Source organism: Streptomyces sp. R35 (assembly GCF_041053035.1).
In the GTDB taxonomy this organism is placed as follows: domain Bacteria; phylum Actinomycetota; class Actinomycetes; order Streptomycetales; family Streptomycetaceae; genus Streptomyces; species Streptomyces lutosisoli.
This window is the reverse complement of sequence record NZ_CP163440.1, coordinates 3,699,136-4,160,508: the sequence shown is the minus strand read 5'-3', so window position 1 is coordinate 4,160,508 and position 461,373 is coordinate 3,699,136. Positions and strand designations below refer to the sequence as shown.

The following is a 461,373-nucleotide window of genomic DNA, read 5'->3' as shown; positions in this document are numbered from 1 at the left end:
TGGAGCACGTGGAGGCCGTACTGGAGCTGACGACCCTGGTCCAGGGGCCGCGGGAGGCCCTGGTCGCGGCCAAGATCGACTTCCGTGACGTCTCGACCGCCGCGCAGATCGAGTGGGCCTGCGAACAGGCCGAGCAGCGCTTGCGGGAGGTGTTTCCCGCGGTGAGCCGGGTGTATCTGGATCCGACGCCGGGTTACTCCCAGCGCCGGGAGGAGGGGCTCAATCCCTGGCCGTGAGTGGTCCGCTTGTGGGGGACCGGGGCTCCGCCCCTTCGGCCCCGTTCGGTTGTGTGTCGGATGCGGGTGGGTGGGGGTTGCTCGCGCCCCGCGGCGGAGCCGCAAATGTCACAGCCCCGCGCCCCTGAACAACCGTCGGCCCGCCCCGGGTTCTTTTAAGGGGCGCGGGGAACTGCGCGCCCAGCCCCCACCGTCCCGCAGCCGACTCTCTTCAGGGGCGCGGGGAACGGCGCAATCTTTTAGGGGGGTCTGGGGGCGCAGCCCCCAGGGATGGGACGGGTAGGGGCGGCGGGGGCGAAGAACCAGCTACGCCAGCCCCGCCGCGGAGAGCAGATAAGCCGTCATCGGGTCATAGAACCGCGGACTCTTCACGTGGTCGTCCAGAGGAATCGTCACCTGGAGCGTGCCCTCGGCCTCCGCGAGGAACAGGGCAGGGTCGTTGCAGTCGGCGTAGCCGATGGAGTCGAGGCCGAGTTGGCCGGCGAAGCCGGCCCAGCCGTGGTCGGCGACGACGAGGTCGGGCAGCGGCCGCCCCTCGCTCTCGAGCCCGGTGAGGATCGCGCGCATCGGCTCGCCCGAGTGGGTGTGCCACAACGTCGCACCGTGCTCAAGCACCGCGACATCGGCGAACTGGAAAACGTACCCCTCGTCCGTCTGCAACCCGTCCGGGATGACGACGATCTCGCAGCCGGCGGCCCGCAGAGCCGCAGCGGTGGCCCGGTGAACATCAAGCAGCCCACCAGGGTGCCCGGTGGCGAACAGCACCCGCTGCTCCCCGTCGGCGGCCTTGCGCAGCCGCCCCGCCGCCCGCTCCAGCGCGTCCACCGTCAGCTCCGGGTCGATGGTGTCCTGCCCGTACCGGTACTCCGGGTCGTCACTCACCCCGCACCGCTCCGCCATCACCGCGAGCACGTCCTGCTCGTCCGTCCAACGGTCACCGAGCTCCAGGCCGAGCCAGTAGTTGCGGTCGCCGTTCGCGAGCTTGCGGTAGTGGGAGAGGTTGTTCTCGCGGGGCGTGGCGACATCGCCCGCGATACGCGTCTGTACGAGGTGGTCGACAAGCTCGGCGCGGCTGGGAGTCCCGGGTATCGGCATGCCTCCCATTGTGCCGGTGCGCTCCGCTCGGGGGACCGGTGTCCCGAGCGCTGGGATGTGGGTCACTCGCGACCGCGTTGTCAGTGCCGTGGTGCAGGATCGGCACGTCAGCTCATCGCAAGTCCTTCGCGAGGTCTTCGAAGGAGACGGGGGATCACCATGCCGATCACGAACCAGCAGGTGCGGGAGCACGCGTTCCTGCGAGCCCTGTACGGCGACGACTACTACCCGGACCACGTCCTCGACAAGGGCAAGGCCATCCTGCTGGGCCTCTGCGAGCGGATCGAGACGGAGCAGCCGAAGGACTTGGCCGCGCTGTACGTGCTCACGGAGACGGCGACGGAGGAATTCAACGCCCTGGAGGCCGAGTTCGAGGCGGCGGACAGCGAGATCGAGACCGTCGCGCGCGAGGAGATAGCGGAGGCCTTCTGGTTCGTGGCCTCGGCGTACGGGTTCGTGGACGCCGATGTGGAGGAGCTGATCGCCGTCCGGGAGTGGTGACCGCGCTTGCTCGGCCTGCGCCAAGTGGTGGCAGCCGACGCCGTGTTGTCCGTACTGACCCTGCTGCGGAGGGCCGGTGTCGCCGCGGACGGCTCCGCCGTGCAGGCGAGGCAGACCACGCGGAGGAAACGGACGACGCGGACTGGGCCGACAGGGCGAGGCCATCGAGGCGATCCTGACGGGCTCCGGACCGCACGCCCCTCACCCCTCCCGCAACGCGAACCACAACTCCATCCGCACATCCGGATCGTCGAGGTCCGCCCCCAGCAACACCCCACACCGCGCGATCCGTTGCCGCACCGTATTGCGGTGGACCGACAGCGCCACCGCAGTGCGGTCCCAACTGCCGTGCAGGGAGAGCCAGGTGCGGAGGGTCTCGGCGAGGGCCGGGGTCGTGGAGATCGGGGCGAGGAGGGTGCGGGCGTGGGCCTCGGCGTCGGCCGGGGGGACGAGGTCCGCGAGGGCGGGGCGCTCGCCGTGGCGGACGAGGGGTGCCCGGGTCGCGCGGGCGCGGGCCAGGGCGCGGGCCGCCTGGGTGTCGGCGGCCGCCCACTCGTGCGGGGCGACGGGCGCGCTGACTCCGCAGGTCCAGCCCGCCTGTGCGGTGGGCTCGCGGTCGCCGGGGACGAGGACGCGTACGACGTCGCCGCCCGCGTCGACCAGCGCGGAGCCCAGCGCCGCCCCCAGCGCGGACGCGGAGACGGCGTCCGGCGCGGGGCCGTCCCCGGCGGGGCGGGCGTGTACGACGACCCATCGCTCCCCGCCGAGGAGGGGCGCCACATCCTCGGGCGCGGCCCCGAGCAGCAGCCGCACCAGCGCCGCCGACCGCGCCGCCCCGCTGCCGCTCTGGTGCTCCCCGGTGAGCAGGGACAGGAGTACGGCGGCGACGGAGGCGATGGTGTGGTCACCCGGGTCACGGCGCGGCGCCCCGACCCCGAGCACGAAGCCCTGCCCGGCGCCTAGCGCGTAGGCGGCGAGGTGGACGCCGCCGACGGTGTCCGTGGCCGACGAGGGAACGGCTCCCTTCCCCTCTCCGGGCCGCACGACAGCGGCCAGCTCGGCGAGCGCCTCCACGGTGGACGCGTCCGCCACCCTCCCCGCCCCCGCCAGCTCCACCCCGTCCGGCCCGTACAGCACCGCCCAGCCCGCCACCCGCTGGGCCAGCTGCCGCAGCACCGCCGGTACCGGATCCGGGCGCGCCGCGGCCGCCGCCAGGCTCTGCTGGGCCTCCGTCACGCGGCGCAGCTCCGCCAGGCGGGCCTGGGCCATCAGCTGCCAGACCGCGCGGGCCACGCCCGAGAACGTCGTCTGGGGCGGGACCTCCAGGAGCGGGAGTTCGTACGCGTCGCAGGCCGCGACCAGCGCCCGCGGAACCGTGTCGTGGACCGGGGCCAGACCGAAGCCGAGGGCCGCGCCGCCCGCCGCCACGATCCGGGAGACGTAGTCGTCGAAGTACGTGCCCGAGCCCGCCGCCTCGGGGATGTGGACCCCGGCGGTCAGCAGCAGCTCGCCGCCCAGCAGATACGGGTACGGGTCCGCCATCTCCGACGTGTGCGCCCAGTGGATCACCGTGTCCGGGGCAGACGGGCCCGCGATCTGGCGCAGGCCCAGGTCCTCCCGCGCCAGCAGCGCCGAGAGCGGGACCGGTGGGGTGGGCGGGACGGGTGGGACTGGTGGGGTGGATGCGTCCGGCATGGTGGGCATTTCCTCCATCCGGTCGGGCGGCAGTGGATGAAACGTACACTTCAGAGTCGCCTTCCGGCCACCTAGGGTCAGTGCCGTCGGCAGCCGCGGGTACGGGCGTATGTCCCCGCGATCCGCTGCCGGTCTCCCGGCCGGGCCTGTCACCGCTCCCGGCCGCGTCCCCCGATCCATCTGCACGACACGCCACTGAGAGTGCGCGAAGGAGGGCCCCACATGGCCGTCGACTACACAGTGATCGTCGTCTATCTGGCCGGCATGCTGGCCATGGGCTGGTGGGGCATGCGCCGCGCCAAGTCCAAGAGCGAGTTCCTCGTCGCGGGGCGCCGCCTCGGGCCCGCGATGTACTCCGGCACCATGGCCGCCATCGTCCTCGGCGGCGCGTCCACCATCGGCGGCGTCGGGCTCGGCTACCAGTACGGGCTCTCCGGCGCCTGGATGGTGTTCACCATCGGCCTCGGGCTCCTCGCCCTCTCCGTCTTCTTCTCCGCCCGCATCGCCCGCCTGAAGGTCTACACCGTCTCCGAGATGCTCGACCTCCGCTACGGCGGCCGGGCCGGTGTCATCTCCGGTGTCGTCATGTGGGCGTACACCCTGATGCTCGCGGTCACCTCGACCATCGCGTACGCCACGATCTTCGACGTCCTCTTCGACATGAACCGGACGCTCGCGATCGTCCTCGGCGGCTCGATCGTCGTCGCGTACTCGACGCTCGGCGGCATGTGGTCGATCACTCTCACCGACATGGTGCAGTTCGTCGTCAAGACCGTCGGTGTGCTGCTGCTTCTGCTCCCCATAGCCGTCATCAAGGCCGGCGGGTTCAGCGAGATGAAGGCCAAGCTGCCCACCGAGTACTTCGACCCGCTGGGCATCGGCGGCGAGACGATCTTCACCTACGTGCTGATCTATACGTTCGGCATGCTCATCGGGCAGGACATCTGGCAGCGCGTGTTCACCGCGCGCAGCGACAAGACCGCCAAGTGGGGCGGCACCGTCGCGGGCACCTACTGCCTGGTGTACGCCCTCGCCGGCGCCGTCATCGGTACGGCGGCCAAGGTCCTCTACCCGAAGCTGCCCAGCGCCGACACCGCCTTCGCGACCATCGTCAAGGACGAACTCCCGGTCGGCGTGCGGGGACTGGTGCTCGCCGCGGCGCTCGCGGCCGTGATGTCCACCTCCTCCGGCGCTCTGATCGCCTGCGCCACCGTGGCCAACAACGACATCTGGTCGAAGCTGCGCGGGGTGATGAAGCGCGACGGTGAGGAGCACGACGAGGTCAAGGGCAACCGTGTCTTCATCCTGATCATGGGTGTCGCGGTGATCTGTACGGCGGTCGCGCTCAACAACGTCGTCGAGGCGCTGACCGTCGCGTACAACCTGCTCGTCGGCGGACTGCTCGTGCCGATCCTCGGCGGACTGTTGTGGAAGCGCGGCACCGCGCAGGGCGCGCTCGCCTCCGTCGTCGTCGGCGGCCTCGCGGTCATCGGCCTCATGGCGACGCAGGGCATCCTCGCGAACGAGCCCGTCTACTACGGCCTGCTGTCCTCGCTGGCCGCGTACGTCGTCGTCTCGCTGGCCACGCCCGCGACCGACGCGGCCGTGCTGGCCGCCTGGCGCGAGCGGCTCGCGGGCCGGGTCGCCGCCGAACCCCTGTCCGAGCCGGCCCCGGCTCACCAGTAGAGTCGTATCAGATGTACATACGCGACGAAGCGTAAGAAAGAAGGCTATTCCATGAGCAGCAACGAGACGCCCCGCGGCCCTGTCGACTCGTCCCGCATCCCGCGGTACGCGGGCCCCGCGACCTTCGCCCGGCTGCCGCGCCTCGACGAGGTCGGCACCGCCGACGTCGCCGTGGTCGGTGTGCCGTTCGACTCCGGCGTCTCGTACCGGCCGGGCGCCCGCTTCGGCGGCAACGCGATCCGCGAGGCGTCCCGGCTGCTGCGGCCCTACAACCCGGCGCAGGACGCCTCCCCCTTCGCCCTCGCGCAGGTCGCGGACGCCGGTGACATCGCGGCGAACCCGTTCAACATCAACGAGGCCGTGGAGACGGTGGAGGCGGCGGCCGACGAGCTGCTCGGCACCGGCGCCCGCCTGATGACGCTGGGCGGCGACCACACCATCGCCCTCCCGCTCCTGCGCTCCGTCGCCAAGAAGCACGGCCCGGTCGCGCTGCTCCACTTCGACGCGCACCTCGACACCTGGGACACCTACTTCGGCGCCGAGTACACGCACGGCACCCCGTTCCGCCGCGCGGTCGAGGAAGGCATCCTCGACACCTCCGCGCTCTCCCACGTCGGCACCCGCGGCCCGCTGTACGGCAAGCAGGACCTCACCGACGACGAGAAGATGGGCTTCGGCATCGTCACCTCGGCGGACATCTACCGCCGCGGCGCCGACGAGGTCGCCGACCAGCTGCGCCAGCGCATCGGCAACCGCCCGCTCTACATCTCCATCGACATCGACTGCCTCGACCCGGCCCACGCCCCCGGCACCGGTACGCCGGAGGCGGGCGGTATGACCTCGCGCGAGCTGCTGGAGATCCTCCGGGGCCTGTCATCCTGCAACCTGGTCTCCGCGGACGTCGTCGAGGTCGCCCCCGCGTACGACCACGCCGAGATCACCGCCGTCGCCGCGTCCCACACGGCGTACGAACTGACCACGATCATGTCCCGCCAGATTGCAGAGGCTCGCGCGAAGTGACTCACGACCACGACCTGGTTCTCCGCCCGTCGGCGGCACAGACGGAGGCCGCGCTCAACCCGCCCCCCGGCCGCAACGGCGGAGACCTGGTCGTGGAGACCCTCTCCGGTCTCGGCGCGACGACCGTCTTCGGCCTGCCCGGCCAGCACGCGCTGGGCATGTTCGACGCCCTGCGCCGCTCCTCGCTCCAGTACGTCGGCCTGCGCGTCGAGAACAACGCCGGGTTCGCGGCGGACGCGTACGGCCGGATCACCGGCGAGGCGGCCCCGCTGCTGCTGTCGACGGGCCCGGGCGCGCTGACCTCGCTCGCCGCGCTCCAGGAGGCGGCGGCGGCCTCCGCCCCCGTCCTCGCGATCAGCAGCCAGATCCCGACGGCGGGACTGGGCGGTGGCAGGCACGGCTATCTGCACGAACTCCCCGACCAGGCAGCCTCGTTCAGGGGTGTGGTGAAGTCGGTTCACACGGTCCGTACGCAGTCGCAGATCCCGTCGGCGATCGCGGCGGCCTGGGAGTCGGCGCTGACGGCCCCGCACGGCCCGGTGTGGGTGGAGATCCCGCAGGACGTCCTCCTCGCCGAAACCCACCTGCCGATGGTGACGGCGATGGACGCGACCCCCGAGGACGTCGTCCCGCGCCCCGAACTCACGGCGCTGGCAGCCCACTTGCTGTCGTCCGCCGCCCGCCCCGCGATCATCGCCGGCGGCGGTGTCGTACGAGCGGACGCGTCCGGAAAGCTGCGCCGGCTCGCCGAGAAGCTGAACGCCCCCGTCGTCACCACCTTCGGCGGCAAGGGTGCCTTCCCCTGGGAGCACCCGCTCTCCCTCCAGTCCTGGCTGGAGGACCGCCACACCACGGACTTCCTGGAGGACGCCGATGTACTCCTGGTCGTCGGCTCGGGCCTCGGTGAACTCTCCTCGAACTACCACACGTTCAAGCCCCGTGGCCGGGTCGTCCAGATCGAGGCCGACCTCGGCAAACTGGAGGCGAACCACCCGGCGCTGGGCATCCACGCGGATGCCCGACTCGCCCTCCAGGCACTCCTGGAGACGGTCGAGGAGCGCCCGGACCCGACGGCCGCGGACCGTGTCCGTACGGTGCTGTCGAAGGTCGCCGAGCGCATCGCCTCCCAGGAACTCACCCTGGAACAGGACGTGTTGGCGTCCGTCCGCCGCGCCCTCCCGTCTGACTCGCCGTCGTTCTGGGACATGACGATCCTGGCGTACTGGGCGTGGTCGGCCTTCGACCCGCGCGGGACGAACACCATGCACTCCGCCCAGGGCGCGGGCGGCCTCGGCTACGGCTTCCCGGCGGCGCTGGGCGCGGCGGCAGCCGACCCATCTCGCCCGGTCCTCGCGGTCTCCGGTGACGGCGGCGCGTTGTATTCAATCGCGGAGCTGGCGACGGCCAGGCAGTACGACCTGAACGTCACCTGGCTGATCGTCGACGACGGCGGCTACGGAATCCTCCGTGAGTACATGAAGGACGCCTTCGGTCAGGCGACGGCGACCGAACTCTCCCGCCCCGATTACGTCGCCCTGGCGGAGTCCTTCGGGGTGCCGGGAGTCCGTACGAGCCCGGAGGCACTGGAGACCGACCTTGCGAAGGCACTGGCGGCGCCCGGGCCTTCGGTGGTCGTACTCCCTGCCGTACTGCGGATGTTCGCGCCGACCCACCTGGGCTGACGACTGCGGAAGACGGTGAACTCCCCCCGATCCAGAGGGAGTTCACCGCCCGTCGGGCAGACCTACCAGATCGCCTCGACCCATTCCGGGTGGTCGATGAACGGGTTGCGGTTGTGCTGGTAGGTGTCGTAGATGACCTGGTTGCGGTTCTCCTCGAACGCGCTCGGCGGGTCCTCGTCGTTCCACTGCTTCAGGACGGAGAGCTTGCCCATGTACGGGTTGCTTCCGTTGTTCACCAGCTCGTTGGGCTCGAGGTCGGCGAAGCCGTCATCGCCCTCGTAGCGCACGGCCATGTAGAGGATCATGCGGGCCACGTCGCCCTTGTCCGCGTCGCGCGGCTCGAAGGAGTCGGAGTCGGTGAGGCTGCCGCCGCCGTTGGTGACCGTGCTGCCGCCGTTGTCGAAGTCCTTGTTGCCGCGGATGCTGTTGATCGTCACGTCCGCGGGGCGCAGGTGGTGCAGGTCCGTGCCGGGACCGGTCACCTCGCCGAAGTCGCCGTGGGACTTGGCCCACGTGTGCTCGCGGTTCCAGTCGCCCACGTCGCCGCCGTTGAGGGTCTTGGCACGCGAGACGCCGCTGTACAGCAGGATGACGTTGCTGCTGTTGTTCGGGTCCTGGTCGGTGACCTTCAGCGCGTTCCAGACCGCCGAGTACGAGATCTTGGTCTGGCTGCTGATGATGGTGTGCAGCGAGGACTTCAGGCTCGTCCCGGTCTTGCCGACAGCGTTCTTGTAGTACGTGCTGTCGTACGCGGTGGTCGTGGCGCTCGCGGGGGTCGCGGTCACCGCCGGCATGGCGAGGCCGACGAGCACCGCGGAGGTGGTCAGCGCCAGCGTTTTCCAGCGGCGTATGTGCGTGGCGGGCATCGGGGGTGTCCGTTCTACGCGGGTTGAATGAAGCGAATAACCGGGAGCGTGACATGGACATGTGTACCTGTAAATAAATTGAACGTGTCCATCAGATGTCCTGAACCGGCAAATCGCCCCGTGTCTACGCGAGTTGATATACCAAAACGGCCCCCGACCGGGTGGTCGGGGGCCGTTGGCCGTTTACCTGCGCCGCGTCAGCCGACGTCCGACGGGTCCAGCCGGTAGAGCGTCGAGCTGGAGCTGGAGCTGGAGCTGGAGCTGGAGCTGGAGCTGGAGCTGGAGCCGGAGCTCGAACTGGTCGACGAGGAAGCGGACTTGTCGTACGCGCTCGCCTTCACCGCCGTGGCGTTCTTCTCCACCCAGGCGGTGATCTGCGAGTTGAGGGTGCTGTTGCCGCCCATGCCCCCGCCGCCGAGCTGGATGTAGTGCAACTCGCCCTTCTTCACCAGCTCCTTGAGCTTGGCGAGCGTCATCGCCTTGTCGGAGCCGGTGAAGCCCCACATGGAGATGACGGGCTTGTGGGTGCTGAGGATCAGCTGGCCCGCGCTCTGCGAGTTGGACACCGCGATCAGCCATGTGGCGCCGTCCTGGTGCTTCTCCAGGTACGAGACCAGCGCGGCGCTGGTGGTGCCGCCCATGCCACCGCCTCCGCCCATGCCGCCACCGCTTCCGCCGGGACCGCCCGTGCCGCCGGTACCGCCCGGGGCCGTACCGCTCTCGCCGCCGGGAGCGGTGCCGCCGCCGGGGAACTCCCCGTTGGTGCCGCCCTGCTGGCCGCTGGGCGCACCGCTCGGTGCCCCGCTCGGCGCCCCGCCCTGCGGCAGTTCACCGGTGCCGCCGCCACCGGGCGTCATCCCGCCGGGGGCCTCGCCGCCGCCGCCGGGCATCTCGCCGTTCGCCTGGCCGCCGTCCTGCTGGGTGCCGCCGGCGGCGCCGTTGCCGCCGCCGAAGCCGCCCCGGTTGCCGCCGGGGCCGCCGCCCATGCCGCCGCCGGTGGACGGGCCCGCCGTCGGGTTGGTGCCGCCCATGCCGCCGCCCGAGCCGCTGGACGCGGCCGGTGTCACGGCGTACGCCGTCGGGCCGGCGAGCGCGGCCACGATCGCTGCCGCGATGGACACGGTGAGCAGCCGGCCCCGGTTGCCGGAGCGGAAGACGAACAGGCCCACGATCGCCAGCACCATGACCACCGCGATGGCCGGCCACAGCCAGGTGTTCCAGCCGGAGGCCCGGCGCAGCAGCACGACCGCCCAGAGGCCGGTGACCGCGAGGCCCGCGGGCAGCACCCACGACCAGCGCGCGTCACCGCTGCGGAAGGCGCGCCACAGCATGACGCCGCCGCCACCGCACAGCGCCGCGATGCCGGGGGCGAGCGCGGTCGTGTAGTACGGGTGCATGGTGCCCTCGGCCATGGCGAAGGTCAGGTAGTGCAGCACCAGCCAGCCGCCCCACAGCACCAGCGCGGCGCGCGTCGGGTCGGTGCGCGGGGCGCGCCCGCACAGCACCAGACCGGCCACCAGAGCAATGCCCGCGAAGGGGATCAGCCAGGAGATCTGGCCGCCGAGGATGTCGTTGAACATGCGGCCGAGGCCCGCGGTACCGGCGAACGTGCCGCCGCCACCCCCGCCGCCTCCGCCGTTGCCCTCGCCGCCGAGGACCCGGCCCAGGCCGTTGTAGCCCATGATCAGGTCCCAGGCGCTGCCGTCGGTCGAACCGCCGATGTACGGGCGGTCGTCAGCGGGCACCAGGGAGACGGCCGTGGCCCACCAGAAGCTGGAGACGGCCAGCGCGACCGCCGCCAGGGTCAGGTTGACGACCTTCTTCTTCCAGCCCAGCTTCGACGCGAACACGTACACCGCGAAGACGGCCGGCAGGGCGATGTAGCCCTGCAGCATCTTGGCGTTGAAGGCGAGCCCGAAGCAGACCGCGGAGCCGATGAGCGGCAGCAGCCGGTCGGTGCGCACGGCGCGCAGGGCGAGGGCCGCGCCGCCGACCATCAGCAGCACGAGGATCGTGTCGGGGTTGTTGTCGCGGTTGATGGCGACTGTGATCGGGGTCAGCGTCAGGACGAGCGCGGCGATCGCCGCGGCCACGTGCCCGAAGTACCGCTTCACGGACGTGTGCAGGATCCAGATCGTGCCGAGCGCGGCCGCGACCTCGGGCAGCATCATCTGCCAGGTGCCGAAACCGAAGATCCGGCACGACAGGCCCATGATCATGAGCGCGAACGGCGGCTTGTCGACCGTGATGAAGTTGCCCGCGTCCAGCGAGCCGAAGAACCACGCCTTCCAGCTCTGGGTGCCGCTGTAGATGGCCGAGCTGTAGAAGCTGTTCAGGCTGGAGCCGGAGAGGTTCCAGGAGTACAGCGCCGCGGCCAGCACCAGAATCGCGATCAGCGCGGGGAGCGACCAGCGCGGTGCGGCGGGTGTGGGGGACGGCCCCTCGGGCGGCTCGGCGGCAGGTGCGCCGGGGGCGACGGTGGGAACGGGGGCCGGGGACAGTGGGTCGGTGGCAGATGTCACCAGTGCACCATGCAGACGGCCGATGGGCGCGGGCTGTGCTCTGCCTGGGCGCAGGCTGTGGATGAATGAGATACGGGTAAGAGAACGACGGCCCGGTGCACCGCTCCGCGAGCGGAACTCCCGCCCTGGGAACACACGTACAACTTTCGGCCACCCCTGTGAGTCAACTGTGGCGAGCGCGCCCGTGGCGCGTTCGTATCGGTTCAAGGGGATGGGAAGCCTCCATGACTCACCGGATATCCCGGGGTGCCCGTGTGCTCGCAGCGAGCCTCGGTGCCGGGGTGATCGTGCCGTTCGCGGTGGCCGCGGCGCCCGCTGCCGCCACCGGGACGACGCCGCAGGTCAGCTGTACGTCGGACAAGGCGGGCCTGGCGAGCAAGCTGCAGACGGACATCACCGCGGCGCTCGCGCACCGCACTGGCACGATCGCGGTCGGCCTCTACGACCGCAGCACCAACACCCGGTGCACCCTGCGGAGCAGCACCGCCTTCGACTCGGCGAGCGTCGTCAAGGTGACCGTTCTCGCGACGCTGCTGTGGGACGCCAAGAAGCACAACCGGTATCTCACGGACCGCGAGACCACCCTCGCCACCGCCATGATCACCAAGTCCGACAACAGCGCGACCACCACCCTGTGGAAGCAGCTCGGCATGACCAAGATCAAGGGATTCCTGACCGCGGCCGGGATGACCCAGACCGTGCCGGGCGCGAACGGCTACTGGGGCCTGACCCAGATCACCGTCCGCGACGAGCAGAAGCTGCTCGCCCTCGTCACCGCCAAGAACTCCGTGCTGAGCGACAACTCCCGCGCGTACATCCTGAAGCTGATGAACAAGGTCATCTCCTCACAGCGCTGGGGTACGCCGGCGGGGGCGCCCTCCTCCGTGACCGTGCACGTCAAGAACGGCTGGCTGTCGCGGTCCACGCACGGCTGGCGGGTGCACAGCCTCGGCACCTTCAACGGCGGCGGCCACGACTACATGATCTCCGTGCTCACCCACGGGAACAGCACCATGGACTACGGCGTCGCCACCATCCAGGGCGTGGCCAAGGTCATCCACAAGGACCTCGTGCCGGTGACCACGAGCGTCCAGCGGTACACGCCGACGAGCACTCCGCGCGAGGCGTTCCCGGCCGTGCCGACCGACTGACCCGGGACCGCTCGGCGCTGAACTCCCTGTGATTCACGGCGAGTCCGCCCCCGGGTCATCGACGCGTCCTAGCGTGACCGCATGCGCCTGAGAACCGTACTCGCCACCGTCACCGCCGGCCTGGCGGCGGCCACCACCCTGACCGCCGCCGGGCCCGCCAACGCCCGGAGCAGTAACGCCTGTTCGCCCGCCGTCTCCCTCCAGAGCTTCTCCGACGCGCTCGACAAGACGACGTACGAGGGCACGTTCGTCGGCAACCTCTCCGCGCTCGCCGTGGACCGGGACGGGCAGCTGGCCGCGCTCTCCGACCGGTCCTCGCTCTTCACCCTGGACCGCACCACGCTCCAGCCCACGAGCGTCGTCCCGCTCGCCGACGAGAACGGCGCCGCCCTCGACTCCGAAGGGCTCGTCGTCGACCTCCCCCACTCTCGGCTTCGCTCGAGCGGGGGGACCCCCATCGGCACCCGTCTCGTCACTTCCGAGACCGAGCCGTCCATACGCCGCTACTCCGGCGACGGCCGCATCCTCGACCGCCTCCCTGTGCCGGACGCGCTCAAGGTCGCCCCGGCGGGCCGCGCCACCTCGAACCAGACCTTCGAGGGCCTGACCCTGCTGCCCGGCGGGCACACCCTGCTCGCCTCGATGGAGTACGCGATCTCCGGCGACAGCTCCGGCATCGTCCGCTTCCAGACCTGGGAGCGGAAGGGCAGCCACTTCGAGCTCGCCGCCCAGTACGCCTACCGCACCGACGCCGGGCTCGGTGTCCCCGAGGTCGCCGCGACCCCCGACGGCCGCCTCCTCGTCCTGGAGCGCGGCTTCACCTCCGGCGTCGGCAACACGGTCCGGCTGTACGTGGCCGACCTCCGCCACGCCACCGACACCAGCGGCATCGAGAACCTGACCGGCCAGGACGGTGTACGGCTCGCCCGCAAGACCCTCCTTGCCGACATCGCCGACTGCCCGTCCCTCGGCGCCACCGCCAAGCAGCCCCAGCCCAACCCGCTCCTCGACAACATCGAGGGGCTCGCGGTCACGGGCGCCGCGCACGGCCGCCTGAGCCTGCTCCTCGTCAGCGACGACAACCAGAACGCCGTACAGACGACCCGGTTCTACCGCCTCACCGCGCGACTGCCGTGACCTGAGAACGGCGCCGGGCCCGCCCTTCCCCCGTGGAAGCGCGGACCCGGCGCGTACGGGGCCGACCCTCTTCCGTCCCGCGGTGTCCCGTCCACGGCGTCACGGCAGTTGATCCGTCCCACTTTCCGCACCACCGCTGACCAGCGGCGCGGCCCGGCGGTGTGAGGTGGTCGCGGGACGGGTGGGACGCCGGTACGGGGAGTGCGGCGGTGAGCACAGGGAGTTCTGGCATCCTGCCCCCTCACAGGAAGCTGGAGGGGACAGCGACCCGGTGGAAGGAACCGCCCGGCACGCTCGCGCCGAGGGGCAGGGCGTATCTGACGCCCCCTCCCGTACATCCCCCGCACATCCCCCCTTTTTGTTGCGGAGGGATGAAATCCGCTTCCCTCGGCGTTGGTGTCTTCCGGCGGACAAGGATCTACGGGAGGACCGGCGTGGCAGCGCAACAGGGGGAAAAGCGGGGCCTGGCCGGGCGGGACGAAGGTGCCGGCTGGGCACGGCGTCTGGCCGGGTACGCGTGGCGGTACCCGAAGGACGTCGTCCTCGCGCTCGGCTCCTCGCTGGCCGGTATGGCCGTCATGGCGCTGGTCCCGCTGATCACCAAGGTGATCATCGACGACGTCGTGGGGAACCACACCAGGGGTATGGCCCCCTGGGCGGGCGCCCTGATAGCCGCCGCCGTTCTCGTCTACGGCCTCACCTACATCCGCCGCTACTACGGCGGCCGGCTCGCCCTCGACGTCCAGCACGATCTCCGTACCGAGATGTACGAGACGATCACCCGCCTCGACGGCCGCCGCCAGGACGAGCTGTCCACCGGCCAGGTCGTCGGCCGCGCCACCAGCGACCTTCAGCTGATCCAGGGCCTGCTCTTCATGCTCCCGATGACCATCGGGAACGTCCTTCTCTTCCTGATCTCCCTAGGGATCATGGCGTGGCTGTCCCTGCCGCTCACCCTGGTCGCGCTCGCCGTCGCCCCCGCCCTCTGGTTCGTCGCCAAGCGCAGCCGCTCCAAGCTGCACCCCGCCACCTGGTACGCGCAGGCCCAGGCCGCCGCGGTCGCCGGTGTGGTCGACGGCGCCGTCAGCGGCGTACGCGTGGTGAAGGGCTTCGGGCAGGAGGACCAGGAGACCGGGAAGCTCCGGGAGGTCGGGCGCAGGCTCTTCGCCGGACGGCTGCGGACGATCCGCCTGAACGCCAAGTACACCCCGGCCCTCCAGGCCGTCCCCGCCCTCGGCCAGGTCGCGATGCTCGCGCTGGGCGGCTGGCTCGCCGTGCGCGGGCAGGTCACGCTCGGTACGTTCGTGGCGTTCTCCACCTATCTCTCCCAGCTCGTCGGGCCCGTACGCATGCTGGCCGTCGTCCTCACCGTCGGGCAGCAGGCCCGCGCCGGTGCCGAGCGGGTGCTGGAGCTGATCGACACCGAGCCGTTGATCGAGGACGGGACGAAGACCCTGCCCGCCGACGCGCCCGCGACCGTCGAGTTCGACGACGTGTCGTTCGGATACGAGGAGGGACGGCCCGTACTGGACGGGCTGTCGTTCGAGATCCGGCCCGGCGAGACCCTCGCCGTCGTCGGCTCCTCCGGCTCCGGCAAGTCGACCGTCTCGCTGCTGCTGCCCCGCTTCTACGACGTCACGCACGGTGCCGTCCTCATCGGGGGCCACGACGTCCGCGAGCTGACGCAGGAGTCGCTGCGCGCCGCGATCGGGCTCGTCCCCGAGGACTCCTTCCTCTTCTCCGACACCGTGCGCTCCAACATCGCGTACGGCCGCCCGGACGCCACCCAGGAGGAGATCGAGACCGCGGCCCGCGCCGCCCAGGCGGACCGTTTCATCGCCGAGCTGCCGAACGGGTACGACACCAAGGTCGGCGAGCACGGCCTCACCCTCTCCGGCGGCCAGCGACAGCGCGTCGCGCTCGCCCGCGCCATCCTCACCGACCCGCGCCTGCTCGTCCTCGACGACGCCACCTCCGCCGTGGACGCCCGCGTCGAGCACGAGATCCACGAGGCGCTGGGCCAGGTCATGGAAGGCCGGACCACCCTGCTGATCGCCCACCGGCGCTCCACGCTCAACCTCGCCGACCGTATCGCCGTGCTCGACGGCGGCCGGCTCGCCGACATCGGTACGCACGAGGAGCTCCAGGAGCGCTCCGCCCTCTACCGGCGGCTGCTCACCGACCCCGACGAGCTGGGCGGGGTCTCCCCGGGACACGCCCCGCACACGGCACCCCAGGAGGACACCTCCGTACGGGACGAGCTGGACGCCGAGTTCGACGCCGAGCGCGGTGTGACACCCCACCTGTGGACAGGCGACCGCGAGCCCAAGGACAACGCGCTCGCCGGGATGCCGGCCACCCCCGAACTCCTCGCCCAGGTCGAGGCGCTGCCCCCGGCGGCCGACACCCCGGGCATCGACGAGGCACGCGCGGTCACGCCCGAGGAGTCGTACGGACTGCGGCGGCTGCTGCGCGGCTTCGGGGCCGTGCTGCTCATCAGCCTCGGACTCGTCGCCGTCGACGCGGGCATGAGCCTGCTGCTGCCCGTGCTGATCCGGCACGGCATCGACCAGGGCGTCTCCCGTATGGCGCTCGGCGCGGTGTGGGCCGCGGCCGCGCTCGCGCTGGTCACCGTGCTCGTCCAGTGGGCGGCGCAGATCGGCGAGACGCGGATGACGGGACGGACCGGCGAGCGGGTCCTCTACTCCCTCCGCCTGAAGATCTTCGCCCAGCTCCAGCGCCTCGGACTCGACTACTACGAGCGGGAGTTGACGGGCCGGATCATGACCCGGATGACGACCGACGTCGACGCCCTGTCGACGTTCCTCCAGACCGGTCTGGTCACGGCCTTCGTCTCCGTCGTCACCTTCTTCGGCATCATGGTCGCCCTGCTGGTGATCGACGTACAGCTGGCACTGGTCGTCTTCGTGACGCTGCCGCCGCTGATCATCGGCACGTTCTTCTTCCGCCGGGCGAGCGTGAAGGCGTACGAACTCGCCCGCGAGCGGGTGTCGGTGGTCAACGCCGACCTCCAGGAGTCGGTGTCCGGGCTGCTGATCCTCCAGGCGTTCCGGCGCGAGCGCTCGGGCGTGCGGCGGTTCGCGGAGGGCAGCGACAGCTACCGCCAGGCACGCATCCGCGGGCAGTGGCTGATATCCATCTACTTCCCGTTCGTGCAGCTGCTGTCGTCGGTGGCCGCGGCGGCCGTCCTGATCGTGGGCGCGCACCGGGTGGACGCCGGCACCCTGACGACCGGCGCGCTGGTCGCCTACCTCCTCTACATCGACCTGTTCTTCGCGCCCGTGCAGCAGCTCTCGCAGGTCTTCGACGGCTACCAGCAGGCGACGGTCTCGCTGGGCAGGATCCAGGAGCTGCTCCAGGAGCCGACCTCGACGAAGGCCGCCGACGAGCCCCTCGAAGTCCTCTCGCTGCGGGGCGACATCGCCTTCGAGGACGTCGACTTCGCGTACGGGGACGACGAGGAGGCGTTGAGCGGGGTCTCGCTGAGCATCCCCGCCGGGCAGACCGTCGCCTTCGTCGGCGAGACCGGCGCGGGCAAGTCGACGCTGGTGAAACTGGTCGCCCGGTTCTACGACCCGACGGGCGGGCAGGTCACGGTCGACGGCATGGACCTGCGCGACCTCGACATCACCTCCTACCGCCACCGGCTCGGCGTCGTCCCCCAGGAGGCGTACCTCTTCCAGGGCACGGTCCGCGACGCCATCGCCTACGGCCGCCCCGACGCCACCGACGCCGAGGTGGAGGCCGCGGCCCGCGCGGTCGGCGCGCACGACATGATCGCCACGCTCGACGGCGGCTACCTCCACGAGGTCGCCGAACGCGGCCGCAACCTCTCCGCGGGCCAGCGCCAGCTGATCGCCCTGGCCCGCGCCGAACTCGTCGACCCGGACGTGCTGCTCCTCGACGAGGCGACGGCGGCGCTGGACCTGGCCACGGAGGCCCTGGTCAACCAGGCCACCGACCGCCTGGCCGGGCGCCGTACGACCCTGGTGGTCGCCCACCGCCTGACGACGGCCGCCCGCGCGGACCGGGTCGTGGTCATGGACCACGGCCGGGTGGCGGAGGACGGCACGCACGACGAGCTGCTTCAACTCGGCGGAATGTACGCAGAGTTGTGGCGCACGTTCGTGGGGGAGCCGGTCAGCTCCTCTGTCTGATCTGCTCTTTGACGTGATCTTCCGCTCGGTCAGCTCTTCTGCTTGATGTCGGAGATCTTCTTCGTCGCGAGATCCGACTGCACCGTCAGATAGGTGTACGTCGGATGCTTCGCGGAGCCCCAGGTCAGGCGGACCGTCGACCAGGTGTGGCCCATGCCGCTGTCGCCGGCCGTCACCTTCCAGGCGCGCGGCACGTCCTGGGCGCGCAGGACGCCATCCGCGTGCTCGCGGTTCTCCCAGGTGGTCAGGCGCGAGCGGAGGCCCGAGGTCAGGTAGAACGCGCGCAGCTGGGTGTCGAGGTGGCCGGATCCCGAGTCGGTCACCGCGTCGATGTAGGCGCCATAGAAGTCGGCCACCCGGTCGTAGACGGGACCGTTGCTTCCGCTGCGGGCGGGTGGCGGGGTGGTCGGGGTGGTGGAGCTGGCGACGGCCGGTACGGAGGCGCCCGCGGTCAGCAGGAGCGCCGCGGCGACGAGGACACGACCGGTCGTACGTGAACGAATCATGCGTGACATGGACTACCGCCTTTCGCTTTCTGACCAGTTGGACTCCGGATAAACGGGTGCGGTTGCCCCAAAGCCGGGAAAAACCTCTTCTGGGTGAGCCTTGGGTGAGCCCTGGGGGGGAGTCCTGAGTGAGTCCCGGTGGAGCGCAACCATCCGACGTACGTCGTGCGTCCGTACACCAGTACGCTGATTGCTGCGGGAGGGACGACAGTGGACAGTGGTGCGATACGCCGATGGTTGGCGCTCGGTGTGACCGTGCTGACCGCCTCTGGGCTGCTCGCGCTCGCGAGTCCCGGCAGCGCGCAGGCGGCCACCTCCTACTGCTCGGGCCGCAAGGTCCGCACGCTGCCCTTCTCGACCGGATCCGTGCAGGTCTTCAAGCGCAGCGGTTACGTCTGTGCCGTGACCTTCCCCAAGACGCAGGGATCGCGTAGGTCGATGTCCGTCAGCGTGCAGGCGCGCGGCGGCCGGCCGGTGGTCGACAGGGGGCAGTTCGCGCACCACGCGGGCCCGGTGACCGTGCACGTGGGCCACCGCTGCGTCCGGATCAAGGGCTCGGTCGGCTCGGGTTCGGTGGACTCGGGCTGGATCCTCTGCTGAGCCGACGGGACCGAGGCTGAGCCGACGGGACCGAGTCGCCGCCCGGCCGGTTTCTCAGGCACATCACCGCAAACCCACAGGTTTGCTCAAACGCCCCTGGTGTCACGGGAGTTGCTCCGCTAGGTTCCGGCGGACATCTGCGTATTCCCAGGGGAGGGTGCATGCGCAAGGCGCTCAGATGGCTGCTGGCGCTCACGGTGCTCATAGGCACACTGAGCACGGCCGGGGCGGCCACCGCCGCCCAGCCGGAGGCCACGGGTACCACGGCTTCCACCGACGTCGACATCAAGGACCGGCTCCTCGCGATACCGGGCATGAGCCTGATCCAGGAGAAGCCGTACACCGGCTACCGGTTCTTCGTCCTCAACTACACCCAGCCGATCGACCACCGGCACCCGTCCAAGGGCACGTTCCAGCAGCGGATCACCGTGCTGCACAAGGACACCTCGCGCCCGACGGTCTTCTACACCAGCGGCTACAACGTCTCCACGAACCCCGGCCGCCGCGAGCCGACCCAGATCGTGGACGGCAACCAGGTCGCGATGGAGTACCGCTTCTTCACGCCGTCCCGGCCCGACCCGGCCGACTGGTCCAAGCTCGACATCTGGCAGGCGGCGAGCGACCAGCACCGTATCTTCGAGGCCCTCAAGCCGATCTACACCAAGAACTGGCTCTCCACGGGCGGTTCGAAGGGCGGCATGACCGCCACGTACTACGAACGCTTCTACCCGCGTGACATGGACGGCGTCGTCGCGTACGTCGCCCCCAACGACGTGGTGAACGACGAGGACTCGGCGTACGACCGCTTCTTCACGACCGTCGGCACCAAGGAGTGCCGCGACAAGCTGAACGCCGTGCAGCGCGAGGCGCTGGTGCGCCGCGAACCGCTGGAGAAGAAGTACGAGGCGTACGCGGCCGACAACGGCTTCACGTTCACCACGGTCGGCAGTCTCGACAAGGCGTACGAGGCGGTCGTGCTCGACTACGTGTGGGGCTTCTGGCAGTACAGCCTGCTCTCGGACTGCGCCGCGATCCCGGCGGACGCGGCAACCGCGAGCGACCAGGACATCTGGGACTCGGTGGACACCATCTCCGGCTTCTCCGCCTACACCGACCAGGGCCTGGAGCCGTACACGCCGTACTACTACCAGGCGGCCACCCAGCTGGGCGCGCCGACGATCCACTTCCCGTACATCGAGAAGCAGTACGTCCGCTACGGCTACCAGCCGCCGCGGAACTTCGTGCCGAGCTCGATTCCGACGCGGTGGCAGCCGGGTGCGATGCGTGATGTGGACTCCTGGGTCCGCCACCACGCCCACCACATGCTGTACGTCTACGGCCAGAACGACCCGTGGGGCGCGGAGCGCTTCCGCCTCGGCTCGGGGGCGCGCGACTCGTACGTCTTCACGGCGCCGGGTCTGAATCACGGTGCCAATGTCGCGGGGCTCGTCGCAGACGAGAAGGCGCTGGCTACGGCGCGGATTCTGGAGTGGGCGGGGGTTGCATCGTCCGCGGTCAAGTCGGACCCGTCGGCGGCGAAGCCGTTGGCGAAGTTCGACGCCAAGTTGGATGTGCGGGACGTGGAGCGGGAGCCGGGGTTGCGTCCGTAGCGCTGAACATCAGCGTGACGGGCACACGTGGCCCACCGACTGGCCCCGCAGGTACGCCGTTCGTTCCGGCGGGGTCAGATCGCGGTTGACGGTATGGCACAACTTCTCGATCGCTGCGGCCGGTTTGGGGAGTACGGCGTTCCACAGCCTCACGGTGTGGTCGGCGCTGCCGGTGGCGAGGGTGCGGCCGTCCGGGCTGAACGCCACCGCATTCCACAGCCTCACGGTGGAGTCCTGGCTGCCGGTGGCGAGGGTGTGGCCGTCGGGGCTGAACGCCACGTCAGATACCTGGTCGGTGTGGCCGGTCAGGGTTGCGCGGGTCTTGCCGGTGGATATGTCCCACAGTCGCCGGTGCTGCCGGTGGCATCGGGGCTGAACGCCACAGCCGGTCACGGTGACATGTCCCACAGTCACAGTGTTGTCGGTGCTGCCGGTGGCGAGGGTGTGGCCGTCGGGGCTCAACGCCGCCGACCACACCTCGTCGGTGTGGCCGGTCAGGGTTGCGCGGGTCTTGCCGGTGGATATGTCCCACAGTCGCACGGTGTAGTCGTCGCTGCCGGTGGCGAGGGTGTGGCCGTCGGGGCTGAACGCCACTGCCTCCACGGCGTTGGTGTGGCCGGTCAGGGTTGTGCGGGTCTTGCCGGTGGACATGTCCCACAGTCGCACAGTGTTGTCGGTGCTGCCGGTGGCGAGGGTGTGGCCGTCGGGGCTCAACGCCGCCGACCACACCTCGTCGGCGTGGCCGGTCAAGGTTGCGCGGACCTTCCCGGTGGTCACGTCCCACAGTCGCACGGTCTTGTCGGCGCTGGCGGTGGCGAGGGTGTGGCCGTCGGGGCTGAACGCCGCCGACCACACCTCGTCGGTGTGCCCCATCAGGGTGGTGCGGATCGCACCGGTGGTCACGTCCCACAGTCGCACGGTGTGATCAGTGCTGGCGGTGGCGAGTGTGTGACTGTCCGGGCTGAACGCCACCGACTCCACCGAATTGGCATGTCCACTCAGGACTGTGCGGGTCTGTCCGGTGGCCACGTCCCACAACCGCGCCTGGTAGTCCCAACTGCCGGTGGCGAGGGTGTGGCCGTCGGGGCTGAATGCCACCGAACTCACCCCATCGGTGTGGCCGGTCAGTGTGCTGCGGGTTTTTCCGGTGGATATGTCCCATAGCCGCGCCGTGTGGTCGTCGCTGCCGGTGGCGAGGGTGTGGCCGTCGGGGCTGAACGCCACTGCGTACACCGCGTCGGTGTGTCCGGTCAGGGTGGTGCGTGTCTTGCCGGTGGCGACGTCCCACAGCCGTACGGTCGTGTCGGCGCTGGCGGTGGCGAGGGTGTGGCCATCGGGGCTGAACGCCACTGCGTACACCGCGTCGGTGTGCCCAGTCAGAGTGGTGCGGGTCTTACCCGTGGTGACGTTCCACAGCCGTACGGTGTGGTCGGCGCTGGCGGTGGCGAGGGTGTGGCCGTCGGGGCTGTATGCCACCGACCACACGTACTTGGTGTGGCCGGCCAGGCGCCGATGCAGGGGGAGGGCTGCAGCGGTCCGCGGGCTCTCGACGGACTCGGGAGTGTGGCTGGTGCGGTACGCCTGGACGGCCAACAGCGAGGCGAGTTCAGGGTTTGCGCTGATGAGTGTGTCGGACTGGGCGGCGAGCTGTCGGGACAGCGCTGCCTCCCGTTCACCGACTGCCGTCCGCCACTGCCAGATGGCACCCCCTCCGGCGATGAGCGCGAGCACCAGCAGGGAAGCGAGAACCGCGATGACACGCCTGCTGCGCCGAGTGGCGGCCTGCTGGCGCTCCTTGCTGGCGGTGAGGAACGCCGCGATGTCGCACGGCAGCCGCCGTTTCCGTGACCACTCGATGCCTTCCGCGAGTGCCGATCCGCCGAGCAGGTCTCCGGGCTGCTTCTCCTCGGCCCAGCGGGCACGTCGTCCTTGGGTGTGGTTGAGCCATTCATGGAAACGGTGGTCCTGGTCGACCCACTTGCGCAGTGCGCCCCAGTCACGGATGAGTGCCTCGTGAATCAGCTCGGCCACCGGTTCCCCGGGAGGGGCGTCGGGGTTTTGGGGCGTGCCAAGCGTCTGGGTGGTGATGATGCGATGGCGCGCGAGGGCGGCGATGACGGCGTCGACCGCTGCAGCCTCCCCGTTGGGTGCGCGGCCGGGTTCGGCTGCCAGGTCGCGCAGTTCGTCCAGGGGGACCTGTGCCCGGACGGCGGTGATGTGGTGGCTGGGGTCGGCGGGGTGGACCAGGGAGGTCAGCGTCCGCCGGGCGATGAGCCGTTGCTCCTCGGACAGCTCGGCGAGGGCACTGTCGCACCACGTGGTCACGCTTCCGCTGACCGCTCCGATGCGCCGGTACGCCTCATGCGTGAGGTACCCGTCCTTCCGCCGGAGCCACAGCTGGCTGAGCGTCATCTCCAGCAGGGGCAGCACGGTGACGGGCGCCTGGCGGGTGAGGGCCGCTTCGGGGGTGATGGCCAGGACGTCGTTGATGATCTGCTCGGGCAGCCCGGGCTGGAAGCGGAGTCCCACGTCCTGGGCGGGCAGGGTGATGATGTCGTGCAGGTCCTGCTGGCTCAGGGTGCCCGGTACGTTGAGGAGTCCTGGCATCGCGGCTTCCAGCAACCGGGGAGCCAGGGCGGCCAGTTGGGGATAGAAGTCGTCGCGCATAACCATGATCACGCTGAGCTTGGTGTAGACGTCGGTGACCGTGGTGATCTCGTCGATGACGGCCAGGAGGTCCCGCAGCCGGCCGTTGGTGCCCTGCACCAAGAGCTCTTCGAACTGGTCGATGACCAGCAGGACGCGCTGATAGTTGCCCTCGCCGCCCAGCCTGCGGTTGACCGCTGTCGTGATCCCGTCACTCGTCGCCCCGGGCAGTCCGGCACGCTCGATCTCGGCGAGCAGATCCTGCCTCGGCCGGGCCACCACGGGCAGCCACCGGTCACTGCCCGGCAGTTCCCCCGCCGCCAGCGCGCACAGCACACCCGCCTGGATCAGGGACGACTTCCCCGACCCGGACGGCCCGAGCAGCACCGTCAGCTGCCGCTGCTGGGCCAGGTTCGCCATGACCTGCCGTACCGCGTCCTTCCGCCCTTCGAACCACCGGGCATGCTCAGCCGTGAACGGCTCCAGCCCCCGGTAGGGACACACCTCCCGCTCGGCCAGCTCCGGCATGATCCCCCGCAGGACCTGCGTCGGAGTGACATACGCGATGTCCTGCCCTTTCCCGTACTGATCAGGGGCGGTGATCTCGGTCAGCATGCCGATGACCAGGCCGGTCACCTCATCGAGGACAGGCCCGCCACTGAACCCGGTGGTGAGGTCGTTCGCGGCGGTCAGCTGCAGATGCGCGCCCCTGCCCGCCGAGCCCGGCAGCAGATCCCCGGCCACCCCGAAGCCGAAGTGGCCGCCCGGCGGGGCCTGCGCGGGGAACCCGAACGACCGCACCTCGTGACCCCGGCAGCCCTCCGCGGAGCCCAGCGGCAGCACTTTCATGCCCGCCGGCGTACCGCTCAGCCGGATGAAGGCCACGTCCTCGTCCTCAGGGGCCCGCCACAGATCGCCGCCCAGGACCTGCCCTTCCACCCCGTCCGCGCCGTCCACATGGGGGAAGGCCAGCCCTACCCGCTCGCCGGGCCCACCCCCCGCCGCCCGGACGACGTGCGCACAGGTGACCAGGACGTCCTCGGCCACCAGGAAGCCGGCGCCGGCCACTCTCCCGTCCGGTCCGAGGAGTTGGGCCACCGCGGGGGGCAGTTCCGTCTCTGCGCTGTCCACGCTGTCCGCGCTGTCCACGGGATCAGCCCGGACTCTCGCCCGGCTGAGCCGGGTGACCGGAGCCGTCCTTCTTCCACGACACCGTCACCCGCAGATGGCCCGTGGCCGCGCTCTTGGTGATCACGGCTCCGGCCTCGACCGCGAGGTCGACGCCGAACTCGACCACGATCTCGTCGGGGTGAGCCTTGCGCAGCTGGTCGAGCGTGGCGCGGGCCGTTTCCGTGATCGGCTCCAGGGCCGCTTGCAGAGTCCCCGGCAGTTCGTGAACGGCATCGCTGATGCGGCCGGCCTTCACCGGCCCTTCGAGCCCAGCGGGTGCCTCGACCAGTACGGAGCTGCCACCGTCCAGCGGAATCCGAGTCAGAGGTGCCACAACGCCTCCTCCGTCTCTCTCACACTCACGCCCAGGGGATCTCCGTCAGAATCCGCGCAGCTGGCATATGCCGCACCCCGGAGTAGGCCAGACGCGTCACACGGGCCGGGCGCAGCCCACCGGTTTGGTGCCGCCCAGCTGGACGTACAGGGCCGTGGAGGCCGGGCACTTGGAGCGGGCGGTGACCGCGGAGGTCACCTTGTACTCCGGGGGCTTCTTGCCCTTGCCGTCGCAGGCCGTCTCGCGGACCTGGCCTCCGCCCGAGCCGTAGACGCAGTCGCCCACGATGGTGCGGGGACCCCCGCCGCCGCCCGGGTCGCCGGGGTGCGGGGGTTCGAGCTTGCGCATGCAGGCGTAGCCCTGCGGGACCGCGCCGTCGCCGTCCTCGTCGGAGGCGGGCCGCGTCTCGCTGATGTGCAGGACGAAGTCCGTGGTCGCGGGGCAGGACGGGCCGTCGGCCACCTTGCCGTCGTAGCGGGCGGTCACCCGGGCGGCCGCCCGTTCACTGGTGCAGGGCACCTCCGTGAAGCTGGTCGTCCCGAAGGAGCTGCACTCGTCGACGGCGAGGAACTCCACCCCGTAGCCGGAGGGCCGCGTCGACGTCGCGCTCGCGCTCGGCTCACCGTTCCCGGAGTCGGAGCCGGACCAGCGCTGGCACCCGGCGAGCACCACCACGGCGAGCAGAAGCGCGCACACCGCTCCAATGGAACGCCGGCCCAACGCGCCTGCTCGCATGGCTTCCCCCCGATACCCCCGCCCAGCGTGACCCGCGACAGCGGGCACACGCCAGACGTGTGGGGTCCTTTGGGCCACTTGGTGGTGGTGCGCCGGGTGTGCGGCGTACGGCTAGTACGTCAAGCCGTACCCGATCGGATACAGCACCTGCGTCGGGTCGTCCGCCCGCTGCACCGGCACCGGCAGGGTGCCCCGCGGGTGCCTCCGGCCCGCGATCACCCGGGCGGCCGCGCGCAGTTCGACGTCCGTCCAGGAGTACGCGGCCAGGCAGGCGCCCACGCCCGGGAGCTGGGCCACGTCGTACGGGTTGCGGATGGCGATCGCGATCACCGGGACGCCGGTGGCGACGAGCTGGTCGACGAGGGTCTTCTGGGAACCGGTCGCCGTCACGTTGTACGTTCCGACGACCACGGCGTTCGCGTCCCGCGCTGCCGCGACCGCCTTGGCGATCGTCGCCGTCGACGGTGCGGTGCCGGTGGACAGGGCCGTGGCCGTGAAGCCCAGCTCGGTGAGGGCGCCGGCGAGGACGGTGGTGGGCGGTCCGTCGGAGAGGGAGGGCGAGGCCGGGTCGGCGCCCACGACCAGCACCTTCGGGGTGCGCCGTCGGGACAGCGGCAGCAGGCCCTCCTTGTTGACCAGCAGGGTGGTGGTGCGGTCCGCGATCCGGTCGGCGGTCCTGAGATGCGCCGGAGTTCCGACCGTCCGGTCGACGCCTGAGTCGGTGACGAACGGATCGTCGAGCAGGCCCAACTTCGACTTGAGGCGCAGGACGCGCAGGATCGACTCGTCGAGCCGGGCCTCGGTCAGCTCACCGCCGCGCACGGCGTTCAGGACCGCGTTCCACGCGACGTCCAGGGAGGGCGGGTTGAGCAGCTGGTCGACACCGGCCTTCAGTGCGAGGACGGGGACGCGGTCGTCGCCGTACTTCGTCCGTACGCCCTCCATCATGAGGGAGTCCGTCACCACGACCCCGTCGTAGCCGAGTTCCTCACGCAGGATGCCGGTGAGGATCGGGTGCGAGAGCGTGGCCGGGTCGCCGGACGGGTCGAGTGCCGGGACCATGATGTGCGCGGTCATGATCGAGTCGATGCCGGCGCGGATCGCCGCCCGGAACGGCACGGCGTCGAGGGCCGACCACACCTCACGGGTGTGCGTGATGACGGGGAAGCCGAAGTGGCTGTCGACGGCCGTGTCGCCGTGGCCGGGGAAGTGCTTGGCCGTGGCCGCGACGCCCGAGCGCTGATAGCCCTTCACCTCGGCCGCCACCAGGCCGGCCACCGCGTCCGGGTCGGCGCCGAAGGAACGTACGCCGATGACCGGGTTGGCCGGATTGACGTTCACGTCGGAGACCGGGGAGTAGTCCTGGCGGATGCCGATCGCGTGCAGCTCGGCGCCGGCGATCCGGCCCACCGTGCGGGCGTCGTCCCGCGACCCGCCCGCACCCAGCGCCATCGCGCCCGGGAACAGCGTCGCGGGCTTGCCCACGCGGGCCACTATCCCGTGCTCCTGGTCGGTGGAGACGAGGACGGGCAGCCCGCGGGGCTGGGCGAGAGAGGCGGCCTGGATCCCGTTCGACAGATCGGCGATCTGATGCGGATTGCGGGTGTTGTGCGCCCAGGCGAAGTAAATGATCCCGCCGACCCGGTACTTGGCGACCAGCTCGGCGGCGGTCCTGACGCCGATCTCCTTGAGGTTGGCGTCGATGTCGGCCTGGTCGGGCGCGGTCGCCGAATGGCCGTACACCCGCATCACGAAGAGCTGGCCGACCTTCTCCTCCAGCGTCATACCGGAGACGAGGGCGCGGAGTTCCTGGTCGCGGGACCTCTGATCGGCGGCGTACGCACTGGTGCGGGTGGCGAGAGCGGCGGTGACGCCGGCGGTGGCGGCGAGAACCGTACGTCTGGAAGGTGTTGAAGGTCTGGGAGGTGTTGAAGGTGTGGATGATCTGGCAGGCCTGGACGTTCGATGTGCGGTGCTTCCCGTGCTGGAGTCGCGCACGTGCGCTCCTTCCCTCATGAAGGAAACTTCCGAGGAGTCACGAATATCCGGGAAGTTTCTTCCAGTCAAGGGTGTGCACAGTAACCCGGGAGGGGGCCGCCACCGGCGCAGTTGGAGGGGGGCGCGCCGGTGACGGCGTGCTGCCGGCCGCAGGCGGCGGAGAGGGTGGTCAGCGTTCGCAGCCAGCAGCGAGGCCGACACCGCACTGCGGAGACTCTCCGGCAGCATGCGGATTGGACGAAGGGGAGGGGGTCCGGGTTCCCGGGATTCCGGGGAACTACGGAAGTTGGGGCGAGGGTGTCGGGCGGGGGCGTTGGGGCTTGTCGGCGGGGCGTCAGGCGGCGCGGTGGGCCGACACCGACGGCCAGTGGGACTGGAGCGTGCGGACCGTCTCCGCGATCGCCGGCCGCCGAGCCGCCCCCGTGCGCCACAGCGCGTACAGCCGTCGTACGGGCATCGGGTCGAGCGGCACCTCCACCACACCGTCGGGAAGGGGCCCGCGGCCGAGGCGAGGGATCAGCGCGACCCCCAGCCCGGCCGCCACGAGCGCGACCAGGGTCGGGTTCTCGTCCGCCTGGTGCACGATGTCCGGCTCGCAGCCGGCGGCCCGCAGCGTCCGGACGAGCCAGTCGTGGCACACCCGCCCCGGCGGCTGGCAGATCCACCGCTCGCCCCCCAGATCCTCCCGCCGCACGGACTCCCGCCCGGCGAAGGGATGCCCCGCCGGGACCAGCAGATCGCACAGGTCGTCCCCGATCACCGCCTGCTCCACGCCCGGAGGGGCCGGCAGCGGCGCGATGTCCCAGTCGTGCGCGACGGCCACGTCCACCGCCCCCTTGGCGACCAGGTCGACGGAGAGGTGCGGATCGACCTCCGTGAGGCGGGTGTCCAGCCCCGGATGCCGCCGCGCGAGATCCGCGAGCACCCCGGGCAGCAGCCCCCGCGCCGCCGAGGCGAACGCGGCCACGGTCAGCCGCCCGGCGGGCAGCCCGCGCCGCTCCTCCAGCTCGGTCTCGGCGCGCTCCACGATGGCCAGCAACTCCTGTGCGGTGGCGGCGAGTTGCTCGGCCTGCTCGGTGAGCCGCACGCCGCGCCCCTGCCGTTCGAGGAGTACGGTCCTGGTCTCCCGCTCCAGCTTCGCGATCTGCTGGGAAACGGCGGACGGCGTGTACCCGAGCGCGGCCGCGGCGGCGCCGACCGTGCCGTGCACGGAGACGGCGTGCAGGGCACGCAGACGTTGCAGATCGAGCATGGTCCGCCCCATTCATCATTCATCGGCTCACAGGCCGGCCGGCTGGCTGGTGAGGCGGCCGGCTCAGTGGCTTTCATTAGTAATGCTTCATCCATCCTTGCAGCAATCATCGCTGGTGCTTCACGGTCCCGGGGAGTGATCCTCGACCCATGCGACCCGCCCACATCTGCCTCGCCGTCCTCGTCGCCGCCGTCTGGGGCGTGAACTTCACCGTCATCGAGGTCGGCCTCGGCCACTTCCCGCCCCTCCTCTTCTCGGCCCTGCGCTTCCTCGTCGCCGCCCTGCCCGCGGTCTTCTTCGTGGGCCGCCCGAAGGTGGCGTGGAAGTGGATCGTGGCGGTGGGGCTGGTGCTCGGGGTCGCCAAGTTCGGCCTGCTGTTCATCGGCATGGACGCGGGCATGCCGGCCGGGCTGTCCTCCCTCGTCCTCCAGATCCAGGCGGTCTTCACGGCCCTGATCGCGTTCGTGGTCCTCGGCGAACGCCCCACCCGCGTACGGCTGTCGGGCATGGGTGTGGCCCTGTGCGGGGTGGGCCTGGCCGCCGTCGACGAGGGCACGGCCGGTCCGCTCGGCGCCTTCGCCCTGGTGATCGCCGCCGCGGCCTGCTGGGGTCTGTCCAACGTCCTCACCCGCAAGGCGTCCCCGCCGGACTCGCTGAACTTCATGGTGTGGGTCAGCACCGTCCCCGTACTGCCGCTCCTCGGCCTGTCGCTCCTGACGGAGGGCCCGTCCCGGGACTGGGCGGCCCTGCGCGGTCTGGACTGGCAGGGCGCGGGCGTCGTGGTCTACGTCGCCTGGATCACCACGGTCTTCGGCTTCGGGGCGTGGGGATGGCTGCTGCACCGGCACCCGGCGTCCACGGTGGCCCCCTTCTCCCTCCTGGTCCCGGTGTTCGGCATGTCGTCCGCGGCGCTGTTCCTGGGGGAGTCGGTGAGCCCGCTGCGGTGGGCGGCCACGGCGCTGCTGGTGGGAGGGGTGGCGCTGACGTCCCTGGTACCGGGACCGCGGAGGGTCCACGTGGCGGACGCGCCAGCACGGGAGCAGGTCGGCGAGCCAGCATGAGGGCATGGCCGCAGTCGACATCCCAGGTTCCAAGTCCATCACCGCCCGCGCCCTCTTCCTGGCGGCGGCGGCCGACGGGGTCACCACCCTCGTACGCCCGCTCCGCTCGGACGACACCGAGGGCTTCGCGGAGGGCCTGACCCGGCTCGGCTACCGGGTCGGACGGACCCCGGACGCCTGGCACGTCGACGGCCGCCCGCAGGGCCCCGCCGCCCCGGAGGCCGACGTGTACTGCCGCGACGGCGCGACCACGGCCCGCTTCCTCCCCACCCTGGCCGCCGCCGGACACGGCACCTACCGCTTCGACGCCTCCGCGCAGATGCGCCGCCGCCCGCTGCTCCCGCTCACCCGGGCGCTGCGCGACCTGGGCGTGGACGTGCGGCACGAGGAGGCGGAGGGCCACCACCCGCTGACGATCGCGGCGGCGGGCGTCGACGGCGGGAAGGTGGTGCTCGACGCCGGCCAGTCGTCCCAGTACCTGACGGCTCTGCTCCTCCTGGGCCCGCTGACCCGCAAGGGCCTGCGGATCACGGTGACGGACCTGGTGTCCGTGCCCTACGTCGAGATCACGATGGCGATGATGCGGGCGTTCGGGGCGGAGGTGCGGCGCGAGGGGGATGCGTTCGTGGTCCCGCCCGGCGGCTACCGCGCCACCACGTACGCCGTCGAGCCCGACGCCTCCACCGCGAGCTACTTCTTCGCGGCGGCGGCCCTGACGGGCGGCGAAGTGACGGTCCAGGGGCTCGGATCGGGCGCCCTGCAAGGGGACTTGGGCTTCGTGGACGTACTGCGGCGGATGGGCGCGCGCGTCGACGTGGGCAGCGACCGTACGACGGTCACGGGCACCGGCGAACTGCGCGGCCTCACGGTCAACATGCGGGACATCTCCGACACCATGCCCACGCTCGCCGCCATCGCACCCTTCGCCTCCGGCCCCGTCCGCATCGAGGACGTCGCCAACACGCGAGTGAAGGAGTGCGACCGCCTGGACGCCTGCGCGGAGAACCTCCGGCGGCTCGGTGTCCGAGTGGAGACCGGCCCCGACTGGATCGAGATCCACCCGGGCGCGGCTCCCGTGGGCACGGCTCCCGTGGGCGCGGAGATCAAGACGTACGGCGACCACCGCATCGTCATGTCCTTCGCGGTGACCGGACTGCGGGTGCCGGGGATCTCGTTCGACGACCCCGGGTGCGTACGGAAGACGTTTCCCGGTTTCCACGAGGCGTTCGCGACGGTGGGTGCGGAACTGCCGCGTGGGTGAGGGCGGGTGAGGGCGGGTTGGCTCCGACGCGGGACGGACGGGTCGTCCGACGGTAAGGTCGCACGCCATGATCCTCTGGCTGAACGGCACCTTCGGCGCGGGCAAGACCACCACCGCGAAGGAACTCACCGCCCGCCTCCCGGAGTCCAGGCTCTTCGACGCCGAGCAGGTGGGGTACATGCTCTGGCACGTCCTGGGGAAGCCGCGGGACTTCCAGGACCTCCCGCCCTGGCGCGGGCTGGTGGTGGAGACCGCGCGCCAGGTACTGGACTACGTGGGCGGCACGCTGGTCGTCACGCAGACCGTCCTCAACGAGGAGTACTGGCGCGAGATCCGCACGGGTCTGACGGAGGCGGGCATCCCCATACGCCACTACCTCCTCCACACGGACCACGACACCCTCGTGCACCGCATCGAGACCGACACCGACCCCGAGAGCGCCGGCGCCAGGCAGTGGCGCCTCGACCACCTCGCCGACTACGACCGCGCCCTGCCCTGGCTCCGCCGGGAGGCGACCACGATCGACACCACCACCATTCCGCCCTCTCGCGTCGCCGAACTCGTCCTCACCGAGCTGGAGCTGGAGAGACCATGAACCCCACCGACGCCCGCCGCTTCCCGCCCGCGCTCGCCGCCGTCAGCGGGGTCGTGTTCGATTACGAGGACGGCAACGGCATCGACTACGAGCCGCACGGCGACTTCCTCACCGCCGAGGACACCACCCGCTGGCTGCGGGCGTGGACCGGCAACGCCGAGCTGGAGGGGGACGCGTTCCGGGTGTTCGGGCAGGACGGATCCGGCGGCTACGTGGCCTTCTGGCTGGTCCGGCCTGAGCGTGAACTCGTCGACCAGCCGGTCGTGTTCTTCGGTTCCGAGGGCAGCCTCGGCGTGGTGGCGAGCGATCTGGCGGGATACCTGTGGGTGCTGGCCGGCGGGGTCGGCCCCCTGGAGGCGGTGGACTGCCCCGGGCAGAGCGCGTCACCCGACCCGGAGCTGGTGGCCATCGCCGAGCGGTACGCGCCCGGAGCGCGGAAGCCTCCGGCGGATCTCGTCCTGGCGGCGGGACGGGAGTTCCCGGGCTTCGAGGAACTCGTGCTCGGGTGGTGCCGCTGAGTTTGGTTGAGTTCGGTTGAGGTCGGTGCCGTGCCGACTTCCGGCGCCGGGAATTTCGTTCGACGGCCCCGGGTGCGTACGGAACACTTCGAGCCGTGACTTTCAAGCTTGAGGGACCGGTCCTGGAAGGCGCGCTCGTACGACTTGAGCCGCTGGACCCAAGCCATGCCGCCGACCTGGCCGCCGCGGCGGAGGAAGAGCGGGGCTCGTACGAGTTCACCTGGGTGCCACGGGCGGACGAGGTCGGGCAGTACATCGACGCGCAGCTCGCCCGCGCCGCGACCGGCAAGCTCGCACCGTACGCCCAGGTGTCCGTTGCCTCGGGACGAGCGATCGGCGCCACGTCCTTCTGGGAGCCGCGCTCCTGGCGGACGGACGATCAACTCGACGCCATCGAGGTCGGCTTCACCTGGCTCGCGTCCTCCGCCCAGGGAACGGGCATCAACGCCGAGGCCAAACTCCTGCTCTTCCGCCACGCCTTCGAGGAGTGGGGTGTCGCCCGGGTGGACCTGAAGACCGACGCCCGCAACGCCCGTTCGCGTGCGGCGATCGCGAGTGTGGGTGCACGTTTCGAGGGCGTCCTGCGCAACTGGTCCCGCTCCTGGGCACCGGGCGAGGACGACCGCCTCCGTGACTCCGCGATCTATTCGATTACGGCGGAGGAGTGGCCGGAACGGCGGAAGAAGCTGGAGGAGCGGGTGGCGAGGCGCGTGGGGGCGCGCGGCGGGCCGGAGTAGGGCGTGGGGGCGCGGGCTTCCTGAGCGGTGCTGTTGGGGCCGCCCGCTTCTTGGCAGTGTCGTGCTTCCGCGGGCCGAGTAAAGGGCGCTCCGCTGCGCTACGCGTCGGCTGCGCCGATTCCGCTTCGCTCCACCCTTGACTCGGCCCGCTCCAGCACGGGGGAGAAGCGAGCGGGCGGCCGGGGGTGAGGGGTCCCCGGGTGGGTTTCCGGCGGCCGGGGGTGAGTCGTGGCCCGGGGTTGGTGGGGCGCGGTCGCGCCTCGCCGGCACGCCGGGCCGGTTTAGCGGCGTGAGGCCGGTGGGGTGTTGGGGTGCGCATCCGCCAGGTGGGCTTGGCGGCGAGCGGTGAGTGGGGTGGCGCGTCCGGCGGCGGGGGCACGCCGGGCGCGTTCAGCGGCGAGCGGCCGGTGGGAGGGGTTGGCGAGGGCCGGGGGCGCAGGAGGGGGTGATTGGCAGATTTGTGCCAGCGGGACACAGGAAGAGAGCGGGTGGAACGGGCCCTGCGTGGAACAGATCTGCCAATCACCGATCGCGTGTAATCAGCGAGGGCGCGTGGGTGTGCTCTTTGGGCCGCCCACCGGGCGACGGACGCTGGCGCCGACCTGGCGTGCCCCGAGGGCGCGACCGCGCCCCGCCCACTCACCGACGGCCGCTGGCGCCGACCCGGCGTGCCCCCGAGGCGCGACCGCGCCCCGCCCACTCACCGATGGCCGCTGAGCCGACCCGGCGTGCCCCCGAGGCGCGACCGCGTCCGCAAACCCCGGTCGATGTCGTAACCGGCCCGTACCGTCGGCCTACCTGGGACCCCCGCTTTTCCGGGCCGTTCGCTCGCTTCTTACCCGTGCTGGAGCGGTCCGGGTCAAGGGTGGCCCGGAGGGTCATCGCCGAAGGCGACGCGAAGCGCCCTTGATGCGGGGCCGTGGAAGCACGACACTGGCAAAGAAGCGGGCGGCCCCGACGGTTACTTGGAAGCGCCGAGGAAGGCGGTCCAGGTGCTCGCCTCATGGGCAGTGCCGGGCGACGCGTCCGAGACCATCGCCCTGATTCTGTCGGATCCGGCCACGAGGTCCGGGAGCGCGAGTTCGGCAAGACCCTGTGGGCCCGCGTAATCAGCCGATCAAGTCGGCGGCCGTGGAGCGCAGTTGATCGCGTACGGCGGTCAGTACCGGATCCCCCTCCGACCCCGCCCGTACGGCCACGAACACGTTCCGCGACGGCGATGTCCCCTCCGTGGGCAGCAGGGTCACACGGCGGTGGGCGTACAACGGCCGCACCAGCCGTGGGATCAAGGCCACTCCCTGGTCCGCCTCGACGAGTGCGGCCAGTGCTCCCCAGTCGTTGACGGCGTGCCGGATGTCCGGTGTGAAACCGGCCGCCGCGCAGACGGAACGGGTGACCGCACCGCAGCAGCTGCGGGCGTCGCCGACGATCCAGGCGTCGGTGGCGAGGTCCCGCAGGGCGACCCGTTCGCGGCCCGCGAGGCGGTGGCCGGCCGGGACGGCGAGGTCCAGGACGTCAGTGAACAGGTCGGTACGGGTGTAGCGCCGGTCGGTGTGCGGCGGCGCGGCGGCGAAGTCGACGGCCACGGCGACATCGACCTGGCCCGCGTCGAGCGCGGTGAACAGGTCCGGCGGCTCGGCCTCGACGACGTCCACGCGCACATGGGGGAGCCGGGCGGACAGCGCGCGCATCGCGCCCGGGAGCAGCCCCAGAATCCCGCTGGAGAAGCAGCCGATGGTGACCGAGCCGCGCCCGCCCGCCCCGTACGCCGCCAAGTCGGCTCGCGCCCGCTCCAGTTGGGCCGCGATCAGATCGGCGTGCGCCAGCAGGACCCGTGCCTGCCCGGTCAGCCGTACGCCCCTGCCGTCCCGCTCCGTCAGCGGTACGCCCGCCTCCCGGGCCAGCGCGGCGATCTGCTGGGAGACCGCCGAGGGGGTCAGGTGCAGGGCCTCCGCCGTCCTCGCCAGAGTGCCCCGGCGCTGGAGTTCGCGCAGGACGGTCAGGCGACGCAGATCGACAGTGAAGGTCTCGCTTATCGGTTCCACCCGGAAAGATTAACTGGACCGGAATCCCGGTGATCGGAAACCATCGCCCCATGAGCAAGACAGCCAAGACAGCCAAGACAGCCAAGACAGCCAAGACGACCAAGGCGACCAACGTGACCAAGAACTTTCTGATCCTCCACGGCTGGCAGAACCACCGCCCGGATGCCCACTGGCAGCACTGGCTCGCCGACCGGCTGACGGAGCTGGGTCATCACGTCACGTATCCGCAGCTGCCGGACCCGGACGACCCGGACCTGGAGGTGTGGCTGACGGAGCTGGTCCGGCACCTCGACGGGTTGCGGGGTGCCGGCTCGGAGCGCGTGGTGCTCGCCCACAGCGCGTCCGCCGTGCTGTGGATGCACGCCGTCGCGCGGGGCGTGCCGGGCCTCGACGTCGACCGGGTGCTGCTCGTGTCGCCGCCGTCCGCCTCCGTACTCGTACGACTCCCGGAGATCGCCGCGTTCGCCCCGCCCCCGCTGGACTTCACGCCGCCCGGCCCCACCCTCCTGGTCGCGGGCGACGACGACCCGTACTGCCCCGAGGGTGCCCTCGCCGTCTACGGCGACCCCCTGGGCGTACCGACCGAGATCATCCCCGGGGCCGCTCACCTCGACCTGGACGCGGGGTACGGATCCTGGCCCGCGGTGCTGGAGTGGTGCCTGGACGGGACGGCGAAGCTCACGGCTCGGCCGGCGGCCTGAGGCTCACCATTCCTCGATGTGTGCTTCGGTCTCGCGCCGGTCGCGGGGGTGCCGGACGCGGTTGGTGGAAGGGCCGAGGAGCGAGTCGGAGTGCGCCACCCACTGTGCGCTGGGGTGCGGTCCGGGGCGCTTCCCCCGGTCGGCGGTGGCGCGCTGTCGCGGGGTGGGCCGGCTGCTCCAGTCCCCGTCGCCCAGGACCAGGAGGGGGTCGAACATCACCACCACTCCGGCCAGGACCAGGAAAATGAACGGGCCGATGAGCATGGGGAGCAGCAGCGAGGTGGGCGAGTCGCCGGTGAACGATCCGTCGGGGCTGCCGTGGAGGTGCACGTCGACGGCAGCCATGCCGGTGTAGTGCATGCCGGACACGGCGACGCCCATGACCAGACTGGCTCCCAGGGCCGGCAGGAAGCCCCGGATCGAGACGGCCGCCCACAGCGCGGCGGTCGCGGCGACGACCGCGATCACCACGGAGAGCGCGACGGTCACCGGGTCGTACTGGATGGAACCGTTCAGCTTGAGCGCCGACATGCCCATGTAGTGCATGGCGGCGACGCCGAGACCGGTGACCATGCCCGCGGTGAGCAGTGTGGCGCCGGTGGCGCCCCGGTATCCCACGGCGAAGACGCCGACGCCGACCACGAGGATCGCGACGGCGAGGCTCAGCACCGTCAGGCCGACGTCGTAGTGGATACGGGTCTCCTCGACCCGGAAACCGACCATGGCGATGAAGTGCATCGTCCAGATCCCGCATCCGATCGACGCCGCCCCCAGCGCCAGCCAGCCAGGCTTCCACGACAGCTCGTTGCGCATGGACCGGACGACGCAGCGCAGCCCCAGAGCGCTTCCCAGACAGGCGATGAGGTAGGCCGCCACCGGTGTGACGGCCCCGTATCTGAATCCGTCCACTGTGCCCTGCATCTGCCAACTCCCCCCGAGTCATGGCTACTTGAAGGAGAAAGGTCTCGTGCCAAGGTTGCGTGAGCAAGCCTTTACGCGCGGTGTTCGAGTTAACTCTGTGATGGCGGTGGCAGGATTTCGGGCACAGGTGGGGGAAATCCGGTGAAATCCAGTCGATGAAATCCAGCGATGGGCGCAGGGGAGTCAGGCGGCGTCGTTCAGGAGGCGGGAGAGGTGCTCGCGACCCGGGCCGAGCAGCCCGGCCAGCGGTGCCGCGGCCTCGTACCACCGCTTCTCGTACTCCCAGCACAGCCAGCCGTCCCAGCCCCGGCGGGAGAGGAGTTCGACGCACTCGGAGAGGGGGAGGACGCCGGCGCCGAGCGGGAGCGGGGTGGTGTCCTCGGCGGAGGCGATGTCCTTGACCTGGACGTATCCGAGGAACGGGGACAGCGCCGCATACGTCTCCGCCGGCTGCTCGCCGCCCAGCCAGGTGTGCATCACGTCCCACAGCGAGCCCACCTGGCGGTGGCCGACCGCGCCCAGGACGCGGATCGCGTCGGCGCCGGTGCGGTGCGAGTCGTGCGTCTCCAGCAGGATCCGTACGCCCAGGTCGGCGGCGTACTCCGCCGCCGTGCCGAGGCGGCGGGCCGCCGTCGCGTCGGCCTCGCCGGGCCCCTGGCCGGGGTCGCCGCCCGGGAAGACGCGGATGAAGGGGGCGCCCAGATCCCGGGCCAGGCCGAGGAGCTCGCGGATCTCGTCCAGTACGGGTGTGTCGTCGCCCGGCGCCGCGACGCGCGCGTACCCGGCCAGTCCCAGGACCTCGATACCGCCCGCCTTGAACTCCGCGACCACGTCGGCCCGTTCGGCCGGACCGAGGCCCGGGTGCACCGGTTCCTCGGGGTGGGCGCGCAGTTCGACGCCGTGGTAACCGTGCGCGGCGGCGAGGCGCACGACGTCGGGGATCGGGAGTCCGGGCACGCCGAGCGTGGAGAAGGCGAACTTCATGGGGCGGACCTTACGGGGTGAAGATTGCCTGAGAAACGCTGTGTTCGGCTCGTGGGCGGATGCTTGGAATCATTATCTTTCGCGGCATGGCAGATGTCCTGGGGGGAGCCCGGAAACGGGTGTGGGAGCAGGAGCGGGAGCAGGGGTGGGAACGGGGATGGGGTCTCGGTTCGCGTGAACGGTGGATCGCCGCCGTGGCCGAGTCGCTGGTCAGCGCCGTGTCCGTGGTGTGGTGGTGCCGTCTCCTGTGGCGGGGGCGGAACGAGCTGTACATGGTGGCGCCCGCGACTGCCCTGATCGTCACGGTGGCCGTGTCGCTGGCGGTGAGCCGGGCCCTGTGGCTGGGCGGCGACGGCGGGCGGCTGCGGCGGCTGAACCTGGCGTTGATCGCCGTACGAGGTGTGGGGGTACTGACGCTGTCGCTCTGGCTGCTCCACGAGGTGTAGCCCGCCGGGGTCTCTTGATCCGCCGGGACCTCTGGTCATTCGGAGGCGCCGTGCAGGTCCAGCCGCCAGTCCTGGCCGAGGAGGTCCACGCCGAAGGAGCGGTGCGGTTTCTCGGAGACGAGGACGAAGCCGTGGCGCTGGTAGATGCGGCGGGCGGCGGCGAGGACGTCGTTGGTCCACAGGACGAGCTCGCGATAGCCGACGCCGCGCGCGAAGCCGATGACGGCCTCGACGAGCCGGTCCCCGATCCGCAGCCCGCGCGCGTCCGGCTCGACGAGGAGCAGCCGGAGCCGGGCGGTGCCGGGCGCGTCGTCCCGTACGCACATCACGCAGCCCACCGGCCGCCCGTCGAGCTCGGCGATCCACACCCGCTCCAGGTGCGGATCGTGATCCTCGGCGAAGTCGGCGACGATCCTCGCCACCAGGCCCTCGTAGTCGGTGTTCCACCCGAACTCGGCCGCGTACCGCGCGGCGTTGCGCTGCACGATCCAGCCGAGGTCACCGGGCCCCGGCTCGCGCAGTACGACGTCCTCGTGGCGGGGGACCCGGTCGTCGCCCAGGATCGTCCGCACCGTGCGCATCGCCTCCGCGAGCCGCTGCCGGTCGTCCGGGGCCACGGAGGCGAGCAGCGCCCCGACGGTTTCCCGGGCCCGCTCGTCGAGCAGGTCGGCGGCGTCCCGGCCCCGCGCGGTGAGCGTGATCCGCCGGCGGCGCGGGTCCTGCTCGGACGGGGCCCGTTCGACCAGCCCGTCCTGCTCGAACTTGTTGAGGATCCGGCTCAAGTACCCCGAGTCCAGGGAGAGTTCGGTACGCAGGTCCACCGCGTCGGTGCGCGGGGAGTGTGCGAGCTCGTACAGGACGCGTGACTCGGTGAGGGTGTACGGCGCGTAGAGGTGACGGCCGTAGTCGAGTGCGCCGATGACGTTCGTGTAGAAGCGGTTGAAGGAGCGGATGTCCTGGACCGTCATGATCGCCCCCGGAATTCCGGATTTATGGCTGACTCAGTCAGAGATACCGATGCTCCGAGGATAGAGCGGACACCCACGCACCGCCTAGCCCTCGTCGCCCGCCCGGTAGACGCACACGTCCACCCCCGTCTTGCTGGTGACCGTGGAGACCAGTTCCAGCGGGCGCTTCACGCCGTCCTCGGGGAAGATCGTCTTGCCGCCGCCGAGGATCACCGGCATGCGCATGAGCCGGAGCTCGTCGACCAGACCCTCGTGCAGGAGGGTGCGTACGAGGGTGGGGCTGCCCATGATCGACAGGTCGCCGCCGTCGGACTCGTGCAGCTCCCGGACGCGGGCGACGGCGTCGGCGCCGGGGATGAGCGTGGTGTTGTTCCAGGCCGTCACGTCGGCCTCGGCCAGGGTGCCGGACACGACGTACTTCTTGAAGGAGTTCATCTGGTCGGCGAACGGGTCGCCCGCCCGCTCGGGCCAGGCCGCCGCCATCGTCTGCCACGTACGGCGTCCGAACAGCAGGGCGTCCGCCTTGGACAGTGCGTCGGCGAAGGCGCCGCCCACGACCTCCGGGTCGAAGTACTGGTGCGTCCAGCCGCCGTGCGCGAAGCCGCCCTCGGTGTCCTCGTCGGGGCCGCCGGGCGCCTGTACGACGCCGTCCAGGCTGATGAACTCGCTGATCACGATGCGCATGTGAGGTGCTCCTCTTGTCTCGCTCAGGTGATTACGGCAATGAAGACCACCACACGGCCCGGAACTCATCGCTCCCACACCCACGAGATTCGCCCCCCCCGCCCCTACCCGTCCCATCCCGTTCCTGGGGCTCCGCCCCAGACCCCGTTCGGTTGTGAGTCGGGTGCGGGTGGGTGGGGTCTGGTCCAAAAGATTGCGCAGTTCCCCGCGCCCCTAAAAGACCGCCGGCCCACCCCGGGTGCCTCTAAGGGGCGCGGGGAACTGCGCGACCAGCCCCCACCCACCCGCAGCCAAAGAACCACCTAGGGGGTCTGGGGGCGGAGCCCCCAGCGAGCCCCGCATCAACGCCGGATGCCCGATCAACCACCGGCCCGCTTACAACCGCGGCCCTCCGGAGGACCCCCGCACCATCAACTCCCCCCGCACCGTAGCGATCCCCCCAGGCGGCGGCTCCTCCCGCCCCATGGCGATCCGCCCGGCCCGGGCCCCCGCCTCGGACAGCGGAAGCCGCACGGTAGTGAGCGCGGGCACGGCATCGATGCTGAACGGCAGATCGTCGAACCCCGCGACGGACACGTCGTCCGGGATACGCAGCCCGGAGTCCCGCAGCGCGGCACACGCACCGAGCGCCACCGTGTCGTTCGCGGCGACGACAGCCGTCAACGACGGGTCACGGCGCAGGAGTTCGAGGGTCGCCTCGTATCCGGAACGGCGGTCGTAGCGGCCGTACACCGTCCACCGCGGATCGTCCTCGATGCCGTGCGCGGCCAGCGCGTCACGGTGGCCTTCGAGACGGTGGCGCGTCGTCGTGCGCTCCTGCGGGCCCGCGATGTAGCCGAGCCGCCGGTGTCCGAGCCCGATCAGATGCTCGGTGAGCTGCTGGCCGCCCCCGCGGTTGTCGAAGGTGAGCGCGATCGCCTCGGCGGCCTCGGGCGCGGGCGGCCGGCCGCACAGGACGACCTTGGTCCCGGCCTCGGCCAGCTTGCGCAGCTTCGCGGAGACGGCAGTGGCGTGCGCGGTGTCCTCGACGGCGCCGCCGGTGAGGACGACCGCGGCGGCGCGTTGGCGCTGAAGGAGCGTGAGGTAGGTGAGTTCGCGCTCCGGGGAGCCGCCGGTGTTGCACACGACCCCGAGCCGCTCGCCGCCCGCGCGCCCCCCGGGGCCGCCGATCTCCGACTGGATCGCGGCCGCCATGATCCCGAAGAAGGGGTCGGCGATGTCGTTGACGAGGATCCCGACGAGGTCGGAGGTGGCCGCGGCCAGCGAGCTGGCCGGTCCGTTCAGCACGTAGTCCAGCTCGTCGACCGCGCGCAGGACCCGCTCACGGGTGGAAGCGGCCACGGGATAGTTCCCGTTCAGTACCCGCGACACCGTCGCGGGGGAGACCTGGGCGCGGGCCGCCACGTCCGCCAGGGTCACCGTCATCTCGTAGTCCTCCGGTCGCGCATGTCGTCGTACCTCTTCGTACGTCGTCGAGCCGAGTGGTGTCTCGTCGAACACGGGGGTGTAAGTCGTGCATACCGCTTCCCCTGGCCACGGCCTGTGCAGACCTTAAGGCCACCAGCCCCCGTTGTTCGCCCCCTCGAACAACTCGTCCTCGTCACGGTCTTGTCCAGACCGCTGCAGAGAGGCTAGCTTCTCTCTGGATAGAAAGCGCTTGCTGTCACGCTCACCAGTTCATCAGTGGGGCGTACGCGGCGCGGAACCCGTGTACGAAGGGAATGACGTGACACGCAAGACGGTGCGTATCGCCATGAACGGCGTGACGGGGCGCATGGGCTACCGCCAGCACCTCGTCCGCTCGATCCTCGCCCTGCGTGAGCAGGGCGGCCTCGACCTGGGCGACGGCACCGTGCTGTGGCCCGAACCCGTGCTCGTCGGCCGCCGTGAGCACGCCCTGAAGGCGCTCGCCGAGCAGCACGGCCTGGAGTACTGGTCCACGGACGTGGACGAGGTCCTCGCCGACCCGACGATCGATATTTACTTCGACGCGCAGGTCACTTCCGCCCGCGAGGAGGCGCTCAAGAAGGCCATCGCCGCGGGCAAGCACATCTACACCGAGAAGCCGACCGCGACCGGCCTCGACGGCGCCCTGGAGCTGGCCCGCCTCGCGCACGCCGCCGGGATCAAGCACGGCGTCGTCCAGGACAAGCTCTTCCTGCCGGGGCTGCTGAAGCTCAAGCGGCTCATCGACGGCGGCTTCTTCGGGCGGATCCTGTCCATCCGCGGGGAGTTCGGCTACTGGGTCTTCGAGGGCGACTGGCAGCAGGCCCAGCGCCCCTCCTGGAACTACCGCGCCGAGGACGGCGGCGGCATCGTCGTCGACATGTTCCCGCACTGGGAGTACGTCCTGCACGAGCTGTTCGGCCGGGTCACCACCGTCCAGGCGCTCACCGCCACCCACATCCCGCAGCGCTGGGACGAGCAGGACAAGCCCTACGACGCCACGGCCGACGACGCCGCGTACGGCATCTTCGAGCTGGAGGGCGGCGCCATCGCCCAGATCAACTCCTCCTGGGCCGTGCGCGTCAACCGCGACGAACTGGTCGAGTTCCAGGTGGACGGCACGGAGGGCTCGGCGGTGGCCGGGCTGCGCAACTGCCGTGTCCAGCACCGCAGTTCGACACCCAAGCCGGTCTGGAACCCCGACATCCCTGCCACCTACTCCTTCCGCGACCAGTGGCAGGAGATCCCCGACAACGCCGAGTTCGACAACGGCTTCAAGGCCCAGTGGGAGCTGTTCCTGCGGCACGTCTACGCCGACGCGCCCTACCACTGGGACCTCCTGGCCGGCGCCCGCGGCGTCCAGCTCGCCGAACTGGGCCTGAAGTCCTCGGCGGAGGGCCGCCGTCTCGACGTACCGGAGATCTCCCTGTGACCATCCAACTGCCGGCTGGTGATGGACGGTTGAGGGCGTACGAGCCACGCGCCACCCCCCTCGCCCTCACCACCGGAGCCCCCTTCACCTCCCGTACGGTCTTCTCGGCCGCGCACGTCGTCGCCGACCCGTACGCGGACGTCTCGCCGGACTCGCCCGCCGCCGTCGACTGGGACGCGACCCTCGCCTTCCGCCGCCACCTGTGGTCCCACGGGCTCGGCGTCGCCGAGGCGATGGACACCGCACAGCGCGGGATGGGCCTGGACTGGGCGGGCGCGGCGGAGCTGATCCGCCGCTCGGCCGCCGAGGCCAAGGCGGTCGGCGGCCGCATCGCGTGCGGCGTCGGCACGGACCAGCTCACGGGTCCGGCGTCCCTGGCGGAGGTCCGGGCCGCGTACGAGGAGCAGCTCGCCCTCGTCGAGGAGTCGGGCGCCCAGGCGATCCTGATGGCCTCGCGGGCGCTGACGGCGGCCGCGTCCGGCCCCGAGGACTACCTCGACGTCTACGGCCACCTCCTGCGCCAGTCGTCCGACCCCGTGATCCTGCACTGGCTGGGCCCGATGTTCGACCCGGCCCTTGAGGGCTACTGGGGCTCGTCCGACCTGGACGCGGCGACAGAGGTGTTCCTGGAGGTCATCGCCGCGCACCCCGACAAGGTCGACGGCATCAAGGTCTCGCTGCTGGACGCCCAGCGCGAGGTCGACCTCCGCCGCCGCCTCCCCGTCGGCGTCCGCTGCTACACGGGCGACGACTTCAACTACCCCGAGCTGATCGCGGGCGACGAACAGGGCTTCAGCCACGCGCTGCTCGGCATCTTCGACCCGCTGGGCCCGCTGGCGGCGCAGGCGGTACGCGTCCTGGACACCGGCGATGTGAAGGGCTTCCGCGAACTCCTCGACCCCACCGTCGAGTTGTCCCGCCACCTCTTCCAGCCGCCCACCCGCTTCTACAAGACGGGCGTGGTCTTCCTGGCCTGGCTGGCCGGCCACCAGGAGCACTTCACCATGGTCGGCGGCCTCCAGTCGGCGCGCTCGCTCCCGCACTTCGCGCGCGCCTACGAACTGGCCGACACCCTGGGCCTGTTCCCGCACCCGGAGCTCGCCGAGTCCCGCATGAAGAACCTGCTGTCGCTGTACGGAGTGAACCAGTGACCTCTCTCGCGCGTTTCAGCATCAACCAGATGACGGTCAAGCAGCTGTCGATGCCCGAACTGGTCGACATCTGCCTGGAGTTGGGCGTTCCCGGCGTGGGCCTCTGGCGCGAGCCCGTCCAGTCGTACGGCGTCGAGGCGACGGCCAAGCTGGTCCGCGACGCGGGTCTGACGGTGACAACGTTGTGCCGGGGCGGCTTCCTCACGGCCATCGACCCGGCCGAGCGGGCGGCGGCCCTCGCCGACAACCGCCTGGCGATCGACGAGGCGGCCACGCTCGGCACGGACACGCTGGTCCTGGTCTCCGGCGGCCTGCCCACCGGTTCGAAGGACCTGCACGGCGCCCGGGAGCGGATCGCCGACGCGCTCGGAGAGCTGGGCCCGTACGCGGAGGAGCGGGGGGTCAAGCTGGCCATCGAACCGCTCCACCCCATGTACGCCGCCGACCGCTGCGTGGTGTCGACCCTGACCCAGGCCCTGGACCTCGCGGAACGCTTCCCCGCGCACCAGGTCGGCGTCACGGTGGACACGTACCACATCTGGTGGGACGACACGGCCCCCGCCCAGATCGCCCGCGCGGGCGCCACCGGCCGTATCCACACCTTCCAACTCGCCGACTGGACCACCCCGTTGCCCGAGGGCGTCCTCAACGGCCGCGGCCAGATCGGCGACGGCTCGATCGACATGCGCGAGTGGAAGGCGTACGTCGAGGCGGCCGGCTACACCGGTCCCATCGAGGTCGAGCTGTTCAACGACGCGTTGTGGGCGCGGGACGGGCGCGAGGTGCTGGCGGAGACGGCGGCACGGTTCGTGGAACACGTGATCCAGTAAGTCCGTGGGTGGCACGAACACGTCGCGGGCGGCGCACTCACTTCCGGGTGCCGCGTGCCGCCCGCTTCGTCAGGACCGTCAGCAGTACCGGAATCAGGATCTCCTCGACCTTGTCGTCGCCGAGTTCCTGGAGGACGTCGGCCTCAAGGGTCGTACCGGAGTCTTCGCCGATGCCTTCGCCATTGCCTTCGCTCATGCCGGAAACGCTACGTCTGCCCCGGTTTGTCGGCACGCCGAAAAAACTTGAAGAGACCGTGCAACCCTTCCCGTACCTCGCGGGTCGTACTTGGCATCAGGACTTCTGGAGGGGGATCTGGGGGGATCGCGGGGGTTCTGATACGGAGGGGAAAGCCGAGGGGCCCGGTCGACGCATCGGGCCCCTCGAAGTTTTTCCGGCTAGAAGAACACCCCGCAGCGCAGCAGCACATTCGCGTACGGTCGTGCCTCACCGGTGCGTACGACGAGCCGGGCGCCCGCCGACAGGGACTTCAGCTTCTCGTGCGGGACCAGTTCGAGCGCGGGGAAGTGGGCCTCCAGCAGCGCTGTCGCCGCCGGATTCGCCGCGCGGACCTCGTGCGCGGCGGTCGCGCCCTCGATCACCAGCTCGTCCAGCAGCCCGTCCAGCACCTCCGCGAACGACGGCACCCCGGCCCGGAACGCCAGGTCCACCACCCGTGGGCCCACCGGTATCGGCATCCCCGCGTCGCACACCAGGACCTCGTGCCCATGGCCCAACTCGGCGAGCGCGCCCGCGAGATGACGGTTCAGGATTCCGGACTTCCGCACAGGGAGGCCACCTCCTCGGCCGTGGGGAACGACTCCTGCGCACCGGGGCGCGTCACGGCGGCGGCGCCGACCCGGGCCGCGTAACCGGCGGCCTCGGCGAGCGGCTCCCCGAGCCCCAGCCGCCAGGCCAGCGCGGCGGTGAAGGCGTCGCCCGCGCCGGTCGTGTCCACGGCCTCGACCTCCACCGACGGCACCCGGACCCGCGCGCCCGCCCGCTCGGCCACCAGCGCGCCGCCCGCGCCCAGCGTGATGACCACCGAACGCGGACCGAGGGCCAGCAGGGCGGTCGCCCAGTCCTGGGGGGAGTCCCCGAGAGCCGTACCGACGATCACCCGCGCCTCGTGCTCGTTGACGATCAGCGGATCGCAGGCGGCCAGCACCTCGCGCGGCAGCGGGCGCGGCGGCGAGGGGTTCAGTACGAAGCGGCCGTCGGCGGCGAGGTTCCGTACGGTCTCCACGACCGTCTCCAGCGGGATCTCCAGCTGTGCCGAGACCACCCGGGAGGCCTGGAAGAGGCTTCCGGCGGCCCGTACGTCCTCGGGCGTGAGCCGGCCGTTCGCCCCCGGCGAGACCACGATGCTGTTGTCCCCGGACGGGTCCACCGTGATCAGCGCGACCCCGGTGGGCGCCCCGCCGATCAGTACGCCCACGGTGTCGACACCGGCCGCCCGCTGCGAGTCGAGCAGCAGCCGGCCGTGCGCGTCGTCGCCGACCCGGGCCAGCAGGGCCGTACGGGCCCCGAGGCGGGCGGCGGCGACCGCCTGGTTGGCGCCCTTGCCGCCGGGGTGGACGGCGAGGTCGGAGCCGAGCACCGTCTCACCGGCCGCGGGCCTGCGCTCGACCCCGATCACCAGGTCGGCGTTGGCCGATCCCACGACCAGAAGGTCGTAGTCGTACATGAACTGTCTCCCTGTATAGGTGAGTTGAGGCGGCCCGTACGTGGGTCGAGACGGCCGGGCGGTCGGTGTGACCGCCCGGCCGCCCGGCCGCCTGCGTGCGTGTCCGGCTGCCGGCCGGGTCAGCCGCCGAACCCGGCCACGTTCTCCTTGGTGACCACCTTCACCGGCACCATCACCGTCTTCTCGACCTTCTTGCCCTCGGCGGCCTTCAGCGCGTTCTCCACCGCGATCCGGCCGAGCTGCTTGGGCTGCTGGGCGACGGACGCGTACAGCGTGCCCGCCTTGACCGCCGTCAGACCGTCGGGGGTGCCGTCGAAGCCGATGACGGAGACCGACGTGCCCGCCTTGGAGCCGAGCGCCTTGATCGCGCCGAGCGCCATCTCGTCGTTCTCGGCGAAGACGCCCTGGATGTCGGGGTGGGCCTGGAGCAGGTTCGTCATGACGTCGAGGCCCTTGGTGCGGTCGAAGTCGGCCGGCTGCTGGGCGACGACCTCGATGCCGGGGTAGGCCTTCAGACCCTCGGCGAAGCCCGCGCCACGCTCACGGCTCGCGGACGTACCGGCCAGACCCTGAAGGATCACGATCTTGCCCTTGCCGCCCAGCTTCTCGGCCATCGCCTTGGCGCCCAGCTTGCCGCCCGCGATGTTGTCGGAGGCGACGAGCGCGGCCGTGTCCGCCTTGTTCACGCCCCGGTCGACGCCGACGACGGGGATGTCGGCCTTGTTGGCCGCGCGGACCGCCGGGCCCGCCGCGTCCGAGTCCACCGGGTTGACGATGATCGAACCGATGCCGGAACTGGTGAAGTTCTGCAACTGGTTGGCCTGCTGCGAGGCGTCGTTCTGCGCGTCCGTGACGGTCAGGTCCGCGCCGAGCTTCTTGGCCTCCTCCTGCGCACCCGCCTTGATCTGTACGAAGAAGGGGTTGTTCAGCGTGGAGAGGGACAGGCCCAGCTTCGGCGTGGTCGCCGCGGACGAGCTGGTGTGCAGGAAGGACATCGCGCCCACGAGCGCGGTCGCGACCACGGCGGCGATCACGTACGTGGCCGCCTGCTTGCCCTTGCCGCCGCCTGAAGTGCCGACAGCCACCGGAGCCGCCCCGGCCTTGCGCCGCACCGTGTCGAGCAGCACCGCCAGCGCGATCACGACACCGATGACGACCTGCTGCCAGAACGCCGACACGGACAGGAGGTTCAGCCCGTTGCGCAGCACCGCCAGGATCAGCGCGCCGATCAGCGTCCCGGACGCCTTGCCCGTGCCGCCCGCCAGCGAGGCGCCGCCGATGACGACCGCGGCGATCGCGTCGAGCTCGTAGCCCTGCGCGGCCTGCGGCTGCGCGGAGGAGAGCCGGGAGGCGAGGACGATGCCCGCGGCGGCCGCGAAGAGACCGGAGAGGGCGTAGATCGCGAGCTTCTGCTTCTTCACCCGCAGGCCGGAGAGGCGCGCGGCCTCCTCGTTGCCGCCGATCGCGTACATGGAGCGGCCGATGTACGTACGGCCCAGGATCACGGCGGTGATCAGGCCCATGACGACCATCACGAGGACCGGCACCGGAAGCCAGCCGCCCAGCGTGTCACCCAGGTGCGAGACCGAGCCGGGGAAGGCGATCGGGCTGCCCTGCGAGATGACCAGGGAGAGACCGCGGCCCACCGAGAGCATGGCGAGGGTCGCGATGAACGGCGGCAGCTTCCCGTAGGAGATCAGCACACCGTTGACCAGGCCGCACGCTATGCCGGTGGCGACCGCGAGGAGCACCGCGATCCAGACGGGGACGCCCTCCGAAGTCGCCATCCAGGCGAGGACGGTGGCCGACAGCGCGGCGACCGAGCCGACCGACAGGTCGATGCCGGCCGAGACGATCACGAAGGTGACGCCGAAGGCGAGGATGGCGGTGACGGCCGCCTGGACGCCGATGTTGAGCAGGTTGTCCGTCGTCAGGAAGTCGCCGGACAGCGCCGACATCGCGATGACGAGGGCGATGAGCGCGGTGAGCGCCCCGTTGTCGAGCAGGAGGCGGCGGACCGCCGAGGCGCCACTCGCGCCCGTCGTGCTCTTGAGCGTGTCAGTGGCCACGGGAGCCCTCCACAGCGGTAGTTGCATGGGTTGGTGTGCTGACGGCGAGTGCCATCACGGAGTCCTGGGTGGCCTCGGCCGCGGACAGTTCGCCGGCGATCCGGCCCTGCGCCATCACCAGCACCCGGTCGCTCATGCCGAGCACCTCGGGCAGATCGCTGGAGATCATCAGGACGGCGGCACCGGCGGCCGTCAGCTCGTTGACGAGCTGGTAGATCTCGACCTTGGCGCCGACGTCGATGCCACGGGTCGGCTCGTCGAGGATCAGCACCTTGGTGTCGGCGAGCAGCCACTTGCCGATGACGACCTTCTGCTGGTTGCCGCCGGACAGGGTGCGGACGTGCTGGCCGAGGCCCGCCATCCGGACGCCGAGCTGCCCGGCGATCCGCGCGGCGGACTCCCGCTGGCCCTTGAGGTCGACGAGTCCGCCACGGGTCGCCGCCCGCAGGGTGACCAGGCCGAGGTTCTCCTCGACGGACGCGTCGAGCACGAGCCCCTGGCCCTTGCGGTCCTCGGGGACGAGCCCGATACCGGCCTCCATCGCGGCGTTCACGTCATGGCGGCGCAGCTCGGCACCGGCCACCTTCACGGCGCCCTTGTCGTACGGGTCGGCGCCGAAGACGGCCCGGACCACCTCCGTACGTCCGGCCCCCACGAGCCCGGCGATGCCGACGACCTCACCGGCCCGCACCTCGAAGCTGACGTCGTGGAAGACCCCGTCACGGGTCAGCCCCTCGACGGTCAGCAGCGCGGACCCGGAGCCGTCGTCACCGTGGGCACGCTCGCGCGGATACTGCTGCTCGATGGACCGGCCCACCATGAGGCGTACGAGTTCGTCCTCGGAGGCGGAGGCCGGGACCTGCCCGACGCTCTTGCCGTCGCGGATGACCGTGACGCGGTCCCCCAGGGCGGCAATTTCCTCCAGGTGGTGGGTGATGAAGACGATGCCGACACCGTCCTCGCGCAGCTGGCGCACGATGGTGAAGAGTTTTTCGACCTCTTCGGAGGTGAGCACCGCGGTCGGCTCGTCCATGATCAGGACGCGTGCGTTCAGGCTCAGGGCCTTCGCGATCTCGACCATCTGGAGGCGTGCGATACCGAGTTCACGCACCCGCGCGCGTGGGGACACGTTCACCCCGACGCGTTCGAGCAGTTCGGCGGCCTCGGCCTCCATCGTCTTGCGGTCGATCATCCCGAAGCGGCGCGGCTGCCGGCCCAGGAAGATGTTCTCGGCGACCGTCAGATCGGGAACGAGATTGAACTCCTGGTAGATGGTGGCGATCCCGAGGCGCTCGGAGTCCTGTGCGCCATGGATGCGCACCTCCTCGCCGCCGACCAGGATCCGCCCCGCGTCGGGGCGGTAGGCGCCGGAGAGCATCTTGATGAGGGTGCTCTTGCCCGCGCCGTTCTCACCGAGCAGCACATGCACCTCGCCCCGGCGCAGACCGAAGTCGACGCCGTCGAGCGCGACCACGCCGGGGAAGGCCTTGCGTATGCCTTCGATGCGCAGCAACTCGTCCTGGTTGCTCACGACTTACTCCTGTTCGTTACGGGGGAGTGCGGGACGGTGGCCGGCTCGCCGCACGAGCGGCGTACGACGAGATGGGCGGGGAGGGTGACGGACCGCGGGGGCCGCCCCTCGATACGGTCGATCAGGGCGCGTACGGCGGCCCTGCCCAGCTCGCCCGTCGGCTGGGCGATCGCCGTGATCGGCGGATCGGTGTGCACGAACCACGGGATGTCGTCGAAGGCGGCGAGCGAGATGTCCTCGGGGACCCGCAACCCGCGCGCGCGGATGGCGTCCAGCGCGCCGAGCGCCATCAGGTTGTCGGCGGCGAAGACGACCTCGGGCGGCTCGGGCAGGTCGAGGAACCCCTCGGTGACCCGCCGTCCGCTCTCGGCCTGGAAGTCGCCCTGGCCTATGTAGACGTCCGGGAGGGGAATCCCGTACTCGGCCAGGGCTTCCCGGAAGGCCTCGACGCGCTCGCTGCCGGTGGTGGTCGCCGCCGGGCCCGCGATGATCGCGAGCCTGCGATGCCCCAGACCGTGCAGATGGGCGACGAGATCCCGTACGGCCGCACGCCCGTCCGCCCGCACGACGGGCACGTCCACGCCCGGGATCCAGCGGTCCACGAAGACCATCGGCGTCCCCGCGCGCGCGGCGTCCAGCATTCCGGGGGAGCCGCCGTCGGTGGGGGAGACGAGGAGGCCGTCGATGCGCCGGTCCAGCAGGGTCCGTACGTGGTGGTCCTGGAGGTCGGGCCGCTCGTCGGCGTTGCCGATGATGACGCTGTAGCCGAGGGCGCGGGCCTCCTCCTCGACGGAGCGGGCCAGCTCGGTGAAGTACGGGTTGAGTACGTCGCTGATGACCAGGCCGAGGGTGCGGGTCTGGTCGGTGCGCAGGGAGCGGGCGACGGCGTTCGGGCGGTAGCCCAGGGTCTGTACGGCGGCCAGCACGCGGGTGCGTGCGTCTTCGCTGACCGACGGATGATCGTTCAGGACGCGCGAGACCGTGGCGACGGATACGCCGGCCTCCGCGGCAACGTCCTTGATGCTCGCCATCGCCGCTCCACCTCCTCGTGGAATCGATTACATGGAGGATTGGAATCGATTACACGGCCGTTGACAAGCCCTCGAAACCGGATCGTGATGAAGTTGTCCACAGCGTCCGCGCGCTGTCAGCGGCGGGCGGTAGCGTCGGATCATGTCCAATCAGGCGGGGAGCCGACCGGTACATCTGGCGGTGGTCGAGGGCGTACTGGAGCGCATCACGTACGCCAACGAGGAGAACGGGTACACGGTCGCCCGGGTAGACACCGGCAAAGGCGCCGCCGACCTGCTCACCGTCGTGGGCTCACTGCTCGGCGCCCAGGTCGGCGAGTCGCTCCGCATGGAGGGCCGCTGGGGCTCCCACCCGCAGTACGGCAAGCAGTTCACGGTGGAGAACTACACGACGGTGCTCCCCGCCACCGTCCAGGGCATCCGCCGCTATCTCGGCTCCGGCCTGGTCAAGGGCATCGGCCCGGTCTTCGCCGACCGCATCACCCAGCACTTCGGCATCGACACCCTCCAGATCATCGAGGAGGAGCCGAAGCGGCTCATCGAGGTTCCGGGCCTCGGCCCCAAGCGCACCAAGAAGATCGCCGACGCCTGGGAGGAGCAGAAGGCGATCAAGGAGGTCATGCTCTTCCTCCAGACCGTCGAGGTGTCCACCTCCATCGCGGTCCGCATCTACAAGAAGTACGGCGACGCGTCGATCTCCGTCGTCAAGAACCAGCCCTACCGCCTCGCGGCCGACGTCTGGGGCATCGGCTTCCTCACCGCCGACAAGATCGCCCAGTCCGTCGGCATCCCGCACGACAGCCCGGAGCGCGTGAAGGCAGGCCTTCAGTACGCCCTTTCGCAGTCCACCGACCAGGGTCACTGCTACCTCCCCGAGGAGCGGCTGATCGCCGACGCGGTCAAGCTGCTCCAGGTGGACACGGGCCTGGTCATCGAGTGCCTCGCCGAGCTGGCGGCGCCGGGGGAGGACGGCGAGGACCCCGGTGTCGTACGCGAGAAGGTGCCGAGCGCCGACGGCGGCGACCCGGTGACCGCCGTCTACCTGGTCCCCTTCCACCGCGCCGAACTCTCCCTCTCCGCCCAGCTCCTGCGCCTCCTGCGCACCGACCAGGACCGGATGCCCGGCTTCCACGACGTGGCCTGGGACAAGGCGCTGACCTGGCTGAAGGGGCGTACGGGCGCGGAGTTGGCGCCCGGCCAGGAGGAGGCCGTCAGGCTCGCGCTCACCAAGAAGGTCGCCGTCCTCACCGGAGGCCCGGGCTGCGGCAAGTCGTTCACGGTCCGCTCGATCGTGGAGCTGGCGCGCGCGAAGCGGGCGAAGGTCGTCCTGGCCGCCCCCACGGGCCGCGCCGCCAAGCGCCTCGCCGAGCTGACCGGCGCCGAGGCCTCCACCGTGCACCGGCTCCTGGAGCTCAAGCCGGGCGGCGACGCGGCGTACGACAAGGACCGGCCGCTGGACGCCGACCTGGTGGTCGTGGACGAGGCCTCCATGCTCGACCTCCTGCTCGCCAACAAGCTGGTCAAGGCGGTCGCTCCGGGCGCCCATCTGCTGTTCGTGGGAGACGTCGACCAACTCCCCAGCGTGGGCGCCGGCGAGGTGCTCCGGGACCTGCTCGCGGACGGCGGCCCCATCCCCTGCGTCCGTCTGACCCAGGTCTTCCGCCAGGCCCAGCAGTCCGGGGTGGTGACGAACGCGCACCGGATCAACTCCGGGCAGCACCCCGTCACCGACGGCATGAAGGACTTCTTCCTTTTCGTCGAGGACGACACCGAGGAGGCGGGACGGCTCACGGTGGATGTGGCGGCCCGGCGGATTCCGGCCAAGTTCGGGCTCGACCCGCGCCGGGACGTACAGGTGCTCGCGCCCATGCACCGGGGCCCCGCCGGCGCCGGCAACCTCAACGGCCTGCTCCAGCAGGCGATCACGCCCGGCCGTCCGGACCTCGCCGAGAAGCGCTTCGGCGGCCGGGTCTTCCGTGTCGGCGACAAGGTCACCCAGATTCGCAACAATTACGAGAAGGGCAAGAACGGTGTCTTCAACGGCACCGTGGGCGTTGTCACCTCGCTCGATCCGGTCGAACAGCGCCTGACGGTGCTGACGGACGAGGACGAGGAGGTTCCGTACGAATTCGACGAACTGGACGAACTGGCCCACGCGTACGCCGTGACCATCCACCGCTCCCAGGGCAGCGAATACCCGGCCGTGGTGATCCCGGTCACCACCGGAGCCTGGATGATGCTTCAGCGGAACCTGCTGTACACGGCGGTGACCCGCGCCAAGAAGCTGGTCGTGCTCGTCGGTTCACGCAAGGCGATAGGCCAGGCGGTGCGCACGGTGTCGGCCGGACGGCGTTGCACGGCACTCGACTTCCGCCTCTCGGGCTCGTGACCTGACGCATCGGCGAGGCATCACAAAAAATGATCGATCAAATGAGTCACGAAGGTCACAGAGCACTTCCAGATGCGGGACGAACGGGGCAGGATGAGCAGGTTGGCGGCACTGAGTGCCGCCAATAGGCCCAATGGTCGACCCCGAGTGCACTCTCCAGGGCCAAATGGGGGATGGTAGAGACAGTCAGGGCACCTCGAAGAAGAGGCACAACGTCGGTGAGGGATGACGTGAGCGACAACTCTGTAGTACTGCGGTTCGGCGACGGCGAGTACACCTACCCGGTGATCGACAGCACCGTCGGCGACAAGGGCTTCGACATCGGGAAGCTCCGCGCCCAGACCGGGCTGGTGACTCTGGACAGCGGGTACGGCAACACCGCCGCCTATAAATCCGCGATCACCTACCTCGACGGTGAGCAGGGCATCCTCCGGTACCGCGGCTACCCGATCGAGCAGCTGGCCGAGCGCTCCACCTTCCTTGAGGTGGCCTCTCTGCTGATCAACGGCGAGCTGCCGAACGTGGACGAGCTGTCCACCTTCAGGAACGAGATCACGCAGCACACCCTGCTGCACGAGGACGTCAAGCGCTTCTTCCAGGGCTTCCCGCGCGACGCCCACCCGATGGCGATGCTGTCGTCGGTGGTCAGTGCCCTGTCGACGTTCTACCAGGACAGCCACAACCCGTTCGACGAGAAGCAGCGTCACCTCTCGACGATCCGCCTTCTCGCCAAGCTTCCGACGATCGCTGCGTACGCCTACAAGAAGTCGATCGGTCACCCCTTCGTCTACCCGCGCAACGACCTCGGGTACGTCGAGAACTTCCTGCGCATGACCTTCTCGGTCCCCGCTCAGGAGTACGACCTCGACCCGGTCGTCGTCGCCGCGCTCGAGAAGCTGCTGATCCTGCACGCGGACCACGAGCAGAACTGTTCGACCTCCACCGTGCGTCTGGTCGGCTCCTCGCAGGCGAACATGTTCGCCTCGATCTCCGCCGGCATCTCCGCCCTGTGGGGCCCGCTGCACGGTGGCGCCAACCAGTCCGTGCTGGAGATGCTGGAGGGCATCCAGGCCTCCGGCGGCGACGTCGACTCCTTCATCCGCAAGGTGAAGAACAAGGAGGACGGCGTCCGTCTGATGGGCTTCGGCCACCGCGTCTACAAGAACTTCGACCCCCGCGCGAAGATCATCAAGGCGGCCGCGCACGACGTCCTCTCGGCGCTCGGCAAGTCCGACGAGCTGCTGGACATCGCGCTCAAGCTGGAGGAGCACGCGCTCTCCGACGACTACTTCGTCTCGCGCAGCCTCTACCCGAACGTGGACTTCTACACCGGCCTGATCTACCGCGCTATGGGCTTCCCGACCGAGATGTTCACGGTCCTCTTCGCCCTCGGCCGCCTCCCGGGCTGGATCGCCCAGTGGCACGAGATGATCAAGGAGCCCGGCTCCCGCATCGGCCGCCCGCGCCAGATCTACACGGGCGTCGTCGAGCGCGACTTCGTCCCGGTCGAGGGTCGCTGAGCCTCGTACGAGGGGCTCGCTGAGCTCCGTACAGAAGCAGAAAAACGGAAAGCGCCCTGCTACCAGTCCCCCCACGGGCTGGCAGTCAGGGCGCTTTCCTTGTCCCGGTGCGGATTCCCCCCACGGGATCCGGCCGGGCGTCGGTGGGCAGCGCCTGAATCGCTGCGACGTGCTGCGAGCTAAACGAGCAAAACTCGCTGTCCTGCGGTGCGGTCTGCCGGGACGCGCACGACGGGAGGGCCGCTCAAAGCTCCCCGGTGTACGTGCCCCGGCAACGCAATTTCCGGGAACGTCCCCCAAGACATCCCCAGATGTCAGTCACGCCCCCCAAGACGCTTCTGACACCGCCAACTTAGACTCACGAACCCCTTCGGTGGTTACGTTCACATCACTGTGATCTGCGTCTCTTGCAAATGTCCTGAAGATACGCAAGAGCCCCGATACGACAATCGGGACCCAAGCGTAAGGAAGATGCGCGAGCCTTGTGAAGAGCTTATGTGAGGCTGTCGTTGGACTCTAGGGGGACTCTTACCCCGACGTCATGAGAATGCCCTGAGCCGAAGGCTGTTCGTCACCACGAACACCGACGAGAAGGCCATCGCGGCCCCCGCGATCATCGGGTTCAGCAGACCGGCCGCGGCCAGCGGCAGCGCCGCCACGTTGTATCCGAAGGCCCAGACCAGGTTTCCCTTGATCGTGGAGAGGGTCCGCCGCGACAGCCGGATCGCGTCCGCCGCCACCCGCAGATCCCCGCGCACCAGCGTCAGGTCGCTCGCCTCGATCGCCGCGTCCGTGCCCGTACCCATCGCCAGGCCCAGGTCGGCGGTGGCCAGCGCCGCCGCGTCGTTGACCCCGTCGCCGACCATGGCGACGGTGCGGCCCTCGCCCTGCAGCCGCTTGATCACGTCGACCTTGTCCTCGGGCAGCACCTCCGCGATCACGTCCGCGGGGTCGATGCCGACGGTACGCGCCACGGCCTGTGCGACCGCCCGGTTGTCGCCGGTGAGCAGAACCGGCGTGAGCCCCAGGGCGCGCAGCGCGCGCACGGCCTCCGCGCTGGTCTCCTTGATCGCGTCGGCGACGGTCAGGACACCGAGTGCCGCGCCGTCCCGGGCGACCACGACGGCCGTACGCCCTTCCGTCTCGGCCGCGGCCTTGGCGCGGGCCAGCCCCTCCGGGAGCACCTCCAGGAACCGGCCCACCGTGACGTCATGACCGTCCACGCGCCCGCGGACGCCACGCCCCGGCACGTTCGCGAAGTCCTCCACCACCGGAAACGCCCCAGCGCGCTCCTGAGCGCCCGCCGCGACGGCCTGGGCAATGGGATGCTCCGAGGCGTGTTCCAGGGCGCCGGCGAGCCGCAGGACGTCCTTCTCGGCGGCGCCGTCGACGACGTACACCTCTTGAAGTTTCATTCGTCCTGTCGTCACCGTCCCGGTCTTGTCCAGGACGACGGTGTCGACGCGGCGCGTGGACTCCAGGACCTCGGGTCCCTTGATGAGGATGCCGAGCTGGGCGCCGCGTCCCGTGCCGACCATCAGGGCGGTCGGCGTGGCCAGGCCCAGCGCGCACGGGCAGGCGATGATCAGTACCGCGACGGCCGCGGTGAAGGCGGCGACCGTGTCGCCCGTGACCGCGAGCCAGACCCCGAACGTGCCGAGCGCGAGCAGCAGCACCACCGGCACGAAGATCCCGGAGATCCGGTCGGCGAGCCGCTGCACCTCCGCCTTGCCGTTCTGTGCGTCCTCGACGAGCCGCGCCATCCGCGCGAGTTGGGTGTCGGCGCCGACCCGGGTGGCCTCGACAACGAGCCGGCCCCCGGCGTTCACGGTCGCGCCGGTCACCGCGTCGCCGACGGTCACGTCCACCGGCACCGACTCGCCCGTCAGCATGGAGGCGTCGACGGCGGAGTATCCCTCCACCACCGTCCCGTCGGTGGCGATCTTCTCGCCGGGCCGTACGACGAAACGGTCGCCGGCCGCGAGCTGCGCAACGGGGACACGGACCTCACGGCCGTCGCGGAGCACGGCCACGTCCTTCGCGCCCAGCTCCATCAGCGCCCGCAGCGCCGCCCCCGCGCGCCGCTTGGAGCGGGCCTCCAGATAGCGGCCGAGCAGGATGAACGCGACGACACCGGCGGCGACTTCGAGATAGACAGTCGAGGCCCCGTCCGTGCGCGAGACGGTGAGGTCGAAGCCGTGCCGCATGCCCGGCATCCCGGCGTCCCCGAAGAACAGCGCCCACAGGGACCAGCCGAACGCGGCGAGCGTGCCGACCGAGACCAGCGTGTCCATGGTGGCCGCGCCGTGCCGTGCGTTGGTGAACGCCGCCCGGTGGAAGGGCAGTCCGCCCCAGACGACGACGGGCGCGGCGAGCGTCAGCGAGAGCCACTGCCAGTTGTCGAACTGGAGGGCCGGGACCATCGACAGCAGGACGACGGGGAGGGCGAGGAGGGCGGAGACGGTGAGGCGTTCGCGCAGGGAGACGAGTTCTGGGTCGAGCTCCTCGGCCGCGTCCTCGGCCGCGTCCTCGATCGGTTCGGGCGGCGGGGGCTCCTCGGCCGTGTATCCCGTCTTCACCACGGTGGCGATCAGATCGGCGACCTGTACCCCCGCGGGGTAGGAGACCTTCGCCTTCTCCGTCGCGTAGTTGACCGTGGCGGTGACGCCGTCCATGCGGTTGAGCTTCTTCTCGACGCGGGCCGCGCAGGAGGCGCAGGTCATTCCGCCGATCGTGAGTTCGACTTCCGAGGTCGTGCCTATGGATGTGTCGGCGAGGGTGCTGGTCACGTCCGTACTCCAGGGAGAGGACCGGGCCATGCGGAGCCAGTATCAGCTGGTCGGCACGGCCCGGTGCGGAGGAGGTGCTGCAAAGGAGCTGACTGCTCAGGCCTTGTCGACGAGCTCGAAGCCCGCCTCGTCGACCGCGGCGCGCACGGCGGCCTCGTCGAGCGGCGCGGCGGAGACGACGGTGACCTCGCCGGTGGAGGCCACGGCCTTCACCGAGCTGACGCCGGCGATGCCGGAGATCTCGCCGGAGACGGAGCCTTCACAGTGCCCGCAGCTCATCCCGCTGACCTGGTAGACGGTCGTGACGGATCCCGGGGTGTCGGTCTGCGCGCTCATGGCGTACTCCTCATCGAGGCGTGTGGGGCTTGGGAGACCCAGACTATACCCCTAGGGGGTATTTCTCCAAGTAGGGTCACGGCGTGCCGGCGAGCGCACCCAGGCGATCCCGGCGGGCGAGACGAGCACCATGCCGCCGACCGGGAACAGCGTGAAGAGATGTTCCTGCTCGTCGGTGGGCCGCGGCATATAGCCCTGCCCGAAGAGCGTCCTGTCGAGCCCCGTACTGGTCAGCCGCGCCACCAGCCGGAGCGCGATGCCGTGCGTCGAGTCCGTAAGGTGTCGCGCGCAAGTCGCACGGGCGAACATCGCACGATCGTGCGAACGGCGGGCTGAGTGTGGGCTTGTCCGGCGAGGCGTGTGTAGGTAAGGGATACCGCCCGTCCGGGACGGACCGCATGCGCGATGTGCGTCGCCGCTCGGGATGCGAAAGCGGTGGACCAGTGCGCCCAAGACCGTTCGGGGTGTGCCTACGGGTCGGGACTCGTTTCTGCCCGTTGTCCAGGAACGGTGGAGCAGGTAGTACTCCCATCGGGGGCACCGAGTGCACCGCCTGCCAGGAAGTAGTTGAACGCGGCCACGCGCCGAGGTCCCGGCCTGTGCCGCTCGTACGCCCAGAGGGCGAAGGTGACGGGGACCAGGAAGCTGCCGAGCAGGATCAGGGTCGGCAGCAGCGTGGTGTTCTTCGTCGCGTACGTGACGAGCGCGGTCAGCGCCCAGAGCGCGAGCCCGATGCCCAGGCGGCGCCTCCACAGTCCGGCGCGGATCCGGGGGTACGACTGCGGGGGCTGCTGGGGTCCGGGAATGCGGGCCCGGGGTGCACCGGGCGGCTGATTCTGGGTCACGGCTCATCTCTCGGGTTCGGACAGGTCAATTTGTCCGAACCCTATGGTGAATGCCGGCTATGTCGCAGTCCGGGGCGCCCATTCTGATCATGTCCATCAGGGTGCTCGCCCCACTGCCGGCGTACGGAGTCAGCCGCCGGCTGCCGGGGGCGCAGTGGCGTCCGCCGGGGTGACCGTCCGGCCGTTGATCAGCGGCTCCAGATAGCGGAACAGCACGTTCTTCAACTCCCGGACGTACGCCTCGCGCTCGGCTCCTTCATGGGCGAGGACCAGCTCCAGGCCTGCCTTGTACATGCCCAGGCAGACATGCGCGGTGCGGGTGATGTCGGCGGCCGGCGCGTCGGGCAGGAAGGAGGAGAGCAGCACCTCGATCCGGGCGACCAGGGTCGCGTGCAGGGCGTCGTGCTCCTCGGTGATCCGGCCCGGGATGTCCGGACCGTGCATCAGCGCGAAGAACACGGGGTGGTCGCAGTTGAAGGCGATGAAGCGGTCGACGGCGGCGCCGACGGCCTCCTCCAGCGGAGTCGCGGGGTCGACCGGCGCGAGTGCCTCGCCGTACGTCGCGCGCATCTCGTGCATGAGCCGGTCGCCCAGCTCGATCGCGATGGCCTCCTTGTTCGGGAAGAACTGGTACAGCGTGCCCGGCGAGACGCCTGCCTCGCGGGCGATGGCGTTGGTGCTCGCGGAGGTGTAGCCGGTCGCGCAGAAGACGGAGGCGGCGGCCTCCAGCAGTTGGGCGATACGGCGCTCGCCGCGGGCCTGCCGGCGGACGGGCCGTTCGTCGGCGGTCTGCTGCTTCTCGGGCGTCTCCGGCACGAGTTGTCCCCAGCTTTCCGAACGAGATTGACAAACGCGAGTGCTCGCTCGCATTCTGGTGAAACGCGAGCGATCTCTCGTGTTTGCCAATTCTATGGCAATAGTCGACCCATGCTGCCTGAACGGACCTACGGGACGCAGGGTCACGGTGAAGGGGACACCGCACGATGACCGAAGACAGCAGCGCAGGCGACAGCCCTGGCCGGGGTGGGGGCGAGGGCGGGGGCGAGGGTCGCGCGAGCGGTTCGGGCGCCGGGCCGCAGGTGGATCAACCGCCGGTGAGTGGCTCGCGTGTGGGCGGCTGGACCCGTTTCGTCACCGCGAGGCCACGGCTTTCCCTGCTCATCGCGCTGCTGCTCACCGCGCTCGCCGTGGTCGCCGGCAGCGGGGTCGCCGACCGGCTGGGCAGCGGCGGCTGGGAGGCCCCGGACGCCGAGTCCACGTACGCGACCAAGGCCCTGGAGCGGGAGTTCCCCGCCTCGCAGCCCAATCTGCTGCTCCTCCTCGACTCCGGGAGCGCCTCGGTCGACGATCCGGCGGTCGCCGCCGAGGCGAATCGGCTCACGGCGCGGCTCGCCACCGAGCGGGGCGTCACCGGCGTCGGTTCGTACTGGCAGTCCGGCTCACCGGCACTGAAGGCGAAGGACGGGCACGAGGCGCTGATCGCCGCGCGGATCACGGGCGACGAGAAGACCGCCAGTGACACCCTGGACCGCCTCGCGCCCTCCTACCGGGGCAAGCACGGATCGGTCCAGATCAAGGTCGGCGGCCCCGTCGCCGTGCGGCACGAGATGCAGAACACCATCCGTGAGGACCTGACCCGGGCCGAGCTGATCGCCCTGCCGGTGACGCTCGTCCTGCTGGTGATGGTCTTCGGCAGCGCGGTCGCGGCCCTGCTGCCGCTCGGGGTGGGCATCATCGCGATCCTGGGAACGAACGCGGTGCTGCGCGGCCTCACCGAGTTCACCGACGTCTCGGTCTTCGCGATGAACCTCACCACGGCCCTGGGGCTCGGCCTCGCCATCGACTACGCCCTGTTCATCGTCCGCAGGTTCCGCGAGGAACTCGCCACGGGCGCCGAGCCGTTGACCGCCGTCGGTACCACCCTGCGCACCGCCGGGCGCACGGTCCTCTTCTCCTCCCTCACGGTCGCCGTGTCACTGGCCGCGATGCTGCTCTTCCCGCAGTACTTCCTGCGCTCCTTCGCGTACGCGGGCATCGCCGTGGTGCTGCTGGCCGCGGCCGCCGCGCTGATCCTGCTCCCGGCGGCACTGGTGCTGCTCGGGAACCGGGTGAACTCCCTCGATCTGCGGCGCCTGTTCAGGCGCGGCAAGCCACGCACGACCGATGACGGCGAGGCGGGGGCGGTCGGAGAAGGGGGCCTCTGGGGACGCATGGCCGACCTCGTCATGCGCAGGGCACCGATCTTCGCGGTGGCCACCACGGTCGGCCTGATCGTCCTCGGACTGCCCTTCCTCGGCGTCAAGTTCGGCACAGCGGACGACCGCCAGCTGCCCTCCGGCGCCGAGTCCCATGTGGTGCAGCAGCACATACGGGACGGCTTCCCGGGCAGCCCCGGCGGCGGCCTGGAGGTGCTCGCCGAGGGGCGGGCGACCGCGACCCAGTACGCGCGGTACAAGGACCGCATCGCCGCGCTGCCCGAGGTACTGCGGGTGGACGGGCCGCTGGTGAAGGGCGACTCGGCGTACTTCACGGTCCTGCCCAAGGGTGAGGCCGTCGACGAACGGGCCCAGCACCTGGTGGGCGAACTCCGCGCGACGGACGCCCCGTTCGACACATCGGTGACGGGCACGGCAGCCGTCCTGGTCGACTCCAAGCACGCGATAGCCGACCGGCTCCCCTGGGCGGCGGCCTTCATCGCGATCGTCACTCTGCTCCTGGTGTTCCTGCTGACCGGCAGCGTGCTGATCCCGATCCAGGCGGTCCTGCTCAACGCGCTCAGCCTGACGGCGATGTTCGGCGCGGTGGTCTGGGTCTTCCAGGACGGCCATCTCTCCGGCCTGCTCAGCTTCACCAGCCCGGGCTCGATCGAGACGACCCTCCCGGTCCTGATGTTCTGCGTCGCGTTCGGCCTCTCCATGGACTACGGCGTCTTCCTCCTCTCCCGGATAAAAGAGGAGTACGACCACACCGGCGACCACCGGGAGGCGGTCCGCTTCGGCCTCCAGCGCACCGGCGGGTTGATCACCGCGGCCGCGGTCATCCTCGCGGTGGTCATGGTCGCGATCGGCACCTCGCGCGTGACCAACACCAAGATGCTCGGCCTGGGCATCGCGCTCGCCGTGCTGATGGACGCGATGGTCGTCCGCAGCCTGCTGGTCCCGGCGGTCATGCGCCTCACGGGCCGCGCCACCTGGTGGGCGCCGGCACCGCTGCGCCGATTCCACGACCGGTTCGGGCTCAGCGAGGGGGAGGGGCCGACGGCTGCCGCCTCGGACTCGGAAGAACGATCGGAAGGAGACTTGGATGAAGGATCGGAAGAAGAAGGTGAGCGGGGCTCTCGGGGCAAGGAGGAAGGCGCTCGGGGCAAGGAGAAGGGTGATCGGGACCGGGACAAGGTAGAGGCGCGCGGCTAGCGTTCACTCGGAAAGTGATCTCCGGGTGGAGGGCGAGACGGATGCGGGCAGTGGTCTTCGAGCGGTACGAGGAGCCGGCCGAGGTACGTGAGGTGGCGGACCCGACGCCCGCGGAGCACGGAGTCGTGGTGCGGGTCGAGGCCACCGGGCTGTGCCGGAGCGACTGGCACGGCTGGATGGGGCACGACCCGGACATCACGCTGCCGCACGTACCCGGGCACGAACTCGCCGGGATCGTCGAGGCGGTGGGCGCCCGGGTGACCGGATGGCGCCCCGGCGACCGGGTAACCGTCCCGTTCGTCTGCGCCTGCGGAAGCTGTCCCTCGTGCGCGGCGGGCGACCAGCAGGTGTGCGAACGGCAGACCCAGCCGGGGTTCACCCACTGGGGATCCTTCGCGCAGTACGTGGCACTCGACCACGCCGATGTGAACCTGATCGCGGTGCCGGACGAGCTGTCCTTCGCGACGGCGGCCTCGCTGGGCTGCCGCTTCGCCACGGCGTTCCGCGCGGTGGTCGCGCAGGGTCGGGTGGCCGCGGGGGAGTGGGTCGCGGTGCACGGCTGCGGAGGCGTGGGCCTGTCGGCCGTGATGATCGCGGCCGCGTCGGGGGCGAGAGTCGTAGCGGTCGACGTATCACCGCAGGCGCTGGAGCTGGCACGGAAGTTCGGGGCGGCGGAGTGCGTGGACGCGTCCCGGGCCGAGGACACCGGTGAGGTGGTACGCGAACTGACGGGCGGCGGGGCGCACTTGTCGCTGGACGCCCTCGGTTCCCCCGTCACCTGCGCGGCCTCGGTGAACGGCCTGCGCCGCCGGGGCCGCCATGTCCAGGTCGGCCTGCTGCCCTCGCCGACGGGTTCCACCCCGGTCCCGATGTCCCGTGTGATCGGCCTCGAACTCGAACTGATCGGCAGCCACGGGATGGCGGCGCACGCCTACCCGGGAATGCTGGAACTGGTCCGCGCGGGCGCACTCCGGCCCGACCTCCTGGTCACGTCCACGATCGCGCTGGACGCGGTGCCGTCCGCGCTGGCGGCGATGGGGACGGCACCGGGGTCGGGGGTGACGGTCATCGAGCCGTGGAGCTGACGGCCTCGGGGTGCCCGCGGTGGGTGGCCCACTCGTGGGCGAGGACCGACATCCGTACGGCGTCGATCCACTCGCCCTCGTGCAACAGAGTCTGCCGTTCGACGCCCTCGGCCACGAAGCCGGCCTTCTCATAGGCGCGGCGGGCCCGGGGGTTGAAGGCGAAGACGTACAACGAGACGCGATGCAGGCCCAGTTGCTCGAAGGCGTGCCCGACGATCAGCCGGGTCGCCTCGGTACCGAGGCCGCGGTCCCGGCCGCGGGGGCCGATCAGCACGCGGAACGAGCAGTTGTGGTTGTGCCGGTCCCACTCGTTCAGGACGACCTCGCCGACGAGTTCACCGGTGGCCCGGTCCACCACCCCCAGGTCGAGCCGGTCGTCCTGGTCGTTGCGCGTGCCGTACCAGGAGCGCAGCCGGTCCAGGCCGAATTCCTGGGTGGGGCTGCCGGTGAGCCGGATGACCTCGGGGTCGTCCAGGATCTCGGCCATCACGGGGACATCGTCCTCGGTGAACGGCCGCAGCACGGCCCTGTCGCCGGTGAGGACGGGTTTCACGGAGAAGCTCATCCCCGGATCTTCGGCGGGCGTCCGGGCCGGGGGCAAACGAATAAAGGCTGTGCCCCGCTCGCGTCGAAGCGGCGGGGCACAGAGGGGCGGGCCGGCGGGGAGGGGTGCGGGTCAGTCGTATCTGCGGCCGCGGTTTCCCGGCCGGGAAGCGACCCAGGCCCGGACGGTTTCCGCGTACCAGTAGGGCTTTCCGCGCTCCACATGGTCGGGCGGGGGCAGCAGGCCGTGCTTGCGGTACGACCGCACGGTGTCCGGCTGCACCTTGATGTGCGCCGCGATCTCCTTGTACGACCAAAGCCGACGGTCGGTCATGAGTGGCACCTCCCTGCGCGCACCGCGGCGGCGGCCGGGGGCGGCCGTCGGGGGAGCCGAGCGCTGCGCTGGCGATCACAAACCCTGTGCCCCGTGAACGGCGCAGCGTGACCGCAGGGCAGCCCCTGTTGATCTGGTGTGACCGAAGACCCGCGTACACGCGACATGTGTGACAGGAAGGTGGTTTTTGTGACACCAGTGACGCATTGGCGGGCATGTGGCACCGCCCCGGCCGAGCGTCGCGTGGGCAGAGAGCGTAGGCGGGGAGCGTGGGCAGCCCGAGGTGGGCCGGACCCGCTGCGCCGGGCCCGGCCCACCGGCTCCCCGTATCCCCCGAGCCCCCGTATCCCCTCGGGTTCGTGGCCGGAAGGCACAGCCTGCCCTCAGCGTCGCTTTCCGGTCTTGGAAAAAATCGCACTCCGGTCGATCGCGCTCCGGTCGGAGGCGGTCGCATTCCGGTCGGGGGAGAGCACCAGGCTGGTCGCCTCGCCCGCCATACGGTCGGTGCCCGGAGGGCCGGGCGGCGGTACCGACGGAGTCCCCCGCGCCGCCGTGAACTCGCGCGGTGTGCACCCGGTCATCGCCCGGAACTCCCCGCTGAGGTGCGCCTGGTCGTAGTACCCGCAGGCCGCCGCCGTCTCGGCCTGCGACCGCCCCGCCGCGAGCAGCCGCCGCGCCCGCTGCAACCGCAGCACCCGGGCGGCCGCCTTCGGCCCGAGCCCGATCTGCTCCCGGAAGCGGTTCTCCAACTGCCGTACGCTCCAGCCGACCTCGTCGGCGAGCCGGGGCACCGGTATCGCGCCCCAGGTCCGCTGGAGGTGCCCCCAGGCCCGCACCACTCGCGCCGAACTGGGCGTCCCCGCCCCCGCCCAGCGCGCGAACACGTCGTCGAGCAGCCCGAACCGCTCCGCCCAGCCGGGCAACGCGGCCAGTGAGGCGGAGAGTTCGCCGATGCTGCTCCAGCGGTCATGGCTGGAACGGGCGCCCAGCAGATGCGGCAGCTCGTCGGGATCGACCGGCCGGTCGGCGAGTTCGTACTGCGGAGTGCCGAAGAGTGTGAACGCCGCCCACGGTGCGAGCAGCACCTCGATGCCCGCGAGCCGTCCGTCGTGCTCGCCGACGGCCGCGGTGGTGGTCGGTCCGGAGAACACCGACACCAGGGTGGCGGGCGGCCGGCCCGCGCGCGAGATGCGCAGCGGCTGGCCGAAGCCCAGCAGCAGCGTCGCCGCGCCGATCGGCGCCTCCAGCCTGCGCCGCGGCCCGTCGAGGGCGAGCCGGATCCCGCGGTAGCTGATCACCCCGGGCCGCAGCCGCGGATGGGGCAGCGCGACCACGGTCTCCCAGGCGCCGCCCGGCCCGTATCCCGCACGCGAGACGATTCCCGTCGCCATCCGCCCTCCCGCCCCGCGCCGTCCGCACTGGGGCCCCCATGGTGCAACGCGGCAGGGGAGGCCGGAAGGCCGGAAGGCCGGAAGGCAGGCAGAAAGGTCTGAAAGCCGGAGAGCCGGAGAGCCGGAAGGCCCGCCGGGCCCCGGGCTCCCGACGGGCCTCCACGGCCACGGCGATCAGGCCCCGCAGGACCTCAGGAACGCCCGGGTGCGCTGGGCGATCGGCAGCGGCTTGTCCGGCGGGCAGGGGTACATGTCCTGTTCCACGATCGCGAACAGGTCGACGTCGAGCCGCTGCGCGGCGGCGAGGACGGGCTCGAGGGCCGGTACCCCGGACGGCGGTTCGCACATCACGCCACGGGCCACGGCGGGCCCGAACGGCACCTCGTTCGCCCGCACCTCGGCCAGGATCAGCGGGTCCACCTGCTTGAGGTGGAGGTAGCCGATGCGCTCGCCGTAGGTCTCGATGAGCTTGACGTTGTCGCCGCCGCAGTACGCGTAGTGGCCCGTGTCCAGGCACAGCGACACGAGCGAGGAGTCGGTCGCGTCGAGGAAACGCGTGACGTTCTCCTCGCTGTCGATGTGCGTGTCGGCGTGCGGGTGGACGACGATCCGCAGTCCGTAGCGCTCGCGCACCTCATGGGCGAGCCGCTCGGTCTGGGCGGTCAGATGGCGCCACTGCGCCGGCGTCAGCGTGCTGTCCTCCAGCACCTCGCCCGTCTTGTCGTCCCGCCAGAAGGCCGGGATGACGACGAGGTGCTCGGCGCCCATCGCCTGGGTGAGCGCCGCGATGTCCGAGACATGCGCCCAGGTGGACTCCCACACCTCCGGGCCACGGTGCAGCCCGGTGAAGACCGTGCCGGCCGAGACGGTGAGCCCGCGCCGCGCGGTCTCCTCCTTGAGGACGGCCGGATCGCTGGGCAGATAGCCGTACGGGCCCAGCTCGATCCACTCGTACCCCGACGCGGAGACCTCGTCGAGGAAACGCTGCCAGGGAACCTGCTGGGGGTCATCCGGGAACCAGACGCCCCAGGAGTCGGGAGCCGAACCGATCCGAATGCGGGACAGTGAGGACGGAGGCGACGACTGCGGCGACGGCTGAGGTGACAACTGCGGCGACGACTGCGGCGATGACTGAGGTGACAACGACGTCATGGGCGTCAGCTTCCGGCGACCCCGGAGAGGTGTCAAGGCCTCGTCCGAATGTCTGGACAAAACGTTGACAGGGCTCCCCGCGCGGGACTACACCTGGGGGCAGCCGTAGCGAAGGGAAGTCGATGGCGTACGACCTGATCACCATGGGGCGGATCGGTGTGGATCTGTACCCGTTGCAGACGGGGGTCCCGCTGGCGCAGGTGACGTCCTTCGGGAAGTTCCTCGGCGGCTCGGCGACCAATGTCGCGGTGGCCGCCGCCCGGCTCGGCCGTCGTACGGCGGTGATCACCCGAACGGGTGCGGACCCCTTCGGTACCTACCTCCATGAGGCGCTGCGCGGCTTCGGTGTCGACGACCGCTGGGTCACCCCGGTCCCCGGTCTGCCGACCCCGGTCACGTTCTGCGAGGTCTTCCCGCCGGACGACTTCCCGCTCTACTTCTACCGGCAGCCCAAGGCCCCCGACCTGGAGATCGACGCGCACGACCTCGACCTGGACGCCATCCGGGAGGCCCGCGTCTTCTGGATGACGGGCACGGGCCTGAGCGAGGAGCCCAGCCGCACGGCCACCCTCGCGGCGCTGGCCCACCGCGCCAAGTCCGGTACGACGGTCTTCGACCTCGACTGGCGGCCCATGTTTTGGAAACACACAGCCTGGCAGGACCCGGCCGCCTCCGCCCGCGCCTTCTACGCCGAGGCCCTGCGCCACACCACCGTCGCCGTGGGCAACGTCGACGAGGTCGAGATCGCCACCGGTGAGCGCGAACCGCACGCCGCCGCCCGCGCCCTCCTCGACGCCGGTGTCGAACTCGCCGTCGTGAAGCAGGGCCCCAAGGGTGTCCTCGCCGTCCACCGCGACGGCACGACGGCCGAGGTCCCGCCCCTCCCGGTGACCGTCCTCAACGGCCTCGGCGCCGGTGACGCGTTCGGCGGCTCCCTGTGTCATGGCCTGCTCGCGGGCTGGGACCTGGAGCGGATCATGCGGCACGCGAACGCCGCCGGCGCCATCGTCGCGTCCCGCCTGGAGTGCTCCTCCGCGATGCCGACACCCGAAGAGGTCGGACACGCGCTCATGGCGGGAGCGGTGCGGTGAGGGCGGGCCACGTCGGGGGCGCGCGTCACGAAGGGGGCGACGCCGCCACCGAGAAGGGCACCCCGACCACATACGAGCGACTCCGCTCCCCGCATCCGAGGGTGGACATCGCCGAGCTCGTCCGCACCCGCGCCCACCACCCCGAGGCGATAGCGGAGGCCGCCGCCCGCCGTCCCCGTCGCCCCCTCGTCAACGACTCGGGCCGGCTGATGATCGTCGCCGCGGACCACCCGGCCAGGGGCGCCCTGGCCGTCGGCGACCGCACGTTCGCGATGGCGGGCCGCGCCGACCTCCTGGAGCGGCTCTGCCTGGCCCTGTCCCGTTCCGGCGTCGACGGCGTGCTCGCGACCGCCGACATCCTCGACGACCTGCTGCTGCTCGGCGCGCTCGACGGCAAGGTGGTCATCGGCTCCATGAACCGGGGCGGACTCGCGGGCGCCTCCTTCGAGTTGGACGACCGGTTCACCGGGCACCGCCCGCGCGACATCGAGCGGCTCGGCTTCGACGCGGGCAAGCTGCTGCTGCGCATCGACTACGACGACCCGGGCTCGCTGCGCACCCTGGAGTCCACCGCCCGGGTCATCGACGAGATGGCGGAGCGCCGGCTCCCCGTCTTCGTCGAGCCGTTCCTGTGCCGCCGCCGCGACGACGGCACCCTGCGCAACGACCTGAGCGCCGAGGCCGTCACCAAGTCCATCGCCATCGCCAGCGGCCTGGGCGGCAGTTCGGCGTACACCTGGCTGAAGGTCCCCGTCACCGAGAACCCCGACGACATGGCCCGTGTCATGGAGACCTCCACGCTGCCCGCCGTCCTCCTCGGCGGCGAGGTCGGCGAGGACCAGGAGGGCGCGTACGAGAAGTGGCGGGGCGCGCTCCAACTCCCCACCGTGCAGGGGCTGGTGGTCGGCCGTTCGCTGCTGTATCCGGTGGACGGCGATGTGGCCGGGGCCGTGGACACCGCCGTAGGACTGCTGTGAGGGCCGCATGACCAAGGAGCTGTTCGTCCCCAGGGGTACCACCGCCGACGCGTACTACGTGCTCGACATCGACCCCGAGCGTGCCGGCTGGACCCACAGCAGCCTGCGGATCGTGGAGCTGGGGCCCGGCGGTACGCACACCTTCACCACCGGTGACAGCGAGTGGATCGTGCTCCCGCTCAGCGGCGGCTGCACGGTGCGCATAAAGGACGGTGCGGAGGAAGCAGAGTTCCCCCTCCTGGGCAGGGAGAGCGTGTTCGCCGGAGTCTCCGACTTCGCGTACATGCCCCGTGACGCCCGGGTCCAGATCGCCTCCGGCGTGGGAGGCCGCTTCGCCCTGGCAGGAGCGAAGTGCGAGCGCCGACTCCCCGCCCGCTACGGCCCCGCGCCGGAGGTTCCCGTCGAAGACCGCGGCAGCGGCAACTGCGCCCGCCAGGTGCGCAATTTCGCCTCCGCCGACGCCTTCGACTGCGACAGGCTCATCGCCGTCGAGGTCGTCACTCCCGGCGGCAACTGGTCCTCGTACCCGCCGCACAAGCACGACGAGCACCGGCCGGGCGAGGAGAGCGAACTGGAAGAGATCTACTACTTCGAGATCGACGGTCCGAACGGATTCGGCTATCAGCGCGTATTCCCTTCGCGCGAGGGTGGATCCGACGTCCTCGCCGAGGTCCGTACCGGCGATGCCGTCCTCGTCCCCGACGGATGGCACGGCCCGTCCATCGCCCAGCCCGGCCACACGATGTACTACCTGAACGTGATGGCCGGACCGGGCAAGGACAGGGAGTGGCGGATCTGCTTCCACCCGGACCACGTAGACAGCACAGACAACACAGCGAGTACAAAGGGATACCGATGACCTCAACGACGAGGCTGACGGTCGCACAGGCGCTGGTGCGGTTCCTGGCCGTCCAGTACACGGAACGGGACGGCGAGAACCGGCAGCGGCTGATCGGCGCCACCTGGGGCATCTTCGGCCACGGCAACGTCGCCGGGCTCGGCCAGGCGCTCGTCGAGTACGCCGATGACATGCCGTACCACCAGGGCCGTAACGAGCAGTCCATGGTGCATGCGGCGGTCGGCTACGCACGGCAGAGCAACCGGCTGTCGACGCACGCCGTGACCACCTCCGTCGGCCCCGGCGCCACGAACCTCGTCACCGGCGCCGCCCTCGCGACCATCAACCACCTCCCGGTGCTGCTCCTGCCCGGCGACGTCTTCGCGACCCGCCCCGCCGATCCGGTGCTCCAGCAGCTCGAAGTCCCGTACGCGGGCGATGTGTCGGTCAACGACTGTCTGCGCCCGGTGTCGAAGTACTTCGACCGGATCACCCGCCCCGAGGCCCTGATCCCGGCCGCCCTTCAGGCGATGCGCGTGCTCACCGACCCCGTCGAGACCGGCGCGGTCACGCTCGCGCTGCCGCAGGACGTGCAGGCGGAGGCGTACGACTGGCCGGAGGAGTTCTTCGCCGAGCGGACCTGGACCGTACGCCGCCCGGCCCCCGACGCGTCCGAACTGGCCGCCGCCGTACGGGCGATCCGCGACGCCCGGCGCCCGCTCATCGTCGCGGGCGGCGGTGTCCACCACAGCCGCGCCGAGGAGGCGCTCGCCGAACTCGCCACCGCCACCCGCATCCCCGTCGCCTCCACGCAGGCGGGCAAGGGCTCCCTGCGCTGGGACCACCCCCAGGACGTCGGCGGCATCGGCCACACCGGCACGGCGACCGCCGACGAACTCGCCCGCACCGCCGACCTGGTGATCGGCGTCGGCACCCGCTACACCGACTTCACCACCGCCTCCGGCACCCTCTTCACCACCTCGAACGTCCGCTTCCTCAACCTCAACATCGCGCCCTACGACGGCCACAAGCTCTCCGGGCAGACACTGATCGCGGACGCCCGCGCGGGACTCGAAGAGCTCACCGAGGCGCTCACGCTCCACGACCACCGCGCCGAGCCCGCGTACGTCACCGAGTACACCGACGACAAGGAGCGCTGGGAGTACCGCGTCGACGCCGCGTACGAGGCCGAGGACCCGGACATCCGGCCCACCCAGCCGCAGGTCCTCGGCATACTCGACGAGCTGGTCGACGAGGACGACATCCTGATCAACGCGGCCGGCTCGCTCCCCGGCGACCTGCACAAACTGTGGCGGGCGCGCTCGCGCGACCAGTACCACGTCGAGTACGGCTACTCGTGCATGGGCTACGAGATCCCGGCCGCGATCGGCGTACGGATGGCCGCCCCCGACCGTCCCGTCTGGGCGCTGGTCGGCGACGGCACGTATCTGATGATGCCGACGGAGATGGTCACCGCCGTGCAGGAGGGCGTCGCGATCAAGGTCGTCATCCTGCAGAACTACGGCTACGCCTCCATCGGCGGCCTCTCCGAGTCGGTGGGCGGCGAGCGGTACGGCACGGCGTACCGCTACCGCTCCGAGGACCGTACGTACACAGGGGCGCCGCTGCCCGTAGACCTCGCCGCCAACGCGGCCAGCATGGGCATGCGGGTCCTACGCGCGAAGACCGTACGTGACCTGCGGGCGGCTCTCACCGAGGCGCGGGCCGCGGACACTCCCACATGTGTCTACGTGGAGACCGAAACGGCAGACACAGTGTCGGGCGCGCCTCCGGCTCAAGCCTGGTGGGATGTACCTGTGGCCGAGACCGCGACCCGATCGTCGGCGGTCAAGGCGCGCGAGGAGTACGACCGGCACGTCGCCGCCCGACGCCGCCATCTGTGAAGGAGTTTTTGGCCATGACGAAGACCGTCAACCACTGGATCGGTGGCAAGACTGTCGAGGGTGCGTCGGGTACGTACGGGCCGGTCACCGACCCGGCGACCGGCGCCGTGACCACGCAGGTCGCCTTCGCGACCGTCGACGAGGTGGACGCGGCGGTCGCCGCCGCGAAGGACGCCTACGCGACCTGGGGCCAGTCCTCGCTGGCCAAGCGGACCACGATCCTGTTCAAGTTCCGCGCGCTGCTCGACGCGAACCGTGACGCGATCGCCGAGCTGATCACCGCCGAGCACGGCAAGGTCCACTCGGACGCGCTCGGCGAGGTCGCGCGCGGCCTGGAGATCGTCGACCTGGCGTGCGGGATCACCGTGCAGCTGAAGGGTGAGCTGTCGACCGAGGTGGCGAGCCGGGTCGACGTCTCGTCCATCCGCCAGCCGCTGGGTGTCGTCGCCGGCATCACGCCGTTCAACTTCCCGGCCATGGTGCCGATGTGGATGTTCCCGATCGCCATCGCGTGCGGCAACACCTTCGTGCTGAAGCCGTCCGAGAAGGACCCGTCGGCCGCCATGAAGATCGCCGAGCTGCTCGCCGAGGCCGGTCTGCCGGACGGCGTCTTCAACGTCGTCCACGGTGACAAGGTGGCCGTCGACCGCCTCCTGGAGCACCCGGACGTCAAGGCGGTGTCCTTCGTCGGCTCCACGCCGATCGCCCGCTACATCCACACCACGGCCGCCGCGAACCACAAGCGCGTCCAGGCGCTCGGCGGCGCCAAGAACCACATGCTGGTCCTCCCGGACGCCGACCTGGACGCGGCCGCCGACGCCGCCGTCTCGGCCGCGTACGGCTCGGCGGGCGAGCGCTGCATGGCGATCTCCGCCGTCGTGGCCGTCGGTTCCATCGGCGACGAGCTGGTCGAGAAGATCCGCGAGCGCGCCGAGAAGATCAAGATCGGCCCCGGCAACGACCCGACGTCCGAGATGGGCCCGCTCATCACGGCCGTCCACCGCGACAAGGTCGCGTCGTACGTGCACGGCGCGGCGGCGCAGGGCTCCGAGGTCGTCCTGGACGGCACCGGCTACACGGTCGAGGGCTTCGAGGACGGCCACTGGATCGGTCTCTCGCTCCTGGACCGCGTTCCGGTGACGGCGGACGCGTACAAGGACGAGATCTTCGGCCCGGTGCTGTGCGTGCTGCGCGTCGACACCTACGAGGAGGGTGTCGCCCTCATCAACAACTCGCCGTTCGGCAACGGCACCGCGATCTTCACCCGGGACGGCGGCGCCGCCCGCCGCTTCCAGCTGGAGATCGAGGCGGGCATGGTCGGCGTGAACGTGCCGATCCCGGTGCCCGTCGGCTACCACTCCTTCGGTGGCTGGAAGGACTCCCTCTTCGGAGACCACCACATCTACGGCAACGACGGCACGCACTTCTACACCCGCGGCAAGGTCGTCACCACCCGCTGGCCGGACCCGTCGGAGGCGCCGACCGGCGTCGACCTGGGCTTCCCGCGCAACCACTGAGGCCGTACGGCCGCTCTGGCCATACGACCACCGGTGCCCCGTCCCTCGCACGAGGGGCGGGGCACCGCCGTGTTCAGCCCTCTGCTGCTTCAGCCCTGCTGCTCGGCGGCCTTCTTCATCAGCTCGGTCACGTCACCGGTCTGCGCCGCGGGCGGGGCCTTCACGTCGGCGGTGGCACCGAACTTCTCGAAGTCCATGGTGACCGTCACGGTGCCGAACACCTCCTTCAGGCGGACCGGCAGGTCCTTGGCGCCGACCCAGACGTCCATGGTGATCGACTCGGAGCCGCCGGTCACGGAGTTGAAGAGGGTGCCCTGGTTGCCGGACCCGTAGGCGTCCTTGAACTTGCCCATGTGGTCCTTGTCGATCACGGCCCGGTAGTGGGTCGTGCTCTTCCCGTCGACGGTCTCCTTGCCGAGGTCCTCGACGTCGTTCGCGTACTTGAGGCCCTTCATAGTGGCCGCCGGGCTGCCGGCGCCGGAGTTTCCGCTGAGCGCCTGGGCGCCCTTCTCGCCGAACATGGCCGACGCGTCGACCTTCATCCACTCCTTGCCCTTGAGCGGGCCGGAGGGCTGGGGGTCGGTGTCGTAGTAGTAGGCGCCGTCCACGAGCAGCATGCGGATCGACGGGTCGGTCGTCAGCGTCTCCATCTTGGCGGCCTTGGTGTCCATCTCGACGTCGTACGCGAAGCCGTCGCCCCAGGAGTAGGTGCCCTCCATGGCGATGGGGGCGCCGCCGTTCAGCTCGGTGGTCATCTTGACCTCGGCCGAGCCGAGCTGCTCGGTCCGGTCCGTCGCCCGCGTGAGCGCCGCCATGATCGTGTCGGCGTGGCTGACCGCCTCGGCCGTCTTCTTCGTGGTCTCGGCGCTGCACGCGGTCGTCGCGGCCAGCGCCGCCGCGGCCACCCCCGCCCAGACCGCGATACGTATGTGCTTCATGTGCCCCACCCCTGGTTGTGTGTCGCCTGTGAGGCAGGACTCTACTGTTCGGTAGGCGTCCGGAGTGCGGACCAATCTCGGTGAATTTTGACGCCTCGACTGCGGTTCTCGTCATTGGGTGATGAAACGGGTAGCGCAGGCAGTTTGCTGATGTGACCTTCAAAAGCAAGGTCACGTTCCGCTAGGTCTTGATGATTGCCACATAGAGACGCATGCACCTGCGAAAGTGATGTGACCTGCGTCGCTCCGCTATTGCGGATTCCGTAGGTAAACGGCCATTGACGCAACGGTTTCCGTCAAGGTTCCATCAACGCCGGGAGCGATCGAAGAGACATACGACGCGAGCCGCCGGAGGCGATAACGCTCCCCCGAATCACCTGACGCACGAGTCGATCGGAACCGCTTCATGACCGACACGCTCCGCCCTGTCGATACCGCCGTCCTGGACGCCGCCCCCACGGCGTCCGGCAGCCCCCAAAAGCTCAAGCGCTCCATCGGCATCGTCGGCGGCACCCTGCTGACGCTCTCGTGCGTGACGCCCGCCTCGACGCTGTTCGTGGTCGTGCCCGACCTGTTCTCGTCGCTCGGCACGGCGACCGCACTCACCATCGCGATCGGCTCGCTGCTCTGTATCGCCGTGGCGTTCTGCTACTCGGAGCTGGGCACCCTCATCCCCAGCGCGGGCGGCGAGTACGCCATGGTGTCGACGCTGGCCGGACGGCTCGCGGGCTGGCTGGTCTTCGTGCTCTCCCTGCTGGTGGTCATGATCGTGCCACCGGTGATCGCGATGGGCACGGCGGACTACCTGGCGCCGATCGTGCACCTGAACCCGTCGATGGCGGGTGCCGGAGTCATGCTCCTCGCCACCCTCGCCGGCTTGCTCGACCTGCGGGCCAACGCCTGGATCACCGGCGTCTTCCTGGTCCTCGAAGTCATCGCGGCGGGCGTCGTGGCCGTCCTGGGCTTCACGCACAGCCAGCGCGGCGCCGGCAGCCTGGTCTCGATGCAGGTCGCGGACTCCGGCGGCCACACGGACACCGTGACGGCCATGCTGGTCGTCTCAGGGCTCGCGATCGCCCTCTTCGTCACCCAGGGCTTCTCGACCGCGGTCTACCTCTCCGAGGAACTGGAGAACCCGCGCCGCAACGTCGCCCGTACGGTCCTGGCCACCCTCGCCATCTCCACGGTCATCATCCTGGTCCCGGTCGTCGCCATCACCCTGGGCGCCTCCGACCTGTCGACCCTGACCGGCGGCGACATCAGCTCCATGGTCACCGCCTGGTCCAACTCGGCCGTCGGCACCTTCGTCAGCCTCTGCGTCGCCCTCGCGATCATCAACGCGGGCATCGTCATGGTCATCCAGAACTCCCGGGTGCTGTTCGCCTCGGCCCGCGACAAGGCGTGGCCCGAGCCCGTCAACAAGGGCCTCGCGCGGCTCGGCCGCTTCGGCTCCCCCTGGGTCGCCACCCTCATCGTGGGCGTCCCCGGCGCGCTGCTCTGCTTCGTCAACCTGGACACCCTGTACGGCGTGACCGGCGTGTCGGTGACGGGCATGTACCTGCTGGTCGCGGTCGCCGCGCTGCTCTCCCGCCGCGGCAAGCACGCCCACACGTCCGCCTGGCGCATGCCGCTGTGGCCCGCGATGCCGGTCCTCCTGATCGCGGTCCTGGCGTACATCCTGAGCCAGCAGGACACCACCTACCTGCTGTGGACCGGCGGCATCACGGCCGTCGCCACCCTGTACTGGGCCTTCTACCTGCGGCCGCGCCGCGAGACCCGCTGGCTGGTGTCGATCCCCGAGGACACGCAGGCCTGACGGTCCGCCCGAAGTCCCACGTCACCACCGTGCACGTCCCGTCGTCCTTGCCACCCGCGCCGCGGTAGGTGGCAGGGGCGACGTCAGTTCGTCGACGGTGGTGGCGCGGCGCGGCTCAACGGCCCGTTCGTACCACGGACGCGGTATGCGGGCCCGGGCCCGTACTCCCGCAGGAGGGGCGCCGGTTCAACCCGGCGGCTGCATTGATTGTCAGTCGGCACCCGTACCGTTGAGGGCATGGATCTTCGACTGCCCCGACTGCACGGGCCCAGGCGGTGGATCGCGGCCGCGGCCGCGGCCGTCGTCGTGCTCGCCGGCGCGGGCACGTGGACGGCTGTCGCCTCTGACGACACCCCGCCCGTGCACCGCGCCGACCGCGTCATGGCCATGGGCGGCGGGGTGCGGATCGACACCTCGTACTTCACCGCGGGCCCGTCCTCGGACCGCCGCCCCGCCGTCCTGCTGGCGCACGGCTTCGGCGGCAGCAAGGAGGACGTACGGTCCGAGGCGGAGAAGCTCGCCCGCGACGGGTACGCGGTGCTGACCTGGTCGGCACGCGGCTTCGGGAAGTCCACCGGCAAGATCGGGCTGAACGACCCCAAGGGCGAGGTCGCCGACGTCTCGAAACTCATCGACTGGCTTGCCGGGCGGCCGGAGGTCCAGCTCGACAAGACCGGCGACCCGCGCGTGGGCGTCACCGGCGGCTCGTACGGCGGGGCGGTGTCCCTGCTGGCTGCCGCCTACGACCAGCGGGTCGACGCGATCGCCCCGGCGATCACGTACTGGAACCTGGCGGACTCCCTCTTCCCGAACGGGGTCTTCAAGAAGCTCTGGACCGGCATCTTCTTCAACTCCAGCGGCGGCTGCGACCAGTTCGAGGCCCAGCTGTGCGCGATGTACAACCGGGTCGCGGAGACCGGGAAGCCCGACGCGGCGGCCACGAAGATGCTGGAGGAGCGCAGCCCCTCCGTGGTCGGCGACCGTATCAAGGTGCCCACCCTCATCGTGCAGGGCCAGTCCGACTCCCTCTTCCCGCTCGGCCAGGCCGACGCGATGGCCAAGGCGATCCGCGCCAACGGCGCGCCCGTGGACGTCGACTGGATCTCCGGCGGGCACGACGGCGGCGACACGGAGACGAGCCGCGTCGAGTCCCGCGTCGGCTCCTGGTTCGACCGCTATCTGAAGGACGACAAGAACGCGGACACGGGCCCCGCCTTCCGCGTCACCCGCACCGGAGGCATCGACTCCACCGACGGCGCCGCCCAGCTGAGGGGCGCGAGCGGTGACACCTATCCCGGACTGGAGAACGGGCGGCACGCCATCGCGCTGAGCGGCCGCGAGCAGAGCTTCGAGAACCCGGCCGGCGCGAGCCCGCCCGCCATCTCGGCCCTCCCCGGCCTCGGCGGCTCGGGCGGCCTCGCCCAGCTCTCCTCCCTCGGAGTCGGGATCTCGCTCGATTTCCCGGGTCAGTACGCCCAGTTCGAGTCCTCGGCGTTCGGCAGCGACCTGCGGATCACCGGATCGCCGACGGTGACGGCGCACATCAAGTCCAGCACCGACGACGCGGTCCTGTTCGCGAAGGTGTACGACGTCGGGCCGGGCGGCACCCAGCAGGTCCTGCCCTCGCAGCTGGTCACGCCGATCCGCGTCGAGGGCGCGAAGACCGGCAAGGACGTCACGATCACGCTGCCCGCCATCGACCACGAGGTGCAGAAGGGCCACCGGCTGCGCCTGGTCCTCGCCTCGACGGACCTCGGCTACGCGTCACCGGCGGCCCCGGCCACGTACACCGTGTCCCTGAAGAGCGACCTCCAGGTCCCCACGGCACCCGGTGTGACGACCGCCGCCGCGCCGCTGCCCGCCTGGGTGTGGTGGCTGCCGCTCGCCGGAGCGCTGGTCGCGCTGGCGCTGCTGCTGACGGGCCGCCGCCGTACGACGCCCGGGGCGCCCGATCCCGAGCTGGCCGAGGTCCCGCTGCAGATCACGGACCTGAGCAAGCGGTACGCGAAGTCGGCGGACCGGTACGCGGTACGCGACCTGTCGTTCCGCGTGGAGAAGGGCCAGGTCCTCGGTCTGCTCGGGCCGAACGGCGCGGGCAAGACGACCACCCTGCGCATGCTCATGGGCCTCATCAAGCCCGACGGCGGCGAGATCCGCGTCTTCGGGCACCAGATCCGGCCGGGCGCGCCCGTGCTCTCCCGGGTCGGGGCGTTCGTCGAGGGTGCGGGCTTCCTCCCGCACCTGTCGGGCCGCGAGAACCTGGAGCTGTACTGGCAGGCGACGGGCCGCCCGCCGGAGGACGCCCACCTGGAAGAGGCGCTGGCGATCGCGGGCCTCGGCGACGCGCTGGCCCGAGCGGTCCGCACCTACTCGCAGGGCATGCGCCAGCGCCTCGCCATCGCCCAGGCGATGCTCGGCCTCCCGGACCTGCTGATCCTCGACGAACCGACCAACGGCCTCGACCCGCCACAGATCCGCGAGATGCGCGAGGTCATGATCCGTTACGCCGCCGCGGGCCGCACGGTCATCGTCTCCAGCCATCTCCTCGCGGAGGTCGAGCAGTCCTGCACCCACCTGGTCGTCATGGACCGCGGCCGGCTGATCCAGGCGGGCCCGGTCAGCGAGATCGTCGGCTCCGGCGACACCCTGCTCGTCGGCACCGGTTCGCCCGTGGACGAGCCGGTCGTCGAGAAGGTGGGGGCACTCCCGGGCGTGGCCTCGGCCGCCGCCACCGAGGGCGGGCTGCTGGTCCGCCTCGACCCCGGCGGAAGCGCACAACGCCTGGTCGTGGAGCTTGTGCGGCTCGAAGTACCCGTGGAGTCGGTGGGCCCCCACCGCCGGCTGGAAGACGCGTTCCTCACCCTGATCGGAGGCTCAGCATGAGCACGCTCGTCGAGCGGACCGAGACGGCCGACGGGTACCGGGCGCGGCGCACGCTTCCGTTGCGCGTGGAGCTGATCCGGCAGTTGAAGCGGCGCCGCACCCTCGTGATGGGCGCGATCCTCGCCGTGCTGCCCTTCATCCTGGTCGCGGCGTTCGCGATCGGCGGCGACCCGGGCTCCCGGAACGGCCAGGTCACCCTGATGGACACGGCCACCGCGTCGGGCGCGAACTTCGCCGCGGTGAACCTGTTCGTGTCCGCGGGCTTCCTGCTGGTGATCCCGGTCGCGCTGTTCTGCGGGGACACCATCGCCTCCGAGGCGAGCTGGTCGTCGCTGCGCTATCTGCTGGCGGCCCCCGTGCCGCGGTCCCGGCTGCTGTGGTCCAAGCTCACCGTCGCGCTGGGCCTCAGCCTCGCCGCGATGGTGCTGCTGCCGGTCGTTGCGCTGGCGGTGGGCACCGCGGCCTACGGCTGGGGGCCCCTGGAGATCCCCACCGGCGGCGCGCTCTCCGCGGGCACCGCGACCCAGCGGCTCCTCGTGGTGATCGCGTACATCTTCGTGTCCCAACTGGTCACCGCGGGCCTCGCGTTCTGGCTGTCGACCAAGACGGACGCACCCCTGGGCGCGGTCGGCGGAGCGGTCGGCCTGACGATCGTGGGGAACGTGCTGGACGCGGTCACCGCCCTCGGCGACTGGCGCGACTTCCTGCCCGCGCACTGGCAGTTCGCCTGGGCCGACGCCGTTCAGCCGACCCCGGAGTGGGCCGGCATGATCCAGGGCACGGCGATTTCGATAACGTACGCGCTCGTGCTGTTCGCCCTGGCCTTCCGCGGTTTCCGGCGCAAGGACATCGTGTCGTAGGTCTCCGGAGGATCACCTACCGGTCTCGACGGCCGCCCATCGTGGCCGCTTCGAGATTCATCCGCAACGCTTCAGAGCGCACACTCCGGCCCCCTCGGACGTCACAGTCACAGACGTCGGCCCACATACAGGCCGCTCACCGAGGGGGCACAGATGGGGATGGACCATATACGGGCGCAGGCCACGCGAAGCCGTAGGCTCCGTGGCACCCTGCTCGCCCTGACGGCGGCGGGCGCCCTGCTGCTGACGGGATGCGGCGCGGGCAGCGGCGACAACTCCTCGGACGGCTCGAACAAATCGGGCGGCCGCAACCTCCCCCTGCCCGCCCCCGCCCAGCCGTCGGGCGGTACTTCCCAGGGCGAGCAGAACGGGTCACAGCAGGGTGAGCAGTCCGGCGCCCCCGACCGCGAGGTCGCGCCGTCCCCCGACTACCTCTCCACCTTTGCCCTCGACGTCGACACCGCCTCGTACGGCTACGCCCGCCGCACTCTCGCGCGCGGGCACATCCCCAACCCGTCCACCGTCCGCCCCGAGGAGTTCGTCAACAGCTTCCGCCAGGACTACGAACGCCCTGACGGCAACGGCTTCTCGGTCACCGTCGACGGCGCCCGCACCGACGACGCGCGCTGGTCGCTCGTCCGGGTCGGCCTCGCGACCCGCGCCGCCGACAGCGAGAGCGAACGTCCGCCCGCCGCCCTCACCTTCGTCATCGACGTCTCCGGTTCCATGCAGGAACCGGGCCGCCTCGACCTGGCCAAGGACTCCCTCGACGTGATGACGGACCGGCTGCGCGACGACGACTCGGTCGCCCTGGTCACCTTCAGCAGCGAGGCCGAGACCGTGCTGCCGATGACCCGGCTCGGCGATCACCGCGGCCGCGTCCACGACGCGATCGACGGCCTGGAGCCGCAGGACTCGACCAACCTCGGCGCGGGCGTGGACCAGGGATACGACACGGCTGTCGAGGGCCTGCGCGAGGGCGCCACCAACCGCGTGGTCCTGATCTCCGACGCGCTGGCCAACACGGGCGACACCGACGCGGACTCGATCCTGGAGCGCATCTCCAGCGCCCGCCGCGAGCACGGCATCACCCTCTTCGGCGTCGGCGTCGGCAGCGACTACGGTGACGCCCTCATGGAGCGCCTCGCCGACAAGGGCGACGGCCACACGACGTACGTCTCCGACCGCGACGACGCCCGCACCGTGTTCTGCGAGCAGCTCCCGCAGAACATCGACCTCACGGCCCGCGACGCCAAGGCGCAGGTCGCCTTCGACCCGCAGACGGTCGAGCAGTTCCGGCTGATCGGCTACGACGACCGCAAGGTCGCCGACGAGGACTTCCGCGACGACCGGGTGGACGGCGGAGAGGTGGGCCCCGGCCACACGGTGACAGCCCTCTACGCCGTCCGCACCAAGCCCGGCGCCTCCGGCCACCTCGCCACCGCGAGCGTCCGCTGGCTCGACCCCGACAGCCGCGCCCCGCACGAGGAATCCGGCCAGCTGGAGACCGGCTCCCTCCACGACGACCTGTGGAGCTCGCCCCACGCCTTCCAAGTCACCGCCGTGGCCGCCTACTTCGCCAACGCCCTGCGCGCGGACGGCGACCGCTGGAGCGCCCTCCCCGGCACCCTGCCCCTGGACGAACTCGCCACCCGCGCCCACAAACTGGCGCGCGCTTCGGAGGACAAGGCCGTCCAGGACCTCGCGACCGCGATCGACCAGGCGAACGACCTGGACATCTGCGACATCGGCTGCACCACGTAGCCACGATGCCGACGCGCCGCGCGGTCACGCTGCCGATCCCTGCGCGATCCCTGCGCGATCCATTGAATTTCCGTTACGCCTGAGTAAGTTGACCGCAGAGTGACCATCCTGCGACCGGGAGCCGTCATGGGCGTACGCAAGGATCTGAAACGGGCCAGGCAGCGCACCGACCTGGCCAGTCGCAGCAAGGTGGAGCTGGTCAGGGACGCGGACGGCACGGTGCGTGAGGCGCGTACCGCCACGCTGGCGGCGACCCCCGCCGACGGCAGCACCGCCGACCTTCCCTTCGCCAACGCGGCCGAAGCACCCGACGCGGTCGTCCTGCGACGCAAGGAGTACGGCAGCTGGCAGCCGGTCACCGCGGCCGCCTTCGCCCGTGAAGTAACCGACACGGCAAAGGGGTTGATCGCCGCCGGGCTCGAACCGGGCGGCCGGGTCGCGGTGATGTCGCGCACACGCTACGAGTGGACGGTCCTCGACTTCGCGATCTGGGCGGCCGGCGGCCAGACCGTTCCGGTCTACGCGACCTCGTCCGCCGAGCAAGTGGAGTGGATCGTAAGGGACTCGGGGGCCCGCTTCGTGATCGTCGAGACCGCCGAGAACGCGGCCACCGTGGCCACCGGCACGGCGCGGCACCCCGAACCCCCGCGCGTCTGGCAGCTCGACGGGGACGCCATCGGTGAACTCGCCGCCCAGGGGCGGGACATCCCCGACGACGAGGTCGCCAAGCGCCGCACCACCCTCACCCCCGACACGGTCGCGACGGTCTGCTACACCTCCGGAACCACGGGCAAACCCAAGGGCTGTGTCCTCACACACGCCAACCTGCACGCGCAAGCCGCCAACACGGTCGAGTTGCTGCACCCCATCTTCAAGGAGGTCACCGGCCAGACCGCCTCGACCCTCCTCTTCCTCCCGCTCGCCCACATCATGGGCCGCACCCTCCAGATCGCCTGCCTGATGGCCGGCATCGAGCTGGGCCACTGCCCAAGCATCAAGCCCGACGAACTCCGGCCCGCACTACGGGAGTTCCGCCCCACCTTCCTGGTCGGCGTCCCGTACCTCTTCGAGAAGATCCACGACACCGGACGCGCCACCGCGGAGAAGCTCGGCCGGGGCGCCTCCTTCGACCGCGCCGACCGCATCGGGGTCCGCTTCGGGGAGGCGTACCTGAACAAGTTCCTCGGCGTGGGCAAGGGGCCGGGGCCCGGCCTGTACGCCGCCTGGGCGCTGTACGACCTGCTGGTCTACCGCCGTATCCGCAAGGAACTCGGGGGCCGCGCCCACTACGCCATCAGCGGCGGCTCCCCGCTGGACCGCAACCTCAACCTCTTCTTCTACGCGGCCGGAATCATCGTCTACGAGGGCTACGGCCTGACCGAGACCACCGCCGCCGCCACCGTCGTCCCGCCCCTGAAACCCCGCCCCGGCACGGTCGGCCTCCCGGTCCCGGGCACGGCCGTCCGCATCGCCGACGACGGCGAGGTCCTCATCAAGGGCGGCATCGTCTTCGGCGCCTACTGGAACAACCCGGCCGCGACCGACGCCGTACTGACGGACGGCTGGTTCGCCACCGGAGACCTCGGCGCGCTCGACGACGACGGCTACCTCACCATCACCGGGCGCAAGAAGGACATCCTCGTCACCTCCGGCGGCAAGAACGTCTCGCCGGCCGTCCTGGAGGACCGGCTGCGCAGCCGTCCGCCGGTCGGCCAGTGCCTCGTCGTCGGCGACAACCGCCCCTACGTCGCCGCCCTGATCACCCTGGACCCCGAGTCCGTCGCCCACTGGCTCGCCGTCCGCAAACGGCCCGCGGACACCCCGCTGTCCGAGGTCGCCCTCGACCCCGGCATGCGCGCCGACGTCCAGAAGGCCGTGGACTACGCGAACGAGGCGGTCTCCCGGGCCGAGTCCATCCGCCGGTTCGCCCTGGTGGCCGGCGAGTTCACCGAGGACAACGGCCTGCTCACCCCGTCCCTGAAGGTCAAGCGGCACGCGGTGACAGCGGCGTACGCGGCCGACATCGAGGCGCTCTACCGGGGCTGAGTACGCGCGTCGGGGTACACGTCGGGAACAGGCGTCGGGAACACGCGTCGGGAACAGCGAAGAGCGGGCCGCCGATCTGCCCGGCGGCCCGCTCTCGTGGTGCTGCGCTCAGCTGTCCTTGGCCAGGTTGCCGGAGAGCACCGGGATGTTGTCCAGGATGTGCGAGAGCGGCTCGTCGCCCTTGGCCTGGGTGGAGTTCTCGGTGCACTGCTGGTTCTGCGGGGCCGAGAGGATCGGGACGTCCTGCAGAGCGGTGACGGGCACCACGCCGACGACCGAGGCAACGTTCAGCTTGGCAGGGAGACCGATGCACGGCTTGTTCAGCGTGCCCTGCACCAGCGACATCTGGGGGCTCAGGTCGCCGCCCGTGAGCTGGTTGCCGTACTTCTGGACGGAGCCGTTGCCGTTCTCGGTGCTGACGCCTTCGTCGTTGCCGATGGCCAGCGCCTGGGGCGCGGCGGCGGCCGAGACACCGGCGATGGAGGCGGCAATAGCCGCGGTCGCCCACAGCTTCTTCATGTTCGTTCCCTTCGGTGAGCGGACTCCGTTGCAGAGCCGCGTGATGATCAACAGGGCGGCGGACGGTGCGGTTGCGGGTTGTGCCCCGTTTGGCCCAGCGCGCGAGGGAGACCGCCCGTCACGAGCACGCCAGTGAGCTCCCCCGGACGGATCAGCGGACGGTCCTCGCGCAGCTTCCCGACACCGAAACCGGGTTCCGGCCATGTGGAATCGAGCAGCGCGTGGGCCACGCGCGCCATTGCCACCGGATCGGTGTTCAGCTGCTTCAACCGGTGCAACACCGAGACCAGGAACCGCTGTTGGCGCTGCATCCTGCCGAGGTCGGTGCTGCCGTCGACGTGCCGCGAGCGGACGTACTGCAACGCCTCTCCGCCGCCCAGCCGGTGCTTCCCGGGCGCGAGGTCGAGCTTGGTGGCGGAATCCTTCAACGGCCGTCCGGTGCACACCTCGACCCCGCCGAATGCGTCGACGGCGTCCATGAAGCGCCGGAAATCGACCTGCAGATAGCGATCGATTTTCATATGCGTCATGTCCTCGACGGTGCGTACCGTGAGGGGGGCACCGCCCTCCGCGTACGCGCTGTTGAGTTTCGCCGGATGTGCCGGGAACTCGTGTCCGGAGAAAACGTCGCGATACGCGGGAATTTCGGCGAGGGAATGACGCGGCAGGCTGACGACACTGATCCGATCCCGGAGTTCCGACAGGTAAGCCAACGGGCCGCCGAGAATTCGGCGGCCCGTTGTACGCGTCGGCAGATCAGCTGCCGCTGGCGCCGTTGCCCGACAGGATCGGGATGTTGTCCAGGATGTGCGAGAGCGGCTCGTCGCCCTTGGCCTGGGTGGAGTTCTCGGTGCACTGCTGGTTCTGCGGGGCCGAGAGGATCGGGACGTCCTGCAGAGCGGTGACCGGCACCACGCCGGCGATCGAGGCCAGGTTGGCCTTGACCGGCAGACCGACACAGGGCTTGTTCAGCGAGCCCTGGACGAGCGCCAGCTGCGGGCTGTACTTGCCGTACGTGGCTTGGTTGCCGTAGATCTGCGAGGCGCCGTTGCCGTTCTCGGTGTGGACGCCGCCGTCGTTGCCGATCGCGAGCGCCTGGGGCGCCGCGGCAGCCGTGGCTCCGACGACGGAAGCGGCGACCGCCGCAGCAGCCATAACCTTCTTGATCACTTGCTGATCCCTTCTGGAGTAACCCCGTCCACCGGAGCACCTTGGACAACTGGCTCCGGCTCGCATGGTTGCTCCGTTTCACTCCAATGGCCCATGCGAACGCCCTGTTCAGCGCGTCTGCGCGCATGTTGTTCCGTGAATTCCGTGACCGTGAACCAGCCAACCGGGTGAAGCATCGAAACCAATCCCGCCGCCGCCGGTTGAGGTGGGAGCAGGAATGCGTCTCTGTGCAGGAAAGGACCGTAAAAATGCTCAAGAAGGCAATGGCTGCGGCGGCGGTCGCGGCTTCCGTCGTCGGTGTCTCGGCGGCGGCCGCCCCCCAGGCGCTCGCCATCGGCAATGACGAAGGCGTCCACACCGAGAACGGGAACGGTGCCGAGCAGTCGTACGGCAACCAGGACACGCACGGCAAGCTGAGCCCCCAGATGTCGCTCGTCCAGGGCTCGCTGAACAAGCTCTGCATCGGTCTGCCGGCCAAGCTGAACGTGGCTTCGGTCGTCGGTGTCGTACCGGTCGGCGCCCTCCAGGACGTCCCGGTCCTCTCGGCCCCGCAGAACCAGCAGTGCACCGAGAACTCCACCCAGGCCAAGGGCGACGAGCCGCTCTCGCACATCCTGGACAACATCCCGGTCGGCTCGGGCAACGGCGCCAGCGGCAGTTGATCGGTCGCACCGAAGCGGCTCGGGTCGCCCGCTGCATTTCGCGCTCGGGCCGGCCCGAGCTCTTCTGTGGTCAATTCGGCGCAGGGCAATTCGAGTGAATTCCCAAGCGGCTTGCGTTCTTTAGTTTCTTCGGCTGTCCATCCCTCGTTTACAGCCTGCAGGTCATGGTGCGAGCCGTTCATGCTGTGCTCGCTCGGTTTCGGCCGTCAAAGGGGCATGACCACAGAGAAGGGAAAGTACGTGAAGCTCAAGAAGAGCGCTGCCGTCGTCGCCGGCGTGATCATGGCTCTCGGAATGGCCGCCCCGGCCTTCGCCGACGCCGGCGCCGAAGCTGCTGCTGTCGGCTCCCCGGGCGTCATCTCGGGCAATGTGATTCAGGTTCCCGTGCACGTTCCCATCAACGTGTGCGGCAACACGGTCAACGTCATCGGCCTGGTGAACCCGACGCTCGGCAACGCCTGCGCCAACGACGACTGACGCGACGGCAGACCAGCTGCCTCGACTGTGTCACGGCCGGCCTTGGACCGCCTCTTTGGTTCCAGGGCCGGCTTTCCTTACTTCTTCAAGCAGGAAGACAACGAGATTGCGACAGACCCTGAGCAGGGGAATGGTCGTGGCCGCGGCTGCGACGAGCATCCTGTCTCTTTACGCCGCCCCCGCCTTCGCGGACGCGGACGCGAGCGGAGCGGCCACGGACTCGCCCGGCGTCGCGTCGGGCAACGCCGTCCAGGTTCCGGTGGACGTGCCGGTGAACGCATGCGGCAACTCCGTCAACATCGTCGCCGCACTCAACCCGGCGTTCGGGAACTCCTGTGCCAACGGCTCGGGATCGGACGCCTCGGGATCGGACGGCTCGCAGAGGTCGCACGAGTCGCACCGGTCGCACGGTGCGCCGCGGCACTCCGCCCCCTCTTCCCCCTCCTCCCACGATGACGACTCGTCCGGCTACGGCTACGGCTCCGGCGACTCGGGCGGCGGTTACGGCGGTGGCTACGGCGAGGACTCCGGTGGCGGTTACGGCGGGGACTACGGCGAGGGCTCCGGCGGCGGTTACGGCGGGGACTACGGCCAGGGCTACGACGAGGGCTCCGGCGGCAGTTCCGGCAGCAGCTCCGACTACGGTGACTCGACGGGTCCGTACGGCGATTCGTCCGGCTCCTCGGCGTCCGGAGAGACGCACGACTCGCCCGGCGTCGGGTCGGGCGACCACGCCCAGGTGCCGGTGGACGTTCCGGTCGGGGTCTGCGGCGACACGGTGGACGTGATCGGCCTCCTCAACCCCGCCTACGGCAACGAGTGCGCCAACGAGGACACGCCGCCGACGGGCCATGACCAGCCTCCGACGCACACCCCGCCCACGACTCCTCCGAACACCCCTCCGCCGACGGGCCATGACCAGCCTCCGACGGACAACACCCCGCCCAGCACCCCGCCCCCCACGGGCCACGTCCAGCCTCCCGGTCCGCCGCCCACGGGTCACGACCAGCCCCTTGGTCCGCCCGCCACACTGGCGCACACCGGCAGTGAGGACGTGCTCGCGGCCTCTGCCGCCGGCGTCGCCCTGCTGGCAGGAGGAACCCTGCTCTACCGACGAGGCCGAGCCGCGTCCCGCCGGTAGAAGCTTTTCGCTCTGGGTGCCGGACGCCTCGTCGCGCCCGGCACCCAAGCCGGTTCCGGAGCCTGGCTCCTGATCCGGTGTCAGTATCCGTCGCTCAGCGTCCCGCGCCGAGCTCCATGTCCGCCGCGCGCCGCTGCCGCGCCGTGGGCGCCGGGATCCGCCCGCCCGTCGGCCCTGTGCGCAACCGTCGCCGCACGCCCCGTACGAGCGTGCCCGCCGTGAAGGACGCGCCGTGCACGAAGCGCATGGCGGGGCCGAAGCCGGAGGCCGTCACCAGGCCCGCCATGAAGAGGCCCGGCACCGAGGACTCGAAGTACCGGCCGACCTCAGGTGAACCGTCGGCCACCGCCGCGAGGCTCCCGCGCAGCTCGTCGGAGAGCAGCCCGAGCCGCTCGCGGGTCGCCGTGAACCCGGTGGCCGCGATGACGTGTTCGGTCTCCAGGGACGTCAGCTCGCCGCCGCGGGTCACCGTTTCCAGCCGTACGCCACCCCCCGACGCGTAGGCCGCCGCGACCTCGTGACCCAGCATCAGCTCGACCACGGGCTCGACGCGGTCGCGCACCCACCACGCGCCCGCCGGACCCAGTGCCGTGGCCGCGATCCGGGCGCGGGTGGTCTCCGGGAGGCGGTGGAAGAGGCCGGGGCGCTCGGCGTAGAACCAGTTGCGCCAGCCGCAGCCCAGTCCGCTGTGCGGGGAGCGGGCCGACTGCCACCAGGGGCGCTCCCAGGCAGGGGGCACGTCGTTCCAGTTCAGCCGGCCGGCGCGGGCCAGGACCCGTACGCGCGTGCCCTGTTCGGCGAGCAGGGCCGCCGTCTCCAGCGCGGCCTGGCCGCCGCCGATCACCGTGACATCGCGGCCCCGGAAGCGGGAGAGTTCGCCGTGGTGGCTGCTGTGCGAGACATACGCGGGGCCGAGGCCGCGCAGCGCGGCGGGCACCTCGACGAAGGGCATGACGCCGACGGCCAGGGCGACCGTGCGGGCGCGCAGGACCGCGCCGTCCTCGGTGGTCGCCTCGAAGCCGCCGGGGCAGCCCTGGACGCGGACGACGGTGCGCTCGTCGACGTCCGGCACGGCGTTGCGGGCGAACCACAGGCCGTACGAAGCGAACATCTCGACCGGGATCGGCTCGCCGTGCCGCGCCTCCACGCCCCGGCCCGCGCAGTACGTGTCCAGGCGCCAGCGGTTCTCGGGGTCGGAGAGGCTGGACGCCCACGGCTCCGACTTGAGGAACATGCCGCGGGGCATGTGGTCGCGCCAGGACGCCATGGGCCTGCCGAGGACGCGCAGGCTCAGCCCGGCCGCCGCGGCGTGGGACGCGATGGACAGGCCGTAGGGGCCGGCTCCCACCACCAGGAGGTCGTACATCAGCAGCTGCTCGCTTTCTCGTCGTCGGCCAGGGAGTCGGTCAGGGAGTCGGTCAGGGAAATCGGCCCGCCGAGGGGTCGCACGAGCGGGGCGTCCGCCGCCGTGCCCGCCGTCGTCCGAGGCGCCGCGACGGGCCCGGGCAGCAGCCGCCGTACGCGTTCCAGCAGGCGCCGCGCCACATGGCGGCACCACAGGCCCCACATCGCGAGGCCGGGGGCGCGGTCGTCCGGGGCGTGCCAGGCCAGCTCGCACTCCTCGGCGCGCGGCCGCAGCGCGCTGAGCGGGGCGTAGTTCTCCACCACGAACGCGCGGCCCGGCAGGGGCGCCGGGTCCGGCAGTGGACGGTGTGTCAGATCCAGGTGCAGGGCGCGTACGACGTCCAGGCCGGCGCCGTCCGCGAAGAGCCGGAACTGGGCGCCGGGGCGGGGGTTGAAGTCGAGCAGGTGGTAGCGGCCCGTCGTGTCGTCCCTGCGGAAGTCGAGGTCGAAGATGCCGCGGTAGCCGAGCGTCCCGATGAGCTGTTCGACGAGCGCCTGGAGCTGCGGGTTCGGCGTCCAGCGGCCGACCGCGGTCAGCCCGGCGCCGCGCGGCCAGGCGCGCTGCTTGCGGCCCGGCCCGCCGCCGGACAGCGCCCCGGACCGGTCGGCGTACCCGTGGAAGAACCAGTCGCGGTCGGGCCCGGGCGGCAGGAAGGCCTGGAGCAGCAGCCGGCTGCCCGCCTCCTCGGCGCGCAGATACAGCGACTGCGCCTCCTGCGCCGAGCGCACCACCACCGTGCTGCGCAGCCCCGCTCCGGCGGGCACCAGCCAGGGGCGGCTCCACTTCGCCACCACCGGCAGCCCCAGTTGCCAGGCCGCCGCGGCCGCCTGCGCCGGGCTCTCCGGGACCAGCGTCACCGGGTGCGGAATGCCCACGCTCTCGCAGACGGCGGCCAGTTCGGACTTGTCGGCCACGCGCTCGGCGAGCGGGCCGGGCTGCTGCGGCAGCAGATAGCCGTGGGTGAGTTCCTCGCGCAGCCGGCCCACCGCCACGGCACTTGCGTCATCCATCGGGACCAGTACGGCGGGGCGGGATACGCGGGCGGCCACTCGGCGCAATACGGTCACGAATTCCGTGGCGGATGAACCGGGCGGTGGCGGGGGATGCATCTCACAGACAAAACGCGATCTGCGTACGGGACTTCCCTCGGAATCGGCGACGACATGCACCTCCACGCCCGCTCTGCCGAGTGAGCGTGCGGCCCCCAGCGTTCCATGGTGAAAGGGATTCCGGTCGATCCGCAGGAGAACGGCAGGGACGCGGGTGTCAAGAATCGGCACGGACAGTTTCCTTCGGATCGGTCACACGCGCGAGTGAACGTCACGGTCGAAGGCCGAAGCCCCGGTTGGCGGAATGGGTATTTATATGACTGGGTGTCAGTAGCGGGAAGGCAAATCTGAGCGTCAAGCACGTGGTGTGCAACGAGCGCAGCGAATAAAACGGAGCAGCAAAGTGGAGAGAGGAGCAGACATGGCCCCACAGCAGCAACGGCCCCGGAGCAGACCGCTGGCGTGCGTCGCGGCCGGTATCGTCGCGTCGGTCGCCCTTGCGTCGGGTCCCGCATACGCCGTGGGTGCCGGGGTGGTGCGGGTCGCCGATCCTCCGGCGCCGACACCGACGTCGGTGACTCCGGCGTCGGTGACGCCGCCGGCCGCCTCCTCGACCACCGACGTCGTGGCACCGCCCGCACCGGACGTCACACCGGCGACCGTCGAGACGCCGGCCCTCACGCCGCCCGCCACGCCCGCGGAGACCACAGCGCCCGCGGCCGAGCCGAAGCCCACCGGGGAAGTCCCCGCCATCGGCGCCTACCTCGACTTCGGCCCCAGGGGTATCGCCCGGATCGAGCAGCTCAGCAACTGGCTGGGCGGCGCCGAGCTGCGGGTCGGGCACACATATCTGCCGGGCGACCGCTGGAGCAACATCGAGGGCAGGCCCGGATTCCTCGACGCCTGGGCGGACTGGCGGGAGGAGAAGGACGACCGGATGCTCGTCCTCAACGTGCCGATGCTGGAGCGCAACGAGGAGCATGTGCCGGCCGCCGAGGTGCGCCGCCTGCTGCGCGAGGGAGCGGCCGGACAGTTCGACCACCATTTCCGCGCGCTCGCCGAGCGGCTGGTCGAGCTGAAGGTGCCGGACACCGTCATCGTGCTCGGCTGGGAAATGAACGGCACTACGTACACCCATCGCTGTGGTCCCGACCCGGAGGCCTGGAAGAAGTACTGGAACAGAATCGTCACCACCATGCGGGCGGTGCCGGGACAAAAATTCCGGTTCGACTTCGCCCCGAATCGCGGCCAGGACGCCATTCCCTGGACGCAGTGCTATCCGGGGGACGACACGGTCGACATCATCGGCATGGATTCGTACGATCAGCCGGCGGGGCTGTCATTCGACGAGCAGGTGAAAGAGCCGTTCGGCCTTCAGGCGCACGTGGACTTCGCGAAATCCCACGGCAAGCCCATTTCCTATCCTGAATGGGGTCTCTTCCGCAACGGCGACAACCCGTCGTACATGAAGCGCATGCTCGCGTGGATGGACGAGCACAAGCCGCTGTACAACACGCTCACCGACTACTGCCCGCACGGCGTGTGGCAGTGCGGACAGAACCCGAAGGCGTCCGAGGTGTATCGCTCGGCGCTCTTCGGCCGCACCGACACCACACCCGACCCCACGCCCGACCCCACACCCGTGCCGACCGTTCCGCCCACGCCGGTGCACCCGCCCAACTGCTCGCCGCTGGACCTGGGCGACTGGGTCGAGTACTGGCTCGGCGGGAAGCTGTGTCTGCGCTTGGACTGGTGGTCGCGCACCCGGTGAGACCGGGAGGGTGGCAGGTCGTTCAGGACCTGCCACCACCGCGCTCCCTCCAACGGTGCACCAGCTCCTTGCCGCGGCGCCGCGCGGCGACATCGCAGACCACGGCCGACATCAGTGGCGCGGTGCGGCGCCGGGCGAGGAGCAGACGCTGGTTGACGACGGGGTCCGGGCGCCAGTGGTGCTTGTACGGCTCGTCGCCGCGCAGCAGGCTCAGCGCCCCGCGTCCGCCCGCCTCGGTGTGCTGGGCGCAGGCGTTGAGCAGCATCACCGCCACATCCGCCTTGCGTTCGCGCAGCCCCGGATGGGCGCCGTACAGATAGCCGCCCGCCATGCTCCGCGACAGCAGGGTGAGGTCCACGGCCATCACGGTGTCGTCGAGCCGGAACTCGGTGACGACCGCGTCCCCGGAGCGCACCATCGGGCCCACCGACCGGACCAGATGCTCGGAGAACCGCTCCTGAAGGTGCTCCGACGTCACCTTGCGGCCCTCCCACTGCAATTGGTGCAGCTCCAGCAGCCGCCGCAGCGCCGCGTCCACCTCGTCGGGGTGTACGGCGTGCTGCTCGACCCCCAGCGCGGTGAGCTTGCGCAGTTTGGCCCGTACGCGCTGGGCCTTCGCCGACGGGAGCCGGCCCACCAGTTCGTCCATCGAGGTGGCGGGCAGCTCCAAGCACAGCGAGTCCCGCACCCGGCGGCGCGGTCCGCGCCAGCGCTCGTAGATCCGCTCCACCGCACCGCCGGGCCGCACCTCGCGGAAGTCGATCAGCGCGGTGCGGGCGGCCGCGGACAGCCCCTCGGTGAGGGTCGCCGCCGCCCGGTCGCTGTGCTCGTCGTCGATGAGTACGTCCCCGTAGTCGGAGATCGCCCCGCCGAGCGGGACCAGCGCGGGCAGCGGCCGGCGGACGCTCATCAGCGGCGCGACCGCCCGGAGTTCACCGCCGTCGCGCACGACCACCAGGCGCAGCCGCCCGGGTGTGCCGTACGAGAGCCACCAGGAGTGCAGCCAGGCGTGGCTCTGGAACGGGGTGGCCGCACCGCACCGCCGGTACAGGCGGCCCCAGGCCGGGCCCAGCTCGGCGAACTCGCGTTCGTCGGTGCAGAGCTCGGCCCGCAGCGCCCGGCCGGCCCCGGTCCTGATGCCGGCTCCGGTGCTGATGTCGGCCCGCAGAGTGCCGCTCACAGCTGCCTGTGCACATCGGCGGCGGGGGCCGGGCTCGGCACGGAGGCCGGGCGTGCGGAGTCCGCGGTTCGCCGGGGGCGCACGAGCAGCAGCAGCCCGCCGAGCAGCCCGCCCGCGCTGGCGCCCACCAGACCCGTCACCGTCGCCGGGGGCGAGGACGCCTGGGTCGGCGTCACCGCGCGGGAGAACGAGACGAGTTTGATGTGGGTGGTGTCCTGGCTGTCGCTCGCGTGCTGGGTCAAGGAGCGTGAGACGGCGTTGGCCATGTCGGCGGCGAGGTCCGGGTGCGCGGAGGTGGCCGAGACGGCGACCATCGGGGCGTCGGGCGAGGTCGCGGTCTGCACGCTCCGCTGGAGCGTCTTCACCGGCACTCCGGCCCACACCTGCGCGTCCCCGAGCACGGCGAGCTGCGTGGCGACGCGGCCGTACGCCTGAGCGAAGCCGAGCGCGGACGCCGGGTCCCCCTTCTTGGTCGGTACGGCGATGACGTAACTGGTGGCGGTGTACGTCGGGGTCTTCATCACGCCGTACGTGCCGCCGAGCAGTCCGCCGAGCACGGCGCCGGCGGCGAGCAGGGACCACGGCGGCAGGGTTCTCGCGCGGGCGAGGGTTCCCGTCGGGCGGTGGCCTCTGGTGGGGTTTTCGGTCATGAGCAACTCACTCTCAGTCAGGTTCAGGAGACAGCGGCCGCGTACACGTCCATGAGCTGTGCGGCGCTGCGCGTGATGCAGTAGTGGTGGGCGGCGTGCGGTACCGAGCGGGGCGCGGGGCCCTGCGCGCGGACCCCGGCCAGGGCGCGGGCGAACGAGTCCGCGCCGCCCTGGACACGGCGGGCCCCCCGTGCGGCGCCCGGGGGCAGGTCCTCGACGGCCGGGCAGGAGACGTACAGCACCGGCAGTCCGGCCGCCATCGCCTCCACGACGGCCAGCCCGAACGCCTCCTCGGCGCAGGGCGAGGCGAGGACGTCCATGGCGGCTATCAGCGACGGCAGATCCGCTCCGGGGAAGCCGCCGGTGGGGCGCTCGCCGGTGAACAGCACCCGGTCCGCGACCCCGGCCTGCTGCGCGGCCCGCCGCAGCACGCTCTCCTCGTCGCCGCCGCCGACCAGCAACAGCCAGTAGTCGCCGGTCAGTTGGGACAGCGCGCGGATCAGGACGTCGAACCGTTTGGCCGCCGTGAGCCTGCCGATGCCTCCGACGACGTACGCGCCTTCCGGCAGTCCGAGCCGGCGGCGGGTGCGTTCGCGCAGCAGCGGGTCGAAGCGGAAGCGGGCCACGTCGATTCCGTTGGGCACGATCTCGATGCGGGGTCCGGGCACGCCCCAGCGGCGCAGCCGGTCGGCGACGGTCGGCGAGACGGCGACGGTGGACCGGCCCAGGCGCTCGCTGGCCAGGTACAGCGCGCGGACGCCCGCGCTCAGCCTGCGCCCCTCCATCTGCGAGTCACCGAGCGAGTGTTCGGTGGCCACGACGGCCTTCACCCCGGCGAGGCGCGCGGCGAGCCGCCCGTACACGCAGGCCCGGTAGAGGTGGGTGTGCACGAGGTCGTACCGGCCGGCGCGGATCACCTTCACCAGGCGGGGGAGCGCGGCCAGGTCGCGGTTCCCGGCCATGCCGAGGTGGATGACGCGTACGCCGTCGTCGGTGAGCCCCTCGGCGACCGCGCCCGGGTTGGTGAGCGTCACCACGTCGCAGTCGACGGGCAGGTGCTTCAGCAGCAGCCGCAGCTGCTGCTCCGCGCCGCCGACGCCGAGGCCGGTGATGATGTGCAGGGCCTTCATCAGACCCCCTCGACCGGGCGTCGGCGCACGCGGTGCAGCCGGTGCTTGAGCAGCAGGCGTACGGCGGTGTCGTTCTCGCCGATGTGGACGCGGGGCAGGGCGTGCGGGCCGGTCAGCGGGCCGGGGTCGATCGCGCAGGCGTACGTGTATCCGGCGCCGCGTACGGCGTCGACGACCCGGCGGTCGAGGGTCCCGTACGGGTAGCAGAAGCCGCCGATGTGAGCACCGATCAACTCCGAGAGCACCGCTCTGCTTCCGGCGACCTCGGCGTGCAGGAGCGCGTCGTCGGCCTGGGTCAGATCGACATGGGTGAGTCCGTGCGAGCCGACCTCGATGCCCTCGGAGGCGGCGGCGAGCCGGATGCCCTGCTTGCTCAGCAGCGGCTTGCGGGGGCCGCGCGGATCCCAGGCGTTGTCGCCGCCCATCCGTCCGGGCAGGACGAAGAGGGTGGCGCCGCAGTCGTGGCGGTGCAGTAAGGGAAGGGCGGACTCGACGAAGTCGGCGTACCCGTCGTCGAAGGTGAGACCCACCAGGCCCTCTCCCCGGCCGCGGGCGCGGGCGGCGAGCAGATCGGCCATGCTCACACCGCGCAGACCGCGCCGCCGGAGCCACCGGAGCTGCTGGTCGAGGCGGTCCGGGGAGACCGTGACGCGGTACGGGTCGTCGGAGCAGTCGCCGACGGAGTGGTACATGGCCACCCAGGGGAGCGGATGGGCCGCGTGTCTCGCGGTGCGTCTGGTGTCTCCGATGCCTCTGGCGCCTGTGGTGTCTGTAGTGCCGGTGGTGCCGCGAGGGCTGTTGGACTTGAGGGATCCGTTGGACCTGTTGGACCTGTTGGTGCTGTCAGCGGAAACGGACATGCGGGAGCCTTCGTGTGACGGAACGGAGTGCGGGTGCGAAGCCCTGGACCCGAAGAGCCCAGGCCAGCAGGGCGAAGACGACGGTCACGGCCGTGCCGCCGGCGACGAGGCCGAGCACGGGGGAGTCCGCGCGGCTCGCGCACAGCGCCCCGGCCACGGAGGCGACCACCGCCGCGCGCACCGGTTTGCTGAGCTCGACCAGCACACGGCGGGTGCGGATCGGCACACTGCGCGGGCCCATGCCGTACAGCAGGAGCAGGGCGCTGACGGTGATGCCGGTGGCGTTGGCGGCGGCGATTCCGCACACCCCCCAGGAGCCGACGGTCAGCGCGCCGATCCAGGAGGTCGCGATGATCCCCGCGGTCATCGCGAACAGCGGGTACCAGGTGGGCCGGCCTCCGGAGAAGTAGGAGCGGACGAGCGCGCCCACCAGTACCTGACCGAGCAGCCCGATGGCGTACACGCGCATCACGGCGGCGGTGGCGGCGGTGTCCTGAGCGGTGAACGCGCCACGCTGGAAGAGCAGCTCGATGATCTGCGGAGCGCACGCGACGACCGCCGCCGTACCCAGGAGCACCGTGCAGGAGATCAGCGCCAAGTCGCGCTCCACACGGGCGCGGGCCCGCTCGGTGTCGCCCTCGGCGAGCGCCTGTGCGATCACCGGGAAGGTGACGGTGCACAGCATCAGCGAGAGCACCATCGGCATCTGGGCCACTTTCTGGGCGTAGTTCAGATGCGAGATGGCGCCCGCGGGCAGCGAGGAGGCCAGGAAACGTTCGATGACGACCTGGGACTGACGGCACAGCCCGAAGAGCAGCACGGTGGTGATGAGGGTCAGGTCCATCGGGCGGGCCTCCTCGCCGCCCAGGCCGGCCTCGGTCGCCCCCCGGTGACGGAGCTGCCGCCACAGCGAGGGCACCTGCACCGCCACCATCAGTCCGCCGCCCACCGCGACACCCACGGCCGCCGAGCGCACGCCCCAGTGGCCGCCGAGGACGAACATCGCGGTGATGATGCCGGTGTTGTACGCCACGTAGATCACCGCGGGCGCCACGAACCGCCGGTGCGCCCGCAGCGCCGCGCTGCAGTACCCGGCGAGCCCGAAGCTCAGGACGCAGGTCGCGGTCAACCGCGTGCAGTCCACGGCGAGCCTCGGATCGGGCAGGCCTGGTGCGAGGGCCTCGACCAGGTACGGCGCCCCCACGATCAGCACCCCGGAAACGGCCATGAAGGCCAGCGACAGCCGGGGCAGGGTGGCGGCCACCAGGGCACGGACCGGATCGCCGGCCGCACCCTGGGCGCGACGGGCGACGGCCACGCTGAACGCGGGGATCAGCACGAAGGCCAGCCCGTCCTCGATCAGCAGCGTCGACGCGAACTCCGGGACAGTCCAGGCGACCAGGAAGGCGTCCGTCTCGGACCCGGCCCCGAAGAGATGTGCCAGCGCCTGATCGCGGCCGAGGCCCAGCAGGGCTCCGGCGATCGAGAGCCCGATGGTGACGAGGGCGGCCTTGGCGAGGAAGCGGTCGGAGGAGGGTTCCGGGGGATTGGCGGGTGCCGGGGAAGTGCTGCGGGCGGCCGGGAGGACCACCGAGCCGTCGGCGTCGGTCCCGGCGTCGGTCCCGGCCTCGGGGCCGCTGTCGGCCCGCGGCGTCACCGTCATCGCGCCGCGGCCTCTTGTGACGGGCCCGACGCGGCGGGCGGAACCGGCGGGCGCGACGCTCCGGGCGGCGTGGAGTTCACGGACGCCGTGGAGGCCGGATCCACCAGCGCCCACCAGCCCACGAGCCCGAAGAGGACGGCCGTCAGCACCGTCGAGGGGCCGCCGATGTCCGCGTACGCGAAGTCGATCAACTGCCAGATCAGCAGCCCGCAGCCGACGAGCGCGCAGTCGATGCCCGACGGCGTCCGCCGCACCCGGACGAGCCCGCGCAGCCCGCACACCAGGAGGGCCAGCCAGCTGCCCGCGAGGGCGAGCAGCCCGATCAGGCCCTGTTCGCTGAGCACCAGCAGATACATGTTGTGCGGGGAGAGCAACGGCTGCTTGCGGTAGGCGGCGCCGGCGCCCCCGGTGTCGCTGCCCGAGGAGAGGGCGAGCGAGGCGTGTCCGTCGCGGTGGTCGGGGAAGGCCTTCAGTCCGACGCCGGTCAGCGGGTGTTCGCTCCACATGTCGACGGCCGCCGCCCACATCGTGTACCGGTCGACGACCGACTGGTCCGGCGCGTCGGCGACCTGCGTGATGCTGTTGATCCGGTCCTGGAGCATCGCGGTGCCGACACCGAGCCCGCCCACCAGGAGGACCGCGGCTGCGGCAACGGCCGCGCCCACCTTCACCGCGCGCCGCATCCCGGCCAGCGCCAGCTGCGCTCCGCACGCCGCGGCCGTGGCGATCCACGCGCCCCGGCTGAACGACAGCGCGAGCGGCAGCAACAGCATCAGCGAGCACGCGACGGCGGCGGTGCGCTGCCGTGACGTACACGGTCCGAGCGCGAGGCCGACCGCGCACACCACTCCGAACGCGACCACGGTCGCCATCCCCATGATGTCCGACGCCCCGAAGGTGCCCACGGCCCGGATGTCCTCGCCCATGTACAGGGCGCCGGTCCCGGTGACGTACTGGTGCACCCCGATCGCCCCCTGCCACAGGGCCAGACCGACGAACGACCAGGTCAGCAGCCGGAAGTCGCGCCGGTCCCGGACCAGCAGCAACACCGCGGCCGGGACCAGCACGAAGATCTGCAGATAGCGGGCGAGGCCGGTGATCCCGGCCCCCGGGTTCGCCGCCCCGGCCGCTGCGACGGCGATACCGACCACGGGGAGCCCGATGACCAGCGCGGCGGTGCCGGACAGGGGGCGCCGCCGGCCTCGCAGGAGACGCAGCGCGCAGCACAGCACGACCAGACCCGAGACGGCGTCCGCGACGGTCGCGCCGCCTTCGCCGCCGGGTGTGACGGGCAGCCCCAGCAGGGCGATCACCGCCACGACGGGCAGCACGGGCAGCGCGCGCCGCAGGGCGGACCCCAGTGTGTCCAGGGGCGTAAGGGGCAGGGCTTGGCTCATCGGCTCAGCTCCCCGTCGAGCGTACGAGTGCGGCGGCGGTGCGCAGCAGGATGCAGATGTCCTGCCACAGCGACCAGTTGTCGATGTACGCGTTGTCGAACCGGCAGCGGTCCTCGATCGAGGTGTCGCCGCGCAGCCCGTGGATCTGGGCGAGACCCGTGATGCCGGTCTGCATCCGGTGCCGGGCCGCGTAACCCGGATAGGTCTGACTGAACTTGCCCACGAAATAAGGCCGTTCGGGGCGCGGGCCGACCAGGCTCATATCGCCCCAGAAGACGTTCCAGAGCTGGAGCAGCTCGTCGAGCGAGGTGCGCCGCAGGAAGTGGCAGAAGCGGCTCATCTCCTGCTCGTCCGCGACGCTCCAGCGGGTCGCGGCCTCGTGCGCGTCGACCGGGCGGTGGGTGCGGAACTTCAGCAGCGTGAAGGGCCGCCCGCCCTTGCCGATGCGCTCCTGTTTGAAGACCACACCGGGCCCGTCGCTCAGCCGCAGCGCCACCGCGCACACCAGCAGCAGCGGACTGACCAGCAGCAACAGCGTCCCGGAGACGGCGACGTCGAGAAGCCGCTTGCCGACGCTGCCACGGCGCCGCACGACGGACAGCTGCCGGCAGGAGAACCCGGCGAGCGTGTGATGGCCGTCCCTGTCGTACGAGGGTGAGTCCGCGTCGACCTCCCACAGCGTGCAGCCCGCCTCGGCCAGCGCCCGCAGCAGCGGGCCGCGTGCGCTCGGCGGCTCCACGACGAGCACGGCCCGCACACTGTTCTGGATGAGGGCGCGCTGCACTTCCTCGCCGGTGGTCAGGACCGGCAGTCCCTCGCCTCCGGCCGGCTGATCGGTGACGATGCCCACCGGCCGTACCCCGCATCCCGGATGGCGCAGGAAGGCCGCGGCCACCCGCTGGGCCGTCGCGGCGGGGCCGATCACCAGAGCGGTCCTGGGGCGCAGCACAAGGGCCCGGCGGCGCCGCCAGTGCACTGTGCCGCGCCCCGCGCAGCTCACCGCCGACTGCAGGGCGCAGCCCGCGGCCAGGGTCCGGGCGGACAGCGCGCCGGCCGGGGACAGCGCCGCCAGCAGGGCCGCGAGCGTGCACCAGGTCACCACGATCCGCGCGCAGACCGCGGGCAGTTCGTCCAGCACGGCGGGCACGGGCTCGGGGCGGTACAGCGAGGCCCGCGTGTTCAGGCCGACCGCGCCGAGCAGCAGCGCGACGACGAGCAGCGGGTGCCGCTGGGTCTCACCGAGCGCCTGCCCGGTGGCCAGCGCCGCGATGCCGTCCACGGCGACCAGCGGCAGCCACGAGGCGCGCCGCGCGGTGGTGCGCTGCCCGGCCGGGAACCTGAAGCCGCCGACGGCCCCGCGTGGAGGGATGACCGAGACGGGCGAGAATCCGTACTCCCGGGGCTGTCCGCCGGGGGAGGGAACGGTGCTTTCCGCAGTCACGTGTGGCTGGACTCCCTGCACTCGGTGTGGTCCCCGCACCCGACGCGCCCGGCGTGCTGTGCCTGACGGCCGCTCAGCAGTTCGCGGTACACCTCCGCGACCGCGTCGGTCGCGCGTCGCACGTCGTGCGTGGTCAGTACGTGACGGCGGCCCTGGTTGCCGAGCGACTCGCACAGCAGCGGATCGGACAGCAGGCCGCAGATCGCCTCGGCCAGCGGGCCGGGCGCCTCGGCCGGCACCAGACAGCGCGTGCCGAGCCCCGGCGGCAGGCTCTCCCGGGCGCCGTCCACGTCGGTCAGCACGACCGGGCGCCCGCAGGCCATGGCCTCCAGCGGAGCCAGCGCCATGCCTTCCCAACGGGACGGCAGCACCACCAGATCGGCGGCCTGATACCAGGGCACGGCATCGGGGGCGGCCCCCGCGAACAGCACGTCGCCGGGCGCCCCGGCGCGCAGCCGCCCGGCGTCCGGCCCGTCGCCCACCAGCACGAGCCGGGCCCCGGGCACCCGCCGCCGCACCGAACTCCACGCCTCCAGCAGGACGTCCTGCCCCTTCTGCCGGCACAGTCGCCCCACGCAGACCACCAGCGGAGTCGTCGCATCGACCCCGGCTGCGGCGAGCAGCGGAATCCCGGCCCGTACGGGGTCCACGGCAGCCGGGTGGAAACGCGCCGCATCGACCCCGTTGGGGATCACACACCACCGCGCGCGCACCCCGGCGCGTACGCCGGTCGCGCGCTCCGCCTCGCTCACACACACCACCCGGGACGCCCAACGCGCCCCCCACCGCTCCCACGTCAGCGCGAGCCGCGCGGCGACCCCGTCGACGGCCTCGAACGACCAGGCGTGCGGCTGGAACACCGTCGGCACCCGCCCGCGCACGGCGAGCCGGGCCGCGAGCCCGGCCTTGGCGCTGTGCGCGTGCACCACATCGGGCCGCGCCCGCGCGACGACACGACCGAGCTGTCGTACCTCCCGCGGCAGCAGCGGCCCCGGCGCACGCGACGCCTGCCAGGGCCGTACGTCGGCGCCGAGCGCCCGGAGTGCCTGGGAGAAACCCCCGCCGTCCGGACACGCGACGGTGACATGTGTCCCGGTGGCGAGCTGTGCCCTCACCAGGTCCATGACCACCCGGGCGACACCGCCGTCGACGGGCTGGGTGAGGTGAAGGACCCGCGGCGGAGGGTCGGTTGACAGTTGCATGCGCGGTTCCTCGCTCACGGGCGCGCGAAGGCGCGCGTCACTGCTTCGCGTCGACGGCGGCGAACAGTGCGCCGACCCAGGCCGCGTCCCGCTGCGAAACGAGCCGGAAGGTCAACTGGTCACCCCCGCGCCGGATCCCCTTACCGAGTTCGAGGACGTCGGAGTCGTAGCCGAGCGTGTTCGGGTACGTGGGTACCCGCTCCATGGCGACGGGCTCCGGCTCGCTGATCGTCGAGTTCAGTACGTCGTCATGGGGATTGGCCGAGTCGCCCAGTGCCGTCGGAGTGCCGTGCCCGGTCGACACGGTCAGCGAGTCGCCCTTTCTCCCGCGGTCGCCGTTGTACGCGACGAGCCCTACCCGGCCGCCGGCGTTCTCGGGGAACGGGATACGGGGCAGCCGGACCGCCTGGTCCTCGCGCGGGCCGAGCGTGTCGAAGCCGTCCCACACCGACAGATGCCGCAGCGGCTCCGACTTCTTCTCGTACGCCACCATCAGGGTCCAGCCGCCCCAGGCCCCGGGGGCGGACTTGCCCATCGCCGCATTGACCTGGGCCACCGTGTACAGCCCCGAACCGCTCGCCCGCACCAGCTTGGTGACGTCCGCGGAGGCCTGGAACGCGTCGGCCCCGCGCGCCACCCGGTGCCCGATCACCTGGTCCGCGAGCACCACCTTGTACTCGCCGTCGGGTTCGGCGATCAGCACCCGCCCGTTGTCCTTCGGCGGCTTCTGCTCGCCGACACGGAGGTTGCCGCCCCAGTACAGCCGCGCGTACGTGACACGGGCGCCCTCCGGCAGACGGACCTCCGCGCGGCTGGAGTTGTAGGTGTTCCGGTCCTTGTCCACGTCGATGTAGAACATGTCGAAGTCGCCGTTCGCGCCGGAACCGCCCTCGCGCGCGTCGGGGCACGAGGGGGCCGCCGCGCGGAGGGAACGGAGGGCGGCGGGAGTCGTACGACAGCTGATGGACGAGTTGGCCGCCCGCACGATTCCGCCGTGCTGGAGCGCGTGGAACCGCTGCGTGAAGTGGAGGCTCTTCGCCTCGGCGGCGGGCGTCGCGGCCGTTGCGGAGCCGGGTGCCCAGAGAGTCGCGAGGGCAGAGCAGCCCACCGTCGCGCGGCGCAGCAGAAGGCCCGGGGGATGACGCATGACCGGCGGTGCCCTTTCGGGGGAAAAGGTTCTGGACCAGTGGACGGACGGAAATCTGCAGATCACATATGTGCGCGTTGACTCCCCGTCTGATTTCGACGTCTGCCGACGTCTGTTTCCAAGCGGCCTCGGGAGGTGCCCGACTCTAGCCGCTATCCGTATTTAGTCGGTGAAACCCGACAAGTGTGTCGGAATCGTGAAGCCGACGGTTTGTGAGATCACCCCTTTGGAGGCACAACTCGCACGTGTGCCGCGCGTTGATTCCAGAGCCGGGCATCCCCGCCCGGATGCTGTGTCGACTCCCAAGGAGCACTTCCCCATGTCGCGTATCGCGAAGGGCCTGGCCCTGACCTCCGTTGCTGCTGCCGCAATGGCGGGCACCGCCGGCATCGCCGCCGCCGACAGCGACGCACACGGCGTTGCCGCCCACTCCCCGGGCGTTGTGTCGGGCAATGTCGTTCAGGTTCCCGTCCACGTCCCGGTCAACGTCTGCGGGAACACCGTCAACGTCATCGCTCTGCTGAACCCCGCGTTCGGCAACCCCTGCGTCAACGACTGACGTCAGCGCGGACCCTTCTGCCGGCCGTCCTCCCCAACGGGAGGGCGGCCGGTCCGCGTTGCCCCGAATGGGGGGAAGGGGGTGTCAGCTCCCGGCATGGCTCCTCACCAGGGATGACGCGGGTGACCAGGGCGTCGGGCCACTACGCGGAGCGTTCGATCGGTTGCAGACGGCGATGATCGCTTTCACGGTGGGCACAAGATCCGATGGAACCATCGAAGGGAACATCCATGCGTGCTCTGCCCGCACGGCGCATAGCGTCCTCCATACTCTGCGCCACGCTCCTGCTGGGGATCGCCGCACCGGCCGCCATAGCCGCGGACGGGCACTCGGCGCGTGGCCGCACCCATGCGGCGGCACCCGTACCCGGCGCGGACGCGCTTCTGGCGCAGGTCCAGTCCCTGGCCGACATCGGCGGCGTACTGGCCCCGGTCACCGATCTGCTCAACGCCGCGCTCAAGGCGGACAACGGCCAGCTCTCCGCCGACCAGGCGGCGACGCTCGGTCAGGCCGTCAAGGACGCGATCGCCAAGGTCACCGCGGCGGCTCCGGTGACACCTCCGGTCACGCTGCCGGACCCGGCCACGACGACGGCCCCGACCACGACGACGGCCCCGACCACGACGACAGCCCCGGCCACGACGACGACGGCCCCGGCCACGACGCTGCCCACCCTGCCCTCGCTGACGAAGAGCGCCGAGCGCCAGGACGACGGCAAGGCGCCGGGCGTCAAGGGGGCCCGTGCCGAGGCTCCGACGGACCTCAAGGGCGACGCGCTGACCACCCTGCAGACCGCGGTCGACGCGCTGCTCAAGGCGGTCACGTCCGGCGACGCCACCCAGGTCGTGCCCGCGGCCACCGCCGTCGTGACGGGCCTCGTCAACTTCGTCGTCGCCACGGTGCTCGGCGGCGGACTGCCGGTGCCGAACCTGCCCGGCCTGCCGGCGCTCCCGAGCCTGACGAGCGCGTTGCCGACGAGTTCGCTGCCCACGAGTTCACTGCCGACGACCGGTCTGCTGCCCACCTCCTGAGCGCGGAGAGCGGTCCGAGGCGAAGCAGTCGCCACCCAGCCGTCGTGCCGACCGTCTCTGGTCGGTGCGGCGGCTGTTCGAGTGTGGGGTCTTATATGAGAATGCGACACGCGGTTCATTCGGGTGGGGTGCAGGAATTTTCTGCATGCGGGGTTTCCGCCGCGTCCGGGGCTCGTTAGTCGGGGCGAAGAGGAATTGCCTCTGGTGAATGAGTTGCCGAAGAAAGGAACACGATGAAGTCCCTGAAGGCCGCCGCTGTCGTCGCCGGGTCCATCGTCATCGCTGGTGCCGCCGCGCCCGCCTTTGCCGTCGAGGCCTCCGATGTCACGCCCTCCAGCCTCAACGGCGCCCTGGAGACCATCACCAGCCAGCGCTCGATCAGCCTGAAGGACGTGCAGCCCCTGCAGCACCAGTCGAACGCGCTCGACACCGAGAACAAGAGCTCCCTGCTCAACACCGTCAACGGCGCGACGAAGGCGCTCAACGCGGCCGGCGGCCCCTCGCAGCTCCTCGGTGGACTTCCCCTCCAGAGCTAATCCGTTCGTTTCATCGCGTGTCTTTCCGCAAGGCCTGCGGGCATCTCCCTAGGCTTTGGGGCAAATCTCCCAGGAAAGGGCTGACGATGAACACTGCCAAGAAGGTCGCTCTTATCTTCGCCACCGCAGGAATGGCCGCGGGTGCCGCCTCGGGCAGCGCCTTCGCCGACGCCGGTGCCGAGGGCGCGGCGCTCAAGTCCCCGGGTGTCCTCTCCGGCAACGTCATTCAGGTCCCCGTGCACGTTCCGGTGAACGTCTGCGGCAACACGGTCGACGTCATCGGCGCGCTGAACCCGACGTTCGGCAACGCCTGCGTCAACCACTGACGTCGTACACCGACAACTGATGTCGCACACCGACCGTCGACGTCCGTCGATGTCGTGCGCGGTGTTGTACACGGTGTTGTACGCGTTCTGAAAGGGTCGACTCCATATCCCACGGAGTCGGCCCTTTCGCGCTGTTCGAAAAGCGTCCCTCGTTCGTGTGGTCGGCCGCCGGGGTATCGCCCGAGCGGGTGAGAAATCGGCGGGGCCGTTCGGGTGCGTCGATAAGGTTCCGCGGTGACCTCAACCTCAAGCGAAACGCGCCCTTTCCGGGCCGCCGATCTCGGCACGCTCGCCGTCATCGCGTTCAGCGGTGATGCACCAGACGGCGGCATGCCCTATCTCCTCGCCTACTCCCTGGGCGACGGCGAAGGCGGCCCGGAGGGCACCTCGGCCGCCATCGAGCGGCTGCTGAGCGACAACGGTCTGCCGGTCGGCGACACGTTGCTCGACGGTTCCCGGCGGCCGAGCCTGCCGCTCACCCTGCTCGTCCAGGCGGGCCAGGCCGTCGTCACGATGCCGCACCTCAACGCCCAGTGCCTCGTGCCGCCGGAGTGGCTCGCCGCGGTCGGCGAACGCGGCTACGCCTACTTCCTGTTCGCCACCCGTGCCTGGCCCGACGCCGAGCCCGGCAAGCCCGTCGAGCCGGAGAGCCTGGCGGCCTTCGCGGGTGACGAGGGGACCCTGCTCAGCGCGGCGCATGTGCTTCTGCCCGTGCGCAGCCTGCGCGGCTGATGACGTCCACCGCGGGACGAGTGACGGACGGCGGAGGGGCGGTGGTGCGGACCGCGGGCGGCAGCCGCGCGTTCGCCCTGCTGCTGGTGATCACCGGTGCGGCCGGTCTCCTTGCCGCGTGGGTCATCACGATCGACAAGTTCAAGCTGCTGGAGAACCCGAACTTCGTGCCCGGGTGCAGCCTGAACCCGGTCGTCTCCTGCGGCAACATCATGAAGAGCGAGCAGGCCTCGGCCTTCGGGTTCCCCAACCCGATGCTGGGCCTGGTGGCGTACGGCATCGTCATCTGCGTCGGCATGAGCCTGCTCGCCCGGGCCGTCTTCCCGCGCTGGTACTGGCTGACCTTCAACGCGGGCACGCTCTTCGGCGTCGGATTCTGTACCTGGCTGCAGTTCCAGTCGCTCTACCGCATCAACTCACTGTGCCTGTGGTGCTGTCTGGCGTGGGTCGCCACGATCATCATGTTCTGGTACGTGACCTCGTTCAACGTACGAAATGAATTCCTGCCCGCGCCGGACTGGTTGAGAGGATTCCTCGGGGAGTTCACCTGGGTCCTGCCGGTGCTGCACATCGGCATCATCGGGATGCTGATCCTGACCCGCTGGTGGGATTTCTGGACCAGCTGAATATCGGAACGAGCCGACTATCGGGACGGCCCAATAGGCGGACGAGCCGACTATTGGGCCCGTCGGGGGAATCTTGAACTGATGGCGTTCTCAGGATCGTTACGCGGTACGGACGCTGAGCCCCCGAATCCTGAAAGGGACCGTACCTGAGATGAAGCCGACCACACGAGGAACTCTCGCCGCCGTCATGACCGGCGTCGTGGCAGCGGTGGGTGCCGCCGCCGCGGCCCCCGCCGTCGCGGCCGACACGGTCCCCATCCCCGTACCGCTGAACGGTCTTGAGCAGGCCCTCAACCTGCGGGCGCCCAAGATCGCAGGGCAGCTGCCGGTGCCCATGCCGGGCGCGCCCGAGGGGCCCCGGTACGTCGAGGGTCGGCTGCTTCCCGATCGGGCCCTACCGCAACTGCCCCTCGCCGCCGGGCTGCCCGGGGCGGACATCCACACGCCCCTTCCGCACATCCTCGGGCACGGCTTCGACCACCTCGGTGTCGGCGCCCCCGCGGCCGACCTGCGGACGCTGACCCCCGGGCTGGCCCTGGACGCCCCGCTCACCGCGCCGAACCCCGACAAGTCCGGCCTTCCGGAACTGAAGCTCCCGCAGGCCGCCGTGCTCGCACCGCTGTTGAAGACCGTGCCCGGCGCGAATCTGGAGACGGGGTCGGGGGCCTAGCCGCACCCGGGGGGCGAGGCCCGGGTGTCCGGCCCGGGCCCGCGGCCCGAACCACCGGGGGCCGAACTGCTGGGGGCCGTCGTCGTTGAACCCGACTGAGGCCGAGTGAAGCCGGCCCGATCCGCCGAGGAGAGAACCATGTTCGTCAGCAGGGTGCCGAGCAGAGTACCGAGCAGCATGCCGAGCCGTGTGTCGAGCGGAGTGTCGGTGACCCGGCGGGGCGCGATGCGCGGCCTGCTCGTGTCGGCCGTGGCCGTGGCGCTGGCCCCGGTCGTCGCGGCCTCGCGGCCCCCGCGCCCGCCCCGTGGCGAGGACTTCTCCTTCGACGAGGTGTACCGCGGCCGGCACATCCTCGGTACACGGACCGGCCTGGACGGCCGGGCCGCGTTCGACGGCGGCGAGTGGCATGTCACCGTCGACGGCCGGCCCTTGCATCTGATGCGCCGCGCGGACGGCAGCTACCTGAGCATGGTGGACCACTACGAGTCGTACCCCACACCGCTCGCCGCGGCCCGCGCGGCCGTCGACGAACTCGGCCCCTCGCAGCATCTGCGTGACATGAACGCGGCCGGGAGTGGCGTGACGGGCGGCGGCGCGGAGGGAGGCGTCCATCAGCATGGTGTACACGCGTAAGGACGTCAGCACGCTGACCCGCGCCGAGCGGCGCCGCTTCGTCGCCGCGATGCTGGAGGTCAAACGCAGGGGCGAGTACGACGAGTTCGTCCGGATGCACATCGAGTACTACGTCGCGGACGGCGACGGCGAACTCCGCGCGGCCCATATGGCACCCTCCTTCCTGCCCTGGCACCGGCGGTTCCTGCTGGACCTGGAACGGGCGCTGCGCCGCGTCGACTCCGCGGTGAGCGTGCCGTACTGGGACTGGACGCGGGACCGCACGCCGTCCTCCGCGCCATGGACCAAGGACCTGCTCGGCGGCGACGGACGGCGCTCGGACCGGCAGGTCATGACCGGGCCCTTCGCCTACGCGCACGGGAAGTGGACCATCAAGGAGGGGGTCACCGACGGCGAGTTCCTCACGCGCGAGTTCGGCCGCCCGCAGGACCCGATCCAGCTGCCCACGAAGAGTGAGCTGGACTCCGCCCTGAGGGATCCCGTCTACGACACGGCCCCCTGGAACTCCACGTCCACCGAAGGGTTCCGCAACAGGCTCGAAGGGTGGAGACGGGGCTCCGGCAGCGCGGCCTGGCGCAACCACAACCGGGTCCACCGCTGGGTCGGCGGCCACATGCTCGGCGGCGCCTCGGTCAACGACCCCGTCTTCTGGCTGCACCACGCCTTCGTGGACCTCCAGTGGTCCCGCTGGCAGAAGCGGCACCCCGGCGCACGCTATCTGCCCGCGCGACCGCCGGGGCCGGGCGAATCACAGCACGGCCGGATCGTCGCACGGCACGAGGCGATGCCGCCGTGGAGCGTGACGCCGGACGCGATGGAGGACCACAGCAAGGTGTACCGGTACGCGTAGGACACGTCTGTGCCTGGAGTACGGCGAGGCCCCCGGCAGTGAGTGCTGCCGGGGGCCCTCTTCGTGCGTGCGTGGGGTGTCAGCTGCCGTAGCCGTAGCCACCGTTGTCGTGCCCGCTGTCGTTCACGCAGGTGTTGCCGAAGGCCGGGTTCAGCAGGGCGATGACGTTGACGGTGTTCCCGCAGACGTTGACCGGCACGTGGATCGGGACCTGGATGACGTTGCCCGAAACGACGCCGGGCGAGCCGACGGCCTCGCCCTGGGCGCCCGCGTCCGCCATGGCCAGGCCGGCCCCGCTGAGCACCACGGCACCCGTGCCTACAGCGACAACAGCGGCCTTAGCGATGCGAGACATCACGTTCTCCTTTGACTCGGTGAGCGCACGGCTGCATGGGCGCGACCGCACGCCCCCTTCAACGCGCCCACCCACACCTGGTCACGGCGTTCATCCGGGGATCACTCTTTCCGCACGGGCCAGTACGTCCGCCTGCCGCATCGGGGTGTCATGTTGGGGGGATGTCGGGGGGAAAAATTCGCTTCGGCTCGCGGTATGCCCTCAACTAGCCTGCCGGACATGCCGACCGACCAACCGGCCGACGAAGCCACGGACCAAGCGACCGACCAAGCGACCGATCCGACAGCCGGCGTGAGCGGCCTCGCCGGCGTTGCCGGTGTGATCGGTCTGTTCGCCGAGGAGACCAGGGCACGTGCCTTCGCCGCGGTGGCCCTTGGCGCGGACACCCCCGCGAAGGTCATGGAGAAGGCAGGGCTGTCCCCGAAGGACGCGACCGTGGCGCTGCGACGCCTTCAGGAGCAGGGCGTGATCACCCAGGGCGACGGGGGACTGGGCGTCGCTTACGGCCACTTCCGGGAACTCGCGCGCTCCGCGCGTACGGCGCCGCTCGTCGAGAGCTACGGATCCGGGGACGAGCAGAGCGAGACGGTCCTGCGGACCTTCGTGCGGGACGGGCGCCTGGTGCGGCTGCCCGCCCAGTGGGAGCGCAAGCTGGTCGTGCTCCGGCACATCGCCGAGCGGACCTTCGAGCCGGGCGTCGAGTACCCGGAGCGGACCGTGAACGAGAAGCTGCGCGCCTGGTGCGAGGACGCGCCGGTCGACCATGTGACGCTACGGCGGTATCTGGTGGACCTGCATCATCTGCACCGGCAGAACGGCCTCTACTGGCGGCCCGCGACGGCCTGAGGCGCCCGGTGGTCCGAGGCCGCCCGAGGCGAGGTGCTTGATGGGCCGTGGCGGCCTGGGGTGGCCCGGGGTGCTTGATGGCCCGTGGCCGCCTGGGGTGCCTGGTGGTTGCTCAGCCCAGGCGGCGTACGGGCGTGCCCGCCAGGAACGCCTGGATGTCCTCGACCGCCGCGCCGTAGTACGTCTCGTAGTTGGCCCGCGACACATAGCCGAGGTGCGGCGTCGCCAGCAGCCGTGGGGCCGAGCGCATCGGGTGGTCGGCGGGGAGCGGCTCGATGTCGAACACGTCGACGCCCGCTCCCGCGATCCGGCCGCCGTGCAGCGCGGCGAGCAGCGCGTCCTGGTCGACGATCGCCGCCCGTGACGTGTTGACCAGGTAGGCGGTCGGCTTGAAGAGGTCCAGTTCGGCGGCGCCGATCAGGCCCCGGGTGCGGTCGCCGAGCGCGAGGTGGACGGAGACGAAGTCGCTGCTCGCGAGCAACTCCTCCTTGGAGGCGGCAAGCTCCACCCCCACCTCGTCGGCGCGCTCCTTGGTGAGGTTCTGGCTCCACGCGCCCACCTGCATGCCGAAGGCGAGGCCCACCTGGGCCACCCGGCCGCCGATCTTCCCGAGCCCGAGCAGACCGAGCCGGCGGCCGTGCAGATCGGCGCCGACGGTGCTCTGCCAAGGGCCGCCCGCCCGCAGCGCGTTGTGCTCCGTGACGATGCCCCGCGCGAGGCCGAGCAGCAGCGCCCACGTCAGCTCGACCGGCGGGGTCGAGGAGCTCGGAGTGCCGCACACGGTGACGCCGTGCGCCTCGGCGGCCGCGTAGTCGATCACCGAGTTGCGCATCCCGGAGGCGATCAGCAGCTTCAGCCGCGGCAGCCGGGCCAGCAGCGACGCCGGGAAGAGCACCCGCTCGCGCAAGGTGACGACGATGTCGAAGTCCGCGAGGGCGGCGGCCAGCGTGTCCTCGCCGGGGAAGTGCTCGGTGAAGCTGATGACCTCCACCTCGCCCGAGACCGGCGACCAGTCCGCCATCTCGGTCGCGACGCCCTGAAAGTCGTCCAGCACGGCACAGCGAAGTTGCATGTCAGGTCCCTCCCAGGCTCAGCCCGACCCTACCGGAGCGACGACAACGCACCCTGGGCCGCCCGCACCTCCGTGGAGGAGGCGGCTGATCCGTAAGTCGCGACGCCCGCTCGCTCACCGTGGCAGTATCTGGGCTCCATGAGTGCGTCCCTGGCGGTACGGAGCTTGCGCGCGGCGGTGTTCGCCGTGCTGTGCGTGCTGCTGGCCGCCGGGGGGCACGGGCTGGCGACGGGGGAGGCACCGCCGTTCTGGGCGGACGGTGCCGGATTCCTCGCCGTCTTCGCGGCCGGCTGTCTGCTGGGCGGCCGGGAGCGGTCGCTGCTCGGGATCGGCGGCGGAATGCTGGCCGCGCAGGCCGGACTCCACCTCGGGTTCGAGGCCGCCCGGCCGCGCATGGCGATGGACATGCACGGGGCGCACATGACGCACGCGCACGTCCACGCCCTGACGCCCCACGCCACGGCCGCGCATGTGGCCGCGGCCCTGCTCGCGACCTGGTGGCTGCGGTGCGGCGAGGCCGCGCTGTGGTCCCTGCTGCGGTGGGCCGTGGCACTTGTGCCGGGGCTCGCGGCATGGTGGCGGGCGCGGACGGGACCGTCTCACGCACGGGCCCGCCGGAACGCCGTACGCCGAAATCACGTGGATCCGCGGCCACTTCGGCAGTTGTTGCTGCGGCACGCCGTCTCCCGTCGGGGACCGCCGGCAGGGCTCGCCCCCACGCCCTGACCGCATCCACACCTGTACGGAGTTCCCCTGATGTCCCCGATACGCACCACCCTGCGCCGAGCCGGCCTCGTTGCCGCCCTCACCACGGCCGGAGTCCTGACCGCCTCGGGCGCGGCCTTCGCGCATGTGACGGTCCACCCCGAGAGCTACGCCAAAGGCGCCACGGACGGCGTCCTGACCTTCCGCGTCCCCAACGAGGAGGACACCGCCAGCACCACCAAGGTGCAGGTCTTCCTGCCCACCGACCATCCGGTTCTGGGCGTCCTGGTCACGCCCCAGGCGGGGTGGACCGCGAAGGTGACGACCACCAAGCTCAAGACGCCCGTGAAGACGGACGACGGCACGATCACCGACGCCGTCTCCGAGATCACCTGGACCGGCGGCCGGATCCGCCACGGCGAGTACCAGGACTTCGACGTCGCCTTCGGTCAGCTCCCTGACAGCACCGACGAGTTGAGCTTCAAGACGTTGCAGACCTACTCGGACGGCAATGTCGCCCGCTGGATCGAGGTGACGCCGAAGGGCGGCGAGGAGCCGGAGAACCCGGCGCCCGTCCTCGCGCTCACGGCCAAGGCCGCGGAGGAGGACGGTTCCGACGGGGGTTCCACCTCGGACTCGTCGTCGGGCTCGGGTACGGCGTCCCGTTCGGGCTCGTCTCCGGCTGCCGCGGCCAAGAGCTCGGCGTCGAGCAGTGACTCGACGGCGCGCGGCCTGGGCATCGCCGGGCTGATCGTCGGCGTCCTCGGTCTGGCCGCGGCCGGATTCGCCATCGCTCGCGGCCGCGCCGCCCGCTCCTAGCCGGTACGCGGCTGCCGCCCCGCCGGTCTCAACTCCCGTCGGCGGGGCGGACCGCCCACCGCTGCTCCACCTTGGCCAGCCGCCAGTACGCCACGGCCGCGGCCCAGACGACCACGAACAGGCCGACGATGATGTAGCCGACGTTGTCCAGGTCGAGCCCCGCGATCCAGCCGGTGACCCCGTCGCGCAGGTCGAGCTTGTCGTGCAGCACGCCCACCAGCTCGATCGTGCCGATGAAGAAGGCCACCGCGATGGACAGGCCGGTGATGGTGAGGTTGTAGAAGACCTTGCGCACCGGGTTGGAGAAGGCCCACTGGTAGGCGAAGTTCATGAACGTGCCGTCCAGCGTGTCGAACAGGCTCATCCCCGCCGCGAACAGCAGCGGCAGGCACAGGATCGCGTACCAGGGCAGCCCGGCCGCGGCGCCGCTGCCCGCCATCACCATCAGCGTGACCTCGGTGGCGGTGTCGAAGCCGAGGCCGAAGAGGAAGCCCAGCGGGAACATCTGCCCGGGCCGCGTGATGGACTTCGTGAAGCGGCCGAGGATCCGGTTCATGAACCCTCGGGAATCCAGGTGCTGTTCGAGCTCGGCCTCGTCATACGTACCGGCCCGCATCGCGCGGAAGACCCTCAGGATGCCGATGAGCGCGACGAGGTTGAGGGCGGCGATGAGGTAGAGGAACGACCCGGAGATCGTCGTACCCATGATGCCGAGCACCTGGTGTGTGCTGGAGCCCTCGTTCATGATCCGCCCAGCCAGCTGGGTGCCTCCGGCGATGAGTGCGGCGAGGATGACCACCACACTGGAGTGCCCGAGCGCGAACCAGAAGCCCACCGACACCGGCCGCTTGCCGTCGGCCATCAGTTTGCGCGTGGTGTTGTCGATCGCGGCGATGTGGTCCGCGTCGAAGGCATGCCGCATGCCCAGCGTGTAGGCGGTGACGCCCAGACCGATGCCGAACGCCTTGGAGCCGACCTCGTAGTGCTCCGGCGCCACGAGCAGGAACAGGATGCCGAACGCGACGACGTGCAGCGCCGCGATCACGGCCAGGAGTACACCGGTCCGCACGGTGTCCTCGCGCCGCCAGCGGAACCCGGCGGCGGATAGGGACGACTGCGTGGGCAGGGTCATGCGGTCACGCTCCAGCACCTCGTGGATCACTTCGTGAGATGCCGTGGCCGGTCTCCTGGCTGACGGGTGCACGCGCCCGGCCCTGCCTTCCCGGCCTCGCGGCCAGTGGCGCCACCCGAAGGCGGCATGGGACGGGAACTCCCCGATCACAGTGGCGAGGGCCGCTCCGGTCTGGGCCCCCTGAGGGGCCGTCACCGGTCTTCCCGAACACCACGGCCCGCCAACCGTAGGCGTGGCCGGTGTCTCCTGCAAAGCTGCACAGCTACGCAGGTATTGAAGATCACATACGGCTGCTCGCCCTGGCCGTTCCGGCGACGGAGACGGAATCGGAGGCGGGCACGAAGGCGGACAAGGAGACGGCAGCGGAGAAGGAGACGGCGGCGTGTGTCCCCTGGCCGCCTGCGAAGATGGCCCCCATGCATCTCGTCCCCGCCGAGCGGGCCGACCGCCGGACCATCGACGGCCACCGGGTCTGCGACGCCGTCGCCGCCATCGGTGAGCCCGGGCATGTACGCACCTGGGCCGACCGCTTCTCCCTCCTCGCCGACCCGCGTCGGCTCGCCCTGCTCCTGGCCCTCCACCGGGCGGGCCCGCTCGCGGTCTCCGACCTCGCCGTCGCGACCGGCATGAACGACCCCGCCGTGTCCCAGGCGCTGCGTCTGCTCCGCACCGCCGGGGTGGTCGAGGGTGACAAGGACGGGCGGGTCGTGCGCTACCGGGTGACCGACGGTCCGACCGCCGAACTCCTCGAACGCTGCGCGTACGACGCCGGCTGAGCCACTCCCGGGCGCACCGGGATCGAAGAGGGGATCTGGGCAGGGCATCCGGAAAGGACATCTGGGCAGGGCATCCGGATAAGGCTGCGGCCCCGAACGCCTGGGAGGCGGGCCGGGGCCGCGGGCTCACGGAGTCACCGTGGTGCGGTCACTCACTGTTGAGTTGCCAAGGTGCCGTGCTGCTCAGTCCTGCGTCGGCGCGTTCTTCCTGCGGACGAAGAACACCGCCGCGCCGCCGATCACGACCAGGGCGATGGCCACGCCCGCGATGACCGGGGTCGCGCTGGATCCACCGGTCTCGGCGAGGTCGGTGCCCCCGCCGGAGGTGCCGCCCACCGTCGCCGGGCTCGGCTCACTGACCGTCTGGGTCGTGATGTCGTTCGCGCTGCCCTGGGTCTTGCAGTCGAGTACGCCCTTGAACCGCTCGGTGAAGCCGTTCGGAGCGTCGATCGTGAAGTCGTACGCCTGGTCCTCCTGCAGCGGGATGGTCACCGTCTGGGACTTGCCCGCCGCGATGGTGCGCTCGACGCCCATCAGCTCGAAGGTGAACGCCTCGTCGCCCTCGTTGGCCGCCGTGATGTCGACGCCGCCCTTGGCGCAGTTCTTCTCGGCGGACAGGGCCGGTATCGCGCCCTTCTCCGCCCAGTTGGCGGTCGCCGTGGCGGAGACCGTCGACTCGCTGGACCCCGCGAGGATCTGCGTCTGGCTGTGGGTCTCCGAGGTGAAGGCGCGGCCGACCGGCACGGTCGTGGACGCCTGCACGGTCAGCGCGGCCGAACCGTCCGCGCTGTCCTTCGGCACGTCGAAGTAGAGCCGGCTGCCGTCGGTGGCGGAGGTGATCGCCTTACCGTTCTTGCCGACGACCTTCACCCCGCTGGCGGCGGAGTCCGCGGGCGGCGTCACCGTCACGCTGTCCGCGTTGGTGTGCACCGTGACGGGGCCGAGCCGCTCGCCGGCGTGACCGGAGACCGCGGCCGGGTCGAGGGTCAGCGAGGCCTTGGGCTCCGCCAGACTCCGCGCGCTCTTCTGCAGATAGTCCGCGAGCTTCTCCGCCTGCGGGTCCACCGCGTCCACGTCGGCACCGTCCGAGTACCGCCAGATGGCCACCTGAGTGCCGGCCGCCGCGTCCTTCTCGGTGAGGCTGCCGACGCCGGCCTTCTTGGCGAGCGCCGCCAAGTCGTTCACCTGCGGGTAGGAGTTCCGCAGGATCCAGCGGATCCTGCCCGCGTTCTTGTTGCCGTTCAGCGACGTACCGCTCCAGGGGGTCTCCTGGTATTTGGCGTCCCGCTGCGTCGGGTTGTGGATGTCGATGCAGTAGGTCTGCAGCATGCCGCCGTTGTCGACGGACATCTCGAACAGCCCCGCGGACACCCAACTGTCCTCGCCGTTCTCGTGGATGACCGCGGACCCGTACGTCTTGAGGTCACCTATCGTGGCGGTCGCACCGCCCAGGCTCTGCGGGGTCTCGTCGGCGACGGCCGTACCGGCGGTGGCGATCGTCCCGACGGCGACGAGCCCCGACACCAACGTCGCGGCGGCGAGGCGGGCGGCCCCTCGGCTGCGCGCGGACAACGCAGAGAACGCAGAAAACACAGAATTCCCCTTCGCGCAGGACCCGTTGACATGGGGGACGGTCCCGCCAGCAGAATCAGAAGCCACGTGAGCTATGCCCGGCATCCTAAGGAAGCGGCGCACCAGGTTCCCCGGTCATTCCATCGGATAATCGATCCGACTCGGAATCGTTATCGCTCACACAGCTGTGAGCTGGGCTTATCGACAAACACACAGGGACCGTTCGCAACGCATTCATCGATAAGCCGCAGTTCGGTCAGGTCGTGCGTGTCCCTGACATCACGTCACTCCCGCCGGCTCGGGATGCTGTTGGCCCGCCGCCTCGGTATGACCCTCTGGCTCCGTCTCCCAACTGGGCTCCGGCTGCGGTGCCGGAGCCGATCCCGTGTCCCCCTTGGCGGCTCGACGGAAGGCGGACGTGCCGCGCGAGAGGTCGTGTCCGATCGCCGCCGCGTCGACGTCCGCCGAGGTCCAGCTCTGGCCGTCGCGCGTTTCCGTGCGTACCTTCAGCCGCCCCTGCACGACCACCGGATCGCCCACCGACAGGGACGCCCCCGCGTTCGTCGCGAGCGCCCTCCTGGACCACACCGTGAAGAAGTTGGTGTGTCCGTCGGTCCACTCGCTCTTCTCGCGATCCCAGTAGCGCGACGTCACGGCCAGCCGAAACCTCGTCGACGCTCCTGTCGACAGCTCCCGGTACACCGGCTGCGTCGCGACGTTCCCCACCACGCACACCATCGTCTCGTTCATCCCGAACCCCTCTCCCGTACGAATGCGTCTGTCGCGGCGACCGCATGCGCTGTGTCGTGCGCTGCGATCGCCGCGAGATCAGACTGCCTCCGTCGGGCCGAGCCCGCTGAGCGCTGTGGACTACCGGCCGGTTGTGGAAAACTCCGTCACCCGACGGAGTGAGGCCGCACAGCTTCGCCGGGGTTAACCCACAGGTGCCGACGCCGCCCCCGTGACCCGCCCGTACTGCTCCCGCACCTCCCGGTACCGAAGCAGTTCCGCGGCCACGGGATCCAGTACACGTGCCCTCCCGCACCCGGCGGCGGCCTCGCGCAGCCGCCGTTCCGCTTCGATGCCGTAGCGCCGGGCGGGCCCGCGCGCCGCCATCCTGCTGCTCCACTCGACGGCCGGACCGCCGATGATGCCCGCCACCATCAGCAGCACAGGCACCCCGAGATTCGGGGCCGTGACGCCGATGATCTGACCCAGCAGCCAGAGTCCGCCGATGAGTTGGACGATCGTCATCGAGGCCTGAGCCAGCACGGCGACCGGCCACCAGCCGGGCCGCGGCGGACGCCCCACCGGGGTCACGGCGCGGGCCGTCATCTCGTCCAGCGCCTCGGGCAGCCCCTGCGCCCCGCGCACGGCCGCCTCGCGCACCGCCTGCGCCCAGGGTGCGGGGAGCCCGTACACCGCCCGGTCCGCGACCAGCCGTACGGCCTGCTCGACGCGCTGGCGTGCCGTGGCCTCCTCGTCCGCGGGGGCGCGGACGGGCAGACGTCCGGTCGGGAGCTCGCCGCGGTCCTGGTACCAGCGCCACAGCCGCAGCCAGGGCGTCCCGCACGCGCGGTTGGCGTTGCGGCGCCACGCGCGCTCGGACGCCTCGCCGGCCGCGACGGCACCCACCGCGTCCGCGAGCCGGGCCGCGAACTCGTCGCGCGCCTCCTCGCTGAGTCCGACGCGCCGCCCGGTCGCGTAGACGGGCCGCAGCCGTGCGGCGGCCGCGTCCACGTCGGCGGAGATCCGGCGCGCCGCGGCACCGCGCTCGGCCACGAACTGGCCGAGCGACTCGCGCAGTTCGCCGACGCCGTCCCCGGTGAGCGCGGACAGCGCGAGCACGGTCGCGCCCGGTTCGCCGTACTCGCCGAGCGCGATCCCGTCCTCGTCGAGCAGCCGCCGCAGATCGTCGAGGACCTGGTCGGCGGCCTCCCCGGGCAGCCGGTCCACCTGATTGAGGACGACGAAGGTGACCTCCGCGTGCCCGGCCATGGGCCGCAGATAGCGCTCATGGAGGATGGCGTCGGCGTACTTCTCCGGATCCACGACCCAGATGACCGCGTCGACGAGGGCCAGGACGCGGTCCACCTGTTCGCGGTGCTGGACGGCCGCGGAGTCGTGGTCGGGCAGGTCGACCAGGACGAGGCCGCGCAGCTGCGCCTCCGCCTCGGCGCTCTGCAGGGGGCGTCTGCGCAGCCGCCCGGGGATGCCGAGCCGGTCGATGAGCGTCGCCGCGCCGTCGCTCCAACTGCACGCGATGGGCGCCGCGGTGGTCGGCCTGCGGACACCGGTCTCCGAAATGGCCACGCCGGCGAGCGCGTTGAAGAGCTGCGACTTGCCGCTTCCCGTGGCCCCGGCGATCGCGACGACGGTGTGCTGCCCGGAGTGCTTGCGGCGCGCCGCCGCCTCGTCGAGGACCCGGCCCGCCTCGGCGAGCGTCCCGCTGTCGAGCCGCGTGCGGGAGAGGCCCACCAGCTCGCGGAGCGCGTCCAGGCGTGAGCGCAGCGGTCCGTCGTACGCCAGAGGGGCCGGCGGTTCCTGGACGGCGGCCCTGGTCTCCACCACCGGCGTCTCGTGCCCGGTGGCCGTCTCGGAGACGCGCCGCGCGATGAGCCCGTCGTCCCAGACGGGTCCGCCTTCCGTACCCGCGGACGTGTCGTCGCCGTCCTTCACGCGCGCGTGCCCGTCGTCGGAGCGGGCGTTCTCGGGGAGCCCCTTTTCGGAGGGCTCGCTGTCGCCGGTGCTCTCCGGGGGCCGGTCCTCGCAAGCCGCCTCTTCGGGAGGGCCGCTTTCGGAAGTGCCCTCTCCGGGGAGGCGGTTTTCGAGAGTGTCCTCAGTGTCCTCTTCGGACGTGCTCTTTTCGAAAGTGTCCTCTTCGAAGGTGCCCTCTTCGGAGCAGGCGTCGTCGGAGGAGTCGTCTTGGGGGTGGTCGTCTCCGGGACGGTCGGCGTGATCCGTGTGGTCAGTGACGGCAGTCACCGCGGTCACCTCTCCTTCTGCAGTACGGACAGCGCGGCGATGAGTTCGGCCTGGGGTTCTGGATGGACGTCGAGCGCGTCGAGGGGCGCGAGACGGCGTTCGCGCTCCGTGTTCAGGGCCTTGCCGAGGTAGTCCGTGAGCAGCCGCCCGCCCCGGTCGCGCAACCGCAGCGCACCATGCGCCCCGATCCGCTCGGCGAGCCCCTCGCCCGCCGTCCGCGCCCGGCGGCCGCCCAGGAGGGCGGTGGCCACCAGCGCGGCGACCACTTCGGGGTCGGGCGCGACGCTCTTGTCGAGGGCGCGTACTTCGTCCTCGGCATGCTCCTCCAGGACGCGCCGCCAGCGCCGTACGGCCATCCCGATCCGGTGCTCGGCGCTCTCCAGCGTCGGATCACGGTCCGTCAGTGCCGCGGCGCCCGCGGCGGGTTCCCGGCGCCATGCCTCGTCCACGCGCTCGTCGGCCGCGGTGACCGCGCACAGCAGCAGGGCGCCCAGGCTCTCGACGAGCGCGTCGAGCAGTTCGTCGGCTCCGCAGTCGAGGGGATAGGCGCGCCACCGCTTGAGCGCGTCCCCGGAGAGCACGGCCCCGGCCTGCAGACGCCTCTTCGCGCGCGCGTGCTCGCTGTCGTACGCCCCTTCGACGGCGGCGGTGAGCCGCAGCGCGGCGGCGTACTGCGCGGCGGCGGCGCTGGCCAGCTCGGGCATCCGCGCCTTCAGCGAGTCGAGGACTCCGTAGGCCGTGCGGGCCATCGCCTGGTGCCGGGCGCCCGCGTCCTGCGCCTGGTGCGTGAGCCAGGTACGCAGGGGCGCGACGGCGGTGGCGGGCAGCAGGCCGCCGCCCCACGCGGACTCGGGCAGCTCGGGCACGGTGAAGCGGGGCACCTCGCCGAGGCCGGCCTTGGCGAGCAGGGCGCCGTACTGCCGCGAGACCTCGGACACCACCTGGTGGGGCACCCGGTCCAGGACGGTGACCAGGGTCGCCTTGTGCTCCTTGGCCGTACGCAGCAGATGCCACGGCACGGCGTCGGCGTACCGGGCCGCCGTGGTCACCATCACCCAGATGTCGGCCGCACAGATCAGCTCGGCGGCGAGTACGCGGTTGTCGGCGACCAGGGAGTCGATGTCGGGCGCGTCGAGGAGGGCGAGGCCGCGGGGGAGCGTGTCGGCGGTCTCGACGCGCAGTACCCGCCCCCCGTGTTCGGCGAGGGCGGACAGGTCGTCGCCGGGCTCCTGATGGGGCACCCACACGCGCGTGAAGTCGGGCAGCACCCGCATCCCGCTGAACCAGTGATGGTCCTCCGGATGGCACACCAGCACCGGCGTACGGGTTGTCGGCCGCAGCACGCCCGCCTCGCTGACCCGGTGTCCCACAAGGGAGTTGACGAGGGTCGACTTGCCGGCGCCGGTGGACCCCCCGATGACGGCGAGGAGCGGTGCTTCGGGTTCTCTCAACCGGGGCACCAGATAGTCGTCGAGTTGTGCGAGCAGTTCGTCGCGGTTGGCACGCGCGCGTGGAGCCCCCGCCAGGGGCAGCGGGAAGCGTGCGGCGGCGACACGGTCGCGCAGGGCGGAGAGTGCGTCGAGCAGCTGAGGCCGTACGTCCAAGGTCACCACATGCGAAGAATGCCCAATTTTGGTGGCTTTCTGAAGCATATGGGTATGCCTGCGCGCCGACAGGACACACGGGGCGGAAGGGATGACTGGGGCGCAGGCATAACGAGTGCACAACACCCGATGCGCGAGACGCCAAAAGCGGTGCACGATTCGTACCCGCCTGCGATTATCAGGACCGCTTCACTGAACCTCCACATCGAGCCACGGAGGCGAAGCACGGGGGACAGGGACACGGGAGCCCTATCCTTGTCCCCGGCAAGGTCAGGGATCAGCCCGCACCCGGGCACCAGGACACAGGCCACCACACCCGGCCCCCGTAGCTCAGTGGATAGAGCAGGCGCCTTCTAAGCGCTTGGCCGCAGGTTCGAGTCCTGCCGGGGGCGCAAAACTCCCCACCCTCCCTATGGGAGGGCTTTTTGTTGGTTCCCCGGCGTGTCGTGCCGCTGGTTCTCCGGCGCGTCATGTGCCGGGACGGCCCGGTCCCAGGTGTCGGACCTGATCGTCGTCGTCCTCCTGCATTCCGTTGACTTGCCCGTGTTCTCAGCCCGTGTCCCGTCGAGTCAGGTCAGTGGGCGCGACGTCCGGCCCGACGCCTCGTCGATCTCGTCGTGCGCCTTGGTCAGCAGCTGCATCGCCAACTCGTTCAGCGCCCTCGCGCCCGCGACCTCCTCGCCGACTCTTGGCTGATTCGAGTCGGAGGGGTGGCGGCTGGCGTACCCGTGGGCGCGTACTTCGTTCCCGTCGGGGAGTCGTAGGAGGGCGGCGGCGCGGGTGCGATGGTCGTCCTCCTCGAATTCCATCTCTACGTGCCATCCGACCGTGGTCCGTGCCTGTGTCTGCGTCATCATGATCACCTCCGGAGCCCCGGCCCCTAGTACGAGTGTGCTCCCTCGGGCGCCCGCGCACGAGGTGGCGGCCGAGCTCGCGGCCGACGGCGACTAGGAGTGACGGGATGGTTACCTGACCAAGGGGGCTTTCGTCCGGCTGCCTGGTGCGAGAGGGCGCCTGTTCGTTCGGTGCGAAGGGCGGTGTCTCCCCGGTCCTTGCGTCTGGTCTCGGCGTGAGTGGATCAGCGGGTGGGGCACATGGGGTGGGGGCACGCATGGGGATGCAGGAGCGCTGGCAGAGTCGGCAGGACGGCCTTGTGATGGCGGGTGAGGGACTCGAAGCCGGTCCGGACTGGGACGCGCGTGTGCGGGCCGCGCAGACAGTGATCGTTGAAGCGGCACGCGGCGCCTTTGAGCGCGGCGACGGGTGGTTCGAGGCCGAGGTCGACCAGCGGAGCGTCGGCAGCCTGGATCCATACAGCGGCACAGCGCTCGACCTCGGGGTGCCCTCTGTGGCGCGGACCAAGGCCGAGCCTGCCGGTGTGCTGCGGGCCCCGAGGAGCGACCTGCTGTCGCGGATCGAGGACGAGGGCTGGGCCCTGCACACCGCCCAGTACGTCTACGTCCAGCTCGGCGAGGAGTCCCGGAACAAGTGGCTCAGGTCGGGGCAGCGGGTGGCGATCAAGGGGAAGATCATCGGCGTATATCTGTTCCGGAGATGTTCCGGAGGGCCTGAGGACGCACAGGGCGTGGGCCGCTCGTGAACGGGGGCGTGGGTCCGCTCGTGAACGGGCAGGTCGCGGGGGGCTCGTCCGAACGGGTTTCCCCCCAGGGGTAGCCGTCAGGCAAGATGGGGTGTATCTGCCCACTCCCGATTTCAAGCGTCCGGACGGTTTCTCTTGGCTGAGTTCATTTACACCATGCGCAAGACGCGCAAGGCGCACGGCGACAAGGTGATCCTCGACGACGTCACCTTGAGCTTCCTCCCGGGTGCGAAGATCGGTGTGGTCGGGCCGAACGGTGCCGGTAAGTCCACCGTTCTGAAGATCATGGCGGGCCTTGAGCAGCCCTCCAACGGCGATGCCTTCCTGTCGCCCGGCTACAGCGTCGGCATGCTGCTCCAGGAGCCGCCGCTCGACGAGTCCAAGACCGTTCTGCAGAACGTCCAGGACGGCGCCGCCGAGATCATGGGCAAGCTGCACCGGTTCAACGAGGTCGCCGAGCTGATGGCGACCGACTACTCGGACGCGCTCATGGATGAGATGGGCAAGCTTCAGGAGGACCTGGACCACGCCAACGCGTGGGACCTGGACACCCAGCTCGAGCAGGCCATGGACGCCCTGGGCTGCCCGCCCGGCGACTGGCCCGTCACCAACCTCTCCGGTGGTGAGCGTCGCCGCGTCGCGCTGTGCAAGCTTCTGCTTGAGGCTCCTGACCTGCTGCTTCTCGACGAGCCCACCAACCACCTGGACGCCGAGTCCGTGCAGTGGCTGGAGCAGCACCTCGCGAAGTACCCCGGCACCGTCGTCGCCGTCACCCACGACCGGTACTTCCTCGACAACGTCGCCGAGTGGATCCTCGAGCTAGACCGCGGCCGCGCGCACCCCTACGAGGGCAACTACTCCACGTACCTCGACAAGAAGGCCTCCCGCCTCAAGGTCGAGGGGCAGAAGGACGCCAAGCGCGCCAAGCGGCTCAAGGAAGAGCTTGAGTGGGTTCGCTCCAACGCCAAGGGGCGTCAGGCCAAGTCCAAGGCGCGTCTGTCGCGCTACGAGGAGATGGCCGCCGAGGCGGACAAGATGCGGAAGCTGGACTTCGAGGAGATCCAGATCCCGCCGGGCCCGCGTCTGGGCTCCATCGTGGTCGAGGTCAACAACCTCTCCAAGGCCTTCGGCGAGAAGGTCCTCATCGACGATCTCTCCTTCACGCTGCCGCGCAACGGCATCGTCGGGGTCATCGGCCCCAACGGCGCCGGCAAGACCACGCTCTTCAAGATGATCCAGGGTCTGGAGACCCCGGACTCCGGCTCGATCAAGGTCGGCGAGACCGTCAAGATCTCGTACGTCGACCAGAGCCGCGAGAACATCGACCCGAAGAAGTCCCTGTGGGCCGTCGTCAGCGATGAGCTGGACTACATCAATGTGGGCCAGGTCGAGATGCCGTCGCGTGCGTATGTCTCCGCCTTCGGGTTCAAGGGCCCGGACCAGCAGAAGCCGGCCGGCGTCCTCTCCGGTGGTGAGCGCAACCGCCTCAACCTGGCGCTGACCCTCAAGCAGGGCGGCAACCTGCTGCTCCTCGACGAGCCGACCAACGACCTCGACGTCGAGACGCTGGGCTCCCTGGAGAACGCGCTCCTGGAGTTCCCGGGTGCGGCCGTGGTCGTCTCCCACGACCGCTGGTTCCTGGACCGAGTGGCGACGCACATCCTCGCGTACGAGGGCGACTCCAAGTGGTTCTGGTTCGAGGGCAACTTCGAGTCGTACGAGAAGAACAAGGTCGAGCGGCTCGGCCCGGACGCGGCTCGCCCGCACCGTGCCACCTACAAGAAGCTGACCCGGGGCTGATCGATCTTGCGGCACATCTACCGCTGCCCGCTGCGCTGGGCGGACATGGACGCGTACGGCCACATCAACAACGTGGTGTTCCTCCGCTATCTGGAGGAGGCGCGCATCGACTTCCTGTTCCGCCCGGAGAAGGACTTCAAGCAGGGGTCTGTGGTGGCGCGCCACGAGATCGACTACAAGAGGCAGCTGGTCCACCGGCACGCGCCGGTGGACATCGAGCTGTGGATCACGGAGATCAGGGCGGCGGCGTTCACGATCAGGTACGAGGTCAAGGACCCGGCCGCGGCTGACGCCAAGGAAGTGGTCTACGTCCGGGCCTCGACGGTGATAGTGCCGTTCGACTTCGAGACCCAGCGCCCGCGCCGCATCACCTCCGAGGAACGGGAGTTCCTGGAGGAGTACCGGGACGACAAGGCCGACGAGGCCGTCGCGGCATGACCGTTCTGCACCTCGCCGACGGTGGGGAGGCGGCAGACCTCGCCGCCTTCCTCTCCCGGCTGATCCACTACGACCGCGCGGCCGCCGTGCGCCTCCAGGCGCACGGCAAGGCGCTCGCGGTCTTCGGGCGCCCGCCGTCCTTCGAGGTGCTCGCCATCCGTACGGCGCGCCTCGCCAAGCCGTACGAGAACGGGCTCGACGTCAGCCTCGACGTGACCGTCTCCGCCGGTGAACTCCTGGAGTCCATCGACGAGTCGGCGGCCACCGCCGCCGTCCCGGCCGCCGTCACCGGGCCGCCGTGGGCCGGAGTGCTGCCCCCGCGAGGGGGCTGGCAGCCGGAGCCGGGGCTGCCCGCGCCGGACGCGGTACGCGCGATGGTCGCCGCCGCCGTCGCCGAATTCCGGTCCCGTACACAGGAGTTGGCGCCCGAGGCCCGTACCCGTGCCGAACTCGACCGGATCGGGCGGGAGATCTGGTCCCGGCCGATCGGCGACACCGGGCTTCCGGTACGGGCCGCGCACGCGGCACAGTCGCTTGGATTCCTGCGCACCGCCGGCGAGGACGTACGCCAAGACGCCCCCGGCGAGAGCCCGTTGGGGCTGTACTCCTCGGGGGCGTGGCTCCGGCTGCGTACGCCGTACGGGTCGATCGCCGTGCGCAGGGCTGGACTTGGGGCGCTGGACGTCAGCGTGCGCTGAACCCGCCCACACCGGCGATTGCTGTGCAGCTACGGCGGTGGATCACCCGTGATCGCTGTCGTCCGGCCATACGCCGATGTGGTCCGGCTCCAGTTCCAGCGCCACGCGGTCCCGCATGCCCAGGGCCTCGGTGTACTCGGCGGGGAGCTGGAGGCGGCCCGCGCGGTCGAGCATCGCGTACTCGCGGGCCACCACCGCCTCCTGGCCGGTGGCCGCGTCGACCTCGGTGCGGCGCAGGACCTCCGTGGAGGTGCGGCCGTCGCGGATGGCGACCGTACGGCGGACCTCGCCGGCGACCGCCTGGTCGTGGGTGACGATCACGATGGTGGTGCCGAGGTGTTCGTTCGCGGTGCGGAAGGCGGCGAAGATCTGCTCGGCGGTGTGGGAGTCGAGTTCGCCGGTGGGCTCGTCGGCGAGCAGGACGGCGGGGGCGTTGGCCAGGGCCACCGCGATGGCGACGCGTTGTTGCTGGCCGCCGGACATCTGGTGCGGGCGGCGGCCCCGGCAGTCGGCGATGCCCAGCAACTCCAGGAGTTCCAGGGCGCGTTCGGCCTGGGCGCGGCGGGAACGGCGGCCGTTGCGGACGGTGCCGGACAGCTGCATCGGGAGGGCGACGTTCTGGGCTGCCGTCAGGTAGGGGAGCAGGTTGCGGGACGTCTGCTGCCAGACGAAGCCGACGACCTCGCGGCGGTAGCTCAGCCGGTCCTTCGCGCCCATCGTGAGCAGGTCGCGGCCGGCCACCTTCGCCGCGCCCGCGGTGGGGGTGTCCAGCCCGGCCAGGATGTTCATCAGCGTCGACTTGCCGCTGCCCGACGCACCCACCAGCGCCATCAACTCGCCCTCGCGGACCAGCAGATCGAGGCCCTGGAGCGCCTGGACCTCCACACCGTCCGTGGAGAAGATCCGGACCAGACGGTCACAGGTGATCAGGGCGTCGTGGCCGTAGGCGGGGCGGTCCCGGCGGGCGGCGGCGCGGTGTGCGAGGTCGGCGAAGGTGGGGTCGGTGGTGGTCATGGGCGACTCCTGGTGGCGCTCGTGGCGCTCTTCGAAGGGGTGCGCGGTGTGGCACTGAGCTCGGCTGTGCGGGCGTCGCTCATCGTGCGTCCCCCGCCCGCAGTTCCCGTACCGACCCCCTTCTCCCCGTCCACCACGCCTGTGCCGCCGCGATGCCCGTCGCGAGGGCGAGGACGGTCAGGGACGGGAGGAGCAAGGAGAGGGTGTCCGTGCGGAGCCGGGCGCTTCCCGGCGTGGAGTCGTGGGTGGCGAGGGCGATGGCCGTCAGGTCGATGCCGGGGGAGAGCAGACGGATGGTCGCCCAGCCCGTGAGCGCGCCGCCCGCCGCCGCGAGCAGGGCCTGGGGCAGGGCCTCCAGGACGAGGAGGCGGCGGCCCTGGGCGCGGGTGAGACCCATGGTGCGGAGGCGGGCGAGAAGCGCGGCGCGCTCGGGGGCGGCGCGTATGAGGGAGAGCAGCAGGGCGAGTACGGCGTACCCGGCGCCCGCCGCGACCGCCGCCGTGTAGATCCGCTCGGCGCCGGACTGCAACGGCGAGTCGACGTACCGCGCCCGCTCCTCCGCCCGCAGCCGTACGGTCACGCCCGCACCGGACGCCTTGCGCAGGGCGGCCCCGTCGAGGTGGTCGCCGGTCACGAACAGCGCGGTCGGGCGCGCGGCGCGGGTCCCGAGTCCGGCCCGGTCCACGATCAGGAAGTCCATGTCGGAGACGGCCGGGGTCAACTCCCGTACGAGAGCGATCCGCACGGTGACCCGACTGCCGTCCTCCATGCGCACGGCGAACGGCCGCGTGCCGTAGCGGTCGGCGACGGCGGGGGAGGCGACGGCGGGGAGGGGCGCGGCCCCGGAACCCTGCCCCGACCCCCGTGACCTCAACTCTCCCGCCGGGAATCCCCCGAGCCCCACCCCCCGGGCCAGCCGCGCGTATCCCTCCGGATCCACGCCCGCCACCGGGACCGTCTCCTCCTCCGTGCCCGAGCCCTCGCCCAGCCGTGCCTGGTAGGCGATGCTCACCGGCGTGACGTCGTGCGCGCCCGGAGTCCGGCGGAGCCGCTCGGCCAGGGTGGAGGGCAGGGCGTGGGTCGCCTCGACGCGGGCGTCCGCGCCGGTGGTCAGGAGGGCCGCGCGGTCGCGGGCGTCGTGGACGCCCGCGAGGACCGAACCGCCGAAGGCGGCGGTGGTGAGGGCGGTGAGGAGGGCCAGGAGGGGCAGGACCGTGGAGGTGGAGGTGCGGCCGGCGCGGGCCAGCGAGAGAGGGGTGACCGCGCCGCGCAGCCGCCCGGCCGGCCGGGACAGCCGGCGCAGCGGCAGCGGATAGAGCCGGACCAGCACCAGGGCCGCGATGACGCCCACCAACACCGGTGCCAGCGCGACCAGTTGGTCACCGGAGGCGGAGCCCGACGCATCGGACGCGCCCCGGCGCCGCAGCGCCACGACCGCCGCCGACGCCAGTACCAGCAGCGTGAGTTCCGCGACCGTACGGCGCCGTGACGGGCGTACGGATGTCAGGTCCTCGCGGGCCCCGTGGACGCGTACGGCACGGTGGGCGAGCACGGCGCGCACCGGCAGGGTGGCGCAGGCCAGGACCGTCACGGCGACGGCGGCCGCGACCGCGTACGAGCGGCGGCCCTCCGGGACCGCGAGCAGGGCGCCGCCGAGGCCCAGCGCGCCCGCGGGCAGCGCGACCACCGCCGTCTCGGCGAGCAGACGCCCCGAGACGCCTCGCAGGGAACCGCCGCGGGCACGCAGCAGGGCCAGTTCGGCGCGGCGGCGGTCGACGGCGAGGCCGCCCGCCATCAGCAGGACGACGGCGGCGACCGTGCCGGTGCCGAAGGCGGCCACCGCCACCAACGGGCCGATGCCGGAACGCAGTTCGGTGAACGACTTCAGTACGTCGTCCAGGTCCGTGGTCGCGTCGGCCAGCGGGTCGACGCGTTCCCGCACCCGGCCGAGGCCAGGGCCTGACTCCAGCGCGGCGATCGCGGAGGCCAGACGGGACACGTCGTGCGCGGCCAGGGCGGAGGCGTCGGGCGCCAACTGCCAGTAGCGTTCCGGCTTTCCGGGCGTGCCGAGCATCGCGGGGGCCGCGTCCGGCGGCAGCAGCAGCGCGCCCAGCCAGTACTTTTCCGGCGGGCCGCCATTTGTGGGCAGCACCATCAGGGAGGGCTTGCGCAGCACGGGCATCGCCGTCCAGTAGGCGCCCCCGGGCGTGCGCGGGACGACGATGCCGGTGACCCGTACGGACAAGGGGGCGCGCTCGATGCCGGGCAGGTGGATCACCGAACCCACCTTGATCCGCAGGGTCTTGGCTGTCTCGGCGGTGACGGCGGCCTCCACCTCGGCCGTCGCCGCGGTCACCGTGCCCGTCACGCGCGGCAGACGCCCCGAGGCGAGCCGGGCGTGGTCCGCGAGGCCGTTCTGCGCGATGAGCGACATACGGGCGGGCAGCCCGGTCGGCATGGGCAGCCAACGGTCCAGCGCGGCCGTGGGATCGGCGGTGCGGACGCCGTACGAGGACTGCGTACGGTCGGCGACCAGGGGCCGTTCGACCGAGGCCAGCACCTTCGCGTACGCCGTGCGCAGCGCGGCCTCCCGCAGGGCCTTCTCCCGCTGCTCCTGCGGGAGTTCGACGCCCGGCTGCGGGGCGTACACCTGCACGGTGGTCTTCTGGGCCGAGGCATCGTCGAGGAGCCTGCGCAGCCCGGCGTCCTCGTACCGGTCGACGGCTCGCGGGAAGGCGGCGGCCAGCGCGGCGGTCAGCGCGACGAGCAGGGCCAGGGCGAGCGCCGCTCCGGGCGCGGCGCGCAGCCGTGTGCGGACCCATGGAGCCACCGGAGCCGTACCGGCCATGTCACTCACCCCCCTGTCGTCGCAGCGAACTCGCCGGGTCCGGGCGGTGCAGCGCCAGGAAGGCCGTGATGGCCAGCGGGGTCACGGCCACCGCGGCCAGCAGCACCGCGACCTGCGGCAGCGGGAGCTGGACCAGGACCTGCGGGACGGGCCGGGTGGCGTCGGAGGTCAGGACGATCAGCGGGACGACCGCCCGGGTCAGCACCGCGCCCAGGGCGACGCCCACCACCAGCGCCAGGGCCACCAGGACACCCTGCTCGGCGGCGATCAGCCGGGCCAGCTGGCGGCGCGGCGCACCCAGCGCCCGCAGCACCGCGAACTCGGAGCCGCGCTCCCGCAGCGACCCGGCCGTGCTCACCGCGAAACCGACCGCCGCCAGCGCCGCCGCGACCACGGCCGCCGCGGCGAACGCGGCCTCGGGGCCCGCCCCGAACGGGTCGTCGCGCAGCCCGTCCGCGATCTCGTCGCGCACGACGACCTGTGACGGCTCGATGTCGGGCCGCTCCCGCACGGCCGCCGCGACCCGCGCCGCGTCGCCCGGCGCGGTCCGCAGCCACCACTCGGTGGGCGCGACACTCTGCCCGTAGCGCGACTCCAGCACCCGGTTCACGGAGCGGAGATCGACCAGCAGCGCACCACCGTCGGCCACCGCGCCGCCGGTCTTCGCCGACGCGCCACCCGTGCCAGGCCCGCTCCCGGTCGTGGGCAGCGCCCGTACGCTCGCGACGATCCGCACCGGCACCGTCTCGCCCCCGATCGGCACGTCCATCCGCTGCCCGATCCGGGCGCCCGCCGACGTCAGGAAGCGGTCGGTCGCGATCGCGGTGGCCTCCGTCACCGGCTGGACGACTTGCAGGCGGACCGTCAGCGACGTGATCTGCCAGGCGAAATCGTGCGGGACGTAGCCGGTGCCGTAGCGGACGGCGAGGGCCTTGTCCGTGGCCTTCTCCACCTGCGGGGGCGTCGGCCGGGTGGAGGCGTCGGGCGATGCCGAGGTGCTGTTGGTCTGGGACGCCGCCTTCCAGGCGGTGGGCAGCGGCAGCCGCTGTTTCGTGCCGTCGGCGCCGGTCGCGGTCAACTCCTCCACGGAGAAGAGGTGGTGCTGCGCCTGGTCGATGGGCTGGGTCATGTCCAGTTGGAGTCCGGTGAGGATCAGGGGGCCGGCGGCCGGCGAGAGGTCCAGCGCGAGCGGGTGCGCCCGTCCGTCGGCGGGGAGCTGGCCGAGCCGGATCGCGTACGGCGTCCCGTAGCGGTCCTCCAGCGTCACCGTCACGTCCGCGGTCGTGCCGTCCTTGCCGCCGTGGATCCGCGCCGTCATGCCGAGCCGCGTGGCGCCCTTCGGGAGCGCCGTGCCCGTGGTCGCCCCCTTCGGTGCGAGCCCGGCCAGCAGCGGCCGCACCGGTCGGCCGGCCAGGTCGTCGCGCAGCAGCACTCCGTCGGCGGCGTGGGCGGTGTCGAGCGCGAGCACCGTCGCGGTGCGGTTGCCGGACAGCGGCAGGGCCGTACGGACGGCGGGTGCGGCCGCGCGGACGTGCGGGAGCGCCGCGTAGAAGCCGGCCTGGCCCAACTCGCCGTCGTCGCCCCCGAGTACGCGTACGGATGTACCGGCCTGGAAGTCGGCCTGGTCGTCCTGCGAGCGGTCCCAGGAGGCGCCCTGGCCGATCGCGAGCATGCCCATCGCGACGGCGAGGACGAGGAGCAGGACAGGGCCGGCGCCGCGCATCGGGCGGCGGCTGAGCTGCCAGCCCGCGAGGGCGGCGGGCAGCCCCCGGCCGCTCGCGGCACGGCGTTCGGCGAGCCGGGCCACCGGCGGCAGCAGCCGCAGGGTGAGCACGGTCCCGGCGAGCAGGGCGAGCGCGGGCGCCGAGACCAGGAGCGGATCGATGCCGAGGGTGCCGGACCGGTCGCCGGTGACGGCGCCGGAGGTCTGCCGGTCCAGCTGCCAGTACGCGACCCCCGCGATCACCAGCAGTCCGACGTCCGCGCCCGCGCGCACCGGAGCGGGCAGCGAGCGCGCCCGGCCCTCCGCCGTGTCGCCGGACGTGAGCGCCGGGACCGTCACCGCCAGCGCGCAGCCCAGGGCCACGGCCGCCGCGACCAGCCACACCCCGCCGCGCCCGGCCGAGGTGTCCAGGCGCAGCCCGATCCTCGCCAGTGCGCCCTGTCCGGCGAGCAGCCGGGTCAACGGCCCGGCGAGGAGCGGCGCGCAGAGGGCCGCGGGCACGGCGAGCAGCAGCGCCTCCAGCGCGGCGAGCCCGGCGACCCGGCCGCGTGAAGCACCGCGCGCCCTCAACACCCGCGTCTCGCCCGTCCGTTCGGCACTCAGCAGCCGGGCGACGAGGAGCAGTGCGTACCCGGCGAGCAGCGCGAGCTGCAACGCGACGATCAGCAGCGTCGAACGCGACACCAGCAGCGAACGCTCGACACGGTCCAGCACGTCGGGCAGTGAGGTCGCCAGGCCCGTCGTCCCGCTCAGCGCGGCGGCCTTCCGCAGCCCCCGTGGCCCCGCGCGGGCCGCGTCCCGCAGGGCGCCGATCCGGCCGGGCGTCAGCGTCGAGAAGTCGGCGGACGCCAGCCACGCGGACTCCCCGGCGCTCACCCGGCCACCGGTCAGGACGGCGGGATCGGCGAGCAGCGGCCCGTACGTCGTGAAGTCGACCTTGTTGATCCCGCGGCCACCCAGCTCGTCCAACTGCCAGTAGGGCGCGGTGGGCCGGGCGGGCCGGTACAGACCGGTGATCCGCACACGCACCTTCGGGCCGCCGAGCCGGTCGACGAGCGTGAGGCGCGCGCCGGGCCTCAGACCGAGCCGGCCGGCGGCGTTCTCGGGCAGCGCGACCTCGATGACAGCGGCGCCGGACCTGTGCGGCAGCCGCCCGGCGGTGACCCGTACCTGCGTGTGGTCGAGGGCGGCGAAGTGGGTGAGGTCCGGGTCGCCGGCCCGGTCGGCGGGCGCCTGGAGGGTGCGGGGCAGTGCGTACGGGCCCGAGCGGACCAGGGTGCGCAGGGTGACCGGAAACCCGCCGAAGGTCTGCCGGGCTCCCTTGCGTACGGCGCTGTCGGCGGCCTCGCGCTGCTCCGCGGAGACGTCGGCCTGGACGATCAGCGCGGTGTCGACGGCGTTGCGGGGGTCCTGGAGCGCGTGCCGCAGGGAGGCGTCGCCGATCGCGCCGGAGTACGCCGTGAGGGTCGCGAGGACCGCCGTCGTCAGCAGGACGGTGAGCAGCGCGGCGGCCAGCAGCAGGCGGTGTGCCCGCGCACGCAGTAGGACTAACCCCGTCACCCGGCCCCCCCGCCGTCGTCCCGGGCCGACGCGCCACGGGATCTCCGGGCGATGCTGGCAGAGGAGACGGCCCGCGGGTAAGCGCTTGAGGCACGGCCTTGACCGGATTGTGACCGGAATCCGGCGCCCCGCGACCGGAATGCGCGCCTCAGTGGCCTCGTCCGGTCACAGCGGCGCTCAGCCCTCCGTGTTCACCATGGAAGCCGCCGCGTACGTCAGGTAGTTCCACAGCGTGTGCTCGTGCTCCTCGGAGAGGCCGAGCTCCTCGACGGCGACGCGCATGTGGCTCAGCCAGGCGTCGTGCGCGGCCCGGTCGACGGCGAACGGGGCGTGGCGCATGCGAAGCCGGGGGTGGCCGCGGTTGTCGCTGTACGTCGTGGGGCCGCCCCAGTACTGGATCAGGAACAGCGTGAAGCGCTCCTCGGCCGGGCCCAGGTCCTCCTCGGGATACATGGCCCGCAGCTCCGGGTCCCCGGCCACACCCTCGTAGAAGCGGTGCACCAGACGGCGGAAGGTCTCCTCGCCGCCGACCAGCTCATAGAAGGTCTTCTCCTGAAGCGTGCCGCGCCGGATCTCATTCACCCGTCCATGGTCTCAGACGGGGTGGCGGAGGACTCAAGGCTTAGGACCACTGACTTGGGGCCGCTCACTGGGGCCGCTCCGGCAGGCGCGGCGGCTCGCGCGGCGGCTCGCGCGGTCGCGGCGGTGATCGGCCGAGTCGGCGCTCGCCTCGCGGCCCGTCGGGCAGCACAGTGGAGGTATGAGCGCCCATGCTCTCGACCCCGGCCTCGACGACCTCGCCACCCTGGCGCGGGCGGCCCTCGTGCGCGAGATCGACAGGAGCGGCGCCTGGGCCGCCGACCCGGTCTGGCGGGAGGCGTTCGAGGCGGTCCCGCGCCATCTCTTCGTGCCGTACTACTACGTCGGCGTCCTGGGCGGCTTCGAGCGTGTGTGGTGCGAGGACCCCGACCCGGGCAGCCGGGAGCGCTGGGTGCGCGGCGCGTACGCGGACGCCCCGCTGGCCACCCGGGTGCGGGACGGGGAGCTGGTGTCCTCCAGCAGCCAGCCGTCACTGATGGCGACGATGCTCACCGAACTGGAGGTACGGGACGGGGACGCCGTTCTGGAGATCGGCGCCGGCACCGGCTTCAACGCGGCGCTGCTCGCCCACCGCCTCGGCGACGACCTGGTGACCACCATCGACCTCGACCCGGAGATCACCGAATCCGCGCGGCGGCATCTGGCCACCGCCGGGTACCACCCGACCGTCGTCACGGGGGACGGCGCCCGCGGAGTCCCCGAGCGCGCCCCCTTCGACCGGATCATCGCCACCTGCACGCTGACCTCGATCCCGCCCGCCTGGCTGCGCCAGTGCACCCCGGGCGCCCGCATCCTCGCGCCGATGGCCACCGGCCTGATCGCGCTGCACGTCCGGGACGCCGGGCACGCGGAGGGGCGCTTCCTGCACACGCCCGCCTATTTCGTGCCCCTGCGCGGCGAGACCCGGCACCAGGAGCCGGAGCCGCAGCACCTGGGCGGACTGCCGCGCTGGGCCAGGAGCCACGAGCTGTTCCGGTTCCTGCTGAACCTGACGGCGGGCAGCCTCGATCCGTACGAGGCGTACACGCTGTGGGAGCGCGAGAACAAGCCGGTGCGCGAGCGGTACGGGATCACGGTCAGCGACGAGGACGCCTGGGCGTGGCTGGACGACCCCGAAGGGCCGTACGCCTGGCCGCTGCCGTGAACTCCGTACGGCTGTCTTCCGGCTGTCTTCGAAGACTGCCGCTCAGCCGCGCCGGATGGTGATCGTCGTCCAGGCGCCCACGTGCACCCGGTCGCCGTCCTGGAGCGGGACCGGTACGAAGGGCTGGATGGGCTCCTCGCCGCCGTTGACCGTGGTTCCGTTCGTGGAGTTCTGGTCGACGACCGCCCAGCTGCCGTCCGGCTGCTGGACCAGGACCGCGTGCTGGTGCGAGACGCCCGGGTCCTCCGGGGGCACCGCCAGATCGATGTCCGGGGACTCGCCGGTGGAGTGCCGGCGGCGGCCGATCGTGATCTGGTTGCCGGTGAGCTGGCGCTGCTGCTCCGGCGAGTACGCGGGCAGGTTCAGGCCCGCGGCCTCGGGGCCCGAGCGCTGCATCATCGCCATGAAGTACTCACGGTCGGGACCGATCGTCGCGGACCAGGCCAGCGGCCGCTGCTGCTGGTAGGCGGGACCGGGGCCGGGCGGGGCCTGGGTCGGGCCGGGCTGCGGGTAGCCGTAGCCACCGCCCTGGGCCGCGCCGGGACCGTTCGGGCCACCGGGGCCGCCCGGACCACCGGGGCCGGGGCCGCCGCCGGGCTGACCGGCCGACGGCGGGGAGATCACCCAGTCGTCGTCACCGCCGCCGAAGGGGCCGCCGGGCGCGGGGGCCTGCGGCGGGAACGCCGGCGAGGCCGGCTGCTGCGTGAAGGCCTGCGGGGCGCCGGGGGCACCGGGCGTGGGCCCGGGCGGCGGCGGAACCGGACGCGACGGATCGCCGCCGAAGCCGGAGGGGTCACCGCCGAAGCCCGACGGATCGCCGCCGTAGCCCGAGGGGCCGCCGGCGCCGAACGGCGGAGCGGGCGGACCCTGCGGGATCGGTTCGGCGGGCCGGTTCATCTGCGAGGGCCGCGAGCTCTGGTACTCGAACGGGTCGTGACCGGGACCCGCTCCGGGACCGGTGGGCTGCCCCGGCCCCTGCTGCTGGAACCGCAGCGCCGGATTCGGGCCACCGGGACCGCCAGGGCCGCCGGGAGCCCCGGGTGCGGGCCCCTGCGGACGCGGCGCGGCCGGGGTGTACGAGGTCGCCGTGTTGGTCAGGAAGTTCCACCGGCACTCCTCGCAGAACGGCGCGGCGCCCTCACGGGGCGTACGGCACTGCGGGCAGAGCTCCGGATCGAAGTCCGGCACGGCGGACAGGTGCGGGCGCCCACCGGGGCCGGGCGGCGGCGGGGGCGAACCGGGCGCCGGATAGCCGTAACCGGCGGGCGGCGGCGGGGGAGGTGGCGGGGGCACGGCACCGGCCATGCGGTGACCGCAGACCTCGCACCAGTCGTCGGAACCCGACTGGTGTCCGTTCGGGCAGGTCGGCATGTCGGCGCTTCCCCCTCTCCTTTTCCGGCCGTTATGACCGGGTTTCTCCGGCTCCCGTCGGGAACCGGGCTCGCTACTTCTTTACACGAACAGTCTTTGTGGACCGTGTTTCGAGGGTCATCTCGTCAGCCTCTGCGACCCTTGCCTTCAATCGCACAGTACCTGCCGCGGCGTCGACCACGTCCACCACCTTCGCAAGCAGTTTCGCAGTATCGGCGTTGCCGGAGGCGCTGGCGAGCTGAACGGCGCGTCCCAGCTTGGCCGTTGCTCCATCGACATCTCCCGATTTACGGAGATCCAGCCCCTGTTGGATGACTTGTGCCAGTTCCGCCTGACCTGTGTAGTGCGCGACCTGCGGGTTGATCGAGGTCGACGCCGCCATGTCATCGGTCCACACCGCCCGTACGAGACCCTGCGCGCCGAGGTTCTGCGCGCTCCCGTCCCCCTGCGGGATCACCAGCGAGACCCGGGCGGCCAGCATCTCGCGGCCGACCTCGGCCGAGGGGACCTCGACGCACACGTGGTAGTCGCGGGACTCGTCGCCCCAGGAACCGGTGGGGTAGTCGCCGGCGCGCGGGCCCGCCTCGGTGCGACGGTCGGTCAATTCCTCGACTGTGGGGGCCACTTGCTTGACGAACTTGATCGCGGTGCCGACGGGCGTCCACAGCCGGAGGGAGACGTCCGCGACCTCCTTGCCCATGGCCGTCTCCATCATCTGCGTGAAGTCGGCGGACAGGGCGGCCGGGTCGGCGACGATGTCGGCGGTCCCGAGCAGCGCCGAGGCGATCCCGGTGACCTCCTTGACCTCCCAGTCGGTGCCCACTCCACGCGCGTCACAGGTGAACCGTCCGGCACAGGAGTCGAGCGCCGCCTTCAGGTCCTCGGGCGACTCGTGTTCGTTGCGGCCGTCGGTGAGCAGGATGCCGTGCCGGATCGATACCTCCGCCGAGGACAGCAGCCGGTCGGCGAGCCGCAGCCAGGTGCCGATCGCCGTACCGCCGCCCGCGCTCAGCTTGCGCAGCGCCTGCTTGGCCTGGTCGCGGGTGGCCGTGTCGGCGACCGCGAGCCGTCCGTTGCCCGGGTAGACCTCCTTGGCGATGTGCGTGCCGCCGATGACCGCGAAGTGCACACCGTCGCGCAGGGCGTCGATCGCGGCGGCCGTCGCGTCACGCGCGCCCCGCATCTTGGTCGGCGGGTAGTCCATCGAACCCGAGCAGTCGACCATGATCGCCACGGCCGCGTCGGGGCCCTGACCCGCCGTGTACAGATGCGGCGCTCCGACCGCGCTTCCGATGGTGCCGCCGCCGGTCGCGCTCACCGTGATGATCGCGTTGACCTCGCGGCCGCCCTCGTGCAGGTACTCGTTCTGGTACACGTCGACCGAGAACTGTGGCACGTTCGACTTCGAGAAATTGGCCATGCCTTCTTCGTCCCCCTCAAGGCCTCCGGTACTGGCGGAGGTGATGACTGTATGCGGACCGGTCCCCTCCGGTCCGAGGCCGACGCCTTTTTCGCCGGTCTTGCGGTTTTCGCGGCCTCAGGCCGATCCTGCCCCCTGAGGCGGGGCAGGGAACGGGACGACGGCCACTGTTACGTTGTCGTGGCCCCCGCCGTCCAAGGCGTGGCCGACCAGGACCTGGGCGCTGTGCAGCGGCCGCTCGGCGGCGTCGAGGGGCACGACCTCGGCCATCTCCTCGGCCGCCTCCGCGTAGTTCCACAGCCCGTCGGTGCACACCACCACTACACCCGGCCGGTCCGGCTTGAAGGAAGCGGTGTGCGGCTCCAGTTCGTACGCGTCCGCGCCGAGCCAGCCCGTGATGGCGTGGGCGCGCTCGTCGGCGTACGCCTCTGCCTCGTTCATCAGGCCCGCGGCGACCATCTGCGCGGCCCACGAGTCGTCCTCGGTGAGCCGGGCCGGCAGCGAACTCCGGTCGACGGGAACCCAGTAGGCGCGGCTGTCGCCCACCCAGCCGACGATCAGCAGGGTGGGGGTGACGACGGCGCCGACGATGGTGCAGGCGGGCGCGTTCACATGGGGTGCGTGTTCGCCCTGTGCGGTGGACGCGTCGGCCAGCGCGTTGACGGCCTCCGCGGCCGCGACGATCGCGTCGTGCATGGCCTGCTGCGGATGCGTGCCGAGCGGCAGCGCCTCCAGCAGCGCCTCGCCTGCCGCTCGGGACGCGGCGAGCGAGGCCTCGTCCGGGCGGGTCGCCGAGGAGACGCCGTCGCAGACGATCGCGACGACCGCGGGCGAGCCGTCGGGCAGCGCGGTCGAGGAGATCGCGAACGCGTCCTCGTTGCGGTGGTGCCGCAGCCCCCGGTCGCTGACCGCGGCGACGGCACCCAACTCCTGCTCCATGTGGTCCCGTTCGCGCGGCTGTGCGTGCCCGCAGTTCTCGCAGTAGCCGTCGCTGTCGACATGGCCCGAACGGCAGGCGACGCACAGCTTGGTGCCCGCGGGGGGCGTGCCGAGATCGGCGGTGCGCGGATCGGCGGTCCCGGCCGCGGTCCCGGCCGCGGGTCCGGCCGAGGGCCCGGCTGTAGGCCCGGCTGTGGGACCGGCGGCGGGCTCGGCGGCCGGGGGAGCCAGCGGGTACTCGTCGGGCTGCGCGGGCCGGTCGAACCGTACGCCCGCGGGTTCCCTGTGCGGGTGCGCCGACTCGGGGTGCGGATGCGGGAGTTCGGAACCGCCCGAGTCGGTGCCCTGGATGTCCATGGCGCGGTGCAGGGGAGCGGGCGTGTCGGAGCTGTCCACCTCCGGCGCGAGGGGCCAGTCGACGGACGCGACGGCCGAAGGGGGCCGCGGTGAGCTGCCGTTCATGGTGATCGTGGGGTTGTCCACCGGCGGTGCTGGCACCGCCGACAGGTCGTAGCCGCACGCACCGCAGAAACGGTCACCCGCATCCAGTGGCTCTTCGCAACTGGGGCACCGTGAAAGGGCCGTCGGCTGGGGCATCTGGGACATCAATCACACCCACGTCCGGGGGCGGTAACGATTGGCACGTTCCACCAGGTCGATCCTCTCCTCGCCGCCCTGCGCGAGCCGGGCCAGCGTCCGGTACGAACGCTCCAGTCCGAAGCGGAGGCCGCGCTCGTCCAGCTTGCTGCCGAGCAGCACAGGTCCGCCTCCGGAAGCCGGAGCGGAACCCTGGCTACCGGAGAGTACCCAGTCCAGCGCGCAGCCAAGGACTTCCGTCGACAACTGCTCGCGCCGGACCGCGTCGAGACCGTACCCGTCCAGCGCCTCGACCTGGCCCGCCGCCGCGGTCAGGTCGTCCAGGAACGCGGCGGCCGCCGCCTCCTCGGCCATCCGCTGGCGCAGCCGCGCCCGGACGGCCGCGACCCGCGCCGCCGTGTAGTGGATGGACGCCTCCGGTACGGATTCCAGGGTGCGTACGGCGCCACGGCGGTCGCCCGCGGCGAGCTGCACACGGGCCAGGCCGAACGCCGAACTCACATAGCTGGGGTCGGTCGTCCACACCAGGCGGTAGTACTCGGCGGCGTTGTCCAGCTGCCCGAGCACCTCCGCGCACAGGCCGAGGGCCAGCTTGGGCGAGGGCTCGCCGGGGAACGCGTCGTAGACCGCGTCGAAGGACAGCGCCGCGATCTCGTGCTCCCCGGTCGCGAGGGCCACGACACCCCGGTACCAGACCACCCGCCAGTCGTCCGGGTGATCGCCCTCCAGCGCCTCGATGGACCGGGCCGCGCTGTTCAGTTCACCCATCTCCAGACGGGCCCGCAGCTCGCGCAGCCGCAGCTCCAGCGAGCCGGTGGGCGCCGCGTGCAGCGCCGTGATCAGCTCCCCGGGCGCGGAGGCCATGAGCCCCGCGAGGAAGCCGGCGTTGGGGTCGCCCGGGTCCACCCGGGGGATGGGCAGCGCGAGCGCCGTGGCGGCGGCCTGAACGGGCTTGACCAGAGTGCCCGCAGCGGCCGGAGCGGTCGCCGGGGGGAGAGCGGGCGTGCCGTTCGTCCCGGCCGTCAACTGAGGCGCGCCCTTCTTCCCGCGTACGGGCACAACCCGCGCCCCCAGCCGTGACACGTCTCCGGCCGCCTTGCCGAACAACTCCGTGTCCGTGACCTTGAGTTCGGGCCCGAACAGGGTCGACAGGGCCGGGCGCGCACGGCCGGTCTGCAGCGAGACGACCTCGCGCAGGACGCCGGTCAGCTGCTCCGCCATTTCCTGAGCGGAGGCGAACCGGCGGGCCGGGTCCGGGTCGGTGGCGCGGACGAGGAGCCGGTAGAAGGACTCGTAGGTCCGGAAGACCTCGATGTTGTCCGGGTCGGGCAGGGAGTCCACGAAGACGTTCGTGTAGCCCTGGAAGTCGAAGGTCAACACGGCGAGGGTGCGGGCGACCGTGTAGAGGTCGGAGGCGACGGAGGGGCCGACCTCGGCCACCTCGGGCGCCTGGTAGCCCACCGTGCCGTAGATGGCCGACTCGTCGTCGTCCATTCTGCGCACCGCGCCCATGTCGATCAGCTTGAGCTGGTCCTCGGTCTGGATCGCGTTGTCGACCTTGAAGTCGCAGTACAGGAGGTTGCGGCTGTGCAGATGTCCGAGCGCCTCCAGGGCCTCGATGCCGTACGCGCAGGCCTGCTCCACCGGCAGCGGATCGCGCTTCCCGTCCACCGTGCGGCGGCCGTTGGCGATCTCCTTCAGCGACTTGCCGCCGACGTACTCCATGACGATGTACCCGTCCAGCGATCCCGTCCGCTGGTCGAGGTGCTCGACGAAGTTGTAGATCCGCACGATGTTCGCGTGCTCGATCTCCGCGAGGAAGCGCCGCTCGGAGATCGCCGCCGCCATCGCGTCCTGGTCACCCGTGTCGAGAAGGCCCTTGAGGACCACCCAGCGGTCGGAGACCGCGCGGTCGACGGCGAGATAGACCCAGCCGAGCCCGCCGTGCGCGAGACAGCCCACGACCTCGTACTGGCCGTGCACGATGTCGCCCGCGGCCAGCTTCGGCACGAACGAGTACGGGTGGCCGCACTTCGTGCAGAACCCCTCGGTGCGCCCGCCCTTCTCACCGCGCGAACGCCCCACCGGCGCCCCGCAGTCGGAGCGCGAGCAGAACCGCTTGCGCTCGGGCACCTCCGGGTTCTCCAGGACCATCGCGCGCGGGTCGGGCCGCGGCACGTCCGGGACCTCGACGAGGCCGACGCCGAGCCGGCCCCGGCTGGAGGATCCGGCCGTCGACCCCGAGCTGCGGACGGACACCGAGCGGCCCGTCGTCTTCCCCGACAGCGACAGCGAGCGCGACAGACGCCCGGAGACCGAGCGCCGCGACTGCGAGGACCGCGACGACGCACGCGAGCTGGCGCGCGAACTGCTCCGCGCGCTGCTGCTGTTGGAGCCGCGCGAGCTCCTGCCGCCGCCGGTGATCCCGGTCGGGGTCGAGCCCACCGAACCGTTCGCCGAGACGACCGGGGCCAGACCGCACGTGTCGCAGTACAGCTCGCCGCCGCCCACGTCCTCGTACGACCCCGAGCAACCGGGCCGCTGGCACTTCTGCCCCTGCTGACTCACGCTGCATCCCCTCTAACGCTCACGCGTTGGGCCCCCTCCGGTCCATCCGGTCGATCCCGTCGATCCGGTCACTGGGCCCGCTGCCCTGCTCGGGCACCCGCGGGCTCAGCGCGTCGGCGGCCGCCCGCTGGTAGCGCAGCACCGCCTCTTCCGCGACACGCAGATCGCAGGGCGCGCTCCACAGCATGCGGCGCGCCGCGTCGTAGCGCTCGACGAGGAACGGGTCCTCGGCGAAGCCGTGCCGGGCGACCTTCGCCTTGTACGCGTCGAGGCGGCCGCGCAGCTCCGCACGGACCGCCAGCGGTGCGGTGACCGCGGTCAACGACTCGCGGGCCCGCAGGAGTTCGTCCTCCGCCTTCTCCTCCAGCGACTCGAGGAGCGGTGAGAGGCGGTGCCACTGGGCGTGTCTGCGGTACTCGGCGGCCGTCGCCAGCTGCTCCTGAAGCGCGGTCGGCGGACCGCTGACGGCCGGCACCTCCGACGCGGCGATCTTCGCGAGCACCTCACCGCGGGCGCTGCGCGCCTCGGCGAGTGTGCGGTCCGCGCGGCTGAGGGTGTCCCGCAGCTTCACGAGCCGTGCCTCCGCGTCCTGCCGGACGGTGAGCACCGCGTCGATCTCCCGGCGCACCTCCTCCAGGGCGCGCGCCTCGCGGTCGTACGTCGTCGTGTCCGGGCGTCCGCCGCCCGGGGCCGAACTCCCTTGCGCGGGCACCCAGAAGGCCAGCGGATCGGAGACGACACGCTCACGCAGCGTGGTCAGCGTCCGGGTGATCCGCTCCAGGTCGTCGCCCGAGGGGTGTTCGCCGGGGCGCACGCCCACGGAGTGCGCGAGCTGGCGGGTGCGCTGGAGCTCCGCGGCCAGTAAATCGATCCTGGCGGGCAGCGCGGACCACACGGCGTCGGCGGCGACGACCATGTCGAGCGACGACGCGTACAGCGCGTTCATCCGTTCCACCAGCGCGGCCAGCGAGAAGTGTTCGCTGAGCTTGCTGCTGCCGGCGAGTGTCGGCGCGTTCGCCGTGGCGGTGGCGCTGCCCGCGACCGTGACGCTCTCGCCGCGCAGCAGCTCGGTCAGCTCGACCAGGTCCTCGCGGCTCGACCAGCGTCTGCGGGAGCGGATCTCACGCGCGGAGCGCAGCGCGTCCGTGTACGCGTCGAAGTACGCCCACAGCAAGGTGATCGACGCCTCCGCGGACGTCCAGCGCTCCTTGGTGGTGCCGGTGAGCTCGGCGCCCTCCAGGAGTCTGCGGCCCGCGTGGTCCTGCAGGGCGAGGAGCGAGGTCTCGATGGCCTCGTGCTCCGCGCCGAGCCGCGCCAGCGCACGGTCCACCTCGTCCCGGTCCATCACCGGCCCGGGGGGTCCCGTGACGCCCATCGATCACCTCTCGTTCTCGTTCGTTCCCTGTGCGCGTTCTGTGTGCGCCCGGGCAACTCTCCAGTGGTATCAGGTCGGTTACTTGTACTGGGCAGCGGGCGGGTTCTCCGACGGGGAGTCGGGCCCGAGGGTCGGAGCGAGCCACTTGTCGTACGACGTCCGCCAGCCGCTCTTGCGGTAGTCGGCGAGGACCTGGTTGACCCGGCGTACCAGATCGTTGGAGCCCAGCTTCATCGCCACGCCGTAGTACTCGGTGGTGAAGGTCTTGCCCTTGAGGGCGACCGTGGGGTCCTGTGCGGCTTGGCTCGCGGCGAGCGCGCCGTCGGTCACCACCGCGTCGACCTCGCCGAGCTGGAGGCGCACCAGGCAGTCGAGCTGGTTGGGCACCGTGGTGGAGATGTCGGCGGAGGAGACGAGCTTGCCCGCCTTCTTGTCGGCGTCCAGCTTGTCGTACGCGGTGGAGCCCGCCGCCGAGCAAATCTTCTTCTTCGCCAGCGACTTGTTGTACCCCGTGATGCCGGACGTCGTCGGGGCGAGGACCTGCTGGCCGGTCACGAAGTAGGGGGCGGAGAACGCGACCAGGTCCAGACGTTCGCAGGTGATCGTCATGGTGCGGACCACCATGTCGACCTGGCCGCTCTGGATCGCCGGGATGCGCTGGCTGGTGGGGATGGCGTGGAACCGGACGAGGTCCGGATTGCCGAGGATCTGGCCCGCGATCTCGTGCACGAGATCGATGTCGAACCCCTCCAGATCGCTGCCCTTCTTCGGGTCCTTGGGGTTCGGGTCGCGGTAGCCCCAGCGGTAGCTGTTCTGGTCGACGCCGACCGACAGGTAGCCGCGCTTCTTGATGGCCGTGATCGCGTCGCCGCTCTCGTCACTGGAGGGGGACAGGCTCTGGTTCTGCGGATCGGTGCAGTCTTCGGCCTTGGCCTGGGTGCCCTGGGCCACACCCTGCCCGCCGATGCCGGTGCTGCCGTCCCCGTGCGCGCTGCTCAGCGGCAGCAGCAGCGCGAAGACCACGGTGAGGGCGCAGGCGACGGCCATCGCACCCACACCGCCCCAGCCCCTCAGGCTCGCCCTCAGACGTCGTGCTGTCATCGCCGCTCCCCCTCTCACCGGTACTCCGAAAGCCTGCGCCCGATGCCGAGGAGCGCGCCCGCCGCCGCGAGCACCGCGAGGATCGCCGCGCCGACCGGGAGGCCGGTCATCGCGTCCAGGCCGTCGCCCGCCGCCTGCTTGAACTCGGTCTCCTCGCGCGTCAGCGCGATCGCCAGGTTCTTGTCCACGCCGTCGAAGCATTCGCCGGTCGGCGGGTGCTTGGGGTCACCGCCGATGACGCGGTTCAGTGCGTCCTGGTACTCGCCGTTCTCGTTGGCCTTGGCGGCGGCCTTGTGCCGCGACTTCCAGACCTTCATGTTGGCGGTCGCGGCCTTGACCGGCTGCGCGCCCGCCTGGTCGTCGGAGAGGTCCGCCGCCGCGGCCAGGTTCTTGGTGAGGCTCTTCATGTCCTCACCGAAGTCGTAGTCGTACTGGTCCACGGTCGTCTTGTCGGCCAGTGTCTTGGTCTGGGCGCCGCGGCTGACCAGCGTCAGGTTCTCGTTGCCCCGCGCCTTGAGGGAGGCGATCCGGGCGTCGTGCAGCACGTTCAGCGAGCGGACGCCGTGGTCGTACGACTCGTTGAGCCCGGCCCGCGCGACACTGTGCCCGACGACGAGCCACAGCAGGACGACGGCGGAGGCGGCGGAGGCCGCCAGCAGGCCCTGGTTCAACACCCGGTTCGTACGCCGGTAGTTGCGCCGCTGGGCCCAGACGAGGCCGCCGATCGCGAGCACGCCGAGGCCGATCGCGGCCCACGGGTAGGGCTTCGCGTCGGCGTAGTCGGCGTTCAGCCGCTGGTTCTCCCGCTGGTAGAGGTCCTGGGCCTTCGGGAGCATCTCCTGCTGCATCTTCTCGTTCGCGTACCGCAGATACGCGCCGCCCAGCGGGAAGCCCTGCCGGTTATTGGCGCGGGCCCGCTCGATCAGGCCCTTGTACTCGGGCAGCAGCTTGTTCAGCTCGGTGATGGTCTTCGCCGAGGGGGAGCCCGGGTCCGAGCTGTTGGCGGCGGTGATCAGCTTCGCGGCCGCCGTCTTGATGTCCAGCTCGTACCGGTCGCGGGAGGCCTTCGTCTCCTGGCCGCCCGCGAGGAAGCCGCTGGACGCCGCGGTGTTCGCGTCCGCGAGGGAGCGGTAGATGTCCGCCGCGCTCGCGCTCAGCGGCTGGCTGCTGTGCAGCACGTCGTCCGCGGCGGTCGAACGCTCCGTCATCTGCCAGGCGGTGACCGTGCCGAACGCGACGACCAGGAGAGCCAGGACGGCGCCGATGATGCGCAGGCGGCCCGGTTCCGTCGTCGCGGCGGTGCGCAGGCGGTCGACGCCCTCCGCCCACGCCGTACGGCGTGCGGGGGTCGCGTCGGGGGGCGGGGTGGCGCCCTGCGGCGCTGTCGGCCCCGACTGCGGTGGCACGGCCGGCATCGTGGGCGCGCCGGCCTGTCCCGGTGGCGCCGCACTGCCCTTCGGCGGGTATGTCACTTGACCTCCCCCATGGTCATCCGTAGCTCCCCTCCGCCCCGTGCGCGGGCACACGGACAGCGGACAGGGGCGTACGGCCGCAAGTATCGCCGCCGGGACTGACATCCGCACAGGCCTTGACTGGATCTTGTTCGGATCGCAGCGCACTTGTCGAATTCCGGCGCAGCGCAAGCCTCCCGCACCACCCCCCTTCCCATGAATACGCCGTTCGGATCTGTTCGGTTCCCGCCCGTCGCCGCCGCGTTCACAGCAGGCCGGTCAGCCTCCGCAGACTGCGCTCCCCCTCGCGCCGCACACCCAGCGGCACCAGCGCGGCACGCCCCGGCACCCGCACCCCTCCGGTGAACGCCACCCGCGTTCCGTCGCCGTCCGGCGCCGCCGCGACCCCGATCAGCAGGAACCGGCTCTGCAGCCAGCACCAGCCGGGCCGCTGTTCGCCGCGCAGCCGGGCCCGCATCCCGTACTTGCTGCGGACCAGCGCCTCCACGCGCACACCGTCCAGCCGTACGACCCGCAGCCCCCGCATGTCGGGTGTGATCCGCCCGAACGCCCCTTCCAGATCGGCCAGCAGGGCCCATACGCGGTCGTACGGTGCGGCCACGAAGCCCTCGGTGACGTGCGCGCCCCGAACGCCGGCGGCGAGCACGCGCAGCCGCCGCACCGGGTCGAGGCCGGCGACGGGCCACTCGCTGGTCGTGTCGGGTCCGGTCATGAGGTCCACGCCTTCCGGAAGGTGTCGCGTGCCCGGTGCAGCCGGGACTTGACGGTGCCGACGCGGAGGCCGAGCAGCTCGGCCGCGGCCCGCTCGTCCAGGCCCTCCACATCGCGCAGCACGAGCACGGCCCGGTGCTCGGGGGACAGGCGGTCCAGTACGTCCCTGATGTCGGCGGCGAGCTGGGGGTCGCCGCGCGAGGGCACGGTGCTCAGATCCGCGGGCATCGCGCGGGCGGCGCGCCGGGCCAGGCGGACCGCCTCGCGCACCGCTATGGCACGGACCCAGCCGCGCAGCGCGGCCGGGTCCTTCAGCGAGCGCAGCGAGCGGAACACCGCGACCAGCGCCTCCTGCGCGGCGTCCGGCCCCTGCTCCAGGGCGATGGGACCGCAGATACGGCCTACGTAGGGAGCAAGTTCGTCCAGCAGCTCGGCCATGGCGAGGGTGTCGCCGCGCTGCGCGGCGCGCACCCGGCGGACCGTTTCCTCATCGGACACGTACGGCATCTTCCCAACGGGCGGTGCCCGCCCGGGCAGCGGTGCCCTGGTGGCGGGCGACCCTGAGCGCGGCCGTGCACAGCACCGCGCACAGCGGGGTGTAGAGCCCGAGGTTGAGCCAGTAGAAGGCGGTTCCGGTGTCCTGTGCGAAGAGCCAGTAGACGCCCGCCAGCGTGCGCAGGGACAGCCCGGCTGCCACCGCGAGGGTGCCGAGGCGGAGCAGACGGTGGGGGCGCCGGGACTGGGCGACGACGATGCCGCTCGCCGTCAGCAGGAGTGCGGCGAGGGGCAGGACGACGGGTGGGGTGAACGGGGCCTCGGTGCCCAGGACCGCGTACGACAGGCTCTTCTCGTCGGCGGCGGGCCAGGTGGAACCGGTCGCCCAGTAGAGGTGGAACAGGGCGTCCGCGGTGAGCACCGAGGCGAGGAGTACGGCGGCTCGTGTGGCCGTGCGGTCGGACATGAGGCCTCCTGCGGTAGGAATCGACACCCACCAGAGGAGGCTTCCGCGCCATTCGTTCCCACGGATGTGCGGGAATTTCCGGCGCGGACATCCCGGCCGCCCGATCCTCGGACGTCCTGCCCGCTCAGACTTCGTTCGCCGCTCGGGCTCCCTCGTAGAACGCCCGCACGCGCGCGTGCACCTCGTCCGGGGCCCGTACGTGGTCCAGGCCCAGCAGGGCGGCGCCCAGGACGGGGCTGGTCGTGACGATTTGAGGGACCGCCTTGGGGGCGCGGTCGGCGAGGAGTTCGTGGATGCGGTCGTCGAGTTGGGGGTGGCGGGCGGCGAGGATGCTGCCGCCGAGGAGGACCGGGGTCTCCTCGTCCAGGAGGTCCAGGCGGGTCAGGGCGACCGCGGCCATGGCGACCACCTCGTCCGCGAGCCGGTCGACGATCGCGCGGGCCACCGGATCGCCGTCCACGGCCGTGGCGAACAGGACGGGTGTCAGCTCGTGACGCCGGGCGTTGCCGATGTGTTCGAGGTGCAGCGCCTCGATCAGCGCGTACATGGAGCCCAGGCCGAAGTGCGCGGGCAGCGTGCGCGCCAGCGCCGTGGGACCGCCCCGGCCGTCCTCCGCCCGTGCCGCGTGCCACAGGGCCTCCTCCGCCAGGCCCCAACCGCCGCCCCAGTCGCCGGAGATACGGCCGATCGCCGGGAAGCGGGCGGTGCGGCCGTCGGGGCGCATGCCGACGCAGTTGATGCCGGCGCCGCACACCACGGCGACGCCGCGCGGCTCTGCGATCCCGGCGCGCAGGATCGCGAACGTGTCGTTGCGCACCTCCACACTCGCCCCCCACGCGCGCGCGTGCAGCGCGGCCGCCAACTGCTCCTCCTCGACCGGGAGGTCGGCGTTGGCGAGGCAGGCCGAGACATGGGCCACGGAGGAGACGCCCGCCTCGGCGAAGGCCCGCCGTACGGCGTCGGCGACCGCGTCCACGGCCGTCTCGACGCCCACGGCGGGCGGCCGGAAGCCTCCGCCGCGCGCCGTGCCGACCACCCGCCCGTCCGCCGCCACGACGGCGACGTCGGTCTTGCTGTTGCCCGCGTCGATGGCGAGGACACTTGCGGTCAGGCCCACGCGAGGTGCTCCCGGTTGTGCGCGATCAGCTGGTCGGTGAGGGCGTCGGCGTACTCGTACTGGCCGACCAAGGGGTGGGAGAGGAGGGCGCGGAAGACCCGGTCACGGCCACCGCGCAAGGCGGCCTCCAGGGCGAGGTCCTCGTACGCCGTCACGTTCGCCATCAGGCCCGCGTACAGCGGGTCCACGGCGGGGACGGGCAGTGGGCTGGGCCCGTTGGAGCCGATCGCCGCCTGCACCTCGATCACGGCGTCGTCCGGGAGGAAGGGCAGCGTGCCCTTGTTGTAGGTGTTGACCACCTGGTAGGGGCTTCCTCCTCCGCCCAGCAGCGACGCCGCCAGGTCCACCGCGGCCTCCGAGTAGTACGCGCCGCCGCGCTGGGCGAGCAGCTCCGGCTTCTCGTCGAGCGCCGGGTCGCTGTACATCGTCAGCAACCGGCGTTCCATCTCCGCGACTTCGGCGGCCCTCGACGGCTTCGTACGCAGCTCTCGTACGACCTCGTCGTGGGCGTAGTAGTAGCGCAGGTAGTAGGACGGGACCACGCCGAGGCGGTCGACGATCGTGCGGGGCAGGCGGAGGTCGTCGGCGACGGCGTCGCCGTGCTCGGCGAGCAGCTTGGGGAGGACGTTCTCGCCCTCGGGACCGCCCAGACGCACACCGGTTTCCCAGGTGAGGTGGTTGAGGCCCACATGGTCCAGGTGAACATCCGCGGGCGAGACGCCCAGCAGTCCGGCGAACTTCCGCTGGAAGCCGATCGCCACGTTGCACAGTCCGACCGTCTTGTGGCCCGCCTGGAGCAGGGCGCGCGTCACGATCCCGACCGGGTTGGTGAAGTCGATGATCCAGGCGTTCGGATTTGTGCGGCGGACGCGCTCAGCGATGTCCAACACCACCGGCACCGTACGCAGCGCCTTGGCCAGGCCGCCCGCGCCCGTCGTCTCCTGTCCGACGCAGCCGCACTCCAGCGGCCACGTCTCGTCCTGTTCACGGGCCGCCTGGCCGCCGACGCGGAGCTGGAGCAGCACGGCGTCGGCGCCCTCCACACCCGCGTCCAGGTCGGAGGTCGTGACGATCCGGCCGGGGTGCCCCTGCCGCGCGAAGATCCGCCGGGCCAGGCCGCCCACCAGTTCAAGGCGTTCGGCGGCCGGGTCGACGAGCACCAGCTCCTCGACCGGCAGGGTGTCCCTCAACCGGGCGAAGCCGTCGATGAGTTCGGGGGTGTAGGTCGACCCTCCGCCGACCACGGTGAGTTTCATGGACGTCAACCCTTCACTCCGGTGAGCGTGACACCCTCGACGAACGCCTTCTGCGCGAAGAAGAACACGAGGATCACGGGGGCCATGACCAGCACGGTCGCGGCCATGGTGAGATTCCAGTCGGTGTGGTGCGCGCCCTTGAACGACTCCAGGCCGTAGGAGAGGGTCCAGGCGCCGGGGTTCTCCGACGCGTAGATCTGCGGGCCGAAGTAGTCGTTCCAGGCGTAGAAGAACTGGAAGAGCGCGACGGCGGCGATGCCCGGCCTGGCCATCGGCAGGACGACCTTCAGCAGCGTCCGCAGGTCCCCGCAGCCGTCGACCTTCGCCGCGTCGAGGTACTCGTTCGGGATGGTCATCAGGAACTGACGGAGCAGGAAGATGGTGAACGCGTCGCCGAACGCCATCGGGATGATCAGCGGCCACAGCGTGCCGGACAGGTCCAGCTGCTTCGCCCAGAACAGGTACATCGGGATGACCACGACCTGGGGCGGCAGCATCATCATCGAGATGACCAGCATCAGCGACAGATTCCGGCCCCGGAAGCGGAACTTGGCGAGCGCGTAGGCGACCGGGATCGACGACACGACCGACAGGACGGTGCCGGCACCGGCGTACAGCAGGGTGTTCTTCCACCAGGTCAGAAAGCCGGGGGTGTCGAAGACCTTCTTGTAGTTGCCCCACTCCCAGGTGTGCGGGATCAGATCGCGGCTGAGCGCCTGGCTGTCGCTCATCAGCGAGGTCAGGAACACGAACACGAAGGGGAGGACGAAGAAGAGGGCGGCCGCCACGCCCAGCGCGTGGACCGCGACCCATTCCAGGAGGGCCTTGCGGCGGGCGGTGCGCTCGGCGGGCGAGGCGGTGACCGCCAACTCCGCGGGTTTGTCCAGTACTTGAGTCATACGTCAGTCACCTGCCTGGATGAGACCGCCCCGGCGCCGCATCAGGAACGCGGTGAACACCATGGACAGGGCGAAGAGGACGAGTGCCACCACGCAGGCCGAGCCGTAGTCGAAGCGCTGGAAGCCCAGGTTGTAGACGAGCTGGGGGAGGGTCAGGGTCGACTTGTCCGGGTAGCCGGGCTCGAACTGCGTACCGGCACCCTGGATGACACCCGAGGCGACCTTTCCGGCGATCAGCGGCTGTGTGTAGGACTGCATGGCCGCGATCACGCCCGTGACCACCGCGAACATCACGATCGGCGAGATGTTCGGCAGCGTCACGAACCGGAACCGCTGCCACGCCGAGGCGCCGTCCAGCTCGGCCGCCTCGTACTGCTCCTTCGGTACGTCGAGCAGCGCGGCCATGAAGATGACCATCAGGTCGCCGATGCCCCACAGGGCCAGCAGGGTCAGGGCCGGCTTCGACCAGGCGGGGTCGTTGAACCAGCCGGGGGCCGGGATGCCGACCTTGTCCAGGATCGAATTGACCGGTCCTGTACCGGGGTTGAGGAGGAAGGCGAAGGCCATCGTGGCCGCGACCGGCGGGGCGAGGTAGGGGAGATAGAAGAGGGTGCGGAAGACGCCCGTACCCGTCTTGATCTTCGTGATCAGCAGCCCTACGCCGAGCCCGAAGACGACCCTGAGGCTGACCATGACGACGACCAGCCAGAGCGTGTTTCTCAACGCGGGCCAGAACAGCGGGTAGTTCTCGAAGACGTACGTCCAGTTCTTCGTCCCGCTCCACGTCGGCGGTTTGAATCCGTCGTAGTGCATGAAGGAGAAATAGACGGTCGAGAGCAGCGGGTAGGCGAAGAAGACCCCGAAACCGATCAGCCAGGGCGACATGAAGGCGAGCGTTCGCAGCGCGGAACGACGGCGCTTCGAAGCGAGGGTTACCGTACTCATCCTCGTACTACTTCGCCTGCGCGATGTCCGTGTCGATCTGCTTGGCGGTGCTTTCCAGACCCGCCTTCAGATCCTTTGTCTTGCCGCTCTCGTAGTCGTATCCGAACTGCTGGATCGTCACGAGGTAGGTGCCGCCGTTGATGGAGGCCGGAGTCGTCGTCGAGTTCGGGTTCGACGCGATGTCCAGGAACGTCTTGAAGCGCGGGTCGTACTTCAGCTTCGGCGACTTGAGCGCCGCCAGCGTGGAGGGGACATTGTGGATGTCATTGGCGAAGCCGACCACCGCGTCCGTGTTCGTGGTCATGTATTTGACCAGTTCCCAGGCCGCGTTCTGCTTCGTGCTGGTGGCCGCGATGCCCGCGATGGTGCCGGTGATGTAGCCCTTGCCGTACTGGTCGGCCTGGTCGTCGGGCACGGGCAGCGGGGCGACGCCGATCTCGAAGTCCGGCTTGGCCTCCTCGGCCATGCCGAGCCGCCACTCGCCGTCCAGCTGCATGGCGACCTGACCGGTGTGGAACGGGTGCTTGGCGCCCCATTCGTCACCGAGCTTGGAGCGGTAGTTCTCCAGCTTCTTGTAGCCGCCGAGTTCGTCGACGAGCTTCTTCTGGAGGGTGAAACCGGCGGTGAAAGCGGGGTCCTTGGCGATGTTCGACTTGCCGCTGCTGTCGAAGTACGTCGGCGAGAACTGACCGAAGTAGTGCTCGGTCGTGGACTCCCAGCCGTGGTAGTCCGGCATGAAGCCGAGCTGCGAGTAGGAGTCGCCCTTGGTGACGGTCAACTTCTTGGCGTCGGCCTCGAATTCGGACCAGGTCTTCGGGGGGCTGGTGATCCCGGCCTTCTTGAACGCGGTCTTGTTGTAGTAGAGCCCGTACGCGTCACCGAGCAGCGGAACCGAACAGCGGTTGCCGTCGAACTGGGTGTACTCGTTCATCGCCTTCGGGAATGTGGTCTCCGGGTCGATTTTCGCCTTCTTGAAGAAGGGGTTGAGATCGACGAGGGCGCCGGAGGAGCAGAACTTGCCCACATTGTTGGTGGTGAACGAGGAGATCACATCGGGCGCCTTGTCGCCGCCGGAGCGCAACGCCTGGTTGATCTTGTCGTCGGTCATGTTGGCGACGATGTTGACGTGGATGTTGGGGTGCGCCTTCTCGAACCCCGCGACCAGGGACTTCACGGCCTTGACCTCGCTGGGCGCGCTCCACGCGTGCCAGAAGTTGATCGTCTGTTCCTTGGACGCGTCGTCGCTCGCGCCCGAGGACGACTGGCCGGTACAGGCGGTGGCGAGGAGGGCTATCGAGGCGGAAGCGGCGAGCGCGACGACCGCTTTCCGGGACATTCCGGGCATGACGGGGTCTCCCTAGGGCAGCGCAGGGCAGGGCGGGGACGGTGAAGGAAGTGAGCGTGCGGGGAAGGGGCTAGCGGGAGGTGTCGAAGACCTCGTCGCGGGTGGCTGCCAGGGCGCTTTCCAACGCGCCGCGCAGCACGGGGTGTTCGTGTACGTCGCCGACGACGAGACGCGGCCGGGACGCGGCCAGCTCCTCCAACTCGGCCTGGACCAGAGCGCGCAGCGGTTCGCCGCCCGCGGTGAGCGAGGCTCCGCTGAGCACGACCAGCTCGGGGTCGAGCACGGAGACCAGTGAGGCGAGACCGGTGGCGAGCCCGGTCGCGTACGTCTCCAGGAGCCGCCGGTGCGGCCCCTCGTCGATGGCGGCGGCCTGCGCGACGAGGGCGGCGGCGGCCTCGGCGTACGGACCTGTGGGTACGTCCTTGATGCCGAGCTCGCGCGCCAGCTTGGGGAGGGCCTGCGAACCGGCCAGCTCCTGGTAGCCACCGCTGTTGGCCTTGGTCACCTGGCGTACCAGGGGCGCGCCCGGCACCGGCAGGAAGCCGACCTCGCCCGCGCCGCCGGTCCAGCCGCGGTGCAGCCGTCCGCCGAGGACGAGCGCGGCGCCGAGACCGCCCTCGTTCCACAGCAGCACGAAGTCCTCGTGTCCCTGGGCGGCGCCGAGGCGCTGCTCGGCTATGGCGACGAGGTTGACGTCGTTCTCGTACTCGACGGGCATCGGCAGCGCGGCCGCGAGCTCGTCGAGGAGGGTGGGGGAGTGCCAGCCGGGCAGGTGCGAGGCGTAGCGCAGCCGTCCGGTGTTCGGGTCGAAGGCGCCGGGGGTGCCGATGACGAGGCGGCGGACGTCGTCGCGGGCGAGCCCGGCCGCCTTCACGGCGCCGTCGAGGGCGTCGGTGACCTGGCGTACGACGGGCTGGGCGGGGCGGCGGCCGGGGGTGGGCAGCTCGTACTCGCCGACCGTGCGGCCGGTGATGTCGGCGACGGCGGCGAGGATGCGCTCGGGGGTGACGTCCAGGCCGGCCGCGTAGGCGGCGCCCGGATTGACCACGTACAGCTGGGCGTTGGGGCCCGGGCGGCCCTCGCTGGTGCCGGTGGCGAGCACGAGGCCGGCCGCCTCCAGACGGGCGAGGAGCTGTGAGGCGGTGGGCTTGGACAGCCCGGTGAGCTTCCCGATCCGGGTCCGTGTGAGCGGTCCGTGCGCGAGAAGCAGGTCGAGGGCGGCGCGGTCGTTCATGGCGCGCAGGACGCGAGGAGTGCCCGGCGTACCGGCGGATCCTGCCATGTGTCGACACCTGCCTTTCTCAGCTGCCCAGCTTCCCAGTGATCGGGTAGGGAAGTCCATGCGGGTCCGTGAGGGCGTGCCGCAAGATCACTGTTAGGAAAGTTTCCTGTTCGATGGAAGGAAAGTAGGCCGGAGGTCGCGGGGGCGTCAAGAGAAACCGCCCCCGCGGCAACAGACTCGTTACCTGCGAGGGCGGTGCGTCGGTGCGGGACGGCGCGGCCGGGTGCCGCGCGTCCGGGCTGCTTTCCGGGCTACTTCACGTCGACGAAGTCACCGGCGGCCGTCTTGGCCCCGGTCGTGGTCGTCCCGGCGAACTTGTAGCGGTAGTAGCCGTCGGCCGAGGCCTTGACCGTGGTCTTGAGGGCGCCGGCGGTGCCGGACGTCACCGTCTTGACCGTGGTGTAGGTGTCCGAGCCCTTGGCCCGGAACTGGAGGGCGACCGACTGGCTCGTGTACCCGGAGTACTTGCTGGTCTCCCAGTTGGCGCGGGTCAGGGTGCCGGTCACGGTGAGGGTCTTGCCCTTCGTCACCGGCTCTGGGGTGGCGTTGGCGGTGAGCTTGGCCGCGCGCTTGATCTGGGCCGTGCCGAGGCCGCCCCACATGTCGTAGCCGTAGTCGAGGCTGATGTGGCCGTCGGAGTCGTCGTTGTCCTGCTCGATGTGCCCGTAGTAGCCGGCGGCCTTCCAGGTCGTGGCGTCCGCGGCCTCGTACAGGTAGTCGTACGGGTCGAGGGCGATCGTCTCGGTGCACGACTCGGTCACCGTGGTGTCGGTCGTGGCGGTGGTGGTGCAGGTGGGAGCGTCGTCGTTCCCGATCTCGTTGTCGGGCTCCGAGAGTGAGCCCCGGTAGAGCGAGATGCCCGCGGCGGTCGTCTTGTAGTCGATGACGAGGTCGGCGGGGCGGGTCAGCGTGTACGTGACCGGAATCTTCACCGTGCTGGTGGTGCCGACGACGATCGCCTTCCCGCCGTTGACCACCACGCCGGAGAAGGTCAGGTCCGGCGTGGCGGCCGACGCGGTCGGCACAGCCAGGGCGGACAGAGCCAGGGCACCGGAAACGGCGGCGCCTATGGCGAACTTGCGCATGGATTCCCCACATTCGAAGCGGGCCCCCGGGCATTGAGCTCCAGAACAAGGGCCCGCTGTTGAGGGTGACGATAGGGCGCGGCCGGATGTGCGCGTAATGCGGGCAGCCTGTGAAGACGATTAATTCCGGGCGGGCGGAAGTGGGGGTCCAATGGCGGGATCATGCGCATTACGACTTCGTCACGATCCTCTATAAGTGCAGGTCGGGGCCGTGTGGCGGGCATTGGGGATCATCTGTCCGATGTGGCAGGAATGCTTCGGCCGTGTCCGCACAGTCTCGGCACAGGCGTGAACCGTTTGAGTCTCCTGTGTCCGTGCGCGTCAAGGGTGTTGGAGCGGTTCGAGGTCACCATGTGATGACGGCGAGCCGTCCGTCCTGTGCACGCTCACAGGTACCCGCTTTTTGATGACGTACGGTGCCGGGCGGCCAGGGCTTCAGCCCGGGCATCCCCAACCTGGGCCGAACCCTCCGGAAGTGACTGTATGAAGGCGAACCGCATGGCGTGGGCGGGACTGGTGTGTCTGCTGGCGGCTGCCGCCGTGTCCTGCGACACGCGCTCCGGTGCCTCGTCGGCTCCCTCCGGGACACCGTCCTCTGCCGCGTCGCCCTCGTCCTTGGCGCCGTCCTCGTGCGCGAAGGGCACGTTCCATTGGGGAAAGGTGTCGGACAGCCCGAAGACCATCGCGGTGTCGCAACTCGTGCGGGTGAAGGCCGGCAAGGACTCCGCCAAGGTCACCTTCCGGTTCGCTCCGGTGCGCAGTGTCGTGGCACATGTCGAGGCGAGCGGAGAGGTGTCCGACAAGATGGTCTACAGGGCACTCGAAAAGCGCCTGGACATGGACGGGTGGCTCCTCTGGCACAACGGGAAGGCCGCGCCGGTTCCGGGGAAGCAAGAGGCCACCTTCCTGGACCTGGAGGGGAGGTCCCGTCAGTTCCTGGAAGTCCATGGTGTGCACGTCGTGGAGGCGAGTTTTGCCCTCGACTGCGCGACGGGATCGGGCGCGTCGGCGGCGCCGCTCTACGGCAGCGTCACGGCCTGGTACGGGAGCGATGAGGCCGGGTTGGTGTGTGGCGTCGAGCCCGCGAAGAAACGTTGGTTCAGAGAGGCCTACGACATGGTCTGTGCGGGGGCCCGCTCATGAGGCTGTTGATGAAGTGCTGGCGCACGGCTGCTGCCAGGTGTGTCCCGTTGGCGGTGACCCAGTTGCTCATCGCCCTCCTGGACGAGGAGTTCACCTGGGGAGCCGCCGGCGAGGAGGCGGCCGACACCCTGCTCGCGTGGACGGTCGTGAGCCTCGCGGCGGCGGTCATCGGAGTGCTGCTGCTGAAGAAGCGAGCCCGCGCGGCCCGCGTGGAACTGTCCGCCGGGGCCCTGGACGAGCGGCAGACGTATGTGCTGCGCGCGGTGCCCGTCTCGGACGGGTGGCAGGAGCGGGTCCGCGACGAACTGAAGGCGTCGGAGCGGGTGTTCCTCGTCGCGGAGCGAGGCCACGAGGAGATCCACTTCCGGTGGCGCCCCGGGCGCGGGGACCGGTCCGTCTGGGGGTCGATGGCCTTCGACGCGACGGCGGGTGACGTCCTCCTCGACGTCCACGACGGGGAAGGCGCCCTGGGAGTCGCCGGGCTGGGCAAGGGGGCTTCCTTCGCCGCGGTCTGCCAGATAGCCCGGACCGTGGGACTGGAGTCCTCGGGGGCGTCCCGTGGCTGAACTGTCGTGGTACGGCGTCCGATGCGTGTTCCGCCATCGCGACCTGGGCGTCTTCGAGGAGCGGTTGACGCTGTGGACGGCCGCTTCGCCGGACGAGGCCATCGCCCGCGCGGAGGCCGAGGCGCGCGAGTACGGCGAGGCGCTGGAGGACACCGAGTACACGGGCTTCGCCGAGTCGTACCGGATGGACGGCGGGCCGGGCGAGGGGGCCGAGGTCTTCTCCCTCATGCGGGAGAGCGGCCTTCCCTCGGCTGCCTACGTCGAGAGGTTCTTCGCCACGGGGGACGAGCGGACCGGTTGAGCGCCGGACCTACACCGCCGTCTCCAGGAAGGCGGCCGTGTCCAGTGTCGGGTACGGCTCCGGAAGGCGAAGCCGCTCGCCCAGGGCGACCTTGACCTCGGAGTCGTAGAACGCCTCCGTGGGGTCGTCGCCGGGCAGGACCGGGGCGGTGTAGCAGTGGGCTGTCTTCGCGTTGCGGTCGATCAGGACGTAGACGGGGACGCCCGCGGCGGCGTACGTGCGCAGCTTCGGGCCGGTGTCCGTCTCGTGGTTGGTGGAGGTGACTTCGCCGACCAGGGCGATCATGTCGATGGGGTACCAGCCGCCGTGGGCGGCGCTGTACGACTCCTCCTGCGCGGTCGGCCTGCGGCGGCGCACGTAGAAATCCGGGACGACGAGAGCGGAGGCGCCGTGCTCGTCGGCGACTCGGTAGCCGTTGCCGACGCCTACCTCATCGACTCCGGCCGAGTGGAGCTGGATGATCAGAGCCAAGGCGGTGTCATTGTGTCGGTCGTCCGGCCGGGAGGGGATGTACGCCGTCTCCTCGATGTACTCGGGCCGAATCGGTGCGGTGGACGCCTTGTCGAACGCTGCCAGTAGTTCGACAGCGTCGTGCTGCGGTGAGGAGTCCGGTCCGTTTGTGAGGTCGGCGTTCAACGCGGGCCCTCCCTTGGGCGCTGGTTCGGGATGACCTGCAGAGCATGAGTGCCCCTACGCCGTACGGCCCCGGAATGCCGCGACCCTTCACTCGAACGAGTGTGCTGAACCGTTACGGCGGCCATCCCCAGGGCGCGCATACGAAAGAGGCGGCGCCCCGGACACTCCGGGCGCCGCCTCCGTCGTACGCCGTACTACTTCGGTGTGCTCGGCGCGGGGATCGGTGCGGTGGCCGCGACCTGCGGTGACGCCAGGTTCGCGTGGGCCGACGGGGCCGCGACGGACTCCGTGGGGTCCGGGGCCGGGGCCTCCTCCTCCGCCGGGGCGGGGCCGCCGACGATGCGGATGTCCGCGGCGTCGAAGGCGCGCTTGATGCGCCAGCGGAGCTCGCGCTCGACGGAGAGGGCCTTGCCGGGCATCGTCTTGGCCGAGACGCGGACGACCATGGAGTCGAGGAGGACGCTGTCGAGGCCGAGGACCTCGATCGGGCCCCAGAGGCGCTCGTTCCAGGGCTCTTCCTTGCTCATGGTCTCGGCGACCTCGTTCAGGACGCCTTGGACGCGGTCCAGGTCCTCCGAGGCGCGGACGGTGACGTCGACGCCGGCCGTCGCCCAGCCCTGGGAGAGGTTGCCGATCCGCTTGACCTCGCCGTTGCGGACGTACCAGATCTCGCCGTTGTCGCCGCGCAGCTTGGTCACGCGCAGGCCGACCTCGACGACCTCGCCGGAGGCGACGCCCGCGTCGATCGTGTCCCCGACGCCGTACTGGTCCTCCAGGATCATGAAGACGCCGGAGAGGAAGTCGGTGACCAGGTTGCGCGCGCCGAAACCGATCGCGACACCGGCCACACCCGCGGAGGCGAGCAGCGGGGCCAGATTGATCTCGAACGTGCCGAGGATCATCAGCGCGCCGGTGCCCATGATCAGGAAGGACGCGACCGAGCGCAGCACCGAGCCGATGGCCTGGGAGCGCTGGCGGCGGCGTTCGACGTTGACCAGCAGACCGCCGAGCGCGGTGCCGTCGACGGCCTGCGCGGTGTGGTTCATGTGTTCTATGAGCTTGGTGATCGCCCGCCGTACCACCACTCTCAGCACACCCGCGATCACCAGGATCAGCAGGACCCGCAGGCCGATGCTGAGCCAGGTGGACCAGTTCTGCTCGATCCAGCCGGCGGCGTTGGTCGCACTTTCCTGGGCGTCCTGAAGCGTGGCGACCGTCGGGTCCGTCGACGTCGAGGGAGACGGCGACGGGGTCGAACCGGCGGCCAATAGGACGGGCAGGGACACGGCAGGTACCTCCAGGCGTAGCGGTCCGCCCGCGGCAGGGGACATTGAGGGGCGCCGGTCGGGCAGACCCACCACACTAACGGGGCAACGCGGGAGTCTCGTCGCCATGTTCGAGGGAGAGACAGTGCTCACCTGGGGATGAAGAAGGGGACGAAGAAGGTGTGGTCGAAAACACTCCCAGCCCGTTACCGGGACATGGTGGCGCTTCCACCAGGCATTCGGGGACACTGGCCACAGATCGTCCCGGCGCGAGCCACGCGCCGCCGACGCCCAAGGAGGCATCCGTGCCGCATGTCCTGGTCCTCAACGCGTCGTACGAGCCGCTCGGCGTCGTACCGCTCCGCCGCGCGCTCGTCCTCGTCCTCGAGAACAAGGCCATCTGCCTCGAGGAATCCGGCGCCTTTATGCATAGCGCAACCGTTACTGTCCCCGCACCCAGCGTGGTCCGGCTGAAGAGGTTCGTGCGGGTCCCTTACCGGGGGCCCGTTCCGCTGACCAGGCGAGCTCTGTTCGCTCGCGACGGTGGCCGGTGCATGTACTGCGGTGGCGTCGCAACCAGCGTCGACCACGTCATCCCGCGCTCCCGCGGAGGTCAGCACGCCTGGGAAAACGTGGTGGCATCATGCCGCCGCTGCAACCACACCAAGGCCGACCGTCACCTGGTCGAGATCGGCTGGCGCCTGCGCCATAAACCCGCCCCGCCGACGGGGCTCGCATGGCGCATCATCGGAACAGGGCATAGGGACCCGCGCTGGCTGCCCTACCTGCAGCCGTACGGCGCGGACGACGCGATGGCCCGGATCGACGGCATCTCCGCCTGACGATCCGGGCCTTTGTGTACCTGGCCGCAGCCTGGACCCGTACGACCCCGCGTCAGGCGCGGGGTCCTTCGGGACGGGAGCCGCGCGCTGCGTAGAGTGCCGTGCCCAGCACGAAGAGTGCGAGGCCCACGGCCCAGGCGCCGCGCTGTGGGCCCGGCTGCATGAACCAGGCCAGGACCGTTGCCTTCTCAACACGGGGCGAGGCGGCCGAGAGGAACACGGCGCTGAAGTACAGCGTCGTCGGCATCCAGCTCAGCCGGGCCCCGAGCAGCACCGCCGAGGCCGCCGTGATGCCGATGGCCCCCAACGTGTTGCGGACCATCGCCGCCGCGCCGAACTCCTGGGCGTGCCCCGGTACGGCGAGGGCCAGCAGCACCGCCGAGAGCGCGGTCAGCACCAGCAGGTGGGCCAGGCGCCGCGGCCACCAGGGGCGTACGGCGGTGTCGTCCAGGTCGTGCGAGTACGTGTGGAGGCTCACGCCAATCGCCGTCGAGGCCAGCAGCGGGGCGAGCGAGAGCAACGGCACCCTGCTGTACGGGTCGAGGTACGTGGCCGGGCGGCTCGCCACCCACAGGGTGACGAGCGCGGCGCAGACCAGGGCCGCCACCGTCGCCGGGACGGCGCGCGAGCGGGCATAGAGGACGACGGGGCTGGGCCCGGGGCCGGATACGGCATTCACCTTGAGTCTCCGTGCGGCATTCACAGGGACGGGACCTCGCTCGGCTTCGGGTCGCAGTCCTGGGCTGTGGCGAAGTAGCGGCTGAGCCAGGAGCGGCGTTCGTCGTCGGTCATGGCGGTGAGGTGCGCGTACGCCTTGTCCTCCGCGCGGAAGCTTGCGATTTTCTCCGTTTCACCCCGCTGCCGGGCCAGCGCCACATACTGCTCGCGTATCTCCTTGGACACGGAATCAGGGGCCAGCCAGCGCAGTACGGCGTCGTCGGTGAGCTGGATCCGCTGGGACGGCAGATCCTCGCAGTCGATGCGGACCAGCGCGTGGGCGGCCTCCCGCGCATACCGCTCCGGGGCGGTCACCTTGCCGCGGACGACGCTCCAGCCGAACGGGGTGAGGATCGGCAGCCGTGCCTCCTCCTTGTGCGGGTCGCGCCCGAGGTCCTCGTAGCGGACCGGCAGGTTCTGCACGCCCTTCAGACGGCCGGTGAGACCGGACAGCGCGTCGGTCACTTCCGGCAGCAGGCCCGGATAGGTGGCGTTGACGCAGATGTTCGGGGTGGTCGACTCGTCGCACACCTGCCGGTGGGTGAGCGGGTTGTCGCGCAGCAGGCCGTCGCCCGTCTGCACCAGGAGGACGGCGGCGCCGAGCGCGGCCGCGAGCGGCAGCAGCGCGGTGGCCCTGCGGTACGCGGCATGGGCCAGGACCGCGGCGGTGGCCAGCCCGGCCGCCCACAGGGCCGACAGGAGCGGATACCACCAGACGGGGAGGACGCTGTCACCGAAGACGTGGAGCAGGGCGAGTGCGAGGAAACGGAGGTCGGACGGCTGTTTGCCGAGGGTGCCGACGGCGACGTATCCGCAGATGGCGAGCACGGGCGCGGTCAGCCGGAAGGGCGCGACCCGCCCCGCCGTGTGGCCGAGGACCGTACAGGCGGCGAGCGAGAGGGCGGTGGCCGCGTGGACGAGCGGCATCGGGTCGCCCGCCGACGCGTAAGGCGCGCAGGCGAGCACCGATCCGGCGGTCACTACCAGGTAGGCCCCGGCCAGCCAGCAGGAGAGGGGCAGGGCGGCCGTCAGAAACTGGGCGAGCGGCGTACGAGCGGTCGACGCGAGCAGCTCCGCCGTCCGCCGTCTGCGCTCCCGGCCGCCCTGCCAGGCACCCGAGGCGAGCGCGAACGGGACGCCGATCATGCCGGCCGCGGTGTTCAGCTCCTCGGTCATCTCGCCCCAACTGCCCTGCCACTGGGTCGATGTGGCGGCGAGAGCCCACCCGAGAGCGAGGATCAGCCCGCCGCCTGCCCAGGGGGCGAAGCCGCGCAGGGCCTCGACGCGGAAGGGGTGGGGAGCGGAGCGGGGACGGGGTTTCGGAGCGGACGGCGCCTGCGGGCGCGGGATCCGCTGACGGCCGGCGTCGGGCCGGCGGGTCCCGGTGTCGGCCGGTCGGCCGCCGGTCGGACTGTCTCCGTTCGGCTGGACACGTACGTTCATCGGCCGGCCCCAGCCGCCGTCGAAGCGCGGTGGCCGCGCAGGGCCGCCGTGTAACCACGTTCGATGGCGTTGCCGTCGGACTCGTGACCGTTCGCGCCGAGGGCGGCGAGCGAGCGGGGCGTGCCGCGGTAGGCGACCCGGCCGGTCTCGATCAGGGTCACGTCCGTGCAGGCCGCGGCCACGTCCTCCACCAGGTGGGTGGAGACGATCACGGTGGCGGTCTCGCCCAGCTCCCGCAGCAACGCGCGGAACTCGACGCGCTGTTCCGGGTCGAGGCCCGCGGTGGGTTCGTCGAGGAGCAGGAGGCGGGGGTCGTTCACGATGGCCTGGGCGATCCCGACACGGCGGATCATGCCGCCGGACAGGGTCTTGACCTTCGCGTCGATACGGCCGGCGAGGCCGACCCGGGCCACGGCCCGTTCGACCGCGGCGGAGGCGGCCACGGCCGGCAGTTCCTTCAGCCATGCCACGTAGGCGACGAACTCCCGCACCGTGAAGCCCGGGTAGTACCCGAAGTCCTGTGGCAGATAGCCGAGTTCCCGGCGGACCGCGCCGCGCTCCCGGTGGCCGCGGAGGTCGCTGCCGAGCATCTCCACCCGGCCCGCGGTGGGCTCCGCGACCGTCGCGAGGACGCGGATGAGCGAGGTCTTGCCGGCGCCGTTGGGGCCGAGCAGACCGTGGACGCCGGGGCCGAAGTCCAGGTCGACGGCGTCCAGGGCGGTGGTCCTGCGATGCCGGACGGTCAGCCCGGAGATCCGTATGGCGGCGGTCCGGAGACCGTCTTCGCCGTGCGTGGCCGGCATGCCGGTCGTACCAGGGATGTTCACATCGTCTCCAGACGGTCGTACGCGGAACGGCGCGCGGCGAGGAGGAGGGCGCAGAGCGCGGCAGCCGCCGCCCAGCCCGCCTGCGGTGAGGCGCCGGTGAAGTAGAGGGAGAGCTGCTGTACGAGACGGGCCGTCAGGCCGGAGCCGGTGGCCGTGAGGACGGAGGCCGTGAGAACGGGGGCCGCGAGCGCGAGCAGCCAGCCCCCGCCGACCACCGCCGTCGCGGTACGGCAGCCCACGTACCCGGACAGCACGAGCGAGGCCAGCGTCAGGGCCAGCCCGGGCAGCAGCCAGGTGGCCGCCGCCGGTGCCGCGGGCAGGTGCGGGCCGGAGGGCGGGAGGAGCAGCCCCGCCACCGTCAGCAACGGCAGGCTCACCGCCAGCACGGCGGCCGTCCGCATCAGCAGGAGGCGCAGTCCGCCGGACGGGGAGGTCGCGACGATCTCGTGCAGTGGATCGGCGTGCCGTCCGTACGAGAGGGCGACGCCTGCCACGGGTACAACCGGCGCGACGGCCAGCAGCAGCGGCCGCGCGCCGGCCGCCCCGCCCCCGTACGCGAGCGCGACCGCCCCCACGGCCACCAGCACCACGGCCCCGGCCCAGGCCCCGCGCAGGGCGGGCCCGGCGGCCCAGACGATCCGCGTGAGCCGTCCCCCGACGGCTCGCGCGGGAGCGGGGAGCCGGGTGGGCGCGGGGTCCGAGGTCCGTGCGGTGGTCGGTGCCGGTTCGCGTACCGCGTGCAGGACCGCGTCCCGCACCTCCGCGAGCACCACCCCGGCTGCCCCCGCGCGGGCCGCGTGCGAGACCCGTGCGGCGCACGGCCCGCAGCTCTCCAGGTGTTTCTCCAGTGACCAGGCGTCCGTCTCCGGGAGGGAGCCGTCCGCATAGCGGGTGACGAGGTCGTCGGGGGCGTGCCAGCCGGTCATGCCGGACCTCCCAGCGGGGACGGTGCCAAGGACGGATTCAGGTAGGGGCCGAGCGCTGAATTCAGGGACGGGTTCAGGGATGCGCTCAGGGACGGGTTCTTGGATGCGCTCAGGGATGGGTTCAGGGAGGGGTTCAGATGGGCGAGGGCCGCGCGGAGTTCGGCGCGGGCGCGCATGGCGCGGGTTTTGACCGTGCCCTCCGGGATGCCGAGGAGACGGGCGGTCTCGCGCGTGGTCAGACCGTCGACGACCGTGGCCCGCAGCACCTCGCGCAGTTCGGGAGAGATACGGTCCAGGGCCGAACCCACGTCTCCGTACTCGAGCCCGGTCAGCACGCTCTCCTCCGCGGAGGGCTCGGGCGCCGGCGCCGCGTACTCCACGCGCGCCGCCCGCTCCTGCACCCGCTGCGCGTCCACCAGACGGCGCGCCGCGATCGTCCACAGCCAGCCGCCGGCCTCCGCGCCCCGGTGCGCGCCCGCCGACCGCCAGACGGTCACGAAGGTGTCCTGCAACACCTCGCGCACCACCTCGGGATCGGCGCACCGCCGGGTCAGCCGCAGATGCAGCCAGCCGGCGTGCCGGTCGTACAGCGCGGCCATCGCCGCCGAGTCCCCGTCCGCCACGGCCCGCAGCAGCGCCGCGTCCGTGTCGTCCTCCCGGTGGCCCCCCATGGGGCGGAACAGTCTCACACCCCGTCTATCGACCCCCTCGGGCCGATCGGTTCACCCCGCGGCCGATCGCAGCGGCCGGTGTCGACAAGGGTGGCCGAAGTGCCCTGTCTGCCCCAGCCTGGGGTTGTCGAAAGGGAACAGAATGTGACCAGGAGCACGTTGTTCGTCAGGGAACGTCTGCCGTCGCGCCCGCTGGGTAAGGCTGCGGTAACCCGCATTCGACACTCGACGCACTCGACAAGGAGGCCCCCGTGGCCGCATCGGGACACCTTCTCCTCTCGGCCCGTTCCAAACGCGAGGCGGAGTCGCCGGTCGAGCCCGAGGGCGCCCAGCTGTGTCTGCTCAGCGCGGAGGGTGCCTGTGCGGAGGCGCCGCTGACCAGTGAACCGCCGTTGCCCGACGCCGGGCCGCTGACCAGTGAGCCGCCGCTGGCCGAGGCCGCGCACCTGACGAGCGAGCCCACCTCCACCGGCGTCGCCCCGGGGGTCTAGATGGCACCTCGTCGGCCCGCCGACCCCTCGCAGACGACGCCACAGGCGCCCCCGACCCCCTTGTCCCGGCTCGCCGAACTGCACGGCGTCGCCAGCTCCTACAGCCCCTCCCCGGACCGTACGGTCGCGGCCGACGACACCGCGCTCGTCGCGACCCTGGCCGCGCTCGGCGTCGACGCGAGCTCCCCGGACGCCGTGAGCGCCTCCCTCGCCGCACGGGAGGCCGAGACCCGGGAGCGGCTGCTGCCGCCGACGGTGGTGTGCTGGGGCGGCCAGGTCCCCGCCGAGCTGACCGGACTGCCGGACGGCACCCGCCTCCGTATCGCCACCGAACAGGGCGAGACGCGCGCCTCGGCCGAACAACTCCCGCCCGGCGTCCACGCGTTGCACGCCACCGCGCCCGACGGCCGCACCGCCGACACCCACCTCGTCGTCGCCCCCGCCCGGCTGCCCACGCCGCCCGGACGGACGTACGGCCTCCTCGTCCAGCTCTACTCCCTCCTCTCCCGCCGCTCCTGGGGCATGGGCGACCTTGGCGACCTCAGCGAGCTGGCCGCCTGGGCGGGCCGGGCGCTGGGCGCCGGATTCGTGCAGGTCAACCCGTTGCACGCGGCCGTACCCGGCGCTCCCACCGATCCCTCCCCGTACCGGCCCTCCTCCCGACGCTTCGCCGACCCGGTGCACCTGCGGGTCGAGGACATCCCCGAGTTCGCGTACGCCGACGAGCCCGACCGGCTGCGTACGCTGCTGGAGCGCGCCGAGCGGCTGCGTGAATCCGTGCTGCACAAAGGCGCGTTGATCGACCGCGACGCCGTCTGGGAACTCAAGCGCGAGGCGCTGGAACTGGTGCGCGCGGTGCCCCTCGGTCCCGGCAGGCGGGCCGCGTACGCCGACTTCCTCGCCGAGGAGAGCGAGGCCCTGGAGGACCACGCCACCTGGTGCGCGCTCGCCGAGGTGTACGGCTCCGACTGGCACACCTGGCCCCAAGGCCTGCGTGACCCCCGCTCGTCCGAAACCGCCCGGGCCCGCGCCGAGTTGATGGACCGCGTCGACTTCCACACCCGGCTCGCCTGGCTCACGGACGCCCAGCTCGCCACCGCCCAGCGCTCCGCGCGCGACGCGGGCATGGCCGTGGGCCTCGTACACGATCTCGCCGTCGGGGTGCATCCGGACGGGGCCGACGCCTGGGCGCAGCAGGAGTACTTCGCGGCGGGCATGTCGGTCGGCGCGCCCCCGGACGCCTTCAACGCGCGTGGCCAGGACTGGGGCCTGCCGCCCTGGCGCCCGGACCGGCTCGCCGCGTCCGGCTACGCCCCGTACCGCCGTCTCCTGCGCGCCCTCTTCCGGCACGCGGGTGCCCTGCGCATCGACCATGTCATGGGCCTCTTCCGGCTCTGGTGGATCCCGCAGGGCCGGCCGCCCACGGAGGGCGCGTACGTCCGTTACGACGCCGAGGCGATGCTCGCGATCCTGGCGCTGGAGGCCTCCCGGGCCGGGGCGCTGGTGATCGGCGAGGACCTCGGCACGGTGGAGCCGGGCGTGCGCGAGACGCTCCAGGCGCGCGGGGTGCTCGGCACCTCCGTGCTGTGGTTCGAACGCGACTGGGACGGCGACGGACAGCCCCTTCCCCCCGAGCGCTGGCGCGCCGACTGCCTGGCCACGGCCACCACCCACGATCTGCCGCCCACCGCGGCCCGGCTCACCGGCGACCACGTCGAACTCCGCGACCGGCTCGGCCTGTTGACCGGATCCCTGGAGGAGGAACGGGCCGCGGCCGCCGCGGACACGGGGGAGTGGCTGACGCTGCTCACCCGGCTCGGGCTGCTGCACTGCGCGAGCGGCGGCTGCGCCGCGGTGTCGGAGGAGGCCGAGATCCAGGCCGTGCACCGGTTCCTGCTGCGCACCCCGGCCCGCATGATCGGCGTCTGGCTGCCGGACGCGATCGGCGACCGCCGCCCGCAGAATCTGCCCGGCACTTGGGACCAGTACCCCAACTGGCGCCTGCCCGTCGCGGACGCCGAGGGCCGCCCGGTGACGCTGGAGGAACTGGCCGCGTCGCCCAGGCTGCACGCGCTGATCGAGGTGGTGCGGGCGCGTTCCGGAGGCGGTGGGGGCGGTGGGGGCCGCGGCGGCGGGGACCGCGGGGGTGGTCGCGCGGAGCGCTGAGTACCTCCGTACGGCACCCCGGGCGCGCGACCCATTCAGGTGTTCGCTACGTTTGCACCGTGGACAAGAAGAACGCCCTGCGCGCCGGCGCTTTGGCCGCCGGTACGACGCTGATGATGCTGCTCATGTCGTCCCCCGCGCTCGCGCTGACCCGCGACGACGGTGACGACCCCGGCGCGGGCCTGAGCGTGATCGACACGCTGGGTCTCTACGTCGTGACGCCGATCGTGCTGTTCCTGGTCATCGCCGGCCTCGTGATGGCCCTGGACAAGTCCCGTGATCGGCCGACGCAGAGCTGATCCGGCTCCGCTTTCACTCACTCTTTCGGTCGAGGGAGTCGGTGCACCCGCTGGGTGCGCCGGCTCCCTCGACCTGTTTTCGCGGGTCCGTGAATGCGGCGTGAATGCGCGGGTGCCCGCGTTCTACGGGTTCGGCGCTGTCAGATACCGCTGCACCGTCGGGCCCAGCCACGCCACGATCTCCCCGCGGCTCAGCGCGACGGCCGGCCCGAACCGCAGGATGTAGCGGGCGAGCGCCAGCCCGAGCAGTTGTGAGGAGCACAGCGCGGCCCGTGCCGGAGCCTGCTCGGGGTCGGGGCAGGCGCGCACGGCGAACGGCGCCAGCTGGTCGCGGAAGATGGCCTGCATGCGCTCGGCGCCGGCCTGATTGGTGACGCCGACCCGGAGTATCGCGGTCAGCACCTCGTTCTCCTCCCAGAGGTCGAGGAAGTGGCTCACCAGGACGCGGCCCACGTCGTGCATGTCGAGGCCCGCCGGATCGGGCATCCGCAGATCGACGTCGAGCACGGCGGCGAACAACCCCTCCTTCGAACCGTAATAGCGCATGACCATCGACGGATCGATCTGCGCGTCCTTGGCGATGGCGCGGATGGTGGCCCGTTCGTAACCGTCGGCCGCGAAGCGCTCGCGGGCCGCGGCGAGGATCGCGGTGCGGGTCCCGTCGGAACGGCGGGGCGCGGAGGCGGCGGTGGAGGCGGAGGGCTGGTGTTCCTTGACTGTCATGCCAACAAGCGTAGGCCAACACGTGTTGACGGTCCAGCGGGGTCGTCGTATGTTTGCAAACAAGCGTTGGCCAACAAGTGTTGGCAAGCGAGCGTTGGCCAGTAGGCGTTGGCATCAGGAGGCCGCCATGAACGGCAACACGAGCAACACGCACATCACCCACACCGTTGGCACCACAGACACCACTGGCACCGCGCGCAACGCGAGCCCCACCGCTCCCCACGACGTCATCGTCGTCGGCTCCGGCCCCACCGGGCTGCTGCTGGCCGGCGACCTCGCCACCGCCGGCGTCCCCGTCACCCTCGTCGAGAAGCGCCCGCACAAGATCAGCAACCTCTCCCGCGCCTTCGTCCTGCACGCCCGCACCCTGGAGCAGCTCGACGCCCGCGGCCTCGCCGACGGCCTGGAGCTGGGCGGCCGGACCCTCGACCGCATCCGTCTTTTCGGCGGACTCACCGTCGCGCTCGACACCCTCCCCTCCCGCTTCAACCACCTCCTCGTCATCCCGCAGTACGAGGTGGAGAAGGCGCTGCTGCGGCGGGCGGAAGAGGCCGGAGTGCGGTTCCGGTACGAGAGCGAGGTCACCGGGCTGAGCCAGGACGCGGACGGGGTGACGCTCGAAGTCCGGCGCGCGGACGGCGAGTCGGAGACGCTGGCGGCCGCGTATGTCGTCGGGACGGACGGGATGCGGAGCGCGGTGCGCGCGGCGGTCGGGCTGCCGTTCCCCGGCAAGTCGGTCATCCGGTCCGTCGTCCTCGCGGACGTCCGGCTCGACGAGGAGCCGGAGTCGGTGCTGACGGCCAACGCCGTCGGCGACGCCTTCGCCTTCATCGCGCCCTTCGGTGACGGCTACTACCGGGTGATCGGCTGGCACCGCGGCCGTGACGTCCCGGACAACGAGCCGCTCGAACTCGACGAGGTCAAGGAGATCGCCCGGCTCGCCCTCGGCCACGACTACGGCATGCGCGACGCCCGCTGGATGTCCCGCTTCCACAGCGACGAGCGCCAGGCGCCCGCCTACCGGGTCGGCCGCGTCTTCCTCGCCGGGGACGCCGCCCACGTCCACACTCCGGCCGGCGGCCAGGGCATGAACACCGGTCTCCAGGACGCGGCGAACCTCGGCTGGAAGCTGGCGGCCGTCCTCAACGGGCATGCGGACACCGCCCTGTTGGACACCTACCAGGCCGAGCGCCACCCCGTCGGCAAGTCCGTGCTGCGCAGCAGCGGCGGCATCGTACGGCTCGCGATGGCCAAGCGCCCCTGGACGCTGGCGCTGCGCGCCGGGCTCACCGCGTTCCTCAACCACGTCGGCCCCGCCCGTCGCAAGGCCGCGGGCCAGATCACGGGCATCGGGTATGCGTACGGGGCGCCGCGCGGCGCGCACCGCCTGGTCGGCACGCGCGTCCCGGACGTCGCCCTGAAGAGCGGCCGCCTCTACGAGGCCCTGCGCGGCGGCAGGTTCGTACTGATCGCCCCTCGGCCGTACGACGCCGGGGACCGCGCCGACCGCCTCGCCGTCGAGCGCTGGGCGAGCGACCGGCGTACGACCGTGCTCGTGCGGCCCGACGGATATGTGGCCTGGGCCGCGGAGACCCCGGACGCGGCGGCGGTCGAGGCGGCGCTGGCCGCCGCGGTGGGTGAGCCGGGGGCGCGCCGGCTAGTCGGTGGCGCCGGCCAGCAACTCGCGCAGGAGACCGGCGAGTTGACCGGCCTGGTCCTCGTCGAGGGCTGAGAGGGCCTCCGTCTGGACGGCGAGCCCCGCTCCGACGGCCTCGTCGATCAGCCGCAGACCCTCGTCCGTGAGCGTGACCTGGAGCCCGCGCCGGTCGTGCGGATCGGGTGAGCGGCGGAGCAGTCCGGCCCGCTCCAGCTTGTCCAGGCGCCCGGTCATCCCGCCGGTGGTGAGCATGAGCGTCGCCGAGAGCTGCCGGGGTGAGAGCGCGTACGGGGCGTCCGAGCGGCGCAGCGTCGCCAGCACGTCGAACTCCCCGCGCGAGATGCCGTAACGCGCGTACGCCTTCTCCATACGGTCGCCCATCGCGCGTGCGAGCCGGAAGATCCGGCCGAAGACCTCCATCGCGGCGGTGTCGAGGTCCGGCCGGACCGTGGCCCACTGTCCGATGATCGCGTCGACGGGGTCTTTGGGGGTGCTCATGGGGGCGAGTATCCGCCGCGGATCGGTCGGCCGCAAGAAAGTAGCTTGACGAAAAGTAGCTTAGAAGTAAGCTACTTCCTGCTGACCTACTTACAGCCGTTCCGCTTCCGCAGGCCCACTTCGAATCGGGTGCCCTCATGGCCGCGAACCGTCCCGCCCGCTCCACGCGCTCCAGCCGCCCCGCCCTCATAGCCCTCACCGCGCTCGCCCCCGTCTCCTGGGGCAGCACCTACGCCGTCACCACCGAGTTCCTGCCGCCCGACCGCCCCCTGTTCACGGCGGTGATGCGTGCCCTGCCCGCGGGGCTGCTGCTCCTCGCGCTGGCGCGGGTGCTGCCGCGTGGCGTCTGGTGGGGGAAGGCGGTGGTGCTGGGTGCGCTGAACATCGGTGCCTTCTTCCCGCTGCTGTTCCTCTCCGCGTACCGGCTGCCCGGCGGAATGGCGGCGGTGGTCGGCTCGATCGGGCCGCTGTTCGTGGCGGGCCTCTCGGTGCTGCTGCTCGGCGACCGGCCGACCCTCCGCGCGATCCTCACGGGTATCGCCGCGGCCCTCGGAGTCAGCCTCGTCGTGCTGAAGGCGGCCGGCGCGCTCGACCTCGTGGGTGTCCTCGCGGCGCTCGCCTCGACCGCCTCGATGTCCACCGGCACGGTGCTCACCAAGCGGTGGGGGCGGCCGGACGGGGTCGGCCCGCTGGCGCTCACCGCCTGGCAGCTGACGGCCGGCGGACTGCTGATCGCGCCGGTCGCCCTCCTCGTCGAGGGAGCGCCGCCCGCGCTGGACGGCCGGGCGGTCGGCGGCTACCTCTACCTCGCGCTGGCGAACACGGCGGTCGCGTACTGGCTCTGGTTCCGTGGCATCGGCCGCCTGACCGCCACGCAGGTCACCTTCCTCGGCCCGCTCTCGCCGCTGACCGCGGCCGTCATCGGCTGGGCGGCGCTGGGGCAGACGCTGACGACGGTGCAGGTGGCGGGCATGGCGCTGGCGTTCGGAGCGACGGTCTTCGGTCAGCTCGGGCCGCGTGCGACCGTCACCGTCGCCACCACCACCACCGCCACCAAGACCGAATCGTTCAGTTCTACTGAAAGGAATGCTCGAAAAGATTCGATGGACGTGACAGTTCCCGCCTTGCGACGGTAGTCGGGCAGCCCCCCGCTCCCCCGACCACTACCGAGAGGCAAGGGATATCCGTGGCAGTCCTGGACCGGACGCGTACGCACAGCGTGACCCGCACGACAGCGCGAAAGGGGGCCACCGGTCTCGGTATCGCCCTCGCGGCCGTCGCCACGGTCGTCTGGTCCGGCAGCTTCGTCGCCGCGCGCGCCCTGCACGACAGCGTGCCGCCCGTCCAGCAGGCGTTCTGGCGCTGGGTCGTCGCGCTCGTGGCGGTCACCCCGTTCGCGGCCCGCGAGGCCTGGCGGCAGCGGGCGCTGGTACGCCGCCACCTCGCCCATGTCCTGCTCGCCGCCCTCCTCGGCGTCACCGTCTACAACACGCTGGTCAACCAGGCGGGCGTCTCCACCTCCGCCGGCAACATGGGCATGATCATGGCCGCGTCGCCGGTCCTGATGGCGGTGTACGAACGGGTCGGCGGCGTACGCCTCGGAGCGCGCCGCACCGCCGGGATGCTGATCGCCTGCGTGGGTGTCGTGCTCCTGGTGGGCAAGGGGTCCGTGGCGTCGGGGGACTTCAGCGGGGGCGACCTCTGGATGATCGCGGCGGCGACCTGCTTCGCGTCGTACAGCGCGCTCCTGCGCAGGCGGCCCGCCGAACTCACCGGCCTCGCCTTCCTGTTCACCACCTTCGCCCTGGGCACGGCGATGCTGCTCCCGGCGTACGCGCTGAGCGTGGCGGCCCAGGGGACCTTCGCCCCCACCCCCGCCACCGTCGGCCCCCTCCTCTACGTCGGGGTCGCCTCCTCCGCGGTCGCCTTCTTCGCCTGGAACAAGGCCATCTCCCTCATCGGCGCGGCCCGCGCCGGAACGGTCTACTACCTCCAGCCGGTCTTCGTGGCCGCCCTGTCCTACGCCCTCCTCGGCGAGCGGACGACCTTGACGCAACTCCTCTGCATGGCCCTGATCCTGGGCGGAGTCGTCCTGGGCGCAGCCCCCAGGACCCGCTGAACCGCCGGACGGCGCCCGCGAGCCGGCGGGATAGGTTGCCGCCATGGCCGAGTACGACAAGTGGGACATCAGGAAGCTGGAGATTCTGCGGACGCTGCGCGAACGCGGAACCGTCACCGCCACCGCCCAGGCGCTGCTGATGACCCCCTCGGCCGTGTCGCAGCAGCTGACGAACCTCGCCAAACAGCTCGGGGTGACCCTGCTGGAGGCCCAGGGGCGGCGCGTACGGCTGACCGACGCGGCGGAGCTCGTGCTGCGGCACGCCGCGGCCTTGTTCGAGCAACTGGAGCGGGCCGACGCCGAGTTGGCCGCGTACACGCACGGGGAGGCCGGGGAGGTGCGGGTCGGCGCCTTCTCCACCGCCGTGCCCGCGCTCGTCGTACCGGCCGTGCGGGCGCTCCGCGCGACACGGCCCGGGATCTCCGTACAGGTACGGGAGGCCGAGGCGGCGGAGGCGTACGAGCTGCTCGGAGCCGGAGCGGTGGACCTCGCCCTGTCGCTGGCCGCGCAGGCCCCGTCCGCCGCCGACCCCCGCTTCACCCGGGTCCCGCTGCTCGCCGACCCGCTCGACCTCGCCCTCCCGCACGGGCACGCGCTCGCCGCCGCCCCGGTCGTACGGCTGGCCGACTTCGCCGCCGAGTCGTGGATCTTCGGGGGGAGCGGGCCCTGGTCGGACATCACGCGGGGGGCGTGCGAGGCGGCCGGGTTCAGCCCCCATCAGGGGCACTCCGCGGCCGGATGGACCGCGATCCTCGCGATGGTCGAGGCGGGGATGGGCGTCGCTCTGGTGCCCCGGATGGCCGCCGTACGGCGGGAAGGTGTGGTGATGCGGGAACTGGCGGGCGAGCGGCCGCACCGGCATGTCGTCGCGGCGGTGCGCAGGGGAGCCGAGGAGGGCGCCGCCGTGGGATTCGTCCTGGGGGCGCTCCGGGAGGCGGCGGGCGGGCTCGGGCGCTGAGCTCAGGGCCTGCCACCTCCTGCGGCCTGCGTACCTCAAACGGCCGGTACACCCCTTACGGCCTGCGCACCTCGTACAGGAAGCACCCGTATTCCACCGCCCTGACGTGCACCAACGCCACCGCCGGGTCGGCGAAGGCCTCGGTGAACGCGTCCTCGAAGGCCCGGCTGGAGGCAGCGTCCGGGACCTCCACCAGACGGCCGCCCAGGATGCGCCCCTCGGCCGAGTAGCGCCGGACCGTGCGACGGGCCTCCGTGAACGGGTACGCGCCCGTGGCCGGGCCCGTGCAGTCGTCCGCGTGGACGAAGACCGGCCCCTGCTCGTCGTACGCGCCCGGCTCGGCGCCCGTCTCGCCCGCCCAGCGGCGCAGCGGGGCGTACGAGACCAGGGCGATCCGCTCCCCGGGTTCGCTGCGGCGCAGACAGCAGCGGAGCGGGGCGCCGCCCTCGTCGTCGGTGAAGGGGACCGCCGGACGGCCCGCGTCGTCGGTGCTGCGGAGTTCCTTCAGGGCCGTCGGCCCGATGGGGCGTGCCGTGTACGTCGTCATACGTCCAGACTCGCGCCCGCCCCGCCCGTTCACCGGCGGAAAACGGACATCGCGTTCCGTGCAGGTCCCGTGGAAGGATGGCGCAACCCACACATAACGAGGAGATGACCGCGTGCCTGGCACAAACCTGACCCGCGAAGAGGCGCAGCAGCGGGCATCGCTGCTCACCGTTGACTCGTACGAGATCGATCTCGACCTCTCCGGCGCGCAGGAGGGCGGCACCTACAGGTCCGTGACCACGGTGCGCTTCGATGTCGAGAACAGCGGCGCGGAGTCCTTCATCGACCTGGTGGCCCCGACCGTCCACGAGGTCACCCTGAACGGTGACGCGCTCGACGCCGCCGAGGTCTTCAAGGACTCGCGGATCGCGCTCCCGGGTCTGCTGGCGGGGCGCAATGTGCTCCGCGTGGTCGCGGACTGCGCGTACACCAACACCGGTGAGGGTCTGCACCGGTTCGTCGACCCGGTCGACCAGCAGGCGTACCTGTACACCCAGTTCGAGGTCCCGGACGCCCGTCGCGTCTTCGCGTCCTTCGAGCAGCCCGACCTGAAGGCCACCTTCCAGTTCACCGTGAAGGCGCCGAGCGGCTGGACCGTGATCTCCAACTCGCCGACGCCGGAGCCCAAGGACGACGTCTGGGCCTTCGAGCCGACGCCGCGGATCTCGACGTACATCACCGCGCTGATCGTCGGCCCGTACCACTCCGTGCACAGCGTGTACGAGAAGGACGGGCAGTCCGTCCCGCTCGGCATCTACTGCCGTCCCTCGCTCGCCGAGTTCCTCGACTCGGACGCGATCTTCGAGGTCACCCGGCAGGGCTTCGACTGGTTCCAGGAGAAGTTCGACTACGCGTACCCGTTCAAGAAGTACGACCAGCTCTTCGTGCCGGAGTTCAACGCGGGCGCGATGGAGAACGCGGGCGCGGTGACGATCCGGGACCAGTACGTGTTCCGGTCCAAGGTGACCGACGCCGCGTACGAGGTGCGCGCCGAGACGATCCTGCACGAGCTCGCCCACATGTGGTTCGGCGACCTCGTGACCATGGAGTGGTGGAACGACCTGTGGCTGAACGAGTCGTTCGCCACCTACACGTCCATCGCCTGTCAGGCGTACGCCCCGGACTCGCGCTGGCCGCACTCCTGGACCACGTTCGCCAACTCCATGAAGACCTGGGCGTACCGGCAGGACCAGCTCCCGTCGACGCACCCGATCATGGCTGAGATCCGCGACCTGGACGACGTGCTCGTCAACTTCGACGGCATCACGTACGCGAAGGGGGCCTCGGTCCTCAAGCAGCTCGTCGCGTACGTCGGCATGGACGAGTTCTTCAAGGGCGTGCAGGCGTACTTCAAGGCGCACGCGTACGGCAACACGCGCCTGTCCGACCTGCTGGGCGCCCTGGAGGAGACCTCGGGCCGTGACCTCGGCACCTGGTCCCAGAAGTGGCTGCAGACCGCCGGCATCAACATCCTGCGCCCGGAGATCGAGACGGACGCCAACGGCGTGATCACGGCCTTCGCGATCCGCCAGGAGGCCCCGGCCCTGCCCACCGGCGCCAAGGGCGAGCCGACGCTGCGCCCGCACCGCATCGCGGTCGGCATGTACGACCTCGACGAGGACAGCGGCAAGCTGGTCCGCGACGAGCGTCTGGAGCTGGACGTGGACGGCGAGCTGACCGCCGTACCGCAGCTGGTCGGCAAGCGCCGTCCGAACGTGATCCTGCTCAACGACGACGACCTGTCGTACGCCAAGGTCCGCCTGGACGAGGCCTCGCTGGCCTTCGTGACGGAGCACCTCGGCGACTTCCAGTCCTCCCTCCCGCGCGCCCTGTGCTGGGCCTCGGCCTGGGACATGACCCGCGACGCCGAACTGGCCACCCGCGACTACCTGTCCCTCGTCCTGTCCGGCATCGGCAAGGAGTCGGACATCGGTGTCGTGCAGTCGCTGCAGCGCCAGGTCAAGCTGGCGATCGAGCTGTACGCCGACCCGGCCGCCCGCGAGGCCCTGCTGACCCGCTGGACGGACGCGACGCTCGCGCACCTGCGCACCGCCGAGCCCGCCGGCGACCACCAGCTGGCCTGGGCGCGCGCCTTCGCGGCGACCGCCCGTACGCCGGAGCAGCTGGACCTCCTGGAGGCGCTGCTGGAAGGCCGCGAGACCATCGAGGGCCTGGCCGTCGACACCGAGCTGCGCTGGGCGTTCGTGGAGCGGCTCGCGGCGGTCGGACGCTTCGACGACGCGGAGATCGCCGCCGAGTACGAGCGCGACAAGACGGCGGCGGGTGAGCGGCACGCGGCCACGGCCCGTGCGGCCCGTCCCACCGAGGAGGCGAAGGCGGAGGCCTGGGCCTCGGTCGTGGAGTCCGACAAGCTCCCGAACGCCGTGCAGGAAGCGGTGATCGGCGGCTTCGTGCAGACCGGCCAGCGCGAGCTGCTCGCCCCGTACACGGACAAGTTCTTCGCCGTGGTCAAGGAACTCTGGGACTCCCGCTCGCACGAGATGGCCCAGCAGATCGCCGTCGGCCTCTACCCGTCCGTCCAGGTCTCCGAGGAGACCCTCACCAAGACGGACGCGTGGCTGGCCTCCGCCGAGCCCAACGCGGCTCTGCGGCGCCTGATCTCGGAGTCCCGCTCGGGCGTCGAGCGGGCACTGAAGGCACAGGCGGCGGACGCGCGGGCCGCGAACGCCTGACCTGTGGCTGAGGCGGGCGGGTGACCGGACCGGTCACCCGCCCGTCGCGCACACCAGGCGGGCGGTGTCGATCATCGTCCGTACGTGCAGTCCGGTCTGCGCGGACACGGGCACCCACCGAAGGTCGTACGCCTTCTCCAGCTCCCGGCACCACTCGCGCACCAGGTTCGCGAGGGTGTCGGCGGCCTCGGGGTCGGTGCGGGCGAGGGCCCGGCGCAGCATGGCCGCCGCGCGCAGCGGGATACGGCGCGCGGAGATGCCGAGGGTCGCGAAGTGGCCCCGGTACGCGCTCTGTTCCTCCGAGGCCCAGCTGTCGACGATCGACGGTGCCACGTCGATGAGTTCGCGCGCGGCGTCGCGCAGGGGCGCCAGCTCCTGGGGCACGGCGGCGACCGCGCCCTCGCACCCGTCCAGCACGGCCAAGAGTTCCCGGGTCTGCCCCAGCAGCACCTCGCTCACCCGCGCGATCTCCCGCTGCGGGGCGGCGGCGGGCCGCGCGTCGCTCACCGCGGGCGCGCACCAGGCGGGCGTCTCGACCAGGACGGTCAGGGTGCCGTACCGGCGGGGGTACAGCCAGGTGCTCTCGGCGACGAAGCCGCTCGGGTCGCGTTCCCGCGCGCCATGGTCAGCGGGGAGCACCAGGACACCGGGCGGGTCGAGGCGCCAGTCGGGGCCGTCGGAGGGGTGGCGGTCGAGGGGGATACGCAGCCGCGCCGCCGTCTCCCGGAAGGCGCGGGCGACGCCGGGCACTTTCCTCGTCAGCATCACGAAGGCGCCGCCGACCTCGATCCCGTGCAGGGTGAACTGCGCCACCGGCCGCAGCTCGTCGAGCAGCCGCACGAGCGCCGCCGACTCGGGGAGCGGCGCCCGTTCCTCGCCCGGCGCGGGCAGCGACTCCGGCTGACGGGCGAACGCGGGCCGGTAGAAGTGCCGGTGACACTCCTCAAGGGACGGTTCCGGTTCCTCCGGCATCCAGCCGTGCGCGAGGCGGGCCCCGTCCGGGTCGAGGCAGAGCAGGAAGTGCCAGGTGCAGCCGAGCCGTTCGAGCGCCTCCGGCCGGCGCGCGAACAGCCTGGCGAGGCGGAGTGCGGAGGCCCCGCCCACGGGCTCGTTGGCGTGCGCGCCGGCGACGGTGAGGATCTGCCGGTCCCCTCGCCCGGCGGACAGCAGCCACAGCGGACGCCCGGCCCGGCTCTCGCCGACGGAGCGCAGTCGCAGCACCCCGGGTGCCGCGGTGACCAGCGCGCGGGCCCGCCGCTCCAGTTCGTCGACGGTCGGCAGGACCGGATGGAGCGGTGTCCGCACGCTGGTCCTCCGCTCAGACGTTACTCAGGCACCCGAGGAATTACTGTCCCCAGTGGTCTCCTTCTTGTCCAGCGGGCGAATCACGATCTTGGCGGGCATGCGGACTCCTCTCGGATCAGGCTTCTCACTTCTCCGTCGACGTACGGGACTGGTCAGCCGCCGTTGCCGCCGCTGCTGTCGCCCGTGGTCTCCTTCTTGTCCAACGGACGGATCACGATCTTGGTGGGCACGCCAACTCCTTTCCCACGTAAGGGTGTTGAGCGTCGGGACGCGATCGCCGACCGCGTCTTGTCAAGGCTCGACTCGTGGGACCAGAGTGTCAAGGCATGTTCCTGTAATAGGGAGGGGCCCTGGTGACGGAGACGGAGACGGTGACGGTCGAAGCGCTCGGCAGGCCCCGGATCAAGCCCGAGCACCGCGCCTACCGCACGGTCGACGGCAACGTCCGCATCGGCAGCGTCATCCACGGCATCGGCGCCGAGATCGCGGACCCGCAGGGCTGGGTCTGGACGCTGGTCGAGGCGATGGACGGCACACGGGGACCTTCCGGGGTGGTCGACGAGGTGCTGCGGGCCCACCCCGGACTCCCCGGCGAGGACGCCCGCCAGGCGATGGCCGACCTGCTCGCCGCCGGGTTCGTGGACGACGCGGGAGCGACCGTGCCGGTGCCCGAGCGGGAGCGGGTCCGCTACAGCCGCGGGGTGCCGCTGCTGCGCTGGATGGACCTCGGCCCCCGCACCAGCCCCTGGGACGCCCAACTCCGGCTGCGCCGGGCCCGCGTGCTGCTGATCGGCGTCGGCGGCACGGGAGGCTACGCCGCGCAGAGCCTGGTCGCCTCCGGCGTCGGCCATCTGCACTGCGTGGACCCGGACGTCGTGGAGCTCTCGAACCTCAACCGCCAGCCCCTGTTCCGCGAGTCCGACATCGGCCGCCCGAAGGTGGAGGCGGCGGTGGCCACGCTACGGGCGCTGAACTCGGACGTGACGGTCACGGGGGAGCGGCGGGAGGTGCGGGGGCCGGGGGACTTGGCGGAGCTGGTGGGCACAGGGCGGGACGACAGGGGCGGGGCCGCCGCCTACGACCTCCTCGTCCTCGCCGCCGACCGCCCCGACGCCATCCGCCGCTGGGCGAACCGGGTCTGCCTGGCCGCGAACCTCCCCTGGGCGGACGCCGGTTACCGCGGCCCCCTGGTGACCGCGGGCGTGTACGTGCCCGGCCGGGGCGCCTGCTGGGAGTGCCTGCGGGCCGGGGAGGCCGCCCGCCGCGATCTGCGCCTCGCGCCCGGCCAGGACCCGGAGGTCGCCTCCCCGCGCATGCCGTGGAACCCGGCGACCGCTGTCACCGCCGGGCTCTCCGGCGGCCTCCTCGCGCACGCGGCCCTCGCCCTGCTGACCGGCGTCCCGGCCCTCGACCCCGGCTTCCGCTTCGGAGTGAACCTGATGCTGCCGGGCGATGCGGTGCATCAGCGCACCCCACGGCACCTGGACTGCCCGGCGTGCGGTGAACGGGCCGCACAGGCTGCGCAGGGCGCACAGGATGAACAGGCAGCGGACGGAGCGCACGAGTGAACCGCGTACGCCTCCACGCGCTCGACTCCCGCCCCGACGGCGACGAATGGATCGTCGGACGGATGGCGACCGGCCAGTTCGTCGCCCTGCCCGAGATCGGCAAGCAGGCGTTGGACCTGCTCGGGCAGGGGCTGAGCGCCGCCGAGGTCGGGGAGCATCTGCGGGAGGCCACCGGCGACGACATCGACGTACCGGACTTCGTGGAGGCACTGCTGGGGCTCGGGTTCGTCGCGGAGGTGGACGGGGAGCAGGTCCCGCAACCCGCCCCGCCGAAACCGACGTTCGCCCGGATACGGCCCCGGCACGTGCGCTGGGTACTGAGCCCAGTCGTCCCGGTCCTCATCGGGCTGCTGATCGCGGCGGCCCTCCTCACCCGCCCGCCCGTACCGCTCGGCTACCGCACCCTGCTCTGGAGCCCGCACGGCAGCGCGGTGATCGCGCTCGGCGCGGGCGTGGGCTGGACGCTGCTGTTGCTCCACGAGTGCGCGCATCTGGTGGCCGCCCGCGCGACGGGGGTGGCCGGCCGGATGCGCCTGGGCACCCGGCTGCAGTTCCTGGTCATGCAGACGGACATCAGCGGCATCGAACTCGCCCCGCGCCGCCACCGGTTGACCGCCTACCTTGCCGGGATCGCCACCAACCTGACGGTCGCGTCCGTGGCTGCCCTGGCCGCGGGTGCCACGGACGGCACGGCTCGGCGGATCCTCGCCGCCGTCACCCTCCTCGCCCTGCTCCCCCTCCCCTTCCAGCTCATGGTCTTCATGCGCACGGACCTGTACTTCGTGCTCCAGGACGTGACGCGCTGCCGCGATCTGTACGGGGACGGGGTGACGTACACGAAGTACGCGGCCCGGCGCGTGTTCCGACGTACAACTGCCGTGGACCCCAGCCGCGCGTTGCCCGCCCACGAGCGGCGGGCCGTGCGCGCGTACAGCGTGGTGCTCGTCGTGGGCACCGCGCTGTGTCTCGCGTTCCTCGCCACCGTCACCCTGCCCGCGGACATCACGCTCCTCGCCCGCGCGGTGACCCGCCTGGGCCCCGGCCATTCGACCGCACAAAGCCTGGACGCGACGGCCGTCGTCGTCGCGCTCGGCGGAGTGCATGTGCTCTGGGCCCGCACGTGGTGGCGCGGCCGGCGTGAGCGGAGGGTCAGTGGGGGACCATCCCGCCCGTGACGTTGACGAACGTGCCGGTGATTCCGCCGGCGTAAAGATTACGCAGTTCCCCGCGCCCCTTTTAGGGGCGCGGGGAACTGCGCAATCTTTTAGGGGGGTCTGGGGGCGCAGCCCCCAGGGATGGGACGGGTAGGGGCGGCGGGGGCGAAACCAGCCCGCCCCAGCCCCCCCGCCGGCGTCAGCCCTTGAGTTCGGCTGCTACCAGTTCCGCGATCTGGACGGCGTTCAGCGCGGCGCCCTTGCGGAGGTTGTCGTTGGAGATGAAGAGGGCGAGGCCGTGCTCGACGGTCTCGTCGGTGCGGATGCGGCCGACGTACGAGGCGTCCTTGCCGGCGGCCTGGAGAGGCGTCGGGATGTCGGAGAGGACGACGCCGGGGGCACCCGCCAGGAGCTCCGTGGCACGCTCGGCCGGGAGCGGACGGGCGAAGCGGGCGTTCACCTGGAGGGAGTGGCCGGAGAAGACGGGAACGCGGACGCAGGTGCCGGAGACCTTCAGACCGGGGATCTCCAGGATCTTGCGGGACTCGTTGCGGAGCTTCTGCTCCTCGTCCGTCTCGTTCAGACCGTCGTCGACGATGGAGCCGGCGAGCGGGATCACGTTGAAAGCGATGGGGCGCTTGTAGACCTGCGGCTCGGGGAAGTCGACCGCCGCACCGTCGTGGGTCAGCTTGTCGGCGTCGGCGACGACCTTCAGCGCCTGACCGTGCAGCTCGGCCACGCCGGCGACACCGGAGCCGGAGACCGCCTGGTAGGTGGCGACGACCAGCGCCTCCAGTCCCGCCTCCTCGTGCAGCGGCTTGAGGACCGGCATCGCGGCCATCGTGGTGCAGTTCGGGTTCGCGATGATGCCCTTGGGCCGGTCGGCGATCGCGTGCGGGTTCACCTCGGAGACGACGAGGGGGACCTCGGGGTCCTTGCGCCAGGCCGACGAGTTGTCGATCACGACCGCGCCCTGCGAGGCGACCTTTTCGGCCAGCGCCTTCGAGGTCGCGCCGCCCGCCGAGAAGAGGACGATGTCCAGGCCCGAGTAGTCGGCCGTCGCCGCGTCCTCCACCGTCACGCCGTCGAGCACCGTCCCGGCCGAGCGGGCCGAGGCGAACAGGCGCAGCTCGGTGACCGGGAAGTCCCGCTCGACCAGGATCCTGCGCATGACTGTGCCGACCTGACCGGTGGCTCCGACGATTCCGACCTTCACGGCGACTCCCTTTGCGTGCGTTTTACGTGGTCCAGCGCTTCCATCATGCGTCCGACCCCGGCCCGCGTGTCCAATTCTTTCGCGGCGCGGCCCGAGGAGTGGGACGCGGGGGTGGCCGGTCCCGTTCCGATCATCCGGCGACGACTCCCGCCGGTCCGAAGAAACCCGTCCGCCGCCCGCCCCGGACCGCAAGCCGTACTGCGGGGGCGCCGTCCGCGGCCCGGAGCGGTGTGACGTACGACTCCGGGCCGGGGGAGGGGGTGCGCGCGGCGGAAATCAGCCGCGCGCCTCGATGCTCCACTTGCCGCCGCCGCATCTGACCTGGACGAGGCCCTGCGGTATGGGCTGGAGACCGGCGGCCATGCTGATCCGCCGTATCGGTTCGAGGCGGTCGTCGAGTTCCCAGAGCGCGATGAGGTCGATCATGCCGCGCGCTTCGTACCGGACCATCATCTCGGCCGCCGGGCCGGTGTGGCGTACGACCGCATAGCCCTGTCCCGACACCTTGCCGTCGAACGCGGGCACGGTGTCGAGGGCGGCCGTCTCGATCTGCCAGCCGGTCGAGTGGCGGGCGGTGACCAGGAGGTAGCAGTATCCGTCCGCCGACACCCGCAGGGGACCGACGACGGGCCGGCGCCGCCCCGCGGTGCTCGCGCTGATCGACTTCTTGCCGTCGGCCTGGACGGTCCAGGTGTCCAGCCAGTCGTCGTCCCGGGTGAGACGGCGCAGGGACTGCACCGCGGGCGGACCGGTGTAGCGGAACACGGTGCTGCCCTTGCCCTCCACCTTCCCGGTCAGCGGTGTCGCCTCCTCGACGGGCAGCAGACGCAGGCTCCACGAGCCCACCCGCTCCAGCCGCAGCCGGACCTCGCTCTCGCCCTTGCCGAACAGGAGGACGCGGCCGTGCGTTCCGTGCGTGGACGACTCCATGAACTTCTCGGTGTCGTCGTACTCGTCCAGCAGCTCGATCCGGTAGCTGCTGTACCCGTCATCGTCCTTGATCGAGTACTCGAGGATCGCCGGCCGCCCCGGCTCCGGGTTGGCCAGCGTGACCGTCTTCGCGCCGCGGCCCGAGTGCTCGGCCTGGTCCTTGGTACGGCCCAGGCGGCCGAGGAGGCCCTTCGCCGGGCGCTCGTCCTTGCTCACGCCGTCGCTGCCACCCGCGTACGGCTGGACGGGCCGTGTCTCGGGTACGACGACGGCGGGCGGCTCGGACGCCTGGGCCGGGCCGGGATCGATGGCCGGCAGGGGGCGGGCGGTGAGCTGCCAGGGGCCGTCGGCCTCGACGAGCAGCAGGAGCGGGCCCCCGGGGAGCGGCGCGGTCTGCCGCAGCCGTCCGACGTCGTTGAAGACCAGGTCATGTGAACCCCGGAGGTTGTGCGCGTCCGCGCTCCAGACCACGAACGAGCTGTCTCCGTCGTCGCCGCCGGAGAACTCCGCGTCGACGTCGGCCTCCGTACCTGTGTAGACGAGCACTTCGGGGCCGAGGCCTTGCACGGTGCCGGTGAGGTGGCGTGCCACCGACAGCGGCTGGACGGACACCGTCCAGTCGTTGTCGCCGGTGACCCGCAGCCGGAGCCGCCGGTCGTCGTCCTGGAAGACGAGCGCGCGGCCGCGGAAGTCGGTCATGGTGTTGTTGAAGACGAGCTTGTCGTCCTTGTTGCGCTTGGTGAGCGTGTACGCGTAGAAGTAGCCCTCGCCCTCGTGCCAGGCCTCGACGATCACGGGGCCGGGAGGGACGGACCTGCCGACGGTGATGACGCCCTGACCACGGCCGCGCTGCACGACCGGCTCGAACCCGGGCCCGAACGGGAACGGGACGGCGTCCTGCGGCACCGGCCGCACGGTGTCCGCCGGCACCGGTCCCGCCGGCACCGGTTCAGCCGTCTTCGCGGGCACGGCGTCCAGCGGTACCGGCCCCGCCGTCGTCGCGGGCACGGCGTTCAGTGGCGCAGGCTCCGCGGGTTCCTCGACCGCGATCCCGAAGTCCGTCGCCAGCCCCGCGAGGCCGGACGCGTACCCCTGCCCCACCGCCCGGAACTTCCACTCCCCGTTGCGCCGGTAGAACTCGCCCAGCACGAAGGCGGTCTCGCTCGACGCGTCGGTCACCTCGTAGTGCGCCACCACCGCCCCGTCGCCGTTGAGCGCCTGCACGGCCAGTCCGGGTACGGCGCCGAAGGTCCCGCCGTCGCAGGACCCCGCTATCACCACCCGCTGCACGTCGGGCTCGACCCGGGGCAGGTCCAGTTCCAGCCACTCCGCGAGCTGTCCGCCGCCCTCGGCGGTCCCGACGTGCCGTACGGCGCCCGAGGGGTGCGCCGGCTGGTTGTAGAAGACGAGGTCGGCGTCGCCGCGTACCTTGCCGGCCGCGTCGAGCAGCAGAGCCGAGGCGTCCACGGCCGGGGTCCCCGGAACGTTGCGACGGCAGACCGCGACACGCAACATCCCTGCGGGGACAGGGGTGTTGGCCCCCTTGGTGATGATCGTCATGGACACATGGTGACAGTGAAGGCGATGTGAAGTCGATGAGAGGGAGATGAGAGCAGAGGGGGAGGGGTGTTGAGTGAGAAGTGGAGGTCAGGGGTCCGCGAAAAGTCTCTCGACCTGGGCCGAACGTTTTGGCACGCCGCCGCGTCGTAGAGGAAACGCGGGAGGGGAGGGGTGGCTTGTGCTGCGCAGAATAGGCCGCCGCGCACAGGGGGTGGACGACCCCCTGGACGCGGCTCAGGAACGCCGGGTGCGGGCGGTGCTCGCGCTCGGCGGCGTACCGCAGGCGGATCTGCCGGACGGGGTGCAGCAGGTCCGCCTGCGGTTGCTGGAGCGCACGGCCAAGGGGGACGAGGCGCCGCGCGACGTGTCCGCGTGGGCGGCGGTCGTCGCCTCGAACCTGGCGATGGACTGGCACCGGGCCAAGCGCCGCCAGGAGCGGCTCGGCGAACGCCTGGCCTCGCTGCGGCAGTTGGAGCACCCCTCCGACGAGGACTCCAGTGTGCTCTCGCTGGCCGTGGCCCAGGGCCTGGACGAACTGCCCGACACCCAGCGCCAGGTCCTCGTCCTGCGTTTCTACGCCGATCTTTCCGTGCGCGGGATCTCCGAGGAACTCGGCATTCCGGAGGGCACGGTCAAGAGCAGGCTGCACACGGCGGTCCGCGCCCTGCGCGCCCGCCTGCACGAGGACGAGGTGGTGTGACGTGGCCGAGTACGAAGGTGTGGACGCGCTGCTGGCCGCGATCACGGACGAACCACTGCCCGAAGGGGCCCACGAAGACGCCGAGTTCATGGCCGAGCACCGGTCGGCGGCGGCGGACCTGGCCCTGCTGCGCGAGCAACTGGCTCTCATCGGGGACACGTTGGCGGAGGGTGCGGAGACGACCGAGGCGGCTCCGTCCCGCAAGGGCAGGAGGACCAGGAAGTCCAGGGGGACCCGGAAGCCCAGGAACCGGCGCCCGGCAGCCGCCCCCAAGCAGCGCTCCCGGCGCCCCGGAGCCCTCGCGGTCATCCTCGGGACGCTCGTCACGGCCGTCGTCGCCCTGATGGTCGTCGGCATGAGCTGGCTCATCGTGCAGGGCGGGGCCGGTGGGGCGAGCGACTCCGCCAAGTCGTCCGGTGCGGACGCGAAGGACGGCGCGGGGGCCTCCCTCAGCGCCCCGGGCTACCTCGCCTGCTCCCGGCTCGTCGTCGAGGGCACGGTCGCCGAGGTCGAGCCGCTCCCCGGCGCCGATCAGGACCGGATCACCCTCGACGTGACCCACTCCTACAAGCCGGCCCAGGGGAAGTCCCAGGTCACCTTCCTGTTCGACGAGGGTGTCGGCCCGCGCCCGCACAAGGGACAGCAGGTGCTTGTCGCCATCCGGCACGACGCGGTCGTCCCCGACAAGTGGGTGACGGGGAAGAAGGACATCGCCGCCGAGCGGCGGTGGATCGTCGACTCGCTGCCCCAGTCCCGCGGTCTGGACTGCGAAGAGTGAGACCGGACAGGCGAAAGGGCGGGCGCCCGGTGTCCGGACGCCCGCCCCGCTGCCGTACAGGTCACGAGGTTACGGCGTGACCTTCTCGATCTTCACGCTGCCGAGGCCCGCGACCGTGCCGCGCGCGTTCACCAGCTGGACCTGGCCGAAGAACTCGCGTCCCGCGGGGGCCGCGGCCGCCGCGGTGACCGAGCCGGAGACCGTCGCCGAGTCGCCCGTGCCGAGCTTGACCGGCGCGGACTCGTCGACCGTGACGGTGCCGAGCGCGGACGAGAAGAACACGTCCTGGTAGTCGTACGCGGTCGAGCCCGACGGGACCGAGTAGCCCGCGACCTCGATGGTGTACGTCCCGGCGGCCGGCGACGCGATGGAGACGGCCTCCTCGGAGTCACCGTCAGCGGACGTCCCGACCACGGTCCCGGCGGCGTTCTTCACCGTCAGGTCGAGGTCGGCGGCCGTGTCGGAGACGTTGCCGATGGCGACGTTCAGGGACGTGGCGCCCGCGGGCACCTCGACCGTGGTCGTCTGCGTGGCGCCGTCGGCGATGGTCGGTCGCGCGTTCAGCGAGGAACCGAGCGGGCCGCCCTTCAGGGTGCCGTCGATCGCCGCGTAGTTGTTCGTCACCTTCCAGGAGGCGGTGGCCGGGGTGCCGACCTTGGCCTCGGGGACGGTCACGACGGCCGGGTCGAAGGCCGCGCCGAGCACGGAGACGTCCAGCTTGTACGGGTTGTCGAGCAGCGGCGACGTACGGCGCGACTCGACCTCGATCTCCCAGACGCCGGCCTGCGGGTCCGCGTACGAACGCACGTCGGGCTTGCAGCCGTTGCCGTCGAGGTAGTTGTTGTAGCAGTACGGCGTGGAGGTGTTGTCGACCGGAACGCCGTACGGGTGGATCGCGATGAACCGGGTCTGGCTCTTGTCCGCCAGCCCGCCGATCGCGACCTCAAGGGACTTGGCGCCCGCGGGAACGGTCACGAAGTACGACTTGCTGCTGTTGCGCTGCACCGAACTCGACGCGGAGTACGTGTACTTGACCGGAGCCGAGACCACGACCGTCGACAGGATCTGCTTGTCGACGCCCTCGGTCCTCGGGTCGTCGACCTCAAGAATCGCGCTCTTGAGACCGGCCGACTTCGGGGCGGCCTGGACCTTGACCGTCACCGGCTGGTTCAGCGGGAGCCTGACCTCGTCCGAGCCGACGATCTTGAAGGTGCCGGCGGCGTTGTTCTCGAAGTACAGCTCGTGGCGGATCGCCTTGTCCTCGCCGGACGTACGCGTGATGGTGATGTCGTACGTCTTCTTGTCACCGGCCTTGAGCCCGCCCTCGCGGTCGTACAGGCCCGTGCCGAAGCCCGGCGTCTTCAGCGCGTAGTCGATCGCGGTGTCGACCGGCGCCTTCACGGTGTAGTCGTGGGCGGTGGCGCCGTCCTTGATGGAGTCCCAGGCGTCCACGATGTTGATGAGGCCCGCACCCTCCTCGTACGCCTGCACACCCTTGATGTGGTCGGCGGTCGAGGTGAGGGCCGTGCGCAGGGCGGCCGGGCTGAGGGCGATGCCCTTCTGCTTGGCGGCGCTCAGCAGCAGCGCGGACGCGCCCGCGGCCTGCGGCGACGCCATCGACGTGCCCTGGAGCATCGAGTAGCCGGCCGGCAGCGAGTAGCCCGCCTCGGCGACCGGGGAGCCCGGCAGCCAGGTCTGGGTGGAGTTGATGGAGGCGCCGGGCGCGCTCAGCGTCGGCGTGAAGCCGCCGTCCTCACGCGGGCCGCGCGAGGAGAAGGGCAGCAGCGCGTACTTCTTCTCCACCTGCGAGCCGTAGTTGGACGCCCAGGTCTCTTTGGAGATGGCCGCGCCGACCGAGATGACCTTGTCGGCCAGGCCGGGGTCGCCGATGGTGTTGGCGCCGGGGCCGGAGTTGCCCGCGGAGATCACCAGCTGGACACCGTAGGTGTCGATGAGACGCGTGTAGAGCTCGGAGCGCGCGTTGTTGCCGTCGTTCAGCGCGGGCAGACCGCCGATGGACATGTTGACGATGTCGACGCCGCGGTTGGCGACGAGGTCGATCATGCCCTCGGTGAGCGCGACGTTGGTGCAGCCGCCGGTCCAGGTGCAGGCGCGGGACGAGACGATCTTCGCGCCCGGGGCCGCGCCGTTCATCTTGCCGCCGAACAGGCCGTTCGCGGAGGTGATGCCCGCGACGTGCGTGCCGTGCTCGGACTCGATGACGCCGATGTTGACGAAGTCGCGCTTCTGGCCGACCCAGGACCCGCCGTACGGGTCCATCGGCACGTCCTTGCGGATCTGCACGACGAACGGCTGACGCTCGACCACGTCGGTCGACGGGTCGTCGGTGCCGAAGTAGCCGATCTGGTAGCCGTCCTTGTACGGCTTCATCGGCGTGTCGTCGGTGAAGTCGTTGTTGTTGTTCAGGTCGACGGTGACCGTGCCGGCCGTCGCGTCGTACAGGAGGCCCCACGAGTCGGTGGTGTCGCCGTCGCGGTTCGCGTCGCCCTTCGCGTCGCCACCCGTGGTGGCGGACTCGCGGAAGGTGCTGACCTGGTACGAGCCTGCGGGCGCCGTCCACGTCTTGCCGCTGTAGGTGAAGGTGGGCCCGGACACCGGGGTCACCTGCGGACGCCAGGTGGCGTCGCTGTCCAGGATCGGGTCGGTCGACGTCACCCAGTCGACGATCTTGCGCTCGCCGGTGGTGGTCTTCTGGAGCGCGGGGTGGCCCAGGTCGACACCGGAGTCGAGGATGCCGATGGTGATGCCCCGGCCGTCCGCCTTCGGGTGGTCCTTCACGAAGTCGACGGCGCCCGTTTCGAAGGACGGGTTGTACGGGTTCTCGGCGGGCGTGCTCTTGGACGGGCCCGAGTAAGTGGCGGTGGCCGTGGAGGCGTTGGCGGCACTCTTCGCCGTGTCGGCGCTCGGCGTCGGGTCGTCCAGCGCGATCTCCTGGCGCAGGTCGATCCCGTGCACCGAGGACAGCTTCGCGGCGGCGGCGATGGCCGAGTCGGCCCTGCCGGTGGGGACGGTCGCCCTGACGTAACCGAGCTTGTCGTAAGTACGGCCCACGGAGCCGCCCTTGACCGCGTCCAGCTCCTTGGCGACCTGCTCGGTCTGGCCGGGAGCGGTGGCGATCATCATCGTGACGTTCTTGTCGCCGTTGGCCTTGGCATCGGCGAGAAGGTCGGCGTCGGACGAACCGAGCTTGGCGGCCGCGGACTTGGTGCCCGGGTCGGCCGCCGGGGCTGCGGTGTCCGCGGAGAAGGCCATGGGTATCGGCCCGGCCGCGGAGAGCGCGGCCACCAGGCCCGCGGCCACGGCTATCCGGGCCACGCGTCTCGCGCCCGATATCGGAGTGCGCTGAGGGTCGGAGATCATCTGCATCCCTTGTAGGTAAAGGAACGAGCGAGGAGCGACCGGCCCCCGACGGTCATTTCGGGACCCGATCGCGTCAGTCCGGTATGTGAACCCGGATGACCGCTCAGCTTTACCTAAGGGGCAGTTGTTTGGGGAGAGTTGACCGAGGCGGGATGATGTCATGGCGTACTTCCGCCATGCGTCACGCCGGTGATAGCGGGCTATCGGGGGAGATGTCGGTCGATAGGGATAACCCTATGTGTCGACTTAACTCTCTTTCGTGCGCGCGTAGTGGCGGGACGCCTTCGCGCGGTTACCGCAGGCCGCCATCGAACACCAGCGGCGGGTGCCGTTCCGCGAGGTGTCGAAGAAGTGCAGGATGCACGCGTCGTGGGCGCAGCGGCGGATGCGGTCCGGGGCGGTGTCCAGCAGCTCCAGATAGTTGCGGGCCGCCAGCCATGCCGGGCCCCAGGAGGGGTCACTGAACTCGGGAGACTCGCCCGGACCGTGGGCGGTCAGCGTGAGACGGACGCGGCCGTGGGCGAGGACGGCGTCGACACGCGCGGCGACCGCGTCGGCCAGGGGTTTGCCTGCTTCCGGCGCTTCCGGCGGCCCGTCGACGGCGGCGCGCAAGGCGTCCCGGGCCTGGAGCACGTGCCGCAGAACGGTGTCGTCGGCCGGGAAATCGAGCCCGTTCGCCGCCAGCCACACCGCGAGCCCCTCGGTGTCCGTCAGGAGATCCCGCACGGCTCCTTCATGCATCCAGCGGGTGTTGAGCAGGTCGAGCGCGACCGGCTCCCCGGTGAGCGGACGCGGGTCGGAGGTGGTGGGCATGGCGGGGCTCCCTTCACGGCTAACCGCTCAAGGGTATGTGACCGGTTGCGCTCCACGATTCTAACCTCTAATCTCGATTACAGAGGTTAGTCCTCCTCGGGGGGCGGCCATCGACAGAATCGACAGAGGGGACCGTCATGACTCCGCGCACCGGCCACATCGGCCTGAACGTCACCGACCTCGACCGCTCGCTCGCCTTCTACCGCGACGTGCTGGGCTTCGGGGTGATCGGCGAGGGCAAGGAGGAGGAGCGGCGGTACGCGTTCCTCGGCTCCCTGAGCGGAGACGGCCGCCCGGTGCTCACGCTCTGGCAGCAGGCACAGGGCTCGTACGACAACACCCGCGCCGGCCTGCACCACCTCGCCCTCGAAGTCGACTCCGTCGAGCAGGTCAGGGAGTACGAGACGGCCCTGCGCGCCTACGGCGTCGAGTTCGCGTACGAGGGAGTGGTCGCCCACCGCGAGGGCTCGGCGTCGGGCGGGATCTTCTTCCACGACCCCGACGGCACGCGGCTGGAGATCTATACGCCGAGCGGTGTGGAGGAGGCGTCGGCACCGTCGGCATCGGCGCCGACCTGCGGTTTCTTCTAGAGATAGAGAGGAGATGGCGTCGTGACGTATCACTCCGGCTCGCGCGCCGTGCAGGACCGGGTCGGCGTGCGCGATCTCGCCGATCACGTAGGGCAGGCCATCGGGCAGGGCATCCGGCCGGTGGCGGCCGCCTTCCTCGAACTCCAGCCGATGCTGATCGTCGGCGGCGCGGATCCGGGCGGTGTCGGCGCCCCGGGCGGTGGTGCGGTCTGGGCCTCGCTGCTCACCGGCGCGCCCGGCTTCGTACGGGCCACCGGCCCCCGCCAGATCTCGGTCACGCGCGGACTCCCGCCGGCCGACCCCCTCGCCCCCGCGCTCTCCGTGCCCGGCACCCCCGTCGGCACCCTCGCGCTCGACCCGCGCACCCGGCGCCGTATGCGCCTCAACGGCCGGGTCCGCCCGACACCCCGCGGCTTCGCGGTCGAGGCCGACCAGGTCTTCGCCAACTGCCCGAAGTACCTCCAGAAGAGGGAGAGTTACGAGACGGTCGTCGAGCGCGTGCCGGACACGCCCCGGCGCGGCACGGAACTCTCCCCCTCCCAGCGGGAGTTCATCGAGACCGCCGACACCTTCTTCCTCGCCACGGTGCACGCGCACGGGGCCGACGCGAGTCACCGGGGCGGCAACCCCGGCTTCGTCCACGTCGCATCACCGTACGAGCTGCGCTGGCGCGACTACCCCGGGAACTCCATGTTCCTGACCCTCGGCAACCTGGCGGCGGACCCGCGGGCCGGGCTGCTGTTCCTGGACTGGCGGACGGGGACGACGCTTCAGCTGACGGGCGAGGCCCGCACGGAGTACGCGCCGGACGGTGAGCGGACCGTCCGCTTCACGCTCACGGAAGTCATCGAGTCGCCGACGGCCAGTCCCCTGCGCTGGTCGGCGCCCGAGTACTCGCCCGCCAACCCGTGACGTGAGCGCCATGGTGGGCCGGATTCAGGTTCAGTACCCCGAAAAGTGAACATGGAGTGACCGCTTCCCGGCCGTTCGAAGAGGTGTCCGTGGACGCGCAGGGTGGTCCAAGATCCACGTACGGTGATCGGCGTTGGCCGTTGCGGCCGAGTTAACGTGCAGGTCATCCCCGGTGCCAACGATCCAGTATGAGCGGGAAGTTCGCCAGCCGAGCGCCCCGCGACCACTGCCGACGCGTTCGCACTCGGGGAGACCGCGCCATGTCGCGCATACGCTCTGTCGCCGCCGTACCCGCCCTCAACCGCCGCACCCTGCTCGCCGCCACCGGAGCGGTGTCCCTCTCCACGGGGATCGGTCTCGCCCTGCGCCCGGACTCCGCCGCGCATGCCGCCACGCCGGGCCAGGCACCCGTCGCCGACTCCCTCGCGCACAACGGCGCCGGGGCGAGCGGGGTGAGCCCGCTGGCCCCCTCCGAGCTGGCCCCTTACACGCGCGGCACCACCCTGCGCGGTGTCGCCGCCCCGCGCTCCGGCTCCTCCGGCTACCGGCGGCTGGGCGACGGCCCCGGCTGGAAGCGGCTGGTACGCGACGAGCTGGCCTCCGCCAAGTCGGGCCGGGCCGACCGCCGCACCACGCTCGCCGCGTTCGTGCAGCTCACCGACCTGCACCTGATGGACGCCCAGCACCCGCTGCGCCTGGAGTACCTGCGCTCCCAGAACAAGAGCGCCTGGCGTCCGCAGGAGACGCTGACCGTCGCGGGCGCCGTCTCGCTCATCGAGCGGGTCAACTCGCTGCGGGGAGCCCCCGTCACCGGCTCGCCGCTGCACTTCGTGATGACCACGGGCGACAACACGGACAACAACTCCAAAACGGAACTGGACTGGTTCCTGAAGGTCATGAGCGGCGGCCGGATCACCCCCAACAGCGGCGACCCGCGCCACTACGAGGGCGTCCAGGCCAGCGGCCTCAAGACGTACTGGCAGCCCGACGCGGCCCTGCGCGACGCCGACAAGCAGCTCGGCTTCCCGCGCATCGAGGGCTTCCTGGAGGCCGCGATCCGCGAGCTGCGAAGCCCCGGCCTCAAGCTGCCCTGGTACTCCACGGTCGGCAACCATGACGCGCTCCCGCTCGGCTGCTACGGCTCACGTGGCGACTCGTACCTCACCGACTTCGCCGTCGGCGGCAAGAAGCTGATGTCGCTGCCCGCCTCGGAGTGCACCGCCCTCCAGCAGTCCATCAAGAACGGCACCAGCCCCAAGGGCAAGGAGTTCCGGGACCTGCTCAAGGCCCACGCCCGGGACATGCGCTCGGTCACTCCGGACGAGAACCGCGCCCCGTTCACCCCCGCCGAGTACCTGAAGGCCCACCTCGACCCGGCCAACACGGGCCCGGGCCCCATCGGCCACGGCTACTCCTCCGCGAACCTCGCCGCGAGCACCCAGTACTACACGTTCCGCATCGCCGAGGACGTCATCGGCGTCAGCCTCGACACCACCGACCCCGGCGGCCACTACGCGGGCTCCATCGGCACCGCCCAGCTGCGCTGGCTGGAGAAGACGCTGCGCGAGAACAAGGACTCGTACGTCATCGTCTTCAGCCACCACACCAGCAAGACCATGGACAACGGCCACGCCGACCCGGCCCACCCCGCCGAGAAGCGCCACGGCGGCGACGACGTCATCGCCCTCCTCGCCAGCTTCAGCAACGTCCTGGCCTGGGTGAACGGCCACACCCACAAGAACGAGATCATCCCGCACGCCGCCCCCGACAACCGCTCCTTCTGGGAGATCTGCACCGCCTCCCACGTCGACTTCCCCCAACTCGCCCGCGTCATCGAGCTGGTGGACAACAAGGACGGCACCCTCTCCCTCTTCACCACCCTCATCGAATCCGCCGCCCCGCACGCCACGGACTTCTCCGACCTGACCCAGACGGGCCTGGCGGCGCTCTACCGCGAGCTGTCCTTCAACGCGCCGGGCGCCCGTACGGACCTGTCGGGGTCGTCGCGGGACCGCAACACGGAGCTGGTGCTCAAGAAGGGCTGAGAAAGGGCCGAAAACCGCTCAACCGTCCCAAGGCAAGGCAACCTTCGCTTACGTCCCTCAGGTCCCTCCCCGTGACCAAGCTCAACGGTGAGAAGTGAGAAGGGGAAAGACATGAGGGTACGTACGGGGTGGGCAGGGCGTACGGGAATGGCCGGGCGTACGGGACTGGTGGGGGCGACCGCGGTGGCGGTGGCGGCGACGCTGGCGGGAACGGCGACGGCGGCGCCCGCCCGAGCGGACCACACCGCGACCCACACCGCCACCCGCACGGCCATGGACGCGGCCGTGAAGGACGGCGTCCCCGGCGTGACGGCAACGGCCAAGGACACGCACGGCACATGGTCCGCGACGACGGGCGTGGGCAACCTCCGGACCGGCGCCCCGCGCTCCACGGCGGACCGCTACCGCGTCGGCAGCATCACCAAAACCTTCGTCTCCACGGTGCTGCTCCAACTGGAGGCGGAGGGACGCCTGTCGCTGGACGACACGGTGGACCACTGGCTCCCGGGCGTGGTGACTGGCAACGGCCACGACGGCACCAAGGTGGCCATCCGCCAACTCCTCAACCACACCAGCGGAATCTTCGACTACACGAACGACCCCGGCTTCGTCCGCACGTACTTCCTGAAGGACGGCTTCTTCCAGCACCGCTACGACACGGAGACCCCGGACCAGCTGGTCCACCTGGCCATGACCCACCAGCCGGTCTTCGCGCCGGGCACGTCCTGGAGCTACTCGAACACGAACTACGTCCTCGCGGGCATGGTGATCAAGCGGGTGACGGGCCACTCGTACGCCTCGGAGATCCGCCACCGCATCATCGACCCCCTGGACCTGCACGCGACATCGGCCCCCGGCACCAGGGTCACCGTCCCGCACCCCAGCAGCCGCGCGTACTCGAAGCTGGCCGAGTCGACGACGGGCCCGACGTACGACGTCACGAAGCTGAACCCGTCCCTGGCGTCCTCGGCAGGCGAGATGATCGCCAACTCCTCAGACCTGAACCGCTTCTACACGGCCCTGCTGCGGGGCAAGCTCCTCCCGCCCCGGCAACTCAAGGAGATGAAGACCACGGTCAAGATCGACGGGGTCCCGAACGCCGGCTACGGCCTGGGCCTCATCGACCGCAAGCTGAGCTGCGGGGTCCACGTCTGGGGCCACGACGGCGGCATCCACGGCTCGACGTCGTCGTCGGTGACGACGGCGGACGGCCACCACTCCCTCTCCTTCAACTTCAATGGGGACTGGTCGGGGGACAGTGATGCGGTGATCGAGGGGGAGTTCTGCGGCAAGTAGGGGAGTAGCGGGGTACGCGAGTTACCCGAAGGCGAGTTTGGCCTCCCACCCACTGGCGGAGCTGATGACCTCGGTCCCACTGCCGAGGGCCTTGGCTCCGCCGGCGTACAGGGCTGAGGTACGTACAGTCCGGAACACTGGTTCGATAACAGGCCCGCCGCCTGCTGGCCCGGATCGACGGCGATGTCCTGGACCAGGCCGTGGGCCGCTGGCTCGCAGACCACCGCTCCGGCACCGCAGGCCGTTTGCGCGCCCTCGCGGTCGACGGCAAGAGCCTGCGAGGGGCGGCCAGGGCCAAAGGCCGAAAGATCCACCTGCTCGCCGCCCTGGACTACACAACGGGCCTGGTCCTGGCCCAGGTGGACGTGCACGAGATCCTCGCTCGGCCTGTGGAGGGTGCGCTATAAACGGGCCCGTGGCATTGATTGTTGAGCGAACAGACGCACGTACGTGGCCTGATGAGCAGTTGCGTGAGCTCTTCAGTGAGGGTTTCCCGGAGTTCATCACCGCCGATCGGCTGGCTAAGCAGTACATCGGCAGGATCAGGGAGTGGTTCGCCGCCCTTGATCTCACGCTGGTGGATGAGCGCGGGCTGCCGGTCGCGTCCGGCTGGGGTATACCGATCCGGTGGGACGGGCGGACCGAAACGCTCCCTACCGGCTACACCCAGGCCATCATCCGTGCCGTCGAGGGCCGAGAGCAGGGCGTCGAACCCGACACTCTGGTGATCTGTGGGGCGATCGTTACGCCGTCACTCAAGGGACGCGGCCTGGCCGGGGAGATGCTCAACGCACTGCGTCGGCTCGCCGAGGGCGCCGGATGGCCACGGGTTATCGCGCCGGTGCGCCCAACGTTGAAGGCGCGCTACCCGCTGGCGTCGGTCGAGGCGTTCATGGGGTGGACCCGCGAGGACGGCATGGCCCTCGATCCATGGATCCGCACCCACCAGCATCTGGGCGCCCGAATTCTCGCGGCGGCTCCCCAGTCGCAGACCATGACCGGCACGATCGCCGAGTGGGAGCAGTGGACGGGCATGGTGTTCCCAGAGACGGGTGACTACGTCATCCCGGGAGGGCTGAGCCTGCTACGGGTCGACCAGTCCGCTGACCAGGGCACCTATACGGAGCCCAATATCTGGATGCAGCACGTCTGAGCCGAGTGCACAGGACGTGGTGGCGTCGCACGGCGTTCTCGATCCAGGGCAGCATCTGCAGCGTCACGACAGAACCGGACAAGCCGACCGAGGCTGCACTTTGACGAAACCCTGGAAGGTGACCGCGAGTTGAGAGATGACCCGACAGTAGATCTCCAACATCGAGGGACCATGAAACCTGCATTCCCGTGGACTATGACGTGGTAGTTCCGGCTGAGAACGCGAATGACGATCAACTCGCCCACGCCGAGCGTCACTTCGGAGTGCAGTTCCCCATGGACTACAGGCACTTCGTGAGCACGGAGGGGAGCATGAGCCGGTTCGTCGAGCCCGCGGGCGACTACCTGGTGATCGATTCCATCGACGAAGTCATCCACATCAATAACGCGGGTTACTTCCAGACGCGCTTCCCCGGTGCTGTCGTCATAGGCGGGGACGGAAGCCGCGAGTTCCTCACTTACGACTTCCGTCAGGATCCGCCCTCGCTGGTTCTGCTCGACGTCGGTGCCGAGGACTGGTCCTCCGCCGTTCATCAGGCGTCGTCCCTGACCGCGTTGTTCGAGCAGTTTCCCGAGACTGGATGGCAGTTGTGAAACCGTGAGCGATGATGTCCTCTCCGTCATTCCGACCGACTCGCACTGGCAGCCCGACCAGGCTGGCCCGCATGCTGAGGGCTTCGGGTTCGAGCCCCACGAAACCAGGCATTCCGGCGGGCATGAGACCACGGAACTGCGTCAGCCAGTCCTGGTTGGCCGACTCCCGGTTGAGGTTGATGAGCGACTCGATGACGTCCTCGTCGGTGACGCCGTACCTGTCCAACAGCTTCCGAAGGTCTCCTACGTTGCGGAAATTGAGAGACCCGGTTTCGATCCTCTGCAGAGCCGCCTCGGAGAGACGTGTGCCCTGGATGGCTTGCTTACGGGTAAGTCCGCCACCTCGGTCGCCGAGACCGCAGTTCTCGCGTAACTGGCGTAGCTGGAGGCCAAGTTCGAGTGACTTTGCGATGCGTCCGCCTCGCCCGCCTCCAAGCCCGCCGTCGGCTCACCATGTGGCAGTGGACCGGAGACATCGACGACGCCGTGCTCATCGTCTCCGAGCTGGTCGCCAATGCCGTACAGCACGGCAGGGTCGTCGGGCACGAACTGTGGCTTCGGCTGACGGAGTTGGAGGACGGCGGGCTCGTCGTGGAGGTCTCGGACCCGGTCCGGGTGTTTCCCGAGGTTGCCGAGGGGCCCGGTGGCGAGAGTGGGCGGGGGCTTCTCGTCGTGCGTCAGCTCACCCGGGAGCTCGGGTGGTTCCATCGCGCCGATGTCGGGAAGACCGTACGGGCCCGGCTCGCCGCACCCCCGCCACCACGTACAGGCTGTTAGCCGGCGACGTCCGCCGTGAACGTCACCTTCGCCGTGTCGACCGTCTCCCCGCGACGCCCGGGCGCGCTCTGCCAGTCCCAGTACAGGTTGGTGTGGGCGACCACCAGCTCCGGGGACGGGGCACCGTACTCGGTGAGGTCCTCCGTGGTGTGGGCGTCGCCGACCAGGGTGACGTCGTAGCCGCGGACGAAGCCTCCGTGGAGGGTGGCCCGGATGCAGGCGTCGGTCTGGGCGCCGGTGACGACGAGGTGGCCGACGGCGCGTTCGGCGAGGAGGGACTCCAGTTCGGTGGCCTCGAAGGAGTCGCCGTAGAGCTTGTGGACGAGGGGTTCCGTGTCGGGGCGGACGAGTTCGGGGACGTACTGCCAGCTGTCGCTGTCGCGCTTGAGGTGGTCGTCGGAGTGCTGCACCCAGATCACGGGTACGTCCTCGGCGCGGGCCTTGTCGATCAGGGTGTTGATGTTCGCGATCATGCTGTCGCGGTTGTGGGAGCCTTCCACCGCCCCGACCTGGACGTCGATGACGAGCAGTGCGGTGTTCGGCCGGTTGGGCAGGGTTGTCATGGGGCCCTCCTGTCACGGATTTCTCGGCGCGGATGCGTCGTGGCTTCGTCGTGCGCGTGCGTTCGTCCTGGATCCCTCGATCCCTGGATCCTGTCCCGCCCACAGTAGATCGGGGCACTGACAACGCCCCGTCGTCCGTACGAGGAGGGGCCCGCGAGACCTGCTCGCGAGCCCCTCCTCTCCCCTCCTGACACGACCCCGGTCCGTCACTACCGGGGCAGCACCACCACGTACGCCGCCGGATCGCGGTCGTCCGACGCCATCAGGGCGGTGCGTACGACCGTGGCCTGCTGTTCCATCGCGTCGCGGAGCTTCTTGGGGGTGATGTAGACGACCGTGATGCCGAGGCGCTCCAGGACCTCGCGCTTGCGGGCGTACTCCGACCAGAGGGCGTCCTCGTCCTGGCGGGGGGCGCGGGTGTCGAGCTCGACCGCGACCGCCTGCTCCGGCCAGTAGGCGTCCAGGCCGCCCAGGTGGGGGCCGCCGGGGAGCCGGAGGTCCACGTTCCAGACCGGGTCCGGGAGGCCGTGCTCGCGGACCATCCGGTACAGGCGGTCCTCCGCGATCGCCCTGCCCTCCGCCAGCAGTGAGTCGACCGCGTCCACCACGTGGGGGCGGCTGAGCAGCTTGGCGGCTGTCAATTCCCGTACGACCGCAGCCGGTTCGCAGTGGCCGCCGCGTACCGCCTCGGTCAGCAGGCGGCGTACGGCGCCCGCGTCGGCCAGTTCCGCGACGGCGTCGGCGAGGGCGCGGGGGACGGGGGCGACCGGGACGCCGGTCACGAACGCGGGGGCGGGGAGGGAGGGCGTACGGACGATGCGGGCGCAGCCGTGGGAGCGGAGGCGGCGCAGGCGGGGGACCAGGACGTCGATCTTGTCGAGGGAGAGGAGAGGCGGGGCCGAGGAGAAGCCGTGCAGGGTGAGGGCCGCGAGGCCGGTGATCAGGGCGTCCGCGTACGGCTGCGGTGCGTGCGGCTCCTCGGCGCCCGGCTGGGCGGGGATGGCCGCCGCCGGGACGGGAACGGGGGAGCGGGCGGCGTACAGCAGGACCGCGTGCAGGCGCTCCTCGGAGGTGGGCGGGCCCGGGTGGAGGAGGAAGACGCCGGGGAGCAGCTGCTGCCAGGGGCCGCCCGGCCGGCACTGCTCGTTGGTGTCGGCGGTGGTCACGCCGTGGGCGCGCAGCTGGGCGGTGGTCAGCACCCGGCGCTGTACGTGGGACAGGTGGCGGAGGGTGCGGGGGGAGTGGGGGGTGTGGGAGAGCGGGGTGTTGTGGTTCATGACCGGGGGTTTTCCGCGCCCGGTCCGCCCTCTAACCGCTGTTACACGCCCGTCGACAAATCCGGACAAGACGGCACTAAAGTACGGGCGTTCGACTGCCGAAAGGCGCTGGTCCGGATGGGGAGTAATAGGGGTTACGGCTCTGAATACCTGTATTTCGTAACCACTGGATCCTGAAGGGATCATCGCACCCGCTGGTGGATCATCGGACTCGTGGGTGCGCCGGCGGAACCGGCGCACCCACACGCGGCACGTACTAGCCCGCCGCCACCCCGTCACACGCCTGCCCCCGCAGCGCCCGAGCCAGATCGTCCCGCGCCTCCAGCACCAGCCTCCGCAGCGCCGGGGCCGCGTTCTCGTGGGCGGTCAGCCAGGTGTCCGTCGCGTCCAGGGTGTCCTGGGAGTCCTGGAGGGACGGGAACAGTCCCTTCACCACGTCCATGCCGATCTGGATGGAGCGGTCGGCCCAGATGCGCTCGATCGCGGCGAAGTACTTCGCGGTGTACGGCGCGGTCAGCTCCCGCTGGGACGGCTGCGTGAAGCCGGCGATGGTCGCCTCGACGAGGGCGTTGGAGAGGGAGTCGGACTCGACCACGGCGGCCCAGGCCTGGGCCTTGACGGCGGCCGAGGGACGGGCGGCGAGGCAGCGGACCTGGTGGCGCTTGCCGGAGGCCGTGTCGTCGCGGGCCAGTTCGGCGGCCAGGGCCGACTCGTCGGCCACGCCGTGCGCCGCCAGCGGTTCCTGGAACGCCCAGCGCAGCTCCTGGTCGACCTCAAGTCCGTCGATCTTCGCGGTGCCCTCCAACAGGCCCTGGAGCAGCTGGAGATCGGCCTCGCCGGAGGCCACCGCGGCGAAGAAGCGGGCCCACGTGAGCTGGTGCTGGCTGGCCGGCTCGGCGAGCCGCAGTTCCTTCAACGCGCCCTCGGCGAGCAGGCGTCCGCCCTCCGCGCGCCAGTCGGGGGCCACGTAGTGTGTGAGGGCCGAGTTCGCCCAGGCGTGCAGCATCTGGAGCACACCGATGTCGGACTCGCGTCCCGCGAAACGCAGCACCAGGTCGATGAAGTCGCGGGCGGGCATGAGCGCGTCGCGGGTGAGGTTCCACAGCGCCGACCAGCACAGGGCGCGGGCGAGCGGGTCGGTGATCTCGCCGAGTCGCTCCCGCAGCGTGGCCAGCGAGTTCTCGTCGAAACGGATCTTGCAGTACGTCAGGTCGTCGTCGTTGACGAGGACGAGCTCGGGGGCCTCGGCGCCGACCAGTTCCCCGACCACCGTACGGGGGCCGTGGACGTCCACCTCGGCGCGCGCGTACCGCTCAAGGGCACCCTCCGGCGTACGCCGGTACAGGCCCACCGCCACCCGGTGCGGGCGCACTTCGGGGTGTGACTCGGCGGCCTCCTGCAACACGGCCAGTTCCGTGATCCGGCCCTCGGCGCTCAGAATCACCTGCGGGGTGAGGGAGTTGACGCCGGCCGTCTGCAGCCAGGAGCGCGACCACGCCGTCATGTCCCGCCCGCTCGTCTCCTCCAGCACCGACAGCAGGTCGCCGAGGCGCGTGTTGCCGTACGCGTTGCGCTTGAAGTAGCGGCGGGCGCCTTCCAGGAACGCGTCCTGGCCGACGTACGCCACCAGCTGCTTCAGTACCGAAGCGCCCTTGGCGTAGGTGATGCCGTCGAAGTTGAGCTTGGCGTCCTGGAGGTCGCGGATGTCGGCGGTGACCGGGTGGGTGGACGGCAGCTGGTCCGCGCGGTACGCCCACGCCTTGCGGCGGTTGGCGAAGGTGATCCAGCCGTCCTTGAAGCGGGTCGCGCCGACCAGCGAGAACGCGCCCATGAAGTCGGCGAAGGACTCCTTGAGCCACAGGTCGTCCCACCACTCCATGGTGACGAGGTCGCCGAACCACATGTGCGCCATCTCGTGCAGGATGACGTTCGCCCGGCTCTCGTACGACGCCTGTGTCACCTTGCCGCGGAAGATGAACTCCTCGCGGAAGGTGACGAGTCCCGGGTTCTCCATCGCGCCGAGGTTGTACTCGGGAACGAATGCCTGGTCGTACTTCCCGAACGGGTACGGGTAGTCGAAGTGGTCGTGGAAGAAGTCCAGCCCCTGCTTGGTCACCAGGAACACGTCGTCGGAGTCGAAGTGGGGTGCCAGGCCCTTGCGGCACATCGCGCCGAGGGGGATCTCCAGCGTCGTACCGTCGTCGAAGGTGCGGGAGTAGGAGTCGGTCACGTAGTGGTACGGGCCCGCCGCGACCGCCGTGATGTACGTCGAGATCGGCTTGGTCTCGGCGAACTGCCAGACGCCGTCCGTGAGTTCACCGACGCCGTTGCTCCAGACGGTCCAGCCCTCCGGGGCCCGCACCTCGAAGCGGAAGGGGGCCTTGAGGTCCGGCTGCTCGAAGTTGGCGAAGACGCGGCGCGAGTCGGCGGGCTCGTACTGCGTGTACAGATACACCTCGCCGTCCTCCGGGTCGACGAAGCGGTGCATGCCCTCGCCGGTGCGGGAGTAGGCGCACTGGGCGTCGACCACGAGTTCGTTGTCGGCGGCGAGGTCCTCCAGCCGGATCCGGGAGCCGTCGAAGACCTCGCTGGGGTCGAGGTCCTTTCCGTTGAGTGAGACGGCGGTCACACTCGGCGCGATCAGATCGGCGAAGCTCGCGGCACCGGGCTCGGCGCAGCGGAAGCGGAGGGTGGTGACCGAGCGGAACGTGCGCGGCGCGGCGGCAGCGGCATCGGGATCCGTCTCCCCGACGGCCGAGCGCAGGTCGAGTGAGACCTCGTAACTGTCGACGGACAGCAGCGCCGCCCGCTCCTGGGCTTCGTCGCGGGACAGATTCTCACCGGGCACGGGCTGCACTCCCTCGTGGCGTCGTGGACAGGCATGAACACATGCGTGTGAACAGGACCGATCCTGCCATGCGCCCCTGACACCGAGCAGCGGGAACGGCACAGGCGCGCGAGATTGCCGACGGTCATGTGAGATTGCCCACGGACGCGTGAGAATGCCGACGGGCGTGCGGGAATGGTGCGGGCGAGCGGCGGTGTTGGCTCGGGAAAGACCACTTTCCGAGGAGAGCCATGCCCGAGCAGACCGCTCAGACCGCGCAGATCAGTCAGACCGGTTCCGGCAAGACCCCGGTCGACTTCTGGTTCGACCCGCTGTGCCCCTGGGCCTGGATGACCTCGCGCTGGGTCCTGGAAGTGGAGAAGCTCCGGGACATAGAGGTCCGCTGGCACATCATGAGCCTCGCCGTGCTGAACGAGCCGAAGCTGGACGAGCTGCCCGAGGAGTACCGGGAGCTGCTGTCCACCAAGGCCTGGGCCCCGGTCCGTGTGGTCACCGCCGCCTGGCAGAAGCACGGCGCCGACGTCCTCGGCCCCCTCTACACCGCGCTCGGCACCCGCTTCCACAACGGAGGCGAGGGCCCGACCAAGGAAGCGATAGCCGCCGCGCTCGACGAGGTCGGTCTTCCCGCCTCCCTGCTCGACTACGCCGACCAGGAGGACTTCGAGTTCGACGCCGAGCTGCGCGCCTCCCACAAGGAGGGCATCGAGAAGGTCGGCCAGGACGTCGGCACCCCCGTCATAGCCGTCCCCGGCGCCGACGGCGAGCAGATCGCCTTCTTCGGCCCGGTCGTCACCCCCGCCCCCAAGGGCGAGGACGCCGCCAAGCTCTGGGACGGCACGCTCCTCGTCGCCTCCGTGCCGGGCTTCTACGAGATCAAGCGCTCGCGCACGGCGGGGCCGGACTTCAGCAACCTGTAGGTCTTCCGGTACCTCTAGCCAGTAGCGGTCTCGGGCTTGGGCTTCCGGAACTCCTCGGGGAGGGTGCCGCCGTCGCTTTTCTTGTACCAGCGGTGGTACCACAGGCAGCCCGAGGCGGTGCAGCGCCAGTAGTCGTGCACGAAGGGGATTCCCTTGTCCTTACGGACAGCGGCCTTCTCGGCATCGTTGAGAAGCCGGAAGTCCTGCATCGTGCCGCAGGTCCGGCACGCCAGCCTCTTCGTCCTCATGAGCCCCTCCTGTCGTCTCTGGGGCTCCGCCCCGGGCCCCGTTCGGTTGTGTTTTGGCTGCGGGTGGGTGGGGGCTGGTCGCGCAGTTCCCCGCGCCCCTGAAGGGCGCGGGGCTTCGCCCCGCGATCCCCCGCCCGCCCCCGTTTGTCGCCTGCGGGTGGGTGGGGGCTGGTCTAACAGATTGCGCAGTTCCCCGCGCCCCTTTTAGGGGCGCGGGGAACTGCGCAATCTGTTAGGGGGTCTGGGGGCGTAGCCCCCAGGGATGGGACGGGTAGGGGCGGCGGGGGCGAAAGAGTCACCGTCGCGCCCTGCCCCGTGCCTCAGTCAACCGCGCCAGATGTTCCTCGTACCCCTTCGCGTAGTACCCGGCCCGCCCCGCGTCCGGCTCCACGACCCCCGTCGGCTCCGTCCAGGCCGAGGCGTCCAGCGCGACCCCGTACCGCTCCGCCGCCGCGAGCACCGCACCCCGCGCCCCCACCTCGCCCTCCACGACCCGTAACGGCCGCCCGAGCACGTCGGCGAGGAGTCGCATCCAGGCGGGGCTGCGCGTGCCGCCGCCGCAGATGGCCAGGGACCCCGTCAGGCCCGCGGCCTCCAGGCAGTGGCGGGCGGCGTAGCCGATGCCCTCGCAGGTGGCGCGGATCAGGTCGCCGCGGGTCGACTCCAGGGAGACGCCGGTGAGTTCGGCGCGCAGACGGGGCTCGACGAAGGGGGCGCGTTCGCCGGAGGGGGCGAAGTAGGGGAGCACGCGGACGCCGTTCGAGCCGGGCGGGGTCGCGGCGAGCAGGTCGTCCACCTCGTCATGGTGGACGCCGGTCGTCGACAGGACCCAGTCGAGCGCCGCCGTGCCGACCATCGCGGGCATGGCGCGCAGCCAGTACCCGGCCCGGTCGGTCGAGATGTACAGGCCGGCCGGTTCGCCGGTCAGATCGACCTCGGCGGTGCCGACCAGGCTGGCCAGGCAGGTGCCGACGATCAGCAGCCCGTCGCCGGGGGCCGTGACGCCGGCGCCGAGCGCACAGGAGGGGAGATCGTAGGGGCCGTTGGCGATCGGGGTGCCGGACGGCAGGCCCTCGCCGCGCGTCCGCCCGGTCGCAACGGGGTCGCTCACTGGCGCCAGCAGACCGCGCCGGTGGGCCAGGCCCAGCAGCTCGACGACCCGGTTGTCGTACGCCCGGGTTCGCGGGTCCAGGAACGGCATCGACGCGTCCGACACGTCCGTCGCCCGCACCCCCGTCAGCCGCTGGAACACCATGTCCTTGCAGTACAGGGCGGTGGTCGCCGAGTCCAGCGAAGAAGGCTCGTAGCGGTCCAGCCAGGCCAGCAGCGGTCCCGGGCAGCCGGGGAACATGGCGCTGCCGGTACGCCGGAAGACCGTCTCGAAGGTGCCGTCCGCCAGCCACTGGTCGATCAGTTCGTGCGCCCTGCCGTCCATCCAGGACGCGGCGGCCCGCACCGGCAGGCCCTCGGCGTCGACGAGCCACACCCCGTCGCCCTGCCCGGTAAGTCCGACCAGCTCGACGGGGCCGGGCACGGCGGCGGTCAGCGCGGTGAGTACGGCGACGACCGCCGCGTACACCTCCTCCATGTCCTGCTCGACGAAGCCGCCGCGGAGGGTGAGGTCCACCGGCCGTGCCTCGACGGCCAGTTCGCGGCCCGCGTCGTCGAAGGCGGCGGCCTTCACCATGGACGTGCCCACATCGATACCGACGTACATGCCCTCGGCCTCCCTCGGCTCGGTTCGGCTCCGCTCGGCTTACGCGCTCCAGCAGCCAACTCGCAAACTCGTCATCTCGCCAACTCACCTGCTACGGCCCTCAGTCGAGGCAGTGTGCCAGCGGTTCCCCGCGTGTCCAGCGGCCCACCTCCGCCGCCGCGATCCGTGCGGCCTTTTCGGCCACCGCGCGGCTGGCCCCGCCCAAGTGCGGTGTCATCACCAGCCGTTCGGTCCCGGCGAGGTCGAAGAGGGGCGAGTCCGGCGGCACCGGTTCCCGCTCGTAGGTGTCGAGCGCAGCCGCGGACAGCTGCCCGCTCTTCAGCGCGTCGCACAGTGCCGACTCGTCGACCAGCGGACCGCGCGCCACGTTCACCAGGACGGCACCGGGCGGCAGCTGCGCCAGCTCGCGGGCGCCGATCAGCCCGCGCGTCTCGGGGGTGAGCCGTGCGTGCAGGCTGATCACCCGGGCGCGACTGAGGAGTTCGTCCAGCGAGCCGACCCGCAGCCCGTGCACCTCGCCGCGCACATACGGGTCGTACACCAGGACCCGCGCCCCGAACGCGCTGAGCACCCGCGCGACCCTGCTGCCGACGGCCCCGTAGCCGACGAGCCCGACCGGCAGGTCTTCGAGTTCGAGACCGCTCTGCTCGTAGGTGTAGTAGGTCGCGCCGCCGCCCCAACTCCCCTGCCGTGCGAGGAGATCGTGGGCCTGGGGGATGCGGCGCAGCGCGGCGAGGAGCAGGCCGATGGTGAACTCGGCGGTGGCGGCGGCATTGCGGCCCGGCGCGAAGCAGACCCGTACGCCGTGGGAGCGGGCCGCCTCCTGGTTGACGTTCACGGGGCCGCCCCGGCAGACGACCACCAGACGCAGCCGGGGCGCGGCGGCCAGCACCCGCTCGGTCACCGGGCCCATCTGGGTGACCAGGACGTCCGCGCCGGCCAAGGCCTCGATCAGCTCGTCCTCGGCGTCGCTCGCCTCCTCGACCTCGGCGACCCGGCCGAAGGGTTCCAGGGGCCAGCCGAGCATCAATTCCCGTACGGAGAAGGGGTGTTCGCCCAGCCGGTCGTGGAGGGCTGCCGTGATCAGGGACGGCAGGACGAAATGGTCACCGGCTGCCACCACACGCACAGGCGCTGTCTTGGCGGAGGTCATCGAAGGGAGTCTCCCGTCTCGGCGTCGAACACATGGGTAAGGCCGGGATCGGCGGTCACCCGGACCCGCTCGTCCCGCGCGAGCCGCACCTCGGGATCGGTGAGGACGACGAGCGGTCGTACGACCCCTTCGAGCGCGAGGGTGGCGATGCCCGACTCCAGCAGCGGCTCGTGCGCACTCACCCGGGCCCGTACGCCGGTGGGGGCGCCGCCGTTGCCCCCGTCGCGCGCGCCACTCCCGCCGTCCGCGCCGGCCAGCCGCAGATCCTCCGGCCGGATGCCGATCACCACCTCGCGCCCCTCCGCCACCGTCACCGGCAGCGCGAAGCTCACCGCTTCCGACAGCCGTGCGCGGCCGTCCCCCGTCGAGATCCCCGGCAGCAGATTGATCGCGGGCTCCCCGACGAAGTCGGCGACGAAGACATTGGCCGGGCTGTCGTAGATCTCGTACGGCGTGCCGAGCTGCTGGATGACGCCGTCCTTCATCACGGCGATCCGGTCGGCGAGGGAGAGGGCCTCCTCCTGGTCGTGCGTGACCAGGATCGTCGTGTGTCCTAAATCCCGCTGGATGCGCTTGAGTTCACGGCGGGTGGTGTCGCGCTGGGCCGCGTCGAGGTGGGACAGCGGCTCGTCGAGCAGGAGGACGTCGGGTTCGCGGATCAGCGCGCGGGCGAGGGCGACGCGCTGCTTCTGGCCGCTGGAGAGTCCGGCGGGCCGGGCGTGGAGGAGGCCGGTGAGGTCGACGCGCTCGGCGATCTCGGCGACCTTACGGGCGACGTCCGCATGAGAACCACGTGCCGCACGCCGTCGCGCCTTCAGCCCGAACGCCAGGTTCTCGGCGACGTTCAGCGGCGGATACAGCGCGTAGTTCTCGAAGGCGACCCCGATATTGCGGGCCTGCGCGGGCCGCCCCACGACCGAGGCACCGCCCACCAGGATGTCCCCGCCCGTCACCGTCTCCAGGCCGGCGATCATCCGCAGCGTGGTCGACTTGCCGCACCCGGACGGACCGAGCAGCCCCAGCAGTTCGCCGGAGCGCAGCTCCAGGTCGATGCCGCGTACGGCGTCCACGGCCGGGCGGCCCCGGGACCGGTACGTCTTGCGCAGCTCGCGCAACTCCAACTCGGCCATCAGCACCCCACTCTGAGGATCGGTCAGCCACCGCTGCCGGTGGCGCACACTTCGTACGGGACCTTGTGCTCGTCGAGATCGCGCAGCGCCTCCGCCGACGCCCCGTCGTCGACGAGGACCAGGTCGAAGCGGGACAGCGGGACGACCCGGTGCAGGGCGACCCGGCCGAGCTTGGTGTGGTCGAGCAGCAGGATGTTGCGGGCGGCCGAGTCGAGCATGGCGCGCTTCACGGACACGATGTGCTGCTCCTGGTGGTAGGCGTGGCCGCCGAAGACCGCCGACGTCGACGCGAAACAGACGTCGACGCGCAGCGACTGCACCGCCTCCACGCAGGACACCCCGAGGAACGAGGAGTGCAGCGGGTCGTAGTCGCCGCCCAGCGCCATCAGATGGATACCGCGCCGGTCGGCGAGGAGATTGATCGCCTCCAGGAAGTTGGTGACGACCGTGAGCGGAGTGATCTCACCGAGCCGGAGCCCGCGGGCTATCTCCAGCGCCGACGTCGAGTCGTCGAGCAGCACCGCCATGCCGGGCTCGATCATCTTCAGCGCGCGCTCGGCGACGGCCGCCTTCTGCGGGCGCATCGACTTCAGCCGGTACTGCACGTTCGACTCGAAGACCCCGGACGGCTGCGCCGTCACGCCGCCCCTGAACTTCCGTACGATTCCTTGCCGTTCGAGCTCGTCGAGGTCCCTGTGTATGGTCATCAGGCTCACCCCGAAGCGCTCGGCCAGCTCGGCCGCCGTCGCCGAACCGTCGGCCAGCACCTGCTCGGCCATGGCCGCCTGGCGGACCGCGGGCCCCTGCTGCGCACCACCACTCGTGCTCCCGCTTGTGCTTCCGCTCGTGTTCCCACTCGTGCTGCTGCTCATCGCGCGCTCTTCCCGATCCCTCGTCCTGGACGCCCCGGCCGGTCGGCCTCGAACAGCAGCAGGTTCTCAGGCCGTACGGTCAGCCGTACCGGATCGTCGGGACGCAGGTGTGTCGCGTCGGCGCGCGGCGCGACCAGCGAGACGTACTGCTCGCCCAGCCGCACGGTGACCTCGACGGCCCGGCCGAGCACCTCGGTGACGTAGACGCTGCCGATGAGTTCATGACCGTCGCCCCGGAGCGCGAGGTCCCGGGGGCGCATCCCGACCAGCACCTCGGTACCGGGGGCGGTCTCCGCGCCGAGCGGCAGTTCGACCGCCCCGTCCGCCGAGCGGAAACCCCCGCCGTCCGTGACCGTCCCCGGCAGCAGATTGATCCGGGGCCGCCCGAACGCCCGCGCCACCTCCGTGTCGTACGGCCGGTACCAGATCTCCTCCCGGGTTCCCGTCTGGACGATCCGGCCGTCCCGGATGACGCCGATCCGGTCGCCGAGTGCCAGCGCCTCGACGGAGTCATGGGTGACGTACAGGGTGGTGGTGTGCTGCACGGCGCCGATGGCCTTGAGTTCGGCGCGCATCGACTGGCGGAGTTTGGCGTCCAGGTGGGAGAGCGGTTCGTCGAGGAGGAAGGCGCGGGCGGGGCGGACGAGGACCCGGCCGAGCGCGATCCGCTGCCGCTGCCCGTTCGACAGCTGGCCGACCGGGCGGTCCAACAGGCCGCTGATGCCGAGGAGTTCGGCGATCGCACCGATACGGTCGCGGGCCTCGGCGGCGGGCAGCCTGTGCCGGGGCGAGCGCAGCGGGGAGGCGAGGTTGTCGTACGCCGAGCGGTGCGGGTAGAGGGCGTAGCTCTCGAAGCACATGGCCACACCCCGGTCGTACGGCTCGACGCCGTCCATGTCGGTGCCGTCGAGTTCGACCGTGCCGGAGTCGGGCGCTTCGAGTCCCGCCACGGTCTTGAGCGTGGTGGTCTTCCCGGCTCCCGACGGGCCGAGCAGACAGAAGAACTCGCCCTCCGCCACCTCCAGTTCGAGCCCGGCGAGCGCGGTGTTCCTCCCGTACGCCTTGCGGACCCCGCGCAGAGCGATCGCCGCCGGTCTCATGCGGGTGCTGACACCGGTGCTCATGACTTCACCGCGCCGAAGGACAGCCCCCGCACCAGATACCGCTGGATCGTCAGCGCGAGCAGCAGCGGCGGTACGACGGAGACGAGCGCGGCGGCGGCCGTCAGGTTGTACTTGGGCCGGTCGCCGCCGAGGAAGGACAGAGCGCCCACGGTCACGGTCTGGGCCCGCGAGGAGGTGAGGATGAGGGGGAAGACGAAGTTGTTCCAGGCGAAGATGAAGGCGAGCAGCGACACGGCCGCGATCCCCGGCTTGACCAGCGGCAGCGCCACCTTGAAGAACGCCTGCTTGCGGGTGTAGCCGTCCAGCAGCGCCGCCTGCTCCAGCTCCGGGGTCAGATCGGCGAAGTACGACCGCATGATCCACACGATCAGCGGCAGGGTGACGAGTTGCAGCACCCACACCATGCCGACGTACGTGTCGAAGAGGCCCAGCTTCTGGTAGAGCACGAACAGCGGGATGATCACGGTCAGTTCGGGCGCGAAGCGGAACGACAGCAGCGTGAACATCAGGTTCTCGGAGCCCTTGAACCGCCAGCGCGCCGACGCGTACGCCGCCGGAAGGCCGACCACGAGCGAGAGCGCCACCGCGCCCAGCGACACGACCAGGCTGTTGACGAAGAAGCGGACGAACGGGATGCCCTCGCTGTCGCCGAGCACCGTCCGGTACGCGCCTAGGGTCGGGGTGAAGGAGAAGTAGGTGCTGAACAGCTGGTTCGCGGGCTTCAGGGAGAGGATCAGCATCCAGGCGACCGGGAAGAGCGCGAAGACGAAGTAGAGGATGAGGGCGCCGTCCGCCAGCCACCCCAACATCCTTTGTTTACGCCTCACTTGGGCACCTCCGCCGCCCGGTTCTGGATCCGGCCCAGATGGCGCACCAGCACCATCGCGGCCAGATAGACCACGGCCCACAGCACGATCGTGTAGCTGATCCCGAACGAGTAGCGCTGGAAGCGGATCGCCTCCAGATAGGCGCGGATCTGCAGCACCACCGTGGAGTCGCCGGGCCCGCCCTCGGTGAGGGCGTAGATGATGTCGAACACCTTCAGTGAGTCCATGAACCGGAAGATCACCGCGACCAGCACATACGGCCACAGCATCGGCAGCGTGAGCCGCCGGAAGGTGTACCACCAGCCCGCGCCGTCCACGGCCGCTGCCTCGAAGGGGGAGGTCGGCAGCGACCGCAGACCGGCCAGGGCGAGGATCGCCACGAACGGGGTGTAGACCCAGACGTCCACGGCGATCGACGACAGCAGCGCGCCCGTCGGGGTGTCCGTCCACTGAACTCCCCCCAGGCCGAAGGGTTTCAGCAGATGGTTGATCACGCCCACGGACGGCTGGAGCATCAGTTTCCAGATGATCGCGGCGATCACGGGCGCGATCATCAGCGGCAGGATGAGGATCTTCTCCAGTACCCGCCCGATGACCGACGACCGGTGCAGCAGCAGGGCCACGGCCACCCCGAGCACGGTCTCGAAGGCGGCGGCTCCCACCGCGTACAGCACGGTCACCCAGGCCGAGTTCCAGAAGGCGTCCTGCGTGAACACGGTCCGGTAGTTGTCGAAGCCCACCATGTCCGGCCGCGGCTTGCTCGCCGAGAAGTCGAACAGCGTGTAGTAGAGGCCGAGTCCGAAGGGGTACAGGATCCCGCCGGTGAGCAGCAGGGCGGGCACGATCAGCAGGTACGGGCGCAGTCCGCGCCGCCAGCGCGGAACGGCCCGCACCTGCCGTGCCCCTTCCTCGCGTGAGGCCGCCCCGTGGCCGGTCTCCGTGAACGAGGTCGTCTCTGCCATCAGGGCTCAACTCACCTTGGAGGCAAGGTCACTCGCGAGGCCGTTGAGCACGGACTTCGCGTTCTTGCCGCCGTAGATCTCCTGGAGCGCGGCCGCCCAGCTCGTCGTCGCGTCGAAGAACTGCTCCTGCGGAGTGAACTGGATCTTCGTCTGGTCGACGACCGTCTCGAAGGTGTCGATGAAGCCTTCGAGGTGCTTCATCTTGTCCTTGTACGCGCCGTCCTGGCTGATCGACTTCCGGACCGGGTCGATGTGGTTGTACGTGATCGCGCCCTTGCGCAGATGCTCCTTGCCGGTGGCCCACTGGAGGAACAGCCAGGCGGCGGACTTCTTCTTGCTCCGGGCGTTCATGCCGAGCGACCAGATCCACATGTTGGTGGCGAGCGACCCGTCGGGACCCTTCGGCCCCGGATGGAAGGCGATCTTCCCGGAGGCGGGACTCGCCCCCTGCACGGCCTGGAAGTAGGCCGCCGTGTCCGCGTCGAAGAGCATCCCGGCCTTCTTCGCGCCGAGGTCGCTGGAGCACTGGTACCAGGTGTACGACGTCCACGACGGCGGGCCGCCCTGCTTGACCATGCCCGCCCAGTCCTGGGTGAAGGCGATGGCCTCCGGGGTGTTCATGGCGGGCCTGAGCTTGCCGCCGGTGACGGTGAAGTCGTGCAGTCCGTTGCGTGCGTACATCGTCATGAAGCCGGGGTGGATGGTCGCCCAGCTGCGCGAGCCGCGCACCGCGATGCCGTACATCCCGTCGAATCCGGCGCCCGGCGCCTTGCGCTTGATGACACCGGCGAGCTCGCGTAACTCGTCGAAGCTCTCCGCGGGTTTCAGCCCGAGCTTCTTGAAGACCTCCGTGTTGTACGCGACGACGTTCGTCTCCCAGCCCCATGGCAGCGCGTACTGGCCCCCCTGGCCGAGCGGCGCGCCCGCCTTCAGCGACCACTGGTCGGCCTGGAGGAGGTTGGGGAAGAAGTCGGCCTGGTCCCATTCGTCGCCGGTGGCCGAGGAGTTGCGCATCCACGGGCCGAGGTCCTCCAGCCAGCCCGGCGGCCCGTACTGCCACACCATGTAGGCGCCGAGCATGAAGACGTCGTACGAGGCGCGTCCGCTGGACAGGTCGACGGTCAGCTTGTCGAAGTAGTTGTCCTCGGGGAAGACGTCGTACTCGACCTTGATGCCGGTCTTCTCGGTGAACGTCTTGAGGTCGGCTATCAGCGCGTCCGTGTAGGGGTGCTTGTTCAGCAGCGCCTTGACAGTCCTGCCCTTCTCGCGCTTCCAGTCGAAGGATCCGGTGACGTCGGCGGCGGCCGATCCGTCGTTCTTCTTGTCGTCCCCGCCGAACCCGGCGCCGCAGGCGGTCAGCAGCGGGGCCGAGGCGGCCGCGGCGGCCAGCGCGAGGAAGCGCCGGCGGTCGTGCACGTGCATGTCCATCCGTGACCTCCACATCGGTTGGGTCCGGTCCGGTTAACACGTTGAGTCGACTCGTTAACAGAGGGTGTAACGGCGAGGGTTGACCGTCAATCCCTCGCGCAGGGGAAAATCTCAGGGCAAAGTGAGAAGTTCACACCCTGGATCGCGATGAGCCGAAAAGGCCGGCGATGAACCAGAAGGCAGGGAGGTCGGGATGGCGGACGACGGGACGACGTGGCTGGGGATCGACCTGGGCACGCAGAGCGTCCGTGCCCTGGCCGTCACCGGCGACGGACGCGTGCTCGGCAGCGGATCGGCGCCCCTCACCGGGCGGCGGGCGGGCCCGCGCCACGAGCAGGACGCGGGGGACTGGTGGGACGCGGTGGGCGCGGCGTCCCGGGCGGCCCTGCGCTCACTCGACCGGGTACGGATCGGCGGGCTCGCGGTGTGCGCCACCTCCGGAACCGTGCTGCTCACCGACGGTTCGGGCCGGCCGGTCGGCCCCGCCCTCATGTACGACGACGGGCGCGCGGCGGGCGAGGCGGCGCGCGCTCGCGAGGCGGGGCTCCTGGTGCAGAACGGCTGGGGGCTGCCGAAAGCGCTCTGGCTGCTCCGCGCGCACGACGGCGCCGGGAGGGCCCGCGAGAACGGCCGTCCCCGGGAGGTCCGTCTGGCCCACCAGCCCGACGTCATCGTCACCCGCCTCACCGGGCATCCGGTGCCCACCGATTCCAGCCACGCCCTCAAGACCGCCTACGACCTGGAGCACGACACCTGGCCGTTCCCGGCGTTCGCCGAACTCGGCCTCCCTGAGGGCCTGTTGCCCGAGGTCGTACGGCCCGGAACCCGGCTCGGCGAGGTCTGCGCGTCCGCCGCCGAGGAGACCTGCATCCCCGTCGGCACCCCGGTCGTCGCCGGGATGACCGACGGCTGCGCGGCCCAGATCGCCTCGGGCGCCCTGCGGGAGGGTTCCTGGAACTCGGTGCTGGGGACGACGCTCGTCCTCAAGGGCGCCGCGTCGCAGCCGGTGCGGGACCCGTCCGGCGTGGTCTACAACCATCGGGCACCGGACGGGAGTTGGCTGCCGGGCGGCGCGTCGAGCGTCGGCGCGGGCGCGCTGGCGGCGTACTTCCCGGACGCCTCGCCCGCCGCGATGGACCAGGCCGCCCAGGTTTTCGAGCCCGCGTCCGTCCTCGCCTACCCCCTCACCTCACCCGGCGAACGCTTTCCCTTCCTCGCCCCGGACGCCACCGCCCTCGTCCTCGGCGCACCCGCCTCCGACGCCGATCTGTGGGCCGCGCTCCTCCAGGGCGTCGCCCTCACCGAACGCCTCTGCCTCGACTATCTGCACCATCTCGGCGCCCCCCTCGACGGCCCGCTCACCTTCACCGGCGGCGCCGCCCGCAGCCCGTACTGGAACCAGCTCCGCGCCGACATCCTCGGCCGCCCCGCCCGCGTCCCCGAACAGACCGAACCCGCCCTGGGCATGGCCGCGTTGGCGGCGTACGGCATGGGGGCCGCCCCCACCCTCGCGGACGCCGCCGACCGGATGGTCCACGTCCGTACGGTCCTCGAACCGCACCCCGCCCGCACGGCGGCCTTCGCCGACCCGTACGCCCGGCTGCTCGACGAGCTGGAGGCGCGCGGCTGGCTGCCGGCTTCCGTCGCGGGGCACGCGCGGGCCCGACTGGACCTGGATACTGCGGGCTCATGAGTACTACGAGCCGCAGTACGACCCTGCTTCTGGCCCGGCACGGGCAGACCGTCTGGCACGCCGAGAACCGCTACGCCGGCATCAGTGACGTCCCGCTCACCGACGAGGGCCGCGCCCAGGCGGAAGCCCTCGGCCGCTGGGCCTCCGCGCACCCCGTGGACGCGATCTGGACGTCGACCGTCTCCCGCGCCATCGCCACCGCCGACCCCGCCTGCCGCGCCCTCGGCCTCACCCCGCACCGCGAACCGGCCCTGCGCGAATGCGACTTCGGGGTCGTCGAGGGCCGTACCCTCGCCGAGTTCGAGGCGGAGAACCCGGCGCGCGCGAAGGCGTTCCGGGCTGACCCGGTGTCGTACCCCTTCCCGGAGGCCGAGGACCCCCGCACCGCCGCCGCCCGCGGCACGCACGCCCTGCACCGCATCGCCGCCGCCCACCCCGGCGAACGCGTCCTGGTCGTCGCCCACAACACCCTCCTCCGCCTGGTGCTGTGCTCCTTCCTCTCCATCCCGCTCGGCGAGTACCGCCGAGTCTTCCCGCGACTGCGCAACGCGGCGGTCAGCGAACTGCGCGTCACGGACGGGGAGGTCGCTCTGCTGTCGCTGAACGTGCCGTGCGCGTAGGGGAGTTCAGGGCCGCAGCAGCAGATGTGTCTTCACCGTGGCCTCCGCGATGACCAGACGGCGCCCGATCTCGGCGTTCGTCAGACCGTCGGCGACGGCGTTCAGGACGTCCACCTCGCGGGCGGTGGGAATGAGTCCATGCCCAAAAGCCTGGCCGGCCAGGGAAGTTGGGGGACACGGGTACTCGGTTGAACTTGGGGTCCGCCGATCGGTGGACGGGTGGGTTGGGGCAGCCCCCGGAGAGAATGCGGTGTTACCCCCAATAACCGCCGAAGCGCTTTGTCGATCCCGGCGCCTGCGCCCCCGCGCCCGCCCCGGCTAGCGTCACGCCATGACGCGAGGCAAGCGCAGGGGAGCGCGGCGGATCAGGGCCTTACAACGGGTGCGGGACAAGGCGCTACGACAGCGGGAGAACAGACGGGCCGGGCTGGCGCGACGGCTCGGACGGCGGGCGGAGCGGGCCCGCCCCTGGCTCCAGTTCATCGCCGACCTGACCGCGCTCCTGGCGAAGCTGGTGAGGTAGCAGACCGCGGTGCCTTCATGGTGGAGAGCCGAGTGGGTGGAAGTCGCGAGGGTCCCCGCGAGTCATGTCCTCGCGGGGGCCCTCGTTTTCATCCGCCTGCCACGTGAAGGGTGAGAAGACGATCACGAGCAGGACGCTTCATACATGCCTCAGGGGGCCAGCAGCAACACGTCCGCGCGGGACTTGGCCGTTTCGTAACGCCGTGCCACGTCCTGCCAGTTGACGACCTGCCACATCGCGTCGATGAAGTCGACCTTCTGGTTCCTGTACTGGAGGTAGAAGGCGTGCTCCCAGGCGTCGAAGACGAGGATCGGCACCGAACCCTGGCCCACGTTGCCCTGGTGGTCGTAGACCTGCTCGACGACGAGGCGGCCGCTCAGCGGCTCGTACGCGAGGACGCATCGACCGGAGCCCTGCGTGGTCGTCGGCGTTGAGGTGCTCTGGGCAAGGCGAAAGAGCCGAAGTGCTCTGGAGGCTCTCCGGCTCGCCGCCCCGTTTCCGGTCATGTTGCGCCATTGGAGTTCTCTCCGGCAGAGCGGCCGGAGACTCTCCCCTGGATCACTCCGGGGAGTTTGACGGCGCTCAGGTCCGTCCGGCAACGACCCTCCCGGCCGCCGGGCGGGTCGAAGACCCGCCGTGTCGAACGCTACGGGGATGGCGCTTGCTGTGAGCCAGAACGGGTTGAAGTCACCCTGAGGGGTGAACGCGCGATGAATAGTCGTACGGCAGTTCAGGAAGTGTGTAGACGGCCATGTCAGGTCCCCTCCGACCTCTTATTGCAAGCTTCTTGCAAGTGCACGCTAGCAGCAAGAGGGCGAAGGAGCGTGCCTGGGCACGCGAAAGGGCCCTCGCGCGAAACCGTCCTCCGCGCGAGGGCCCTTCAGCGATACGGGTCAGGCGCGGGCGCGCGCCTTCTGCCAGGCGTAGCCGACCGCGGCCAGGAACAGCGTCATGCCGCCCGTCGAGTACAGCTGCACCCGGGTGTCCGGCTCCCGGGCCATCAGGACGAAGATCGCCACCATGCCCGCCAGGGCGACCCACGTCAGCACCGGGAACAGCCACATCCGTACGACCAGCTTCTCCGGCGCCTCCCGCTCCACCCGGCGGCGCATCCGCAGCTGCGAGACCGCGATGAACATCCAGACGACCAGGATCACCGCGCCGATCATGTTCAGCAGCCAGGGGAAGACGTCGTCGGGACGCCAGTAGCTGAGCACGACGCACACGAAGCCGAAGACGCAGGAGGCCAGAACGGCCACGCGGGGGACGCCGGACGTGACCCTGCCGAGGGCCTTCGGACCCTGGCCGCGCTCGACGAGGGAGTACGCGATGCGCGAGGAGCCGTAGATGTTGGCGTTCATCGCCGACAGCAGCGCGACCAGGACGACCACGTTCATCAGCTGGCCGGCGCCCGGGATGCCCAGCTGGTCGAGGGCGGCGACGTACGGGCCCTTCTCGACGACCGCCTTGGAGTCCCACGGGACCAGGGTGACGATCACCGCCATCGAGCCGATGTAGAAGAGCGCGATGCGCCACATCGCGGTGCGTACGGCGCTCGCGACGCCCTTGACCGGGTTCTCCGACTCGGCCGCCGCGATCGTCACCGTCTCCAGACCGCCGTACGCGAACACCGACGCGAGCAGGCCGATGACGAGGCCCTCGCTGCCGTGCGGCAGGAAACCTCCCTCGCCGGTGAGGTTGGCGGCGCCGGGGGAGTCCGTGCCCGGCAGTACGCCCGTGATGGCCAGTACGCCCAGCACCAGGAACAGGCTGATCGCGCCGACCTTCAGGGCCGCGAACCAGAACTCGAACTCGCCGAAGTTCTTCACGGCGGCCAGATTGGCGACGCAGAAGACGACCATGAACAGCGCCACCCACGCCCACTCGGGCGTGCCCGGCAGCCAGCCGGTGACGATCTTCGCGGCGCCGATGCCCTCAAGCCCGACAGCCGTGCACAGCAGCACCCAGAAGGACCAGCCCGAGGCGAAGCCGGCCCAGGGCCCGATCGCCCGCTCCGCGTGCGCGGAGAAGGAACCGGACGACGGATACGCGGCCGACATCTCGCCGAGCATCCGCATCACCAGCATGACGAGCAGACCGGAGACGGCGTACGCGATGACGATGGAGGGCCCGGCGGCGGCGATACCGGCCCCGGACCCGACGAACAGGCCCGCGCCGATCACACCGCCGAGGGCGATCATCGACAGGTGTCGCTGCTTCAGGCCGTGCTTCAGGCCGGGGGAGAGGGAGGCGCCCGCGTCGGGGGTACCGGGCGGGGCGTCGAGGGTGGTGCGGGACATGAGAGCGGGTGGTCCCTTACGTGCGAGCGGGCAAAAACGCCCACAGTCTGGGCAGCCTGTCCGCTGAGAGGGAGAGGCTGCCCAGTATGCGGACGCATGTCCTACGGAGGGTAAGGGTCCGTTTACCGGAAGGCGGGTGCTACGCGACCGACGTGTAGTGCGAGGCGTCGCCCGCGATCGAGTGGCTCTCCTTGCCCTCGACGCCGACCGGCACGTCACCGGCGACGGTCACGCGGTGCAGCCGGCGCGGCTGCCCGTCGTAGTTGTCGATGGCGTAGTGCTGGGTGATCCGGTTGTCGAAGAGGACCAGCTGGTTGGGGGACCAGCGCCAGCGCAGGATGTTCTCCGGCCGGGTGACGTACGCCTGGAGCAGGTCGAGGATCTTGCGGGACTCGCCCACCGACAGGCCGACGATCCGCTGCGCGAACCCGCCGATGAACAGCCCCCGCTCACCGGTCAGCGGGTGGACCCGGACGACCGGGTGGGCGGTGCGGTACTTGATGGAGGTGAACTGGGCGCGCTGCGCGGCCTGTTCCTCGTCGATCTCCTCGTCCGGCACGGCGTAGTCGTAGTCGTTGGTGTGCTCGGCCCACAGCGTGTCCGCGAGCTGCCGGAGGGGTTCGGGCAGGTCGCGGTAGGCGGCCGCCGAGTTGGCGATCAGGGTCTCGCCGCCGTACGGCGGGATCGTGATGCTGCGCAGGGTGCTGGCCTGCGGCGGATTGAGGACGAAGGTGACGTCGGTGTGCCAGTGGTTGGCGCGGCCGCGCTCGCTGTCGACGGGCAGCACGTTCGGGGCGTCGGCCACGGCGGGCACGGTGGGATGGGCGGTGGTGAGGTCGCCGAAGTGGCGGGCGAAGGCCTGCTGGCCCTCGTCGTCCAGGTCGACGTCGTCGAAGACCAGGGCCTTGTGCTCGTTGAGGGCGGCGCGCAAGGCGGCGACGGTGTCGTCGTCGAGGGGCTTGGCGATGTCGACCCCGGATATCCGGGCGCCGATGTTGCCGGTGACCTTGTGGATCTCGATGTCAGCCATGTGGGACGGGTCCTTTCGGGGCGGAGGATCAGACGAGGGCGGAGGCGTGCTGGTTGGCGGGGCGCGGGAGGCCGTACCGCTCCCGCAGGGTCTGCCGGGGCCCGTACTCCTGACGCAGCAGGCCGCGGGCGCGCAGGATCGGCACGACGTGGTCGACGAAGAGATCGAGGCCGGAGGGCAGCACGGCGGGCATGATGTTGAAGCCGTCGGCGGCACCCAGCCGGAACCACTCCTCGATCGCGTCGGCGACCTGCTCGGGCGTGCCGGCGAAGGTGAGATGCCCGCGCCCGCCGCCGAGCCGCCCGATCAGCTGCCTTGCGGTGAGCCGCTCGCGCCGGGCGAGTTCGACGATGAGCGTGTAGCGGCTCTTGGCGCCCTCGATGGCGTCCTCGGGCGGCAGGTCGGCGGGGAGCTGGGCGTCCAACTCCAGGGTCCCGGGCTCAAGTTGCAGCAGGCGTTGGAGATTCCTGAGCCCGTGCTCGTGGACGATGTGGTCCTCCAGCACCTGCTCGTTCGCCCGCGCCTCGGCCTCCGTCGAGCCGATCACCGGGACGATGCCGGGCAGCACCTTGATGTGCTCGGGGTCCCGACCGGCCGCCGCTGTACGGGACTTGAGGTCCGTGTAGAAGGCCTGCGCGTCTGCAAGGGTCTGCTGCGCGGTGAACACCGCCTCCGCGTACCGGGCCGCGAACGCCTTGCCGTTCTCGCTCGACCCCGCCTGCACGAGCAGCGGGTAACCCTGGGGCGAGCGCGGCACGTTGAGCGCTCCCTCGACACTGAAGTACGTCCCCTGGTGTCGCGGTGGGTGGATCTTGGTGTCGTCGCCCCACACGCCGGCCGCCTTGTCGGCGACGATCGCGTCGTCCTCCCAGCTGTCCCAGAGCTTGAGCGAGACGTCCAGGAACTCGGCGGCGCGGGCGTAGCGGTCGGCGTGTGCGGGCTCTTCGGCGAGGCCGAAGTTGCGCGCGGCCTCGGCACCCGCGGTGGTGACGATGTTCCAGCCCGCCCGGCCGCCGCTGATGATGTCGAGCGAGGCGAGCTTGCGGGCCAGGTTGTAGGGGGAGTTGTAGGAGGTGGAGGCCGTGGCGATCAGGCCGATGTGCTCGGTGGCCGTCGCCAGGGCGGTGAGCAGGGTGAGCGGTTCCAGGGCGCCGGCGGGGCGCTGGGCGAGGTTGCCCCACAGCTGCGGGCCGTCGGCGAGGAAGAGCGAGTCGAAGGTGCCCCGTTCGGCGATACGGGCGAGGTGGACGTAGTGCGCCAGCTCGACATGCGCGTACGGGTCGCTCTCGGGCAGGCGCCAGGAGGCCTCGTGGTGGCCGGTGTTCATCAGGAAGGCGTTGAGGTGGAGCTGTCGTGCGGTGGTCACTTGTGGTCCTCCGTGACGCCCAGGGCGGCGAGCAGCCGTTCGCGGTACTCGCCGAGCAGCGGATCGCGGTACGAGCGCGGATGCGGGCGGTCGATGGTCAGGTCGAGGCCGATACGCCCCTGGTCGAGCACGAGCACCCGGTCGGCGAGCACGATCGCCTCGTCCACGTCGTGCGTGACGAGCAGGACGGAGGGCCGGTGCCGCTCCCACAGCTCGCGCAGCAGGACATGCATCCGGATCCGGGTGAGCGCGTCCAGGGCGCCGAACGGCTCGTCGGCCAGGAGCAGTTCGGGCTCCCGTACGAGCGAACGGGCCAGCGCGGCACGCTGCGCCTCGCCGCCGGACAGCTCGTTGGGCCAGGCCCGTTCGCGGCCCGCGAGGCCCACCTCGGCGAGGGCGGAGCGGCCCTTCCGTTCCGCTTCCCTGCCGTCCGTGCCGAGCAGGACGTTGTCGAGGACGCGTCGCCAGGGCAGCAGTCGGGAGTCCTGGAAGACGACGGACACCCGTTCCGGCGCGGAGAGCCGGCCACTTCCGGTGACGCTGTGGTCGAGTCCGGCGATGGCGCGCAGCAGGGTGCTCTTGCCGGAGCCGCTGTGCCCGAGCAGGGCCGTGAACTGGCCCGCGGGGAGGTCGAGGTCGATGCCGTCGAGGACCGTACGGCCGTCGAACGAGCGGGTCAGGCCCCGGAGTTGGACGGTTGGCTCGGTGCGCAGGGAGGTCAGTTGCTCAGTGTGCGTCGCCACGACAGCACCCTCCGTTCGATGAGACGGACCGCGCTGTCGGAGGTCAGACCGAAGATGCCGTAGACGACCAGGCCGACGAGGATGACGTCGCTCTGGCCGTAGTTCTGGGCCTGGAACATCATGTAGCCGAGTCCGCTGGTGGCGTTGATCTGCTCCAGGACGATCAGGCCCAGCCAGGAGCCGGTCACCCCGAGGCGCAGGCCGACGAAGAAGCCGGGCAGTGCGCCGGGGATGACGATCTGCCGGACGAAGGCGAACCTCGACAGGCCCTGGACCTCGGCGAGTTCGACGTAGCGGTGGTCGATGCCGGACAGTGCGGCGTGTGTGTTGAGGTAGATCGGGATGTAGACGACGATGGCGATGATCGCGATCTTGAAGGTTTCGCCGATGCCCAGCCAGAGGATGAACAGCGGGATCAGACCGAGCGGCGGGATGGACCGGTTGAGCTGCACCGTCCCGTCGATCAGTGCCTCGCCGACCCGGCTGAGCCCGGAGGCGAGCGCGAGGACGACTCCCGCGGTCAGCCCGATCGCGAACCCGGTCGCGGCCCGCTGGAGCGAGGTCAGGACATCGGTCGGCAGCGTCCCGTCGGTCCACAGGTGACCGGCGGTCTTCACCACCGTCCAGGGCGCCGGGATCGCCGCCGGGTCGAGCTGTCCGGCGGCGGAGGCGACGGCCCACAGGGCGAGGAAGAGGACCGGGCCGACGAGCCGGGAGGCGGGCAGCCGTTTGCCGGGGGAGAGCCGACGGCGCCTGCGGACCTGGGGGAGCTCCTCCGGAGCGGCGACGGAAGCGACGGCAGCGGTCGTGCTCACGGCGGTCACCTCCGGTACTCCGCCGGCACGGCCTTGGCCGCGATGCCCTCGAAGCGCCGGTCGAAGAGCGAGTCGACCTTGAACTCCTTCACGAAGCCGCCCTCCGCGAGCAGATCGGCGGTCTCCTGCTCCCACTTCACGGCCTCCGCCCAACTCGGCGGGAACAGCGGCTTGTTGGCGAGCTCGGTGATCGACTGGGCCTGCGCGAGGGTGAGGTTCTGCGTCTTGACGTAGAACTCCTCGTTCCAGGCGTCGGGGTGCTCGTACGCCCACACCTGGCCCTTCGCCCAGCGCGGGATGTACGCGGCGACGGCCGCCGCCTTCGCCGAGTCGGCGAGGACGGAGGTGGGCGCCCACAGCAGGTTGAGGAGGTCCACGACGTCGGTGGTGATGGTGTGCGCGCCCTTGGACCCGTACTGCTTGAGATAGGCCGGGGACTGCTGGTTGGCGAGCGGGGCGATGTCCACCTGCCCGGCCTGGAGCGCGGTGAGGAACTGGTTGCTGGTCAGCGGCACCAGGTCGACGTCGTCGTACTTGATCCCGGCCTTCTTCAGGGCACGCAGCAGGACGACTCCCTGCGCCTGCCCCTGCGAGAAGGCCAGCTTCTTGCCCTTGAAGCCCTGGATGTCCTGGATGTCGCTGCCGGGCTTGGTGGCGAAGACGTAGTTGGGCTTACGGGTGATGTTGATCGCCACGATCTTCGCGTCGAAGCCCTGGTAGTGCGCCTGGATCGGCGGGATGCCCGCGTTGTTGGCGACGTCCAGGGACTTGGCGCGGAAGGCGTTGATGACATCGGGACCGGCGCCGATGTTCACCCAGCTGGAGACCGTGAAGGGCAGATCGGTCAGGCCCGCGAGCTTGAACTGGAGCTGCTGCTGGCCCAGATACGAGGCGATCTTGAGCTTGGTGCCCGACGGGACCTTGGCGGACAGCGGGGCGGACGCGGCTCCCTTGGACTGGGTGTCGGCGGCGCTGGCTCCCGCGCAACCGCTCAGCCCGGCAACGCCGGCGGCTGCGCCGAGCAGCGAGGACAGGAACAGCCGCCGGTCGACGCCGGACGCGGAGGGGGACAGTGGTGGCATGGGAGGACTCCGGGGTTCCAAGTGACGGGAATGCGCGCGGAATTCCGGGCAGGGAGGAGCCAGGAGGGAAAGGGCGCGCAGAGGAAGGCACACGCCTGAGGCGCGGCGAAGAAATCCGGGTGATCGTCAGTGCGTCGACGGCCGAGCGATCGTCAGCAAGGGAGGGGCGACGCGGCGATGACCGGCGTCAGCAACACAGCGTGCGCGCGACCCGCATCAGGTCGACGACACGGCACTTGGTGAGCGGAACCTGCACCCGCGAGCTGCTCATGAAGAAGATGCTCCTGGCCTCGTACGACCGCTGTCAACATTCGGAGTTTCTGAATTAATTCGGCCCCGGTCACGCGCCCAGCGGATCCCGGTACAGCACGTCGAGAGCCACCGATCCGCCCGCCACGGCCAGTACGGAATCCGGAAAACTGGTCGGCACGACCGCCGCCGCCCGATCGGGCCCCACCTCCTCGCGCAGCGCGGCGAGGCAGTCCTCCCGGTGCACGGCACCGACCTCGGTGACAACGACGGTGTCCGGATTGAGCACATCGAGCAGCAGCCGTGCCGCCCGTCCGGTCATCCGGGCCCGCTCCACCAGCAGTCGTACGGCCACGGGGTCGCCGTCGGCCGCGGCGGCGAGCACATGCATCGGGTTCATACCGCGGATGACACCCGCCTCCCGCGCCCGGCGGCACAGCGTCCGCTCGCTCAGCTCGGCCTGGAGGCACCCGGTCCGGCCGCAGTCGCACCGCTCCGTGCCACCGGCCAGCGGCAGATGGGCGATCGCGCCGGCCTGCGAGCGGGGACCGTGGTGCACCTCGTCGTGGGTGGCGAAGGCGGCGTCCACCACATTGCCGACGAAGAGGTGCAGCACGCTGCGGCTGCCCCGCGCCCGCCCGAACAGCCGCTCGCCGTTCACCAACGCCCGCGCGTGCCCGTCCACATGAACCGGCAGTCCGGTGCGGGCGCCGATCGACTCCCGTACGGCCACGTCACGCCAGCCCAGCAGCGCGTGCTCCACGATCGTGCCGGAGTCGCGGTCCACCCAGCCGCCGGTGGCGACACCCACGCCCAGGGGCGTACGGCCCGGGGCGCCGGCCAGTAGTGCGCCGAGCTCGTCGGCGGCGTTGGCCAGCACGCGGCCGGGCTCGGTGTGTTCATGGTTCAGGTGCTTGAGACGGGTCTCCGCCACGACTCGGCCACGCAGGTCGAGCAGGGCGACGGTCGTGTACGGCACGGCGATGTGTACCCCGCCGACCACGAAACGGGAGCCGTCGAGGTCGAGCGGTACGTGCGGGCGTCCGACCCCGTTCGACTGCCGGGGCACGGGGGCTTCCCGGATCAGGCCGAGTTCGGCGAACCGGGCGCAGTAGTCGGTCACTGACGCCGGGGAGAGTCCGGTCAGCCGGGCGATGGTGCTGCGGGCGACCGGGCCGTGGTCCAGTACGGAGCGGAGGATGGCGCTGGCGGTGGTGCTGGTTCGGCGGCGGGGGGCTGCCGTGGGTGGAGAGGGCGAATAGGGCGGAAAGGGTGCTACGGAACGGGACATGGGGAACTTCCTCGGGACTGGTCCGACACTGCGCCGTCACATCTCGGCGAGCCGGATCCACTCCGCTCGCCTCACCTACGGCGACAGGTGGCCGTCCCTTGGCGCCGCAGGTCGACATACCGACGCGACGCGAAGTCCCTGGCCTGAGCAACCATGCCCCGAAGAGTAGGCCTCACCACCCGGATCCGGCCACCCCGGCTTTTTCGCCCCCGCCGCCCCTACCCGTCCCATCCGTTCCTGGGGGCTCCGCCCCCAGACCCCCAAAAGATCGCGCAGTTCCCCGCGCCCCTCAAGGGGCGCGGGGAACTGCGCGAGCAACCCCCACCCACCCGCAGCCGACACACAACCGAACGGGGTCTGGGGCGGAGCCCCAGAAGGATAGGACGGGTAGGGGCGGCGGGGGCGAGAACCTTTGGCGGGACCCTACAGTCGGCGTCCGAGCCGGATTCGTACGGCAAACCGGCCCACCTCAGTGACCAGGGTCACCCCACCACACGTGTACACGGCACCGTTTGTAAGGAGCCCACCAAGCCCATGATCCCGGCTTTGTCGATGGCAGACGGTGATCGGCCGTGTACCCCTGGGATAGCGTCACCGTGTCCCACCTGCCCGCACCACCCGCCGGAGTCCCCATGAGCACCGCAGCCGCCACGCCCACCCGCCCCGGCGAGGTCCTCGCCGACCTCCTCCCCGCCTCCCGAGTCAGGGACGCGGCCCTGGTGCTCGGCGGCGCCGCACTCACCGGCCTCGCCGCCCAGATCTCGCTGCCGGTACCGGGCTCCCCGGTCCCGGTGACCGGCCAGACCTTCGCGGCACTCCTCGTCGGCACGGCCCTCGGCGCGGGTCGCGGCTTCCTGTCGCTCGCGGTGTACGCGCTCGTCGGCATGGCCGGCGTCCCGTGGTTCGCCGGCGGCGGCTCCGGCACCGCCGCCCCGTCCTTCGGCTACATCCTCGGCATGCTGCTGGCCTCCACCGTCGTGGGCGCCCTCGCCCGCCGCGGCGCCGACCGCTCCGTGCTGCGCATGGCGGGCACGATGCTGCTCGGCGAGGCGATCATCTACGCGATCGGCGTCCCGTACCTGGCCCTGGCCACCGGCATGTCGACGAGCGCGGCCATCGCGGCGGGCCTCACCCCGTTCCTGATCGGCGACGCCCTCAAGGCCGCCCTGGCGATGGGCGCCCTCCCCACCGCCTGGAAGTTCATCAAGCGCTGACGCACAGCTGACCCACGGCCGATCCAAGCCGATCCAAGCCGGTCCAAGCCGGTCTCAATCAGCCTCAGCCGGTGATGTTGTAGTTCCTGCGGAAGAGGTTCGCCGGGTCGTACTCCGACTTCAGCCCGGCGAGCCTCTTCCGCGTTCCGGCGTCGTACAGCCCCTCCGTACGATCGCCCGCCCCGAACACGAAGTTGAGCGCCCGCCCGATCGTCCACGGCGCGAGCCCCTCGAACCCCGGATCCAGCAACTCCCGCGCCGTCTCCCGGTCCGCCATCGCCAACAGCCGTACGAGGAAACGCCCTTCGCGATGCGGTACGGAGTTCGGCGCGTCCTGCGCCAGTGCCCCGCCGAGATGGTTGATCTGCACGACGCACATCGCCGGCGCGTCCGGGCCGGTGCGGGCGAGGAGTCCGGCCGCGGCGGCCACGTCCAGCTCACTCAGCACCGCGCTGTCGCCGTAGTACGTGTGCGGGAAGTCCGGGTCACTGTGGATGCTGTGGCTCTCGGCGTACGGCATCTCGCGCAGCGAGTCGGTGAGGACCGGGCCGATCTCCCGCAGCGGGGCGACGAGTTGCTCACCCTCGGCGGCCGTACCCGTATAGGCCACGCGTACGGAGATCACATACCGCCCGCGCAGGTGCGGCGGCATCCCCGGCACGTCCGGGTACGGCACCGCCGCGAACGACGAGGTCAGCTCGTCCGGCACGGTCCGCGTCCAGCGCTCGTACGCCCGCAGCGCCGCCACCGGATCGACCTCGCGCCCGTCGAAGGCGAGAGAGCCGCCGTACAGCCGCGCGACCGGTACGAGGTCGATCTCCAGCTCGGTGACGGCGCCGAAGTTGTGGCCGCCGCCGAGGAGCGCCCAGTACAGGTCGGGGTCCGACTCCCGCGTCACCTGGCGTTGCCGCCCGTCCGCGGTGACCACGTCGAGCGCGCGCACATGGTCGGCCGCGTACCCGAACTCCCTTGCCAGGATGCCGAGTCCGCCACTCAGGGTGTACGAAACGGCACCCACCCCCGGTGCCGAACCATTCAGCGGGGCCAGCCCGTACGGTACGGCCGCCGCGACGACCTGACCCCAGCGGACGCCCGCCTGGACGCGGACGGTGCGCGCCCGCGGATCGACGCTCACCCCGTCCATGCGCCGCGTCGTGATCAGGACGCCGCCCTCCGCCGCGCCCGGCAGTCCGTGCCCGGTGGCCTGCACGCCCACCGGCAGGCCCGCGGCGGCCGCGTACCGCACCGCCGCGGCCACGTCGTCGGACGAGGACGCGGCGAAGATCACGGCCGGCCGCTGCGCGAAACCGGTCTGGAATCCGGCGAGTTCCTCGGCGTACCCGGTGTCGCCGGGGCGGAGGACGAGCCGATCGGTGGTCTCGTCCGCGGCCTCGTCCCTGGTCTTGTCCGCGGTGTTCATAGGGTCCATACGGCTCATGGTCGCCGCATTACCTGACAGGCACCGTCAAGTTTTCCGAACGGAGCGGGCCGGGGTGCCGCGCTCGACACCCCGGCCCGCTCCCTCCTGCTTTCCGTGCTGCTGTTCCTACCTCAGTGCTGTTCCGACCGCCGCGGGCGCCGGTGGACCCACCACAGGCCCGCCGCTCCCGCGGAGATCAGCGCCGCGCCCGCCGCGCCGAGCGGCAGGACGTCGCTCCCCACGCCGGTCTTGGGCAGCTGGTCGCCGCCGGGTGCGACCGGCTTGTTGTCGGTGCCGAGCAGCAGCGGGGTGGCCGGGGCGTTCGGCGACGGGTTCGTCGTACCGAACGGCACCGGGCCCTGCTGCCAGTACGTCTTCTTGCCGTCGCTCGTCTGCACCGGCAGGCAGATCTTGCCGGTCTTGCTCAGATCGAACGTCGCGTCGACGGCGTACGACTTCGACTTGCCGGCCGCGAGATTGCCGACGGAACAAACGAAACCACTGTTCGAACCCTTGGGCAGATCCTTGTCGGCCATGGCGGAGCAGCCCTTGACGCCCTTGACCGACAGACCGTCGAAACCGACCACCAAAAGCCTGATGTCGCCGCTGTCCTTGGTCCCTTCGTTCTTCACCGTGGCGGTAATCGCCGTCTTCTGTGAACTGTTGTCCACGGAGATCTTCTCGGGCAGCAGCGTGGTCAGCTTTACACCCGCCGGTGCCTCGTCAATTACCTTTCCCCCCTTGCTGCTCCCCGGTCCCTGGTCGTCCGCGACGGCGGTGAAAGAAAGGATCATCACGGCCGAGAAAGATGCCGTGAGCAGCGATCCCGCGATGGTCGTCGTGTGACGAGAACTCATGTTCGTCCCCCTTGGCTGCGCCTGAATTCGCAGTACTTGAAGAGGTACCACAAGATTTCTCCGCACTATGCTGGTACGGCCTGAAGTGTGACCATTGTGTTTCTGTTGTGACGGGCGATTGTGGCGGGTGTTGAGGGGGTGCAGGGATTGTCGGGGAATGTACAGGGCGGTGTTCCGGGATTATTGGTGACAGGGCGTTATCGGCTGGTCGAGAGCATTGGACAGGGGGGAATGGGGCGGGTGTGGCGAGCCGCCGACGAAATGCTCGACCGGCAGGTCGCGGTCAAGGAAATGCGCATCGACGGACTCGATGCCGAAGACACGCGAACACGCCGCGAACGCACGCTGCGCGAGGCCAGGGCCACGGCCCGGATCGACCACCCCAACGTCGTACGCATCTATGACGTCGTGGACGAAGGCGAGCGGCTGTGGATCGTCATGGAACTCGTCGCCGGGCGTTCCCTCGAACAGATCGTGGTGGAGGACGGCCCCCTCGGCCCGCGCGAGGCGGCCCGGATCGGGCTCGAACTGGTCGCGGCGCTGCGCCAGGTGCACGCCGGGGGAGTGCTGCACCGCGACATCAAGCCGGGCAACGTCCTGGTCGAGCGGCGCGGCCACCGCGTCGTCCTCACCGACTTCGGCATCGCCGCGTTGCAGGACGCGGAGGCGCTCACCATGGTCGGGATGCTGGTCGGCTCCCCCGACTACATGGCGCCCGAACGCATCTCCGGCCGCCCGCAGGGCCCGCCCTCCGACGTCTGGTCCCTGGGTGCGACCCTCTGCGCGGCCCTCGGCGGCCGCTCCCCGTTCTCCCGCTCCACCACCCTGGCGACCCTGCACGCGGTCCTGTACGAGGAGCCCGATCTTCCCGCCGGGGCAGGGGAGTTGCGTGACATCCTCGCCGCCCTTCTGGAGAAGGAGCCGTCCACTCGGCCCGGTCTGGAGGAACTGGAGGCGGAGCTGGGGGAGATCGCGTTTCCGGCGGCGGGGGTGGCTCAACTGCCGGGCGTGGGACCGGAGTCCGAGCCGGAGCCAGAAGCAGAGGGAGCACCCGAGCCCGAGCCCGAGCCCGAGCCCGAGCCCGAACCGGAACCGGGGGCGGGGTCGGGCCCGGAAGTGTGGGAACCCGTACCGCTGCCCGCGCCGCCTCACCAGGCCCGTAAGGCACATGAGGCTCGTGAAGCCCGTGAGATCCATGAGGCTCACGAGGAGTCGCCCACGCCCGCACTCCTCGATGCCGAGCTGATACGCGCGGTACGACAGCCCCCGTCGGATCTTCCCGAGGCCACTCCACCGCCGTTCCCGGACGAACAGCGCACCCGCACAAGCGATCTCCGGAGGCCGCAGCCCGAGCCCGAGGCCGTGCCGGAACCCCAGTCCGGCCGGGAGCCCGAGCCCGTACACGATGCCATCCCCGTGGGACCGCCTCCGCCCATCCCGACACGCAAAGGTCCGCCCGACTTCGAGAAGCACCCACCGGAGCAGCGCCCCCTCACCGCACCCAACGCCTCCACGGAAAACCCCTCCGAACTGCGCGCGGAGGTCGGCTCGCAGATCCCCTCCGCCGGCTCGCCCCGCACAACAGGCCCTGGATACGGCGCTGTCGGCGCTGTTCTGGGCGACGCCCCCGAGGCGTTCCCACAGGCCCATTCCCAGGCCCAGGCGTCTGCCCAGGCGCCCGCCCGGAGTCCCGCCCGGCCGGAGACGGAAACGGCGGCAGCGGCACAGCGGCCGACCGTGCCCGGCCCCGTCGTCATGCCCCGGGGCGAATTCCCCGGCCCCGCCGTGCCGTCCGGCCCGCGAGGGGGCCGGCGCCGTATGGGGCTGGCCGCCGCCGGAGGTGTGGTCGTCGCGGGAGCGGTCGTCGGGCTCATCCTCGCGGCGACGGGCGGATCCCCCGACGACAGGAACGGGGCTTCCTCCTCCTCATCCGGCACCGCGCCCGGCACCGCGTCCGGTAACACCGGCGGCTCCTCGTCCTCCGCTTCCCCCTCGCCCACCGTCGAGGGCACCTCTCGCCCGCCCAGCCTGCCCCCGGGAGCGCGCCGGGAGGCCGGCGGGTACGCGTGGGTGACGCCCAAGGGCTGGCGCCGCGATCTGAAGACCGGCTCCGAGGTGCACTACACCTCGCCCGACGGCAGGCAGGAGCTCGTGGCCAAGTCCTCCCTCGCCAAGGGGGACTTGATGCAGACCTGGCAGACCTCGGAGAAGGACGCCCGCCGGGGGCAGGACTACCAGAAGATCCGTCTGGACAACACGACGTTCCAGGGCCGGCCCGCGGTCGTGTGGGAGTACACGTTCACGCTCAAGGGCGTGCACTGGCACGCCCTGCTGCTCGGCTTCGACGCCGACGGCAAGTCGTACCAGATCAACACCTGGTACCAGCCGGACATCGAGAGCGAGGCACTCAAGGTCTACCAGCGGGTCAAGAACAGCTTCACCGTGCTCTGAACGGAAGGAGGGGCCCGCGGCGAAGTCAGTCGCCGACGAGCCCCTCCCGCACATGCACGTCACATCACGACGTCGGACCCGACGTCGTCACCATCGGCTCAGCCGACCTTCACCGGATCCTCGTCCCGAGGCTCGTCGGCCACGGCGTACTTCGCGGAGGACGCGCCCGCCCCGAGCTTCTGTCGGATGACGGCGATGGCCAGGACCACCGCCGCGACCATCAGCGACAGCAGCACGGTCGTACGGCCGCTGCTCTCGCCCTCGGTGTCGGTGAGCATGTAGCCGAGCACGAACACGATCAGCGCGATCGTCGCCCAGGTCAGATACGGGTACAGCCACATCTTCACGACGAGCTTCTCAGGTGCCTCACGCTGGATGATCTTCCGCAGGCGCAGCTGCGAGAAACAGATGGCCAGCCAGACGAACAGGGCGACCGCACCGGAGGAGTTGACGAGGAAGAGGAAGATCGTCTTCGGGTACGCGTAGTTGAAGAAGACGGCCACGAAGCCGAAGACGACCGACGCCAGGATCGCGGCCATCGGTACACCGCGCGAGGTCGTCTTCGCGAACACCTTCGGCGCGTCCTTGCGCCGGCCGAGCGAGAAGGCCATGCGGGAGGCCGTGTAGAGGCCGGAGTTGAGGCAGGACAGCACCGAGGTCAGCACGATGAAGTTCATGATCTGGCCGGCGTTCGCGATGCCGAGGGAGTCGAGGGCGGCGACGTACGAGCCCTTGTCCTTGATCGACGGGTCGTTCCACGGCAGCAGGCAGACGACCACGAGGATCGAGCCGAGGTAGAAGACGCCGATGCGCCAGATGATGCTGTTGGTCGACTTGGTGACCGCGCGCTGCGGGTCCTCGGACTCGCCGGCGGCCAGCGTGGCGATCTCGCTGCCCATGAAGGAGAAGACGACCAGCAGGACGCCGGTGAGGATGGCGCCGGGGCCGTTCGGCAGGAAGCCGCCGTGGTCGGTCAGATTCCCGATGCCCGCCTTCTCGGCGTCGACGCCCGGCAGCACACCGAAGATGGCCAGCGCGCCGACGACGATGAACGCGCCGATCGCCACGACCTTGATCCCGGCGAACCAGAACTCGAATTCGCCGTACGACCCCACGGACACCAGGTTGGTGGCGGTGAGGACGACCATCACGATGAGCGCCCAGCCCCACTGGGGCACGGCCGGGATCCAGCCTTCGAGGATCTTGGCGCCGGCGGTGGCCTCCACGGCCAGCACCACGACCCAGAAGAACCAGTACAGCCAGCCGATCGAGAACCCGGCCCAGCGGCCGAGCGCGCGGTCGGCGTGCGCGGAGAAGGAACCGGAGGTCGGGTTGGCGGCGGACATCTCACCGAGCATCCGCATCACCAGCACCACGAGCGTGCCGACGAGGGCGTACGAGAGGAGGATGCCGGGTCCGGCGGTGGCGATACCGGAGCTGGAGCCGACGAACAGCCCGGCTCCGATGACGCCACCGATGGCGATCATGGACAGATGACGGTTCTTGAGTCCGGCCTGGAGGCCGCCACCGGGGTCTCCGGGGCCTCCGGGGCCGCTTGCGGCCTTTGTGGGGGTCGGCTGCGAGGTCATTGAGGGGAATTCCTTTGCGCCGGGTGAGCAGATTCCTGTGCGTTCCGTACGAGCGGTGTACGGGCCGGTCCAGTGAATCGGAGGCAAAGTAATTCGTGAACCTTTGATTCCAGATCGTTACTTGAGGTTTCCTTGAGGTTCTGTAGTATTGCTCACAGTTTTCGCTGATGGCACCCGGCGAGGCCGATCCGAAACGGCCGTGTCACACTCGGAACCATGCGCGTGTATCTCGGCTCCGATCATGCCGGTTTCGAACTCAAGAACCACCTCGTCGAGTGGCTCAAGGCCGCCGGCCACGAGCCCGTCGACTGCGGGCCCCTCATCTACGACGCCCAGGACGACTACCCGCCGTTCTGCCTCCGCGCCGCGGAGCGTACGGCGGCCGATCCCGAGGCCCTCGGTATCGTGATCGGCGGTTCGGGCAACGGTGAGCAGATCGCCGCGAACAAGGTGGCCGGGGTTCGTGCCGCGCTCGCCTGGAGCGAGGAGACGGCGTCGCTGGGCCGCCAGCACAACAACGCCAACGTCGTTGCCGTCGGCGCCCGCATGCACTCCGAGGAAGAGGCGACCAAGTTCGTCGAGGTCTTCCTGTCGACCCCCTTCTCCGGCGACGAGCGCCACATCCGCCGCATCGACATGCTCGCGGCGTACGAGACGACGGGCGACCTGCCGCCGATCCCGGCCCACCACCCTCAGCAGCCGTAACTTTCCAGGGCTCCGCCCCAGACCCCGTTCGGTTGTTCTTCGACCGCGGGCCCGTGGGGGCTGGCCGCGCAGTTCCCCGCGCCCCTGAAGGCGCGGGGCTTCGCCCCGCGATCCCCCGCCCGCCCCCCGTTTTTAGGGGCGCGGGGAACGGCGCAATCTTTTAGGGGGGTCTGGGGGCGCAGCCCCCAGGAACGGGATGGGACGGGTAGGGGCGGCGGGGGCGAGAACCGCTCTTGCCGGCAGGCGACAGACCACAGGAGGACCCCGTGCCCGAAGGGCACACGATTCATCGGCTGGCTCAGGACTACGGCGCGGCGTTCGGCGGTCGCACCGCACGCGTGACGAGCCCCCAGGGCAAGTTCACCGACGCCGCCGCCCTCCTCGACGGCTCGGAACTCACCACCGCCGAAGCCCACGGCAAACACCTCTTCCTCGGCTTCCGCGCAGCGGAGTGGATCCACATCCACCTGGGCCTCTTCGGCAAGGTCAACTTCGGCGACGCCCCCGCCCCACCCCCCACGGACACCGTCCGCCTGCGCCTCGCGAACGACACGACGTACGTCGACCTCCGCGGCCCCACCACCTGCACCCTGATCACGGACACCGAGAAGCAGGCGATACACGACCGCCTCGGCCCGGACCCCCTCCGCCCCGACGCGGACCCCTCAGCGGCATACCGCCGCGTCTCCCGCAGCCGTACGACGATCGCCGCCCTCCTCATGGACCAGAAGATCATCGCGGGCGTCGGCAACGTCTACCGCGCGGAGGTCCTCTTCCGGCACGGCATCGACCCGTACCGCATGGGCAAGGACCTCACTCCCAGGCAATGGGACGCGCTCTGGACCGACCTCGTGGACCTGATGCGCGAGGGCGTCCGCAACAACCGCATCGACACGGTCCGCCCGGAACACACCCCCGAGGCGATGGGCCGCCCGCCGCGCGTCGACGACCACGGCGGCGAGGTCTACGTGTACCGCAGGGCCAACCTGCCCTGCCACATCTGTGGCGGCGAGATCCGCACCGCCGATCTCGCCGCCCGCAATCTGTTCTGGTGCCCGGTCTGCCAGCAGGCCTGAACAGACGAACAGCCCGCTCTGGAACCCGTTGGAATCCGCTGGAACCCTCTAGAACCCGTGCGGCAGCCAGGGCGCGATCGCTGACGAGAAGGCCACGGACGCCTCCGCCAGCGCGCCCTGCCGCAGCTCCCGCACCCGCCCCGCCGTCGCCAGCGAGGCCAGGGACACCCCACCGAGATACGCCGCCCCCAACTCCCGTACGGACAGCGCGAGATCGGCGGCTTCCTCCGTACGCACGCACGACGCACCCTTCGCGTCACCGGTGAGCCGCCAACGCCCCTCGTTCCAGGGGCAGAACGCGTCCTCGACCTCGAACACCACGTCCACCGGCGCCTGATACGTGCGCGCCTCCAACGCGGCACCGACGTCGACGAGCCGTACGTGCAGCGAGTCCTTCAGCCGCAGATTGCAGCGCCGGATGTCGGACACCAGGTGCTGCACGTCCTCGTCGACGGGCCGGGCGCGGGTGCGGATGGTGGATGTCAGGTCGAGGCCGAAGAGGAACCGCCACAGCGCGGCCCGCGCCGCCGGGTCGAGCCCCTCCAGGTCGTTCAGGATCACCACGCCGTTGTGCCCGGTCGGCTCCCACTCCGGCTTGACCCGGAACCGCGTGTAGCCGACGACCTCGCCGTCCCGCTCCGCGACCACGCACTGCAACGGCGAGGCGCCGTCCCGGTCGCTCTCCGGGTCGAGCAGCCCCAGCCGCTCCCAGCCGGGCAGCCGCGCCAGCATCCCCGGCCGGCCCGGAACGAGCCGTGCGTACACCGCCTCGCACGCGTCGAGCACATCGCGCGGCACGGCGTACCGCAGTCGTACGTCGTCCGTGCCGGCCGGCACGGACAGTCGTACGCGGCTGGTGTCGATCTCGGCGTTGAGCTGCAGCGTCCCGATGCCGTAGCCGAACCGGCCGTAGATCGCCGGCTCCGACGCGGTCAGGACGGCCAGTGACTCGCCTCCGGCGCGGATGTCGTCCAGCTGCCGCCGCATCATCGTGGTCAGCACCCCGCGCCGCCGGTGCGTGGCCGCGACGCTCACCATGGTGATGCCCGCGGCCGGTACGGAGGCGCCGCCGGGCACGGTGACACGGAAGGAGAACGCGCCCGCCGTCCCCACGATCTGCTCTCCGTCCCACACGCCCAGGGATCGGTCGTACTCTGTGAGCGCGTTGAACAGCCCGCGCTCTTCGGACGACTCCGGCACCCCGCCGAACGCGCGCACCAGATTGTCGTACCAGACATCCCAGTCGGTCTGCTGCAGTACCCGCACGTCAGTCGTCATAGCCCATGCCTACCAGGGCAATGCGGTACGAGCGAGGGAATTTCCCCCGCCGTCGAGGCCGCAGACTGTGAAGTTCTCTGTGAAGTTGAGCGCTCGGACGGGGGACAAGTGGGACCTCCCGTGCCAAGCACCTGGTCCGATGGATAGGGTCCCGAACTAATGGCAGCAGGACGAGAACGGCGCGCGGAGGCCGAGACGTTCACGGCCCGGTGTAAGAAGCAGTGGCACCGGGCCCGCATAGGGCTGCGCAGATCCGCCGTCGACTACTTCCGCGGGGACGGTTCGGACTGGATCGCGCTGGCCGGTCTGCTGCTGACGATTCCGCTGATCGCGTCCACGACGCTGGTGAACTCGGTGTGGTGCTCACCGGCCGCCCTGGTCCTCCCGATCGTGGCCGGCGGGCTGCTGCTCCGCCCCGCCAGCCTGCTCGGTCTGTACGCGGCCGCCGCCACCGCGCTGATAGTGGAGTCCGTGAAGCTGGGCCCGTACACGGAGGGTCCGTCCCGGGTGACGCCGGGCGTGGTCCTCGTGGTCGCGGCCTGCGGCTTCTTCGGACTTCTCATCGCGCAGTTCCGCAGCCGGGTGGGTGTGCCCTGGCGGCGCGGCGGCACCATGCTCTTCGACCTGCGCGAACGGATCCGGGTGCAGAGCAAGCTGCCGAAGCTGCCGCTGGGCTGGCACCGGGAGATGGCGCTGCGGCCGGCGGGGGGCCAGTCGTTCTCGGGGGACTTTGTCGTGGCCGCCCGGACGAACGGGGGCCGGACTCTCGAAGTCGTCCTCACGGATGTCTCCGGCAAGGGCATGGACGCGGGGTCGCGTGCGCTGCTGCTGTCCGGAGCCTTCGGAGGTCTCCTCGGCTCCCTCGCGCCGCACGCGTTCCTGCCCGCCGCGAACGGGTACCTCCTCCGCCAGGACTGGGACGAGGGCTTCGCGACCTCGATCCACCTGGTCCTGGACCTGGACTCGGGCGATTACGAGCTCTTCTCGGCCGGTCATCCTCCGGGGCTGCAGCTCAGCGCGGGCAGCGGCCGCTGGGAGGAGAAGGTGGCGGAAGGCCCGTTGCTCGGTGTGTACGACGGTGCCCAGTTCGACCCCGTGAAGGGCTCGCTGCGTCCCGGAGACGTGTTGATGCTGTTCACAGACGGTCTGGTGGAGACCTCCGACCGCGACATCGTCGAGGGCATCGACCGCCTCACCGGCGAGGCCGACCGCTATGTGGCCGGTGGCTTCCACGGTGCCGCCTGGCACCTCATCGAGGCCGTGGCCAAGGACGTCAACGACGACCGAGCCCTCCTCCTGATCTGCCGCGAAAGCCCCACCCCCACACGCTGACGAACACGACGTCCTTCGCCCCCGCCGCCCCTACCCGTCCCATCCCGTTCCTGGGGGCTCCGCCCCCAGACCCCCCTAAAAGATTGCGCCGTTCCCCGCGCCCCTGAATGTCGGCTGCGGGTGGGTGGGGGCTGGTCGCGCAGTTCCCCGCGCCCCTGAAGGCTCGGGGCTGCGCCCCGTCGCCCCCGGCCCGCCCCCGGTCTTTTGTCTTTAGGGGCGCGGGGAACTGCGCGACCAGCCCCCACCCACCCGCACCCGACCCACAACCGAACGGGGTCTGGGGCGGAGCCCCAGAAGGATGGGACGGGTAGGGGTGGCGGGGGCGACAAACCTGGGGTTCTCCGGCCTGCGCGGCGCTGCGCGGGGAGACACTGGAGGAGTGACGCAGACTCTTCTGACCCTGGCCGAAGTCGAAGCCCTCGCCCGCGAGGCGCACGCCGCCCAGACCGACAAGGCGGGGCGGCCGTACGCCGAACACCTTCAGGCCGTGGCGGAGGGCGTCCGCGAGCGCGGGGGTGACGACGAACAGATAGCGGCCGCCTGGCTGCACGACGCGGTCGAGGACGACGCGCTCTCCGAGGACTGGCTGCGCGAGGCCGCGTTGACCCGGCGTACGAAGGAGATCGTGCTGGCGCTCACCAAGCGGGAGGGGGAGCCTCCGGAGTCGTACGCGCGACGCATCCGTAAGACCTCGGGCGCCCTCCTGGTGAAGGTGTCCGACCTGGCGCACAACGGCGATCCGGCCCGGCTGGCCGTTCTTGACGAGCACACGCGGGCGCGGCTGACGAAGAAGTACGCGACGATGCGTGCGCTGCTGGATCTGCCGCCCTACTGAGCCGCCTCAGCGGTAAGTCTTCCTGAGCTGCCTGTGCCGCCTGTGCCGCCTGTGCCGCCTGAGTCGCCTGAGCAGCGAAGTGCGGGCCCGGAATCTCCCGGACCCGCACTTCGCCGTGGAAGCAGGCGGTTACGCCCTGGCCCTCTCCCGTTCCCGGGCCAGCTCCGTCGCGTCCCGCTTGAAGGCCCACTCCATCTTGGGCTCCATCGCGAAACGGAAGATCCGCTGGACGGGCCGGGTGCACAGCACGGTGACGAGGGCGGCCGCGACGAGCGTCACGAAGACCAAGCCGAGCGGCTTGTGCAGCCACCCGTGGTCGAACCAGCCCCCGTACTCGGAGGCCTTGACCACGAAGCCGTGCAGCAGATAGCCGTACAGCGTGCCCGCGCCGAGCGCCGTGAACCAGAACGTGCGCCGCGGCACCCAGGCGAAGAAGCACGCCGTGAGCAGCAGCGAGCAGCCGAAGAGCGCGAGCGTCATCACGGCACCGGCCCACCACGGGGCGCCGAGGCTCTGAGCTGCCTCGCGGTGGTAGAACCACGCCGTGTTCATCCGGGGTACGGCCCAGTAGCCCACGACGAGCGCGACGGCGAAGACCGGAACCGACAGGATCCGCACCTCGCGTCGGCGCACCAGTTGGAAGTGCTCGGGCTTCATGACCAGGCCCAGGACGAAGAACGGCAGGAACTGCAGGACGCGCTGCAGGTCCAGTTCGGCGCCGATGTCGGGCGAGACGGAGGCGAGCACGGCGATGGTGAGCGCGAGCGGGAGCGGGTGGCGGACCAGTTTCCACAGCGGGGTGGTCAGCCGCCAGATGAAGAGCGCGACCAGGAACCAGGTGAGGTACCAGGGGTCGAGCAGGCTGATCGGGTGGGTGGGGTCGGGGGCGGCCCACCGCTTGAACAGGGAGTACGCCGTCTCGAAGACGACGTACGGCACGACCACGCCCGTCACCAGCCGCTTCAGCCGGTCGGGGCGCATGTCGAAACTGCGGGAGAAGTAGCCGGAGATGATGATGAAGGCCGGCATGTGGAAGGTGTACACGACGGTGTACACCGCTTCGAGGAGGCGGCTTTCGCCCTTCAGCGGCTCCCATGCGTGGCCCATGGCCACGAGCACGATCGCCAGATACTTGGCGTTGTCGAAGAAGGCGTCGCGTTGCTTGCCGGCGGGCTTGGCGCCCGGTGCCGCGGCACCGGTGGCCGCTCTGGGTGTTTGGGGCGAGCGCGGACTCGGCACTCCCGCCGCCGGCTGCTGTGCCGGGGGGAGCGGCGCTCTGTGGTGGCCGTGCGGTCGTAGCGAGTTCGTCACAGGCCCTCCCGCCAAGAACTCGGGGAGACGATCCAGGACCTCGCTGCGCATGCGGGGGACGTGGCGGCGTGGAACATCTGAGGCACCCTAGCGTTGTCTGTGTGTCTTCGTAAAACTCTCGACGTCATTCCTGCTTATTGCCTACGAGTACCCAGGATTTGGAGATGTCTGCGCGCCGGTTCGCAAGTGGTTTCGCATATCGATTTGCTTACCGTATGGGGCTGTTCTGTCCTCATTCATCCTGACTAAATGGTGCATAAGGCTCGCGGGCGACTCTGGTGATATGTCCGGTTCATTGCCTTTTAGTGACCCGTCTACAGAGTCTGCGATGTGCCTGTGGCAACAATTCGAATTACCTGCGAACAGGATGTGTGGACATGGCAACGGTCCCTCTGAATTTCTGTTGCGGGGCCCATGCGGGTGCACTCTCGAATTGCCGTACGGAGCCCCGGGGTTGGCCCGCCCCGAGGGGGTGCGGGTGGGTCGGCGGGGTGTGTCCGTGGCCGACGATGCGTCACCCGCCGCATACGAAAGCCTGGTTGGTGGCACGATGGTTCTGGCGGGGGTGCGAGGGGCTGCACCTCCGGGCCGGGAGAGCGGACCGACCGTAGGGTGTGATCAGTTGTGGCCATTTCGCTGTCAGTGGTGCTGCTGTTGGCGATCATCCTTGTGGTGTTGATCCGAGGGGGATCGATCAAGGCGGGGCCCGCCGTTGTCGCGGTGCTCTTCGGTTTCTTCCTCGCGTCGACAGGCATGGCTCCGTCCATCCAACGGTTCCTCGACTCAATAGCGGAGACGATCAACTCGATCAGCTTCTGAGCGAGGGGGCCCTGCTCGGACGAAGTCGAGAACTCGGGGCCGGGGAGGACGCGCCCGTCCCCGGTACTTTGACGGGCGTCGGGGGATTCGGAAACGGGGGAGCGTACGGGGATGGCGCTGCGCGAATCGGACCCGTCGGAGGTGGGCGGTTACCGCATCGAGGACCGCCTCGGCTCCGGCGGCATGGGCGTCGTCTATCTCGCCCGCTCCGCCTCCGGACGCCGTCTCGCGATCAAGGTCGTGCACGGGCAGTACGCCGACGACGACGAGTTCCGTACCCGCTTCAGCCGTGAGGTGGCCGCCGCCCGGCAGGTGAGCGGTGCCTTCACCGCCCCCGTCGTGGACGCGGACGCCGACGCGCCGCGCCCCTGGATGGCCACGCTCTACATACCGGGCAAGAACCTCGGCACCCACGTACGTGACCACGGCCCGCTGCCCCCCGACCGGCTGCGCGAGCTCGCCGCGGGCCTCGCGGAGGCCCTCCGTGACATCCACCGTGCCGGAGTGGTCCACCGGGATCTGAAACCGGCCAACGTGATGCTCGCCGACGACGGCCCCCGCGTCATCGACTTCGGCATCTCGCGCGCCGCCGAGTTCGGTGTCGCCGACGCGCTCACCCAGACCGGACGCGTGATGGGCACCCCGCCCTTCATGTCCCCCGAGCAGTTCTCGTCCCCGCACGAGGTGGGCCCGGCCGCCGACATCTTCTCCCTCGGCGCGGTCGTCGCGTACGCCGCCACCGGACGCGGCCCCTTCGACAGCCCCAGCCCCTGGGAGACGGCCACCCGCGTCGTCGAGGGAACCCCCGAACTCGACGGCATACCCAGCGAGTTGCGCCCCTTCGCCGAACTCTGCCTGGAGAAGCACCCCAAGTCCCGCCCCACCCCGGACGAACTCCTCACCCTCCTGCGCGACGGCACCCGCCCGGGCCCGCGCCCCGCCCCGGACGAGACCCCGGGCCCGCCGACCAGGCTCGACCGCCCCCGCTCCAAGCGCCGCCGCCGGCTCGTCATCGCCTCCTCCGTGGGCGCCCTGCTGCTGGCCGTCACCGCCTCGGCCGCGGTCGTACGACTCACCGGCGGCGGCTCGGTCCGCAGCGACCTGCCGCCGGGCTGGCGCGAGTGGCACGCGGCGGCGAAGGCGTCCGACGACGGCAGCGGAGCCTTCACCAGCTGCGGCGCCACCGGTACGTCACTGGTGTGCGCCGGGGACGACGTCAAGGCGGCCGGCTTCTCCCTCGCCACCGGCAAGCACACCTGGTTGCGGCCCGTCGACTCCACGCCGGACGACAGCGGCAGCGACGAGGGCTCGGTCCTCGGCGCCCGCGCCGGCCGCGTGTTCGTCTACGCCAACGACGAGACGGAGAAGACCAGCGACGACACCTTCACGACCGTGGCCCACTACTCGGTCCAGTCGGTGAACGCCACCACCGGGCAGGTGATCTGGAAGACCCGCGTCGGCGACGGCGAGAACGCCCTCGCCCCCGACCTGGAGGACGGCGGAGCCCGGGTCATCCCCGAGGGGGTCGTCGCCCGTGTGGGCGACGACGCACTGTCGTACGCCCTGCTGGACGCGGACGACGGCGCAGTCCGCTGGAAGCGGCCGATGCCCAAGGGGCAGACCTGCGTCGTGGGGTCCGCCGCGCACCGCGCCTACCTTGTCTGCCAGCCCGACGAAATGGACACCACCAGCGTGTCCGCCCTCGACCCGGCCACCGGAAAGCCCCGCTGGACGGTCACCGCCCAGGGCGCGCTCGACCTCCTGGGCCAGGACCACGGCCGTCTGATCCTCGCCGAGCCGACCCCCGAGACGCCGTATCGCGCGATCACGACCGTGGACACCACCACCCACCGGCTCCTGCGCGTACCGCTCGCGCGCACCCAGCCCGCCGACGCGAACGTCCACCTCGCACACGGCACCCTCTACTTCACCCTCGGCAACGGCAGCGTCCGCGCCGTCTCGCCCCGCACCGGCCACCAGTCCTGGGAGAGCAACTCGACGGTGGAGTTCCCGGGCCCGCCCCTCGCCTCCGCCACCCACGTCTACATCGCGTCCCCCAGCGGCCGCCTCGCCGCCCTGGACGTCCGCACGGGCAGAGTCGACGCCACCCGCCCCGGCCGCAACGACGCCGGCCCCACCAACATGGCGGACTCCGGCGCCCCCCTGGTCCTGACCGGCGACGCCCTGTACGTCCCGTACGGAATCCGCTCCGTCTACACCGTGGACGTACGCCACCTGTAAAGGCTGTCGATGCCCGTCGGCGCCTGTCGGCGTAGGCACGCCTCGGACAGCCGGTGCACGACCCGAGGCCTGCCGCCCGTGCGGAGCGTGGTCCGCTCGGCGACCCTGGAGGCATGAACAGCGCAAGCTCCGAGCCTGCCTCGGAGACCTCGACGGCCCGTGTCGACTACACCGGCGCTGTCTACGGGTCGCTGCTTGCCGCCTCCGTGGTGGTCGGCGCCGGAACGCTCGGCTCGTTTCCGAAGCTGGAACTCATTCTGCTGCTGCTGTGCACCGCTGTGGTGTTCTGGGCCGCGCACGTCTTCTCCCGCCTTTTCGGGGCCCGGATGGTGCACCACTTGAGCTGGGGCGAGATCGGCCGCGCGGGCGCGGAGGAGCGCCCGATCGTCGGGGCGGCCGTCCCACCGGCCTGTGCCGTGGCCATCAGCCCACTCTTCGGACTGGGACCTCAAGGGACGACATGGCTGGCACTCGTGGTCGCTCTGGTCGGACAGGTCGGCTATGGAACCCTCGCCGCCAGCCGCGCCGGCGCCTCGCGCGGCCTGATGCTGCTCGCCGGTGTGATCAACCTTCTCCTCGGGTCGATCATCGTCCTTCTCAAGGTCGCGATTCAGCACTGAGGGCCCGCGTGGGGGACACACCGACGTGATCACGGGCCCGGACATGACTGCCGGACATGACGGAGGGCCAGGCGAAGGAAACATCCTCCGGCCTGGCCCTCGGTCGTACAGAGCGGGCGACGGGAATCGAACCCGCGTAGCTAGTTTGGAAGACTAGGGCTCTACCATTGAGCTACGCCCGCAACAGGTCGCGCCGCAGGTCAGTGACCGCGGCACAGAAGGCATCGTAGCGGGTTGTGCCCCCTCAACGCACACCCCGTTTCCCCGCCGCAGGGACGCTCGGGAAATGCGGCAGCCGCACTGCCTGCGGGCATGTACCCTACGTGTCGCACCGACGGGGTGTGGCGCAGCTTGGTAGCGCGTCCGCTTTGGGAGCGGAAGGCCGTGGGTTCAAATCCCGCCACCCCGACCATCAGTCCGACCATCAGTGAAGATCGCCTTTTGGGGCGCGTACCGGCTGCGGTTACTATGCAAGCTGCGCGCCCGTGTGTCTGCACTGTTACGACGTCTCTCAAGGGCCGCGAATCTTGCCGAAGGACTGTCCGACCGGACAGAGCACCTTGGCAGAACCCCAAGAAGTCAGCCCCCAAGGAGACCGAACCGTGAAGAGCGCCGTGGAGACCCTGAACCCGACCCGGGTTCGGCTCAGCATTGAGGTGCCCTTCGAGGAGCTCAAGGACAGCCTCGACGCGGCGTACAAGAAGATCAACCAGCAGGTCACGGTGAAGGGCTTCCGGAAGGGCAAGATCCCGGCGCGCGTCATCGACCAGCGGTTCGGTCGCGGTGCCGTGCTCGAAGAGGCCGTCAACGACGCGCTCCCGAAGTTCTACACCGAAGCGGTCAACGAGGCCGAGCTGAACGTCCTCGGTCAGCCCGAGGTCGACATCACCGAGCTGAAGGACGGCGAGACGCTGAACTTCACCGCTGAGGTCGACGTCCGCCCGACCATCGAGATCCCGGACTACTCCGGCATCGAGGTCGAGGTCGACGCCATCGAGGTCAGCGACGAGGACGTCGAGAAGGCCGTCACCGAGCTGCGCGAGCGCTTCGCGTCGACCTCCCCGGTCGAGCGCGCCGCCCAGGACGGCGACGTCGTCACCCTCGACCTGGAGGCCAAGGTCGACGGCGAGGTGCTGGAGGACGGCGTCGCGTCCGGCGTCTCCTACACCATCGGTTCCGGCGAGCTGCTCGACGGCATCGACGAGGCCGTGAAGGGCCTGGAGGCCGGTGGCGAGGCCACCTTCGCCTCCGAGCTCAAGGGCGGCTCCGCGGCCGGCAAGGAGGCCGAGGTCGCCGTCAAGGTCACCCAGGTCGCCGCGCGCGAACTGCCCGAGCTGGACGACGACTTCGCGCAGCTCGCCTCCGAGTTCGACACCCTCGACGAGCTCAAGGCGGACAGCCGCAAGCGCCTCGAGAACATGAAGCAGTACGACCAGGCCACGCAGGCCCAGGAGCGCGTCCTGGAGAAGCTGCTTGAGCTCGTCGAGGTGCCCGTCCCCGAGAAGCTGCTCGAGGACGAGATCAACACCCGCAAGCACAACCTTGAGCACCACCAGCTCGGCCAGATGGGCCTCGACCTCGCGAAGTACCTGGAGATCCAGGGCAAGACCGAGGAAGAGTTCGACGCCGAGACCAAGGAAGCCGCGGTCAAGGGCATCAAGACGCAGTTCGTCCTGGACGAGCTCGTCAACAAGGAGAAGCTGAACGTCAACCAGGAGGAGCTCACCGAGCACCTCATGCGGCGCGCGGCCTCCTCCGGCATGTCCCCCGACCAGTTCGCCCAGGCCGTCGTCGAGGGCGGCCAGGTCCCGATGCTCGTCGGCGAGGTCGCCCGCGGCAAGGCCCTCGCGGTCGTCGTCGAGGCCGCCACGGTCAAGGACACCAACGGCGAGATCGTCGACCTGGACGACGAGGACGAGACGGAGACGGCCACCGAGGTCGCCGCCGACGTCACCGACGGCGAGGCCACCGAGGGCTCCGCCGAGGAGACCACTGAGGCCTGATCGCCTCGCTTGTACGCCGCGACGGGCCCCCGGGGACTTTGTGTCCCCGGGGGCCCGTCGTCTTTGGCTTTTGGGGGCGCGGGGAACTGCGCGAGCAACCCACGACAAGCCGCACCCGCCGATGAACCGCCCGTGGCAGACGCGTGTGCGGCTTTGCGGGGGGTTGCTCGCGCAGTTCCCCGCGCCCCTGAAGAACCGGAGCCCAGGCCAAACCCCCGGTCAAACCCAGCGGAGCGCATGCGCTCACAGCGAACAGTTCCTTCTCCGGGATTCCCCGGAGGGGCCCGCGCGTTAGGGTCCATGAATACGAGGGCAGGGGAGTCCCCGAACGCCGCCGGGAGGCGGCACGGAACCCGGGGTCCCAGGCCCCTGCAGAAGACGTGAGACGGCCCGGCGCCGTCGTAAGACGAGCAGGTGGATACGTGACGAATCTGATGCCCACAGCTGCCGGCGAGCCTATCGGTGGTGGTCTCGGTGACCAGGTCTACAACCGGCTGCTCGGCGAGCGAATCATCTTCCTCGGCCAGGCGGTCGACGACGACATCGCCAACAAGATCACTGCGCAGCTGCTGCTCCTTGCCTCCGACCCGGACAAGGACATCTACCTCTACATCAACAGCCCCGGCGGATCGATCACGGCCGGCATGGCGATCTACGACACCATGCAGTACATCAAGAACGACGTGGTGACCATCGCCATGGGCATGGCGGCCTCGATGGGCCAGTTCCTGCTCAGCGCCGGCACCCCCGGCAAGCGCTTCGCGCTGCCGAACGCCGAGATCCTGATCCACCAGCCCTCCGCCGGCCTCGCCGGTTCCGCGTCGGACATCAAGATCCACGCCGAGCGGCTGCTGCACACCAAGAAGCGCATGGCGGAGCTGACCTCCTTCCACACGGGCCAGACCGTGGAGCAGATCACCAAGGACTCCGACCGCGACCGCTGGTTCGACCCGATCGAGGCCAAGGAGTACGGCCTCATCGACGACATCATGCCCACCGCTGCCGGTATGCCGGGCGGCGGCGGCACCGGGGCGGCGTAAGCCCCTCAGCGCCCCCAGGGCGGCGCCGGGCCCCACCGGGCCACCGGGTCCCTCCAGCGCCCCCAGCCGACCGCTCAGCCCTTTTTCAGGCTCTTCAGGAGACACAGTGAACGACTTCCCCGGCAGCGGCCTCTACGCCCGCACGCAGGCCGAGTACACCGGTCCTCGTGCGGAGTCCCGCTACGTCATCCCGCGCTTCGTCGAGCGCACCTCGCAGGGCGTGCGTGAGTACGACCCGTACGCGAAGCTCTTCGAGGAGCGCGTGATCTTCCTCGGCGTGCAGATCGACGACGCGTCCGCCAACGACGTCATGGCGCAGCTGCTGTGCCTGGAGTCGATGGACCCCGACCGTGACATCTCGGTCTACATCAACAGCCCCGGTGGCTCCTTCACGGCACTCACTGCGATTTACGACACGATGCAGTTCGTGAAGCCTGACATTCAGACGGTCTGCATGGGCCAGGCCGCCTCGGCTGCCGCGATCCTGCTGGCCGCCGGTACGCCGGGCAAGCGCATGGCGCTTCCGAACGCCCGCGTGCTGATCCACCAGCCGTACAGCGAGACCGGCCGCGGCCAGGTCTCGGACCTCGAAATCGCTGCGAACGAGATCCTCCGGATGCGTGCGCAGCTGGAAGACATGCTGGCCAAGCACTCGACCACGCCGATCGAGAAGATCCGCGAGGACATCGAGCGCGACAAGATCCTCACGGCTGAGGACGCGCTGGCGTACGGCCTGATCGACCAGATCATCTCCACCCGGAAGATGAACAACTCGGCGGTTGTCTGACGTACCGCTGTATCGTCTGCCGCTCCTTGGCGTGATTCACGACAATGTGAACCACGCCAAGGGGGGCCCGAACGGGGGGCTCGGCAAGGTACCGTCGGACATAAGGCAGCACCAGGAGTCGCTGGACCTAGGCGTCTCCCAGGCGAAGGGGAAGCACACCGTGGCACGCATCGGTGACGGCGGCGATCTGCTCAAGTGCTCGTTCTGTGGCAAGAGCCAGAAGCAGGTCAAGAAGCTCATCGCAGGCCCCGGTGTGTACATCTGCGACGAGTGCATCGATCTCTGCAACGAGATCATCGAGGAAGAACTCGCGGAAACGAGCGAGGTGCGCTGGGAGGAACTCCCCAAGCCCCGCGAGATCTACGAGTTCCTCGAGGGGTACGTGGTCGGCCAGGAGTCGGCCAAGAAGGCGCTCTCGGTCGCGGTGTACAACCACTACAAGCGGGTCCAGGCCGGTGAGAACAGCACGGGTCAAAACCGCGACGACGCCATCGAGTTGGCGAAGTCCAACATCCTGCTGCTCGGCCCCACGGGCTCGGGCAAGACGCTCCTGGCCCAGACACTGGCCCGCATGCTCAACGTCCCGTTCGCCATCGCCGACGCGACGGCGCTGACGGAGGCCGGCTATGTCGGCGAGGACGTGGAGAACATCCTGCTCAAGCTCATCCAGGCGGCGGACTACGACGTCAAGAAGGCCGAGACCGGGATCATCTACATCGACGAGATCGACAAGGTGGCTCGCAAGAGCGAGAACCCGTCGATCACGCGGGATGTGTCCGGCGAGGGCGTCCAGCAGGCCCTGCTGAAGATCCTCGAAGGAACGACGGCCTCGGTTCCGCCCCAGGGCGGCCGCAAGCACCCGCACCAGGAGTTCATCCAGATCGACACGACGAACGTCCTGTTCATCGTGGGCGGCGCCTTCTCGGGCCTGGAGAAGCTCATCGAGTCGCGGGCGGGAGCGAAGGGGATCGGCTTCGGCGCGACGATCCGCTCCAAGCGGGAACTGCAGTCCAAGGACCAGTTCGAGGACGTCATGCCCGAGGACCTGGTCAAGTTCGGCATGATCCCCGAGTTCATCGGCCGTCTCCCGGTCATCACGTCGGTCCACAACCTGGACCGCGAGGCCCTGCTCCAGATCCTGATCGAGCCGCGCAACGCCCTGGTGAAGCAGTACCAGCGCCTCTTCGAACTCGACGGCGTGGAACTCGACTTCGAGCGCGAGGCGCTGGAGGCCATCGCCGACCAGGCCATCCTCCGCCAGACCGGCGCGCGAGGCCTGCGCGCCATCATGGAGGAAGTCCTCATGTCCGTGATGTACGAGGTCCCGTCCCGCAAGGACGTCGCCCGCGTCGTCATCACGGCGGACGTCGTTCACTCGAACGTGAACCCGACGCTGATTCCGCGCGACGCTCGCCGCGGGGGGCCGGGGGAGCAGAAGACGGCGTAGCCGTATGCGCACGACACAGATGATGCCCGGCACATGTGATGTGCCGGGCATCGTTCGTTCACGCCACACGGGCCAAGGATCGCGTCACGCTCGACGGCCGATCTGTCGAGCTGCCGAGCGGAGACGGGGTGTCCCACGAAGTCCGGTGGGACGCCCCGTCGTTCGGTCGTATCGCTGACCGAGGTGACCGAGGGTCAGATCTTGACGCGGACGTCCTTGCGGAGCTTGGCGGCAATCTCGGCCGCGGCCTCCGGGGTGCTCCCCTTGCCGGCCATCATGCTGGCGTAGTCGATCGGCATCACGAACCCGAGCGTGCTGTGGTCGCCCCAGATGCAGACCGGCATCGTGAATTCCTTCGGAGCGGCGCTGGAACCCGTGCTCGACGAGTCGTTCTTGATCTTGATGTCCTGGCACTTGAGGACGGCACCGTCGAGCGAGCTCGGGCTGTACGCCTTTGGGCTGCCGACGAGTTCGCCGTCCTTGGTGCCTTCCTTCTCCTGGTTCTTCTTCATGTCGGCGAACATGTTGTCGACGGTCTTCTCCGGGTCGTCGATGGTGCCGTAGACGCCGCCGAACGAAATCTGCTTCATCGTCAGCGGGTTGCTCTCGTCACCCGACTGGTACGCAGCGCTCACGTCCTTGGGGTTCTTCACCCCCCAGCCCTCAGCGTCCTTCAGGTCCGACTTGGTCATACCGTCGCTGCTGTCGCTGTCGGACTTCTTGTACTCGCCGCTGAGCACCGTCGCCGGAGTCGTCAACTTGTGCGGACCATCGTCGGCGACGTCCGAACCGCCACCCCCACCGATCACGAAGTACGCCCCAACGGCAATCGCGGCAACAACCGCCACCGCGCCGATGATCAGCCCCGTCTTCTTCTTGCCGCCGCCGGGAGCCGGCGGCTGGGGGACGCCGTAGGGCTGCTGGCCGTACGGCGGCTGCTGGCCGTAAGGGGGCTGGCCGTACGGGGGAGTCTGGGGCGGGACGCCCTGGGGAGCCTGCTGGGGGTAGCCGTAGCCGGGCTGCGCGGGGGGAGCCTGCTGCGGGTAGCCGTAGCCGGGCTGGGGGGCCTGCGGCGGCTGCTGGCCGTACGGGCCCGGCTGACCGTACGGTCCGGGCTGCTGGGGCTGCCCGCCGTACGGGCCCGGCTGGTTGTAGCTCATTACTGGGTTCCCCTCCAGAAACTTATGTGTTCCTGACATCCTGGCGCACAGGTCACGCGGCCAAGCCCCCGGGGGCCGCACCGTTACGAATTAATCGCGTTTCGGGACACGGGTGTGACGCCTCTAAACTGACCCCGTGACCGACAACGCTCAGCAGCAGCCGCCAGCATCCACTCCCGAACTGCCGACCCAGTACGCGCCGGCCGAGGTAGAGGGGAAGCTGTACGAGCGCTGGGTGGACAAGGGGTACTTCGCCGCTGACGCGAAGAGCGAGAAGCCGCCGTACACCATCGTCATTCCGCCGCCGAACGTCACCGGAAGCCTGCACCTCGGGCACGCCTTCCAGCACACGCTGATGGACGCGCTGACGCGCCGTAAGCGCATGCAGGGGTACGAGGCGCTCTGGCTCCCCGGCATGGACCACGCCGGTATCGCCACGCAGAACAAGGTCGAGCAGCAGCTTGCCGAGGAGGGCAAGTCGCGGCACGACCTCGGGCGCGAGGAGTTCGTCGAGCGGGTGTGGCAGTGGAAGGAGGAGTACGGCGGGAAGATCCTCGGGCAGATGCGCCGGCTCGGGGACGGTGTGGACTGGGACCGTGAGCGGTTCACCATGGACGAGGGGCTGTCCAAGGCCGTCCAGACCATCTTCAAGAAGCTGTACGACGACGAGCTGATCTACCGCGCCGAGCGGATCATCAACTGGTGTCCGCGATGCCTCACCGCCATCTCGGACATCGAGGTCGAGTACCAGGAGGACGACGGCGAGCTCGTCTCCATCAAGTACGGGGAGGGCGACGAGACCCTCGTCGTGGCCACCACCCGTGCCGAGACCATGCTCGGTGACACCGCCGTCGCCGTTCACCCGGACGACGAGCGCTACAAGCACCTCGTCGGCAAGCGGATCAAGCTGCCGCTGACCGACCGCTCCATCCCCGTCGTCGCCGACACCCACGTCGACCCCGAGTTCGGCACCGGTGCCGTCAAGGTCACCCCCGCCCACGACCCGAACGACTTCGCGATCGGCCAGCGCCACGGCCTGGAGTCCATCACGGTCATGGACGAGCGTGCCGTCATCACGGTGCACGGCCCCTTCGAGGGACTCGACCGCTTCGAGGCCCGTTCCGCCATCGTCGGCGCACTGCGCTCGCAGGGCCGGATCGTCGCCGAGAAGCGCCCGTACGTCCACTCCGTGGGCCACTGCTCGCGCTGCAAGACGACCGTCGAGCCGCGCCTGTCGATGCAGTGGTGGGTCAAGGTCGCCCCGCTGGCACAGGCCGCCGGTGACGCGGTCCGCGACGGCCGGGTCGCCATCCACCCCGCCGACATGTCGAAGCGCTACTTCGACTGGGTCGACAACATGCACGACTGGTGCATCTCGCGCCAGCTGTGGTGGGGCCACCGCATCCCGGTCTGGTACGGGCCGGAGGGGCAGATCGTGTGCGTCGGCCCCGACGAGGAGCCGCCGAGCGGCGAGGGCTGGACGCAGGACACCGACGTCCTCGACACCTGGTTCTCCTCGGGCCTGTGGCCGTTCTCCACGCTGGGCTGGCCGGAGAACACCCCCGACCTGCAGAAGTTCTATTCGACCGACGTCCTGCTCACCGGCCACGACATCATCTTCTTCTGGGTCGCCCGGATGATGATGTTCGGCCTGTACGCGATGGACGGCGAGGTCCCCTTCAAGACCATCGCCCTCACCGGCCTGGTCCGCGACGAGCGCGGCAAGAAGATGTCGAAGTCCTTCGGCAACGTCGTCGACCCGCTCGACTGGATGGACAAGTACGGCTCCGACGCCGTCCGCTTCACCCTCGCCCGCGGCGCTAACCCCGGTACCGACGTGCCGATCGGCGAGGACTGGGTCCAGGCGTCCCGGAACTTCGCCAACAAGATCTGGAACGCCACCCGCTTCGCCCTGATGAGCGACGCGACGGTCGAGGGTCCGCTGCCCGAGCCGGAGAAGCTGTCGGCGACCGACCGCTGGATCCTCTCCCGGCTCAACAAGACCATCGCCGAAGTCGACGCGTTCTACGAGGACTTCCAGTTCGCGAAGCTCTCCGACGCGCTCTACCACTTCGCGTGGGACGAGGTCTTCGACTGGTATCTGGAGCTGTCCAAGACGACGTTCATGGCCGGCGGCGAGCCCGCCAAGGTCTCCGGCCGGGTCCTGGGCGAGGTCCTCGACGTCACCCTCCGCCTCCTCCACCCGATCGTCCCGTTCGTCACGGAGACCCTCTGGACCACCCTCACCGGTGGCGAGTCGGTCGTCGTCGCGGACTGGCCGAAGGACAGTGGCTTCCGCGACGCCGCCGCCGAGCGCGAGATCGAGACGCTCCAGCAGGTCATCACGGAGGTCCGCCGCTTCCGTGCCGACCAAGGCCTCCAGCCCGGCCAGCGCGTCCCGGCCCGACTGACCCTCGACGGGACCGCGCTGGCCCCGCACGAGGCGGCCATCCGCCAGCTGCTGCGCCTCCAGCCGGAGGGCGACAGCTTCTCGGCCACGGCGACCCTCCCGGTCGGGGGAGCCACGGTGGCGCTCGACCTCTCCGGCACGATCGATGTCGCCGCGGAGCGCAAGCGCCTTGCCAAGGACCTCGCCGCGGCCGAGAAGGAGAAGGCCCAGGCGAACGCCAAGCTCGGCAACGAGGCGTTTCTCGCGAAGGCTCCGGACAACGTGGTGGAGAAGATCCGCACGCGGCTCGCCAAGGCGGACGAGGACATCGCGCGTATCCAGGAGCAGCTGAAGCGCCTCCCGGAGGCGTAGCCGCCCCGGTCGTACGCGGAGCGAAGGCCCCCGGAACCCCCGCGGTTCCGGGGGCCTTTCTCGCCCCCGCCGCCCCTACCCGTCCCATCCCGTTCCTGGGGCTCCGCCCCAGACCCCGTTCGGTTGTGTGTCGGGTGCGGGTGGGTGGGGGCTGGTCCGAAAGATTGCGCAGTTCCCCGCGCCCCTTTTTAGGGGCGCGGGGAACTGCGCAATCTTTTGGGGGTCTGGGGGCGGAGCCCCCAGGAACGGGATGGGACGGGTAGGGGCGGCGGGGGCGAAAACCCCACGCGGTCGGAGAGGGGGGCGGCTCCGTAGACTGGGGGAGTGAGCGACCTCCCCTCGAACCACGGCAGTGAGTCAGACGAACCGGCCCCCAGCGACCCGCTCGGTCTCTTCGACGAGATCGTCGCGGAAGAGACCGACCGCGACCCCGACCTCGCGGTGATCGCAGCCGGCAGCCGCACCCTGCGCACCCAGGGCGACACGGACCAGCAGCAGCCCGACGTCCCCGCCCGCCCCACCGACCCCGAGGTCGACAAGGCACTGCGCGAGGTCGAGGCGGAGCTCGCGAGCCGCTGGGGCGAGACCAAGCTGGAGCCGTCCGTCAGCCGGATCGCCGCGCTGGTGGACGTCCTCGGGGAGCCCCAGCGCGCGTACCCCTCGATCCACATCACGGGGACGAACGGCAAGACCTCCACCGCCCGCATGATCGAGGCCCTGCTCGGCGCCTTCGACCTGCGCACGGGCCGCTACACCAGCCCCCACGTGCAGTCGATCACCGAGCGGATCAGCCTCGACGGGGCGCCGATCTCCGCCGAGCGGTTCATCGAGACGTACAACGACATCAGGCCGTACGTGGAGATGGTCGACGGCCAGCAGGAGTACCGGCTGTCCTTCTTCGAGGTGCTCACGGGCATGGCGTACGCCGCCTTCGCCGACGCGCCCGTCGACGTCGCCGTCGTCGAGGTCGGCATGGGCGGCAGCTGGGACGCCACCAACGTCATCGACGCGGACGTCGCCGTCGTCACGCCCATCGATCTCGACCACACCGACCGGCTCGGCGAGACCCCGGGCGAGATCGCCGCGGAGAAGTCCGGCATCGTCAAGCAGGACGCCACCGTGATCCTGGCTCAGCAGCCGGTCGACGCGGCCCAGGTGCTGCTGAAGAAGGCCGTCGAGGTGAACGCGACCGTGGCCCGGGAGGGCCTGGAGTTCGGCGTCGTCGCCCGGCAGGTCGCCGTCGGCGGGCAGTTGCTCACCCTGCGCGGGCTCGGCGGCGAGTACGAGGAAGTCTTCCTGCCGCTGCACGGCGCCTACCAGGCGCACAACGCCGCCGTGGCGCTCGCCGCGGTCGAGGCGTTCTTCGGCGTCGGCTCCGCGCACACCCAGGGCCTCGACATCGACAACGTGCGCAAGGCCTTCGCCTCCGTCACCACGCCGGGCCGCCTGGAGGTCGTACGCCGCTCGCCGACCGTCGTCCTGGACGCCGCGCACAACCCGGCGGGCGCCCGCGCCACCGCCGAGGCCGTGAGCGAGGTCTTCGACTTCAGCCGGCTGATCGGCGTCGTCGGCGCGAGCGGCGACAAGAACGTACGGGGACTGCTCGAAGCCTTCGAGCCGATCTTCGCCGAGGTCGTCGTCACGCAGAACTCCAGTCATCGCGCGATGGACGCGGACGAGCTGGCCGGGATCGCCGTCGAGATCTTCGGCGAGGACCGGGTGCAGGTCGAGCCCCGGCTCGACGACGCGCTGGAGGCGGCGATCACCCTCGCCGAGGAAGAGGGCGAGTACGCGGGCGGTGGCGTCCTCGTCACCGGTTCCGTCATCACCGTCGGCGAGGCCCGACTGCTGCTGGGGAGGGGCTGACCGCTGTGCGTACGCTCTGTGCTTCTACTCTGATCGGCGAGTTCTTCGTCATCGGCTTCGCCGGGCTCGTCGCCATGAAGGAGCCCGATCTCTCGACGTCCACGGTGTGGACCGTCTGCGGGATCTTCATGGCCGTGAGCGTGCTGCTCTGCGGCATGATCACCCGGCCCGGCGGTGTCCAGCTCGGCTGGGCCCTGCAGATCGCGCTGATCGCCAGCGGCTTCGTCGTACCGTCCATGTTCTTCCTGGGCGCGATCTTCGCCGCCCTGTGGTGGGCGTCGGTCCACTACGGGCGGAAGATCGACGAGGCGAAGGCGAGATTCGCCGCACAGGCGCAGGCGTCGACGCCGGCATCGGCATCGACCCAGGCCGAAGCGGGCGGCAACCCGGCCTAGGCGCCATGGGCCCGAGGCGTGTGCCCGTACCACCTGACTCTGTGTAACAACCACCCAGACACGCCCTGTAGCCTCGGTGATCCGCACACTTGTGACCTGAAGGAGCCACCCCGTGAGCCAGCGCACCCTCGTCCTTCTCAAGCCCGACGCCGTTCGGCGCGGCCTGACCGGCGAGATCATCAGCCGTATCGAGCGCAAGGCCGGTTGGCAGATCACCGCGCTGGAGCTGCGGACGCTGGACCAGGACACGCTGGAGCAGCACTACGGCGAGCACAAGGGCAAGCCGTTCTACGAGCCGCTGGTCGAGTTCATGGCCTCCGGCCCGGTCGTGGCGCTCATCGTCGAGGGCGAGCGCGTCATCGAGGGCGTACGGGCGCTGGCCGGACCCACCGACCCGATCGCCGCCGCTCCCGGCTCGATCCGCGGCGACTTCGGTGTGATCGTCCGCGAGAACCTGATCCACGCCTCGGACTCCGAGGAGTCCGCCGAGCGCGAGGTGAAGATCTTCTTCCCCGGCCGCGGCTGAGCTCCGGAGCTCAATTTTCCAAGTATTTTCTGAGGGACCGTCACGTCACTCGGATGCCTGACCTGGGACGGCCGTAAGTTTTCGGCCGTCCCGTGGCATATGCGTGCCGATCGGGGGAACGCGTGCCCCTGATGGACCGTCTCCAGAAGCGGGGCGGCTCATCATCTGCTGACAATGGCGAAGACCCTCGCGCAGTGTTCGTGCAGGCGCGTCTACGATGGAAGCCTTCACGTCACTGCACCCACCTCGCCGTCCTAAAAAGCCGTCAAAGCTCCACTTGGGAAGGCCAGACGAATCCTGATGGGGAACTCAATGTCGTTCATCGGCCGTGACATGGCTGTCGACCTCGGGACCGCCAACACGCTGGTGTACGTCAGGGGTCGCGGGATCGTACTCAACGAGCCGTCCGTGGTCGCGATCAACACCAACACCGGTGGGATTCTCGCGGTCGGCGCGGAAGCGAAGAAGATGATCGGGCGCACGCCCGGCAACATCGTTGCCGTGCGTCCGCTGCGGGACGGTGTGATCGCCGACTTCGAGATCACCGAGCGTATGCTCCGCTACTTCATTCTGAAGATCCACAAGCGGCGCTACCTCGCCCGTCCCCGTGTCGTCGTCTGTGTGCCCTCGGGCATCACGGGTGTCGAGCGCCGTGCCGTCATCGAGGCGTCGTCCCAGGCCGGCGCCCGCCAGGTGCACATCATCGAGGAGCCCATGGCCGCGGCCATCGGATCCGGCCTGCCGGTCCACGAGGCCACGGGCAACATGGTGGTGGACATCGGCGGCGGCACCACGGAGGTCGCGGTCATCTCGCTCGGTGGCATCGTCACCGCCCAGTCCATCCGCGTCGCGGGCGACGAGCTGGACAACGCGATCATCCAGCACATCAAGAAGGAGTACAGCCTTCTTCTCGGTGAGCGGACGGCCGAACAGATCAAGATCACGATCGGTTCGGCGTACGACCTCGACAATGACGAACACACCGAAATCCGCGGCCGGGACCTGGTCTCCGGCCTGCCCAAGACCGTTGTCATCTCCGCGGCCGAAGTGCGCAAGGCCATCGAAGAGCCGGTCAACGCGATCATCGACGCCGTGAAGACGACCCTCGACAAGTGCCCGCCGGAGCTCTCCGGTGACGTGATGGACCGCGGAATCGTTCTGACCGGCGGCGGAGCCCTGCTGCGCGGTCTCGACGAGCGGCTGCGCCGCGAGACCGGAATGCCGATCCACATCGCCGAGGACCCGCTGGACAGCGTGGCGCTCGGCTCCGGCAAGTGCGTCGAGGAGTTCGAGGCGCTCCAGCAGGTTCTGGACGCCCAGCCGCGCAGATGACGTAACACTTCGATTCCGCCGTACGAGATGATCCCTTCTCGTGCGGCGGATCGTTGATATTGAGGCATAAGCTCCCCCATAACACCCGTGGGTTTTCGCGCACTCCGGGGCGTACCTGGGTGAGCCATACATGAATTCCGATAAGGAAGGCACGGCCGCCGCACGTGAGGGACACACGAGAGAGCCGGCTGCTCCTGGTGCTGCTGATCGCCATCGCGTTCGCACTGATCACGGTGGACATCCGCGGTGGGCAGGACTCACCGGTCGACGGTGCCCGTCAGGCCGCCGCGACGGTCTTCGGCCCGATCGAGAACGGGGTGTCGTCCGCGGTCGACCCCGTCGGCAACGCGATCGCGGCGGTCCGTGACTCGGGTGACCGGCACGACCGCATCGCCCAACTCGAGCACGACAACGCCGCGTTGAAGGCGAAGCTCGGCAGCGACGACCGCAACCGCAGCCGTCTCAAGCAGCTCGACAAGATGATCAAGGTGGCGGGTGAGGGCCAGTACGGCATCAAGGGTGCCGAGGTCATCGCCATAGGAGCGGCCCAGGGCTTCTCCTGGACCGTCACCCTCGACGTCGGCGCCAACGACGGCGTCAAGCGCGACATGACGGTGCTGAACGGGGACGGGCTGGTCGGGCGGGTCACCACCGTCGGACCGAACACCGCGACCGTACTGCTCGCCAACGACCCGGACTTCACCGTCGGCACGCGGATGGAATCGACCGACGAACTCGGCTTCGCCTCCGGGCAGGGCGACAGCCCGCTGCGGGTGGAGCTGCTCAACGGCAAGGCGAAGATCAAGAAGGGTGACCGTCTGGTCACCTTCGGCTCGCAGGCCGACAAGCCGTTCGTGCCCGGCGTCCCCGTCGGTGTCGTGTCCCGCGTCGACCCGTCCGGCGGCGACCTGACCCGCACGATCTACGTCAAGCCGTTCGTCTCGTTCACCAAGCTCGACATCGTCGGCGTCGTCGTCAAGGCCCCCAGCAGCGACCCGCGCGACACCGTGCTGCCACCGAAACCCAAGCCGACTCCCACACCGACGGTGACCGTCACGGTCACCCCCTCGGAGTCCGCGTTCATCGACGACCAGCAGCAGTAGGAGGAGCCGAATCCCATGCGTTTCAACCGGATGCTGCTCTCCACCACCCTGGTGGTCGTCGCCCTGGTGCTCCAAGTGAGCGTCCTCGCCCGGCTCCACCTCCCGGGCGCCGTCCCGGACCTCGTGCTCCTGACCGTGCTCGCCCTCGCCATGGTCTACGGCCACGTCAGCGGCGCCCTCATCGGCTTCGGCGCGGGCCTGCTCGCCGACCTCGTTCCGCCCGCCGACCACGCCGCCGGGCGCTACGCCCTCGTGCTGTGCGTCATCGGCTACCTCGCGGGCCTGGTGAAGCCGGAGAACGGCCAGCTCAAGTCGGCGACCGGCCCGATGGCCGTGGTCGTCGCCGCCGCGGTCGGCGCCACCCTGCTGTACGCCCTCGTCGGCGCCCTCGTCGGTGACACCGCCGCCCGCCATGTCGGCCTCGGCAGCCTACTGTTCACGGCCGCCCTGTACGACCTGCTGCTCGCGCCCTTCGTGGTACCGGGGCTGATGGCCCTGGCCCGGCGCTCCGAGAGCAACCCGCTCGGCGAGACCAATTCGTCCGCCAAGACGGCCGACGTCTCCTCGGGCTGGCTGTCGTCCGGCACCGGGCTGCGCATCGGCAGCCAGCGCGGCGGGCTCAGGGTGAAGGCGGCCAAAGCGCGGGTCGCCCGGGCGGGACGCATCAAGGGGGTCAAGCGGCTGTGAGGGCACTGGGGAGCATCGGGGTGAGAGCACCTCAGACGTCGCTCGTGTCACGGAAGTTGGCCGACAGCGGCGTCGCCGCGCACAGGTTCACCGTGTACTCGTATGTCTCGTACACACACTGAGAGGGGGAGGCAGCAGCAGTGACCAACATCCCCGAGACCGGCCGGACCCCACGGGTCCAGATCCGACTCGTCGTCATCCAGATTCTCGTACTCTCCCTCCTCGGCACCCTTGGCGGACGCCTCTGGTACCTCCAGATCCGCAACGGCGACGAGTACGCCAAGGAAGCCTCCGGCAACCACGTCCAGCAGGTCGTGCAGCCCGCCGTACGCGGCTCGATCCTCGACGCGCGCGGTGTGCCGATCGCCGACAACGAGACCCGGCTCGTGGTCTCCGCCTCGCGCACCGACCTGCTGAAGATGGCGGACGACGGCAAGGCGGTCCTGACCAAGCTGGCCGGGGTGCTGGGCATGAAGCCCGAGGACGTCATCCAGAAGGTCCGGCTCTGCGACTCCAAGACGCCGCAGCCCTGCTGGAACGGCTCGCCGTACCAGCCGATCCCGATCACCGACGAGGCCACCGCCAAGCAGGCCCTGCAGATCCGCGAGCGCTCCGAGGATTTCCCCGGCATCACCGCCGAGCCCGAGGCCGTGCGCCGCTATGCCGCCCCCGGCAAGTCCAACACCGCTCAGGTCCTCGGCTACCTCTCGCCCGTCACCGACGACGAGATCACCCAGGCCAAGGACTCCGACTCGCCCTACCTCCGCTCCGACCAGGTCGGCCGCTCCGGCCTTGAGCGCGAGTACGACAAGGAACTGCGCGGCAAGGCGGGCGTCACCCGCTACGAGGTCGACAACCTCGGCCGGGTCATCGGCAAGGCCAAGAGCGACGCGGCCGAGCCCGGCGCCAACCTCGTCACCAGCATCGACTCCCGTGTGCAGCGCGTCGCCGAGTACGAGCTGAACCAGGCGATGAAGACGGCACGCGAGCAGTACGACAAGATCACCGGCGAGAAATACAAGGCCGACTCGGGCGCCGTCGTCGTGATGGAGGCCAAGACCGGCCGGATCGTCGCCATGGCGTCCGCGCCGACGTACGACCCGAACGTCTGGGTCGGCGGCATCTCCGCCAAGGACTACAAGGCCCTCACCGGGAAGAACTCCGACTACCCGCTGCTCAACAGGGCCATACAGGGTCAGTCCGCGCCCGGTTCGACCTTCAAGGCGGTCTCCACGGCCGCCGCCGTCCAGGCCGGCTATGAGTGGGACGGTGGCTACCCCTGCACCAGCTCCTACTCCGTCGGCGGCCAGGTCTTCAAGAACTTCGAGGGGGAGAGCTTCGGCCCCATCTCGCTCGGCCGCGCCCTTGAGGTCTCCTGCGACACCGTCTTCTACGGTCTCGCCGACAGGGAGTGGAAGAAGGACGGCGGCATCAACCCCAAGAAGGGGAAGCCGAAGGACTACTTCTTCAAGACCGCCCACCAGTTCGGCCTCGGCAAGCAGACCGGCGTCGACCTGCCCAACGAGGTCACCGGCCGTGTCCCGGACCGCCAGTGGAAGGAGAGCTACTGGAAGGCCAACAAGGACACCTGGTGCAAGACGGGCAAGAAGAACGGCACCTACGTCGAGAAGATCGCGTACGAGAACTGCCTTGAGGGCAACAAGATGCGCGAGGGCGACGAGATCAACTACTCCATCGGCCAGGGCGACACCCTCGTCACCCCGGTCCAGGAGGCCATGATCTACGGGGCGATCGCCAACGGCGGCACCCTGCACGCGCCGACCATCGGCAAGGCGATCGTCAGCGCCGACGGCAAGACCGTCAAGGAGATCAAGCCCCAGGTCAACGGCAAGCTGCCGGTCAGCAAGGCCACGCTCAAGGGCATGGACGAGGCCTTCGCGGGCGTCGTCACCCGCGGTACCGCCGCCTGGAAGTTCGGCGGCTGGCCGCAGGACGAGATCGCGCTGCACGCCAAGACCGGTACCGCCGAGGTCTACGGCAAGCAGACCACCTCGTGGCTGGCCACGTACACCAAGGACTACACGATCGTCATGACGATCTCCCAGGCCGGTACGGGTTCCGGAGCCTCCGGTGAGGCCGTGCGCAACATCTACAGCGCGATGTACGGCGTCTCCGAGGACGGCACGATCGACAAGTCGAAGGCGCTGCTGCCCACCCCGGAGAAGAGCCTGCCGAAGATCCAGAGCGACGGTTCGATCGACGCCCCGGCGATCTCCAAGGACGCGGCCAAGGACGTGCAGGCCAGCGAGTCCCCCTCGCCCGGGGCCACCGACCAGCAGCTGCCCGCCGGCACGACGGCGTCGCCGACCGAGAGCAACCGCAATACCCGTAGGCGCACGGCCCGCCCGAGAAAACGGCGGGGGACGAGGATCCTGACATGACCGGAGCGAACAACTTCTCCGTCTCCGGGTACGGGCCCGAGCGCGCGGGCTGGACACGCCTGTTCGCCCGCGACTCGCTGGCCCGCCGCCTCGACTGGCCGATACTGCTGTCGGCCATCACGCTCTCGCTGATCGGCTCGGCGCTCGTCTACTCGGCGACCCGTAACCGCACCGAGATCAACCAGGGCGACCAGTACTACTTCCTCATCCGCCACCTCATGAACACCGGCATCGGCATCGGCCTGATGATCGGTACGGTCTGGCTCGGCCACCGCACCCTGCGCACGGCCGTGCCGATCCTGTACGGCCTCTCGGTCTTCCTGATCCTCGCGGTGCTGACCCCGCTCGGCGCGACGGTCAACGGCGCACACGCCTGGATCGTGATCGGCGGCGGCTTCTCCCTCCAGCCCTCCGAGTTCGTGAAGATCACGATCATCCTGGGCATGGCGATGCTGCTGGCGGCCCGGGTCGACGCGGGTGACAAGGCCTACCCCGACCACCGCACGGTGCTGCAGTCCCTCGGCCTCGCCGCCGTCCCGATCATGATCGTCATGCTGATGCCCGACCTCGGCTCGGTCATGGTCATGGTGATCATCATCCTCGGCGTGCTGCTCGCCTCCGGGGCCTCCAACCGCTGGGTGTTCGGCCTGCTCGGCACGGGCGCGCTGGGCGCGATCGCCGTCTGGCAGCTCCACATCCTCGACGAGTACCAGATCAACCGCTTCGCGGCCTTCGCCAACCCCAATCTCGACCCGGCGGGCGTCGGCTACAACACCAACCAGGCGCGTATCGCCATCGGCTCGGGCGGCCTCTTCGGCACGGGCCTCGGCCACGGCTCGCAGACCACCGGCCAGTTCGTCCCCGAACAACAAACGGACTTCGTCTTCACCGTCGCGGGCGAGGAACTGGGCTTCGTGGGCGCGGGCCTGATCCTGGTCCTGCTCGGCGTGGTCCTGTGGCGAGCCTGCCGCATCGCCCGCGAGACGACCGAGCTCTACGGCACGATCGTCGCCGCCGGCATCATCGCCTGGTTCGCCTTCCAGGCCTTCGAGAACATCGGCATGACTCTGGGCATCATGCCGGTCGCGGGCCTTCCCCTGCCCTTTGTCTCGTACGGCGGCTCGTCGATGTTCGCGGTGTGGGTGGCGGTGGGGTTGTTGCAGTCGATTCGGGTACAGCGGCCCATGTCAGCGTAGGCCTCCGGCGGTTGGGCGGGTGGGGGCTGGTCGCGCAGTTCCTCGCGCCCCTGAAGGCTCGGGGCTGCGCCCCTTCGACCCCGTTCGGTTGTGTTTCGGCTGCGGGTGGGTGGGGCGCCTCTTAAAGATTGCGCAGTTCCCCGCGCCCCTAAAAGGGGCGCGGGGAACTGCGCGAGTAACCCCCACCGCCCCGCACCCGACGAACCACCCCGTCTTTTTAGGGGCGCGGGGAACTGCGCAATCTTTTGGGGGTCTGGGGGCGGAGCCCCCAGGAACGGGATGGGACGGGTAGGGGCGGCGGGGGCGAAAACCGGGCGTTGCGGGAGGTCCGTGAGGGTTGGGCACTGCCATCTGGGGGCTGGTGCCACTAGATTCATGTCATGGCGGACACCAAGCGCGAAATCGAGCGGAAGTACGAGGGTCCCCCGGCTGGCGAAGACGTGAGACTGCCGGACCTGACCGGCGTTTCCGGAGTCTCGGGCGTCCTCGACAAGGGCGTGGCCGAGCTGGACGCCACCTACTACGACACGCCCGACCAGCGGCTCGCCGCCGCCTCGCTCACCCTCCGTCGCCGCACCGGCGGCGCGGACGCGGGCTGGCACCTCAAACTCCCCGTCTCCGAGGGCGTCCGCGACGAGATCCACGCCCCGCTCTCCGACACCGTGCCCCGCTCCCTGACCGGCCTCGTCCGCTCCCGCGTACGCGACGCCGAACTCGTCCCCCTCGTACGTCTCCTGTCGGCCCGGGACATCCGCCACCTCGTCGACGCCTCCGGCGCCCTCCTCGCCGAGGTCAGCCTCGACCGCGTCCGCGCCGAACGGCTCAGCGGCGGCGAAGGCACCGCGGAGTGGACCGAGATCGAGGTCGAGCTCGCGGACGACGGCGACCCCGCCTTCCTCGACAAGGTGGAGAAGAAGCTCCGCAAGGCGGGCCTGAGCCGCTCCTCCTCGCCCTCCAAGCTGGCGAGGGCGCTGGGGGAGACGGGGCAGACGGGGGAGTCGGGGAAGCGCAAGAAGTCCGCCGCCGCAGCCGCCCCAGCCACCACGGCCCCCGCCGCGCAGGCCCCGGTCACCGCGGGCGACCACGTCCTCGCCTACCTCCGCGTCCAGCGCGACGCGATCGTCGAGCTGGACCCCGCCGTCCGCCGCGACGTCTACGACTCCGTGCACAGCATGCGCGTCGCCACCCGCCGCATGCGCAGCGCCTTCCGCTCGTACGGGCGCGTCCTGGACCGCACCGTCACCGACCCGATCGGCGACGAGCTGAAGTGGCTGGCCGGCGAGCTCGGCCTCGACCGCGACCAGGAAGTGCTCACCGAACGGCTGACGGCGGCGCTCGACAACCTGCCCCGCACCCTGCTCTCCGGCCCCGTCCGCACCCGCCTGCGCACCTGGTCCCACGCCCGCGGCTCCGGATCGCGACGCCATCTCATCGCCGTACTGGACGGGAAGCGGTACCTCGCCCTGCTGGCCGCGCTCGACGCGATCGTCTCCGACCCGCCGCTGCTCAAGGCGGCCTCCGGGGACCCGGCGAAGGTGATCGCGAAGGCGGTCCGCAAGGACTTCAGGAAGGTCTCCGACCTGGTCGGACAGGCCCTTGACCGGCCGCCGGGCGCGGACCGCGACCTGGCGATGCACGAGGCCCGCAAGAAGGCCAAGCGCACCCGGTACTCGGCCGAGACGGCCACCCCCGCCCTCGGCAGGCCCGCCGCCGATCTGGTCAAGTCGATGAAATCCCTGCAGACCCTGCTCGGCGACCACCAGGACAGCGTGATGACCCGCGAGGCCCTGCGCGAGCTCGCAGGTCAGGCGCATGCGGCGGGGGAGAGCGCGTTCACGTACGGGGTGCTGTACGGGCGCGAGGAGCAGCGGGCGGCGGCGGCCGAGGCGGCGCTGCCGGGGGCCTGGGAGGCGATCGAGGGGCAGGGGGCGGTCTGACGGTGCGGTGTGTCCCTCCGGCCGCGTTAGGCTAGATGGTCACCCCTGTCAGCTCACGAAGGTTCGCGAGATGCCTGCCGAATCCGCTGTATCGGTCTTCCCGCAGCTCGAAGCTCTGCTCCCGCATGTGCAGAAGCCGATCCAGTACGTCGGCGGAGAGCTCAACTCCACAGTCAAGCCCTGGGACGCCTGTGACGTCCGCTGGGCGCTGATGTACCCCGACGCGTACGAGGTCGGGCTGCCCAACCAGGGCGTCATGATCCTCTATGAGGTACTGAACGAGCGCGAGGGCGTCCTCGCCGAGCGCACGTACAGCGTCTGGCCGGACCTGGAGGCGCTCATGCGCGAGCACCAGGTCCCGCAGTTCACGGTGGACAGCCACCGCCCGGTGAAGGCCTTCGACGTGTTCGGCCTGTCCTTCTCCACGGAGCTGGGCTACACGAACATGCTGACCGCCCTGGACCTGGCCGGGATCCCGCTGGAGTCCAAGGACCGCACGCTCGACGACCCGATCGTCCTGGCCGGCGGTCACGCGGCCTTCAACCCGGAGCCGATCGCCGACTTCATCGACGCGGCGATCATCGGCGACGGTGAGCAGGCGGTCCTCGACATGACCGAGATCATCCGCGCCTGGAAGGCGGAGGGCCGGCCGGGAGGCCGCGAGGAGGTCCTCTTCCGGCTGGCGAAGACGGGCAACGTCTACATCCCGGCGTTCTACGACGTCGAGTACCTCCCCGACGGCCGTATCGCCCGAGTCGTGCCCAACAAGTCGGGCGTTCCGTGGCGCGTGTCCAAGCACACGGTCATGGACCTCGACGAGTGGCCGTACCCGAAGCAGCCCCTGGTCCCGCTCGCCGAGACGGTCCACGAGCGCATGTCGGTCGAGATCTTCCGCGGCTGCACCCGTGGCTGCCGCTTCTGCCAGGCGGGCATGATCACCCGCCCGGTGCGCGAGCGCTCCATCACGGGCATCGGCGACATGGTCGAGAAGGGCCTGAAGGCGACCGGCTTCGAGGAGGTCGGCCTGCTGTCCCTGTCCTCCGCGGACCACTCGGAGATCGGCGAGATCGCCAAGGGCCTGGCGGACCGGTACGAGGAAGACAAGATCGGCCTCTCCCTGCCCTCCACCCGCGTGGACGCCTTCAACGTCGACCTGGCGAACGAGCTGACGCGCAACGGCCGCCGCTCGGGCCTGACCTTCGCCCCCGAGGGCGGCAGCGAGCGCATGCGCAAGGTCATCAACAAGATGGTCTCGGAAGAGGACCTGATCCGTACGGTCTCCACGGCGTACGGCAACGGCTGGCGCCAGGTGAAGCTGTACTTCATGTGCGGCCTTCCCACGGAGACGGACGACGACGTCCTGCAGATCGCCGACATGGCGATGAACGTGATCGCCGAGGGCCGCAAGGTCTCCGGCCAGAACGACATCCGCTGCACGGTCTCGATCGGCGGCTTCGTCCCCAAGCCCCACACTCCCTTCCAGTGGGCCCCGCAGCTCTCCGCCGAGGAGACGGACGCCCGTCTGGAGAAGCTCCGCGACAAGATCCGCGGCGACAAGAAGTACGGCCGCTCGATTGGCTTCCGCTACCACGACGGCAAGCCGGGCATCGTCGAGGGCCTGCTCTCCCGCGGTGACCGCCGCATCGGCTCCGTCATCCGCGCCGTCTACGAGGACGGCGGCCGCTTCGACGGCTGGCGCGAGCACTTCTCGTACGAGCGCTGGATGCGGTGCGCGGACAAGACGCTCCCCGCGTTCGGCGTGGACGTCGACTGGTACACGACGCGTGAGAAGACGTACGAGGAGGTCCTGCCCTGGGACCACCTGGATTCGGGGCTGGACAAGGACTGGCTCTGGGAGGACTGGCAGGACGCCCTCGACGAGACCGAGGTCGAGGACTGCCGCTGGACTCCGTGCTTCGACTGCGGTGTCTGCCCGCAGATGGACACCCACATCCAGATCGGCCCGACGGGCAAGAAGCTGCTGCCGTTGACGGTGAACAAGCCGGTGACCAGCGGACACAGCCACTGACCTGGTGAGTTCCTGAGGCCCCTGCCCATCGGCGGGGGCCTCGGTGCATGGGTACCCCGGCCCGGCTGTGGGTGATCTGTGGGGGCTAGGATCTGCTGCCATGCAGAGTGGTGGGGATCACATACAGTCGACCGGGCAGGATGCGGCGGACGCGGCCATCGCGTTCGTCTACGAGCCGACACCGGCCGACTACGAGGCCGCGATGCGCCGTTACACGTACGGGACCTGGCCCGGGCGAGGGGGCCTGATCGTCTGGCCGGCCCTGATCCTGGTGCTGGTGTTCTTCTTCTGTGAGCTCAAGGGTTTCGCACCCGCGATGACGGCCGTCGTGGTCGTTGCCGGAGTGGTCGCCGGAGTCGTGACCGCCCATAAGACCCTGGCTCGCGTCGCGCGGGAGCAGCACGCGGACATGGAGGAGTACGGGACCTGCCGGACGGTGGTCGGTGGCGAGGGCATGACGACCACGGGCGGGTCCCAGACCAGCACCATCGACTGGCAGGCGTTCCCCTGGTACGTCGAGACCGCCGAACTCTTCGTCCTCACGACCCGGCGGACCCGGATCTTCTTCGTCCTGCCCAAGCGCGGAGCCCAGGACCCTGCCGATGTGGACCGGGTGCGGGACGTCCTCGACCGGAACCTGCGCCGGTTGTAGGTCCGGGGGTCAGTCGCATCTGAATCACGGCGCGGAGCGTGATCTCCCGCGGCCCGGGCGCCACTTGGGTACCGGACCGCGGGGACCCCGTCCTGCCTGCTGATGAGATGAACTACTCGCCGATGAGATGAACTACTCGCCGATGAGGTGAACTACTTGCTGATGGCGAAGCGCATCAGGGCGTGCTCGTCACCCTGCTTGATCTTCCCCGTCACATTGATCACCTCAAGCTTCCAACTGCCGCCGTCGCGCACGGCCTTGGCCACGGCACAGCCGTTGTCATGGGTGAGCAGGCTCGGCCAGATGTCGGCGACCTGCTGAGTGCTGCCCCCGCTCGCGTCGTACACCTTGAAGCTGATGTTGCGCGCTTTCTGGAAGGAAGCGCCCTTCTTGTACGCGGCGGCGATGAACACTATCGACGTGACGTTGGGCGGCAGCCGCGAGAACTCGACCGTCACCGTCTCGTCGTCGCCCTCACCGCGCCCGGTCTGGTTGTCGCCGCTGTGAACCAAGGAGCCATTGCCCATGGGGTCGAGGGAGTCGAGGCCCGCCAGACGCACCGGGTCCGCGCCCTGCATGGCGACGGCGATCAGGTCGAGGTCGGTGCCGGTCTTGCGGCGGAGCATGCCTACCACTCCGCCACTGCTGCCGGCGGTCGGGTCCCAGGACACCCCGATGGACAGATGTGTCACTCCGTCCAGATCTGCCGGGCCGTCTTCCTTGGAGAGCGTAATCATGCGTGGGTCATCCTCTTGGTGGCTGGAATACAACACGCAAAGTGTGCATGGAAGTTCGGGGAATCGAAGCGTCGGCCCGGCATAAACCTTCGAAACCATCCACCAATGTCCGTCTATTTCATGCTCGTCGAGTCTCTTGGGTTCAGGGCTTCGTGGCACGGACGACGGCGGAGTGCATCCCGTCGGCGACCGGGTGGGTGGGGGTGACCTCGATGTCGGTGAACCCTGCCGCCTCCAGGCCTTCGCGGTACTCCGTGAAGGAGAGGGCGCCTGCGACGCAGCCCACGTAGTCGCCGCGCTCGGCCCGCTGTTGGGGGGTGAGGCTGTCGTCGGCGACCACGTCCGAGACGCCGACCCGGCCGCCGGGCCTCAGAACGCGGAAGACCTCGGCGAACACTGACGGCTTGTCGGTCGACAGGTTGATGACGCAGTTGGAGATCACCACGTCGAGGGTGTTCGCGGGCAGCGGGATCGCTTCGATCGTGCCCTTGAGGAACTCCACGTTCGTCGCGCCCGCCTTCCGTGCGTTGGCGAGGGCGAGGGCCAGCATCTCCTCCGTCATGTCCAGGCCGTACGCCTTGCCGGTGGGGCCGACGCGACGGGCGGAGAGCAGTACGTCGATGCCGCCGCCGGAGCCGAGATCGAGGACGCGTTCGCCTTCGTGGAGGTCTGCCACCGCGGTGGGGTTCCCGCAGCCCAGCGAGGCGGCGACGGCCTCGACGGGCAGGGCGTCGCGCTCGTCGGCGGCGTACAGGGCCGAGCCGAAGTTCTCGTCGGTCTCGACCGGCTGCGGCCCGCAACAGGCGGTGCCGCCGCCTTCGGTGACCTTCAGGGCAGCGGCCGCGTAGTGCTCGCGGACGGTCTCGCGCAGGTCGGTGAGCTGCTCGCTCATGGCTGACTCCACTTCCTGTATTGAAGTTCGTTGATGCAAGCTTGCGCCCTGATTTGAAAGGCGTCAATATAGAGCCATGTCTAAACAAGAGCTCGTGGTCCTCGGCCAGGACACGGACGACGCGTGTTGTACCGGGCTGGCCTCCGCTCCCCTGGAGGAGGACCGGGCCGTCGAGCTGGCGAAGGTGTTCAAGGCCCTGGGCGACCCCGTGCGGCTGCGGTTGCTCTCGATGATCGCCTCGCGGGACGGCGGCGAGGTGTGCGTGTGCGAGCTGACCCCCGCCTTCGAGCTGTCCCAGCCGACGATCTCCCACCACCTCAAGTTGCTGCGGCAGGCCGGACTCATCGACTGTGAGCGTCGTGGGACCTGGGTCTACTACTGGGTGCTGCCCGGTGTCCTGGACCGGCTGGGCGCGTTCTTGACCACCGCCCGGGCCGCCGCGGTGACCGCGTGAGCGCCTCACTGGGGCGGCGTGCCGTCGCCGAGGCGGTGGGGACGGCCGCGCTGGTCGCGGTGGTGGTCGGCTCGGGCATCCAGGCGGCCGAGCTGTCCCGGGACATCGGCGTGCAGTTGCTCGCGAACTCGCTCGCCACCGTCTTCGGCCTGGCCGTGCTGATCACGCTGCTCGGGCCGGTCTCTGGGGCCCACTTCAACCCGGCGGTCACTCTGGCCGCCTGGTTCACGGGACGGGGAAGCGGCGACGGGATGACCGCACGGGACGTAGCCGTGTACGTCCCTGCCCAGATCGCGGGCGCGATCGGCGGCGCCGTGCTGGCCGACGCGATGTTCGCCGAACCGCTGGTGAAGTGGTCCACGCACGACCGTTCCGCCGGCCACCTGTGGCTGGGCGAGATCGTGGCGACCGCCGGGCTGATCCTGCTGATCTTCGGCCTGACCCGGACCGATCGCGCCCACCTCGCACCGGCCGCGGTCGCGTCCTACATCGGAGCCGCGTACTGGTTCACGTCCTCGACGTCGTTCGCGAATCCGGCGGTCACCATCGGCCGGGCCTTCACCGACACCTTCGCGGGTATCGCCCCGGCCTCCGTCACCCCCTTCATCGCCGCCCAACTGGCCGGTGCCGCTGTCGGCCTGGGTCTGCTGGCGGCGGTGTTCGGCCGACGGGCACCCGCCGAAGCCGCCGAAGGGGAGGCCGTCGTCCCTCACGGTGAGACCGAACTCGCCCCTTCCGCCCCCTGAGTCCAACTCCCCTGAAAGACACCTGCCATGAGCACTGAAACCCCACGTCCGTCCGTCCTGTTCGTCTGCGTCCACAACGCCGGGCGGTCACAGATGGCCGCCGCGTTCCTCACCCACCTCGCCGGCGACAGGATCGATGTCCGCTCGGCGGGCTCCGCACCCGCCGACACGGTCAACCCGGCGGTGGTCGAGGCGATGAGGGAAGCCGGCGTCGACATCTCCGCCGAGACCCCGAAGGTGCTGACCGTCGAAGCGGTGCGGGCGTCCGACGTGGTGATCACCATGGGGTGCGGGGACAGCTGCCCGGTCTTCCCCGGCAAGCGATACCTCGACTGGCAGCTCGACGACCCCGCCGGGCAGGGCGTCGACGCGGTCCGGCCGATCCGGGACGAGATCGAGCGGCGCATCCGCGACTTGGTGACTGACCTGACCGGCTGACCGGCCTGACCGGCTGACATGGAACTGGGGGCAGTGACACCGGACTAGGGCTGATCCGGTCCTCCGCCGCCGGGGCCTCCGCCGCCGGTCAGCATGGACCACAGAGTGGTGGCGAGCTGCTTGATCAGGCTGTCGCTCGCGGGCTTCTTCTCTATCTCCAGGCTCACGTATTTCCTTAGGCATCCGTAGTGATGCGTCATCTCCTGGCGTCGTGCTGTGAGTCTGGTGCCGATGCCTGGTCGTAGGTGAGTACGACAGTCGATTGGGTGACCCTTTCGCGGGTGTGTCGTTGATCGGATGACAGCATCGCGGGCGGGGAGAGGGGGCAATGAGCCGGAAACTGGCGCTCGGTGAGGGCGAGGCTGCCCGTATCGCCTGCGCCCGCGGCGTGCTGCGTACGGGCGTGGAAGAGAAGACGGGCGGGGTCGTGCCCGCCGGTGTACTGGCGGAGCGGGTGGGCTGGGCCGCTGATCTGGTCTCCGGCATGGTCGCCGCCCTGCTGGCGGAGCACTGGAATACCACCGACGTGGACGTGCTGGCCCGCGGCGAGGACGCGGGGGGCCGCACACTGCCGTCGAACGCCTGGATGGCCCTGCGCCGCCTGGGCTGGACCGTCAGCCCGGCCGAGGGCATCAAGGTCAACGACCGGATCGTGCGGATGGCCCAGGAGGCTGCCGGGCGCACGCTGCGCGCGGCGAAGTGGCGCGCCGACCTCACGGCCGGTGTGCTCGCCACCTGGCCCGCCGACCCCTCCAAGCGCACCCCGCAGGAGTGGGACCAGGTGCGTGAGGCGGTGCCCGGCGGGCGGTCTCTGCCGTCAGGCGGGATTAAGGCCCGGACCCGGCAGATCACCTCCTTCGTCACCAAACACGGCCGGATGCCCATCGATGTGTTCGAGGCGGAGGCCGCTCCTCGGAGCGCGCGGGCCCTCCCGCTGTCCGCGTGCGACAGGCAGCAGGCCACCCTGCGCATCGACCAGGGCAGGGTGCGGGCTGATCTCGCCCACACCCACGCCGTCCCGACAACGCAGCGCAGCGGGCATACGGTCGCGCTGGGCGTGGACTGGGGCCTGAACACCCTGCTGTCGGCCGGAGCCGCCCGGCTCCACGACGACGGCCGCATCACCGCCCTCGGCAGCGGGGCCATGTTCCGTGCCGCCGGGGCTCTCGCGAAACAGCACCGGCTGCGCCGCCAGGGCGAGCACCTGCACACGAAGGCCGACCTCCCCCACGCTCGGCTTCGCTCGCGCGGGGGGACCCCCATCCAGCGGCTCATCAACGGGGTCGAGGAGCATGCCCTGACCGGCAGGCATGCGGTCCTGGATGACGAGGTCCGCGCCGTCGGCGCCCGCCGGTCGAACCTCAACGCCGCCCTCGCGTGGTCTGCCGCCCGCTGGGCCGTGGACCAGGCCGTCACCGCAGGGGCAAGCGTCATCTACGTCGAAGACCTCCGCTCGATGGAAGCCCGTGGCATGGGCCGCACCCTCAACACCCGGCTGTCGCAGCAGATCCGCGGGCAGATCGTGGACCGCATGCGGCACCTCGCCGCCGAGGCCGGTATCGCCGTGGTCACGGTCCCTGCCCGCAACACCTCCAGGCACTGCCCGCAGTGCCTTGTCCCGCTGCGGCACCGCAAAGCCCCCGACCGGCCCACCACACCGGGCTGGAAATGGGCGCTCTGCGGCTCCTGCGGCCGGCAGGGCGACCGCGACCAGGGCGCCTGGCGGCGCATCGCCGCCCGCGGCCTCACCCACCAGACCAAAACCGTCACCGACCGCACCAGCGGGACCATGACGATCCGCACGGTGACCGACACACTCGAAGCCGGTGCGGCCATCACACCGACCGCACCCAAGGCAGGCCGGGACCGGTCCAAGACCGGACCCACCCGGCAACACGCAGCACGTCCGACGCCCAGGCGACGCCGGACACCCTCCCCCACCAGACCCCCGGGTCCGGCGGGCCGGCGTCCGGAGGGACACGCTCACACGGACCGGCACCGGCTGCCCCGCGCAGCCCACCGGCACCAGGGCGTGACGACGATCAGCACACCCACCCGCGGCCGGCACCGGCCGCGAGGAGCAGCACTGGGCGCGGGCTTCCACCACCACGCCCACGCCACCCCTCCACAGTGGGCAGAACCCGTGCCAGGCACCACACCTGACACAGGATCACTTAGCTAATCAGAGACGCTCACTTCGGTCTTGCCGTTCTTGCGATGCACCTTGAGGTCGATCTTCGTCTGCAGCCAGGCGACGATCGCGGCCAGCACGGCGGCGGAGACGATCAGGGAGTCCGTCACCATACGGTTGTCGACGGGCGGGTCGTCCAGGATGGACCCCACGGTGTCGGCTGTGTCGGGATCCGAGACCAGACCGTCGAGAAGGTTCCGTCCCACGGTGATCGCCTGTTCCTCGGACGCCAGCAGCGAGTCGATTCCGAGGGCCGTGGCGTGCGACAGGACCGCGTCGATGGCTGCCATGGCGAGTTCCCCGGTCGTCGATTCCCGCTGCCCCGACTCCTCCCTGATCTTCGCCAGCAACGCCCGGCTGCTCGATCTGTCCACGTCCCACAGGGCGGCGACCACCGCGTTGGCTCCGGAGATCATCAGTGCCCCGGCAAATCCGTCGCGCTCGTTCTTGTCCGCGTTTTCCGTGACCCTGGCCGTGGAACACGCCCGGAGGGTCAGGAGGTCCAGCCGGGCGGAGTTGGCCAGGATCTGCCGGACGGAGAGAAGGTGATCGAGCCTCTTGCGCAGGGACTGGCGTCGGAAATCCGCGGGCGGGAGCTCCTGCCCGTCGGAAAGGATCAGCCCTGAGTCGAGTGGATTCGCGGGGTCGAAATAACCGTGGCACGTCAGGTGCATCACGCGCTCATGGCCGAGCCTGCTCAGGACTTCCGGCGGCGTGAGTTCGACGGCGGGCACGGTGTGCACCTGCCAGCCCGCGTCCGCGAGCAGGTGCGTGTCATCGAGGTCGGCCGGTTGATCGCCGTCGCCGTCTTCGGCGCGGGTGGGAACAGCGGCCACGAAGGCTCCCTGGTCTCCGTCGCTCCGGGCCTCGGACGCGCGGGCGGTGATGGGGGGTTGGCCGCCCCCCGAGGCCGCAAGGGGCGTCCGGGGGAGGGCTTTCGCCGACCCCTCGGACACCCCTTATCGCGTGTTACCGCAGATGCGGTGCGTCCGTCACGTGCCGCCGTTGACGACGCCCGGGGACGGCTGCAGAGTCACCTTGGTCCAGCGGATGGGATTGCCCAAGGAGTCGTTGCAGTTCAGGGTGGCGTCGGGTTGGCTGTTGTTGACCGCTACGCAGGTGGTCTCCCAGACCTGGCCCGTGGTGGTCATGACGTCGAACTTGATGGGTTGCCCGTTGTTGGAGCTGTGTCCGTTGATGGCGGTTCCGCAGACGAAGCCGACGTCGCCGCCCGCTGGGTAGTTGGCGTGGGTGCTGAGGTCGGTCCACAGGAAGGGGTGAGCGGTGGTGCCCGTGAGGTCGCGGATGCCCGCGTAGGTCTTTCCGCCGCTCAGCGCGACCCGCAGTTCGAAGTTGTTCGAGTCCTGCTGGGCGTCGATGTCGGCGCACGGACCGGTCGCCCCGGTTGCACCCGTGGCCCCAGTCGCGCCGGTGGATCCGGTCGCCCCCGTCGCGCCCGTGTGGCCGGTGGCTCCCGTGGCTCCGGTCGCGCCCGTGTGGCCGGTGGCTCCCGTGGCGCCCGTGTGACCAGTGGCGCCCGTCGCGCCCGTCGCGCCCGTGTGGCCCCGCGGGCCCGTCGGGCCTGTCGGACCCCGCTTGCAGTCGTCCTTGTCGTGGCCGCCGGCGGGTCCGCTCAGCTCGCGCTTGTGGTGGGGTTTCTCGCACTTGTCGCCGCCGGCGGCGGTCGCCAGGGCCTCGTGATCGGTCACGCTCCGCGCTGCCGCCGCGGCGGGGCTGATCACGCCGGTCGCCAGGACCAGCGTCAGCGAGGCCAACATGCCCGCCTTCTTGAACCTCTCGCGCGCCAGCGGCCCCAGCCGCGAGGCCGTCCTGAACTCAGGACTCATGTATGTGCTCCTTGCTTCGAACGGGTTCGGGGGTGTCCCCGAAGCCGTTCGCGAGCTTGACCCGAGCCCCCCGGAGAACCGGCGTAACCAGTCGAAACGCGCACGTATATCGTCAAATCGGCCCAATCGAGGACTCCATATAGGAGCATTTCATCCCTTTAGTTCATCTTTGAACTTGAGTGCGGCCGATAGGGCGCTGTTCCGGCCCGCCCCCGCGTGGACGAAGACTCATGAAAGCGGCTTATGCCACATTGGCGGCCGCTCCTCCGCCAGGCAGCCACCACTCCGGAACCGGTGAGGCCGTGAAGCAGCAGACCATCTGCCTCTGCATGATCGTCAAGAACGAGTCGCGTGTGATCGAACGGTGCCTCGGCTCCGTTCGCCATCTGATCGACACCTGGGTCATCTCCGACACCGGCTCGACGGACGGCACACAGGATCTGATCCGCAAGACGCTCGACGGCATCCCGGGCGAACTCCACGAGGAACCCTGGGTCGACTTCGGGCACAACCGGACCCAGAACATCCGGCACGCCCGCGGCAAGGCCGACTTCCTGCTCACCATCGACGCCGACCATGTGATGCGCCAGGACGCGCCGTTGCCGCGGCTGACGGCGACGTCGTACATGATCCGCTACGACACCCCTGGCACCCAGCACCGTTTCAAGCACCTGATGCGGGGCGACTGGGCCTGGCGCTACGAAGGCGTCACCCACGAGTACCCGTGCACCGACGAGCCCGACGTCCAGGAGAACCTGGACGCGCTGGTGATCGAGGACCACGCCGACGGCGGCTGCCGCAGCGACAAGTTCGAGCGCGACGCGCGCCTGCTGCGGGGCGAGCTCGCCCGCGACCCCGCCAACACACGCACGGTCTTCTATCTGGCCAACACCGAACGCGACCTCGGGCATGCGGAAGAGGCCATCGCCCTGTACGAGCGCCGTGCCGAGATGGGCGGTTGGGTCGAGGAGGTCTACTGCTCGCTGCTGGAGGCCGGTCTCCTCAAGGCCGAGCGGACCGGCGACTGGCCCGGGGCGATGGACGCCTTCTCCCGCGCCTGGGAGTCCCGTCCGCAGCGGCTCGAAGCCAGCTACGAACTGGCCTCACGGCTGCGCCTCCAGGGCCGCTATCACACCGCGCACGCCATTCTCGGCGCCGCCGTGGACAGGCCCGAGCCGGACGACCTGCTCTTCACCAAGGGCTGGGTGTATCGCTGGGGCCTGCTCTTCGAGTTCTCGATCACCGCGTACTGGGTGGGCGACTACGCCTCCTCGATCCGGTCCTGCGACCGGCTGCTGGCCATGCCCGACCTGCCCGAACCGATCCGCGCCCAGACCGAGATCAACCGTGAGTTCTCGGTCCAGCGCGTCGCCACCGTCCCCTCGCCGTCCACCGGACAGCGCAGACCGAAGGCGTCCCGGGCCGGCAAGGCCGCCAGGATCTCCCCTGTCGCGAAGGCGGCGAGGGCGGCGAAGAAGTAGACCCCGGGCGGCGCAGCGGAATTCCGTGGCCGGGGCTTCTCGCGCCCCGGCACACTGGACCGATGCCACAGCTGACGCCACCTCATGTCCGCCACCGCGCCTCCTTTTTGGACGCCGTGCGGGAGAGCGTCGCCGAGGGTGTGTTCGTCGGCGACGCCCTCGAAAGGGAACTGGACGTGTACGGGGACACCTGGCACGAGCCGGAGGGCTTCGCACGGTACGTCGCCGCCGTCCGCGAGGAGGAGCTGGAGGAGGGGCGCCGCCCGGACGGATTCGTGCCCGCCACCTGGTACTGGTACGTGGACGGGGACGCGTACCTGGGCCGCATCCAGATCCGGCACCGGCTGACGCCCTCGCTGCTCGAACTCGGCGGGCACATCGGATACGGGGTACGGCCGAGCGCCCGGCGAAAGGGGCACGCCACGGCGATGCTCCGGAACGTGCTGCCGTACGCCCGTGCCCTTGGGCTCGATCGGGTGCTCGTCACGTGCGACACCACCAACATCGGCTCCCGCAAGGTGATCGAGGCGGCCGGTGGGGAGTTCGAGGACGAGCGGGGCGGGAAGTTGCGGTACTGGGTGCCCACCGGCCGCATCCATGGCGGCGGCTGACGCGTCTACGCAGGTATGGATCTGGAAAAGGCGCCTGCTGAGCGGCCCGTGGCGCAGGCCGAGGGGTGCCTGGCCGTCGCGATCCGCATCCCCGTGCGGATCGTGGTGCTCGTGCTGGTCGTGCCGGTGCGGATGGTGTGGGACGCGCTGGTCGTCGGCGGGCGGTTCCTGAGGGACACCGTGCTGCGGCCGCTGGGGCGGGCGCTCGCGTGGGTGGCGTGGGCGGTGTTCGTCTGGCCGTGGGTGGCCTTGTGGCGGTACGCCGTCGTGCCGGTCGGCAGGGCGCTGGCGTGGCTCGGGAACGTACTGCTCGTCATCCCCGCGGTGTGGTTGTACGACACGGTCCTGACCCCCCTCGGTCACGCCATCGCGTGGGTCGCCCAGGGGATCTGGACGGGCCTCACCCGGGTGGCGCGCGGGATCGGGGCCGGACTCTCCTGGGTGTTCGGCGGTATCGCGGCCGGGCTCGCCTGGGTGTTCGGCGGTATCGCGGCCGGGCTCGCCTGGGTGTACGCGCGGCTGCTCACGCCCGTCGGGCATGCGATCGCCTGGCTGTTCAAGGGGATCGGGCTGGTGCTCGCGGCCGTCGGGATCGGGCTGTACACCGCCACTGCCTGGCTGGTGCGGTACCTCCTCGTCGTACCCGCCCTGTGGTTGTACGAGTGGATCCTCGCGCCCGTCGGCAGGGGCATCGCCTGGCTGGCGCGAGGTCTCGGGTGGCTCATACGGATGATCTTCACCGGGATCGGTGCCGCGATCTACTGGACGGCGCGCGTCCTGCTGGTGCTGCCCGCGCTCGCCGTGTGGCGATGGGTGCTCGTACCGGTCGGACGTGTCCTCGCCGTCATCGGGAGGGAGGTCGGTGAGGCCCTGGGACATGCCTGGCGCGTCGCCGGACACCTCTCGCTCGCCGTCGGGCGGTTCCTCGGGCGACTCTTCCGGTGGATCTTCGTGGAGCCGGTGAGCTGGGTGTACCGGACCGTACTGACGCCTGTCGGACACCTCGTCCGCGACACGGTCCTGCGGCCCGCCGCCCAGGCCGCGCGCAGTGTGGGACGGGCGACACGACAGGCCCTGGCCGCCGCCCGCGAGTCCGCCCGGCAGGCCCGCGCCGACTTCCGGCGGATGCTCTTCGGCGCCCCGCGCGAGCCCGAGCCGGTCTCCTTGGGCGAGGCCCGGCGGGAACCGGGAGCCGGTGAGACACGTACTCTAGGTAGCAGTACGACCGCTCTCACGAAGGACTGAACGACACTGGGCAAGCGACAGCCCGAAGGCCCGCCGCCCGCACCCGCGGTGCAGCGCATCCGACTGCGCTACACCAAGCGCGGCCGCCTCCGGTTCACCAGCCACCGTGACTTCCAGCGCGCCTTCGAGCGTGCGCTGCGCCGTGCCGAGGTGCCGATGGCGTACTCGGCGGGGTTCACGCCGCATCCGAAGGTGTCGTATGCCAATGCCGCACCCACCGGCACTGGCAGTGAGGCGGAATACCTGGAGATCGCGCTCACCGAGACGCGTGACCCGGACAAACTGCGTGAGCTCCTCGACGAGTCGATGCCTGTCGGGCTCGACATCACCGAGGCGGTCGAGGCCCGGACCTCCGGGCTCGCCGACCGGCTCACCGCTTCCGTGTGGGAGCTGCGCCTCGACGGCGTGGACCCGGCGGAGGCGGAGCGTGCGGTCGAGGCCTTCAAGGCGGCCGACACCGTCGAGGTGCAGCGCAGGACAAAGAACGGCATGCGGACTTTCGACGCCCGCAGCGCCGTAGTAAGCCTTGAGACAGGCCTGGGGACAGTCCTTGAGACAGACAGTCCACAGGCTGATAGGCCGACCGACCAGCCCTGTGCGATACTGCGGCTGGTTGTTCGGCACGTGACGCCTGCCGTTCGACCCGACGACGTCCTGTCCGGTCTTCGCGCCGTGGCCGACCTGGCGCCGCCGGTCGCCGCAGCGGTGACCAGGCTGGCGCAGGGGCTGTTCGATGAAGAGACCGGCACGGTGACCGACCCGCTCGCGCCCGACCGCGAGGCAGTCACGGCCGCCCCAGCCGATCGCTCCGGGGTTGCCGCATCTGCCGCCGCGAAGGCGCCGGTGCCGGAAGGTCCCGCGTAAGGACAGATGTCGTAGCGCAGCCCTCGTATCCGGGAGCCACCTGGGTCGGGCAGCGCACCGACCAGAAGACTTTCGCCAGGCCGTACGCACACATGGCGTACGGAACCGGCGAGACAGGACACAGAGAGCTCCCGTGCGGCGCCCGCGCCCCGGACGGCGGCACCGCGCATCGCGCGAGCCGCGGACGTCACCGGCACTGCCGGACCAGGCGCGGCGCCCGGGAGCCTGACGGGAGATCCACCCGCATGCTCGAGCCGACCGAACCCACCGAGGGTTCCGAAACCAACAACACCCCCAGCGACACCTTGCCGCCGCGGCGCCGCCGCCGTGCGGCGTCGCGACCCGCCGGCCCGCCCACAGGCGCTGCCGAGGCCGCGGCCGAGACCACCGCGCCGGCCATACCGGCCGTGGCGTCCGCCGACCTCCCTGAGGAGCCGGCGGAAGAGGTCGTCGAGACCGAAGAGGTCGCTGAGGCCGAAGAGACGGTGGCCGAGGCCGCCGTCGCCGAACCCGAGGACGCCGCTCCGCGCCGTACGCGCCGTCGTGCCACGCGTCGGGTGTCCGCGCCCGCCGGTGCGCCGGAGACCGTCGAGGCGGCCGAGGCCGCCGAGACCGTGGTGCCCGCTGTCGCGGCCGAGGTCGAGGCGGTGGCCGAGACCGCCGCCGAGGTGACCCCCGCTGCCGCCGCCGAGGAAGCAGCGCCCGCCGGCCGTACGCGCCGTCGCGCGACCCGGCGCGCCTCCGCGCCCACCGGTGCGCCCAAGACCGCCGAGGCTGCCGAGACCGCTGAGGTCGCCGTGGTCGCCGAGGAGCAGGTGACCGCCCCCGCCGAGGCGGAGCCGGCCGTCGCCGAATCCGAGGACGCCGCCCCCCGCCGTACCACCCGTCGTCGCGCCACCCGGCGCGTCTCCGCACCCGCCGGTGCGCCCGAGGGCGACACCGTCGACGAGCGTGTGGAGGCGCCCGTGACCAGCGAGAGCAAGGCCGACGAGAGCAAGGCCGCCGAGATCGAGGAGCCGGCCGAGGACGCCGCTCCTCGCCGTACCACCCGTCGTCGCGCCACCCGCAAGGCCGCCGTCGGCTTCTCCGCGCCCGCGCCGAAGGAAGCCGAGTCCGCCAGGCGGCCCGCACGTCCGGCCGTCGCCGTGTTCCAGGCGCCCGTGTTCACCGAGCCGATGTTCCAGACGCCGGAGCGGGCCGCCGCCGCGGCTGCCGCCGAGGCCGCCGAGGAAGCCGCCGAGGCTCCTGAGGCCGAGGAGATCGTCGAGGCCCCCGCGGCCCCCGTGGCCGTCGAGGAGGAGACGGGCGGACGCCGTCGCCGTCGTCGCCGGGCCGTCGAGGAGGAGCCCGCGGCCGTGACCGTCGTCGAGACCGCCGATGAGGTGGAGGAGGCCGACGAGTCCGCCGACGAAGCCGACGAAGCCGGCGAGGGTGACGAGGGCGAGGAGGAGTCCGCGGGCTCCCGTCGCCGTCGCCGTCGCGGTGGCCGTCGCCGTCGCCGTGGTGAGTCCGCCGAGTCGGACAGCGAGGCGGGCGAGGACGAGTACGCCGCCGAGCAGGCCGCGCAGGACGCCGAGGACACCGCCGAGCAGGCCGAGGAAGACGCCGAGGAGGCGGACGAGCGCGAGGAGGCGGGCGGCTCCAGCAGCAGCCGTCGCCGTCGTCGCCGTCGCCGTCGCGCCGGTGACACCGGCACCGACACCGAGCCCGGCGAGAACGACCCCGAGCGCACGGTCGTCAAGGTCCGCGAGCCCCGCGGCAAGAAGGACGAGCACCCGTCCGACGAGGTGCAGTCCATCAAGGGCTCGACCCGCCTGGAGGCCAAGAAGCAGCGCCGCCGTGAAGGGCGCGAGCAGGGCCGCCGTCGCGTTCCGATCATCACCGAGGCCGAGTTCCTGGCCCGCCGTGAGGCCGTCGAGCGGGTGATGGTCGTCCGCCAGAGCGGCGAGCGCACCCAGATCGGCGTCCTTGAGGACAACGTGCTCGTCGAGCACTACGTCAACAAGGAGCAGTCGACCTCGTACGTCGGCAACGTCTACCTGGGCAAGGTCCAGAACGTGCTGCCGTCGATGGAGGCCGCCTTCATCGACATCGGCAAGGGCCGCAACGCGGTGCTCTACGCCGGTGAGGTCAACTTCGAGGCGCTGGGCATGGCCAACGGCCCGCGCCGCATCGAGAGTGCCCTCAAGTCCGGCCAGTCGGTCCTGGTGCAGGTCACCAAGGACCCGATCGGCCACAAGGGCGCCCGCCTCACCAGCCAGGTCTCCCTCCCCGGCCGCTACCTGGTCTACGTGCCCGAGGGCTCGATGACCGGCATCAGCCGCAAGCTGCCCGACACCGAGCGCGCGCGTCTGAAGACCATCCTCAAGAAGATCGTCCCCGAGGACGCGGGCGTCATCGTGCGCACCGCCGCCGAGGGCGCGAGCGAGGACGAGCTGAGCCGTGACGTCGAGCGACTCCAGGCGCAGTGGGAGGACATCCAGAAGAAGGCGAAGAGCGGCGGCAGCTCGAACGCGCCGACGCTGCTCTACGGCGAGCCGGACATGACCGTCCGCGTCGTCCGCGACATCTTCAACGAGGACTTCTCCAAGGTCATCGTCAGCGGCGACGAGGCGTGGGAGACCATCCACGGATACGTGTCCCATGTCGCGCCCGACCTGGCCGACCGCCTGTCGAAGTGGACCTCCGAGGTCGACGCCTTCGCGACGTACCGGATCGACGAGCAGCTGATGAAGGCGCTGGACCGCAAGGTCTGGCTGCCCAGCGGCGGTTCGCTGGTGATCGACAAGACCGAGGCCATGGTCGTGGTCGACGTCAACACCGGCAAGTTCACCGGGCAGGGCGGCAACCTCGAAGAGACCGTGACCAGGAACAACCTGGAGGCGGCCGAGGAGATCGTGCGCCAGCTGCGGCTGCGCGACCTGGGCGGCATCGTCGTCATCGACTTCATCGACATGGTCCTGGAGTCCAACCGGGACCTGGTGCTTCGGCGCCTCCTGGAGTGCCTGGGACGCGACCGTACGAAGCACCAGGTGGCCGAGGTGACCTCGCTGGGCCTCGTGCAGATGACCCGCAAGCGTGTCGGACAGGGCCTCCTGGAGTCCTTCTCCGAGACCTGCGTCCACTGCAACGGCCGTGGCGTGATCGTGCACATGGAGCAGCCGACCTCCGTCGGTGGCGGCGGCAAGCGCAAGAAGCGCCGTGGCGGTGCCGAGCAGATCCACGAGCACGAGCACGAGCTCACGCACGAGGTCGCGGAGGAGCCGGAGACGGTCGAGACCGAGGCCGAGGTGGCCGCCGAGGTCGCCGTGCCGGTCGCGCTCGCCGAGCTCGAGTTCCAGCCGGACGAGGAGCTGTACAGCAGCGCCGCCGAGGCCGAGGCCGCGGCAGGCCGTGGGCGTTCGCGACGCCGGGCGACCCGGCGTGCGTCGGCTCCGGCGGGTGCGCCGAAGGCCGAGGAGCGGGCTCCCCGGGGCCGCCGCGAGGAGCGGGCCGAGCGGACCGAGCGGGCTCTCACGTCCGGCGAGGCCGCCGAGTCCGAGCCGGTCGCGGTCGCGGACCCGGTCGTCGAGACGCCGGTGATCGAGGCCCCGGTGGCCGAGGCGCCGGTCGTCGAGGCGCCCGAGGCCGCCCCGGCCCCCGTACAGGAGGACCAGGCCGCTCCCAAGGGCCGTACGCGCCGTCGTGCGACCCGGAAGGTGTCGGCGCCTGCCGGTTCCCCGAAGGCGGCCGAAGAGGCCGTGGTGACGGTCACCGAGCCGGTCGCGGCGCCCGTGGTCGTCGAGCCGACGCCCGAGCCCGTGGCTGAGCCCGTCGCCGAGCAGGTCGTCGAGGCGCCCGCCGAGAGCGCCGCCCCGGCCCGTCCGCGTCGCCGTGCCGTCCGCAAGGCCACCGCGCCCACCGCGTCCGAAGAGGCGGCCGTCGTGGTCGTCCCGTCGGTCTCGGCGGAGCCGGTCGCCGAGGCGGCCGAGGTGGCTGTGACGTCCGAGGTGACCGAGGCGGCGGCCGAGGCCGGTACCGAGGCTCCGGCCGCGGCCAAGAAGACGGCCGCTCGCAAGACGGCCAAGAAGGCGACGGCGAAGAAGGCCGCCACCAAGAAGACCGCGGCCACGGCCAAGAAGACGGTCGCCAAGAAGACCACGGCCAAGAAGGCGACCGCGAAGAAGACGGCCGCCAAGACGACGGCGAAGAAGACCGCGGCGGCGGAGCAGACGCTCTCCTCCGTGACGGCTTCGACCGACGAGGGCTGAGTCTCAGGGCCACCTGGCCCGTAGTCCCGATGCCCTGGGCGCCGCGCACGCGCGGCACCCAGGGCATCGGTGTGACGGGTGGGTGTGACGGGTGGGTGTGACGGGTGGGCGTGACGGGTGGCACATCCGCGGGGCCCGACCTGGTTTGACCCTTTCGGTCGTGGCCCCGTAACCTTGACCGTCGGCGTGTCCTTCGATGCGCCGCATCCCGTAAACCTTTTTCCTCCCGGTGATGCGCATGCCGTACAGGTCATGCGCTTCGGGAGAGGCCGCTCGCGCAGCGCGCGGCTGGACTGCGGGGTTCCGTTTCGAGCGAGAGAGAGATCCGCGTGTACGCCATCGTGCGCAGCGGTGGTCGCCAGCACAAGGTTGCTGTCGGCGACATCGTTGAGGTTGACAAGATTTCCACTGCCAAGGTTGGCGACACGGTCGAGCTCTCGACCCTGCTCGTTGTCGACGGCGACGCCGTGACCAGCGACCCGTGGGTCCTTGCCGGCATCAAGGTCCAGGCCGAGGTCGTGGACCACCACAAGGGTGTCAAGATCGACATCCTTCGCTACAAGAACAAGACCGGCTACCGCCGTCGTCAGGGCCACCGCCAGCAGTACACGGCGATCAAGGTCACTGAGATCCCCGCGGCTGCGAAGTAAGGGACTGAGGAGACATGGCACACAAGAAGGGCGCATCGTCCACTCGGAACGGTCGCGACTCCAATGCTCAGCGGCTCGGCGTGAAGCGCTTCGGCGGTCAGGTCGTCAACGCCGGTGAGATCCTGGTCCGCCAGCGCGGCACGCACTTCCACCCGGGCAACGGCGTCGGCCGTGGCAAGGACGACACGCTGTTCGCCCTTGACGCCGGTGCGGTGGAGTTCGGTACCCACCGTGGCCGCAAGGTCGTGAACATCGTTCCGGTCGCCTGATCCAGTCCCTTAGGGCTCAGGCTCCGTAGAACAGAGTTCTTCGCGAGGCGGACCTCACTTCCCGAGAGGGAAGGCGGGTCCGCCTTTCGCGTGTTGTTAATAGAAACAGCGCGCACAAGACATTCCGTAAGTAACTGGAGGCACATCCAATGACCACCTTCGTGGACCGCGTCGAGCTGCATGTCGCCGCGGGTAGCGGAGGCCACGGCTGTGCCTCCGTACACCGGGAGAAGTTCAAGCCGCTCGGCGGCCCGGACGGCGGCAACGGCGGCCGTGGCGGTGACGTACTGCTGGTCGTCGACCAGTCCATCACCACGCTGCTCGACTACCACCACAAGCCCCACCGCAGCGCCACCAACGGCAAGCCCGGCGAGGGCGGCAACCGCTCCGGCAAGGACGGCCAGGACCTGATCCTGCCGGTCCCGGACGGCACGGTCGTGCTCGACAAGGCCGGCAACGTGCTCGCGGACCTCGTCGGCCACGGCACGTCGTACGTCGCGGCAGAGGGCGGCCGTGGTGGCCTCGGCAACGCGGCGCTGGCCTCGGCCCGCCGCAAGGCGCCCGGTTTCGCGCTGCTCGGCGTGCCCGGCGGCCTCCAGGAGATCGTCCTGGAGCTGAAGACGGTCGCGGACGTCGCCCTGGTGGGCTACCCGAGCGCCGGCAAGTCCTCGCTCATCTCCGTCCTGTCGGCCGCCAAGCCGAAGATCGCGGACTACCCGTTCACGACGCTGGTGCCGAACCTGGGTGTGGTGACGGCCGGCGAGACGGTCTACACCATCGCGGACGTGCCCGGTCTGATCCCCGGCGCCAGCCAGGGCAAGGGCCTCGGCCTTGAATTCCTCCGCCACGTCGAGCGGTGCAGCGTGCTCGTGCATGTCCTGGACACGGCGACCCTGGAGTCCGAGCGCGACCCGGTCACCGACCTCGACATCATCGAGGAAGAGCTGAAGCAGTACGGCGGCCTCGGCAACCGCCCGCGCATCGTCGTCCTCAACAAGATCGACGTGCCGGACGGCAAGGACCTGGCCGAGATGGTCCGCCCGGACCTGGAGGCGCGTGGCTACCGCGTCTTCGAGGTGTCCGCGGTCGCGCACATGGGCCTCAAGGAGCTGTCCTTCGCGCTCGCCGAGATGGTCGGGCAGGCGCGTGCCGCCAAGCCCAAGGAGGAGGCGACCCGCATCGTCATCCGCCCGAAGGCGGTCGACGACGCCGGCTTCACCGTGGTCCAGGAGGAGGACGGCCTCTTCCGCGTGCGCGGCGAGAAGCCCGAGCGCTGGGTCCGCCAGACCGACTTCAACAACGACGAGGCCGTCGGTTATCTCGCCGACCGCCTCAACCGTCTCGGCGTCGAGGCGGAGCTGATGAAGGCGGGCGCCCGCTCGGGCGACGGCGTCGCGATCGGTCCCGAGGAGAACGCGGTCGTGTTCGACTGGGAGCCGACCGTCATGGCCGGTGCGGAGATGCTCGGCCGGCGTGGTGAGGACCACCGCCTGGAGGCTCCGCGTCCTGCCGCGCAGCGGCGCCGTGACAAGGAGGCCGAGCGGGACGAGGCGGAGAAGGAGTACAACGACTTCAAGCCGTTCTAGGCTGCGACGGCTCTGGGGCGGTGAGGGGTTTTCGCCCCCGCCGCCCCTACCCGTCCCATCCCCAGGGGCTCTGCCCCTTCGACCCCGTTCGGTTGTGTGTCGGGTGCGGGTGGGTGGGGGCTGGTCCAAAAGATTGCGCAGTTCCCCGCGCCCCTTTTAGGGGCGCGGGGAACTGCGCGAGCAACCCCCACCGCCCCGCAGCCGACGAACCACCCCGTATTCAGGGGCGCGGGGAACTGCGCAATCTTTTGGGGGTCTGGGGGCGGAGCCCCCAGGTACGGATGGGACGGGTAGGGGCGGCGGGGGCGAAGAAAGTTGTGGCATGGCAGGGCAACCAAGGGGCTGGGCCGGGAGTCGTAGTGGGCGCGGATGAGGATCTTTCTCTCCGCGTCCAACTGCCTTCCAGACGCCCGGAGTCGACGTGTCCGAGTCCGTCCTGCCGAGAACGCGAAGAGTGGTCGTCGTCGCGATCGCCCTGCTCGCCACCAGCGCCACAGCCCTGCCGCTCGCCCATGCGAGGCCCGTCGCGACGAGTGCGCGACAGGACTTCAACGGGGACGGCTACGAGGACCTGGCCGTCGCCGCCCCGTACGCGACGGTCGGCGGCAAGGCGAAGGCCGGCTACGTGGCCGTGCTGTACGGATCCGCGAGTGGGCTCAGTACCAGCGCCAAGAAGGTGTACACACAGGCGTCCCCCGGCATCCCCGGCACGGTGGAGAAGGACGACCTCTTCGGCGGCCGGCTCACCACGGCCGATCTGGACGGCGACGGGTTCACCGACCTGGTGGTCGAGTCCGGGGGCGAGCGCTGGCAGCAGGGCGGTATCGACCGGAAGGGCAGCAGGACCGTGCTGTGGGGCGGCCGGGACGGTTTCACCTCGGGGAAGGTGCTGCCCGCCGAGGGCAACAGCCCGTACCAGAGCGGTCTGAACGTCACCGGCGACTTCAACGGCGACGGACACCAGGACCTGGCCGACGCCGGTCTTGTGCGGTTCGGGCCCTTCGGCCGCGACGGCGTCCCCGCCGCCACCCAGACCGTGGACATGGTCGACCCCGGCGACCTGCAGCTGAACGACCTGGCGGCCGGCGACACGGACGGTGACGGCATCACCGACCTCGTCCTGAACGCCGGCTCGTACGACCCGGACGACGAGGGCGACCGCGGCGAAACCCTGTACCAGATGCGCGGCAGCGGCGACGGACTCCGGTCGCCCGTCAAACTGACGGACGCGCAGGGGCAGCCGATCCGCGCGGGGTTGTCCCTGGCGCTCGGCGATGTCAACGGCGACCACCGTGCGGACATCGTCCGCGGCGGCGACGCGCTCGGCATCATCTACGGCACCGAGAACGGCCCGGCCACCGCCACGCCCCAGGTGATATCCCAGGACACCCCCGGAGTGCCGGGCGCCGGCGAGACGGGCGACGCCTTCGGCCGGTCGGTCTCGGTCGGGGACGTCAACGGCGACGGGTACGCGGACATCCTTGCGGGCGACCCGTACGAGACCTTCGGCGGGCTGACGTGGGCGGGCACCTTCGCCGTCGTACCCGGCGGACCGAACGGACCGACCGGCGCCGGCACCAAGGTGTTCAGCCAGAACAGCGCCGATGTGCCCGGCACCGCCGAGAAGGGCGACTGGTTCGGCGCGAACACCCACCTCGTCGACGGCAACGGCGACGGCAGGGCGGAGCCGGTCGTCGCGGCATCGGGGGAGGACGCCGGCGCCGGCGCCGTCTGGGTGTTCCGCTCCACCTCCGCCGGAGCCACGGCCAAGGGCTCCTTCGCCTTCGGCGCCCGCGTCCTCGGCACGGTCGCGAGCGGCGCCGGCCTCGGTGACACGTTCCCGAACTGAGCGCCCGCTTCGGCCGGTCCGTCGGCGACGATCTCGGCCCGCCCCCTTCCCGTACTCGCTGCTGACGAATCGTCACTGACGAATCATCAATCCCGTCTCGGCACAGGAGAGTTCGAGAAATACGCCTGTGTCGCGGCGGGTCGTCCGCTGCTCGCGCAGTTGTCATGCCTACGATGCGCTCTGTTCAACAAGCGGGCTGCTGCGCCGTGTGAGCTTCCCGGTGTCCAAGGGGCCACCGACGCAAGGGAGTTCGCTGATGCCCGGAGCAGTCTCACGCGATCGACGCCACTTTCTCACCGCGTCCGCCGCCGTGCTCGGCGCCGCCGCCTCAGCCCAGCTGTGGCTGCCCGGCGTCGCGCGCGCGGCCGAAACACCGCTGCCCGACGGGGTGTTCACCCTCGGTATCGCCTCCGGCGATCCGCTGCCCGACGCCGTCGTGCTGTGGACCAGACTCGCCCCCGACCCGCTGAACGGCGGCGGCATGCCCGACCGCGCCGTGTCGGTGGAGTGGGAGATCGCCGAGGACAGCCGCTTCAGAAAGCCGGCGCGCCGCGGCACCGCCCAGGCACTGCCCGAGTACGGGCACAGCGTGCACGTGGATGTCCGCGGGCTGCGCCCCGACCGTGCCTACTGGTACCGCTTCCGCGCCGAGGGACAGCTGTCGCCGACCGGCCGCACCCGTACCGCACCGCATCCGCACAGCTCGGGCGGCTCGCTGCGGGTCGCCCTCGCCTCCTGCCAGAACTGGCAGAACGGCTACTTCACGCCGTACGCCGACATGCTCGACCAGGATCCCGACGTCGTCCTCTTCGTCGGCGACTACATCTACGAGTCCAAGCCCTCGGCCACCGCCGTACGCCGTCACGAGGGCAGCGACGAGCCGTACACCCTCGTCCAGTACCGCAACCGATACGCGCAGTACCGCACCGACCCGCACCTCGCCGCGATGCACGCGAACGCCCCCTGGGTGGTCACCTTCGACGACCACGAGGTCGACAACGACTTCGCCGGGGAGATCCCGCAGGACCCCGACAAGCAGTCGCACGACGCCTTCGTGGCCCGGCTGACCGCCGCTTACCAGGCGTACTACGAGCACATGCCGGTGCGGGCCACCGCGATCCCGGACGGGCCGCACATCCAGATGTACCGGCGGCTCGACTTCGGGCGCCTGGCCCGCCTCAACGTGCTGGACACCCGGCAGTTCCGCAGCAACCAGGCGACCAGCCAGGAGGGCGCCGAGGACCCCTCGCTCACCATGCTCGGCGCCGAACAGAAGGAGTGGCTGCTCGACGGCCTGCACAAGTCGCCGACCCGCTGGAACCTGATCGCCTCGCAGATCATGATGGCCGAGACCGACCTCCAGGTCGGCGAGGGCAAGCTCTGGTACTACGACGCCTGGGACGGCTACCAGGCCGAACGCAACGCCCTCATGGGGGAGTTCGCGAGCATCCGCAACCCGGTCGTCCTGACCGGCGACCGGCACCTCACGATGATCAGCGACCTCAAGGAGGACTTCGCCGACCCGGACTCCGCCGTCGTCGGCGCCGAGTTCGTCGGCACGTCCATCTCCAGCGGCGGCGACCAGGACCAGACGGCCTTCCACAAGGAGTGGGACCCGCGCATGGCGGACAACCCGCACTGGAAGTTCATCGACGCCCACCGCGGCTACCACCTCTTCGACATCGACCGCGGCGGCATCGACGCCCAGGTGCGCGTCCCGGAGACGGTGCTCCAGCCGGACGCCGCCTCCAGCACACTGGCCCGGCTGCGCGTCGAGGCGGGGGAGCCGGGCGTGAACCTGGCCTGAGCCCGGCCTGAGCACCTGCCTGAGCACGTGCCCTGGGACTCACAGGAGTCCCAGGGCATTCTCAGCTTGCACTCAGGAATGGTCCTTAACGTCCTCTTACCATGGAGACCGACTGTTCGACACGACACGCGACAGCCGCTGAGACGGCTGCCCCCGCGCCGCTGCCCTCCGGTGCCCGGCTGCTGCACATAGGCCCGCACAAGACCGGGACCACCTCGATCCAGGGCGCGCTGTTCGCCGCGAAAGAGGCGATGGCCGAGCACGGTGTCGCCTTCCCCGCGCACAGCAGGCATCCCATGGAAGCCGCCCTCGCGGTCTGTGCCCGGCCCGGCATGATGGGCGACACCCGGCCCACCGAGAGCCACTGGCAGCGCCTGCTGGACGCGGTGCACGCCGCCAAGAAGCAGACCTCGGTGATCAGCAGCGAGTTCTTCGCGGACGCGCCCGACGACGAGACCATCGCCCGGGTCGTCGACGACCTCGGCCGGGACCGCGTGCATGTCCTGGTCACGCTGCGCCCGCTGGCGAAGATCATGCCCTCGCAGTGGCAGCAGTACGTGCAGAACGGTCTGCGCATGGGGTACGAGGACTGGCTCGACCACATGCTGCGCAAGGCCCCGTACGAGAAGCCGAACCCGAGCTTCTGGCGCCGCCACCGGCACGACCGGCTCGTCGAGCGCTGGACGCGGGTCGTCGGCGCCGAGAACGTCACCGTCGTCGTGGTCGACGACCGGGACCGCGGCGGCCTGATGCGCACCTTCGAATCCCTCCTCGGACTGCCGGACGGTCTTCTCACCGAGGTGCCGGACACGGCGAACCGCTCCCTCACGCTCGCCGAGACCGAAATGCTCCGGAAACTCAACATGGAATTCCGTGGCAATGGACTGCCCGACGAGCTGTATTCCAAGCTGGTGCGCAATGGCGCGGTCATGCATATGAAGAACACCTGCCGCCCCACGGCGGACGACCCGCGGATCACCACCCCGGCCTGGGCGCTGGAGGCGGCGGCCGGTATCGGCGGGGAGATGGCCGAGCGGATCGGCACCATGGGCGTACGGATCCTCGGCGACCCGGCGCTGCTGTCCGCCGTACCGTCGCCCGGGCAGGACGATCCCGAGCCGGAGGCCGCGCGGATCGACCCCGAAGTGGCCGCCCAGGCGTTGTACGGAGCGCTCGTCGTGGCGGCCGAGGCCCCACCGGCAACCCCGGCGCGCCCTGCCGCGCGCACGGTTCACCAGACCTCGTCCAAGGAACTCGTCCGTGTTCTCGGCCACCGGGTGCTGAAGCGTCTGAAGGGCAGCTGAGGGGAACTGGGGAGAAACCGCACAAGAAACGTGTGCAGTTACTCACAGCAAACCCGGACAATTCGCTCCCGGTTCCGGGAAGTCGCCTGCATGCAAGGTGAATAACCGGTTGCGCGCACATATGCAGCAGTGGGCGCTCACCTTGCATGGCAGTAACCGTAAGTGGGACCATTCCCAGGTTCCCTGTCGCCCCAAGGTAGGTCACCTGTGTCTGAGCACTTTGCCAAGCCCCGTACCACCGCAGTGATCCTGGCCGGCGGCACCGGTCAGCGCGTGGGTCTGTCGATTCCGAAGCAGCTGCTGAAGATCGCCGGCAAGGCGGTCATCGAGCACACGCTGACCACCTTCGAGCAGGCCGACTCGATCGACGACATCATCGTGCTGATGGCCCCGGGCTATGTCCCGGACGTCGAGAAGATCGTCGCGAAGGCGGGCTTCACCAAGGTGACCCGGATCATCGAGGGCGGCTCGACGCGGAACGAGACCACCGAGCGCGCGATCTCCGCCCTCGGCGAGGGCCTGGCCGAGGGCGAGGACCGCAACGTCCTGTTCCACGACGCCGTGCGCCCGCTGCTGTCCGAGCGCGTCATAAATGACTGCGTGACCGCGCTGGAGCGCTTCCAGGCCGTCGACGTCGCCATCCCGTCCGCGGACACGATCATCGTGACCCGCACGCACGGCGACGACGGCGAGTTCATCACCGAGATCCCGGACCGCTCCCGGCTGCGCCGCGGCCAGACGCCCCAGGCGTTCAAGCTGTCCACGATCCGCCGCGCGTACGAGGTCGCCGCGAACGACCCGAACTTCCAGGCCACCGACGACTGCTCGGTCGTGCTCAAGTACCTGCCGGACGTGCCGATCCACGTCGTCGCGGGCGACGAGTACAACATGAAGGTCACGCAGCCCGTCGACGTCTTCATCGCGGACAAGCTCTTCCAGCTCGCCTCCACCGCCGCGCCCGAGCAGGCCGACGAAGAGGCCTACCGCCTGCTGCTCACCGGCAAGACCGTGGTGGTCTTCGGCGGTTCGTACGGCATCGGCAAGGACATAGCCGAGCTCGCCGAGGGCTATGGCGCGAAGACCTACGCGCTGGGCCGCTCGACCACCGGTACGCACGTCGAGAACCCGGAGGAGGTCGACGACGCGCTGTCCACGGCGTACGCCGAGACCGGGCGCATCGACTACGTCATCAACACCGCGGGCGTGCTGCGCATCGGCAAGCTCGCCGAGACGGACAACGCGACCATCGAGGAAGCGCTGAAGGTCAACTACCTGGCCCCGGTGCAGATCGCCCGCTCCTCGTACAAGTACCTGGCCGAGACCAAGGGCCAGCTGCTGCTCTACACCTCCAGCAGCTACACCCGCGGCCGCGCCGAGTACAGCCTCTACTCCTCGACCAAGGCCGCCATGGTGAACCTCACCCAGGCGCTGTCCGACGAGTGGGCCGGCGACGGCATCCGCGTCAACTGCATCAACCCCGAGCGCACCGCGACCCCGATGCGGACCAAGGCGTTCGGTCAGGAGCCCACGGGTTCGCTGCTGTCTTCCGAGGCCGTGGCGCGCACCTCGCTCGACGTTCTCGTCTCCGAGCTGACCGGTCACGTCATCGACGTCCGTCAGCAGGACCCGACGGCCGGTGCCGGTCAGGCTTCCGGTTTCGAGGCGGCCCTGGCCAGCGTTCTGGACCGCCAGGACGGCGTGGCATAATTAAAAACGAATAATCGTCTGGAATTCAGGCCTCTGTGCGTGCGCGTTTACCGTGCATTCGCAGAGGCCTGAATCCGTAAGTGCACTTTTCGTAAAGTGCACTTTTGGTACCAAACCGGCACTCACCCCTCAAGAGCAGGTTTCTCCGTGATTTCCACCGCTATTCGCGTTGCCCGGGTGGGCAGTGCGGCCGAGCTGGCAGCGGCGGCCCTCATGATGCTGGGCTTCCCCTGCCTGATGCTGGCCGCGCTCCTGCCGAGCGTCGCTGCCTTCGCGGCCGCGGCCGCCGTGACGTACCTGGCGGACCACTATCTGCACCGGCGCGGCAGCTATCTGATCAACCGCCTCAGCAAGGTGCGGGCCGGTCTGTCCATCAGGTTCCTGATACGGCAGCTGCTCCTTGTGCTGCTGCTGGCACGGCTGGACCTGTCCGACAGCATGGTCTTCTACGCGGCCATCGCGTGCTTCCTGGCCTTCTACGGCTTCCAGGCCCCGCACGGCGCGCTGATCACGCTGATCCGGATGCGCCGCAAGATGCCCGTCGCCATGCGCAACGTGGACCTGGGCTCGCGCATCCGCATCCCGGACGCGCCGCCGCGCCGCCTGCTCGCCCGGTCCGCCGAGAAGATGCTCCACCTCGACCTGGTCGCGGTCGTGGGCGTCCTCGTCTCCGGGGCGACCGACAACGACCTCTACGGCTTCGTGGGCATCGGCGTCACGATCGTGCTGGCCTTCGGCTACGTCGCCGCGCTGGTCCCCTTCGTGCGTGGCCGCAAGACCCCGCCGAACGCGGAGACGGTGCTGGCCGCGGTCGACGAGTGGCTGCAGGACTACCGCCCGGAGACGGTGCTCTACTTCTCCGGCTCCAAGGACTCCGCGTACCAGGTCAACATGTGGCTGGAGACGATGGAGCAGCTGGACACCAAGCCGCTGATCATCCTCCGCGAGCGGGCCATCCTGGAGCGCATGGCGCCCACCACCGTGCCGGTCATCTGCGTGCCCGGAGGGGTGCACCTGATGAACATGGACCTGTCCACGGTCCGGGTCGCGCTCTACGCCGCGAACGTCGGCAAGAACATCCACATGCTGCGCGTGCCGACCATCAAGCACGTCTTCATCGGCCACGGCGACAGCGACAAGCTCGCCAGCGTCAACCCGTTCAGCAAGGTGTACGACGAGGTGTGGACCGCCGGGCGCGCGGGCCGCGACCGCTACGCCATCGCCGACGTCGGTGTCCGCGACGACGACATAGTGGAGGTGGGCCGCCCGCAGCTGGCCCCGATCCAGCCGTGGCGTGGGGTGCCCGAGGGGCGTATCCCCACCGTTCTGTACGCCCCCACCTGGGAGGGCTGGGACGACAACCCCGGCAACACGTCGATCCTGCTCGCCGGCGAGAACATCGTGAAGGGGCTGCTCGCCGCCGACCAGCCGGTCCGCGTCCTCTACAAGCCGCACCCCTTCACGGGCACCCGCAGCGCCGAGGCCAAGGCCGCTCACCAGCGGATCACCGCCCTGGTCGAGAAGGCCGCCGCCGAGCGCGTCGCCGACCCGGGGTTCGCCGCCGACGCCGCGGCGCAGAGCACGGCCAAGGCCGAACTGGCCCGCATCGAGGCCCGTATCGCGGTGCTGTCCGGTTCCTCCGAGGCGGGCGACGAGGCCGAGGCCACCCGCGACGGCATGGTCGACACGGCCAAGCACGCCGAGGTCGCCCGGCTGCGCGGCGAGTGGAACGACGCGTACTGGCTCTCCTTCGGCGCCTGGGAGCACCGGGTCATCACGGGCGCCGAGCCGCGCCTGTACGACTGCTTCAACGTCTCCGACGCGATGGTCTCCGACATCTCCAGCGTGGTCTCCGACTTCATCGCGAGCGGCAAGCCGTACGCGGTCACGGACTCCGCCGAGCTGGGCGTCGAGGAGTTCAAGCGGCAGAACACCGCGGTGCGCGCCGCGGTCATCCTGTCCAACTCGGCAGCCGAACTGGGCGAGTTGCTCGCCTCGGTGGCCGACCCGGCCGGCGACGCGCAGGCCGCCGACCGTCAGGAGCTGAAGCGGTATCTGCTCGGCCCCGACGAGCCGGCGTCCATCGACCAGTTCAACTCCGCGGTGCGGGAGCTGGCGCAGAAGGCCGAGCGGCGCAACCTCGGCCAGGAAGCGGCCACTTCGGCCGCCGCCGGGGAGCTGGCGGATGCGCTGCCCGGCCAGCGGGGAACCGGCGAGACGGACGGCGCGACGGTCACCGGCTGACCTGACTGATCCGGGCAAGGGGCCCGGCTCCGAGGAACGTTCCTCGGAGCCGGGCCCCTTTCTTACGTGCTCTCTTACGCGTTCTCTTACGTTCTTCTGTGAGCCTTGGCTGCGAGGAGCCCCCGAATTCCTGTGACCTGGCTCACGAAGTGAGTGGCTCCGGGCAACCAGTCCGTACTCCCAACCGTCTACTAGGTAGTGATTGCGGTGATTAAGGGGAAATGTTCTGTTAACACTTCCCGCAACAAGGGGGAAACGTGACGCAGCCTGATGTGACCGTCGTCATCGGGGCGTACGAAGCGATGCCGTACCTGGTCAAGTGCCTTGAGTCGGTGGAGAGTCAGACGCTCGACCCCGCACGGATCGAAGTGATCGCCGTGGACGACGGGTCGACGGACGGCACGGGGGAGTACCTGGAGAAGTTCGCCGAGCGGGCGGCCATGTCGGTCACGGTGCTCAGCCAGCCCAACTCCGGTGGCCCCAGCGGCCCGCGCAACGTCGGACTCGGCAAGGCGCGCGGACGCTACGTCTTCTTCCTCGACGCCGACGACTACTTCGGCCCCGAGGCGCTGGAACGCATGGTCACGATGGCCGACGAGCAGGGCACGGACGTGGTGCTCGGCAAGGTCGTCGGGGTCAACAGGAGCGCCCCGAAGTCGATGTGGGGCAAGAACCTGCCCCGTACCGACGTCTTCTCCTCGAACATCAAGTTCACGCTCAGCGCGCAGAAGCTCTTCCGCCGCGAGCTGCTCACCCAGCACGGCATGCACTTCGACGAGTCTCTGAAGACCGGCGAGGACGCCCTGTTCACGATGGAGGCCTACCTCCGCGCCAAGGGCGTCTCCGTGGTCGCCGACTACGACTGCTATTACCTGGTCGGGCGCGACGACGGCAAGCACGCGACCAAGAGCGGCAGTTACACCCTGCGCTTCGACTCGGCCCGCGCCCTGATGGGCCTGATCGCCGAGCACGTACCCGAGGGGCCTCGCCGCGACGCCCTGATGATCCGTCCATTACTCATCACCATGCTCCCGCAGTTCGGCCCCGGCTTCCTCAAGCAGAGCGAGAAGACCCGGCGCCACAAACTAGACCTGGCCAAGCCTCTGTTGGACGCCTACTGGCACGAGGGCGTCGCCGGGCGCCTCAAGGTCCACGAGCGCCTGCGCCTCCACCTCGTGGCCCAGGGCCGGGGCGATCTCCTCGTCGACGTACTGGAGTTCATCAAGGCGAAGAAGGACCCCGAGGTCCTCCTGGAGTCCCGCGGCCGCAAGGCCTACCTCGCCTACCCCCACTTCCGCGACCCGGCCGCCGGCATCCCGGACAGCTGCTACGTCCCGACCAGCCGCGAAGCAGCCACCATCGAAGGCTTCAGGCCCCGCACCACGCTCATTCCGCGACTGCGGCGGGTGGCCCGGCGGGTGCTGAGGCCGCTGCGCACGGCCTGACGCCCCAAGCACTGACGCGCCCCCACGTGCCCCGACGTGCGCGCCCCGTGAGCGGGCGACTACGTGGCGACGTCCGCCTGCTGGACCGACGGGCCATCACCCTTCCCCTTCGCGTAGATTGCCGGACGGGGCACCCGGACCTACGCGAGGGGACACACAGCAGGTGGCAGGGGCAAGGCAGACCGTGACGCACGCCCACAGGATTGCCGTGGCGCAGGCCCATCGGATCGTCGTCAAGGTGGGTTCCTCTTCGCTGACCACCGCTTCGGGCGGCCTCGACGCGGACCGGGTCGACGCCCTCGTCGACGTCCTCGCCAAGGCCCGCAGCGGCGGCGAGAGGGAGATCGTCCTCGTCTCGTCCGGCGCCATCGCCGCAGGCCTCGCACCGCTGGGACTGCGCCGCCGCCCCAAGGACCTCGCCCGGCAGCAGGCCGCCGCCAGCGTCGGCCAGGGCCTCCTGGTCGCCCGCTACACCGCCTCCTGCGCCCGCTACGGCATCCGCGTCGGACAGGTGCTCCTCACCTCCGACGACACCAGCCGCCGCGCCCACCACCGCAACGCCTCCCGCACCCTCGACAAGCTCCTCGCGATGGGCGCCCTGCCCGTCGTCAACGAGAACGACACCGTCGCCACGGACGAGATCCGCTTCGGCGACAACGACCGCCTCGCCGCGCTCGTCGCCCATCTCGTACGCGCCGATCTGCTCGTCCTGCTCTCCGACGTGGACGGCGTGTACGACGGCGACCCCAGCAAACCCGGTACGTCGCGGATAGCGGAAGTACGCGGCCCCGAGGACCTCGCGCACGTCGAGATCGGCAGCGCCGGCAAGGCGGGCGTAGGCACCGGCGGCATGGTCACCAAGGTCGAGGCGGCCCGGATCGCAGCGGCCGCGGGCATCCCGGTGGTGCTGACCAGTGCGATCCACGCCGCCGACGCCTTCGCGGGCCGGGACACCGGCACGTACTTCCACCCCACGGGCAAGCGGTCCGCCGACCGGCTGCTGTGGCTTCAGCACGCCTCCACCCCGCAGGGCGCGCTCACCCTGGACGACGGGGCCGTGCGCGCGGTCGTCGAACGGCGCACCTCACTGCTGCCGGCCGGCATCGCGGCCGTCGAGGGCGACTTCACCGCGGGCGACCCCGTCGAGCTGCGCGACAGCACGGGCCGGGCGGTGGCACGCGGGCTGGTGAACTTCGACGCCAAGGAGATTCCGCAGCTCATCGGCCGTTCGACCAGGGAACTGGCGCGTGAACTGGGCCCCGCGTACGAGCGTGAGGTCGTGCACAGGGACGACCTCGTGCTCCTGGAGCCGTAGGGAGCCGGAGGGAGCCCGTAGGGCATGCCGCCGCGGCCGTAAGGCGTCCGGTCCCTCATCCGTCAGACAACCGTTCTGCGGCACCCGGCGCCATCCGTGAAACAGCTGTCCACTACACCCGTAAACGGCCGATTCCCCCGCCTCCACTGGGGGACGTTCCGTAAAACCGCCACGCGACGGCTCCCCACCTGCTCAACTTTGTGGCAGGGAGACCCCGTTTTTCGGTACGACCATTACGACCATTGCGTAAAGGAGGCCGTCGTGAGACGAGTGCGCCCTGGGGCGGCGGCGTCCCGCGGCGGTGCCGCCTCCCGTACGGGCGGTGTCGCCTCCCGTGCGGCGGGTGAGGAGCGGGCCCTGACGAGCGTCGCGGCCGGTGACAGGTACGAGGGCGAGGAGCCGGCGGACCAGCCCCGGCTGTGGCACGTCACGCTGAGTGTCTCGGGCGGTGAGGCCCCGCTGAAAGAGGTCAGGCGCGGTCTCGAACAGCTGGCCCACGACCACCCCTTTCTGCTGACCAGCCGGTACGCCAACGACCACGCGGAGATCCGCTACTGGGAAGAGGCCCGCGACCTGCACGACGCGGCCGCCGTCGCCCTGCGGCTGTGGGGCGAGCACCGCCAGACCGCCAAGCTCCCGCCGTGGGAGATCGTCGGCCTGGAGGTCATCGACCGCGAGACCTACCACCAGCGGATCGCGGAGGGGTACGGACCGCTGCCGGCGACCCCGGTCGGAGTGCATCCCTTTTGATTTTTGACGACCCCGCACCGCAACCGTCAATCGAGGAACCCGCGCGGCGAACAACCAGGTCCGCGAGAGCGGCGCCGGTTTAGGCGCAAAAGGGGTGTCTCGGGGTGTGGGACAGCGGCTGAACGGACCCGTTCGGAGCACTACCCTTCCCTCATGACCACGCTCTCGCCGTACGACTCGATGTCCCCGGTCACCCAGGCCGCCTACCGCGCGAAGGCCGCCGCCGCCGACCTGGCGCCCCTCCCGCGGGCCGAGAAGGACGACGCGCTGCTCGCCATCGCGGACGCGCTGGAGGTCCGTACGAGCGAGATCGTCGCCGCCAACGCCAAGGACATCGAGCGCGCCCGCGAGGCCGGCACCAGCGAGACGGTCATCGACCGGCTCACGCTCACGCCCGAGCGGGTGCGCGCGATCGCCTCGGACGTGCGCGACGTCGTGGCGCTGCCCGACCCGGTGGGGGAGGTCGTCCGCGGCTCGACCCTCCCCAACGGCATCGACCTGCGCCAGGTCCGCGTCCCGCTCGGCGTCGTCGGCATCATCTACGAGGCCCGCCCGAACGTGACGGTCGACGCCGCCGCCCTGTGCCTGAAGTCCGGGAACGCGGTCCTGCTGCGCGGCTCGTCGTCCGCGTACGAGTCGAACGCGGCCCTCGTACGGGTCCTGCGCGATGCCGTGGGCGGCGCCGGGCTGCCCGCCGACGCCGTCCAGCTCGTGCCCGGCGAGAGCCGCGAGTCCGTGCGCGAGCTGATGCGCGCCCGCGGTCTCGTCGACGTCCTCATCCCGCGCGGCGGCGCCTCGCTGATCCGCACGGTCGTCCAGGAGTCCACCGTCCCGGTCATCGAGACCGGCACCGGAAACTGCCATGTGTACGTCGACGCGAACGCCGACCTCGACATGGCGATCGACATCCTGATCAACTCCAAGGCCCAGCGGCCCAGCGTCTGCAACTCCGCCGAGACGCTCCTGGTGCACCAGGACATCGCCCCGGAGTTCCTGCCGCGCGCCCTGGACGCCCTCGCGGACGCCGGGGTCACCGTGCACGCCGACGAGCGCGTTCTGGCCTACGCCAAGGACTCCAAGGCCACCGTCGTCGAGGCGACCCTGGAGGACTGGGAGACCGAGTACCTCTCGTACGACATCGCCGCCGCCGTCGTCGACTCGCTCGACAAGGCCGTCGACCACATCCGGCTGTGGACCTCCGGCCACACCGAGGCCATCGTCACCACCTCGCAGCAGGCGGCCCGCCGCTTCACCCAGCTGGTCGATTCCACGACGGTCGCCGTGAACGCCTCGACGCGCTTCACCGACGGCGGCCAGTTCGGCTTCGGCGCCGAGATCGGCATCTCCACGCAGAAGCTGCACGCGCGGGGGCCGATGGGGCTGCCGGAGCTCACGAGCACCAAGTACATCGTCACGGGGGACGGGCACATCCGGCGCTGACGCGGGAAGCGTGCGGTGCCGGGGCAGGAAACGGCCGGCGCCGAGGCGTGGAGCGAGTCCGGCGCAGGGACGTGGAACGAGTCCGGCGCAGGGGCGGGGAGCGTGGTCCGCGGCGTGCGCCCCGTGGCGTGGGGCCGGTCCTGCGCGGCGCGCGGCCCGCGTGAGGCGCGTCTCGTCAGGTGGATGAATTTCCATACCGTCTGCCCAAATTGACCCCCCAGGTCTACTCTGGATCCGTGCCGGAGGACGTGGGGGGCACGCCGTTCCCTGACGGCTGGGAGCCCGACGACGACCGCGACCGCGGGGGTGCGGACGAAGAGTTCGCCTCCGTGGTCTTCGACGAGGACTTCGTACGGGCGGCGGTGATTCACGAGCCGACCGCCGTGGAGAGACTCCTGGCGGCCGCCCAGGCCCGCGCGGAGGCCTCCGAGGCCGAAGCCCGCCGGGCGCACGCCCGGGGCGCACGCGGCGACGACGAGCGCTACGAGGACGGCTTCGGGCCCGATGACCATGGCGATTTCGGCCACGATCCCGATCTGGACGATCTGGACGACACCGAGGTCCTGGGTGGCCGCTATGGCGTGCCGGGTACGTACGGCAGGGCCTACGGGAAGCAGACCCGCTGGCGCCGCCCCGTCGCCTGGATCCTCGCTCTCGTGATGGGCGTCGGCATGGTCGCCCTGGCCTTCACCGCGGTGTACCGAGGGGCGTCATCGGGCCGCCAGGACCAGGTTCCGCCCCCGGCCTCCACGGGCCTGGAGCAGGGCCAGGACAAGCTCACCGGCAGCACCGGCCCCTCCGCTTCCGCGGACTACTCCCAGCCGGCGGTGTCGGCGGTCCCTCGAACACCCTGACGGCGATCCCTCGAACGCTTGAACAGCAGTCCCTCGAACGGCGGAACGACGGTCCCTCGAACGGTGTGACGACCCTGGTGAGAACCTGTCAGAACTTGTCGTGTACCACCGCGTTTACCTGGGCTCCCGGAGACCTACTCTGAATGTATGGGCGGGCCTGGAGACCCACCTGAGGGGACACCCGAGGGCGCTCCCGCTGGTGGAGAGGACGAGTACCGATCCGTCGTCTTCGACGAGTCGTTCGTCCGTGCTGCCCGCCTCCAGGAGTTCTCCGCCCAGGAGCGCATGGCCGACCACGCCCCGGCCGTACGCCGCCGCCCCGCCCTCCAGCGCGGACTGTCCCGGCAGGCGCTGATCCTCGTCCTGCTGATAGCCATAGCCTTCGGCACCGCGATCTACATGGGCGTACGCCACCCCTACCAGACCCCCACCGCCCAGCCCCCCGAGCCGCTGCGGATGACGGTCATACCCCTGGCCCCGCAGACCGCCGTGCCGGGCTCCACGAGCGCCGACGAGCTGTACGCGCACAGCCCGGCCGCCCAGTTCCGCATCGGCGCCGAGGGCATCACGCTTCCTGCCTCCCGGCGCACCGCGCACTTCTCCGACAGCCAGGTCGTCACCGCCCTGACCACGGCAAAGGACTACCTCGTCGAGTCCTCCCTCGACCCGGACGTGCTCACCGGCGGCACCACCCGGCCCGTACGGATACTGCTCGACCCGCAGCAGCTCGACCAGTTCGACCAGAGCTTCGCCCGGCCGACCGCCGACGGGCGGCACGCGCCCACCGGCTGGCTGGTCCGCTTCGACGCGAGCAGCGCCCAGCTCGCCGACAGCAGGATCCGCGTGCAGGGCTCCCTTCAGGCCGCCGAGTTCGACTCGAACACCCTTGAGGTCATCGCCGACCACACCTTCGTGTACGCGCTGAAGCCGACGGGCTCGGACGCGAAGGCCCAGGTCTCGCTGTTCACCGTCCGGCGCGAGCTGCACTTCCGCTTCGACCGCGACGACCTGCGCATGCACCAGGCCGAGCTGCTCGTCTCCTACGTCCAGGCCGGGCCGCTCACCTGCTCCGACGACTCGGTGGGCCGGCTGCGCCCGCTGCTCGCGGGACAGACGGCGAAGGCGGGCGGCCCGGCCGGCACCGACCCGTACGCCACGGGGAGCGCGACGGCGCTGTGCGGATCGCTGGCGACGAGCGCGCAGCCGAAGCTCTGACGTCAGCAGGCCGGCAGGCCGTCGCGCCTCCGGTGGTGTGCCCCCGGTCAGCCGTTGCCGCTGGGGCTTTCGTCGTCGGGAGCGTCGGTGGCGTCGGCTTCGGTGGCCGTGTCGGTCCCGGTGGTGCCCTGCGGCGGTGTGTCCTTCGGCGAGCCGCCGCTCGCGAAGCCGCCGAAACCGCGTCGTACCCGGCCGCCGAGGTCTCCCGCACCGCCGGCGATGTCGCTGACCAGCTTCATCAGCGGGTCCTTGGAGTTCTTCACGTCGCTGGCGTAGCTGGCCGCCGACTGCCGGAAGGAGTCCGAGACCGAGGTGTCCTTGTCCTCGCTGCGGCGCGCGTAGTGGCCGTCCATGAGCCGCTGGTAGTCGCGGGACTCGGCCCACTTCTTCAGCTCGCCCGCGCGAACGGTGGTGAAGGGGTGCGTGCGGGGGAGGGTGTTGAGGATCTTGAGCACGGAGTCCCGCAGGTCGCCCCCGGCCTCGTACTCCTCGGCCTGTGCGAGGAACGCGTCCACGTTCATCTCGTGCAGGTGATTGCCTCCCGCGAGTTTCATCAGGCCGCGCATCGAAGCCTTCAGATCCTGCCCGACAAGGAGTCCCGCCCGGTCGGCCGACAGCTCCGACTTGCGGAACCACTCGCGCAGCGCGGTCACGATCGCCATGATCGCGATGTTGCCCAGCGGGATCCAGGCGACCCGGAGCGCGAGGTTGGTGAGGAACAGCAGGATCGTGCGGTAGACCGCGTGGCCGGACAGCGCGTGGCCGACCTCGTGCCCGACGACCGCCCGCATCTCCTCCTCGTCCAGCAGCTCGACGAGCCCCGTCGTCACGACGATGATCGGCTCGTCCAGGCCGATACACATCGCGTTCGGCTGCGGGTCCTGGGTGACGTACATCGGCGGGACCTTCTCCAGGTCCAGGATGTAACAGGCGTCCCGCAGCATGTCGTTCAGGTGCGTGAACTGGGCGTCCGAGACGCGCACCGAATCGGACAGGAACAGCAGCCGCAGGCTGCGTTCGGGGAGCAGGGCGCTGAGCGCCTTGAAGACCGTGTCGAAGCCGCTGAGCTTGCGCAGGGCCACCAGGGCCGAGCGGTCCGCCGGGTGCTCGTACGCCCGCGAGGAGATCCCCTCGAAGCGCCTGCGCTGCCTGCTCGGCACGTTCTCGTGGCCGTTCTGGTCGTGGCCGTCGTCGGACATGTGTTCCCCCATGTGCGTCTGAGTGCCTTATGTGCCCCCAAGGCAGAGCCCAGCCTAGGCGGAGATACCGTGGACGGGCAGTACAGAGAAGGAGTCGTACGCCATGGAGCACATCCCCGCAGCCGCCTGGCTCACCGAGGCCGCGAGCGCGGCAGACAAGCAGGGCCCGGGCACTCTGCTCCGCGTCGTGCTGATCGTGATGGTCGTCGGGGTGGTCCTGACCGCCTGGTTCCTGCTGCGTGGGTACAAGCGCGACGACAACTGAGCGTCCCGTCGGCGAAGGGGGTCACGGCAACCGGCGTCCCCAACGGTGGAGTCGGCGTGATCGCGGCCGAGGCACCCGCATACGATGGGCCGACGTCTTTATCCCGCCCACACCGGATAGGTCCTGCCGAGATGAGCTTCCACAGCACCGCTGCACAGTTGGTCACCGTCGCTGCCGAGGGCGAGAACGGCGGCAACCACGAGAGCCTCAGCCCGTTCCTGACCGGCGGCGGCGCCCTCTTCATCCTGCTTCTGCTGCTGTGGATCACCACGCGCTTCAACCGCGACCGCTGAGCCCCACCGGGCCCGCTCAGGGCCCCTGTCGGCCGGGGCCCGTAGACCGGGCCGGTAGGGTCTGCACGCATGGGAGAGCACGACATGCCTACCGGTCCGGCGAATGACACGGAGAGCGGCGCCGCCGGCGCCGCCACGGGTGTCGCCAGCGGCGTGGCCAACGGTGGTGCGAGTGGCGCGGCCGACGGTGGCGCGGTGCGGCGGCTGACGACCGGCCCCGGCAACGGCCCCTCGAATCCGGGCAAGCGCCGCCTCGGCGTCATGGGCGGAACGTTCGACCCGATCCACCACGGGCACCTCGTGGCGGCCAGCGAGGTCGCCGCGCAGTTCCACCTCGACGAGGTGGTGTTCGTGCCGACCGGGCAGCCGTGGCAGAAGACCGACCGCAAGGTCACCCCGGCCGAGGACCGCTATCTGATGACGGTCATCGCGACCGCCGAGAACCCCCAGTTCTCGGTGAGCCGCATCGACATCGACCGCGGCGGCCCGACCTACACCACGGACACCCTGCGCGACCTGAAGGCGCTCAATCCCGACGCCGACCTCTTCTTCATCACGGGCGCCGACGCGCTCGGCCAGATCCTCACCTGGCGGTACACGGAAGAACTGTTCTCCCTCGCGCACTTCATCGGAGTCACCCGGCCCGGCCACACACTGACCGACCCGGGGCTTCCCGAGGGCGGTGTCTCGCTCGTCGAGGTCCCCGCGCTCGCCATCTCGTCCACAGACTGCCGTGCGAGAGTCGCCAAGGGCGATCCTGTCTGGTATCTGGTGCCGGACGGTGTGGTGCGCTACATCGATAAGCGCGAGCTGTACCGCGGCGAGTGAGCCGAGAGGGGCACCGGTGAACGACCGATACGACGGATACGCGGGCGGCGATCAGTACGAACTCGTCGGCTACGACGAGTTCGGGCAGCCTGTGTACCGACAGGTGCCGCAGCAGCCTGCCCAGGGCTACGACCCCTACGGCGCCCAGCAGCAGGGCTACGGCTACGACCCGTACGCCACCGGCCAGCAGCAGCCTGTCCAGCCGTACGACACGGGCCAGCAGCCTCCTGTGTCGCCGTATGACACCGGTCAGCAGCGAACCGTGTCGCCCTATGACACCGGTCAGCAGCCGCAGGTCCCCTCCTACGACCCGTACGGCGCGGGCGCGCCCGGAGCAGCCGGGACCACCTCGACCGGGTACGACCCCTACGGGCAGACCGCGGGCACGGCCGGTGCCGCGAGTACCGGTCAGCAGCCCCGAGTCGCCGGGCGGACCGCCTACATCCCGCAGCAGGCCGGGCCCGCCGAGGACGGTGAACCCCGCTCCGGTCAGCCCCGGGCCGACCGCGACTACCGCACCGAGCAGTTCGCCTTCGTCGAGGAGCAGGAGGCCGACTCCGAAGACGTCATCGACTGGCTGAAGTTCACCGAGAACCGCACCGAGCGCCGTGAGGAGGCCAGGCGCCGCGCCCGCAGCCGGATCGTCGCCCTGGTCGTGGTGCTAGCCCTGGTCGCGGTCGGCGGCGCCGGCTACCTCTGGTACGCGGGCAAGCTGCCCGGAACGGCCTCGGCGAGCAAGTCCGGTACGAAGACCGCCGTGGGCGCCCAGAACCGCGACGTGATCGTCGTCCACCTGCACAACACGAAGGGCGGCGGCACCTCCACGGCGCTGCTCGTCGACAACACCACCACCAAGCAGGGCACCACCGTGCTGCTGCCCAACTCCCTTGCCCTGGCGGACGACAGCGGCTCGACGACCACGCTCGCCAAGTCCGTCGACGACGACGGCTCCTCGGGGACCCAGGACTCGATCGACACGGTGCTCGGGACCAACATCCAGGGCACCTGGCGCCTCGACACCCCCTACCTGAACAACCTCGTCGAACTCGTCGGCAACATCGACGTCACCACCAACGCCAATGTGCCGGACCCCGATTCCAAGAAGAAGGGCGATTCGCCCCTCGTGAAGAAGGGTGAGGACCAGACCCTCAGCGGCAAGATGGCCGTCGCCTACGCCACCTACCGGGCCTCCGGCGAGGCCCAGAACGCGCAGCTGGAGCGGTTCGGTCAGGTCATGCAGGGCGTGCTGCGCAAGCTGTCCTCCGACAAGCAGGCCGCGACCACCACCGTGCAGACCCTGGCGCAGATCCTCGACCCGTCGCTGACCGACCAGGACCTCGGCGCCTTCCTCGCCAAGCTGGCCGACCTTGCCAAGGGCGGCGACTACAAGACCGCGCTGCTGCCCGTTCAGCAGGACGGCACCCTGAGCGAGAGCGCCAGCAACAGCGTGATCAAGGACGTGCTCGGCGGTACTGCGAAGAGCCCCGACGCCAGCGCTGCCGTCCGCGTCGGGATCAAGAACGCCACCGGCAACAAGGCCGCCACCGAGCAGGCCCGCGTCGTCCTGGTCAACGGCGGCTACACCTTCCTCGACTCCGGTACGGCCGGCACCGCCCAGAGCGTGTCCCAGATCACCTACGCCGACGCCGCCAAGAAGAACGACGCCGTCGAGGCCGCCAAGACCCTGGGCCTGCCCACCAGCTCGGTGAAGAAGGGCACGGTCACCTCGAACGCGGACGTGTCCGTGGTCCTCGGCCAGGACTACAAGGTGACCAGCGGTTCGACAGGGTGACGGATGCCACGTCCCGGGGCGGATCGACGGCTCGCCCCGGGTGACGGGCGGCCCGCCGGGGTGATCGACGACCCGTCCTGGGGGCGCCCGGGACGGGGCCGAGGAAACGCGTGGGGTGTCGTCGGCGGTCCGTGAGACCCTTGAGTCATTACTGACCGCCGACGGAAAGCCGCGTAGTGACCGCCACGGACCGCTCCATCGAGCTCATCACCGCCGCCGCACAGGCGGCCGCCGACAAGCTCGCGCACGACATCATCGCCTACGACGTCAGCGACGTGCTCTCCATCACCGACGCCTTCCTGCTGGCGTCCGCGCCCAACGACCGCCAGGTCAAGTCGATCGTCGACGAGATCGAGGAGCGGCTGAACAAGGAGCTCGGCGTCAAGCCGGTGCGCCGCGAGGGCGACCGCGAGGCCCGCTGGGTGCTGCTCGACTACGTCGACATCGTGGTGCACGTGCAGCACAGCGAGGAGCGTGTCTTCTACGCCCTGGAGCGCCTCTGGAAGGACTGCCCGGAGCTGGAGCTGCCCGCCGACGCCAAGGCGACCCGCGGCAAGGCCGCCGAGCACGCCAAGCTCCAGGCCGAGGAGGACTCCGCCGAACTGGGGGAGCTGCGGTGACCGCCGAGGCCGGGAAGAAGCCGGGCCGGGGCCGCCGCGTCATCCTCTGGCGGCACGGCCAGACCTCCTGGAACGTGGAGCGCCGCTTCCAGGGCTCCACGGACGTCGAGCTCACCGAGACGGGCGTGGGCCAGGCCCGCCGCTCCGCCCGGCTGCTCGCCTCGCTGAAGCCCAACGCGATCGTCGCCTCGGACCTCAAGCGGGCCGCCAACACGGCCGCCGAGCTGTCCGCCCTCACCGACCTCGACGTCACCCACGACGAGGGCCTGCGTGAGACCTACGCGGGCGTCTGGCAGGGGCTGACGCACGAGGAGATCATCGCCCGGTACGGCGACGAGTACTCCGCCTGGAAGCGCGGCGAGCCGGTCCGCCGAGGTGGGGGCGAACTGGAGACCGAGGTCGCCGACCGCGCCGCCCCCGTGGTGTTGCGGCACGCGGACAAGCTCCCCGAGGACGGCACCCTCGTGGTCGTCAGCCACGGCGGCACGATCCGCACCACCATCGGCCGTCTTCTCGGCCTGGAGTCCCAGCACTGGGAGAGCCTCGGTGGCCTCTCCAACTGCTGCTGGTCCGTCCTCGGAGAGGGCGCCCGAGGCTGGCGACTCCTGGAGCACAACGCCGGCACTCTGCCGGAGCCGGTGCTCGGCGACGACGACTGAGCGGTGCCGAGCCGGTGCCGAGCGGCGCCGGTCGGCCCCCTGTCCGGTCCCGCGGGCCCGGCGGGACCGGATTTCACTTTCCGGCTGGTCGCAGGCTAAAGTTCTTCTTGTTCGCCCCGCAGGGCGGGAAGAACGCAAGGGGCTATAGCTCAGTTGGTAGAGCGCCTGCATGGCATGCAGGAGGTCAGGAGTTCAATTCTCCTTAGCTCCACAGATCGACTCTCTTGAGTTGTCAAAGATCAGTGGTGAAGATCCCGTTCCCCTCAGGGGAGCGGGATTTTTCGTGTCCCTGCGACCGCCTGAGCATGTGTCGGTGGCCACAACCGCTCCCGCCGGTCCCGAAGAAGAGCCAGCGCCCGTCTCGCCTCCTCATCGGCCGGTGTGTACGCCACGATCCGGCACTCCGCCATCCCGTCGACGGACAGCGACACCGAGGTCATCCGCATCTCGCCCGCCGCCTCGTGCCGGAACGTCTTCACACGCGGTCCCGGCGGCAGGACGTTCCCGCCCGCCCACAGCTCGGCGAAGTGCGGGCTGGCGGCCGACAGTCTGCGTATGAACTCCTCCCAGGCCGGCTCGCCGACATGTCTGCCGTACGAGGACCGCAGCGTCGCCACCATCAAGGGCAGTTCGGAGTCCCGGAACACCACGGGGCAGTTGGGCTCGGGCACGGTGAACAGCGTCCACAGCACGTTGGGAATGCCGATGCCGAGGGTCTGCGGCACGAAGAACAGGTCGCGGAAAGGGGGGTTGGTGGCAAGGATGTCGTACCGCGAGTTGTAGACCGCGGCCGGACGCGGGTCGAGGGTGTCGATGATGCCCTGGATCTCCTCGTCCACCGTCTGCGCGGGGAGCTGGGAATCGGGCTCGTAGGGCACCTCGGCCAGGTGATACAGGTGCTCGCGCTCGGTCTGGTCGAGCCGCAGCGTGCGCGCCACCGCGTCCAGGACCTGAGGCGAGGCGTTGATCGGGCGCCCCTGCTCGAGCCAGGTGTACCAGGTGACGCCTACGCCGGAGAGCTGCGCGACCTCCTCGCGGCGCAGTCCCGGCGTGCGGCGTCGTAAGCCCGGTGGCATCCCCACATCGGCGGGGGTCACCCGCGCCCGCCTGCTGCGCAGGAAAGCGGTCAGCTCCGGCCGACGACGCTGCGTCCTGTTCACCGGCTTCACATCCCCCGTCACTCATCGTGCGTGCCGAACCCGTCCGCTGCCAGGTGCTGTCAGTACCAGCATCGGCGGGCTCTCGTTACCCGTATCCGGCCGGCATCACGCTCGATTGCATGACGACGACAACCCCCGCGGGAACAGGTCCCGCACGCGGTCCAAGTCCTGAGACCAGTAAAGACCCCGGCACTGACAATCGGCCCGGACGGCTGCTCGCGGTCGTGCTCGCGGGCCAGTTCATGGCATTGCTCGACGTCTTCATCGTGAACGTCGCGGTGCCCACGATCGGTTCCGAACTCCACGCGTCCGGCGCCGGACTGCAGCTGGTGGTCGCCGGATACTCCATCTCGTACGCCGTGCTGCTGATCACCGGAGCGCGGCTGGGTGACCGGCTCGGCCACCGCCGGGTCTATCTGGCCGGCCTCGCGCTGTTCACCGCGGCCTCGCTGGCCTGTGGACTCGCCCGGGGAACAGGGGAGTTGATCGCCTTCCGGCTGGTCCAGGGCGCCGGATCGGCCGTGATGATCCCGCAGGTGCTCAGCCTGATCCAGCGCAACTTCACCGGCGAGGCACGGGCCCGCGCCCTCGGCGCCTACTCGGCCGTCCTCGCCACCGGCGCCGCGGCCGGACAGGTGCTGGGCGGCGTCCTGGTCAGCGCCGACCTGTTCGGCACCGGCTGGCGGCCGGTGTTCCTGGTGAACGTGCCGGTGGGCTTCGTACTCCTGGCCGTCGGCAGCCGCGTACTGCCGCGGGACGACGTACACGCCCTTGAGCGCTCGCGCGGTCTCGACCTGCCGGGGCTCGTGCTGCTCGCCGCCGCCGTCTCCCTCTTCACCGTGCCGCTCGTGCTCGGGCAGGAGGAGGACTGGCCGCTGTGGTCCTGGCTGTCGCTGGGTGCGGCCGCGGTGTTCTTCATCGCGTTCTGTCTGTACGAGTCCCGGCTGGCCCGGCGGGGCGGGGCGCCGCTGATCGCGCCGAGGGTGCTGCGCCACCCCGGTATAGGCCTCGCGGTCTTCCGGCTGCTGGCCGTGATGGCGGTCAACGCGGGATTCCTGTTCGCGCTCACGCTCCATGTCCAAGGCGGCCTCGGCTACAGCGCCCTGCGCGCGGGACTCACCTTCGCGCCGACCGCGGTGATCTTCGGCCTGGTCGGTCTGACCTGGCGCAACTGGCCCGCCGCTTGGCAACGGGCCTTGACACCTGCCGGGTTCATGATCGCCGCCGTCTCGGTGGCCGGCGTCGGACGCGTACTGAAGGACGGAGGGGACGGCGGCCTGTGGCTCTACGTCGCGTTCGCGGGTGTCGGCGCGGGTCTCGCCCTCGGTTTCAGTCCCACGCTCGCCAAGGCCCTGGCCACGGTGCGGCCCGAGGACGCGGCGGATGCCAGCGGGCTGCTCGTCACGGTCACCCAGCTCGGTCAGCTGGTCGGTGTCGCGGCCTTCGGCACACTCTTCTTGAACCGGCTTGAGTCACTTGGGTCCCCCGGGGCGTATACCTCTGCGGACGCGCTCCTCGCGTGCACGTATGCGCTGGCCGCGACGGCCATGTTGGGTGCCGTGTCCGGACTGGTACGAAGGCGTCGCTGACCGTATTGCTCCGGCCGTGGCAGAATCAAACGGCCGGAAGGGGGCGCGGCCCGACGGGAGGGAGAAGCGATGCCTGCGAGCATCCTCGAGGAGGTCCATGATCGCCTCGAAGTGGCACCGAAACGGAAGAAAGCCACTCTTCTCAACTGCCCTTCCTGCGGATCGGTCCACGTCGCCCAGGTCCTCGGTGACAACGGTGGGATCTCCTACGTGTGCACGGCCTGCGGCCACAGCTGGAGCTGATCGATGGGTGCACACAGGCGGAAGTGCGATTGGTGCGGCAGTGGTACGCCAATCGTCCGCGACATGGAACCGGTCAACCACGACTACCAGTACTGGTGCGAGGAGTGCGCGCGGGCGCTGATCATAAAAGGCGACCCCATCGAGACGTACCGCGAGCTGGAGGGCGAGCCGATCTACGGGCGGCTCCTCGACGAGCACTGCACGCTCAAGCGGTTCTACTCGTTCGCCACAGCCTGACCCCGATCAGGGTCAGGAACGCGAAACCGGCTGCCACGTAGAGGGCCGACAACGTCAACTCGTCGCCCGTCTGGTGCAGTTCGAGCCTGCCCGGCCCATGCGGCACCCACCACAGCGCGTACGTGCAGAAGGCCAGGGCGGTGCAGACGGCGGCCGTCCGGTTCGTCGCAGCGAGGACCAGGACCATGGGCACGCACCAGACCCAGTGGTGCGACCACGACACGGGACTCACCAGCAGCGCCGTCACCGCGCAGGCGACCGTCGCCCAGTCCCGCCGCCCGCGCAGCTCGGCGGCCACGGCGACCGCCAGGCCCGCCGCGCCGGCCAGGGCCGCCGCCGCGATCCACCGGGTGCCGGGCTCCGTGGTGTGCAGCAGCCGGGCCAGGACGCCGCGCAGCGACTGGTTCGCGGTGTCCTCGGCGAGCCCGACCCGGCCCGCCTCGAAGACCCTGCGCGTCCAGAAGTGCCAGGAGTCGTGCGGTAGGACGGCGGCCGCCAGCAGCGTCGCCCCGGCGAACGCGACGGCGGCCCCGCGCGCGTGCCGCAGCCACCGCCCTCCGGAGCCCCGCCTTGTGTGCTCCACAACACCGGTGGCCAGTAGGAACACCACGAAGAGTGCGGGCGTCAGCTTGATCGCCGCCGCGATCCCGATGCCCACACCGGCGCAGCGATGTCCGGGCCGCCGTGACAGGTCCCACAGCACCAGGACGGCCAGCAGCAGATTGACCTGGCCGTACCGCAGTGTCGTCCAGACCGGTTCGCACCACACGGCGGCCGCCGCGATCCACCAGACGCACTCCACGCGCGCGTGGCCCACGAGCCGCAGCGAGAGGGTCACGAACGCCACAAGAAGGGCCAGGTTTCCGGCCGTCGCCAGTGTGCGCATGCCCGCCGTGTCCAGCAGCGTCAGCGGTGTGAACAGCAGCGCCGCGAACGGCGGGTACGTGGTGGGCAGATGGGCCTCGGTCGTGCGCAGCGCGTAGAGGTCACCTCCCGCGCGGACCGTCTCACCCTCCGCGCGGTACACCATCAGGTCGATCATCGACACGTGTGCGGCCCGCTGCGCGCACCAGAAGGCCGCGAACGACAGCAGGCACACCCCCAGGGCGACGGGCGCACGGCGGCGGACACGGGAGAGCGCGATCACGGTCACGAAGGCCGACACTAGCCCCCGAATCCGTACAGAAGGGAAACGATTTGGTGGTGCACCCGGGGGACCGTGTAATGTTGGCGTCGCCGCCGGGGAAACCGGGCGACACGGTCGATATGCGGCTTCGCCGCATGGCCACAAGGGGCTATAGCTCAGTTGGTAGAGCGCCTGCATGGCATGCAGGAGGTCAGGAGTTCAATTCTCCTTAGCTCCACAGACGTTGAAAGCGGGCCACCCGATCAGGGTGGCCCGCTTCTTCGTGTTCAGCGGCCGCTGCCGAGCGCGCGGCGGCCGCGCCCCTGGGACAGGACCGGCAGGTTGTTGCGCGCCGGCGCGGAGGACCGGGTGTCCTCCTCGATGCGCAGCGCGAGGGCCGGGCAGCGGCGCACGGCGCGCAGGGCCTTCGCCTCCGCGTACCGGGGCACCTGCGCCTGCGCGACGGTCGGGAAGCCGTCGGCGCCCAGTTCGAAGACCTCGGGGAGGATGTCCGCGCACAGCCCATGGCCACGGCACAGCGTCCAGTCGACGTAGATCTTCTGACGGCTGGGACCGGCCTCCTGCTGCCCCTGGCCGCCCGGGATGCCCGTCGGGGCCTGGCCGCCCTCGAAGAGCGGCAGAACGCCCTCCACGGGCCTTCCACAGCCGTTGCCGAGGACATGCGCGGCCAGGTCGTCCGTGAACGCCTTGATGGTCGACTCGATGAACATCGCCGAGCCGTCCGGGTGCGAGCAGGCGCCGCGCCGCTTCACGGCCTTGGCGACCTGCTTCACGGCCTCCAGGGCGGCCGGGCCGCCGCCGTTGAGGATGTCCTCCAGGCCGCGCGCCGCGGCGGGCAGACCGAGGTAGCAGGGACCGCACTGGCCCGCACTCTCCTCGGCCAGCCATTGCGCCACCCGCAGTGATTCACCCAGCGGACACGTCTGCTGGGTGATCGGGAGGATCGCGCCCGCGCCGAGCGCACCGCCCACCGCGTCCAGGGAGTTGCGCGAGACGATCGCCTCGTTGACCGTCGCCGCGTCCAGCCACTTGCCGTGGTAGCCGCCGGTCAGCACACCCTGCGGCATGGGCGGGGCGCCGGCCAGCTGGAGTACGTACCGCAGCGGCACACCGGTCGGGACCTCGATCACCATGGGGCGGGCGACCGCGCCGGAGACGGTGAGCATGACGGTGCCCGGCTCGTCGTACAGGCCGGTGTTGCGATAGCGGTCGGGCCCGATGCGCGCCGCGATGGCCAGCTGGGCGAACGTCTCGGCGTTGGACAGCAGCGTGGGCGCGCCGCCGACGCCGGTCTGTGACGCGCTGATCTTGCGGCCGGGCGGGATCGCCGGGCCGCCGTCGATGGAGCGGATCAGCGAAGCCGCCGCTCCGGTCACCATGCGTACCGGGTTGCGCTGCACGCGCGCGCGGAGGGCCGATCCGCGCCGGTTGCTCAGCCCGCGTTCTGCCAGCGCGGCTTCCATGGACCGCTGGGTGGACTCGCGGGTCACACCGATCACAAGGGTGCGCGCGCCCATGGCCTCCGCGGCCAGCAGGGCGCCGTCCAGGATGAGGTGCGGGGCACGGTTGATGAGCACCGTGTCCTTGCGGCAGGCGGGTTCGTCCTCACTTCCGTTGACGACCACCACGGGGCGGATGCCCTTCTTGATGGCCGACTCCGCGACCGAACGCAGCTTCTTGGCAAACGGGAAGCCCGCGCCGCCGCGGCCCTTCAGGGAGATCGCCTCGGCGAGGCCTGCCAGCTGCTCGCCGCCCATCGGTTCGAGCGGCCCGTGCACCTTGAGGTGCATGGGGAGATCCAGTCGTTCAACCAGGTCGAAACCCGACGTGAGCTGCGGAAGTCCGACGACGCGGACCTCCGGGACGTCGGGCAGGGCCTCGTTCACTTAAAAGCCTCCGGAAGGGGCGTTCCATGGTTCACCGGAGCCAGGAGCGTCGAAGGCGCCCGGCAGTACGTCAGTCGTGGGACCGCTGTCGTACGTGTCGTTGGTGTTGTACGTGCCGTAGGCGGGGTTCGTCTCACCGGTGTCGTACACGTCACTCGTGCCGTAGGCGTTGGCGGCCGAATTGTCATAGAGGGGGATGTTGAATCCCGTGTCGTTGAGGGGGTCGTACGCCGATTGGGGCGCCTCGCCGACGGGGGGCGGGGAGGGGATGGGCCAACTGCCCGAGGGGCTGCTGCCGTCGACGCGCTGGAAGGACTCCGTGGGCTGCATGTCCAGCGGCATCTGGAAGCGCTCGGTGGGGGTGGCCCCGAAGTTGTCCCCGCCGGGCGCCCCGCCGGAGGTGGCCCGGTAGGCGGCCGCGAAGCCGGGCATGCTGCCCGTGGAGGCGGGGTCGGGCGCGGCCTCGTAGAGCGGCGAAGCGGACCCCGAGCGCTGCGGGGGCACGAACGAGTCCCCCCGGGACTGGGGCTGCGCGGAGCGCGCGGTGAAGCCCGGCAGCGGGGATTCCGCGGCGGCGGCACGGGATGCCTCCAGGTCCTCGCGGGCTGCGCGGGCGCCGGGGCTGTTGTTGTCCCCGATGATCGCCAGGATCCGGTCGGCGACCTTGCGCTTGAAGGGGCCGGAGGCCGAGCGCAGGGCCAGGGCGGCCATCACGGCGACCAGGCACAGGCTGTAGAGCACGGTGACGTATGTCTTCGCGGGGCGCCCCGCGTACAGGCCGTGCACCAGGGCCGAGCACCAGGCCGGATACGCCAGCATGTGCACGGCCCGCCAGCGTGCCGCGACCGGCGCGGGGGATGCGAAGGCGCTGCGCAGCGCGCCGGTGATGGCCGTGAAGATCATCAGCAGGCCGGCCAGGGAGCCGAAGCCGATGAGTCCGTTGGTGCCCGTGATGCCGAGCCCGAAGGGGATCAGTGCGGCGACCAGGGTGGTGTGGTCGAGGGCCAGCTTGACCGTGATGTGCAGCAGGAGGAAGGCGACCGAGGAGATCGCGGTCGTCCTGTGCACGGCCTGGGCGACGAGCCGCTGACGCGTGTCGAGGAACAGCCGGTCGGTGGCGACGAGGCCCCACACCACGGAGCAGGTGAGAGCGACCAGCGACAGCACACCGGCGCCGAAGTTGAGGAAGTCGCGCAGGCTGTCGCCTCCGACCAGCACGACCATGGGTATGAGCAACAGAGCGGCAGCCGTCAGCGCCCCGTAGGCAGAGCGGCCCGGTCGGGGTATCGAGCTGTTGTTGCGACGAGGGTTCATGGGGGGTTACTCCCAACGGTTCGGGGAAGCGGTCCCGAAGCCGCACTCTAAGTCGAGCCATACCGATGGGTACGAGGTTTGAGTTATTGCGTTGTTATCAAAGGGCAACAAGGTCTTTGTGTTGTCCCTTAGAGTCCGTTACGCGAAGTAATATTTGAATATTGTTCAGCGTTTTGCGGTGATCGTGCGGGATGGCACGGGGTGCCGAGCGGTCTCGGAAGCTCGTCGCGACGCGCGCGGGGGCTGCGGTACCCTGACGCCATGCGTGCCGTACGCCTTCTGCTTAGTGAGCCGCGCTGATCAGTCCCGACCACTGACGATTCGTGGTCGGAATCGGCGCGGCGTCCCCTCCTGTGCGAGGGGATTTTTCATTTCTGAGCCGCTGGCAGAGACGATCGATGGAGCTTTGAGGATCATGAGCGAGACGAATACCGCTGCCACCTCCGAGGTGGCCGCGCCGCACCGCTACACGGCCGTCCTGGCCGCTGAGATCGAGGCACGCTGGCAGGACTTCTGGGACGCCGAGGGCACGTACGAGGCGCCGAACCCGAGCGGTGACCTGGCCGGTGACCCCGAGCTGGTCGCCAAGCCCAAGAAGTTCATCATGGACATGTTCCCGTACCCCTCCGGTGCGGGCCTGCACGTCGGCCACCCCCTGGGCTACATCGCCACCGATGTATTCGCCCGGTTCCAGCGGATGACCGGACACAACGTCCTGCACACCCTGGGATTCGACGCCTTCGGTCTGCCCGCCGAGCAGTACGCCGTGCAGACGGGCACGCACCCGCGCGTGTCCACCGAGGCCAACATCGAGAACATGAAGGTCCAGCTGCGCGCGCTGGGCCTGGGCCACGACAAGCGCCGGTCGTTCGCCACGATCGACCCGGAGTACTACAAGTGGACCCAGTGGATCTTCCTGCAGATCTTCAACTCCTGGTACGACGACGAGGCCAAGAAGGCCCGCCCGATCGCCGAGCTGGTCGCCCAGTTCGAGAGCGGTGAGCGTGCCGTTCCGGCCGTCGGCGGCACCACGCGCGCGTGGAACGAACTGAGCGCCACCGAGCGCGCCGACGTCCTGAGCGAGTACCGCCTGGCGTACGCCTCCGACGCGCCCGTCAACTGGTGTCCCGGACTGGGCACCGTACTGGCCAATGAGGAGGTCACCGCCGACGGCCGTTCCGAGCGCGGCAACTTCCCCGTCTTCAAGGCCAAGCTGCGCCAGTGGAACATGCGCATCACCGCCTACGCCGACCGGCTGCTGGACGACCTGGACGCGCTGGACTGGCCCGAGGCCATCAAGCTGCAGCAGCGCAACTGGATCGGCCGCTCCGAGGGCGCCCGCGTCGACTTCCCGATCGACGGCGAAGCGATCACGGTCTTCACCACGCGCCCGGACACCCTGTTCGGCGCCACCTACATGGTGCTGGCGCCCGAGCACCCGCTGGTCGAGAAGTTCACCCCGGCCGCCTGGCCCCAGGACGCCCACGAGGTGTGGACGGGCGGGCACGCGACCCCGGCCGAGGCCGTCGCCGCCTATCGTGCGCAGGCCGCCTCGAAGTCCGATGTCGAGCGGCAGGCCGAGGCCAAGGACAAGACCGGCGTCTTCACCGGCGCGTACGCGACCAACCCGGTCAACGGCGAGCAGGTCCCGGTCTTCATCGCCGACTACGTACTGATGGGCTACGGCACCGGCGCGATCATGGCCGTCCCGGCGGGCGACCAGCGCGACTTCGAGTTCGCGCGCGCCTTCGAGCTGCCGATCCACTGCATCGTCGAGCCGACCGACGGCCGCGGCACCGACACGTCGACGTGGGAGAACGCCTTCGGGTCGTACGACGCGAAGATCATCAACTCCGCCAACGACGACATCTCGCTGGACGGCCTGGGTGTCGTCGACGCCAAGGCCCGCATCACCGAGTGGCTGGCGCGCAAGGGCATCGGCGAGGGCACCGTCAACTTCCGGCTGCGCGACTGGCTGTTCAGCCGCCAGCGCTACTGGGGCGAGCCCTTCCCGATCGTCTACGACGAGGACGGCGTCGCCCACGCGCTGCCCGAGTCGATGCTGCCCCTGGAGCTGCCGGAGGTCGAGGACTACTCGCCGCGCACCTTCGACCCGGACGACGCGAACACGTCCCCGGAGACCCCGCTGTCCCGCAACGAGGACTGGGTCAACGTCACCCTGGACCTGGGCGACGGCCGCGGCCCGCAGAAGTACCGCCGCGAGACCAACACCATGCCCAACTGGGCCGGTTCCTGCTGGTACGAGCTGCGCTATCTGGACCCGCACAACGACCAGAAGCTGGTCGACCCGGCCATCGAGCAGTACTGGATGGGCCCGCGCGAGGGCCAGCCGCACGGTGGCGTCGACCTGTACGTCGGCGGCGCCGAGCACGCCGTGCTGCACCTGCTGTACGCGCGCTTCTGGTCCAAGGTGCTGTTCGACCTGGGGTATGTCTCCTCGGTCGAGCCGTTCCACAAGCTGTTCAACCAGGGCATGATCCAGGCCTTCGTGTACCGCGACAGCCGTGGCATCGCGGTGCCCGCCACCGAGGTGGAGGAGCGCGACGGCGCGTACTACTACCAGGGCGAGAAGGTCTCCCGGCTGCTGGGCAAGATGGGCAAGTCCCTGAAGAACGCCGTCACTCCGGACGAGATCTGCGCCGAGTACGGGGCGGACACGCTGCGCCTGTACGAGATGGCGATGGGTCCCCTGGACGTGTCCCGGCCGTGGGACACGCGCGCGGTGGTGGGCCAGTTCCGGCTGCTGCAGCGGCTGTGGCGCAACGTCGTCGACGAGGCGACCGGTGAGGTCACCGTCGTCGGCACCGAGCCGGACGAGGACACCCTGCGTGCCCTGCACAAGGCCATCGACGGCGTACGCCAGGACCTGGAGGGCATGCGGTTCAACACCGCCATCGCCAAGGTCACCGAGCTGAACAACCACCTGACCAAGGTGGGCGGCCCGGTGTCGCGAAGCGTCGCCGAGGCCCTGGTGCTGCTGGTCGCGCCGCTGGCCCCGCACATCGCCGAGGAGCTGTGGCGCAAGCTGGGCCACACCGACTCGGTCGTCCACCAGGACTTCCCGGTCGCCGACCCGGCGTACGTCGTGGACGAGGCCGTGACCTGCGTCGTGCAGATCAAGGGCAAGGTCAAGGCGCGCCTGGAGGTCTCCCCGTCGATCTCCGACGAGGAGCTGGAGAAGGTCGCGCTGGCCGACGAGAAGGTCGTCGCGGCGCTGGGCGGCGCGGGGATCCGCAAGGTGATCGTGCGGGCGCCGAAGCTGGTGAACATCGTTACGGCGTAGCCTTCTCCGCCGAGTCGGAGCCGGTGGGTTCGAGTGACTCGGGGTAGTCCCCTACGGGCAGGTTCGGGGTTCTTCTGGAACTCCGAACCTGCCCGTAGCGTTTACCGTTGAAGAGCGCGACGGCAGCCGTCGCGACAGGTCTGAGGAGGAGCGTGGTGGGAACCGTGATCGCAGTGATCGCCCTGCTCTTTCTGCTGTTCGTGGTGCTGGGCGCGTATGCCACGGTGAAGGTGGTCGGCGCCGCCAAGCGAGGCGTGGACCGTACGATCTCGCAGGCGCGCCGCACGGTCGAGGACACGACACTGCGTGCCAAGACCTTCGCCCAGCCGGGTCCGATGGGCGAGCTGGCCCAGCTCCGGCTCAAGCTGCGCACGTCGATGCGGGCCACGCAGGACGCGCTGCACGCGGGCGTGGCGGAGGACGAGTCGCTGAAGGAGTCCCTGAGCCTCTTCGAGCGGCTCAGCGCGCACGGGCGTGAGCTGGACGACGAGCTCAAGCGCCTGGAGACCGAGCCCGACCGCGGCGCGCTCGCCTCGCGGCTGCCCGGACTGCGCGAGCGCACCGAGCGGATCACACAGTCCGCGGACTCGCTGCGCTGGGCCGCGCGCGACAGGGCCCGCCGCTTCGCGGACGACGACCTGGACTCGCTGAGCGCCCAGATAGACGTGGAGGCCGGCGCGCTGCGGCACTGGACGACGGAGCCGAAGCCCGCTTCGCCCGCAGCTCCTTGGCCCCAGGCACCCGCACCGGATGCGACGACCTCCGGCGGACAGACCTGGCCGGAGACCCCGCAGTCCCGTACGGCCGAGGAGCCGACGCGCTCCGCGATCACCCCGCCCGGCCGACGCCCCGCCTACCCCTGGCAGAAGAAGCCGCGCCCCGAGAGCACGACTTGATCCGGCCGCTCCAGCCGCAGGTGGGAGGGGCCGGGCTGCCGCCCACCCGCCCCGACAGGTAACCTCCAGCTCATGTCCCGCCATGTCGCTATCGTCACCGATTCAACGGCCTACCTGCCGCCGCTGACGATGGAGCGCCACGGCATCACAGCGGTGCCCCTGACCGTGGTCCTCGGTGACCAGGCGCTCGAAGAGGGCACCGAGATCTCGGCCCGCTCCCTGGCCCAAGCGCTGCAGAAGCGGCGCCCGGTCACGACGTCCCGGCCCAGCCCCGAGCTCTTCGCCGCGACCTACCGCAAGGTCGCCGAGTCCGGCGCCACCGGCATTGTCTCCCTCCATCTGTCGTCCGAGTTCTCGGGCACCTACGACGCCGCGGTGCTCGCGGCGCGGGAGGCGCCGGTGCCGGTGCGGGTGGTGGACACCGGGATGGTCGCGATGGCCCTCGGGTTCTGCGCGCTGGCCGCGGCCGAGTCCGCGGAGGCGGGGGGCACGATCGACGACGCGGTCACGGCCGCGGAGAAGCGGGCCGCGGGCACCTTCGCGTACTTCTACGTCGACACCCTCGACTATCTCCGCCGGGGCGGCCGGATCGGGGCCGCGCAGGCGCTGCTGGGCTCCGCGCTCGCGGTGAAGCCACTGCTGCAGCTGGACGACGGCCGCATCGAACTCCTGGAGAAGGTACGGACGGCGTCCAAGGCGATCGCCCGGCTGGAGGAGATCGTTGCCGTGCGCGCGGGCGACGCCCAGGTCGACATCGCCGTCCATCATCTGGCCGCCCCCGAGCGGGCCTCGGCACTCGCGGACCGGTTGCGGGCGCGGGTGCCCGGGCTGGCCGATCTGCATGTCAGTGAGGTCGGAGCGGTGATCGGGGCGCACACGGGGCCTGGGCTGCTGGGGGCGGTTGTCTCACCACGGTGAGAGCGCGCACCACACGTGTGGGTGAGGGAGTTATCCACAACTGGGCAGTAATCCACCGGAATTGAGCAAGATCATCGCGAAAGTGCCCGGGTGTCGGATCCTCGGCGCATGGCACTTCGATCACGCTCACGCACCGCCACACCGACCAGCGGCCCGGGTCGTGGCCCTGTCTCCGACGGCCGCAGCCGTCATCGCCGTCACCACCACCCGCGGAGCCGGACCCGACGTCGTGAGGCATCGGCCGAGGCCCTTCGTATGCGCGCGGAGGCGCTCTTCGCCGAAAGGGCCGGAGAGCGGCGGGAGTTGGGGAACGGGCCGCCAGGGGAGGATCGGGATGTGGGGGACGGCCCCAAGGCGACCACCGTGGTGGGGGTGGGTGTTGCCGATGTGCGGGGACTGGACAACCGTGTTCGCGAGGCCTTGGGCCGTGGTGGCTCCCGGGTACGCGGGACGTCGGACCTCGAAGGGGCCCAGGCGTACGGGTCGTTGAGCTCTGATGACTCCTGGGCAAGCGGGGCTGTGGCCCGCGGTGCGACGAGCACGCGCACGGGTGCGGGTGCGGCTGCGCCGGACGAGGGTGCTGCTGCTGACGCTGGAGCGCGCGGTGGAGTGCGTGTCGGCGCGCACGACGAAACTCACGCCGCCCACGTCGACGTCGCTTCAAGTACGGCGGAGTCGGGGGCGTGGCGGGACCGGGTCGGGCTCGCCGTCCGGGAGCGGATGCCGTTGTGGCTGCAGTCGAGCTGTGGTCTTGAGCGCAAGAACGTGGCCGCGCTGACCGTGCTGCTTGTCGTCGCCGCGGTCTTCGCCATGCAGCACTTCTGGGCCGGCAGGACTCAGTCGGTCCGAGCCCCCGAGGTGGTGCGGGCGGCGGCTCCGTACGGGGCGAAGACCGGACAGGGGGAGCGGTCGGACGCGGGACCGGATGCCTCGGCCGGAGCGCCGAGTCCCGCCGGAACAGCGATTGTCGTGGACGTCAGTGGCAAGGTGCGCAGCCCCGGGCTCCAGCGACTGCCGACCGGTTCCCGTGTCGAGGACGCCCTGCGCGCGGCGGGCGGGGTGCGCCCCGGCACGAACACCGAGGGTCTCAACCGTGCGCGGCTTCTCGTGGACGGCGAACAGATCGTCGTCGGTGCTCCCGCGTCCGCGGTGGGACCAGGCGCGGGCGGTGCGGGCCCAGTCGGCGCCGGTGGATCCGCCGCCGGTGCGGCACCCTCGGCTCCGGTCGCCCTCAACACGGCCACCGTGGACCAGCTCGACGGCCTCCCAGGCGTCGGCCCCGTCCTGGCCCAGCACATCATCGACTACCGCACCCAACACGGCGGCTTCCGCTCGGTCGACGAGCTCCGCGAGGTGAATGGAATCGGGGATCGCCGGTTCGCCGATCTGCGGAATCTGGTGCGGCCATGAGTGGGTCGGAGCGGCTGGAGCGGCCCGAGCGGATGGATGATCCGGAGCAGTCCGAAGTGTCGGGGGAGCCGGAGTGGCCGGGCGCGTCGGGAATGCCCGAGCGGCCGGAGGCTGCCGCGCCGGATCGTGCGCGTGTCTCGGGTGCCGCGAGCCGACGGACCGTGCATGCCGCCTCGGGCAAGCGGCTGGGGGCCTCGCATCCCCAGGAGGAAGGACCGGCGGATCTCCGGCTCGTGCCGCCCGCTCTGGCGGCTTGGGTGACGGCGGCTCTGACGATGGACGCCCTGCAGGGGTGGGTCGTGGGCGCGGTGGTGGTATCCGCCGTCGCGGGTGGTGCGCTGCTGCTGGCGGGGCGGAGAGGGTCGCGTGGCGCGGAGGGACGCGGGGGAGGGCGGTCGCTTTCGTGGCCGAGGGTCTCCGTTGCCGCCGTACTGCTCTGTGTCGCCGCGGCTGCGGCCTCCGCGGGCTTGCACGGGGCGGATCTGCGACGTGGGCCCGTGCCCACCCTGGCGCGGCAGTTCGCCAACGTGACCGCAGAGGTGGAGATCACCTCCGATCCACGGCTCACCCGGCCCCGGATCAAGGGGGATCACATGGCTCCGACGGCCGTACTGCTGGACGCGGAGGTCCGGCGGGTGACGCGGGCGGACGGGACGTTCGTCGCGACGCGTGCACCGGTGCTGGTGATCGTCGACGCGCGCTCGCCAAGGGGCTCGCCTCGGCTTTCCGGCGAGGGTTCGCCCTGGCTGTCGCTGCTGCCGTCCACGAGGTTGCGAGTGCCGGCTCGGCTGGTGCCGGCCCTGTCGGGCGGGGACGACATCGCGGCCGTCCTACGCGTGCGGGGCGGCGCGTCGCCCGAGGTGGTGGGAGAGCCGTCCGGGCCGCAGCGGTTCGCCGGCCGGCTGCGTGAGGGCCTGCGGGAGGCGACCGACGGGCTGGAGGCCGACGCGCGGGCGCTGCTGCCGGGGCTGGTCGTGGGGGACACCTCACGCGTCACACCGGAGTTGGACGACGCGTTCAAGGCGACCGACCTCACTCACCTACTGGCTGTCAGCGGGGGCAACTTCACGATCTTGCTCGCCCTGTTCATCGGGCCGCCGGGCCTCGCCCAGCGCGCCGAGCGGCGCGGTCTCGCACCGCGGCTCGGTGTTCCGCTGCGGGCGACCGCACTGCTCGGTGGAGTGCTCACGCTCGCCTTCGTGATCGTCTGCCGACCGGACCCGAGTGTGTTGCGGGCCGCGGCCTGTGGATCGATCGCGCTGCTCGCCATCGCGACCGGGCGCCGCAGATCGCTGATCCCCGCGCTGGCCACGGCCGTCCTGCTGCTGGTGCTGTACGACCCGTGGCTGGCCCGCAGCTACGGCTTCCTGCTCTCCGTTCTGGCGACCGGCGCCCTCCTCACGCTCGCCCCGCAGTGGAGTACGGCGCTCCAGAGGCGCCGTGTGCCGCCCCGTCTGGCCGAGGCGCTCGCTGCGGCCGCTGCGGCGCAGGCCCTGTGCGCACCGGTCGTCGCCGTCCTGTCGGCTCGGGTGAGCCTGGTGGCGGTGCCGTGCAATCTGCTGGCGGAGTTCGCGGTCGCGCCGGCCACGGTGCTGGGCTTCGCGACGCTGGCGACGGCCTCGGTGGCGCTTCCCGTCGCCAAGGCCCTGGCGTGGTGTGCGAGCTGGCCCGCCCGATGGATCGCCGGCATCGCGCGTACCGGCGCGGCTCTGCCCGGCGGGGGAGTGGACTGGCCGGGCACGTGGACGGGAGCGCTGTTGCTCGCTCTGGTCACGGCGGTGGTCGTGCTCGTCGGCCGACGGCTGCTGAGACACCCGTGGCTGAGTGGCGCCTGCGTGCTGCTGTTCCTGTTGGTCGTGGTGCAGCCGCCGCCTCTCACCAGGGTGATCACGGGGTGGCCGCCGCCCGGCTGGCGGTTCGCGATGTGCGACGTGGGGCAGGGGGACGCGACGGTGCTCGCGGCGGGCGACGGCACCGCGGTGGTGGTGGACGCCGGGCCCGACCCGGTGCTGGTCGACCGCTGCCTGAGCGCGCTCGGCGTCACCAGGATTCCGCTCGTCGTACTGACACACTTCCACGCCGACCATGTGGCGGGGCTGCCGGGCGTGCTGAGCGGGCGTTCGGTGGGCGCTATCGAGACGACCGGCTTCGAAGAGCCGCCGGACCAGGCCGAGTTCGTACGAAGGGAGGCGGCCGCACGGCACATCCCTGTGACCCGGGCCGTGGCGGGGGAGCGGCGGCGCACGGGAAGCCTCGACTGGCGGGTGCTGTGGCCGCCACCGAGCCCGGCCCCCACGCCGGACGGCCCGAACGACGCCAGTGTCGCCCTGCTCGTACGGTCGGCGGGGCTGCGGCTGCTGTTGCTCGGGGATCTCGAACCCCCGGCCCAGCAGGCCCTGTTGAGATCGCCGGCGGCGGAGGAGCTGGGAGCCGTGGACGTTCTCAAGGTCGCGCATCATGGCTCGGCCTACCAGGACCCGGACCTCATACGCAGGGTGGCCCCGCGGCTCGCATTGATCTCGTGCGGCAAGGACAACCCGTACGGGCATCCCGCGCCGAGTACGGTCGCGGCGTTGCGGGCCGCAGGTGCGGTGGTGCTGCGTACGGACCAGGACGGGGCGCTGGCCGTCGTCGGTGTGGGCGGAGGGCTGAGCGTGGCGAGAGACTGAACCCATGAATTCCGCACAGGCCGACGCCTACCTTCGCAGGATCGGGACCCAGTACCCCGCATGGCCCACGTCCGATGTGCTCCGCGAGCTTCAGCTGCGCCATCTGAAGACGGTGCCGTTCGAGAACCTGTCGATCCACCTCGGCGAGGAGATCGTGCTGGAGGAGAAGAGGCTGCTGGACAAGGTGGTGGGCGCTCGCAGGGGCGGCTTCTGCTACGAACTGAACGGGGCGTTCGGGGCGTTGCTGGGGGCGCTGGGCTTCGACGTGACGCTGCTCGCGGCGCGGGTGTACGGCGAAGAGGGGCGGCTCGGGATTCCGTACGACCATCTCGCGCTACGGGTGCGGACGGTGGACGGGGGCGACTGGCTGACCGATGTCGGGTTCGGGGCGCACAGCCTCCATCCGCTGGCCTTCGGGGAGCGGGGGGAACAGGAGGATCCCGGCGGCACGTTCCAGGTCGTCGAGTCGGGGCCGGACGCGGCGGGGGTACGGGGTGCCGGCGGTTCGCGGGAGGGTGTGGATCTCGACGTCGTCCGGGACGGCAAGGCGCAGTACCGCTTGGAGGTACGGCCGCGGGTGCTCGCGGACTTCGTCACCGGGGCCTGGTGGCACAGCACCTCGCCGGAGTCGCATTTCGCGCGGTCGCTGGTCTGTTCGCGGGTCACGGAGGACGGAGGGAGGATCACGCTCAGCGGCCGGAACTTCACGGTGACGACGGCTGAGAGGACGAAGACGGTGTCGGTACTGGCCACGGACGAGGAGGTGCTGGCCACGTATCGGGAGCGCTTCGGGATCGAGCTGGACCAGGTGCCGGAGGTGAGGAAGGCGCGGGAGTGAGGCAGGGGGAGTGACGTAGAGGGGGAGCAGAGGCAGAGGGGAGTGAGGCAGAGGGGGAGGAGCGGCCGTGTGTGTAGTGGCGGCACACGGGTGGGATCGACCTGGAATGTGGGGATTGTGCTCCAGGGCCGGCCGGCGTTCGGTCCTCGGTCGCCGTGATGGCCGACCCCGTCGTCGGGCCCACCGGGCGTATCGGAAAATGTCCATGTGAGCGATGTGAGACATGTGCTGGTGCTGCCCGACCGCGATGCTGCGGAAGAGGCGGCGGAGGCGCTCGGCGACCGGTTCAAACTCGATGAGGAGCCACAACTCGTACGGGACGCGCTGGCCGGTGAGGACGATGCCGAGGACGCGCAGTGGCTGGTGGTTCTGACGGACCCCGCGGAGCGGCTCGACCCGAAGGAGCTGGACGAGTTCGCGGGGGAGTGGGACGGCTGGCGGGAAGAGCCGTAGGGCTCCGCTGGGTGGAGTGGAGCCGGGAGACGCGGGGGGTTTCGTCGACTGGGGTCGACTGCGGGTCGGCTGTGGCTGGTCGCGCCCACGCGGCGGAGCCGCATATGTCACAGCCCCGCGTCCTTTGCGGGGTGGGATCGCGTTGTCAGTGGCGCGTGGGATGCTTTCGGTGATGGCCAGGAAGACTGCTAATGACGACCCTCTCGCCCCCGTCACGCTTGCCGTGGGCCAGGAGGACCTCCTGCTCGACCGTGCCGTTCAGGAGGTGGTGGCCGCCGCCAGGGCCGCCGACGCCGACACGGATGTACGGGACCTCACCCCGGACCAGTTGCAACCCGGCACGCTTGCCGAGCTGACGAGTCCGTCGCTCTTCTCCGAGCGCAAGGTCGTGGTCGTACGCAATGCGCAGGATCTTTCGGCCGACACCATCAAGGACGTGAAGGCGTACCTGGAGGCGCCGGCCGAGGAGATCACCCTCGTGCTGCTGCACGCGGGTGCGGCCAAGGGCAAGGGGCTGCTCGATGCCGCGCGCAAGGTGGGGGCGCGGGAGGTGGCGTGTCCCAAGATGACCAAGCCCGCGGATCGGCTGGCGTTCGTGCGGAGTGAGTTCCGGGCGCTGGGGAGGTCGGCCACGCCGGAGGCCTGTCAGGCGCTCGTCGACTCGATCGGGAGTGATCTGCGGGAGCTGGCGTCCGCGGTGTCTCAGCTGACCGCGGATGTCGAGGGGACGATCGACGAGGCGGTGGTCGGGCGGTACTACACGGGGCGGGCCGAGGCGTCGAGTTTTACCGTGGCCGACCGGGCCGTGGAGGGGCGGGCGGCGGAGGCGTTGGAGGCGTTGCGGTGGTCTCTGGCGACTGGGGTTGCGCCGGTCTTGATCACGAGTGCGTTGGCTCAGGGGGTGCGGGCGATTGGGAAGCTGTCCTCCGCGCGTGGGGGGCGGCCGGCTGATCTTGCGCGGGAGCTGGGGATGCCGCCGTGGAAGATTGATCGGGTGCGGCAGCAGATGCGGGGGTGGACGCCGGATGGGGTTGCTGTTGCTTTGCGGGCGGTTGCCGAAGCCGATGCCGGGGTCAAGGGTGGGGGGGATGATCCTGAGTACGCCCTGGAGAAGGCGGTCGTTGCGATTGCCCGGGCTGCTCGGTCGCGCCGGGGCTAGCGCCTCCGGGGTGGGCTGAGCTGGGCTTCTTCGCCCCCGCCGCCCCTACCCGTCCCATCCCGTTCCTGGGGGCTGCGCCCCCAGACCCCCCTAAAAGATTGCGCAGTTCCCCGCGCCCCTGAATGTGGCCGCGGGTGGGTGCGGGCTGGTCGCGCCGGTCCCCGCGCCCTGAAGAACCGGGGCGGGCGGAGGATCGCGGGGCGCAGCCCCGTGCCTTCAGGGGCGCTGCACGCCGAAGACCCCGCTCGTCCTCCTGGGGAAGGAGGGGAACGGGGTCTCGGTTTGAGATCTTGGAGCCGTGCCCGCGTGGCGAACGCAGGCCGCGCACGGATCCGGGGGTGCCGGGCAGGAGCGGAAGAGAGGGCCCGCTGGGTCCTTTCCGGCGGTCAAGTCAGGGGTTGAGCCCCGGAGGGCTCAGCCGACTCAGCCCTTGAGGGAAGCGACCTTCGAAGCAAGCGCCGACTTCTTGTTGGCGGCCTGGTTCTTGTGGATGACGCCCTTCGAGACAGCCTTGTCGAGAGCGCGCGACGCGGCGCGCGTGTACTCGGTGGCCTTCTCGGCGTCACCCGCGGCAGCGGCCTCGCGGGCCTTGCGGATCGCGGTCTTCAGGGAAGACTTGACGGCCTTGTTGCGCAGCCGGGCCTTCTCGTTGGTCTTGATCCGCTTGATCTGGGACTTGATGTTCGCCACGAATGAGCCTTTACAGGTTCAGGCGCGCGAGACAGCACGTCTCACTCGCCGTTTGATTTCCTTGGGGTGTGCCTCCTGCAGAGAGGGCATGAGACACAGCCACTCAGGCTACCAGGGGACGTGCGACCGGCCCAAACCGGTCGCAGGTCCCCACCCGTGGGACCATGGAGCCTACGTATCGATCCGACCCGAGGCGACAGGCGCCTCAAGAGACAGGACCCTGCGTGCCCGCGACCCCTAACAATGTGCCCGAGCCGAGCCGTACCGCCCCGGCTCTGATTCGCAATTTCTGCATCATCGCGCACATCGACCACGGCAAGTCCACGCTCGCCGACCGCATGCTCCAGCTGACCGGGGTGGTGGACCAGCGGCAGATGCGCGCTCAGTACCTCGACCGTATGGACATCGAGCGCGAGCGCGGTATCACGATCAAGTCCCAGGCGGTCCGGCTGCCCTGGGCCCCGACCGAGGACCCGGGCACCACCCACATCCTCAACATGATCGACACCCCCGGGCACGTGGACTTCACGTATGAGGTGTCCCGTTCGCTGGCCGCCTGCGAGGGGACCGTTCTCCTCGTCGACGCCGCCCAGGGCATCGAGGCCCAGACCCTCGCCAACCTCTACCTGGCGATGGAGAACGACCTCAAGATCATCCCCGTACTGAACAAGATCGACCTGCCGGCCGCCCAGCCGGAGAAGTTCTCCGAGGAGCTCGCCAACCTCATCGGGTGCGACCCCGAGGACGTTCTCAAGGTCTCCGCCAAGACCGGCCTGGGCGTCGAGGCGCTGCTCGACAAGGTCGTCGCCGAGATCCCGGCCCCGGTCGGTGTCCAGGACGCTCCCGCCCGCGCGATGATCTTCGACTCCGTCTACGACTCCTACCGGGGCGTCGTGACGTACGTGCGAGTCATCGACGGGCAGCTCAACAAGCGTGAGCGCATCCGGATGATGTCCACGGGGGCCACGCACGAGCTCCTGGAGATCGGGACGAACTCGCCGGAGATGCTGCCCGCCGACGGGCTTGGTGTCGGCGAGGTCGGTTATCTCATCACCGGGGTGAAGGACGTCCGGCAGTCCAAGGTCGGTGACACCATCACCACCTTGAACAAGGGCGCGACCGAGGCGCTCGGCGGGTACAAGGACCCCAAGCCCATGGTCTTCTCCGGGCTGTATCCGCTGGACGGCTCCGACTACCCCGAGCTGCGCGACGCACTCGACAAGCTGCAGCTCAACGACGCCGCGCTCGTCTATGAGCCGGAGACGTCCGCCGCGCTCGGGTTCGGCTTCCGCGTCGGTTTCCTCGGGCTGCTGCACCTCGACGTCATCCGGGAGCGGCTGGAGCGCGAGTTCGGGCTCGACCTCATCGCCACCGCGCCGAACGTCGTGTACCGCGTCGAGATGGAGGACCGCAGCGAGCACGTCGTCACCAACCCGAGCGAGTTCCCCGAGGGGAAGATCGACAAGGTCTACGAGCCGGTCGTCCGGGCGACGATCCTCGCGCCCTCCGAGTTCATCGGTTCGATCATGGAGCTGTGCCAGACCCGGCGCGGCACCCTGCTCGGGATGGATTACCTGTCCGAGGACCGGGTCGAGATCCGGTACACGCTGCCGCTCGCCGAGATCGTCTTCGACTTCTTCGACCAGCTGAAGTCCAAGACCCGCGGCTACGCCTCGCTCGACTACGAGCCCACCGGCGAGCAGACCTCCAGCCTGGTCAAGGTCGACATCCTGCTGCACGGCGACAAGGTCGACGCCTTCTCGGCGATCACGCACAAGGACGCGGCGTACGCGTACGGTGTGCGGCTCGTCGCCAAGCTGCGCGAGCTCATCCCGCGGCAGGCCTTCGAGGTGCCGATCCAGGCGGCCATCGGCTCCCGGGTCATCGCCCGCGAGACCATCCGCGCCATCCGCAAGGACGTCCTCGCCAAGTGCTACGGCGGTGACATCTCCCGTAAGCGGAAGCTGCTGGAGAAGCAGAAGGAAGGCAAGAAGCGGATGAAGATGGTGGGCTCTGTGGAGGTTCCGCAAGAGGCCTTCATCGCCGTGCTGTCCAGCGACGACAGCGGTGGCGCGGCCAAGGGCAAGAAGTAGCCACCGGGCTAGCCACCGTTACCCCCGGAAACTCGGGCACAATGCGGGCTCGTCGCGCTTCGGCGCGGCGAGCCCGTACGCGTGCGTAGCTTCGCTCTCTGTAGGAAGTGACAGGCCGCCGCCCCTTACGCGCCGGGCGGTCGCGCCTTACTCTGATCTCTGCTCGATGGTTACTCGCGAGTTAAACAACAGCCGCAACCAGCCAGCCGCACAGCAGTCGGTCGAGCCAGACGCACGCACTGTCGCGGGCCCCGGAGGATGTCGTGAGCGACACACAGACCCTGATCGAGAACCGTCCGCCGTCCGTGGCGGGCCTCTTCCTGGAGCGCGTGGCGGCCACGCCGGACGGCGAGGCCTACCGCTACCCGGTGCCAGCCGCCTCGGGCGACGGGCCGGACGAGTGGAAGTCGCTGAGCTGGGCGCAGGCCGCCGAGCGGGTCTTCGCCATCGCGGCCGGACTGATCGAACTGGGCGTACAGCCGGAGCAGCGCGTCGCGCTCGCCTCCTCCACACGGGTCGAGTGGATCCTGGCCGACCTCGGCATCCTGTGCGCGGGCGCGGCCACGACGACCGTGTATCCGCAGACCAACGCCGCGGAGTCGGCGTTCATCCTCTCCGACTCCGAGAGCAAGGTCCTCATCGCGGAGGACGCGGCCCAGCTCGCGAAGGTGATCGAGAAGCGCGCCGAGCTGCCCGAGCTCACCCACGTGGTCGTCATCGACCCGAAGGGCGTGGAGCCTTCCCAGGAGGAAGGCGACTGGGTCCTCACGCTCGCCGAGCTGGAGGCCCGCGGCGCCGCCTACCTGGAGAAGAACGCCGACCTGATCAAGGAGAAGGTCGGCGCGATCACCGCCGATCAGCTCGCGACCCTGATCTACACCTCGGGCACCACGGGCCGCCCCAAGGGCGTCCGTCTTCCGCACGACAACTGGTCGTACATGGCCAAGGCCATCGCCTCGACAGGACTGCTCGGCCCCGACGACGTGCAGTACCTGTGGCTGCCGCTCGCGCACGTCTTCGGCAAGGTGCTCACCTCCGGCCAGATCGAGGTCGGACACGTCACCGCCGTCGACGGCCGTGTGGACAAGATCATCGAGAATCTGCCGGTCGTGCAGCCGACGTACATGGCGGCCGTCCCGCGCATCTTCGAGAAGGTCTACAACGGGGTCGCGGCGAAGGCGCGGGCCGGTGGCGGCGCCAAGTACAAGATCTTCCAGTGGGCCGCCGAGGTCTCCCGCGAGTACGCGAAGGCCAGCCAGGACAACTTCCGCCGCACCGGCACCGCCTCCGTGCCCTTCGCGCTCGGCGCCAAGCACAAGGTCGCGGACGCGCTCGTCTTCGCCAAGATCCGTGAGGCCTTCGGCGGCAACCTGCGCGCCTGCGTCTCGGGCAGCGCGGCGCTCGCACCCGAGATCGGCTACTTCTTCGCCGGCGCCGGCATCCACATCCTGGAGGGGTACGGCCTCACGGAGTCCTCCGCCGCCTCCTTCGTGAACCCCGGCGAGGCGTACCGCACCGGCACGGTCGGCAAGCCGCTGCCCGGCACCGAGGTGCGTATCGCGGACGACGGCGAGATCCTGCTGCGCGGCCCCGGCATCATGGAGGGCTACCACGGGCTGCCCGAGAAGACCGCCGAGGTCCTGGAGCCGGACGGCTGGTTCCACACCGGCGACATCGGCGAGCTGTCGCCCGACGGCTACCTGCGCATCACCGACCGCAAGAAGGACCTCATCAAGACGTCCGGCGGCAAGTACATCGCGCCCGCCGAGGTCGAGGGCCAGTTCAAGGCCGTCTGCCCGTACGTCTCCAACATCCTTGTGCACGGCGCCGACCGGAACTTCTGCACCGCGCTCATCGCCCTCGACGAGCCGTCCATCCTCGACTGGGCCAAGGACAACGGGCTGGAGGGCAAGTCGTACGCCGATGTCGTCGCCGCGCCGGCCGCCGTCGCCCTCATCGAGGGGTACGTCAAGGAACTCAACGAGGGCCTCCAGCGCTGGCAGACCATCAAGAAGTTCCGTCTGCTGCCGCGGGACCTCGATGTGGAGCACGGGGAGATCACGCCGAGCCTGAAGCTGAAGCGGCCGGTTGTCGAGCGGGAGTACAAGCACCTCATCGATGAGATGTACGCGGGCTCGCGCGAGGCGTGACCTCAAGCCGCACCTGGGGGCGGGGCGTCAAATGCCCCGTCCCCGACGCATATCTCTGAGCAGCTCCTCCATCTGCCGTACCTGATGGCGCAGTTCGAAGACGTCCTGAAGGCTGCTGGCCGCCATGTGTACCTCGATCTTCTTCAGGCGGTTGGCGAGCTCGTCGAAGTGCTCCTGTTCGCGCGCGAGCATCCGCTCCAGTTGCTGGTTCTTGCGGTGCAGGTCCAGGAAGACCGTGACCTTCGCCCGTAGCACCCACGGGTCGAAGGGCTTGGTCAAGTAGTCGGCGGCGCCGGTCGCGTAGCCGCGGAAGGCGTAGCCCGCGTCGGCGTCCGTGCCGGTCAGGAAGATGATGGGGACGTCCTTCGTCTGGTCGAGCCGTTTGATGTTCGCGGCGGTCTCGAAGCCGTCCATGCCCGGCATCCGGATGTCGAGCAGGACGACGGCGAACCGCTGCCGGAGCAGGGCCTTCATCGCCTCCTCGCCCGAACGCGCGCGCACCAGCGGTTCGTTGAGGGACCCCAGGACGGCCTCCAGCGCGATCAGGTTGTCCTCCATGTCATCGACAAGGAGGATGCTCGCGCGCTCGTCGGTCGTTGCCTCAGCGCTCATGGTGACTGTGCCTCACTCAGCCGTCGGCGGGACAGCGGGCTCCCCTGATGTGCTCGGTCCCGGTACAACCGCACCGTCGGCGGCGTCCTGCTCCACGTCGTCTCCGCTCTCCGGATCGAGGAGGGCGCAGACGACGGTGAGGAGCTGGTCGACGTCCACGGGCTTCGGTACGTAGTCGTTGGCACCCCGTGCGATGGACTTCTCCCGGTCGCCGGGCATCGCCTTCGCGGTCAGCGCGACGATGGGCAGACCCGTCCAGCGGGGTGTGCGGCGGATGGCGGAGATCGTCTCATAGCCGTCCATCTCCGGCATCATGATGTCCATCAGGACGAGCTCGACATCGGGATTGCGCTCCAGGGTCTCGATGCCCTCGCGGCCGTTCTCCGCGTACAGGACGGGCATGCCGACGCGGCCCAGGACATGGGTGAGCGCGAAGACGTTGCGGATGTCGTCGTCGACGATCAGCACCCGCCGGCCGGGCAGGACTTGGCCCGCTCTGCCGGACTTCCACGCCTCCAGCTTGGTGGGTGTCGGCCAGGTGTCGTCGGTGTCGTGGGCGGTGTACGGCTCGCTGGACAGCTCGGGCACGGGCGCCTGGCGGTCCTCGGGGGTGGGTCCGGTCGCCGTGTGCCCGGGGCTCACGACAGGGACGTACAGCGTGAAGGTGGAGCCCTTGCCGGGCTTGCTCTCCGCGATGATCCGGCCGCCGAGCAGTCCGGCGATCTCCCGGCTGATGGACAGGCCGAGGCCGGTGCCGCCGTACTTGCGGTTCGTGGTGCCGTCGGCCTGCTGGAACGCCTCGAAGATCACCGGGAGTTTCTCCGCGGCGATGCCGATGCCGGTGTCGGAGACCGCGAAGGCGATGACGTCGTCGCTGTTCTCGCGGGTGTAGAGGTGCTCCGGGTCCTTGAGGCGGTTGACGCGCAGCTCGACCCGGCCGCTCGCGGTGAACTTGATCGCGTTGGAGAGCAGGTTGCGCAGGATCTGCTGGAGCCGCTGCTCGTCCGAGTACATCTCCCGCGGTACGTCCTCGCCGACGGCCACCTCGAAGGCGAGCCCCCGGTCCAGGGTGAGCGGGCGGAAGGTGGCGTGGACGTAGTCGAGCAGCTTGATCAGCGGCAGCCTCTTCGGGCGTACGTCCATCCGGCCCGCCTCGATCTTGGACAGGTCGAGGATGTCGTTGATCAGCTGGAGGAGGTCCGAGCCCGAGCGGTGGATGGTCGTCGCGAACTGCACTTCCTGGTCCGAGAGATGGCCGTCCGGGTTGTCCGACAGCAGCCGGGCCAGGATCAGCAGTGAGTTCAGCGGCGTGCGCAGCTCGTGCGACATGTTCGCCAGGAACTCCGACTTGTACTGGGAGCTGGTCGCCAACAGGGCTGCCTTTTCTTCCAGTTCGGCGTTCGAGCGCTGCAATTCGGCCTGCTGCGACTGGAGTTCGTCCGAGCGGTCCTGGAGCTGGATGGCCAGGCGCTGGGACTCGCCGAGCAGGGACTCCGTACGGGAGTTGGCGATGATCGTGTTGATGGCGACGCCGATGGTGTTCACGAACTGGTCGAAGAACGCCAGGTGGACGTCGGAGAAGCGCGAGAAGGAAGCGAGTTCGATGACGCCCAGCAGCTTGTCCTCGAAGAGGATCGGGATGATCACGACGCTCGCAGGGGCCGCTTCACCCAGACCGCTGTTGATCTTGATGTAGTCCGGCGGGGCCTCTTCGACGAGGATCCGCTTCTTCTCGCGGGCCGCCTGCCGGACCAGTCCGTGGACCGGCATGCCGCCCGTGTCGACCGTCGCGCCCTGCGCCGAGCCGTACCCGGCGATGAAGGCCAGCCCCTTGGCGGGGATGGCGGTCCGCAGGGTGTCTTCCTCCGGGTCGGCCAGGAAGAAGGCGCCGTACTGCGCGTTCACCAGCGGGGTCAGCTCGCGCAGGATCAGGTCGGCGACCTCCATCAGGTCGCGGTGACCCTGCATCAGCGCGGCGAGGCGTGCCAGGTTCGACTCCAGCCAGTCCTTCGCGCGGGTGGTCTCGCGGAGGTTGGCCACCATCAGGTTGATGTTGTCCTTGAGCTCGGTGACCTCACCCTGGGTCTCCACCGTGATGGAGCGGGACATGTCGCCCTGGGCCACGGCGGACGCCACTTCGGCGATCGCGCGGACCTGGGTGGTCAGGTTGAGCGCCAGCTCGTTCACGTTCGTCGTGAGGCGCTTCCAGGTGCCGTAGACGCCCTCGACCCGCGCCTGGCCGCCGAGTTGACCCTCGGAGCCCACCTCGCGGGCCACGCGGGTGACCTCTGAGGAGAATGAGGAGAGGGTGTCGACCATCGTGTTGATCGTCGTCTTCAGTTCGAGGATCTCGCCGCGCGCGTCCACGTCGATCTTCTTGGAGAGGTCTCCCTGGGCCACGGCGGTGGCGACCTGGGCGATGTTCCGGACCTGTGAAGTCAGGTTGTCGGCCATGTAGTTGACGTTGTCGGTCAGGTCGGCCCAGACACCGGAGACGCCGAGCACCTGGGCCCGGCCGCCGAGCCGGCCGTCGGTGCCGACCTCGCGGGCCACGCGGGTGACCTCGTCGGCGAAGGCACGCAGCTGCTCCACCATCGTGTTGACGGTGTCCTTCAGCTCCAGGATCTCGCCGCGGGCGTCGACGGTGATCTTCTTCGACAGGTCGCCGTTGGCGACGGCGGTCGTCACCTGGGCGATGTTCCGGACCTGTGAAGTCAGGTTCAGGGCCATGAAGTTGACGTTGTCGGTCAGGTCTTTCCAGACGCCGGACACCCCGCGGACCTGGGCCTGCCCGCCCAGGTTTCCTTCCGTACCCACCTCGCGGGCCACGCGGGTGACCTCGTCGGCGAAGGCGGAGAGCTGGTCGACCATGGTGTTGATGGTCGACTTGAGTTCGAGGATCTCGCCCTTCGCCTCGACGGTGATCTTCTTGCCGAGGTCACCCTGGGCCACCGCAGTGGAGACGAGGGCGATATTGCGGACCTGCGAAGTCAGGTTGTCCGCCATGAAGTTGACGTTGTCGGTGAGGTCCTTCCAGACGCCACTCACTCCGCGTACTTGTGCCCGGCCGCCGAGGTTTCCTTCGGTGCCGACTTCGCGGGCCACGCGGGTGACCTCGTCGGCGAAGGCGGAGAGCTGGTCGACCATGGTGTTGATGGTCGACTTGAGTTCGAGGATCTCGCCCTGCGCGTCAACCGTGATCTTCTGACTCAGGTCGCCGTTGGCGACGGCCGTGGTCACCTGGGCGATGTTGCGGACCTGGGAGGTCAGGTTCGAGGCCATGAAGTTGACGTTGTCGGTGAGGTCCTTCCAGACCCCCGACACACCGCGCACCTGGGCCCGGCCGCCCAGCTGGCCCTCCGTGCCGACCTCGCGGGCCACCCTGGTCACCTCGTCGGCGAAGGCGGAGAGCTGGTCGACCATCGTGTTCACGGTGAGCTTCAGTTCGAGCAGCTCGCCGGTCGCCTCGACCGTCACCGTACGCGTCAGGTCGCCGCGCGCCACCGCCGTGGTCACCAGGGCGATGTCCCGCACCTGGGCCGTCAGCCGGGACGCCATCGTGTTGACCGCCTCGGTCACATCCCGCCAGCTCCCGGACAGACCGGTCACCTTGGCCCGGCCGCCGAGCCGCCCCTCCGTGCCGACCTCGCGGGCGACACGTGTGACCTCGCCGGTGAAGAGGGAGAGCTGATCGACCATCTTGTTGACCGCGCGGCCCAGTCTGCGTAAGTCGCCCCGCAGTTGGCGGTTCCCGTCGTGCAGATCGACCCGCTGGGTCAGATCGCCGCCGGCCACCGCGTCGAGGACACGTGTCGCGTTCGCCGCGGGGGCCACCAGGGCGTCGAGCAGCTGGTTCACGTCGTTGACGCGCGAAGTCCAGTTCCCCTGGCCCGGGCTGGCAGAAAGACGCTCGTCGAGCCGCCCGTGTCGTACCAATTCCCGCCGAACCCGCTGCACTTCCGTGTTGAAATGGGCGTTTCGGTCGATGATCTGGTTGAACGTCATGCTCAGCTCGGCCACCAAACCATGCCCGGTCTCCGGCACCTTGGTGAAGTCGCCGTCGCGGGCGGCGGCCATCGCCGCGAGCAGCGGACGCAGATCGGATGCCCGAATCTGTCCGTCTTCGAGCACATGCATACCACTGTTCTCACTCATGGCGGCCCACTTCGGTAACTCGGCGCTTATGGGCGTGGCCAGTCTGTCACTCTGTCCGCATCGCCTGAGGCGTATTCGTCCGATCTGCTCAGGGAGCTGCACAGTGGGGGCCATTCCGACGCAACGGGAGTCCATGGCGCGTGCCCCTGATGCGCCTGCGCACTACCGGCCCGGCCAGGAAGCCATCGCTCGCACCTCGCTGCCGGGTACTCCGCTCGCACCCGGAGCCGCCCGCCGGTTCGTGCGCGGCGCGCTCGCCGACTGGGCCGAACTCGCCCTGCCGGGCTCCGAGATCATCGACGACCGGCTCATCGACGACGCCGTCGTGGTGGTCAGCGAACTCGTCACCAACGCCGTCGTGCATGCGGGCACCGACGTCGAACTGCTGTGCCGCCTCGAAAGCCGCGACAGCCGCGACAGCCGCGACAACTGCGAAAGCCGCGAAACCGTGGAGGGCGGGCTGCCCGGCCCGCTCGTCGTCGAGGTCTCCGACCACCACCCCTCACGTGCGGTACGCGACGACGCCGTCGAACGGCCGTACGGCACCCCGGAGTACGGGCGCGGGCTGCGGCTCGTCGCCACTCTCTCCGAAGCGTGGGGGATCACCTACCGGCCCGGCGTCAAGACGGTCTGGGCGCGGCTGTTGGCCGACGGGGGCGCGGGAGTCGGCGGCATGGCCGAAACGTCCGCGGGTGCCGACAGCATCGCGGTAGCGGGCGACGGCAGCGTGCTGGAAGCCGGCGGGTTCGCGGACACCGCGGAGCACTTGGCGAAGAAGGAGCAGATAGCGGCGTACGCCACTGGCCAGGCCCTGGAGCGTGGGCTGCGGGCCGGCGAGCCGCTCGCCCCCGAGATACTCCCGCCCGAACCGAGGCGCAACGTCCACCAGGACCTGGACTGGCTCAACCGCGGCGCCCTCTCCTTCCTCGCCGAGGCCTCCGACCTGCTCGCCGGGCAGCTCGACGAGGACCTCGTGGCCGCGCTCGCCGGGCAGCTGCTCGTGCCGCGGCTCGCCGACTGGTGCGCCGTGTGGCTGGAGGACGAGGCCACCGACCGGGCCGGCGGTCTCGGCCTCGCCCTGGGACCCCGCCTCGCCCGCGTCTGGCACGGCAGCGAGAACCGCATCGAGGAACTGCGCCGCGCCCTGGAGAAGGACCCGCCGCGGCTGCCCGACGCGGTGCGTTCCCGGGCCGTCCCCGTGCCCTGGCCCGGCGAGGCGCTGGGCGCGCGCGGGGTGAGCGGGGCCGCGCTCGCGTACCGGCTGATCGCGGGCGGGCGGCCGCTGGGCACGCTCGTCATCGGGCGGGCCGGGCTGACCGACTTCCCCGACGAGATCACCGGGCTCGTCGAGGACCTCAGCCGCCGTATCGCCCTCGCCATCGGCGCGGCCCGCCAGTACGCGCGCCAGGCCACCATCAGCCGGGTCCTCCAGCGCGGTCTGCTGCCCGGCGCGGTCGCCGAGATCCCCGGGGTGCGCAGCGCCCTCGTGTACGAGCCGCTCGACAAGGGCGGACCCAGCGGCGACTTCTACGACCTGTTCCCGGCGGGCGACGGGCGCTGGTGCTTCGCGGTGGGCGACGTCCAGGGCAAGGGACCCGAGGCCGCCGTCGTGATCGGCCTGGCCCGGCCCTGGCTGCGGCTGCTGGCCCGCGAGGGCTACCAGGTCGCCGACGTCCTCGACCGCCTCAACCAGCTCCTGCTCGACGACGCGACCGAGACGGCGGACGCGGCGGCCCGTGCGCTCGTGGCGGCGGGCGGGCCGGGCCTCGGCGCCGACCTGGGCCCGCAGACGCGCTTCCTGTCCATGCTGTACGGCGAGCTGGTCCCCTTCGACGGCGGCGTGCGCTGCACCCTCGCCTCCGCCGGACATCCGCTGCCGCTGCTCCTCGGCCCCGACGGCGACGTACGGGAAGTGGCCCGCCCGCAGACCCTCCTCGGCGTCTTCGAGGACGCCGGCTACACCTCCGAGACCTTCGAGCTGCACCCCGGCGACACTGTGCTGTGCGTCACGGACGGTGTGACGGAGCGGCGCTGCGGACCCCGCCAGTTCGACGACGACGACGGCCTCGCGAAGGCCCTGGAGGGCTGCGCGGGACTGAGCGCCGAGCTGATCGCGGAGCGGATCCGCCGGCTGGTGCACGAGTTCGGTGCGCGGCCTCCGGAGGACGACATGGCGTTGCTGGTGCTGCAGGCCGAATAGGGCCCGAGGAGGGATGGGGCCCGAGGAGGAATGGGGCCGAGGAGGAACGGGGCCGAGGAGGAATGGGGCCCGAAGAGGACGTCGTACGGGGTATGGGCGCGCGTACGGGACAATGGAACGTATGCCTTCCGCACTCCCCGACGGTGAGCCCGTCCCCGACGACGGGGCGCTGCCCGCGCACGCCCTGGCCGGGGCGGCCGAGCGTCCCCTCGGGTTCTATCTCCACGTGCCGTACTGCGCGACCCGCTGCGGCTACTGCGACTTCAATACCTACACGGCGACCGAGCTGCGCGGCACCGGTGGCGTGCTCGCCTCCCGGGACAACTACGCGGACACGCTGACCGACGAGGTCCGGCTCGCCCGCAAGGTCCTCGGCGACGACCCGCGCCCCGTCCGCACGGTCTTCGTCGGCGGCGGTACGCCGACCCTGCTGGCTGCCGACGATCTCGTACGGATGCTGGGGGCGATCCGTGACGAGTTCGGGCTCGCGGACGACGCGGAGATCACCACGGAGGCGAACCCCGAGTCGGTCGATCCGGCATACCTCGCGACCTTGCGCGCCGGGGGCTTCAACCGGGTCTCCTTCGGGATGCAGAGCGCCAAGCAGCATGTACTGAAGGTGCTCGACCGCACGCACACGCCCGGCCGTCCCGAGGCCTGTGTCGCCGAGGCCCGTGCGGCGGGCTTCGAGCATGTGAACCTGGACCTGATCTACGGCACGCCCGGGGAGTCCGACGACGACTGGCGTGCCTCGCTCGACGCGGCGCTCGGTGCCGGGCCCGACCACATCTCCGCGTATGCGCTGATCGTGGAGGAGGGTACGCAGCTCGCCCGTCGTATCCGCCGTGGCGAGGTTCCGATGACGGACGACGACGTGCACGCGGATCGGTATCTCATCGCGGACGAGGTGATGTCGGGGGCGGGCTTCGAGTGGTACGAGGTGTCGAACTGGGCCGCTTCCGAGGCTGGGCGCTGCCTTCACAACGAGCTGTACTGGCGGGGAGCCGACTGGTGGGGGGCGGGGCCTGGGGCGCACAGTCACGTCGGTGGGGTGCGGTGGTGGAACGTGAAGCATCCTGGGGCGTATGCCTCGGCGCTGGCCTCCGGGCGGTCGCCGGGGGCGGGGCGGGAACTTCTCTCCGAGGAGGATCGCCGGGTTGAGCGCGTTCTTCTGGAGCTGCGGCTTCGTGAGGGGTGTCCGCTGTCTTTGCTTCGGGTGGATGGGCTTGCGGCGGCGGCGCGTGCGCTGGGTGAGGGGTTGCTCGAAGCCGGGCCGTACGACGAAGGTCGTGCCGTTCTGACGCTGCGCGGGCGGTTGCTCGCGGACGCGGTCGTCCGGGACCTGGTGGACTGAGGGCCCTTTTTCGCCCCCGCCGCCCCTACCCGTCCCATCCTTCTGGGGCTCCGCCCCTTCGACCCCGGGTGCGGGTGGGTGGGGGCTGGTCCAAAAGATTGCGCAGTTCCCCGCGCCCCTTTTAGGGGCGCGGGGAACTGCGCAATCTTTTAACGGGATGGGACGGGTAGGGGCGGCGGGGGCGAAAAAACGTCGTGCGGACCTCTACTCCGGGGCCGTGACGAAGTCGATCAACTCCTCCACTCGGCCCAGGAGTTCCGGCTCCAGGTCCTTGTAGGAGCGGACGTGGGACAGGATGTGCTGCCAGGCCGCGCCGGTGTTTTCCGGCCAGCCCAGGGAACGGCAGATGCCTGTTTTCCAGTCCTGGCCGTGGGGGATGCGGGGCCAGGAGGGGATGCCTACGGAGGACGGTTTCACGGCCTCCCAGATGTCGATGTAAGGGTGGCCGAGGACCAGGGCGTGGTCGCTGGTGACCGACTCGGCGATGCGGGACTCCTTGGTGCCGGGGACGAGGTGGTCGACCAGGATGCCGAGGCGGGCGTCCGGGCCGGGGTCGAAGTCCGCGACGATCGAGGGGAGGTCGTCGATGCCCTCCAGGTACTCGACGACGACGCCCTCGATGCGGAGGTCGTCGCCCCAGACCTTCTCGACGAGTTCGGCGTCGTGGCGGCCCTCGACGTAGATGCGGCCCGCGCGGGCCACCCTGGCACGCGCACCCGGTACCGCCACCGAACCCGAGGCCGTGCGGGCGGGACGCGACGCGGGCGCGGCCGACGGGCGGACCAGCGTCACCACCCTGCCCTCCAGGAGGAAGCCGCTCGGCTCCAGCGGGAAGACGCGGTGCTTGCCGAAGCGGTCCTCCAGGGTCACCGTGCCTGCCTCGCAGCGGATCACCGCGCCGCAGAAGCCGGTGCCGGGCTCCTCGACCACCAGACCGGGGTCCGCGGGGACCTCGGGCACGGGCTTGGGCTTCTTCCACGGCGGGGTCAGGTCCGGAGAGTACTGGCGCATTCGGATGACGATAGGAGAAGCCCCGCCGTCGTGTCGTACGGGCTCCTACGACACGCCGAAGCGGGTCGCCAGCGCGTTCCGCTGGGCCCGGACAAACGCCGCATTCACCGCCGCCCCGTGTCCCGGTACGTACACCGCGTCCTCCCCGCCCAGGTCGAGCAGCCGGTCCAGGGCCGCCGGCCAGTGGGAGGGGACGGCGTCCGGTCCCGCCTGGGGTTCGCCCGATTCCTCCACCAGATCGCCGCAGAAGACGATCTCCGGTGAACCGAGTGTGTTTGGGGTGGCTGGTGTGGCTGGTGTGCCTTGGATCAGTACCGCCAAGTCGTGGCCCGTGTGGCCGGGGCCCACGTTCGCCAGCAGGACCTGCACGCCGCCGCCCAGGTCGAGGGTCCACTCGCCGGACACCGAGTGGCGGGGGTGGACCAGGAGGTCCGCGGCCTCGGCCGCCTCGCGCGGGTCGAGGCCGTTGCGTACGGCGTCCGTGCGCAGTTCCTCGCGGTCGTGGGCGAAGACCGAGTCGAGGCCGACCGGCCCGAACACCTCCACGCCCGCGAACGCCGCCGCGCCGAAGACATGGTCGAAGTGGGGGTGGGTGAGTGCGAGGTGCGTCACTCGGCGGTCCGGGCCGAGGAGCCGCTGGGCCTCCGTGCGCAGCCGTGCGCCCTCCCCGAGGCTCGACCCGGCGTCGATCATCAGCGCCGCGCCCTCGCCCACCACGAGCCCGACCGTGCAGTCCCAGACCGGCAGCCGCCGCCGTCCCACCCGGGGCGCCACCCTTTCCCACCCCAACTCTTCCCAAGTCACGCTCATAAGGAGACGCTAAGCGGGCTCGGGGAAGTGAGGCACGCCCCCACGCCGCCCGGCACGGCACCTCGCCGCACTGCCGAATCACCCAAGTACATCCAGTACGAGGGCGATCCGGCAGCACGCCGATGCACCGCACCGGACGACGCGGGAACGCACCCCACTTCCCCGAGACCGCTTGGCCGTGAGAGCGCGCAGCACACGACATCGCAGGCCCGCCCTTGCCGGGGCCGTACCTCACCGCCGTACACTGGGCCGGGGAACGCTGGCACTCGCGTGCGATGAGTGCCAGGACGAAGGTCATGAAGGCCATGAAGGTCACGAAGGCCACGATGCTGAATTCTGGAGGTGTGCGCGATGCTCAGTGAACGCAGGCTCGAAGTGCTGCGCGCCATCGTCCAGGACTACGTGGGCACCGAGGAGCCGGTCGGTTCCAAGGCGCTCACCGAGCGGCACCGCCTCGGTGTCTCGCCGGCGACCGTGCGCAATGACATGGCCGCGCTGGAGGACGAGGGCTACATCGCCCAGCCGCACACCAGCGCCGGACGCATCCCCACCGACAAGGGCTACCGGCTCTTCGTCGACAAGCTCGCGGGCGTCAAGCCGATGACCGCGCCCGAGCGGCGGGCCATTCAGAATTTCCTCGACGGGGCTGTGGACCTCGACGACGTCGTCGGCCGGACCGTACGGCTGCTCGCGCAGCTCACGCGGCAGGTCGCCGTCGTGCAGTACCCCTCGCTGACGCGCTCGACGGTGCGGCACGTGGAGCTGCTGTCCCTCGCCCCAGCGCGCGTGATGCTGGTGCTGATCACGGACACCGGCCGGGTCGAGCAGCGCATGATCGACTGTCCGGTGCCGTTCGGCGAGACCTCGCTGGCGGATCTGCGCGCGCGGCTCAACAGCCGGGTCGCGGGCCGCCGTTTCGCGGACGTCCCGCAGCTCGTGCAGGACCTCCCGGACGCGTTCGAGGCGGAGGACCGGGGTACGGTCGCGACCGTGCTCTCCACCCTCCTGGAGACACTGGTCGAAGAGACCGAGGAGCGGCTGATGATCGGCGGCACCGCCAATCTGACCCGCTTCGGACATGACTTCCCTCTCACCATCCGGCCGGTGCTCGAAGCACTGGAGGAGCAGGTCGTGCTCCTCAAGTTGCTTGGTGAGGCCGGGGATTCGAGCATGACCGTGCGAATCGGGCACGAGAACGCGTATGAGGGACTCAACTCCACGTCCGTGGTCTCGGTCGGCTACGGTTCGGGCGACGAGGCAGTAGCGAAACTTGGCGTGGTCGGACCGACCCGCATGGATTACCCGGGAACGATGGGAGCGGTACGAGCGGTGGCACGGTACGTCGGACAGATCCTGGCGGAGTCGTAAGTGGCCACGGACTACTACGCCGTACTCGGCGTGAGCCGCGACGCGTCCCAGGACCAGATCAAGAAGGCGTTCCGGAGGCTCGCACGCGAGCTGCACCCGGACGTCAATCCCGATCCGAAGACGCAGGAGCGGTTCAAGGAGATCAACGCCGCGTACGAGGTGTTGTCGGACCCGCAGAAGAAGCAGGTCTACGACCTCGGCGGCGACCCGCTGTCCGCCTCCGGTGGCGGTGGCGCCGGCGGCTTCGGCGCGGGCGGCTTCGGGAACTTCTCGGACATCATGGACGCCTTCTTCGGTACGGCGTCGCAGCGCGGCCCCCGGTCGCGTACGCGGCGTGGCCAGGACGCAATGATCCGGCTCGAGATCGAGCTGGACGAGGCGGCCTTCGGCACGACGAAGGACATCCAGGTCGACACGGCCGTCGTCTGCGCCACCTGTAACGGTGAGGGCGCGGCGCCGGGTACCTCGGCCCAGACCTGTGACATGTGTCGCGGGCGGGGTGAGGTGTCCCAGGTCACGCGGTCGTTCCTGGGCCAGGTCATGACGTCCCGGCCGTGTCCGCAGTGTCAGGGCTTCGGGACCGTGGTTCCGACGCCGTGCCCCGAGTGCGCTGGTGACGGGCGGGTGCGGTCTCGTCGGACGCTGACCGTCAAGATCCCCGCCGGTGTCGACAACGGCACGCGGATCCAGCTCGCGGGCGAGGGCGAGGTCGGGCCCGGTGGCGGACCTGCCGGTGACCTCTACGTCGAGATCCACGAACTCCCGCACTCGACCTTCCAGCGGCGCGGTGACGATCTGCACTGCACGGTCACCATTCCGATGACCGCGGCGTCGCTCGGTACGAAGGTGCCGCTGGAGACGCTCGACGGGCTGGAGGAGGTCGACATCCGGCCGGGCACGCAGTCCGGGCAGTCGATTCCGTTGCACGGGCGGGGTGTCACGCATCTGCGGGGCGGTGGGCGTGGTGACCTGATCGTCCACGTCGAGGTGATGACGCCGACGAAGCTGGATCCTGAGCAGGAGCGGTTGCTGCGGGAGCTGGCGAAGCTGCGGGGGGAGGAGCGGCCCACCGGGCAGTTCCAGCCCGGGCAGCAGGGGTTGTTCTCGCGTCTGAAGGATGCGTTCAACGGTCGCTGACCCCGTTCGCTTGTGTGTTGGCTGCGGGTGGGTTGGGGGCTGGTCCAAAAGATTGCGCAGTTCCCCGCGCCCCTTTTAGGGGCGCGGGGAACTGCGCAATCTTTTGGGGGTCTGGGGGCGAAAAAAGGCCCCTCGCGGGTGCTCATCCCGGTGGCCTATGCCAGGTGGACGGCCGGATTCGGACTTGTTCGGGGGACGTGACAACATGCCGTCATGTCCACCGCACTGACCGATCTCTTCCCACACCCGATCGTGCAGGCCCCCATGGCGGGCGGCGTCTCCGTGCCGCAGCTCGCGGCTGCCGTGTCCGAGGCCGGCGGGCTGGGTTTCCTCGCCGCCGGGTACAAGACCGCCGACGGCATGTACCAGGAGATCAAGCAGCTGCGCGGGCTCACGGGGCGCCCCTTCGGGGTCAATCTGTTCATGCCGCAGCCCGAGTACGCGGACGCGGCCGCCGTCGAGGTGTACGCCAACCAGCTCGCCGGTGAGGCCGCCTGGTACGAGACCGAACTCGGCGACCCCGACAGCGGCCGCGACGACGGCTACGACGCCAAGCTCGCCGTCCTCCTCGACAACCCGGTGCCGGTGGTCTCCTTCCACTTCGGCGTCCCGAGCCGTGACGTCCTGGATTCCCTCGCCCGCGCCGGCACGCTGACGATGGTCACGGCGACCACCGCTGAGGAGGCGCTGGCCGTGCAGCGGGCGGGTGCCGCCGCGGTGATCGTGCAGGGCGTGGAGGCCGGTGGCCACCAGGGCACCCATCGCGACAACCCGGAGACGGACGGCACGGGGATCGGGCTGCTGTCGCTGATCGCGCAGGCGCGCGAGACCGTACAGATCCCGATCGTCGCCGCCGGCGGCATCATGCGCGGCAGCCAGATCGCCGCCGTCCTCGCCGCAGGCGCGAGCGCGGCCCAGCTCGGCACCGCGTTCCTCGCCACCCCGGAGTCCGGCGCGAACGCCGTGCACAAGCAGGCGCTGACCAACCCCCTCTTCGTACGGACGGAATTGACGCGCGCGTTCTCCGGCCGCCCGGCGCGCGGACTCGTCAACCGCTTCCTGCGCGAGCACGGCCCGTATGCGCCCGCCGCGTACCCCGAGGTCCACCACCTCACCTCCCCGCTGCGCAAGGCGGCGGCCAAGGCGGGCGACGCGCAGGGCATGGCGCTGTGGGCCGGGCAGGGCCACCGTATGGCGCGCGAACTGCCCGCGGGACAGCTCGTGGAGGTGCTGAACGCCGAACTCGCCGCCGCGAAGACAGCGTTGTCGGCTCCGGAGGAGTTCCCGGAGTCCTCGGAAGGGGGTGCGGACCGATGACGGCACCGGTGTTCGTGGTCGAGCACTTCAACGCGGGCGGCGGCGGACGTTATGTCCTCGACGGACCCGAGGGGCGGCACGCCGTCTCCGTGAAGCGGCTGCGGGCCGGCGAGGACGTCATCCTCACCGACGGGGCCGGGCGGTGGGCGGAGTGCGTCGTCGTCGACACCGAGGGCAAGGACCGGCTGATCGTCCACATGGACTCCTTCTCCGAGGAACCTCCGGAGTCCCCTCGTATCACCGTCGTCCAGGCCCTCCCCAAGGGTGACCGGGGCGAGCTCGCCGTCGAGACCATGACCGAGACCGGCGTGGACGCGATCGTCCCCTGGGCGGCCTCCCGCTGCATCACGCAGTGGAGGGGCGAGCGGGGTCTGAAGGCGCTCGCCAAGTGGCGGGCGACGGCCCGGGAAGCCGGCAAGCAGTCGCGCCGCGTCCGCTTTCCCGAGGTCGCGGACGCGATGACGACCAAGCAGGTTGCCGCACTTCTCGCCAAAGCCGATCTCGCGGCGGTGCTGCACGAGGACACGGAGCTCGGGACCGAGCCGTTCGCCACGGCGGAACTTCCCTCCTCCGGGGAGATCGTGCTGGTGGTCGGGCCCGAGGGCGGGATTTCTCCCGAGGAGGTCGAGATCTTCACCGCGGCGGGGGCGAGGACGTTCCATCTGGGGCGTACCGTGCTGCGTACATCGACCGCCGGGACCGTGGGCACGGCGCTGCTGCTGGCCCGTACGGGTCGCTGGTCCTGACCTGGTCTGGCCTGACCTGATTTGACCGCCGCGTATCCACGGGGGATGCCTTGGAACTCGCTCAAGTACGGCTGCTCGTCTCGGACTTCGCTGCCTGCTACCGCTTCTACGCCGATGTCCTCGGGCTCAAGCCCCAGTCGGGGGCGACCGAGGGGCCGTACGAGAAGTTCAGCCCTGCTACCGGCTCTGCGGGGATGGCTCTGCAGGATCGCGCGATGATGGCCGAGGTCCTTGGTGAACTGGGCGATCCGGTGAACGGGCATCGCTCGCTGGTCGTGCTGCGTGTCGACGATCTCGATGCCTACTGCGACGAGATCACCTCCCGCGGGGCCACCCTTCTGCACGGCCCCGTCCCCATGACCGACCGCCTGCGCGTCGCCTACCTCAAGGACCCAGAGGGCAACCTCGTGGAACTCCAACAGTGGCTGCTGCTCCGCGGCTGACCACCGGGCTTTCCTCGCCCCCGCCGCCCCTACCCGTCCCATCCCTGGGGGCTGCGCCCCCAGACCCCCGCTAAAAGATTGCGCAGTTCCCCGCGCCCCTTAAGGGGCGCGGGGAACTGCGCGACCAGCCACAACGAACCCGCAGTCGACGAACCAGGGTGGGCGGGGGATCGCGGGGCGAAGCCCCGCGCCTCAGGGGCGCGGGGAACTGCGCGAACGGCCCCCACCGGCCCGCAGCCGACGAACGAAAGAAACCCTCGTTCGGGTGGTCCCGGGGATCGTGGCCGCATGCGGTCTACCGCGGTCGGCGGGAGAGTGGCACGCTGCCGTGCATGGGGGCTTTGAGGCGTATTACGCGTCGGATGGGGCGCAGGCAGATGTGGGCGGCCGCCGGGCTGGGAGCGGTCGGTGTGTTCGGGGTGGCCGCGTGTGAGCCGGGGGACGGGCTGAGTTCCGCCGCGGTCGCGTACACGACCGACCAGACGGCGACCAAGGAACTCGAACGGCAGCATGTGAACGTGCGCTGGCTCAGCTGCACGGCCTCGTACGGCGGCGGCAACAAGGCCTACACGCCGGGGAAGACGCCCTCGCCGACCGAGAACACCGTCGCCACCGTCGACTGCCGGGGGCAGACGGACGACGGACGGGAGATCACGGTCAAGGGCAAGGTCACCCGGGCCGTCGACGGCGCGTGCGTGCGCGGGGACCTCGTCGCGAAGGTCGGTGGCAAGGAGTGGTTCCATGTCAATGGCCTGGGCAACTGCAATGCCACGAACACCCCCAACCCGCCCATCTCGTACCACCCCTCGTACGGGCAGCCCAACCCCACCGTCACCGTCACCGTGACGAAGACCATGTGGTGCAAGGGAGACCCCACGTGCTGGCCCTCCCAGGGCAAGTGACGTGCCCGCCGGATGCGGATCAAGTCGATCGAAACCCCTGCCCATGGACGCTTTCGCTGCATAGGGTGATCGGGTGACAGAGACCGCACCCTCCGCGTCCGCACCCCCCGCGTATCTCCGGTTTCCGCATCTGCACGGCGAGTTGGTCGTCTTCACGGCCGAGGACGACGTCTGGGCCGCCCCGCTCGACGGCGGCGGCCGGGCCTGGCGGGTCAGCGCCGACAACGTTCCGGTGAACCATCCGCGTATTTCCCCGGACGGCTCGACCGTCGCGTGGACGTCGACGCGCGACGGGGCGCCCGAGGTGCACGCCGCGTCTCTGGAGGGCGGACCGTCCAAACGGCTGACGTACTGGGGGAGTTCGAAGACCCAGGTGCGCGGCTGGACCCCCGACGGGCAGGTGCTCGCCCTCAGCACCCAGGGCCAGGCGAGCCTGCGGCGCAGCTGGGCCAGGGCCGTCCCGCTCGACGGCGGTCCCGCGACGACCCTGCCGTACGGTCCTGTCGGCGACGTCGCCCACGGCGGCCCGGGTGTCGTGCTGCTGTCCGCTCCCATGGGGCGCGAGGCCGCCTGGTGGAAGCGGTACCGCGGCGGTACGGCGGGCAAGCTGTGGATCGATCGGGAGGGGAGGGAAGGGGAGGGGGAGGCCGAATTCCTGCGGCTGCATGAGGAGTTGGACGGGAACATCGAGTACCCCTGCTGGGTGGGGGACCGCATCGCCTTCCTGTCCGACCACGAGGGTGTCGGGGCGCTCTACTCCTCCCTCGCCGACGCGTCCGACCTGCGGCGGCACACGCCCCTCGACGGGTTCTACGCCCGGCACGCGGCGACCGACGGCAGCCGCGTCGTGTACGCGTCCGCCGGTGAGCTGTGGCTCCTCGACGACCTGGAAGGCGCCGAGCCGCGCCGGCTCGGCATTCGGCTCGGCGGTCAGCGCGCCGACCAGCAGCCGCACCCGGTGAGCGCGTCGCGCTGGTTCTCCGCCGCCGCGCCCGACCACACCGGACGGGGCAGCGCGGTGTCCGTGCGCGGTGCCGTCCACTGGGTCACCCATCGCTCGGGCCCGGCCCGCGCCCTCGCCGCCGAGCAGGGCGTACGCGCCCGGCTGCCCCGCGCCTTCCGCGCCGACGGCGAGGAGCACGTGGTGTGGGTGACGGACGCGGAGGGCGACGACGCCCTGGAGTTCGCCCCGGCGACCGGCGTCGCGCCCGGAGCGACCCCGCGGCGACTCGCCGCCGGGCAGCTCGGGCGGGTCCTCGGGCTCGCGATGGCGCCCGACGGCAGCCGCGCCGCCGTCGCCTCGCACGACGGGCGGGTGCTGCTCGTCGAGCGCGAGAGCGGCGAGGTGCGCGAGGTCGACCGCGGCGAGGACGGGGAGGCGAGCGGGCTGGTCTTCTCGCCGGACTCGGCATGGCTCGCCTGGTCCCACCCCGGGCCGCGGCCGCTGCGTCAGCTCAAGCTCGCCAACACCACCGATCTGTCGGTGACCGAGGCGACCCCGCTGCGATTCCGGGACTACGCACCGGCGTTCACGCTCGACGGCAAGCACCTCGCCTTCCTCTCGACACGCTCCTTCGACCCGGTCTACGACGAGCACGTCTTCGACCTGGCGTTCGTCGGCGGGTCACGGCCGTACCTGATCACGCTGGCCGCGACCACGCCGTCCCCCTTCGGGCCGCAGCGGCACGGCCGCCCCTTCGAGGCGCCCGACAAGGACGAGACGCCCGACAGCGAGGGCGCGCCCGCGACCCGGATCGACCTCGACGGGCTCGCCGACCGGATCGTGCCGTTCCCCGTGGAGGCCGCCCGCTACTCGACACTGCGGGCCGCCAAGGACGGGCTGCTGTGGCTGCGGCACCCGGTCCGCGGTGTGCTCGGCGCCTCCCGGGCCACCCCGGACGACCCGGACCCGAAGACCGAGCTGGAGCGGTACGACCTCGCCCAGCAGCGCATCGAGCATCTCGCCGCCGACGCCGAGCACTTCGCCGTCAGCGGCGACGGCAAGCGGGTCCTGCTGTGGACCGACGGCAAGCTCAAGGTCGTACCCAGCGACCGGCGCGCCTCGAACGACGACGAGAGCGATTCGAACATCACCGTCGACCTCTCGCGGGTACGCCAGAGCGTCGACCCGGCCGCCGAGTGGCGGCAGATGTACGACGAGACCGGCCGCCTCATGCGGGACAACTTCTGGCGGCCCGACCTGGGCGGGGTCGACTGGGACGGCGTACTCGACCGCTACCGGCCGGTCCTGGAGCGGGTCGCCACGCACGACGACCTGGTGGACCTGTTGTGGGAGGTGCAGGGCGAGCTCGGCACCTCGCACGCGTATGTCACTCCGCGCGGCGGATGGGGCCGCGGCGACCGCGCGCAGGGGCTGCTCGGCGCCGACATCTCCCGTCACCAGGACGGCAGTTGGCGCATCGACCGGATCCTCCCGTCCGAGACCTCCGACCCGGACGCACGGGCGCCGCTCGCCGCGCCCGGGGTCGCGGTGCGCGCCGGGGACGCGATCGTCGCGGTCGCGGGGCTGCCGGTGGACCCGGTGGCCGGGCCCGGGCCGCTGCTCGTCGGCACGGCGGGCAAGCCGGTGGAGCTGACCATCTCGCCGTCCGGCGGCGGCGATCCACGCCACGCGGTCGTGGTTCCGCTCGCGGACGAGGAACCGCTGCGGTACCACGCGTGGGTGGCGGACCGGCGGGCGTACGTCCATGAGCAGTCCGGGGGCCGCCTCGGATACCTGCACGTGCCGGACATGGTCGGCTCCGGATGGGCCCAGCTCCACCGCGATCTGCGCGTCGAGGTGGCCCGCGAGGGGCTCGTCGTGGACGTCCGCGAGAACCGCGGCGGCCACACCTCCCAGCTCATCGTCGAGAAGCTCGCGCGGCGGATCGTGGGCTGGGACGTGCCCCGCGGGCTGCGGCCGTACAGCTACCCGGAGGACGCGCCCCGGGGTCCGGTCGTCGCCGTCGCCAACGAGTTCTCCGGCTCGGACGGCGACATCGTCAACGCGGCGATCAAGGCACTGGGTATCGGGCCCGTCGTCGGCACCCGCACCTGGGGCGGCGTGATCGGCATCGACAGCCGTTACCGGCTCGTCGACGGCACGCTCGTCACCCAGCCCAAGTACGCCTTCTGGATGGAAGGTTACGAGTGGCGCGTGGAGAACCACGGTGTCGACCCCGACGTCGAGGTCGTCCAGACCCCGCAGGACTACGCCGCCGGGCGTGACGCCCAGCTCGACGAGGCGATCCGGATGGCCCTGGCGGCACTGACGGAGAACCCGGCGAAGGCCGCGCCCGCCTTGCCGCCGCTGTGACCCCGGCCGATAGCATGCGGGCGTAATGATCGACTGGCGTGAGGAGGCACACGCATGGCGGGAGAGCCGCAGGACGACTGCCTGTTCTGCAAGATCGTCGCGGGGCACATTCCGGCGACCGTGGTCCGGGAGACCGACACGACCGTGGCGTTCCGGGACATCAACCCCCAGGCGCCCACGCACGTCCTGGTGATCCCCAAGGTGCACTACCGGGACGCGGCGACGCTGGCCGCCGCCGAGCCCACCATTGTCGCGGACATACTGCGTGAGGCCGCCGAGGTCGCCTCCGACGACAAGCTGGAGAGCTACCGCGTCGTGTTCAACACCGGCAGCGGCGCGGGCCAGACCGTCTTCCACACGCACGCGCACGTCCTGGGCGGCCGCGGCATGCAGTGGCCGCCGGGATAACCGACCTTGTCCGTACGTGAATTGGTGGTCCTCGGCACCGCCAGCCAGGTCCCGACCCGGCACCGCAACCACAACGGCTATCTGCTGCGCTGGGACGGCGAGGGACTGCTCTTCGATCCCGGCGAGGGCACGCAGCGCCAGATGCTGCGTGCCGGGGTCGCCGCGCACGACCTGCACCGGATCTGTGTCACCCACTTCCACGGGGACCACTCGCTCGGGCTCGCCGGCGTGATCCAGCGCATCAACCTCGACCGCGTACCGCACGAGGTGACCGCGCACTATCCGCACTCCGGCCAGCGGTTCTTCGACCGGCTGCGCTACGCCACCGCCTACCGCGAGACCGTCGCCCTGACTCAGGCGCCGGTCGCGGCGGACGGAGTGATCGCGACCACGCCCTCGTACACCCTGGAGGCCCGGAAGCTCTCCCACCCCGTCGAGTCCTTCGGATACCGGCTGGTCGAGGCGGACGGGCGGCGGATACTGCCGCAGCTGCTCGCGGAGCACGGGATCAAGGGGCCGGACGTCGGACGGATCCAGCGGGAGGGCGCGCTGGGCGACGTCTCGCTCGACGACGTCAGCGAGCTGCGGCGCGGCCAGCGGTTCGCGTTCGTCATGGACACCCGGCTGTGCGACGGCGTGCAGGCGCTGGCCGAGGGATGCGACCTGCTCGTCATCGAGTCGACCTTCCTCGACGAGGACGAGCAACTCGCCATCGACCACGGCCACTTGACGGCTGGTCAGGCGGGACGGGTGGCCAAGGACGCCGGCGTACGGCATCTCGTGCTCACCCACTTCAGCCAGCGCTACTCCGAGCCCGACGAGTTCGAGCGGCAGGCGCGCGCCGCCGGGTTCGAGGGGGAGCTGACGGTGGCGCACGATCTGCTGAGGGTGCCGGTTCCGAAGCGTCGGTGAATCGCCCTTACCATGCTTTGATGTCCCTCCCCAAGGCTGAACTGCACCTGCACATCGAAGGCACCCTCGAACCCGAGCTGGCCTTCGCGCTCGCCGCGCGCAACGGCGTCACGCTGCCGTACGCGGACACCGAGGAGCTGCGCAAGGCGTATCTCTTCGACGATCTCCAGTCGTTCCTGAACCTGTACTACGAGCTCATGGCCGTACTGCGGACGGAACAGGACTTCGCCGACCTGGCCGACGCCTACCTGGCGCGGGCCGCGGCGCAGGGCGTGCGGCACGCGGAGATCTTCTTCGACCCGCAGGCGCACATCGCCCGCGGGGTGGCCATGGGGACGGTCGTCGAGGGCCTGCACCGCGCGCTCTCGCGCAGCGAGGACACACATGGCATCTCCACACAGCTGATCATGTGTTTCCTGCGGGACGAGTCCGCCGAGTCGGCCCTGGAGACGCTGGAGGCCGCGAAGCCCTACCTCGACCGGATCGTCGGCATCGGCCTCGACTCCGCCGAGGTCGGACACCCGCCGGTCAAGTTCCGCGAGGTGTACGAGGCCGCCGCCGCGCTCGGTCTGCGACGCGTCGCGCACGCCGGCGAGGAGGGCCCGCCCGCGTACATCACCGAGGCCCTCGACGTCCTCGGCGTCGAGCGCATCGACCACGGGCTGCGCTGCATGGAGGACCCCGAGCTCGTCGAGCGGCTCGTACGGGAGCGGATCCCGCTCACACTCTGCCCGCTGTCGAACGTACGGCTGCGCGCGGTGGACGTCCTGGAGGACCACCCGCTGCCCGCCATGATGGACGCCGGGCTGCTGTGCACCGTCAACTCCGACGACCCCGCGTACTTCGGCGGCTACGTCGGCGACACCTTCCACGCCGTGCACGAAGCACTCGGCCTGGACCAGGAGCGGCAGCGGGAGCTGGCACGCAACTCGTTCGAGGCGTCCTTCCTGGAGCACGACGAGGCGCGGCGGGCCCGGTACATCGCCGAGGTCGAGGCGTACGAGTTCGACCTGCGCGACTAGACGGCCTGCTTGTACGTGGTTCCGGGCCCCGGTGCGGCTGCCGCCTGCCGGGGTCCCGCCATGTCGTACGCCGTCCGCCCGGCGGGCACGGCCTCCAACGGGATCTCGACGACCGGGTGTTCCTGCGGGGTGCCGCGCCTCGGACGGAGCGCCACGGCCGTCAGGGGGACGGTGACGAGCAGCAGGCCGAGTGCCAGGATCACGCCCATCCCCGGGTAACCCGCCCACGCGGAGAGCAGACTGCCGGCGAGCGGGCCGCACGCCGTGCCGAGCGAGGAGGCCGAGCCGACCAGGACCGCCCACCGCCCGCGCGGATCCAGTGAGGCCGCGAGGCCGATCACATACGAGAGCACGACCGGGTAGAGCGTGTTCCAGGCGATCTCGCCCGTCGCGAAGGACGTCAGGTCGCCGGCCGCCGCACTGAGCGCGATACAGCCGGCGATCAGGGCCGTACCGGCGCCGATGGGCAATGCGCTGCCGAGCCGCGGGCCCAGCGCGCCCGCGCCGATCACACCCAGCAGCCCCGCGCCGAGCGCCACCGCGAACACCGCGCCGACGGTCACTTCGGTGAGCCCCGCCTGTGTCAGACCGATGCGGCCGCTGACACCCCAGAGGGAGTTCTGCGCGAGGGACCAGAAGAACAGGGCGGCGGCGAGGACCAGGCCCGAACGGAAGTGAGGGAGGGGGTCGGTGGTGCGGAGCGACTGGGACGCGGGTGCGGGAGTGCGGGTGGGGAGGCGCCGGGTCACGGGCAGCACCAGCAGCGCCGTGCAGGCGACCGCGGCGAGCGGGAGGCCGTGGGCCGGGCCCAGGTGGGGGATCGTCAGATACAGCGCGCCCGCGAGGCCGGAGACACCGAGCAGGCCCAGGGTCGTCGTCCGGTGGGGGTCCCGCTGGGCGGCCACGCCGGTCGCGGCGACCGTGGTGGCCGTACCCGAGCCGAAGCCTCCGGCGAGGGCGCCGGCGATGACCAGGGGGACGGTCGTGGTGAGCGCGGCGGTGCCGTAGCCGACGGCCGCGAGGAGCAGGCCCGTGCGGGCCAGTGTGCGGGGGCCGAAGCGGTCGACGCGGGAGGCGAGCAGGAACCCGGCTGTCGCCGAACTCAGCAGCAGTGCGCTGCCGATGGCGCCGGCCTGGGTGGCCGAGAGCGGGAGGCCTGCGTCCAGTCTGCCGACTGTGGTCGGCAGCAGGTACGCGGACAGGTACCCGGCCGTGAAAAGGGCGACGAGGGGCCAGGGGGTGGTGGTGCGGGCGGACACGGGCGTTCCCAGGGCATGCGAAAGGAGCGGCTCAATCAGGGGGGTGGGCGGCTGTCGATGGACAGGAACGCGCGGGCAATTTGTATCAAGGGGGTGGGGGTGCGAAGAAGGTGGGGTGGTGTGATGTGGGGCACGTTGCGTTTGGGGCGGGGGTGCACGGGTAAACGGGCCTTCTTTCGCCCCCGCCGCCCCTACCCGTCCCATCCTTCTGGGGCTCCGCCCCAGACCCCGTGGGTTGTTCGTCGGCTGCGGGTGGGTGGGGGCTTGTCGCGCCCCGCGGCGGAGCCGCAAATGTCACAGCCCCGCGCCCCTTAAGGGGCGCGGGGAACTGCGCGATCTTTCAGGGGCGCCCCACCCACCCGCACCCGACACACAACCCCCAAGGTCGAAGGGGCGGAGCCTGTGGGCGGTGTGGTGCACACTGGCCAGGTCCGCACCACGTCAGGGAGCGCATCGTGATCGCGTCCAACGGAGAGCGACCGTTCAGCCAGGCCCACGTCGACCCGCTCGCCGGGCTGCGCACCCCCCAGGACCCGCCCTGGGACGTCTATCTCACGGGCACGGTCTTCTTGGACATCATCTTCACCGGGCTCGATTCCGCCCCCGTGCGGGGGACGGAGTCCTGGGCGCGGGGGATGGGCTCCAGCCCCGGCGGAGTCGCCAACATGGCGACCGCCCTGGCCCGGCTGGGGCTGAAGACCTCCCTCGCCGCGGCCTTCGGGGACGACCACTACGGGGAGTACTGCTGGGACGCCCTGGAGCAGGGCGAGGGCATCGACCTCTCCCCGTCGCGCACCGTACCCGGCTGGCACTCCCCGGTCACCGTGTCCATGGCGTACGAGGGCGAGCGCACGATGGTCAGCCACGGCCACGAGCCACCCCCGGAGGAACCCGCACCGGAACACGCCCCACGCGCGCGTGCCGCCGTGGCCTCGCTGACCCCGGGCACGCGCGCGCCCTGGATCGCCCAGGCCGCCCGCGAGGGCACCCGGCTCTTCGCCGACGTCGGCTGGGACGACACCGGCCGCTGGGACCTGGCGGGCCTGGCCGATCTCGAACACTGCGAGGCGTTCCTGCCGAACGCGGAGGAGGCGATGCGGTACACCCGCGCCGACTGCCCGCGCGCGGCGGCACACGCGCTCACCGCGTACGTACCGCTGGCGGTCGTCACCCTCGGTTCGGAGGGCGCGTACGCCGTGGACGGCCGTACCGGCGAGAGCGCCGAGGTCCCGGCGATCGCGGTCGAGGCCATGGACCCCACCGGCGCCGGTGACGTGTTCGTCGCCGGCTTCGTCATGGGCACCCTCGCCGACTGGCCCCTCGCCGACCGCCTCGCCTTCGCCGGCCTCACCGCCGCCCTCTCCGTCCAGGAGTTCGGGGGGTCGCTGTCGGCGCCCGGCTGGTCCGAGATCGCGGCGTGGTGGCGCCGCGTCCAGTCGGTCGACGCCCAGGACCCGACGGCCCTGAGCCGGTACGCCTTCCTGGAGGGCCTGCTGCCGGAGGTGACCCGCCCGTGGCCACTGCGGCGGGCGGTACCCACGATCGGGTTCGGACGCTCGGCGTGAGCTGAGGAAAAGCCCTACGGCTCTGTCAGTGCGGCGACGTACGCTGGGAACCGCAAGGCTGCCCATGTGGCAAGCGTGCCGACCGAGGAGGATACGCAGGCCTACAGAGCCGGCCCATGACTCAGACACCCACAGCTCACACCCCCGCGCAGGGGCAGGCGCGAGCGCACTTCACAGTCCCCGCCCAGCACCCCATGGTGACCGTGCTGGGGTCCGGCGACTCCCTCCTGCGCGTGATTGAGAAGGCCTTCCCGGCGGCCGACATACACGTCCGGGGCAATGAGATCAGCGCGGTCGGCGATGCCCGTGAAGTCGCCCTCGTCCAGCGCCTGTTCGACGAGATGATGCTGGTGCTCCGCACGGGCCAGCCGATGACGGAGGACGCAGTGGAACGCTCGATCGCCATGCTCAGGGCGAGCGAGAACGGGGAGGGCGACGGCCAGGAGACTCCGGCCGAAGTGCTCACGCAGAACATCCTGTCCTCGCGAGGCCGCACCATCCGCCCCAAGACGCTCAACCAGAAGCGGTACGTCGACGCCATCGACAAGCACACCATCGTCTTCGGCATCGGCCCCGCCGGTACGGGCAAGACGTATCTCGCCATGGCGAAGGCCGTGCAGGCGCTCCAGTCCAAGCAGGTCAACCGGATCATCCTCACCCGCCCCGCGGTCGAGGCCGGCGAGCGGCTCGGATTCCTGCCGGGCACGCTGTACGAGAAGATCGACCCCTACCTGCGCCCGCTCTACGACGCGCTGCACGACATGCTCGACCCGGATTCGATCCCGCGGCTCATGGCGGCCGGGACCATCGAGGTCGCGCCGCTCGCCTACATGCGCGGCCGCACGCTGAACGACGCCTTCATCATCCTCGACGAGGCGCAGAACACCAGCGCCGAGCAGATGAAGATGTTCCTCACCCGCCTCGGCTTCGACTCGAAGATCGTGGTCACGGGTGACGTGACGCAGGTCGACCTGCCGACCGGCACGAAGTCGGGTCTGCGCCAGGTCCAGGACATCCTGGAGGGCGTCGCCGACGTCCACTTCTCGCGGCTCACGTCCCACGATGTCGTACGGCACAAGCTGGTCGGCCGTATCGTCGACGCGTACGAGAAGTACGACAGCGAGAACGGCACCGAGAACGGCTCCCACAAGGGCCGCGGAAGAGCCGGCCACAAGGGGAAGTAGAACAGCACGCCCATGTCGATCGACGTCAACAACGAGTCCGGAACCGAGGTCGACGAGCAGGCGATCCTCGACATCGCCCGCTACGCGCTCGCGCGGATGCGCATCCACCCGCTCTCCGAGCTCTCGGTGATCGTCGTGGACGGCGACGCCATGGAGCAGCTGCACATCCAGTGGATGGACCTGCCCGGCCCGACGGATGTCATGTCCTTCCCGATGGACGAGCTGCGCCCGCCGTCCAAGGACGACGACGAGCCGCCGCAGGGGCTGCTCGGTGACATCGTGCTCTGCCCGGAGGTCGCCGAGCGGCAGGGCAAGGAAGCCGCGACGCAGCACTCCATGGACGAGGAGCTCCAGCTCCTCACCGTCCATGGAGTGCTGCACCTGCTCGGCTACGACCACGAGGAAGCGGACGAGAAGGCCGAGATGTTCGGTCTGCAGGCCGCCATCGTGGACGGCTGGCGCGCGGAGAAGGGCATGACGGGCCCCTCACCGGCCCCGACCGTTTCATGAGTCCGCAACTCGTCCTCGGCGCCGTCCTGCTGGTCGTCGTCGCCTGGCTCGCCGCCTGCGCGGAGGCGGGCCTCGCGCGCGTCTCCAGCTTCCGCGCCGAGGAAGCCGTACGCAGCGGCCGGCGCGGCAGCGCCAAGCTCGCCCAGGTGGCCGCCGACCCGACCCGCTATCTGAACGTGGCGCTGCTCGTGCGGGTGGCCTGCGAGATGGCCGCCGCCGCGCTCGTCACGTACGCCTGCCTGAAGGAGTTCGACCAGACCTGGCAGGCGCTGGCCGTCGCGATCGGGGTCATGGTCCTCGTCTCGTACGTCGCGGTCGGCGTCTCCCCGCGCACCATCGGCCGCCAGCACCCGCTGAACACGGCGACGGCGGCCGCGTACATCCTGCTGCCACTGGCGCGGGTGATGGGGCCGATCCCGCCCCTCCTCATCCTCATCGGCAACGCGCTCACGCCCGGCAAGGGCTTCCGGCGCGGCCCCTTCGCCTCCGAGGCCGAGCTGCGCGCGCTGGTCGACCTCGCCGAGGCGGAGTCGCTGATCGAGGACGAGGAGCGCCGCATGGTGCACTCGGTCTTCGAGCTGGGCGACACCCTCGTACGGGAAGTGATGGTGCCGAGGACCGACCTCGTCGTCATCGAGCGGTACAAGACCATCCGCCAGGCCCTCACCCTCGCCCTGCGCTCCGGTTTCTCGCGCATCCCCGTCACCGGGGAGAACGAGGACGACATCGTCGGGATCGTGTATCTGAAGGACCTGGCCCGCAAGACGCACATCAGCCGCGACGCCGAGTCCGAGCTGGTGTCGACGGCCATGCGGCCCGCCACCTTCGTACCCGACACCAAGAACGCGGGCGATCTGCTGCGCGAGATGCAGCAGGAGCGCAACCACGTCGCCGTCGTCATCGACGAGTACGGCGGCACGGCCGGCATCGTCACCATCGAGGACATCCTGGAAGAGATCGTCGGCGAGATCACCGACGAGTACGACCGCGAGCTGCCGCCCGTCCAGGATCTGGGCGACGACCGCTACCGGGTGACCGCCCGCCTCGACATCGGCGACGTCGGCGAGCTGTACGGCTTCGAGGCGTACGACGACGAGGACGTGGAGACCGTCGGCGGGCTGCTGGCCAAGGCGCTCGGCAGGGTTCCGATCGCCGGGGCCTCGTCGGTGGTCGAACTGCCCGACGGGCGCGAGCTGCGGCTGACCGCGGAGTCCGCGGCGGGGCGACGGAACAAGATCGTCACGGTGCTCGTCGAGCCGGTCGGCCCGGTGGATCCGGAGCCGTCGGAGGACGAAAAACCAGAGTGACCTTCTGAGGACGAAAAACCGGAGTGACGTCTGAGGACGAAAAACCGGAGCGAACCCGTGAACCCTTCCGAGGAGGAGAAGCCGGAGTGACCCCGCAGCAGCTGCGCGCGTTCTGCCTGTCCTTCAACGCGACCGTCGAGGACTTCCCCTTCAACCCGGAGACCTCGGTCTTCAAGGTGCTGGGCAAGCTCTTCGCGCTGAGCAATCTGGGCGCGCGCCCGCTCACGGTCAATCTGAAGTGCGACCCGGAGGACGCGGTCCGGCTGCGCGGCGAGCACCCGGGGCTGATCATCCCCGGCTATCACATGAACAAGCGGCACTGGAACACGGTGACCGTCGACGGCGAACTCCCGGACCGTATGGTCCGGGAGCTCATCGAGGATTCGTACGATCTCGTCGTCGCCGGTCTGCCGAAGGCCGAGCGCCTCCGACTCGACCGCCCCTGAGGCCTCAGGCCTCGGCCGTCCCCGAGCGGCGGCGGCCGAGTCCGACCGCGATCAGCACCGCCGCCGCCAGGACGATCGCCGTGTCCAGGGCGAGAACCGTGCGGACACCGGTCATCAGGTCGTCAGACGTCGTCGCGAGGACACCGAGCAGCGGGATGCCGATCGTGAGGCCGACCTGCTGGGTGGAGGTCACCAGGCCGGTGGCCAGGCCCTGTTCCTCGTTCGGCACGCCCGAGGTGACGGTCAGGCCGTACGAGATGATCGCGCCGAGGTGGCACATGCTGGCCAGGCCGACCGCGGCGGTGGCGAGCCAGACGGACCAGGTGTGCGTGTTCAGCAGCACCAGCGTCGCCACGAACAGGCCCTGACCGGCCAGCGAGCCGACCAGCGTACGGCGGGCGCCGAAGCGGCCGATGACCTTCGGGGCGTACATCCCGGCGAGCGCCGACACGGCACCCTGGAAGCCGAAGATCAGGCCCGTCTCGAAGGCGGAGAGGCCGAGCGTCTCCTGGAGGTACAGGGTCATGACGAAGACCACCGTCGACATCATCGAGAAGGTGACCAGACCGCCCAGGTTGCCCCACGCCACCGTGCGGCGGCGCAGCATGGGGAGGCTGACGAGCGGGGAGTGGGCGCGGGACTCGACGTACCCGAACGCGGCCAGCAGGAGCACGCCCGTGACGAGGGTCGCGATGACGTCGACGCCGCCGAAGCCGCGGTCCGCCGCCGTCGACAGGGCGTAGATCAGGGCCAGCAGACCGCCGGTGACGGTGACAGCGCCGGGGATGTCCAGGCGGGGGCGGTCAGGGGTGCGGGACTCGGGAAGCAGGCCCGGCGCCAGCGGCAGCACGATCAGCGCGAAGACCGTCAGCAGGCCCATCGTCGAGCGCCAGCCCAGTACGTCGGTGAGGACGCCGCCCGCGACCATGCCGACCGTGAAGCCGAGCGACAGCAGCGTGCCGGCGATGCCCAGGGCGCGGTCGCGCGCCGGGCCCTCCGGGAAGGTCGTCGTCAGCAGCGACATGGCCGTCGGCACGATCGTCGCGGCGGCCAGGCCCTGCAACGCCCGCCCGGCCAGGAACGACGCCGGGTCCCAGGCGAAGGTCGCCAGCAGCGAGGCCGTACCGAAGAGGGCGAGGCCCGCCAGGAAGAGCTTGCGGCGGCCGTACAGGTCGCCTATGCGGCCGAAGAGCAGCAGGAAGCCGCCGGACGGCAGTGCGAAGGCCGTGACCGCCCACTGGAGCGCGGACGGGCTCATGCCCAGGTCCTTGCCGAGTACGGGCAGCGCCACGTTCAGGACGGAGAAGTCGAGCGCGACCATGAACTGTGCCGCGCAGAGGACGAAGAGGACGAGCTTGTCGCGGGTCGACAGCCGGGTGCCGAGCGGGGGTTGGGGGTTCGGGGGGTTCTGCACGGGGGGTGTGTGCGCGGAAGTGGTGATGGTTCCGGTGGTGCTTCCGGTGGTGGTTTGAGTGGTGGTTTCGGTCGTGTCGATCGCCATGGGCAAGAGCTTCCGACGATCGGAACAACCGTGGGGAGCGGGAACTTATGCTGGTGGTCGCACCACCAGTCACCAACAGGGGGATTCGCACGTGACGGAGGACGCGCTCAGGACCAACCGGCGGCGGGAGCTGCGGGACTTCCTGATGAGCCGCCGGGCCAGGGTGTCACCGACGGAGGCCGGACTGCCCGACGGCGGGGCCCGCCGCCGCACCCCCGGTCTGCGCCGCGAGGAGGTCGCGGTGCTCGCGGGTGTCGGCGCCTCCTGGTACCAGTGGCTGGAGCAGGGGCGGGACATCTCCGTCTCGCCGCAGGTACTCGACGCGGTCGCCCGGGTGCTGCGGCTCAGCAACGCCGAGCGACGCCATCTGTATCTGCTCGCCGGGCTGAACCCGCCCGCACCGGAGGTCGCGCCCGAGGTCCGGGACATGTGCGACGGGCTGCGGCGGCTGATCGACACCTGGATGCCGTATCCGGCGCACATCATGGACCCGTACTACAACTGCGTGATGTACAACGACGCCGCCGGGATGGTTCTCGGCATGCGGCCCGGCAACACGCAGAACTGCATCATCGACTTCTTCACCGACCCGCTCTACCGGGGCCGGTCCCGGACCTGGGAGGTGAACGCGCACACGGTCGTCGCGCAGTTCCGGGCGTCCTGCGCCGCCGCGCCCGACGACGAGGGGTACCAGGAGGTGCTGGCCCAACTCCGGGAGGTCAGCGAGGAGTTCACCGAGCTGTGGGAGCGGCGGGACATCCAGGACGCGGGCCAGATCCGCAAGGAGCTCGACCATCCGGTGGTCGGGCTGCTCGCCGTCGAGTCCACCGCCATGAAGGTGCCGGCGCGGCCCGATCTCACCATCGTGTTGCATACGCCGCTGCCGGAGGCGAACACGGCGGCGAAGCTGGAGTGGCTGGCTTCGCCCGAGGGGCGGCGGGGGTCGATGTATCCCGTTGCCGGGTGACTCCCTTTCGGCAGGGCTCCCTTCGGCAAGGCCCCCTTCGGCGGGGTGTGCGTCGATACTTCGTATGCTCAGGGCATGACCGACAGCAGCGCGCTTGACCCCGAGGACCGCAAGATCGTGACTTTGGCCCGTTCCGTGCGGGCTCGTAATGGTGCGCCCGAGGGGGCGGCCGTGCGGGACGAGACGGGACGTACGTATGTCGCCGGCACCGTGGCTTTGCCTTCGTTGCGGTTGAGTGCGTTGCAGACTGCGGTGGCTATGGCGGTGGCGTCCGGGGCGAAGTCGTTGGAGGCGGCGGCTGTTGTGTCCGAGGCGGAGGGGGCCTCGGAGGAGGATCGGGCGGCTGTGCGGGACCTTGGCGGGGCCGGGACGCCGGTGCTCGTGGCTGGGCCTGACGGGGCTGTGCGGGTCGTCGTCACCGCGGGCTGAGTCTCGCCCCCGCCGCCCCTACCCGTCCCATCCCGTTCCTGGGGGCTGCGCCCCCAGACCCCCCTGAAAGATTGCGCCGTTCCCCGCGCCCCTGAATGCGTCTGCGGGACGGTGGGGGTTGCTCGCGCAGTTCCCCGCGCCCCTAAAAGCAGGGGGTTGCGCCCGGGGTCTTTTCAGGGGCGCGGGGAACTGCGCGACCAGCCCCCACTCACCCGCAGTCAAACGAACAACCCCGCGGAGCGTCAGCGTGGTGGGTCCTCGCCCACCAAGCCGTCCACCGACTCTCTGATGAGGTCCGCGTGGCCCACATGCCGCGCGTACTCCTCGATGAGGTCGATGAGGATGCGGCGGAGGCTGGGGGCGCGGCCGTCGGGCCAGTGGCGGTCGGCCAGGCGGTCGAGGCCGCCGTCGGACAGGGCCTGGGCGACCAGGGTGCGGGAGCGGGCCACCGTCTCCTGCCACAGGGTGTAGAGCTGGTCCGGGGTGTCCTCGGCGGCCGAGTGCCAGGTCCAGTCGGGGTCGGTGTCCCAGTCCGCCGTGTCGAAGGGGGGACTGGGCCGGCGTCCGAAGAGGCGGCCGGAGAAGTAGTCGTCCTCTACATGGGCCAGGTGCTTGAGCAGTCCGCCCAAGGTGATCGAGGAGACGCCCACCGTCGCTCTCAGGCCGGCCGCGTCCAGCCCACCGCACTTCCACGCCAGCGTCGCCCGCTGCCGTTCCAGGGAGCCCAGCAGGGTCGCGGTCTCGTCACCCGCGACGGGGGGCTCCGGATGCACGTGCTCGTCCACGTAGGTCATGGGCCGGGAGTGTAGGCGGGCCCACTGACAACGCGGAGGGAGACGAGGAGACGGAGACGGCTACGGCTCAGAAGCCCAGCTTGCGCAGCTGTCGGGGGTCCCGCTGCCAGTCCTTGGCGACCTTCACATGCAGGTCGAGGAAGACCGGAGTGCCCAGCAGCGCCTCGATCTGCTTGCGGGACTTGATGCCGACCTCCTTCAGGCGCTTGCCCTTGGGGCCGATGATGATGCCCTTCTGGCTGGGGCGCTCGATGTAGACGAAGGCGTGGATGTCGAGGAGGGGCTTGTCGGCGGGGCGGTCCTCGCGGGGCAGCATTTCCTCGACGACGACGGCGATGGAGTGCGGGAGCTCGTCCCGTACGCCCTCCAGGGCCGCCTCGCGGATCAGCTCCGCGATCATGACCTGCTCGGGCTCGTCCGTGAGGTCGCCCTCGGGGTAGAGGGCCGGGCCCTCCGGGAGGAGGGGAACGAGCAGGTCGGCCAGCAGGTCCACCTGCTTGTCGCCGACCGCCGAGACGGGGACGATCTCGGCCCACTCGAAGCCCAGCTCCTTGCCGAGCTGGTCGATCGCGATGAGCTGCTCGGCGAGGGTCTTGCTGTCGACGAGGTCGGTCTTGGTGACGATCGCGACCTTCGGCGTCTTCTTGATGGACGCCAGTTCCTTCGCGATGAACCGGTCGCCGGGGCCGAGCTTCTCGTTCGCCGGCAGGCAGAAGCCGATGACGTCGACCTCGGCCCACGTCGTGCGGACCACGTCGTTCAGGCGCTGGCCAAGGAGCGTGCGCGGCTTGTGCAGCCCGGGGGTGTCCACCAGGATCAGCTGGGCGTCGGGCCGGTGCACGATGCCGCGTACCGTGTGCCGCGTCGTCTGCGGCTGGTCCGCGGTGATCGCCACCTTCTGGCCGACCAGAGCATTCGTAAGGGTGGACTTGCCCGCGTTGGGGCGGCCCACGAAGCAGGCGAAGCCGGCGCGGTGGGGGGCCTCGGACGGCTCGGATGACGGGGTACGAACGCTCATGGCGCCCATTGTCCCTGATCCACAAGCCCCCGCCGCACGCCGAGTGCCCCTGGATGCTTCCGCGGGGCCCGGTGAGCTTCCGGAAACCCCCGCGCAACACGAAACACGCCGGAAACGCGTATGTGCACAACCGGAAACGCGAGCCCGTGACGCTCTGACGACGCCCCCACCCCGTTGGAGAGACCGTGACCCTGGCCGCCGCCCAGATCGACACCGGCGACACCGCCTGGCTGCTCGCCGCCACCGCGCTCGTCCTTCTGATGACGCCGGGCCTCGCCCTGTTCTACGGCGGCATGGTCCGCACGAAGAGCGTCCTCAACATGCTGATGATGAGCTTCGTGTCGATCGCCCTGGTCACGGTGGTGTGGCTGGCCGCCGGATACTCGCTCGCGTTCGGCGACGACGCCTTCGGCGGGCTCATCGGGGGGCTGGATCACGCCGGAATGGCCGGTCTCGGGCCGGACAGCGTCCAGGGAACCGTCCCCACCCTTCTCTTCGCCACCTTCCAGCTGACCTTCGCGATCATCACCGCCGCGCTGATCAGTGGTGCGATCGCGGACCGCGCGAAGTTCGGCGCGTGGCTGGTCTTCGTGCCGGTCTGGGCGCTGCTCGTATACGTTCCCGTCACCCACTGGGTGTGGGGCCCCGGCGGCTGGATCATGGACAAGCTGGGCGCACTGGACTTCGCGGGCGGTCTTCCGGTCGAAATCACCTCGGGCGCCTCCGGACTCGCCCTCTGCCTGGTCCTCGGCCCGCGCCTCGGCTTCAAGAAGGACGCCATGCGGCCGCACAACCTGCCGATGGTGATGCTGGGCGCCGGTCTGCTGTGGTTCGGCTGGTTCGGCTTCAACGCGGGATCCGCGCTGGGCGCCAACGGTCTGGCCGCCGCCGCCTTCCTCAACACCCTCGCCGCCGGCTGCACCGGCCTGCTCGGCTGGCTCTTCGTGGAGCAGAAGCGCGACGGCCACCCCACCACGCTCGGCGCCGCGTCCGGCGCGGTCGCGGGCCTGGTGGCCATCACCCCGTCCTGCGGGTCCGTGTCGATGGTGGGCGCGCTGGTCGTCGGACTAGCCGCCGGCGTCGTCTGCTCGTACGCCGTGAGCTGGAAGTTCAAGCTGAACTACGACGACTCGCTGGACGTCGTCGGCGTGCACCTGGTCGGCGGGATCATCGGCACGCTGCTCATCGGGGTCTTCGCGACGGAGACGATGACGGGTGGCGCCGAGGGTCTCCTCTACGGCGGCGGGCTCGGCCAGCTCGGCAAGCAGGTGGTCGCGGTCGTGGCCGTCGCGGCGTACGCCTTCGCCGTCACGTACGGGATCGGCAAGCTGATCGACAAGGTCATGGGCTTCCGCGCGAGCGAGGACGAGGAGTACACCGGCCTGGACCTTACGGTGCACGCCGAGAGCGCCTACGATCACGGGGTCCTGGGCCACGGTGCCCCGGTCTCGTCATCCGTCTCCACCGCGCAGAAGGTCAAGACCCAGGCATGAAGCTCATCACCGCGATCGTCAAGCCGTACCGCCTCGACGAGGTCAAGACCGCCCTCCAGGAAATCGGCGTGCACGGACTGACCGTGACCGAGGCCAGCGGGTACGGGCGTCAGCGCGGGCACACCGAGGTGTACCGCGGCGCCGAGTACCAGGTGGACCTCGTCCCCAAGGCCCGTATCGAGGTCGTCGTCGAGGACGCCGACTCGGAGGCCGTCATCGAGGCGATCGTGAAGGCGGCGCAGACCGGGAAGATCGGGGACGGGAAGGTGTGGGCGGTGCCGGTGGAGACCGTCGTACGGGTACGGACGGGCGAGCGCGGCCCCGACGCACTCTGATCACCACCGCCGCGGCCACGATCCCCACCCCCACGACCACCGCGACCAGCCAGGGCAACGCGAAGAACGACGCGCTCGCCGACTCGCGGGTGCCCGGGGCGCTGGCGGTCAACTTCACGTCGCCCCAGTCGAGTTGAGGGGCCCCGTACCACGGCTCGGTCAGCCGGACCCGCTGCCCGGGCAGCAGCTCCGAGGGGATCTTGGTCAGCCCCCGCGACAGCAGCGTACGGCCGAAGAGGCCCTCGGCCCTGAGCCGCACCTTCGGATTCAGGGTCACGTTGCCCGTGTTGTGCAGGGTGTACGAGATGGTGGCCGTGCTGTCGCCGATGCCGGGGACCAGGGGCTGGTGGTGGGCGATGTGGACCTTCTCGACGGCGATGGCGGGGACCGTCGGGCCGCCGACGCGGAGGTAGATCCGGGCGCCGACCGCCCGCTGCACCCCGACCTGGAAGGTCCCGTCGCCCGTGTCGACGCGTTCGTCGAGGGCGACCAGTGCGCCCGGATGGTCGCCGGGCTCGGCCTTCTCGGGCACCTTGAGCGTGAACGGCACGGTGACCGTGCCGTGCGCGGGAACCGTCACCCGGGAGCGCGCGGGCCGCGCCCACGCGCCGACCCCCCGCTGCTTCTCCTTCACGGTGCGCACGGCGAACCCGCCGTCGCGCGCGGTGTTGTAGGCGTCGGCCGCGTACAGCCGGAAACTCAGCGGCTTGCCCGTCTTGTTGGCGACGGCGACCTTGTCCTTGATGGTCTGTCCGGGGTCGGCCGAGAGATAGAAGTAGGGCCGCGCGGCGATGCGTGAGGCGACGGGGTAGACGGACCAGCTGCCGTTGTCGGCGGCGTACGACGGCGCCGGAAAGCAGCCCAGCAGCGCGGTCAGGAGTGCGGTCAGGAGGAGGACGTGCAGCTTGCGCATGGGTGCGGACCCCCACGGACGAGGTGGACGGGCGGGTGCGCGCCCGGCCACGGAAGGTGCGGACGGACGGATCAGCTGAGCGTCAGCGTGAGCACTCCGGAGTACGATCCCGGCGCCGTGAACTGCGGTACGTTCAGCGACAGTTGGGCGTCGACAGTGAACTCACCACCGGTGAGCGTGGCTGCCGGGGCGGACGCCAGCGTCGCTCCCGAACTCCCCACGGTGCCGGGCGAACCGGCCTGGCAGGTGCTCGGGCTCCCGGCCTTGGTGACACACGCCGGGGTCCAACTGAGCTGCCCGGCATCGATCTTGGCGCCGGGAGCGGTGAAATCGGTGACCTTGCCGGTCAGGGACCAGCCCGCGGGTCCGCCGCGGAAGTCCTGGACGGTGACCGTCCGCAGATCGCCGGTCGAGGGCCCGCCCTTGCCGAAGTCGACCGCCTTCAGCGTGACGGAGTCCCCGGCCTGCGACATCGACAGCTTCCCCGGGTTCACCGTGGTGGTGAGCTTCTGGGCGTTGTCGGGGATGGGCGTGTTGTCGATGACGGTGTACGCGGCAGGCCCCGCGCCCAGGTCGCTACTCCACGCGGCTCCCTCGTATGCCACGACGCCTGTCGTCGTCTTGTCGTTGACGACCAGAGGACCGCTGATGGCACCCGAAGCGTCCGCGGTCACCGTCGCGGTGTCCCCGGTCTGACTGGCACCCGACCGTCCGGCGAGCGTGACGGTCGCGCCCGGGGTGAAGTTGCTGCCGGTGACGGTCACGCTGTCACCGGGGTTCCCGGAGGCCGAACCCAGCTGGATGGCACGGGTGTTGGGCTGGGGTGCGTCCGCCGCGGTGATCGTCTCGGAGACGGGCGCGGGCGGGTTGGTGACCGTGCAGGGCGTGTCCAGCTCCAGGACGTAGCTGGTGTGGATGTTGTAGTCGCCGGGCGAGAGGGTGATGGCACCGGGCGCGGTGACCGTGAAGGTGCCGGTCATCTCGAACCCCGGGAAGGGCGCGTTGCCCGCCACCGGATCGTTCTTCTTCTCTCCGACGACCGTGACGTCACCGGTCTGGGCGCCGCCCAGGGTCACCTTGCCGCTCGGCGTCATGATGTCGGCCGGCAGGCTGATCGAGGTGGGATTGCTCGCGGCGGGCGTCACCACCTTGTAGGTCACCTTGACGGTGTCGCCGACCTTGGGGCTGGCGTTGTCCACCGTGATGATCGCGGTGGTGGTGCCGTCGATCGGCGGGATCCCCGCGACCGCCGGCGGGATGCAGTGCGTGGCGAAGTCCACATTGGTGGCGGCCCCCGCCGGGGCGGCCAGCGCGCCCCCCGCGGCGACCGCGAGAGCGGTCACCCCGAGCAGCGCCGCCCAGCGGCGTCTTCGGGTTGTCGAACCCGTGGTTGACATGGTTGTTGCCCCCTCCTGAGGGTTGCGGGCGCAGCGGCTCTTCTGCGCCGACAGGGGGCCATTGATGTGCGGGTTGTGTGAGAAGTCAATGGAGGGCAGGTACGGTAACTGATGACCCATCAGTTTCTGTCATGGTCATTGGGGGTCGTCATCAACTCCGGTTGGCCGCACGGTGGTTGATGATGGGGAACCGGTGCCGCTGCGCGCGGGCGGCACCGGTCTTCGCACCTGCGGGGTTTACTCGAACACGAACGGGCTCGGGGACTGTGCCGCATCCGCCGTGCAGGTGATGGTGATGCCGAAGACCACCATCTGCAGGGAGCCGCCGTATGCCTCAAGGCTGTCGCCGGGGGCGACGGTGCCGTCCAGGGGGCCCACCGAGACTCCGCCGCCCGCGGCGATGGCGGGGTTCTTCGTGCCGGTGAAGGCGGTGGTGCCGCCGCTCGCGTTCACCATGGTCAGGGTGGAGGTGATCGAGTCCTGGGCGATGCTGATCGGGGCCGTGATCTCGGTGGAGCTGAGGGTGATGGTCGCGGCCGTGCCGTTCTGGGTGGCGGTGAGGGTGGCTTCGCCGCTGCCGCCGATGCTGCAGGTTGCGTTGATGGTGGCTGTCTGGGGGGTGACGGCCGCGGCGGTGGGCGCGAAGGCCAGGCCGGTCGCGGCGAGGGTGCCGGCGGCTAACGCCGCGGTGATTCCGAGTCGCTTGCCTCTCATTGGATTCCCTTCCCTTGTACGGGAATTGCCATGTGGGGATGGTCGGGGCGGAGCCGTCCGTGCGTATCTGACGGTCCGTCGGAATGTGCGGTTCCATTGATGCGCGGGTGGCTTGGGGTTGCAAGGGATGCCCGACGGATTCCTTCAACGCTCATCAAAACTGGCCGAAGTTGAGCCATGGGCCGGGTTCCTCGCCCCCGCCGCCCCTACCCGTCCCATCCCCAGGGGCTCTGCCCCTTCGACCCCGTGGGGGCCGTTCGCGCAGTTCCCCGCGCCCCTGAAAGGGGCGCGGGGAACTGCGCAATCTTTTAGGGGGGTCTGGGGGCGCAGCCCCCAGGAAGGGATGGGACGGGTAGGGGCGGCGGGGGCGAGGAAACCCGGCGGTCACGGGTGGGTCGGGGTCATGTTCTGGAGGCCCAGTACGCGGAGGAGTTGGAGGCGTTCGTGGGTGGCGGTGCCGGGGCGGGCTGTGTGGACTATCAGGAGTTGGTTGTCGCCGGAAGCGAGGAGGATTTCGCAGTCCAGGTCGAGCAGGCCGACGGTGGGGTGCTGGAATCTCTTCGTCGAGGCGCGGCGTACCGCGACCTCGTGTGAGTCCCACAGGGCCGCGAACTCCTCGCTCGCGGCGCGGAGTTCGGACACCAGGGCCGTCGGCGCCGGATCGTTCGGGCGGGCCGCGGTGACCGCGCGCAGATTGGCGACGTGGGCGCGGGCATGCTCGGCGTGGTCCTCGGGCGGGAAGAGGGCACGGGCGCGAGGGTCGGTGAAGAAGCGGCGTACGACATTGCGTTCCGTGCCCGCCTCACCGACGAGCGCCGCCGCCATCGCGTTCTGGGCGAGCACATCGCCGTAGTCGGTCATGACCTGCGCGGGCGCGTCGTGCAGCCGGTCCAGGATCAGCAGCAGACCGGGACGGACGTGCGTCGCGGCGCTCTCGGCGCGCGGGGGTTCCTCGCCGGCCAGGTGGAACAGGTGGTTCCGTTCGTCGCCGGTGAGGCGGAGCGCCCGCGCCAGCGCGCCGAGCATCTGGCGGGAGGGGCGGGGGCCACGGGACTGTTCGAGCCGCGTGTAGTAGTCGACGGACATGCCCGCGAGCGCCGCCACCTCCTCGCGGCGCAGACCCGGCGTACGGCGTCGGGCACCGGCCGCGAGGCCCACGTCGGAGGGTTCCAGCCGGGCGCGGCTGCGGCGCAGGAAGTCGGCGAGTTCGGCTCGGTTCACCTCTCCAGCCTGGCCGAAGCCGCCCGTCTTATCCAGGGACTGCCGGTCCCCGGACAAGGAGGTCTCTCCCGCCGTGCCCGGCCCGGGCCGAAGCTCGACACCGAGGCCCCGGGGAACGAGGCATCGACCAACCATCTACTGACAGGAGTGCATCATCATGCTGACTTTGGTGACAGGAACCACCGGTGAAGTCGGGCGCCGCTTCGTCCCCCGACTGCTCAGCCAGGCACCCCAGGGTGATCACGTACGGGTCCTGGTCCGCGACGAGTCCAAGGTGGCCGCCCTCGCCGACCTCGGCGCCCAGGTCGTGGTCGGTGACCTGCGGGACTCCGGGGCGCTCGGCAAGGCCCTCGCGGGCGTCGACGCGGTGGTGAACATCGCGGCCGCCTTCCGTGGCGTACCGGACGAGGAGGCCAGGGCGGTCAACCGTGACGCCGCGCTGGAGCTGGGGCGGGCCTCCGTCGCCTCGGGCGTGCGCCGGTTCGTGCAGGTCAGCACGAACCTCGTGTACGGGACGGGCCGAGGGCGTCCGCACACCGAGGAGGACCCGACGGTGCCCGGCGGCCTGATGTGGGGGGCGTACCCGGAGTCGAAGGCGGAGGCGGAGCGAGGCCTCCTCGCCCTGGACGGCGGCATGGACGTGCGGATCGGGCGGCTCGCGTTCGTCTACGGCGAGGGCGACCCGCATCTGGCCGCGTCCATGAGGTGGGCCGCGCACTGGGCCTCCACCCAGCGACTCCAAATGGTCCACCACGCGGATGTCGCCCAGGGCCTCCGCCGCCTCCTGTACGCCCCGGGCGCGGACGGCGGGATCTACAACATCGCCGACGACGCCCCCGTCACCACCGTCGACCTCCACCAGCTCAACGGCGCCGAGATCCCGCCCGCCCTGTACGAGCGCACGGACCCCGACCCCTGGCTCGGCATCGTCTCCACGGCCCGCATCCGCCGCGACCTGGGCTTCCGCCCGCTGTACCCGTCGGTGTGGACCGCCCAGGACGCCGGCGCCCTGTGACCGCGCGGTCCGCTCAGCCCGCTCAGTCCACGCCCTTGATCCGTCCCACCAGCACCGCCCCCGCGAGGCCGATCACCGCCGCCACCAGGTACAGCACCCGGTAGCCGCCGAGGTACGTGACGATCGGGGCGGCCAGCGCGGGCGCGGCGACCTGGGGGAGGGCGTTGGCGATGTTGATGACGCCGAGGTCCTTGCCGCGGTCCAGGGCCTTGGGCAGGACGTCGGTCATCAGGGCGAAGTCGACGGAGGTGAAGACGCCGAAGCCGATGCCCAGGACCGCCGCCGCGACGATCGCGCCGGGCCAGGTCTGCCAGCCGGCCAGCGCCGCCGTGGCCACCGCCATCAGGACGCCGGACCAGATCACGAACGGTTTGCGGCGGCCCAGCCGGTCCGACCACACCCCGCCCACCACGACGGTGGCGAGCAGCGTGACACCGTTCACGGCCGTGAGGATCAGCACGCCCTGTTCCGGGTCGTCGTAGTGCAGGCGGTCTCTCAGGTAGTAGAGCAGGTAGAGGAGTACGAGGGCGTTGCTCAGGTTGATCAGGAAGCGGGTCAGCCAGGCCCAGCCGAGGTCGGGGTGGCGGCGCGGGCTCAGCCAGAACGAGGTCAGGAAGGTGCGCCAGGACCACGCCGGGCGGGCCGACTCGGGAAGGCGCAGGTCCTGATAGCGGAGTACGTACGGCAGGATGCCCACCAGGGTGAACACCGCGCACGCCGCGTACCCGCCGCCCGTGCCTCCCGCCACCGTCGCCAGACCCGTGCCGCCGACCACACCCAGGATCTGCGCCGCGCCCAGCCAGCCGCCCACGGAACCCCGTTGGAGCCGCGGAACCCGGTCGGGGACGGCCGCCGTGACCGCGGCGAAGGCGGCGTTCAGGGTGAGCTGGACCAGACACCAGCCGAGCGCCATCATCCAGACGCCGTCCGCGCCCGCCAGAAGCAGCAGCGACAGGGCGCCGCCGGCCGCGCCCGCCACGATCCACGGCGTGCGGCGGCCCCAGCGCGCGGTCGTGCGGTCGGACAGAGCACCGAACAGCGGGTTGGCGACCAGCGAGACGACCGCGCCGGCACCCGTGACCCACGCCAGCATCGTCTCCTTCGACATGCCGGTGCCGGGCGCGAAGTCCTCCGCCTGGGAGGCGAGGAGGATCTGGAGGGGGCCGTACCAGCCCACCCAGATCGCCCCGTTGGCGAGCGAGAGTGCCGTGGTCCAGCCCCGGCCGACCCGCTCCACGGGCTCGGCCAGCGCCCCGACGGGTATGACCGGGTCGGCCGCCGTCATCTCTCTGCCTGCGCCCGCGTCTGCGCCCGCAGGGCGTCCCGCAGCCAGGCGTACGACGCCTTGGGGGTGCGTTCCAGCGTCTCGTAGTCGACGTGGACGAGGCCGAAGCGGCGCGCGTATCCCTCCGCCCACTCGAAGTTGTCCATCAGCGACCACACGAAGTAGCCGCGTACGTCGACGCCCTGCTCCAACGCCCGGTGCAGCGCCCGGACATGACCGTCCAGGAACGTGATCCGCTCCTGGTCGTCGATGCCGTCGTACGAGCAGCCGTTCTCGGTGATGACCACGGGCGGGAGCCGGTCGCCGTACCGCTCGTGGAAGCCCACCAGCAGCTCCGTGAGCGCCTCCGGGACGACCGGCCAGCCGAAGTCGGTGACCGGGTAACCCTCCAGTTCGCGGACGGAAAAGGGGAGTTCGGCGGGCAGGGTCAGTCCGCTGAACTCGATCTCCTCGCCCTCGGGGGCTCCCACCTTGGTCGGCTGGTAGTAGTTGATCCCGTACCAGTCGATCGGCTCGGCGATGACCTTCAGGTCCGCTTCGACATCGCCCGGCATCAACTCGCCGATGCCCTCCGGGTATTGGCCCAGCAGCAGCGGGTCCGCGAACAGGCGGTTCAGGAGGATGTCGTAGAAGTCGGCGGCCTCCACGTCCTCGGTGCGGCGGGATGCCGCCCAGGTCGGGCCGTGCGAGTTGGCGATGCCGATGTCGGTGGCTCCGGCCGCGCGCAGGGACCGTACGGCGAGGCCGTGGGCGAGGAGCTGGTGGTGGGCCACCGGCAGCGCGTCGAACAGGAGCTGCTTGCCGGGGGCGTGTGCGCCGAGCGCGTGGCCCAACAGGGTGTGTTCGGCGGGCTCGTTGAGGGTGATCCACTTCTTCACGCGGTCGCCGAGACGGGCGGCGACGACGGCGGCGTACTCCGCGAAGCGTTCGGCGGTGTCCCGGTTCAGCCAGCCGCCGCCCTCTTCCAGGTCCAGCGGCAGGTCCCAGTGGAAGAGGGTCGGTACGGGGCGGATGCCGGCCGCGGTCAGTTCGTCCACCAGGCGGTCGTAGAAGTCGAGGCCGCCGGGGGAGTTCACGCGTGGCCAGGAGATGGAGAAGCGGTACGCGTCCACTCCGAGGCCCGCTATGAGGGCGACGTCCTCTTCGTAGCGGTGGTAGTGGTCGCAGGCCACCGCGGCCGTGGAGGCGTCCTTGATGTGGCCGGGGCCGGCGGTGAAGGCGTCCCATACCGAGGGGGCGCGTTGGTCGGCCGCGCCCTCGATCTGGTGGGCCGAGGTGGATACGCCCCAGAGGAAGCCGGGCGGGAACTGCGGTAGGGGGTTCGTCGCCATGCGCGCGATCATCCTTACCGGCGGTAATGGAAGTCAACGGTGTGGCGTGAACTAGGGGTTACGGCTTTTCGCGGGGCGCCTAGGGGGTGGGGTGGTGCTGTGATTGCGCGACTGCGGGCCGTCTGTGGCTGGTCGCGCCCACGCGGCGGAGCCGCATATGTCACAGCCCCGCGCCCCTGAAGGGCGCTACGCGCCTTCCTTCAGGACCCTGGTGATCAGTTGCCGTTGGGCCTCCGTCAGTCTCGGGTCGGCGGCGTGCACCGTCTTCCCGTCCACCGTGATCTCGTAGCTGAAGCCGTCCGGGACGCCGATGGAGGGGGCGCCCCGGCCGGAGGCCATTGCCTGTTCGGCCAGGGCGTGCCACTCGTGGGCGTCGGGGCGGCCCGTGGTGTCGACCTCCGCATGGCGTTCGATGCCCGCGAAACCGCCCGTACGCCTCACCTGAATACGCATGGGTCCTGTCTAGTACGTGGAGCCCCGAAGGGCTACGTGGTCGGTACGCCGACCTGCTCCCAGGCCTTCGTCACGGCCTGGAGTTCCTCGCCCTCGTTGTACCGGGAGCGCGCCGCGGCGAGTGTGAGTCGCGCGAAGTCCGAGAACAGGGCCTGCTGGGGCAGCTCGCCGCCGGTGAGGACGTCGTACCAGATCTGGCCCGCCCGTTCCCAGGCGTGGCCGCCGAGCGCCTCGGCGACGAGGTAGAAGGCGTGGTTGGGGATGCCGGAGTTGATGTGGACCCCGCCGTTGTCGCGGCCGGTGCGGACGTAGTGGTCCATCGTCGCGGGCTGCGGGTCCTTGCCGAGCACGTCGTCGTCGTACGCGCTGCCCGGTTCCTTCATGGAGCGCAGGGCGGTGCCGCTGACGCGCGGGGCGAGCAGGCCCGCGCCGATCAGCCAGTCGGCCTCGGCGGCGGTCTGGCCGAGCGTGTACTGCTTGATCAGTGAGCCGAAGACGTCCGACATGGACTCGTTCAGGGCGCCCGGCTGGCCGAAGTAGGTGAGGTTCGCCGTGTACTGGGTGACGCCGTGGGTCAGCTCGTGGCCGATGACGTCGACCGGGATGGTGAAGTCGAGGAAGATCTCGCCGTCACCGTCGCCGAACACCATCTGCTCGCCGTTCCAGAAGGCGTTGTTGTAGTTCACGTCGAAGTGCACGGTGGCGTCGAGCGGCAGGCCCTCGCCGTTGATCGAGTTGCGCTGGTACGCCTTCAGGTACAGCTCGAAGGTCGCGCCGAGACCGGCGTACGCGCGGTTGACGGTGGCGTCCTTGCCCGGCTTGTCGCCCTCGCCGCGGACCTTCTTGCCGGGCAGATCCTGGTGGTGGCGGGCGTCGTAGATCGTGCGGTGCGGCTTCGACTCCTCCGCTTCCTTGGGCGGGGCGACGGCCGGAGCGCCGAGGACGGTGGTCAGCCGGCGGTGGGTGCGCTCGTAGGCGTCGCGCTCCAGGGTCTGGCGTGCGGGTCCGGAGAGCGCGGGGTCCTCGTGCTGGGCGAGCTTGTCGAGGACGTGGGGCGGGACGATGGTGCAGAAGACGGGCTCGAAGCCCCCGTGGGTCGTCATGCCCGGCACCCTTGCACTGAGTTATGCCGCTGTCACTACCTGCAACCATGATTGGTGAAATGGGGCAATAAGGAGCCTCGGAGTCCGGGTGAAAGTGGTATGGAGCACTTTTTGTCCCGTTTGTTCCTTTTGGCCTCTCGGTCCCGCATACTGATACAGCCCCCCGTACGGAGCGTGGCTCGGCTAGGCTGCGGAGCATCATGCGTTTCGGGCTGCTTCTCCTTAGCTGCCGCGGCGAGGGCCTGTAGTCGAGGCCGACCCCCTCCCCGCGGAGTCTGGCGTTGCGCCGTCGGCCGTCCTTTCGGACACCCACCGAGGAGCCCACGCATCATGGCGAACAGCCAGACCCGCCGCAATCGTCAGCAGCCCACCTCCATGCCGGTGCACAAGTACGGCCAGTACGACCAGGTCGACATCGCCGACCGCAGCTGGCCGGAGCAGCGGATCACCACCGCCCCCCGCTGGCTCTCCACCGACCTGCGTGACGGCAACCAGGCCCTGATCGATCCCATGTCGCCCGCGCGCAAGCGTGAGATGTTCGACCTGCTGGTCAAGATGGGCTACAAGGAGATCGAGGTCGGCTTCCCCGCGTCGGGACAGACGGACTTCGACTTCGTGCGCTCGATCATCGAGGAAGAGGGCGCGATCCCGGACGACGTGACGATCTCCGTACTGACCCAGGCCCGCGAGGACCTGATCGAGCGGACCGTCGAGTCGCTGAAGGGCGCCAAGCGCGCCACCGTGCACCTGTACAACGCCACCGCCCCGGTCTTCCGCCGGGTCGTCTTCCGCGGCTCCAAGGACCAGATCAAGCAGATCGCCGTCGACGGCACGCGCCTGGTCATGGAGTACGCCGAGAAGCTGCTGGGCCCCGAGACCGAGTTCGGCTACCAGTACAGCCCCGAGATCTTCACCGACACCGAGCTGGACTTCGCCCTGGAGGTCTGCGAGGCCGTCATGGACGTCTGGCAGCCCGGCCCGGGCCGCGAGATCATCCTCAACCTGCCCGCCACGGTGGAGCGTTCGACCCCCTCCACGCACGCGGACCGCTTCGAGTGGATGGGCCGCAACCTGACCCGCCGCGAGTACGTCGTCCTGTCGATCCACCCGCACAACGACCGCGGTACGGCCGTCGCCGCCGCCGAGCTGGCGCTGATGGCCGGCGCCGACCGCGTCGAGGGCTGCCTGTTCGGCCAGGGCGAGCGCACCGGCAACGTCGACCTGGTCACCCTGGGCATGAACCTGTTCTCGCAGGGCGTCGACCCGCAGATCGACTTCTCCGACATCGACGAGATCCGTCGTACGTGGGAGTACTGCAACCAGATGGAGATCCACCCGCGCCACCCGTACGTGGGCGATCTGGTCTACACGTCCTTCTCCGGCTCCCACCAGGACGCCATCAAGAAGGGCTTCGACGCGATGGAGGCCGACGCGGCAGCCAAGGGCGTCACCGTCGACGACATCGAGTGGGCCGTCCCGTACCTGCCGATCGACCCGAAGGACGTCGGCCGCTCCTACGAGGCCGTCATCCGCGTGAACTCGCAGTCCGGCAAGGGCGGTATCGCGTACGTCCTGAAGAACGACCACAAGCTGGACCTGCCGCGCCGGATGCAGATCGAGTTCTCGAAGATCATCCAGACCAAGACGGACGCCGAGGGCGGCGAGGTCACGCCGAAGGACATCTGGGCGACCTTCCAGGACGAGTACCTGCCGAACCCCGAGAACCCGTGGGGTCGTATCCAGGTCAAGACCGGCCAGTCCACGACGGACAAGGACGGCGTGGACACGCTCACGGTCGAGGCTTCGGTCGACGGCACGGACACCGTCCTGACCGGTACCGGCAACGGTCCGATCTCCGCGTTCTTCGACGCCCTGCAGTCCATCGGCATCGACGTACGCCTGCTGGACTACCAGGAGCACACGATGAGCGAGGGTGCCTCCGCGCAGGCCGCCTCGTACATCGAATGCGCGATCGGCGACAAGGTTCTGTGGGGAATCGGCATCGACGCGAATACGACACGTGCTTCGCTGAAGGCCGTCGTCTCCGCCGTCAACCGCGCGGCCCGCTGACGACCCTGACCGGCGCTTTTCGGGCCCCGTCCGCCTTTCCAGGCGGGCGGGGCCCCGTCGTTTACCGGCCAATCCGCGTGGAGGTCACGAGCAGGTCTCGTCCGGGGTACTGACTCCGCATCAACAATGTGGCTAACATCACGCCAGCGCGGCGATGTTGCCGCGGCGTTACGGAGGTGTGCGAGCGTGCTGCCAGGATGGGGACGAAACGGTCGTGCAGTTGAGGTTCCCCGCATCCTGGGCACCCGTACCGCGTGGACGACGGTAGGCGACGGCGAGTTCTTCTGCCCCGGCTGCGGAGGCGACCGCAACTACCAGCGGCTCACCGGCCGCCGCCGCTTCACCCTCCTCGGCGTTCCCGTTCTCCCGCGCGGCGAGACCGGGCCCGTCGTCGAATGCGCCGCCTGCAGCCACCACTACGGCGCCGACGTCCTCGACCACCCCACCACCACCCGCTTCTCCGCGATGCTCCGCGACGCCGTCCACACCGTCGCCCTCGCCGTCCTCGCCGCGGGCGGCACCTGCGCCCGTACGTCCCTGGAGACCGCCGCCGGCGCGGTCCGCTCGGCCGGCTTCGACGACTGCACGGAGGACCAGCTCAGCGCGCTCGTCGAGGCACTCGCCTCGGACGCGGGGCGGGTCTTCGGGGAGCCGTGCGGGGCGAGTCTGGCCATAGAGCTCCACGAGGCCCTGGATCCGCTGGCCCCGCACCTCGCCCCCACGGGCCGGGAGGCGATCCTCCTCCAGGGCGCGCGGATCGCGCTGGCCGACGGGCCGTACACACCCGCCGAGCGGGATGTCCTGGCCACCGTGGGCGCGGCACTGACGATCTGCTCGGACGACGTGACGCGGTTGCTGGTGGCGGCGCGTACACCCTCGTAATACTCCCCAGGGAGTAATCCCCCCGTTCGGCCACCCCTCGGAGTACCCCCGAACTCGCCCTCCGGCGCGACGAATCAGGCGTCGTGCGCCGGGAGTCTGGTGACTGTCCAGACACCCGGCCAGGAGGGGAGGACCCCGACATGGGGCCCGAAAAGACAACCACGCGTACGCGGCGAAGGGCCGTGCCCTGGGTGCTGCTCGGGCTCTGGGTGGCCGTGCTGGCCGCCGTCGGGCCGTTCGCGGCGAAGCTCGCGGACGTGCAGCACGACCGCGCCGTGGACTATCTCCCGGCGAGCGCGGACTCCACCCAAGTGGCCAAGATCGAGGACCAGTTGCCCGGTGGCGAGACCACCGAGCTGGTCCTCGTCTACCACCGCGACGGCGGACTGAGCACCGCCGACCGCGCGACGGCCGCGCGCCAGATCGCCGAGATCACCAAGGAGAACCCGCTCACCGGAACCCCGAAGGGCGTGCCGTCCCGGGACGGGACCACCCTGATGTACCCGGTCGCCAGCTCCGCACCCGGCACCGACGAGAAGAAGCGGGACGCGTTCGTCAACGACGTACGCGATGTCGCGCGGGGAGCGGACGGGCTGAGCGTCGACGTCGGCGGGCAGGGCGCGCTCGCCACCGACGCCGCCGAGGTCTACAACTCCCTCGGCGGACCGCTGCTCTACACCACCGTCGCCGTGGTCGCCGTCCTGCTGATCCTCATCTACCGCAGCCCGCTGCTGTGGCTCGTGCCGCTCGCCGTCGCGGGCGTCGCCGACTATCTGTCGATGGGCGTCGCCTACGGGCTCCACGAGGCGTTCGGCACCAGCATCTCCGGCCAGAGCTCGGGCGTGATGACGATCCTCGTGTTCGGCGCCGGAACCGACTACGCGCTGCTGCTGATCTCCCGCTACCGGGAGGAACTGCGACGCGTGGAGCGGCCGTACGACGCGATGCGGCAGGCCCTGCGCGGCTGCGGGCCCGCCGTGCTCGCCTCCTCCGGCACCGTCGCCGCCGGACTGCTGTGCCTGCTCGCCGCCGACCTCAACAGCAGCCGGGGCATGGGCCCGATGGGCATGGTGGGTGTGCTGTGCGCGCTCGTCGCCATGCTGACGCTGCTGCCCGCCCTCCTCGTCCTGCTCGGGCGGCGGGTGTTCTGGCCGCTCGTCCCCGCCTTCGGCAGCGAACCCAAGCAGCGGCGCAACCTCTTCTCGGCCATGGGGAGTTCGGCCGGGCGGCGGCCGTACGCCGTCCTCGCGGGCGGGGCCGTACTGCTCGGGGCGCTCGCCCTCGGCACGCTGAATCTGCCCGGCTCGCTCAAACAGCAGGACTCCTTCGCCCACAAGCCGGACTCGGTCGCCGCGATCGAGACCCTCGCCAAGGCCTACCCGGGGCAGGGCACCCAGCCGCTCACCGTGATCACCCCCACTGGACGGGCGGACGCCGCGCTGGCCACCGTGCGGGACCACCAGGGCGTCGCGAGCGCCGAGCGGGGCCGCAGCGGACAGGGCTGGACGGAGATCTCCGTCATCGCGCGGGGCGCACCCCAGTCGGCGGCCGAGACCGCCACGATCAAGTCGCTCCGGGCGGATCTCAAGGGCTCGGGCTCGTACGTCGGAGGCGCCAGCGCCCAGCAGATCGACCTCCAGGACACCAACGCCCGCGACCGGCTCGTCGTCGTACCGATCGTGCTCGTCTCCGTGCTGCTGATCCTGATCGTGCTGCTGCGCAGTCTGGTCGCCCCGCTGCTCCTGGTCGCCGCCGTGATCGCGGTGTGGGGCGCGGCGCTCGGCATCGGCGGGCTGGTCTTCGGGCCGCTCCTCGGCTTCGAGGGGACCGATCCGGGGCTCGGCCTGCTGTCCTTCGTCTTCCTGGTGGCGTTGGGCGTCGACTACGGGATCTTCTTGATGCACCGCATGCGGGAGGAGTCGCTGTCGGGTGCCGAACCGGCCGCCGCCGCGCTGACCGCGCTGCGGACCACGGGGGGTGTGATCGCCTCGGCGGGGCTGGTCCTCGCCGCGACCTTCGCGGTGCTGACGAACATGGGGCTCGTGCAGCTCGTCGAGCTCGGGTTCGTGATCGCGGTCGGGGTGCTGCTCGACACCTTCCTCGTCCGGACGTATCTGGTGACCAGCGCGAGTGTGGCGCTGGGACGGAGGGTGTGGTGGCCGGGCCGGCTGTCGCGCGAGCCGGAGCAGGAGTCCGAGCAGCGGACCCCTGTCGCCGTCGGCTGAACCACATATGTGCGTATATGAACCACATCTGAACCACATTTGAACCACATCGGGCGCCCCTCCCTCCCGGAGGGGCGCCCTCTCACGGAGGATGAAGCGGTGGACGCCACACGCATGCTGCACCTCACCGGCCTCGGACACCGGGGGAACGCCGACCCCGCACGGGCGCTGCGCCAGGACGCGCTGCTCGCCGCCGCGCTGCTGGTCGTCGACGTGACCGTGGCGCTCACGGTCGGCGCCGACGGCCGCCGTCCGGACGCCCTGGGCTGGACCCTGCTGACCGCCGCGCACATTCCGGTGGTGTGGCGGCGCCGCGCCCCGCTCGCGGCGTTCCTCACGCTGCTCGCCTGCGTCGCCCCATACCACGCACTCGACTTCAACCACACGGCGCCGCTGACCGTCTCGATGCTCGCCCTGTTCACCGTGGCCGTCACGGGGCGCCCGCTGCGCACCCTCCTGGTCGGCATCGGCGTCATCGGCCTGATGCTCTCGGTCAAGTTCGGGCAGGGCGCCGCCGAGGGGGCCCAGGCGCTGCGCGCGGCTGGCTGGATCGTCGCGTTCATCGTCCTCGGCGTGTACGTACGCGTGCACGGGCAGTACGTCGCCTCGGTCGTCGAACGCGCCGAACGCGCCGAACGCACCCGCGAGGAGGAGGCGCGCCGCCGGGTCGCCGAGGAGCGCCTGCGCATCGCCCGCGACCTGCACGATCTGCTCGCCCACACCATCACGCTCATCGGCGTCCAGACATCCGTCGCCGCGCACGTCCTGGCCGCCGACCCCGACCGCCTGGACCGCGAGGCGGTCGCCCGGGCCCTCGACGACATCTCCGAGACCTGCCGCACCGCGCGCGGCGAAGTGCGCAGCACGCTGGAGGTGCTGCGCGCACCGGAGTACGGCGGCGACGGGCGCGGCCCGCTGCCCGGCCTCGACGGACTGCCCGACCTGATGACCGCGGCGCGCACCGCGGGCGCGAAAGTGGAGACGGAGATCGCGGTACCGACGGCCGGCGTCCCGTCCGCCGTGGGCGCCGCCGCCTACCGGATCGTCCAGGAGGCGCTCACCAACGCGGTACGGCACGCGGGCCCCGAGGTGACGGTACGCGTGGCCCTGCGGGCGGACGAGTGGGCGCTGCGGGTAACGGTCACGGACGACGGCGTCGGCGACGCGGGCGGCACACCCGGGTTCGGACTCGTGGGCATGCGGGAGCGGGCTCGTAGTGTGGGCGGAACACTGGAGGCCGGAGTGCGGGAGGGCGGTGGGTTCGGAGTGTCGGCGGTGCTGCCACTTGCGGGCCCGGGCCCGGTCGCGGTTCCCATGCAGGCAGATGTACGGGATCTCGAAGCCGTACGTGATGACGAAGCCGTACGCGCACCCGAACTCGAACGAGGCGAGCCCCGATGACCATCCGCGTACTCCTTGCCGACGATCAGACGCTCGTGCGGGCCGCGTTCGCCATGCTCGTCGAGTCGGCGCGGGACATGGAGGTCGTCGGACAGGCGGCCACCGGGCGGGAGGCGGTGGAGCTCGCGCGCAGCGCGCGGGCCGATCTGGTCGTCATGGACATCCGCATGCCCGACCTGGACGGCATCGAGGCGACCCGGCTCATCGCGGCCGACGCGAACCTGGCCGGGGTCAGGGTCCTGGTCCTCACCACGTACGACACCGACGAGTACATCGCGGAGGCCCTGCGCGCGGGCGCCTCCGGCTTCCTGGTGAAGGACACGAGGCCCGCCGAACTCCTCGACGCCATCCGCACGGTGGCCGCCGGGGACGCCCTGCTGTCACCGGGCCCGACCGCCCGCCTGATCGCCCGCTTCCTGCGCAGCCCGGCGGCTCCCGTGCCCGTGGCGGGTGGTCCCGACGGCCTCTCCGAGCGGGAGCGCGAGGTGCTGGCGCTGGTCGCGCGAGGCCTCAACAACACCGAGATAGCGGGGGCGCTGGGCCTGAGCCCGCTGACCGCGAAGACCCATGTCAGCCGCATCATGGGCAAGCTGGGCGCGCGGGACCGGGCCCAGCTGGTGATCGTGGCGTACGAGTCGGGGCTCGTCACTCCGGGCGCGTGTTGAAGCGCCTGCTGAGCTGACGTCACGTCAACACGCTGTAGTGGCATGTGTGTCGCTGTGCCCTTTTTGGGGCAATAGGTTCTCCTGGACATCCCACGTCCTATGTCCTCTGAGGTCCAGGGAGTGCCATGAGCATCACGAGTCGTATGGTCGCGCCGACGGCAGTCGTCGGATTCCTCGCCGGTCTCGCCGCCCTCACGGGGACCGGTACCGCGTCGGGCGCGCCGCCCGCCACCCGGGCCTGCACCTCGTCCGTGCCGTACACCGCGGGCCAGGCCGGCTACGACACGTATCGGATCCCCGCAGCGGTCACGACGCGCGCCGGTACGTTGCTCGCCTTCGCGGAGGGGAGACACAACGGCGCCGGCGACACCGGGCGCATCGACGTCGTCCTCAGACGTTCCCCGGACGGCGGCTGTTCGTGGGGTCCGCTGCGGGTGGTCGCGTCCGGGGGCCGGAACACCCGGGGCAACCCGGCGCCGGTCGTGGACCCCCGCACCGGCCGGATCGTCCTCGTCACGTCCTACAACAGCGGTGCGGTGACCGAGGCGCAGATCATGCGGGGCGAGGTCACCGCGGGGCAGAGCCGTCGCGTCTTCGTCCAGACGAGCCGCGACGACGGGCAGCACTTCTCGGCTCCGCGGGACATCACGGCGCAGGTGAAGCCGCGGGGGTGGCGGTGGTACGCCACGGGGCCGGGCCACGCGATCGCCCTCGGTCACGGTCCGCACGCCGGGCGGCTGGTGGTGCCCGCGAACCACTCCGCGGCGCCGCCCGTGGGCTCCGCCGACAGCGGGCAGGAGCCCAAGTACTACGGCGGGCACGCAATCTACAGCGACGACGGCGGGCTTACGTGGCGGCTGGGGTTCGTGGACCACTCGTACGGCGGGGTCGTCAACGCGAACGAGAGTGGTGCCGCCGAACTTCCCGACGGGCGGGTGTACTTCACCGCGCGGGACCAGAACGGCACGAGTGCCGGCAACCGGCTCGACGCCTACTCCAGTGACGGGGCGGAGAGCCTGGACCGCCCCTACAGGATCCAGCCCACGCTGAACGATGTGCCCGTGGTTCAGGCGAGTGTGCTGCAACTGAGTGGGGCCGGTGCGCCTCTCCTCTTCTCGGGGCCCTCTGTTCCCACCGTCCGTCAGTCGATGGCCATCTGGCGGAGCGTGGACGGGGGTGCGAGCTTCGCGAAGGTGACGACGCTGTCTTCGTTGCGGGCGGCGTACTCGGACCTTGTGCAGCTTGGGGCGGGGCGTGTTGGGGTGCTGTACGAGACCGGGGTGAAGGGGGCGTACGACACGATCGAGTTTCGGCGGGTGCCCGTGAGCGGCTTGCTGGGGTAGGCGGGTTTCGCCCCCGCCGCCCCTACCCGTCCCATCCCGTTCCTGGGGGCTGCGCCCCCAGACCCCCCTAAAAGATTGCGCAGTTCCCCGCGCCCCTTGAGGGGCGCGGGGAACTGCGCGACAAGCCCCCACCCACCCGCAGCCGACGAACAACCCACGGGGTCTGGGGCGGAGCCCCAGAAGGATGGGACGGGTAGGGGCGGCGGGGGCGAAGAACGCCGCTATCGCGCGACCCCGGCGATGACCGACGCCACGGCCCGGTGGACGGCTTCGGGCTGTGGCGGGGTGCCTTTGCGGTCGGCGTAGAGCAGGTGGGCGGTGCCGATCAGGGTGGGGGCGAGGGTGTCGATGTCGGCGTCTGTCGTGATGCGGCGCAGGTCGCGCTCGGCGGTGAGGTAGGAGGCGATCATGGCGGCGGCTTCCGTGAGGAGGGGGATGCCGGTCGGGGTGGTTCGGCGGAGCCGGGCGCGCAGGTCGTCGCGGGACGTGACGAGGCCGACGATCGCTACGGCGACCGAACCGAACAGGTTCGTCAGCGCGCCGGTGAGGTTGTCGGCGACGGTGCCTGTTCCGGCGGAGTCGCGCAGGGCGGCGGCCTGATGGTCGATCCGGCGGACGCGGTCGAGGACGAGCTCGGCGAGGAAGGCGTCGAAGTCGGCGAAGTGCCGGTGCAGGACGCCTTTGGCGCAGCCCGCCTCCGTGGTGACCGCCCGGCTGGTCAGGGCGCTCGGCCCGTCCCGAAGCAGAACGCGCTCGGCGGCGTCGAACAGCTGCTCGCGCGCGTCGCGGATGGCTACCCCTGTCGGCACCGTGTGTACCTCCCTCTCTCATTCGACTCTTTCGACCGAACTCTTTCGACCGAGTCTTTCGCCCAGCGCCCACCCGTTGACTAGTGGGCGCTCGCCCATTCATAGTGGGCACATGCCCACTATACGGCCGGAGCCCGCACGTCCTCCCTCCGAGGGCCAGTCTCATCGGGCGAGCGAGCCTCATCGCGTCCGACAGGTGGCGGAGTCCTTCGGCGTGGACGCCGAACGCTATGACCGGGCCCGGCCTCGCTATCCCGGAGCCCTGGTGGACCGGATCGTCGCCGCCGCCCCCGGGCCCGACGTCCTCGATGTCGGCTGTGGCACCGGTATCGCCGCCCGGCAGTTCCAGGCGGCCGGCTGCCAGGTGCTCGGGGTCGAGCCGGACGCGCGGATGGCCGACATGGCACGGCGGTTCGGGGTCGGGGGCGGGGTCGACGTGGCTACGTTCGAGGCCTGGGACCCGGCCGGCCGGACGTTCGACGCGGTCGTCGCCGGTCAGGCCTGGCACTGGATCGATCCGGTCGCGGGAGCCGCCAAGGCCGCACAGGTGCTGCGGCGCGGCGGCCGACTGGCGGCGTTCTGGCATGTGTTCGACCAGCCGCCCGAGATCACGGAAGCCCTCGTCACGGTCTGCCGACGGGTGATGCCCGACTCGCCGTTCAACCTCCGGGCGATGAAGGAGCGAGCGGCCATGGACGTGTACCAGGAGCTGTTCACCAAGGCCGCCGACGGGATCCGCGAGGTGGGCGGGTTCAGCGAACCGGAGCAGTGGCGATTCGACTGGGAGTGGTCCTACACCCGGGACGCGTGGCTGGACCAGATGCCCACCCAGGGCCTCCTCACCCAGCTCCCGGCGGACCGGCTGGCGGAGGTGCTGGAGGGCGTCGGGGCCGCCATCGACGCCATGGGCGGCAGCTTCACGATGCGATACGCGACGGTGGCGGTCACCGCGACGCGAACCGGCAGCGCCCAACTGGCGGCGCCTCACCGGCAGCCACTAACCGGCAGCGACTAACCGGTAGAACCGGTAGCGCCTGACCGGTAGCGCCCGCCGGCTCCACAGCCTGTCCGCGGAGGGATGGAAACCCTTACAGCAACCCCGCCCCCGCCAGATACTTCCCCACCCGCTCGACCTCCCCCTCCGACAGCGGAACCTGCGGCTCCGCCGTTGCCGGGCAGTCGATGATCCCCCGCAGGTACAGCGCCGCCTTGAAGGCACCGAGAGCCGACGAACTGCCGCCCATCCGCGCCGGATCACCCACACCCACCATCCCGAACAGGGCGCACAGCCGCTCCTGTTCGGCCCGCGCCCGCGACCAGTCGCCCTCCCGGCACAGCCGGAACAGCCGTGCATACCCCTCGGGGTCCACGTTCCCCAGCCCGGGCACCGCCCCGTCCGCCCCCAGCGCCAGCGCGGAGTCCATGACGGTCTCGGATCCGGTGAGGACAGTGAAACCGGTGATGTCGGGGTGGGCGCGGGCGCCGGTGACGACGGAGCGGAAGGCGCCCAGGTCGCCGCTGGAGTCCTTGAGGCCCACCAGTGCGCCGTCCGCCGCCAGCTCCAGGACCAGCTCCGCGCTCAGCTTGGTGTGGACGGATACAGGGATGTCGTACGCGAAGACCGGCACCGACGAGCGCGCGGCGATCAGGCGGAAGTGGCGGGCGATCTCCGCCGGGTGGGTGCGGGTGTAGAACGGCGCCGTGGCCACGATCGCGTCGGCGCCCGCCGCCGTGACGGCCGCGGCGTGGGACAGGACACGCGGCGTCGTCATGTCGATCGCGCCCGCGAGGACGGGGAGTTGGCCGGCGACATGCGCGGTCACCGTCTCCACCACCAGTCGGCGCTGCGCGTCCGTCAGATAGGCCACCTCGGACGTCGAGCCGAGGACGAACAAGCCGTTCACCCCGCCGCTCACCAGGTGGTCGACCAGCCTGATGAGTGACGGGACGTCCACCTCGCGGTCCGGTGTCAGGGGAGTACAGACGGGCGGTACGACACCGGTCAGCGGGGCGGGGATGGTCATGAAGGCTCCCTGATGTTCGGCTGTAACGGGACGTCGGCCATGGCGGTGGCCGGGGCGGCGGCGGACTCGGCCTGCGCGACCAGCGCGCGCGTCGACTGGCCCTCCTCTACAGGATGGTGGCACCGGTAGCGGTGTCCGGCGGTCGACGCGCCCACGAACTCCGGCATGGCCTCGGCGCACACCTCATCCGCCTTCCAGCAACGCGTACGGAACGGGCAGCCGGAGGGCGGGCGAGTCGCCGACGGGACCGGGCCCACCAGCGGAATCGGGTCGATGGGGTCCAGAAGGCCAGGGGTCGCCGAGAAGAGCGCCCGTGTGTACGGGTGCCGGGAGCGGTCGGTGACCTCGTCGGCCGGTGACTCCTCGACGATCCGGCCGAGGTACATCGTGATCACCCGGTCACTCATCCGCCGTACCGTCTGGATGTCGTGAGACACGAAGACCAGGGCCAGGCCCAGGCGCTCCTTCAGGTCGAGGAGCAGGTTGAGGATCTGGGCGCGCACCGACACGTCCAGCGCGCTCGTCGGTTCGTCGGCCACGACCAGGTCCGGGTCCAGGGCCAGAGCCCGGGCGATGGCCACGCGTTGGCGCTGGCCGCCGGAGAGCTGGCCGGGCAGGGCGTCCGCGAGGGCGCGGGGGAGACCGACCAGCGACATCAACTCCCGTACGCGGTCGGTGCGTTCGGCGGGAGTGCCGCGCCGGTGCACGTCCAGCGGATCGCGCAGGATCTGGCGTACGGGCAGGCGGCGGTTCAGGGCCGTCGACGGGTCCTGGAAGATCATGCCCGTGCTGCCGCCGACGGCCGTGCGCCGCTCGGCCGGCTTGAGGGACCACAGGTCGCGGCCGCCGAAGGTCACCGTGCCGGACGTCGGCTGCTGCACCCCCACCAGCACCTTCGCGAGCGTCGACTTGCCGCAGCCGGACTCGCCGACGACGCCGACCGTCTCGCCGGGCGCGATGGCGAGGTCGGCGCCGGTGAGGGCGTACACCTTGTCCCGGGTGAACACGCCGCCGCTGCGGGCCTTGTGCACGACGTGCGTGTCGGACAGCCGCACCAGCGCGTTCATGTGACGGCCCCTTCTTCGCTTCCGTTGGGATCGGCCGGCGCTACCGCGCCTCCGCTCTCCCCGGCCGCCCCCAGGACGGCCGCCGGGTGGTGGCAGGCCGCCGTGTGCGTAGGTGTCCCCACCAGGTCAGGCGGCGTCGTACGGCACACCTCGCTCGCCAGCGGGCAGCGGTCGGCGAAGCGGCAGCCCGCCGGGAAGTCGGCGGGGGACGGTACGACCCCCTTGATCTGGGTCATGCGTTCGGCCGCCGACTCCAGTGAGAGGACGCTGCCCAGCAGCCCGCGCGTGTAGTGGTGGGCCGGCGCCTCCACCAGATCCGCCGTCACGCCCGTCTCGACGATCTGGCCGCCGTACATGACGACCACCCGGTCGGTGACCGCCGAGACCAGTGCCAGGTCGTGCGAGACGAGGATCAGCGCGAAGTCCAGCTCCTCGCGCAGCCGCAGCAGCAGCTCTATGACCTGCGCCTGGACCGTCACGTCGAGGGCGGTCGTCGGTTCGTCGGCGATGATCAGCTTGGGGCTGCGGGACAGGGCCATCGCGATCAGGACGCGCTGGCGCTGGCCGCCGGAGAGCTCGTGCGGGTAGCTGCGCAGGGTGCGTTCGGGGTCCAGGCCGACCATGTCCAGCAGTTCGGTGGCCGTCCGCCTGCCGCCCCGCCGTATCACCTGCTTGAGCTGCGCCCTGATGGTCATCGCCGGGTTCAGGGAGGACAGCGCGTCCTGGTAGATCATCGCCATCTCATGGCCCAGCAGCCGGCGTCGTACGCGCATCGGCTCGCCGACCAACTGCCGCTGGTTGAACCGGACATGGCCGCGGACCCGCGCCCCCTTCGGCTCCAGGCCCATCACCGCCAGCGCCGTCAGCGACTTGCCGCAGCCGGACTCGCCGACCAGGCCGAGCACCTCACCCGGCTGCACCTCGAAGCTGATGCCGTCGACGATGTCCACCCCCGCGTGGCGGGCGTCGAAGCCGATGGCCAGGTTCTCGACGGCGAGGACGGGCTGCTGGCCGGAGGGCAGTGGCCGGGCCCGTGTGCGCAGGCGCGCCGCCGCCTCCGTGAGGCCCGGTAGTTCAAGGACCTTGCCGCTGCCGGGCTCGGGGGCCTCCAGCCGGTCCTCCGCCGCGGGCGCGGACACGTCCCTGGCCGCCGGCGCCGCCCACGCGTCCGAGACACCCTCGGAGAGGATGTTCAGCGACAGCACGGTGATCAGCATCAGCAGGCCCGGGAAGACGGTCGCCCACCAGCCACCCGTCAGCACCATGTTCTTGCCGTCCGCGATGACGCTGCCCCAGGACGGGTCCGGGGGCCGTACGCCCGCGCCGATGAAGGACAGCGACGCCTCGAAGACGATGGCCTCCGCGACCTGCACGGTGCAGAACACCAGCACGGGGGCGGCGCAGTTGACGGCCACATGCCTGATGACGATGTGCGGGGTGCGGGCGCCGATGACGTGCTCGGCGGTCACATAGTCCTCGCCGTACTGGTCGAGGACGTTCGCCCGTACGACCCTGGCGACCGGCGGGGTGAACAGGAACGCGATCGCGCAGATCAGCACCGTGATGCCGCCGCCGAAGACGGCCACCAGGACCGCGGCCAGCGCGATGCCGGGGAACGCCATCACCACGTCCAGACAGCGCATCAGCGTCTCGTCGACCGCCTTGCGGGAGGTCGCCGCGACCGCGCCGAGGAGCGCGCCCACGACGAGGGCGAGCGCGGTGGCGCCCAGTCCGATGGCGAGGGACCAGCGGGCGCCGTACATCAGCCGGCTGAGGATGTCCCGGCCGAGGCTGTCCTGCCCCATCCAGTGACCGGCGGACGGATGCCCGGTGCCGTCCACCGGCGCCTGCTGGTCGAGCGGGTCGTGCGGGGCCAGCAGCGGTGCGAGGAGTGCGACCAGCAGTACCACGGCGAGGAAGCAGACCGCGATCTTCGACAGCGGGGGCAGCCGCCGCCAGCCGCGCAGCCGGACACCGGGCCGGGAGAGGGTGTCCGCGAGGCTTTTGCGGGTGAACATCAGGTCGCATCCCTCAGTCGCGGGTTGACCAGCAGATACAGGATGTCGATGACGAGGTTCACGACCACGAATCCGATGGCCGTGGTCAGCACGACGCCCTGCACGACCGCCGGGTCGCCGTTCTTCACGGCGTCGATCATCAGCTTCCCCATCCCGGGGAGCGAGAAGATCGTCTCGATGACGACCGCCCCGCCGAGCAGATACCCGACGCGCAGCCCCAGCACGGTGAGCGGATTCATCAGGGCGTTGCGCAGGACGTTGCGGCCGACGACCACGCGGGGCGGCAGCCCGCTCCCGACCGCTGTCCGCACATAGTCCTTGTCCAGCTCCTCGACCACCGATGTCCGCACGATCCGGGTGAGCTGCGCGGCGACCGGCAGGGAGAGCGCGAGCGCGGGCAGGGCCATCGTCTTCAGCCAGCCGCTCAGCGAGTCGGCCGGGTTGATGTAGCCGCCGGTCGGGAACCAGCCCTGGTCGACGGCCAGGTACTGGATCATCAGCAGCGCCAGCCAGAAACCGGGCGCCGCCACCCCCGTGAGCGAGACGACGCGGATGATCTGGTCGGGCAGCCGGTCGCGGTAGATCGCCGCGGTGACTCCGCCGAGCAGCGAGAGCACCACCGCGATGCCGAGCCCCAGGAAGGTGAGCTGGAGCGTGAGCGGCAGCGCGGTGGTGACCTGGTCGAGGACGGACCCCCGGGTGAGCGCGCTGGTGCCCATGTCGCCGTGGAGCAGGTCCCCGACGAAGTGGAAGTAGCGCACCGGCAGCGGGTCGAGCAGCCCGTTCTGCTCCCGGAAGTCGTGCAGCTGCTGCGGGGTCGGATTGGCGCCCTGGAAGAACGCCGACGCCGGGTCGACGTCGGAGAACCGCATCACGAGGAAGACGAACAGGACGATCCCGAGCATCAGCGGCACGAGCAGCGCGACGCGGCGCAGCAGGATCCTGGCGATGGCGACCACGTACGAACTCCCTGTCGCCCGGGCCTAGACCCACTTGGCTTGCAGCAGATTGATGCCCGGGTACGGCTGTGCCCTTATCCCCGTGAGCTTCGCCGGGTTCCACGCCGTCATCAGCTCGTTGTGCACGACCGGGTAGAGCACGGCCTGTTCGGCGACGACGTCGATGTAGTCCTGGATCATCGTCTTCTTCTTGGCGGCGTCCGGCTCCTGCGTCGCCAGGTCCATGTCCTTGAAGAGCTTCTTCGCCACGGAGTTGCCGGCCCAGCGGGCATAGCCCATCCAGAGGTTCTGGGGGCCGTAGTTGTAGTGCATGATCAGGTCGGCATCCAGCCCGAACTGATTGGGATTCGAGGCGGCCGCGACGACCTGGTAGTCCTGCTTCTGGTCCATCTTGGTGAACACGGCCGTGGTCTCCTGCGGGGAGAGCGTGGTCTCCACACCGATCGCGTCCCAGGACGCCTTGATGGTCGGCAGGCAGTCCACGATCCAGCTGACGTTGACCGACAGGATCTCGATCTTCAGCCCCTTGACCCCAGCCTCCTTCAGGAGCTTCTTCGCCTTCTCGGGGTCGTACGTGTAGACGGTCTTCGCGGGCCGGTAGCTCGGGTTGCCCTCGTTGAGGAACGAGGACGACGGCTTCCCATGCCCCTTGAGGGCGACCTCGACCATCTTGCCGGTGTCGATGGCGTAGTGCAGCGCCTGCCGCACCCTTACGTCGTCGAACGGCTTGTGCTGGGTGTTGAACATCAGGAAGAGGTTGTTCATGCCCGCGCCGCCCTGGACGGACATGCCGCCCTTCCTGAGCTGCTGGATATTGGCGTACGGGATGTTGTCGGCGATCTGCGCGCCGGCGCTGGCCCCGGAGATCTTCGCGACGCGGGGCGCGGCATCCACTATGGTCAGCCAGTTCATCTTCTTGAAGGCCGCCTTGCGCGGGCCGTTGTAGGCGGCGAACGCCTCGAAGGTCGTGTTCGACTTCGGGTGGTGCGCGGTCTGCCGGTACGGCCCCGAGCCGACCGCCTTGCCCTTGATCGCGTCGTCCCAGGCGCCCGGCTGGGAGAAGACGTGCTTCGGCATGATCTTCGCCAGGGTGAGCCGCGAAATCCCTTCGGGGAAGGGGAACTTGAGGACCAGCTCGACGTTCTGCGCGTCGATCTTCCGGACCTCCTTCAGCCAGCTGGCGAAGAAGCCCTTGGCGAGGGTCTGCGTCTTCGGGTCGAGGATCCGCTCGTACACGAACACCACGTCGTCGGCGGTGACGGGCTTGCCGTCGTGGAACGTGGCGCCCGCCCGCAGGGTGAACTTCCACGACGTGCCGCTGAGATCGGCCGGCACGGCGGTGGCCAGCGCGTGGTACGGCTCACGGGAGATCGGGTCCGTGTCGAGCAGACCTTCGTAGATGTGGTTGTTGGCGGCCATGGAGAAGGCGGACGCGGTCTGTGTCGGATCCCAGCTGCCGTCGTTTCCGTAGCCGATGACGGCCGTCAGCGTGGCGTTCTTGCCGCCGCCCGAGCCGCCGGTGTCGTTCGTGGACTCCGGCCCGGACGAGCAGGCGGCCAGCGACGAGGAGAGGGCGGCGGCCGCACCGAGGGCGCCGGTGTACTTCAGGAACGACCGGCGGTGCAGCGCCGGAGTGTCGGTCACGTCGCGCACGGTTCCTCCAGCAAGGAGTGGTGTGGGGAGATACGACGTCCTACGTCATAGGGGGCAGCGTGACCATAAGAGGGGCTGTGAGGAGGGTCAAGGGATCGCACACGAATGGCGTATCTTCCAGAGGTGCGACCAATGGCGGTGTGAATATGGGTAGTTGGCGCCAGTTGACGTTTAATCACCTGGCGTTTAGTCACCCGGCATTTAATCGCCTGACGTTTAATCAGTCCGGAGGTGGGACGTCGGATGTCCAGCGAGCGTACGATGCGGCGCATGTCTGAGGAGACCGGGAACCGGCGTCGGCCCGAGCGCCGGGTGGGCGGCCAGATCCAGCGCGAGGTCATGCAGCTGATCCTCGACCGCAAGCTCCAGGCCGGTGCGCCGCTGCCCACCGAAACCGAGCTGATGACCGACCTCGGCGTGAGCCGCAACTCCGTCCGCGAGGCCCTCAAGGCCCTCCAGGCACTCGACATAGTGGAGATCAGACACGGCTACGGCACCTACGTCGGCCAGGCTTCCCTGACCCCGCTCGTCGACGGTCTCACCTTCCGCACGCTCGCCCAACCGGACGACGAGACGGGTGCGCTGGCGGAGATACTGCAGGTCCGCGAGGTCCTGGAGGAGGGCCTGATCCGCCGGGTCGCGGCGACGCTCTCCGAGGCGGAGCTCGACGGCCTCGAATCCGTCGTGGAGCGGATGGAGACGGCCGGCCGCGAAGGCCGCCCTTTCCCCGAACTCGACCGCGAATTCCACGAGCTGCTGTACGCGTCCCTCGGCAACGCCCTCGTCCCGCAGCTCCTCGGCGCCTTCTGGACCGTCTTCAGCCGAGTCGCCGGCGTACGCGGCTGGACCGACGACCCGGCCCCCGAGGTGACCGTCCGCCGCCACCGCGACATCGTCACGGCGCTGCGCGCCCGCGATGTCGAGGGCGCGCAGCGGGCGATGGCGGACCACTTCCGGGGGATCGAGGCACGGGCGGCGCAGGAGTCGCGGGGGGTGAGTTGAGCGGGGGCAGCTTGGTTCTTTGGGTGCGGGTGGGTGGGGGCTGGTCTAAAAGATTGCGCAGTTCCCCGCGCCCCCTTTTAGGGGCGCGGGGAACTGCGCAATCTTTTAGCGGGGGTCTGGGGGCGCAGCCCCCAGGAACGGGATGGGACGGGTAGGGGCGGAGGGGGCGAAACCCATGATCGAGAGCTGGGATCCGAACGGTGCCGGCGTGCTGTGTCTGCCCTCTGGGCGGCTGGTGCGGGGCCGCGCCCTGCGAAGGCCGCTCCCGGAAGACGGCCCGACACCGACGTACGCCGTGTACCTGCTCGGCAAGCAGCCCCCGGAAGTCCCCTGGGAAGCCCACTGGCTGCACTGGCCGGACTTCAGGCTGCCCGCCGACCGGCGCAAGGCCCGCGCGATCCTCGCCGAGGCATGGAAGCGGGCGCAAGCCGAGCGCGTCGAGATCGCCTGCGGCGGCGGCCGGGGCCGCACCGGCACGGCCCTGGCCTGCCTCGCCGTCCTCGACGGCGTACCTCCAAACGACGCGGTGGCCTTCGTACGCCGCCACTACGACCGACACGCGGTGGAGACCCCCTGGCAGCGGAGATACGTCCGCCGCTTCACCACCGACGAGTGAGCCTAGGGCCGAAAATTCGGTACGCCATGTGCGCGGGCCCGTGGAACCCTGAGCCGCGTGACCCACCCCGAGACGACCCCGTACGACGACGACCGCCGCGCCTACACCCGAGAGGCACTGGCCCGCCTCGTGCTCAGCCAGGCCGCGTACGGCCTCACCGGATCCGCCGGTGAACTGGTCATCACGCGACACGACGCGTTCTGCGGTCCGGGCGGCCGAGTCAGCGAAGCGGCAGAGCTCGTCGCGTCCGCCGAATGGACACTGGTGCGTGCCGTCGTCTACGAGCGGGAGCGCGGCAGTTCCTGGGAGGAGATCGCCGGGTATCTCGGAGTCGGCGCGGATGAGGCAGCGGAACGCTTCGGCCCCGAACTCGCCCGCTGGGCAGGCGCGTTCGAGGTTCCCTACCGCCTCGACGAAACCGGCCGCAAGCGCATCCCGCAACTGCCGACGGCCGCGTACGATCCCGACACCGCCTGCCGCCGACTCGACCTCTGGGCGCATTTGAGGACCACCATCAGAGACCGTCACGCGGTGAGCGCGGACCTGCGTATGACCACCCCGGAGGACGGGGACGTTACGGCGGCCGAAGTGCCTGACCCGGAAACCGAGTCGGACGAGATGACGGGCTGGATCTGGCGCCCTCACCTCCGCTCCTTCCTCGAACTCCTGGCCGGCTACAACGGCATGTGGTTCGACGAAACGGACTGGGAAACCGTCTCCCTCGGCCTCGAAACGACCGACGACGAGACCCCGGACGCCTGGTACAGCTACCCCTTGAACAGCGCCCTGCACTCCCTGAACGTCCGCCTCGCCAACTCGCCCGGCGGCAACGAGGTCTCCGTCGCCCTCACCGGCGCCACCTCCGCGGACCTGCGCCTCAGAATCGACACGCTGATGGACGCGTTCGCGGCACGCCCTCAGCCACCCTCCACCGTGTCCAGATCCCCCGCATAGTGCTCGATCGCCCGCCGATACCCCTGTACGCGGGCGTCGGCGCTGGTAGCTGCCACGACCTCCAGCAGGGTCTGTACGGCTTCCCGGGGCTCGCCGACGTTGTACAGGGCCATGGCCAGGAAGGCGCGCAGGGCCGGGTCCCCGGGGAACTCCTCCAGGCCGCGGCGCAGACAGGTGACCGCCTCCTCGTAGCGCCCCAGGATGCGGTAAGTGCTGCCCAGGCCCAGAAACGCGCCGTGGCGATCCTCGGCCCTCAACCCCTCGACGGCCAGGGCACGTTCGTAGAACGGGACCGCCTCCGCCTCCAGGCCAAGGACGTCGTGGACCCAGGCGGTCTGGTACGCGATCTCGGTGTCCGCCGGGTATTGGTCGGACAGGGTCAGCAACAGCGGACGTGCCTCGGCTGCCGCGCCGTGCTCGCGTAGGCCGACCGCCCGCGCCAGCGCCGTATCCCGACCCTGATCACCGCTCATGCGGCAGCACGCTGGCACAACGCACCGGCGTCCACAAGCTGTTGACAGCGTACGGGGTACGGGTCACACGTCCCGGCGGTCCACCGTCACGACGGCGACGACCGCCGAGACAGCGGCCCACGCCGCGAAGGTGAGCCAGGCGCCCGTGACCGTTGCCGGATGGGGCGGGACCAGGGTGAAGGGGTCGTGGCCGAAGGCGATGTCGGCCAGCCGGTTCCAGGCGTTGACGGGCTGGGCGTGCCTCACCGCGGCCGTCCATTGGTAGCGGTCGGTGATGAAGCTGGGGATCAGGAGGAGTACGGCGGTGGCGGCGACCATCGTCGTCGCGCTGTGCCGGATCACGGCGCCCAGGGCCATGCCCGCGAGGGCGCAGACCGGGGCGAGGAGCGCGGAGGCCGCGACGACGCGGAGGGCGCCGGGGTGGGAGAGCGGGACACCGATGTCACGGGTGTCGAGGATGGCCTGGGTCGCGGCGAAGGAGGCGCCCGCTACGAGTGCGCCGTAGACCGTCATGACCGCGGTCACCAGGGTCACCTTCGCCGCCATCAGGGCGCGGCGGTCCGGAACCGCCGCGAACGTCGTGCGGACCAGGCCCGTCGTGTACTCGCCGACGATCGTGATCGCGCCGATGCTCGCCACCGCGAGGATCAGGATCATCGCCGAACCGTCGGTGAAGGCGTCGCGCAGGGCCAACTGGCTTATATGGTCGCGCATTTGGCTGTTGAAGCGCGGGGAGTCGGCCGCGTCCACGCGTGCCGCGTTCGCGTTGAACGCGATGACCGCCAGCGCGCCGGCGCCGAGCGCCCAGTACGTCGAGCGCAGGGATCGCAACTTGATCCACTCGGCGGCCAGGAGGTCCGTGAAGCGGGGGACAGGAAGAGTGCTGGTCGTCATCGGGCGTCTCCGGCGAGGAATTCGGCGCTGTCGGCGGTCAGTTCCATGAAGGCCGCCTCCAGCGAGGCCGCCTGCGGGGTCAGTTCTTCGAGCAGGATGCGGTGCTGGAAGGCGAGTTCGCCGATGCGCGCCGCGCTCAGTGCCGTCACCTTCAGGGTGCGGTCGTCGTACGGCGCCACGGCGGCGCCCTCGGCGGACAGCACGGCCGTCAGCCGGTCGGAGTCCGGCGTGCGTACGGTCACGGTGAGCTTCGTGCCGCGCGCCGCGAACTCCGCCACGCTCTCCGCGGCGATCAGCTCACCCCGCCCGATGACGATCAACTGGTCGGCGGTGTTCTCCATTTCGGACATCAGGTGGCTGGAAACGAAGACCGTACGGCCCTCGGCGGCCAGTCGCCGGAACAGCCCGCGCACCCACAGCACGCCTTCCGGGTCGAGCCCGTTGAGCGGTTCGTCGAACATCAGCACCGGTGGATCGCCGAGCAACGCCGTCGCGATCCCGAGGCGTTGCTTCATGCCGAGGGAGAAGCCGTCGACACGGCGCCGGGCCGCCGGGCCGGACAGCCCCACTTCCTCCAGTACCTCCTCGACCCGTGCGCGCGGGATGCGGTTGCTGCGGGCGAGGGCCGCCAGATGGGCCCGCGCGCTGCGGCCGCCGTGCACATCACCCGCGTCGAGCAGCGCGCCGACGTGACGCAGCCCGCGCGGCAGGTCCCGGAAGGGGCGGCCGTCGAGGGTGGCGGTTCCGGCGGTCGGGGCGATCAGGCCGAGGAGCATGCGCAGGGTCGTCGTCTTGCCCGCGCCGTTCGGGCCGAGGAATCCGGTGACGTGCCCCGGGCGCACGCCGAAGGAGAGGTTCCGGACCGCCGTGGTGGGTCCATAGCGCTTTGTCAGTTCGTTGACTTCGATCACGCCCAACACCGTCTCGCCGACGCCCGGCCCGGGACATCGGCCCGGCGCGGACAATCCCCGCGAGCGGGTGTCGACCCGGGGTGTACATCCGCGGGCCGATGCCGTGCCGGGGGCGCGAGCCTACGATCGGCGCATGCATGTCACGCCGCCGATTCCCCTGCTCAAGCGCGTGCCGCCCGGTGCCTGGGTGGCCCTGACCTGGTGTGCGACCGCCGTGTTCACGTTCCTCGCGCGCATCAGGCTTCCCGGCGAGGAGGCAGCGGAATACCAGGTCGCCGTCCAGTTCTACCGGTGGGACGGCCTCGTGATCCTCGCGCTGGCCACCGCGCTGGCGCTGGCGGGCAGCCGGCTGCTGTCGCGCCGGCCGCTGACCGCCCTCGCCCTGCTGCTCACGGCTGCCGGCTTCGCGACGACGAACCTGGCCGTGGGGGCGATCCAGCTGTCGCAGTTCCTCGCGGTCGACGTCGCCCTGTATTTCATCGCCGCCGCCCACTCGCGCCGTACGGGCGTCACCGCGGTCTCCATGGCACTCGGCGTCCTGGTGGCCTGGCTGACCGTACGGCTGCTGCGCGGCTGGGGCATAGGCGTGTCGGACGAGCTCGCCGTCGCGCTGACGGCCGTCGTCGCCTGGCTGCTGGGCGACGCCTCCCACCGCACCCGCGCGTACGCCGAGAAGCTGCGCGTCCAGGCCGCCGGCCAGGCCGTCACCGACGAACGCCTGCGTATCGCACGGGAGATGCACGACATGGTCGCCCACAGCATCGGCATCATCGCCCTCCAGGCGGGCGCGGCGGCCCGCGTCGTACACACCCAGCCGGACGCCGCGCGCGAGGCGATGACGGCGGTGGAGACGGCGGGCCGGGAGACCCTCGCGGGGCTGCGCCGCATGCTGGTGGCGCTGCGGCAGGCGGACCAGGGCCGGGCGGCCCATGTCCCGGAGGCCGCCCAGCTGCGTCCCGCAGAGGGGCTCGCCGACCTTGACCGGCTGGCCGCCGCGACGACCGCCGCGGGGGTGCGCGTGGACGTCCGCTGGCGGGGCGAACGGCGCCAACTCCCGTCGGACATAGACCTGTCCGCGTTCCGCATCGTCCAGGAGTCGATCACCAACGTCGTACGCCACGCGGGCACGGCCACCTGTCGGGTGACCGTCGACTACGGCGACGAGGACGTCGCCGTCGACATCACCGACTCCGGCCGCGGCCGGGGAACGTCCACGGACACCGGCTTCGGCCTCATCGGCATGCGCGAGCGAGTGACCTTGCTGCACGGCGAGTTCACGGCCGGGCCGCGTCCCGAGGGCGGCTTCCGGGTGACGGCCCGCCTCCCCGTCCCGGCGACGGCCACGGCGGCCGCGTGATGACGATCCGCGTGGTCCTGGCCGACGACCAGCAGCTCATCCGTACGGCCCTGCGGATGGTCATCGCCGACATCGAGGACGTGGAGGTGGTCGGCGAGGCCGCGAACGGCGAGGAGGCCGTGGCCCTCGCCGGGCAACTCGCCCCCGACGTGGTGGTGATGGACATTCGCATGCCGGGCATGGACGGCATCGAGGCGACCCGCCGGATCACCGAGGGCGGCGGTGAGACGAGGATCGTCGTCCTCACCACCTTCGACGACGACGATTACGTGTACGGGGCGCTGCGCGCGGGCGCGTCCGGTTTCCTGGTCAAGGACATGGCGCTGGACGACATCCTGGGGGCGATACGCGTCGTGGCGGCGGGCGACGCGCTGATCGCCCCCGGCGTCACCCGCCGTCTGATCCAGGACTTCACCGCCGCCCGCCTCGAAAAGCCGCGTGGACGCCGGGAGTTGACCGCGATCACGGACCGCGAACGCGAGGTGCTGACGCTCGTCGGTACGGGGCTGTCCAACACCGAGATAGCCGAAGAGCTCTTCATCAGTGTGGCCACGGCGAAGACGTATCTCACCCGGCTGCTGTCGAAGCTGGACGCGCGGGACCGAGTGCAGCTGGTGATCATCGCGTACGAGGCGGGGCTGGTGTCCCCCCACCGTGCCCCCAGGAGTGCCCCCAGGAGTGCCCCCGGGAGGGGGTGACGGTCAGATCTGTCGGCGGCGGATCCACCAGAAGCAGCCCCCGGCCAGGCCCGCCGTCAGTCCCAGGTAGATGCCGGTCTCGGCCCACTGGAAGTCCCAGAAGCGCTTGGAGGAGTGGTAGGTCACCTCTTGCCGGTAGCCGAGGCGGTTGATCTCGGCGAAGCACGCCCGGGCCCCGTCGGTGGGGGACCCGCTCGGTGCGCACGGGCCGCTGGCCGAGGACAGGGGGAGGCTGCCGTGCACCGTGCGGCCCTTCGCGTCGACGAGCCGGCTGGACAGGACCCAGGCACCCTTGTCGGGCGCCTTCGACAACATGGTCAGCGTGATCGGCCCGCCCTTACGGCGGATCGACAGGCCGTCCACGTTCGCGGAACTGATCTTGACGGTCGCGTGGCTGGGGGTGAGCAGGTGCGGCCGGACCAGCAGCGGCATGGCGATCTGGAGGGCGAGGAAGACGGCCAGGGTGATGGCCATGGCGGGCAGGGTGCGGCGGACGAGCATGCCGACGACCACGCCGAGGGTGAAGGCGAAGGCCGCGTATCCGATGGGGACGATGCCGCGGGCGTCGAACACCAGCGGCCCCATCCGCGGGAAGTCCGAGACGCCCGCGGCCTTGTCGACGGGGCCGGACCACCAAGTCACCGAGAGGGTGACCAGCCCAGCGGCGATCATGGCGGCAAGGCCGGTGAGGCCGAGCTTCGCGGTCAGCCAGCGGGTGCGGGTGATGCTCTGGTTCCACACCAACTGGTGAGTGTCGGGCTCCAGTTCGCGGGTGATCAGCGGCGCGCCCCAGAAGAGCCCGATGACGGCGGGCAGGAGCAGTACGGCGGCGGTGACCGCGAGGAAGCCGGTCTGATGCTGCTGGAAGAACCGGTCGAGGAAGGACGCGCAGCCGTCGGTCTGGGCGGTGCAGGCGGCGATACCGGTCGAGTAGTCGTCGGCGACACCCGGGCCGGTGACGGCCAGAGCGGCGGCGAGTACGACGAGCACGGCGCCCATCATCGTGGCGGCGGCGCGGAACTGACGCCAGGTCAGCCAGGTCATCGCTGAACCTCCAGTACGGGGCGGTGGCCGGTGTCGGCGGGCTCGTGCATGTAGGCCAGGACGAGGTCTTCGAGGCCGATCTGGCTGACCGTCCAGGACGGATCGTGGATCGGGGCATCGGTGCGGACGAGAAGGGTGGTCTGCCGGTCGGTGTGGCTGGCGGTGATGACGTGCTGGTCGGCGGGGAGCCGGGCGGGGTCGCGGCGTGGGCCGGTGAGCCGGTGGTGGGTGGCCAGCAGCTCGTCGACCTCTCCGGCCACCCGGACCCGTGAGTCGACGAGCACGATCAGGTAGTCGCAGGCCCGCTCCAGGTCGGAGACCAGATGGGAGGAGAGCACCACGCTCAGTTCCTGTTCGGCGGCGGCCTCCATCAGCCCTTGCAGGAACTCACGCCGGGCGAGCGGGTCGAGCGCGGCGACCGGCTCGTCGAGGATCAGCAGCTCGGGCCGCTTGGCGATGCCGAGGGTGAGGGCGAGCTGGGCGCGCTGACCGCCCGAGAGCTTGCCCGCCCGCTGGGTGGGATCGAGGCGGAGCCGGGCGATCCGCTCCCGCGCCAGGGTGTCGTCCCACCCGGGGTTCAGCTTGGCGCCCAGTTTCAGATGGTCGGCGATGGTCAGCCCGGCGTAGGTGGGGGTGTTCTGGGCGACGAACCCGACCTTGGCGAGCTGCGCCGTACTGGACCCGGGAGTGCCGCCGAGCACCTCGATGCTGCCCGCCGTCGGCGCGAGCTGACCGCAGGCCAGCTTCAACAGCGTTGTCTTTCCCGCTCCGTTGGGACCGACCAGCCCGACGACGTGTCCGGCCGGTATGTCGAGCGTGCAGTCGGTGAGTGCCCACCGCCGCCCGTACCTCTTGCCCAGTCCCTGGGCCTTCAGGATGGTCGTCGTCACGCTATGTCCTCCTGAGCGGCGGTCCGAAAGGTGGTCATGAACAGCGCCTCGATGCTCTCGTCGTCGAGACCGGCCCCGCGGGCCTTGGCCAGCCAGCGCCGCAGGTCCTGACGCAGTGGCCCGTGCGCGGCGAGCGAGGCGTCGGCGAGCGTCGCCGTCACGAAGGTCCCCACTCCCGGCCGCGCCGCCACCAGCCCTTCGTGCTCCAGCTCCCGGTACGCCTTCAGCACGGTGTTCGGGTTGATCGCCAGCCGTGCCACCACTTCCTTGACCGTCGGCAACTGATCCCCCTCCCGCATCAGCCCCAGCCGCAACGCCTGCCGCACCTGACGAACCAGCTGCATGTACGGCGACACCCCCGACCGGTCCTCCAGGTGAAACTCGATCACCAGTTCCTCCATATATCTAGTTGCCTAGTACTTTAGGACTCTGGTCTGATGCCCTGTCAAGGGCCTTGCCCTGCACGGAATTTCGTGTGACAACGCCTCACACCTGCGGCACGATCGGCCAGTTGTCCCGCAGCGAGCGCGGTTCTGGAGGAACACCACGGCTATCGACCAAGAGGTGAGCAGGGCCTGGCAGTCGCCCTGGTCCGAGATGGACCCCGTACGAAATCCCTTCGTGTGGAACGACGACGGGGAGGAGGAAGCGGAACTCGTCGCGCTGATCGCCGCGATGGTGCCGGGTCCCCGTTCCGAGGTCGGATGGGAGCCGGGGTACCGCTTCACCGATGCCGCGACCCGGCTCCTGATGGACCGCTATGGCCGGTGGGTCTTCGGGTGGAGCTGGGCGATCGGCGAGGGCGGAGGCGGCGGGGTCGTCGGCAGCTGGTGCTGTGTCTCCCACTCGGTGGGCGAACCGGACGCGACGGCCGCCAAGGTCGTCGCCTCGCTGCTCGAATGGCGCGACTGGCTGGAGGAGCTGGCCGAGAAGTTCGCGCTCCTGGCACCGCCCGCCGACGCGGACCCCGAGGACCGCAGCTGGCACCTGGAGCGCGCGGCGACCCGCCTGGTCACCCTCGTCGTGGACCGCACGGGCGCCGAATGCGGCTGGTACGGGCTCTGCCGTACGGTGCTGAAGTGGTTCCTCGCCTCCACGGGCATGGAGCCGGAGGACGCGGAGCGCGCGGTCGACGCCGCGATCGGCGGGCGGTTCAAGAGCTGGACGAGACCGTCCCTGGTCCTGGTCGACACGGTGGGCGAGGATCTCGCGGTGGGGTTGACGGGACGGCGGCCTTACCGTGACCACTGAGACCGCGCACTGTGTCGACTCGCTGGCCGTCTGGTGCGAGGTCAGGGACCAGGTCGACTGGGCTGCCGCTGCCGTGCTTTGCGAGACTCCGGTGCCTGTACGGGCGACGGTGGACGGGCTCGCCACCTGGTTCGACGAGACGGTCCGCGCCCGGGATGCCGCTCGCGCCGACCGACTTCTCGCGGCGATGGCCCGGTCCCGTGCCGACGCCGTGCGAAAGCGACCCCTCACCTTGGATCTGCTGGCGGGCTGGCAGCGACTTGTCCTTGGCGTGCCCGAAGGCGGGTCCGATGTCCCGTTCCGCCAGGGCGATGCCTTCGCCAAAGGCGGCCGCGAGCGTTACGCGCTCACCCCGCACACCCGGCAGGACTTCGCCGCCTGCCTGCGCCAGAGCGCCGACCCCGAGGTCCCGCCGGCCGCCCGCGCGGCCAGGGCCTACCTCGACGTCGCCTTCTTCCACCCGTTTCCCGACGGCAACGCCCGTCTGGCGCTGCTGACCCTCGCCTACGTCCTCGACCTGGAGGGAGTACGGCTGGACCAGGTCGGCCCCTTGCAGACCACGCGCTACGCGGACGACCCGGGTGGTGCCGCCGACCTCGCGGTCCTGGTCAACGTCCTGATCCGCGCGACGTACAGGCGGGGTGCTCGTGCTCGGGCCAATTCGTGAGGTGCTGGTGGGACCGCCCGCTTCTTGGTCAGTGTCGTGCTTCCGCGCCCCGAGTAAAGGGCGCTCCGCTGCGCTACGCGTCGGCTACGCCGATTCCGCTTCGCTCCACCCTTGACTCGGACCACTCCAGCACGGGCGAGAAGCGAGCGGGCGGCCCGGAAGCAAGGGGTTCCCAGGTAGGCCCCTGGCACCCGGGGGTGACCAGTCACCCCCGGGCCGCCGAAGCGCGGTCGCGCCTCGCCAGCACGCCGGTGGGCTTGGCGGCGAGCGGTGAGTGGGGCGGCGCGTCCACCGACCGGGGGCACGCCGGGCTGCTTAGCGGCTGGCGGCGAGTGGGTTGGGCGCGTGCGGGGGGTGGGGGCACGCCGGGACGCTCGGCGACTGGCGGTGAGTGGGTTGGGCGCGTGCGCGGGGTGGGGGCACGCCGGGTCTGCTCAGCGACTGACGGCGAGTGGGTGGCGGGGCGGCCGGCGGCGAGTGGGCCGGGTGGCGCCGGTCCGCTTGGTCACGCGATTGGCATTTCTGTTCCACGGCTCGGTGAAGGGGCCTTTGTGGCGCCTGCCCTTGCCGTCAAGCTGGTGGGACGGAAATGCCAATCGCTGCCCCTTGCCGCCCCTCGACGCCTGTCCCGCCGAGGTCCGGCGCGCTTCCCGCCCGCCCACCCACCGGCCGATCGTCGCTTAGCCCACCCGGCGTGCCCCCGAGGCGCTGACGCGCCCCCACCGCCGGGTGACTGGGCACCTCGCGTTGCCGGGTACCTACCCGAGACCCCCGCCTCTCCAGGCCGCCCGCTCGCTTCTTACCCGTGCTGGAGCGCCCCGAGTCAAGGGTCGGCCGGAGGCCGATCGGCGTAGCCGACGCGTAGCGCCCTTTACTCGGGGCGCGGAAGCACGACACTGCCAAGAAGCGGGCGGTCCCGACGGTCACTTGAGACCAGGGGGAGGGGTTACTCCCCTACGGCGCCGATGAACTCCGTCCAAGCGGCAGAGCCGATCAGGAGTACGGGGCCGGCTTGGACCTTGCTGTCACGCACGGGGACGATGCCGGGGACTCCGTCGGCTACTTCGACGCAGCTGCCGCCGTTGCCGTCGCTGTAGGTGCTTTTGCGCCAGTGGGCGGCGCCTAGGAAGTCGTACGCGACCTCGACGCAGTCGCCGCCGTTGTCGTCGCTGTAGCTGCTCTTGAGCCAGCGGGCGTTGCTCAGGTCGTACTCGTACATCGTCTGTAGTCCTCAGCCGCCGATTCGATCAGGGCCAGGGACGCCTCCGGCGACAGCGCGGCGACCCTGAGCAGATCGTAGGTCCCCTGTGTCCGCTTCACCAGGGCCGGATCGTCGAGCAGGTTCCCCGAATACACGGCTTCTGTATAGGCAGTTGGCGGGGCGTCCTCGAACTCCATGAGCGTCACCATGCCGGCCATGGCGGCAAATGCTCCCGCCGAGTAGGGGAGGACCGTGACTAGGACCTTTCGTTCGCGGGCCATCGCGGCGATGTGCTCCAACTGCTCAGCCATCACGTCGTGTCCGCCCACCGGGATACGCAACACGTTCTCGTGCAGGATCGCCCAATACTCGGGCCGTGTAGCGTCGCCGAGGATGTGCGCCCGCTCCAGGCGAGCCGTGACCTTCTCTTGCACGTAATTGTCGGTGGCGAAGGGGTTGGTCGCCAGCATCACCGCCCGCGCGTACGAAGCCGTCTGCAAGAGGCCAGGCACCAACACCGGGGCGAAGTCGCAGAGCTTCGTGGCGAGCCGCTCCAGCTCCACTACCGCCGCGAAATACCCAGCGTAGCGTTTGTCATCGATCAGCTTGCGCCACATCCGCTCGAAAAAGCCTCCGCTTTGTAGGAGCTGATCGATCCGTTGTGCCACATCCAACTGGGGTTTCCGAATGGCCTGTTCGAACTGTCCGATGTAACCCCCGGAGACGAAAACCCGCGCCCCTAACTCCACCTGAGTGAAACCGGCGTCCTCCCGTCTCCGTTTCAGCTCGGTGCCGAAGAACTCCCAGGCCGCCTGCCGCGAACCGTTGGCCACAGGTCAACCCCCTTACGCTGCGCCGCACTTGTAGAGGACAGACTCCTGCCGAGTGTAGGTGCAGAGCGTCACGATGGAGATGCAAAGGGTGAAACCCAAAGGGAAAGGGGAGCAGGGTGAAGGAAGTACACGTACCACTCGGGGGACGACACTCGGCGCACTGCGTCGAGGAGGCGGAGGAAATTGTGAAGGAATTGCGGGCGGCGCTCGCCCACGCCGGAATTACGTTGCCGTCACTGCGGATCGACCCGGCGAGTTTGGCGCGCGAGGCCCCCTGTCCGCTCGTCGAATTGGGCGGCTGTTCCGTCGAGGTCGCCGCCCGGCTCGTGGCGGCCCTGCGGTGAAGCTGCCGATCGGCTCGTACGCCGTCGACACTCGTACAGGGAAGGTGGGCATGGTCATGGGGCACGAGGGACCGTACGTACAGCTGAGACCGCTCGGCGGTGGCAAGGAGTGGGACTGCGAGCCGGGCACCGTCCGGCGAGCCACGGCGGCGGAACGTCTCAGTGCGGCGACCGCGTACGCCAACGCACGCAGTCGTGGCGAGGTGCCTTGAAGGGGGCCCGGCCCGAAGCCGCCCATCCGGGCCGGGGCGCCGCCGCCGTAGGCGAGAATGGACGGCATGAGTCTGTTCCGCGACGACGGCATCGTGCTGCGCACCCAGAAGCTGGGTGAGGCGGACCGGATCATCACGTTGCTCACGCGCGGTCACGGACGCGTACGGGCCGTAGCCCGGGGCGTCCGGCGGACCAAGTCCAAGTTCGGGGCGCGGCTGGAGCCCTTCTCGCACGTGGACGTGCAGTTCTTCGCGCGGGGGAGTGAGCTGATCGGGCGCGGGCTGCCGCTGTGCACGCAGAGCGAGACGATCGCTCCGTACGGTGGCGGGATCGTGACCGATTACGCCAAGTACACGGCCGGTACCGCCATGCTGGAGACCGCCGAGCGGTTCACCGATCACGAGGGGGAGCCCGCCGTGCAGCAGTATCTGCTGCTGGTCGGCGGGCTCCGCACCCTCGCCCAGGGTGAGCACGAGCCGCATCTCATCCTCGACGCCTTCCTGCTGCGCTCCCTCGCCGTGAACGGCTACGCGCCCAGTTTCAGCGCCTGCGCGAAGTGCGGGATGCCGGGACCGAATCGGTTCTTCTCGGTCGCGGCGGGAGGTTCCGTCTGCGTCGACTGCCGGGTGCCCGGCAGCGTCGTACCCTCGGCGCAGGCCCTCGAACTGCTCGGCGCGCTGCTGACGGGAGACTGGGAGACCGCGGACGCGTGCGAGCCGCGGTACGTCCGGGAGGGCAGCGGGCTTGTGTCGGCCTATCTGCACTGGCATCTGGAGCGGGGGCTGCGCTCCCTGCGGTACGTAGAGAAATAGACACGTAGAGAAACAGACGTAAGAGAACCGAGGAGACGAGAAGCACATGGTCGTACGCGGGATCCTGGGACGCCAGCGCCGCGAGTACAAGACGCCGGAACCGCACCCGTCCGGTGCCCGCGCGCCGAAGCTCCCCGGCGAGCTGATCCCGAACCACGTGGCGATCGTCATGGACGGGAACGGACGCTGGGCCAAGGACCGCGGGCTGCCGCGCACCGAGGGACACAAAGTCGGTGCCGAGCGCGTCCTCGACGTGCTGCAGGGCGCGATCGAGATGGGGGTCGGCGCCATCTCGCTGTACGCCTTCTCCACCGAGAACTGGAAGCGCTCGCCCGACGAGGTGCGCTTCCTGATGAACTTCAACCGCGACTTCATCCGCAAGACCCGCGACCAACTTGACGAACTCGGCATCCGGGTCCGCTGGGTGGGCCGGATGCCCAAGCTGTGGAAGTCGGTGGCCAAGGAACTCCAGATCGCCCAGGAACAGACCAAGGGCAACGACCGGCTCACGCTGTACTTCTGCATGAACTACGGCGGCCGCGCCGAGATCGCCGACGCGGCGCTGGCCCTGGCGGAGGACGTGAAGGCGGGTCGGCTCGACCCGTCGAAGGTCAACGAGAAGACCTTCGCGAAGTACCTCTACTACCCGGACATGCCGGACGTGGACCTGTTCCTGCGGCCGAGCGGTGAGCAGCGCACCTCCAACTACCTGCTCTGGCAGAGCGCTTACGCCGAGATGGTCTTCCAGAACGTGCTGTGGCCGGACTTCGACCGCCGTGACCTGTGGCGCGCCTGCGTCGAGTACGCGCAGCGCGACCGGCGCTTCGGCGGTGCCGTCCCCAACGAGCAACTGCTCGCCATGGAGCGGGCCATGCAGGGCGACGGTTCGTAGTCCCCGAGCCCCGAGCGGCGCTGTCGGACCCTGCCGCTACGATCACGGCTCATCATCACTGAACTGGGGAGGGGCCGTGGTCGAGGACCAGGGTGCGGGGCAGCAGGAGTTGCGGGGGACGGACGCGGTCGTGCTGGAGTACCGGCCAACCGTCGGGGACTTCGCGTCGGCGCTGCGAGCGCGCCGAGGCGTCAGCCGGGCGAGCCGAAGGCAGTTCTGGATTCTTGGCTGCTTCGCCGTTCTGCTCGCCCTGCAGATCGCGGTCCAGATCTCCGGAGGCAAGGCGGCGCCGTTCCCGCTGTACATCGGGATATTCGCCTACGGCACCCTGATCCTGCTCACGCCGTGGCTCCAGGCACGCCAGTTCCACCGCTTCGCGGAGCGCCTGGGCACCTTCCTCGTGACCGTGACGGACACCGGGGTGACGGTGACCAGCGACAACACCACGGCGTCGGTCAACTGGTCCGCGCAGCCCCGCTACCGGGAGACGGCGGACTTCTTCGTCATGCTCAGCCCCGACAAGAACGCCGTCGCCTTCACCATGCTGCCCAAGCGTGCCTTGGCAGCCCCCGCGGACGTGGATCGGTTGCGGACGCTCCTGGACCGCAACCTGACCCGCGTGTGATCCGTCAGCCCTTCGCCGCCGCGCACTCCGCGCACTCCGCGCACGTACCGAAGATCTCCACCGTGTGTGCCACGTTCACGTAGCCGTGCTCGGAGGCGATGGTCTCCGCCCACTTCTCGACGGCCGGGCCCTCGACCTCGACGGCCTTGCCGCAGACGCGGCAGACGAGGTGGTGGTGGTGCTCGCCGGTGGAGCAGCGGCGGTAGACGGACTCGCCGTCGGAGGTGCGCAGCACGTCGACCTCGCCGGCGTCGGCGAGGGACTGCAGCGTGCGGTACACCGTGGTGAGCCCGACGGAGTCGCCCTTGTGCTTGAGCATGTCGTGGAGCTCCTGCGCGCTGCGGAACTCGTCCACCTCGTCGAGCGCCGCCGCCACGGCGGTGCGCTGCCGGGTGGAACGGCCCCGAACGGGCGATCCAGCGGTTGTCACCGTTGCCTCCTCGCGTGCGTCTGCCCTTGCCCGGCCATTGTGCCAGCCCGGACTGTGGGTGGTCAGACGCCGACTTTCCTCTCCTGGCCCCGGCTGGCCGGAATCGCGCACTCTGCCGGGTCCCCGGCGGCCTGCGCCAGTGCCGCGGCCCGCGCCCGGCGCCGGGCGAGCGGCGTCGCCAGCGCGGTCAGCACCATGAACGCGCCGATGGCCAGCAGCACGATCGTCGCGCCGGGCGGCACATCCACGTAGTACGTGGTCACCGTGCCGCCGATGGTCACGCTCACCCCGATCGCCACCGCGATGGCGAAGGTGGCGGCGAAGCTCCTGCTGAGCTGCTGCGCGGCCGCGACCGGCACCACCATCAGGGCGGAGACCAGCAGCAGACCGACGATCCGCATGGCGACCGTGACGGTGACGGCCGCCGTGACGGCCGTGAGCAGGTTCAGGGCGCGCACCGGCAGCCCGGTCACCCGCGCGAACTCCTCGTCCTGGCTGACCGCGAACAGCTGCCGGCGCAGACCGACGGTGACGAGCACGACGAAGCCCGCCAGCAGGGAGATCGTCGTCACGTCCTCCTGCGAGACCGTCGTGAGCGAGCCGAAGAGGTACGACATGAGATTGGCGTTGCTGCCGCCCGGCGCGAGGTTGATCAGCATCACGCCGCCCGCCATACCGCCGTAGAAGAGCATCGCGAGGGCGATGTCGCCGCGCGTCTTGCCGTACCAGCGGATCAGCTCCATGAGGACGGCGCCGAGCACGGCGACGAGTGTGGCCATCCATACCGGGGACCAGGACAGCAGGAAGCCGAGGCCGACTCCCGTCATCGCCACATGGCCGATTCCGTCGCCGATCAGGGCCTGGCGGCGCTGCACGAGGTAGATGCCGATGGCGGGCGCGGTGATGCCCACGAGAACGGCGGCGAGCAGGGCTCGCTGCATGAATTCGTAGTTGAGGAAGGTCATCAGCTCAGCAGTCCCGTCCGGATCGGTTCGGCGTCGTGAGCCGCGTGCGGGTGTACGTGGTCGTGGCCGGGCAGCGCGTGCTGGCCGACCGCCCGCGGGGGCGGGCCGTCGTGCAGGACGCAGCCGTCGCGCAGGACGACCGCGCGGTCGATCAGCGGCTCCAGGGGGCCCAGCTCGTGCAGGACGAGGAGGACGGAGGTGCCCTGGGCGACCTGCTCGCGCAGCGTCGCCGCCAGGACTTCCTGGCTGGCCAGGTCGACGCCGGCCATCGGCTCGTCCATGATCAGCAGCTCGGGTTCGGAGGCGAGGGCGCGGGCGATGAGGACGCGCTGGTGCTGGCCGCCGGAGAGGGCGTTGACGGAGTCCTTCGCGCGGTCCGCCAGGCCGACGAGTGCGAGGGCCTTCCTGACCGCCTCGTGGTCGGCCTTGCGCAGCACGCCGAAGCGGGCGCGGGAGAGCCGGCCGGAGGCCACGATCTCGGTCACCGTCGCGGGCACGCCGCCCGCGGCGGTGGTGCGCTGCGGGACGTACCCCACACGCTTCCAGTCGCGGAAACGGCGGCGCGGGGTGCCGAAGATCTCGATCTCGCCGCCGCTGACCGGGACTTGGCCGATGACGCTGCGAATGGCCGTCGACTTGCCGGAGCCGTTGGCGCCGAGCAGTGCCACGACCTCACCGCGGTGCACGGTGAGGTCGATGCCGCGCAGGACCGGGCGCGAGCCCAGCTCGGCGGTCACGCCGCGCAGGGATATCACGGGCTCGCTCACGAGGTCCTCCATGCTGACAAGGTGATCACTTGGCTCACTTGGCGCCGAGAGCCGTCTGCAGCGCCTTCAGGTTCGACTCCATGACCTGCAGGTAGTCGCTGCCCTTGGACTTCTTGGTGATGCCCTCGATCGGGTCGAGGACGTCTGTCTTCAGGTTCGCGTCACCGGCGATGGTCTTGGCCGTCTTGTCGCTCACGAGCGTCTCGTAGAACACCGTCGTGACGCCGTCGGCCTTGGCCATCTTCTCAAGCGCCTGGACGCGGTTCGCGCTGGGCTCCGACTCCGGGTCCAGGCCGTTGATGGCCTCCTCGGTCAGGCCGTAGCGCTCGGCGAGGTAGCCGAAGGCGGCGTGGGTGGTGATGAAGACCTTGGTCTTGGTGTCCGCCAGCCCGTCCTTGTACTGGGTGTTGAGCGCGTCCAGCTTCTTGACCAGCGCTTCGGTGTTCTTCTTGTACGTGGCCGCGTTGTCCGGGTCGGCCTTCTCGAAGGCGGCGCCGACGCCCTTGGCGACCTCGGCGTACTTCACCGGGTCGAGCCAGAGGTGCGGGTCGGTGGCGCCGGTCTCCTCGCCCGCGGTGTCGTCGTGCTCGGCGGCGTGCCCGCCGACCTCGTTGCCGTGCTTCTCCAGTGTGGTCAGCGAAGCGGCGTCGATCTTGGCCTTGACCCCGGACTGCGCCACGGCGTCGTCGACGGCCGGCTGGAGGTTCTTGAGGTAGAGGACGGCGTCCGCCTCCTGGAGCCGCGCGGTCTGCTGGGCGCTGATCTCCAGGTCGTGCGGCTCCTGACCGGGCTGGGTCAGGGTCGTGACGTTCACATGCGTCCCGCCGATCTGCTCGGCGAGGTACTCCATGGGGTAGAACGACGCCACCACGTCGAGCTTCCCGCTGCTCTTGCCGTCGGCGGCGGCGGAGCCCGAGCAGGCGGAAAGGGTGCCGAGACCGAGCAGGGTGGCTGCGGCCACGGCGGTCCCGGATATGAGGCGTCGCTGTACGTTCATGACAGTCATTTTCAACAAATCTGGAAACGATTGTCAACAAGCCCTTGGGTAAGGCCTCGGTAAGCGGCAGCAAGCGGGAGCAAGCGACCCGGTCCGGGCCCGGACCGCGAACCGATTTGATACAGGGGTGGGCGGCGCCGGTAACCTGAAGCATTCGCGCCGTCCGTTCGTACTGAAGAGAGCATCGTGGCCGCCGACAAGATCGACACCATCGTCAACCTGAGCAAGCGCCGTGGCTTCGTTTTCCCCTGTAGTGAGATCTACGGCGGACAGCGCGCCGCCTGGGACTACGGGCCGCTCGGCGTCGAACTCAAGGAGAACCTCAAGCGCCAGTGGTGGCGCTACATGGTCACCTCCCGTGAGGACGTCGTCGGTATCGACTCCTCCGTGATCCTGGCCACCGAGGTCTGGGTCGCCTCCGGCCACGTCGCGACCTTCACCGACCCGCTCACCGAGTGCACCTCCTGTCACAAGCGCTACCGCGCCGACCACCTGGAGGAGGCGTACGAGGCCAAGCACGGCCGCCCCCCGGAGACCGGCCTCACGGACCTCAACTGCCCCAACTGTGGCAACAAGGGCACCTTCACCGAGCCCAAGCAGTTCTCGGGCCTGCTCTCCACCCACCTCGGCCCCACGCAGGACAGCGGCTCCGTCGCCTATCTGCGCCCCGAGACCGCGCAGGGCATCTTCACCAACTTCGCCCAGGTGCAGACCACTTCGCGCCGCAAGCCGCCGTTCGGCATCGCCCAGATGGGCAAGTCCTTCCGCAACGAGATCACGCCCGGCAACTTCATCTTCCGCACCCGCGAGTTCGAGCAGATGGAGATGGAGTTCTTCGTCAAGCCGGGCGAGGACGAGAAGTGGCAGGAGTACTGGATGCAGGAGCGCTGGAACTGGTACACCGGCCTCGGTCTCCGTGAGGAGAACATGCGCTGGTACGACCACCCGGCCGAGAAGCTCTCGCACTACTCCAAGCGCACCGCCGACATCGAGTACCGCTTCCAGTTCGGCGGCAACGAGTGGGGTGAGCTGGAGGGCGTCGCCAACCGCACGGACTACGACCTCTCCGCGCACGCCAAGGCCTCCGGCCAGGACCTGTCCTACTTCGACCAGGAGGCCGGCGAGCGCTGGACTCCGTACGTCATCGAGCCCGCCGCCGGTGTCGGCCGCGCGATGCTGGCGTTCCTGCTGGACGCCTACGTCGAGGACGAGGCCCCCAACGCCAAGGGCAAGATGGAGAAGCGCACGGTGCTGCGCCTCGACCCGCGCCTGGCGCCGGTCAAGGTCGCCGTTCTTCCCCTGTCGAGGAACCCCGAGCTCTCCCCGAAGGCCAAGGGTCTCGCCACGGCGCTCCGCCAGCACTGGAACATCGAGTTCGACGACGCCGGCGCCATCGGCCGCCGCTACCGTCGCCAGGACGAGATCGGCACCCCGTTCTGCGTCACCGTCGACTTCGACACGCTCGACGACAACGCGGTCACCGTGCGCGAGCGCGACACGATGAAGCAGGAGCGCGTCTCGCTCGACCAGATCGAGGGCTACCTCGCCGCGCGTCTGATCGGCTGCTGACCTCGCACCTCGCTCTTCGGCTTTTCGGGAAGCCCCCGGCGCCCTCTCTTGGGAGCCGGGGGCTTCCCGCGTTCCCGCGTTCCGGTGTTCCGGTGTTCCGGTGGTGCTGGTGTTCCGGTGGCGCTGGTGCCGCTCAACGCCCCTGAAGCGCCTTGACGTTGTCGCCGAACGTCCAGCTCTTCGAGCCGTCCCAGTTGATCGACCAGGTCATCAGGCCCTTGAGGCTGGTGCCGTAGTGCTTCCATGCCTGGGAGACGAGGCTCGGTGACATATAGCCGCCGCCGGCGCCCGACTGGGCGGGGAGGCCGGGGACCTGCTTGTCGTACGGCACCTTGATGGTGGTGCCCTGGACGACCAGGCCCTTGTTCAGGCAGTCGGTCTGCGCGGTGAAGCCCTGGACGGTGCCCGCGGAGTACGAGTCGCCGGAGCAGCCGTACATGCTGCCGTTGTAGTACTGCATGTTCAGCCACCACAGGCGCCCGTTGTCCGCGTACTTCTTCACGATCGGCAGATACGCGCCCCAGATCGAGCCGTACGCGACACTTCCGCCCGTCACGTACGCGGTCTCCGGTGCCATGGTCAGCCCGAAGTTCGACGGCATCTGGGACAGCACCCCATCGATGATGTGGACCAAGTTGGCCTGTGACGTGGAGAGTTGGCCGATGCTGCCGCTGCCGACGAGGCCCGTCTCGATGTCGATGTCGATCCCGTCGAAGTTGTACTTCTTCAGGATGGGCACGATTGTCGCGACGAAACGGTCGGCGACCGTGGACGAACTGAGGTCGATCCCGGCCGCCGCCCCGCCGATGGACAACAGGATCGTCTGCCCCGACGCCTTGGCCGCGCACATCTCCGCCGGCGTCGCGACCTTCACGCCCGTGTCCATCCCGTCCTCCCACAGCGCGGTGCCGTCGGAGCGGATGACCGGGAACGCCGCGTTGACCACGTTGTAGCCGTGCGCGGCGATACGCGAGTCGGTGATCGGGGTCCACCCGAAGGGCGGGTGAACGCCGTTGGACGAGCCGTCCCAGTTCTCCCAGTAGCCCTGGAGCACCTTGCCCGACGGGCGGGACTTCACCGCGCAGGTGTCTGCCGCGGACGCGGTGGAGGCGGTGGCGATCGACAGTGGGGCGAGGACGGTCGCCGTCAGCGCGAGGGCGAGCAGGCGCAGGTTGCGACGGATCATGCGAGGCCTCCCGGTGGGGGTGCGGTGAGGTGTCGTAGGTGTCGTAGGCATGACAGTGCTCGCGGTCCAGACCTTTCGTCAATAGGTCTGGACCAAAAGGCCCCGATGGGGCGAGGTGGTGGATGGCGCTGACAAATGACAGCTGACAGATATTGAAATCTGTCAGCTGTCATGTCATGGTGGTCGCATGACGACACACACACGAACCCTCGGAACCACCGGCCCCCAGGTTTCCGCCCTCGGCCTCGGCTGCATGGGCATGTCGGCGCTGTACGGCGACGCCGACCGCGCCGAATCCATTGCCACCATCCACGCCGCCCTGGAAGCGGGCGTCACGCTCCTCGACACCGGCGACTTCTACGCCATGGGTCACAACGAGATGCTGATCGGCGAGGCCCTGCGGGCGGCCCCGGCGGCGCGTCGCGAGCAGGCGCTGACCAGCGTCAAGTTCGGTGCGCTGCGTGACCCGGACGGGGGCTGGTCGGGGTACGACGGCCGCCCGGCCGCGGTGAAGAACTTCGCCGCGTACTCGCTCCAGCGGCTCGGCGTGGACCACATCGACGTGTACCGGATCGCGCGGGTCGACCCCGGCGTACCGATCGAGGAGACGGTCGGCGCGATCGCCGAGCTGGTGGAGGCCGGGCACGTACGGCACATCGGCCTGAGCGAGGTCGGCGCGGACACGATCCGCCGGGCCGCCGCTACCGCGCCCATCGCGGACCTCCAGATCGAGTACTCGCTCATCTCGCGCGGCATCGAGGAGGCGATCCTGCCGGCGACGCGGGAGCTGGGCATCGGCATCACGGCGTACGGCGTGCTGTCCCGCGGGCTGATCTCGGGCCACTTCACGGCCGACCGACAGCTGGCCGCGAACGACTTCCGGGCCCTGAGCCCCCGCTTCCAGGGCGAGAACCTCCAGCACAACCTCACGCTCGTCGAGGCGCTGCGGAAGATCGCCGAGCAGAAGGGCGTCAGCGTCGCGCAGATCGCGATCGCCTGGGTGCTGTCCCGGGGCGAGGACATCGTGCCGCTCGTCGGTGCGCGCAGCCGCGTCCGGCTGACGGAGGCGCTGGGGGCGCTGGACGTGACGCTGGACCTCGACGACCTGGCCGCCATCGAGGCGGCGGTGCCGGCGGACGCCGCGGCGGGCGACCGTTACCCGACGGCCCAGATGGCACACCTCGACAGCGAGCGCTGACGGTACCGGAAGGTACGGTCTTCGACATGGCACAGACCACCGAAGCACTGACCGCCGAGCGCATCCTCGCCGCCACCGAGGATGTGCTGCGCCGCCACGGCCCCGCGAAGGCCACCGTGGTGGACGTGGCCCGCGCGCTCGGCGTCAGCCACGGCAGCGTCTACCGCCACTTCCGTACGAAGGCGGCGCTGCGGGAGGCGGTCACCGAGCGGTGGCTGGACCGCACGTCCGAGGCCCTGTCCGGCATAGTCGCCGACGAGGACCGGGACCCCGAGTCCCGGCTCCGCGCGTGGTGCGCGGCGCTGTTCGCGGCCAAGCGGCACAAGGCGGGCGACGATCCGCAGCTCTTCGCCACGTACATGGTGCTGATCGGTGAGATCAGCGCGGTCGTGGACCGGCACATCGCCGACCTGACCGGCCAGCTCACCACGATCATCGAGAACGGCGTCGAGCGCGGGGTGTTCGCCTCGGCGGCCCCCGCCGTCACGGCTCGCGCACTCTTCGACGCCACCGGCCGCTTCCACGACCCGTGCTACGCCCGGGAGTGGGAACAGCCGGGCATCGAGGCGGAGTTCGAGGCGGTCGTGGACCTGCTGCTGCGGGGCCTGCGGGCCTGAAGCGCGGGAGCCGCCCGCCGGTCCACAACACCCTCCAGGTCCTCTGGGTCCCTCTAGGCCTCCGTCGGATCCACCGTCGCCTGATGCGCCTCCGCCAGGTGTTCCTCCGCCTTCAGCCACGGCAGGAACTGCGCGCCCTTGCGCCAGCCGCAGGTGTCGCATCTGATCGTGCGCTGGACGCCCGCTCGTTGTACGTGTACGACGTGCTCGCGGCCGTGCTGGTCCCAGCGGCTTACCTTGCTCGTGTTGATCTGCAGCATGACACCTCCAGGTGTTACCGCTTCGCTTGCGCAGCAAGGAGTGTGCAGCATGGCGAAGATCAACGGGGGCACTTCGGCGGTGAGTTCGGTGTGGGCCCGGTCGCAGGCCGCACCTAAAATCCGCCCATGACTACCGGAACCGCCGCCACGGCCAAGGACCTCGCCCCGCACGGCACCCTGCGGGCCTCGATCAACCTGGGCAATCCGGTGCTCGCTCAGGGCACTCCGGCGGCCCCGGCCGGCATCACCGTCGACCTCGCGCGCGAGATCGGTGCGCGGCTGGAACTGCCGGTCGAACTCATCTGCTTCGACGCCGCGCGCAAGTCGTACGAGGCGATGGCGGAGGGCCGGGCCGACATCTGTTTCCTGGCCGTCGAGCCCGCCCGCGAGGCCGAGGTCGCGTTCACGGCGCCGTACGTCGTGATCGAGGGCGTGTACGCCGTCCCCCGCGACTCGGACCTCACCACCGTCGCGGACGTGGACCGCCCCGGCGTACGGATCGGTGTGAAGCGCGGGTCCGCCTACGACCTCTTCCTGTCCCGCACGCTGCGGCACGCGAGCGTGGTGCGTGGGGACGAAGGGGCCGACGTGTTCCGTGCCGAGGACCTGGAGGTGGCGGCCGGCATCAGGCAGCCGATGACCGAGTTCGTCGCGCGGCACCCGGAACTCCGGCTGATCGAGGACCGGTTCATGCAGATCCGTCAGGCGGTCGGCACGACCACCACCCGCAGTCCCGAGACCGTCCGCTTCCTCCGGGACCTCGTCGAGGAGTTGAAGGCGAACGGCTTCGTCACGGACGCCCTGCGGCGCGCGGCCCAGTCGGAGTCGCTGCTCGCCCCGCCGGCCTGACCTGGGATCGGCGCGTGATCGCGGCTGATCCGATCCGGCCGGTCTGTCCGCGCGACTATGGTCCGGTTTCTTCCCATACCTTTACCGTGACGTCGGCCGTCTGGGCATCGATATTCAGAGAATTCAGCGTGGCAAGTGCCACGCGCCCTCCGTCCGTATGCAAGCAGACGCTGCGGCCTTCAGCTATGGCGATCGGCTCTTGAGATTTAGTGGTGGCCAGCAGTTGGCATTCGCTGAAACCCGGCGATTCCCCCTCCGGTACGAGAGCGTATTTGTTGTAGTCGAATATCGCCTTCTGTTCCTGGAAGCTGTAAAGGCGAATGTCTATCGCTCCCGTGGCTACAGGAGGAGCTATGTCGAGATCGAAGCTGTCGTCCAGAAGGAGGGGACCTGCCCACTGAACTTTCGGAGACGACGAAGCCGGTGACTGACCGACGCCTTCGCCGCTGTTGTCGCCCGGTGTATTGGCCGCAGTTGCCGTCACAGTTGCCGTCGCGGTGACCGTCTCGGCAGCTCCTACCGGCGACTTGACCCCCGCCGCCGGGAGCCCTACGAAACCCACCGCGAAAGTGAGAACGCCAACCCCCGCGCTGATCAGTGCCGCAATCGCCTGCCACTTATGGGGAGCACCGGGATCCGTCGGTCGGCGTGGAGGTGTCGGCGGGTGTGCTGGTGGTTGAGGTGTGGACATGCAGAGCCCCCGTAGATGCGCAGACCCTGATTGTTGCACCACCACGACTCCGTACGGTGTGGCATTCTTCATTTCTGTTACGTGGCTAATTGATCACTTCTGGATCCATAGCCTCTGTGACATCAAGAGCATCTCTTTTATGATTTCGAACGCGCGATGAACTGCTGCGCACTCAGCTGATCGTCCGCGGCAGCCGCAAGCTCAGCGCCGTGGTCAGTGCCACGCCCGCCAGCTGCACCAACAGCGTGGTCACGAGGGCGTTCTGCATGCCGTGGCCCGGGACGAGGGCGAGGAAGAGGGAGCCCAGGGTGGCTACGCCGAGGGCGAGGGCCGACTGCTGGGTGGTGACCATGACGCCGCCGCCGACGCCGGCCCGGGCGGGCGGGATCTCGGAGAGGATGATCCGGAAGATGACGGGGAGTTGGAGGGCCTGACCGGCGCCCGCGACCGCCGCGCCGGGCAGCAGCTCCCACACCCCCAGGTCCGGCCAGGAGCGCAAGGCCGCCAGCACCAGGAGGGCCACGCCGACCGCTTGGATCAGGCCGCCGACGGTGACGACCCGGGTGCCGTAGCGGGCGACCAGCCGGGGGCCGCACAGGGAGACGACGAAGAACACGACCGCCATGGGGGCGAGAGCCAGGCCCGCGGCTACGGGACCGAGGCCCGCACCGCGCTGCAACGCTACCGCGATCACGAACATGAACCCGCTGAAGCCGATCGAGAACGGCACGATCATCACCAGTCCCCGGCGCAGGGACGTGAGCGCGAACAGGCTCGGCGGGACCAGGGGCGTACGGCCACGGCGGTCCTCCCGGCGCTCGACGAAGTAGAACGCCGCCGCCGCGAGGGGGAACACGGCGAGCGACAGCCAGGTCCACAGCGGCCAGCCCGCTGCCCTGCCCTCCGTGAGCGGGACCAGGAGTGCCAGCAGGGTCACGGCGAGCAGTACCGTGCCGGGGGCGTCGATCGGCTGGGGGTGCTGCGAGCGCGTCTCGGGGACGGCGCGTGCGGCGAGGATCAGGCCGAGGATCACGACGGGCACGTTCACGAGGAACACCGAGCGCCAGCCGGTGCCGGCGATGTCGGCGGCGACCAGGACGCCGCCGAGGATCTGCCCGGCCACCATGGACAGGCCGGCCGTGGCCCCGTACAGGCCCATGGCCTTCGCGCGGCGCGGGCCCGAGGTCGCCGACTGGATGGTGGCGAGGACCTGCGGCAGCATCGCCGCGGACGCCGCGCCCTGCGCGACGCGCGCCGCCACCAGCGTCCAGGCGGTGGGCGCGAGCCCGCACGCCAGCGAGGTGAGGCCGAAGGCCGCCATGCCGCCGAGGAAGAACTGGCGCCTGCCGAAGAGGTCGCCGAGGCGTCCGCCCAGGACGAGCAGGACGGCGTACGCGACTCCGTAGCCGGCGACGACGAGTTCGAGGACGGCCTCGCTCGCGTTCAGGTCACGGCCGATGGTCGGCAGGGCTACGTTGACGATGAAGAAGTCGATGAGGGGCAGTGCCGCACCGAGCAGCACCGTGAAGAGTCCGAGGCCGCCGAGCACGGGTGGTGCGGCGGGGGAGCGGACTGAGGTCGTGAGAGTTCCCGTTTCGGTCACGTGCTCCAGGATTCTCCCGGCCTCAGACTGGTACCAGAGTCTTCTTATCCTGGTAGAACCAGTACCTGGAAACAGGTTCCGGTGAACGGCAGGCTGGAGGCATGACGACGATGGCGCAGGAGACCACCCCTCTTCAGCTGGTGGAGCCGCAACCGCACGGCACCGCCGCCCCCCGCGGCAGCGAGATCCGGCGTCACGAGCTCGCCGCCTTCCTGCGCAACCGGCGCGAGCGCATCCCGCCCGAGCAGGTCGGACTGCCCCGCGGCCGCCGCCGGCGCACCCCGGGCCTGCGCCGCGAGGAGGTCGCGCAGCTCTCCGCCGTCGGCGTCACCTGGTACACGTGGTTGGAGCAGGCCCGCGACATCCAGGTCTCCGAACAGGTCCTCGACGCCCTGGCCCGCACCCTGCTGCTCGACTCCAGCGAGCGCGACCATCTCTTCCGGCTGGCCGGCGCCGTCGACCCCACACCCGCCGCGAAGTGCCCGACCCTCACCCCGGCCCTGCGCCAGATGCTGACCCAGCTGGAGCCGGTCCCGGCCTGCATCCAGAACAGCCGGTACGACATCCTGGCGTACAACCGCACGTACGCCCGTCTGATGATGAGCGACCTCAACTCCGTACCGCCCGAGGACCGCAACTGCATTTTCCTCGCCTACACCAACGCGGAGTGGCGCAAGTCGATCGTGTTCCTCGACGAGACCATGCGTCTCATGGCCGCCAGACTGCGCGCCTCGATGGCCGGTCACCTCGGTGAGCCCGCCTGGAAGATGCTGGTCAAGCGACTCAAGACGGAGTCGGCGGAATTCCGCGAGATCTGGGACCGGTACGAGGTGGTCGGCGCCCGCAGCAAGACCAAGCAGTTCGTGAACCCGTACGTCGGCCTCATCACCGTCGACCACACCGACCTGTGGCTCGCCCCCGACATGGGCGCCCGCATGGTGACGTACGCCCCCACGGACGAGGAGAGCCGCGAGCGCTTGGAGAAGCTGCACGAGATCGCCCTGGCGGCAGAGCCGGAGGCAGCTGTCTGAGGGGCGCCTTGTAAGCCCCCGCCCCGCAAGGCTGCGCCCCTTAAGGGGCGCGGGGAACTGCGCGCCCAGCCACACACGGCCCGCAGCCGAGAACCCGCCTCCCTCGCCGAGCTCTACGTCGCCCCGGCCCCGGCCCCCGCCTCCGGGCGTACGCCCACAACATCCCGTTCCCCGGAGGGCTCCAGCTGCCGAGCAGTCCGCTCGGCCGTGCCGCGCGCCCAGCGCCCACTGGTCAGCGCCCCCAGCACAAGCACGGCAAGCCCGCACCCGGCGATGATCCACCACCCCGGCCGCGCGGCCGACACGAACGTGTCCTTGTACGCGGACGCCTGAATGCCGGACGCCAGCACCGCCCCGATCACGGCGACGCCCAGCGTCCCGCCGATCTGCCGGCTGGTCGAGGCGACCGCGGCGGCGACGCCCGCCTGGGAGCGCGGCATGCCGGAGACGGCGGTGTTGGTGATGGGGGCGTTCACGAAGCCGAAGCCGAGGCCGAAGAGGACATAGCCGATGACGAGCGTGACGTTCGACGTCTCGCCCTCGAACGCGGCGAACAGCACCCCGCTCGCGGTCATCGCGACCCCGGCGACCAGCAACGGCACACGCGGTCCCCGGCTGCCGACCAGCCGTCCCGACACCGGCGCGCACACGAAGCACATGGCCGCCATCGGCAGCATCCACAGGCCCGCGTGCAGGGCGTTCAGGCCGCGTACGTTCTGCAGATAGAGCGTCGAGAGGAAGAGGAAGCCGCTGAGCGCGGCGAACGCGCTGACGGCGATGACCGTGGCCCCGCTGAACGGCGCCGAGCGGAAGAAGCGCAGGTCGATGAGGGGTTCGGCGCGCCGGGGCTCGTACCGCAGCAGACCGAGCAGCGCGGCGACGGCGATCGCGCCGAAGGCGAGGGTCCTGAGGGCGCTGGAGCTGGGCGCCTCGATGATCGCGTACGTCAGTGAGCCGAGCAGCGCGATGACAAGGAGCTGGCCGACCGGGTCGGGGCGGCGGGCCTTGGGGGCGCGGGACTCGGGGACGTAGTGCCAGGTCAGCAGGAGTGCGGCGAGGCCCACCGGGAGGTTGAGCCAGAAGATCGAGCGCCAGCCGACCGAGTCCACGAGCAGGCCGCCGACCAGGGGTCCGGCGGCCATGGATATGCCGACCACACCGCCCCAGACCCCGATCGCACGGGCGCGCTCGCGTGGGTCGGTGAAGGTGTTGGTGATGATCGACATCGCCACCGGGTTCAGCATCGAACCGCCGACCGCCTGCACCATGCGGAAGACGATGAGCAGGTCGAGGTTCGGGGCGAGGGAGCACAGCACCGAGCCGATCGTGAAGACGACCAGACCCGCCATGAAGACCTTGCGGCGCCCGATGCGGTCGGCGGTCGAGCCCGCGAGCATCAGCAGCGAGGCGAGGACCAGTGTGTACGCGTCGATCGTCCACTGCATGCCCGCGACGCTCGCGTTCAGTTCCTGCTGCATCGAGGGCAGAGCGACGTTCAGAACAGTGACGTCGAGGCTCACGATCAGCAGGCTCAGGCAGCAGATCGCGAGCACCAGCATGCGGTGGCGGTGGCTGAGCTCCGGCATCCCACCAGCGTACGCCGCCTTCAATAGTGTGTCTAACTAATGACTGCTACATGATCTCTCGTACGAGCACTCGTCGCCGTACGCGACAATGGGGGAATGTCCACGACCGTCCTTGCTCCCGCCTCCCCGTTGCGGATCGGCCCGCACACTGTGCAGCCGCCCGTCGTCCTGGCCCCCATGGCCGGGATCACGAACGCGCCGTTCCGCACGCTGTGCCGTGAGTTCAGCGGCGGCAAAGGCCTGTTCGTCAGCGAGATGATCACCACGCGGGCGCTGGTCGAGCGCAACGAGAAGACCATGCAGCTGATCCACTTCGACGCGACCGAGAAGCCGCGCTCGATCCAGCTGTACGGCGTGGACCCGGCGACCGTCGGCAAGGCCGTCCGCATGATCGCGGAGGAGGGCCTGGCCGACCACATCGACCTGAACTTCGGCTGCCCGGTCCCGAAGGTGACGCGCAAGGGCGGCGGCTCCGCCCTCCCCTACAAGCGCAACCTGCTGCGCGCGATCCTCCGCGAGGCCGTCAGCGGCGCCGGGGACCTGCCCGTCACGATGAAGATGCGCAAGGGCATCGACGACGACCACATCACGTTCCTCGACGCCGGGCGGATCGCGGTCGACGAGGGCGTCACAGCGATCGCGCTGCACGGCCGCACCGCCGCGCAGCACTACGGCGGCACCGCGGACTGGGACGCCATCGCGCGCCTCAAGGAGCACGTGCCGGAGATCCCCGTCCTCGGCAACGGCGACATCTGGTCGGCGGAGGACGCGCTGCGGATGGTGCGGGAGACCGGCTGCGACGGGGTCGTGGTCGGGCGCGGCTGCCTGGGCCGGCCGTGGCTTTTCGCGGACCTGGTCGCGGCCTTCGAGGGACGTCCGCAGGACATCATGCGCCCGACCCTCCGCGAGGTCGCCGCGATCATGGTCCGCCACGCCACCCTCCTCGGCGAGTGGATCGGCGACGAGGCACGCGGCGTCATCGACTTCCGCAAGCACGTGGCCTGGTACCTCAAGGGCTTCGCGGTCGGCTCTGAAATGCGCAAGCGCCTCGCGATCACCTCGTCGCTCGCGGAACTCTCCGAAGGACTGGCCGAGTTGGACCTCGACCAGCCGTGGCCGACGGGCGCGGACGGGCCCCGCGGCCGTACCTCCGGCAACAACAGGGTTGTCCTGCCGGAGGGTTGGCTGAAGGACCCGTACGACTGCGCGGGCGTGAGCGAGGACGCGGAGCTGGACACGTCCGGGGGCTGATCCTTTTCTCCGGGGGCTTCCTAAGGCAACCTCCGACCGCCGTGACCAGCGCCCCGTAAGGGGCGCGGGGCTGTGACACTGTGCGGCTCCGCCGCGTGGGCGCGACCAGCACCCACCGGCCCGCACATCGCTCACCGAACCTCAGGCACCCCCCACCGCCGTAAGCAACGCCAACGGAGCCGCAGCCGAACGGGATTCGCGCACGCACGCATGCGGATACGGCACAGGCTCCCCATGACTGTCGCGCCCGTACCCCGCAAGGACCTCCGGCAGCCGGTGCCCCGCCGCGGTGGCGGCGTCGACCAGCGCGTGGGCCACCGTGCGAGCCTCGTCGTGCAGGCCGTACCTCGCCAGCCCCAGCGTGATCAGCGCGTTGTCGTGCGGCCAGACCGAGCCGCGGTGGTACGAGAGCGGGTGGTACGCCGGCTGGCCGGAGGCGAGCGTGCGGACGCCCCAGCCGGAGAAGAAGTCCGGCTCCAGCAGACGGCGGCCGACCAGCTCGCCGTACTCCTTGTCGAGCAGGCCCGACCAGAGCAGATGGCCCGCGTCCGACGCGAGGGCGTCGACATGGCGGCCGTCACCGTCCAACGCCAGCGCGGGGAAGGCGTGTTCAGGCATCCAGAAGTCCCGCTGGAAACGGTCGCGGAGGTCGCCGGCGGCCTGTTCGAGGAGCGCCGCGTAGACCTCGTCGCCCCAGACCGTGCGGGCCAGGTGCGCGGTGCGGCGCAGTGCGTCGTACGCGTATCCCTGCGCGCCCGCCGCCATCACCGGGCCGGTGGGGCGGCTGCCGTCGGCCGAGCAGATGGCGCCGGGGGAGTCCTTCCAGTTCTGGTTGGCGAGGCCGCCGCCGTCCGCGCGGTAGACGAGATAGCCGCGCGAGGTCAGACCGCCGTGGTCCAGCATCCAGCCGATCGCCGCGCGGGCGTTGGCCTCCAGACGCCGGGCCAGCGTGACATCACCGGTCTGCTCCGTGTACGCCCCGAGCAGCACCAGGAACAGTGGCGTCGCGTCCACCGAACCGTAGTAACGCCCGTACGGCACCTGCCCGAAGTGCGCCAGCTCGCCGTGCCGCACCTCGTGCACGATCTTGCCGGGCTGGGACACCGCCTCGGCCCCCGTCTCCGTCGCCTGGGTCGCGGCGAGCGCGGGCAGTGTGGCGGCGGCGAGCTGCGGGCGGTAGGGGAGCGCGAAGAGCGAGGTCAGCAGCGCGTCGCGGCCCAGGAGGGTGAGGAACCAGGGAACTCCGGCCGCCGGGACGCGCAGTTCCTCGCCGTCCAGGCCCGTCGCCGGTACCTGGAGCACCGCCAGGTCGGACAGGCCCCGCGCGCAGGCCGCGGCCAGCTCGGGCCAGCCGGTCGGGAAGGGCACGCCCTCCGCGAACTCGTCCTCCAGCTCCAGGAGTCGCTCATTGGCGGCGGCGGGGGAGAGCGGCACACGGGGCTCCCGCGTGGCGCCGTGCGGACGTGCCGCGACCCGCAGCGACAGCTCGGCGGAGCCGTGCGGTTCGAGATCCAGGGTCCATACGAGACGACGCGCGCCCGTGCCCGTCTCCTCGACGCCGTCCGGGGCGGGCTCGGAGGTGACCGTCGTACAGGACCGCCACTCGCCGCGTCGGTAGCTGAACTCCACGCCGTCGTCCAGGACTTGACGTTGGCGGACGACGCCCGTCTTGGCGTACGTACGGTAGTCGGAGCGCAGCTCGAACTGGTCGGTGAAGTCGGCGTCCGCGGTGACCGCGATGCGGACCGTGGTGGGCGTCGGACGGTTGCTGGTGACGCGCAGCGCTTCCACGAACGCGCTGTCGGCGACCGCCTGTTCACGGAAGAGTGTGTACGCGGGCGGCTCGGTGCGGCCGCCGCGCGGCACGAGCACACAACGTGCCGTGTCGCCGTCCGCGACCGGCGTGAGCGCCTCGGGCACCGCGCCGTCGACGGTCAGCTGCCAGCGGCTGAGGTGCCGGGCGTCCCGTACGAATAACCCGTCCGGGGAGCTGCCGCCCCGCACGCCGCTGATGTCCCCGCCGTCGCCCACGGCGGCGAACGTCCCACCGTGCACGAGCAGATGATGCCGGTCCGTCATCCCCGGTTCCCTCCCTTGGCGCCCGTATCGAATGCGCTGTGTCCTGTTGTGCTGTGCCCTGTTGTGCTGTGCCCTGTTGTGCTGCGTGCTGTTGTGCTGTGTGTCTTGTCGAACGCGTAGCGCCCCGGGTGGGACACGACTTGGTCCGCCTGGTCCGCTCCCGAGGGCTCGTGCAGCAGATCCAGCGTCAGTGCCGCGGTCCAGCTGAAGCCGAGCGCTCCGCAGGCCTCGCCGGTGTACGGGTCCACGTACTCCGCGAACCCGGACTCCCCGGCCGTGTCCAGCAGCGCGGCCCGCAGCCCGTCCGCCCGCGCGTGCTCGCCGTGCAGCCGCAGCCCGCGCTCCAGCAGCCAGTTGGTGTTGAACCAGGCCGGCCCCCGCCAGTACCGGTGCGGATCGAAGGCGTCGCCGGTGAGGTCGTAGCTCGGTACGAGTCGGGTGGCCCCGCCGAGCCCGAAGTGCGGGCCGCTCGCGGTACCCACGAGGGTGGCGGCGATGTCGCGCGGCAGCGCGGGGAGGATGAGGGGGAGCAGCCCGGCGACACTGCGCTCGGGGATCAGTGCTCCACGGGGAGAGCGCCGCTCCTTTGCGAGAGCACTGCTCTGGGAGCGCTGCTCCGGAGTGTGAGCACTGCTCCGAGAGCGCTGCTCCGCTCCGAGAGCACCGCTCTCGACCCGGCCTCCGCTCTCGCCCCTGCCGACACTCTCGCCCCTGACTCCACCCTCGCCCTCGGTCTCGCCATGCACGTCCCGGCAGAAGAACATCCCCTCCGCCGGATCCCACAGCCGCTCCACCAGCGCCGCCGTCAGACGCTCGGCCCGGGCGTGCCGTGCCGTCCCCGCCGCGCCCAGCTCCTGCGCGATACGGGCCAGCGCGTGTTCGGAGGCGATCAGCAGCGCGTTGAACGCCGGGTCCTCGACCGCGAACTCGCCCGCCCGTCTCCCACCACCACCCTCAACCGAGGCCCTGCGGGCCACCCCCTCGTTTACCCCGTCCGCGTACTCCCCGTCCCGATAGTCCGTGGCGAGCCGCACGTACCGCCCGTAGTCGAGATCCGTCGGGCGGTCCTCGGGGGCCCCGTGGTCGAGGTCGGCGCGGCGGAAGGAGCGGGCCGGTGCCGGGGTGACGCGGCTCAGCGGGGCGTCCCAGCAGGGGCTGTTGTCCATGCCCTGTTCCCAGGGGTGGACCACAGAGGCGAGACCGCCGCCGCCCAGGTCTCGGCGGTGCAGGAGATAGCGGTGCCAGGCTGCCAGGCGGGGGTACATCCGGGGGAGGAAGGAGCGGGCCCGGGACAGCCCCGGGTCGGCCTGGTGCACCAGCCACACGGCGAGCGCGTGCACCGGTGGCTGCACGATGCCCGACGTCTGTACGGTGCGCGGGGCGCCCGCGGCGCGTCCCGCGGTCGAGGAGCGCCAGAAGTCGGGGCTCGGGAAGTACGCGTCCAGCGGCACGGAGGGGTTGAACACGATGTGCGGGATCCGACCGTCGGCCCACTGCGCGCCCAGCAGGGTCTCCAGCTCGGTCTGCGCCCTCAAGGGGGACAGATGGCGTAGCCCTATCGCGATGAACGCGGAGTCCCACGACCACTGGTGCGGATACAGACCGCGCGAGGGCACGGTGGACGTTCCCGTCCAGTTTCCGTTCAGTACCCGGGCGGCCCTGAGATGCAGTGACCCTGTCGACTCGGCAGGATCGTATACAAGTGATCCGGAACGGGTGATGTCACCCGGACCGGGCGAAGAGGGCGGGCCGGAGGCGTGCACAGGAGTGCCGGAGGTGCGCACGGGGGTGGTGATACCCGTGCGCCAGGCGGTGAGTTGGGTTGTGCTGTCCACTCAGGTCTCCCCGAAGACGTCCGGCCGACCAGTTCGGCACTAGCTACCGTAGGGTTACGTCTATTTAACACGCAAAACTCAATATGTAATGCAGAGTTGAGGAACGCAAGGGGGTGCGCATGACGGGAAGGGCAGGGAGGACCGTGAAGGCGGGGAATCAGGCAAGCGCCGGAGATCTGCTCGAACTGGTGCGCAGCGGCCGGGCCACGACGCGCGGCGCGCTGCAGCAGGCCACCGGTCTGTCGCGGGCCACGGTCGGCCAGCGGCTCGACCGGCTCTTCCGCGCGGGCTGGTTGCGCGAGGGCGCGGGCGGCCCCGTCGACTCCCCGCTCGGCGGACGCCCGTCCATCACCCTCGAATTCGACGACGCCCACGCGGTCGTCCTCGCCGCCGACCTCGACACCCGGCACGGCCGGGCCGCCGTCCTCACCCTGACCGGCGAGATCCTGGCCGAACACACGGGCGTCCTGGTGATCGACGAGGGCCCGGAGACGGTTCTCGGTGAACTCGGCCGCTGGTTCGCCGAGCTGCTGGAGAAGGCCGGGCACCGGGCGGAGGAGGTCTGCGGGATCGGGCTCGCGGTGCCGGGCCCCGTCGACAGCGACACCGGCCGCGTCGTGCAGCCGCCGATCATGCCGGGCTGGGACGGCTACGACATAAGGGGCCGCCTGGGCCGCGCCTTCGCCGAACACGCGGGGCTGCGTACGGCGCCGGGTGCGGGCGGGGGCGGCACGGCACCGGGCATGAGTGGGGGCGCCAGGACGGCCGTCCCCGTACTCGTCGACAACGACGCCAACCTCATGGCGTACGGCGAGCAGCGCAGCGGATATCCGGACTGCTCGGCGTTCGCGCTGGTCAAGGTCTCCACCGGTATCGGTGCGGGCATGGTCGTCGGCGGCAGCATCTACCGGGGCGTCGACGGCGGCGCGGGCGACATCGGGCACATCCGGGTGGGCGCCGACGCGCTGTGCCGGTGCGGCTCGTACGGCTGTCTGGCCGCCGTCGCCAGTGGTGGCGCGGTGGCGCGCCGGCTCGCCGAGGCCGGGGTCCCGGCCGCGTCCGGCTCAGATGTGCGCGACCTGCTGACGTCCGGGCACCCGGAGGCGATGGCGCTGGCCCGGGAGGCGGGGCGGCAGGTCGGGGACGTACTGGCGACCGTGGTGACGCTGCTCAACCCCGGTGTACTGATGATCGCCGGAGATTTGGCCGGAACTCCCTTCCTCACGGGCGTGCGTGAGCTGCTGTACCAGCGGGCGCTGCCCCGCTCCACCGCTCATCTGGACGTGGTGACCTCGCGGCTGGGGGAGCGGGCGGGGCTGGTGGGGGCCGGGGCTCTGGTCGTGGAATACCTGTACGCGCCTGAGCGGGCCGAGGAGCGGCTGGCCGCGCTCGGTGTCTGACCGGACCCGTCACCGCACCCGTGACCGCACGCGTGTGTGACATGCGTGTGAACCGTCCAGATGGTGGTCCGCATGGTGAAATCTCGCCGCCCTGGCGACGTGATTCGCGCCACGCCTGATAGGGGCATCGCTCAGATGAGCGGATCTTGGACGGCTGCACTTCCCTAAGGGGTGGCACTCAGTGCCACCCCTTGATCGTTCATCGATCGAACTCAGGCGTGTCGAAGCCTGCTCATCCGAGCGTGTACTACGGTCTACGGGCGTTGATGCGTTCAAGAAGTGAAAACATCAGCCCCCGATGACTTGCCAAGCTTTGACTTTCGATCTGCTGGCGGACGAGTGGTTACAGGCGCATGACGCGCAAGTGGACGTGCCCAGACGCCTTCGATCTGGGTATGTTCCCCGTCGTCAGGGCAGCCACCGCGACGTCGAGGAGTCGAGACTCGTGTCGGAAAACAAAGATCCCCTCGTAGCTGAGAACAGCGACAGCGACGTTGAGGGAGTGAAGTTCGTTTACGACTTCACCGAGGGCAACAGGGACCTCAAGGACCTCCTCGGCGGCAAGGGCGCGAACCTCGCCGAGATGACCAACCTGGGCCTTCCCGTCCCTCCCGGCTTCACCATCACCACCGAGGCGTGCAAGACCTACCTCGACAGCGGCGACGAGCCGGCGGCACTGCGTGACGAGGTGAGTGCGCACCTCGAAGCTCTCGAAGCGACGATGGGCAAGAAGCTCGGCCAGGCCGATAACCCTCTGCTCGTATCCGTCCGTTCCGGGGCGAAGTTCTCCATGCCCGGCATGATGGACACCGTTCTGAACATCGGCCTCTCCGACAAGTCGGTGCTGGGCCTCTCCAAGCAGTCCGGCGACGACCGCTTCGCGTGGGACTCGTACCGCCGTCTCATCCAGATGTTCGGCAAGACGGTCCTCGGCGTGGACGGCGAGCTCTTCGAGGAGGCGCTGGAGGCGGCGAAGGAGGCCAAGAAGGTCACCGTCGACACGGACCTCGAAGCGGCCGACCTGAAGAAGCTCGTCACCAAGTTCAAGAAGATCGTCAAGACCGAGGCAGGCCGCGACTTCCCGCAGGACCCGCGCGAGCAGATGGACCTCGCCATCAAGGCGGTCTTCGACTCGTGGAACGGCGACCGCGCGAAGCTGTACCGCCGTCAGGAGCGCATCCCGCACGACCTCGGCACGGCGGTCAACATCTGTTCGATGGTCTTCGGCAACCTGGGCCCGGACTCCGGCACGGGCGTCGCCTTCACCCGCGACCCGGCCAGCGGCCACCAGGGCGTGTACGGCGACTACCTCCAGAACGCCCAGGGCGAGGACGTGGTCGCGGGCATCCGCAACACGGTCCCGCTCGCCGAGCTGGAGTCGATCGACAAGAAGTCGTACGACCAGCTGATGCAGATCATGGAGACCCTGGAGACCCACTACAAGGATCTCTGCGACATCGAGTTCACCATCGAGCGCGGCCAGCTGTGGATGCTCCAGACCCGCGTCGGCAAGCGCACGGCGGGCGCGGCCTTCCGCATCGCCACGCAGCTCGTCGACCAGGGCCTGATCGACGAGGCGGAGGCGCTCCAGCGCGTGACGGGCGCCCAGCTCGCGCAGCTGATGTTCCCGCGCTTCGACGACCAGGCGAAGGTCGAGCAGATCGGCCGGGGCATCGCGGCGTCGCCGGGTGCGGCGGTCGGCAAGGCGGTCTTCGACTCGTACACCGCCATCAAGTGGTCGCGTTCGGGCGAGAAGGTCATCCTGATCCGCCGCGAGACGAACCCCGACGACCTGGACGGCATGATCGCGGCCGAGGGCATCCTGACCTCGCGCGGCGGCAAGACCTCCCACGCCGCCGTCGTGGCGCGCGGCATGGGCAAGACGTGCGTGTGCGGCGCCGAGGAGCTCGAGGTCGACACCAAGCGGCGCCGGATGACGGCCCCGGGCGGTGTGGTCATCGAGGAGGGCGACGTCGTCTCGATCGACGGTTCGACGGGCAAGGTCTACCTGGGCGAGGTCCCGGTCGTGCCGTCCCCGGTCGTCGAGTACTTCGAGGGCCGGATGCACGCGGGTGCCGACGACGCGGACGAGCTGGTCGCGGCCGTGCACCGGATCATGGCGTACGCGGACCGGGTCCGCCGCCTGCGGGTGCGTGCCAACGCCGACAACGCCGAGGACGCGCTCCGCGCCCGCCGCTTCGGTGCGCAGGGCATCGGCCTGTGCCGTACCGAGCACATGTTCCTCGGTGACCGGCGCGAGCTGGTCGAGCGTCTGATCCTGGCCGACACGGAGGCGGAGCGCGAGGAATCCCTCAAGGAGCTCCTGCCCCTCCAGAAGCGGGACTTCGTCGAGCTCTTCGAGGCGATGGACGGCCTCCCGGTGACGGTCCGTCTCCTGGACCCGCCGCTGCACGAGTTCCTGCCGGACGTCACCGAGCTGTCGGTGCGGGTGGCGCTGGCGGAGTCGCGCGGCGACGCCAACGAGAACGACCTGCGCCTGCTCCAGGCGGTGCACCGCCTGCACGAGCAGAACCCGATGCTGGGCCTGCGCGGCGTACGCCTCGGCCTGGTCATCCCCGGCCTGTTCACCATGCAGGTGCGGGCGATCGCGGAAGCCGCCGCCGAACGCAAGAACGCGAAGGGCGACCCGCGAGCGGAGATCATGATCCCCCTCGTCGGCACGGTCCAGGAGCTGGAGATCGTCCGCGAGGAGGCCGACCAGGTCATCGCCGAAGTGCAGGCGGCGACCGGTACGGAGCTGAAGCTGGCGATCGGCACGATGATCGAACTCCCGCGAGCGGCCCTCACGGCCGGTCAGATCGCCGAGGCGGCGCAGTTCTTCTCCTTCGGCACGAACGACCTCACGCAGACGGTGTGGGGCTTCAGCCGGGACGACGTGGAGGCCTCCTTCTTCACGGCGTACCTGGAGAAGGGCATCTTCGGCGTCTCCCCCTTCGAGACCATCGACAAGGACGGCGTCGGCTCCCTCGTGAAGTCCGCGGTGAAGGCGGGCCGCGCGACACGCCCCGACCTGAAGCTCGGCGTCTGCGGCGAGCACGGCGGCGACCCCGAGTCGGTCCACTTCTTCCACGAGGTGGGTCTCGACTACGTCTCCTGCTCCCCCTTCCGGATCCCGGTGGCCCGCCTGGAGGCGGGACGCGCGGCCTCGTCGGCGAAGGGCAGCGACCACCGCTAGGCCCTTGCTGGGCCCTCGCCAGGCCCTTGCTGGGCCCTCGCCAGGCCCTGGCTGGGCCTCGCCAGGCCCTTCGGCCCGCATGACCCCCGGGACTGTCGCCGGTCATCCTGACCCTCACCGACATGGCAACGGTTCCGGTGCACCAAGAGGAGCGGCACCCTGTGCGGGGGTGCCGCTCCTCTCTGCGTGGTCCACCGCTCGTACGCTGATGTCCCATCCGTTCGCACAGGAAGGTCGGTCATGGCTGGTTGGAGCGCGGGTGACATCCCTGACCAGAGTGGTCGTACCGCCGTCGTCACCGGGGCCAACAGTGGGATCGGATACGTGACCGCGCGTGAGCTCGCCCGGAAGAGGGCCCGGGTCGTGCTCGCCTGTCGGAGTGAGGTGCGCGGTGCCGAGGCCGGGGACAGGATCGTCACCGAAGTGCCGGGTGCGGATGTGGTGTTCTTGCGGCTGGATCTCGGGGACCTGGGTTCCGTACGAGAATTCGCGGGCGCGTACCCGTTCGAGCGCCTCGATCTGCTCGTCAACAACGCAGGGGTCATGGCACTGCCCCTCGGCCGGACCGCCGACGGGTTCGAGACGCAGTTCGGGGTCAATCATCTGGGGCACTTCGCGCTCACCGGGCTGTTGATGCCCGCGCTGCTCGCCACGCCCGGCGCGCGCGTCGTGAACGTGGCGAGCATGGTCCACGCGCTGTCGAACATCGACATCGACGACCTCAACAGTGAGCGCCGGCCGTACCGGAAGTGGATCGCCTATGCGCGGTCCAAGACCGCCAATCTGCTCTTCACCCATGAGCTGGCGCGGCGACTGGACGCCCTCGGGTCCGATGTCGTCGTGGCCGCCGCGCATCCCGGGTACGCCTCCACCAACCTTCAGGCCGCCGGGCCCAGGCTGGAGGGGCGGAAGGGTGCCGAGCGGTTCATGGAGATCGGCAACCGGTTCTTCGGGCAGAGCGCCGACGCCGGGGCGCTGCCCACGCTGTACGCCGCCACCGCGCCCGGGGTGCGGCCCGACTCCTTCACGGGGCCGTCGTTCGCGATGTGGCGCGGCGCGCCCGCGAAGTCCTGGCGGGCCCGGTGGACCCTCGACGACACGGCGGGGGAGCGGCTCTGGGCCGCTTCGGAGCAGTTGACCGGGGTCACTTACGACGCGCTCAAGCCGTGACGACTCCACTGAGCCGCCAGTAGTTCTCCAGCCAGCTCCTCAGATCAACCCCTCAGAGCGATCCGCCGCTGTCGACCACCAGGTCCGTGCCGACGACCGATGCCGCGTCGTCGGACGCCAGGTAGAGGACCGCCGCGGCGATCTCCTCGGTGGCCGAGATCCGGCCGAGCGGCAGCTCGTGCTTCACCCGTCGCACTCGCTCGGCCTCCGTCTCGCCCGGGCGCAGGGACATGGCGGTGGCGGAGGCGCCGGGGCTGACGACGTTGATGCGGACGCCGTCGGCGATGTGGTCCAGGGCGGCGGCGCGGGTCAGCGCGGTGACGGCGGCCTTGGAGGCGGCGTAGGCGGCGATGCCCGGACGGCGGGTGTGCAGGCCGATGGTGGAGGCGATGTTCACGATCGCGCCGCCGGTGGGCTGGGTGCGCATCAGCCGGATCTCCGCCTGGAGGGCGAGGAAGACGCCGGTCAGGTTGGTGTCGAGCTGCGTGTGCCAGTCCGTTTCCGCAAGGTCGGCCAGGGGGGTCCCGCCGCGGAACACTCCCGCGTTGTTCACCGCCACGTCGAGGGACCCGAAGCGGTCCACGGCCGCCGCGACCAGGGCCTGCCAGTCGGCGGCGCGCGACACATCGGCCGTCACGGACAGGGCCTTGCCGCCTCGTTCCTCGATCAGCGTGACCGTCTCGTCGAGCGGGGCCGCGGTGCGCCCGGCGACGACGACGTGCGCGCCCTCGGCGGCGAGTGCGAGCGCGGTGGCGCGGCCTATGCCGGAGCCGGCGCCGGTCACGAGGGCGGTCCGGCCGGAGAAGCGGGTTCGGGCGGAGGGCGTAGTGCGCGTGGTCATGTCTCCCCTTTGTTGACCGATCGGTTCAGAATGAGGATGCACAGAGTACCCCTCAGAGGCGTGTGCGGTGCGACGTGCGTGGCTCAGTCGAGCAGCGTCAGGGCCTGCTCCGCCGCGTCCCGGACGCGGGACGGGTCCGTCGAGGCCTTGCCCACGATCCGTAGCCCCTGCATCAGGACCAGCAGCATGCGGGCCAGTGTCCGCGGGTCGCGGTCCTCGGGGAGCTCTCCTTGCGCCTGTGCGCGGACGAGCGCCGAGTGCAGCAGGGTTTCGATGTGGTCCCAGCTGTGCTCGACCCGGCGGGCGGCGGCCGTGTCGTGCGGTGCCAGCTCGGCGGCCGTGTTGGTGACGAAACAGCCGGTCAGACGGCGCTCTTCGGTGGCCGCCTCGGTCGCGAAGCGGCGTACCACCGTGCGTACGGCGGGCAGTGCGGGACCCGGCTGGGACAGTTCGCGCAGCAGTTGCGGGTCGCGGGTCTCGCGGTAGCGGTCCAGCGCCTTCAGGTACAGCTCGTGCTTGTTGCCGAACGTCGCGTAGATGCTGGCGCGCCCGACGCCCAGGTGCTCGACGAGGTCCGCCATGGACGTCGCCTCGTAGCCGCGCCGCCAGAACAGCTCCAGGGCTGACTGCAGCGCGGCGTCCGGATCGAACTCCTTGGTCCTGGCCACGAACATGACCGTAGATCCAAGGAGAACGATCGGTCAAGTAAGCGCGGGGTGACCGGCGGGCGCGAGGAGGTCCCGGTCACCCCGGCCGTCAGGAGGTCCGTACCTCGTACACCGCCACGCTCACCGTCTCGTCGTCCAGGCACCGCCCCGTCTCCAGGTCGAAGCGCTGCTTGAGGAGCGGGGAGGCGACGAACGGGCGGCCCTGGTGGGTGCCGGTCAGCCCGCGGGAGAGGACCGCCGCGCCGCTGAACGGGTCGCGGTTGTCGATGGCGTACGTCCGCCCCGCGCGGTCGGCGAACAGCGCGACCTGGCGGCCGTCGGGCAGGAGCGCGGCGACTCCGCGGCCCGGGGTCAGAAGAGACAGGTCGCAGACCGTGAACCAGCCCTCTTCCAGGAGGAGTTGGAGCTTCAGGGCCGTCGTCTCGGGTGCCAGGGTCATCGCTGGGCGCTTCCTTCCAGGGCTTCCATGGGGCGCATGCCGATGCTCAGCAGCGGCAGATCGGGCTTGATCTGGTCGCGCTCGGGGACGAAGCCGACGACCGGGTCGGGGGTGTCCGGGGCGTTCACGAAGGACACGAACCGGGACAGCTTCTCGGGGTCGTTGATGGTCTCGGCCCACTCGTCGCGGTAGGCGGCGACATGCGCGGTCATCAGCGACTCCAGCTCCTCGCAGATGCCGAGCGAGTCCTCCACGACCACGTCGCGGATGTGGTCGAGGCCGCCGGGAATCCGCTCCAGCCAGGTCGACGTGCGCTCCAGACGGTCCGCCGTGCGGATGTAGAACATCAGGAACCGGTCGATCAGGCGGATGAGTTCGGCGTCACTCAGGTCCTGGGCCAGCAGATCCGCGTGACGCGGGGTCGCGCCGCCGTTGCCGCCGACGTACAGGTTCCAGCCGTTCGCGGTGGCGATCACGCCGAAGTCCTTGGACTGGGCCTCGGCACATTCGCGGGCGCACCCGGAGACCGCCGACTTGAGCTTGTGCGGGGAGCGCAGTCCCCGGTAGCGCAGCTCCAGGTCGATCGCCATGCGGACCGAGTCCTGGACGCCGTAACGGCACCAGGTCTGGCCCACACAGGACTTGACCGTGCGCAGCGCCTTTCCGTACGCGTGCCCGGACTCGAAACCCGCGTCCACCAACCTGGCCCAGATCAAGGGGAGTTGCTCGACCCGCGCGCCGAACAGGTCGATGCGCTGGCCGCCCGTGATCTTTGTGTAGAGGCCGAAGTCCCTGGCCACCTCGCCGATCACGATCAGCTTCTCGGGAGTGATCTCGCCGCCGGGGATGCGCGGCACGATCGAATAGGAGCCGTTCTTCTGGAGGTTGGCGAGGAAGTGGTCGTTGGTGTCCTGGAGCGTGGCCTGCTCGCCGTCCAGGACATAGCCGCTGGTGCCGATGGTCGGGGCGAGCGAGGCGATGATCGAGCCGACGGCGGGCTTGCAGGTCTCGCAGCCGTCGCCGCCCCGGGCGCCCTCGCGGCCGTAACGGTCCAACAGGGTCTGGTACGAGGTGATCCGCAGTGCGAGGACGATCTCGTACAGCTCCTCGCGGGTCTGCGAGAAGCAGCCGCACAGGCCCTTGTCGACCTCGACGCCGCTCGCCTCCAGCTCGGCGGTGACCAGCTGGCCGAGTACCTTGACGCAACTCCCGCAGCCCGTACCGGCCTTGGTGCACTTCTTGACTTCCGGGACCGTCGTGCAGGAGTGCTCGGTGACCGCGCCGCGGATCGTGCCCTTGGTGACGTTGTGGCAGGAGCAGATGACCGCCTCGTCCGGCAGTGCGGAGGGGCCGAGCTGGGCGCCGCCCCCGGAACCGGCCGGCAGCACCAGCTGTTCGGGCGAGATCGGCGGGACCGAGCCGGTGAGGGCGCGCAGCGTGCCGTACGCGTCCGCGTCGCCGACCAGGATGCCGCCGAGCAACTGGCCGTCGCGGCCGATGACCAGCTTCTTGTACGTGCCCGAGCGGGAGTCGGAGTAGACGACGTCGAGGCAGTCCGCGGTGGCGCCGTGCGCGTCGCCGAAGGACGCCACGTCCACGCCGAGCAGCTTCAGCTTGGTGGACAGGTCGGCGCCGGTGAAGGACGCCTCGTCCGCGGCGATCGTGGCGGCCACGGTCGCGGCCTGCTCGTAACCGGGGGCCACCAGGCCGTACACCCGGCCGTCGGCGGCCAGCGCGCACTCGCCGATCGCGAAGACGTGCGGGTCGGCGACCGTACGGCACTGCTCGTCGACGGTGATGCCGCCGCGCTCGCCGACGGTCAGGCCGCAGTCGCGGGCCAGCTGGTCGCGGGGACGGACGCCGGCGCTGAACACCACCAGGTCGGTGGCGAGTTCGGAGCCGTCGGACAGCTTCATGCCGGTGACGGCGCCGGACTCGTCGACCACGATCTCCTGCGTGCCCACACCCGTGTGGACGGACAGGCCCATGCCCTCGATGGTGCGCAGCAGCGCGGCGCCGCCGCCCTCGTCGACCTGCACCGGCATCAGGCGCGGCGCGAACTCGACGATGTGGCTGGTGAGTCCGAGGCCCTTCAGCGCGCCCGCGGCCTCCAGGCCGAGCAGGCCGCCGCCGACCACGGCACCGGTCGTGCGGGTCTTCGCGTACTCCTCGATGGCGAGGAGGTCCTCGATCGTGCGGTAGACGAAGCAGCCCTCGGCGTCCTTGCCCGGGACCGGCGGGACGAAGGGGTAGGAGCCGGTGGCGAGGACGAGGGTGTCGTACTCGAAGACCTGGCCGGACCTGGCCGTGACCTTCTTCGCCTCGCGGTCGACCGTCTCCGCCGGGTCTCCGACGTACAGCTCGATGCCGTGCTCCTCGATGAACGCCATGTCGGTCATCGAAAGGTCCTCGGGCGTCCTGCCCGAGAAGTACGAGGTGAGCTGGACCCGGTCGTACGCCGGACGGGGCTCCTCGCACAGCACGACCACGCGGTGTGTCGCGGTCAGGCCGCGCTCGGCGAGCGCTTCGAGGAAGCGCTGGCCGACCATGCCATGGCCGACGAGCACGATCGTGTGCGCGGTGCCGTCGGCGGCGTTCGCCGCCTTCGTCGTGTCCGTGGACATTTAGGAGCCTCCGTCGTTGGTGAGCAGGTGGAGCAGCGGTGCGCCGTCCGCGGGGAGCGGCTCCGCTCCCTCCCAGGCGCGGGCGAGGGCACCGACGGTGCCGAGTTCGCCGACGAGCACGCCACCGACCAGCCGGTCGTCGCGGACGACGACCTTGCGGTAGGTGCCGCGGGTGGCGTCGGCGAGCTGGATGACGTCGTCGCCGGGGCGGGGTTCGGTCTCGCCGAAGGCGGCCAGATCGAAAGGCGAGTGGGACTGCCCGGTGAGGGTCAGCCGGGTGAGCGAACGGGTGCCGGTGTAACGGGAGTTGGCGTTCCCGGCGGCGCCCGCCTCGCTGGCGATCAACTCGGCGAGGACATCGGCCTGTTCGAGCGCCGGTGTGGCCAGGCCGTAGAGCGTGCCCTCGTGCTGGGCGCAGTCGCCGATCGCCCGGATGTGCGGGTCCGACGTACGCAGTTCGTCGTCGACGAGGATGCCCTTGTGGACGGCGATCCCCGCGTCCTGTGCGAGGCCCACACGGGGGTGGACGCCGCAGGCGAGGACGACGAGGTCGGCGTCGAGGGCGTATCCGTCGGACATCTCGACCGAGCGGACCGCGCCGCCGACGCAGCGCACGTCGCGCACCCGGCACTCGGTGTGCACCTCGACGCCCAGGTCCGTGAGGTGCCGGTGGACCAGACGGGAGGCGGACGGGTCGAGCTGGCGTTCCATGAGCCGCTCGGACTGCTGGGCCAGCACCACCTGGGCGCCGCGCACGGCCAGCGCGCGGGCGGCCGAGACGCCGAGGAGACCGCCGCCGATGACGACGGCACGGGCGCCCGGCCGTACGGCCTTCGACAGGCCCAGGCAGTCGTCCATGGTGCGGAACGCGTGGACGCCTTCGGGGAGTTCGTGCCCGCCCTGGCCGAAAAGGCCGCGCAGGGGCGGGAGTACGGGGTTCGAGCCCGTCGCGAGGACCAGCGTGTCGTATGCGATCACCGAACCGTCCGCGCAGTGCAGGGTGCGGGTGGCGCGGTCGATGCCGGTGACCCGGGCGCGGGTCAGCCGGCTCGGCGCCGGGAGGGCGATCACCTCGGGGGCGTACCGGCCGGCCAGGACCTCGGCGAGCAGGACGCGGTTGTAGGGGCGGTGCTCCTCCTCGCCGACGAGCTCGACGGACACGGCGGCCGCACCGGACGTGCCGCCGGACGCACCGAGCTCTTCGAGCCGCCGGGCGAGCCGAGCGCCCGCGAGCCCGGCGCCGATCACCACCACACGCGCATTCGAGGTCATGACCACACCGTGCGGTGCCGGTGTTACCCGGCCGCATCACATCTGTTTCCCGGGGGGAACGCTGCCCTCAGCGGAGGCACGGTCCGGATGTGAGGGTTCGGGCAGCGGCGCCGGAGCGGGCTGTGAGGTGGGGCTGGCCGAACCCCTGGAGTCCGTGCAGGTACGACCCCGGTATCGGTGCAGGCACGACCCCTGGAATCCGTGCGGGCACGATCGATCACGGCGCCCCGGAGCGGAAGGCTGGAGCTGTCGATCACACCAGCTCACGCCCAGGGGGACAGATCATGGCCACCGTCCGGAAACCACCGCCTCCCAGGCTCCGGAAACCACCGTCGCCCGAGCTCCGGAAACCGCCGCCTCCCGGCCTCCGGGACGACACCGCCGTACGGGCCTGGCGCCTCGTCCGTGAGCCGTTCACGGCGGACACCTGGCGCCGGGTCGCGTACGCGCTGCTGGCCCTGCCCCTCGGGCTGCTCTGCATTCCCCTCGCCCTGCTGGGCCCGGGCGGCACCGCCGGGCGCTGGCAGCGCGCGCTCGTACGCCGCTTCCTGGGTGCGGAGCTGCCCGGGTCCGCCCGGGGGCCGGCCCACGCCGTGCTCGCGACGCCCGTCAATCTTCTGGTGTTCGCCGTCACCGTCTACGGCTGGTCCCTGGTGCCGATGAACCTGGGCTGGCCCCTGCGGGTCTCCGGATCCGACTACGCGGACTCCTGGGGCGGACCCACCTTCGCCGGGGCGTGGGCCTTCCACGCGATCGTCGGCGGGATCGGTTTCCTGCTGCTCATGCCATGGCTCGGCCGGGCCATGGCCGCCGTCCAGCTCCGCCTCGCCGCGGCGCTTCTCTCCTAGGTTGATGCCATGCACCGCCTCCGCGCACTCGTGGCCTTCCCCTTCGGGCGCAAGGCCCTCGCGGCGGTCCTCTACGGAGTGATCGCCTTCCCGCTCGCCCTGGTCGGGTTCGTCCTCACCCTCGTGGGGCTGCTGATCGGCGGCGCGCTGTCCGTGACCACGCTGGGGCTGTGGCTGATCGCCGTGACCGTACGGGGAGCGCTCGTGCTCGGCAGGCTCCAACGCGGCCTGGCCCGGCACCTGTTGGGGCTGGAGATCGAGGAGCCGGCGCGCCGCGCGGGCGACGGGATACTGGGCTGGCGGCGGGCCCTGCTGAGCGACCGGAGCGGCTGGCGCGCCGTCGCCTGCGCGCTGGTGACGCCGTACACCGCCCTCTTCGGGCTCGTCGCCGTCGTCATCGGATACGCGTACGGCGTCCTGCTCACCCTGCACCCCCTCCTCTCGCGGTGGAACTACCGCACGGAACGGGCGAGCGACGGCACGGAGCACCGGGTGTCGCTGGAGTTCTTCGGGTTCCAGGTCGACTCCTGGCCGCGCTGGCTGATCCCCGTGGCCATCGGACTGCTGCTCCTCGCCACCGCGTCCTGGCTGTTGCGGCAGTCGCTCGCCCCGCACCGGGGCCTGCTCACCGCCCTGCTCGGCCCGGACGCCTCCGACCGCCGCATCCGCACCCTGGAGGAGACCCGCGCCCAGGCCGTGGACGACGCGGCGGCGACCGTGCGCCGGATCGAACGCGATCTGCACGACGGCACCCAGGCCCGGCTCGTCGGCCTCGCGATGCACCTCACGATGATCAGGGAGCTGATCGGCGCGGGGGCCTCCCCGGAACAACTGCTCGCCGTCGTCGACACCGCGCAGGGCAACGCCACGCAGGCCATCGCCGACCTGCGCCATCTCGTCAAGGGCATCCATCCGCCCGTACTGGACCAGGGCCTGGACACCGCCCTGGCCACGCTGGCCGCCGACAGCGCCCTGCCCGTCAAGGTCACCACCGACATCACCGCCCGCCCCAGCCCGGCGGTCGAGTCGATCGCGTACTTCTGCGCCGCCGAACTCCTCGCCAACGCGACCAAGCACAGTGCGGCGAGCGCCGCCACGGTGACGGTGACCGCCCGGGACGGGCTGCTGCGGCTGGGCGTCCGCGACAACGGACGCGGGGGAGCGGTGATCGGCGCCGGCTCGGGCCTGACCGGACTCCTCACCCGGGCACGGACCGTCGACGGCACGCTCACCTGCGACAGCCCGCCGGGAGGGCCTACGGTGGTCACGGTCGAACTGCCCTACTGATCACGGGAATCACATGCGCGTCGTCATCGCCGAGGACTCCGCCCTGCTGCGCGACGGGCTGGCCCAGCTGCTCCAGCTACGGGGTGTCGAGGTCGCGGCCGCCGTGGGTGACGCGGACGCGCTGCTGTCCGCAGTGGTCGAGCACCGCCCGGACGTCGCCGTCGTCGACATCCGGCTGCCGCCGACCCAGACCGACGAGGGGATCCGGGCGGCCGTACGACTGCGGAAGGAGCACCCCGGCACCGGGGTGCTGATCTTCTCGCAGTACGTGGAGACGACGTACGCGACCCAACTGCTGGGCGAGCCCGCCGGGTTCGGCTACCTCCTCAAGGAACGCGTCGTCGACATCGGCGAATTCGTGGACGCCATGGAACGGGTCGCCGGGGGCGGTACGGCCCTCGACCCCGAGGTCGTCGCCCAGCTCTTCGGCGCGAGCCGCCGCGCCACCGCCCTCGACCGGCTCACGCCCCGCGAGCGCGAGGTCCTCGCGCTGATGGCCGAGGGCCGCACGAACCACGCGATCGCCACCGCCTTCACCGTCTCCGAACGGGCCGTCGAGAAGCACATCGCGAACATCTTCAGCAAACTCGACCTGCCGCCGTCGGAGACGGGGCACCGGCGGGTGCTGGCGGTTTTGCGCTACTTGGACGCGGTGAGCTGAACCCCTGGGCGGCCGAACCTCAGAAGTCCCTCAAGCCTCACGAAATTCATGGACGGCACATCTATCGTGCCCATAGGGTCGCGATCATGCCCGACATATCGCTGACCGTCACCGCTGCGCTCTGCCTCGCCTCCCTGGTGGCCGGCTGGATCGACGCGGTCGTCGGTGGCGGTGGGCTGCTCCTGCTTCCCGCGCTGCTGCTCGGGCTGCCGAGCGGGACCCCGGCGGCGTACGCGCTCGGCACGAACAAGGCGGTGGCGATCGTCGGGACGGCGGGCGCGGCGGTGACGTACGCGCGCAAGGCGCCCGTCGATGTGCGCCTGGCCGTACGGATCGGGCTCGCGGCGCTCGCCGGGTCGACGGCGGGGGCTTTCGTCGCGGCCGGGATGAGCACCGCGGTGCTGAAGCCGGTCGTCATGGTCGTCCTGCTCGGCGTCGGAACCTTCGTGATCCTGCGGCCCGCCTTCGGTACGGCGCCCTCGACCGCCCCGGTCTCGCCGCGCCGCGTCCTCGCCGCGATCGGGCTCGCGGGCCTCGGCATCGGCTTCTACGACGGGCTGATCGGCCCCGGCACGGGTACGTTCCTGGTGCTCGCCCTCACCGCGCTCCTGCACTTCGACCTGGTGACCGCCTCCGCCACCGCCAAGATCGTCAACTGCTGCACCAACGCGGGCGCGCTCGCGACCTTCGCCTGGAAGGGCACGGTGCACTGGCAGTTGGCCGCGCTGATGGCCGTCTTCAACCTCGCCGGCGGGACGATCGGGGCGCACACCGCGCTCAAGAAGGGCAGCGGGTTCGTACGGGTCGTGCTGCTGACGGTGGTGTTCGCGCTGGTGGCGAACATGGCGTATCAGCAGTGGGTCGCGTAGCGCGGTCGGATGGGTCGGCCGGTCGGCTGGTCCGTCGGTCATCCGGTCATCCGGTGCGGCTCCCCGTCAGATGGGCGAAGACGACCACGTTGCCCTGGTACCCCGTCGTCTTCGAGTAGCCGCCGCCGCAGGTTATTACGCGCAGCTCGGGGCGATGTGCGGCGCCGTACACCTTCTCGTCGGGGAAGTCGCGGGCCTCGTACACCTCGACGGCGTCGACGGCGAAGACGGCGGTGCTGCCGTCGCGGCGCTCCACCTCGATGGTGCCGCCCTTCTTGAGGGCGCCGAGGTCGTAGAAGACGGCGGGGCCGTCGGCGTTGTCGACATGTCCGGCGACGATGGCGGTGCCTGTCTCGCCGGGGGTGGTGCCGGCCTCGTACCAGCCGGCGAGGTTCTTCTGTGCGGGCGGCGGGACGTCCAGGCTGCCCTGTGGGGTGAGGCCGAGGCCCATCAGCGGGGCGTTCACGCGGATCGAGGGGATGCGTATGCGCTCGGGCGGGGAGTGGTGCATCGCGGGCGCTGCCGCCCCCTGGTCACCGGCGTCGGGGAAGGCCGCCTGGGCGGTGGACGGCTGGGGCGGCGCGTGGGTCTCGGCGCCGCTGAGCAGCAGCCAGGCGCCGGTGCAGAGCGCGACGGCGGTGACGGACGCTATGGCGATGTTGCCGACACGGCCTGAACTGCCGGTTCCGCTGGTTCCGAGGGCCCTGCGGGTCCTACGTGCCCTGCCGGTCCGGCCGGTCCGGCCGGTCCTGCTGGTACGGCTGCTCCTGCCGGCCTTGCTGAAACGGCGCACGTGAGCCTCCTCTCTGCTCCTCTGCTCCTCTGCTCCTCTGCTCCTCTCTGGGTCCCGTTCCCCCTCCGGGCCGCGAGGGGCGTCGGGCCACGGAGGGGGAGGGGACGGCGGTACCGGTGGACGGACAGCGGAGGGTGTCCGTCAGATCCCGTCGCCTCTCGCCCGGCGATGCAGGAGCCAGGTACCGCCCGCGGCGGCGACGGCCAGGGCCGCCACTCCCGCCGCGGTCTGTGTGGAATCGGGGCCCAGTGCGCCGCCGACCCCCGTATTCACATGTCCGCGCGGCTGGATCTGCGCGCGCATGGACGTCAGGGTGACCATCAGGTCGCCGGTGACGCGCTTGCCCCCGGAACACGTCGCGACGATCTCGTACGTCCCCGGCTGCGCGCTCGGCGGCACCCGGAACTGTCCGATCGAGTCGTGCTCGTGCGCGCTGGGGGCGAGGGTGAAGATCCCCGCACCCACCGCGCTGGCGTCGCCCGCCGCCGTCTCGATACCGCACGCCGCTGTGTTGACGGTGACTTGGGAGCCCGGGACGACGGTGGAGGGCAACACCTCCAGGCTCCCCGCGGTTCCGCCGTACGCGGGCGCGGTGGCGAGGCCCGCGGCGGCGACGGCGAGCGCGGTACCGGTCATCAGACGGGCGGTACGTCGCATCGTGCTTGCTCCTCCGAGGGGGCACGGCCCGCGACACCCCCAAGTGCCGCTGCGTCGGTCGTGCCCCTGCCCTACTGAGGTAAGTGGCAGATGCGCGCGACCGCTTCCTGAGGAACCGTCAGAAATGATGTGAATGGGTGTCCGGTGGGGTGGTGGAGGGGGTCGGATCGGAGGTATTTCGGCAGGTCATCGGGGTGTGGGTGGGGTGCTGCGGAAAAGGATGCGAAGGGGGCGGGGCGGGGGTATGAACGGGTGACGGGGTCTGTGTTGGTGGTGGCGTGCGTGTGGCGCGTGTGCGGCTTGACCTCGACAAAGGTTGAGGTATGAGGCTGTGCGTCATGAAGACAGCCACAGCTGATTCCATCGTCCCTGCGCCCGCGCCCGCCCCGGTCCAGGCGTCCGACACCCCCGTGCGGGTCGCCGTCGTCATCGGCAGCAACCGCGAGGGCCGCTTCGGGCCCGTCGTCGCCGACTGGCTGCTGGCCAGGATCCGCGAACGCGACGACTTCACCGCAGAGGTGGTCGACGTCGCCGCCGTCCAGCTCCCTACGACCCTCTCGCCGTCCCCGTCCCCCGCGGTGGCCGCCGAACTGGCCAAGGTCACGCCCGCCCTCGCCGCCGCCGACGCCTTCGTCGTCCTCACCCCCGAGTACAACCACTCCTACCCCGCCGGCCTGAAGAACCTCATCGACTGGCACTACGCCGAGTGGCGCGCCAAGCCCGTCGCCCTCGTCTCTTACGGCGGCCTCTCCGGAGGCCTCCGCGCCGTCGAACACCTTCGCCAGGTCTTCGCGGAGCTGCATGCCGTGACGGTGCGGGACACAGTGTCTTTTCATGGGGCTGGTGCCGCGTTCGACGAGGAGGGCAGTCCTCGCGACGCCGCGGGCCCGGCGGCGGCCGCCAAGACGATGCTGGACCAACTGGCCTGGTGGGCAAGGACGTTGCGGGAGGTGAAGAAGGAGTGCCCGTACGCGGGGTGACTCGGTCACGCTGGTGCCGGGAGTGAATTAGTCGGCCTCCGGCCCCGCGGCGACTGCACCCCCGGCCGCCGCGGTCCGCAGGGGCGCTTCCGCACCGATCACCTGGGCCTGGCCCAGCGCGATGGTCAGGCCCAGACCGGTGCCCTGGCCGCGCTCCGCCGCGCCGGTGAGGAAGCGGGGGGGCGTCCCGGAAGAGATGCTCCGGGAACCCGGGACTGCGGTCGCGGACGGTGACCTTGGCCCCCTCGACCCGCACCGGGGCCGTCCCCGCCCCATGCTTGCGGGCGTTCACGATCACGTTCGTCAGGATCCGCTCCAGACGGCGCGCGTCGGTGCGTACGAGCGTGTCGGCGCCGTTGGGTTCGCTGAACTCCGCCTGTTCTGTCGCAGTGAAGGCTGAGCGTTTCTCATCGAAGGCTGAGCGGGGAGGGTCATTCATTTCCGTCGCGCTGGCGAGCGGCGAGGATCGCGACGTCGTCCTCGTACGCACCGTTCGCCAGGCGGGCCAGGAACGTGTCGAGCATGTCGTCGAGAGGGCAGTCGGCCGGCAGGCTTACCGTCTCGAGCGCCTGCACCGAGATGTCGATGTCTGTGCCGCGTCGTTCCACCAGGCCGTCGGTGTAGAGCAGCAGAGCGGTGCGGCGGTCCATTTGTACGGTGAGCGATTCGTAGCCACCGAGTCCGGTGCCGATGGGCGGGCCGGCCGGGAGCCACAAGACCTCGATGCTGCCGTCCGGTCGCACGGCGGCGGGCGGCAGATGCCCGGCGCTGGCCGTCGTACAGGTGCCCGCACCGGGATCCATGACCGCGAGCAGACAGGTGGCGAGGCGGTCAAGGCCGAGGTGCGCGACCTGGCGGTCGAACTCGCCGAGGATCTTGTCGACGCCCGCGCCGGAAGCGGCAATGGTGCGCAGCAGGGAGCGGTACTGGCTCATGGCGACAGCGGCCTGGAAGCCGTGGCCCATCACATCGCCCATGACCAGCAAGGTGCGGGAGTCCGGCAGGGGGATCGAGTCGTACCAGTCCCCGCCGACGAGGACGCTGCGGCCGGAGGGGAGGTAGCGGGCGGCCACTTCCACGGCGGGGTGGGGGGCGCGGGGTTCGGACAGCAGGGCCCGCTGGAGTTCCAGCGCCATGGTGTGTTCGTAGCTGTAGCGGCGCGCGCTGTCGATGGAGACGGCGGCCCGGCCGGCCAGCGCCTGGAGCGTCACGAGGTCGTTGTCGTCGAAGGGCTGTGATACGCCGGCCCGGCCCAGAAGGACGACGCCGACCGGGCGGCCTGCCGTGATCAGCGGGGTGATGAGAAGCGAGTGGATGCCGGCCGCGCGGAAGATCTTGGTCCGTCTGGGGTCCACGGTCACCTTCTGGAACAGCTCGTCCGAGGCCAGGTTGCCCAGCCATGGCCGCCCGCTGTCCAGGCAATGCCGTGTTGCGACGCCACGGGGAACGTCGACGTACGGTCCCGGCCCGCCCAGCTGCTGCAGCACCCATTCCATCCCAGGGGGTGCTGAGCCCCTCACCTTGCGCAGCCGCAGGAAGCCGGGAGGAGGCGGGGGAGCACCGGTGAACTCCTCTTCGACGATTCCCACCGCGGCCATGTCGGCGAGCGAGGGGGCCAGGAAGTCGACCAGCTCCTGGCACGTGGTTTCCATGTCGAGTGTCGTGCCGACGCGCGCGGCCGCGGCATCCAGCAGGGCAAGCCGCTGATGCGCGGTCTCCAGGTCGTCCAGATAGCGGCGCAGACTGCTGATCTCCACGCCGATCCCGCACAGACGCGCGTCCCGACCCGGCACATCCACCCGGTGGTAGACCGCTCGCCAGATCCTCTGCCCCAGCGGCGAGGAGACCCCTGTCGTTCCTGCGATGGTTGCCTCCCGGGGTTGCCCGTCTGCGAGTACCTCGAACAGGACGTCGTCCGGGCTCTGGAGATCAGGCAGCACTTCCCCGAGCGTTCGTCCCAGGAACGCAGTGGCGGGCACGCCGCTGACCCGGACCCATGCCGGGTTGACGTACAGATGGCGCAGCTGCGCGTCGAGAACGACGATGGGGGCCAAAGTCCCCTCTACAAGCTGACGTGCCGGAAGGCCATCACCCTCCGGAAGGAGCCACTGCGGCATGGGGCCCTCACCGTTCACAGGTTTCCTCTCGCTTTCTTCACTGGAGCCGATGCATACCCCGTCGAAGAAGTGACCTCTCGCGGTGAGGTCGGGCGCATGAACGTGAACGCGGGGCGTGCAGTGGATCAGAGGCCCGCAGAGCCCTTGTGGCATTGGTGACACAGTCGCATGTGCTGGAGTCGCAGCAGCTGCCTCTGTCCGGCGTTCGACGCGCCGCCCTGACCTGTGCGCTTAACCATCGGTGAGAAGAACCATCAGTCCCCGGTCTTCGCTGAGAACTGCTCAACCTTCGCTGCGAGAGGTCATCCGCCTCCATGCCGCCCTGCTGGACGCTCGCCCCGGCTTGCGTGGAGAACCGACGGAATGCCCTGATCAGGCAGTATCCGACAGCTCTTGAAGATCGTTTCCCGTGAGCTTGTAGATCATTTCCCGCTGCCCACGTGGGCCGCTTCGATCGAGCCCACTACTGGGGATGGCTGAGAAGCCGACCGGTCGCGAGGTGGCCGCAGGATGCCCTGAGCGCGCTGTACAACAGCGCGTCGACGCGACGGAGCGCATCGCGACATGGCCGTCGGGCCGGACGAGGATCGCTCCGGTGCCGCTGATTCCGCACAGGGCGTGCCAGTCGCCGTCGCATACGAGGTCGGATCCCACCGCAAAGACGTCGATGTCGACCTCCGCGCGGCCGGTTGCCGCCAGCCAGGCCGCACCGTCTTCGCCGGCCATGAGAAGGAACCGGCCTGGTGCGATCGGAGGGGGCTTTTTCGTGGTCTTGGGCTGTGTCTGAACTGTCGGCCGTTGAGGTGAAGTGACTCGGCTGTACCGGTCGAAGACGGACGACTCGGCTGGTCGTGACGGCCAGGCGGCCACCGGTCCCGGTACTAAATCGGCATCCATGCGCTCAGCTGACGGCGAGGAGGCCGACGTTGCTCCCAGTGACCCAATCGATCCCGCGTAAGCGGGGTCGGCGGTGCCGTCTGCGGCTCGCGTCGCTCCTTGCCCTGGTGGCGGTCTTGGTGGGAGTGCTGCCGGCGGCGGCCACCAATGGGACGGTGTGGACGACACTGCCGTCGATGCCCACGGCTCGCTGGGGGCTGGCGGCGGCATCCGCGCCGTGCCCAACGGGGCAGACCGGCACCTGCGTCTACGCCGTGGGCGGCAACGGCAACGGCGGCACCACCGTCGAGTCGTACAACCGGCTCACCAATGCCTGGTCGACGCTGCGTTCGCTGACCACACCTCGTCGCGACCTGGCGGTGGCGGCCGCGCCGTGCCCGTTGGGACAGACCGGCACCTGTGTCTACGCCGTGGGCGGTTTCGATGCCGGCAACACCATCGTGGGCACGGTGGAGTCGTACAACCCCACCACCAACGCCTGGAGCACGGTGACCTCCCTGACCACACCCCGGTCGCAACTGGCGGCAGCCGCAGCCCCCTGTCCGCCCGGACAGACGGGCACCTGTGTCTACGCGGTCGGCGGCAACAATAACGGCCTGGCCGTGGGCACGGTGGAGTCGTACAACCCGGCCACCAATGCCTGGAGCACGGTGGCCTCGAACACGCCTCGGCTGCTTCTGGCGGCGGCGGCCGCCCCATGCCCGTCGGGGCAGACCGGCACCTGTGTCTACGCCGTGGGCGGTTTCGATGCCGGCAACACCATCGTGGGCACGGCGGAGTCGTACAACCCCACCACCAACGCCTGGAGCCCGGTGGCCTCACTGCCCACACGCCGGGCGGGCCTGCCGGCGGCGGCCGCTCCCTGCCCGTCGGGGCAGACGGGCACCTGCGTCTACGCGGTGGGCGGCTTCACCCCCGGAACCGTGGGCACGGTGGAGTCGTACAACCCCGTCTCCAACGTCTGGACGACGCTCCCGACGGCGCCCACACCCCGGGCGCAACTGGCGGCGGCGACCACCACGTGTCCGCCCGGACAGACGGGCACCTGCGTCTATACCGTGGGCGGCGTCATCCCGGGGGGCGCGCCCGTGGGCACGCTGGAAGCCCTCGACCCGCCGGCGGCCAAGCCCTCGCGCTGACCCGACCGAACGAACGAGGGGCTCCCACCTGCGTGGGAGCCCCTCACCCATGCCGCACCGACTTGTGCGCCCAGGCCGTGAAGGGGTGCTGACGGTTCTGCCTTCCGTCACACGAGCTGATGGACCGGTGCTCGCCGCCTTCCTCGTGCGCCGCATCTGTTCGTACGGTCGAGACCGATCGATGGCTCTTTGGAAGGTTCTCGCTGATCATCAGGGCTGTCGGTGTGAGCCGACAGCCCTTTCGTCACCTGGCACGCCTCATTTCGTCGGTGACCCTGCGTGCCCAGCGGATGCGTGCCCGGCTCCGGTCGCTCCACTTGCGCGTCGAGCCGCGCCACCTCCGGCAGATCCTCGGTGAGGTCCCTCAGCGCGCGCACCCGATCCCGTACGAGCTTGGTGCTGTACAGGCCGAATGGCTGGTGCCCGTGGCATCATTTGGCCGCCTCAGGTACCCAATGGACCCAGAATCTCGCATGGTCAAGAGATGACAGAGACAGCCGGGGCCCAGGCTGCCCAGGTCTCCTACTGGGTGGACCTCCAGCCAGATGGGACGTCCCGCCTGCACTTGATGAACAGGTCGCAGGATGCCATCTCCAACGTCAGAATGTTGTTCGGCGTGGAGCTCTCAGGGTCCGTGGTCACATTCACCGTGACTATGCCTAGCGTGCCCCCGTGCTCCGACATGGTGCTCACACCAAACAATATGAGGTACAAGATCGACAAAGGAGATGAGCCAGTCGGCTGGCGCACCCCTGTCGACGATCTACCAAACGAACGTGGGTGGCTGGATTTTGGGAAGAAAGATCCTGCGATCTACGCGGGTTTCGTCGAATTCTACGACCGCGACGGTGTTCGCTGGGCTCGTAATAGCGGCCTTCTGACCCGCAACCCTGGGGAACTAAAGGGGAGCGGGTGGGGGGTGGTGCAGGCGGTGTCCCCACAGCCCCTGAAGTCCTGTGGAGACGAGCGAGCCTAGGTCTTGTCTCTGGTCAGCGTCGGGTCCAGATGAGGATGCCCGGGAGGTGGAGGGCGGCCTGGTAGGCGATCGCTAGCGGCTCGTCGGTCTGGGTCCGCGCCGAAGGCTGTACGCCACGGCAGCACTCCCGCGCACGCTCATGGTGGGCAGGGGGCATGCGGGAGCGCGCTACCCGCGAGTCCTCGGCAAACGGTCTGGGAAGGGATCTCGCCAGGATCGATCAGTAGGTCCGGGATCTGCGATTGCGCCTATCGGCGAACACGGGTGCGACGCGGATATCCGGGAACGGGGCCTGGGAGGCGTGGACCGGCGCTCAGTTAGCGCCTGAAGTCGCCCTTGGTCAAGCTGGTTTGGAAGATGGTCCACGCGTTGGGCCGGAGGCGTAGGGACGGGCCCGTGGGGTTCTTGGAGTCGCGTATGGCGATGGTGGTGGGGATGTTGGTGGCTATCTCGACGCACTCGGCCTTTTCGTTGCTGTAGCTGGACTTGCGGTACTCGAATTCAGGCACGGCTCACAGCTCCTTGCGCAGCTTGCGGAGGAACGACACCGATTCCCGCTCGTCGAGGGAGCGTTCGGCGATCTTCTCGAACAGTTCATCGTAGGCGGCTGCGCCTTCACCGCCCTCTACCCAGCGCTCGACGAAGGGGGACTCCACGTAGACGACGTCCATGGCTCCGGGTGCGGTGAACGAGATGATGTTGAACGAGCCGTTGAGGCCAGGGTGCGTGCCAGCGCTGAAAGGGAAGATTCGAAGGTCGACGTTCGGCCGGTCGGCCACTTTGACGAGCTCTTCGAGTTGGTCCCCGGCTGTTGCCGCACCACCGGGAAAGTTGCGGAGAACCGCCTCGTAGATCACTACCCGTAGTGACAGCGGTGGGTCATCGGAGAGGCGGCGTTGGCGAGCGAGTCGCGCGGAGATGAACTCCTCGTCCGGCTGTGACCCCATGGTCACCCTGGCTGCCGGGCTCTTCCTCAACGCCCGTACGTACTCCGGCGTTTGTAGCAGCCCTGGAACGAATCCGGGCTGCCACACCTTGATGGCCGTCGCCGCGCTCTCCAGCGCGACGTACTCCTGCATGACGCCGGGGATGGAGTAGTCGTCCCACCAGCCCTTGGCCTTACGGCGTTCCCGGTCGACCCTCGCCAGTTCGAGAAGCCCTCCGATCCTCCCCAGGTCGTGGACGCCGTACAGCTCGCACAGGGCGCGGATGTCCGGGTCGCGCACGGGTACCCAGCCGCCCTCCATCTTCGCGACCTTCGTAGTGGACGCGGTGAGCACTTTGGCTGCCTGGGTCTGGTTGAGGCCGGCTGCCGTGCGCAACCTGGTGAGTTCGCCGCCGAGTCGGCGTCCCAGGACGGTGGATGTGCTGTTGCCCTGCGTCGGCTGGCGTGCGGTCACGTCGGTGCTCCTCCTGGCGTTGGCGCGTGGTCAGTCTGGCGTGGTGTCACGAGGCATCGCAAATGCCTTTCGGAGGAATTCCTCCGAGAGTAACTTGCCAGCGCCGCCGGACCGCCTCTACCGTCGGTGACGAACTGATCGCAGAGTGGCGTCAGTTACCGCACGGCGCAGCTCGCCCCTGCCCGGAAGTGAGCGACATGACATGACTGAGGTTCCGCTCCACTACGACCGCCTCGACTACACCCCCCTCCCCAAGAGCGTCACCCTCGCCCGCCGCCGGGCCTACCGGCTGATCACGGAATGGGGCCACCCCGAACTCGCTGACGACACTGCCCTGTTGGTCTCCGAGCTCGGCGGCAATGCCGTACTGCACGGAAGCCTCCGCGACCGGCTCTTCCGCGTGGAACTCACTCTCACCGAGCGCGGCGTACGCATCGCGGTGTCGGACCCGAAGGGTGAGTTACGGCCGAGTCTGCGCGAGGCGACGGCGGACGACATGTTCGGGCGCGGGCTGCTGATCGTCGGGCAGGTGGCAGACCGTTGGGGTGTCTGCGAGCTGTCCGTCGGCAAGTCCGTCTGGTGCGAGCTGGACGTCGTACGCGAGGTGGCCTCCGGTCATGACCGTGACCGCAGCGAACCCCCGCCATCCAGCAGGGCGACCATGGCGGAACCGTTGAAGACCTTCGTCGGCGGCGTCGAGGTCGAGGTCCCCAACAGCATCCCTGACATCCGGGCCGCTCTTCCCGAGGGGCGGCGCGAGGAGTTCGACCGTGCCATCAACGAGGCCGGGGTGCGTGAAATCCACTCCGTGATGCAGCACTGGATGCTGGAAGCCGTGCCTGACCCGGAGGCCGAAGCGCTGCTGAAGCGGTGCGCGGCGGACGAGGCCGAGAGGCGAGGCGTCGCTTGAGCTACCACATCACCTATGCTCCCCCCCGCTAACGACACCCTGGCCAAGATGAGGAACGCCGAGGCTTTCCGGGGTGTGATGGTGCCTACGGCCGTACGTCACCCCCGGCCGTGAGCGACCGCGCGACCCGGAACCCCACGTCGTCCACCCGGAACGTCGGGTGGCTGCGGCGCCGCGCGGACGCCCGGCAGCTCCAGTGTTCGTCGAACCAGCCGCCGCCGCGCAGCACCCGGTAGCTGCCGTAGACCTCGGGGTCGTAGACGTCCCAGCACCAGTCCCAGACATTGCCGAGCATGTCGTGAAGGCCCCACGGGTTGGGCAGCTTGCCGCCCACGTCGTGGATCCGCTCGTCGGAGTTGCCGCGGTACCAGGCGATCTCGTCGAGCGGCCCGTAGTGCGGTCCGGCGGTGCCGGCGCGGCAGGCGTGCTCCCACTCGGCCTCGGTCGGCAGCCGGTATCCGTCGGCGGCCCTGTCCCACTCGACCGACTCACCGCGCTCGGTGCCTTCGTCATCGCCCTCGCCATGGAGGCGGTACGCGGGCACGAAACCGTCCCGCTCGGAGAGGGCGTTGCAGAACCGGACCGCGTCCCACCACGAAACGCTCTCCACGGGCAGCCGGTCCCCGTGGGCCGCGCTCGGCCGCCGGCCCGTGATCTGCGCGTACAGCGCCTGCGTGACCGGGAACGCCGCGAGCTCGTAGGGCGCGACCTCGACCGGCCAACTCCGTTGCGTACGGCGGTCCGACAGGGTCACCCGCCCCGGCGGGACGGCGACCATTGCCGGCCGCCCCGAGGGGATCGCGGTCGTCTCGTTGCCGGCGATGCCAGGGATGCCGGCGATTCCGGCGTTTTTGGAGTTTCCAGCGTTCGAGCCCATGGGCAGGCGATCTTATCCGCACCCACCTGCCCATGGGCCGACGCACACCGTCAGGCCGGCCGGCGGATCAGCTCACCGACACCGCCGACCAGGCCGCCGCCACCGCGTTGTACTCCGTACTCCCCGCGCCGTACAGATCCTTCGCCGCGTTCAACGTGGCTGTCCGCGCGGCCGCGTAGTTCGTCGAGGACGTCATGTAGACCGTCAGCGCCCGGTACCAGATCTTGCCGACCTTGTCCCGGCCGATGCCCGTCACCGTAGAGCCGTTGCAGGTGGGGGAGTTGTAGCTCACGCCGTTGATCGTCTTCGCGCCGCTGCCTTCCGACAGCAGGTACGCGAAGTGGTTCGCCACGCCGGACGAGTAGTGCACGTCGAGATTCCCCACCGAACTGCTCCAGCAGTCCGCCGAGTTGCCGTCCTTCGAGGGCTGGTCCATGAAGCGGAGGGCCGCCTTGCCGAAGCCCGAGCGGACGATCTTCTCGCCGATCAAGTAGTCACCGGGGTCGGAGGAGTTGTTCGCGTAGAACTCGACCATGGTGCCGAAGATGTCGGAGGTCGCCTCGTTGAGGCCGCCGGACTCGCCCGAGTACGTCAACGCCGCCGTCTTGGAGGTGACGCCGTGGGACATCTCGTGGCCCGCGACGTCGAGGGCGACCAGTGGGCCGAACGTCGTCCCGTCACCGTCGCCGTACGTCATGCAGAAGCAAGTGTCGTCCCAGAAGGCGTTGTTGTAGCTGCTGCCGTAGTGCACGCGGTTGTACGAGCCCTTGCCGTCGCCGGCGATGCCGCTGCGGCCGTGGACGTTCTTGTAGTAGTCCCAGGTCTCGTTCGTGCCGTACTGCGCATCCACCGCGGCGGACGAGCGGTCCGAAGTCGCGCCCGTTCCCCAGTGGTTGTCCGTGTCCGTGAACAGCGTCGCGGGGGCGCGGCTGATACAGATCCCGAGGATGCAGAGGTCCGTCTTGTTCGCCGCGTCGCCCGTGTAGGTGTTGCCGCGCGTCGGGTCCTTCAGCTGGTACGTCGATCCCGACAGCGTGGTCTCCAGCGGGACCGTGCCGCTGTAGAGCGACTGGCCGTCGCCCGCCGCCGTCTCGATGGTGTCCCAGGCGTCGATCTGCGCGCCCGTGCGGGCGTCGGTGAGGACGGTGCGGGCGACCGGGTTGCCCAGCGAGTCCTGGGCCACCGCGTTGGTGCGCCAGGCGAGCTTCGGTGTGCCGTGCAGGGCGTCGACGACCAGCTGCGGCTTGGCCGTCACCCTCTTCAGCGCCTCACCCAGGTTCGCGGCGCGCAACGCGTTGACCGCGAGGTCGGCGGCCTTCGGGGCGGACAGCTCGGGTGTCACGCTCGTCAGCGAGATGGCCCGCTTCGTCGCGCGGTTCGCGCTGCGGTAGCTGCCGTTCGGAGCCAGGTGGACGACGAAGTCGCCGCCCAGGACCGGAAGTTCATGGTACGTACGGTCGTAGCGCACATGCTGGCTGCCGTCCGCGTCGACGACGACGTCACGAACCTTGGTGCCCTGGTCGGAGGTCAGACCCAGACTCGCGGCCTGGTCCAGCAGCGCCGACGTCGCGTTCTGGATCGCGGTGGTCCGGCTCGGCCGGGCGGCCGCGTCCGCGGTGGGGGAGAGCGCTGCCGCCAGCAATGTGGCGGTGGTCGCGGCTATGCCGGCGGTGACGAAACGGGAACCTCGGATGTGCCGTATCCGACTCATCGGTCTCCTAGGGAAGGCGCCGTGGGGCGGGCGCGTGGGGGTGGCGCTGAAGTTGACTCAGATTTAAAGGTCCATGACATGTCATGTCCAGAGCGCGTGCTGGCGGATGTGTGTGGGTGTGTGAGGGGTGAGAATCGTTTCTGCAAAGGCCGGAGCGACGGCTTCCGTGCAGCGCCGAAAGGGACACGATCATGGCCACGGTCGGACGGCCGGCAGAGGTGCGACTGCCCTTCTTCGTCTACGGCACCCTGCGCCCCGGCGAGCACAACCACGACCTCTTCCTGCGCGGCCGCACGGAGTCCGAGGAGCCCGGCCGCATGCGCGGGATCGTCCTGTACGACGGGCCCGGCTACCCGTACGCCGTCGAGGAACCCGGCGGAGTGGTGAACGGCGAACTCGTGACCGCGCTGCCCGAGGCGTACGAGGAACTCCTGGCGGCGCTCGACGGGTTGGAGGAGTACACGCCGGGCGATCCGCGCAACCTGTACGAGCGGGTCGTGCGCGAGGCCACGGGCGCGGACGGGACCACGCTCGTACGGGCCTCGGTGTACGTGGCCGCCCCCACCGTCGCCGCCCGGCTGCGGGCCCGCGGCAAGCTCATCGAGAGCGGGGACTGGCACGGCGGCTGAACCCCGGCCGAAGTGCACTCGTGCGAGTGGCCGCCCCGTGCGCCCCCGCCACCCCGTACGGTTCCGCCCCTAGGGTCCGGCCATGACCGACAGCGACATCACCCGGCGCCGTGCCCTCGCGCTGGGCGGCGCGGCCACCGGCGCCGCCCTGGGCATCGGGCTCACCTCGTGCTCCTCGGACTCCGACTCGCAGACGTCCTCGGACGCGTCCCCGAGCGCGTCGGGTTCCGCCGGAGCCACCGCCCAGGCCGCCTCCGACACCTGCGTGCTCAACCCCACGGTCACGCAAGGGCCGTACTACCTGGACGGCGCGCTGTTCCGGAAGGACATCACCGACGGCAAGCAGGGCGTCCCGCTGACGGTGCGGCTGACCGTGCGGGACCAGACCGGGTCCTGCGCCCCGGTGTCCGGCGCGGCCGTCGAGATCTGGCACTGCGACGCCTGGGGCTATTACTCCGGCTACACCACCGCCAACCCCGGCGGCTCCGCGCCCGCCGAGAGCGCGGACACCAGCGGTGCCGACGACAAGACGTATCTGCGCGGCTTCCAGACGACCGGCGACGACGGGGTGGTGGCGTTCACGACGATCTACCCCGGGTGGTACACACCGCGCGCCACGCACATCCACGTCAAGGTGCACACCGGCGGCAAGAAGGCCGACAACACCTACGAGGGCGGCAAGGTCAACTGGACGGGGCAGCTCTTCTTCGACGACAAGTACGGGGAGGAGGTCTACAAGAAGTCCCCGTACAGCCGGCACACCGGGAGCTGGACCAGGCTCGACGACGACATGGTCTATGCCGGGGGCGGCGCCAAGGACGGGCTCATGGCCCTCACCGGGTCCGTGGACTCCGGCTTCACCGGCACCCTGACCGTGGGGATCGACCCGGACAAGGAGAACTCCGGGGCGGGCACGGACGGCGGGGGCAGCCAGCCGCCCAGCGGAATGCCGAGCGGGATGCCCAGCGGAATGCCGAGCGGGATGCACAGTGGCACCCCGAGCGCGATGATGCCGTCCGACGGCGCGAGCGCGTCCGCGACCTCGTAGCCCTCGGCCCGTCAGCCCCTCGGCCCGTCAGCCCCTCACCAGAGTGCCAATCCCTCAGTCCCCGGCGGTGATCCGCACCAGCAGTACCGCCGGGGCCTCGCCCAACCGCACCCGCACGCCCTCTCCCTTCCATTCCGCCCGTCCCGCACCTGGCGCGGCTGTCGACGGATGCAGCACCTCCACCCGTACGTCGCCCAGACCCGCCAAGTGCGGGACGGGCAGCAGCAGTTCGGCGACACCTCCGCCCCTTCGCCACACCGTGAGGTACGTGGCGCCCGCGACCGGCGCGCGCAGCCCCAGAGCCACCCACTCGTCCGTCCAGCCCGGCAGCCCCAGCGGCCAGAACGGCACCGACGTCCGCAGATCGCCGCGCAGGGACTTGTAGACGGCCACGGCCTCTCGCACCAGCCGGAGCTGACTGGGCGTCATGAGATCGAGGTGGCCCGAGAGATGGACCCGGCCCAGCAGCGCCGAGCCCAGGGTGAAGGCGATCTCGGCGTCGGTGAAGTCGGGTTGGGGGTAGGCCCAGACGGCGCCCTGTTCGGGCGGTACCGCTGTCGGTGCGGCGGCCGCGATCGGTGGGTAGCGAAGGGGGTCCTGCTGGTCGGAGGTGGACTGGAGCTGGGTGACGGCGAGGGACGCGCCGTCCATGCGCAGGCCGCCGGAGGCGCAGTTCTCCAGGACCAGGCCGGGGTGGCGGTCCAGGACGGAGGAGAGCCAGGCCAGCCAGGCACGGGAGTGGGCGAGGTGGCCCGGCGCGGAGGTGGTGATGTTGTAGTCGAGCTTGAGATAGCCGACGCCCAGTTCGCCGACGAGGCGGTCGACCGTCGCGTCGAGGTGGGCGCGGGCCGCGGGATGGGTCAAGTCGAGCTGGTGGCGGCCCTGTTCGGTGACACGGGTGCCGCCTTCGTGCCGGAGGAACGCCGCGTCGGGCAGTTCGGCGGCGACGGGACTGCGCACCCCGACCACCTCCGGCTCCAGCCACAGCCCCGGCACCATCCCGCGCTCCCGGACGCGGTCCAGCACGGCCCGCAGGCCGCCGGGGAAGCGCCGGGCCGACGGCAGCCAGCCGCCGACACCGTCCCACCAGCCGCCGGCCCCGCTCCCGTCCTCCTCGCCGCCCTCGTCGTCGTACCACCCCGCGTCGACGCAGAAGTACTCCGCACCCGCGTTCGCCGCCGCGTCGATCAGCGGCAGCAGCTTCCGCGTCGTCGGGTCGCCCATCAGCGTGTTCATGTAGTCGTTGAAGACGACGGGGAGGCGCTCGTGGTCCGGGTGCGGGCGGCGGACCAGACGGCGGTACGAGGTCAGCGCGGCCAGGGCTCCGTCGAAACCGTCGCCGAGGGCGAGGGCCGCGAACTCCGACGCGAACTCCTCGCCGGGGCCCAGGACTTGACGCCACTGGTGGTCGTCCGCAGTCGGGCCGCCGAGGGAGAGATACGTGTGGTGGTCCGCCTCGCCCGCCTCCCACAGCCAGCTCGACGCGGACTCGATCTGCCAGGCCCAGCAGCGTCCGTCCGTACGGTCGGTGAACGCGCCCATCGCCAGGTGGCCGTCGGTCGGCCAGCTGCCCCGCCCGGCGAGCCGCAGCCCGGCCCGTCCGTCGTGCCCGTGGAACTCCCGCCCGAGGTCCGGCACGGACTCCCGCACATCCTCCGCGTACCAACGGCACTCGGCGAGCCAGTCGTTGCGCGCCCGGTGCACGTCGAGCACGTCCGGCGAGGGCAGGGCGCCCAGCAGCAGACTGCTCACCGAGCGCACGGTGACCGGCGCGGCTCCGTCGTTCCGCAGCCGGACGCGGGAGCGCAGCACCGGTACGCCGTCCGGCGAGGAGTACTCCACGAAGACCACCAACCGGTTTGCCGGGTCATGGAGTTCGACGGTCAGGTGGTGCCAGCCGTCGCCGTACGTCGCGTGGTGGGCGCGATGCCTCAGGCGCGGCCCGAGCGCCGTGCCCGTGAAGCGCGGCCCGGACCAGCCGGTGCCGTCGCCGAGCAGCACCACGTCGACCAGCGGCAGCGCGGCCTCGACGGCGCCCTTGAGATCATGGTCGCCGGGGCGCGCCAGCCGGACCAGCCGGGGTGTGTCACCGTCCAGATCGAAGTCGGCGGTGAGCCCCGAGTGCCCCCAGCGGTAGCCGTACTCCTGCGCCATGCGATCCCCCCGGCCCTCGCGGCACGTCCCGCCGGCCACGGTGGAGCCGCGCGATCGGGAAGCCGACACCTCGACCGATACCCCTGGGGCGGGGATGCCAACACCTTGGCCGGTACTCCTGCGACGGGGAGCTCAACACCCTGGCCGGTACTCCTGTGACAGGGACCCCAACACCCTGGCCGACACCCCTACTTCGCCGCCTCCACCCGCACCGCGCACGTCTTGAACTCGGGCATCCGCGAGGTGGGGTCGAGGGCAGGGTTGGTCAGGGTGTTGGCCCGGCCCTCGCCCGGCCAGTGGAAGGGCATGAACACGGTGTCGGGGCGGATGGTGGTCGTGATCCGGGCCGGTGCGACGGCCCGCCCGCGCCGTGACACCACCGTCACCGCGTCGCCGTCCGCCACCCCGAGCCGCTCGGCCAGCCGCGGATGCATCTCCACGAAAGGCCCGGGCGCCGCCGCGTTCAGCTCGTCGACGCGCCGTGTCTGGGCGCCCGACTGGTACTGCGCGACGACCCGCCCGGTGGTCAGCAGCACCGGGTACTCGTCGTCCGGTTCCTCGGCGGCGGCCCGGTGCGACACGGGGACGAACCGCGCGCGGCCGTCCTCGGTGGCGAAACGGTCGAGGAAGAGGCGGGGGGTGCCCGGGTGGACGCCGCCGTCCAGCGTGTCGCCAGGGGGGTCGGCCGGGGCGGCGTCCTCGGCCGGGTCGTCCGGGAGCACGTCCAGCGAGGCGTCCTCGCAGTCACCGAAGTCCACGGTGCTGTCCGTGCTGTCCGTGCCGTCCGTGCTGCCCGTGCCGTCCGGCGCCGGGCAAGGCCAGAACACCCCGTTCTCCTCCGCCAGCCGCCCGTAGGTGATCCCCGAGTAGTCCGCAGGCCCGCCCGCGCTCGCCCGGCGCAGCTCGTCGAAGACCTCCTCCGGGTCCGTCGGGAAGCCCTTCTCCACGCCGAGGCGGGCGGCCAGTTCATGGAGGACGTCGAGGTCGCTGCGTACGCCCTCGGGAGGGGTGATCGCCCGGCGGCGCAGCAGCACACGGCCCTCCAGGTTCGTCATCGTGCCCGTCTCCTCGGCCCATTGCGTCACCGGCAGGACGACGTCCGCGAGGGCGGCCGTCTCGGAGAGGACGACGTCCGCCACCGCCAGGAAGTCCAGGGACTTCAGCCGCTCCTCGATGTGCGCGGCGCGGGGCGCGGACACCACCGGGTTCGAGCCCATCAGCAGCAGGGAGTGGATGTCCGTACCCATCGCGTCGAGGAGTTCGTAGGCGCTGCGGCCCGGTCCCGGCAGCGAGTCGGGGTCCACGCCCCACACCTCGGCCACATGGCGCCGCGCCGCCGGGTCCGTCAGTTTGCGGTAGCCGGGCAACTGGTCGGCCTTCTGGCCGTGTTCGCGCCCGCCCTGCCCGTTGCCCTGCCCGGTGAGGCAGCCGTACCCGGACAGCGGGCGCCCCGAACGGCCGGTTGCCAGGCACAGGTTGATCCACGCGCCCACCGTGTCGGTGCCCTTGGACTGCTGCTCGGGCCCGCGTGCGGTGAGCACCATCGCAGCCTCCGGCTCGCAGAACAGCCGTACTGCTTCCCGGAGTTGGGGAACGGACACCCCCGTGATCCGCTCCACGTACTCCGGCCAGTGCGCCATGGCCGCCGCCCGAGCCTCCTCCCAGCCGCTCGTACGGGACTGGATGTACTCCTCGTCCGTACGGCCCTCGGAGACGATGAGGTGGAGCAGGCCGAGGGCGAGTGCCAGGTCCGTGCCGGGGCGGGGCGCGAGGTGCAGGTCCGCCTGCTCGGCCGTGCGGGTGCGGCGCGGGTCGATGACGATCAGCGTGCCGCCGTTCTCCTTCAGCTCGGTGAGGTAGCGCAGCGCGGGCGGCATCGTCTCGGCGAGGTTGGAGCCGACGAGGATCACGCAGCCGGTCCTCGGGATGTCCTCCAGGGGGAAGGGCAGCCCCCGGTCCAGGCCGAACGCCTTGATGCCGGCGGCCGCCGCGGACGACATGCAGAAGCGGCCGTTGTAGTCGATCTGCGAGGTGCGGAGGACGACGCGGGCGAACTTTCCGAGGGCGTACGCCTTCTCGTTCGTCAGTCCGCCCCCGCCGAACACCCCGCACGCGTCCGGACCATGCTCCGTGCGCGTGCGGGACAGCCCTTCGGTGATCCGGTCGAGCGCCTCGTCCCAGCCGGCGGGCTCCAGGACGCCACCCTTGCGGATCAGCGGCGAGGTCAGCCGCAGCCGGGACGACAGCAGCGCGGGCGCCGTACGCCCCTTGCCGCACAGCGCGCCCCGGTTCACCGGGAAGTCGGCGCGCTCGGTCACCTCGACGCCACCGTCGGCCGCGGGCGTCAGATTCATCCCGCACTGCAGGGCGCAGTACGGGCAGTGGGTGGGCGTCGCGGAGGTGTCCATGCCGTTCAGCGTGCGTCGGGCGTGTTACGCGCCGGGGAGGGGAGCGTTACGCGGCCGGGACGGGGACCTCCCGGCCGGGCCCGGCCCGCGGTGAGGCCCACGGGGATGCCTGTCGCGACACCCGCTCGGCGGCACACAGACCCCCACTACAGTCGCCGCCGGCCGATACGGAAGTTGCCTGTGTGACAGAAGACACCTCGTGTGGCTTATTCCGTACCGTAGTTGGCCGACTACGCCTTGTTGAGAGTTTGAGCTCCGGGACTACAGTCGGGCCCCGCAAGACCCCGCACGGCGTTCGACATACCGGGCGTGCCGCCGCTGACCCCGGAGCAGGCATCCGTCATTCGAAACAGCCAGGAGGTCTCCCGAACCATGCCTCTGCGCGATCTCACCCCCCACGACCAGGCCCTCTTCTGGCGATTCGGCCGAGGGCCGGCCGTCGCCGTCCCCGACCCGCTCATCCACCGCGCCGTCGAACGACAGGCCGCGGCCACCCCCCACGCCGTCGCCGCCGAACACCAGGGCGCCACGATCACGTACGGCGAGCTGAACCGCTACGCGGACGCGCTCGCCGCCCGCCTCGTCCGCGAGGGCGTACGCCCCGGCGACCACGTCGGCCTCTTCGTACGCCGTTCGATCCCGATGCTCGTCGGACTCCTCGGCACGCTGAAGGCGGGCGCTGCCTACGTCCCGCAGGACATCGGGCTGACCCCGGCGGCCCAGCTGAGACATGTCGTCCGCGGCGCGGCGACGCGCGTGGTGCTCACCCTCGCGGAGCACGCGCACCGCGTTCCCTTACCGCCGGGCGGCCTGCTGATCGCGCTCGACGAGCCGGCGCCGTACGAGCCGGAGCGGGGCCGCCCGTTCTCCGTGGCGGCCGTCCGCCCGGACGACGGCTGCTACGTCCTGTTCACCTCCGGCACCACCGGCCGGCCCAACGGCGTCAAGGTCACCCACCGCAACGTCGCGAACATCCTGCTCACCGAGCCGGGCGCGCTCGGTGTCCGCCCCGGCGAACGCGTGGCCCAACTCCTCAACATCGCCTTCGACATGGCGGCCTGGGAGATCCTCGGCTGCCTCACGCACGGCGGCACGCTGGTCATCCGCGGCAAGGACATCGCGGCGACGGCCCGTACGGCGGACGTCCTCATCGCCACGCCGACCGTCCTGTCCGGCATCGACCCGGCGCACTGCCCGCACGTAAGGGCGGTCGCCGTCGCGGGAGAGCCCTGCCCGCGCCCGCTCGCCGACCTCTGGGCGCGGCGCACCGCCTTCCACAACTCCTGCGGCCCGACCGAGACGACGATCGTGAACACGATGCGCCGCCACGACCCGGCGGATCCGCTGCTCACCATCGGCCGCCCCACCCCCAACAACACGGTGTACGTCCTCGACGGGCGCCGCCGGCCGGTGCCCATCGGCGAGGCGGGCGAGATGTGGGCGGGCGGCGACTGCGTCTCGGCGGGCTATCTGGGCAACCCGGACCTGACCGCCGAGCGGTACGCGCCGGACCCCTTCCTCGGCGGGGGCCGGCGGATGTTCCGCACCCGCGACCTCGGCCGCTGGACCCCCGACGGCGAACTCGAACACCTCGGCCGCACCGACGACCAGGTCAAGGTCCGCGGCTTCCGTGTCGAACTCGACGCCGTCTCCTCGGTGCTGGAGTCGGTGGCGGGCTGCGCCCGCGCGGTGACCCTGAAACGGGACGCCCGCACGCTCGTCTCGTTCGTCTGCCCGGCGGACGTCGACCCGGAGACCGCCCGCCGCGCGGTGGCGAACGCCCTCCCGTACTACTGCGTCCCCTCCGACGTCCTGCCCCTCGCCACCCTCCCCGAGACCGACCGCGGAAAGATCGACAAGCCGGCGCTGCTGCGGCTGGCGGAGGAACGGTTCGAGGTGGTCGCGCGATGACGTCGTCCCCGCCGAGGACACAGCCTTCCGCGAATGTCCGGCTCCCGGGCGGCGACGAGACCCCCGCACTGCCCCCGCTGACGTCCGCCCCCCGCCGCCTCCTCAAACACCCCCGCCTGATGCACTACAACCGCCTGGCCGCACTGGTCGTCGCGGCGAACCTCGCCTACCTGTACGCGAGTTGGCCCCACTCGCCCCGGACCCTCGGCCACGCGGCCCTCGCGAACCTCGCACTCGCCGTGATCGTCCGCCAGCAGTACGTCATCAACCTGCTCTTCCGGCTGGCCACCTGGGCGCCGACATCGTGGCCGCTGAAGGTGCGCTGGACGCTGGGGAAGGTGTACCACTTCGGCGGTCTGCACGTCGGGGGAGCGCTGGCGGGTTCGGCGTGGTTCGTGGCCGGGACGGTGCTGGCGACACGGAACGGCGCGAACACCGTACCCCTGGCGACCAGTTGGGCCCTCCTGGCCCTGCTGGCCTTGATCATCGCCACCGCGCTGCCGCCCTTCCGCTCCCGCTTCCACGACCACTTCGAGAAGATCCACCGTTTTGGCGGCTGGACGGCGCTGGCGCTGTTCTGGGCCCATGCCTCGCTGTCCGCCCCGGGCCCGGTGTCCTTCTCGGTCCTGGCCGTCGTCACCTTCAGCGTGGCGCTGCCCTGGCTGCGGCTGCGCAAGGTGGACGTACGGATCGAACGCCCCTCCCCGCATGTGGTGCTGGCCCGCTTCGACCACGGGGTGACCCCGTTCGCGGGCTCCTCGACGGCGATCAGCCGCAGCCCGCTCAAGGAATGGCACTCCTTCGCGAACGTGCCGGCGCCCGGCCGCCCCGGCTTCCGGCTCACCATCTCCCGCGCGGGGGACTGGACGGGTTCGTTCATCGACGACATGCCGTCGCGGGTATGGGTGAAGGGCATCACGACGGCCGGGGTCGCGAACATCGAGACCCTGTTCAAGAGGGTGGTCTACGTCGCCACCGGCAGCGGCATCGGCCCCTGCCTGCCGCACCTGCTGGCCGCCGAGGTCCCCTCGCGCCTGGTCTGGGCGACCCGCGATCCCCGTACGACCTACGGCGACGCCCTCGTCGACGAGATCCTCGCCGTCCAGCCGCACGCCCTCGTCTGGGACACCTCCCGGCACGGCAAGCCCGACATGGTGCACCTCGCGTATGCCGCGTACCGCGACTTCGACGCCGAGGCCGTCATCTGCATCTCCAACAAGAAGCTCACCTGGCAGGTGGTGCACGGCCTGGAACGGCGCGGGATTCCGGCGTACGGCGCGATCTGGGACTCGTAACCCGACTGCTGGAGAGGAGAGTTGATGAACAACCTCAAGATCGAACAGGACGGCGGGGTGGTGACCGTACGCCTCCACCGTCCGCACGTCCTCAACGCACTGAGCGCCGAACTGCTCACCGAACTCCTGGACATCCTGCGCCCGTTGGACAAGGACCCCCAGGTCGGCTGCTTCGTGATCACGGGATCCGAGCGGGCCTTCGCGGCGGGCGCCGACATCAAGGAGATGGCGGGGAGGACGGCGTCCGAGATGGCGGCGGAGGACTACTTCGCCGGGTGGGAGGAGTTCGCCTCCTTCCGCACTCCGAAGATCGCCGCCGTCAACGGCCTGGCGCTGGGCGGGGGTTGTGAGCTGGCGATGATGTGCGACCTGATCATCGCGGGCGAGTCGGCCGCCTTCGGCCAGCCGGAGATCAGGCTCGGCGTGATCCCCGGCATCGGCGGCACCCAGCGGCTGACCCGACTGGTGGGCCGGGCCAAGGCGATGGACCTGATCCTCACGGGCCGCACGATGGACGCGCACGAGGCGGAACGCGCGGGCCTGGTGTCCCGCGTGGTCCCCGACGGCCGTGTCCTCCCCGAGGCACTGGAGGCGGCCACGGCCATCGCCTCGTACGGCCGCCCGGCGGTCACCGCCGCCCGTGAGTGTGTGGACCGGGCCCTGGAGACGGGGCTCGGCGACGGCGTCCTCTTCGAACGCCGGGTGTTTCACGGGCTG

The 461,373-nt window shown here is 70.5% G+C and carries 391 protein-coding genes, 5 tRNA genes, 8 pseudogenes and 1 riboswitch (2 of these 405 cut by a window edge); of the genes and pseudogenes, 217 read left to right on the top strand and 187 right to left on the bottom strand.

All coding sequences use genetic code 11. The features are described from left to right. A pseudogene (locus tag AB5J50_RS19010) lies at positions 1–236 on the top strand (cation transporter); its annotated part reaches 268 nt to the left of the window's first position; the annotation flags it as partial. Positions 237–542: 306 nt separating this feature from the next. Here the strand turns inward: AB5J50_RS19010 and AB5J50_RS19005 are convergent. Beyond that, entirely contained in the window at positions 543–1,331 is a 789-nt protein-coding gene (locus AB5J50_RS19005) for a phosphatase (protein ID WP_369259587.1), read from the bottom strand. Positions 1,332–1,490: 159 nt separating this feature from the next. On the opposite strand from AB5J50_RS19005, the gene AB5J50_RS19000 reads away from it, so the two are divergent. Then, entirely contained in the window at positions 1,491–1,832 is a 342-nt protein-coding gene (locus AB5J50_RS19000) for a DUF5713 family protein (RefSeq protein ID WP_369259585.1), read from the top strand. 201 nt (positions 1,833–2,033) lie between these two features. Here AB5J50_RS19000 and AB5J50_RS18995 read toward each other — a convergent pair whose 3' ends face one another. Further along, the gene (locus tag AB5J50_RS18995) at positions 2,034–3,545 is read right to left on the bottom strand and encodes a PucR family transcriptional regulator ligand-binding domain-containing protein (RefSeq protein WP_369259584.1); all 1,512 of its coding nucleotides are present in this window, start codon (positions 3,543–3,545) and stop codon (positions 2,034–2,036) included. 204 nt (positions 3,546–3,749) lie between these two features. On the opposite strand from AB5J50_RS18995, the gene AB5J50_RS18990 reads away from it, so the two are divergent. The 3 genes from AB5J50_RS18990 to AB5J50_RS18980 are packed head-to-tail and all read left to right on the top strand — an operon-like array spanning position 3,750 to position 7,915. Then, positions 3,750–5,213 (top strand): sodium:solute symporter, encoded by a 1,464-nt coding sequence (locus AB5J50_RS18990; protein WP_369259582.1) that lies wholly within the window; start codon positions 3,750–3,752, stop codon positions 5,211–5,213. A 51-nt stretch (positions 5,214–5,264) separates the two neighbouring features. Continuing rightward, on the top strand, positions 5,265–6,233 hold the full coding sequence (gene speB / locus AB5J50_RS18985; protein ID WP_327428900.1) for an agmatinase: 969 nt from the start codon (positions 5,265–5,267) through the stop codon (positions 6,231–6,233). Continuing rightward, entirely contained in the window at positions 6,230–7,915 is a 1,686-nt protein-coding gene (locus tag AB5J50_RS18980; RefSeq protein WP_369259580.1) for a thiamine pyrophosphate-binding protein, read from the top strand. Before speB ends, AB5J50_RS18980 begins: the two co-directional genes overlap by 4 nt. A gap of 62 nt (positions 7,916–7,977) precedes the next feature. On the opposite strand, the gene AB5J50_RS18975 is transcribed toward AB5J50_RS18980, so the two are convergent. Together AB5J50_RS18975 and AB5J50_RS18970 are read right to left on the bottom strand one after the other, a co-directional pair. Next, positions 7,978–8,781: an endonuclease gene (locus tag AB5J50_RS18975; RefSeq protein WP_327428898.1), complete on the bottom strand. Its 804-nt coding sequence runs from the start codon at positions 8,779–8,781 to the stop codon at positions 7,978–7,980. A 197-nt stretch (positions 8,782–8,978) separates the two neighbouring features. Beyond that, the gene (locus AB5J50_RS18970; protein WP_369259578.1) at positions 8,979–11,303 is read right to left on the bottom strand and encodes a glycosyltransferase family 39 protein; all 2,325 of its coding nucleotides are present in this window, start codon (positions 11,301–11,303) and stop codon (positions 8,979–8,981) included. A gap of 224 nt (positions 11,304–11,527) precedes the next feature. On the opposite strand from AB5J50_RS18970, the gene AB5J50_RS18965 reads away from it, so the two are divergent. From AB5J50_RS18965 to AB5J50_RS18955, 3 genes are all read left to right on the top strand, one after another. Further along, entirely contained in the window at positions 11,528–12,454 is a 927-nt protein-coding gene (locus tag AB5J50_RS18965; protein WP_369259576.1) for a serine hydrolase, read from the top strand. An 81-nt stretch (positions 12,455–12,535) separates the two neighbouring features. Next, on the top strand, positions 12,536–13,591 hold the full coding sequence (locus tag AB5J50_RS18960) for an esterase-like activity of phytase family protein (protein WP_369259574.1): 1,056 nt from the start codon (positions 12,536–12,538) through the stop codon (positions 13,589–13,591). A 434-nt stretch (positions 13,592–14,025) separates the two neighbouring features. Continuing rightward, the gene (locus AB5J50_RS18955) at positions 14,026–17,769 is read left to right on the top strand and encodes an ABC transporter ATP-binding protein (protein ID WP_369259572.1); all 3,744 of its coding nucleotides are present in this window, start codon (positions 14,026–14,028) and stop codon (positions 17,767–17,769) included. A gap of 29 nt (positions 17,770–17,798) precedes the next feature. Here the strand turns inward: AB5J50_RS18955 and AB5J50_RS18950 are convergent, their stop codons facing one another. Further along, positions 17,799–18,284: a hypothetical protein gene (locus AB5J50_RS18950; RefSeq protein ID WP_369259570.1), complete on the bottom strand. Its 486-nt coding sequence runs from the start codon at positions 18,282–18,284 to the stop codon at positions 17,799–17,801. A gap of 201 nt (positions 18,285–18,485) precedes the next feature. On the opposite strand from AB5J50_RS18950, the gene AB5J50_RS18945 reads away from it, so the two are divergent. Continuing rightward, positions 18,486–18,875 (top strand): hypothetical protein, encoded by a 390-nt coding sequence (locus tag AB5J50_RS18945; protein WP_327428893.1) that lies wholly within the window; start codon positions 18,486–18,488, stop codon positions 18,873–18,875. 161 nt (positions 18,876–19,036) lie between these two features. Then, entirely contained in the window at positions 19,037–20,485 is a 1,449-nt protein-coding gene (locus tag AB5J50_RS18940) for an aminopeptidase (RefSeq protein ID WP_369259568.1), read from the top strand. A gap of 9 nt (positions 20,486–20,494) precedes the next feature. Here AB5J50_RS18940 and AB5J50_RS18935 read toward each other — a convergent pair whose 3' ends face one another. From AB5J50_RS18935 to AB5J50_RS18915, 5 genes are all read right to left on the bottom strand, one after another. After that, positions 20,495–24,262, bottom strand: coding sequence for a trypsin-like peptidase domain-containing protein (locus AB5J50_RS18935; protein WP_369259566.1), 3,768 nt, complete (start codon positions 24,260–24,262; stop codon positions 20,495–20,497). Positions 24,263–24,284: 22 nt separating this feature from the next. After that, entirely contained in the window at positions 24,285–24,635 is a 351-nt protein-coding gene (locus AB5J50_RS18930; protein WP_369259564.1) for a CU044_2847 family protein, read from the bottom strand. Between the two features lie 96 nt (positions 24,636–24,731). Then, a complete protein-coding gene (locus AB5J50_RS18925) occupies positions 24,732–25,370 on the bottom strand; it encodes a hypothetical protein (RefSeq protein ID WP_369259562.1) in 639 nt (212 codons plus the stop codon). A gap of 111 nt (positions 25,371–25,481) precedes the next feature. After that, a complete protein-coding gene (locus AB5J50_RS18920; protein WP_369259560.1) occupies positions 25,482–27,368 on the bottom strand; it encodes a glycoside hydrolase family 3 protein in 1,887 nt (628 codons plus the stop codon). A gap of 334 nt (positions 27,369–27,702) precedes the next feature. After that, positions 27,703–28,620: a LysR family transcriptional regulator gene (locus tag AB5J50_RS18915; protein WP_327428887.1), complete on the bottom strand. Its 918-nt coding sequence runs from the start codon at positions 28,618–28,620 to the stop codon at positions 27,703–27,705. A gap of 149 nt (positions 28,621–28,769) precedes the next feature. Here AB5J50_RS18915 and AB5J50_RS18910 point away from each other — a divergent pair, with 149 nt between their 5' ends. The 5 genes from AB5J50_RS18910 to AB5J50_RS18890 all read left to right on the top strand — a co-directional run bounded on the left by AB5J50_RS18910 (position 28,770) and on the right by AB5J50_RS18890 (position 32,792). Next, entirely contained in the window at positions 28,770–29,681 is a 912-nt protein-coding gene (locus tag AB5J50_RS18910; RefSeq protein ID WP_369259558.1) for an EamA family transporter, read from the top strand. 4 nt (positions 29,682–29,685) lie between these two features. Beyond that, positions 29,686–30,942 carry a 3-phosphoshikimate 1-carboxyvinyltransferase gene (aroA, locus tag AB5J50_RS18905; protein ID WP_369259556.1) on the top strand — a complete coding sequence of 419 codons (1,257 nt, stop codon included), beginning with the start codon at positions 29,686–29,688 and terminating at the stop codon, positions 30,940–30,942. Between the two features lie 67 nt (positions 30,943–31,009). Continuing rightward, positions 31,010–31,537, top strand: a complete 528-nt coding sequence (locus tag AB5J50_RS18900; RefSeq protein WP_369259554.1) for an AAA family ATPase — start codon at positions 31,010–31,012, stop codon at positions 31,535–31,537. Beyond that, a complete protein-coding gene (locus tag AB5J50_RS18895; protein ID WP_369259552.1) occupies positions 31,534–32,055 on the top strand; it encodes an SMI1/KNR4 family protein in 522 nt (173 codons plus the stop codon). Before AB5J50_RS18900 ends, AB5J50_RS18895 begins: the two co-directional genes overlap by 4 nt. Positions 32,056–32,150: 95 nt before the next feature. Continuing rightward, positions 32,151–32,792 (top strand): GNAT family N-acetyltransferase, encoded by a 642-nt coding sequence (locus AB5J50_RS18890; RefSeq protein ID WP_369259550.1) that lies wholly within the window; start codon positions 32,151–32,153, stop codon positions 32,790–32,792. Between the two features lie 1,109 nt (positions 32,793–33,901). Here the strand turns inward: AB5J50_RS18890 and AB5J50_RS18885 are convergent. Beyond that, a complete protein-coding gene (locus AB5J50_RS18885; RefSeq protein WP_369259548.1) occupies positions 33,902–34,837 on the bottom strand; it encodes a LysR family transcriptional regulator in 936 nt (311 codons plus the stop codon). 50 nt (positions 34,838–34,887) lie between these two features. Here AB5J50_RS18885 and AB5J50_RS18880 point away from each other — a divergent pair, with 50 nt between their 5' ends. Further along, positions 34,888–35,538, top strand: a complete 651-nt coding sequence (locus AB5J50_RS18880) for an RBBP9/YdeN family alpha/beta hydrolase (RefSeq protein WP_369259546.1) — start codon at positions 34,888–34,890, stop codon at positions 35,536–35,538. A gap of 3 nt (positions 35,539–35,541) precedes the next feature. Here AB5J50_RS18880 and AB5J50_RS18875 read toward each other — a convergent pair whose 3' ends face one another. After that, the gene (locus AB5J50_RS18875; protein ID WP_369259544.1) at positions 35,542–36,459 is read right to left on the bottom strand and encodes an MHYT domain-containing protein; all 918 of its coding nucleotides are present in this window, start codon (positions 36,457–36,459) and stop codon (positions 35,542–35,544) included. Between the two features lie 183 nt (positions 36,460–36,642). Beyond that, positions 36,643–37,443 (bottom strand): sugar phosphate isomerase/epimerase family protein, encoded by an 801-nt coding sequence (locus AB5J50_RS18870; RefSeq protein WP_369259542.1) that lies wholly within the window; start codon positions 37,441–37,443, stop codon positions 36,643–36,645. 86 nt (positions 37,444–37,529) lie between these two features. On the opposite strand from AB5J50_RS18870, the gene AB5J50_RS18865 reads away from it, so the two are divergent. After that, positions 37,530–37,889 (top strand): hypothetical protein, encoded by a 360-nt coding sequence (locus AB5J50_RS18865; protein ID WP_369259540.1) that lies wholly within the window; start codon positions 37,530–37,532, stop codon positions 37,887–37,889. Positions 37,890–37,924: 35 nt separating this feature from the next. Here the strand turns inward: AB5J50_RS18865 and AB5J50_RS18860 are convergent, their stop codons facing one another. From AB5J50_RS18860 to AB5J50_RS18850, 3 genes are all read right to left on the bottom strand, one after another. After that, positions 37,925–38,857, bottom strand: coding sequence for a GNAT family N-acetyltransferase (locus tag AB5J50_RS18860; protein WP_369259538.1), 933 nt, complete (start codon positions 38,855–38,857; stop codon positions 37,925–37,927). Between the two features lie 84 nt (positions 38,858–38,941). Continuing rightward, on the bottom strand, positions 38,942–39,541 hold the full coding sequence (locus tag AB5J50_RS18855) for a dihydrofolate reductase family protein (RefSeq protein WP_369259536.1): 600 nt from the start codon (positions 39,539–39,541) through the stop codon (positions 38,942–38,944). Positions 39,542–39,916: 375 nt separating this feature from the next. Next, on the bottom strand, positions 39,917–40,966 hold the full coding sequence (locus AB5J50_RS18850) for a LacI family DNA-binding transcriptional regulator (protein ID WP_327435030.1): 1,050 nt from the start codon (positions 40,964–40,966) through the stop codon (positions 39,917–39,919). Between the two features lie 301 nt (positions 40,967–41,267). Here AB5J50_RS18850 and AB5J50_RS18845 point away from each other — a divergent pair, with 301 nt between their 5' ends. From AB5J50_RS18845 to AB5J50_RS18835, 3 genes are read left to right on the top strand one after another with little or no spacing between them, the layout of a single operon-like run. Beyond that, positions 41,268–42,419 (top strand): Gfo/Idh/MocA family protein, encoded by a 1,152-nt coding sequence (locus tag AB5J50_RS18845; protein WP_369259534.1) that lies wholly within the window; start codon positions 41,268–41,270, stop codon positions 42,417–42,419. After that, positions 42,416–43,570 (top strand): dihydrodipicolinate synthase family protein, encoded by a 1,155-nt coding sequence (locus AB5J50_RS18840; protein ID WP_327428873.1) that lies wholly within the window; start codon positions 42,416–42,418, stop codon positions 43,568–43,570. Before AB5J50_RS18845 ends, AB5J50_RS18840 begins: the two co-directional genes overlap by 4 nt. Then, positions 43,567–44,400 (top strand): sugar phosphate isomerase/epimerase family protein, encoded by an 834-nt coding sequence (locus AB5J50_RS18835; protein WP_369259532.1) that lies wholly within the window; start codon positions 43,567–43,569, stop codon positions 44,398–44,400. The genes AB5J50_RS18840 and AB5J50_RS18835 overlap by 4 nt, the downstream gene beginning before the upstream one ends. 37 nt (positions 44,401–44,437) lie before the next feature. Here the strand turns inward: AB5J50_RS18835 and AB5J50_RS18830 are convergent, their stop codons facing one another. The 6 genes from AB5J50_RS18830 to AB5J50_RS18805 form a co-directional block, all read right to left on the bottom strand. Next, positions 44,438–44,596, bottom strand: coding sequence for a hypothetical protein (locus tag AB5J50_RS18830; RefSeq protein ID WP_369259530.1), 159 nt, complete (start codon positions 44,594–44,596; stop codon positions 44,438–44,440). A gap of 200 nt (positions 44,597–44,796) precedes the next feature. Then, the gene (rbsD, locus tag AB5J50_RS18825; protein WP_369259528.1) at positions 44,797–45,186 is read right to left on the bottom strand and encodes a D-ribose pyranase; all 390 of its coding nucleotides are present in this window, start codon (positions 45,184–45,186) and stop codon (positions 44,797–44,799) included. Continuing rightward, complete coding sequence (locus tag AB5J50_RS18820) at positions 45,165–46,085, bottom strand: ribokinase (protein WP_369259526.1); 921 nt, start codon at positions 46,083–46,085, stop codon at positions 45,165–45,167. The genes rbsD and AB5J50_RS18820 overlap by 22 nt, the downstream gene beginning before the upstream one ends. Before the next feature lie 119 nt (positions 46,086–46,204). After that, positions 46,205–48,154: a substrate-binding domain-containing protein gene (locus AB5J50_RS18815; protein ID WP_369259524.1), complete on the bottom strand. Its 1,950-nt coding sequence runs from the start codon at positions 48,152–48,154 to the stop codon at positions 46,205–46,207. Next, positions 48,144–49,685, bottom strand: a complete 1,542-nt coding sequence (locus AB5J50_RS18810) for a sugar ABC transporter ATP-binding protein (protein WP_369259522.1) — start codon at positions 49,683–49,685, stop codon at positions 48,144–48,146. Before AB5J50_RS18810 ends, AB5J50_RS18815 begins: the two co-directional genes overlap by 11 nt. Further along, positions 49,682–50,716 carry a LacI family DNA-binding transcriptional regulator gene (locus AB5J50_RS18805; protein ID WP_369259520.1) on the bottom strand — a complete coding sequence of 345 codons (1,035 nt, stop codon included), beginning with the start codon at positions 50,714–50,716 and terminating at the stop codon, positions 49,682–49,684. Before AB5J50_RS18805 ends, AB5J50_RS18810 begins: the two co-directional genes overlap by 4 nt. 142 nt (positions 50,717–50,858) lie before the next feature. Between AB5J50_RS18805 and AB5J50_RS18800 the strand changes: the two genes are divergently transcribed. Then, complete coding sequence (locus tag AB5J50_RS18800) at positions 50,859–53,105, top strand: ATP-dependent RecD-like DNA helicase (protein WP_369259518.1); 2,247 nt, start codon at positions 50,859–50,861, stop codon at positions 53,103–53,105. Between the two features lie 230 nt (positions 53,106–53,335). Further along, entirely contained in the window at positions 53,336–54,625 is a 1,290-nt protein-coding gene (locus tag AB5J50_RS18795) for a citrate synthase (RefSeq protein WP_369259516.1), read from the top strand. 539 nt (positions 54,626–55,164) lie between these two features. On the opposite strand, the gene AB5J50_RS18790 is transcribed toward AB5J50_RS18795, so the two are convergent. The 5 genes and pseudogenes from AB5J50_RS18790 to AB5J50_RS18770 all read right to left on the bottom strand — a co-directional run bounded on the left by AB5J50_RS18790 (position 55,165) and on the right by AB5J50_RS18770 (position 59,411). Then, a complete protein-coding gene (locus AB5J50_RS18790) occupies positions 55,165–57,444 on the bottom strand; it encodes a heavy metal translocating P-type ATPase (protein WP_369259514.1) in 2,280 nt (759 codons plus the stop codon). A 66-nt stretch (positions 57,445–57,510) separates the two neighbouring features. Next, positions 57,511–57,750 carry a heavy-metal-associated domain-containing protein gene (locus AB5J50_RS18785; protein WP_327428862.1) on the bottom strand — a complete coding sequence of 80 codons (240 nt, stop codon included), beginning with the start codon at positions 57,748–57,750 and terminating at the stop codon, positions 57,511–57,513. A gap of 51 nt (positions 57,751–57,801) precedes the next feature. Next, positions 57,802–58,059 (bottom strand): hypothetical protein, encoded by a 258-nt coding sequence (locus AB5J50_RS18780; protein WP_369259511.1) that lies wholly within the window; start codon positions 58,057–58,059, stop codon positions 57,802–57,804. A 290-nt stretch (positions 58,060–58,349) separates the two neighbouring features. Next, a pseudogene (locus tag AB5J50_RS18775) lies at positions 58,350–58,595 on the bottom strand (PrsW family intramembrane metalloprotease); the annotation flags it as partial. A gap of 129 nt (positions 58,596–58,724) precedes the next feature. Continuing rightward, positions 58,725–59,411 carry a TetR family transcriptional regulator gene (locus tag AB5J50_RS18770; protein ID WP_327428860.1) on the bottom strand — a complete coding sequence of 229 codons (687 nt, stop codon included), beginning with the start codon at positions 59,409–59,411 and terminating at the stop codon, positions 58,725–58,727. A 167-nt stretch (positions 59,412–59,578) separates the two neighbouring features. On the opposite strand from AB5J50_RS18770, the gene AB5J50_RS18765 reads away from it, so the two are divergent. Together AB5J50_RS18765 and AB5J50_RS18760 are read left to right on the top strand one after the other, a co-directional pair. Next, complete coding sequence (locus tag AB5J50_RS18765) at positions 59,579–62,008, top strand: MMPL family transporter (RefSeq protein WP_369259509.1); 2,430 nt, start codon at positions 59,579–59,581, stop codon at positions 62,006–62,008. A gap of 41 nt (positions 62,009–62,049) precedes the next feature. Beyond that, positions 62,050–63,093, top strand: a complete 1,044-nt coding sequence (locus tag AB5J50_RS18760) for a zinc-dependent alcohol dehydrogenase family protein (protein WP_369259507.1) — start codon at positions 62,050–62,052, stop codon at positions 63,091–63,093. On the opposite strand, the gene AB5J50_RS18755 is transcribed toward AB5J50_RS18760, so the two are convergent. The 4 genes from AB5J50_RS18755 to AB5J50_RS18740 form a co-directional block, all read right to left on the bottom strand. Continuing rightward, positions 63,074–63,658 carry a GNAT family N-acetyltransferase gene (locus tag AB5J50_RS18755; RefSeq protein WP_369259505.1) on the bottom strand — a complete coding sequence of 195 codons (585 nt, stop codon included), beginning with the start codon at positions 63,656–63,658 and terminating at the stop codon, positions 63,074–63,076. The genes AB5J50_RS18760 and AB5J50_RS18755 overlap by 20 nt on opposite strands. 111 nt (positions 63,659–63,769) lie before the next feature. After that, the gene (locus AB5J50_RS18750; protein WP_369259503.1) at positions 63,770–63,970 is read right to left on the bottom strand and encodes a helix-turn-helix transcriptional regulator; all 201 of its coding nucleotides are present in this window, start codon (positions 63,968–63,970) and stop codon (positions 63,770–63,772) included. 383 nt (positions 63,971–64,353) lie between these two features. After that, positions 64,354–65,361: a helix-turn-helix domain-containing protein gene (locus tag AB5J50_RS18745; protein WP_369259501.1), complete on the bottom strand. Its 1,008-nt coding sequence runs from the start codon at positions 65,359–65,361 to the stop codon at positions 64,354–64,356. Positions 65,362–65,535: 174 nt separating this feature from the next. Next, entirely contained in the window at positions 65,536–66,513 is a 978-nt protein-coding gene (locus AB5J50_RS18740; RefSeq protein ID WP_327428854.1) for a sugar phosphate isomerase/epimerase, read from the bottom strand. A gap of 122 nt (positions 66,514–66,635) precedes the next feature. Here AB5J50_RS18740 and iolC point away from each other — a divergent pair, with 122 nt between their 5' ends. The 5 genes from iolC (at position 66,636) to mmsA (ending at position 72,840) form a co-directional block, all read left to right on the top strand. Further along, positions 66,636–67,604 carry a 5-dehydro-2-deoxygluconokinase gene (gene iolC / locus AB5J50_RS18735; protein ID WP_369259499.1) on the top strand — a complete coding sequence of 323 codons (969 nt, stop codon included), beginning with the start codon at positions 66,636–66,638 and terminating at the stop codon, positions 67,602–67,604. 101 nt (positions 67,605–67,705) lie between these two features. Continuing rightward, a complete protein-coding gene (locus AB5J50_RS18730; protein WP_369265440.1) occupies positions 67,706–68,581 on the top strand; it encodes a deoxyribose-phosphate aldolase in 876 nt (291 codons plus the stop codon). Between the two features lie 7 nt (positions 68,582–68,588). Next, positions 68,589–69,440: a 5-deoxy-glucuronate isomerase gene (iolB, locus tag AB5J50_RS18725; RefSeq protein WP_369259497.1), complete on the top strand. Its 852-nt coding sequence runs from the start codon at positions 68,589–68,591 to the stop codon at positions 69,438–69,440. Further along, on the top strand, positions 69,437–71,323 hold the full coding sequence (gene iolD, locus AB5J50_RS18720; protein WP_369259495.1) for a 3D-(3,5/4)-trihydroxycyclohexane-1,2-dione acylhydrolase (decyclizing): 1,887 nt from the start codon (positions 69,437–69,439) through the stop codon (positions 71,321–71,323). The genes iolB and iolD overlap by 4 nt, the downstream gene beginning before the upstream one ends. A 14-nt stretch (positions 71,324–71,337) precedes the next feature. After that, positions 71,338–72,840 carry a CoA-acylating methylmalonate-semialdehyde dehydrogenase gene (gene mmsA, locus AB5J50_RS18715; RefSeq protein ID WP_327428850.1) on the top strand — a complete coding sequence of 501 codons (1,503 nt, stop codon included), beginning with the start codon at positions 71,338–71,340 and terminating at the stop codon, positions 72,838–72,840. 89 nt (positions 72,841–72,929) lie between these two features. Here the strand turns inward: mmsA and AB5J50_RS18710 are convergent, their stop codons facing one another. Continuing rightward, a complete protein-coding gene (locus AB5J50_RS18710; protein WP_369259493.1) occupies positions 72,930–73,778 on the bottom strand; it encodes a hypothetical protein in 849 nt (282 codons plus the stop codon). Positions 73,779–74,184: 406 nt separating this feature from the next. On the opposite strand from AB5J50_RS18710, the gene AB5J50_RS18705 reads away from it, so the two are divergent. The 5 genes from AB5J50_RS18705 (at position 74,185) to AB5J50_RS18685 (ending at position 83,147) form a co-directional block, all read left to right on the top strand. Next, positions 74,185–75,594: an APC family permease gene (locus tag AB5J50_RS18705; protein WP_369259491.1), complete on the top strand. Its 1,410-nt coding sequence runs from the start codon at positions 74,185–74,187 to the stop codon at positions 75,592–75,594. A gap of 237 nt (positions 75,595–75,831) precedes the next feature. Next, a complete protein-coding gene (locus AB5J50_RS18700; RefSeq protein ID WP_369259489.1) occupies positions 75,832–78,477 on the top strand; it encodes an alpha/beta fold hydrolase in 2,646 nt (881 codons plus the stop codon). Further along, complete coding sequence (locus tag AB5J50_RS18695) at positions 78,474–79,337, top strand: ABC transporter permease (RefSeq protein ID WP_327428846.1); 864 nt, start codon at positions 78,474–78,476, stop codon at positions 79,335–79,337. The genes AB5J50_RS18700 and AB5J50_RS18695 overlap by 4 nt, the downstream gene beginning before the upstream one ends. Before the next feature lie 159 nt (positions 79,338–79,496). Next, positions 79,497–81,101 carry a von Willebrand factor type A domain-containing protein gene (locus AB5J50_RS18690; RefSeq protein ID WP_369265439.1) on the top strand — a complete coding sequence of 535 codons (1,605 nt, stop codon included), beginning with the start codon at positions 79,497–79,499 and terminating at the stop codon, positions 81,099–81,101. A 126-nt stretch (positions 81,102–81,227) separates the two neighbouring features. Then, the gene (locus AB5J50_RS18685; RefSeq protein ID WP_369259487.1) at positions 81,228–83,147 is read left to right on the top strand and encodes a long-chain fatty acid--CoA ligase; all 1,920 of its coding nucleotides are present in this window, start codon (positions 81,228–81,230) and stop codon (positions 83,145–83,147) included. A gap of 108 nt (positions 83,148–83,255) precedes the next feature. Here the strand turns inward: AB5J50_RS18685 and AB5J50_RS18680 are convergent, their stop codons facing one another. From AB5J50_RS18680 to AB5J50_RS18670, 3 genes are read right to left on the bottom strand one after another with little or no spacing between them, the layout of a single operon-like run. Next, positions 83,256–83,666, bottom strand: coding sequence for a rodlin (locus tag AB5J50_RS18680; protein ID WP_369259485.1), 411 nt, complete (start codon positions 83,664–83,666; stop codon positions 83,256–83,258). A 47-nt stretch (positions 83,667–83,713) separates the two neighbouring features. Then, positions 83,714–84,379 carry an LCP family protein gene (locus AB5J50_RS18675; protein WP_369259483.1) on the bottom strand — a complete coding sequence of 222 codons (666 nt, stop codon included), beginning with the start codon at positions 84,377–84,379 and terminating at the stop codon, positions 83,714–83,716. A 43-nt stretch (positions 84,380–84,422) separates the two neighbouring features. Beyond that, positions 84,423–84,836 carry a rodlin gene (locus AB5J50_RS18670; RefSeq protein ID WP_369259481.1) on the bottom strand — a complete coding sequence of 138 codons (414 nt, stop codon included), beginning with the start codon at positions 84,834–84,836 and terminating at the stop codon, positions 84,423–84,425. Between the two features lie 248 nt (positions 84,837–85,084). On the opposite strand from AB5J50_RS18670, the gene AB5J50_RS18665 reads away from it, so the two are divergent. The 3 genes from AB5J50_RS18665 to AB5J50_RS18655 all read left to right on the top strand — a co-directional run bounded on the left by AB5J50_RS18665 (position 85,085) and on the right by AB5J50_RS18655 (position 87,116). Further along, on the top strand, positions 85,085–85,498 hold the full coding sequence (locus AB5J50_RS18665; RefSeq protein ID WP_369259479.1) for a rodlin: 414 nt from the start codon (positions 85,085–85,087) through the stop codon (positions 85,496–85,498). A 216-nt stretch (positions 85,499–85,714) separates the two neighbouring features. Then, the gene (locus AB5J50_RS18660) at positions 85,715–85,975 is read left to right on the top strand and encodes a chaplin (protein WP_369259477.1); all 261 of its coding nucleotides are present in this window, start codon (positions 85,715–85,717) and stop codon (positions 85,973–85,975) included. A gap of 130 nt (positions 85,976–86,105) precedes the next feature. Further along, positions 86,106–87,116 (top strand): chaplin family protein, encoded by a 1,011-nt coding sequence (locus tag AB5J50_RS18655; protein ID WP_369265438.1) that lies wholly within the window; start codon positions 86,106–86,108, stop codon positions 87,114–87,116. Positions 87,117–87,210: 94 nt separating this feature from the next. Here AB5J50_RS18655 and AB5J50_RS18650 read toward each other — a convergent pair whose 3' ends face one another. Both AB5J50_RS18650 and AB5J50_RS18645 read right to left on the bottom strand, forming a co-directional pair. Further along, positions 87,211–88,482 (bottom strand): NAD(P)-binding domain-containing protein, encoded by a 1,272-nt coding sequence (locus tag AB5J50_RS18650; RefSeq protein WP_369259475.1) that lies wholly within the window; start codon positions 88,480–88,482, stop codon positions 87,211–87,213. Next, positions 88,482–89,801: an ATP-grasp domain-containing protein gene (locus AB5J50_RS18645; protein ID WP_369259473.1), complete on the bottom strand. Its 1,320-nt coding sequence runs from the start codon at positions 89,799–89,801 to the stop codon at positions 88,482–88,484. Before AB5J50_RS18645 ends, AB5J50_RS18650 begins: the two co-directional genes overlap by 1 nt. Positions 89,802–89,991: 190 nt before the next feature. Here AB5J50_RS18645 and AB5J50_RS18640 point away from each other — a divergent pair, with 190 nt between their 5' ends. Further along, entirely contained in the window at positions 89,992–91,341 is a 1,350-nt protein-coding gene (locus AB5J50_RS18640; RefSeq protein WP_369259471.1) for a glycosyl hydrolase, read from the top strand. A gap of 22 nt (positions 91,342–91,363) precedes the next feature. Here the strand turns inward: AB5J50_RS18640 and AB5J50_RS18635 are convergent, their stop codons facing one another. From AB5J50_RS18635 to AB5J50_RS18595, 9 genes are all read right to left on the bottom strand, one after another. Beyond that, positions 91,364–92,455, bottom strand: coding sequence for a GNAT family N-acetyltransferase (locus AB5J50_RS18635; RefSeq protein ID WP_369265437.1), 1,092 nt, complete (start codon positions 92,453–92,455; stop codon positions 91,364–91,366). A gap of 62 nt (positions 92,456–92,517) precedes the next feature. After that, positions 92,518–93,171 carry a lipopolysaccharide biosynthesis protein gene (locus tag AB5J50_RS18630; RefSeq protein ID WP_369259469.1) on the bottom strand — a complete coding sequence of 218 codons (654 nt, stop codon included), beginning with the start codon at positions 93,169–93,171 and terminating at the stop codon, positions 92,518–92,520. Between the two features lie 23 nt (positions 93,172–93,194). After that, complete coding sequence (locus AB5J50_RS18625) at positions 93,195–94,301, bottom strand: glycosyltransferase (RefSeq protein ID WP_369259467.1); 1,107 nt, start codon at positions 94,299–94,301, stop codon at positions 93,195–93,197. Further along, positions 94,301–94,993 carry a polysaccharide deacetylase family protein gene (locus AB5J50_RS18620; protein WP_369265436.1) on the bottom strand — a complete coding sequence of 231 codons (693 nt, stop codon included), beginning with the start codon at positions 94,991–94,993 and terminating at the stop codon, positions 94,301–94,303. The genes AB5J50_RS18625 and AB5J50_RS18620 overlap by 1 nt, the downstream gene beginning before the upstream one ends. A gap of 151 nt (positions 94,994–95,144) precedes the next feature. Further along, positions 95,145–96,824 (bottom strand): murein biosynthesis integral membrane protein MurJ, encoded by a 1,680-nt coding sequence (gene murJ / locus AB5J50_RS18615; protein WP_369259465.1) that lies wholly within the window; start codon positions 96,822–96,824, stop codon positions 95,145–95,147. Then, complete coding sequence (locus AB5J50_RS18610) at positions 96,821–98,221, bottom strand: O-antigen ligase family protein (RefSeq protein ID WP_369259463.1); 1,401 nt, start codon at positions 98,219–98,221, stop codon at positions 96,821–96,823. The genes murJ and AB5J50_RS18610 overlap by 4 nt, the downstream gene beginning before the upstream one ends. 4 nt (positions 98,222–98,225) lie before the next feature. Next, positions 98,226–99,662 (bottom strand): exopolysaccharide biosynthesis polyprenyl glycosylphosphotransferase, encoded by a 1,437-nt coding sequence (locus AB5J50_RS18605; RefSeq protein ID WP_369259461.1) that lies wholly within the window; start codon positions 99,660–99,662, stop codon positions 98,226–98,228. Next, positions 99,659–100,864 (bottom strand): glycosyltransferase family 4 protein, encoded by a 1,206-nt coding sequence (locus AB5J50_RS18600; protein ID WP_369259459.1) that lies wholly within the window; start codon positions 100,862–100,864, stop codon positions 99,659–99,661. Before AB5J50_RS18600 ends, AB5J50_RS18605 begins: the two co-directional genes overlap by 4 nt. Before the next feature lie 37 nt (positions 100,865–100,901). Further along, the gene (locus AB5J50_RS18595) at positions 100,902–102,011 is read right to left on the bottom strand and encodes a DUF3344 domain-containing protein (protein WP_369259457.1); all 1,110 of its coding nucleotides are present in this window, start codon (positions 102,009–102,011) and stop codon (positions 100,902–100,904) included. Between the two features lie 319 nt (positions 102,012–102,330). Between AB5J50_RS18595 and AB5J50_RS18590 the strand changes: the two genes are divergently transcribed. The 9 genes from AB5J50_RS18590 to AB5J50_RS18550 all read left to right on the top strand — a co-directional run bounded on the left by AB5J50_RS18590 (position 102,331) and on the right by AB5J50_RS18550 (position 107,974). Then, positions 102,331–102,570 (top strand): chaplin, encoded by a 240-nt coding sequence (locus tag AB5J50_RS18590; protein WP_369259455.1) that lies wholly within the window; start codon positions 102,331–102,333, stop codon positions 102,568–102,570. Positions 102,571–102,800: 230 nt separating this feature from the next. Continuing rightward, positions 102,801–103,601, top strand: coding sequence for a hypothetical protein (locus tag AB5J50_RS18585; protein ID WP_369259453.1), 801 nt, complete (start codon positions 102,801–102,803; stop codon positions 103,599–103,601). A gap of 233 nt (positions 103,602–103,834) precedes the next feature. Next, the gene (locus AB5J50_RS18580; RefSeq protein WP_369259451.1) at positions 103,835–104,137 is read left to right on the top strand and encodes a hypothetical protein; all 303 of its coding nucleotides are present in this window, start codon (positions 103,835–103,837) and stop codon (positions 104,135–104,137) included. 86 nt (positions 104,138–104,223) lie between these two features. Beyond that, positions 104,224–104,463 carry a chaplin gene (locus AB5J50_RS18575; protein WP_369259449.1) on the top strand — a complete coding sequence of 80 codons (240 nt, stop codon included), beginning with the start codon at positions 104,224–104,226 and terminating at the stop codon, positions 104,461–104,463. A 234-nt stretch (positions 104,464–104,697) separates the two neighbouring features. After that, entirely contained in the window at positions 104,698–105,195 is a 498-nt protein-coding gene (locus AB5J50_RS18570; RefSeq protein WP_369259448.1) for a DUF5949 family protein, read from the top strand. Beyond that, a complete protein-coding gene (locus tag AB5J50_RS18565; RefSeq protein WP_369259447.1) occupies positions 105,195–105,821 on the top strand; it encodes a vitamin K epoxide reductase family protein in 627 nt (208 codons plus the stop codon). Before AB5J50_RS18570 ends, AB5J50_RS18565 begins: the two co-directional genes overlap by 1 nt. Before the next feature lie 151 nt (positions 105,822–105,972). Beyond that, complete coding sequence (locus AB5J50_RS18560; protein ID WP_369259445.1) at positions 105,973–106,491, top strand: hypothetical protein; 519 nt, start codon at positions 105,973–105,975, stop codon at positions 106,489–106,491. 177 nt (positions 106,492–106,668) lie between these two features. Continuing rightward, positions 106,669–107,124, top strand: coding sequence for a tyrosinase cofactor (locus AB5J50_RS18555; protein ID WP_369265435.1), 456 nt, complete (start codon positions 106,669–106,671; stop codon positions 107,122–107,124). Continuing rightward, positions 107,108–107,974 carry a tyrosinase family protein gene (locus AB5J50_RS18550; RefSeq protein WP_369259443.1) on the top strand — a complete coding sequence of 289 codons (867 nt, stop codon included), beginning with the start codon at positions 107,108–107,110 and terminating at the stop codon, positions 107,972–107,974. Before AB5J50_RS18555 ends, AB5J50_RS18550 begins: the two co-directional genes overlap by 17 nt. Positions 107,975–108,053: 79 nt before the next feature. On the opposite strand, the gene AB5J50_RS18545 is transcribed toward AB5J50_RS18550, so the two are convergent. Continuing rightward, positions 108,054–108,329, bottom strand: coding sequence for a chaplin (locus AB5J50_RS18545; RefSeq protein WP_369259441.1), 276 nt, complete (start codon positions 108,327–108,329; stop codon positions 108,054–108,056). Between the two features lie 219 nt (positions 108,330–108,548). On the opposite strand from AB5J50_RS18545, the gene AB5J50_RS18540 reads away from it, so the two are divergent. Beyond that, on the top strand, positions 108,549–109,175 hold the full coding sequence (locus tag AB5J50_RS18540) for a DUF2087 domain-containing protein (RefSeq protein WP_369259439.1): 627 nt from the start codon (positions 108,549–108,551) through the stop codon (positions 109,173–109,175). 112 nt (positions 109,176–109,287) lie between these two features. Here AB5J50_RS18540 and AB5J50_RS18535 read toward each other — a convergent pair whose 3' ends face one another. Then, entirely contained in the window at positions 109,288–110,247 is a 960-nt protein-coding gene (locus AB5J50_RS18535; RefSeq protein WP_369259438.1) for a D-2-hydroxyacid dehydrogenase family protein, read from the bottom strand. A gap of 138 nt (positions 110,248–110,385) precedes the next feature. On the opposite strand from AB5J50_RS18535, the gene AB5J50_RS18530 reads away from it, so the two are divergent. After that, a complete protein-coding gene (locus AB5J50_RS18530) occupies positions 110,386–110,973 on the top strand; it encodes a hypothetical protein (RefSeq protein ID WP_369259436.1) in 588 nt (195 codons plus the stop codon). A 30-nt stretch (positions 110,974–111,003) separates the two neighbouring features. Further along, positions 111,004–111,771, top strand: coding sequence for a YcnI family protein (locus AB5J50_RS18525; RefSeq protein ID WP_369259434.1), 768 nt, complete (start codon positions 111,004–111,006; stop codon positions 111,769–111,771). Between the two features lie 28 nt (positions 111,772–111,799). On the opposite strand, the gene AB5J50_RS18520 is transcribed toward AB5J50_RS18525, so the two are convergent. Beyond that, positions 111,800–112,903 (bottom strand): HoxN/HupN/NixA family nickel/cobalt transporter, encoded by a 1,104-nt coding sequence (locus AB5J50_RS18520; protein WP_369259432.1) that lies wholly within the window; start codon positions 112,901–112,903, stop codon positions 111,800–111,802. Positions 112,904–112,930: 27 nt separating this feature from the next. Beyond that, a riboswitch (cobalamin riboswitch) is annotated at positions 112,931–113,133 on the bottom strand. Between the two features lie 186 nt (positions 113,134–113,319). Between AB5J50_RS18520 and AB5J50_RS18515 the strand changes: the two genes are divergently transcribed. After that, entirely contained in the window at positions 113,320–113,679 is a 360-nt protein-coding gene (locus AB5J50_RS18515; protein WP_369265434.1) for a winged helix-turn-helix domain-containing protein, read from the top strand. A gap of 183 nt (positions 113,680–113,862) precedes the next feature. On the opposite strand, the gene AB5J50_RS18510 is transcribed toward AB5J50_RS18515, so the two are convergent. From AB5J50_RS18510 to AB5J50_RS18495, 4 genes are all read right to left on the bottom strand, one after another. After that, positions 113,863–115,272 (bottom strand): Cys-Gln thioester bond-forming surface protein, encoded by a 1,410-nt coding sequence (locus AB5J50_RS18510; protein ID WP_369259430.1) that lies wholly within the window; start codon positions 115,270–115,272, stop codon positions 113,863–113,865. Between the two features lie 258 nt (positions 115,273–115,530). Further along, a complete protein-coding gene (locus AB5J50_RS18505; protein ID WP_369259428.1) occupies positions 115,531–116,001 on the bottom strand; it encodes a single-stranded DNA-binding protein in 471 nt (156 codons plus the stop codon). A gap of 183 nt (positions 116,002–116,184) precedes the next feature. Beyond that, positions 116,185–118,236 (bottom strand): GTPase, encoded by a 2,052-nt coding sequence (locus tag AB5J50_RS18500; protein WP_369259426.1) that lies wholly within the window; start codon positions 118,234–118,236, stop codon positions 116,185–116,187. A gap of 5 nt (positions 118,237–118,241) precedes the next feature. Then, positions 118,242–119,849 (bottom strand): dynamin family protein, encoded by a 1,608-nt coding sequence (locus AB5J50_RS18495; protein WP_369259424.1) that lies wholly within the window; start codon positions 119,847–119,849, stop codon positions 118,242–118,244. A 310-nt stretch (positions 119,850–120,159) separates the two neighbouring features. On the opposite strand from AB5J50_RS18495, the gene AB5J50_RS18490 reads away from it, so the two are divergent. Then, a tRNA-Arg gene (locus tag AB5J50_RS18490) sits at positions 120,160–120,232 on the top strand. Between the two features lie 177 nt (positions 120,233–120,409). Here AB5J50_RS18490 and AB5J50_RS18485 read toward each other — a convergent pair. Further along, complete coding sequence (locus AB5J50_RS18485; RefSeq protein WP_369259422.1) at positions 120,410–120,697, bottom strand: DUF1876 domain-containing protein; 288 nt, start codon at positions 120,695–120,697, stop codon at positions 120,410–120,412. 254 nt (positions 120,698–120,951) lie between these two features. Here AB5J50_RS18485 and AB5J50_RS18480 point away from each other — a divergent pair, with 254 nt between their 5' ends. The 4 genes from AB5J50_RS18480 (at position 120,952) to AB5J50_RS18465 (ending at position 124,376) form a co-directional block, all read left to right on the top strand. Continuing rightward, positions 120,952–121,440, top strand: coding sequence for a hypothetical protein (locus AB5J50_RS18480; protein ID WP_369259420.1), 489 nt, complete (start codon positions 120,952–120,954; stop codon positions 121,438–121,440). Between the two features lie 135 nt (positions 121,441–121,575). After that, entirely contained in the window at positions 121,576–123,240 is a 1,665-nt protein-coding gene (gene ettA, locus AB5J50_RS18475; RefSeq protein WP_369259418.1) for an energy-dependent translational throttle protein EttA, read from the top strand. Positions 123,241–123,246: 6 nt separating this feature from the next. Further along, the gene (locus AB5J50_RS18470; RefSeq protein WP_369259416.1) at positions 123,247–123,678 is read left to right on the top strand and encodes an acyl-CoA thioesterase; all 432 of its coding nucleotides are present in this window, start codon (positions 123,247–123,249) and stop codon (positions 123,676–123,678) included. Continuing rightward, positions 123,675–124,376, top strand: a complete 702-nt coding sequence (locus tag AB5J50_RS18465; protein ID WP_369259414.1) for a hypothetical protein — start codon at positions 123,675–123,677, stop codon at positions 124,374–124,376. The genes AB5J50_RS18470 and AB5J50_RS18465 overlap by 4 nt, the downstream gene beginning before the upstream one ends. Before the next feature lie 42 nt (positions 124,377–124,418). Here the strand turns inward: AB5J50_RS18465 and AB5J50_RS18460 are convergent, their stop codons facing one another. The 4 genes from AB5J50_RS18460 to AB5J50_RS18445 all read right to left on the bottom strand — a co-directional run bounded on the left by AB5J50_RS18460 (position 124,419) and on the right by AB5J50_RS18445 (position 132,103). Further along, on the bottom strand, positions 124,419–125,390 hold the full coding sequence (locus tag AB5J50_RS18460; protein ID WP_369259412.1) for an ABC transporter ATP-binding protein: 972 nt from the start codon (positions 125,388–125,390) through the stop codon (positions 124,419–124,421). A 79-nt stretch (positions 125,391–125,469) separates the two neighbouring features. Continuing rightward, positions 125,470–128,238 (bottom strand): FtsX-like permease family protein, encoded by a 2,769-nt coding sequence (locus AB5J50_RS18455; RefSeq protein ID WP_369259410.1) that lies wholly within the window; start codon positions 128,236–128,238, stop codon positions 125,470–125,472. Between the two features lies 1 nt (position 128,239). Next, positions 128,240–131,521 carry an FtsX-like permease family protein gene (locus AB5J50_RS18450; protein ID WP_369259408.1) on the bottom strand — a complete coding sequence of 1,094 codons (3,282 nt, stop codon included), beginning with the start codon at positions 131,519–131,521 and terminating at the stop codon, positions 128,240–128,242. Between the two features lie 177 nt (positions 131,522–131,698). Beyond that, positions 131,699–132,103: a globin gene (locus AB5J50_RS18445; RefSeq protein ID WP_369259406.1), complete on the bottom strand. Its 405-nt coding sequence runs from the start codon at positions 132,101–132,103 to the stop codon at positions 131,699–131,701. Positions 132,104–132,281: 178 nt separating this feature from the next. Here AB5J50_RS18445 and AB5J50_RS18440 point away from each other — a divergent pair, with 178 nt between their 5' ends. After that, a complete protein-coding gene (locus tag AB5J50_RS18440; protein ID WP_369259404.1) occupies positions 132,282–133,265 on the top strand; it encodes a methyltransferase domain-containing protein in 984 nt (327 codons plus the stop codon). A gap of 42 nt (positions 133,266–133,307) precedes the next feature. On the opposite strand, the gene AB5J50_RS18435 is transcribed toward AB5J50_RS18440, so the two are convergent. The 17 genes from AB5J50_RS18435 to AB5J50_RS18355 all read right to left on the bottom strand — a co-directional run bounded on the left by AB5J50_RS18435 (position 133,308) and on the right by AB5J50_RS18355 (position 153,709). Continuing rightward, on the bottom strand, positions 133,308–134,636 hold the full coding sequence (locus AB5J50_RS18435; RefSeq protein WP_369259402.1) for an FHA domain-containing protein: 1,329 nt from the start codon (positions 134,634–134,636) through the stop codon (positions 133,308–133,310). 73 nt (positions 134,637–134,709) lie between these two features. Continuing rightward, positions 134,710–136,056, bottom strand: a complete 1,347-nt coding sequence (locus tag AB5J50_RS18430) for a VWA domain-containing protein (protein ID WP_369259400.1) — start codon at positions 136,054–136,056, stop codon at positions 134,710–134,712. A 117-nt stretch (positions 136,057–136,173) separates the two neighbouring features. Beyond that, on the bottom strand, positions 136,174–137,604 hold the full coding sequence (locus tag AB5J50_RS18425) for a PP2C family serine/threonine-protein phosphatase (protein ID WP_369259398.1): 1,431 nt from the start codon (positions 137,602–137,604) through the stop codon (positions 136,174–136,176). Next, on the bottom strand, positions 137,605–140,160 hold the full coding sequence (locus tag AB5J50_RS18420) for a tetratricopeptide repeat protein (protein ID WP_369259396.1): 2,556 nt from the start codon (positions 140,158–140,160) through the stop codon (positions 137,605–137,607). A gap of 19 nt (positions 140,161–140,179) precedes the next feature. Further along, positions 140,180–141,535: a hypothetical protein gene (locus tag AB5J50_RS18415; RefSeq protein WP_369259394.1), complete on the bottom strand. Its 1,356-nt coding sequence runs from the start codon at positions 141,533–141,535 to the stop codon at positions 140,180–140,182. A 78-nt stretch (positions 141,536–141,613) separates the two neighbouring features. Further along, positions 141,614–142,636 (bottom strand): glutamate ABC transporter substrate-binding protein, encoded by a 1,023-nt coding sequence (locus AB5J50_RS18410; protein ID WP_369259392.1) that lies wholly within the window; start codon positions 142,634–142,636, stop codon positions 141,614–141,616. 14 nt (positions 142,637–142,650) lie between these two features. After that, positions 142,651–144,108 carry a hypothetical protein gene (locus AB5J50_RS18405; RefSeq protein ID WP_369259390.1) on the bottom strand — a complete coding sequence of 486 codons (1,458 nt, stop codon included), beginning with the start codon at positions 144,106–144,108 and terminating at the stop codon, positions 142,651–142,653. A gap of 244 nt (positions 144,109–144,352) precedes the next feature. Next, entirely contained in the window at positions 144,353–144,820 is a 468-nt protein-coding gene (locus AB5J50_RS18400) for a hypothetical protein (RefSeq protein WP_369259388.1), read from the bottom strand. Then, complete coding sequence (locus AB5J50_RS18395) at positions 144,817–145,326, bottom strand: RNA polymerase sigma factor (protein ID WP_369259386.1); 510 nt, start codon at positions 145,324–145,326, stop codon at positions 144,817–144,819. Before AB5J50_RS18395 ends, AB5J50_RS18400 begins: the two co-directional genes overlap by 4 nt. Continuing rightward, entirely contained in the window at positions 145,307–145,780 is a 474-nt protein-coding gene (locus AB5J50_RS18390; protein WP_369259384.1) for a DUF3995 domain-containing protein, read from the bottom strand. Before AB5J50_RS18390 ends, AB5J50_RS18395 begins: the two co-directional genes overlap by 20 nt. A 124-nt stretch (positions 145,781–145,904) precedes the next feature. Then, positions 145,905–146,897, bottom strand: coding sequence for an N-acetylglucosamine kinase (locus tag AB5J50_RS18385; protein ID WP_369259382.1), 993 nt, complete (start codon positions 146,895–146,897; stop codon positions 145,905–145,907). After that, entirely contained in the window at positions 146,888–148,153 is a 1,266-nt protein-coding gene (locus AB5J50_RS18380; protein ID WP_369259380.1) for a 6-phospho-beta-glucosidase, read from the bottom strand. Before AB5J50_RS18380 ends, AB5J50_RS18385 begins: the two co-directional genes overlap by 10 nt. Positions 148,154–148,158: 5 nt before the next feature. Continuing rightward, complete coding sequence (locus tag AB5J50_RS18375) at positions 148,159–149,052, bottom strand: carbohydrate ABC transporter permease (protein ID WP_327428796.1); 894 nt, start codon at positions 149,050–149,052, stop codon at positions 148,159–148,161. Positions 149,053–149,055: 3 nt separating this feature from the next. Then, positions 149,056–149,997: a carbohydrate ABC transporter permease gene (locus AB5J50_RS18370; RefSeq protein WP_369259378.1), complete on the bottom strand. Its 942-nt coding sequence runs from the start codon at positions 149,995–149,997 to the stop codon at positions 149,056–149,058. 7 nt (positions 149,998–150,004) lie between these two features. Continuing rightward, positions 150,005–151,342 carry an ABC transporter substrate-binding protein gene (locus AB5J50_RS18365; protein WP_369259376.1) on the bottom strand — a complete coding sequence of 446 codons (1,338 nt, stop codon included), beginning with the start codon at positions 151,340–151,342 and terminating at the stop codon, positions 150,005–150,007. Positions 151,343–151,412: 70 nt separating this feature from the next. Next, entirely contained in the window at positions 151,413–152,624 is a 1,212-nt protein-coding gene (locus AB5J50_RS18360) for an ROK family protein (protein WP_369259374.1), read from the bottom strand. A 251-nt stretch (positions 152,625–152,875) separates the two neighbouring features. Continuing rightward, positions 152,876–153,709 carry a hypothetical protein gene (locus tag AB5J50_RS18355; protein WP_369259372.1) on the bottom strand — a complete coding sequence of 278 codons (834 nt, stop codon included), beginning with the start codon at positions 153,707–153,709 and terminating at the stop codon, positions 152,876–152,878. Positions 153,710–154,192: 483 nt separating this feature from the next. Here AB5J50_RS18355 and AB5J50_RS18350 point away from each other — a divergent pair, with 483 nt between their 5' ends. From AB5J50_RS18350 to AB5J50_RS18340, 3 genes are read left to right on the top strand one after another with little or no spacing between them, the layout of a single operon-like run. After that, positions 154,193–154,852, top strand: coding sequence for a hypothetical protein (locus tag AB5J50_RS18350; protein ID WP_369259370.1), 660 nt, complete (start codon positions 154,193–154,195; stop codon positions 154,850–154,852). Positions 154,853–154,905: 53 nt separating this feature from the next. Next, complete coding sequence (locus AB5J50_RS18345; RefSeq protein WP_369259368.1) at positions 154,906–155,418, top strand: hypothetical protein; 513 nt, start codon at positions 154,906–154,908, stop codon at positions 155,416–155,418. Further along, positions 155,411–155,719, top strand: a complete 309-nt coding sequence (locus AB5J50_RS18340) for a hypothetical protein (RefSeq protein ID WP_369259366.1) — start codon at positions 155,411–155,413, stop codon at positions 155,717–155,719. The genes AB5J50_RS18345 and AB5J50_RS18340 overlap by 8 nt, the downstream gene beginning before the upstream one ends. A 9-nt stretch (positions 155,720–155,728) precedes the next feature. Here AB5J50_RS18340 and AB5J50_RS18335 read toward each other — a convergent pair whose 3' ends face one another. Together AB5J50_RS18335 and AB5J50_RS18330 are read right to left on the bottom strand one after the other, a co-directional pair. After that, positions 155,729–156,355: a Uma2 family endonuclease gene (locus AB5J50_RS18335; RefSeq protein ID WP_369259364.1), complete on the bottom strand. Its 627-nt coding sequence runs from the start codon at positions 156,353–156,355 to the stop codon at positions 155,729–155,731. Between the two features lie 194 nt (positions 156,356–156,549). Further along, on the bottom strand, positions 156,550–157,641 hold the full coding sequence (locus tag AB5J50_RS18330; RefSeq protein WP_369259362.1) for a mechanosensitive ion channel family protein: 1,092 nt from the start codon (positions 157,639–157,641) through the stop codon (positions 156,550–156,552). A gap of 284 nt (positions 157,642–157,925) precedes the next feature. Here AB5J50_RS18330 and AB5J50_RS18325 point away from each other — a divergent pair, with 284 nt between their 5' ends. Further along, on the top strand, positions 157,926–158,462 hold the full coding sequence (locus AB5J50_RS18325) for an HNH endonuclease (RefSeq protein WP_327428786.1): 537 nt from the start codon (positions 157,926–157,928) through the stop codon (positions 158,460–158,462). Between the two features lie 52 nt (positions 158,463–158,514). On the opposite strand, the gene AB5J50_RS18320 is transcribed toward AB5J50_RS18325, so the two are convergent. The 5 genes and pseudogenes from AB5J50_RS18320 to AB5J50_RS18300 form a co-directional block, all read right to left on the bottom strand. Beyond that, positions 158,515–159,141 carry a hypothetical protein gene (locus AB5J50_RS18320; RefSeq protein ID WP_369259360.1) on the bottom strand — a complete coding sequence of 209 codons (627 nt, stop codon included), beginning with the start codon at positions 159,139–159,141 and terminating at the stop codon, positions 158,515–158,517. Between the two features lie 20 nt (positions 159,142–159,161). Beyond that, a complete protein-coding gene (locus AB5J50_RS18315; protein WP_369259358.1) occupies positions 159,162–160,622 on the bottom strand; it encodes a hypothetical protein in 1,461 nt (486 codons plus the stop codon). Continuing rightward, positions 160,619–161,425, bottom strand: a complete 807-nt coding sequence (locus tag AB5J50_RS18310) for an ABC transporter ATP-binding protein (RefSeq protein WP_369265433.1) — start codon at positions 161,423–161,425, stop codon at positions 160,619–160,621. Before AB5J50_RS18310 ends, AB5J50_RS18315 begins: the two co-directional genes overlap by 4 nt. A gap of 20 nt (positions 161,426–161,445) precedes the next feature. Beyond that, positions 161,446–162,375, bottom strand: a complete 930-nt coding sequence (locus AB5J50_RS18305) for a zf-HC2 domain-containing protein (RefSeq protein ID WP_369259356.1) — start codon at positions 162,373–162,375, stop codon at positions 161,446–161,448. Positions 162,376–162,515: 140 nt separating this feature from the next. Next, positions 162,516–163,046 (bottom strand): annotated as a pseudogene (locus AB5J50_RS18300) (RNA polymerase sigma factor); the annotation flags it as partial. Positions 163,047–163,297: 251 nt separating this feature from the next. On the opposite strand from AB5J50_RS18300, the gene AB5J50_RS18295 reads away from it, so the two are divergent. Genes AB5J50_RS18295 through AB5J50_RS18285 form a run of 3 tightly spaced genes read left to right on the top strand, consistent with a single transcriptional unit; the run spans position 163,298 to position 166,002 of the window. Further along, entirely contained in the window at positions 163,298–163,537 is a 240-nt protein-coding gene (locus AB5J50_RS18295) for a hypothetical protein (protein ID WP_369259354.1), read from the top strand. After that, entirely contained in the window at positions 163,538–165,703 is a 2,166-nt protein-coding gene (gene malQ / locus AB5J50_RS18290) for a 4-alpha-glucanotransferase (protein ID WP_369259352.1), read from the top strand. A 59-nt stretch (positions 165,704–165,762) separates the two neighbouring features. Next, a complete protein-coding gene (locus AB5J50_RS18285; protein WP_369259350.1) occupies positions 165,763–166,002 on the top strand; it encodes a hypothetical protein in 240 nt (79 codons plus the stop codon). Positions 166,003–166,125: 123 nt separating this feature from the next. On the opposite strand, the gene AB5J50_RS18280 is transcribed toward AB5J50_RS18285, so the two are convergent. Further along, entirely contained in the window at positions 166,126–166,725 is a 600-nt protein-coding gene (locus AB5J50_RS18280) for a TetR family transcriptional regulator (RefSeq protein WP_369259348.1), read from the bottom strand. Positions 166,726–166,852: 127 nt separating this feature from the next. Between AB5J50_RS18280 and AB5J50_RS18275 the strand changes: the two genes are divergently transcribed. Continuing rightward, positions 166,853–168,457, top strand: a complete 1,605-nt coding sequence (locus tag AB5J50_RS18275) for an FAD-dependent monooxygenase (RefSeq protein WP_369259346.1) — start codon at positions 166,853–166,855, stop codon at positions 168,455–168,457. On the opposite strand, the gene AB5J50_RS18270 is transcribed toward AB5J50_RS18275, so the two are convergent. Further along, positions 168,383–168,880, bottom strand: coding sequence for a MarR family winged helix-turn-helix transcriptional regulator (locus AB5J50_RS18270; RefSeq protein ID WP_369259344.1), 498 nt, complete (start codon positions 168,878–168,880; stop codon positions 168,383–168,385). The genes AB5J50_RS18275 and AB5J50_RS18270 overlap by 75 nt on opposite strands. Before the next feature lie 137 nt (positions 168,881–169,017). Between AB5J50_RS18270 and AB5J50_RS18265 the strand changes: the two genes are divergently transcribed. Genes AB5J50_RS18265 through AB5J50_RS18255 form a run of 3 tightly spaced genes read left to right on the top strand, consistent with a single transcriptional unit; the run spans position 169,018 to position 171,957 of the window. After that, positions 169,018–170,016, top strand: coding sequence for an EamA family transporter (locus AB5J50_RS18265; RefSeq protein WP_369259342.1), 999 nt, complete (start codon positions 169,018–169,020; stop codon positions 170,014–170,016). A 59-nt stretch (positions 170,017–170,075) separates the two neighbouring features. Beyond that, the gene (locus AB5J50_RS18260; protein ID WP_369265432.1) at positions 170,076–170,999 is read left to right on the top strand and encodes a DMT family transporter; all 924 of its coding nucleotides are present in this window, start codon (positions 170,076–170,078) and stop codon (positions 170,997–170,999) included. 43 nt (positions 171,000–171,042) lie between these two features. Beyond that, entirely contained in the window at positions 171,043–171,957 is a 915-nt protein-coding gene (locus AB5J50_RS18255; protein WP_369259340.1) for a LysR substrate-binding domain-containing protein, read from the top strand. 55 nt (positions 171,958–172,012) lie between these two features. On the opposite strand, the gene AB5J50_RS18250 is transcribed toward AB5J50_RS18255, so the two are convergent. Continuing rightward, on the bottom strand, positions 172,013–172,504 hold the full coding sequence (locus AB5J50_RS18250; protein ID WP_369259338.1) for a DUF1203 domain-containing protein: 492 nt from the start codon (positions 172,502–172,504) through the stop codon (positions 172,013–172,015). A 112-nt stretch (positions 172,505–172,616) separates the two neighbouring features. On the opposite strand from AB5J50_RS18250, the gene pepN (AB5J50_RS18245) reads away from it, so the two are divergent. Continuing rightward, complete coding sequence (pepN, locus tag AB5J50_RS18245; RefSeq protein ID WP_369259336.1) at positions 172,617–175,196, top strand: aminopeptidase N; 2,580 nt, start codon at positions 172,617–172,619, stop codon at positions 175,194–175,196. A 33-nt stretch (positions 175,197–175,229) separates the two neighbouring features. On the opposite strand, the gene AB5J50_RS18240 is transcribed toward pepN (AB5J50_RS18245), so the two are convergent. Continuing rightward, positions 175,230–176,501: a M14 family zinc carboxypeptidase gene (locus AB5J50_RS18240; RefSeq protein ID WP_369259334.1), complete on the bottom strand. Its 1,272-nt coding sequence runs from the start codon at positions 176,499–176,501 to the stop codon at positions 175,230–175,232. Between the two features lie 353 nt (positions 176,502–176,854). On the opposite strand from AB5J50_RS18240, the gene AB5J50_RS18235 reads away from it, so the two are divergent. Beyond that, on the top strand, positions 176,855–178,069 hold the full coding sequence (locus AB5J50_RS18235) for a ThiF family adenylyltransferase (RefSeq protein WP_369259332.1): 1,215 nt from the start codon (positions 176,855–176,857) through the stop codon (positions 178,067–178,069). Then, a complete protein-coding gene (locus tag AB5J50_RS18230; protein ID WP_369259330.1) occupies positions 178,066–179,244 on the top strand; it encodes a hypothetical protein in 1,179 nt (392 codons plus the stop codon). The genes AB5J50_RS18235 and AB5J50_RS18230 overlap by 4 nt, the downstream gene beginning before the upstream one ends. Before the next feature lie 178 nt (positions 179,245–179,422). Here AB5J50_RS18230 and AB5J50_RS18225 read toward each other — a convergent pair whose 3' ends face one another. Further along, positions 179,423–180,439 carry an aspartate-semialdehyde dehydrogenase gene (locus AB5J50_RS18225; RefSeq protein ID WP_369259328.1) on the bottom strand — a complete coding sequence of 339 codons (1,017 nt, stop codon included), beginning with the start codon at positions 180,437–180,439 and terminating at the stop codon, positions 179,423–179,425. A gap of 276 nt (positions 180,440–180,715) precedes the next feature. Further along, entirely contained in the window at positions 180,716–182,929 is a 2,214-nt protein-coding gene (locus AB5J50_RS18220; protein ID WP_369259326.1) for a TerD family protein, read from the bottom strand. Positions 182,930–183,107: 178 nt separating this feature from the next. Here AB5J50_RS18220 and AB5J50_RS18215 point away from each other — a divergent pair, with 178 nt between their 5' ends. Then, a complete protein-coding gene (locus AB5J50_RS18215) occupies positions 183,108–183,629 on the top strand; it encodes a sigma-70 family RNA polymerase sigma factor (protein WP_327428764.1) in 522 nt (173 codons plus the stop codon). A 1-nt stretch (position 183,630) separates the two neighbouring features. Beyond that, positions 183,631–184,407, top strand: a complete 777-nt coding sequence (locus AB5J50_RS18210) for a hypothetical protein (protein WP_369259324.1) — start codon at positions 183,631–183,633, stop codon at positions 184,405–184,407. 69 nt (positions 184,408–184,476) lie between these two features. Here AB5J50_RS18210 and AB5J50_RS18205 read toward each other — a convergent pair whose 3' ends face one another. After that, complete coding sequence (locus AB5J50_RS18205) at positions 184,477–187,788, bottom strand: S8 family serine peptidase (protein WP_369265431.1); 3,312 nt, start codon at positions 187,786–187,788, stop codon at positions 184,477–184,479. 246 nt (positions 187,789–188,034) lie between these two features. Then, positions 188,035–188,601, bottom strand: a complete 567-nt coding sequence (locus tag AB5J50_RS18200; protein ID WP_369259322.1) for a CGNR zinc finger domain-containing protein — start codon at positions 188,599–188,601, stop codon at positions 188,035–188,037. Between the two features lie 137 nt (positions 188,602–188,738). Here AB5J50_RS18200 and AB5J50_RS18195 point away from each other — a divergent pair, with 137 nt between their 5' ends. The 7 genes from AB5J50_RS18195 (at position 188,739) to AB5J50_RS18165 (ending at position 195,190) form a co-directional block, all read left to right on the top strand. After that, positions 188,739–189,191, top strand: coding sequence for a VOC family protein (locus AB5J50_RS18195; RefSeq protein ID WP_369259320.1), 453 nt, complete (start codon positions 188,739–188,741; stop codon positions 189,189–189,191). Positions 189,192–189,212: 21 nt separating this feature from the next. After that, the gene (locus AB5J50_RS18190; RefSeq protein ID WP_369259318.1) at positions 189,213–190,103 is read left to right on the top strand and encodes a pyridoxamine 5'-phosphate oxidase family protein; all 891 of its coding nucleotides are present in this window, start codon (positions 189,213–189,215) and stop codon (positions 190,101–190,103) included. Between the two features lie 260 nt (positions 190,104–190,363). Then, positions 190,364–192,148, top strand: a complete 1,785-nt coding sequence (locus tag AB5J50_RS18185; protein ID WP_369259316.1) for a TIGR03767 family metallophosphoesterase — start codon at positions 190,364–190,366, stop codon at positions 192,146–192,148. A 111-nt stretch (positions 192,149–192,259) separates the two neighbouring features. Beyond that, positions 192,260–193,444, top strand: a complete 1,185-nt coding sequence (locus tag AB5J50_RS18180; RefSeq protein ID WP_369259314.1) for a serine hydrolase domain-containing protein — start codon at positions 192,260–192,262, stop codon at positions 193,442–193,444. A 200-nt stretch (positions 193,445–193,644) separates the two neighbouring features. Then, entirely contained in the window at positions 193,645–193,851 is a 207-nt protein-coding gene (locus AB5J50_RS18175; protein WP_369259312.1) for a hypothetical protein, read from the top strand. 8 nt (positions 193,852–193,859) lie between these two features. After that, complete coding sequence (locus AB5J50_RS18170) at positions 193,860–194,597, top strand: hypothetical protein (protein ID WP_369259310.1); 738 nt, start codon at positions 193,860–193,862, stop codon at positions 194,595–194,597. Between the two features lie 188 nt (positions 194,598–194,785). After that, positions 194,786–195,190: an SMI1/KNR4 family protein gene (locus tag AB5J50_RS18165; protein ID WP_369259308.1), complete on the top strand. Its 405-nt coding sequence runs from the start codon at positions 194,786–194,788 to the stop codon at positions 195,188–195,190. A 256-nt stretch (positions 195,191–195,446) separates the two neighbouring features. Here AB5J50_RS18165 and AB5J50_RS18160 read toward each other — a convergent pair. Further along, positions 195,447–195,602 (bottom strand): annotated as a pseudogene (locus AB5J50_RS18160) (helix-turn-helix domain-containing protein); the annotation flags it as partial. Here AB5J50_RS18160 and AB5J50_RS18155 point away from each other — a divergent pair. Further along, entirely contained in the window at positions 195,590–195,967 is a 378-nt protein-coding gene (locus AB5J50_RS18155; RefSeq protein ID WP_369259306.1) for an ATP-binding protein, read from the top strand. The pseudogene AB5J50_RS18160 and the gene AB5J50_RS18155 overlap by 13 nt on opposite strands. Here the strand turns inward: AB5J50_RS18155 and AB5J50_RS18150 are convergent. The 3 genes from AB5J50_RS18150 to pepN (AB5J50_RS18140) form a co-directional block, all read right to left on the bottom strand. Further along, positions 195,964–196,530 carry an isochorismatase family protein gene (locus tag AB5J50_RS18150; RefSeq protein WP_369259304.1) on the bottom strand — a complete coding sequence of 189 codons (567 nt, stop codon included), beginning with the start codon at positions 196,528–196,530 and terminating at the stop codon, positions 195,964–195,966. The two genes, AB5J50_RS18155 and AB5J50_RS18150, sit on opposite strands and share 4 nt — an antisense overlap. A gap of 209 nt (positions 196,531–196,739) precedes the next feature. Beyond that, positions 196,740–197,807 carry a hypothetical protein gene (locus tag AB5J50_RS18145; RefSeq protein WP_369259302.1) on the bottom strand — a complete coding sequence of 356 codons (1,068 nt, stop codon included), beginning with the start codon at positions 197,805–197,807 and terminating at the stop codon, positions 196,740–196,742. A 256-nt stretch (positions 197,808–198,063) separates the two neighbouring features. After that, positions 198,064–200,655, bottom strand: a complete 2,592-nt coding sequence (pepN, locus tag AB5J50_RS18140) for an aminopeptidase N (protein WP_369259300.1) — start codon at positions 200,653–200,655, stop codon at positions 198,064–198,066. A 230-nt stretch (positions 200,656–200,885) separates the two neighbouring features. Here pepN (AB5J50_RS18140) and AB5J50_RS18135 point away from each other — a divergent pair, with 230 nt between their 5' ends. Further along, positions 200,886–201,572, top strand: a complete 687-nt coding sequence (locus AB5J50_RS18135) for a DsbA family protein (protein ID WP_369259298.1) — start codon at positions 200,886–200,888, stop codon at positions 201,570–201,572. Positions 201,573–201,586: 14 nt separating this feature from the next. Here AB5J50_RS18135 and AB5J50_RS18130 read toward each other — a convergent pair whose 3' ends face one another. The 9 genes from AB5J50_RS18130 to AB5J50_RS18090 all read right to left on the bottom strand — a co-directional run bounded on the left by AB5J50_RS18130 (position 201,587) and on the right by AB5J50_RS18090 (position 211,033). Then, entirely contained in the window at positions 201,587–201,820 is a 234-nt protein-coding gene (locus AB5J50_RS18130; RefSeq protein ID WP_369259297.1) for a hypothetical protein, read from the bottom strand. Positions 201,821–202,115: 295 nt separating this feature from the next. Next, entirely contained in the window at positions 202,116–203,537 is a 1,422-nt protein-coding gene (locus AB5J50_RS18125; protein WP_369259295.1) for an FGGY family carbohydrate kinase, read from the bottom strand. A gap of 100 nt (positions 203,538–203,637) precedes the next feature. Beyond that, positions 203,638–204,690 (bottom strand): 2-hydroxyacid dehydrogenase, encoded by a 1,053-nt coding sequence (locus AB5J50_RS18120; protein WP_369259293.1) that lies wholly within the window; start codon positions 204,688–204,690, stop codon positions 203,638–203,640. Further along, a complete protein-coding gene (locus AB5J50_RS18115) occupies positions 204,687–205,868 on the bottom strand; it encodes an ABC transporter ATP-binding protein (protein WP_369259291.1) in 1,182 nt (393 codons plus the stop codon). The genes AB5J50_RS18120 and AB5J50_RS18115 overlap by 4 nt, the downstream gene beginning before the upstream one ends. Next, complete coding sequence (locus AB5J50_RS18110) at positions 205,844–206,599, bottom strand: DeoR/GlpR family DNA-binding transcription regulator (protein WP_327435022.1); 756 nt, start codon at positions 206,597–206,599, stop codon at positions 205,844–205,846. The genes AB5J50_RS18115 and AB5J50_RS18110 overlap by 25 nt, the downstream gene beginning before the upstream one ends. Before the next feature lie 89 nt (positions 206,600–206,688). Then, entirely contained in the window at positions 206,689–207,816 is a 1,128-nt protein-coding gene (locus AB5J50_RS18105) for an ABC transporter ATP-binding protein (RefSeq protein ID WP_369259289.1), read from the bottom strand. After that, positions 207,813–208,625 carry a carbohydrate ABC transporter permease gene (locus AB5J50_RS18100; RefSeq protein WP_369259287.1) on the bottom strand — a complete coding sequence of 271 codons (813 nt, stop codon included), beginning with the start codon at positions 208,623–208,625 and terminating at the stop codon, positions 207,813–207,815. The genes AB5J50_RS18105 and AB5J50_RS18100 overlap by 4 nt, the downstream gene beginning before the upstream one ends. Positions 208,626–208,639: 14 nt before the next feature. Further along, the gene (locus AB5J50_RS18095) at positions 208,640–209,605 is read right to left on the bottom strand and encodes a carbohydrate ABC transporter permease (RefSeq protein WP_369259285.1); all 966 of its coding nucleotides are present in this window, start codon (positions 209,603–209,605) and stop codon (positions 208,640–208,642) included. A gap of 6 nt (positions 209,606–209,611) precedes the next feature. Next, the gene (locus tag AB5J50_RS18090; RefSeq protein ID WP_369259283.1) at positions 209,612–211,033 is read right to left on the bottom strand and encodes a sugar ABC transporter substrate-binding protein; all 1,422 of its coding nucleotides are present in this window, start codon (positions 211,031–211,033) and stop codon (positions 209,612–209,614) included. 193 nt (positions 211,034–211,226) lie between these two features. On the opposite strand from AB5J50_RS18090, the gene AB5J50_RS18085 reads away from it, so the two are divergent. Then, the gene (locus AB5J50_RS18085) at positions 211,227–212,726 is read left to right on the top strand and encodes an FGGY-family carbohydrate kinase (RefSeq protein WP_369259281.1); all 1,500 of its coding nucleotides are present in this window, start codon (positions 211,227–211,229) and stop codon (positions 212,724–212,726) included. Beyond that, entirely contained in the window at positions 212,723–213,346 is a 624-nt protein-coding gene (locus AB5J50_RS18080) for a histidine phosphatase family protein (RefSeq protein WP_369259279.1), read from the top strand. Before AB5J50_RS18085 ends, AB5J50_RS18080 begins: the two co-directional genes overlap by 4 nt. Positions 213,347–213,364: 18 nt before the next feature. On the opposite strand, the pseudogene AB5J50_RS18075 reads toward AB5J50_RS18080, so the two are convergent. Then, a pseudogene (locus tag AB5J50_RS18075) lies at positions 213,365–213,472 on the bottom strand (LuxR C-terminal-related transcriptional regulator); the annotation flags it as partial. A 205-nt stretch (positions 213,473–213,677) separates the two neighbouring features. Here AB5J50_RS18075 and AB5J50_RS18070 point away from each other — a divergent pair. After that, positions 213,678–213,869, top strand: a complete 192-nt coding sequence (locus AB5J50_RS18070; protein WP_369259277.1) for a hypothetical protein — start codon at positions 213,678–213,680, stop codon at positions 213,867–213,869. Between the two features lie 149 nt (positions 213,870–214,018). Here the strand turns inward: AB5J50_RS18070 and AB5J50_RS18065 are convergent, their stop codons facing one another. The 8 genes from AB5J50_RS18065 to AB5J50_RS18030 form a co-directional block, all read right to left on the bottom strand. Next, positions 214,019–214,375: a superoxide dismutase gene (locus AB5J50_RS18065; RefSeq protein WP_369259275.1), complete on the bottom strand. Its 357-nt coding sequence runs from the start codon at positions 214,373–214,375 to the stop codon at positions 214,019–214,021. A gap of 387 nt (positions 214,376–214,762) precedes the next feature. After that, a complete protein-coding gene (locus AB5J50_RS18060) occupies positions 214,763–216,169 on the bottom strand; it encodes an amino acid permease (RefSeq protein WP_369259273.1) in 1,407 nt (468 codons plus the stop codon). Positions 216,170–216,308: 139 nt separating this feature from the next. Beyond that, positions 216,309–217,199, bottom strand: a complete 891-nt coding sequence (locus AB5J50_RS18055; RefSeq protein WP_369259271.1) for a TauD/TfdA dioxygenase family protein — start codon at positions 217,197–217,199, stop codon at positions 216,309–216,311. Positions 217,200–217,227: 28 nt separating this feature from the next. After that, complete coding sequence (locus AB5J50_RS18050; RefSeq protein ID WP_369259269.1) at positions 217,228–218,565, bottom strand: LLM class flavin-dependent oxidoreductase; 1,338 nt, start codon at positions 218,563–218,565, stop codon at positions 217,228–217,230. Further along, positions 218,562–219,308, bottom strand: a complete 747-nt coding sequence (locus AB5J50_RS18045) for an ABC transporter ATP-binding protein (protein WP_369259267.1) — start codon at positions 219,306–219,308, stop codon at positions 218,562–218,564. The genes AB5J50_RS18050 and AB5J50_RS18045 overlap by 4 nt, the downstream gene beginning before the upstream one ends. Further along, positions 219,284–220,132: an ABC transporter permease gene (locus AB5J50_RS18040; protein ID WP_369259265.1), complete on the bottom strand. Its 849-nt coding sequence runs from the start codon at positions 220,130–220,132 to the stop codon at positions 219,284–219,286. Before AB5J50_RS18040 ends, AB5J50_RS18045 begins: the two co-directional genes overlap by 25 nt. Then, the gene (locus tag AB5J50_RS18035) at positions 220,129–221,205 is read right to left on the bottom strand and encodes an ABC transporter substrate-binding protein (protein ID WP_369259263.1); all 1,077 of its coding nucleotides are present in this window, start codon (positions 221,203–221,205) and stop codon (positions 220,129–220,131) included. The genes AB5J50_RS18040 and AB5J50_RS18035 overlap by 4 nt, the downstream gene beginning before the upstream one ends. 340 nt (positions 221,206–221,545) lie before the next feature. Next, on the bottom strand, positions 221,546–222,745 hold the full coding sequence (locus tag AB5J50_RS18030) for an ROK family protein (RefSeq protein ID WP_369259261.1): 1,200 nt from the start codon (positions 222,743–222,745) through the stop codon (positions 221,546–221,548). A 632-nt stretch (positions 222,746–223,377) separates the two neighbouring features. On the opposite strand from AB5J50_RS18030, the gene AB5J50_RS18025 reads away from it, so the two are divergent. Then, positions 223,378–223,959 (top strand): biotin transporter BioY, encoded by a 582-nt coding sequence (locus AB5J50_RS18025; RefSeq protein WP_369259259.1) that lies wholly within the window; start codon positions 223,378–223,380, stop codon positions 223,957–223,959. 64 nt (positions 223,960–224,023) lie between these two features. Here AB5J50_RS18025 and AB5J50_RS18020 read toward each other — a convergent pair whose 3' ends face one another. Then, positions 224,024–225,379 carry an FAD-binding oxidoreductase gene (locus AB5J50_RS18020; protein ID WP_369265430.1) on the bottom strand — a complete coding sequence of 452 codons (1,356 nt, stop codon included), beginning with the start codon at positions 225,377–225,379 and terminating at the stop codon, positions 224,024–224,026. A gap of 131 nt (positions 225,380–225,510) precedes the next feature. Further along, positions 225,511–226,236: an LPXTG cell wall anchor domain-containing protein gene (locus AB5J50_RS18015; protein WP_369259257.1), complete on the bottom strand. Its 726-nt coding sequence runs from the start codon at positions 226,234–226,236 to the stop codon at positions 225,511–225,513. 186 nt (positions 226,237–226,422) lie between these two features. Here AB5J50_RS18015 and AB5J50_RS18010 point away from each other — a divergent pair, with 186 nt between their 5' ends. Then, positions 226,423–228,687, top strand: a complete 2,265-nt coding sequence (locus AB5J50_RS18010) for a serine/threonine-protein kinase (RefSeq protein ID WP_369259255.1) — start codon at positions 226,423–226,425, stop codon at positions 228,685–228,687. A 98-nt stretch (positions 228,688–228,785) separates the two neighbouring features. Here AB5J50_RS18010 and AB5J50_RS18005 read toward each other — a convergent pair whose 3' ends face one another. Continuing rightward, positions 228,786–230,276, bottom strand: coding sequence for an amino acid permease (locus AB5J50_RS18005; RefSeq protein WP_369259253.1), 1,491 nt, complete (start codon positions 230,274–230,276; stop codon positions 228,786–228,788). 216 nt (positions 230,277–230,492) lie between these two features. Here AB5J50_RS18005 and AB5J50_RS18000 point away from each other — a divergent pair, with 216 nt between their 5' ends. Together AB5J50_RS18000 and AB5J50_RS17995 are read left to right on the top strand one after the other, a co-directional pair. After that, on the top strand, positions 230,493–230,981 hold the full coding sequence (locus AB5J50_RS18000) for a ribose-5-phosphate isomerase (RefSeq protein WP_369259251.1): 489 nt from the start codon (positions 230,493–230,495) through the stop codon (positions 230,979–230,981). A 266-nt stretch (positions 230,982–231,247) separates the two neighbouring features. Further along, entirely contained in the window at positions 231,248–232,057 is an 810-nt protein-coding gene (locus tag AB5J50_RS17995) for an Fpg/Nei family DNA glycosylase (RefSeq protein ID WP_369259249.1), read from the top strand. 48 nt (positions 232,058–232,105) lie between these two features. Here AB5J50_RS17995 and AB5J50_RS17990 read toward each other — a convergent pair whose 3' ends face one another. Continuing rightward, positions 232,106–233,335: a GNAT family N-acetyltransferase gene (locus AB5J50_RS17990; RefSeq protein ID WP_369259247.1), complete on the bottom strand. Its 1,230-nt coding sequence runs from the start codon at positions 233,333–233,335 to the stop codon at positions 232,106–232,108. Positions 233,336–233,494: 159 nt separating this feature from the next. Between AB5J50_RS17990 and AB5J50_RS17985 the strand changes: the two genes are divergently transcribed. Both AB5J50_RS17985 and AB5J50_RS17980 read left to right on the top strand, forming a co-directional pair. Then, complete coding sequence (locus AB5J50_RS17985; protein ID WP_369259245.1) at positions 233,495–234,667, top strand: PP2C family protein-serine/threonine phosphatase; 1,173 nt, start codon at positions 233,495–233,497, stop codon at positions 234,665–234,667. 379 nt (positions 234,668–235,046) lie between these two features. Further along, positions 235,047–235,502, top strand: coding sequence for an HD domain-containing protein (locus AB5J50_RS17980; RefSeq protein ID WP_327428708.1), 456 nt, complete (start codon positions 235,047–235,049; stop codon positions 235,500–235,502). A gap of 129 nt (positions 235,503–235,631) precedes the next feature. Here the strand turns inward: AB5J50_RS17980 and AB5J50_RS17975 are convergent, their stop codons facing one another. Next, positions 235,632–236,813 carry an acyltransferase family protein gene (locus AB5J50_RS17975; RefSeq protein WP_369259243.1) on the bottom strand — a complete coding sequence of 394 codons (1,182 nt, stop codon included), beginning with the start codon at positions 236,811–236,813 and terminating at the stop codon, positions 235,632–235,634. A gap of 624 nt (positions 236,814–237,437) precedes the next feature. Here AB5J50_RS17975 and AB5J50_RS17970 point away from each other — a divergent pair. The 3 genes from AB5J50_RS17970 to AB5J50_RS17960 all read left to right on the top strand — a co-directional run bounded on the left by AB5J50_RS17970 (position 237,438) and on the right by AB5J50_RS17960 (position 240,493). Next, the gene (locus AB5J50_RS17970) at positions 237,438–237,632 is read left to right on the top strand and encodes a hypothetical protein (protein WP_327428706.1); all 195 of its coding nucleotides are present in this window, start codon (positions 237,438–237,440) and stop codon (positions 237,630–237,632) included. A gap of 111 nt (positions 237,633–237,743) precedes the next feature. Continuing rightward, positions 237,744–239,873: a PQQ-binding-like beta-propeller repeat protein gene (locus AB5J50_RS17965; protein WP_369259241.1), complete on the top strand. Its 2,130-nt coding sequence runs from the start codon at positions 237,744–237,746 to the stop codon at positions 239,871–239,873. Positions 239,874–239,986: 113 nt separating this feature from the next. After that, positions 239,987–240,493 carry a hypothetical protein gene (locus AB5J50_RS17960; protein ID WP_369259239.1) on the top strand — a complete coding sequence of 169 codons (507 nt, stop codon included), beginning with the start codon at positions 239,987–239,989 and terminating at the stop codon, positions 240,491–240,493. Between the two features lie 111 nt (positions 240,494–240,604). On the opposite strand, the gene AB5J50_RS17955 is transcribed toward AB5J50_RS17960, so the two are convergent. Then, positions 240,605–240,675, bottom strand: a tRNA-Gly gene (locus AB5J50_RS17955). A 153-nt stretch (positions 240,676–240,828) separates the two neighbouring features. Here AB5J50_RS17955 and AB5J50_RS17950 point away from each other — a divergent pair. The 5 genes from AB5J50_RS17950 (at position 240,829) to clpX (ending at position 245,770) form a co-directional block, all read left to right on the top strand. Further along, positions 240,829–240,905: transfer RNA gene (locus tag AB5J50_RS17950), tRNA-Pro, on the top strand. A 190-nt stretch (positions 240,906–241,095) separates the two neighbouring features. Further along, entirely contained in the window at positions 241,096–242,496 is a 1,401-nt protein-coding gene (gene tig, locus AB5J50_RS17945; protein WP_369259237.1) for a trigger factor, read from the top strand. 434 nt (positions 242,497–242,930) lie between these two features. After that, complete coding sequence (locus AB5J50_RS17940; protein ID WP_327435020.1) at positions 242,931–243,536, top strand: ATP-dependent Clp protease proteolytic subunit; 606 nt, start codon at positions 242,931–242,933, stop codon at positions 243,534–243,536. A 106-nt stretch (positions 243,537–243,642) separates the two neighbouring features. Beyond that, the gene (locus tag AB5J50_RS17935) at positions 243,643–244,323 is read left to right on the top strand and encodes an ATP-dependent Clp protease proteolytic subunit (RefSeq protein WP_369259235.1); all 681 of its coding nucleotides are present in this window, start codon (positions 243,643–243,645) and stop codon (positions 244,321–244,323) included. Positions 244,324–244,483: 160 nt separating this feature from the next. Further along, entirely contained in the window at positions 244,484–245,770 is a 1,287-nt protein-coding gene (gene clpX / locus AB5J50_RS17930) for an ATP-dependent Clp protease ATP-binding subunit ClpX (RefSeq protein ID WP_369259233.1), read from the top strand. 194 nt (positions 245,771–245,964) lie between these two features. Here clpX and AB5J50_RS17925 read toward each other — a convergent pair whose 3' ends face one another. Beyond that, positions 245,965–246,930 (bottom strand): hypothetical protein, encoded by a 966-nt coding sequence (locus AB5J50_RS17925; RefSeq protein WP_369259231.1) that lies wholly within the window; start codon positions 246,928–246,930, stop codon positions 245,965–245,967. Between the two features lie 136 nt (positions 246,931–247,066). Here AB5J50_RS17925 and AB5J50_RS17920 point away from each other — a divergent pair, with 136 nt between their 5' ends. The 12 genes from AB5J50_RS17920 (at position 247,067) to AB5J50_RS17865 (ending at position 263,816) form a co-directional block, all read left to right on the top strand. Then, positions 247,067–249,691 (top strand): valine--tRNA ligase, encoded by a 2,625-nt coding sequence (locus AB5J50_RS17920; RefSeq protein ID WP_369259229.1) that lies wholly within the window; start codon positions 247,067–247,069, stop codon positions 249,689–249,691. Between the two features lie 324 nt (positions 249,692–250,015). Continuing rightward, positions 250,016–251,557 carry a folylpolyglutamate synthase/dihydrofolate synthase family protein gene (locus AB5J50_RS17915; protein WP_369259227.1) on the top strand — a complete coding sequence of 514 codons (1,542 nt, stop codon included), beginning with the start codon at positions 250,016–250,018 and terminating at the stop codon, positions 251,555–251,557. A 5-nt stretch (positions 251,558–251,562) separates the two neighbouring features. Then, the gene (locus AB5J50_RS17910) at positions 251,563–251,952 is read left to right on the top strand and encodes a DUF4233 domain-containing protein (RefSeq protein ID WP_327428697.1); all 390 of its coding nucleotides are present in this window, start codon (positions 251,563–251,565) and stop codon (positions 251,950–251,952) included. Positions 251,953–252,064: 112 nt separating this feature from the next. Beyond that, positions 252,065–252,478, top strand: a complete 414-nt coding sequence (gene ndk / locus AB5J50_RS17905) for a nucleoside-diphosphate kinase (RefSeq protein WP_327428696.1) — start codon at positions 252,065–252,067, stop codon at positions 252,476–252,478. Between the two features lie 312 nt (positions 252,479–252,790). After that, positions 252,791–253,810, top strand: a complete 1,020-nt coding sequence (locus tag AB5J50_RS17900) for a rod shape-determining protein (RefSeq protein WP_327428695.1) — start codon at positions 252,791–252,793, stop codon at positions 253,808–253,810. Positions 253,811–253,974: 164 nt separating this feature from the next. After that, positions 253,975–254,913: a rod shape-determining protein MreC gene (gene mreC / locus AB5J50_RS17895; protein WP_369259224.1), complete on the top strand. Its 939-nt coding sequence runs from the start codon at positions 253,975–253,977 to the stop codon at positions 254,911–254,913. A 15-nt stretch (positions 254,914–254,928) separates the two neighbouring features. Further along, the gene (mreD, locus tag AB5J50_RS17890; protein ID WP_369259222.1) at positions 254,929–255,600 is read left to right on the top strand and encodes a rod shape-determining protein MreD; all 672 of its coding nucleotides are present in this window, start codon (positions 254,929–254,931) and stop codon (positions 255,598–255,600) included. A gap of 140 nt (positions 255,601–255,740) precedes the next feature. Beyond that, complete coding sequence (gene mrdA / locus AB5J50_RS17885) at positions 255,741–258,002, top strand: penicillin-binding protein 2 (RefSeq protein WP_369259220.1); 2,262 nt, start codon at positions 255,741–255,743, stop codon at positions 258,000–258,002. After that, entirely contained in the window at positions 257,999–259,198 is a 1,200-nt protein-coding gene (rodA, locus tag AB5J50_RS17880) for a rod shape-determining protein RodA (RefSeq protein ID WP_369259218.1), read from the top strand. The genes mrdA and rodA overlap by 4 nt, the downstream gene beginning before the upstream one ends. Before the next feature lie 380 nt (positions 259,199–259,578). Beyond that, the gene (locus AB5J50_RS17875; protein WP_369259216.1) at positions 259,579–261,135 is read left to right on the top strand and encodes a CHAD domain-containing protein; all 1,557 of its coding nucleotides are present in this window, start codon (positions 259,579–259,581) and stop codon (positions 261,133–261,135) included. A 70-nt stretch (positions 261,136–261,205) separates the two neighbouring features. Next, entirely contained in the window at positions 261,206–263,164 is a 1,959-nt protein-coding gene (locus AB5J50_RS17870; protein WP_327428689.1) for a TIGR03960 family B12-binding radical SAM protein, read from the top strand. Positions 263,165–263,264: 100 nt separating this feature from the next. Continuing rightward, on the top strand, positions 263,265–263,816 hold the full coding sequence (locus AB5J50_RS17865; RefSeq protein WP_369259215.1) for a YcxB family protein: 552 nt from the start codon (positions 263,265–263,267) through the stop codon (positions 263,814–263,816). A gap of 152 nt (positions 263,817–263,968) precedes the next feature. Here AB5J50_RS17865 and AB5J50_RS17860 read toward each other — a convergent pair whose 3' ends face one another. Both AB5J50_RS17860 and arsM read right to left on the bottom strand, forming a co-directional pair. Continuing rightward, positions 263,969–264,553 carry a TerD family protein gene (locus AB5J50_RS17860; protein ID WP_369259213.1) on the bottom strand — a complete coding sequence of 195 codons (585 nt, stop codon included), beginning with the start codon at positions 264,551–264,553 and terminating at the stop codon, positions 263,969–263,971. A gap of 142 nt (positions 264,554–264,695) precedes the next feature. Next, entirely contained in the window at positions 264,696–265,445 is a 750-nt protein-coding gene (arsM, locus tag AB5J50_RS17855; protein WP_369259211.1) for an arsenite methyltransferase, read from the bottom strand. 76 nt (positions 265,446–265,521) lie between these two features. Here arsM and AB5J50_RS17850 point away from each other — a divergent pair, with 76 nt between their 5' ends. From AB5J50_RS17850 to AB5J50_RS17840, 3 genes are read left to right on the top strand one after another with little or no spacing between them, the layout of a single operon-like run. Beyond that, a complete protein-coding gene (locus AB5J50_RS17850) occupies positions 265,522–265,899 on the top strand; it encodes an ArsR/SmtB family transcription factor (RefSeq protein ID WP_369259209.1) in 378 nt (125 codons plus the stop codon). Then, entirely contained in the window at positions 265,896–266,645 is a 750-nt protein-coding gene (locus tag AB5J50_RS17845) for an aquaporin (RefSeq protein WP_369259207.1), read from the top strand. The genes AB5J50_RS17850 and AB5J50_RS17845 overlap by 4 nt, the downstream gene beginning before the upstream one ends. 27 nt (positions 266,646–266,672) lie before the next feature. Continuing rightward, on the top strand, positions 266,673–267,083 hold the full coding sequence (locus AB5J50_RS17840) for an arsenate reductase ArsC (protein WP_369259205.1): 411 nt from the start codon (positions 266,673–266,675) through the stop codon (positions 267,081–267,083). A 44-nt stretch (positions 267,084–267,127) separates the two neighbouring features. On the opposite strand, the gene AB5J50_RS17835 is transcribed toward AB5J50_RS17840, so the two are convergent. Beyond that, positions 267,128–267,250, bottom strand: coding sequence for a hypothetical protein (locus tag AB5J50_RS17835; protein WP_369259203.1), 123 nt, complete (start codon positions 267,248–267,250; stop codon positions 267,128–267,130). A 161-nt stretch (positions 267,251–267,411) separates the two neighbouring features. Between AB5J50_RS17835 and AB5J50_RS17830 the strand changes: the two genes are divergently transcribed. Continuing rightward, on the top strand, positions 267,412–269,265 hold the full coding sequence (locus AB5J50_RS17830; RefSeq protein ID WP_369259201.1) for a zinc ribbon domain-containing protein: 1,854 nt from the start codon (positions 267,412–267,414) through the stop codon (positions 269,263–269,265). Here the strand turns inward: AB5J50_RS17830 and AB5J50_RS17825 are convergent. Both AB5J50_RS17825 and AB5J50_RS17820 read right to left on the bottom strand, forming a co-directional pair. Further along, on the bottom strand, positions 269,262–270,110 hold the full coding sequence (locus AB5J50_RS17825; protein ID WP_369259199.1) for a CHAT domain-containing protein: 849 nt from the start codon (positions 270,108–270,110) through the stop codon (positions 269,262–269,264). The two genes, AB5J50_RS17830 and AB5J50_RS17825, sit on opposite strands and share 4 nt — an antisense overlap. A gap of 156 nt (positions 270,111–270,266) precedes the next feature. After that, positions 270,267–271,121 carry a hypothetical protein gene (locus tag AB5J50_RS17820; protein WP_369259197.1) on the bottom strand — a complete coding sequence of 285 codons (855 nt, stop codon included), beginning with the start codon at positions 271,119–271,121 and terminating at the stop codon, positions 270,267–270,269. Between the two features lie 302 nt (positions 271,122–271,423). Between AB5J50_RS17820 and AB5J50_RS17815 the strand changes: the two genes are divergently transcribed. From AB5J50_RS17815 to AB5J50_RS17725, 19 genes are all read left to right on the top strand, one after another. Beyond that, positions 271,424–272,602: a glycosyltransferase gene (locus AB5J50_RS17815; RefSeq protein WP_369259195.1), complete on the top strand. Its 1,179-nt coding sequence runs from the start codon at positions 271,424–271,426 to the stop codon at positions 272,600–272,602. 62 nt (positions 272,603–272,664) lie between these two features. Continuing rightward, positions 272,665–273,213: a GNAT family N-acetyltransferase gene (locus tag AB5J50_RS17810; RefSeq protein WP_369259193.1), complete on the top strand. Its 549-nt coding sequence runs from the start codon at positions 272,665–272,667 to the stop codon at positions 273,211–273,213. 15 nt (positions 273,214–273,228) lie between these two features. After that, positions 273,229–274,458, top strand: a complete 1,230-nt coding sequence (locus AB5J50_RS17805) for a hypothetical protein (RefSeq protein WP_369259191.1) — start codon at positions 273,229–273,231, stop codon at positions 274,456–274,458. A 48-nt stretch (positions 274,459–274,506) separates the two neighbouring features. Continuing rightward, a complete protein-coding gene (locus AB5J50_RS17800) occupies positions 274,507–275,322 on the top strand; it encodes a TIGR03936 family radical SAM-associated protein (protein WP_327428676.1) in 816 nt (271 codons plus the stop codon). A 245-nt stretch (positions 275,323–275,567) separates the two neighbouring features. Further along, entirely contained in the window at positions 275,568–279,572 is a 4,005-nt protein-coding gene (locus AB5J50_RS17795; protein ID WP_369259188.1) for an Rne/Rng family ribonuclease, read from the top strand. A 329-nt stretch (positions 279,573–279,901) separates the two neighbouring features. Continuing rightward, positions 279,902–280,222 carry a 50S ribosomal protein L21 gene (gene rplU, locus AB5J50_RS17790; RefSeq protein ID WP_007381993.1) on the top strand — a complete coding sequence of 107 codons (321 nt, stop codon included), beginning with the start codon at positions 279,902–279,904 and terminating at the stop codon, positions 280,220–280,222. A 14-nt stretch (positions 280,223–280,236) separates the two neighbouring features. Next, entirely contained in the window at positions 280,237–280,491 is a 255-nt protein-coding gene (gene rpmA / locus AB5J50_RS17785; RefSeq protein WP_028802588.1) for a 50S ribosomal protein L27, read from the top strand. Positions 280,492–280,640: 149 nt separating this feature from the next. Beyond that, a complete protein-coding gene (gene obgE / locus AB5J50_RS17780; protein ID WP_369259186.1) occupies positions 280,641–282,077 on the top strand; it encodes a GTPase ObgE in 1,437 nt (478 codons plus the stop codon). Positions 282,078–282,498: 421 nt separating this feature from the next. Then, positions 282,499–283,926 carry a VCBS repeat-containing protein gene (locus AB5J50_RS17775; RefSeq protein ID WP_369259184.1) on the top strand — a complete coding sequence of 476 codons (1,428 nt, stop codon included), beginning with the start codon at positions 282,499–282,501 and terminating at the stop codon, positions 283,924–283,926. Positions 283,927–284,182: 256 nt separating this feature from the next. Next, positions 284,183–285,733 carry an alkaline phosphatase gene (locus AB5J50_RS17770; RefSeq protein ID WP_369259182.1) on the top strand — a complete coding sequence of 517 codons (1,551 nt, stop codon included), beginning with the start codon at positions 284,183–284,185 and terminating at the stop codon, positions 285,731–285,733. A gap of 101 nt (positions 285,734–285,834) precedes the next feature. Further along, a complete protein-coding gene (locus AB5J50_RS17765) occupies positions 285,835–287,037 on the top strand; it encodes a hypothetical protein (protein ID WP_369259180.1) in 1,203 nt (400 codons plus the stop codon). Between the two features lie 207 nt (positions 287,038–287,244). Then, positions 287,245–288,744 (top strand): bifunctional cytidylyltransferase/SDR family oxidoreductase, encoded by a 1,500-nt coding sequence (locus tag AB5J50_RS17760; RefSeq protein WP_327428670.1) that lies wholly within the window; start codon positions 287,245–287,247, stop codon positions 288,742–288,744. Positions 288,745–288,891: 147 nt separating this feature from the next. Next, a complete protein-coding gene (locus tag AB5J50_RS17755; protein WP_369259178.1) occupies positions 288,892–290,988 on the top strand; it encodes a hypothetical protein in 2,097 nt (698 codons plus the stop codon). 257 nt (positions 290,989–291,245) lie between these two features. Beyond that, a complete protein-coding gene (locus AB5J50_RS17750) occupies positions 291,246–292,433 on the top strand; it encodes a glycosyltransferase family 2 protein (protein ID WP_369259176.1) in 1,188 nt (395 codons plus the stop codon). A 208-nt stretch (positions 292,434–292,641) separates the two neighbouring features. Beyond that, positions 292,642–293,748, top strand: coding sequence for a glutamate 5-kinase (gene proB, locus AB5J50_RS17745; RefSeq protein WP_369265429.1), 1,107 nt, complete (start codon positions 292,642–292,644; stop codon positions 293,746–293,748). Between the two features lie 270 nt (positions 293,749–294,018). Then, positions 294,019–294,498 (top strand): hypothetical protein, encoded by a 480-nt coding sequence (locus tag AB5J50_RS17740; RefSeq protein WP_327435018.1) that lies wholly within the window; start codon positions 294,019–294,021, stop codon positions 294,496–294,498. Positions 294,499–294,651: 153 nt separating this feature from the next. Further along, positions 294,652–295,938 (top strand): glutamate-5-semialdehyde dehydrogenase, encoded by a 1,287-nt coding sequence (locus AB5J50_RS17735; protein ID WP_327428667.1) that lies wholly within the window; start codon positions 294,652–294,654, stop codon positions 295,936–295,938. Between the two features lie 209 nt (positions 295,939–296,147). Then, complete coding sequence (locus AB5J50_RS17730) at positions 296,148–296,792, top strand: hypothetical protein (protein ID WP_327428666.1); 645 nt, start codon at positions 296,148–296,150, stop codon at positions 296,790–296,792. Between the two features lie 147 nt (positions 296,793–296,939). Next, positions 296,940–298,007 carry a hypothetical protein gene (locus tag AB5J50_RS17725; protein ID WP_327428665.1) on the top strand — a complete coding sequence of 356 codons (1,068 nt, stop codon included), beginning with the start codon at positions 296,940–296,942 and terminating at the stop codon, positions 298,005–298,007. 47 nt (positions 298,008–298,054) lie between these two features. On the opposite strand, the gene AB5J50_RS17720 is transcribed toward AB5J50_RS17725, so the two are convergent. After that, positions 298,055–299,206, bottom strand: a complete 1,152-nt coding sequence (locus AB5J50_RS17720) for a M48 family metallopeptidase (protein WP_369259173.1) — start codon at positions 299,204–299,206, stop codon at positions 298,055–298,057. Positions 299,207–299,309: 103 nt separating this feature from the next. On the opposite strand from AB5J50_RS17720, the gene AB5J50_RS17715 reads away from it, so the two are divergent. The 7 genes from AB5J50_RS17715 (at position 299,310) to AB5J50_RS17685 (ending at position 303,874) form a co-directional block, all read left to right on the top strand. Beyond that, positions 299,310–299,471, top strand: a complete 162-nt coding sequence (locus AB5J50_RS17715; RefSeq protein WP_369259171.1) for a hypothetical protein — start codon at positions 299,310–299,312, stop codon at positions 299,469–299,471. 131 nt (positions 299,472–299,602) lie between these two features. Beyond that, positions 299,603–299,764, top strand: a complete 162-nt coding sequence (locus AB5J50_RS17710) for a hypothetical protein (RefSeq protein ID WP_327428662.1) — start codon at positions 299,603–299,605, stop codon at positions 299,762–299,764. 69 nt (positions 299,765–299,833) lie between these two features. Beyond that, entirely contained in the window at positions 299,834–300,592 is a 759-nt protein-coding gene (gene nadD / locus AB5J50_RS17705; protein WP_369259169.1) for a nicotinate-nucleotide adenylyltransferase, read from the top strand. A gap of 16 nt (positions 300,593–300,608) precedes the next feature. Next, complete coding sequence (locus AB5J50_RS17700; RefSeq protein WP_369259167.1) at positions 300,609–302,384, top strand: LytR C-terminal domain-containing protein; 1,776 nt, start codon at positions 300,609–300,611, stop codon at positions 302,382–302,384. A 176-nt stretch (positions 302,385–302,560) separates the two neighbouring features. Further along, positions 302,561–303,004 (top strand): ribosome silencing factor, encoded by a 444-nt coding sequence (rsfS, locus tag AB5J50_RS17695; RefSeq protein WP_327428659.1) that lies wholly within the window; start codon positions 302,561–302,563, stop codon positions 303,002–303,004. Then, positions 303,001–303,663: a histidine phosphatase family protein gene (locus tag AB5J50_RS17690; protein ID WP_369259164.1), complete on the top strand. Its 663-nt coding sequence runs from the start codon at positions 303,001–303,003 to the stop codon at positions 303,661–303,663. The genes rsfS and AB5J50_RS17690 overlap by 4 nt, the downstream gene beginning before the upstream one ends. A gap of 138 nt (positions 303,664–303,801) precedes the next feature. Beyond that, positions 303,802–303,874 (top strand) — tRNA-Ala (locus AB5J50_RS17685). Between the two features lie 52 nt (positions 303,875–303,926). On the opposite strand, the gene AB5J50_RS17680 is transcribed toward AB5J50_RS17685, so the two are convergent. Next, on the bottom strand, positions 303,927–304,823 hold the full coding sequence (locus AB5J50_RS17680; RefSeq protein WP_369259162.1) for a helix-turn-helix transcriptional regulator: 897 nt from the start codon (positions 304,821–304,823) through the stop codon (positions 303,927–303,929). A 224-nt stretch (positions 304,824–305,047) separates the two neighbouring features. On the opposite strand from AB5J50_RS17680, the gene AB5J50_RS17675 reads away from it, so the two are divergent. Together AB5J50_RS17675 and AB5J50_RS17670 are read left to right on the top strand one after the other, a co-directional pair. After that, positions 305,048–306,412, top strand: a complete 1,365-nt coding sequence (locus AB5J50_RS17675; protein WP_369265428.1) for an MFS transporter — start codon at positions 305,048–305,050, stop codon at positions 306,410–306,412. A gap of 246 nt (positions 306,413–306,658) precedes the next feature. Beyond that, the gene (locus AB5J50_RS17670) at positions 306,659–306,892 is read left to right on the top strand and encodes a hypothetical protein (RefSeq protein ID WP_010986886.1); all 234 of its coding nucleotides are present in this window, start codon (positions 306,659–306,661) and stop codon (positions 306,890–306,892) included. On the opposite strand, the gene AB5J50_RS17665 is transcribed toward AB5J50_RS17670, so the two are convergent. Then, positions 306,861–308,045 carry a glycosyltransferase 87 family protein gene (locus tag AB5J50_RS17665; RefSeq protein ID WP_369259160.1) on the bottom strand — a complete coding sequence of 395 codons (1,185 nt, stop codon included), beginning with the start codon at positions 308,043–308,045 and terminating at the stop codon, positions 306,861–306,863. The two genes, AB5J50_RS17670 and AB5J50_RS17665, sit on opposite strands and share 32 nt — an antisense overlap. Positions 308,046–308,183: 138 nt before the next feature. Here AB5J50_RS17665 and AB5J50_RS17660 point away from each other — a divergent pair. After that, a tRNA-Ala gene (locus AB5J50_RS17660) sits at positions 308,184–308,256 on the top strand. A 49-nt stretch (positions 308,257–308,305) separates the two neighbouring features. On the opposite strand, the gene AB5J50_RS17655 is transcribed toward AB5J50_RS17660, so the two are convergent. Both AB5J50_RS17655 and AB5J50_RS17650 read right to left on the bottom strand, forming a co-directional pair. Next, a complete protein-coding gene (locus AB5J50_RS17655) occupies positions 308,306–309,925 on the bottom strand; it encodes an NADH-ubiquinone oxidoreductase-F iron-sulfur binding region domain-containing protein (RefSeq protein ID WP_327428655.1) in 1,620 nt (539 codons plus the stop codon). Further along, complete coding sequence (locus AB5J50_RS17650; protein ID WP_369259158.1) at positions 309,926–311,239, bottom strand: cytochrome b/b6 domain-containing protein; 1,314 nt, start codon at positions 311,237–311,239, stop codon at positions 309,926–309,928. Between the two features lie 415 nt (positions 311,240–311,654). Between AB5J50_RS17650 and leuS the strand changes: the two genes are divergently transcribed. The 8 genes from leuS to holA all read left to right on the top strand — a co-directional run bounded on the left by leuS (position 311,655) and on the right by holA (position 322,886). Beyond that, on the top strand, positions 311,655–314,543 hold the full coding sequence (leuS, locus tag AB5J50_RS17645) for a leucine--tRNA ligase (RefSeq protein ID WP_369259156.1): 2,889 nt from the start codon (positions 311,655–311,657) through the stop codon (positions 314,541–314,543). Between the two features lie 155 nt (positions 314,544–314,698). Beyond that, complete coding sequence (locus tag AB5J50_RS17640; RefSeq protein WP_369259154.1) at positions 314,699–315,439, top strand: hypothetical protein; 741 nt, start codon at positions 314,699–314,701, stop codon at positions 315,437–315,439. Positions 315,440–315,511: 72 nt separating this feature from the next. After that, complete coding sequence (locus tag AB5J50_RS17635; protein ID WP_327428651.1) at positions 315,512–316,357, top strand: DegV family protein; 846 nt, start codon at positions 315,512–315,514, stop codon at positions 316,355–316,357. Between the two features lie 486 nt (positions 316,358–316,843). Next, positions 316,844–317,767, top strand: a complete 924-nt coding sequence (locus AB5J50_RS17630) for a helix-hairpin-helix domain-containing protein (RefSeq protein ID WP_369265427.1) — start codon at positions 316,844–316,846, stop codon at positions 317,765–317,767. Between the two features lie 161 nt (positions 317,768–317,928). Next, on the top strand, positions 317,929–320,436 hold the full coding sequence (locus AB5J50_RS17625; protein ID WP_369265426.1) for a ComEC/Rec2 family competence protein: 2,508 nt from the start codon (positions 317,929–317,931) through the stop codon (positions 320,434–320,436). Between the two features lie 4 nt (positions 320,437–320,440). Then, positions 320,441–321,274 (top strand): arylamine N-acetyltransferase, encoded by an 834-nt coding sequence (locus AB5J50_RS17620; RefSeq protein WP_369259151.1) that lies wholly within the window; start codon positions 320,441–320,443, stop codon positions 321,272–321,274. A gap of 207 nt (positions 321,275–321,481) precedes the next feature. After that, complete coding sequence (locus AB5J50_RS17615) at positions 321,482–321,727, top strand: hypothetical protein (RefSeq protein ID WP_327428649.1); 246 nt, start codon at positions 321,482–321,484, stop codon at positions 321,725–321,727. Between the two features lie 172 nt (positions 321,728–321,899). Then, positions 321,900–322,886 (top strand): DNA polymerase III subunit delta, encoded by a 987-nt coding sequence (gene holA, locus AB5J50_RS17610; RefSeq protein WP_327428648.1) that lies wholly within the window; start codon positions 321,900–321,902, stop codon positions 322,884–322,886. A 423-nt stretch (positions 322,887–323,309) separates the two neighbouring features. Here holA and rpsT read toward each other — a convergent pair whose 3' ends face one another. After that, the gene (gene rpsT, locus AB5J50_RS17605; protein WP_327428647.1) at positions 323,310–323,576 is read right to left on the bottom strand and encodes a 30S ribosomal protein S20; all 267 of its coding nucleotides are present in this window, start codon (positions 323,574–323,576) and stop codon (positions 323,310–323,312) included. 224 nt (positions 323,577–323,800) lie between these two features. Here rpsT and lepA point away from each other — a divergent pair, with 224 nt between their 5' ends. Both lepA and AB5J50_RS17595 read left to right on the top strand, forming a co-directional pair. Next, positions 323,801–325,669 (top strand): translation elongation factor 4, encoded by a 1,869-nt coding sequence (gene lepA, locus AB5J50_RS17600; RefSeq protein WP_369259148.1) that lies wholly within the window; start codon positions 323,801–323,803, stop codon positions 325,667–325,669. A 263-nt stretch (positions 325,670–325,932) separates the two neighbouring features. Next, positions 325,933–327,819, top strand: a complete 1,887-nt coding sequence (locus AB5J50_RS17595) for a long-chain fatty acid--CoA ligase (RefSeq protein ID WP_369259146.1) — start codon at positions 325,933–325,935, stop codon at positions 327,817–327,819. Positions 327,820–327,846: 27 nt separating this feature from the next. On the opposite strand, the gene AB5J50_RS17590 is transcribed toward AB5J50_RS17595, so the two are convergent. After that, positions 327,847–328,431 (bottom strand): two-component system response regulator, encoded by a 585-nt coding sequence (locus tag AB5J50_RS17590; protein ID WP_369259144.1) that lies wholly within the window; start codon positions 328,429–328,431, stop codon positions 327,847–327,849. A gap of 12 nt (positions 328,432–328,443) precedes the next feature. Further along, a complete protein-coding gene (locus tag AB5J50_RS17585; RefSeq protein ID WP_369259142.1) occupies positions 328,444–332,586 on the bottom strand; it encodes a HAMP domain-containing protein in 4,143 nt (1,380 codons plus the stop codon). 103 nt (positions 332,587–332,689) lie between these two features. Between AB5J50_RS17585 and AB5J50_RS17580 the strand changes: the two genes are divergently transcribed. Both AB5J50_RS17580 and hemW read left to right on the top strand, forming a co-directional pair. After that, positions 332,690–334,786 carry a SpoIIE family protein phosphatase gene (locus AB5J50_RS17580; RefSeq protein ID WP_369259140.1) on the top strand — a complete coding sequence of 699 codons (2,097 nt, stop codon included), beginning with the start codon at positions 332,690–332,692 and terminating at the stop codon, positions 334,784–334,786. Between the two features lie 121 nt (positions 334,787–334,907). Beyond that, positions 334,908–336,140 (top strand): radical SAM family heme chaperone HemW, encoded by a 1,233-nt coding sequence (hemW, locus tag AB5J50_RS17575; protein WP_327428641.1) that lies wholly within the window; start codon positions 334,908–334,910, stop codon positions 336,138–336,140. Positions 336,141–336,344: 204 nt separating this feature from the next. Here the strand turns inward: hemW and AB5J50_RS17570 are convergent, their stop codons facing one another. Together AB5J50_RS17570 and AB5J50_RS17565 are read right to left on the bottom strand one after the other, a co-directional pair. After that, the gene (locus AB5J50_RS17570) at positions 336,345–337,151 is read right to left on the bottom strand and encodes a DUF3097 domain-containing protein (protein ID WP_369259138.1); all 807 of its coding nucleotides are present in this window, start codon (positions 337,149–337,151) and stop codon (positions 336,345–336,347) included. 45 nt (positions 337,152–337,196) lie between these two features. Beyond that, positions 337,197–337,961 (bottom strand): MBL fold metallo-hydrolase, encoded by a 765-nt coding sequence (locus AB5J50_RS17565; protein WP_369259136.1) that lies wholly within the window; start codon positions 337,959–337,961, stop codon positions 337,197–337,199. Positions 337,962–338,312: 351 nt separating this feature from the next. Here AB5J50_RS17565 and hrcA point away from each other — a divergent pair, with 351 nt between their 5' ends. The 10 genes from hrcA (at position 338,313) to AB5J50_RS17515 (ending at position 349,532) form a co-directional block, all read left to right on the top strand. Then, complete coding sequence (gene hrcA / locus AB5J50_RS17560; protein WP_369259134.1) at positions 338,313–339,329, top strand: heat-inducible transcriptional repressor HrcA; 1,017 nt, start codon at positions 338,313–338,315, stop codon at positions 339,327–339,329. Then, positions 339,330–340,466, top strand: a complete 1,137-nt coding sequence (gene dnaJ, locus AB5J50_RS17555) for a molecular chaperone DnaJ (RefSeq protein ID WP_327428637.1) — start codon at positions 339,330–339,332, stop codon at positions 340,464–340,466. 213 nt (positions 340,467–340,679) lie between these two features. After that, positions 340,680–341,783, top strand: a complete 1,104-nt coding sequence (locus tag AB5J50_RS17550) for a nitronate monooxygenase (protein ID WP_369259133.1) — start codon at positions 340,680–340,682, stop codon at positions 341,781–341,783. Beyond that, positions 341,780–342,529, top strand: coding sequence for a 16S rRNA (uracil(1498)-N(3))-methyltransferase (locus AB5J50_RS17545; RefSeq protein WP_369259131.1), 750 nt, complete (start codon positions 341,780–341,782; stop codon positions 342,527–342,529). Before AB5J50_RS17550 ends, AB5J50_RS17545 begins: the two co-directional genes overlap by 4 nt. A gap of 50 nt (positions 342,530–342,579) precedes the next feature. Then, positions 342,580–342,972, top strand: coding sequence for a VOC family protein (locus AB5J50_RS17540; protein WP_369259129.1), 393 nt, complete (start codon positions 342,580–342,582; stop codon positions 342,970–342,972). Between the two features lie 362 nt (positions 342,973–343,334). Then, positions 343,335–343,874: a hypothetical protein gene (locus AB5J50_RS17535; protein WP_369259127.1), complete on the top strand. Its 540-nt coding sequence runs from the start codon at positions 343,335–343,337 to the stop codon at positions 343,872–343,874. A 73-nt stretch (positions 343,875–343,947) separates the two neighbouring features. Next, positions 343,948–347,190, top strand: a complete 3,243-nt coding sequence (locus tag AB5J50_RS17530; protein ID WP_369259125.1) for a S41 family peptidase — start codon at positions 343,948–343,950, stop codon at positions 347,188–347,190. A 54-nt stretch (positions 347,191–347,244) separates the two neighbouring features. Next, the gene (locus tag AB5J50_RS17525; protein WP_369259123.1) at positions 347,245–347,598 is read left to right on the top strand and encodes a histidine triad nucleotide-binding protein; all 354 of its coding nucleotides are present in this window, start codon (positions 347,245–347,247) and stop codon (positions 347,596–347,598) included. 6 nt (positions 347,599–347,604) lie between these two features. Continuing rightward, positions 347,605–348,510 (top strand): ribonuclease Z, encoded by a 906-nt coding sequence (locus AB5J50_RS17520; protein ID WP_369259121.1) that lies wholly within the window; start codon positions 347,605–347,607, stop codon positions 348,508–348,510. Between the two features lie 20 nt (positions 348,511–348,530). Then, positions 348,531–349,532 (top strand): adenosine deaminase, encoded by a 1,002-nt coding sequence (locus AB5J50_RS17515; protein WP_327428629.1) that lies wholly within the window; start codon positions 348,531–348,533, stop codon positions 349,530–349,532. Here AB5J50_RS17515 and AB5J50_RS17510 read toward each other — a convergent pair. Further along, a complete protein-coding gene (locus AB5J50_RS17510; RefSeq protein WP_369259119.1) occupies positions 349,529–350,791 on the bottom strand; it encodes an MFS transporter in 1,263 nt (420 codons plus the stop codon). The two genes, AB5J50_RS17515 and AB5J50_RS17510, sit on opposite strands and share 4 nt — an antisense overlap. Before the next feature lie 455 nt (positions 350,792–351,246). On the opposite strand from AB5J50_RS17510, the gene AB5J50_RS17505 reads away from it, so the two are divergent. The 5 genes from AB5J50_RS17505 to AB5J50_RS17485 all read left to right on the top strand — a co-directional run bounded on the left by AB5J50_RS17505 (position 351,247) and on the right by AB5J50_RS17485 (position 355,803). After that, entirely contained in the window at positions 351,247–352,356 is a 1,110-nt protein-coding gene (locus tag AB5J50_RS17505; protein WP_369259117.1) for a carbohydrate kinase family protein, read from the top strand. A gap of 116 nt (positions 352,357–352,472) precedes the next feature. Next, a complete protein-coding gene (locus AB5J50_RS17500) occupies positions 352,473–353,540 on the top strand; it encodes a PhoH family protein (RefSeq protein ID WP_327428626.1) in 1,068 nt (355 codons plus the stop codon). Positions 353,541–353,552: 12 nt separating this feature from the next. After that, on the top strand, positions 353,553–354,050 hold the full coding sequence (gene ybeY / locus AB5J50_RS17495) for an rRNA maturation RNase YbeY (protein ID WP_327428625.1): 498 nt from the start codon (positions 353,553–353,555) through the stop codon (positions 354,048–354,050). Then, entirely contained in the window at positions 354,047–355,357 is a 1,311-nt protein-coding gene (locus tag AB5J50_RS17490; RefSeq protein WP_369259114.1) for a hemolysin family protein, read from the top strand. Before ybeY ends, AB5J50_RS17490 begins: the two co-directional genes overlap by 4 nt. Positions 355,358–355,443: 86 nt before the next feature. After that, on the top strand, positions 355,444–355,803 hold the full coding sequence (locus AB5J50_RS17485; protein ID WP_327428623.1) for an MmcQ/YjbR family DNA-binding protein: 360 nt from the start codon (positions 355,444–355,446) through the stop codon (positions 355,801–355,803). A 4-nt stretch (positions 355,804–355,807) separates the two neighbouring features. Here the strand turns inward: AB5J50_RS17485 and AB5J50_RS17480 are convergent, their stop codons facing one another. Then, on the bottom strand, positions 355,808–357,304 hold the full coding sequence (locus AB5J50_RS17480; RefSeq protein WP_369259112.1) for an MFS transporter: 1,497 nt from the start codon (positions 357,302–357,304) through the stop codon (positions 355,808–355,810). A 91-nt stretch (positions 357,305–357,395) separates the two neighbouring features. On the opposite strand from AB5J50_RS17480, the gene AB5J50_RS17475 reads away from it, so the two are divergent. Both AB5J50_RS17475 and AB5J50_RS17470 read left to right on the top strand, forming a co-directional pair. Beyond that, positions 357,396–358,271 carry a helix-turn-helix transcriptional regulator gene (locus tag AB5J50_RS17475; protein ID WP_369259110.1) on the top strand — a complete coding sequence of 292 codons (876 nt, stop codon included), beginning with the start codon at positions 357,396–357,398 and terminating at the stop codon, positions 358,269–358,271. 75 nt (positions 358,272–358,346) lie between these two features. Continuing rightward, positions 358,347–358,700: a cytidine deaminase gene (locus AB5J50_RS17470; RefSeq protein WP_369259108.1), complete on the top strand. Its 354-nt coding sequence runs from the start codon at positions 358,347–358,349 to the stop codon at positions 358,698–358,700. Positions 358,701–358,942: 242 nt separating this feature from the next. Here AB5J50_RS17470 and AB5J50_RS17465 read toward each other — a convergent pair whose 3' ends face one another. Beyond that, complete coding sequence (locus AB5J50_RS17465; RefSeq protein ID WP_369259106.1) at positions 358,943–359,494, bottom strand: DinB family protein; 552 nt, start codon at positions 359,492–359,494, stop codon at positions 358,943–358,945. Positions 359,495–359,561: 67 nt separating this feature from the next. Then, positions 359,562–360,521, bottom strand: coding sequence for a GTPase Era (era, locus tag AB5J50_RS17460; RefSeq protein ID WP_327428618.1), 960 nt, complete (start codon positions 360,519–360,521; stop codon positions 359,562–359,564). A gap of 176 nt (positions 360,522–360,697) precedes the next feature. Between era and AB5J50_RS17455 the strand changes: the two genes are divergently transcribed. Continuing rightward, positions 360,698–362,005, top strand: coding sequence for an ammonium transporter (locus tag AB5J50_RS17455; RefSeq protein ID WP_369259103.1), 1,308 nt, complete (start codon positions 360,698–360,700; stop codon positions 362,003–362,005). Next, positions 362,002–362,340, top strand: a complete 339-nt coding sequence (locus AB5J50_RS17450) for a P-II family nitrogen regulator (protein ID WP_327428616.1) — start codon at positions 362,002–362,004, stop codon at positions 362,338–362,340. The genes AB5J50_RS17455 and AB5J50_RS17450 overlap by 4 nt, the downstream gene beginning before the upstream one ends. On the opposite strand, the pseudogene AB5J50_RS17445 reads toward AB5J50_RS17450, so the two are convergent. The 4 genes and pseudogenes from AB5J50_RS17445 to AB5J50_RS17430 all read right to left on the bottom strand — a co-directional run. Then, positions 362,237–363,253, bottom strand: a pseudogene (locus AB5J50_RS17445) (DUF916 domain-containing protein); the annotation flags it as partial. The gene AB5J50_RS17450 and the pseudogene AB5J50_RS17445 sit on opposite strands and share 104 nt — an antisense overlap. Positions 363,254–363,324: 71 nt before the next feature. Further along, entirely contained in the window at positions 363,325–364,650 is a 1,326-nt protein-coding gene (locus tag AB5J50_RS17440) for a beta-xylosidase (RefSeq protein ID WP_369259101.1), read from the bottom strand. 237 nt (positions 364,651–364,887) lie between these two features. Next, positions 364,888–365,364 carry a hypothetical protein gene (locus tag AB5J50_RS17435; protein ID WP_369259099.1) on the bottom strand — a complete coding sequence of 159 codons (477 nt, stop codon included), beginning with the start codon at positions 365,362–365,364 and terminating at the stop codon, positions 364,888–364,890. A 384-nt stretch (positions 365,365–365,748) separates the two neighbouring features. Beyond that, positions 365,749–366,585, bottom strand: coding sequence for a helix-turn-helix transcriptional regulator (locus tag AB5J50_RS17430; RefSeq protein WP_369259097.1), 837 nt, complete (start codon positions 366,583–366,585; stop codon positions 365,749–365,751). 157 nt (positions 366,586–366,742) lie between these two features. Between AB5J50_RS17430 and AB5J50_RS17425 the strand changes: the two genes are divergently transcribed. Further along, positions 366,743–367,600, top strand: a complete 858-nt coding sequence (locus AB5J50_RS17425; protein WP_369259095.1) for an NAD-dependent epimerase/dehydratase family protein — start codon at positions 366,743–366,745, stop codon at positions 367,598–367,600. A 22-nt stretch (positions 367,601–367,622) separates the two neighbouring features. On the opposite strand, the gene AB5J50_RS17420 is transcribed toward AB5J50_RS17425, so the two are convergent. The 4 genes from AB5J50_RS17420 to AB5J50_RS17405 all read right to left on the bottom strand — a co-directional run bounded on the left by AB5J50_RS17420 (position 367,623) and on the right by AB5J50_RS17405 (position 371,772). Beyond that, positions 367,623–368,885: an MFS transporter gene (locus tag AB5J50_RS17420; RefSeq protein WP_369259093.1), complete on the bottom strand. Its 1,263-nt coding sequence runs from the start codon at positions 368,883–368,885 to the stop codon at positions 367,623–367,625. Next, a complete protein-coding gene (locus AB5J50_RS17415; protein ID WP_369259091.1) occupies positions 368,882–370,228 on the bottom strand; it encodes a GH1 family beta-glucosidase in 1,347 nt (448 codons plus the stop codon). Before AB5J50_RS17415 ends, AB5J50_RS17420 begins: the two co-directional genes overlap by 4 nt. Positions 370,229–370,402: 174 nt before the next feature. Further along, positions 370,403–370,669 carry a protealysin inhibitor emfourin gene (locus AB5J50_RS17410; protein WP_369259089.1) on the bottom strand — a complete coding sequence of 89 codons (267 nt, stop codon included), beginning with the start codon at positions 370,667–370,669 and terminating at the stop codon, positions 370,403–370,405. 32 nt (positions 370,670–370,701) lie between these two features. After that, a complete protein-coding gene (locus AB5J50_RS17405) occupies positions 370,702–371,772 on the bottom strand; it encodes a M4 family metallopeptidase (RefSeq protein WP_369259087.1) in 1,071 nt (356 codons plus the stop codon). A 330-nt stretch (positions 371,773–372,102) separates the two neighbouring features. Between AB5J50_RS17405 and leuA the strand changes: the two genes are divergently transcribed. The 6 genes from leuA to AB5J50_RS17375 all read left to right on the top strand — a co-directional run bounded on the left by leuA (position 372,103) and on the right by AB5J50_RS17375 (position 380,358). Beyond that, positions 372,103–373,842 carry a 2-isopropylmalate synthase gene (leuA, locus tag AB5J50_RS17400; RefSeq protein ID WP_369259085.1) on the top strand — a complete coding sequence of 580 codons (1,740 nt, stop codon included), beginning with the start codon at positions 372,103–372,105 and terminating at the stop codon, positions 373,840–373,842. Between the two features lie 186 nt (positions 373,843–374,028). Continuing rightward, positions 374,029–374,724: a TerB family tellurite resistance protein gene (locus AB5J50_RS17395; protein WP_369259083.1), complete on the top strand. Its 696-nt coding sequence runs from the start codon at positions 374,029–374,031 to the stop codon at positions 374,722–374,724. A 140-nt stretch (positions 374,725–374,864) separates the two neighbouring features. Further along, positions 374,865–376,949 carry an MMPL family transporter gene (locus AB5J50_RS17390; RefSeq protein ID WP_369259081.1) on the top strand — a complete coding sequence of 695 codons (2,085 nt, stop codon included), beginning with the start codon at positions 374,865–374,867 and terminating at the stop codon, positions 376,947–376,949. A 114-nt stretch (positions 376,950–377,063) separates the two neighbouring features. After that, the gene (locus AB5J50_RS17385) at positions 377,064–378,350 is read left to right on the top strand and encodes a sensor histidine kinase (RefSeq protein WP_369265425.1); all 1,287 of its coding nucleotides are present in this window, start codon (positions 377,064–377,066) and stop codon (positions 378,348–378,350) included. Beyond that, on the top strand, positions 378,347–379,015 hold the full coding sequence (locus tag AB5J50_RS17380; protein ID WP_369259079.1) for a response regulator: 669 nt from the start codon (positions 378,347–378,349) through the stop codon (positions 379,013–379,015). Before AB5J50_RS17385 ends, AB5J50_RS17380 begins: the two co-directional genes overlap by 4 nt. 125 nt (positions 379,016–379,140) lie before the next feature. Further along, a complete protein-coding gene (locus tag AB5J50_RS17375) occupies positions 379,141–380,358 on the top strand; it encodes an exo-alpha-sialidase (protein ID WP_369259077.1) in 1,218 nt (405 codons plus the stop codon). Between the two features lie 221 nt (positions 380,359–380,579). On the opposite strand, the gene AB5J50_RS17370 is transcribed toward AB5J50_RS17375, so the two are convergent. Next, a complete protein-coding gene (locus tag AB5J50_RS17370) occupies positions 380,580–381,167 on the bottom strand; it encodes a TetR/AcrR family transcriptional regulator (protein ID WP_369259075.1) in 588 nt (195 codons plus the stop codon). A 196-nt stretch (positions 381,168–381,363) separates the two neighbouring features. Here AB5J50_RS17370 and AB5J50_RS17365 point away from each other — a divergent pair, with 196 nt between their 5' ends. Next, positions 381,364–382,182 carry a class I SAM-dependent methyltransferase gene (locus AB5J50_RS17365; protein ID WP_369259073.1) on the top strand — a complete coding sequence of 273 codons (819 nt, stop codon included), beginning with the start codon at positions 381,364–381,366 and terminating at the stop codon, positions 382,180–382,182. 73 nt (positions 382,183–382,255) lie between these two features. Here AB5J50_RS17365 and AB5J50_RS17360 read toward each other — a convergent pair whose 3' ends face one another. The 5 genes from AB5J50_RS17360 to AB5J50_RS17340 are packed head-to-tail and all read right to left on the bottom strand — an operon-like array spanning position 382,256 to position 388,888. Further along, entirely contained in the window at positions 382,256–383,191 is a 936-nt protein-coding gene (locus tag AB5J50_RS17360) for a dihydrodipicolinate synthase family protein (protein ID WP_369259071.1), read from the bottom strand. After that, entirely contained in the window at positions 383,188–384,258 is a 1,071-nt protein-coding gene (locus AB5J50_RS17355) for an oligopeptide/dipeptide ABC transporter ATP-binding protein (RefSeq protein WP_369259069.1), read from the bottom strand. Before AB5J50_RS17355 ends, AB5J50_RS17360 begins: the two co-directional genes overlap by 4 nt. Then, complete coding sequence (locus AB5J50_RS17350; RefSeq protein ID WP_369259067.1) at positions 384,255–386,276, bottom strand: dipeptide/oligopeptide/nickel ABC transporter permease/ATP-binding protein; 2,022 nt, start codon at positions 386,274–386,276, stop codon at positions 384,255–384,257. The genes AB5J50_RS17355 and AB5J50_RS17350 overlap by 4 nt, the downstream gene beginning before the upstream one ends. Continuing rightward, on the bottom strand, positions 386,276–387,235 hold the full coding sequence (locus AB5J50_RS17345) for an ABC transporter permease (RefSeq protein WP_369259065.1): 960 nt from the start codon (positions 387,233–387,235) through the stop codon (positions 386,276–386,278). The genes AB5J50_RS17350 and AB5J50_RS17345 overlap by 1 nt, the downstream gene beginning before the upstream one ends. A 24-nt stretch (positions 387,236–387,259) precedes the next feature. After that, entirely contained in the window at positions 387,260–388,888 is a 1,629-nt protein-coding gene (locus AB5J50_RS17340) for an ABC transporter substrate-binding protein (protein ID WP_369259063.1), read from the bottom strand. A gap of 270 nt (positions 388,889–389,158) precedes the next feature. On the opposite strand from AB5J50_RS17340, the gene AB5J50_RS17335 reads away from it, so the two are divergent. From AB5J50_RS17335 to AB5J50_RS17325, 3 genes are all read left to right on the top strand, one after another. Beyond that, a complete protein-coding gene (locus tag AB5J50_RS17335) occupies positions 389,159–389,890 on the top strand; it encodes a FadR/GntR family transcriptional regulator (RefSeq protein ID WP_330304469.1) in 732 nt (243 codons plus the stop codon). A 175-nt stretch (positions 389,891–390,065) separates the two neighbouring features. Continuing rightward, positions 390,066–390,506, top strand: coding sequence for a protein-tyrosine phosphatase family protein (locus AB5J50_RS17330; protein WP_369259061.1), 441 nt, complete (start codon positions 390,066–390,068; stop codon positions 390,504–390,506). A gap of 57 nt (positions 390,507–390,563) precedes the next feature. Continuing rightward, on the top strand, positions 390,564–391,460 hold the full coding sequence (locus AB5J50_RS17325) for a hypothetical protein (RefSeq protein WP_369259059.1): 897 nt from the start codon (positions 390,564–390,566) through the stop codon (positions 391,458–391,460). On the opposite strand, the gene AB5J50_RS17320 is transcribed toward AB5J50_RS17325, so the two are convergent. The 3 genes from AB5J50_RS17320 to AB5J50_RS17310 all read right to left on the bottom strand — a co-directional run bounded on the left by AB5J50_RS17320 (position 391,424) and on the right by AB5J50_RS17310 (position 393,738). Continuing rightward, positions 391,424–391,933 (bottom strand): tetratricopeptide repeat protein, encoded by a 510-nt coding sequence (locus AB5J50_RS17320; RefSeq protein WP_369259057.1) that lies wholly within the window; start codon positions 391,931–391,933, stop codon positions 391,424–391,426. The genes AB5J50_RS17325 and AB5J50_RS17320 overlap by 37 nt on opposite strands. Before the next feature lie 63 nt (positions 391,934–391,996). Then, positions 391,997–392,827 carry an ABC transporter permease gene (locus AB5J50_RS17315; protein WP_369259055.1) on the bottom strand — a complete coding sequence of 277 codons (831 nt, stop codon included), beginning with the start codon at positions 392,825–392,827 and terminating at the stop codon, positions 391,997–391,999. Next, positions 392,824–393,738, bottom strand: coding sequence for an ATP-binding cassette domain-containing protein (locus AB5J50_RS17310; RefSeq protein WP_369259053.1), 915 nt, complete (start codon positions 393,736–393,738; stop codon positions 392,824–392,826). Before AB5J50_RS17310 ends, AB5J50_RS17315 begins: the two co-directional genes overlap by 4 nt. A 133-nt stretch (positions 393,739–393,871) precedes the next feature. Between AB5J50_RS17310 and AB5J50_RS17305 the strand changes: the two genes are divergently transcribed. Both AB5J50_RS17305 and AB5J50_RS17300 read left to right on the top strand, forming a co-directional pair. Beyond that, positions 393,872–395,095 (top strand): sensor histidine kinase, encoded by a 1,224-nt coding sequence (locus tag AB5J50_RS17305; RefSeq protein WP_369259051.1) that lies wholly within the window; start codon positions 393,872–393,874, stop codon positions 395,093–395,095. Further along, the gene (locus AB5J50_RS17300) at positions 395,095–395,793 is read left to right on the top strand and encodes a response regulator (RefSeq protein ID WP_369259049.1); all 699 of its coding nucleotides are present in this window, start codon (positions 395,095–395,097) and stop codon (positions 395,791–395,793) included. Before AB5J50_RS17305 ends, AB5J50_RS17300 begins: the two co-directional genes overlap by 1 nt. A gap of 3 nt (positions 395,794–395,796) precedes the next feature. Here AB5J50_RS17300 and AB5J50_RS17295 read toward each other — a convergent pair whose 3' ends face one another. From AB5J50_RS17295 to AB5J50_RS17285, 3 genes are read right to left on the bottom strand one after another with little or no spacing between them, the layout of a single operon-like run. Continuing rightward, entirely contained in the window at positions 395,797–396,837 is a 1,041-nt protein-coding gene (locus AB5J50_RS17295; RefSeq protein ID WP_369259047.1) for an ABC transporter permease subunit, read from the bottom strand. Then, positions 396,834–397,727: an ABC transporter ATP-binding protein gene (locus AB5J50_RS17290; protein WP_369259045.1), complete on the bottom strand. Its 894-nt coding sequence runs from the start codon at positions 397,725–397,727 to the stop codon at positions 396,834–396,836. The genes AB5J50_RS17295 and AB5J50_RS17290 overlap by 4 nt, the downstream gene beginning before the upstream one ends. Beyond that, on the bottom strand, positions 397,724–398,128 hold the full coding sequence (locus AB5J50_RS17285; RefSeq protein WP_327428582.1) for a GntR family transcriptional regulator: 405 nt from the start codon (positions 398,126–398,128) through the stop codon (positions 397,724–397,726). The genes AB5J50_RS17290 and AB5J50_RS17285 overlap by 4 nt, the downstream gene beginning before the upstream one ends. Positions 398,129–398,291: 163 nt before the next feature. On the opposite strand from AB5J50_RS17285, the gene AB5J50_RS17280 reads away from it, so the two are divergent. Continuing rightward, positions 398,292–398,978, top strand: a complete 687-nt coding sequence (locus AB5J50_RS17280; protein WP_369259043.1) for a hypothetical protein — start codon at positions 398,292–398,294, stop codon at positions 398,976–398,978. Beyond that, on the top strand, positions 398,968–399,645 hold the full coding sequence (locus tag AB5J50_RS17275) for a Fic family protein (protein WP_369259041.1): 678 nt from the start codon (positions 398,968–398,970) through the stop codon (positions 399,643–399,645). The genes AB5J50_RS17280 and AB5J50_RS17275 overlap by 11 nt, the downstream gene beginning before the upstream one ends. 946 nt (positions 399,646–400,591) lie before the next feature. On the opposite strand, the gene AB5J50_RS17270 is transcribed toward AB5J50_RS17275, so the two are convergent. Together AB5J50_RS17270 and AB5J50_RS17265 are read right to left on the bottom strand one after the other, a co-directional pair. After that, on the bottom strand, positions 400,592–400,864 hold the full coding sequence (locus tag AB5J50_RS17270; protein WP_369259039.1) for a DUF397 domain-containing protein: 273 nt from the start codon (positions 400,862–400,864) through the stop codon (positions 400,592–400,594). Continuing rightward, positions 400,846–401,679, bottom strand: a complete 834-nt coding sequence (locus tag AB5J50_RS17265; RefSeq protein ID WP_369259037.1) for a helix-turn-helix domain-containing protein — start codon at positions 401,677–401,679, stop codon at positions 400,846–400,848. Before AB5J50_RS17265 ends, AB5J50_RS17270 begins: the two co-directional genes overlap by 19 nt. 116 nt (positions 401,680–401,795) lie before the next feature. Between AB5J50_RS17265 and AB5J50_RS17260 the strand changes: the two genes are divergently transcribed. The 5 genes from AB5J50_RS17260 to AB5J50_RS17240 all read left to right on the top strand — a co-directional run bounded on the left by AB5J50_RS17260 (position 401,796) and on the right by AB5J50_RS17240 (position 404,565). Further along, positions 401,796–402,023 (top strand): hypothetical protein, encoded by a 228-nt coding sequence (locus AB5J50_RS17260; RefSeq protein WP_369259035.1) that lies wholly within the window; start codon positions 401,796–401,798, stop codon positions 402,021–402,023. Then, positions 402,020–402,235, top strand: coding sequence for a hypothetical protein (locus AB5J50_RS17255; protein WP_327428576.1), 216 nt, complete (start codon positions 402,020–402,022; stop codon positions 402,233–402,235). Before AB5J50_RS17260 ends, AB5J50_RS17255 begins: the two co-directional genes overlap by 4 nt. Positions 402,236–402,301: 66 nt before the next feature. Next, positions 402,302–403,048: a DNA repair protein RecO gene (recO, locus tag AB5J50_RS17250; protein ID WP_369259033.1), complete on the top strand. Its 747-nt coding sequence runs from the start codon at positions 402,302–402,304 to the stop codon at positions 403,046–403,048. A gap of 46 nt (positions 403,049–403,094) precedes the next feature. After that, entirely contained in the window at positions 403,095–403,940 is an 846-nt protein-coding gene (locus AB5J50_RS17245; protein ID WP_369259031.1) for an isoprenyl transferase, read from the top strand. 76 nt (positions 403,941–404,016) lie between these two features. Then, the gene (locus AB5J50_RS17240) at positions 404,017–404,565 is read left to right on the top strand and encodes a YcxB family protein (protein ID WP_369259029.1); all 549 of its coding nucleotides are present in this window, start codon (positions 404,017–404,019) and stop codon (positions 404,563–404,565) included. A gap of 4 nt (positions 404,566–404,569) precedes the next feature. Here the strand turns inward: AB5J50_RS17240 and AB5J50_RS17235 are convergent, their stop codons facing one another. From AB5J50_RS17235 to AB5J50_RS17220, 4 genes are all read right to left on the bottom strand, one after another. Beyond that, positions 404,570–404,995, bottom strand: coding sequence for a Fur family transcriptional regulator (locus AB5J50_RS17235; RefSeq protein ID WP_369259027.1), 426 nt, complete (start codon positions 404,993–404,995; stop codon positions 404,570–404,572). 62 nt (positions 404,996–405,057) lie between these two features. Beyond that, a complete protein-coding gene (locus AB5J50_RS17230) occupies positions 405,058–405,960 on the bottom strand; it encodes a metal ABC transporter permease (protein ID WP_327428571.1) in 903 nt (300 codons plus the stop codon). Continuing rightward, entirely contained in the window at positions 405,960–406,739 is a 780-nt protein-coding gene (locus tag AB5J50_RS17225; protein WP_369259025.1) for a metal ABC transporter ATP-binding protein, read from the bottom strand. Before AB5J50_RS17225 ends, AB5J50_RS17230 begins: the two co-directional genes overlap by 1 nt. A gap of 22 nt (positions 406,740–406,761) precedes the next feature. Then, a complete protein-coding gene (locus AB5J50_RS17220; RefSeq protein WP_369259023.1) occupies positions 406,762–407,724 on the bottom strand; it encodes a metal ABC transporter solute-binding protein, Zn/Mn family in 963 nt (320 codons plus the stop codon). Positions 407,725–407,910: 186 nt separating this feature from the next. On the opposite strand from AB5J50_RS17220, the gene AB5J50_RS17215 reads away from it, so the two are divergent. Next, on the top strand, positions 407,911–409,293 hold the full coding sequence (locus AB5J50_RS17215) for a glycine--tRNA ligase (protein WP_369259021.1): 1,383 nt from the start codon (positions 407,911–407,913) through the stop codon (positions 409,291–409,293). A gap of 133 nt (positions 409,294–409,426) precedes the next feature. Here AB5J50_RS17215 and AB5J50_RS17210 read toward each other — a convergent pair whose 3' ends face one another. Then, a complete protein-coding gene (locus AB5J50_RS17210; protein WP_369259019.1) occupies positions 409,427–410,479 on the bottom strand; it encodes a chitinase in 1,053 nt (350 codons plus the stop codon). Positions 410,480–410,666: 187 nt separating this feature from the next. Here AB5J50_RS17210 and AB5J50_RS17205 point away from each other — a divergent pair, with 187 nt between their 5' ends. Then, positions 410,667–411,677: an aldo/keto reductase gene (locus AB5J50_RS17205; protein WP_369259017.1), complete on the top strand. Its 1,011-nt coding sequence runs from the start codon at positions 410,667–410,669 to the stop codon at positions 411,675–411,677. Between the two features lie 26 nt (positions 411,678–411,703). Beyond that, positions 411,704–412,294 carry a TetR family transcriptional regulator gene (locus AB5J50_RS17200; protein ID WP_369259015.1) on the top strand — a complete coding sequence of 197 codons (591 nt, stop codon included), beginning with the start codon at positions 411,704–411,706 and terminating at the stop codon, positions 412,292–412,294. 53 nt (positions 412,295–412,347) lie between these two features. Here AB5J50_RS17200 and AB5J50_RS17195 read toward each other — a convergent pair whose 3' ends face one another. Next, positions 412,348–412,554 carry a hypothetical protein gene (locus AB5J50_RS17195; protein WP_327428564.1) on the bottom strand — a complete coding sequence of 69 codons (207 nt, stop codon included), beginning with the start codon at positions 412,552–412,554 and terminating at the stop codon, positions 412,348–412,350. 126 nt (positions 412,555–412,680) lie between these two features. On the opposite strand from AB5J50_RS17195, the gene AB5J50_RS17190 reads away from it, so the two are divergent. Then, the gene (locus tag AB5J50_RS17190) at positions 412,681–413,403 is read left to right on the top strand and encodes a transporter substrate-binding domain-containing protein (protein ID WP_369259013.1); all 723 of its coding nucleotides are present in this window, start codon (positions 412,681–412,683) and stop codon (positions 413,401–413,403) included. A gap of 55 nt (positions 413,404–413,458) precedes the next feature. Here the strand turns inward: AB5J50_RS17190 and AB5J50_RS17185 are convergent, their stop codons facing one another. Further along, the gene (locus AB5J50_RS17185; RefSeq protein WP_369259011.1) at positions 413,459–413,965 is read right to left on the bottom strand and encodes a hypothetical protein; all 507 of its coding nucleotides are present in this window, start codon (positions 413,963–413,965) and stop codon (positions 413,459–413,461) included. 301 nt (positions 413,966–414,266) lie between these two features. Beyond that, positions 414,267–415,697: an MFS transporter gene (locus AB5J50_RS17180; protein WP_369259009.1), complete on the bottom strand. Its 1,431-nt coding sequence runs from the start codon at positions 415,695–415,697 to the stop codon at positions 414,267–414,269. 101 nt (positions 415,698–415,798) lie between these two features. Between AB5J50_RS17180 and AB5J50_RS17175 the strand changes: the two genes are divergently transcribed. Continuing rightward, a complete protein-coding gene (locus tag AB5J50_RS17175) occupies positions 415,799–416,728 on the top strand; it encodes a helix-turn-helix transcriptional regulator (RefSeq protein WP_369259007.1) in 930 nt (309 codons plus the stop codon). 113 nt (positions 416,729–416,841) lie between these two features. On the opposite strand, the gene AB5J50_RS17170 is transcribed toward AB5J50_RS17175, so the two are convergent. Further along, on the bottom strand, positions 416,842–418,314 hold the full coding sequence (locus AB5J50_RS17170; protein WP_369259005.1) for an MFS transporter: 1,473 nt from the start codon (positions 418,312–418,314) through the stop codon (positions 416,842–416,844). Between the two features lie 96 nt (positions 418,315–418,410). Between AB5J50_RS17170 and dusB the strand changes: the two genes are divergently transcribed. Continuing rightward, positions 418,411–419,565, top strand: coding sequence for a tRNA dihydrouridine synthase DusB (gene dusB, locus AB5J50_RS17165; protein WP_369259003.1), 1,155 nt, complete (start codon positions 418,411–418,413; stop codon positions 419,563–419,565). 141 nt (positions 419,566–419,706) lie between these two features. Here dusB and AB5J50_RS17160 read toward each other — a convergent pair whose 3' ends face one another. Together AB5J50_RS17160 and AB5J50_RS17155 are read right to left on the bottom strand one after the other, a co-directional pair. Continuing rightward, the gene (locus AB5J50_RS17160; RefSeq protein WP_369259001.1) at positions 419,707–421,644 is read right to left on the bottom strand and encodes a glycogen debranching N-terminal domain-containing protein; all 1,938 of its coding nucleotides are present in this window, start codon (positions 421,642–421,644) and stop codon (positions 419,707–419,709) included. Then, positions 421,641–423,314 carry a hypothetical protein gene (locus AB5J50_RS17155; protein ID WP_369265424.1) on the bottom strand — a complete coding sequence of 558 codons (1,674 nt, stop codon included), beginning with the start codon at positions 423,312–423,314 and terminating at the stop codon, positions 421,641–421,643. Before AB5J50_RS17155 ends, AB5J50_RS17160 begins: the two co-directional genes overlap by 4 nt. 284 nt (positions 423,315–423,598) lie before the next feature. Between AB5J50_RS17155 and AB5J50_RS17150 the strand changes: the two genes are divergently transcribed. The 3 genes from AB5J50_RS17150 (at position 423,599) to AB5J50_RS17140 (ending at position 429,245) form a co-directional block, all read left to right on the top strand. Continuing rightward, on the top strand, positions 423,599–424,879 hold the full coding sequence (locus tag AB5J50_RS17150; RefSeq protein ID WP_369258999.1) for an ROK family protein: 1,281 nt from the start codon (positions 423,599–423,601) through the stop codon (positions 424,877–424,879). A gap of 502 nt (positions 424,880–425,381) precedes the next feature. Further along, complete coding sequence (gene ppdK / locus AB5J50_RS17145) at positions 425,382–428,075, top strand: pyruvate, phosphate dikinase (protein WP_369258997.1); 2,694 nt, start codon at positions 425,382–425,384, stop codon at positions 428,073–428,075. A gap of 240 nt (positions 428,076–428,315) precedes the next feature. Then, entirely contained in the window at positions 428,316–429,245 is a 930-nt protein-coding gene (locus tag AB5J50_RS17140; protein WP_369258995.1) for an oxidoreductase, read from the top strand. A gap of 52 nt (positions 429,246–429,297) precedes the next feature. Here AB5J50_RS17140 and AB5J50_RS17135 read toward each other — a convergent pair whose 3' ends face one another. From AB5J50_RS17135 to AB5J50_RS17115, 5 genes are all read right to left on the bottom strand, one after another. Further along, positions 429,298–430,086: an SDR family NAD(P)-dependent oxidoreductase gene (locus tag AB5J50_RS17135; RefSeq protein WP_369258993.1), complete on the bottom strand. Its 789-nt coding sequence runs from the start codon at positions 430,084–430,086 to the stop codon at positions 429,298–429,300. A gap of 83 nt (positions 430,087–430,169) precedes the next feature. Further along, complete coding sequence (locus tag AB5J50_RS17130; protein ID WP_369258991.1) at positions 430,170–430,754, bottom strand: TetR/AcrR family transcriptional regulator; 585 nt, start codon at positions 430,752–430,754, stop codon at positions 430,170–430,172. A gap of 88 nt (positions 430,755–430,842) precedes the next feature. After that, positions 430,843–431,193, bottom strand: a complete 351-nt coding sequence (nirD, locus tag AB5J50_RS17125) for a nitrite reductase small subunit NirD (RefSeq protein WP_369258989.1) — start codon at positions 431,191–431,193, stop codon at positions 430,843–430,845. Next, entirely contained in the window at positions 431,190–433,817 is a 2,628-nt protein-coding gene (gene nirB, locus AB5J50_RS17120; RefSeq protein WP_369258987.1) for a nitrite reductase large subunit NirB, read from the bottom strand. The genes nirD and nirB overlap by 4 nt, the downstream gene beginning before the upstream one ends. Beyond that, on the bottom strand, positions 433,818–435,089 hold the full coding sequence (locus AB5J50_RS17115) for an NAD(P)/FAD-dependent oxidoreductase (RefSeq protein WP_369258985.1): 1,272 nt from the start codon (positions 435,087–435,089) through the stop codon (positions 433,818–433,820). A gap of 284 nt (positions 435,090–435,373) precedes the next feature. Here AB5J50_RS17115 and AB5J50_RS17110 point away from each other — a divergent pair, with 284 nt between their 5' ends. The 4 genes from AB5J50_RS17110 to AB5J50_RS17095 all read left to right on the top strand — a co-directional run bounded on the left by AB5J50_RS17110 (position 435,374) and on the right by AB5J50_RS17095 (position 438,754). Then, positions 435,374–435,937: a hypothetical protein gene (locus AB5J50_RS17110; protein WP_369258983.1), complete on the top strand. Its 564-nt coding sequence runs from the start codon at positions 435,374–435,376 to the stop codon at positions 435,935–435,937. Between the two features lie 9 nt (positions 435,938–435,946). Then, positions 435,947–437,224, top strand: coding sequence for a sensor histidine kinase (locus tag AB5J50_RS17105; RefSeq protein WP_369258981.1), 1,278 nt, complete (start codon positions 435,947–435,949; stop codon positions 437,222–437,224). Between the two features lie 13 nt (positions 437,225–437,237). Then, positions 437,238–437,885, top strand: coding sequence for a response regulator (locus AB5J50_RS17100; protein WP_369258979.1), 648 nt, complete (start codon positions 437,238–437,240; stop codon positions 437,883–437,885). A gap of 86 nt (positions 437,886–437,971) precedes the next feature. Continuing rightward, a complete protein-coding gene (locus tag AB5J50_RS17095; protein WP_369258977.1) occupies positions 437,972–438,754 on the top strand; it encodes a sulfite exporter TauE/SafE family protein in 783 nt (260 codons plus the stop codon). 46 nt (positions 438,755–438,800) lie between these two features. Here the strand turns inward: AB5J50_RS17095 and AB5J50_RS17090 are convergent, their stop codons facing one another. Continuing rightward, positions 438,801–439,412 carry a class F sortase gene (locus AB5J50_RS17090; protein ID WP_369265423.1) on the bottom strand — a complete coding sequence of 204 codons (612 nt, stop codon included), beginning with the start codon at positions 439,410–439,412 and terminating at the stop codon, positions 438,801–438,803. Between the two features lie 276 nt (positions 439,413–439,688). Next, complete coding sequence (locus AB5J50_RS17085; protein WP_369258975.1) at positions 439,689–440,204, bottom strand: hypothetical protein; 516 nt, start codon at positions 440,202–440,204, stop codon at positions 439,689–439,691. 338 nt (positions 440,205–440,542) lie between these two features. On the opposite strand from AB5J50_RS17085, the gene AB5J50_RS17080 reads away from it, so the two are divergent. Continuing rightward, positions 440,543–441,184, top strand: a complete 642-nt coding sequence (locus AB5J50_RS17080; protein ID WP_369258973.1) for an NADPH-dependent FMN reductase — start codon at positions 440,543–440,545, stop codon at positions 441,182–441,184. A gap of 27 nt (positions 441,185–441,211) precedes the next feature. Here AB5J50_RS17080 and AB5J50_RS17075 read toward each other — a convergent pair. The 3 genes and pseudogenes from AB5J50_RS17075 to AB5J50_RS17065 all read right to left on the bottom strand — a co-directional run. Then, positions 441,212–441,533: pseudogene (locus tag AB5J50_RS17075) on the bottom strand (ATP-binding protein); the annotation flags it as partial. An 82-nt stretch (positions 441,534–441,615) separates the two neighbouring features. Further along, a complete protein-coding gene (locus tag AB5J50_RS17070; protein ID WP_369258971.1) occupies positions 441,616–443,301 on the bottom strand; it encodes a SpoIIE family protein phosphatase in 1,686 nt (561 codons plus the stop codon). A gap of 372 nt (positions 443,302–443,673) precedes the next feature. Further along, positions 443,674–444,198, bottom strand: a complete 525-nt coding sequence (locus AB5J50_RS17065; RefSeq protein ID WP_369258969.1) for a hypothetical protein — start codon at positions 444,196–444,198, stop codon at positions 443,674–443,676. 176 nt (positions 444,199–444,374) lie between these two features. Here AB5J50_RS17065 and AB5J50_RS17060 point away from each other — a divergent pair, with 176 nt between their 5' ends. Continuing rightward, positions 444,375–445,337, top strand: coding sequence for a Kelch repeat-containing protein (locus tag AB5J50_RS17060; protein WP_369258967.1), 963 nt, complete (start codon positions 444,375–444,377; stop codon positions 445,335–445,337). Between the two features lie 1,293 nt (positions 445,338–446,630). Here the strand turns inward: AB5J50_RS17060 and AB5J50_RS17055 are convergent. Together AB5J50_RS17055 and AB5J50_RS17050 are read right to left on the bottom strand one after the other, a co-directional pair. After that, positions 446,631–446,822, bottom strand: a complete 192-nt coding sequence (locus AB5J50_RS17055) for a DUF397 domain-containing protein (RefSeq protein WP_369258965.1) — start codon at positions 446,820–446,822, stop codon at positions 446,631–446,633. Between the two features lie 3 nt (positions 446,823–446,825). Beyond that, a complete protein-coding gene (locus tag AB5J50_RS17050) occupies positions 446,826–447,713 on the bottom strand; it encodes a helix-turn-helix domain-containing protein (RefSeq protein ID WP_369258963.1) in 888 nt (295 codons plus the stop codon). 202 nt (positions 447,714–447,915) lie between these two features. Here AB5J50_RS17050 and AB5J50_RS17045 point away from each other — a divergent pair. Together AB5J50_RS17045 and AB5J50_RS17040 are read left to right on the top strand one after the other, a co-directional pair. Continuing rightward, positions 447,916–448,245: pseudogene (locus tag AB5J50_RS17045) on the top strand (ATP-binding protein); the annotation flags it as partial. Positions 448,246–448,374: 129 nt separating this feature from the next. Then, a complete protein-coding gene (locus AB5J50_RS17040) occupies positions 448,375–448,623 on the top strand; it encodes a hypothetical protein (protein WP_369265422.1) in 249 nt (82 codons plus the stop codon). Between the two features lie 85 nt (positions 448,624–448,708). Here AB5J50_RS17040 and AB5J50_RS17035 read toward each other — a convergent pair whose 3' ends face one another. Beyond that, entirely contained in the window at positions 448,709–449,401 is a 693-nt protein-coding gene (locus AB5J50_RS17035; RefSeq protein ID WP_369265421.1) for a formylglycine-generating enzyme family protein, read from the bottom strand. 166 nt (positions 449,402–449,567) lie between these two features. Then, the gene (locus AB5J50_RS17030; protein ID WP_369258961.1) at positions 449,568–451,211 is read right to left on the bottom strand and encodes a M4 family metallopeptidase; all 1,644 of its coding nucleotides are present in this window, start codon (positions 451,209–451,211) and stop codon (positions 449,568–449,570) included. Between the two features lie 191 nt (positions 451,212–451,402). Between AB5J50_RS17030 and AB5J50_RS17025 the strand changes: the two genes are divergently transcribed. Together AB5J50_RS17025 and AB5J50_RS17020 are read left to right on the top strand one after the other, a co-directional pair. Continuing rightward, positions 451,403–451,840 carry a gamma-glutamylcyclotransferase family protein gene (locus AB5J50_RS17025; RefSeq protein WP_369258959.1) on the top strand — a complete coding sequence of 146 codons (438 nt, stop codon included), beginning with the start codon at positions 451,403–451,405 and terminating at the stop codon, positions 451,838–451,840. 82 nt (positions 451,841–451,922) lie between these two features. Beyond that, complete coding sequence (locus AB5J50_RS17020; RefSeq protein WP_369258957.1) at positions 451,923–452,888, top strand: intradiol ring-cleavage dioxygenase; 966 nt, start codon at positions 451,923–451,925, stop codon at positions 452,886–452,888. A 54-nt stretch (positions 452,889–452,942) separates the two neighbouring features. Here the strand turns inward: AB5J50_RS17020 and AB5J50_RS17015 are convergent, their stop codons facing one another. Together AB5J50_RS17015 and AB5J50_RS17010 are read right to left on the bottom strand one after the other, a co-directional pair. Then, complete coding sequence (locus AB5J50_RS17015) at positions 452,943–455,042, bottom strand: alpha-galactosidase (RefSeq protein WP_369258955.1); 2,100 nt, start codon at positions 455,040–455,042, stop codon at positions 452,943–452,945. A gap of 188 nt (positions 455,043–455,230) precedes the next feature. After that, positions 455,231–457,450: a molybdopterin oxidoreductase family protein gene (locus AB5J50_RS17010; RefSeq protein ID WP_369258953.1), complete on the bottom strand. Its 2,220-nt coding sequence runs from the start codon at positions 457,448–457,450 to the stop codon at positions 455,231–455,233. Positions 457,451–457,822: 372 nt separating this feature from the next. Between AB5J50_RS17010 and AB5J50_RS17005 the strand changes: the two genes are divergently transcribed. The 3 genes in view from AB5J50_RS17005 to AB5J50_RS16995 are tightly spaced (at most 24 nt apart) and all read left to right on the top strand, a layout consistent with a single transcriptional unit that may run on beyond the window. Beyond that, positions 457,823–459,361, top strand: coding sequence for an amino acid adenylation domain-containing protein (locus AB5J50_RS17005; RefSeq protein ID WP_369258951.1), 1,539 nt, complete (start codon positions 457,823–457,825; stop codon positions 459,359–459,361). Continuing rightward, positions 459,358–460,656 carry a hypothetical protein gene (locus tag AB5J50_RS17000; RefSeq protein WP_369258949.1) on the top strand — a complete coding sequence of 433 codons (1,299 nt, stop codon included), beginning with the start codon at positions 459,358–459,360 and terminating at the stop codon, positions 460,654–460,656. Before AB5J50_RS17005 ends, AB5J50_RS17000 begins: the two co-directional genes overlap by 4 nt. A gap of 24 nt (positions 460,657–460,680) precedes the next feature. Beyond that, a protein-coding gene (locus AB5J50_RS16995) for an enoyl-CoA hydratase-related protein (protein ID WP_369258947.1) crosses the window boundary here: on the top strand, positions 460,681–461,373 show its 5' portion. It continues 75 nt past the right edge of the window; 693 of the gene's 768 nt are visible here — the first part of the coding sequence; the start codon lies at positions 460,681–460,683; its stop codon lies off the right edge, out of view.

Bases quoted from the DNA above. Each gene is read 5' to 3' on its own strand.
- AB5J50_RS19005 (WP_369259587.1), bottom strand. From the start codon at position 1,331: ATGCCGATACCCGGGACTCCCAGCCGCGCCGAGCTTGTCGACCACCTC.
- AB5J50_RS19000 (WP_369259585.1), top strand. From the start codon at position 1,491: ATGCCGATCACGAACCAGCAGGTGCGGGAGCACGCGTTCCTGCGAGCC.
- AB5J50_RS18995 (WP_369259584.1), bottom strand. From the start codon at position 3,545: ATGGAGGAAATGCCCACCATGCCGGACGCATCCACCCCACCAGTCCCA.
- AB5J50_RS18990 (WP_369259582.1), top strand. From the start codon at position 3,750: ATGGCCGTCGACTACACAGTGATCGTCGTCTATCTGGCCGGCATGCTG.
- speB (WP_327428900.1), top strand. From the start codon at position 5,265: ATGAGCAGCAACGAGACGCCCCGCGGCCCTGTCGACTCGTCCCGCATC.
- AB5J50_RS18975 (WP_327428898.1), bottom strand. From the start codon at position 8,781: ATGCCCGCCACGCACATACGCCGCTGGAAAACGCTGGCGCTGACCACC.
- AB5J50_RS18965 (WP_369259576.1), top strand. From the start codon at position 11,528: ATGACTCACCGGATATCCCGGGGTGCCCGTGTGCTCGCAGCGAGCCTC.
- AB5J50_RS18960 (WP_369259574.1), top strand. From the start codon at position 12,536: ATGCGCCTGAGAACCGTACTCGCCACCGTCACCGCCGGCCTGGCGGCG.
- AB5J50_RS18950 (WP_369259570.1), bottom strand. From the start codon at position 18,284: ATGTCACGCATGATTCGTTCACGTACGACCGGTCGTGTCCTCGTCGCC.
- AB5J50_RS18940 (WP_369259568.1), top strand. From the start codon at position 19,037: ATGCGCAAGGCGCTCAGATGGCTGCTGGCGCTCACGGTGCTCATAGGC.
- AB5J50_RS18925 (WP_369259562.1), bottom strand. From the start codon at position 25,370: ATGCGAGCAGGCGCGTTGGGCCGGCGTTCCATTGGAGCGGTGTGCGCG.
- AB5J50_RS18915 (WP_327428887.1), bottom strand. From the start codon at position 28,620: ATGCTCGATCTGCAACGTCTGCGTGCCCTGCACGCCGTCTCCGTGCAC.
- AB5J50_RS18910 (WP_369259558.1), top strand. From the start codon at position 28,770: ATGCGACCCGCCCACATCTGCCTCGCCGTCCTCGTCGCCGCCGTCTGG.
- aroA (WP_369259556.1), top strand. From the start codon at position 29,686: ATGGCCGCAGTCGACATCCCAGGTTCCAAGTCCATCACCGCCCGCGCC.
- AB5J50_RS18900 (WP_369259554.1), top strand. From the start codon at position 31,010: ATGATCCTCTGGCTGAACGGCACCTTCGGCGCGGGCAAGACCACCACC.
- AB5J50_RS18895 (WP_369259552.1), top strand. From the start codon at position 31,534: ATGAACCCCACCGACGCCCGCCGCTTCCCGCCCGCGCTCGCCGCCGTC.
- AB5J50_RS18880 (WP_369259546.1), top strand. From the start codon at position 34,888: ATGAGCAAGACAGCCAAGACAGCCAAGACAGCCAAGACAGCCAAGACG.
- AB5J50_RS18875 (WP_369259544.1), bottom strand. From the start codon at position 36,459: ATGCAGGGCACAGTGGACGGATTCAGATACGGGGCCGTCACACCGGTG.
- AB5J50_RS18870 (WP_369259542.1), bottom strand. From the start codon at position 37,443: ATGAAGTTCGCCTTCTCCACGCTCGGCGTGCCCGGACTCCCGATCCCC.
- AB5J50_RS18865 (WP_369259540.1), top strand. From the start codon at position 37,530: ATGGCAGATGTCCTGGGGGGAGCCCGGAAACGGGTGTGGGAGCAGGAG.
- AB5J50_RS18860 (WP_369259538.1), bottom strand. From the start codon at position 38,857: ATGACGGTCCAGGACATCCGCTCCTTCAACCGCTTCTACACGAACGTC.
- AB5J50_RS18855 (WP_369259536.1), bottom strand. From the start codon at position 39,541: ATGCGCATCGTGATCAGCGAGTTCATCAGCCTGGACGGCGTCGTACAG.
- AB5J50_RS18850 (WP_327435030.1), bottom strand. From the start codon at position 40,966: ATGACGGTGACCCTGGCGGACGTGGCGGCCCGCGCCCAGGTCTCCCCC.
- AB5J50_RS18830 (WP_369259530.1), bottom strand. From the start codon at position 44,596: ATGAGCGAAGGCAATGGCGAAGGCATCGGCGAAGACTCCGGTACGACC.
- AB5J50_RS18820 (WP_369259526.1), bottom strand. From the start codon at position 46,085: ATGTACGACTACGACCTTCTGGTCGTGGGATCGGCCAACGCCGACCTG.
- AB5J50_RS18805 (WP_369259520.1), bottom strand. From the start codon at position 50,716: ATGGCGAGCATCAAGGACGTTGCCGCGGAGGCCGGCGTATCCGTCGCC.
- AB5J50_RS18800 (WP_369259518.1), top strand. From the start codon at position 50,859: ATGTCCAATCAGGCGGGGAGCCGACCGGTACATCTGGCGGTGGTCGAG.
- AB5J50_RS18790 (WP_369259514.1), bottom strand. From the start codon at position 57,444: ATGGCCCGGTCCTCTCCCTGGAGTACGGACGTGACCAGCACCCTCGCC.
- AB5J50_RS18785 (WP_327428862.1), bottom strand. From the start codon at position 57,750: ATGAGCGCGCAGACCGACACCCCGGGATCCGTCACGACCGTCTACCAG.
- AB5J50_RS18780 (WP_369259511.1), bottom strand. From the start codon at position 58,059: ATGTTCGCCCGTGCGACTTGCGCGCGACACCTTACGGACTCGACGCAC.
- AB5J50_RS18765 (WP_369259509.1), top strand. From the start codon at position 59,579: ATGACCGAAGACAGCAGCGCAGGCGACAGCCCTGGCCGGGGTGGGGGC.
- AB5J50_RS18760 (WP_369259507.1), top strand. From the start codon at position 62,050: ATGCGGGCAGTGGTCTTCGAGCGGTACGAGGAGCCGGCCGAGGTACGT.
- AB5J50_RS18755 (WP_369259505.1), bottom strand. From the start codon at position 63,658: ATGAGCTTCTCCGTGAAACCCGTCCTCACCGGCGACAGGGCCGTGCTG.
- AB5J50_RS18750 (WP_369259503.1), bottom strand. From the start codon at position 63,970: ATGACCGACCGTCGGCTTTGGTCGTACAAGGAGATCGCGGCGCACATC.
- AB5J50_RS18745 (WP_369259501.1), bottom strand. From the start codon at position 65,361: ATGGCGACGGGAATCGTCTCGCGTGCGGGATACGGGCCGGGCGGCGCC.
- AB5J50_RS18740 (WP_327428854.1), bottom strand. From the start codon at position 66,513: ATGACGTCGTTGTCACCTCAGTCATCGCCGCAGTCGTCGCCGCAGTTG.
- iolC (WP_369259499.1), top strand. From the start codon at position 66,636: ATGGCGTACGACCTGATCACCATGGGGCGGATCGGTGTGGATCTGTAC.
- iolB (WP_369259497.1), top strand. From the start codon at position 68,589: ATGACCAAGGAGCTGTTCGTCCCCAGGGGTACCACCGCCGACGCGTAC.
- iolD (WP_369259495.1), top strand. From the start codon at position 69,437: ATGACCTCAACGACGAGGCTGACGGTCGCACAGGCGCTGGTGCGGTTC.
- mmsA (WP_327428850.1), top strand. From the start codon at position 71,338: ATGACGAAGACCGTCAACCACTGGATCGGTGGCAAGACTGTCGAGGGT.
- AB5J50_RS18710 (WP_369259493.1), bottom strand. From the start codon at position 73,778: ATGAAGCACATACGTATCGCGGTCTGGGCGGGGGTGGCCGCGGCGGCG.
- AB5J50_RS18705 (WP_369259491.1), top strand. From the start codon at position 74,185: ATGACCGACACGCTCCGCCCTGTCGATACCGCCGTCCTGGACGCCGCC.
- AB5J50_RS18700 (WP_369259489.1), top strand. From the start codon at position 75,832: ATGGATCTTCGACTGCCCCGACTGCACGGGCCCAGGCGGTGGATCGCG.
- AB5J50_RS18695 (WP_327428846.1), top strand. From the start codon at position 78,474: ATGAGCACGCTCGTCGAGCGGACCGAGACGGCCGACGGGTACCGGGCG.
- AB5J50_RS18690 (WP_369265439.1), top strand. From the start codon at position 79,497: ATGGACCATATACGGGCGCAGGCCACGCGAAGCCGTAGGCTCCGTGGC.
- AB5J50_RS18685 (WP_369259487.1), top strand. From the start codon at position 81,228: ATGGGCGTACGCAAGGATCTGAAACGGGCCAGGCAGCGCACCGACCTG.
- AB5J50_RS18680 (WP_369259485.1), bottom strand. From the start codon at position 83,666: ATGAAGAAGCTGTGGGCGACCGCGGCTATTGCCGCCTCCATCGCCGGT.
- AB5J50_RS18665 (WP_369259479.1), top strand. From the start codon at position 85,085: ATGCTCAAGAAGGCAATGGCTGCGGCGGCGGTCGCGGCTTCCGTCGTC.
- AB5J50_RS18660 (WP_369259477.1), top strand. From the start codon at position 85,715: ATGACCACAGAGAAGGGAAAGTACGTGAAGCTCAAGAAGAGCGCTGCC.
- AB5J50_RS18655 (WP_369265438.1), top strand. From the start codon at position 86,106: ATGGTCGTGGCCGCGGCTGCGACGAGCATCCTGTCTCTTTACGCCGCC.
- AB5J50_RS18650 (WP_369259475.1), bottom strand. From the start codon at position 88,482: ATGTACGACCTCCTGGTGGTGGGAGCCGGCCCCTACGGCCTGTCCATC.
- AB5J50_RS18640 (WP_369259471.1), top strand. From the start codon at position 89,992: ATGGCCCCACAGCAGCAACGGCCCCGGAGCAGACCGCTGGCGTGCGTC.
- AB5J50_RS18630 (WP_369259469.1), bottom strand. From the start codon at position 93,171: ATGACCGAAAACCCCACCAGAGGCCACCGCCCGACGGGAACCCTCGCC.
- AB5J50_RS18625 (WP_369259467.1), bottom strand. From the start codon at position 94,301: ATGAAGGCCCTGCACATCATCACCGGCCTCGGCGTCGGCGGCGCGGAG.
- AB5J50_RS18620 (WP_369265436.1), bottom strand. From the start codon at position 94,993: ATGTACCACTCCGTCGGCGACTGCTCCGACGACCCGTACCGCGTCACG.
- murJ (WP_369259465.1), bottom strand. From the start codon at position 96,824: ATGACGGTGACGCCGCGGGCCGACAGCGGCCCCGAGGCCGGGACCGAC.
- AB5J50_RS18610 (WP_369259463.1), bottom strand. From the start codon at position 98,221: ATGAGCCAAGCCCTGCCCCTTACGCCCCTGGACACACTGGGGTCCGCC.
- AB5J50_RS18600 (WP_369259459.1), bottom strand. From the start codon at position 100,864: ATGCAACTGTCAACCGACCCTCCGCCGCGGGTCCTTCACCTCACCCAG.
- AB5J50_RS18595 (WP_369259457.1), bottom strand. From the start codon at position 102,011: ATGCGTCATCCCCCGGGCCTTCTGCTGCGCCGCGCGACGGTGGGCTGC.
- AB5J50_RS18590 (WP_369259455.1), top strand. From the start codon at position 102,331: ATGTCGCGTATCGCGAAGGGCCTGGCCCTGACCTCCGTTGCTGCTGCC.
- AB5J50_RS18585 (WP_369259453.1), top strand. From the start codon at position 102,801: ATGCGTGCTCTGCCCGCACGGCGCATAGCGTCCTCCATACTCTGCGCC.
- AB5J50_RS18580 (WP_369259451.1), top strand. From the start codon at position 103,835: ATGAAGTCCCTGAAGGCCGCCGCTGTCGTCGCCGGGTCCATCGTCATC.
- AB5J50_RS18575 (WP_369259449.1), top strand. From the start codon at position 104,224: ATGAACACTGCCAAGAAGGTCGCTCTTATCTTCGCCACCGCAGGAATG.
- AB5J50_RS18565 (WP_369259447.1), top strand. From the start codon at position 105,195: ATGACGTCCACCGCGGGACGAGTGACGGACGGCGGAGGGGCGGTGGTG.
- AB5J50_RS18560 (WP_369259445.1), top strand. From the start codon at position 105,973: ATGAAGCCGACCACACGAGGAACTCTCGCCGCCGTCATGACCGGCGTC.
- AB5J50_RS18555 (WP_369265435.1), top strand. From the start codon at position 106,669: ATGCCGAGCCGTGTGTCGAGCGGAGTGTCGGTGACCCGGCGGGGCGCG.
- AB5J50_RS18550 (WP_369259443.1), top strand. From the start codon at position 107,108: ATGGTGTACACGCGTAAGGACGTCAGCACGCTGACCCGCGCCGAGCGG.
- AB5J50_RS18545 (WP_369259441.1), bottom strand. From the start codon at position 108,329: ATGTCTCGCATCGCTAAGGCCGCTGTTGTCGCTGTAGGCACGGGTGCC.
- AB5J50_RS18540 (WP_369259439.1), top strand. From the start codon at position 108,549: ATGCCGACCGACCAACCGGCCGACGAAGCCACGGACCAAGCGACCGAC.
- AB5J50_RS18535 (WP_369259438.1), bottom strand. From the start codon at position 110,247: ATGCAACTTCGCTGTGCCGTGCTGGACGACTTTCAGGGCGTCGCGACC.
- AB5J50_RS18530 (WP_369259436.1), top strand. From the start codon at position 110,386: ATGAGTGCGTCCCTGGCGGTACGGAGCTTGCGCGCGGCGGTGTTCGCC.
- AB5J50_RS18525 (WP_369259434.1), top strand. From the start codon at position 111,004: ATGTCCCCGATACGCACCACCCTGCGCCGAGCCGGCCTCGTTGCCGCC.
- AB5J50_RS18520 (WP_369259432.1), bottom strand. From the start codon at position 112,903: ATGACCCTGCCCACGCAGTCGTCCCTATCCGCCGCCGGGTTCCGCTGG.
- AB5J50_RS18515 (WP_369265434.1), top strand. From the start codon at position 113,320: ATGCATCTCGTCCCCGCCGAGCGGGCCGACCGCCGGACCATCGACGGC.
- AB5J50_RS18505 (WP_369259428.1), bottom strand. From the start codon at position 116,001: ATGAACGAGACGATGGTGTGCGTGGTGGGGAACGTCGCGACGCAGCCG.
- AB5J50_RS18485 (WP_369259422.1), bottom strand. From the start codon at position 120,697: ATGATGACGCAGACACAGGCACGGACCACGGTCGGATGGCACGTAGAG.
- AB5J50_RS18480 (WP_369259420.1), top strand. From the start codon at position 120,952: ATGGGGATGCAGGAGCGCTGGCAGAGTCGGCAGGACGGCCTTGTGATG.
- AB5J50_RS18465 (WP_369259414.1), top strand. From the start codon at position 123,675: ATGACCGTTCTGCACCTCGCCGACGGTGGGGAGGCGGCAGACCTCGCC.
- AB5J50_RS18460 (WP_369259412.1), bottom strand. From the start codon at position 125,390: ATGACCACCACCGACCCCACCTTCGCCGACCTCGCACACCGCGCCGCC.
- AB5J50_RS18455 (WP_369259410.1), bottom strand. From the start codon at position 128,238: ATGGCCGGTACGGCTCCGGTGGCTCCATGGGTCCGCACACGGCTGCGC.
- AB5J50_RS18440 (WP_369259404.1), top strand. From the start codon at position 132,282: ATGAGCGCCCATGCTCTCGACCCCGGCCTCGACGACCTCGCCACCCTG.
- AB5J50_RS18435 (WP_369259402.1), bottom strand. From the start codon at position 134,636: ATGCCGACCTGCCCGAACGGACACCAGTCGGGTTCCGACGACTGGTGC.
- AB5J50_RS18430 (WP_369259400.1), bottom strand. From the start codon at position 136,056: ATGGCCAATTTCTCGAAGTCGAACGTGCCACAGTTCTCGGTCGACGTG.
- AB5J50_RS18415 (WP_369259394.1), bottom strand. From the start codon at position 141,535: ATGGGCGTCACGGGACCCCCCGGGCCGGTGATGGACCGGGACGAGGTG.
- AB5J50_RS18410 (WP_369259392.1), bottom strand. From the start codon at position 142,636: ATGACAGCACGACGTCTGAGGGCGAGCCTGAGGGGCTGGGGCGGTGTG.
- AB5J50_RS18400 (WP_369259388.1), bottom strand. From the start codon at position 144,820: ATGACCGGACCCGACACGACCAGCGAGTGGCCCGTCGCCGGCCTCGAC.
- AB5J50_RS18395 (WP_369259386.1), bottom strand. From the start codon at position 145,326: ATGCCGTACGTGTCCGATGAGGAAACGGTCCGCCGGGTGCGCGCCGCG.
- AB5J50_RS18390 (WP_369259384.1), bottom strand. From the start codon at position 145,780: ATGTCCGACCGCACGGCCACACGAGCCGCCGTACTCCTCGCCTCGGTG.
- AB5J50_RS18380 (WP_369259380.1), bottom strand. From the start codon at position 148,153: ATGAAACTCACCGTGGTCGGCGGAGGGTCGACCTACACCCCCGAACTC.
- AB5J50_RS18375 (WP_327428796.1), bottom strand. From the start codon at position 149,052: ATGACTCAAGTACTGGACAAACCCGCGGAGTTGGCGGTCACCGCCTCG.
- AB5J50_RS18370 (WP_369259378.1), bottom strand. From the start codon at position 149,997: ATGAGTACGGTAACCCTCGCTTCGAAGCGCCGTCGTTCCGCGCTGCGA.
- AB5J50_RS18365 (WP_369259376.1), bottom strand. From the start codon at position 151,342: ATGCCCGGAATGTCCCGGAAAGCGGTCGTCGCGCTCGCCGCTTCCGCC.
- AB5J50_RS18360 (WP_369259374.1), bottom strand. From the start codon at position 152,624: ATGGCAGGATCCGCCGGTACGCCGGGCACTCCTCGCGTCCTGCGCGCC.
- AB5J50_RS18355 (WP_369259372.1), bottom strand. From the start codon at position 153,709: ATGCGCAAGTTCGCCATAGGCGCCGCCGTTTCCGGTGCCCTGGCTCTG.
- AB5J50_RS18350 (WP_369259370.1), top strand. From the start codon at position 154,193: ATGAAGGCGAACCGCATGGCGTGGGCGGGACTGGTGTGTCTGCTGGCG.
- AB5J50_RS18315 (WP_369259358.1), bottom strand. From the start codon at position 160,622: ATGAACGTACGTGTCCAGCCGAACGGAGACAGTCCGACCGGCGGCCGA.
- AB5J50_RS18310 (WP_369265433.1), bottom strand. From the start codon at position 161,425: ATGCCGGCCACGCACGGCGAAGACGGTCTCCGGACCGCCGCCATACGG.
- AB5J50_RS18305 (WP_369259356.1), bottom strand. From the start codon at position 162,375: ATGACCGGCTGGCACGCCCCCGACGACCTCGTCACCCGCTATGCGGAC.
- malQ (WP_369259352.1), top strand. From the start codon at position 163,538: ATGGCACCTCGTCGGCCCGCCGACCCCTCGCAGACGACGCCACAGGCG.
- AB5J50_RS18280 (WP_369259348.1), bottom strand. From the start codon at position 166,725: ATGACAGTCAAGGAACACCAGCCCTCCGCCTCCACCGCCGCCTCCGCG.
- AB5J50_RS18275 (WP_369259346.1), top strand. From the start codon at position 166,853: ATGAACGGCAACACGAGCAACACGCACATCACCCACACCGTTGGCACC.
- AB5J50_RS18270 (WP_369259344.1), bottom strand. From the start codon at position 168,880: ATGAGCACCCCCAAAGACCCCGTCGACGCGATCATCGGACAGTGGGCC.
- AB5J50_RS18265 (WP_369259342.1), top strand. From the start codon at position 169,018: ATGGCCGCGAACCGTCCCGCCCGCTCCACGCGCTCCAGCCGCCCCGCC.
- AB5J50_RS18255 (WP_369259340.1), top strand. From the start codon at position 171,043: ATGGCCGAGTACGACAAGTGGGACATCAGGAAGCTGGAGATTCTGCGG.
- AB5J50_RS18250 (WP_369259338.1), bottom strand. From the start codon at position 172,504: ATGACGACGTACACGGCACGCCCCATCGGGCCGACGGCCCTGAAGGAA.
- AB5J50_RS18220 (WP_369259326.1), bottom strand. From the start codon at position 182,929: ATGACGATCATCACCAAGGGGGCCAACACCCCTGTCCCCGCAGGGATG.
- AB5J50_RS18205 (WP_369265431.1), bottom strand. From the start codon at position 187,788: ATGATCTCCGACCCTCAGCGCACTCCGATATCGGGCGCGAGACGCGTG.
- AB5J50_RS18200 (WP_369259322.1), bottom strand. From the start codon at position 188,601: ATGCCCACCACCTCCGACCCGCGTCCGCTCACCGGGGAGCCGGTCGCG.
- AB5J50_RS18195 (WP_369259320.1), top strand. From the start codon at position 188,739: ATGACTCCGCGCACCGGCCACATCGGCCTGAACGTCACCGACCTCGAC.
- AB5J50_RS18185 (WP_369259316.1), top strand. From the start codon at position 190,364: ATGTCGCGCATACGCTCTGTCGCCGCCGTACCCGCCCTCAACCGCCGC.
- AB5J50_RS18180 (WP_369259314.1), top strand. From the start codon at position 192,260: ATGAGGGTACGTACGGGGTGGGCAGGGCGTACGGGAATGGCCGGGCGT.
- AB5J50_RS18150 (WP_369259304.1), bottom strand. From the start codon at position 196,530: ATGACAACCCTGCCCAACCGGCCGAACACCGCACTGCTCGTCATCGAC.
- AB5J50_RS18145 (WP_369259302.1), bottom strand. From the start codon at position 197,807: ATGAACCACAACACCCCGCTCTCCCACACCCCCCACTCCCCCCGCACC.
- AB5J50_RS18135 (WP_369259298.1), top strand. From the start codon at position 200,886: ATGCCCGAGCAGACCGCTCAGACCGCGCAGATCAGTCAGACCGGTTCC.
- AB5J50_RS18130 (WP_369259297.1), bottom strand. From the start codon at position 201,820: ATGAGGACGAAGAGGCTGGCGTGCCGGACCTGCGGCACGATGCAGGAC.
- AB5J50_RS18125 (WP_369259295.1), bottom strand. From the start codon at position 203,537: ATGTACGTCGGTATCGATGTGGGCACGTCCATGGTGAAGGCCGCCGCC.
- AB5J50_RS18120 (WP_369259293.1), bottom strand. From the start codon at position 204,690: ATGACCTCCGCCAAGACAGCGCCTGTGCGTGTGGTGGCAGCCGGTGAC.
- AB5J50_RS18110 (WP_327435022.1), bottom strand. From the start codon at position 206,599: ATGGCCGAGCAGGTGCTGGCCGACGGTTCGGCGACGGCGGCCGAGCTG.
- AB5J50_RS18105 (WP_369259289.1), bottom strand. From the start codon at position 207,816: ATGAGCACCGGTGTCAGCACCCGCATGAGACCGGCGGCGATCGCTCTG.
- AB5J50_RS18100 (WP_369259287.1), bottom strand. From the start codon at position 208,625: ATGTTGGGGTGGCTGGCGGACGGCGCCCTCATCCTCTACTTCGTCTTC.
- AB5J50_RS18095 (WP_369259285.1), bottom strand. From the start codon at position 209,605: ATGGCAGAGACGACCTCGTTCACGGAGACCGGCCACGGGGCGGCCTCA.
- AB5J50_RS18090 (WP_369259283.1), bottom strand. From the start codon at position 211,033: ATGGACATGCACGTGCACGACCGCCGGCGCTTCCTCGCGCTGGCCGCC.
- AB5J50_RS18085 (WP_369259281.1), top strand. From the start codon at position 211,227: ATGGCGGACGACGGGACGACGTGGCTGGGGATCGACCTGGGCACGCAG.
- AB5J50_RS18080 (WP_369259279.1), top strand. From the start codon at position 212,723: ATGAGTACTACGAGCCGCAGTACGACCCTGCTTCTGGCCCGGCACGGG.
- AB5J50_RS18070 (WP_369259277.1), top strand. From the start codon at position 213,678: ATGACGCGAGGCAAGCGCAGGGGAGCGCGGCGGATCAGGGCCTTACAA.
- AB5J50_RS18065 (WP_369259275.1), bottom strand. From the start codon at position 214,375: ATGACCGGAAACGGGGCGGCGAGCCGGAGAGCCTCCAGAGCACTTCGG.
- AB5J50_RS18060 (WP_369259273.1), bottom strand. From the start codon at position 216,169: ATGTCCCGCACCACCCTCGACGCCCCGCCCGGTACCCCCGACGCGGGC.
- AB5J50_RS18055 (WP_369259271.1), bottom strand. From the start codon at position 217,199: ATGGCTGACATCGAGATCCACAAGGTCACCGGCAACATCGGCGCCCGG.
- AB5J50_RS18035 (WP_369259263.1), bottom strand. From the start codon at position 221,205: ATGCCACCACTGTCCCCCTCCGCGTCCGGCGTCGACCGGCGGCTGTTC.
- AB5J50_RS18030 (WP_369259261.1), bottom strand. From the start codon at position 222,745: ATGTCCCGTTCCGTAGCACCCTTTCCGCCCTATTCGCCCTCTCCACCC.
- AB5J50_RS18025 (WP_369259259.1), top strand. From the start codon at position 223,378: ATGAGCACCGCAGCCGCCACGCCCACCCGCCCCGGCGAGGTCCTCGCC.
- AB5J50_RS18020 (WP_369265430.1), bottom strand. From the start codon at position 225,379: ATGAACACCGCGGACAAGACCAGGGACGAGGCCGCGGACGAGACCACC.
- AB5J50_RS18015 (WP_369259257.1), bottom strand. From the start codon at position 226,236: ATGAGTTCTCGTCACACGACGACCATCGCGGGATCGCTGCTCACGGCA.
- AB5J50_RS18005 (WP_369259253.1), bottom strand. From the start codon at position 230,276: ATGACCTCGCAGCCGACCCCCACAAAGGCCGCAAGCGGCCCCGGAGGC.
- AB5J50_RS18000 (WP_369259251.1), top strand. From the start codon at position 230,493: ATGCGCGTGTATCTCGGCTCCGATCATGCCGGTTTCGAACTCAAGAAC.
- AB5J50_RS17990 (WP_369259247.1), bottom strand. From the start codon at position 233,335: ATGACGACTGACGTGCGGGTACTGCAGCAGACCGACTGGGATGTCTGG.
- AB5J50_RS17985 (WP_369259245.1), top strand. From the start codon at position 233,495: ATGGCAGCAGGACGAGAACGGCGCGCGGAGGCCGAGACGTTCACGGCC.
- AB5J50_RS17965 (WP_369259241.1), top strand. From the start codon at position 237,744: ATGGCGCTGCGCGAATCGGACCCGTCGGAGGTGGGCGGTTACCGCATC.
- AB5J50_RS17960 (WP_369259239.1), top strand. From the start codon at position 239,987: ATGAACAGCGCAAGCTCCGAGCCTGCCTCGGAGACCTCGACGGCCCGT.
- AB5J50_RS17940 (WP_327435020.1), top strand. From the start codon at position 242,931: ATGCCCACAGCTGCCGGCGAGCCTATCGGTGGTGGTCTCGGTGACCAG.
- AB5J50_RS17925 (WP_369259231.1), bottom strand. From the start codon at position 246,930: ATGAGCTACAACCAGCCGGGCCCGTACGGCGGGCAGCCCCAGCAGCCC.
- AB5J50_RS17900 (WP_327428695.1), top strand. From the start codon at position 252,791: ATGTCGTTCATCGGCCGTGACATGGCTGTCGACCTCGGGACCGCCAAC.
- mreD (WP_369259222.1), top strand. From the start codon at position 254,929: ATGCGTTTCAACCGGATGCTGCTCTCCACCACCCTGGTGGTCGTCGCC.
- rodA (WP_369259218.1), top strand. From the start codon at position 257,999: ATGACCGGAGCGAACAACTTCTCCGTCTCCGGGTACGGGCCCGAGCGC.
- AB5J50_RS17875 (WP_369259216.1), top strand. From the start codon at position 259,579: ATGGCGGACACCAAGCGCGAAATCGAGCGGAAGTACGAGGGTCCCCCG.
- AB5J50_RS17870 (WP_327428689.1), top strand. From the start codon at position 261,206: ATGCCTGCCGAATCCGCTGTATCGGTCTTCCCGCAGCTCGAAGCTCTG.
- AB5J50_RS17865 (WP_369259215.1), top strand. From the start codon at position 263,265: ATGCAGAGTGGTGGGGATCACATACAGTCGACCGGGCAGGATGCGGCG.
- AB5J50_RS17860 (WP_369259213.1), bottom strand. From the start codon at position 264,553: ATGATTACGCTCTCCAAGGAAGACGGCCCGGCAGATCTGGACGGAGTG.
- arsM (WP_369259211.1), bottom strand. From the start codon at position 265,445: ATGAGCGAGCAGCTCACCGACCTGCGCGAGACCGTCCGCGAGCACTAC.
- AB5J50_RS17850 (WP_369259209.1), top strand. From the start codon at position 265,522: ATGTCTAAACAAGAGCTCGTGGTCCTCGGCCAGGACACGGACGACGCG.
- AB5J50_RS17840 (WP_369259205.1), top strand. From the start codon at position 266,673: ATGAGCACTGAAACCCCACGTCCGTCCGTCCTGTTCGTCTGCGTCCAC.
- AB5J50_RS17830 (WP_369259201.1), top strand. From the start codon at position 267,412: ATGAGCCGGAAACTGGCGCTCGGTGAGGGCGAGGCTGCCCGTATCGCC.
- AB5J50_RS17820 (WP_369259197.1), bottom strand. From the start codon at position 271,121: ATGAGTCCTGAGTTCAGGACGGCCTCGCGGCTGGGGCCGCTGGCGCGC.
- AB5J50_RS17810 (WP_369259193.1), top strand. From the start codon at position 272,665: ATGCCACAGCTGACGCCACCTCATGTCCGCCACCGCGCCTCCTTTTTG.
- AB5J50_RS17805 (WP_369259191.1), top strand. From the start codon at position 273,229: ATGGATCTGGAAAAGGCGCCTGCTGAGCGGCCCGTGGCGCAGGCCGAG.
- AB5J50_RS17795 (WP_369259188.1), top strand. From the start codon at position 275,568: ATGCTCGAGCCGACCGAACCCACCGAGGGTTCCGAAACCAACAACACC.
- rpmA (WP_028802588.1), top strand. From the start codon at position 280,237: ATGGCACACAAGAAGGGCGCATCGTCCACTCGGAACGGTCGCGACTCC.
- obgE (WP_369259186.1), top strand. From the start codon at position 280,641: ATGACCACCTTCGTGGACCGCGTCGAGCTGCATGTCGCCGCGGGTAGC.
- AB5J50_RS17770 (WP_369259182.1), top strand. From the start codon at position 284,183: ATGCCCGGAGCAGTCTCACGCGATCGACGCCACTTTCTCACCGCGTCC.
- AB5J50_RS17765 (WP_369259180.1), top strand. From the start codon at position 285,835: ATGGAGACCGACTGTTCGACACGACACGCGACAGCCGCTGAGACGGCT.
- AB5J50_RS17735 (WP_327428667.1), top strand. From the start codon at position 294,652: ATGACCACGCTCTCGCCGTACGACTCGATGTCCCCGGTCACCCAGGCC.
- AB5J50_RS17725 (WP_327428665.1), top strand. From the start codon at position 296,940: ATGGGCGGGCCTGGAGACCCACCTGAGGGGACACCCGAGGGCGCTCCC.
- AB5J50_RS17720 (WP_369259173.1), bottom strand. From the start codon at position 299,206: ATGTCCGACGACGGCCACGACCAGAACGGCCACGAGAACGTGCCGAGC.
- AB5J50_RS17715 (WP_369259171.1), top strand. From the start codon at position 299,310: ATGGAGCACATCCCCGCAGCCGCCTGGCTCACCGAGGCCGCGAGCGCG.
- AB5J50_RS17710 (WP_327428662.1), top strand. From the start codon at position 299,603: ATGAGCTTCCACAGCACCGCTGCACAGTTGGTCACCGTCGCTGCCGAG.
- nadD (WP_369259169.1), top strand. From the start codon at position 299,834: ATGGGAGAGCACGACATGCCTACCGGTCCGGCGAATGACACGGAGAGC.
- AB5J50_RS17670 (WP_010986886.1), top strand. From the start codon at position 306,659: ATGGGTGCACACAGGCGGAAGTGCGATTGGTGCGGCAGTGGTACGCCA.
- AB5J50_RS17650 (WP_369259158.1), bottom strand. From the start codon at position 311,239: ATGAACCCTCGTCGCAACAACAGCTCGATACCCCGACCGGGCCGCTCT.
- leuS (WP_369259156.1), top strand. From the start codon at position 311,655: ATGAGCGAGACGAATACCGCTGCCACCTCCGAGGTGGCCGCGCCGCAC.
- AB5J50_RS17635 (WP_327428651.1), top strand. From the start codon at position 315,512: ATGTCCCGCCATGTCGCTATCGTCACCGATTCAACGGCCTACCTGCCG.
- AB5J50_RS17620 (WP_369259151.1), top strand. From the start codon at position 320,441: ATGAATTCCGCACAGGCCGACGCCTACCTTCGCAGGATCGGGACCCAG.
- holA (WP_327428648.1), top strand. From the start codon at position 321,900: ATGGCCAGGAAGACTGCTAATGACGACCCTCTCGCCCCCGTCACGCTT.
- AB5J50_RS17590 (WP_369259144.1), bottom strand. From the start codon at position 328,431: ATGAGCGCTGAGGCAACGACCGACGAGCGCGCGAGCATCCTCCTTGTC.
- AB5J50_RS17585 (WP_369259142.1), bottom strand. From the start codon at position 332,586: ATGAGTGAGAACAGTGGTATGCATGTGCTCGAAGACGGACAGATTCGG.
- hemW (WP_327428641.1), top strand. From the start codon at position 334,908: ATGCCTTCCGCACTCCCCGACGGTGAGCCCGTCCCCGACGACGGGGCG.
- AB5J50_RS17570 (WP_369259138.1), bottom strand. From the start codon at position 337,151: ATGCGCCAGTACTCTCCGGACCTGACCCCGCCGTGGAAGAAGCCCAAG.
- AB5J50_RS17565 (WP_369259136.1), bottom strand. From the start codon at position 337,961: ATGAGCGTGACTTGGGAAGAGTTGGGGTGGGAAAGGGTGGCGCCCCGG.
- hrcA (WP_369259134.1), top strand. From the start codon at position 338,313: ATGCTCAGTGAACGCAGGCTCGAAGTGCTGCGCGCCATCGTCCAGGAC.
- AB5J50_RS17550 (WP_369259133.1), top strand. From the start codon at position 340,680: ATGTCCACCGCACTGACCGATCTCTTCCCACACCCGATCGTGCAGGCC.
- AB5J50_RS17545 (WP_369259131.1), top strand. From the start codon at position 341,780: ATGACGGCACCGGTGTTCGTGGTCGAGCACTTCAACGCGGGCGGCGGC.
- AB5J50_RS17535 (WP_369259127.1), top strand. From the start codon at position 343,335: ATGGGGCGCAGGCAGATGTGGGCGGCCGCCGGGCTGGGAGCGGTCGGT.
- AB5J50_RS17525 (WP_369259123.1), top strand. From the start codon at position 347,245: ATGGCGGGAGAGCCGCAGGACGACTGCCTGTTCTGCAAGATCGTCGCG.
- AB5J50_RS17515 (WP_327428629.1), top strand. From the start codon at position 348,531: ATGTCCCTCCCCAAGGCTGAACTGCACCTGCACATCGAAGGCACCCTC.
- AB5J50_RS17500 (WP_327428626.1), top strand. From the start codon at position 352,473: ATGACTCAGACACCCACAGCTCACACCCCCGCGCAGGGGCAGGCGCGA.
- ybeY (WP_327428625.1), top strand. From the start codon at position 353,553: ATGTCGATCGACGTCAACAACGAGTCCGGAACCGAGGTCGACGAGCAG.
- AB5J50_RS17490 (WP_369259114.1), top strand. From the start codon at position 354,047: ATGAGTCCGCAACTCGTCCTCGGCGCCGTCCTGCTGGTCGTCGTCGCC.
- AB5J50_RS17480 (WP_369259112.1), bottom strand. From the start codon at position 357,304: ATGGCGATCGACACGACCGAAACCACCACTCAAACCACCACCGGAAGC.
- AB5J50_RS17470 (WP_369259108.1), top strand. From the start codon at position 358,347: ATGACCGACAGCAGCGCGCTTGACCCCGAGGACCGCAAGATCGTGACT.
- AB5J50_RS17465 (WP_369259106.1), bottom strand. From the start codon at position 359,494: ATGACCTACGTGGACGAGCACGTGCATCCGGAGCCCCCCGTCGCGGGT.
- era (WP_327428618.1), bottom strand. From the start codon at position 360,521: ATGGGCGCCATGAGCGTTCGTACCCCGTCATCCGAGCCGTCCGAGGCC.
- AB5J50_RS17450 (WP_327428616.1), top strand. From the start codon at position 362,002: ATGAAGCTCATCACCGCGATCGTCAAGCCGTACCGCCTCGACGAGGTC.
- AB5J50_RS17440 (WP_369259101.1), bottom strand. From the start codon at position 364,650: ATGTCAACCACGGGTTCGACAACCCGAAGACGCCGCTGGGCGGCGCTG.
- AB5J50_RS17435 (WP_369259099.1), bottom strand. From the start codon at position 365,364: ATGAGAGGCAAGCGACTCGGAATCACCGCGGCGTTAGCCGCCGGCACC.
- AB5J50_RS17425 (WP_369259095.1), top strand. From the start codon at position 366,743: ATGCTGACTTTGGTGACAGGAACCACCGGTGAAGTCGGGCGCCGCTTC.
- AB5J50_RS17420 (WP_369259093.1), bottom strand. From the start codon at position 368,885: ATGACGGCGGCCGACCCGGTCATACCCGTCGGGGCGCTGGCCGAGCCC.
- AB5J50_RS17415 (WP_369259091.1), bottom strand. From the start codon at position 370,228: ATGATCGCGCGCATGGCGACGAACCCCCTACCGCAGTTCCCGCCCGGC.
- AB5J50_RS17410 (WP_369259089.1), bottom strand. From the start codon at position 370,669: ATGCGTATTCAGGTGAGGCGTACGGGCGGTTTCGCGGGCATCGAACGC.
- AB5J50_RS17405 (WP_369259087.1), bottom strand. From the start codon at position 371,772: ATGACGACCCACGGGGGCTTCGAGCCCGTCTTCTGCACCATCGTCCCG.
- leuA (WP_369259085.1), top strand. From the start codon at position 372,103: ATGGCGAACAGCCAGACCCGCCGCAATCGTCAGCAGCCCACCTCCATG.
- AB5J50_RS17390 (WP_369259081.1), top strand. From the start codon at position 374,865: ATGGGGCCCGAAAAGACAACCACGCGTACGCGGCGAAGGGCCGTGCCC.
- AB5J50_RS17385 (WP_369265425.1), top strand. From the start codon at position 377,064: ATGCTGCACCTCACCGGCCTCGGACACCGGGGGAACGCCGACCCCGCA.
- AB5J50_RS17380 (WP_369259079.1), top strand. From the start codon at position 378,347: ATGACCATCCGCGTACTCCTTGCCGACGATCAGACGCTCGTGCGGGCC.
- AB5J50_RS17375 (WP_369259077.1), top strand. From the start codon at position 379,141: ATGAGCATCACGAGTCGTATGGTCGCGCCGACGGCAGTCGTCGGATTC.
- AB5J50_RS17360 (WP_369259071.1), bottom strand. From the start codon at position 383,191: ATGACCATCCCCGCCCCGCTGACCGGTGTCGTACCGCCCGTCTGTACT.
- AB5J50_RS17355 (WP_369259069.1), bottom strand. From the start codon at position 384,258: ATGAACGCGCTGGTGCGGCTGTCCGACACGCACGTCGTGCACAAGGCC.
- AB5J50_RS17350 (WP_369259067.1), bottom strand. From the start codon at position 386,276: ATGTTCACCCGCAAAAGCCTCGCGGACACCCTCTCCCGGCCCGGTGTC.
- AB5J50_RS17335 (WP_330304469.1), top strand. From the start codon at position 389,159: ATGTCTGAGGAGACCGGGAACCGGCGTCGGCCCGAGCGCCGGGTGGGC.
- AB5J50_RS17330 (WP_369259061.1), top strand. From the start codon at position 390,066: ATGATCGAGAGCTGGGATCCGAACGGTGCCGGCGTGCTGTGTCTGCCC.
- AB5J50_RS17320 (WP_369259057.1), bottom strand. From the start codon at position 391,933: ATGAGCGGTGATCAGGGTCGGGATACGGCGCTGGCGCGGGCGGTCGGC.
- AB5J50_RS17315 (WP_369259055.1), bottom strand. From the start codon at position 392,827: ATGACGACCAGCACTCTTCCTGTCCCCCGCTTCACGGACCTCCTGGCC.
- AB5J50_RS17305 (WP_369259051.1), top strand. From the start codon at position 393,872: ATGCATGTCACGCCGCCGATTCCCCTGCTCAAGCGCGTGCCGCCCGGT.
- AB5J50_RS17300 (WP_369259049.1), top strand. From the start codon at position 395,095: ATGACGATCCGCGTGGTCCTGGCCGACGACCAGCAGCTCATCCGTACG.
- AB5J50_RS17295 (WP_369259047.1), bottom strand. From the start codon at position 396,837: ATGACCTGGCTGACCTGGCGTCAGTTCCGCGCCGCCGCCACGATGATG.
- AB5J50_RS17285 (WP_327428582.1), bottom strand. From the start codon at position 398,128: ATGGAGGAACTGGTGATCGAGTTTCACCTGGAGGACCGGTCGGGGGTG.
- AB5J50_RS17270 (WP_369259039.1), bottom strand. From the start codon at position 400,864: ATGTACGAGTACGACCTGAGCAACGCCCGCTGGCTCAAGAGCAGCTAC.
- recO (WP_369259033.1), top strand. From the start codon at position 402,302: ATGAGTCTGTTCCGCGACGACGGCATCGTGCTGCGCACCCAGAAGCTG.
- AB5J50_RS17245 (WP_369259031.1), top strand. From the start codon at position 403,095: ATGGTCGTACGCGGGATCCTGGGACGCCAGCGCCGCGAGTACAAGACG.
- AB5J50_RS17230 (WP_327428571.1), bottom strand. From the start codon at position 405,960: ATGACCTTCCTCAACTACGAATTCATGCAGCGAGCCCTGCTCGCCGCC.
- AB5J50_RS17225 (WP_369259025.1), bottom strand. From the start codon at position 406,739: ATGGAGGACCTCGTGAGCGAGCCCGTGATATCCCTGCGCGGCGTGACC.
- AB5J50_RS17220 (WP_369259023.1), bottom strand. From the start codon at position 407,724: ATGAACGTACAGCGACGCCTCATATCCGGGACCGCCGTGGCCGCAGCC.
- AB5J50_RS17210 (WP_369259019.1), bottom strand. From the start codon at position 410,479: ATGATCCGTCGCAACCTGCGCCTGCTCGCCCTCGCGCTGACGGCGACC.
- AB5J50_RS17205 (WP_369259017.1), top strand. From the start codon at position 410,667: ATGACGACACACACACGAACCCTCGGAACCACCGGCCCCCAGGTTTCC.
- AB5J50_RS17200 (WP_369259015.1), top strand. From the start codon at position 411,704: ATGGCACAGACCACCGAAGCACTGACCGCCGAGCGCATCCTCGCCGCC.
- AB5J50_RS17195 (WP_327428564.1), bottom strand. From the start codon at position 412,554: ATGCTGCAGATCAACACGAGCAAGGTAAGCCGCTGGGACCAGCACGGC.
- AB5J50_RS17190 (WP_369259013.1), top strand. From the start codon at position 412,681: ATGACTACCGGAACCGCCGCCACGGCCAAGGACCTCGCCCCGCACGGC.
- AB5J50_RS17175 (WP_369259007.1), top strand. From the start codon at position 415,799: ATGACGACGATGGCGCAGGAGACCACCCCTCTTCAGCTGGTGGAGCCG.
- AB5J50_RS17170 (WP_369259005.1), bottom strand. From the start codon at position 418,314: ATGCCGGAGCTCAGCCACCGCCACCGCATGCTGGTGCTCGCGATCTGC.
- dusB (WP_369259003.1), top strand. From the start codon at position 418,411: ATGTCCACGACCGTCCTTGCTCCCGCCTCCCCGTTGCGGATCGGCCCG.
- AB5J50_RS17160 (WP_369259001.1), bottom strand. From the start codon at position 421,644: ATGACGGACCGGCATCATCTGCTCGTGCACGGTGGGACGTTCGCCGCC.
- AB5J50_RS17150 (WP_369258999.1), top strand. From the start codon at position 423,599: ATGACGGGAAGGGCAGGGAGGACCGTGAAGGCGGGGAATCAGGCAAGC.
- AB5J50_RS17140 (WP_369258995.1), top strand. From the start codon at position 428,316: ATGGCTGGTTGGAGCGCGGGTGACATCCCTGACCAGAGTGGTCGTACC.
- AB5J50_RS17135 (WP_369258993.1), bottom strand. From the start codon at position 430,086: ATGACCACGCGCACTACGCCCTCCGCCCGAACCCGCTTCTCCGGCCGG.
- nirD (WP_369258989.1), bottom strand. From the start codon at position 431,193: ATGACCCTGGCACCCGAGACGACGGCCCTGAAGCTCCAACTCCTCCTG.
- nirB (WP_369258987.1), bottom strand. From the start codon at position 433,817: ATGTCCACGGACACGACGAAGGCGGCGAACGCCGCCGACGGCACCGCG.
- AB5J50_RS17115 (WP_369258985.1), bottom strand. From the start codon at position 435,089: ATGACCTCGAATGCGCGTGTGGTGGTGATCGGCGCCGGGCTCGCGGGC.
- AB5J50_RS17110 (WP_369258983.1), top strand. From the start codon at position 435,374: ATGGCCACCGTCCGGAAACCACCGCCTCCCAGGCTCCGGAAACCACCG.
- AB5J50_RS17105 (WP_369258981.1), top strand. From the start codon at position 435,947: ATGCACCGCCTCCGCGCACTCGTGGCCTTCCCCTTCGGGCGCAAGGCC.
- AB5J50_RS17100 (WP_369258979.1), top strand. From the start codon at position 437,238: ATGCGCGTCGTCATCGCCGAGGACTCCGCCCTGCTGCGCGACGGGCTG.
- AB5J50_RS17095 (WP_369258977.1), top strand. From the start codon at position 437,972: ATGCCCGACATATCGCTGACCGTCACCGCTGCGCTCTGCCTCGCCTCC.
- AB5J50_RS17085 (WP_369258975.1), bottom strand. From the start codon at position 440,204: ATGCGACGTACCGCCCGTCTGATGACCGGTACCGCGCTCGCCGTCGCC.
- AB5J50_RS17080 (WP_369258973.1), top strand. From the start codon at position 440,543: ATGAAGACAGCCACAGCTGATTCCATCGTCCCTGCGCCCGCGCCCGCC.
- AB5J50_RS17070 (WP_369258971.1), bottom strand. From the start codon at position 443,301: ATGCCGCAGTGGCTCCTTCCGGAGGGTGATGGCCTTCCGGCACGTCAG.
- AB5J50_RS17065 (WP_369258969.1), bottom strand. From the start codon at position 444,198: ATGGATGCCGATTTAGTACCGGGACCGGTGGCCGCCTGGCCGTCACGA.
- AB5J50_RS17060 (WP_369258967.1), top strand. From the start codon at position 444,375: ATGCCCACGGCTCGCTGGGGGCTGGCGGCGGCATCCGCGCCGTGCCCA.
- AB5J50_RS17040 (WP_369265422.1), top strand. From the start codon at position 448,375: ATGGCGGAACCGTTGAAGACCTTCGTCGGCGGCGTCGAGGTCGAGGTC.
- AB5J50_RS17035 (WP_369265421.1), bottom strand. From the start codon at position 449,401: ATGGTCGCCGTCCCGCCGGGGCGGGTGACCCTGTCGGACCGCCGTACG.
- AB5J50_RS17030 (WP_369258961.1), bottom strand. From the start codon at position 451,211: ATGAGTCGGATACGGCACATCCGAGGTTCCCGTTTCGTCACCGCCGGC.
- AB5J50_RS17025 (WP_369258959.1), top strand. From the start codon at position 451,403: ATGGCCACGGTCGGACGGCCGGCAGAGGTGCGACTGCCCTTCTTCGTC.
- AB5J50_RS17020 (WP_369258957.1), top strand. From the start codon at position 451,923: ATGACCGACAGCGACATCACCCGGCGCCGTGCCCTCGCGCTGGGCGGC.
- AB5J50_RS17015 (WP_369258955.1), bottom strand. From the start codon at position 455,042: ATGGCGCAGGAGTACGGCTACCGCTGGGGGCACTCGGGGCTCACCGCC.
- AB5J50_RS17010 (WP_369258953.1), bottom strand. From the start codon at position 457,450: ATGGACACCTCCGCGACGCCCACCCACTGCCCGTACTGCGCCCTGCAG.
- AB5J50_RS17005 (WP_369258951.1), top strand. From the start codon at position 457,823: ATGCCTCTGCGCGATCTCACCCCCCACGACCAGGCCCTCTTCTGGCGA.
- AB5J50_RS17000 (WP_369258949.1), top strand. From the start codon at position 459,358: ATGACGTCGTCCCCGCCGAGGACACAGCCTTCCGCGAATGTCCGGCTC.